The organism is Pseudomonas sp. AC255 (assembly GCF_979258175.1).
On sequence record NZ_OZ409841.1, the window covers coordinates 3,880,638 to 4,342,010 of the forward strand.

The 461,373-nt window shown below is 60.0% G+C and carries 390 protein-coding genes, 2 tRNA genes and 33 pseudogenes (2 of these 425 running past the window's edge); 183 read left to right on the plus strand and 242 right to left on the minus strand.

The window, feature by feature from the left end:
* Both ACZZ0K_RS17645 and ACZZ0K_RS17650 read left to right on the plus strand, forming a co-directional pair.
* Positions 1-48: the 3' portion of a hypothetical protein gene (locus tag ACZZ0K_RS17645; RefSeq protein WP_008080067.1), read on the plus strand. 153 nt of this gene lie to the left of the window's left edge; only the last 48 of its 201 coding nucleotides appear in the window; its start codon lies beyond the left edge, outside the window; it ends in the stop codon at positions 46-48.
* A gap of 370 nt (positions 49-418) precedes the next feature.
* Positions 419-1,894, plus strand: coding sequence for an inorganic phosphate transporter (locus tag ACZZ0K_RS17650; protein ID WP_016771345.1), 1,476 nt, complete (start codon positions 419-421; stop codon positions 1,892-1,894).
* A 980-nt stretch (positions 1,895-2,874) separates the two neighbouring features.
* Here ACZZ0K_RS17650 and ccoM read toward each other — a convergent pair.
* The 3 genes from ccoM to ACZZ0K_RS17665 form a co-directional block, all read right to left on the minus strand.
* Entirely contained in the window at positions 2,875-2,988 is a 114-nt protein-coding gene (gene ccoM, locus ACZZ0K_RS17655; RefSeq protein WP_016771346.1) for a cytochrome c oxidase subunit CcoM, read from the minus strand.
* A 149-nt stretch (positions 2,989-3,137) separates the two neighbouring features.
* The gene (locus ACZZ0K_RS17660) at positions 3,138-3,299 is read right to left on the minus strand and encodes a hypothetical protein (protein WP_016771347.1); all 162 of its coding nucleotides are present in this window, start codon (positions 3,297-3,299) and stop codon (positions 3,138-3,140) included.
* A 94-nt stretch (positions 3,300-3,393) separates the two neighbouring features.
* Positions 3,394-3,735, minus strand: coding sequence for a hypothetical protein (locus ACZZ0K_RS17665; protein WP_024011931.1), 342 nt, complete (start codon positions 3,733-3,735; stop codon positions 3,394-3,396).
* A 252-nt stretch (positions 3,736-3,987) separates the two neighbouring features.
* On the opposite strand from ACZZ0K_RS17665, the gene rapA reads away from it, so the two are divergent.
* The gene (rapA, locus tag ACZZ0K_RS17670) at positions 3,988-6,834 is read left to right on the plus strand and encodes an RNA polymerase-associated protein RapA (protein ID WP_041478023.1); all 2,847 of its coding nucleotides are present in this window, start codon (positions 3,988-3,990) and stop codon (positions 6,832-6,834) included.
* A gap of 110 nt (positions 6,835-6,944) precedes the next feature.
* On the opposite strand, the gene ACZZ0K_RS17675 is transcribed toward rapA, so the two are convergent.
* The gene (locus ACZZ0K_RS17675; RefSeq protein WP_258707706.1) at positions 6,945-8,294 is read right to left on the minus strand and encodes a spinster family MFS transporter; all 1,350 of its coding nucleotides are present in this window, start codon (positions 8,292-8,294) and stop codon (positions 6,945-6,947) included.
* A gap of 300 nt (positions 8,295-8,594) precedes the next feature.
* On the opposite strand from ACZZ0K_RS17675, the gene ACZZ0K_RS17680 reads away from it, so the two are divergent.
* Both ACZZ0K_RS17680 and ACZZ0K_RS17685 read left to right on the plus strand, forming a co-directional pair.
* Positions 8,595-8,963, plus strand: a complete 369-nt coding sequence (locus ACZZ0K_RS17680; RefSeq protein ID WP_024011928.1) for a YkgJ family cysteine cluster protein — start codon at positions 8,595-8,597, stop codon at positions 8,961-8,963.
* A 150-nt stretch (positions 8,964-9,113) separates the two neighbouring features.
* Positions 9,114-11,396, plus strand: coding sequence for a putative bifunctional diguanylate cyclase/phosphodiesterase (locus tag ACZZ0K_RS17685; protein ID WP_150636432.1), 2,283 nt, complete (start codon positions 9,114-9,116; stop codon positions 11,394-11,396).
* On the opposite strand, the gene ACZZ0K_RS17690 is transcribed toward ACZZ0K_RS17685, so the two are convergent.
* Positions 11,287-12,183 carry an NAD(P)-dependent oxidoreductase gene (locus ACZZ0K_RS17690; RefSeq protein WP_177434203.1) on the minus strand — a complete coding sequence of 299 codons (897 nt, stop codon included), beginning with the start codon at positions 12,181-12,183 and terminating at the stop codon, positions 11,287-11,289. The genes ACZZ0K_RS17685 and ACZZ0K_RS17690 overlap by 110 nt on opposite strands.
* Before the next feature lie 196 nt (positions 12,184-12,379).
* Here ACZZ0K_RS17690 and ACZZ0K_RS17695 point away from each other — a divergent pair, with 196 nt between their 5' ends.
* On the plus strand, positions 12,380-14,578 hold the full coding sequence (locus ACZZ0K_RS17695) for a hypothetical protein (protein WP_258707705.1): 2,199 nt from the start codon (positions 12,380-12,382) through the stop codon (positions 14,576-14,578).
* A gap of 284 nt (positions 14,579-14,862) precedes the next feature.
* Here the strand turns inward: ACZZ0K_RS17695 and ACZZ0K_RS17700 are convergent, their stop codons facing one another.
* Positions 14,863-15,168 (minus strand): DUF2288 domain-containing protein, encoded by a 306-nt coding sequence (locus ACZZ0K_RS17700; RefSeq protein ID WP_016771353.1) that lies wholly within the window; start codon positions 15,166-15,168, stop codon positions 14,863-14,865.
* 351 nt (positions 15,169-15,519) lie between these two features.
* Here ACZZ0K_RS17700 and ACZZ0K_RS17705 point away from each other — a divergent pair, with 351 nt between their 5' ends.
* The 9 genes from ACZZ0K_RS17705 (at position 15,520) to ACZZ0K_RS17745 (ending at position 23,257) form a co-directional block, all read left to right on the plus strand.
* The gene (locus tag ACZZ0K_RS17705) at positions 15,520-16,647 is read left to right on the plus strand and encodes a branched-chain amino acid ABC transporter substrate-binding protein (RefSeq protein ID WP_016771354.1); all 1,128 of its coding nucleotides are present in this window, start codon (positions 15,520-15,522) and stop codon (positions 16,645-16,647) included.
* 229 nt (positions 16,648-16,876) lie between these two features.
* The gene (livH, locus tag ACZZ0K_RS17710) at positions 16,877-17,800 is read left to right on the plus strand and encodes a high-affinity branched-chain amino acid ABC transporter permease LivH (protein ID WP_016771355.1); all 924 of its coding nucleotides are present in this window, start codon (positions 16,877-16,879) and stop codon (positions 17,798-17,800) included.
* The gene (locus ACZZ0K_RS17715; RefSeq protein WP_016771356.1) at positions 17,797-19,053 is read left to right on the plus strand and encodes a high-affinity branched-chain amino acid ABC transporter permease LivM; all 1,257 of its coding nucleotides are present in this window, start codon (positions 17,797-17,799) and stop codon (positions 19,051-19,053) included. Before livH ends, ACZZ0K_RS17715 begins: the two co-directional genes overlap by 4 nt.
* Positions 19,050-19,817 carry a high-affinity branched-chain amino acid ABC transporter ATP-binding protein LivG gene (gene livG / locus ACZZ0K_RS17720; protein ID WP_016771357.1) on the plus strand — a complete coding sequence of 256 codons (768 nt, stop codon included), beginning with the start codon at positions 19,050-19,052 and terminating at the stop codon, positions 19,815-19,817. The genes ACZZ0K_RS17715 and livG overlap by 4 nt, the downstream gene beginning before the upstream one ends.
* On the plus strand, positions 19,818-20,519 hold the full coding sequence (locus ACZZ0K_RS17725; protein ID WP_003222380.1) for an ABC transporter ATP-binding protein: 702 nt from the start codon (positions 19,818-19,820) through the stop codon (positions 20,517-20,519).
* A gap of 291 nt (positions 20,520-20,810) precedes the next feature.
* Positions 20,811-21,116 (plus strand): BufA1 family periplasmic bufferin-type metallophore, encoded by a 306-nt coding sequence (locus ACZZ0K_RS17730; RefSeq protein ID WP_016771358.1) that lies wholly within the window; start codon positions 20,811-20,813, stop codon positions 21,114-21,116.
* 25 nt (positions 21,117-21,141) lie between these two features.
* A complete protein-coding gene (gene bufB, locus ACZZ0K_RS17735) occupies positions 21,142-22,029 on the plus strand; it encodes an MNIO family bufferin maturase (protein WP_258707704.1) in 888 nt (295 codons plus the stop codon).
* Positions 22,026-22,784, plus strand: coding sequence for an HvfC/BufC N-terminal domain-containing protein (locus tag ACZZ0K_RS17740; protein WP_258707703.1), 759 nt, complete (start codon positions 22,026-22,028; stop codon positions 22,782-22,784). The genes bufB and ACZZ0K_RS17740 overlap by 4 nt, the downstream gene beginning before the upstream one ends.
* Complete coding sequence (locus tag ACZZ0K_RS17745; protein WP_258707702.1) at positions 22,781-23,257, plus strand: DoxX family protein; 477 nt, start codon at positions 22,781-22,783, stop codon at positions 23,255-23,257. The genes ACZZ0K_RS17740 and ACZZ0K_RS17745 overlap by 4 nt, the downstream gene beginning before the upstream one ends.
* Before the next feature lie 109 nt (positions 23,258-23,366).
* Here ACZZ0K_RS17745 and ACZZ0K_RS17750 read toward each other — a convergent pair whose 3' ends face one another.
* On the minus strand, positions 23,367-24,281 hold the full coding sequence (locus ACZZ0K_RS17750; protein ID WP_056783386.1) for a LysR family transcriptional regulator: 915 nt from the start codon (positions 24,279-24,281) through the stop codon (positions 23,367-23,369).
* A 104-nt stretch (positions 24,282-24,385) separates the two neighbouring features.
* On the opposite strand from ACZZ0K_RS17750, the gene ACZZ0K_RS17755 reads away from it, so the two are divergent.
* The 3 genes from ACZZ0K_RS17755 (at position 24,386) to ACZZ0K_RS17765 (ending at position 27,408) form a co-directional block, all read left to right on the plus strand.
* Positions 24,386-24,985: a short chain dehydrogenase gene (locus ACZZ0K_RS17755; protein WP_252883296.1), complete on the plus strand. Its 600-nt coding sequence runs from the start codon at positions 24,386-24,388 to the stop codon at positions 24,983-24,985.
* Positions 24,986-25,045: 60 nt separating this feature from the next.
* On the plus strand, positions 25,046-25,699 hold the full coding sequence (locus tag ACZZ0K_RS17760; protein ID WP_150743363.1) for a COG3650 family protein: 654 nt from the start codon (positions 25,046-25,048) through the stop codon (positions 25,697-25,699).
* A 95-nt stretch (positions 25,700-25,794) separates the two neighbouring features.
* Entirely contained in the window at positions 25,795-27,408 is a 1,614-nt protein-coding gene (locus tag ACZZ0K_RS17765) for an NAD(P)/FAD-dependent oxidoreductase (RefSeq protein WP_258707701.1), read from the plus strand.
* Between the two features lie 138 nt (positions 27,409-27,546).
* On the opposite strand, the gene ACZZ0K_RS17770 is transcribed toward ACZZ0K_RS17765, so the two are convergent.
* Entirely contained in the window at positions 27,547-28,641 is a 1,095-nt protein-coding gene (locus ACZZ0K_RS17770) for a PLP-dependent cysteine synthase family protein (RefSeq protein ID WP_258707700.1), read from the minus strand.
* 251 nt (positions 28,642-28,892) lie between these two features.
* On the opposite strand from ACZZ0K_RS17770, the gene nhaA reads away from it, so the two are divergent.
* From nhaA to ACZZ0K_RS17795, 5 genes and pseudogenes are all read left to right on the plus strand, one after another.
* Positions 28,893-30,077 (plus strand): Na+/H+ antiporter NhaA, encoded by a 1,185-nt coding sequence (gene nhaA, locus ACZZ0K_RS17775; protein WP_122505756.1) that lies wholly within the window; start codon positions 28,893-28,895, stop codon positions 30,075-30,077.
* Positions 30,078-30,248: 171 nt separating this feature from the next.
* Positions 30,249-31,461 (plus strand): annotated as a pseudogene (locus ACZZ0K_RS17780) (S-type pyocin domain-containing protein).
* Positions 31,462-31,468: 7 nt separating this feature from the next.
* A complete protein-coding gene (locus ACZZ0K_RS17785) occupies positions 31,469-31,720 on the plus strand; it encodes a colicin E3-like toxin immunity protein (RefSeq protein WP_095180548.1) in 252 nt (83 codons plus the stop codon).
* The gene (locus ACZZ0K_RS17790) at positions 31,721-31,966 is read left to right on the plus strand and encodes a colicin E3-like toxin immunity protein (RefSeq protein WP_095180547.1); all 246 of its coding nucleotides are present in this window, start codon (positions 31,721-31,723) and stop codon (positions 31,964-31,966) included.
* 75 nt (positions 31,967-32,041) lie between these two features.
* Positions 32,042-32,239: a pyocin S6 family toxin immunity protein gene (locus tag ACZZ0K_RS17795; RefSeq protein WP_252879550.1), complete on the plus strand. Its 198-nt coding sequence runs from the start codon at positions 32,042-32,044 to the stop codon at positions 32,237-32,239.
* A gap of 73 nt (positions 32,240-32,312) precedes the next feature.
* On the opposite strand, the gene ACZZ0K_RS17800 is transcribed toward ACZZ0K_RS17795, so the two are convergent.
* From ACZZ0K_RS17800 to dinG, 6 genes and pseudogenes are all read right to left on the minus strand, one after another.
* Positions 32,313-32,777, minus strand: coding sequence for an outer membrane lipoprotein (locus ACZZ0K_RS17800; RefSeq protein ID WP_016771369.1), 465 nt, complete (start codon positions 32,775-32,777; stop codon positions 32,313-32,315).
* 180 nt (positions 32,778-32,957) lie between these two features.
* The gene (gene pdxH, locus ACZZ0K_RS17805; protein WP_024011915.1) at positions 32,958-33,605 is read right to left on the minus strand and encodes a pyridoxamine 5'-phosphate oxidase; all 648 of its coding nucleotides are present in this window, start codon (positions 33,603-33,605) and stop codon (positions 32,958-32,960) included.
* Positions 33,606-33,629: 24 nt separating this feature from the next.
* Positions 33,630-34,725, minus strand: a pseudogene (locus ACZZ0K_RS17810) (OmpA family protein).
* 113 nt (positions 34,726-34,838) lie between these two features.
* Positions 34,839-35,984 carry an EstA family serine hydrolase gene (locus ACZZ0K_RS17815; protein ID WP_024011913.1) on the minus strand — a complete coding sequence of 382 codons (1,146 nt, stop codon included), beginning with the start codon at positions 35,982-35,984 and terminating at the stop codon, positions 34,839-34,841.
* Between the two features lie 209 nt (positions 35,985-36,193).
* The gene (locus ACZZ0K_RS17820) at positions 36,194-38,662 is read right to left on the minus strand and encodes a beta-galactosidase (RefSeq protein WP_258707698.1); all 2,469 of its coding nucleotides are present in this window, start codon (positions 38,660-38,662) and stop codon (positions 36,194-36,196) included.
* 95 nt (positions 38,663-38,757) lie between these two features.
* The gene (gene dinG / locus ACZZ0K_RS17825; RefSeq protein WP_150636400.1) at positions 38,758-40,902 is read right to left on the minus strand and encodes an ATP-dependent DNA helicase DinG; all 2,145 of its coding nucleotides are present in this window, start codon (positions 40,900-40,902) and stop codon (positions 38,758-38,760) included.
* 363 nt (positions 40,903-41,265) lie between these two features.
* On the opposite strand from dinG, the gene ACZZ0K_RS17830 reads away from it, so the two are divergent.
* Entirely contained in the window at positions 41,266-41,724 is a 459-nt protein-coding gene (locus ACZZ0K_RS17830; protein ID WP_076566254.1) for a CopD family protein, read from the plus strand.
* Positions 41,725-41,837: 113 nt separating this feature from the next.
* On the opposite strand, the gene ACZZ0K_RS17835 is transcribed toward ACZZ0K_RS17830, so the two are convergent.
* The 4 genes and pseudogenes from ACZZ0K_RS17835 to ACZZ0K_RS17850 all read right to left on the minus strand — a co-directional run bounded on the left by ACZZ0K_RS17835 (position 41,838) and on the right by ACZZ0K_RS17850 (position 44,538).
* Complete coding sequence (locus tag ACZZ0K_RS17835) at positions 41,838-42,596, minus strand: collagen-like triple helix repeat-containing protein (protein WP_056783356.1); 759 nt, start codon at positions 42,594-42,596, stop codon at positions 41,838-41,840.
* Complete coding sequence (locus ACZZ0K_RS17840) at positions 42,589-42,870, minus strand: DUF1145 domain-containing protein (protein ID WP_016771375.1); 282 nt, start codon at positions 42,868-42,870, stop codon at positions 42,589-42,591. The genes ACZZ0K_RS17835 and ACZZ0K_RS17840 overlap by 8 nt, the downstream gene beginning before the upstream one ends.
* A gap of 160 nt (positions 42,871-43,030) precedes the next feature.
* A pseudogene (locus ACZZ0K_RS17845) lies at positions 43,031-43,752 on the minus strand (OmpA family protein).
* Between the two features lie 90 nt (positions 43,753-43,842).
* On the minus strand, positions 43,843-44,538 hold the full coding sequence (locus ACZZ0K_RS17850; RefSeq protein WP_463559243.1) for an OmpA family protein: 696 nt from the start codon (positions 44,536-44,538) through the stop codon (positions 43,843-43,845).
* Positions 44,539-44,737: 199 nt separating this feature from the next.
* Here ACZZ0K_RS17850 and ACZZ0K_RS17855 point away from each other — a divergent pair, with 199 nt between their 5' ends.
* From ACZZ0K_RS17855 to ACZZ0K_RS17870, 4 genes are all read left to right on the plus strand, one after another.
* Positions 44,738-45,235 carry a DUF6231 family protein gene (locus ACZZ0K_RS17855; protein WP_056783350.1) on the plus strand — a complete coding sequence of 166 codons (498 nt, stop codon included), beginning with the start codon at positions 44,738-44,740 and terminating at the stop codon, positions 45,233-45,235.
* A gap of 4 nt (positions 45,236-45,239) precedes the next feature.
* A complete protein-coding gene (locus ACZZ0K_RS17860; RefSeq protein WP_150743354.1) occupies positions 45,240-45,716 on the plus strand; it encodes a YchJ family protein in 477 nt (158 codons plus the stop codon).
* A gap of 100 nt (positions 45,717-45,816) precedes the next feature.
* On the plus strand, positions 45,817-46,302 hold the full coding sequence (locus ACZZ0K_RS17865) for an LEA/WHy family protein (protein ID WP_150743353.1): 486 nt from the start codon (positions 45,817-45,819) through the stop codon (positions 46,300-46,302).
* A 5-nt stretch (positions 46,303-46,307) separates the two neighbouring features.
* Positions 46,308-46,511 carry an SEC-C metal-binding domain-containing protein gene (locus ACZZ0K_RS17870; RefSeq protein ID WP_252879547.1) on the plus strand — a complete coding sequence of 68 codons (204 nt, stop codon included), beginning with the start codon at positions 46,308-46,310 and terminating at the stop codon, positions 46,509-46,511.
* A 199-nt stretch (positions 46,512-46,710) separates the two neighbouring features.
* On the opposite strand, the gene ACZZ0K_RS17875 is transcribed toward ACZZ0K_RS17870, so the two are convergent.
* Positions 46,711-47,268, minus strand: a complete 558-nt coding sequence (locus ACZZ0K_RS17875; RefSeq protein WP_252883289.1) for a cysteine hydrolase family protein — start codon at positions 47,266-47,268, stop codon at positions 46,711-46,713.
* Between the two features lie 201 nt (positions 47,269-47,469).
* Here ACZZ0K_RS17875 and ACZZ0K_RS17880 point away from each other — a divergent pair, with 201 nt between their 5' ends.
* The 11 genes and pseudogenes from ACZZ0K_RS17880 (at position 47,470) to pdeM (ending at position 60,828) form a co-directional block, all read left to right on the plus strand.
* The gene (locus ACZZ0K_RS17880; RefSeq protein WP_258707697.1) at positions 47,470-49,920 is read left to right on the plus strand and encodes a penicillin acylase family protein; all 2,451 of its coding nucleotides are present in this window, start codon (positions 47,470-47,472) and stop codon (positions 49,918-49,920) included.
* 301 nt (positions 49,921-50,221) lie between these two features.
* Positions 50,222-51,255: pseudogene (locus tag ACZZ0K_RS17885) on the plus strand (ligase-associated DNA damage response exonuclease).
* Positions 51,252-52,940 carry an ATP-dependent DNA ligase gene (locus ACZZ0K_RS17890; protein WP_252879544.1) on the plus strand — a complete coding sequence of 563 codons (1,689 nt, stop codon included), beginning with the start codon at positions 51,252-51,254 and terminating at the stop codon, positions 52,938-52,940. Before ACZZ0K_RS17885 ends, ACZZ0K_RS17890 begins: the two are co-directional and overlap by 4 nt.
* 372 nt (positions 52,941-53,312) lie before the next feature.
* Positions 53,313-54,095, plus strand: a complete 783-nt coding sequence (locus ACZZ0K_RS17895; protein ID WP_041478063.1) for a transporter substrate-binding domain-containing protein — start codon at positions 53,313-53,315, stop codon at positions 54,093-54,095.
* 56 nt (positions 54,096-54,151) lie between these two features.
* Positions 54,152-54,880 carry an ABC transporter permease gene (locus ACZZ0K_RS17900; protein WP_016771383.1) on the plus strand — a complete coding sequence of 243 codons (729 nt, stop codon included), beginning with the start codon at positions 54,152-54,154 and terminating at the stop codon, positions 54,878-54,880.
* Complete coding sequence (locus tag ACZZ0K_RS17905; RefSeq protein WP_150743349.1) at positions 54,877-55,587, plus strand: ABC transporter permease; 711 nt, start codon at positions 54,877-54,879, stop codon at positions 55,585-55,587. Before ACZZ0K_RS17900 ends, ACZZ0K_RS17905 begins: the two co-directional genes overlap by 4 nt.
* A 25-nt stretch (positions 55,588-55,612) precedes the next feature.
* Positions 55,613-56,731 (plus strand): succinylglutamate desuccinylase/aspartoacylase family protein, encoded by a 1,119-nt coding sequence (locus ACZZ0K_RS17910; RefSeq protein WP_463559244.1) that lies wholly within the window; start codon positions 55,613-55,615, stop codon positions 56,729-56,731.
* A 12-nt stretch (positions 56,732-56,743) separates the two neighbouring features.
* Positions 56,744-57,508 carry an ABC transporter ATP-binding protein gene (locus tag ACZZ0K_RS17915; RefSeq protein WP_056783337.1) on the plus strand — a complete coding sequence of 255 codons (765 nt, stop codon included), beginning with the start codon at positions 56,744-56,746 and terminating at the stop codon, positions 57,506-57,508.
* 182 nt (positions 57,509-57,690) lie between these two features.
* Positions 57,691-59,646 carry a ligase-associated DNA damage response DEXH box helicase gene (locus ACZZ0K_RS17920; protein ID WP_463559245.1) on the plus strand — a complete coding sequence of 652 codons (1,956 nt, stop codon included), beginning with the start codon at positions 57,691-57,693 and terminating at the stop codon, positions 59,644-59,646.
* Positions 59,589-60,178, plus strand: a pseudogene (locus tag ACZZ0K_RS17925) (hypothetical protein). Before ACZZ0K_RS17920 ends, ACZZ0K_RS17925 begins: the two are co-directional and overlap by 58 nt.
* Positions 60,175-60,828: a ligase-associated DNA damage response endonuclease PdeM gene (pdeM, locus tag ACZZ0K_RS17930; RefSeq protein WP_374046324.1), complete on the plus strand. Its 654-nt coding sequence runs from the start codon at positions 60,175-60,177 to the stop codon at positions 60,826-60,828. Before ACZZ0K_RS17925 ends, pdeM begins: the two are co-directional and overlap by 4 nt.
* Positions 60,829-60,872: 44 nt before the next feature.
* Here the strand turns inward: pdeM and ACZZ0K_RS17935 are convergent, their stop codons facing one another.
* Both ACZZ0K_RS17935 and dcd read right to left on the minus strand, forming a co-directional pair.
* Positions 60,873-61,082 carry a hypothetical protein gene (locus tag ACZZ0K_RS17935; protein ID WP_016771389.1) on the minus strand — a complete coding sequence of 70 codons (210 nt, stop codon included), beginning with the start codon at positions 61,080-61,082 and terminating at the stop codon, positions 60,873-60,875.
* 107 nt (positions 61,083-61,189) lie between these two features.
* A complete protein-coding gene (gene dcd / locus ACZZ0K_RS17940) occupies positions 61,190-61,756 on the minus strand; it encodes a dCTP deaminase (RefSeq protein WP_007940589.1) in 567 nt (188 codons plus the stop codon).
* 355 nt (positions 61,757-62,111) lie between these two features.
* On the opposite strand from dcd, the gene ACZZ0K_RS17945 reads away from it, so the two are divergent.
* Positions 62,112-62,321: a cold-shock protein gene (locus ACZZ0K_RS17945; RefSeq protein WP_002554837.1), complete on the plus strand. Its 210-nt coding sequence runs from the start codon at positions 62,112-62,114 to the stop codon at positions 62,319-62,321.
* 118 nt (positions 62,322-62,439) lie between these two features.
* Here ACZZ0K_RS17945 and ACZZ0K_RS17950 read toward each other — a convergent pair whose 3' ends face one another.
* Positions 62,440-63,447, minus strand: coding sequence for a DUF481 domain-containing protein (locus ACZZ0K_RS17950; RefSeq protein ID WP_024011896.1), 1,008 nt, complete (start codon positions 63,445-63,447; stop codon positions 62,440-62,442).
* A 165-nt stretch (positions 63,448-63,612) separates the two neighbouring features.
* Here ACZZ0K_RS17950 and ACZZ0K_RS17955 point away from each other — a divergent pair, with 165 nt between their 5' ends.
* The 4 genes from ACZZ0K_RS17955 to ACZZ0K_RS17970 all read left to right on the plus strand — a co-directional run bounded on the left by ACZZ0K_RS17955 (position 63,613) and on the right by ACZZ0K_RS17970 (position 68,385).
* Complete coding sequence (locus tag ACZZ0K_RS17955; RefSeq protein ID WP_095180530.1) at positions 63,613-63,966, plus strand: MGMT family protein; 354 nt, start codon at positions 63,613-63,615, stop codon at positions 63,964-63,966.
* A gap of 43 nt (positions 63,967-64,009) precedes the next feature.
* Positions 64,010-65,569 (plus strand): AmpG family muropeptide MFS transporter, encoded by a 1,560-nt coding sequence (locus tag ACZZ0K_RS17960; protein ID WP_076566230.1) that lies wholly within the window; start codon positions 64,010-64,012, stop codon positions 65,567-65,569.
* A gap of 129 nt (positions 65,570-65,698) precedes the next feature.
* The gene (locus tag ACZZ0K_RS17965; protein WP_041478071.1) at positions 65,699-67,414 is read left to right on the plus strand and encodes a proline--tRNA ligase; all 1,716 of its coding nucleotides are present in this window, start codon (positions 65,699-65,701) and stop codon (positions 67,412-67,414) included.
* Positions 67,415-67,431: 17 nt separating this feature from the next.
* Positions 67,432-68,385 (plus strand): hypothetical protein, encoded by a 954-nt coding sequence (locus ACZZ0K_RS17970; RefSeq protein ID WP_056783330.1) that lies wholly within the window; start codon positions 67,432-67,434, stop codon positions 68,383-68,385.
* Between the two features lie 124 nt (positions 68,386-68,509).
* Here ACZZ0K_RS17970 and dinB read toward each other — a convergent pair whose 3' ends face one another.
* On the minus strand, positions 68,510-69,571 hold the full coding sequence (gene dinB / locus ACZZ0K_RS17975) for a DNA polymerase IV (protein ID WP_252883283.1): 1,062 nt from the start codon (positions 69,569-69,571) through the stop codon (positions 68,510-68,512).
* A 279-nt stretch (positions 69,572-69,850) separates the two neighbouring features.
* On the opposite strand from dinB, the gene ACZZ0K_RS17980 reads away from it, so the two are divergent.
* From ACZZ0K_RS17980 to ACZZ0K_RS18000, 5 genes and pseudogenes are all read left to right on the plus strand, one after another.
* Positions 69,851-69,927 (plus strand) — tRNA-Met (locus tag ACZZ0K_RS17980).
* A gap of 217 nt (positions 69,928-70,144) precedes the next feature.
* Positions 70,145-70,221 (plus strand) — tRNA-Met (locus ACZZ0K_RS17985).
* A gap of 278 nt (positions 70,222-70,499) precedes the next feature.
* Positions 70,500-73,139, plus strand: coding sequence for a bifunctional lysylphosphatidylglycerol flippase/synthetase MprF (mprF, locus tag ACZZ0K_RS17990; RefSeq protein WP_258707695.1), 2,640 nt, complete (start codon positions 70,500-70,502; stop codon positions 73,137-73,139).
* Positions 73,139-74,434, plus strand: coding sequence for a virulence factor family protein (locus ACZZ0K_RS17995; protein ID WP_258707694.1), 1,296 nt, complete (start codon positions 73,139-73,141; stop codon positions 74,432-74,434). The genes mprF and ACZZ0K_RS17995 overlap by 1 nt, the downstream gene beginning before the upstream one ends.
* A 551-nt stretch (positions 74,435-74,985) precedes the next feature.
* Positions 74,986-75,295, plus strand: a pseudogene (locus ACZZ0K_RS18000) (DUF3077 domain-containing protein).
* Between the two features lie 198 nt (positions 75,296-75,493).
* Here ACZZ0K_RS18000 and ACZZ0K_RS18005 read toward each other — a convergent pair.
* Positions 75,494-77,335: a potassium transporter Kup gene (locus tag ACZZ0K_RS18005; RefSeq protein ID WP_374046350.1), complete on the minus strand. Its 1,842-nt coding sequence runs from the start codon at positions 77,333-77,335 to the stop codon at positions 75,494-75,496.
* A gap of 349 nt (positions 77,336-77,684) precedes the next feature.
* Between ACZZ0K_RS18005 and rimO the strand changes: the two genes are divergently transcribed.
* The 6 genes from rimO to tsaA all read left to right on the plus strand — a co-directional run bounded on the left by rimO (position 77,685) and on the right by tsaA (position 83,039).
* Positions 77,685-79,022 carry a 30S ribosomal protein S12 methylthiotransferase RimO gene (gene rimO, locus ACZZ0K_RS18010; RefSeq protein ID WP_024011887.1) on the plus strand — a complete coding sequence of 446 codons (1,338 nt, stop codon included), beginning with the start codon at positions 77,685-77,687 and terminating at the stop codon, positions 79,020-79,022.
* Between the two features lie 320 nt (positions 79,023-79,342).
* On the plus strand, positions 79,343-79,816 hold the full coding sequence (locus ACZZ0K_RS18015) for a GNAT family N-acetyltransferase (RefSeq protein WP_150743342.1): 474 nt from the start codon (positions 79,343-79,345) through the stop codon (positions 79,814-79,816).
* A 189-nt stretch (positions 79,817-80,005) separates the two neighbouring features.
* Positions 80,006-80,716, plus strand: coding sequence for an rRNA pseudouridine synthase (locus ACZZ0K_RS18020; RefSeq protein WP_258707693.1), 711 nt, complete (start codon positions 80,006-80,008; stop codon positions 80,714-80,716).
* A 70-nt stretch (positions 80,717-80,786) separates the two neighbouring features.
* On the plus strand, positions 80,787-81,257 hold the full coding sequence (locus tag ACZZ0K_RS18025) for a YehS family protein (protein WP_056783315.1): 471 nt from the start codon (positions 80,787-80,789) through the stop codon (positions 81,255-81,257).
* Positions 81,258-81,386: 129 nt separating this feature from the next.
* Entirely contained in the window at positions 81,387-82,157 is a 771-nt protein-coding gene (locus ACZZ0K_RS18030; RefSeq protein ID WP_258707692.1) for an SDR family oxidoreductase, read from the plus strand.
* A gap of 183 nt (positions 82,158-82,340) precedes the next feature.
* Positions 82,341-83,039: a tRNA (N6-threonylcarbamoyladenosine(37)-N6)-methyltransferase TrmO gene (gene tsaA / locus ACZZ0K_RS18035; RefSeq protein ID WP_236168038.1), complete on the plus strand. Its 699-nt coding sequence runs from the start codon at positions 82,341-82,343 to the stop codon at positions 83,037-83,039.
* A gap of 179 nt (positions 83,040-83,218) precedes the next feature.
* Here the strand turns inward: tsaA and fpr are convergent, their stop codons facing one another.
* Positions 83,219-83,998 carry a ferredoxin-NADP reductase gene (fpr, locus tag ACZZ0K_RS18040; protein WP_007908723.1) on the minus strand — a complete coding sequence of 260 codons (780 nt, stop codon included), beginning with the start codon at positions 83,996-83,998 and terminating at the stop codon, positions 83,219-83,221.
* A gap of 132 nt (positions 83,999-84,130) precedes the next feature.
* Here fpr and ACZZ0K_RS18045 point away from each other — a divergent pair, with 132 nt between their 5' ends.
* A complete protein-coding gene (locus ACZZ0K_RS18045) occupies positions 84,131-85,057 on the plus strand; it encodes a LysR family transcriptional regulator (protein WP_034154937.1) in 927 nt (308 codons plus the stop codon).
* On the opposite strand, the gene ACZZ0K_RS18050 is transcribed toward ACZZ0K_RS18045, so the two are convergent.
* The 3 genes from ACZZ0K_RS18050 to ACZZ0K_RS18060 all read right to left on the minus strand — a co-directional run bounded on the left by ACZZ0K_RS18050 (position 85,054) and on the right by ACZZ0K_RS18060 (position 87,110).
* On the minus strand, positions 85,054-85,416 hold the full coding sequence (locus ACZZ0K_RS18050) for a diacylglycerol kinase (protein WP_258707691.1): 363 nt from the start codon (positions 85,414-85,416) through the stop codon (positions 85,054-85,056). The two genes, ACZZ0K_RS18045 and ACZZ0K_RS18050, sit on opposite strands and share 4 nt — an antisense overlap.
* A gap of 73 nt (positions 85,417-85,489) precedes the next feature.
* A complete protein-coding gene (gene erdR / locus ACZZ0K_RS18055) occupies positions 85,490-86,140 on the minus strand; it encodes a response regulator transcription factor ErdR (protein WP_016771412.1) in 651 nt (216 codons plus the stop codon).
* Between the two features lie 223 nt (positions 86,141-86,363).
* Entirely contained in the window at positions 86,364-87,110 is a 747-nt protein-coding gene (locus tag ACZZ0K_RS18060) for a tRNA-uridine aminocarboxypropyltransferase (protein WP_258707690.1), read from the minus strand.
* 189 nt (positions 87,111-87,299) lie between these two features.
* On the opposite strand from ACZZ0K_RS18060, the gene ACZZ0K_RS18065 reads away from it, so the two are divergent.
* Complete coding sequence (locus ACZZ0K_RS18065) at positions 87,300-87,725, plus strand: PA3611 family quorum-sensing-regulated virulence factor (RefSeq protein ID WP_007908738.1); 426 nt, start codon at positions 87,300-87,302, stop codon at positions 87,723-87,725.
* Here the strand turns inward: ACZZ0K_RS18065 and ACZZ0K_RS18070 are convergent, their stop codons facing one another.
* Positions 87,726-87,923, minus strand: a complete 198-nt coding sequence (locus ACZZ0K_RS18070; protein ID WP_016770569.1) for a hypothetical protein — start codon at positions 87,921-87,923, stop codon at positions 87,726-87,728.
* Positions 87,924-88,264: 341 nt separating this feature from the next.
* Between ACZZ0K_RS18070 and ACZZ0K_RS18075 the strand changes: the two genes are divergently transcribed.
* Positions 88,265-89,380, plus strand: coding sequence for an LOG family protein (locus ACZZ0K_RS18075; RefSeq protein WP_252885459.1), 1,116 nt, complete (start codon positions 88,265-88,267; stop codon positions 89,378-89,380).
* A gap of 58 nt (positions 89,381-89,438) precedes the next feature.
* Here ACZZ0K_RS18075 and recX read toward each other — a convergent pair whose 3' ends face one another.
* From recX to ACZZ0K_RS18275, 40 genes and pseudogenes are all read right to left on the minus strand, one after another.
* On the minus strand, positions 89,439-89,909 hold the full coding sequence (recX, locus tag ACZZ0K_RS18080; protein ID WP_041478085.1) for a recombination regulator RecX: 471 nt from the start codon (positions 89,907-89,909) through the stop codon (positions 89,439-89,441).
* 8 nt (positions 89,910-89,917) lie between these two features.
* Complete coding sequence (gene recA / locus ACZZ0K_RS18085; protein WP_024011876.1) at positions 89,918-90,976, minus strand: recombinase RecA; 1,059 nt, start codon at positions 90,974-90,976, stop codon at positions 89,918-89,920.
* Between the two features lie 83 nt (positions 90,977-91,059).
* Positions 91,060-91,560 carry a CinA family protein gene (locus tag ACZZ0K_RS18090; RefSeq protein ID WP_150743337.1) on the minus strand — a complete coding sequence of 167 codons (501 nt, stop codon included), beginning with the start codon at positions 91,558-91,560 and terminating at the stop codon, positions 91,060-91,062.
* 67 nt (positions 91,561-91,627) lie between these two features.
* Entirely contained in the window at positions 91,628-92,146 is a 519-nt protein-coding gene (locus ACZZ0K_RS18095; protein ID WP_258707689.1) for a lysis protein, read from the minus strand.
* Positions 92,125-92,691, minus strand: coding sequence for a glycoside hydrolase family 19 protein (locus ACZZ0K_RS18100; protein WP_258707688.1), 567 nt, complete (start codon positions 92,689-92,691; stop codon positions 92,125-92,127). Before ACZZ0K_RS18100 ends, ACZZ0K_RS18095 begins: the two co-directional genes overlap by 22 nt.
* Positions 92,692-92,804: 113 nt before the next feature.
* Positions 92,805-93,251 (minus strand): tail fiber assembly protein, encoded by a 447-nt coding sequence (locus tag ACZZ0K_RS18105; RefSeq protein ID WP_122704972.1) that lies wholly within the window; start codon positions 93,249-93,251, stop codon positions 92,805-92,807.
* Positions 93,252-94,139 carry a gp53-like domain-containing protein gene (locus ACZZ0K_RS18110; RefSeq protein WP_150743333.1) on the minus strand — a complete coding sequence of 296 codons (888 nt, stop codon included), beginning with the start codon at positions 94,137-94,139 and terminating at the stop codon, positions 93,252-93,254.
* Positions 94,140-94,282: 143 nt separating this feature from the next.
* The gene (locus ACZZ0K_RS18115; protein WP_290127750.1) at positions 94,283-94,750 is read right to left on the minus strand and encodes a tail fiber assembly protein; all 468 of its coding nucleotides are present in this window, start codon (positions 94,748-94,750) and stop codon (positions 94,283-94,285) included.
* A gap of 1 nt (position 94,751) precedes the next feature.
* The gene (locus tag ACZZ0K_RS18120; protein ID WP_122704968.1) at positions 94,752-96,305 is read right to left on the minus strand and encodes a phage tail protein; all 1,554 of its coding nucleotides are present in this window, start codon (positions 96,303-96,305) and stop codon (positions 94,752-94,754) included.
* Positions 96,306-96,317: 12 nt separating this feature from the next.
* Complete coding sequence (locus ACZZ0K_RS18125) at positions 96,318-96,917, minus strand: YmfQ family protein (RefSeq protein ID WP_122704966.1); 600 nt, start codon at positions 96,915-96,917, stop codon at positions 96,318-96,320.
* Positions 96,918-96,921: 4 nt separating this feature from the next.
* Positions 96,922-97,947 (minus strand): annotated as a pseudogene (locus ACZZ0K_RS18130) (baseplate J/gp47 family protein); the annotation flags it as partial.
* The gene (locus ACZZ0K_RS18135; RefSeq protein ID WP_258707686.1) at positions 97,937-98,335 is read right to left on the minus strand and encodes a phage GP46 family protein; all 399 of its coding nucleotides are present in this window, start codon (positions 98,333-98,335) and stop codon (positions 97,937-97,939) included. The gene ACZZ0K_RS18135 and the pseudogene ACZZ0K_RS18130, both read right to left, overlap by 11 nt.
* Positions 98,335-98,844: a phage baseplate assembly protein V gene (locus ACZZ0K_RS18140; protein ID WP_252877585.1), complete on the minus strand. Its 510-nt coding sequence runs from the start codon at positions 98,842-98,844 to the stop codon at positions 98,335-98,337. Before ACZZ0K_RS18140 ends, ACZZ0K_RS18135 begins: the two co-directional genes overlap by 1 nt.
* A 151-nt stretch (positions 98,845-98,995) precedes the next feature.
* On the minus strand, positions 98,996-100,045 hold the full coding sequence (locus ACZZ0K_RS18145; RefSeq protein WP_258707685.1) for a phage baseplate assembly protein: 1,050 nt from the start codon (positions 100,043-100,045) through the stop codon (positions 98,996-98,998).
* Between the two features lie 4 nt (positions 100,046-100,049).
* Positions 100,050-101,285, minus strand: coding sequence for a DNA circularization protein (locus ACZZ0K_RS18150; protein WP_258707684.1), 1,236 nt, complete (start codon positions 101,283-101,285; stop codon positions 100,050-100,052).
* Positions 101,282-103,171 (minus strand): phage tail protein, encoded by a 1,890-nt coding sequence (locus ACZZ0K_RS18155; protein WP_463559246.1) that lies wholly within the window; start codon positions 103,169-103,171, stop codon positions 101,282-101,284. The genes ACZZ0K_RS18150 and ACZZ0K_RS18155 overlap by 4 nt, the downstream gene beginning before the upstream one ends.
* A 130-nt stretch (positions 103,172-103,301) precedes the next feature.
* Positions 103,302-103,598, minus strand: a complete 297-nt coding sequence (locus ACZZ0K_RS18160) for a phage tail assembly protein (RefSeq protein ID WP_258707682.1) — start codon at positions 103,596-103,598, stop codon at positions 103,302-103,304.
* Positions 103,595-103,942 carry a phage tail tube protein gene (locus ACZZ0K_RS18165; RefSeq protein WP_007908779.1) on the minus strand — a complete coding sequence of 116 codons (348 nt, stop codon included), beginning with the start codon at positions 103,940-103,942 and terminating at the stop codon, positions 103,595-103,597. The genes ACZZ0K_RS18160 and ACZZ0K_RS18165 overlap by 4 nt, the downstream gene beginning before the upstream one ends.
* 67 nt (positions 103,943-104,009) lie before the next feature.
* Positions 104,010-105,506, minus strand: coding sequence for a phage tail sheath subtilisin-like domain-containing protein (locus ACZZ0K_RS18170; RefSeq protein ID WP_071174557.1), 1,497 nt, complete (start codon positions 105,504-105,506; stop codon positions 104,010-104,012).
* Entirely contained in the window at positions 105,506-105,688 is a 183-nt protein-coding gene (locus tag ACZZ0K_RS18175) for a DUF2635 domain-containing protein (protein ID WP_024011856.1), read from the minus strand. Before ACZZ0K_RS18175 ends, ACZZ0K_RS18170 begins: the two co-directional genes overlap by 1 nt.
* Positions 105,685-106,269: a phage tail terminator protein gene (locus tag ACZZ0K_RS18180; protein ID WP_258707680.1), complete on the minus strand. Its 585-nt coding sequence runs from the start codon at positions 106,267-106,269 to the stop codon at positions 105,685-105,687. The genes ACZZ0K_RS18175 and ACZZ0K_RS18180 overlap by 4 nt, the downstream gene beginning before the upstream one ends.
* 145 nt (positions 106,270-106,414) lie before the next feature.
* Positions 106,415-107,437: a phage late control D family protein gene (locus tag ACZZ0K_RS18185; RefSeq protein WP_258707679.1), complete on the minus strand. Its 1,023-nt coding sequence runs from the start codon at positions 107,435-107,437 to the stop codon at positions 106,415-106,417.
* Positions 107,438-107,446: 9 nt separating this feature from the next.
* Positions 107,447-107,659: a tail protein X gene (locus ACZZ0K_RS18190; protein ID WP_095180504.1), complete on the minus strand. Its 213-nt coding sequence runs from the start codon at positions 107,657-107,659 to the stop codon at positions 107,447-107,449.
* Positions 107,652-108,035: a phage tail protein gene (locus ACZZ0K_RS18195; protein ID WP_258707678.1), complete on the minus strand. Its 384-nt coding sequence runs from the start codon at positions 108,033-108,035 to the stop codon at positions 107,652-107,654. Before ACZZ0K_RS18195 ends, ACZZ0K_RS18190 begins: the two co-directional genes overlap by 8 nt.
* Positions 108,035-108,421 (minus strand): hypothetical protein, encoded by a 387-nt coding sequence (locus ACZZ0K_RS18200; RefSeq protein WP_463559247.1) that lies wholly within the window; start codon positions 108,419-108,421, stop codon positions 108,035-108,037. Before ACZZ0K_RS18200 ends, ACZZ0K_RS18195 begins: the two co-directional genes overlap by 1 nt.
* Before the next feature lie 38 nt (positions 108,422-108,459).
* Complete coding sequence (locus ACZZ0K_RS18205) at positions 108,460-109,932, minus strand: phage tail tape measure protein (protein ID WP_463559783.1); 1,473 nt, start codon at positions 109,930-109,932, stop codon at positions 108,460-108,462.
* A gap of 202 nt (positions 109,933-110,134) precedes the next feature.
* Positions 110,135-110,716: a phage tail assembly protein gene (locus tag ACZZ0K_RS18210; protein ID WP_258707676.1), complete on the minus strand. Its 582-nt coding sequence runs from the start codon at positions 110,714-110,716 to the stop codon at positions 110,135-110,137.
* A gap of 152 nt (positions 110,717-110,868) precedes the next feature.
* The gene (locus ACZZ0K_RS18215) at positions 110,869-111,375 is read right to left on the minus strand and encodes a phage major tail tube protein (protein WP_039762530.1); all 507 of its coding nucleotides are present in this window, start codon (positions 111,373-111,375) and stop codon (positions 110,869-110,871) included.
* Positions 111,375-112,541 (minus strand): phage tail sheath protein, encoded by a 1,167-nt coding sequence (locus ACZZ0K_RS18220; protein ID WP_110645911.1) that lies wholly within the window; start codon positions 112,539-112,541, stop codon positions 111,375-111,377. Before ACZZ0K_RS18220 ends, ACZZ0K_RS18215 begins: the two co-directional genes overlap by 1 nt.
* A gap of 2 nt (positions 112,542-112,543) precedes the next feature.
* Positions 112,544-112,729, minus strand: coding sequence for a hypothetical protein (locus tag ACZZ0K_RS18225; protein WP_039762525.1), 186 nt, complete (start codon positions 112,727-112,729; stop codon positions 112,544-112,546).
* A gap of 102 nt (positions 112,730-112,831) precedes the next feature.
* Positions 112,832-113,260 carry a tail fiber assembly protein gene (locus ACZZ0K_RS18230; RefSeq protein ID WP_073475999.1) on the minus strand — a complete coding sequence of 143 codons (429 nt, stop codon included), beginning with the start codon at positions 113,258-113,260 and terminating at the stop codon, positions 112,832-112,834.
* Position 113,261: 1 nt separating this feature from the next.
* A complete protein-coding gene (locus ACZZ0K_RS18235; protein ID WP_258707675.1) occupies positions 113,262-115,658 on the minus strand; it encodes a phage tail-collar fiber domain-containing protein in 2,397 nt (798 codons plus the stop codon).
* Positions 115,659-116,294, minus strand: coding sequence for a phage tail protein I (locus ACZZ0K_RS18240; protein WP_258707674.1), 636 nt, complete (start codon positions 116,292-116,294; stop codon positions 115,659-115,661).
* The gene (locus ACZZ0K_RS18245) at positions 116,291-117,286 is read right to left on the minus strand and encodes a baseplate J/gp47 family protein (protein ID WP_258707673.1); all 996 of its coding nucleotides are present in this window, start codon (positions 117,284-117,286) and stop codon (positions 116,291-116,293) included. Before ACZZ0K_RS18245 ends, ACZZ0K_RS18240 begins: the two co-directional genes overlap by 4 nt.
* Positions 117,283-117,615, minus strand: a complete 333-nt coding sequence (locus tag ACZZ0K_RS18250) for a phage baseplate protein (RefSeq protein WP_130887793.1) — start codon at positions 117,613-117,615, stop codon at positions 117,283-117,285. Before ACZZ0K_RS18250 ends, ACZZ0K_RS18245 begins: the two co-directional genes overlap by 4 nt.
* A 14-nt stretch (positions 117,616-117,629) precedes the next feature.
* A pseudogene (locus tag ACZZ0K_RS18255) lies at positions 117,630-118,237 on the minus strand (phage baseplate assembly protein V).
* Between the two features lie 3 nt (positions 118,238-118,240).
* Entirely contained in the window at positions 118,241-118,762 is a 522-nt protein-coding gene (locus tag ACZZ0K_RS18260) for a hypothetical protein (protein ID WP_258707671.1), read from the minus strand.
* A 70-nt stretch (positions 118,763-118,832) separates the two neighbouring features.
* Positions 118,833-119,171, minus strand: coding sequence for a phage holin family protein (locus tag ACZZ0K_RS18265; protein WP_041478110.1), 339 nt, complete (start codon positions 119,169-119,171; stop codon positions 118,833-118,835).
* 94 nt (positions 119,172-119,265) lie between these two features.
* The gene (locus tag ACZZ0K_RS18270; RefSeq protein WP_463559248.1) at positions 119,266-119,931 is read right to left on the minus strand and encodes a hypothetical protein; all 666 of its coding nucleotides are present in this window, start codon (positions 119,929-119,931) and stop codon (positions 119,266-119,268) included.
* Between the two features lie 337 nt (positions 119,932-120,268).
* Entirely contained in the window at positions 120,269-121,012 is a 744-nt protein-coding gene (locus ACZZ0K_RS18275) for a LexA family transcriptional regulator (RefSeq protein WP_056783238.1), read from the minus strand.
* Between the two features lie 202 nt (positions 121,013-121,214).
* Here ACZZ0K_RS18275 and mutS point away from each other — a divergent pair, with 202 nt between their 5' ends.
* A complete protein-coding gene (gene mutS, locus ACZZ0K_RS18280; RefSeq protein ID WP_041478113.1) occupies positions 121,215-123,797 on the plus strand; it encodes a DNA mismatch repair protein MutS in 2,583 nt (860 codons plus the stop codon).
* A gap of 163 nt (positions 123,798-123,960) precedes the next feature.
* Positions 123,961-124,284 carry a ferredoxin FdxA gene (gene fdxA, locus ACZZ0K_RS18285; protein ID WP_056783233.1) on the plus strand — a complete coding sequence of 108 codons (324 nt, stop codon included), beginning with the start codon at positions 123,961-123,963 and terminating at the stop codon, positions 124,282-124,284.
* A 527-nt stretch (positions 124,285-124,811) separates the two neighbouring features.
* Here fdxA and rpoS read toward each other — a convergent pair.
* The 8 genes from rpoS to ACZZ0K_RS18325 all read right to left on the minus strand — a co-directional run bounded on the left by rpoS (position 124,812) and on the right by ACZZ0K_RS18325 (position 132,038).
* A complete protein-coding gene (gene rpoS / locus ACZZ0K_RS18290; protein ID WP_016771451.1) occupies positions 124,812-125,819 on the minus strand; it encodes an RNA polymerase sigma factor RpoS in 1,008 nt (335 codons plus the stop codon).
* A gap of 106 nt (positions 125,820-125,925) precedes the next feature.
* The gene (locus ACZZ0K_RS18295; protein WP_041478115.1) at positions 125,926-126,795 is read right to left on the minus strand and encodes a peptidoglycan DD-metalloendopeptidase family protein; all 870 of its coding nucleotides are present in this window, start codon (positions 126,793-126,795) and stop codon (positions 125,926-125,928) included.
* 212 nt (positions 126,796-127,007) lie between these two features.
* The gene (locus ACZZ0K_RS18300; protein WP_160768345.1) at positions 127,008-127,643 is read right to left on the minus strand and encodes a protein-L-isoaspartate(D-aspartate) O-methyltransferase; all 636 of its coding nucleotides are present in this window, start codon (positions 127,641-127,643) and stop codon (positions 127,008-127,010) included.
* 38 nt (positions 127,644-127,681) lie between these two features.
* The gene (gene surE, locus ACZZ0K_RS18305; protein ID WP_024011837.1) at positions 127,682-128,431 is read right to left on the minus strand and encodes a 5'/3'-nucleotidase SurE; all 750 of its coding nucleotides are present in this window, start codon (positions 128,429-128,431) and stop codon (positions 127,682-127,684) included.
* Complete coding sequence (truD, locus tag ACZZ0K_RS18310; RefSeq protein WP_258707670.1) at positions 128,419-129,477, minus strand: tRNA pseudouridine(13) synthase TruD; 1,059 nt, start codon at positions 129,475-129,477, stop codon at positions 128,419-128,421. The genes surE and truD overlap by 13 nt, the downstream gene beginning before the upstream one ends.
* Positions 129,474-129,947, minus strand: coding sequence for a 2-C-methyl-D-erythritol 2,4-cyclodiphosphate synthase (gene ispF / locus ACZZ0K_RS18315; RefSeq protein WP_016771456.1), 474 nt, complete (start codon positions 129,945-129,947; stop codon positions 129,474-129,476). The genes truD and ispF overlap by 4 nt, the downstream gene beginning before the upstream one ends.
* Positions 129,948-129,991: 44 nt before the next feature.
* The gene (gene fghA, locus ACZZ0K_RS18320) at positions 129,992-130,837 is read right to left on the minus strand and encodes an S-formylglutathione hydrolase (protein WP_258707669.1); all 846 of its coding nucleotides are present in this window, start codon (positions 130,835-130,837) and stop codon (positions 129,992-129,994) included.
* Between the two features lie 88 nt (positions 130,838-130,925).
* A complete protein-coding gene (locus tag ACZZ0K_RS18325; RefSeq protein WP_007908835.1) occupies positions 130,926-132,038 on the minus strand; it encodes an S-(hydroxymethyl)glutathione dehydrogenase/class III alcohol dehydrogenase in 1,113 nt (370 codons plus the stop codon).
* 116 nt (positions 132,039-132,154) lie between these two features.
* Between ACZZ0K_RS18325 and ACZZ0K_RS18330 the strand changes: the two genes are divergently transcribed.
* Complete coding sequence (locus ACZZ0K_RS18330) at positions 132,155-133,051, plus strand: LysR family transcriptional regulator (RefSeq protein ID WP_056783227.1); 897 nt, start codon at positions 132,155-132,157, stop codon at positions 133,049-133,051.
* 132 nt (positions 133,052-133,183) lie between these two features.
* On the opposite strand, the gene ispD is transcribed toward ACZZ0K_RS18330, so the two are convergent.
* From ispD to rpsB, 23 genes are all read right to left on the minus strand, one after another.
* Complete coding sequence (gene ispD / locus ACZZ0K_RS18335) at positions 133,184-133,891, minus strand: 2-C-methyl-D-erythritol 4-phosphate cytidylyltransferase (RefSeq protein WP_258707668.1); 708 nt, start codon at positions 133,889-133,891, stop codon at positions 133,184-133,186.
* Positions 133,888-134,166, minus strand: a complete 279-nt coding sequence (gene ftsB / locus ACZZ0K_RS18340) for a cell division protein FtsB (RefSeq protein WP_016771460.1) — start codon at positions 134,164-134,166, stop codon at positions 133,888-133,890. The genes ispD and ftsB overlap by 4 nt, the downstream gene beginning before the upstream one ends.
* Before the next feature lie 169 nt (positions 134,167-134,335).
* A complete protein-coding gene (eno, locus tag ACZZ0K_RS18345) occupies positions 134,336-135,625 on the minus strand; it encodes a phosphopyruvate hydratase (RefSeq protein ID WP_041478121.1) in 1,290 nt (429 codons plus the stop codon).
* Between the two features lie 155 nt (positions 135,626-135,780).
* Positions 135,781-136,626 carry a 3-deoxy-8-phosphooctulonate synthase gene (gene kdsA / locus ACZZ0K_RS18350; protein WP_007954807.1) on the minus strand — a complete coding sequence of 282 codons (846 nt, stop codon included), beginning with the start codon at positions 136,624-136,626 and terminating at the stop codon, positions 135,781-135,783.
* A gap of 4 nt (positions 136,627-136,630) precedes the next feature.
* Positions 136,631-138,262, minus strand: coding sequence for a CTP synthase (locus ACZZ0K_RS18355; RefSeq protein ID WP_076566135.1), 1,632 nt, complete (start codon positions 138,260-138,262; stop codon positions 136,631-136,633).
* A 274-nt stretch (positions 138,263-138,536) separates the two neighbouring features.
* Positions 138,537-139,865: a tRNA lysidine(34) synthetase TilS gene (tilS, locus tag ACZZ0K_RS18360; protein WP_258707667.1), complete on the minus strand. Its 1,329-nt coding sequence runs from the start codon at positions 139,863-139,865 to the stop codon at positions 138,537-138,539.
* A gap of 132 nt (positions 139,866-139,997) precedes the next feature.
* On the minus strand, positions 139,998-140,945 hold the full coding sequence (locus tag ACZZ0K_RS18365; protein WP_016771465.1) for an acetyl-CoA carboxylase carboxyltransferase subunit alpha: 948 nt from the start codon (positions 140,943-140,945) through the stop codon (positions 139,998-140,000).
* A gap of 139 nt (positions 140,946-141,084) precedes the next feature.
* Positions 141,085-144,606, minus strand: a complete 3,522-nt coding sequence (gene dnaE / locus ACZZ0K_RS18370; protein ID WP_122747625.1) for a DNA polymerase III subunit alpha — start codon at positions 144,604-144,606, stop codon at positions 141,085-141,087.
* A 76-nt stretch (positions 144,607-144,682) separates the two neighbouring features.
* The gene (gene rnhB, locus ACZZ0K_RS18375; RefSeq protein ID WP_016771466.1) at positions 144,683-145,309 is read right to left on the minus strand and encodes a ribonuclease HII; all 627 of its coding nucleotides are present in this window, start codon (positions 145,307-145,309) and stop codon (positions 144,683-144,685) included.
* Positions 145,310-145,320: 11 nt separating this feature from the next.
* A complete protein-coding gene (gene lpxB, locus ACZZ0K_RS18380) occupies positions 145,321-146,451 on the minus strand; it encodes a lipid-A-disaccharide synthase (RefSeq protein WP_463559249.1) in 1,131 nt (376 codons plus the stop codon).
* 2 nt (positions 146,452-146,453) lie between these two features.
* On the minus strand, positions 146,454-147,230 hold the full coding sequence (gene lpxA / locus ACZZ0K_RS18385) for an acyl-ACP--UDP-N-acetylglucosamine O-acyltransferase (RefSeq protein WP_016771468.1): 777 nt from the start codon (positions 147,228-147,230) through the stop codon (positions 146,454-146,456).
* Positions 147,227-147,667, minus strand: coding sequence for a 3-hydroxyacyl-ACP dehydratase FabZ (fabZ, locus tag ACZZ0K_RS18390; RefSeq protein ID WP_016771469.1), 441 nt, complete (start codon positions 147,665-147,667; stop codon positions 147,227-147,229). The genes lpxA and fabZ overlap by 4 nt, the downstream gene beginning before the upstream one ends.
* A gap of 106 nt (positions 147,668-147,773) precedes the next feature.
* A complete protein-coding gene (gene lpxD, locus ACZZ0K_RS18395; RefSeq protein WP_056783213.1) occupies positions 147,774-148,829 on the minus strand; it encodes a UDP-3-O-(3-hydroxymyristoyl)glucosamine N-acyltransferase in 1,056 nt (351 codons plus the stop codon).
* A gap of 3 nt (positions 148,830-148,832) precedes the next feature.
* Positions 148,833-149,336, minus strand: coding sequence for an OmpH/Skp family outer membrane protein (locus tag ACZZ0K_RS18400; RefSeq protein WP_003222140.1), 504 nt, complete (start codon positions 149,334-149,336; stop codon positions 148,833-148,835).
* A gap of 45 nt (positions 149,337-149,381) precedes the next feature.
* Positions 149,382-151,757: an outer membrane protein assembly factor BamA gene (gene bamA / locus ACZZ0K_RS18405; protein ID WP_041478127.1), complete on the minus strand. Its 2,376-nt coding sequence runs from the start codon at positions 151,755-151,757 to the stop codon at positions 149,382-149,384.
* Between the two features lie 74 nt (positions 151,758-151,831).
* Positions 151,832-153,184 (minus strand): sigma E protease regulator RseP, encoded by a 1,353-nt coding sequence (gene rseP, locus ACZZ0K_RS18410; protein ID WP_056783211.1) that lies wholly within the window; start codon positions 153,182-153,184, stop codon positions 151,832-151,834.
* Between the two features lie 54 nt (positions 153,185-153,238).
* The gene (gene ispC / locus ACZZ0K_RS18415; RefSeq protein ID WP_258707666.1) at positions 153,239-154,429 is read right to left on the minus strand and encodes a 1-deoxy-D-xylulose-5-phosphate reductoisomerase; all 1,191 of its coding nucleotides are present in this window, start codon (positions 154,427-154,429) and stop codon (positions 153,239-153,241) included.
* Positions 154,426-155,232, minus strand: coding sequence for a phosphatidate cytidylyltransferase (locus ACZZ0K_RS18420; RefSeq protein ID WP_016771474.1), 807 nt, complete (start codon positions 155,230-155,232; stop codon positions 154,426-154,428). Before ACZZ0K_RS18420 ends, ispC begins: the two co-directional genes overlap by 4 nt.
* A complete protein-coding gene (uppS, locus tag ACZZ0K_RS18425) occupies positions 155,232-155,987 on the minus strand; it encodes a polyprenyl diphosphate synthase (RefSeq protein ID WP_016771475.1) in 756 nt (251 codons plus the stop codon). The genes ACZZ0K_RS18420 and uppS overlap by 1 nt, the downstream gene beginning before the upstream one ends.
* Before the next feature lie 14 nt (positions 155,988-156,001).
* Positions 156,002-156,559 (minus strand): ribosome recycling factor, encoded by a 558-nt coding sequence (frr, locus tag ACZZ0K_RS18430; RefSeq protein ID WP_007954771.1) that lies wholly within the window; start codon positions 156,557-156,559, stop codon positions 156,002-156,004.
* On the minus strand, positions 156,556-157,299 hold the full coding sequence (pyrH, locus tag ACZZ0K_RS18435; protein ID WP_003222124.1) for a UMP kinase: 744 nt from the start codon (positions 157,297-157,299) through the stop codon (positions 156,556-156,558). The genes frr and pyrH overlap by 4 nt, the downstream gene beginning before the upstream one ends.
* Before the next feature lie 209 nt (positions 157,300-157,508).
* Positions 157,509-158,372 (minus strand): translation elongation factor Ts, encoded by an 864-nt coding sequence (gene tsf, locus ACZZ0K_RS18440; RefSeq protein WP_095180487.1) that lies wholly within the window; start codon positions 158,370-158,372, stop codon positions 157,509-157,511.
* A 189-nt stretch (positions 158,373-158,561) separates the two neighbouring features.
* Complete coding sequence (gene rpsB / locus ACZZ0K_RS18445; protein ID WP_003222119.1) at positions 158,562-159,299, minus strand: 30S ribosomal protein S2; 738 nt, start codon at positions 159,297-159,299, stop codon at positions 158,562-158,564.
* A 373-nt stretch (positions 159,300-159,672) separates the two neighbouring features.
* Here rpsB and map point away from each other — a divergent pair, with 373 nt between their 5' ends.
* The 3 genes from map (at position 159,673) to dapC (ending at position 164,619) form a co-directional block, all read left to right on the plus strand.
* Positions 159,673-160,455 carry a type I methionyl aminopeptidase gene (gene map, locus ACZZ0K_RS18450; protein WP_258707665.1) on the plus strand — a complete coding sequence of 261 codons (783 nt, stop codon included), beginning with the start codon at positions 159,673-159,675 and terminating at the stop codon, positions 160,453-160,455.
* Between the two features lie 40 nt (positions 160,456-160,495).
* Positions 160,496-163,198, plus strand: a complete 2,703-nt coding sequence (locus tag ACZZ0K_RS18455) for a [protein-PII] uridylyltransferase (RefSeq protein WP_041478131.1) — start codon at positions 160,496-160,498, stop codon at positions 163,196-163,198.
* Positions 163,199-163,419: 221 nt separating this feature from the next.
* The gene (gene dapC / locus ACZZ0K_RS18460) at positions 163,420-164,619 is read left to right on the plus strand and encodes a succinyldiaminopimelate transaminase (RefSeq protein WP_252885442.1); all 1,200 of its coding nucleotides are present in this window, start codon (positions 163,420-163,422) and stop codon (positions 164,617-164,619) included.
* Between the two features lie 44 nt (positions 164,620-164,663).
* On the opposite strand, the gene ACZZ0K_RS18465 is transcribed toward dapC, so the two are convergent.
* Positions 164,664-166,295, minus strand: coding sequence for a Na+/H+ antiporter (locus tag ACZZ0K_RS18465; RefSeq protein WP_041478133.1), 1,632 nt, complete (start codon positions 166,293-166,295; stop codon positions 164,664-164,666).
* Between the two features lie 348 nt (positions 166,296-166,643).
* Here ACZZ0K_RS18465 and ACZZ0K_RS18470 point away from each other — a divergent pair, with 348 nt between their 5' ends.
* The 4 genes from ACZZ0K_RS18470 (at position 166,644) to ACZZ0K_RS18485 (ending at position 169,757) form a co-directional block, all read left to right on the plus strand.
* Positions 166,644-166,952, plus strand: coding sequence for an arsenate reductase (locus ACZZ0K_RS18470; protein ID WP_050977860.1), 309 nt, complete (start codon positions 166,644-166,646; stop codon positions 166,950-166,952).
* A 31-nt stretch (positions 166,953-166,983) separates the two neighbouring features.
* Positions 166,984-168,018, plus strand: a complete 1,035-nt coding sequence (gene dapD / locus ACZZ0K_RS18475) for a 2,3,4,5-tetrahydropyridine-2,6-dicarboxylate N-succinyltransferase (protein WP_041478134.1) — start codon at positions 166,984-166,986, stop codon at positions 168,016-168,018.
* A 132-nt stretch (positions 168,019-168,150) separates the two neighbouring features.
* A complete protein-coding gene (locus ACZZ0K_RS18480) occupies positions 168,151-169,356 on the plus strand; it encodes an aminotransferase class V-fold PLP-dependent enzyme (RefSeq protein ID WP_056783198.1) in 1,206 nt (401 codons plus the stop codon).
* A complete protein-coding gene (locus ACZZ0K_RS18485; RefSeq protein WP_258707664.1) occupies positions 169,353-169,757 on the plus strand; it encodes a SufE family protein in 405 nt (134 codons plus the stop codon). The genes ACZZ0K_RS18480 and ACZZ0K_RS18485 overlap by 4 nt, the downstream gene beginning before the upstream one ends.
* A 116-nt stretch (positions 169,758-169,873) precedes the next feature.
* On the opposite strand, the gene tcdA is transcribed toward ACZZ0K_RS18485, so the two are convergent.
* Entirely contained in the window at positions 169,874-170,692 is an 819-nt protein-coding gene (tcdA, locus tag ACZZ0K_RS18490; RefSeq protein ID WP_150743265.1) for a tRNA cyclic N6-threonylcarbamoyladenosine(37) synthase TcdA, read from the minus strand.
* Between the two features lie 214 nt (positions 170,693-170,906).
* On the opposite strand from tcdA, the gene ACZZ0K_RS18495 reads away from it, so the two are divergent.
* From ACZZ0K_RS18495 to ACZZ0K_RS18510, 4 genes are all read left to right on the plus strand, one after another.
* Positions 170,907-173,498, plus strand: coding sequence for a glycosyltransferase (locus ACZZ0K_RS18495; protein WP_258707663.1), 2,592 nt, complete (start codon positions 170,907-170,909; stop codon positions 173,496-173,498).
* A 240-nt stretch (positions 173,499-173,738) separates the two neighbouring features.
* Complete coding sequence (gene dapE, locus ACZZ0K_RS18500) at positions 173,739-174,890, plus strand: succinyl-diaminopimelate desuccinylase (RefSeq protein ID WP_258707662.1); 1,152 nt, start codon at positions 173,739-173,741, stop codon at positions 174,888-174,890.
* The gene (locus tag ACZZ0K_RS18505; protein WP_258707661.1) at positions 174,890-175,699 is read left to right on the plus strand and encodes a putative RNA methyltransferase; all 810 of its coding nucleotides are present in this window, start codon (positions 174,890-174,892) and stop codon (positions 175,697-175,699) included. Before dapE ends, ACZZ0K_RS18505 begins: the two co-directional genes overlap by 1 nt.
* A 75-nt stretch (positions 175,700-175,774) precedes the next feature.
* Positions 175,775-176,152: a hypothetical protein gene (locus ACZZ0K_RS18510; RefSeq protein ID WP_056783189.1), complete on the plus strand. Its 378-nt coding sequence runs from the start codon at positions 175,775-175,777 to the stop codon at positions 176,150-176,152.
* 137 nt (positions 176,153-176,289) lie between these two features.
* Here ACZZ0K_RS18510 and ACZZ0K_RS18515 read toward each other — a convergent pair whose 3' ends face one another.
* Entirely contained in the window at positions 176,290-176,499 is a 210-nt protein-coding gene (locus ACZZ0K_RS18515) for a cold-shock protein (RefSeq protein WP_016771489.1), read from the minus strand.
* Between the two features lie 236 nt (positions 176,500-176,735).
* Between ACZZ0K_RS18515 and plsB the strand changes: the two are divergent.
* The 3 genes and pseudogenes from plsB to ACZZ0K_RS18530 all read left to right on the plus strand — a co-directional run bounded on the left by plsB (position 176,736) and on the right by ACZZ0K_RS18530 (position 180,467).
* Positions 176,736-179,236: pseudogene (gene plsB, locus ACZZ0K_RS18520) on the plus strand (glycerol-3-phosphate 1-O-acyltransferase PlsB).
* Between the two features lie 119 nt (positions 179,237-179,355).
* Positions 179,356-179,754 carry a YbaY family lipoprotein gene (locus ACZZ0K_RS18525; RefSeq protein ID WP_095180479.1) on the plus strand — a complete coding sequence of 133 codons (399 nt, stop codon included), beginning with the start codon at positions 179,356-179,358 and terminating at the stop codon, positions 179,752-179,754.
* Between the two features lie 23 nt (positions 179,755-179,777).
* Entirely contained in the window at positions 179,778-180,467 is a 690-nt protein-coding gene (locus ACZZ0K_RS18530) for a DUF4197 domain-containing protein (protein ID WP_463559250.1), read from the plus strand.
* A 22-nt stretch (positions 180,468-180,489) separates the two neighbouring features.
* On the opposite strand, the gene ACZZ0K_RS18535 is transcribed toward ACZZ0K_RS18530, so the two are convergent.
* The 3 genes from ACZZ0K_RS18535 to ACZZ0K_RS18545 form a co-directional block, all read right to left on the minus strand.
* The gene (locus ACZZ0K_RS18535; protein ID WP_463559251.1) at positions 180,490-181,854 is read right to left on the minus strand and encodes a Fic family protein; all 1,365 of its coding nucleotides are present in this window, start codon (positions 181,852-181,854) and stop codon (positions 180,490-180,492) included.
* A 564-nt stretch (positions 181,855-182,418) separates the two neighbouring features.
* Positions 182,419-185,487, minus strand: coding sequence for an efflux RND transporter permease subunit (locus ACZZ0K_RS18540; RefSeq protein WP_041478146.1), 3,069 nt, complete (start codon positions 185,485-185,487; stop codon positions 182,419-182,421).
* A gap of 6 nt (positions 185,488-185,493) precedes the next feature.
* On the minus strand, positions 185,494-186,594 hold the full coding sequence (locus ACZZ0K_RS18545; protein WP_041478148.1) for an efflux RND transporter periplasmic adaptor subunit: 1,101 nt from the start codon (positions 186,592-186,594) through the stop codon (positions 185,494-185,496).
* A gap of 94 nt (positions 186,595-186,688) precedes the next feature.
* Between ACZZ0K_RS18545 and ACZZ0K_RS18550 the strand changes: the two genes are divergently transcribed.
* Positions 186,689-187,324: a TetR/AcrR family transcriptional regulator gene (locus ACZZ0K_RS18550; protein ID WP_056783182.1), complete on the plus strand. Its 636-nt coding sequence runs from the start codon at positions 186,689-186,691 to the stop codon at positions 187,322-187,324.
* A 108-nt stretch (positions 187,325-187,432) separates the two neighbouring features.
* Here ACZZ0K_RS18550 and ACZZ0K_RS18555 read toward each other — a convergent pair whose 3' ends face one another.
* Positions 187,433-188,215, minus strand: coding sequence for a class I SAM-dependent methyltransferase (locus ACZZ0K_RS18555; protein WP_374046321.1), 783 nt, complete (start codon positions 188,213-188,215; stop codon positions 187,433-187,435).
* Positions 188,216-188,307: 92 nt separating this feature from the next.
* On the opposite strand from ACZZ0K_RS18555, the gene ACZZ0K_RS18560 reads away from it, so the two are divergent.
* Entirely contained in the window at positions 188,308-188,928 is a 621-nt protein-coding gene (locus tag ACZZ0K_RS18560) for a hypothetical protein (RefSeq protein WP_056783179.1), read from the plus strand.
* A gap of 3 nt (positions 188,929-188,931) precedes the next feature.
* Here ACZZ0K_RS18560 and ACZZ0K_RS18565 read toward each other — a convergent pair whose 3' ends face one another.
* From ACZZ0K_RS18565 to ppc, 7 genes are all read right to left on the minus strand, one after another.
* A complete protein-coding gene (locus tag ACZZ0K_RS18565; protein ID WP_236168073.1) occupies positions 188,932-189,624 on the minus strand; it encodes an extensin-like domain-containing protein in 693 nt (230 codons plus the stop codon).
* Between the two features lie 2 nt (positions 189,625-189,626).
* On the minus strand, positions 189,627-190,463 hold the full coding sequence (locus ACZZ0K_RS18570; RefSeq protein WP_258707657.1) for an isocitrate lyase/PEP mutase family protein: 837 nt from the start codon (positions 190,461-190,463) through the stop codon (positions 189,627-189,629).
* Between the two features lie 30 nt (positions 190,464-190,493).
* On the minus strand, positions 190,494-191,354 hold the full coding sequence (locus tag ACZZ0K_RS18575) for a DUF72 domain-containing protein (RefSeq protein ID WP_258707656.1): 861 nt from the start codon (positions 191,352-191,354) through the stop codon (positions 190,494-190,496).
* Positions 191,354-191,662 (minus strand): hypothetical protein, encoded by a 309-nt coding sequence (locus ACZZ0K_RS18580; RefSeq protein ID WP_016771497.1) that lies wholly within the window; start codon positions 191,660-191,662, stop codon positions 191,354-191,356. Before ACZZ0K_RS18580 ends, ACZZ0K_RS18575 begins: the two co-directional genes overlap by 1 nt.
* A gap of 257 nt (positions 191,663-191,919) precedes the next feature.
* Positions 191,920-192,594 (minus strand): tRNA (adenosine(37)-N6)-threonylcarbamoyltransferase complex dimerization subunit type 1 TsaB, encoded by a 675-nt coding sequence (gene tsaB / locus ACZZ0K_RS18585; RefSeq protein ID WP_258707655.1) that lies wholly within the window; start codon positions 192,592-192,594, stop codon positions 191,920-191,922.
* Positions 192,595-192,688: 94 nt separating this feature from the next.
* The gene (gene adk / locus ACZZ0K_RS18590; RefSeq protein WP_042606954.1) at positions 192,689-193,339 is read right to left on the minus strand and encodes an adenylate kinase; all 651 of its coding nucleotides are present in this window, start codon (positions 193,337-193,339) and stop codon (positions 192,689-192,691) included.
* A gap of 300 nt (positions 193,340-193,639) precedes the next feature.
* Entirely contained in the window at positions 193,640-196,270 is a 2,631-nt protein-coding gene (gene ppc / locus ACZZ0K_RS18595) for a phosphoenolpyruvate carboxylase (protein ID WP_463559252.1), read from the minus strand.
* Positions 196,271-196,483: 213 nt separating this feature from the next.
* On the opposite strand from ppc, the gene ACZZ0K_RS18600 reads away from it, so the two are divergent.
* From ACZZ0K_RS18600 to ACZZ0K_RS18610, 3 genes are all read left to right on the plus strand, one after another.
* Entirely contained in the window at positions 196,484-196,828 is a 345-nt protein-coding gene (locus ACZZ0K_RS18600) for a hypothetical protein (RefSeq protein WP_016771500.1), read from the plus strand.
* A gap of 366 nt (positions 196,829-197,194) precedes the next feature.
* Positions 197,195-197,599 carry a DUF4398 domain-containing protein gene (locus ACZZ0K_RS18605; protein WP_024011747.1) on the plus strand — a complete coding sequence of 135 codons (405 nt, stop codon included), beginning with the start codon at positions 197,195-197,197 and terminating at the stop codon, positions 197,597-197,599.
* Positions 197,600-197,654: 55 nt separating this feature from the next.
* Positions 197,655-198,443, plus strand: a complete 789-nt coding sequence (locus ACZZ0K_RS18610) for a lipotoxin F family OmpA-related protein LptF (protein WP_024011746.1) — start codon at positions 197,655-197,657, stop codon at positions 198,441-198,443.
* A gap of 235 nt (positions 198,444-198,678) precedes the next feature.
* On the opposite strand, the gene ACZZ0K_RS18615 is transcribed toward ACZZ0K_RS18610, so the two are convergent.
* The 13 genes and pseudogenes from ACZZ0K_RS18615 to ACZZ0K_RS18675 all read right to left on the minus strand — a co-directional run bounded on the left by ACZZ0K_RS18615 (position 198,679) and on the right by ACZZ0K_RS18675 (position 213,753).
* Positions 198,679-199,008 carry a hypothetical protein gene (locus tag ACZZ0K_RS18615; protein WP_258707654.1) on the minus strand — a complete coding sequence of 110 codons (330 nt, stop codon included), beginning with the start codon at positions 199,006-199,008 and terminating at the stop codon, positions 198,679-198,681.
* Positions 199,005-199,910, minus strand: a complete 906-nt coding sequence (locus ACZZ0K_RS18620) for an alpha/beta hydrolase (protein ID WP_150743254.1) — start codon at positions 199,908-199,910, stop codon at positions 199,005-199,007. The genes ACZZ0K_RS18615 and ACZZ0K_RS18620 overlap by 4 nt, the downstream gene beginning before the upstream one ends.
* Before the next feature lie 163 nt (positions 199,911-200,073).
* Positions 200,074-201,324 carry a flavohemoglobin expression-modulating QEGLA motif protein gene (locus tag ACZZ0K_RS18625; RefSeq protein ID WP_166554750.1) on the minus strand — a complete coding sequence of 417 codons (1,251 nt, stop codon included), beginning with the start codon at positions 201,322-201,324 and terminating at the stop codon, positions 200,074-200,076.
* 193 nt (positions 201,325-201,517) lie between these two features.
* Complete coding sequence (locus ACZZ0K_RS18630; RefSeq protein ID WP_056783159.1) at positions 201,518-202,231, minus strand: TetR/AcrR family transcriptional regulator; 714 nt, start codon at positions 202,229-202,231, stop codon at positions 201,518-201,520.
* A gap of 105 nt (positions 202,232-202,336) precedes the next feature.
* Positions 202,337-203,839, minus strand: coding sequence for a lysine--tRNA ligase (lysS, locus tag ACZZ0K_RS18635; RefSeq protein WP_024011743.1), 1,503 nt, complete (start codon positions 203,837-203,839; stop codon positions 202,337-202,339).
* A 79-nt stretch (positions 203,840-203,918) separates the two neighbouring features.
* Positions 203,919-205,014, minus strand: a protein-coding gene (gene prfB, locus ACZZ0K_RS18640; protein WP_099758102.1) for a peptide chain release factor 2 whose coding sequence is annotated in 2 segments (ribosomal slippage) — positions 203,919-204,941 and positions 204,943-205,014 — 1,095 coding nt in all. Because the reading frame shifts where the segments join, the coding sequence is not laid out codon by codon here.
* 307 nt (positions 205,015-205,321) lie between these two features.
* Positions 205,322-206,323, minus strand: a complete 1,002-nt coding sequence (locus tag ACZZ0K_RS18645) for a response regulator (RefSeq protein WP_041478162.1) — start codon at positions 206,321-206,323, stop codon at positions 205,322-205,324.
* A gap of 48 nt (positions 206,324-206,371) precedes the next feature.
* The gene (gene cheB / locus ACZZ0K_RS18650) at positions 206,372-207,382 is read right to left on the minus strand and encodes a chemotaxis response regulator protein-glutamate methylesterase (protein WP_258707653.1); all 1,011 of its coding nucleotides are present in this window, start codon (positions 207,380-207,382) and stop codon (positions 206,372-206,374) included.
* A gap of 10 nt (positions 207,383-207,392) precedes the next feature.
* A pseudogene (locus tag ACZZ0K_RS18655) lies at positions 207,393-209,648 on the minus strand (response regulator); the annotation flags it as partial.
* The gene (locus ACZZ0K_RS18660; protein WP_252885429.1) at positions 209,645-210,328 is read right to left on the minus strand and encodes a chemotaxis protein CheW; all 684 of its coding nucleotides are present in this window, start codon (positions 210,326-210,328) and stop codon (positions 209,645-209,647) included. The gene ACZZ0K_RS18660 and the pseudogene ACZZ0K_RS18655, both read right to left, overlap by 4 nt.
* Positions 210,325-211,598, minus strand: a pseudogene (locus tag ACZZ0K_RS18665) (CheR family methyltransferase). The gene ACZZ0K_RS18660 and the pseudogene ACZZ0K_RS18665 overlap by 4 nt, the downstream one beginning before the upstream one ends.
* Positions 211,595-212,131, minus strand: coding sequence for a chemotaxis protein CheW (locus tag ACZZ0K_RS18670; RefSeq protein ID WP_258707650.1), 537 nt, complete (start codon positions 212,129-212,131; stop codon positions 211,595-211,597). Before ACZZ0K_RS18670 ends, ACZZ0K_RS18665 begins: the two are co-directional and overlap by 4 nt.
* Positions 212,131-213,753: a methyl-accepting chemotaxis protein gene (locus ACZZ0K_RS18675; protein WP_110645874.1), complete on the minus strand. Its 1,623-nt coding sequence runs from the start codon at positions 213,751-213,753 to the stop codon at positions 212,131-212,133. Before ACZZ0K_RS18675 ends, ACZZ0K_RS18670 begins: the two co-directional genes overlap by 1 nt.
* A gap of 438 nt (positions 213,754-214,191) precedes the next feature.
* Here ACZZ0K_RS18675 and ACZZ0K_RS18680 point away from each other — a divergent pair, with 438 nt between their 5' ends.
* From ACZZ0K_RS18680 to ACZZ0K_RS18735, 12 genes and pseudogenes are all read left to right on the plus strand, one after another.
* Positions 214,192-214,707: an Hcp family type VI secretion system effector gene (locus tag ACZZ0K_RS18680; RefSeq protein WP_007949952.1), complete on the plus strand. Its 516-nt coding sequence runs from the start codon at positions 214,192-214,194 to the stop codon at positions 214,705-214,707.
* A gap of 134 nt (positions 214,708-214,841) precedes the next feature.
* The gene (locus ACZZ0K_RS18685; RefSeq protein WP_258707649.1) at positions 214,842-216,884 is read left to right on the plus strand and encodes a type VI secretion system Vgr family protein; all 2,043 of its coding nucleotides are present in this window, start codon (positions 214,842-214,844) and stop codon (positions 216,882-216,884) included.
* Positions 216,857-217,615 carry a DUF4123 domain-containing protein gene (locus tag ACZZ0K_RS18690; protein WP_463559253.1) on the plus strand — a complete coding sequence of 253 codons (759 nt, stop codon included), beginning with the start codon at positions 216,857-216,859 and terminating at the stop codon, positions 217,613-217,615. The genes ACZZ0K_RS18685 and ACZZ0K_RS18690 overlap by 28 nt, the downstream gene beginning before the upstream one ends.
* Positions 217,612-222,497 (plus strand): annotated as a pseudogene (locus ACZZ0K_RS18695) (RHS repeat-associated core domain-containing protein). The gene ACZZ0K_RS18690 and the pseudogene ACZZ0K_RS18695 overlap by 4 nt, the downstream one beginning before the upstream one ends.
* Positions 222,498-223,951: 1,454 nt before the next feature.
* A pseudogene (locus ACZZ0K_RS18700) lies at positions 223,952-225,827 on the plus strand (RHS repeat domain-containing protein); the annotation flags it as partial.
* Positions 225,828-225,830: 3 nt separating this feature from the next.
* On the plus strand, positions 225,831-226,133 hold the full coding sequence (locus ACZZ0K_RS18705) for a hypothetical protein (protein ID WP_136492024.1): 303 nt from the start codon (positions 225,831-225,833) through the stop codon (positions 226,131-226,133).
* A gap of 22 nt (positions 226,134-226,155) precedes the next feature.
* Positions 226,156-227,467 (plus strand): annotated as a pseudogene (locus ACZZ0K_RS18710) (RHS repeat domain-containing protein); the annotation flags it as partial.
* Between the two features lie 77 nt (positions 227,468-227,544).
* Entirely contained in the window at positions 227,545-227,781 is a 237-nt protein-coding gene (locus tag ACZZ0K_RS18715) for an HYD1 signature containing ADP-ribosyltransferase family protein (protein WP_463559786.1), read from the plus strand.
* Positions 227,781-228,071: a hypothetical protein gene (locus tag ACZZ0K_RS18720; protein ID WP_041478181.1), complete on the plus strand. Its 291-nt coding sequence runs from the start codon at positions 227,781-227,783 to the stop codon at positions 228,069-228,071. Before ACZZ0K_RS18715 ends, ACZZ0K_RS18720 begins: the two co-directional genes overlap by 1 nt.
* Positions 228,072-229,295 (plus strand): hypothetical protein, encoded by a 1,224-nt coding sequence (locus ACZZ0K_RS18725; RefSeq protein ID WP_463559254.1) that lies wholly within the window; start codon positions 228,072-228,074, stop codon positions 229,293-229,295.
* Between the two features lie 178 nt (positions 229,296-229,473).
* On the plus strand, positions 229,474-229,761 hold the full coding sequence (locus ACZZ0K_RS18730; RefSeq protein ID WP_258707647.1) for a barstar family protein: 288 nt from the start codon (positions 229,474-229,476) through the stop codon (positions 229,759-229,761).
* Positions 229,762-229,870: 109 nt separating this feature from the next.
* The gene (locus tag ACZZ0K_RS18735; RefSeq protein WP_071174496.1) at positions 229,871-230,215 is read left to right on the plus strand and encodes a hypothetical protein; all 345 of its coding nucleotides are present in this window, start codon (positions 229,871-229,873) and stop codon (positions 230,213-230,215) included.
* A gap of 124 nt (positions 230,216-230,339) precedes the next feature.
* Here the strand turns inward: ACZZ0K_RS18735 and ACZZ0K_RS18740 are convergent, their stop codons facing one another.
* Positions 230,340-231,062, minus strand: coding sequence for a tellurite resistance TerB family protein (locus ACZZ0K_RS18740; protein WP_463559255.1), 723 nt, complete (start codon positions 231,060-231,062; stop codon positions 230,340-230,342).
* A gap of 178 nt (positions 231,063-231,240) precedes the next feature.
* Positions 231,241-231,426, minus strand: a complete 186-nt coding sequence (locus tag ACZZ0K_RS18745; RefSeq protein ID WP_041478186.1) for a hypothetical protein — start codon at positions 231,424-231,426, stop codon at positions 231,241-231,243.
* 403 nt (positions 231,427-231,829) lie between these two features.
* Between ACZZ0K_RS18745 and ACZZ0K_RS18750 the strand changes: the two genes are divergently transcribed.
* A complete protein-coding gene (locus ACZZ0K_RS18750; protein ID WP_095180451.1) occupies positions 231,830-233,458 on the plus strand; it encodes a glucan biosynthesis protein D in 1,629 nt (542 codons plus the stop codon).
* 178 nt (positions 233,459-233,636) lie between these two features.
* Here ACZZ0K_RS18750 and ACZZ0K_RS18755 read toward each other — a convergent pair.
* The 3 genes and pseudogenes from ACZZ0K_RS18755 to ACZZ0K_RS18765 all read right to left on the minus strand — a co-directional run bounded on the left by ACZZ0K_RS18755 (position 233,637) and on the right by ACZZ0K_RS18765 (position 237,303).
* Positions 233,637-234,742 (minus strand): annotated as a pseudogene (locus tag ACZZ0K_RS18755) (NADH:flavin oxidoreductase/NADH oxidase).
* Between the two features lie 254 nt (positions 234,743-234,996).
* Entirely contained in the window at positions 234,997-236,706 is a 1,710-nt protein-coding gene (recJ, locus tag ACZZ0K_RS18760) for a single-stranded-DNA-specific exonuclease RecJ (protein WP_258707645.1), read from the minus strand.
* Between the two features lie 54 nt (positions 236,707-236,760).
* The gene (locus ACZZ0K_RS18765) at positions 236,761-237,303 is read right to left on the minus strand and encodes a YaeQ family protein (RefSeq protein ID WP_007908961.1); all 543 of its coding nucleotides are present in this window, start codon (positions 237,301-237,303) and stop codon (positions 236,761-236,763) included.
* Positions 237,304-237,449: 146 nt separating this feature from the next.
* On the opposite strand from ACZZ0K_RS18765, the gene ACZZ0K_RS18770 reads away from it, so the two are divergent.
* A complete protein-coding gene (locus ACZZ0K_RS18770; protein WP_252885419.1) occupies positions 237,450-238,649 on the plus strand; it encodes a CaiB/BaiF CoA transferase family protein in 1,200 nt (399 codons plus the stop codon).
* Positions 238,650-238,870: 221 nt separating this feature from the next.
* On the opposite strand, the gene ACZZ0K_RS18775 is transcribed toward ACZZ0K_RS18770, so the two are convergent.
* From ACZZ0K_RS18775 to xerD, 7 genes are all read right to left on the minus strand, one after another.
* Positions 238,871-239,152, minus strand: coding sequence for a DUF3509 domain-containing protein (locus ACZZ0K_RS18775; protein ID WP_016771530.1), 282 nt, complete (start codon positions 239,150-239,152; stop codon positions 238,871-238,873).
* Positions 239,153-239,314: 162 nt separating this feature from the next.
* On the minus strand, positions 239,315-239,722 hold the full coding sequence (locus ACZZ0K_RS18780; protein WP_041478191.1) for a response regulator: 408 nt from the start codon (positions 239,720-239,722) through the stop codon (positions 239,315-239,317).
* A gap of 117 nt (positions 239,723-239,839) precedes the next feature.
* Positions 239,840-241,213 (minus strand): transporter substrate-binding domain-containing protein, encoded by a 1,374-nt coding sequence (locus ACZZ0K_RS18785; protein WP_258707644.1) that lies wholly within the window; start codon positions 241,211-241,213, stop codon positions 239,840-239,842.
* A gap of 120 nt (positions 241,214-241,333) precedes the next feature.
* Positions 241,334-242,743 (minus strand): threonine synthase, encoded by a 1,410-nt coding sequence (thrC, locus tag ACZZ0K_RS18790; protein ID WP_463559256.1) that lies wholly within the window; start codon positions 242,741-242,743, stop codon positions 241,334-241,336.
* 105 nt (positions 242,744-242,848) lie between these two features.
* Entirely contained in the window at positions 242,849-244,153 is a 1,305-nt protein-coding gene (locus ACZZ0K_RS18795; protein WP_024011722.1) for a homoserine dehydrogenase, read from the minus strand.
* Positions 244,154-244,284: 131 nt separating this feature from the next.
* Positions 244,285-245,016, minus strand: coding sequence for a bifunctional protein-disulfide isomerase/oxidoreductase DsbC (gene dsbC / locus ACZZ0K_RS18800; protein WP_252885417.1), 732 nt, complete (start codon positions 245,014-245,016; stop codon positions 244,285-244,287).
* A 366-nt stretch (positions 245,017-245,382) separates the two neighbouring features.
* Positions 245,383-246,279 (minus strand): site-specific tyrosine recombinase XerD, encoded by an 897-nt coding sequence (gene xerD, locus ACZZ0K_RS18805; RefSeq protein ID WP_252868847.1) that lies wholly within the window; start codon positions 246,277-246,279, stop codon positions 245,383-245,385.
* Between the two features lie 108 nt (positions 246,280-246,387).
* Between xerD and ACZZ0K_RS18810 the strand changes: the two genes are divergently transcribed.
* Positions 246,388-248,196, plus strand: coding sequence for a cation:proton antiporter (locus tag ACZZ0K_RS18810; RefSeq protein WP_252868846.1), 1,809 nt, complete (start codon positions 246,388-246,390; stop codon positions 248,194-248,196).
* A gap of 166 nt (positions 248,197-248,362) precedes the next feature.
* Here ACZZ0K_RS18810 and rplS read toward each other — a convergent pair whose 3' ends face one another.
* The 5 genes and pseudogenes from rplS to ffh form a co-directional block, all read right to left on the minus strand.
* Complete coding sequence (rplS, locus tag ACZZ0K_RS18815; RefSeq protein ID WP_041478196.1) at positions 248,363-248,713, minus strand: 50S ribosomal protein L19; 351 nt, start codon at positions 248,711-248,713, stop codon at positions 248,363-248,365.
* Between the two features lie 45 nt (positions 248,714-248,758).
* A pseudogene (gene trmD / locus ACZZ0K_RS18820) lies at positions 248,759-249,468 on the minus strand (tRNA (guanosine(37)-N1)-methyltransferase TrmD).
* Between the two features lie 44 nt (positions 249,469-249,512).
* The gene (rimM, locus tag ACZZ0K_RS18825; protein WP_016771538.1) at positions 249,513-250,049 is read right to left on the minus strand and encodes a ribosome maturation factor RimM; all 537 of its coding nucleotides are present in this window, start codon (positions 250,047-250,049) and stop codon (positions 249,513-249,515) included.
* Between the two features lie 5 nt (positions 250,050-250,054).
* A complete protein-coding gene (gene rpsP / locus ACZZ0K_RS18830; protein WP_003185073.1) occupies positions 250,055-250,306 on the minus strand; it encodes a 30S ribosomal protein S16 in 252 nt (83 codons plus the stop codon).
* Between the two features lie 249 nt (positions 250,307-250,555).
* Positions 250,556-251,932 carry a signal recognition particle protein gene (gene ffh, locus ACZZ0K_RS18835; RefSeq protein ID WP_252885415.1) on the minus strand — a complete coding sequence of 459 codons (1,377 nt, stop codon included), beginning with the start codon at positions 251,930-251,932 and terminating at the stop codon, positions 250,556-250,558.
* A 210-nt stretch (positions 251,933-252,142) separates the two neighbouring features.
* Between ffh and ACZZ0K_RS18840 the strand changes: the two genes are divergently transcribed.
* From ACZZ0K_RS18840 to ACZZ0K_RS18850, 3 genes are all read left to right on the plus strand, one after another.
* Entirely contained in the window at positions 252,143-252,955 is an 813-nt protein-coding gene (locus ACZZ0K_RS18840) for a cytochrome C assembly family protein (RefSeq protein WP_016771539.1), read from the plus strand.
* Positions 252,956-252,967: 12 nt separating this feature from the next.
* On the plus strand, positions 252,968-254,209 hold the full coding sequence (locus tag ACZZ0K_RS18845) for a CNNM domain-containing protein (RefSeq protein ID WP_041478198.1): 1,242 nt from the start codon (positions 252,968-252,970) through the stop codon (positions 254,207-254,209).
* 283 nt (positions 254,210-254,492) lie between these two features.
* Positions 254,493-255,809: an MFS transporter gene (locus ACZZ0K_RS18850; RefSeq protein ID WP_016771542.1), complete on the plus strand. Its 1,317-nt coding sequence runs from the start codon at positions 254,493-254,495 to the stop codon at positions 255,807-255,809.
* A gap of 98 nt (positions 255,810-255,907) precedes the next feature.
* On the opposite strand, the gene purT is transcribed toward ACZZ0K_RS18850, so the two are convergent.
* The 5 genes from purT to ACZZ0K_RS18875 form a co-directional block, all read right to left on the minus strand.
* Positions 255,908-257,089, minus strand: coding sequence for a formate-dependent phosphoribosylglycinamide formyltransferase (purT, locus tag ACZZ0K_RS18855; protein WP_024011715.1), 1,182 nt, complete (start codon positions 257,087-257,089; stop codon positions 255,908-255,910).
* 100 nt (positions 257,090-257,189) lie between these two features.
* Positions 257,190-257,657: a VUT family protein gene (locus ACZZ0K_RS18860; RefSeq protein ID WP_016771544.1), complete on the minus strand. Its 468-nt coding sequence runs from the start codon at positions 257,655-257,657 to the stop codon at positions 257,190-257,192.
* A 154-nt stretch (positions 257,658-257,811) separates the two neighbouring features.
* Entirely contained in the window at positions 257,812-258,027 is a 216-nt protein-coding gene (locus ACZZ0K_RS18865; protein ID WP_463559257.1) for a DUF1289 domain-containing protein, read from the minus strand.
* A complete protein-coding gene (locus tag ACZZ0K_RS18870) occupies positions 258,024-258,548 on the minus strand; it encodes a gamma carbonic anhydrase family protein (RefSeq protein WP_016771546.1) in 525 nt (174 codons plus the stop codon). The genes ACZZ0K_RS18865 and ACZZ0K_RS18870 overlap by 4 nt, the downstream gene beginning before the upstream one ends.
* Positions 258,549-258,586: 38 nt before the next feature.
* Entirely contained in the window at positions 258,587-259,186 is a 600-nt protein-coding gene (locus ACZZ0K_RS18875) for a CoA pyrophosphatase (RefSeq protein ID WP_122610740.1), read from the minus strand.
* Between the two features lie 147 nt (positions 259,187-259,333).
* On the opposite strand from ACZZ0K_RS18875, the gene ACZZ0K_RS18880 reads away from it, so the two are divergent.
* Positions 259,334-259,888: an NUDIX hydrolase gene (locus tag ACZZ0K_RS18880; RefSeq protein ID WP_056783116.1), complete on the plus strand. Its 555-nt coding sequence runs from the start codon at positions 259,334-259,336 to the stop codon at positions 259,886-259,888.
* 74 nt (positions 259,889-259,962) lie between these two features.
* Positions 259,963-260,478: a L,D-transpeptidase family protein gene (locus tag ACZZ0K_RS18885; RefSeq protein WP_024011712.1), complete on the plus strand. Its 516-nt coding sequence runs from the start codon at positions 259,963-259,965 to the stop codon at positions 260,476-260,478.
* A gap of 13 nt (positions 260,479-260,491) precedes the next feature.
* Here the strand turns inward: ACZZ0K_RS18885 and ACZZ0K_RS18890 are convergent, their stop codons facing one another.
* On the minus strand, positions 260,492-260,659 hold the full coding sequence (locus ACZZ0K_RS18890) for a hypothetical protein (protein ID WP_463559258.1): 168 nt from the start codon (positions 260,657-260,659) through the stop codon (positions 260,492-260,494).
* 98 nt (positions 260,660-260,757) lie between these two features.
* On the opposite strand from ACZZ0K_RS18890, the gene ACZZ0K_RS18895 reads away from it, so the two are divergent.
* The 6 genes and pseudogenes from ACZZ0K_RS18895 (at position 260,758) to ACZZ0K_RS18920 (ending at position 273,894) form a co-directional block, all read left to right on the plus strand.
* Positions 260,758-261,489, plus strand: coding sequence for a GntR family transcriptional regulator (locus ACZZ0K_RS18895; protein WP_122508289.1), 732 nt, complete (start codon positions 260,758-260,760; stop codon positions 261,487-261,489).
* A gap of 40 nt (positions 261,490-261,529) precedes the next feature.
* Positions 261,530-262,612: pseudogene (nagA, locus tag ACZZ0K_RS18900) on the plus strand (N-acetylglucosamine-6-phosphate deacetylase); the annotation flags it as partial.
* 15 nt (positions 262,613-262,627) lie between these two features.
* Positions 262,628-263,638 carry an SIS domain-containing protein gene (locus ACZZ0K_RS18905; RefSeq protein ID WP_463559788.1) on the plus strand — a complete coding sequence of 337 codons (1,011 nt, stop codon included), beginning with the start codon at positions 262,628-262,630 and terminating at the stop codon, positions 263,636-263,638.
* Positions 263,639-263,788: 150 nt separating this feature from the next.
* Positions 263,789-266,302, plus strand: a complete 2,514-nt coding sequence (gene ptsP, locus ACZZ0K_RS18910; protein WP_463559259.1) for a phosphoenolpyruvate--protein phosphotransferase — start codon at positions 263,789-263,791, stop codon at positions 266,300-266,302.
* 23 nt (positions 266,303-266,325) lie between these two features.
* Positions 266,326-268,041, plus strand: a complete 1,716-nt coding sequence (nagE, locus tag ACZZ0K_RS18915; RefSeq protein ID WP_463559260.1) for an N-acetylglucosamine-specific PTS transporter subunit IIBC — start codon at positions 266,326-266,328, stop codon at positions 268,039-268,041.
* 129 nt (positions 268,042-268,170) lie between these two features.
* Entirely contained in the window at positions 268,171-273,894 is a 5,724-nt protein-coding gene (locus ACZZ0K_RS18920) for a membrane-targeted effector domain-containing toxin (RefSeq protein ID WP_463559261.1), read from the plus strand.
* 57 nt (positions 273,895-273,951) lie between these two features.
* Here the strand turns inward: ACZZ0K_RS18920 and ACZZ0K_RS18925 are convergent.
* The 3 genes and pseudogenes from ACZZ0K_RS18925 to purL all read right to left on the minus strand — a co-directional run bounded on the left by ACZZ0K_RS18925 (position 273,952) and on the right by purL (position 279,518).
* Positions 273,952-274,310 (minus strand): annotated as a pseudogene (locus tag ACZZ0K_RS18925) (DUF6124 family protein).
* A gap of 994 nt (positions 274,311-275,304) precedes the next feature.
* Entirely contained in the window at positions 275,305-275,616 is a 312-nt protein-coding gene (locus tag ACZZ0K_RS18930) for a YqfO family protein (RefSeq protein WP_041479517.1), read from the minus strand.
* 5 nt (positions 275,617-275,621) lie between these two features.
* Entirely contained in the window at positions 275,622-279,518 is a 3,897-nt protein-coding gene (gene purL / locus ACZZ0K_RS18935) for a phosphoribosylformylglycinamidine synthase (RefSeq protein ID WP_095180438.1), read from the minus strand.
* 285 nt (positions 279,519-279,803) lie between these two features.
* On the opposite strand from purL, the gene mltF reads away from it, so the two are divergent.
* The gene (gene mltF / locus ACZZ0K_RS18940) at positions 279,804-281,264 is read left to right on the plus strand and encodes a membrane-bound lytic murein transglycosylase MltF (RefSeq protein ID WP_081932530.1); all 1,461 of its coding nucleotides are present in this window, start codon (positions 279,804-279,806) and stop codon (positions 281,262-281,264) included.
* An 81-nt stretch (positions 281,265-281,345) separates the two neighbouring features.
* On the opposite strand, the gene pdxJ is transcribed toward mltF, so the two are convergent.
* The 8 genes and pseudogenes from pdxJ to lptF form a co-directional block, all read right to left on the minus strand.
* On the minus strand, positions 281,346-282,092 hold the full coding sequence (gene pdxJ / locus ACZZ0K_RS18945) for a pyridoxine 5'-phosphate synthase (RefSeq protein WP_095180437.1): 747 nt from the start codon (positions 282,090-282,092) through the stop codon (positions 281,346-281,348).
* 39 nt (positions 282,093-282,131) lie between these two features.
* A complete protein-coding gene (gene recO / locus ACZZ0K_RS18950; protein ID WP_056783095.1) occupies positions 282,132-282,821 on the minus strand; it encodes a DNA repair protein RecO in 690 nt (229 codons plus the stop codon).
* Between the two features lie 166 nt (positions 282,822-282,987).
* The gene (era, locus tag ACZZ0K_RS18955; protein ID WP_016771562.1) at positions 282,988-283,890 is read right to left on the minus strand and encodes a GTPase Era; all 903 of its coding nucleotides are present in this window, start codon (positions 283,888-283,890) and stop codon (positions 282,988-282,990) included.
* Positions 283,883-284,571, minus strand: a pseudogene (rnc, locus tag ACZZ0K_RS18960) (ribonuclease III). Before rnc ends, era begins: the two are co-directional and overlap by 8 nt.
* Positions 284,572-284,740: 169 nt before the next feature.
* On the minus strand, positions 284,741-285,595 hold the full coding sequence (gene lepB / locus ACZZ0K_RS18965) for a signal peptidase I (protein WP_056783094.1): 855 nt from the start codon (positions 285,593-285,595) through the stop codon (positions 284,741-284,743).
* A 9-nt stretch (positions 285,596-285,604) separates the two neighbouring features.
* Positions 285,605-287,401 (minus strand): translation elongation factor 4, encoded by a 1,797-nt coding sequence (gene lepA, locus ACZZ0K_RS18970; protein ID WP_016771564.1) that lies wholly within the window; start codon positions 287,399-287,401, stop codon positions 285,605-285,607.
* Positions 287,402-287,574: 173 nt separating this feature from the next.
* Positions 287,575-288,636: an LPS export ABC transporter permease LptG gene (lptG, locus tag ACZZ0K_RS18975; RefSeq protein WP_056783092.1), complete on the minus strand. Its 1,062-nt coding sequence runs from the start codon at positions 288,634-288,636 to the stop codon at positions 287,575-287,577.
* The gene (lptF, locus tag ACZZ0K_RS18980) at positions 288,629-289,750 is read right to left on the minus strand and encodes an LPS export ABC transporter permease LptF (RefSeq protein WP_016771566.1); all 1,122 of its coding nucleotides are present in this window, start codon (positions 289,748-289,750) and stop codon (positions 288,629-288,631) included. Before lptF ends, lptG begins: the two co-directional genes overlap by 8 nt.
* A gap of 478 nt (positions 289,751-290,228) precedes the next feature.
* On the opposite strand from lptF, the gene ACZZ0K_RS18985 reads away from it, so the two are divergent.
* The 3 genes from ACZZ0K_RS18985 to ACZZ0K_RS18995 are packed head-to-tail and all read left to right on the plus strand — an operon-like array spanning position 290,229 to position 292,612.
* Entirely contained in the window at positions 290,229-291,719 is a 1,491-nt protein-coding gene (locus ACZZ0K_RS18985; RefSeq protein ID WP_056783090.1) for a leucyl aminopeptidase, read from the plus strand.
* 60 nt (positions 291,720-291,779) lie between these two features.
* Positions 291,780-292,208, plus strand: coding sequence for a DNA polymerase III subunit chi (locus ACZZ0K_RS18990; RefSeq protein ID WP_056783088.1), 429 nt, complete (start codon positions 291,780-291,782; stop codon positions 292,206-292,208).
* 8 nt (positions 292,209-292,216) lie between these two features.
* Complete coding sequence (locus ACZZ0K_RS18995; protein WP_258707636.1) at positions 292,217-292,612, plus strand: DNA polymerase III subunit chi; 396 nt, start codon at positions 292,217-292,219, stop codon at positions 292,610-292,612.
* 52 nt (positions 292,613-292,664) lie between these two features.
* Here ACZZ0K_RS18995 and ACZZ0K_RS19000 read toward each other — a convergent pair whose 3' ends face one another.
* On the minus strand, positions 292,665-295,622 hold the full coding sequence (locus tag ACZZ0K_RS19000; protein WP_258707635.1) for an RHS repeat-associated core domain-containing protein: 2,958 nt from the start codon (positions 295,620-295,622) through the stop codon (positions 292,665-292,667).
* Between the two features lie 157 nt (positions 295,623-295,779).
* On the opposite strand from ACZZ0K_RS19000, the gene ACZZ0K_RS19005 reads away from it, so the two are divergent.
* Both ACZZ0K_RS19005 and rlmF read left to right on the plus strand, forming a co-directional pair.
* Entirely contained in the window at positions 295,780-298,626 is a 2,847-nt protein-coding gene (locus ACZZ0K_RS19005) for a valine--tRNA ligase (protein ID WP_041479508.1), read from the plus strand.
* 221 nt (positions 298,627-298,847) lie between these two features.
* Positions 298,848-299,867 carry a 23S rRNA (adenine(1618)-N(6))-methyltransferase RlmF gene (gene rlmF, locus ACZZ0K_RS19010; RefSeq protein WP_016771571.1) on the plus strand — a complete coding sequence of 340 codons (1,020 nt, stop codon included), beginning with the start codon at positions 298,848-298,850 and terminating at the stop codon, positions 299,865-299,867.
* A gap of 194 nt (positions 299,868-300,061) precedes the next feature.
* Here rlmF and ACZZ0K_RS19015 read toward each other — a convergent pair whose 3' ends face one another.
* Complete coding sequence (locus ACZZ0K_RS19015) at positions 300,062-300,343, minus strand: HU family DNA-binding protein (RefSeq protein WP_003221909.1); 282 nt, start codon at positions 300,341-300,343, stop codon at positions 300,062-300,064.
* Between the two features lie 394 nt (positions 300,344-300,737).
* Here ACZZ0K_RS19015 and yejK point away from each other — a divergent pair, with 394 nt between their 5' ends.
* Both yejK and ACZZ0K_RS19025 read left to right on the plus strand, forming a co-directional pair.
* Entirely contained in the window at positions 300,738-301,742 is a 1,005-nt protein-coding gene (gene yejK, locus ACZZ0K_RS19020) for a nucleoid-associated protein YejK (protein WP_039759184.1), read from the plus strand.
* A complete protein-coding gene (locus ACZZ0K_RS19025; protein WP_252883223.1) occupies positions 301,742-302,092 on the plus strand; it encodes a glutaredoxin family protein in 351 nt (116 codons plus the stop codon). Before yejK ends, ACZZ0K_RS19025 begins: the two co-directional genes overlap by 1 nt.
* 116 nt (positions 302,093-302,208) lie before the next feature.
* On the opposite strand, the gene ACZZ0K_RS19030 is transcribed toward ACZZ0K_RS19025, so the two are convergent.
* The 5 genes from ACZZ0K_RS19030 to ACZZ0K_RS19050 all read right to left on the minus strand — a co-directional run bounded on the left by ACZZ0K_RS19030 (position 302,209) and on the right by ACZZ0K_RS19050 (position 306,186).
* The gene (locus ACZZ0K_RS19030) at positions 302,209-303,144 is read right to left on the minus strand and encodes a glutathione S-transferase family protein (RefSeq protein WP_323621586.1); all 936 of its coding nucleotides are present in this window, start codon (positions 303,142-303,144) and stop codon (positions 302,209-302,211) included.
* Positions 303,145-303,228: 84 nt separating this feature from the next.
* Positions 303,229-303,531, minus strand: a complete 303-nt coding sequence (locus ACZZ0K_RS19035) for a GIY-YIG nuclease family protein (protein WP_095180433.1) — start codon at positions 303,529-303,531, stop codon at positions 303,229-303,231.
* A gap of 40 nt (positions 303,532-303,571) precedes the next feature.
* Positions 303,572-304,042 carry a nuclear transport factor 2 family protein gene (locus ACZZ0K_RS19040; protein WP_095180432.1) on the minus strand — a complete coding sequence of 157 codons (471 nt, stop codon included), beginning with the start codon at positions 304,040-304,042 and terminating at the stop codon, positions 303,572-303,574.
* 190 nt (positions 304,043-304,232) lie between these two features.
* Positions 304,233-305,537 carry a CynX/NimT family MFS transporter gene (locus ACZZ0K_RS19045; protein ID WP_463559262.1) on the minus strand — a complete coding sequence of 435 codons (1,305 nt, stop codon included), beginning with the start codon at positions 305,535-305,537 and terminating at the stop codon, positions 304,233-304,235.
* Complete coding sequence (locus tag ACZZ0K_RS19050; protein WP_076565984.1) at positions 305,527-306,186, minus strand: FadR/GntR family transcriptional regulator; 660 nt, start codon at positions 306,184-306,186, stop codon at positions 305,527-305,529. Before ACZZ0K_RS19050 ends, ACZZ0K_RS19045 begins: the two co-directional genes overlap by 11 nt.
* Before the next feature lie 166 nt (positions 306,187-306,352).
* Between ACZZ0K_RS19050 and ACZZ0K_RS19055 the strand changes: the two genes are divergently transcribed.
* Entirely contained in the window at positions 306,353-306,664 is a 312-nt protein-coding gene (locus ACZZ0K_RS19055) for a type II toxin-antitoxin system MqsR family toxin (protein WP_150742843.1), read from the plus strand.
* Complete coding sequence (locus tag ACZZ0K_RS19060; protein WP_041479501.1) at positions 306,661-307,146, plus strand: type II toxin-antitoxin system MqsA family antitoxin; 486 nt, start codon at positions 306,661-306,663, stop codon at positions 307,144-307,146. Before ACZZ0K_RS19055 ends, ACZZ0K_RS19060 begins: the two co-directional genes overlap by 4 nt.
* 54 nt (positions 307,147-307,200) lie before the next feature.
* On the opposite strand, the gene ACZZ0K_RS19065 is transcribed toward ACZZ0K_RS19060, so the two are convergent.
* The 4 genes from ACZZ0K_RS19065 to ACZZ0K_RS19080 form a co-directional block, all read right to left on the minus strand.
* Positions 307,201-307,965 carry an amino acid ABC transporter ATP-binding protein gene (locus ACZZ0K_RS19065; protein WP_016771581.1) on the minus strand — a complete coding sequence of 255 codons (765 nt, stop codon included), beginning with the start codon at positions 307,963-307,965 and terminating at the stop codon, positions 307,201-307,203.
* 13 nt (positions 307,966-307,978) lie between these two features.
* Positions 307,979-309,073: an amino acid ABC transporter permease gene (locus ACZZ0K_RS19070; protein ID WP_016771582.1), complete on the minus strand. Its 1,095-nt coding sequence runs from the start codon at positions 309,071-309,073 to the stop codon at positions 307,979-307,981.
* A gap of 10 nt (positions 309,074-309,083) precedes the next feature.
* A complete protein-coding gene (locus ACZZ0K_RS19075; RefSeq protein WP_041479500.1) occupies positions 309,084-310,265 on the minus strand; it encodes an amino acid ABC transporter permease in 1,182 nt (393 codons plus the stop codon).
* 66 nt (positions 310,266-310,331) lie between these two features.
* On the minus strand, positions 310,332-311,363 hold the full coding sequence (locus ACZZ0K_RS19080) for an amino acid ABC transporter substrate-binding protein (RefSeq protein WP_016771583.1): 1,032 nt from the start codon (positions 311,361-311,363) through the stop codon (positions 310,332-310,334).
* Between the two features lie 468 nt (positions 311,364-311,831).
* On the opposite strand from ACZZ0K_RS19080, the gene ACZZ0K_RS19085 reads away from it, so the two are divergent.
* From ACZZ0K_RS19085 to ACZZ0K_RS19105, 5 genes are all read left to right on the plus strand, one after another.
* Entirely contained in the window at positions 311,832-312,488 is a 657-nt protein-coding gene (locus ACZZ0K_RS19085; protein ID WP_056783069.1) for an alpha/beta hydrolase, read from the plus strand.
* Between the two features lie 96 nt (positions 312,489-312,584).
* Positions 312,585-314,063 (plus strand): ATP-dependent RNA helicase RhlB, encoded by a 1,479-nt coding sequence (rhlB, locus tag ACZZ0K_RS19090; RefSeq protein WP_056783067.1) that lies wholly within the window; start codon positions 312,585-312,587, stop codon positions 314,061-314,063.
* A gap of 117 nt (positions 314,064-314,180) precedes the next feature.
* Positions 314,181-315,125: an ornithine cyclodeaminase family protein gene (locus tag ACZZ0K_RS19095; RefSeq protein WP_150636200.1), complete on the plus strand. Its 945-nt coding sequence runs from the start codon at positions 314,181-314,183 to the stop codon at positions 315,123-315,125.
* A gap of 149 nt (positions 315,126-315,274) precedes the next feature.
* Positions 315,275-316,402, plus strand: coding sequence for an NAD(P)/FAD-dependent oxidoreductase (locus ACZZ0K_RS19100; protein WP_463559263.1), 1,128 nt, complete (start codon positions 315,275-315,277; stop codon positions 316,400-316,402).
* A gap of 84 nt (positions 316,403-316,486) precedes the next feature.
* Complete coding sequence (locus tag ACZZ0K_RS19105) at positions 316,487-317,113, plus strand: helix-turn-helix transcriptional regulator (protein ID WP_252883217.1); 627 nt, start codon at positions 316,487-316,489, stop codon at positions 317,111-317,113.
* Between the two features lie 143 nt (positions 317,114-317,256).
* On the opposite strand, the gene ACZZ0K_RS19110 is transcribed toward ACZZ0K_RS19105, so the two are convergent.
* The 9 genes and pseudogenes from ACZZ0K_RS19110 to ACZZ0K_RS19150 all read right to left on the minus strand — a co-directional run bounded on the left by ACZZ0K_RS19110 (position 317,257) and on the right by ACZZ0K_RS19150 (position 324,995).
* Entirely contained in the window at positions 317,257-318,093 is an 837-nt protein-coding gene (locus tag ACZZ0K_RS19110; RefSeq protein ID WP_258707633.1) for an IS3 family transposase, read from the minus strand.
* Positions 318,083-318,391, minus strand: a complete 309-nt coding sequence (locus ACZZ0K_RS19115) for a transposase (protein ID WP_014340347.1) — start codon at positions 318,389-318,391, stop codon at positions 318,083-318,085. Before ACZZ0K_RS19115 ends, ACZZ0K_RS19110 begins: the two co-directional genes overlap by 11 nt.
* 93 nt (positions 318,392-318,484) lie before the next feature.
* Positions 318,485-319,261, minus strand: a complete 777-nt coding sequence (locus ACZZ0K_RS19120; protein ID WP_150742837.1) for an ABC transporter substrate-binding protein — start codon at positions 319,259-319,261, stop codon at positions 318,485-318,487.
* A 293-nt stretch (positions 319,262-319,554) separates the two neighbouring features.
* Positions 319,555-320,006 (minus strand): annotated as a pseudogene (gene moaE / locus ACZZ0K_RS19125) (molybdopterin synthase catalytic subunit MoaE).
* A 2-nt stretch (positions 320,007-320,008) separates the two neighbouring features.
* Positions 320,009-320,263 carry a MoaD/ThiS family protein gene (locus ACZZ0K_RS19130; RefSeq protein WP_041479493.1) on the minus strand — a complete coding sequence of 85 codons (255 nt, stop codon included), beginning with the start codon at positions 320,261-320,263 and terminating at the stop codon, positions 320,009-320,011.
* Positions 320,260-320,733: a cyclic pyranopterin monophosphate synthase MoaC gene (gene moaC / locus ACZZ0K_RS19135; protein WP_258707632.1), complete on the minus strand. Its 474-nt coding sequence runs from the start codon at positions 320,731-320,733 to the stop codon at positions 320,260-320,262. Before moaC ends, ACZZ0K_RS19130 begins: the two co-directional genes overlap by 4 nt.
* Positions 320,734-320,830: 97 nt before the next feature.
* Positions 320,831-321,800 (minus strand): annotated as a pseudogene (locus tag ACZZ0K_RS19140) (IS110 family RNA-guided transposase).
* Between the two features lie 385 nt (positions 321,801-322,185).
* Positions 322,186-323,580, minus strand: a complete 1,395-nt coding sequence (locus tag ACZZ0K_RS19145) for a PhoH family protein (protein WP_024011685.1) — start codon at positions 323,578-323,580, stop codon at positions 322,186-322,188.
* A gap of 338 nt (positions 323,581-323,918) precedes the next feature.
* Positions 323,919-324,995 (minus strand): polysaccharide deacetylase family protein, encoded by a 1,077-nt coding sequence (locus ACZZ0K_RS19150; protein ID WP_374046349.1) that lies wholly within the window; start codon positions 324,993-324,995, stop codon positions 323,919-323,921.
* 363 nt (positions 324,996-325,358) lie between these two features.
* Here ACZZ0K_RS19150 and yaaA point away from each other — a divergent pair, with 363 nt between their 5' ends.
* From yaaA to ACZZ0K_RS19215, 13 genes are all read left to right on the plus strand, one after another.
* Positions 325,359-326,138: a peroxide stress protein YaaA gene (gene yaaA, locus ACZZ0K_RS19155; RefSeq protein WP_150636190.1), complete on the plus strand. Its 780-nt coding sequence runs from the start codon at positions 325,359-325,361 to the stop codon at positions 326,136-326,138.
* 809 nt (positions 326,139-326,947) lie between these two features.
* Positions 326,948-328,264, plus strand: a complete 1,317-nt coding sequence (locus ACZZ0K_RS19160) for a nucleotide sugar dehydrogenase (protein WP_016771595.1) — start codon at positions 326,948-326,950, stop codon at positions 328,262-328,264.
* Between the two features lie 79 nt (positions 328,265-328,343).
* The gene (alg8, locus tag ACZZ0K_RS19165; protein WP_162098720.1) at positions 328,344-329,825 is read left to right on the plus strand and encodes a mannuronan synthase; all 1,482 of its coding nucleotides are present in this window, start codon (positions 328,344-328,346) and stop codon (positions 329,823-329,825) included.
* A 35-nt stretch (positions 329,826-329,860) separates the two neighbouring features.
* Entirely contained in the window at positions 329,861-331,030 is a 1,170-nt protein-coding gene (locus ACZZ0K_RS19170) for an alginate biosynthesis protein Alg44 (RefSeq protein ID WP_024011680.1), read from the plus strand.
* 9 nt (positions 331,031-331,039) lie between these two features.
* Positions 331,040-332,629 carry an alginate biosynthesis TPR repeat lipoprotein AlgK gene (gene algK, locus ACZZ0K_RS19175; protein WP_463559264.1) on the plus strand — a complete coding sequence of 530 codons (1,590 nt, stop codon included), beginning with the start codon at positions 331,040-331,042 and terminating at the stop codon, positions 332,627-332,629.
* Positions 332,544-334,025 (plus strand): alginate export family protein, encoded by a 1,482-nt coding sequence (locus tag ACZZ0K_RS19180; protein ID WP_056783051.1) that lies wholly within the window; start codon positions 332,544-332,546, stop codon positions 334,023-334,025. Before algK ends, ACZZ0K_RS19180 begins: the two co-directional genes overlap by 86 nt.
* A gap of 26 nt (positions 334,026-334,051) precedes the next feature.
* Positions 334,052-335,623: a mannuronan 5-epimerase AlgG gene (gene algG / locus ACZZ0K_RS19185; RefSeq protein WP_252877485.1), complete on the plus strand. Its 1,572-nt coding sequence runs from the start codon at positions 334,052-334,054 to the stop codon at positions 335,621-335,623.
* A gap of 11 nt (positions 335,624-335,634) precedes the next feature.
* Positions 335,635-337,101 (plus strand): alginate O-acetyltransferase, encoded by a 1,467-nt coding sequence (locus tag ACZZ0K_RS19190; RefSeq protein WP_095180420.1) that lies wholly within the window; start codon positions 335,635-335,637, stop codon positions 337,099-337,101.
* Positions 337,102-337,109: 8 nt separating this feature from the next.
* Positions 337,110-338,222, plus strand: a complete 1,113-nt coding sequence (locus ACZZ0K_RS19195) for a mannuronate-specific alginate lyase (protein WP_258707631.1) — start codon at positions 337,110-337,112, stop codon at positions 338,220-338,222.
* Between the two features lie 269 nt (positions 338,223-338,491).
* On the plus strand, positions 338,492-340,057 hold the full coding sequence (locus tag ACZZ0K_RS19200) for an MBOAT family O-acyltransferase (RefSeq protein ID WP_150636187.1): 1,566 nt from the start codon (positions 338,492-338,494) through the stop codon (positions 340,055-340,057).
* Positions 340,058-340,067: 10 nt separating this feature from the next.
* Entirely contained in the window at positions 340,068-341,240 is a 1,173-nt protein-coding gene (locus tag ACZZ0K_RS19205) for an alginate O-acetyltransferase (RefSeq protein ID WP_076565958.1), read from the plus strand.
* Positions 341,241-341,254: 14 nt separating this feature from the next.
* Positions 341,255-341,911, plus strand: coding sequence for an alginate O-acetyltransferase AlgF (locus ACZZ0K_RS19210; RefSeq protein WP_095180418.1), 657 nt, complete (start codon positions 341,255-341,257; stop codon positions 341,909-341,911).
* A gap of 208 nt (positions 341,912-342,119) precedes the next feature.
* Positions 342,120-343,571, plus strand: a complete 1,452-nt coding sequence (locus ACZZ0K_RS19215; protein WP_024011673.1) for a mannose-1-phosphate guanylyltransferase/mannose-6-phosphate isomerase — start codon at positions 342,120-342,122, stop codon at positions 343,569-343,571.
* Between the two features lie 78 nt (positions 343,572-343,649).
* Here the strand turns inward: ACZZ0K_RS19215 and ACZZ0K_RS19220 are convergent, their stop codons facing one another.
* A complete protein-coding gene (locus ACZZ0K_RS19220) occupies positions 343,650-346,397 on the minus strand; it encodes an RHS repeat domain-containing protein (RefSeq protein WP_258707630.1) in 2,748 nt (915 codons plus the stop codon).
* A gap of 170 nt (positions 346,398-346,567) precedes the next feature.
* Between ACZZ0K_RS19220 and ACZZ0K_RS19225 the strand changes: the two genes are divergently transcribed.
* From ACZZ0K_RS19225 to ACZZ0K_RS19235, 3 genes are all read left to right on the plus strand, one after another.
* Positions 346,568-347,032 (plus strand): hypothetical protein, encoded by a 465-nt coding sequence (locus tag ACZZ0K_RS19225; RefSeq protein WP_056783040.1) that lies wholly within the window; start codon positions 346,568-346,570, stop codon positions 347,030-347,032.
* Positions 347,033-347,067: 35 nt separating this feature from the next.
* Positions 347,068-347,892 carry an SDR family oxidoreductase gene (locus ACZZ0K_RS19230; RefSeq protein WP_463559265.1) on the plus strand — a complete coding sequence of 275 codons (825 nt, stop codon included), beginning with the start codon at positions 347,068-347,070 and terminating at the stop codon, positions 347,890-347,892.
* A 213-nt stretch (positions 347,893-348,105) separates the two neighbouring features.
* Positions 348,106-349,254, plus strand: a complete 1,149-nt coding sequence (locus ACZZ0K_RS19235; protein ID WP_463559266.1) for a hypothetical protein — start codon at positions 348,106-348,108, stop codon at positions 349,252-349,254.
* 358 nt (positions 349,255-349,612) lie between these two features.
* On the opposite strand, the gene ACZZ0K_RS19240 is transcribed toward ACZZ0K_RS19235, so the two are convergent.
* From ACZZ0K_RS19240 to ACZZ0K_RS19260, 5 genes and pseudogenes are all read right to left on the minus strand, one after another.
* On the minus strand, positions 349,613-350,479 hold the full coding sequence (locus ACZZ0K_RS19240) for an efflux RND transporter periplasmic adaptor subunit (RefSeq protein ID WP_236168112.1): 867 nt from the start codon (positions 350,477-350,479) through the stop codon (positions 349,613-349,615).
* Positions 350,480-350,489: 10 nt separating this feature from the next.
* Positions 350,490-350,690, minus strand: a complete 201-nt coding sequence (locus ACZZ0K_RS19245) for a DUF1656 domain-containing protein (protein WP_016771611.1) — start codon at positions 350,688-350,690, stop codon at positions 350,490-350,492.
* On the minus strand, positions 350,680-352,878 hold the full coding sequence (locus ACZZ0K_RS19250; RefSeq protein ID WP_463559790.1) for an FUSC family protein: 2,199 nt from the start codon (positions 352,876-352,878) through the stop codon (positions 350,680-350,682). The genes ACZZ0K_RS19245 and ACZZ0K_RS19250 overlap by 11 nt, the downstream gene beginning before the upstream one ends.
* 132 nt (positions 352,879-353,010) lie before the next feature.
* Positions 353,011-354,509, minus strand: a pseudogene (locus ACZZ0K_RS19255) (efflux transporter outer membrane subunit).
* Between the two features lie 60 nt (positions 354,510-354,569).
* Positions 354,570-355,541, minus strand: coding sequence for an IS110 family RNA-guided transposase (locus tag ACZZ0K_RS19260; protein WP_252867835.1), 972 nt, complete (start codon positions 355,539-355,541; stop codon positions 354,570-354,572).
* Between the two features lie 468 nt (positions 355,542-356,009).
* On the opposite strand from ACZZ0K_RS19260, the gene ACZZ0K_RS19265 reads away from it, so the two are divergent.
* From ACZZ0K_RS19265 to ACZZ0K_RS19280, 4 genes are all read left to right on the plus strand, one after another.
* Positions 356,010-356,978 (plus strand): LysR family transcriptional regulator, encoded by a 969-nt coding sequence (locus ACZZ0K_RS19265; RefSeq protein WP_258707625.1) that lies wholly within the window; start codon positions 356,010-356,012, stop codon positions 356,976-356,978.
* 412 nt (positions 356,979-357,390) lie between these two features.
* The gene (locus tag ACZZ0K_RS19270) at positions 357,391-357,765 is read left to right on the plus strand and encodes a DUF6124 family protein (protein WP_258707624.1); all 375 of its coding nucleotides are present in this window, start codon (positions 357,391-357,393) and stop codon (positions 357,763-357,765) included.
* A 973-nt stretch (positions 357,766-358,738) separates the two neighbouring features.
* Entirely contained in the window at positions 358,739-359,713 is a 975-nt protein-coding gene (locus tag ACZZ0K_RS19275) for a 2-hydroxyacid dehydrogenase (protein ID WP_258707623.1), read from the plus strand.
* Positions 359,714-359,852: 139 nt separating this feature from the next.
* Positions 359,853-360,362: a DUF2165 domain-containing protein gene (locus tag ACZZ0K_RS19280; protein WP_073473697.1), complete on the plus strand. Its 510-nt coding sequence runs from the start codon at positions 359,853-359,855 to the stop codon at positions 360,360-360,362.
* 18 nt (positions 360,363-360,380) lie between these two features.
* Here the strand turns inward: ACZZ0K_RS19280 and ACZZ0K_RS19285 are convergent, their stop codons facing one another.
* Positions 360,381-361,283: a DMT family transporter gene (locus tag ACZZ0K_RS19285; protein WP_258707622.1), complete on the minus strand. Its 903-nt coding sequence runs from the start codon at positions 361,281-361,283 to the stop codon at positions 360,381-360,383.
* Between the two features lie 140 nt (positions 361,284-361,423).
* Between ACZZ0K_RS19285 and ACZZ0K_RS19290 the strand changes: the two genes are divergently transcribed.
* Positions 361,424-362,299: a helix-turn-helix domain-containing protein gene (locus ACZZ0K_RS19290; RefSeq protein ID WP_041479677.1), complete on the plus strand. Its 876-nt coding sequence runs from the start codon at positions 361,424-361,426 to the stop codon at positions 362,297-362,299.
* Positions 362,300-362,499: 200 nt separating this feature from the next.
* Here ACZZ0K_RS19290 and ACZZ0K_RS19295 read toward each other — a convergent pair.
* The 6 genes and pseudogenes from ACZZ0K_RS19295 to ACZZ0K_RS19320 all read right to left on the minus strand — a co-directional run bounded on the left by ACZZ0K_RS19295 (position 362,500) and on the right by ACZZ0K_RS19320 (position 368,887).
* A pseudogene (locus tag ACZZ0K_RS19295) lies at positions 362,500-364,928 on the minus strand (TonB-dependent siderophore receptor).
* A gap of 195 nt (positions 364,929-365,123) precedes the next feature.
* Complete coding sequence (locus ACZZ0K_RS19300) at positions 365,124-366,113, minus strand: FecR family protein (protein ID WP_258707620.1); 990 nt, start codon at positions 366,111-366,113, stop codon at positions 365,124-365,126.
* On the minus strand, positions 366,110-366,676 hold the full coding sequence (locus ACZZ0K_RS19305) for an RNA polymerase sigma factor (RefSeq protein WP_071174434.1): 567 nt from the start codon (positions 366,674-366,676) through the stop codon (positions 366,110-366,112). The genes ACZZ0K_RS19300 and ACZZ0K_RS19305 overlap by 4 nt, the downstream gene beginning before the upstream one ends.
* Before the next feature lies 1 nt (position 366,677).
* Positions 366,678-367,004: a DUF3325 domain-containing protein gene (locus ACZZ0K_RS19310; RefSeq protein WP_095180408.1), complete on the minus strand. Its 327-nt coding sequence runs from the start codon at positions 367,002-367,004 to the stop codon at positions 366,678-366,680.
* Positions 367,004-368,585: pseudogene (locus ACZZ0K_RS19315) on the minus strand (PepSY-associated TM helix domain-containing protein). Before ACZZ0K_RS19315 ends, ACZZ0K_RS19310 begins: the two are co-directional and overlap by 1 nt.
* Positions 368,582-368,887, minus strand: a complete 306-nt coding sequence (locus tag ACZZ0K_RS19320) for a DUF3649 domain-containing protein (protein WP_463559267.1) — start codon at positions 368,885-368,887, stop codon at positions 368,582-368,584. Before ACZZ0K_RS19320 ends, ACZZ0K_RS19315 begins: the two are co-directional and overlap by 4 nt.
* Before the next feature lie 146 nt (positions 368,888-369,033).
* On the opposite strand from ACZZ0K_RS19320, the gene ACZZ0K_RS19325 reads away from it, so the two are divergent.
* The 3 genes from ACZZ0K_RS19325 to fecA all read left to right on the plus strand — a co-directional run bounded on the left by ACZZ0K_RS19325 (position 369,034) and on the right by fecA (position 373,005).
* Complete coding sequence (locus tag ACZZ0K_RS19325) at positions 369,034-369,564, plus strand: sigma-70 family RNA polymerase sigma factor (RefSeq protein ID WP_150742819.1); 531 nt, start codon at positions 369,034-369,036, stop codon at positions 369,562-369,564.
* Positions 369,561-370,493, plus strand: coding sequence for a DUF4880 domain-containing protein (locus tag ACZZ0K_RS19330; protein WP_258707618.1), 933 nt, complete (start codon positions 369,561-369,563; stop codon positions 370,491-370,493). The genes ACZZ0K_RS19325 and ACZZ0K_RS19330 overlap by 4 nt, the downstream gene beginning before the upstream one ends.
* Before the next feature lie 178 nt (positions 370,494-370,671).
* A complete protein-coding gene (gene fecA / locus ACZZ0K_RS19335; protein WP_258707617.1) occupies positions 370,672-373,005 on the plus strand; it encodes a TonB-dependent Fe(3+) dicitrate receptor FecA in 2,334 nt (777 codons plus the stop codon).
* A 682-nt stretch (positions 373,006-373,687) separates the two neighbouring features.
* Here the strand turns inward: fecA and ACZZ0K_RS19340 are convergent.
* Complete coding sequence (locus ACZZ0K_RS19340) at positions 373,688-374,095, minus strand: HPF/RaiA family ribosome-associated protein (RefSeq protein WP_016771629.1); 408 nt, start codon at positions 374,093-374,095, stop codon at positions 373,688-373,690.
* A 200-nt stretch (positions 374,096-374,295) separates the two neighbouring features.
* Positions 374,296-375,243: a LysR substrate-binding domain-containing protein gene (locus tag ACZZ0K_RS19345; RefSeq protein ID WP_016771630.1), complete on the minus strand. Its 948-nt coding sequence runs from the start codon at positions 375,241-375,243 to the stop codon at positions 374,296-374,298.
* Positions 375,244-375,378: 135 nt separating this feature from the next.
* Between ACZZ0K_RS19345 and ACZZ0K_RS19350 the strand changes: the two genes are divergently transcribed.
* Positions 375,379-376,755, plus strand: a complete 1,377-nt coding sequence (locus ACZZ0K_RS19350) for an L-serine ammonia-lyase (RefSeq protein WP_258707616.1) — start codon at positions 375,379-375,381, stop codon at positions 376,753-376,755.
* A 263-nt stretch (positions 376,756-377,018) separates the two neighbouring features.
* Positions 377,019-377,336: a DUF3509 domain-containing protein gene (locus tag ACZZ0K_RS19355; RefSeq protein ID WP_016771632.1), complete on the plus strand. Its 318-nt coding sequence runs from the start codon at positions 377,019-377,021 to the stop codon at positions 377,334-377,336.
* Here the strand turns inward: ACZZ0K_RS19355 and ACZZ0K_RS19360 are convergent.
* Positions 377,333-377,833 carry a phosphate-starvation-inducible protein PsiE gene (locus ACZZ0K_RS19360; RefSeq protein WP_039759287.1) on the minus strand — a complete coding sequence of 167 codons (501 nt, stop codon included), beginning with the start codon at positions 377,831-377,833 and terminating at the stop codon, positions 377,333-377,335. The genes ACZZ0K_RS19355 and ACZZ0K_RS19360 overlap by 4 nt on opposite strands.
* 346 nt (positions 377,834-378,179) lie before the next feature.
* Here ACZZ0K_RS19360 and ACZZ0K_RS19365 point away from each other — a divergent pair.
* Positions 378,180-378,434: pseudogene (locus ACZZ0K_RS19365) on the plus strand (YebG family protein); the annotation flags it as partial.
* 155 nt (positions 378,435-378,589) lie between these two features.
* Here ACZZ0K_RS19365 and ACZZ0K_RS19370 read toward each other — a convergent pair.
* On the minus strand, positions 378,590-379,609 hold the full coding sequence (locus ACZZ0K_RS19370; RefSeq protein ID WP_041479665.1) for a Glu/Leu/Phe/Val dehydrogenase family protein: 1,020 nt from the start codon (positions 379,607-379,609) through the stop codon (positions 378,590-378,592).
* Between the two features lie 184 nt (positions 379,610-379,793).
* Between ACZZ0K_RS19370 and ACZZ0K_RS19375 the strand changes: the two genes are divergently transcribed.
* Positions 379,794-380,597: a SirB1 family protein gene (locus ACZZ0K_RS19375; RefSeq protein ID WP_056782998.1), complete on the plus strand. Its 804-nt coding sequence runs from the start codon at positions 379,794-379,796 to the stop codon at positions 380,595-380,597.
* A 165-nt stretch (positions 380,598-380,762) separates the two neighbouring features.
* Here the strand turns inward: ACZZ0K_RS19375 and maiA are convergent, their stop codons facing one another.
* The 3 genes from maiA to hmgA are packed head-to-tail and all read right to left on the minus strand — an operon-like array spanning position 380,763 to position 384,023.
* Positions 380,763-381,398, minus strand: a complete 636-nt coding sequence (maiA, locus tag ACZZ0K_RS19380) for a maleylacetoacetate isomerase (RefSeq protein ID WP_258707615.1) — start codon at positions 381,396-381,398, stop codon at positions 380,763-380,765.
* A gap of 12 nt (positions 381,399-381,410) precedes the next feature.
* The gene (gene fahA, locus ACZZ0K_RS19385) at positions 381,411-382,715 is read right to left on the minus strand and encodes a fumarylacetoacetase (protein WP_041479662.1); all 1,305 of its coding nucleotides are present in this window, start codon (positions 382,713-382,715) and stop codon (positions 381,411-381,413) included.
* A gap of 3 nt (positions 382,716-382,718) precedes the next feature.
* Positions 382,719-384,023, minus strand: a complete 1,305-nt coding sequence (gene hmgA, locus ACZZ0K_RS19390) for a homogentisate 1,2-dioxygenase (protein ID WP_150742806.1) — start codon at positions 384,021-384,023, stop codon at positions 382,719-382,721.
* Between the two features lie 163 nt (positions 384,024-384,186).
* Between hmgA and ACZZ0K_RS19395 the strand changes: the two genes are divergently transcribed.
* Positions 384,187-384,966 carry an IclR family transcriptional regulator gene (locus ACZZ0K_RS19395; RefSeq protein ID WP_056782991.1) on the plus strand — a complete coding sequence of 260 codons (780 nt, stop codon included), beginning with the start codon at positions 384,187-384,189 and terminating at the stop codon, positions 384,964-384,966.
* A gap of 26 nt (positions 384,967-384,992) precedes the next feature.
* Here the strand turns inward: ACZZ0K_RS19395 and ACZZ0K_RS19400 are convergent, their stop codons facing one another.
* The 4 genes and pseudogenes from ACZZ0K_RS19400 to ACZZ0K_RS19415 all read right to left on the minus strand — a co-directional run bounded on the left by ACZZ0K_RS19400 (position 384,993) and on the right by ACZZ0K_RS19415 (position 394,485).
* Positions 384,993-388,457 (minus strand): dermonecrotic toxin domain-containing protein, encoded by a 3,465-nt coding sequence (locus tag ACZZ0K_RS19400; protein ID WP_258707614.1) that lies wholly within the window; start codon positions 388,455-388,457, stop codon positions 384,993-384,995.
* Between the two features lie 153 nt (positions 388,458-388,610).
* The gene (locus ACZZ0K_RS19405) at positions 388,611-391,163 is read right to left on the minus strand and encodes a LuxR C-terminal-related transcriptional regulator (protein ID WP_258707613.1); all 2,553 of its coding nucleotides are present in this window, start codon (positions 391,161-391,163) and stop codon (positions 388,611-388,613) included.
* A gap of 138 nt (positions 391,164-391,301) precedes the next feature.
* Positions 391,302-392,669 (minus strand): DUF1329 domain-containing protein, encoded by a 1,368-nt coding sequence (locus tag ACZZ0K_RS19410; protein WP_039759308.1) that lies wholly within the window; start codon positions 392,667-392,669, stop codon positions 391,302-391,304.
* 23 nt (positions 392,670-392,692) lie between these two features.
* Positions 392,693-394,485: pseudogene (locus tag ACZZ0K_RS19415) on the minus strand (DUF1302 domain-containing protein).
* 710 nt (positions 394,486-395,195) lie between these two features.
* Between ACZZ0K_RS19415 and ACZZ0K_RS19420 the strand changes: the two are divergent.
* A complete protein-coding gene (locus ACZZ0K_RS19420; RefSeq protein ID WP_258707612.1) occupies positions 395,196-396,269 on the plus strand; it encodes an S-type pyocin domain-containing protein in 1,074 nt (357 codons plus the stop codon).
* A gap of 255 nt (positions 396,270-396,524) precedes the next feature.
* Here ACZZ0K_RS19420 and ACZZ0K_RS19425 read toward each other — a convergent pair whose 3' ends face one another.
* The 4 genes and pseudogenes from ACZZ0K_RS19425 to ACZZ0K_RS19440 all read right to left on the minus strand — a co-directional run bounded on the left by ACZZ0K_RS19425 (position 396,525) and on the right by ACZZ0K_RS19440 (position 399,903).
* Positions 396,525-397,436: an SDR family oxidoreductase gene (locus ACZZ0K_RS19425; RefSeq protein ID WP_041478004.1), complete on the minus strand. Its 912-nt coding sequence runs from the start codon at positions 397,434-397,436 to the stop codon at positions 396,525-396,527.
* 152 nt (positions 397,437-397,588) lie between these two features.
* Positions 397,589-398,490, minus strand: a pseudogene (locus ACZZ0K_RS19430) (alpha/beta fold hydrolase).
* A complete protein-coding gene (locus ACZZ0K_RS19435) occupies positions 398,490-399,272 on the minus strand; it encodes a class II aldolase/adducin family protein (RefSeq protein ID WP_024011642.1) in 783 nt (260 codons plus the stop codon). Before ACZZ0K_RS19435 ends, ACZZ0K_RS19430 begins: the two are co-directional and overlap by 1 nt.
* A 175-nt stretch (positions 399,273-399,447) precedes the next feature.
* A complete protein-coding gene (locus tag ACZZ0K_RS19440) occupies positions 399,448-399,903 on the minus strand; it encodes a flavodoxin (protein ID WP_236169713.1) in 456 nt (151 codons plus the stop codon).
* 153 nt (positions 399,904-400,056) lie between these two features.
* On the opposite strand from ACZZ0K_RS19440, the gene ACZZ0K_RS19445 reads away from it, so the two are divergent.
* Entirely contained in the window at positions 400,057-400,533 is a 477-nt protein-coding gene (locus ACZZ0K_RS19445) for a PAS domain-containing protein (RefSeq protein ID WP_041478000.1), read from the plus strand.
* A gap of 54 nt (positions 400,534-400,587) precedes the next feature.
* A complete protein-coding gene (locus ACZZ0K_RS19450) occupies positions 400,588-401,193 on the plus strand; it encodes a hypothetical protein (RefSeq protein ID WP_024011639.1) in 606 nt (201 codons plus the stop codon).
* A 3-nt stretch (positions 401,194-401,196) separates the two neighbouring features.
* Here ACZZ0K_RS19450 and ACZZ0K_RS19455 read toward each other — a convergent pair whose 3' ends face one another.
* Complete coding sequence (locus ACZZ0K_RS19455) at positions 401,197-402,156, minus strand: MerR family transcriptional regulator (RefSeq protein WP_095180389.1); 960 nt, start codon at positions 402,154-402,156, stop codon at positions 401,197-401,199.
* Between the two features lie 211 nt (positions 402,157-402,367).
* Here ACZZ0K_RS19455 and ACZZ0K_RS19460 point away from each other — a divergent pair, with 211 nt between their 5' ends.
* From ACZZ0K_RS19460 to ACZZ0K_RS19480, 5 genes are all read left to right on the plus strand, one after another.
* A complete protein-coding gene (locus ACZZ0K_RS19460; RefSeq protein WP_041477999.1) occupies positions 402,368-402,937 on the plus strand; it encodes a putative antibiotic biosynthesis monooxygenase in 570 nt (189 codons plus the stop codon).
* A gap of 58 nt (positions 402,938-402,995) precedes the next feature.
* Entirely contained in the window at positions 402,996-403,706 is a 711-nt protein-coding gene (gene folM / locus ACZZ0K_RS19465) for a dihydromonapterin reductase (protein ID WP_258707611.1), read from the plus strand.
* A gap of 72 nt (positions 403,707-403,778) precedes the next feature.
* Entirely contained in the window at positions 403,779-404,150 is a 372-nt protein-coding gene (folX, locus tag ACZZ0K_RS19470) for a dihydroneopterin triphosphate 2'-epimerase (RefSeq protein WP_016771653.1), read from the plus strand.
* 95 nt (positions 404,151-404,245) lie between these two features.
* Positions 404,246-404,542 (plus strand): DUF1244 domain-containing protein, encoded by a 297-nt coding sequence (locus tag ACZZ0K_RS19475; RefSeq protein ID WP_042607649.1) that lies wholly within the window; start codon positions 404,246-404,248, stop codon positions 404,540-404,542.
* Positions 404,535-404,873 carry a HopJ type III effector protein gene (locus ACZZ0K_RS19480; RefSeq protein ID WP_258707610.1) on the plus strand — a complete coding sequence of 113 codons (339 nt, stop codon included), beginning with the start codon at positions 404,535-404,537 and terminating at the stop codon, positions 404,871-404,873. The genes ACZZ0K_RS19475 and ACZZ0K_RS19480 overlap by 8 nt, the downstream gene beginning before the upstream one ends.
* Before the next feature lie 188 nt (positions 404,874-405,061).
* On the opposite strand, the gene trxB is transcribed toward ACZZ0K_RS19480, so the two are convergent.
* The gene (trxB, locus tag ACZZ0K_RS19485) at positions 405,062-406,024 is read right to left on the minus strand and encodes a thioredoxin-disulfide reductase (protein WP_016771656.1); all 963 of its coding nucleotides are present in this window, start codon (positions 406,022-406,024) and stop codon (positions 405,062-405,064) included.
* A 313-nt stretch (positions 406,025-406,337) separates the two neighbouring features.
* Between trxB and cysZ the strand changes: the two genes are divergently transcribed.
* A complete protein-coding gene (cysZ, locus tag ACZZ0K_RS19490) occupies positions 406,338-407,090 on the plus strand; it encodes a sulfate transporter CysZ (protein WP_038861129.1) in 753 nt (250 codons plus the stop codon).
* 40 nt (positions 407,091-407,130) lie between these two features.
* Positions 407,131-408,330 (plus strand): glycosyltransferase family 4 protein, encoded by a 1,200-nt coding sequence (locus ACZZ0K_RS19495; RefSeq protein WP_252868813.1) that lies wholly within the window; start codon positions 407,131-407,133, stop codon positions 408,328-408,330.
* Positions 408,331-408,457: 127 nt separating this feature from the next.
* Here the strand turns inward: ACZZ0K_RS19495 and ACZZ0K_RS19500 are convergent.
* The 3 genes and pseudogenes from ACZZ0K_RS19500 to ACZZ0K_RS19510 form a co-directional block, all read right to left on the minus strand.
* Positions 408,458-409,560 (minus strand): annotated as a pseudogene (locus ACZZ0K_RS19500) (NADH:flavin oxidoreductase).
* A gap of 211 nt (positions 409,561-409,771) precedes the next feature.
* Positions 409,772-410,253 (minus strand): annotated as a pseudogene (locus ACZZ0K_RS19505) (glutathione peroxidase).
* Positions 410,254-410,376: 123 nt separating this feature from the next.
* Entirely contained in the window at positions 410,377-410,862 is a 486-nt protein-coding gene (locus ACZZ0K_RS19510) for an FKBP-type peptidyl-prolyl cis-trans isomerase (RefSeq protein ID WP_056782966.1), read from the minus strand.
* Between ACZZ0K_RS19510 and ACZZ0K_RS19515 the strand changes: the two are divergent.
* The 3 genes and pseudogenes from ACZZ0K_RS19515 (at position 410,831) to ACZZ0K_RS19525 (ending at position 414,209) form a co-directional block, all read left to right on the plus strand.
* Positions 410,831-411,156: pseudogene (locus ACZZ0K_RS19515) on the plus strand (DUF3565 domain-containing protein). The gene ACZZ0K_RS19510 and the pseudogene ACZZ0K_RS19515 overlap by 32 nt on opposite strands.
* Before the next feature lie 38 nt (positions 411,157-411,194).
* Entirely contained in the window at positions 411,195-413,306 is a 2,112-nt protein-coding gene (pta, locus tag ACZZ0K_RS19520; protein ID WP_463559792.1) for a phosphate acetyltransferase, read from the plus strand.
* Complete coding sequence (locus ACZZ0K_RS19525; protein ID WP_150742793.1) at positions 413,307-414,209, plus strand: acyltransferase; 903 nt, start codon at positions 413,307-413,309, stop codon at positions 414,207-414,209.
* A gap of 170 nt (positions 414,210-414,379) precedes the next feature.
* Here the strand turns inward: ACZZ0K_RS19525 and cysN are convergent, their stop codons facing one another.
* From cysN to ACZZ0K_RS19540, 3 genes are all read right to left on the minus strand, one after another.
* A complete protein-coding gene (gene cysN, locus ACZZ0K_RS19530) occupies positions 414,380-416,278 on the minus strand; it encodes a sulfate adenylyltransferase subunit CysN (RefSeq protein ID WP_073473760.1) in 1,899 nt (632 codons plus the stop codon).
* A gap of 9 nt (positions 416,279-416,287) precedes the next feature.
* A complete protein-coding gene (gene cysD / locus ACZZ0K_RS19535) occupies positions 416,288-417,205 on the minus strand; it encodes a sulfate adenylyltransferase subunit CysD (protein ID WP_056782962.1) in 918 nt (305 codons plus the stop codon).
* Positions 417,206-417,454: 249 nt separating this feature from the next.
* The gene (locus tag ACZZ0K_RS19540) at positions 417,455-418,213 is read right to left on the minus strand and encodes a Nif3-like dinuclear metal center hexameric protein (protein ID WP_024011629.1); all 759 of its coding nucleotides are present in this window, start codon (positions 418,211-418,213) and stop codon (positions 417,455-417,457) included.
* A gap of 104 nt (positions 418,214-418,317) precedes the next feature.
* Here ACZZ0K_RS19540 and algW point away from each other — a divergent pair, with 104 nt between their 5' ends.
* The 3 genes from algW (at position 418,318) to ACZZ0K_RS19555 (ending at position 422,401) form a co-directional block, all read left to right on the plus strand.
* On the plus strand, positions 418,318-419,475 hold the full coding sequence (gene algW / locus ACZZ0K_RS19545; protein WP_016770590.1) for a Do family serine endopeptidase AlgW: 1,158 nt from the start codon (positions 418,318-418,320) through the stop codon (positions 419,473-419,475).
* 88 nt (positions 419,476-419,563) lie between these two features.
* Complete coding sequence (locus tag ACZZ0K_RS19550) at positions 419,564-421,669, plus strand: TonB-dependent siderophore receptor (protein WP_258707609.1); 2,106 nt, start codon at positions 419,564-419,566, stop codon at positions 421,667-421,669.
* 12 nt (positions 421,670-421,681) lie between these two features.
* Positions 421,682-422,401: a DUF4198 domain-containing protein gene (locus tag ACZZ0K_RS19555; RefSeq protein WP_150636110.1), complete on the plus strand. Its 720-nt coding sequence runs from the start codon at positions 421,682-421,684 to the stop codon at positions 422,399-422,401.
* 834 nt (positions 422,402-423,235) lie between these two features.
* Here the strand turns inward: ACZZ0K_RS19555 and hisC are convergent.
* The 10 genes from hisC to ACZZ0K_RS19605 form a co-directional block, all read right to left on the minus strand.
* On the minus strand, positions 423,236-424,288 hold the full coding sequence (gene hisC / locus ACZZ0K_RS19560; RefSeq protein WP_258707608.1) for a histidinol-phosphate transaminase: 1,053 nt from the start codon (positions 424,286-424,288) through the stop codon (positions 423,236-423,238).
* A gap of 3 nt (positions 424,289-424,291) precedes the next feature.
* Entirely contained in the window at positions 424,292-425,629 is a 1,338-nt protein-coding gene (hisD, locus tag ACZZ0K_RS19565; protein ID WP_041477986.1) for a histidinol dehydrogenase, read from the minus strand.
* A 126-nt stretch (positions 425,630-425,755) separates the two neighbouring features.
* Positions 425,756-426,391, minus strand: a complete 636-nt coding sequence (gene hisG / locus ACZZ0K_RS19570) for an ATP phosphoribosyltransferase (protein WP_095180378.1) — start codon at positions 426,389-426,391, stop codon at positions 425,756-425,758.
* Between the two features lie 128 nt (positions 426,392-426,519).
* Positions 426,520-427,785: a UDP-N-acetylglucosamine 1-carboxyvinyltransferase gene (gene murA / locus ACZZ0K_RS19575; protein ID WP_016771669.1), complete on the minus strand. Its 1,266-nt coding sequence runs from the start codon at positions 427,783-427,785 to the stop codon at positions 426,520-426,522.
* Positions 427,786-427,807: 22 nt separating this feature from the next.
* Positions 427,808-428,047: a BolA family protein gene (locus ACZZ0K_RS19580; RefSeq protein ID WP_016771670.1), complete on the minus strand. Its 240-nt coding sequence runs from the start codon at positions 428,045-428,047 to the stop codon at positions 427,808-427,810.
* A gap of 114 nt (positions 428,048-428,161) precedes the next feature.
* Complete coding sequence (locus tag ACZZ0K_RS19585; protein ID WP_041477984.1) at positions 428,162-428,467, minus strand: STAS domain-containing protein; 306 nt, start codon at positions 428,465-428,467, stop codon at positions 428,162-428,164.
* Positions 428,464-429,117, minus strand: a complete 654-nt coding sequence (locus tag ACZZ0K_RS19590; RefSeq protein ID WP_056782946.1) for an MlaC/ttg2D family ABC transporter substrate-binding protein — start codon at positions 429,115-429,117, stop codon at positions 428,464-428,466. The genes ACZZ0K_RS19585 and ACZZ0K_RS19590 overlap by 4 nt, the downstream gene beginning before the upstream one ends.
* A gap of 11 nt (positions 429,118-429,128) precedes the next feature.
* Positions 429,129-429,596 (minus strand): outer membrane lipid asymmetry maintenance protein MlaD, encoded by a 468-nt coding sequence (mlaD, locus tag ACZZ0K_RS19595; protein ID WP_016771673.1) that lies wholly within the window; start codon positions 429,594-429,596, stop codon positions 429,129-429,131.
* Positions 429,596-430,393: a lipid asymmetry maintenance ABC transporter permease subunit MlaE gene (gene mlaE, locus ACZZ0K_RS19600; RefSeq protein WP_016771674.1), complete on the minus strand. Its 798-nt coding sequence runs from the start codon at positions 430,391-430,393 to the stop codon at positions 429,596-429,598. The genes mlaD and mlaE overlap by 1 nt, the downstream gene beginning before the upstream one ends.
* Complete coding sequence (locus ACZZ0K_RS19605) at positions 430,393-431,202, minus strand: ATP-binding cassette domain-containing protein (RefSeq protein ID WP_056782943.1); 810 nt, start codon at positions 431,200-431,202, stop codon at positions 430,393-430,395. Before ACZZ0K_RS19605 ends, mlaE begins: the two co-directional genes overlap by 1 nt.
* Before the next feature lie 272 nt (positions 431,203-431,474).
* On the opposite strand from ACZZ0K_RS19605, the gene ACZZ0K_RS19610 reads away from it, so the two are divergent.
* From ACZZ0K_RS19610 to ACZZ0K_RS19655, 10 genes and pseudogenes are all read left to right on the plus strand, one after another.
* Positions 431,475-432,449 (plus strand): KpsF/GutQ family sugar-phosphate isomerase, encoded by a 975-nt coding sequence (locus ACZZ0K_RS19610; protein WP_258707607.1) that lies wholly within the window; start codon positions 431,475-431,477, stop codon positions 432,447-432,449.
* A complete protein-coding gene (locus tag ACZZ0K_RS19615) occupies positions 432,449-432,973 on the plus strand; it encodes a KdsC family phosphatase (RefSeq protein WP_258707606.1) in 525 nt (174 codons plus the stop codon). The genes ACZZ0K_RS19610 and ACZZ0K_RS19615 overlap by 1 nt, the downstream gene beginning before the upstream one ends.
* 8 nt (positions 432,974-432,981) lie before the next feature.
* A complete protein-coding gene (gene lptC / locus ACZZ0K_RS19620) occupies positions 432,982-433,554 on the plus strand; it encodes an LPS export ABC transporter periplasmic protein LptC (RefSeq protein ID WP_258707605.1) in 573 nt (190 codons plus the stop codon).
* Positions 433,541-434,086, plus strand: a complete 546-nt coding sequence (lptA, locus tag ACZZ0K_RS19625) for a lipopolysaccharide transport periplasmic protein LptA (RefSeq protein ID WP_016771679.1) — start codon at positions 433,541-433,543, stop codon at positions 434,084-434,086. The genes lptC and lptA overlap by 14 nt, the downstream gene beginning before the upstream one ends.
* The gene (gene lptB / locus ACZZ0K_RS19630) at positions 434,086-434,811 is read left to right on the plus strand and encodes an LPS export ABC transporter ATP-binding protein (protein WP_024011621.1); all 726 of its coding nucleotides are present in this window, start codon (positions 434,086-434,088) and stop codon (positions 434,809-434,811) included. The genes lptA and lptB overlap by 1 nt, the downstream gene beginning before the upstream one ends.
* A 166-nt stretch (positions 434,812-434,977) precedes the next feature.
* Positions 434,978-436,468, plus strand: coding sequence for an RNA polymerase factor sigma-54 (locus ACZZ0K_RS19635; RefSeq protein ID WP_041477979.1), 1,491 nt, complete (start codon positions 434,978-434,980; stop codon positions 436,466-436,468).
* 73 nt (positions 436,469-436,541) lie between these two features.
* Positions 436,542-436,850, plus strand: coding sequence for a ribosome hibernation-promoting factor, HPF/YfiA family (gene hpf / locus ACZZ0K_RS19640; RefSeq protein ID WP_007912419.1), 309 nt, complete (start codon positions 436,542-436,544; stop codon positions 436,848-436,850).
* Positions 436,851-436,861: 11 nt separating this feature from the next.
* Positions 436,862-437,325 (plus strand): annotated as a pseudogene (ptsN, locus tag ACZZ0K_RS19645) (PTS IIA-like nitrogen regulatory protein PtsN).
* Positions 437,326-437,327: 2 nt separating this feature from the next.
* The gene (rapZ, locus tag ACZZ0K_RS19650; RefSeq protein ID WP_041477977.1) at positions 437,328-438,185 is read left to right on the plus strand and encodes an RNase adapter RapZ; all 858 of its coding nucleotides are present in this window, start codon (positions 437,328-437,330) and stop codon (positions 438,183-438,185) included.
* A gap of 15 nt (positions 438,186-438,200) precedes the next feature.
* Positions 438,201-438,476, plus strand: coding sequence for an HPr family phosphocarrier protein (locus tag ACZZ0K_RS19655; protein WP_016771685.1), 276 nt, complete (start codon positions 438,201-438,203; stop codon positions 438,474-438,476).
* A 34-nt stretch (positions 438,477-438,510) separates the two neighbouring features.
* Here the strand turns inward: ACZZ0K_RS19655 and ACZZ0K_RS19660 are convergent, their stop codons facing one another.
* The 5 genes and pseudogenes from ACZZ0K_RS19660 to pmbA all read right to left on the minus strand — a co-directional run bounded on the left by ACZZ0K_RS19660 (position 438,511) and on the right by pmbA (position 442,303).
* A complete protein-coding gene (locus tag ACZZ0K_RS19660; protein ID WP_041477976.1) occupies positions 438,511-439,404 on the minus strand; it encodes a ZIP family metal transporter in 894 nt (297 codons plus the stop codon).
* 29 nt (positions 439,405-439,433) lie between these two features.
* Positions 439,434-440,045 carry a superoxide dismutase gene (locus ACZZ0K_RS19665; RefSeq protein ID WP_056782938.1) on the minus strand — a complete coding sequence of 204 codons (612 nt, stop codon included), beginning with the start codon at positions 440,043-440,045 and terminating at the stop codon, positions 439,434-439,436.
* 1 nt (position 440,046) lies between these two features.
* The gene (locus ACZZ0K_RS19670) at positions 440,047-440,487 is read right to left on the minus strand and encodes a hypothetical protein (protein WP_042608764.1); all 441 of its coding nucleotides are present in this window, start codon (positions 440,485-440,487) and stop codon (positions 440,047-440,049) included.
* A gap of 137 nt (positions 440,488-440,624) precedes the next feature.
* A pseudogene (locus ACZZ0K_RS19675) lies at positions 440,625-440,705 on the minus strand (FagA protein); the annotation flags it as partial.
* 251 nt (positions 440,706-440,956) lie between these two features.
* The gene (pmbA, locus tag ACZZ0K_RS19680; RefSeq protein WP_024011613.1) at positions 440,957-442,303 is read right to left on the minus strand and encodes a metalloprotease PmbA; all 1,347 of its coding nucleotides are present in this window, start codon (positions 442,301-442,303) and stop codon (positions 440,957-440,959) included.
* Positions 442,304-442,411: 108 nt separating this feature from the next.
* On the opposite strand from pmbA, the pseudogene yjgA reads away from it, so the two are divergent.
* Positions 442,412-442,935: pseudogene (gene yjgA, locus ACZZ0K_RS19685) on the plus strand (ribosome biogenesis factor YjgA).
* Between the two features lie 51 nt (positions 442,936-442,986).
* Here the strand turns inward: yjgA and tldD are convergent.
* From tldD to mreB, 8 genes are all read right to left on the minus strand, one after another.
* A complete protein-coding gene (gene tldD / locus ACZZ0K_RS19690; RefSeq protein WP_016771693.1) occupies positions 442,987-444,429 on the minus strand; it encodes a metalloprotease TldD in 1,443 nt (480 codons plus the stop codon).
* Positions 444,430-444,433: 4 nt separating this feature from the next.
* Positions 444,434-445,294, minus strand: coding sequence for a carbon-nitrogen hydrolase family protein (locus ACZZ0K_RS19695; RefSeq protein WP_258707604.1), 861 nt, complete (start codon positions 445,292-445,294; stop codon positions 444,434-444,436).
* Between the two features lie 30 nt (positions 445,295-445,324).
* Entirely contained in the window at positions 445,325-449,155 is a 3,831-nt protein-coding gene (locus ACZZ0K_RS19700) for a YhdP family protein (RefSeq protein WP_463559268.1), read from the minus strand.
* 75 nt (positions 449,156-449,230) lie between these two features.
* Positions 449,231-450,688 (minus strand): ribonuclease G, encoded by a 1,458-nt coding sequence (gene rng, locus ACZZ0K_RS19705; protein WP_016771696.1) that lies wholly within the window; start codon positions 450,686-450,688, stop codon positions 449,231-449,233.
* A 58-nt stretch (positions 450,689-450,746) separates the two neighbouring features.
* A complete protein-coding gene (locus tag ACZZ0K_RS19710) occupies positions 450,747-451,343 on the minus strand; it encodes a Maf family protein (RefSeq protein ID WP_258707602.1) in 597 nt (198 codons plus the stop codon).
* A gap of 37 nt (positions 451,344-451,380) precedes the next feature.
* Complete coding sequence (mreD, locus tag ACZZ0K_RS19715; RefSeq protein ID WP_024011608.1) at positions 451,381-451,872, minus strand: rod shape-determining protein MreD; 492 nt, start codon at positions 451,870-451,872, stop codon at positions 451,381-451,383.
* Positions 451,872-452,975 carry a rod shape-determining protein MreC gene (gene mreC, locus ACZZ0K_RS19720; RefSeq protein WP_150742787.1) on the minus strand — a complete coding sequence of 368 codons (1,104 nt, stop codon included), beginning with the start codon at positions 452,973-452,975 and terminating at the stop codon, positions 451,872-451,874. The genes mreD and mreC overlap by 1 nt, the downstream gene beginning before the upstream one ends.
* Positions 452,976-453,115: 140 nt before the next feature.
* Positions 453,116-454,153, minus strand: coding sequence for a rod shape-determining protein MreB (mreB, locus tag ACZZ0K_RS19725; protein WP_002555108.1), 1,038 nt, complete (start codon positions 454,151-454,153; stop codon positions 453,116-453,118).
* A gap of 211 nt (positions 454,154-454,364) precedes the next feature.
* On the opposite strand from mreB, the gene gatC reads away from it, so the two are divergent.
* The 6 genes from gatC to ACZZ0K_RS19755 all read left to right on the plus strand — a co-directional run bounded on the left by gatC (position 454,365) and on the right by ACZZ0K_RS19755 (position 459,651).
* Positions 454,365-454,652 (plus strand): Asp-tRNA(Asn)/Glu-tRNA(Gln) amidotransferase subunit GatC, encoded by a 288-nt coding sequence (gatC, locus tag ACZZ0K_RS19730; protein ID WP_024011606.1) that lies wholly within the window; start codon positions 454,365-454,367, stop codon positions 454,650-454,652.
* A gap of 16 nt (positions 454,653-454,668) precedes the next feature.
* A complete protein-coding gene (gene gatA, locus ACZZ0K_RS19735; RefSeq protein ID WP_076565843.1) occupies positions 454,669-456,120 on the plus strand; it encodes an Asp-tRNA(Asn)/Glu-tRNA(Gln) amidotransferase subunit GatA in 1,452 nt (483 codons plus the stop codon).
* A 10-nt stretch (positions 456,121-456,130) separates the two neighbouring features.
* Positions 456,131-457,576: an Asp-tRNA(Asn)/Glu-tRNA(Gln) amidotransferase subunit GatB gene (gatB, locus tag ACZZ0K_RS19740; protein WP_016771702.1), complete on the plus strand. Its 1,446-nt coding sequence runs from the start codon at positions 456,131-456,133 to the stop codon at positions 457,574-457,576.
* A 218-nt stretch (positions 457,577-457,794) separates the two neighbouring features.
* Positions 457,795-458,166, plus strand: a complete 372-nt coding sequence (locus ACZZ0K_RS19745; protein ID WP_024011604.1) for a septal ring lytic transglycosylase RlpA family protein — start codon at positions 457,795-457,797, stop codon at positions 458,164-458,166.
* A 97-nt stretch (positions 458,167-458,263) separates the two neighbouring features.
* Positions 458,264-459,274 (plus strand): calcium/sodium antiporter, encoded by a 1,011-nt coding sequence (locus ACZZ0K_RS19750; RefSeq protein ID WP_463559793.1) that lies wholly within the window; start codon positions 458,264-458,266, stop codon positions 459,272-459,274.
* Positions 459,271-459,651, plus strand: a complete 381-nt coding sequence (locus tag ACZZ0K_RS19755) for a carboxymuconolactone decarboxylase family protein (protein ID WP_024011602.1) — start codon at positions 459,271-459,273, stop codon at positions 459,649-459,651. The genes ACZZ0K_RS19750 and ACZZ0K_RS19755 overlap by 4 nt, the downstream gene beginning before the upstream one ends.
* 100 nt (positions 459,652-459,751) lie before the next feature.
* On the opposite strand, the gene ACZZ0K_RS19760 is transcribed toward ACZZ0K_RS19755, so the two are convergent.
* Both ACZZ0K_RS19760 and garD read right to left on the minus strand, forming a co-directional pair.
* Positions 459,752-460,693 (minus strand): AEC family transporter, encoded by a 942-nt coding sequence (locus ACZZ0K_RS19760; RefSeq protein WP_056782923.1) that lies wholly within the window; start codon positions 460,691-460,693, stop codon positions 459,752-459,754.
* A 251-nt stretch (positions 460,694-460,944) separates the two neighbouring features.
* Positions 460,945-461,373, minus strand: the final stretch of a protein-coding gene (gene garD / locus ACZZ0K_RS19765; protein ID WP_252885367.1) for a galactarate dehydratase. It continues 1,125 nt past the right edge of the window; 429 of the gene's 1,554 nt are visible here — the last part of the coding sequence; the start codon falls outside the window, past its right edge — the gene reads right to left on this strand; its stop codon occupies positions 460,945-460,947.

Here is a 461,373-nt window from a genome sequence, read left to right on the forward strand (position 1 = left end):
CAGGAAATCGAAAAGATCGAAAAGGAACTCAAAGCCGAAGAGCCATGAGCCACGGCGGTTGAGCATTCGAAAGTCGGCGTCCGCCTGAGCCACAGCGCGGTGGAAGACGACACCTCGCGCGCCCGCTACCTGCGGGCAGCGGCTGCATCGCTGTTCTGGGGCTTATGAACGAGCGTCCCACAGGTTTCAGAGATATTTCAGACAAGCGTTTGAGCCTTTGCGATGTCTGAAAAAATGGCTCGAAAATATAGTTTATTCAATAAAATCAAGTAGTTGAAAAACCCTGCGTGCTGCTTGGTTTTCACGCCCTGCAACAAATTAAATCGAAGAAGGGTGTGACCAGTGAGCAGACGGGGCATCGATTTCCTGTCTTTTCTGGCATAATCGCGCCCCCTTACGACCGGGTCAGAAAACCTTCATGATCGATTTATTCAGCGGACTGGATGCTTGGGTGCTTGTGAGCCTCTTGCTCGCCCTGACGTTTGTCCTCGCCTTCGAGTTCATCAATGGATTTCATGACACCGCTAACGCGGTAGCCACTGTTATCTACACCAAAGCCATGCCGCCACACCTGGCGGTGTTCTTTTCCGGTGTGTTCAATTTCCTCGGCGTGCTGCTGGGCGGCGTTGGCGTGGCGTATGCCATCGTCCACCTGCTGCCGGTTGAACTGCTGATCAATGTGAACACCGGCCATGGCCTGGCGATGGTGTTCTCGTTGCTCGCCGCGGCAATCGCCTGGAATTTGGGCACCTGGTACTTCGGTATCCCGGCTTCCAGCTCGCACACCTTGATCGGCTCGATCCTCGGCGTCGGCCTGGCCAACGCACTGATCAACGACATTCCGTTGAGAGATGGCGTGAACTGGCAGAAAGCGATCGACATCGGCGCCTCGCTGGTGTTCTCGCCGATGGCCGGCTTCCTCATCGCCGCGCTGGTGCTGATCGGCCTGAAATGGTGGCGCCCGCTGTCGAAGATGCACAAGACGCCGGAACAGCGTCGCAAGATCGACGACAAAAAGCACCCACCGTTCTGGAATCGTCTGGTCCTAGTGATCTCGGCCATGGCCGTGAGCTTCGTGCACGGTTCCAACGACGGCCAGAAAGGCATCGGCCTGATCATGCTGGTGCTGATCGGTATCGTCCCGGCGCAGTTCGTACTCGATCTGAACAGCACCACCTACCAGATCGAACGCACCCGCGACGCGACCCTGCACCTGAGCCAGTTCTACCAGCGCAACGCCGATTCGCTGGGTGAATTCCTGGCCCTGGGCAAGAGCGTGGAAGGCGACCTGCCGGAGAAATTCCGCTGCAACCCGCAGCAGACCGAACCGACCATCACCGCCCTGCTGCATACCCTCAAAGGTGTAGCGGACTACCATTCGCTGTCGTCGGACAGCCGCATCGAAGTGCGTCGCTACCTGCTCTGCCTGGACGACACGGCGAAGAAAGTCGGCAAGCTGCCAGGCCTGGAAGCCCGTGAAAAGGCTGACCTCGACAAGCTGCGCAAAGACCTGACCACCACCACTGAATACGCCCCGTTCTGGGTGATTCTGGCGGTCGCCCTGGCACTGGGCCTGGGCACCATGGTCGGCTGGAAGCGTGTGGTGCTGACCATTGGCGAGAAGATCGGCAAGCAGGGCATGACCTATTCCCAGGGTATGTCGGCGCAGATCACCACCGCCAGTCTGATCGGCATGGCCAACATTTTCAGCCTGCCGGTGTCGACCACTCATGTGTTGTCTTCGGGTGTGGCCGGGACCATGGTTGCCAACAAGAGCGGCCTGCAGGGTGGCACGGTCAAGACTATTCTGCTGGCCTGGGTGTTGACCTTGCCTGCGACCGTGGCGCTGTCGGCCGGGTTGTTCTGGTTGGCTTCGAAGGCTTTGGGTAGTTGATCTTTAGCTGTTGATTGGAAAAGGCGTGATTCGTGAGGATCACGCCTTTTTTGTTATAGGGATTGGGGGCATATCCGTTGCTGCGGGTGCTGCCGCTGGCGGTTTCGCTCTTACAGCGACTCACTTTTTCAAACGCCAAAAAGTAAGCAAAGGCTTTGCCCCGGCGTACGGCCCGCTCGCTGGGGCTCGGGGTACCTTCGTTACGGGACCGATCCGGGCGCAGCGGCTCCGGTTGGCTTCGCTGCACCTACACTCGCTGTGTACGACTGCGTCGTACGGTCGCTACGCTCCCACCCCCGGATCGATCCCGTAACGAAGCCTGCCGAAGGGGCAAAAGATCAAAAGCAAAAGCCAAAGCCAGATCAAGAGCCCCTCACCCTAGCCCTCTCCCAGAGGGAGAGGGGACTGACCGAGGTGTTTGGGCGAAACACGCCGACTTGCGATACCGAGTCGAGTGCAGGTTTTGAACACCGCAAAAATCGGCTCCCTCTCCCTCGGGAGAGGGCTGGGGTGAGGGGCGAATCCACCGAAAATCTCAAGCCATGCGACGCTTCTAACCACTCAACAATGAGCGCAAGCTCGAGTGCTTTTGATCTACGGGCGACGTCGGAAGGCTGAGTGGAGGGATTGATCCGGGCGTGGGAGCGCAGCGACCGTTCGACGAAGTCGAACACAGCGAGTGTAGGTGCAGCGAAGCAAACCGGAGCCGCTGCGCCCGGATCGATCCCGCAGCGAAGGAACCCGAGCCTGCGAGGGCCGAACGCAGGAGCTAGCGTTTTTTGCTTACTTTTTTGGCGCTTGTAAAAAAGTAAGTCGCCGTAAGGGCGAAATCGCCAGCCGCAACCCCCGCAGAAACGGATATACACCCAAAACCCCAACAGCCTGGTCGGCCCAAAGGCCGCCAAGGCCGCCAAGGCACAAAAAAAGGGGCAACCGAAGTCGCCCCAAAATGCCTTGCGTGCCCATCAATCCAGAAGAACTCACTTGCGCCGCTTATGCGCATCCTTCCAGATAAAAAATCCAAACCCTGCAAAAAACAGCACCATGAGCCCCACCGTGAGAACCCCGGCAAACACCACGTTATCGAAAAACATGACTGACCTCCCGGCCCTGCTTTGCTTTGCTGCGATGGACTCAAATTAACAAACACACAGGCGCACATATTGATCAGGATCAATATCCGCAACGAAGGGAAATAAAGGAGGGGAAATAACTGATCTGCATCAACCAATGCAGCGGGAGATCAACGCTTTTTCGGCTTGTTCTTCGACTTTTTCTTGGCTTTTCCCAACGGCATCGCCTGCTCGAAAGCCTGGCGCACTTCGTTCAGGCGCTTTTCGTTGAGGTCATGCACTCGCTTGGCGCGTTCAGTGCTGAGGTCGATCAGTTTGTCGTCTTGGCTCATGGCGTCCGGCACATCGCAGAAGAGATCACAGCTGCCGTCACCGACAGGATTGCGCCAATCATGCCGCTTGGCGCAGGCGCTGACCAGTCGCTGCTCAAATCTCGATATCAACCCACAAGCCCTGACGCGGCTGATCGTCTATCAGCGGCACCACCGGCACGGTGTTATCGGCATTGAGCTCAGTGCCGGGCACCGCCAGATGCTCTTCGGGATCTTCATCGGCCTCGCGACGTCGGCGGTCACGTTCTTGTTGACGACGCTGTTCTTCGCGCGCGAGCAGACGATCCTCTTCCGGATCACGCTTCTGCAGATCGATCGTGCTTTCGTTGGAGCTTTCCTGCACCGGCACCACTGGCGGGATGTCCGGCCGCTGGCGGATCGGATCCTGCTGGGAAGTGATCGGCACGGCGCTCAAGGGGAGCATCGGTGGCAACATATAAAGGTCTCCTGTCTGCAGGCTATCGGCTGGGGTGCAGGCGCCTTGAGCCGCCTGTCGTAATTGTGTGATGCACCTCGCACCCGTAGGAGCTGCCGCAGGCTGCGATCTTTCATGGGACAACGCAAAACCCAAGTGTTCCCACAGATCAAAAGATCGCAGCCTTCGGCAGCTCCTACGCCAGTAATCTTTGGCCCTGAAGCCCTCATTCCGTTAAGATAGCCCGCTTTTTCAAGGTGGGAGTCAGGCAGCATGGCGCAGCAGTATCAACCGGGGCAACGCTGGATCAGTGACAGCGAAGCAGAGCTTGGTTTAGGCACCGTTCTGGCACAGGACGGCCGCTTGCTGACCGTGCTTTACCCGGCCACTGGCGAAACCCGCCAGTACGCGCTACGGAATGCGCCCCTGACCCGCGTACGGTTCTCGCCGGGCGACTCCATCACCCATTTCGAAGGCTGGAAGATGACCGTGCAGCAGGTCGACGACGTCGACGGGCTGATGGTCTATCACGGCCTCAACGGGCAGAACGAAGTCGTCACCCTGCCGGAAACCCAGCTGTCGAACTTCATTCAGTTCCGTCTGGCTAGCGACCGCCTGTTCGCCGGACAGATCGACCCGCTGCCGTGGTTCTCCCTGCGCTACAACACCCTTGAACACACCAGCCGCCAGTTGCAGTCCTCGCTGTGGGGTCTGGGCGGCGTGCGTGCGCAACCGATCGCGCACCAGCTGCACATCGCCCGCGAAGTCGCCGACCGTATCGCCCCGCGCGTATTGCTGGCGGACGAAGTGGGTCTGGGTAAAACCATCGAGGCCGGTCTGGTGATCCATCGCCAACTGCTCTCGGGCCGCGCCAATCGCGTGCTGATTCTGGTCCCGGAAAACCTCCAGCATCAGTGGCTGGTGGAGATGCGCCGCCGTTTCAATCTGCAGGTCGCGCTGTTCGACGAAGAACGCTTTATCGAAAGCGATGCCACCAACCCGTTCGAAGACACGCAACTGGCGCTGGTCGCGCTGGAGTGGCTGGTCGACGACGAGAAGGCGCAGGACGCCTTGTTCGCCGCCGGTTGGGACCTGATGGTGGTCGACGAAGCGCACCATCTGGTCTGGCATGAAGACAAGGCCAGCGCGGAATATTCGCTGGTCGAGCAACTGGCCGAAGTGATTCCCGGCGTGCTGCTGCTCACCGCCACCCCGGAACAACTCGGTCAGGACAGCCACTTCGCCCGTCTGCGCCTGCTCGACCCGAATCGTTTCCACGACCTGGCCGCGTTCCGCGCCGAGAGCGACAACTATCGCCCGGTCGCCGAAGCGGTGCAGGAACTGCTCGACAAGGGCCGTCTTTCCGCCGAAGCGCACAAGACCATTCACGGTTTCCTCGGCAACGAAGGTGAAGCCCTGCTCACCGCCGTCAACGATGGCGACACTGAAGCCAGCGCCCGCCTCGTGCGTGAGCTGCTTGATCGCCACGGCACCGGTCGCGTGCTGTTCCGTAATACCCGCGCGGCCGTGCAGGGTTTCCCGGAGCGCAAACTGCACCCGTACCCGCTGCCGTGCCCGGACGAATACCTCGAACTGCCGCTGGGCGAACACGCCGAGCTGTACCCGGAAGTCAGCTTCCAGGCCCAGCCGGAAGCCAGTGAAGAAGAGCGCTGGTGGAAATTCGACCCGCGCGTGGAGTGGCTGATCGATCAGCTGAAAATGCTCAAGCGCACCAAGGTGCTGGTGATCTGCGCCCACGCCGAAACCGCGATGGACCTGGAAGACGCGTTGCGCGTGCGTTCCGGCATCCCGGCCACGGTGTTCCACGAAGGCATGAACATCCTTGAGCGTGACCGCGCCGCCGCCTACTTCGCTGATGAAGAGTTCGGCGCGCAAGTGCTGATCTGCTCGGAAATCGGCAGTGAAGGTCGCAACTTCCAGTTCGCTCATCATCTGGTGCTGTTCGATCTGCCGTCGCACCCGGACCTGCTCGAGCAGCGTATCGGTCGTCTTGACCGGATCGGCCAGAAACACATCATCGAACTGCACGTGCCGTACCTGGAAACCAGCCCGCAAGAGCGCCTGTTCCAGTGGTACCACGAAGCGCTCAACGCCTTCCTCAACACATGCCCGACCGGCAACGCCTTGCAGCATCAGTTCGGCCCACGCCTGCTGCCGCTGCTCGAAGAAGCCGATGACGGCGAGTGGCAAGCGCTGATCGACGAAGCACGCGCCGAGCGTGAGCGTCTCGAAGCCGAGCTGCACACCGGTCGCGACCGTCTGCTGGAATTGAATTCCGGCGGCGCTGGCGAAGGTGAAGCGCTGGTCGAGGCGATTCTCGAGCAGGACGATCAGTTCGCCCTGCCGATCTACATGGAAACCCTGTTCGACGCGTTCGGCATCGACAGCGAAGACCATTCGGAAAACGCCCTGATCCTCAAGCCGAGCGAGAAGATGCTCGACGCCAGTTTCCCGCTGGGCGACGACGAAGGCGTGACCATCACTTACGACCGCAACCAGGCGCTGTCGCGCGAAGACATGCAGTTCATCACCTGGGAACACCCGATGGTGCAGGGCGGCATGGATCTGGTGCTGTCCGGTTCGATGGGCAACACCGCCGTCGCGCTGATCAAGAACAAGGCGTTGAAGCCGGGCACTGTGTTGCTGGAATTGCTCTACGTCAGCGAAGTGGTCGCACCGCGCTCGCTGCAACTGGGTCGCTACCTGCCACCGGCGGCGCTGCGTTGCCTGCTCGATGCCAATGGCAACGACTTGTCGCCACGGGTGTCGTTCGAAACCCTCAACGATCAGCTGGAAAGCGTGCCCCGCGCCAGCGCCAACAAATTCATCCAGGCTCAACGCGATCAGTTGACGCCACGGATCAATGCCGGCGAAGAAAAGATCGCCCCGCGTCACGCCGAACGTGTGGCCGAAGCGCGCCGTCGTCTGGCCGCCGACACCGACGAAGAACTGGCGCGCCTGACCGCCTTGCAAGCGGTCAACCCGACCGTGCGCGACAGCGAACTGGAGGCGTTGCGCACTCAGCGTGAGCAAGGTCTGGCGATGCTCGACAAAGCGGCGTTGCGCCTGGAAGCGATTCGGGTGCTGGTGGCGGGCTAACCGCCCCGCTTCACCACTGAAAACCAAGAGGCCCGCAGTGATGCGGGCCGATCGTTCCCACGCTCTGCGTGGGAACGATCATGTGGGAGCGAGCCTGCTCGCGAAAACGGTCAGGCAGTCGCCGTAGAAATTTCAGGCTCAACCACCGCCACCAACCCCTCCTTCATCCGCTGTGCATCGCGAACAAAACACCGCGATGCCAGAAACAGAAAGACCATGGTCAGGAACAGCGCTACCGGGATCAGGTACATAGCGTCGTGCAGGCCGACAGCCTTGAACGCTTCGGTCATCTGCTCAGCCCCTGCCGCCAGCATCGCCGTGTGCGCGAAGTGATCCGACAGACCACCCACGACCACCGGCCCCAACCCGCCGCCGAGCAGATACAGACCGGCGAAGAACAACGCCATCGCCGTCGCCCGCAGGCGCGGTTCGACGACGTCCTGAATCGCCGTGTACACGCAGGTATAGAAGTTGTAAGCGAACAGCCAGCCGACGCTGAACACCGCGACGAACACGCCGATCTCAATGCGCCCGGCATGCAGCGCCCAGGCTGTGCACAACGTTGAAATGATCAGACTGAACGCGGCAAACAGCAGCCGCCCACTGGCGAAGCGCTGGTGAATCTTGTCGGCAATCCAGCCGCCAAGGGTCAGCCCGACCAATCCCGTCACGCCAACGATCAACCCGGTTGCCACCGCCGCCTCCTGCAACGGCATGAGGAAATAGCGTTGCAGCATCGGCACCAGAAACGAGTTGCAGGCATAGGTCGCGAAGTTGAAGCACAGCCCGGCCATCACCAGCCACAGGAAGGTCGGCACAGCGAGAACGCGGCGGATCGGTTTGTCGACTTTCTCTTGCGAGACCTGCACGGTTTCAGCCGCGCCGCGTTTCGGCTCTTTGATGAAGAACATGAACACCGCGAGGATCAGCCCCGGCACGGCGGCGATGAAGAACGGCGCGCGCCAGCTGTCGAAGGCCTTGACCATCGCGCCGATGGTGAAGAACGCCAGCAGCAGCCCCAGCGGCAGGCCCAGCATGAAAATACCCATCGCCCGCGCCCGACGGTGCGCCGGAAACAGATCGCCGATCAGCGAGTTGGCCGCTGGTGCATAACTGGCTTCGCCGATGCCGATGCCCATGCGCACGATCAAAAAGCTCCAGAAACTGCCGACCATACCGTTGACCGCAGTCAGCGCACTCCAGGTGGCCAGGCCCCAGCCCATCAGTTTGCTGCGTGAACCGGTGTCGGCCATGCGTCCGAGTGGCAGGCCGGCAATCGCGTAAACGATGGTGAACGCGGTGCCGATGATGCCCAGCTGAAAGTCGCTGAGGTGCCATTCCATGCGGATCGGTTCGATGATGATCGCCGGGATGGTGCGGTCGAAGAAATTGAACAGGTTGGCGAGGAACAGCAGGAACAGAATGCGCCAGGCATTCGCCGCTTGGGTCGAGTTCTGCATGGGTCCGTCTCTTTATTGTTATGAGGGCTTCACTGCCAGCGCGTCGAGCCCGGAACCTGCAATCTAGTCAGCCGCGCGGGGGCTGTCTGTCATCATTCGTCAGCCTGATATCGACCCATCGCACTGTAACGAAACGTAAGCCCTTGATAAGTCTGGAATCCCCCGCCATACGGGGCTTTCGCGGCAAAATCCGGCGACAAAAAAATAGTTTCGCACCCCCTTCCCAACGCCATGGCAAAGCCTAGAATGGCCACCGGATCCGTCCGGATCTTCCGATCAATCCCTTTGATACCCCCGCCCATGTCCGAAGCCAGTCCGTGTCTGAATTGCGGTGCCTGCTGTTCCCATTTTCGCGTGTCTTTTTTCTGGGGTGAGTGCTCATCCTCTGGCGGGACGGTGCCCGATGAACTTGTCGCGCAGATCACCCCGAGCCGGGTGGCAATGATCGGCACCGATCGCAAACCGGCGCGTTGCATGTCCCTGGCGGGTGAGGTCGGCAGTGCCGTGGCCTGCACGATCTATGACAAGCGCTCGAGTACGTGTCGTGAGTTCGAGGCGTCGTGGGAGAACGGCGAGCACAACCCGGACTGCGACAAGGCCCGCGCCGCCCACGGCCTGCCGCCCTTGCCGCCACACTGGAATGATCTGCCGCTGGAGCGCATTGCCTGAGCCTTAGCGCAAATCGCTATGAGGCTAATGGCAAAATCATTACGACCAATGTGCCACTACGCCTTGCAGCGTGAAAACCGCCTCTATACTCCATCCATTCGCCTGCGTTGATTGACGCACGGGCCAGATGAATCCGAGACGGGGCATGCTATGGAGTGGCTTGGTTTGCAGTTTGTTGCCGAGCTGCCGGCGAGCGGGCAGATTCTCCTCGATTGCAGCCACAACCCTTTGTTGGTGATGGTGGCCTACCTGGTCGCCTGCGCGGCGAGTTTCGCCACCCTGGACATGGCAGAGCGCCTGGTGCATGCCGAAGATCCGGGGTCGCGGCGAATCTGGCGCTGGATCGGCGCGACCTGCCTGGCCGGCGGCATCTGGGCCATGCACTTCATCGGCATGCTGGCCTTCCAGACCCCCATCGATATTCAGTACGACCTCGGCATCACCCTCTTGTCGTTACTGATCGCTCTGCTCGCCTCGTGGCTGGCCATGCACACTCTCAGTGAGGTGCAGCCGAGCGCGCTGCATTGCCTGAAGACCGCGTGTGTCATCGGTTTGGGCATCGCTGGCATGCATTACGTCGGCATGGCCGCGATGAAGTCGAGCGCCACCGCCTACTATCAGCCAGGGCTGTTCGCGCTGTCGGTGCTGATTGCCATCGGCGCCAGCTTCACCGCGCTGTGGGTGGCGCGCTATCTCAGCGAAGGCAGCGGGGTCGCGCATCAATTGCTCAAGTACAGCGCGGCGCTGATTCTCGGCGCCGGCATCATCAGCATGCACTTCACCGGCATGGCTGCGCTGGATCTGGTGCTTCCCGAAGGTGCCCTGGCAGCGAGCGGCAGTGAAACCGGGCATTTGCAACTTGGCCTGACCGTGGCGCTGATCATCCTGTTGATCCTCGGCAGTGCGATCAGCGCCGCCCTCGCCGACAAGAAGCTGCAGAACAAGGAAAACGACCTGCGCCGGGTCAACGCCTTGCTCAGCCAACTCGATCAGGCGCGCATGTCCCTGCAGCAAGCGGCCAATTACGACGCACTGACCAATCTGATCAACCGCCGTGGTTTCAACCAGATGTTCGCCGAAAAACTCAGCCAGAAAACCAGCGAGGGCGGCATGCTCGCGGTGATGTTTCTCGACATCGACCACTTCAAGCGCATCAACGATAGCCTCGGCCATGATGCCGGTGACGCGCTGCTCAAAGTCATCGCCCAACACATCAAGAGCTCAGTGCGCAGCCATGAAGACGTGGTCGCGCGTTTTGGCGGCGACGAGTTCTGCATCCTCATCAGCCTGCGTGACCGCGAAGAGGCGCGCGGTATGGCGCAGCGCATCATGCACAAGATGAAAGAGCCGATCGAACTGGCCGGCCGGCGCATGGTGATGACCACCAGCATCGGCATCAGCCTGTTCCCAGAAGACGGCACCACTTGCGAAGAGCTGCTCAAACACGCCGACCTGGCCTTGTACCAATCCAAAGGCGCCGGGCGCAACGGTCTGCACTTCTTCAATTCCAGCCTGAAGACCCGCGCCAGTTTCGAGCTGCAACTGGAAGAAGAACTGCGCAGTGCGCTACGGCAAGACAACGCGCTGATGCTCTACTACCAGCCGATCTTCGAAGTGAAAACCGGACGCGTGACCAAGCTCGAGGCGCTGATTCGCTGGCAGCATCCGGTTCACGGTTTGCTCACACCGGATCGCTTCATAGGTATCGCCGAGAACAACGGTTTGATCGCCGAACTGGACAATTGGGTGCTGCGCCGCGCCTGCAAGGATCTTGGCGAGCTGTCGCGGCATGGTTGTGCCGAATTGAAAATCGCCTGGAACTGCTCGCCGCTGAATCTGGCGCGCGAAGAGCTGGCCGAGGAGATCGAGCACGCCTTGCACACGGCGGGCGTTGCCCCGGAACGCCTGGAACTGGAGGTCACCGAAAACGCCTTGATGGGCAATATCGCCGACACTCTGGTGCTGCTGCGGCAAATCCGCGCCCTCGGTGTGTCGCTGTCGATCGATGATTTCGGCACCGGCTATTCGTCGCTGGCCTACCTCAAGCGCCTGCCGCTGAACACCCTGAAAATCGACCGCTCGTTCATCCTCGACATTCCCACCGCTACGGCGGACATGGAGATCGTGCAGGCGATCATCGTCATGGCCCACACCCTGCATCTGCAGGTGGTCACCGAGGGCGTCGAGAGCCTGGAGCAATACGAGTTTCTCGAGCGTTCGGGCTGCGACTTCATTCAGGGTTATCTGCTCAGCCGCCCTGTGCCGCTGGACGAATTACGCGCGGTGCTCGATGAAATCAACCAGCGCAAACCCGTGCTCGGGGTCAATCCGTTGAGTCTGGCGCGCGATACATTTGCACCAGCGTCGCTGGATCCTTCGCTAAAAAGCCTTGCGCCCCATGCAGGCGCATCAACTGTGCGGCCAATCCGCTGATTGGCGTCGCCGAGCCCTGCTCGCGGGAAAATTTCACTGCTGTGTCGAGATCCTTGAGCAGCGTGCGCACGTGCCACTTGACCGGTTCGAAACGGCTTTCGGCCATTTGCGGGGCAAGGATCTGCAACGGCTTCGAATCAGCAAAGCCACCGGCCAGCGCCTCGGCGATCAGACTGGCATCGACCCCGGCCTGCTCGGCCAACGCCACCACTTCGGCAATCACCAGCGCATTGCACGCGACGATCATCTGGTTGCAGGCCTTGGTCACCTGGCCGGCGCCAACGCCGCCCATGTGCGTGACGCGCTGACCGAGGTTGAGCAGCACCGGGCGCACGCGCTCAAGATCTGCCGCTGCACCACCGACCATGATTGCCAGACTGCCGGCCTCGGCGCCCACCACGCCGCCGGACACTGGTGAATCGAGCCAGCCCATGGCGGTTTTCTCGGCCAGCGCTGCGGCCATCTCGCGAGTCGCGGTCGGTTCAAGACTGGAGAAATCCACCAATAGCTGGCCGTTTTTCGCACCTTCGGCAACACCGCCAGTGCCAAACACCACTTCACGCACCACGGCGGTATCGGCCAGGCACAGCATAACGATGTCGGCGTGTGCGCACAGTTCGGCGGGGCTCGATACCTGGCGGGCGCCGGTCGCAACCAGCGGTGCGCACTTGTCCGGGTTGCGGTTCCACACCGTCAACGGGTAACCCGCCGCCAGCAGACGCCGGCACATGGGCAGGCCCATCAGGCCGATTCCGGCAAACCCCAACGAAGGTAGCGTTGACATCATTTCGCCTCTTTTCGATTAAAGATCACCGAATCATGGCCGATTCATCAACGATCAGGAAAGGATTCCGCCCGGCGATCAGACCAGCCAGCACTACGACGCCCGGGCCGTATTCGCGCACACAAGACGCGAGATCTTATTCCGTGAGGTTCGCCGGCACTGTTCGGCGGGCCAACCCAGTCCAGGTAAATGGCGCACCATGACCTCTAAAAACAACCCCGCCAGTGCAACAGCCGATCTGACCCTGAGCCCCGCCGCGAACAGCGCGTCATTATCCAGACCGACGCAGCCTTCGCGTCCGCTGTCGACCCAGCAATACCTGTACTTCACCGAAACCAACACTGACCGCATCCTCGATAACCTCGACGGCCTGCGCGATTCGGTATTCCCGCGCCCGGCGCATCAGGAAGGCGACAACGAGCAGCACAACGACCAGGAATTTCCCTCGGTGTGCCTGATCGGCCTCGGTCGCTGCGGCTCCAACATCGCCCTCGACGTGGCGGAGCTGGTGTACAACGCGCGCAAGTTCTACCTCAACGAATTCAACAACGAAGACCGCCCGAGCGACCGACGCCTGGCCGACAAGGGCTACAGCCCAGCGCAGTGGATCAAGAACAATCTGCGCATCGGCACCAGCAAATCGACCAAACCGGTGTTTCTGGTCGAACCGCTGGTGATGCTTGGCGACCTCGACAAGGACATCGCCGGGCGCATCCGTTTCTCGCGCAAGGGCGAGAAAAGCGGCTTCCTGCGCGACTACAGCAAAATGAAGATCATGGACTTGTCCGAAGTCCACGCCGGTGGCGCCGGTAACGCGCCGATCCTCGGCCAGTATCTGGCGAAGATCATCCTCAACAAGGACACCCAGCGCTTCTCCAGCCCCGACTGGAAAATGATCCACTCGTACCTGATCGACAGCTGCGGAATCAAGGCCAACCAGTCGCGCCTGTATTTCTCGATCTTCAGTGCCGGCGGCGGTACCGGTTCGGGCATGGCCTCGGAGTTCGGTCTGGCGCAGCAGCACTCGTACATGAACAAGACCTTCGACACCAAGCCGATGGACGAGCATGACGGCAAGAGCGGTCATTCGTTTGTCTTCGAGCCGATCTTCACCAGCGGCATCTGCGTGCTGCCGAACATTTCCGACCACCGCAGCGAAATGTCCGAGGCGCTGCATATCAACGCCGGGCGCCTGCTCTGCAAGTACCTGTCGGAGGAATGGGATTTCTCCTACAACTTCGCCAACGAAGACAGCAGCGAAGCCAGCGTGATGGGGCGTATCCGCCCGTGGAACGCGATGATGCTGATCTCCAACGACATCATGCGTTACGCCGAAGAAAGCGATGACGGCAATATCCAGAACATTGATGTCAATGCCATGGAGAAGCACGCCAACCAGTACATCTCGCAACAGATCTTCAACATTCTGACGGCGCAGGCAGTCACCACCGACTACGACCAGAACTACTTCCGCCGCGCCGGCATCGACATCGGCGAAACCATCCGCCTGGATGCCAACGACCTGTTCATGAGTCTGGCCGGGCCTGTGGCGATTGCCTACGCCGAATCGGTAGTGCCGGAAACCCCGCCGCCGAGCAGCGACAAGTTCAAGGTCTTCGATAAAGAGCCACAGCGCCTGAACATCGACGACCTGTTCTTCCGTTCGATCGACCTGCCGCACTTCAACAAGGTCACTCAGGCCATCGAAGGCATCAGCCTGCTGCCGATCGAATCCAAGCGTTATCGCGCTTCGCTTGAGCAGTACAAGAATTCCGGCTACGACGCCGCCGCGCTGCACGATTTGCACTTCTTCAAGAATTGCTCGTCGGTGGTCTCGATCGTCTCGCTGCCGAAAGACTACAAACTGTCGTACATGGATCTGAACCGGTTGAAGACCCACCTCAACAGCCTGTTCCCCAACACCACGCTCAAGCGCTATGCGCTGGTGATCGGCGCTTCGGCCAACCTGTCGCTGACCACCCTGATCGCCAAGAGCCCGTGCCTGTCGGACGACTTCCTCACACTGATCGTGGCATTCATCAAGCGCTGCTTTGCGAAGAATCCGTACCGTTTCGACGAGACGCTGGATAACTCGATTCTCGACTTCATCATTCAGGAAGACTTCGACGAGGAGCGGATCGACGACCTGCTCAACGAATTCGAAAACCCGGCGAAGATCCTCGATACCAACTGGTACGCGATCAAACCGATGTACGAAAAGAAATACCGTGAGTTGATCAACGACAAGGACAAGTTCGTCTCGATCAATGACATTCGCCTGTCACGCGATTGCGTGAAGAAGTCGATCAAGTACCTGCGCGAGATCTACCGCCACCGGATTGGCAAGACCAAGGTGATTTCGCTGAATAACCATACCGGCAAGACGTTCTCGGTCTGATCCAGCACCGAGTTGCCCCATTCGCGAGCAGGCTCGCTCCCACAGGGAAATGCATTCCAGTGTGGGAGCGAGCCTGCTCGCGAAGGCGCCCTCGACTTCACCGACAAATTCCCGCTTTGCGAACATCCAGAAACAATTAAGCAACCCTCAGGCCGCTCAATAAACTGTTCCCGTTACGTTTACGTCACCGTGAGGCGTGGCATTTCTCCACGGCAAGGTGCCATCACGCTACTCCGCTACACACTTGCGGTGCGGCAATCGAGGCACCAAAAGGGTGCAGGCAATTAAACGGCCGCCCTTTCCTGGATCAGAATCCACGGCGAAACCACCACGGCCCACAGCTGCGGATCACGTTCGAAAATATCCAGCGCCCGCGTTTCAGACAGCTTGGCGACCTTGTCGTCGGCCAGCCAGGCCGCGACTTTCTCGCCTTCATCCGAGGCCACGGCCTCGGCGGCGGCGATCAAATCCAGGTCAGGGTCGACCCACAATAGGGCACCCTTGGCGAAGAACGGCTCCAGCTCTTTCCAGGTAATAGATGCCGTTTCACCAAGCAGCTTGGCATAGAGGGTGCTAGGTTCTTGATTCATGGGAGCTGTCCGGAAAAGAAATCGACGCGAATGATAACGTCGGTGGTCCGGCAGAAAAACCCGGTTGCAAATCGCTGCACCGAACGAAAAGAGCAGGAACGCCAGGGAATGCTGCCTTTTGGGATATATGCCCCCGATTGCTCCGCCGCAATTCTGTCTCTTTCATTCAAAAATGCGACACCCCCAAGTTTTGCCCCGTGGCGCCCGCTTCCCAGTTGATCAAGCGGCGCTCTACACTGTACCGGTACAGTTGCCGGGGCATTTTCCGGAGGGTATCGCAAAGATATCTGACCCGGTTCTGCTGCTACGGCGCCAGAACTCTAAAAAATACAACAGTAAGAGTGGAGCACTATGACTAAGGCTACTAAGCAGATTTCCAAACTGTTTGCCGCTATGGTTCTGGCCGGGGTTGCCAGCCATTCGTTCGCAGCTGACACCATCAAAATCGGTATCGCCGGTCCTAAAACCGGTCCAGTAGCCCAGTACGGCGACATGCAGTTCAGTGGCGCGAAGATGGCCATCGAGCAGATCAACGCCAAGGGCGGCGTCGACGGCAAGAAACTCGAAGCCGTTGAATACGACGATGCCTGCGATCCGAAACAAGCGGTAGCGGTAGCGAACAAGGTCGTCAACGACGGCGTCAAGTTCGTGGTCGGTCACCTGTGCTCCAGCTCCACTCAGCCCGCTTCGGACATCTACGAAGACGAAGGCGTGATCATGATCACCCCGGCTGCCACCAGCCCGGACATCACCGCCCGTGGCTACAAAATGATCTTCCGCACCATCGGTCTCGACAGCGCCCAAGGCCCTGCCGCCGGCAACTACATCGCCGATCACGTGAAACCGAAAGTGGTTGGCGTGCTGCACGACAAACAGCAGTACGGTGAAGGCATTGCCACCGCGGTGAAATCGACCCTCGAGAAGAAAGGCACCAAGGTTGCCGTCTTCGAAGGCGTCAACGCCGGCGACAAAGACTTCTCCGCCATCATCGCCAAGCTCAAGCAAGCCGGCGTCGACTTCGTCTACTACGGCGGCTACCACCCGGAGCTGGGTCTGATCCTGCGTCAGGCTCAGGAAAAAGGCCTGAAAGCCCGCTTCATGGGTCCGGAAGGCGTGGGTAACGACTCGATCACCCAGATCGCCAAGGACGCGTCCGAAGGCCTGCTGGTGACCCTGCCGAAATCCTTCGACCAGGATCCGGCCAACGTTGCCCTGGCTGACGCGTTCAAGGCCAAGAAGGAAGATCCGAGCGGTCCGTTCGTGTTCCCGTCCTACTCGGCAGTGACCGTGATTGCCGAAGGCATCAAGGCGGCCAAGTCCGAAGACGCGACCAAAGTGGCTGAAGCCATCCACGCCGGTTCGTTCAAGACCCCGACCGGCGACCTGAGCTTCGACGACAAGGGCGACCTGAAGGACTTCAAATTTGTCGTGTACGAGTGGCACAACGGCAAACCTAAAACCGAAGTTTCGCCTCAGTAAGGCCTTGCCCGACTGACTGCCAATAAAGCCCACGGCGTGCCGTGGGCTTTGTTTTGCGAATGTATGGGCCGCGCTGGCGTGATCCGCCAGTCTGCCCACCTGAAAATCTCAAAACCGTCATCAGCGGTTCGCTGGCAAAACCCGGATTCGAAGTGGATAGAGATCCACGGGGCCGGGCGGGAAAATGACTCCACCAGTGAAATGCGTACAGGTTTTTAGGAGCGCTGTAATGCCTGACCTCTATCACTTCTTCCAACAGCTGGTTAACGGCCTCAACGTTGGCAGCATGTATGCCCTGATCGCCATCGGCTACACGATGGTCTACGGCATCATTGGAATGATCAACTTCGCCCACGGCGAGGTGTACATGATCGGTTCCTACGTGGCCTTCATCGCCATCGCCGGGCTGACCATGATGGGACTCGACAGTGTCCCGCTGTTGATGACCGCGGCGTTCATCGCCAGCATCGTCGTCACCAGTTCCTACGGTTACAGCATCGAACGGATCGCCTACCGCCCCCTGCGCGGCAGCAACCGTCTGATCCCGCTGATTTCTGCCATCGGTATGTCGATCTTCCTGCAGAACACCGTTCTGCTGGCGCAAGACTCCAAGGACAAAGCTATCCCCAACCTGATCCCGGGCAACTTCGCCTTCGGTCCGGGTGGCGCACAAGAAGTGCTGATTTCCTACATGCAGATCGTGGTGTTCGTGGTGACCCTGATCGCCATGCTCGGCCTGACCCTGTTCATCTCCCGTTCCCGTCTGGGCCGCGCCTGCCGCGCCTGTGCCGAGGACATCAAGATGGCCAACCTGCTCGGCATCAACACCAACAACATCATCGCCCTGACCTTCGTCATCGGTGCTGCGCTGGCCGCCGTTGCCGCGGTGCTGCTGAGCATGCAATACGGCGTGATCAACCCCAACGCCGGTTTCCTCGTCGGCCTCAAGGCCTTCACCGCTGCGGTACTGGGCGGCATCGGCAGCATCCCCGGGGCAATGCTCGGCGGCTTGGTGCTCGGTGTAGCGGAAGCGTTCGGTGCCGATATCTTCGGCGACCAGTACAAGGACGTCGTTGCGTTCGGCCTGCTGGTTCTGGTGCTGTTGTTCCGTCCGACCGGCATTCTGGGCCGTCCGGAGGTTGAGAAAGTATGACTAGGAATCTTAAACAGGCACTGTTCAGTGCCTTGCTGGTGTGGGCGGTGGCCTACCCGGTACTGGGTCTGAAACTGACCATCGTCGGCATCAATCTGGAAGTGCACAACACCAGCCCTGCGGTACTCGCGACCATCGCGATCTGCTCGGTGCTGATGTTCCTGCGCGTGCTGTTCAACCAGCAGATCAGCAAGGCCTGGCGCTCCTCGCCGGGCATGCCGCTGATCCCGGCCAAGGCCAGCAACTTCCTGACCCTGCCAACCACCCAGCGCTATTTCATCATTGCGCTGATTCTGATCGCCCTGGTCTGGCCGTTCTTCGGCTCCCGTGGCGCGGTGGATATCGCAACGCTGATCCTGATCTACGTGATGCTCGGCCTGGGCCTGAACATCGTCGTCGGTCTGGCCGGTCTGCTTGACCTCGGTTACGTCGGTTTCTACGCCGTCGGCGCCTACAGCTACGCGCTGCTGTCGCATTACTACGGCTTGAGCTTCTGGATCTGCCTGCCGATTGCCGGCCTGATGGCGGCGACGTTCGGCTTCCTGCTGGGCTTCCCGGTGTTGCGTCTGCGCGGCGACTATCTGGCGATCGTGACCTTGGGTTTCGGCGAAATCATCCGTCTGTTCCTGCGTAACTTGACCGACATCACCGGTGGCCCGAACGGCATCAGCAACATCGAAAAACCGACGTTCTTCGGCCTGACCTTCGAGCGCAAAGCCGCCGAAGGCCTGCAGACGTTCCACGAGTATTTCGGCCTGCAATACAACTCGATCAACAAGGTGATCTTCCTTTACCTGGTTGCGCTGTTGCTCGCACTGGCCGCGCTGTTCGTGATCAACCGTCTGCTGCGCATGCCGATCGGCCGTGCGTGGGAAGCACTGCGTGAAGACGAAATCGCCTGCCGCGCGTTGGGCCTGAACCCGACCGTGATCAAGCTCTCCGCCTTCACCCTGGGCGCTGCGTTCGCCGGTTTCGCCGGCAGCTTCTTCGCTGCACGTCAGGGGCTGGTAACGCCGGAGTCGTTCACCTTCATCGAATCGGCGATCATCCTCGCCATCGTCGTGTTGGGTGGCATGGGCTCGCAACTGGGCGTGATTCTGGCGGCGATCGTGATGATCCTGTTGCCGGAAATGATGCGTGAGTTCAGCGAGTACCGCATGTTGATGTTCGGTGCGCTGATGGTGCTGATGATGATCTGGCGTCCACAAGGTCTGCTGCCGATGCAACGCCCACACATGGAGTTGCGCAAATGAGCCGCGAGATCCTTAAAGTCGAAAATCTGAGCATGCGCTTCGGCGGTTTGCTGGCGGTCAACGGCGTGGCGCTGACCGTCAAGGAAAAGCAGGTGGTTGCCCTGATCGGCCCGAACGGCGCCGGCAAGACCACCGTGTTCAACTGCCTGACCGGCTTCTATCAGCCTACCGGCGGCAGCATCCTGCTCGACGGCGAGCCGATCCAAGGCCTGCCGGGCCACAAGATCGCCCTCAAAGGCGTGGTGCGGACCTTCCAGAACGTGCGTTTGTTCAAGGACATGACTGCGGTCGAAAACCTGTTGATCGCCCAGCACCGTCATCTGAACACCAACTTCCTGTCCGGCCTGTTCAAGACCCCGGCGTTCCGCAAAAGCGAGCGCGAGGCGATGGAATTTGCCGAATACTGGCTGGAAAAGGTCAACCTCAAAGAGTTCGCCAACCGCACCGCCGGCACCCTCGCCTACGGCCAGCAACGGCGTCTGGAAATCGCCCGCTGCATGATGACCCGCCCACGGATCCTCATGCTCGACGAACCGGCCGCCGGCCTGAACCCGAAGGAAACCGAAGACCTCAAGGCGCTGATCGGTGTGTTGCGCGAAGAGCACAACGTCACCGTGCTGCTGATCGAACACGACATGAAACTGGTCATGAGCATTTCCGACCACATCGTCGTGATCAACCAGGGCACGCCGCTGGCCGACGGCACGCCGGAACAGATCCGCGACAATCCTGAAGTGATCAAAGCCTACCTGGGGGAAGCGTAAATGCTGCAGTTCGAAAACGTTTCCACCTTCTACGGCAAGATCCAGGCCCTGCACAGCGTCAACGTCGAAGTCCGTCAGGGCGAGATCGTGACGCTGATCGGCGCCAACGGTGCCGGCAAATCCACGCTGCTGATGACACTCTGCGGTTCGCCGCAGGCGCACAGCGGCAGCATCCGCTACATGGGTGAGGAATTGGTCGGCCAGGACTCGTCGCAGATCATGCGCAAGAGCATCGCCGTGGTCCCGGAAGGTCGTCGGGTGTTCGCCCGTCTGACCGTGGAAGAAAACCTGTCGATGGGCGGATTTTTCACCGACAAGGGCGACTATCAGGAACAGATGGACAAGGTCCTCGGACTTTTCCCACGCCTGAAAGAGCGTTTCAACCAGCGCGGGGGCACCATGTCCGGCGGCGAACAGCAAATGCTCGCCATCGGCCGTGCGCTGATGAGCAAGCCCAAGCTGCTGCTGCTCGACGAGCCGTCGCTGGGTCTGGCGCCGATCATCATCCAGCAGATCTTCGACATCATCGAACAGCTGCGCAAGGACGGTGTGACGGTGTTCCTGGTCGAGCAGAACGCCAACCAGGCGCTGAAAATCGCCGACCGCGCCTACGTGCTGGAGAACGGCCGCGTGGTCATGCAAGGCACCGGTGAAGCGCTGCTGACCGACCCGAAAGTGCGCGAGGCGTACCTCGGCGGTTGAGTGTTATCGCTGCACAAAAAAACGGCCTTCGGGCCGTTTTTTTATGCCCAAACGAAAAACACCGATCCTCTGTGGGAGCGAGCCTGCTCGCGAAAGCGATGTATCACGCACCAATAATGTTGAATGTCACACCGCCTTCGCGAGCAGGCTCGCTCCCACAGGGATACTGCTGTATCCGAAATTTTTTATAAATTTCTCGCCCCACCTGTAACGCATCCCCCACCCGTTCTCTAGAGGGACAAGCAAGCGCAAACCGCTTGCAGAAACCCTGATAAAAACTGGAGAAACATCATGACTGCGACTACCCGTACCCTGTCCGCCACCGCTCTGGTTCTGGCTCTCGGTTCCGCTCTGAGCATCGCCACTGTCTCCACCGCTCAGGCCGCTGATGCCAACATGGAAAAATGCTTCGGCGTGGCCATGAAGGGCAAGAACGATTGCGCCGCAGGTGCCGGGACTACCTGCGCCGGCACGGCGAAAATGGACTATCAGGCCAACGCCTGGAAGCTCGTTCCGAAAGGCACCTGCGCCACCACCGAAAGCAAAACCTCGCCGACCGGTTTCGGTCAGCTCGAAGCCTTCAAAGCCAAGTCCTGATCCACGGCCTGCCTGAGTGACGCCCATGTTCAGTCATCACGAACCGTCCCTGCCGCGCACTCAGGCAGCTCGCACCGAGCTCCCTGCCCGCGCCGGGCTGGGGCTCAAGACCGGGCACTTCCTTGATGTGCTCGGCTCCGTACCGGACCTCGGTTTCTTCGAGGTCCACGCCGAAAACTACATGGTGGCCGGCGGCCCGTTTCATCATTTTCTCGGTCTGATTCGCGAACAGTACCCGCTGTCACTGCATGGCGTTGGACTGTCGATCGGTGGCGAAGGCCCGCTGGACGGCCAGCACCTCAAACGCCTCGCCGAGCTGATCGAGCGCTATCAACCGCAAGCCTTTTCCGAACACCTGGCATGGTCGAGCCACGGCCCGGTGTTCCTCAATGACCTGCTGCCACTGGCTTACGACACGCCGACGCTGAACCGCGTCTGTGCGCACATCGACCAGGTGCAGAACACTCTGAAACGACCGATGCTGCTGGAGAACCCGGCGACCTATCTGGCGTTTGAGCATTCGACAATCGACGAGGCCGAGTTCATCGCCGAAGTAATCCGCCGCAGCGGCTGCGGCTTGTTGCTCGACGTCAACAATGTCTACGTGTCGTGCATCAATCATCAGCGCGATCCGTCGGCCTACCTTGATGCGTTACCGCTGCACGCAGTCGGCGAGATTCATCTGGCCGGCTTCGCTGAAGATTGCGACAACCTCGGCGATCGCTTGCTGATCGACGATCACGGCGCGCCGATTGATCCGGCCGTTTGGGATCTGTACCGGCAAGTGCTGCGCCGTATCGGCCCGGTGGCGACGTTGATCGAACGGGATAATCAGGTGCCGGCCTTCGCCGTTTTGCTCGCCGAAGCGCAGCAAGCCGAGACGCTGTTGCGCCGCGCGGAGCGTGCGGCATGAGCACGCAAGCGGACTTCGCCGCCGCCCTGCTCAATGCGCAACTGCCGTATCCCAAGGGCCTGTGCAGCCGTAATGGCGCCGATCCGTCGCGACGTTTTGCGGTGTATCGCAACAACGTGCAAAGCTCGCTGATCAATGCCCTGGCCGACAGTTATCCGGTGGTGCTGCAATTGGTCGGCGAGGAATTCTTCCGCGCCATGGCGGCGATTTTCGTCCAGAGTCAGCCGCCACACAGTCCGTTGATGAGCCGCTATGGCGAGAATTTCGCCGACTTCATCGCAGAGTTTGAACCCATCGCCGGCGTGCCTTATGTCGCTGATGTCGCGCGACTCGAGCATTTGCGCACTGTTGCCTACCACGCCGCCGATGCGCAGCCGATCCGGCCTGAACAAGTCAGTGCCGCGCTGGCCGATCCCCAGTCGCTGAGTGAACTGTGTTTCGAACTGCATCCCTCGCTGCACCTGCTCGACTCTGCTTTCGCGGTGGTGGCGATCTGGGCCGCGCATCAGCAGGAGCCAAGTCTCGCGGGCATTGGCCTCCATCAAGGCCAGCATGCCCTGGTGCTGCGCAACGGTCTCGACGTTGAGGTGTTTGCTCTTGAGGCGGGTGCGAGCGTGTTCATTGGTCATCTGCTCCAGGACTCGCCACTGCTCGCGGCGGCAGAAAACAGCCCGCCGTTCGATCTCGCCCAAACCCTCGCCTTACTGATTGCGCATAACGCGATTACCCGTCTGAATTACAAGGAGTTGCCATGAACGCCTTTATCCTGCGCGTCATCGCGCTGTTGGAAAAAATCCCGCACAGCCTGATTGCCCTCATCGCGCGTTTTTCCATCGCTGCGGTGTTCTGGAAATCCGGGCAAACCAAGGTCGAAGGACTGGCCGTCGATTTGATTGACGGCACTTTTGAACTGGGCTGGCCACGTTTGGCCGATTCGACGATTCCGCTGTTTCAGAGCGAGTACAACCTGCCGCTGCTGTCGCCGGAAATTGCCGCGCATCTGGCGGCGTTTGCCGAGCATGTGTTTCCGCTGCTGATCCTGCTCGGCTTCGCCACACGGTTTTCGGCGCTGGCATTGCTCGGCATGACCCTGACCATTCAACTGTTTGTCTACCCGGATGCCTACCCGACCCACGGCACTTGGGCGGCGGTGTTGCTGTACCTGATGGCGACCGGGCCGGGCAGGTTGTCGATCGATCACCTGATTGCCCGCCGTTTGGCAAAATAAGATCCCCCTGTGGGAGCGAGCCTGCTCGCGAAAGCGGTGTGTCATTCAACATCGGTATCGACTGAACTGACGCATTCGCGAGCAGGCTCGCTCCCACAGGGAAATCACATCAGCGCTGGAGTCGATCCAGCGCCTCGCCACTGCGCTTGAACCAGCCCATCAGATAATCCGCGAGCACTTGCGTGCGCTTGGGCAAACCACCCTGATACGGGTGCACCAGATACATCGGCATGCGTCGGGTCTGGTAATCGCGCAGCAACCAGCGCAAGCGGCCGTCCGCCAGTTCCGCTTGCAGTAGATACGACGGCAAACGGGCGATGCCGGCGCCGGACAGCGCTGCTTTCTTCAACAGGCTGTAGTGATTGCTGGCAAACGGACCCGAAACCCGCACCCGCAACAACTCGTGCTGCTGGTGATACAGCCATTCTTCGCGACCGCTGTAATGGCTGTTGAGCAGACAACGATGCTCGGCCAAGGCATGGGGCGTCGCCGGCTCGCCGAAGCGCTCGAGGTAGGCCGGGCTGGCGCAGGTCATTTCGTGCCACGCCAACAACGGCTTGGCCACCAGCCGATCGTCATTGGCGACTTCGGCGCGAATCGCCAGATCAAAGCCATCGCGCGACAGATCGCGATAACTGTTGTTCAGCTCCAGCTCGATCTGCACCTCCGGGTATTGCCCGGAAAACTCCAGCAGCAAGCCGTCGAAGAAGGTCTCGCCGAGCGACACCGGAACCGTCATGCGCACGGGGCCGGCCATGTCGTCCTTCAACCGCGCCAAAGCCTGCCGTGCGCGTTCGACCTGGACCACCAGCGCCTGGGCCTGCGGCAGCAGCGCCGCCCCCGCCGCCGTCAGACTCAAGCGCCGGGTGGTGCGTTGCAGCAATACCACACCGAACTGCGCTTCGAGCTGGCTGATGCGCTTGGACAACTGGCCTTTGCTGCAGCCCAACTGCTGCGCCGCAAGGGTGAAACTGCCGGCCTCGATCAGCACAGCGAACGCGGCGAGATCATCCATTTCGCTCATGGATTGTTTCCAATTGAAAACCAAAGGTTGCCTATTAGTGCGCTTATCCACTGAAAAAACCACCCTAGACTGAAACCTCATTCACACACATGGGGTACAGCACGATGAAAATTCTGTTGATAGGCGCAGGCGGCACCATCGGCTCAGCGGTGGACAAAGAATTGTCGCAACGTCACGAGGTCATTCGTATCGGTCGTAACAGCGGTGACTTGCAAGTGGATATCAGCGACAGCGCCTCGATCCGCAAGCTGTTCGAACAGACCGGCAAGTTCGATGCGCTGATCTGCGCGGCGGGCAACGTGACGTTCGCAGCGCTGGACGACATGACCGAAGACAGCTTCGCCCTCGGCCTGAAAGACAAACTGATGGGTCAGGTCAATCTGCTGCTGATCGGCCGCGAGTACGCCAACGATGGCGCTTCGTTCACGTTTACCACCGGCGTGCTCAGCCACGACCCGATTCGCAGCGGTGCCTCGGCAGCGCTGGTCAACGGCGCCATCGACAGCTTCGTCCGCGCCGCCGCCATCGAACTGCCGCGTGGCCTGCGGGTGAACTCGGTGAGCCCGACCGTACTGACCGAAGCCCTGGGCAAATACGCGCCCTACTTCCGTGGCTTCAAGCCGGTTCCTGCCGCGGAAGTGGCATTGGCCTACGCGAAAAGTGTCGAAGGCCTGCAAACCGGTCAGACGTTTCACGTGGGTTAAGGCCCTTGTGATGAGCGGTCAGGCTGCGTAACGTGGCAGCACTTGTCTGGAGAGCCAAAGATGCGTGTTGCCCGTTCGTTCGTCCTCGTTGCCCTGCTGCCGATGTTTGCCGCCTGCCAGTTGTTCGACGGCCAGCGTGAAAGTGTGTCCCATGCCGGACAGACGCGCATGCAGGGGCAACTGACCGCCGCCGACGGCAAACTGGTGTTCCAGCCGTGCCAGGATCAGCGGCAACTGGTGGTCAACGACATCGGCGGCACCAGCGTCCTGCAAGAGGCCGCTACACTCGCCGACGAACAGGGCAAGCTGTTTGCCGATGTGCGCGGCAAGGTCTCCGGCGACCGTCTCGACCTCCGCCAGTTGTATCGCGTCGAGCGCTCGGGCACGGCCTGCGACGATCCGAATTTCAAACTGCTGATCCTGCGCGCCGCCGGCCATGGCCCGGAGTGGAACGTCAAGGTCAGCGGCAAAGGCATGGTCATCGAGCGCGACGGCCAAGCTCCACTCGCCGTGCCGTATGTGGAAGAGCAACTGGGCGACGGCCGCTTCAATCTCAGCAGCGAAGCCAACAACCAGCGCATCGAATTGTGGGTGGCGCCACAGCGCTGCGTCGACAGCAGCACCGGCAGCGTGCAGCACATGAGCGCCGAGTTGCGTATCGACGGTCAGGTCCAGCGCGGCTGCGGCTATTTCGGCGGCGCGCGCAACGACTGATCGTTTTTCCCCACGGATCCGCTCGCGGCGGCTTATAATCGCCGCCTTCAAACGCCCTGGCGCAGTTGTGCGCCCCGCGAATCCGGATCCCCGCCATGTTACGAATCACTGAACTCAAGCTGCCAATCGACCATCCCGAAGAAGACCTGCGCGCCGCCATCGTGCAGCGTCTGGGCATCGCCAGCGATGATCTGCTCGATTTCACCTTGTTCAAGCGCAGCTATGACGCGCGCAAAAAGTCCTCCGAACTGTGCTTCATCTACACCATCGACCTCAACGTACGCGACGAGGCCAGAGTGTTGGGCAAGTTCGCCGACGACCGTAACGTCAACGTGGCGCCGGATGTCAGCTACAAATTCGTCGGCCAGGCACCGAGCGATCCCGGCCAGCGGCCGATCGTCGTCGGTTTCGGCCCGTGCGGCATCTTCGCCGGTCTGCTGCTGGCACAAATGGGCTTCAAACCGATCATTCTCGAACGCGGCACCGAAGTCCGTCAGCGCACCAAGGACACTTGGGGTCTGTGGCGTAAAAGCGTGCTCAATCCCGAGTCCAACGTGCAGTTCGGCGAAGGCGGCGCGGGCACGTTCTCCGACGGCAAGCTATACAGCCAGATCAAGGACCCGAAATTCCTCGGCCGCAAAGTCCTGCACGAGTTCGTCAAGGCCGGCGCGCCGGAAGAAATCCTCTACGTCAGCAAGCCGCACATCGGTACGTTCCGCCTGACCGGTATGGTCGAAAACATGCGCGAGCAGATCCGCGAACTGGGCGGTGAAGTGCGCTTCCAGGAGCGCGTCAGCGACGTGCTGATCGAAGACGGCCAACTGGTCGGCGTGCAACTGGCCAGCGGCGAAATCCTGCATTCGAAGCATGTGGTTCTGGCCCTCGGCCACAGTGCCCGCGACACCTTCCGCATGCTCCACAGCCGTGGCGTGTTCATGGAAGCCAAGCCGTTCTCGGTGGGTTTCCGCATCGAGCACCCGCAATCGCTGATCGACCGCGCGCGCCTGGGCAAGTACGCCGGCCACCCGAAACTTGGCGCGGCCGATTACAAACTGGTGCACCACGCCAAGAACGGGCGTTCGGTCTACAGCTTCTGCATGTGCCCGGGCGGCACCGTGGTCGCGGCGACCTCCGAGCCCAATCGCGTGGTCACCAATGGCATGAGCCAGTACTCGCGTAACGAGCGCAATGCCAACTCCGGCATCGTCGTCGGCATTACCCCGGAAGTCGACTATCCGGGCGGCCCGCTCGCCGGTATCGAGTTGCAGGAGCGCCTGGAATCCCACGCGTTCATCCTTGGCGGCAGCGACTACAAGGCTCCGGCGCAACTGGTTGGCGACTTCATCAACGACATTCCATCGACCGAACTGGGCGAAGTCGAGCCGTCGTACAAGCCGGGCGTGGCCTTGGGCGATCTGGCCTTGGCGCTGCCGGACTTTGCCATTGAGGCGATCCGTGAAGCCTTGCCGGCGTTCGAGAAGCAGATTCGCGGTTATTCGCTGCACGACGCCGTGCTGACCGGAATCGAGACCCGCACTTCATCGCCGCTGCGCATCACCCGCAACGAGTCGCTGCAGAGCATGAACGTCAAGGGCCTGTTCCCGGCCGGTGAAGGCGCGGGCTATGCCGGCGGGATTCTCTCGGCGGGTGTCGACGGGATTCGCATTGCCGAGGCAGTGGCTCGCGATATCCTCGGCCTGGAAGCCTGATCAGCATCAGCTGACCCAACACAAAACCCTGTGGGAGCGAGCCTGCTCGCGAAAGCGGTCTGTCACTCAACGAAGTTGTTGAATGTGATTCCGCCTTCGCGAGCAGGCTCGCTCCCACAGTGGTTTCTGCGTTGAGCTTTAGATATTCGCGCGCAGTACCGAGGTCGGCAGCGCCTCCCCGCGCTCGGCACTTGCCGCCACCGCTGCAATCAAATCACCCAGTTCATAGCCCTGCGCCTTCAGCCATTGCTGATCGTAATACGTGTCGGCATAACGCTCTCCGCCATCGCACAGGATCGCCACGATCGACCCCGACTGCCCCGCCGCTTTCATCTGCTGCGCCGCCATCAGCGCACCGATCAGATTGGTCCCGCTCGACCCGCCGACATGCCGCCCCAAACGCTGCGCCAGATAATGCATGGCCGCCAGCGACAGGGCGTCCGGCACCTTGACCATCGCATCGATCACCTTGGGCAGGAACGACGCTTCCACCCGAGGCCGGCCAATGCCTTCGATGCGTGAGCCGCAATCCAGACGCAGGCTGGCATCACCGCTCTGATAGAAATTGAAGAACACCGAACGCTCGGCATCGGCACACAACACGCGGGTGCAGTGCTGGCGATAGCGCACGTAGCGACCGAGGGTCGCGGTGGTGCCGCCGGTGCCGGGGCTGGAAATCAGCCAGGTCGGCTCAGGGTGTTTTTCGTAGCGCATCTGCTGGAAGATCGACTCGGCGATGTTGTTGTTCGCCCGCCAGTCGGTGGCACGTTCGGCGTAGGTGAACTGATCGATAAAGTGACCGCCATGCTCGCGGGCCAAGCGCTCGGATTCGGCGTAGATCTGCGTCGGATCCTGCACCAGATGACTCTGCCCGCCGTAAAAAGCAATCTGGGCAATCTTCTCTTTCGAGGTGGTCGCCGGCATTACTGCGATAAACGGCAAACCGAGCATGCGCGCGAAATACGCTTCGGAAATCGCCGTCGAACCACTGGACGCTTCGATCACCGGCGCGCCGGGCTTGAGCCAGCCGTTGCACAGCGCGTAAAGGAACAGCGAACGTGCCAGGCGATGCTTGAGGCTGCCGGTCGGGTGGCTGGATTCGTCCTTGAAATACAACTCGATGCCGGCAAAACCGGGCAGCGGCAAAGGGATCAGGTGGGTGTCGGCGCTGCGCTGGAAGTCCGCCTCGATGATGCGGATGGCTTCGCGTGCCCACTGTCGGTTGTCGCTCATGGTTTCGGTTCTCGTTGAATCAGCCAGAAGATCGGTCTTCTGAAAAAGGTCTGCCGCAAGCTTAGGAAAAATCCCGCAGGCGGCAAAGATACAGCTGAGTCTCAATGTGTCAGGCAACTGCTAGGCTCAGTGCTGCCCGAGCCAGACAGCCTGTAACGACATATAACAAAAAAGAATATAACTTTTGTTTTAACAACTAACGGTACGGGTTAGGGTGTTTCACCTTTTTCTTGATTCGATGGAGAGCGACCTTGCCTCTGCGTAGCACTTTCACGCGTTTCTTTCAGTTGGAAGCCGCCAGCGGTCTGCTATTGATCGCCGCAGCCGTTCTCGCGCTGATCATCAACAACTCACCGCTGTCGTGGCTGTACACCGGCCTGCTCGACACCCCGGTGGTGGCGCAGATCGGCGCGTTGAAAATCGCCAAACCTCTGCTGCTGTGGATCAATGACGGCCTGATGGCGATGTTCTTCCTGCTGATCGGTCTGGAAGTCAAACGCGAAGTGCTCGACGGCCAATTGTCCAAGCCTTCGCAGATCGTCCTGCCCGGCGCAGCGGCGATCGGCGGCATGCTGGTGCCGGCGCTGATCTACTGGTTCCTCAACCGCGACAACCCCGCCGCCCTGAGTGGCTGGGCCATTCCGACCGCCACCGACATCGCCTTCGCCCTCGGCGTATTGGCCCTGCTCGGCAAACGCGTTCCGGTGTCGCTGAAACTGTTCCTGATGACCCTGGCGATCATCGATGACCTGGGCGCCATCGTCATCATCGCAATCTTCTATTCCGGCGAACTCTCGACCCTTTCCCTTGGCCTGGCGGCTGCGTGCATTGCCGCGCTGGTGGCGATGAACCGGCTCGGCGTGGTCAAGCTCGGGCCGTACATGATCATCGGCCTGATCCTCTGGGTCTGCGTGCTCAAGAGCGGTGTCCACGCGACACTGGCCGGCGTGACCCTGGCTTTCTGCATTCCCCTGCGCACGAAAAACGCCGAGTCGTCGCCGCTGCTGACCCTCGAACACGCGCTGCACCCGTGGGTCGCCTACGGCATCCTGCCGCTGTTCGCCTTCGCCAACGCCGGCCTGTCACTGAGCGGCGTCACCGTCGAAAGCTTCACCCACGACGTACCGATGGGCATCGCCATCGGCCTGCTGTTGGGCAAGACCGTCGGCGTGTTCGGCCTGACCTGGCTGGCGGTCAAGATCGGCATCGCCGCCCTGCCCCAAGGCGCCAACTGGGGCCAGGTCCTCGGCGTGGCAATCCTCTGCGGCATCGGCTTCACCATGAGCCTGTTCGTCGGCTCGCTGGCCTTCGAACCCGGCGTGAGTGATTACGCCGGCATGGATCGCATGGGCATCCTCACCGGCTCGATTCTCGCGGCGGTGATTGGTTATGCGGTGACGGCGGCGGCGAGTCGCAAGAATTCACAACTGCAATGACCCCTGTGGCGAGGGAGCTTGGCCCTCGCCACAGATTCTCCGCCTGACAGTTACGCAGCGAACAATCCCCACGTCATTAGCGACCCGTCCTACAGCCACATTTTCCCCGCTTCGATAACGTCGTGCAGCCCCTTTCCGAGGGGCTGTCGATGATGAACGAAGGGACGATCAGTGGCGCGGAACAAGGACATTCCCCGGGTGCAAAACCCACCGGAGGGCGACGGACATCACGTTACCTGGCGGTATATGACGGCGGCAGAACTTGCCGAGCGCGAAGCCGGGCAAAACGCTTACGACGCGATGCTGGCGCGGCAGGAGGCTTTCGAGCACAGCCGTGAAGTGGCTGCGAAAAAACCTGAAGCCGTGCGTGCCGGCTGTGTATTCGCCAAGTCCTGCAAGTTGCCGGATGCGATTATCGATTACAGCAATCCTTCCGGCATGGTGCCGACCGACAGCCTGAAGGATTACGGCGAGCTGATCCTGCTCGGCGCTCGCGAAGCCGACGCAAGCGGCGGCATTCCTCTCAAGAAAATCAGCGCCAACACCATCCCGGTCGGGTTCGGCAGTCTGGCCTTGGCAGGCTCGGCTTTTGAAGTGCTACCGGCGCTCGCCTCCCCTGCGGCGGCTGCGACTTTGGTGGGGCTGGTTGCGCTTTTGATGCCATCCAGCCTGGGCGACAGCGCGCTCTACACCGATGAGCAACTGAGCACACTCAAACAAGCCCGAACCCGCGTGCGCCTGCGCGTCGAGCAACAGGCCGACGGCAGCCTCAAGGGTTAAGGTTTCTACACCGGTAAGAACCGCGATTGGGAAATGGTCGATGTCGTGCAGTTCACTGCACGCGGCGACCGGTTCGTTGCCGATCTGGGTGAAGGCGTCGAACTGCTCTGGACCCCGGCGGTGGATGGCTCGGACATTCTCGGCATTCCAGCACTGGAGGCCGCACCGCAGGCACCGCATATCTGGGTGTATCCACCGACGAAGGCGGCGGACGGGATACTGGTGAATCCGCTTTATCCGCCGGAGTACAAAGATTTCATTCTGGTGTTTCCCACAGACTCGGGTGTAAAACCGATTTACATCGTTGTCAGCTCTGCGAAAGGCACCGCTGAAGCGGGACATACCTATCACCCCGCTCCCGAAACGTCGGATATCACAGCCTTTCCCGATTTAAGAAGAGCAAAAAGAAAACGCCGTTCAACGGTGGGCTCCGGGATCGCTGGATCAATGCAAAAGGCCGAATAATTTATGAATGGGACTATTTACATGGCGAGCTTGAAGCCTATCGCGCAAGTGATGGCAGCCATTTAGGCTCTTACGACCACAGAACTGGTGAACAGATAGATCCACCCAAAAAAACCGTAGTATTAAAAAATATTTATGAGGATTACATGGGACTCAAAGCCAGACTCGAATGGTACGACCAACAAACCGAACTGGGTGAGGGGGAGGAACTGTCGAAAGATTTTGGCGAGGACGGCTCATTAATGGAAGCATTAGGCCTACCGTCGAAAAGCTTCAATAACGGCGGATTTGATGTAAAAGCCGATTGGATCAAGACTCTCCAGCCCCACTTCCAGCATTCCATTCAATTTTCTTCTTACGACTATCAGGTATCGTTCGTTTACCGGGATCAATGGTAGATGGGACTGGAACTGAGATTGGAATGGTACGACACAGCAACCTTGGAGTTTCAGGGGGAAGAGTCGTCAAAAGACCTGGGTGGTGACGAGTCAGTGTTAAACGCCTTGGGGATTCCCGCCGCGGACAACATCAACAATGGCAGTTTCAACGTCGCTCAAAATTGGCTCGCCACCATTCAGCCGTATTTTCAACATCAAATCGATTTGAGAGTTCACGACTATCAAATTTCGTTTGACTACGGCTAACAGCCCCGGAAGTATTAGCTCCATGCACTTTCTTTTAATTACCGGTTTTTCCCTGACGAAGCCCAAGACGACTCCTTGCAATTCGAGCTGGATATCACAGGCAGCGAGATGAATGAAAAAGTGGCTCAGCTCATTGAATCCAGGCCCTTGGATGAGGTGGAACCCGGCGAGCTGTTGTTGACTCAGGATCAGGTAACCGCATTGGAAAACCTGCTCAACGTCAGTTTTCCAAAGGGCCTCGAATACTTCATGGGCACCTGCGCCACATACTGAATGAGCAATTCACAAACAAAGAAAAACCCCGACCAGTCACCTGATCGGGGTTTTCTTTTACCCGGCTTCCCGCTTAGTGCGAAACGCGGCTGGTTCCGCCAACGGTGGAAATCCGCACCCGCTCGCCAACGCGGAATACTTCATTCTCCTGAACCTGCTGCACATAGGCGCGCATGCTGCCGTCGTCTTCGCGGACGGTGATTTCCACGCCCTGGGTGCGGGTCAGGCCTTCTTCGGTGGCCGAGCCAAGCAGGCCGCCGGCCACTGCCCCGATGACCGCAGCCACAATGCTGCCCTTGCCGCCGCCGATAGCGCTGCCGCCGACGCCGCCGACCACTGCGCCTGCTGCGCCGCCGATCGGGGTCTTGGTGCCTTCGATTTTTACCGGTCGCAGGGATTCGATGGTGCCCATGCGAATCGTCTGCACACGACGCGCTTCGTCACGGGAGTAGGAGTCGCCGGTGAGGCTCGATTGGCAGCCGGTCAGCAACATCGCCATCGTCGAAAAGGAAGCAACCAGCAGAACAGACTTACGCATAGCATCAACTCCAAAAGAACATGTGTTCATTAAACCCCGTGGCCTGGCGCCTGTCACGACACCATCCGGATAAAATTGGCTTCCATTCAGGCCTGGTACAGATGCCCGCGTGCGTCCACTCAAGGTAGCGTCAAATCAACGATCCTGCGCCATCCGCGTTTATCTCGCTCGGTAGACTGCTCAGGGTGCCAGACGTTCCAGAATCCATTCGGCGCCCTGGAGGCGGTAGTTGAGGCGATCGTGCAGGCGGCTCGGCCTGCCCTGCCAGAACTCGATGCGCTCGGGCAACAAGCGGTAACCGCCCCAGTGTTCCGGGCAATGCGGCTGGCTGTCGCTGAAGCGTTGCTCGGTGGCCTTGAGCAAATCCTCCAGTTCGCCACGACCGTTGATGACCCGGCTCTGCGGCGAGGCCCAGGCGCCGAGGCGGCTACCCAGCGGACGCACCTGATAATACGCGTCGGACTCTTGCGCCGTGACCTTGACCACCCGCCCTTCGATGCGCACCTGGCGCTCCAGGGTTGGCCAGAAGAAGGTCATGGCGGCAAACGGGTTGGCCGCCAGATGCTGGCCCTTGGCGCTGTCGTAGTTGGTGAAGAAGGTGAAGCCCTGCTCGTCCAGGCCCTTGAGCAACAGAATGCGGCAATGCGGACGACCGTCGGCATCGACCGTGGCCAGGGTCATGGCATTGGCTTCCACCGGCGCCTGCTCGGTTTTCACCGCATCGGCGAACCACTGGTGAAACAGCGCAAACGGCTCGGCCGGGGCTTGCGCCTCGGTCAAACCGTCACGGGTGTAGTCGCGACGCATATCGGCCAGAGCCTGGGTCATGGCGGATTCCTTTTCGTTAGCGGATCACTTCTTGGCAGCGTCGGCTGCGGCGACTTTCTTGTCGGTCGCGGCGGCTTTGGCTGGTGCAGTTTTTTCGCTGGAGCCTTGGCCGGGGCCTTCTTCGCAGGAGCCTTGGCGGCGGTTTTCTTGGCTGGCGCCTTTTTCGCCGCCGGCACAGCGGCTTTTTCGCCGCAGGCGCCGGGGTAACCGGTTTGGCCACTGGCTTGACGTCTTGCGCAGCAACCATCGTTACAGGCTTCGGTGCTGGCATGTTGTATTTGCTCAGCAGCGCAACCATGGTGTTTTGCGGAGTCACCAGCAGCTCGACACGACGGTTCAAGGCGCGGCCTTCAACGCTGTCGTTGGCCGCACGCGGCGCTTCGGAACCCATGCCGCGCAGCATCAGGCGATCACGCTGCAAGCCGCTGAGGCGGAAGATCGCTGCCACCGATTGCGCACGTTCCTGGCTCAGCTTGACGTTGGCCGGTGCGGCACCGCTGGTGTCACTGTGACCGAGCACCAGCACTGCGGTTTTCGGGTCGGCTTCAAGGATTTTCGCCACGCGAGTGAACGGGCCAAGGGTGACCGGCAGCAGCATCGCCGGGCGATCCGGGTTGAACGAGCCTTCGACCGGCGCCGTCACTACCAGCACATTGTCGCGACGTTCGAGTTGCAGATTGCTGTCCTTCACCGCTTCACGCAGACGCGGTTCGTAGTCATCCAGCCAGGCCTGAGTCACCTTCGGATCGGGCATCGGCACGGCTTTGACGGTTGGCTGGTCCTTGCCGCCGAACGGCCACCACCATTTGCCATTGGACTGCGCCTCGGCTTTGGCCACCTCGACCGGTTTGGCTTCAGGTTTGACCTCGGCTTTCAGATCAGCCTTGACCGCTTCATCGCTGGAACCGAACGGCCAGTACCACGGGTTGCTGCTTTCGGCCTTGGCCACTGGCGCAGTCGCCGCCGGTTTCAACGGAGCCGGTGCCGAATCTTTGGCCGCGACTTTGTCGGAAGAACCGAACGGCCACCAACTGCCGCCGTCTGCATCGTTTTTCGGAGTCTGTGCGCAACCGGTGATCGCTACACACAGGGCCAGGGCGAGGGTCTTTTTAGATGACATTGAAAATCCACAAAATGAAGTAATGAAAAATCAGAGCACTTTCGCCCGGATAAACAGCCGTTTTGAAACGAAAATCCCTTCGAGGTTCCGACCCTGGAACCTCAGTTGAAGACTTACAGACAAGTGGCAAGCACCCGCGCCAGCTTTTGTGCACGCGGATCCATCAAAACGTAAGGCCCCAGGGTATTTGTCACGAAACCGAAAGCCACATCGTGCTCCGGATCAGCAAAACCGATCGAGCCGCCCGCTCCCGGATGACCGAACGCGCGTGGTCCGAGGCCGTAGGTGGCGTTGGGCACGTCCGGTTGATCGAGCATGCAGCCGAGGCCGAAACGGGTGCGGGTGAGCAAGGTCTTGTCATCGCCAAGGCTGTGCTCGCGGGTCAGCTCTTCGAGCATCTCGCTTTCGAGCAGGCTGCCGTCCAGCAGGCCGGCGTAAAACCCGGCGAGGCTGCGCGCATTGCCGTGGCCGTTAGCCGCAGGCTGCTGCATGCGGCGCCATTCCGGCTTGTTGGTGCTGGTCAGCACTGACGGCGGATTGGTGAAGGCGCGGGTAGTCATGGCCGTCGGTTCGCGCATGGTCACTTGCAGCAGGCGCTGCGCCGCAGCGTCGCCGGCGTTGCCCTTGCCACGGGCGATGTGCGCCACGCGATGAAACTCTTCGTCGGCCAGGCCCACATGGAAATCCAGGCCCAACGGTTTGGCGACCCGAGCGACGATCGACTCGCCCGGCCCACGCCCGTCAGCGCGGCGCAGCAATTCGCCGACCAGCCAGCCGTAGGTGATCGCGGCATAACCGTGACCGGTGCCCGGCGTCCACCATGGCGCTTCGGCGGCGAGGGCGTCGACCATGGTTTGCCAGTCGTAAAGGGCTTCAGGGGCGAGCAGTTCGCGCAGCGCCGGCAAGCCGGCCTGATGGCAGAGCAATTGGCGCAGGGTGACGGATTCTTTGCCGGCGGCGGCGAATTCCGGCCAGTAGCGGGCAACCGGGGCATCGAGTTGCAACTTGCCTTCAGCCACCAGTTGCAGCGCGGTAACGGCGGTGAAGGTCTTGGTGCAGGAAAACAGGTTGGCGATGGTATCGCTGTGCCAGGCTTCGGCGCCGTCCTTGTCGGCAGTACCGGACCAGAGGTCGAGGACGGTTTCTCCACCGACCTGGATGCACAGGGCTGCGCCGCGTTCCTGGGGATCGTCGAACAGTGCGGCGAAAGCCTCGCGCACCGCTTCGAATTGAAGCTCGTAATGTCCCTGAATCTGCACCCGCAACTCCCCCGCGAAAACGCTCTACAAAGTGGCCCGCATTGTTCCAGCCCTTGAGGGATTTGGGAACAGGCGCGGGCCAGACGGTTGATCGGCAATTTGTGGCGATCCTTCGCGAGCAGGCTCGCTCCCACAGGGGATCTCCGCTGCTGTTGATATCCAGTGTGGGAGCGAGCCTGCTCGCGAAGAACGATAACGCGGTCTGAAACCTAGTGACCATTCCCCGAATGCCCACCCGCCTGTGCAGCCTCCGCAGCTTTGCCAGCCTCGGCCTTGCGCCCGCCTTCCACTTCCGCCGCCGGGGTTTTCTGCGCCTCCTTGCCCAACTGCTCCAGCGCCTGCAGATTGCTTTTGCGCACTGCCTCGACAAATCCCTGATACGGCAGATCGGTCACACCGACCAGACCGAAATGGCCATTCTCGCCGTCGAGCAAACGCCCGGTCACCGGTTGGTCGAGATACTGGAACCAGTGCACGCCGACAATCGACGGTTCGCTCAGCGCCTGTTTGAGGAAGTTGGCATAGGCCGGGCCGCGATCTTCCTCTTTGGCCAGCTGCGTCACGCCGCCCCAGAACGGGCCTCGGTCGGCCGAGCCGAAGTTGAATTCGGTGATCAGCACCGGTTTGTCCAGCGCTGCCAGCGCGGCGAAGTCGTAGCCGTCCTGCGGCTTGAGCGTGTACATGTTGAAGCTAAACACATCGCAATACTGTGCGCAGGACGCCACGGCTTCAGGGGTACTGATGGCGAAACGACCGCCAAGGAGCATCTGGTTCGGCGCGTGCCATTTCAGCGAATCGGAAATGGTCTTGAAATAGGTATCGGCGAAGACCTTCTGGAAGTATTTGAAATCCGCTTCGATCTCCGGATGCTCCGGGTTCGGCAGTGGCGGCACGAAGCCAGGGTCTTCCATCAATTCCCACGCCGGCAACTCGATGCCCCAGGCCTTGGACAGTCCGGCCTGATTGCGGTACTTGTCGCGCAATTGCTTGAGAAAGGCGCGTTTGGCCGGCACGTCGGTGGTCATTTTCAACGTGCCGTAGGCCAGCGCGTAGCGAGCTTTCGGATCGTCGCCAGGGCCGGCCCAGGCCAGTTCGTTGTCGGCGTAATAACCGATCAGCCACGGATCGTCACGGTGATCGCGGGCGGCAATGGCCACGGCGCGCTCGGTGGCCATGGCGAAACGCGGATCGAACGGATCCGGCATGCCGCCCCACCAATCGCTGCCGGTGCTGATGCTGGTGTAATCGCCGACGATCGACAGCGGCAAGGTGTACGGTACGCGCTCAGCATCCGCCAGCGACGGCGCGCTCCAGTTGCCCACTGTGTTGAAGCCCCAGGCTTGCAGCCGATCGAGGGTATGCCGGGTCCAGCGTTCTTCATCAATAGTGGCTTTGCACGGAGCGGTTTCCTCGCTGGACGCTTGCACCGCATCGGTCTGCGCCGCTTCGGCAATTCCGGATTTTGGCTCGGCAGGCACCGCCGCAGTCTCAGCAGCCTGCACCGAATTGGCCTCAGCCGCGCCCGCCTTTGCCGCTTCGGCAATTCCGGCCTTGTTGTCGCTGTCGGCCTTGCACGGTTCGCCGTACAGGCGTTGCAGGTTGGCGCCATAGAAGTCGTACCAGCGGCCGTTGCCGTAGCCACGCCCCTGGTCGGCACCGTTGCCGCCACGGTTGTCGCCCTCACCGAAATGCGCGGCCAGCGGGTCGTCGTTCTTCGGCAACGATTCGAACATGTGTTCGCGACCAGCGACGTAGGTCTGGTTGACCTGCGCGCTGACGGTGTTGACGCCCAGCGAATAGAACGGGTGGCCTTCGGGGGTCACCAGATACCAGCGGCCATCGCGTTTTTCCGTGCGGAAGAAGCCGCTGGCCTTGAACGCCGGGCCTTTGTTCCAGCCGCCGAACTTGTCCAGCGAAGCCTTTTCACGCTCGGCCAGCCACGTATTCAGCTGTTGCTGCTCTTTGCTGGCGGCGCTTTTCAGTTGTTCGTCGCTGCTGACTTTTTCCGGCCATTTACTACGGGTTGACTGACCGTAGGCGTCGACCAGATTGCCGTACACCGCCCGCGTCACCGATTCGCCGTCCTGCACGCCGAACCGCTCGAGCAACAGGCTCTGCGCAACTTTCGGCTGATCCATCGACAGACTCACCGAGACCACTTGGCTGCGGTCGATCTCGCCAGTGCTGCTGGCCAGCAGGATGCGTTGGCCATCGACGGTCATCGGCATCGGCGGCCCGGCTTTCATGCCCTGGCTCAGCGGCGTCGAAGCCACCAGCGGCACCAGCAAGGTCTGCGCGGGGCCGGCCGGCAGATCGACGCGGCTGACCAGAGTGCGGCCATCGTTGCTCTGGATCTGCACATAGACTGTGACCGCCCAATTCATCGCACTTTGCAGACGCAGGGTCATCATGTCGGACTGCGACCAGTCCCAAGCGCCGGCCTGCGGGGTCAGGCGCAAGGTCGGCCGGGCGACCGGGTTGAACGTCACCCGGCGCAGCACTTCGCCTTCCGCGGTCTGTTCGGCATTGGCCTGCGGCAGGTCGGCGTTTTCCGTGGCGACCTTGACCACGTCGGCCGGGCGTACGAAGTTGAACAGCGTCTGCTGACCGGCGGGCGCAGCCAGCAACGGCGCGGCAAAGATCAAGGCGAAAACAGCGGGCAACGAACGGCGGATCATAAGAACGGAGTTCTCCCTAACGACCAGTCAAGGCCAGTGGAAAAGCGGTGGCAGAGAGATAGACAACGCGGCGGGCCAATCGGCCCACCCGTGTCTCAGGATATTTCACGACGGAAAGGAGGCAACGCATTGAGGATCGCCTTGCCGTAGCGCTGAGTGACCAGACGCCGGTCGAGCAAGGTGATGGTGCCGCGGTCTTCTTCGGTGCGCAGCAGACGGCCGCAGGCCTGGACCAGTTTCAGCGAGGCATCGGGCACGGAGATTTCCATGAACGGATTGCCACCGCGCGCCTCGATCCACTCCGACAACGCGGCCTCAACCGGATCATCGGGCACCGAGAACGGAATCTTGGCGATCACCACGTGCTCGCAGTAGGCCCCCGGCAAATCGACACCTTCGGCAAAACTGGCCAGCCCGAACAGCACGCTGGAATCACCGCCGTCGACCCGCGCCTTGTGCTTGTTGAGGGTCTCCTGTTTCGACAGGTTGCCCTGAATGAACACTTGCTTGCGCCAGTCGCGGTCGAGGCCGTCGAATACGTCCTGCATTTGCTTGCGCGAGGAGAACAGCACCAGCGTGCCACGGGAACCGTCGACCAGATCCGGCAGTTCGCGAATGATCGCCGCCGTGTGAGCAGCAGCATCGCGCGGGTCGGCCTTCAGGTCCGGCACACGCAACACGCCGGCATCGGCATGATGGAACGGGCTCGGCACTACGGCGGTGACGGCTTTTTTCGGCAGACCGGCGCGCATGCGGAAACGGTCGAAGGTGCCCAGCGCCGTCAGCGTCGCCGACGTCACCAAGCAGCCGTAAGCGACGTTCCACAAACTGCGACGCAAGGTTTCCGCCGCCAGAATCGGGCTGGCGTTGACCTCGATGTCGAACAGCGAGCCGCTTTCGGCCAGGGTCAGCCAGCGTGCCATGGGCGGGCTGTCTTCCGGGTCTTCGGCGGTGAACGCGGTCCACAATTCCCAGTTGCCGGAAGCGCGGGACAGCAGGCTGCCGAACAGCGGATACCATTCTTCGGCCTGATTGCTGGCGATACCGATGTTGACCTCGCCGTCCATGCCTTCCTTGAGCAGGTCGGTCAGGCGTTGAAACAGGTCGTTTAGGCGCGAATAGCCTTTTTTCAGCTCGATGCCCATCTCGCGCATATCCTCGGGAATCACCCCGCCGACAAAGCGATGACGCGGGCGCTCGCGGCCTTCGACGTCTTCGCCCGGTTTGAAATCGGCGATCTGCTCGCAGGCGGTGAACATGAACTGCTGCTGGGTCTTGATCTCCCGCGCCAGCTCGGGCACCTGCTCAATCAGCTTGCCGAGATCGCCCGGCAACGGATGCTGGGCCAGCAGCTTGGTCAGGTTCTTGGCGGTGGTTTCCAGCCAGTCGGCGGTGGAACGCAGGCGCGTGTAGTGAGCGAAGTGGCCGATGGCCTTGTCCGGTAAATGGTGACCTTCGTCGAACACGTAAATGGTGTCGCGCGGGTCAGGCAACACGGCGCCGCCGCCCAGTGCCAGGTCAGCCAGGACCATGTCGTGGTTGGTAACGATCACGTCAACCTTGCCCATGCCTTCGCGAGCCTTGTAGAAAGCGCACTGGCCGAAGTTCGGGCAATGACGGTTGGTGCACTGGCTGTGATCGGTGGTCAGGCGCGCCCAGTCGGCGTCTTCCAGCGCGTTAGGCCAACTGTCGCGGTCGCCGTCCCATTTATTGCCGGCGAGCTTTTCGATCATGCTGGTGAACAGCTTCTGACTGGCCTCGTCGACTTCGATCTTGAAGCCTTCTTCTTCGAACAGCTGCGCGGTGGCGGTTTGTGCGTGGCCTTCCTGCAACAGCATGTCGAGCTTGGACAGGCACATGTAGCGACCACGGCCCTTGGCCAGGGCAAAACTGAAATTCAGCCCGCTGTTGCGCATCAGGTCGGGCAAATCCTTGTAGACAATCTGCTCTTGCAGGGCGACGGTCGCGGTGGCAATGACCAGACGCTTGCCGGCCAGTTTCGCCGTAGGGATCGCCGCCAGGCTGTAGGCCACGGTCTTGCCGGTACCGGTGCCGGCTTCCACCGCGACAATCGCGGGGTCGCCACTGCGCCGGCCTTCGTCGTCGGTGTCGATATCTCCGAGGACTTTGGCGATTTCAGCGATCATCAGGCGCTGGCCGTAACGCGGCTTGAGACTCTTGGCCTCTAGAAAACGCGAATAGGCGCCCTGGATCGTGGTTTTGAGTTCAGTGCTGATCATTGAGTGTCGGGCGCTGGAAACGCTGGATAAATTTTCAGTAGTTTAGGGGGCGTTCTCGATTAGTTTCCACGCCGCGTTGTCGCCTTAAACCGGGCCAGGCAAGGCGCAGGCCGCTGGGAATGGTGTTTTATTTCCAAGGCCTGCAACGCAGGCTGGCCCGGCTTAAGGCACAACCCGAAGGGCCGGGTCTGCTGTTGTGCAGGGCTGCGTTGCTCGAAGCTTATTTGGAATGACCAAACCACGCTTCTCGCGCCTTGCCCTGCACAACAGCAGGCCCGGCGCGGCGCGGAAACTAATCGAGAACGCCCCCAGCGGCGGCTATCATACCTGCCTAATCGATCCTGCGCAGAACGGAGTGCCCGAATGACACCTTTTAGCCTCGTTTACCCCCTGCATGTCCTTGCCGCTTTGGTGTGGGTCGGCGGTATGTTTTTCGCCTGGATGGTCTTGCGCCCTGCGGCCGTGAAGGCTCTGGACGGCCCCGCTCGCCTGACCCTGTGGGTGGAAGTGTTTCAAGGTTTTTTCCGTTGGGTCTGGGTCGCGGTGATCCTGTTGCCGATCAGCGGCGTGGGCATGTTGCATCTGCAGCAGGTCGGATTTGAAACCGCGCCGAAGTACGTGCAGGTGATGATCGGTTTGTATGTGGTGATGACGGCACTGTTCATCCGCATTCAGGGGTTGATGCTGCCAGAGTTGCGCAAGGCGGTTGAGGCGAAGGATTGGCCGGCGGGTGCGGCAGTGCTGGGGCGGATTCGGCGGGTGGTGGGGCTTAATCTGCTGGTCGGGTTGGTGCTGGTGGCAGTAGCTGCGGCTCGGCCGTGATCGTTCCCACGCTCTGCGTGGGAATGCCGCAAGGGACGCTCTGCGTCCAGTGACGCGGAGCGTCACGGGCTGTATTCCCACGCAGAGCGTGGGAACAATCAGCGGGTTGGCCGTTAGAGGCGCTGCACGGTAACCGAACCCGCCGCTCCCACCGGCCCCGGCTGGCCATCCGCACCGGCCTTACCGTTCTTGCCGCCATCAGCGCGATAGACCAGGCAGCCCTTGGACTTGCCACCCTTGCCCGCCTTGCCGCCAACACCCGCCGGGCCGCCGGCACCGCCAGCCACGTTGACCTTGATCAGCTCGGCCGGAAAATCCCGTGGTACGGCGAGTCGCACCAGCGCACCCGGCGCGCCTGGCTGGCCATCGCTGCCGTCACTGCCATCGGCGCCGTGGCCGGCCGATCCATAGGTGCAGCCCGGATCTTCACCGTTGCCGCCGTCGAGGCCGACGAAACCCGGCGCGCCCCTGCCGCCACGGGCATCGACCGTCAGTTGCGGCGCGCTCAGGGCCTGAAATTGCAGGTTCAGATTGCGCCCGGCCCGGGCCGCTTTTTCATAAGTGCCGGGGGCGCCGCGCGCGGTGATCTGGCTGCCCTCGCTCAATTCAGCGCGCTTGACCTTCACTTCCAGCGCTTGTTCAGCGGGAACGATAGCAATTCGTGCTTCATGGCCCAGGCGCAGTTCATTGATGTTCAATTCAGTCACGTTGGACGGGATCAGCAAGGTGCCGTAATCGGCGACTTCCAGTTTCTCCAGTTGCAGCGTGCTGGTGGTGTTGGGCAAGCGCATCAAAGAATTGCTTTGCACGTTGACCACCTGGGCGCAGGCCAGTGGACTGATGAATGCAGCGAGCAGGCAGAGTTTACGCATGGGAAGAAGCCTCCGGGGCGGCCGGGGCCGGGATGGTTTGCAGGTGGAAAACGCCGAACAACAGGATGCGGCCACGATCTCGCCAAGGGTGCGGACGGCCCTTGAGGCTGCGGTTGCACAGCAGCACTTCGAGTAGATGAATCAGCAACAACAGAGCGCCGGCCAGATTCACCAGCAGATGCAGCGGATGAACAAACGGCACCAGCTGATTGGCCAGCACCACGCAGCAGAACAGCAGGGTCAGCAAACGCCCCAGCCCCCAGAACACCTTCATACGCTCCCCCGTGTTGCGAATTATTCTTTGCACGCACAGTACCGGCTTCTGCGGGGGATAAGCCAGAGGGAAAAATGAAATTTGTGCAAACGCGGATGAAATGGCTGCCGGGGCGACGATCTCGACCCGGCAGCTCTAGCCTGCGCACTACAGACGGTTGCTAACGATTGATGTGCAGCTCGACCCGGCGATTTTCCGCGCGGCCTTCATCGCTGGCGTTATCGGCGACCGGCTCACTCTCGCCTCGGCCCTCGCTGGTGAGCTTGTTCGGCGCCAGCCCCTGACTCAACAGATACGCTGCGACACTGCTCGCGCGCCGCTCGGACAAAGCCTGGTTATAGGCGTCGGAGCCTTTACTGTCGGTGTGCCCGATGACCTTGATGCTGACCACATCGGCATTGCGCAGCTTGTCCATCAAGGTGTCGAGCTGGGCTTTGGCCGCCGGGGTCAGATCGGACTTGTCGAAATCGAACAGCACGTTGCCGGCATCGCTCAAGGTGATCACTTCAGATTGCGGCGCCGGTTCGACCGGTTTGACTGCCACCGGATATTGCGGCAGCGGGCAGCCACGGTGATCGACTTCGGTGTTTTCCGGAGTGTCCGGGCAGCGGTCGCGGCGGTCGAAGACGCCGTCGCTGTCTTCGTCGCCATCCTGGGCGTAACAGATCAGCCCGCCGGTGACGATACCCAATGCCGCGCCGCCGCCGGCCCAGCCGGCGCTTTCAATGGCGCCAAGACCGCCGCCGACCAGACCGCCAAGCAGGCTGCAGATCGGCCACGTACGTTGATTGAGGGGGCGGTGCCATCGCTGTGAGTGGCACAACCGGTGAGCAAGCTGCCAAGCAGCAGCACCGGCAAGACGGACCTTGAGAAAAGACGCATTTGTGAACGCTCCTGTGTACCGGCCCATACCGGTTACACAGGAGTAAAGACCCGCATCCGCGACTGCACAAGCCGCGGATGCGAGAGGGGCTAGCGGACGATTTTGATTTCGGTGCGACGGTTCTGTGCACGACCATCAGCCGACTTGTTGTCAGCCACAGGCTGGCTTTCACCAAGGCCCGACACCGAAACGAAGCTGGCACGCGGTACACCCTGCTGGATCAGGTATTCCACCACCGAGTGCGCACGACGATCCGACAGTTTCTTGTTGTAGGCATCGCTGCCGACACTGTCGGTGTGACCGGTCACGGTCAGTTGCGCGGTAGAGGATTCCTGTTTCAAGCGATCGGCGACCTTGTCCAGCACTTGCTTGTCAGGGCCGGTCAGCGTGGCTTTGTCGAACTCGAAATGCACATCACGAATGACGATGGTTTCTTCCTTGACCACAACCGCTTCTTCGACCACTGGCGCAGGCGTTGGTGGCGGGCAACCGTCAGCATCGACCTGCACGCCTTTAGGCGTACCCGGGCACTTGTCGCGACTGTCCGGCACGCCATCGCCGTCTTCATCGCCATCACCATGAAGCCAGCAATAGGCCGCTGCCGTACCGCCGACCAGCAGCGCACCGTAGCCAGCCCACGATGCGCTTTCCGTCGCACCGAGACCGGCGCCGACCACACCACCGACCGCCGCACAGGTCGGCCAGTCGGTTTTCTGCAAACCTGCGCAACCAGTCAACACACTGGTTAGCAGAACCAAGGGTAATGCTGTCCGAACTATGCTCATCTAGTTTTCTCCTGAGGGATCGGCTTAAAACCGATTCAGGGAGTAAAGACCGGAGTTTTAATCTCCGCCAGCAATAGGCCACCGCTGTTTGCGACCGTGTTCACAGGGGTTTGCCTCTTTGGGCGAAAACCGCCGCCACCGGGCGCTTTGCCGACGCGGTCTGGCAGGCTAGTCTTGGCGGTCTGACTGAGGAGCTTCGATGAACGTCGCCATTTCTTCGCGCACGCCACAACAGGCGTTGGCCGCTTTGCTGGATCGCTACGCCCCGGCCCGACTGCTGCTGATCGGCGCCAGCGAGTTTCCCGCCTTGAGCGCTTTCAAGGACGCGCATCCAGACACCGTGGTCGCTCATGCCGCGCCCGGCGCGTTGCCCGCCGAATTGGCTGCGCAACGCTTCGATCTGGCGCTGGTAGTCGATTGCCTGGAACATTTGCCCAAACGCGATGGCCTGAACTTGTTGGGCGGCATCCGCAATCTCAACGCCAGTCGCATCGCGGTGCTGGCGGATCTGGCGGCCAGTGGCTGGCAGGAAACCGATTTCTATTCGCTGGCCCTGCAGGCCAGCGAGCGTTTTCAGCGCGACGCGCAGGTGCTGACCCTGTTCACCTACGATCTGCTTGACTACAAACAAGTCCCCGACTGGCTCAATTCACGCTTCTGGGCCAATCCGGAAAACTTCGGGAAATACTGGTGGTAATGCAATGAGTACAGCCATTTGCCCTTGCGGCAGCGGCAATCTGCTGGATGCCTGCTGCGGCCCTTATCATGACGGCCACCCGGCGCCGTGTGCCGAAGCCTTGATGCGTTCGCGCTACAGCGCTTATGTGCTGGGGCTGATCGACTATCTGGTGGCGACCACCCTGCCCGCGCAGCAGGCGGGGCTGAACCGACAATCGATCAGCGACTGGAGTGCGCAAAGCACCTGGCTTGGTCTTGAGGTGGAAAGCTCGGAAGTGTTCGGCGGCCAGCCGGAACACGCTTTTGTGACCTTCACCGCACGCTGGCATGACAGCCAGGGCGAGCACAGCCATCGCGAGCGCTCATCCTTTGTACAAAACGCCGGGCGCTGGTACTTCATCGATCCCACGGTGCAGCTGAAGCTGGGGCGCAATGACGGCTGCCCTTGCGGCAGCGGGCAGAAGTTCAAGAAGTGTTGTGCGGGTTATTTCGGCGCTTGAAAGCCAAGATCAAAAGATCGCAGCCTTCGGCAGCTCCACGGGATTAGCCGAAGGCTGAAATCTTTTAAGGTCTAGACTGGGCACAAAGGGAGTCAATTTCATGCTCGGTCGTCGGCGCACATTACATTTCCTGCTGTTGATGCTGATCGTAAACCTCGGCGGCTGTGCCTCGTGGTTCAGCGACGACAGCGTCGAGCCTGCCGTGCATCTGGTGAAAGTCGAGGTGGTGCGGGCCAAACTGCTCGAACAGAAATTCATCCTGCACTTTCGCGTCGACAATCCCAACGACAGCGACCTGACCGTGCGCGGCCTTGAATACCGGATTCACCTGGCCGACATGCTGCTCACCGAAGGCGAGCATGAGCACTGGTTTACCGTGGGTCCCAAGCGCAGCGCTTACTTCAAAGTGCCGATCCGCACCAACCTGTGGCCGAAGGTCAAACACGTAGTGAAACTGCTGAAAAATCCGAACCAGCAGATTCCCTATCGATTGCAGGGGGAAATGGAAACCGGTTTATTCATCGCCCACTACGTGCACCTTGAGCGCAATGGCGTGATAATCCCCGCCGATCTAACTCCGGAGTGACCTCGATGACCCAGCAACCCCATGTCCATGGCCCTGACTGCAACCACGATCATGAGCACCATCATGATCACGACCATGGCCATGTCCACGGCCCGAACTGCGGCCACGCTCACCAGGAACCGGTGCGCAACGCCCTGAAAGACGTCGGCCGCAACGACCCTTGCCCATGCGGCAACGGCAAGAAATTCAAGAAGTGCCACGGCGCTTGATGTCACTGGCGAAGATCTTCTTCGCCTGACACACCGCTTCGCGAGCAGGCTCGCTCCCACAGTTGATCTGCACTCAACACATTTTTGTGAACCTGCGCAGCCCTGTGGGAGCTGGCTTGCCAGCGATAGGGCGGCACATCCCTGCATTGATGTCGCCTGATTCACCGCAATCGCTGGCAAGCCAGCTCCCACAGGTCTATCAGTTGACTGTCAGAATCAGGGCAGCACTGACCACCGTCGCATACTCCCCATGCAGATTGCCCAGCGACATCCCGTGCACCTCTTCAGCGGTACGCGGTGTGCCGAAATAATCGGCCTTGTCGAAGGTAAAACATGCATCCTCCGCCACCCATGTGTCGAAACCAAGGTTACCCGCAGTGCGCGCCGTTGATTCCACCGAGTTGTTTGTTGCCACGCCGACAATGAGCACCTGACCAATCCCCGCCTCGCGCAACTGCCGTTCCAGCCCCGTCGCACAAAACGCATCGGGCACCTGTTTCTGGATCAGCCATTCAGCGTCCTGCGGCATAAAGCGCGGCTGAAACTCCACTCCGTCCTGCTCCGGCCAGAACACCGAATCAGGTGAGCGCGACAAGTGCTGCACGTGAATCACCGGGCGCCCGCGCAGGCGCCACAGCGCCAATAACTCAAGCATTCGCTCTTCGGCCTGAGGATTATTCCGCCGCCCCAGACGCGGATGCAGAATGCCTTTCTGCTGGTCGATGATGATCAGCGCAGCGTTGCTTTGAAGCTCCATAGCGATCTTTCTCCTGACAGGTCTCGGGACTCATTCCGCAGTTCAACATCAGCGCTTTCCCACAAGCAACTGTCACGCCTCTGACCGATCAGCCGACAACTGCATAAATAACCACTCGCCCCGCTTGCGCGGCCCTCGCGCCGTCACTAACGTAGCGGCTTTATTGCGCCCCCAGCCTTATACCCCCGCAGGAGCTTCGCCATGGCCTCGCCAGCCCTTACACATTTTCTTCCCCGGTTCGGCGTTGCCGCAGCAGTGGCCGGTGTCCTCGGCCTGTCCGGTTGCCAGACCTGGAATGCCCAGGACAGCCTGCCGCCGACCTCCGGCGTGCAACCGCTCAAGGGCCTGGCGCAGAACGTGTCAGTGCGGCGCAATGCGATGGGCATGCCGTTGATCGAGAGCAACAGCTTCCATGACGCGCTGTTCAGCCTCGGCTATGTCCACGCCAGCGACCGCATCAACCAGATGGTCACCCTGCGCCTGTTGGCTCAGGGCCGGTTGGCGGAAATGTCTGGCGCGTCGATGCTCGATGCCGACCGCTACATGCGCGCGGTCAATCTGAAGAAGAGCGCCGGCGAGCTGTACAAGGCCTCGTCGCCACGGCTCAAGCGCTTCTTCGAAGTCTATGCACGGGGCGTCAACGCCTACCTGTTCCGCTACGCCGACAAGTTGCCGGGCGACCTCGCCGCCAGCGGTTACAAGCCCGAATACTGGAAACCGGAAGATTCGGCGCTGATTTTCGCCCTGCTGAATTTCAGCCAGTCGGCCAACCTGCCGGAGGAAATCCAGTCACTGGTGCTCGCGCAAACCGTGACCACTGACAAACTCGCCTGGCTGAGCCCGTCGGCGCCTGATGAAAACCTGCCAGTGGCTGAAGCCGACAAACTGCAAGGCCTCAAGCTCAACGGGCAGATTCCGGGGCTGACGGAATTGAGCAACGCCAGCCAGCAACTGTCGTCGCTGAACCTGCTCGCCACACCGACTGCGAACAATTGGGCGATCGCCCCGCAACGCAGCCGCAGCGGCAAGAGCCTGCTGGCCAGCGATGCGCACGGGCCGCTAGCCGCACCGTCTCTGTGGAGTTTCGTGCAGATCCGCGCGCCGAAATATCAGGCCGCCGGCGTCACGGTTGCCGGTCTGCCGATGGTGCTCGGCGGCTTCAACGGCAAAGTGGCGTGGAGCATGACCAGCGTGCTCGGCGACAATCAGGACCTGTTCCTCGAGAAAATCCGCCGTCAGGGCAGCAGCCTCACTTATGAAGTCAACGGCAAATGGCAGCCGCTGGGCGTGCGCAACGAAACCTATTTCGTCAAAGGCCAGCGGCCGATTCGCGAAGCCGTGTACGAAACCCGCCACGGCGCGCTGCTCAACAGTGCCCAGGCAGCGGCGCAGGGCAGCGGTTTCGGTCTCGCTTTACAGACGCCAAGCTTCACTGACGACAAAACCCTGGATGCCTTCTTCGACCTGACCCGCGCGCAGAACGTCGAGCGCGCCTCAGACGCCAGCCGTGAAATCCGCGCCATTACCCTGAATCTGGTCTTTGCCGATGCAAGCAATATCGGCTGGCAAGTCACCGGGCGCTTCCCCAACCGTCGCGAAGGTGAAGGCCTGCTGCCCTCGCCGGGTTGGGACGGTCGCTACGACTGGGACGGTTACGCCGACCCGATGCTGCACCCCTACGATCAGGACCCGGCACAAGGCTGGCTCGGTACCGCCAACCAGCGCGTTATCCCCGACGGCTACGGCATGCAGCTGTCGAAATCCTGGGCGGCACCGGAGCGTGGCGAACGCCTGGCGGAAATGGCTGGCAGCGGCAAGCACGACAGCCGCAGCGTGATCGCCATGCAGTACGACCAGACCACCACCTTCGCCGCCAAGCTGAAAAAAGTCTTCGAAGCGCCGGGGATGAAACAACCGCTGAAACAGGCGATCGACGCCCTGCCGGAAGCCGAACGCAGCAAGGCCCGCGAAGCCTTCACGCGCTTGATGGCGTTCGACGGCAAGCTCAGCCCGACCTCGGCGGATGCGGCGATTTATGAACTGTTTCTGCAGGAAAGCATGAAGCAGATCTTCCTCGATGAACTGGGTCCTGAGTCGAGCCCGGCGTGGAAGGCCTTTGTCGCCAATGGCGATCTGTCCTACGCGGCGCAGGCCGATCATCTCTTGGGGCGTGAGGACAGTCCGTTCTGGGATGACCTGCGCACGCCGCAGAAGGAAGACAAATCCGTGATTCTCGCCCGCAGTCTCGCTGCAGCGATTACAGCGGGCGACAGCCAGTTGGGCGGCGATCATCGCGCCTGGCAGTGGGGCAAACTGCACAGCTATGCGTGGAAAAACAGCAACGGTCAGACTGTACGCGGGCCGCTGGCGGCTGGAGGCGATCACACCACGCTGAACAGCTCGGCGTTTGCCTGGGGCCAGGACTTCGTCACCACGCGCGCGCCGTCGATGCGTTTTATCGTCGACTTCGGCCAGAGCGAGCCACTGATGGCGCAGAACGGTACGGGGCAGTCGGGCAATCCACTGAGTCCGAACTACCTGAACGGGATCGATGCGTGGCTGAAAGGTCAGTACATCGGCCTGCCGATGCAGCCGCAGAACTTTGATCGGGTGTATGGCAAGGCCCGCTTGACCCTCACCCCCGGGAAATAGAGCAAGATCAACAGCCCCTCACCCTAGCCCTCTCCCTGAGGGAGAGGGGACTGATTGGGGGATGCTTGGGTCTTGCGCCGACCTGAAAGAGAGATGGTGAATCCAACATTGGATCAGGCTCAAGGCTGTGCCGGATCCATATTCAACTCGGTCTCCCAGGTCGATGTACCTCACCAGACACCTCGGTCGGCCCCCTCTCCCTCTGGGAGAGGGCTGGGGTGAGGGTAGCGCTTCAAAGCCGATCGAACTTCCAGCCTCACGCCCGCCTCATAGCTAACAAGCCCCCCATTCCGGTCACGACATGGATCTTGTTATTGCCCGACCTGAAGGTCTCTACTGCCCCGCCGGAGATTTCTATATCGATCCGTGGCGGCCGGTCGAGCGTTCGGTGATCACCCATGCCCATGGCGATCACGCGCGCACCGGTAATCAGCACTACCTGTCGAGCAGCGCCAGCGCCGGGATTCTGCGCGCGCGCCTGGGTCAGGACATCCAGTTGCAAACCCTTGATTACGGCCAACGCCTGACCCATCACGGCGTGACCCTGAGCTTTCACCCCGCCGGGCATGTCCTCGGTTCGGCGCAGGTGCGCCTGGAATACGGCGGCGAAGTCTGGGTCGCGTCGGGGGATTACAAGGTCGAGCCGGATGGCACGTGCGCCCCATTCGAACCGGTGCGCTGCCACACTTTCATCACCGAATCGACCTTCGGCCTGCCGATCTATCGGTGGCAGCCGCAGGCGCAGATCTTCGCCGAGATCAATCAGTGGTGGGCGGCCAATATCGCCGCCGGCAAGGCCAGCGTGCTGTTCTGCTACTCCTTCGGCAAGGCCCAACGCATCCTCCACGGCATCGACGAAACCCTCGGGCCGATCCTCAGCCACGGCGCAGTCGAACCGTTGAACCGCGTCTACCGCGATGCCGGCGTATACCTGCCGCCGACGATTTACGCAGGCGACGTGAAAAAAGCGATCCGATCATGCGCCAGGCTTTGGTCATTGCTCCGCCGTCGGCGGGCGGCAGCACGTGGATGCGCCGTTTTGGCGACTTCAGCGATGCCTTCGCCAGCGGCTGGATGCGCTTGCGCGGGACCCGGCGGCGGCGCGGCGTCGATCGCGGTTTCGTCCTCTCCGATCACGCCGACTGGCCCGGCCTGCTCTGGGCGATCAACCAGACCGGCGCGGAGCGGGTGATGGTCACTCATGGCTCGATCGGCGTGCTCGTACGTCATCTGCGCGAACAGGGTCTTGATGCACAAGGCTTCACCACTGAATACGGCGATGACGAAGACGACAACATCGCCACCGAACCCACCGTTGCCGAGACGTCCCCATGAAAGCGTTCGCCGAGTTATATGCCGAACTCGACGCCACCACGTCGAGCAACGCCAAGCTGGCGGCGATGCAGGTGTACTTCGCGCAGGCCGCGCCGGAAGATGCCGCATGGGCGGTGTATTTCCTCTCCGGTGGTCGGCCTCGTCAACTGGTGCCGGTGCGCATCCTCCGTGAGCTGGCGGTAGAAGTTTCAGGGTTGGAGCCGTGGCTGTTCGAAGAAAGCTATCAGGCCGTCGGCGATCTGGCCGAGACCATTTCTCTGGTGCTGCCGGAAAATTCCCACAGCTCCGAGGCCGGTCTAGCCGAATGGATCGAAGACAAGCTGCTGCCACTTCGCGGTGAAACCCCGGAATATCTGGCGCGCCAACTGCCGATGTTGTGGGCGCAACTGGATCGGCCGAGCCTGATGCTGTGCATCAAGCTGATCACCGGCAGTTTCCGCGTCGGCGTGTCGAAGTTGCTGGTCACTCGCGCCCTCGCCTCGATGGCGGGACTGGACAGCAAACGCGTGGCTCAGCGTCTGGTCGGTTACACCGATCTGTCGAACCGGCCCAACGCCGCGAGTTACCTGAAACTCATCGCCCCGGAATCCGCCGACGAACATGCCCAGCGCGGCGGCCAGCCCTACCCGTTCTTTCTTGCCCACGCCTTGGCGCAACCGGTCGAGGAATTCGAAGCCCTGCTCGGCCCCGCCAGCGACTGGCAGGTGGAATGGAAGTGGGACGGTATCCGTGCGCAAGTGGTCAAGCGCGACGGCAAGCTGTGGGTGTGGTCGCGCGGCGAGGAATTGGTGACCGAGCGCTTCCCCGAGTTCGATGTGCTGGTCCACGGCTTGCCCGACGGCACGGTGATCGACGGCGAAATCGTCGTGTGGAAGAGCACCCATCCGACTACTGAAGATGCCTTCGATCCGCAATCCGATGAGCCGCCGGCCGTGCAACCGTTCGCCCTGCTGCAGCAACGCATCGGTCGCAAGACGCTCGACAAGAAGATTCTCGAAGACGTGCCAGTGGTGGTGCTGGCCTACGACCTGCTGGAATGGCAGGGCGAAGACTGGCGCAACCAGCCGCAGGTCAAGCGACGGGCGCAACTCGAGGAAGTCATCGCGCGCTGCAACAGCCCGGTACTGCTGCCCTCCCCCGTATTGACCGGCGAAGACTGGCTCGACCTCGGCCGCCAGCGCGAAGCGTCACGCAAACTCGGCGTCGAAGGCATGATGCTCAAGGCCCGCGATTCGCTGTATGGCGTCGGCCGGACCAAGGACATGGGCGTGTGGTGGAAGTGGAAGGTCGACCCGTTCAGCGTCGACGCGGTACTGATTTATGCCCAGCGCGGACACGGCCGTCGCGCCAGTCTGTACAGCGATTACACCTTCGCCGTGTGGGACGGCCCGCCGGAATCCAGTCAACGCTCGCTGGTGCCGTTCGCCAAGGCGTATTCGGGGCTGACCGATGAAGAGATGCGTCAGGTCGACAGCATCGTGCGCAAGACCACCGTGGAGAAATTCGGCCCGGTCAGCAGCGTGAAACCGAGCCTGGTGTTCGAACTGGGCTTCGAAGGCATCGCCCTGTCGCGCCGGCACAAGAGCGGCATCGCCGTGCGTTTCCCGCGCATGCTGCGCTGGCGCAAGGACAAGACCGTCGAAGAAGCGGACAGCCTCGCTACCCTTCAAGATCTGTTGGCCTAACCCCTTTTCACTGATCGTTCCCACGCTCTGCGTGGGAACGCAGCCCGGGACGCTCTGCGTCCCCCCAGAGCCGAACGCGGAGCGTCCGTTGATGCATTCCCACGCAGGAGCGTGGGAACGATCAGTCATCGGGGACAAATCCCTTGCCACAGTTTTCCCTGCTCTGAGCTACGCGTTTGAACCGAAACAGTGCATGCAAACAGCAATGCCCGTTTCCGTGCATTCAACTACCCTTGCCTCTCTCCGCTCAACCTTTTAAAACACCTGTTCGGCACTCTGGTTCGGAAATTGCTACTTTCTATAGGTCGTAAGCGTTGCAGTAACAATAATTCTGCGCCACAAGCGCTCATATTGGTTCTTAGGGATTGAATAATGAAAAAAGCATTGCTGACCCTTTCTGCACTGGCGTTGTGCATGGCCGCCGGCTCCGCGCTGGCCAAGGAATACAAAGAGCTGCGCTTTGGCGTTGACCCTTCGTACGCACCGTTCGAGTCGAAAGCGGCCGATGGCAGCCTGGTCGGGTTCGATATCGATCTGGGCAACGCGATCTGCGCCGAACTGAAGGTCAAGTGCAAATGGGTCGAAAGCGATTTCGACGGCATGATTCCGGGCCTCAAGGCCAACAAGTTCGACGGTGTGATCTCGTCGATGACCGTGACCCCGGCGCGCGAGAAGGTCATCGACTTCTCCAGCGAACTGTTTTCCGGCCCGACCGCTTACGTGTTCAAGAAAGGCTCCGGCATCACCGCCGACGTCACTTCACTCAAGGGCAAAACCGTCGGTTACGAGCAAGGCACCATTCAGGAAGCCTACGCCAAAGCCGTGCTGGACAAGGCTGGCGTGAAAACCCAGGCCTATCAGAACCAGGATCAGGTGTATTCCGACCTGACCTCCGGTCGTCTCGACGCCGGTATCCAGGACATGCTGCAAGCCGAACTGGGCTTTCTGAAGTCGCCAAAAGGCGCTGATTATGAAATCAGCCAGCCGGTCGACAGCGAATTGCTGCCAGCCAAAACCGCTGTCGGTATCAAGAAAGGTAACACTGAGCTGAAAGCACTTTTGGATAAAGGTATCAAAGCGTTACACGACGACGGCAAATACGCCGAGATTCAAAAGAAACACTTTGGTGACCTGAATCTGTACAGCGGCAAATAATGCCCCGGCGCCCATCCTCGATGGGCGCCTTTTCCATCCGCTCAGGTTGCTGATTTATGTTTGAAACCCTCCTGCAAAATCTGGGGCTGGCCTCGTTCAGTCTGCAGGGCTTCGGCCCGTTGCTGCTGCAAGGCACCTGGATGACCATCAAATTATCGGCGATGTCGCTGCTGGTGGCCGTGTTGCTCGGCCTGCTCGGCGCCAGTGCCAAACTGTCGAAAGTCAAACTGGTGCGCCTGCCCGCGCAGCTCTACACCACGCTGATTCGCGGCGTGCCGGATCTCGTGCTGATGCTGTTGATCTTCTACAGCCTGCAAACCTGGCTGACGTCGCTGACCGACTATATGGAATGGGAATATATTGAAATCGACCCGTTCAGCGCCGGCGTGCTGACGCTGGGCTTCATTTATGGCGCGTATTTCACCGAGACCTTCCGTGGCGCCATCCTCGCGGTGCCGCGTGGTCAGGTCGAAGCCGCCACCGCGTATGGCCTCAAACGTGGCCAGCGTTTTCGCTTCGTGGTGTTTCCGCAAATGATGCGCTTCGCTTTGCCGGGCATCGGCAACAACTGGATGGTCATGCTCAAGGCCACCGCGCTGGTGTCGATCATTGGCCTCGCCGATCTGGTCAAGGCTGCCCAGGACGCCGGTAAAAGCACCTATCAACTGTTCTACTTTCTGGTCCTCGCCGCCTTGATTTATCTGCTGATCACCAGTGCTTCGAACTTCATCCTGCGCTGGCTCGAACGCCGCTACGCCGCCGGTGCCCGGGAGGCCGTACGATGATCGAACTTCTCCAGGAATATTGGCGCGCCTTCCTTTATACCGACGGCCAGAACATCACCGGGCTGGCGATGACGATGTGGCTGCTGAGCGCCTCGATCTGCATCGGCTTCGTCGTCTCGATTCCGCTGTCGATTGCCCGCGTCTCGCCGCACTTCTACATTCGCTGGCCGGTGCAGTTCTACACCTACCTGTTCCGGGGCACGCCGCTGTATATCCAGCTGCTGATCTGCTACACGGGCATCTACAGCCTCGCCGCCGTGCGCGAACAGCCGATCCTCGACAGTTTCTTTCGCGACGCGATGAACTGCACGATCCTCGCTTTCGCTCTCAATACCTGCGCGTACACCACGGAAATTTTCGCCGGGGCGATTCGCAGCATGAATCATGGCGAAGTCGAAGCGGCCAAGGCTTATGGCCTGACCGGCTGGAAGTTGTACGCCTACGTGATCATGCCGTCGGCATTGCGCCGCTCGTTGCCTTACTACAGCAACGAAGTGATCCTGATGCTGCACTCGACCACCGTGGCGTTCACCGCGACCATTCCCGATATTCTGAAAGTCGCGCGGGATGCCAACTCGGCGACCTTCCTGACCTTCCAGTCATTCGGCATCGCCGCGCTGATCTACCTGACCATCACTTTTGCGCTGGTCGGCCTGTTCCGCCTCGCCGAACGCCGCTGGCTGGCCTTCCTCGGGCCGACTCACTAGCACCGGTTTGAAAAAAGAGATAACAATGCGCCACCAGATCCATGACTTGCTGGCCCCGCTGCCGGGGACCGCACGGCAGATTCACAGCTTCCACTTCGGCCCACCGCAGGCCAAGGGCAAGGTTTACATCCAGGCGTCGCTGCACGCTGACGAACTGCCGGGCATGCTGGTCGCCTGGCACCTGAAACAGCGTCTGGCCGAACTGGAAGCTGCCGGCCGCCTGCGCAGCGAAATCGTCCTGGTGCCGGTGGCCAACCCGGTCGGCCTCGAACAAGTGCTGATGGACGTGCCGCTGGGCCGTTACGACCTGGAGAGCGGGCAGAACTTCAATCGCTGGTTCGTCGACCTCAGCGAAGAAATCGGCAACGCCATAGAAGGCCAACTCAACGACGACGCGCAGCACAACCTCGAACTGATCCGCGCCAGCCTGCGCAACGCCCTCGACCGTCAGAAGCCGACCACACAACTGCAATCCCAGCGTCTGACCCTGCAACGCCTGGCCTGCGATGCCGACATGGTGCTGGACTTGCATTGTGATTTCGAATCGGTGGTGCACCTGTACACCACGCCCGAGGCGTGGCCACAGGCCGAGCCCTTGGCGCGCTACATGGAAGCGCAGGCCAGTCTGCTCGCTACCGATTCCGGCGGGCAGTCGTTCGACGAATGCTTCACCCTGCTCTGGTGGCAACTGCGCGAGCGCTTCGGCGAGCAGTTCGAGATTCCGCTGGGCAGCTTCTCGGTGACCGTCGAATTGCGCGGCCAGGGCGACGTCAATCACCCGCTGGCCAGCCGCGATTGTCAGGCGCTGATCGATTACCTGATCCAGTTCGATGCCATCGTCGGCGAGACCAAGCCGCAACCGCCACTGCCGCACCCGGCCACGCCGCTGGCCGGGGTCGAACCAGTGACCACACCAGTCGGCGGCCTGCTGGTGTACTGCGCCACGCCCGGCCAATACCTGGAAGCCGGCCAGCAGATCGCAGAAATCATCGACCCGGTCCACGACAAGGTCACCCCCATTCATTGCACCGCCGCCGGCCTGCTGTATGCGCGCTCGCTGCGGCGCATGGCCACTGCCGGCATGGTCATCGCCCACGTCGCGGGCGCCCAGGCCTATCGCAGCGGCTACCTACTTTCGCCTTGAGGATGCTCGTCCATGTACAAACTGACCGTTGAAGGCCTGCACAAAAGCTATGGCGATCATCAGGTGCTCAAAGGCGTTTCGCTCAAGGCCAAAACCGGCGACGTGATCAGCCTGATCGGCGCCAGCGGCTCGGGCAAAAGCACCTTTTTGCGCTGCATCAATTTCCTTGAACAACCCAATGACGGCGCCATGAGCCTTGATGGCCAGGCGATCCGCATGGTCACCGACCGCCACGGCATGCACGTTGCCGACGCCGATGAACTGCAACGCCTGCGCACGCGGCTGGCGATGGTGTTCCAGCATTTCAACCTGTGGAGCCACATGACCGTGCTGGAAAACATCACCATGGCCCCGCGCCGGGTGCTGGGCTGCAGCAAACAGGAAGCCGAGGATCGCGCCCGACGTTATCTGGACAAAGTCGGCTTGCCGGCGCGGGTCGCCGATCAATACCCGGCGTTTCTGTCCGGCGGCCAGCAACAACGCGTGGCGATCGCCCGGGCACTGGCGATGGAACCGGAAGTGATGCTGTTCGACGAACCGACCTCGGCACTCGACCCGGAACTGGTCGGCGAAGTGCTGAAAGTGATTCAGGGCCTGGCCGAAGAAGGTCGGACGATGATCATGGTCACCCACGAAATGAGTTTTGCGCGCAAGGTGTCGAATCAGGTGCTGTTTCTGCATCAGGGTCTGGTGGAAGAAGAAGGTGCGCCCGAAGAAGTGCTGGGCAATCCGAAAAGCGAACGGCTGAAGCAATTCCTCAGCGGCAATCTTAAATAACGCCGTACACAATTCTCCTGTAGGAGCTGCCGAAGGCTGCGATCTTTTGACTCTGCTTCAAAGATCAAAAGATCGCAGCCTCGTTTCACTCGTCAGCTCCTACAAGGGAATCGCGTTGTTTTAAACCTTTGGTCTGTTGCTGTGGTCTCTGAAACAACACCTCCAGAGCGCACGCAGCCGGCATGGCGAAATCCCCCGACTTTGCAAAAACCTGGTTCAGCGCCCGCGACTGGAAGCCGTTCGCCTTTCAGAAACAGGTGTGGGCGGCGGTGAAAAACGGCGAATCCGGGTTGCTCCACGCCAGCACCGGCGCCGGTAAAACCTATGCGGTGTGGTTTGCTGCGCTCAACCGCTTCGCCCGCCTGCAACCGCCCGTGGCTACACCGCGCAAACGCAAACCGCCGGCCGAGCCGTTGACGGTGCTGTGGATCACGCCGATGCGCGCCCTCGCCGCCGATACCGCCCGCGCGCTGCAAATACCGGTAGATGATTTACAGATTCCGTGGAGCATCGGCCTGCGCACCGGCGACACCAGCAGCAGCGAACGCGCCCGCCAGGGCCGACGTCTGCCGACGACGCTGATCACCACACCGGAAAGCCTGACTCTGCTACTGGCCCGCGCCGATGCGCGCACGGCGTTGTCGACCCTGCGCATGATCGTCGTCGATGAATGGCACGAATTGCTTGGCAACAAGCGCGGCGTGCAACTGCAACTGGCCCTCGCCCGCCTGCGTCATTGGCAGCCGGAACTGATCGTTTGGGGCGTGTCCGCCACCCTCGGTAATCAATCCCACGCCGAGCAAGTGCTGATCCCACAGGGCGGCGGCGTCAGTGTCCAGGGCAAAAGCGAAAAAACCCTGCAAGTCGACACCCTGCTGCCACCGGCCATCGAGCGTTTTCCCTGGGCCGGCCACATCGGCCTGAAGATGCTGCCGCAGGTGGTGGCCGAACTTGACGCCTGTGCCAGCAGCCTGGTATTCACCAACACCCGCGCGCAATCGGAGATCTGGTATCAGGCGCTGCTGGAAGCGCGGCCGGACTGGGCCGGGTTGATCGCGCTGCACCACAGCTCACTGTCCCGCGATACCCGCGATTGGGTCGAACAGGCGCTGAAGAAAGGCCAATTGAAAGCGGTGGTGTGCACCTCGAGCCTGGACTTGGGAGTGGATTTCCTCCCGGTCGAGCGCGTGCTGCAGATCGGCTCGGCGAAAGGCGTCGCGCGCTTGATGCAACGTGCCGGGCGCTCCGGCCACGCACCGGGGCGCACCTCGCGGGTGACGCTGGTGCCGACCCACAGCCTGGAACTGATCGAAGCGGTTGCCGCACGCGATGCCGTCGAGCAACGGCGCATCGAGCCGCGCCTGTCACCGCACAAGCCGCTGGATGTGCTGGTCCAGCATTTGGTCAGCATGGCCCTTGGCGGTGGCTTTATTCCTGAAGACTTGTACGAAGAAGTCCGTGGTGCCTGGGCTTATCGTGACCTGACAGCGGCAGACTGGGCCTGGGCGCTGGCGTTCGTACGCCATGGCGGGATGTCTCTTACAGCGTATCCGGATTACCGCCGGGTCGAGCCGGACGAACACGGCGTCTGGCGTGTGCCGGATGCGCGTCTGGCGCGGCGCCATCGCATGAGCATCGGCACCATCGTCAGCGACGCGAGCATCAACCTGAAATTCTGGAGCAAGGGCGGCGGCGGCAAACAGCTGGGCAGCGTCGAGGAAGGTTTTATCGCGCGCCTGAAACCCGGCGATGGTTTCCTCTTCGCCGGCCGCTTGCTGGAACTGGTGCGGGTGGAAAACATGACCGCCTACGTCAAACGCAGTACCGCGAAAAAGGCTGCCGTGCCGCGCTGGAATGGCGGACGCATGCCGTTATCCAACGAACTGGCCGAAGCGGTGGTCACGCGCTTCAGCGCCGCTGCTCAAGGTCAATTCAAAGGCCCGGAAATGCACGCGTTGCGGCCGCTGCTGGAGACGCAGATACGCTGGTCCGGCTTGCCCACCACGGAAAATCTGCTGGCCGAGGTGCTGAAATCCCGCGAAGGCTGGCATCTTTTCTCTATCCGTTCGCCGGGCGCCAAGTGCATCTGGGACTGGCGAGCCTGTTGGCGTGGCGCGTCAGTCAGCGCCAGCCGGTGACCTTCTCGATTGCCGTGAATGATTACGGCCTGGAACTGCTCAGCGCCACGCCGGTGGATTGGGCCACGCATCTCGACGCTCACCTGTTCAACGCCGATGACTTGTTGCTGGACGTGCTCGCCAGTCTCAATGCCGGTGAACTGGCGTTGCGCCGCTTCCGCGAAATCGCGCGGATCGCCGGGCTGGTGTTCGCCGGGTATCCGGGCGCACCAAAAGCACCCGCCAAGTGCAGGCGTCGAGTGGCTTGTTCTTCCAGGTGTTCAAACAATATGACGCCGACAACCTGCTGCTAGCCCAGGCTGGGGAAGAAGTCCTACGCGAAGAGCTGGATATTCGCCGTCTGGAACAGACACTGGAGCGCATCAATCAGATGAAACTGGATGTGCATCAGGTTAAACGTCCTACACCGTTGGGCTTTCCGCTGCTGGTGGAGCGGATGCGCGAGAGCATGAGTTCGGAAAAACTGGCTGACAGGATCAGAAGAATGGTTGGTGACCTGGAAAAAACCGCTGATAACGGGAAATCGTCGTGAGTGCGTACCCGGTGCGTTTGGCCGGTGAGGAGTTGTGGCTGCTGCCGGAGAAAGCGCTGTACTGGCCAGCGCAGGAAGCATTGCTGATCGCCGATGTGCATTTCGGTAAGGCGGCGGCCTATCGCAGCCTCGGCCAGCCGGTGCCGCATGGCACGACGGCGAGCAACATCGAGGTAATCGACGCGCTGCTGGCGCGGTTGCCGTGTCGCCAGTTGATCTTCCTCGGGGATTTTCTGCATGGGCCTGGTTCACATGTCCCGACCACGCTGAATGCGCTGGCAGAGTGGCGCGCACGGCACGCTGACCTGCCGATGACACTGATTCGCGGCAACCACGACAAACGCGCAGGCGACCCACCAGCCTCGCTGAATATTCGCGTAGTGCCAGAGCCGCTGTTACTCGGACCGTTCGCCCTGCAGCATGAGCCCGATCCGCATCCGGAACGGCACGTGCTCGCCGGCCACGTGCACCCGGTCTATCGGCTGCATGGCAAAGGTCGGCAGAGCCTGCGCCTGGCTTGTTTCAGACTCGGTGAGCGCATCAGCCTGATGCCGGCATTCGGTGCGTTCACCGGCGGCTATCAGGTCGAGCGCGACGACAGCTGCAGAGTCTTCGTGATCGGCGACAACGAAATATGGCCCGTCAGCTAGATCGCAAATCGATCAGACTGACGGGCCATATTCATGACAGTGGATCAGGCCACAGGCGCCGGAGGCGGCTCGTCCGGCAGCGTCGGTTCGCCTGGTTCGGTCGGTTGTTCGTTGGGAGTATCGGGATCGGGCTGGCCGGGCACGCCGCCGGACAGGCTCAAAGACGGATTCGCCAGTAACGACCAGGCCAGAACGCCTATCTGATTGGGCTCAAGCCTTGCCAGTTCAGCGCTGATTCGCGGGTCGATCTTCATAGGGCACTCCTCAGTGAAGGCCCGAATCTGTGTGTAACAAAAACGGGCAGTACACCCCATAGAGTGTCTGCCCGCCAAAGAATTCCCGACATCCGTCGGATGGTCGATCAGGTACGCGGCAAGGTCACGCCACGCTGGCCCTGATATTTGCCGCCACGATCCTTGTAGGAAACTTCACATTCTTCATCGGATTCGAGGAAGAGCATCTGCGCCACACCTTCGTTGGCGTAGATTTTCGCCGGCAGGTTTGTGGTATTGGAAAATTCCAGGGTCACATGACCTTCCCACTCAGGCTCGAGTGGAGTGACGTTGACGATGATGCCGCAGCGCGCGTAGGTGCTTTTACCCAGGCAGATGGTCAGCACGTTGCGCGGAATGCGGAAGTATTCGACGGTGCTGGCCAGCGCGAAGGAGTTCGGCGGAATGATGCAGACGTCGCTGTGGATGTCGACGAAGCTGCCGGCGTCGAAGTTCTTCGGGTCAACAATGGCCGAGTTGATGTTGGTGAACACCTTGAAGTGGTTGGTGCAACGCACGTCGTAGCCGTAGCTCGACACGCCGTAGGAAATCACCCGGCTGTCGTCACTGCCGCGCATCTGGCGCTCGACGAACGGTTCGATCATGCCGTGTTCCTGCGCCATGCGGCGAATCCACTTGTCCGATTTGATGCTCATGGCGGGTTTGTCCTGAATAGCGAGGTGGAAAAATTCTGTCCGGCATCTTACCGGGCGCGTCGTCTCGTTCAAAGTGCGCAACGCAATTCTCGGCGAACACCCCGTATTTACGCGATGTGGCGACGAACCGTCGCACCGCCGATCCCTAAAACACAGAATCCTTTGCAAGAAACATTGGCACGTTCCGGAAAAAGGGTTAAGGTGGCGTCACTGTGTTGCTTGTGTCACTGAGAATCTCTACACGATATGTTGAATTTCGATCCAACCATCTACAAGAATTTTTCCTGCTCTTTGCACTCAGTCTCGGCCAGGGTTCTTCCTGAGTCGCAGTTATCTTTGTTCAAGGAGTTACACCATGTCTAATCGCCAAACCGGTACCGTTAAGTGGTTCAACGATGAAAAAGGCTTCGGCTTCATCACTCCACAATCCGGTGACGACCTGTTCGTTCACTTCAAAGCTATCCAATCCGACGGCTTCAAAAGCCTGAAAGAAGGCCAACAGGTTTCTTTCATCGCTACCCGCGGTCAGAAAGGCATGCAAGCTGAAGAAGTACAAGTTATCTAACTTGTAGCTTCTTTAGAAAAGAGCCCCGCCCTTAAAAGCGGGGCTTTTTTGTGGGCGCCTGTTTTGCGCTGGCAAAAAAATCGCGACCCTTGAGGCCGCGATTTTTTTGTTTCTGCCCTTACCAGGCGACGCCAAACCCTGCGGTATAACGGGTCTTGTTCAGATCCGCATCGTTGGTGCCACTGATGATGTCGCGCTCGGCCTTGAGGTTGAGCGAGGCCCAGTCGGTGACCTTGTAGCGCAGGCCCAGCTCGGCATCCAGTGCGTAATCGGCAACGCCCGACAGCGGCTTGCCGACTTCGCCATTGGTGAAGAACTCGACCTTCTTGCCGATCAGGTAGCGGTTGTAGTCCCACTTCATCGCGACGGAGTAGAAGTTGTCCTTGCTGCCATCGCGGTATTCATAGTCGGTGCGGTTGAGCAACGAGCCCAGCGAGAACGCACCCAGTTCATCGTCCCAGAACTGGTAACCCGGACCGGTACCGACCACACGCTGACGCGCCAGCTCTTCGATGTGATCACGCTTGTAGTTGATGCGCCCTTGCCAGAACCACTGATCGGTAAGGAAGCGGTCGAGGGAGTATTCGGCGCGCCAGTTGTTGGTGGTGGTTTCCGCATCCTGGACTTCGCGGTTGTACTCGCCCTCGCCGGTATGGCGCCAGCGACCATGGCGAGCCGAAGTCTTGAAGGCTACGTCGTAATCGTCGGTGTCCTTTTCGGCGCGCTGATAGTCCAGCGCCAGATCGACGTTACCCTTCCACACCAGGTCGGTGACGATCGGCTTGGGCTTGAGGATCTGCTGAATGCTCGCCAGCTCGACCGTCTTCGGCGCCTCGCCATTGGCCAGAGTAACCTTGCCATCGTCAGCCGCCGTCAGCGACTTCGACACTTCGCCGGCATAGGCGTCCTGCTTCACCAACAGATGCTGATCGCTGTCGAGGGTCTTGACCTCTTTCCAGTCAATCGCCACTGCGCCGGCGTATTTGGTCTGGATCAACAGCTTGCCGCCGTCGAAAACCGTGATAGTGCCACTCAGCTTGTCGCCGTTTTTCAACCAGACGGTGTCGGCAAGCAGGGGCGTGGACGCGCTGAAAACAGCAAGGCACAACAGGGTTCTGGGGAACATAAGCAGATCGGGGGCTCAGAGTTGGCGAAAAGGGTCGGCATTATCCGTAGGATTTTGCCCATGACAAGGACTGACCGGACTATTTCAATTGAGTTCATTTCTCAACTGCGCCACGAGCGATTACCCTTGTCGCCATCATCACGCCAATGCTCAGGAGCCGCGTACGTGAAAGACCCGCTCGACAGCGTCGAAAACGATGCGCAAATCCGACGCACGGCACTCTACTCGACGCTCGCGCAAGTGCCTGAAGGCAAAGTCGTCAGTTATGGCCAGTTGGCCGAACTTGCCGGGCTGGGCCGCGCCGCGCGCTGGGTTGGGCGGACTTTGAGCCAGTTGCCCGGCGACACCAGGCTGCCCTGGCACCGCGTAATCGGCGCCGGCGGGCGCATCAGCCTGCCGGTCGGCAGCCCTTCCGGTGACGAACAACGTGCGCGATTACGCATGGAAGGCATCACCGTCCAGAACAATCGTGTGGATATTCGGCGCCATGGCTGGCGTCCGGTAGAGCACAGCGGTTAGAGTGCGCGCTTTGTTTTCGCAATTTTGAGGCAGACTTCAGCCCATGCCCCGTAAAACCTGGCGCGCCGCGCTCGCCGCCTATGCCAGTCCTTCGACGCTCGTGCTGTTGTTGCTCGGTTTTGCCGCCGGCCTGCCGTACATGCTGGTGTTCTCGACGCTCTCCGTATGGCTGCGTGAAGCAGGCGTGGCCCGTGAAACCATCGGCTATGCCAGCCTGATCGGCCTGGCGTACGCGTTCAAATGGGTCTGGTCGCCGCTGCTCGACCAATGGCGCCTGCCCTTGCTGGGCAAGCTCGGCCGCCGCCGTTCCTGGCTGGTGCTCTCCCAGGCACTGGTGATTCTCGGGCTGATCGGCATGGGTTTCTGTGATCCGCAGAAGCATTTGTCCTGGCTGATCGCCATTGCTGTCGTGGTCGCCTTCGCCTCCGCCACGCAAGATATCGCGGTCGACGCCTATCGCCTGGAAATCGCCGATGACAGCCGCCAGGCCGCCCTCGCCGCCAGCTACATGTCCGGTTACCGCGTTGCCGCCCTGCTCGCCACCGCCGGTGCGCTGTTCTTCGCCGAAGGTTTCGGCTCCACCGGCTTCAACTATAAGCACGCAGCTTGGACCGGCACCTATGTGCTGTTCGGCGCATTGATGGTGCCTGCGCTGCTGACCACGCTGTTCATGCGTGAACCACCGGTGCCGCTGCGCACGCAGTTGCAGGCCGGGCGCTACACGTTCATGCATCAATTGATGTCGGTGTTCGTGCTGATCGTGCTGCTGGTTTCCGTACCGGCGATGTTCACCCAGCTATACAACACCGATTTCGCCGGCGTGCTGTTCGGTGACATGAGCCCGCTGGACCTGCTGCTTGAAGACCGCGCCTTTCTGCGCGCCATCCTCTACATATTGCTCACCGGTTTGTGTCTGTCGGCCATGGGCCGGCGCGGACTGGCTCCGGTACTGACGCCGATCAATGACTTCATCCTGCGTTATCGCTGGCAGGCGCTGTTGCTGCTGGGCCTGATCGCCACTTACCGGATGTCCGACACGGTAATGGGCGTGATGGCCAACGTGTTCTACATCGACCAGGGTTTCACCAAGGATCAGATCGCCAGTGTCAGCAAGATTTTCGGCCTGATCATGACCCTCGTCGGCGCCGGCATGGGTGGCCTGTTGATCGTGCGTTTCGGCATTCTGCCGATTCTGTTTATCGGTGGTGTGTCTTCGGCAGCGACCAACCTGCTGTTCGTCATGCTCGCGGACATGGGCCCGAACCTGCAGATGCTGGTGGTGACCATTTCCCTCGACAACTTCAGCTCGGGCCTGGCGACATCGGCGTTCGTTGCCTACCTGTCGAGCCTGACCAACCTGAAGTTTTCCGCTACGCAATATGCCCTGCTCAGCTCGATCATGTTGCTGCTGCCGCGCCTGATGGGCGGCTATTCCGGCGTGCTGGTCGAGAAGTTCGGTTATCACAGCTTCTTCCTCATTACCGCCCTGCTCGGCGTACCGACGCTGTTACTGATCGCGCTGCACTGGTTCCAGGAGCGCCGCCGCGAAGGACAAACACCGACGCCCGAGCCTGCACCGACGCCCGTCACCGAAGAATCGTAGGACGCTTCGCCAATGGCGGGAGGAATCCCGCCGCTGGCGCCTTCCGCCGGCCACACTTCTGTACGTCAGCAAAACTCGCCGGTACACTGCTCCGTCATTTCCAGTCATAGCAACCGACAACGGCCAACCATGCGCACCAGTCAATTTTTGCTCGCCACACAGAAAGAAACGCCTTCCGACGCGGTCGTGATCAGCCACCAGCTGATGCTGCGCGCCGGCATGATCCGCAAGCTTGCCTCGGGCCTGTACACCTGGCTGCCGATGGGCCTGCGAGTCATGCGCAAGGTCGAAGCCATCGTTCGCGAAGAGATGAACGCTGCCGGTTCTCTGGAAGTGTTGATGCCGAGCACCCAACCGGCCGAGCTGTGGCAGGAATCGGGGCGCTGGGAAGAATACGGCCCTGAGCTGCTGCGCATCAAAGACCGCCATGGTCGTGATTTCTGCGCGGGCCCGACTCACGAAGAAGTGATCACCGATCTGATGCGCAACGAGTTGAGCAGCTACAAACAGCTGCCAATCAACCTGTATCAGATCCAGACCAAATTCCGCGACGAAATCCGCCCACGCTTCGGTTTGATGCGCGGCCGCGAATTCATCATGAAGGACGCCTACTCCTTCCACGCTGATCAGGCGTCGCTGCAGGTCACCTACGACCGCATGCATGAAGCCTACTGCAACATCTTCACGCGTCTGGGCCTGAAATTCCGCCCGGTAGAAGCCGACAACGGTTCGATCGGTGGTGCCGGTTCCCACGAATTCCACGTGCTGGCCGAGTCCGGCGAAGACGATATCGTCTTCAGCAACGGCTCCGACTACGCGGCGAACATCGAAAAAGCCGAAGCGGTGCCACGGGAAACCTCGCGCCCTGCGCCAACCGAAGAACTGCGTCTGGTCGACACACCGGACACGAAAACCATCGCCGCCCTGGTGGAAAAATTCAATCTGCCGATTGAAAAGACCATCAAGACCCTGATCGTCCATGCCGAAGAAGAAGGCAAGCTGATCGCGCTGGTGATTCGTGGCGACCACGAACTGAACGAGATCAAGGCTGCCAACCAGCCTGGCGTGGCCAGCCCGCTGGTGATGGCCTCCGATGCCGAACTGCGTGACGCGATTGGCGCCGGCGCCGGCTCGCTCGGCCCGCTGAACCTGCCGCTGCCGATCATCATCGACCGCTCGGTCGCGATGATGAGCGACTTCGGCATTGGCGCGAACATCGACGACAAGCACTATTTCGGCGTGAACTGGGAGCGTGATCTGCCGGTTCCGACCGTTGCCGACCTGCGCAACGTCGTCGCCGGCGACCCAAGCCCGGACGGCAAAGGCACGCTGGAAATCAAGCGCGGCATCGAAGTCGGACACATCTTCCAGCTGGGCAACAAGTACAGCAAGGCGATGAAGTGCGAAGTGCTGGGCGAAAACGGCAAGCCGGTGACTCTGGAAATGGGTTGCTACGGCATTGGCGTTTCCCGCGTGGTCGCCGCTGCCATCGAGCAGAACAACGACGCCAACGGCATTATCTGGAGCGACACCCTGGCGCCATTCCAGATCGCGCTGGTACCGCTGCGCTATGAAACCGAACAGGTGCGCGAAGCCACCGACAAGCTCTATGCCGAACTGACGGCGGCCGGCTTCGAAGTGCTGCTGGACGATCGCGACAAGAAAACCAGCCCGGGCATCAAGTTCGCGGACATGGAGCTGATCGGCATTCCACACCGGATCGTGGTCAGCGACCGCGGCCTCGCCGAAGGCAACCTGGAATACAAGAGTCGTTCCGAAGCAGAGGCGCAAGCACTGCCGGTGGCCGATGTTGTGTCCTTCCTTCAGGCCCGTATCCGCCGCTGAAACCAGATAGAGACGTCATGTTCAAGCGAAACACCTTAGGCCTCGGTGGCGCCGCCCTGTGCGGCGCCCTGCTGGTCAGCGGCTGCGCCAATCACATGTCGCAACGCAGCGAGCACGAAGAGCGGGTCGAGCGAAAGTTGCTCGATCACAGCCTGCAGATCGATGTCGGCGAGCCCAAGGTGCTCGAGCTGCCGCAGCGACGCGTGAAGATCAACGAGCAGAAGACTTTCGAAGTCACCGAGTTCGAGGTCACCCGTCGCTACGACCGCTACACGCCTTACCAACCCTGGCGCGAAGTCTACGAGATTCCGCTGGGCGCGGTGGCCGTGGTCGGTGGTGTCGGTGCCAACGTGGTCAACGTGTTTGCCCTCGGAAACCTGCCGGATAGCGTCACCCGGGATTGGCTGAGCTACGGTTTCGCCGGGCTCAACCCGTTCATGAACGTGCAGTCCAATGGTCGTGCGCAGCAGAACCTCGCGGGCATCGACGAAGTCCAGCGCGACAAGCGCACGGAGTATTCGAGCCTGCCGTGGAGCGAACGACCGGTGCAGGTCAAGGCCGGCAAGCAGACATTCGACATGACCACTGATCGCAACGGTGTGCTGCGCTTGAATCTGCTCGATAGCCCTTTCGCCGAACATGACCTCAACCATGTCGGCCGCTTGCAGATCAGTGTCGAAGACGCCAAGGACGATGTGCATTCCGACTCGACCCTGATGCTCAGCGGCCACCTGCGCGGCAAGTTGATTGAGGCGCATGGGCTGATTTATGACGATCTGGAAGATGACGAGGTGAGCCAGTGGGTGCACCGGGTCAAACGCCTGTCGGAGCTGGGTCTGGAAGAAGAAGCCAGTGAGCTGGAACAGAGCCTGATCGAACTGACGCGCAACGATCCGGAGTTGCAGGCTGAGTTTCTCAAGTCTCTGGCCAAGGATGCAGGGCGTTTAGTGGCTGATCCGGGACCGAATTAAAGCTTAGAAGCTTCGTCGGAACGCCGCCCGGAGCAGGCTCGCTCCCACAAGGGATTTGTGAACGACGCAGATCCAATGTGGGAGCGAGCCTGCTCGCGAAGAGGCCCTGCCAGGCACCGCGAATCTACCGCTCAAACAACTCCATCTGCTCAAACCCGCCGCGCAAATCCTCCAGCCTCACTCCCACCCCCAACAGCCGCACCGGCTTGCCGCCGCGGTTGAACGCCTGCGTCAGCATCAACTGATAACTGCCCAAGTCCCGCCCTGCCCCGGCCTGCTCCAGCGTGGTCTGGGTGAAATCATGAAATTTGACTTTGACGAACGGCTTGCCCGGTCGATAACTGCCGTCGATTCGGGCCATGCGGGTTTTCAGGGTATCGAGCAGCTCGGGCAATTTGTCCAGGCAGCTGCGCAAGTCCGGCAGATCAACGTCGTAGGTGTTTTCCACGCTGATCGACTGGCGGCGGCTGTCGTTGTGCACCAGACGGTCATCGATCCCACGGGCCAGATTCCACAAGCGCTCGCCGAAACTGCCGAATTCGCGCACCAGCGCCAGCCTGCCCCACTCGCGCAGGTGCTGGCAGTCAACGATGCCGAGCTTGCCGAGCTTGTCGGCGGTGACCTTGCCGACGCCGTGCAGCTTGCTCACCGGCAGACCACTGACGAACTCCTCGACCTGATCCGGGGTGATCACGAACAAACCGTTGGGTTTTTTCCAGTCGCTGGCGATCTTCGCCAGAAATTTGTTTGGCGCAACGCCTGCGGAAACGGTGATGTGCAATTGGTTGGAGACCCGGCGGCGAATGTCCTGGGCGATGCGCGTAGCGCTGCCGCCGAAATGCGCGCTGTCGGACACATCCAGATAGGCCTCGTCCAGCGACAGCGGCTCGATCAGGTCGGTGTAGTCGGCAAAGATCGTATGAATTTCTTTCGAAGCTTCGCGATAAGCGTCCATGCGCGGCTTGACGATGGTCAGGTCCGGACACAGCTTTAATGCATGCCCGGAAGCCATGGCCGAGCGCACACCATAGGCGCGCGCTTCATAGTTGCAGGTGGCGATCACCCCGCGTCGATCCGCTGAACCACCCACCGCCAACGGCTTGCCGGCAAGAAGCGGATCATCGCGCATCTCGATGGCGGCGTAGAAACAGTCACAGTCGATGTGGATGATTTTTCGCTGGGTCATGTCGGAAAAAGACAACGTGGCAAGCCGGAGCGGCAGTATCTCATTGGTACCTGTATATAGCACCAGTGGTTGAATGTTCTTTTCCGACCGTAGGAGATTTCCGATGAATTTATTTTTTCAATCACAGATCAGCGCGCAATAGAGCTGAAAGCCTTGCGCCACTTGCCCTGCGCGCCGGCCGCCCGCCGTGAAAATACGCTAAGCGCTTGAACCTCAACAGATTTATCCGGATCGACGGTTGACACACTCGCGAACCTCTGTAGAATGCCGCCACACAGACGCGGGATGGAGCAGTCTGGTAGCTCGTCGGGCTCATAACCCGAAGGTCGTCGGTTCAAATCCGGCTCCCGCAACCAAACATCAGAAAAGGCTACTCGAAAGAGTGGCCTTTTTTGTGCGCGTCTGTTTTGCAAACGGGCGCCCTGCTCAATCTCCAGCGAAACGGCAATTTGTTGCATTTCCGAAACTTACGCATTACCTGCGACCGTTCGCCGCGATTTCGCAGTTATTTGGCCCATTCCAGGATTAGCGGTTGACACCTCGTCGTTCGCCTGTAGAATGCCGCCACACAGACGCGGGATGGAGCAGTCTGGTAGCTCGTCGGGCTCATAACCCGAAGGTCGTCGGTTCAAATCCGGCTCCCGCAACCAAACATCAAAAAAGGCTACTCGAAAGAGTGGCCTTTTTTGTATCTGTTGAAAAAGTCCTTTCGCAACAATGATCTGTCACTGTGCAGTGAACCGCTGGGGATCATCAGAACCACTGACTTGCGACTATGCTTGAGTCGCGGACAAGGTATCTGCAATCAGGAACTGCCCTCGCCGATGCCCGACGAGAGGCGTAGTATTTTGTGATTATTTTTTTCTACAGGGATTGGTAACTTGGCTGGATACCTCCATCCTGTCGCGCACAATCCAAGAGGTGATTGATGCGCGCCAACTCGTCTGATCCACAAGACACCGTTACAGCAGAACAACCGATCAAACCCGAGCGTTTGCGCTGGCTGGATCGATTAAGCAAATACCGTCAGCCGATCGGTCTGGCCGTCACGTTGCTGCTGTTTGCCATTGCCCTGATTGCCTGCCGCCATCTGCTCGCCGAGCTCGATCTCGACGCGCTGCATGACTCGATTCTCGACGTGCCGAAACCGGCCCTGCTCGGCGCCATCGGTGCGACCGTGGTCGGTTTCATCATTCTGCTCGGCTATGAATGGTCGGCCAGCCGCTACGCTGGCGTGAAACTGCCGCCGCGCACGCTCGCGCTCGGCGGTTTCACCGCATTTGCGATTGGCAATGCGATCGGCCTGTCGCTGCTGTCCGGTGGCTCGGTTCGTTATCGTTTATATGCGCGACTGGGCGTCGGTGCGTCGGAAGTTGCGCACATGACGCTATTTGCCAGCCTCTCGCTGGGCTGCGCCTTGCCGCCACTGGCAGCGCTGGCCACCCTGAGCAACCTGCCCGCCGCCTCGCAAGCGCTGGGGCTGTCCGAAATCTTGCTGGGCTCGGTCGCCGCTGCCGTATTGATCCTTGGTACGGTGCTGGCGATCGGCATCTATCGTCGTCGCCTGCCGGAACAACCCTACCCCGACAATCTGCTGGTCCGTGCCGGGCGGCGCACCCTGCGCCTGCCGGGTCGGCGCCTGACCTTTCTGCAACTGGTGATCACCGCCCTCGATGTCGCGGCTGCCGCCACCGTTCTCTACTTGTTGCTGCCGGAAGCGCCGCCGTTTGCGCCGTTCCTGCTTGTGTATCTGCTGGCGCTGGCCGCCGGTGTACTCAGTCATGTACCGGGCGGTGTTGGCGTGTTCGAGGCGATTCTGCTCGCCGCGTTTGCCGACAAGCTCGGCGCCGCGCCGCTGGCAGCCGCACTGCTGCTGTATCGCCTGATCTACGTGGTGCTGCCGCTGCTGGTCGCTTGCGTATTGCTGCTGATCAACGAAGGCCAGCGCCTGTTTCAATCCCAGACCATGCGCGCCGCCTCCGGCCTGGCCGCGCCGGTTCTGGCGGTGTTGGTGTTCCTGTCTGGCGTGGTGCTGCTGTTTTCCGGCGCGACCCCGGAAATCGATACCCGCCTGGAGCACATCGGTTTTCTGATCCCGCATCGCCTGGTCGACGCCTCGCACTTCGGCGCCAGCCTGATCGGCGTCCTCTGTCTGTTGCTCGCACAAGGTCTGCGCCGACGCCTGTCGGCGGCGTGGATGCTGACCACCATCCTGCTGCTGGTCGGCGCCCTGCTCTCACTGCTCAAAGGTTTCGACTGGGAAGAAGCCGCGCTGATGACTTTTACGGCCGCGCTGCTCGGCGTGTTCCGCCGCTCCTTCTATCGCCCGAGCCGTTTGACCGAACTGCCGTTTTCGCCGCTGTATCTGGTCGCCAGTCTCTGCGTGCTGGGCGCTTCGGCCTGGTTGCTGCTGTTCGCCTATCAGGACGTACCCTACAGCCATCAGCTGTGGTGGCAGTTCACCCTCGACGCTGACGCGCCGCGCGGTCTGCGCTCGCTGCTCGGTGCGGCGGTGTTGCTGGTGATCATCTCGCTGACCTGGCTGCTGCGCACGGCGCGCCCGGTGATTCATTTGCCGACGCCGGACGAACTGGATCGCGCGGCAAAGATTCTCATGGCCTCGTCGCAACCCGACGGCGGCCTCGCGCTGACCGGTGACAAGGCGTTGCTGTTTCACCCCAACGATGAGGCGTTCCTGATGTACGCCCGCCGTGGCCGCAGTCTGGTGGCGCTGTACGACCCGATCGGGCCGAGCCAGCAACGCGCGGAAATGATCTGGCAGTTCCGCGACCTCTGCGACATTCATCACACCCGCCCCGTGTTCTATCAAGTTCGCGCGGAGAACCTGCCGTACTACATGGACATCGGCCTGACGGCGATCAAGCTCGGCGAAGAAGCCCGGGTCGATCTGCAACGCTTCGACCTGGAAGCCAAGGGCAAGGAGATGAAGGACCTGCGCTACACCTGGAACCGTGGCACCCGCGATGGCCTGTCGCTGGAGATCCATGAGCCGGGGCAGGCGCCGATGGACGAGCTGAAAGTGATTTCCGATGCCTGGCTGACCGGCAAGAACGTGCGCGAGAAAGGCTTCTCCCTCGGCCGTTTCAGCGACGATTACCTGAAGCATTTCCGCATTGCGGTGATTCGCTTCGAAGGCCGCCCGGTAGCGTTCGCCAATCTGCTCGAGACCTACAGCCACGATCTGGCCAGTCTCGACCTGATGCGCGCACACCCGGAAGCGCCGAAGCTGACCATGGAATTCATGATGGTCGGCCTGATTCAACACTATAAGAGTCACGGATACGCGCGCTTCAGCCTGGGCATGGTGCCGTTGTCGGGGCTGCAACCCCGGCGCGGCGCACCGCTGACCCAGCGCCTGGGCTCGATGGTCTTCCGCCGTGGTGAGCAGCTGTACAACTTCCAAGGCTTGCGCCGCTTCAAAGACAAGTTCCAGCCCGACTGGGAACCCCGTTATATGGCCGTGCCCGCCGGACTCGATCCGCTCGTGGCGCTGGCCGATACTGCTGCCCTGATCGCGGGCGGCTTGACTGGATTGGTGAAACGCTGATGATTCAACGCTCCCTGAAGTACATCCTGGCCGCCCTGCTGGTATTGGCCGTGATTGCCGGCAGCGGTTACTGGTACCTCAAACGCCCGGCACCGGAACCGACCGTCGAACAACTGAAACCCGCCGATGGTACGGCCATGACCCGCGTGATCCCCGGCAAAAAGCCGAAGGCTCAGGTGCTGGTGGCCGTCACCGACGAACAGAAGCTCTCCGAGAAACAACTGACCACCCTCAGCCGCAGCGCCTCGGCGCAGATCGTTCAGGTGATTCTGCCCAAGGACTGCCTGCTGCAAAGCCGCGCCCTGCAATCGGGCCTGCGCGAACTGAATGGCCCGGCCACTCTGGTCAGCGGCATCGGCCCAGGCGCTGTGCTGGCGTGGCGCTGGCTGGCGGAACAGAAAGACGACAAGGCCCAGGCCGTCTCCGTCGATCTGGCCCTGGAAAAACCCGGCTGCACCCACCTGCTGCCGAAATCCGCCGCCCACGGCCACTGGCTGGTGGCGTGGAACGACAACCCGGACGACGCCAGCGCGGGCTTCGTGCGCGATCAGCCGAACGCCGAAACCAGCATCAGCGACTACGACATCAATCTGCCGCAAGTGCTGAACAACGAACTGCGCAAAATCCTCGTCGGCGGCGACAAGGCCAACGGCGGCCTGGCGATCCCGGTAGTTGAAGTGCCGGCCGGTCAGGCCAACGACACCGTGACCCTGTTCCTCTCCGGCGATGGCGGCTGGCGCGACCTCGACCGTGACGTGGCGGGCGAAATGGCCAAGATCGGCTACCCGGTGGTCGGCATCGACACCCTGCGCTACTACTGGCAGCACAAGAGCCCGGAGCAAAGCGCACTCGACCTCACCGAACTGATGCAGCACTACCGGCAGAAATGGGGCACCAAACGCTTCATCCTCACCGGTTATTCGTTCGGCGCTGACGTACTCCCGGCGATATACAACCGCCTGCCAGAGAACGAACAGCAACGCGTCGACGCGATCATCCTGCTCGCCTTCGCCCGCACCGGCAGCTTCGAAATCGAAGTCGAAGGCTGGCTGGGCAACGCCGGCAAAGAAGCCGCGACCGGCCCGGAAATGGCCAAGCTGCCAGCGGCCAAGGTTGTGTGCATCTATGGCGAAGAAGAGACGGATGAAAGTGGCTGCACCGACAAGACTGCTGTCGGCGAAGCGGTGAAACTGCCCGGCGGGCATCACTTCGATGAGAACTATCCAGCGCTGGCCAAGCGTTTGGTGGACTTGATTCAGAAGCGCCAGAGCAAGGACTCGGTCGCCGAAGAGTGATCTGAAGCGCATCCACAAAAAGCCCCCGCAACTTCACGGTTGCGGGGGCTTTTTACATCCCAACAGCCACCAAAATCCCTGTGGGAGCGAGCCTGCTCGCGAAAGCGGTGGGTCAGTTTACAAATTCGGCGACTGATACTACGCCTTCGCGAGCAGGCTCGCTCCCACAGAGAAAAAAGTGCCAGGTGTTTACTTTCGTTTACTTCCAGTCTCGCAATATCAGATGACGCCCACAGACCTTGTAGGCAAACTCCGAAACTCTTGTTGGGGCGCTGTGCCGCTCTATTGCGCTGTTTTTCGACGGGATACTCTCAGGACGTCGCTGACCCATTCAGCGATCGGGCTTGGTAACCCGGTGGAATAAGGCGCAACAGCGCACCCGACACGACTCAGGCGAAATCCCGTCCGAGCCCCTGTGTTATGGCAGCTGTGTGTGGGACGCTTTCGAGCGTGCCGGTTTCCTTGGTTCCCCGGTTTACCAACCTGCGCACAGCTGCCACCCATTCGCTTGGTATCGGATGCGGCAGCTCTCGAAATCAAGGGAACTGACAATGAGCAATCCATCTGATCTTAAAACCATCGGCTTCACCCCTTTCCTCTACAACTCGGATCAAGCGTTCTTCAATGTCCGCTCCGGCGTCCCGATCATCAATGCCTTGTCCCAATCCTCCGACCTGCTGTCCCTCGCCAAATCCTTCGCAGAAGACGCTGCTTTCAATAGAGACACCGACCGCCATGCCTGGGCATTACCTGACGGTGATGGGCAAAGCCTTGGTTGATGACGTGATCCAAGCGCTGATCCCACGACCCGCGCGGACGAAGACTGAATCTGAAGCTGATCTGTCTGAACGCACCTCTTGATTCAACCCAATACCCTGTGGGAGCGAGCCTGCTCGCGAATGCGGTGGTTCAGCCACCACATGCTTCGACTGACACTACGCCTTCGCGAGCAGGCTCGCTCCCACAGGGAATCAGCGGTGGTTTGAGGGATTGGGCACAGGCACAAAAAAGCCCCCGCCAACCACAAGGCTGACGGGGGCTTTTCAGTTGAGGCCAGGCTTACATCTCCACCTGCGTCCCCAACTCAATCACCCGGTTCAACGGCAAATTAAAGAACCTCAAGTTCCCATTGGCATTCTTCAACATGAACGCAAACAGTGCCTCACGCCAACGCGCCATCCCCTCAAGTTTCGAAGCAATCACCGTCTCGCGGCTGAGGAAGTAGGTGGTACGCATCGGGCTGAAATCAAGATCATCCAGATGACACAGCTTCAACGCCTGCGGCACGTCGGGCTCGTCGGTGAAGCCGAAGTGCAGGATCACCCGGAAGAAGCCTTCACCGTGCGCTTCCACTTCAAAACGCCGTGATGGCGGTACGCGCGGGATGTCTTCGTAGACCACGGTCAGCAACACCACTTGCTCATGCAACACCTGGTTATGCAGCAGGTTGTGCAACAGGGCATGCGGCACGGCGTCGGAGCGTGCGGTGAGGAACACCGCGGTGCCTTGCACCCGATGCGGCGGTTGCACGCGGATGCTGCTGATGAAGATCGGCAGCGGCAGCGCGCCTTCGTCGAGGCGTTCGACCAGCAGCTGTTTGCCGCGCTTCCAGGTGGTCATCAGCACGAACAGGGCGATACCGGCGATCACCGGGAAAGCGCCGCCCTGGACGATCTTCGGTACGTTGGCAGCGAAATACAGACCATCCACCAACAGGAAGCCGATCAACACCGGCACCGCAAGGATCGGTGGCCATTTCCACAGCAGCAACATCACGGCGGACACCAGAATGGTAGTCATCAGCATGGTGCCGGTCACTGCGACGCCGTAGGCCGAGGCCAGTGCACCGGAGGATTCGAAGCCCAGCACCAACAGGACCACACCGACCATCAGCGCCCAGTTCACCGCACCGATGTAGATCTGGCCTTGTTCGTCGCTGGAGGTGTGCTGGATGTACATGCGCGGGATGTAACCGAGCTGGATCGCCTGACGGGTCAGGGAGAACGCACCGGAAATCACGGCTTGCGAAGCGATCACCGTGGCCAGGGTCGACAGGCCGACCAGCGGAATCAGCGCCCAGCTCGGCGCCAGCAGATAGAACGGGTTGCGCGCGGCTTCCGGGTTTTCCAGCAGCAATGCGCCCTGGCCGAAGTAGTTGAGCACCAGCGCCGGCAGCACCAGCAGAAACCAGGCGCGGGCGATCGGCTTGCGACCGAAGTGGCCCATGTCGGCGTATAGCGCTTCCGCGCCGGTCAGCGCCAGCACCACGGCGCCGAGAATTGCGACGCCCATGCCCGGGTGCACGACGAAAAAATTAACCGCCCACATCGGGTTCAGTGCGTGCAGCACTTGCGGCGTATGGCTGATGCCGTACACACCGAGGGCGCCGAGGACGAGGAACCAGGTGACCATGATCGGCCCGAACAGAATGCCGATCCGCGCGGTACCGTGGCGCTGGATCAGAAACAGCGCGACCAGCACCACCAGCGACAGCGGCACCACCCAGTGATCAATGCCGTCAAACGCCAGGCCAAGGCCTTCGATCGCCGACAGCACCGAAATGGCCGGGGTGATCATGCTGTCGCCATAGAACAGCGCCGCGCCGATCAGCCCGCACACCACCAACAGCGTGCGCAGGCGCTTGCGCCCCGCCGCTGCGCGCCGTGCCAGTGCGGTCAGCGCCATGATGCCGCCCTCGCCCTGGTTGTCGGCGCGCAGGACGAACATCATGTACTTGATCGAGACCACCCAGATCAGCGACCAGAAGATCAACGACAGAATGCCCAGCACGCCGTCGTGATTGACCGGCACGCCGTAACCGCCGGAAAACACTTCCTTGAGGGTGTACAACGGGCTCGTACCGATGTCGCCATAAACCACCCCGACCGCCGCGACCAGCATGCTCAGCGGTCTGCTTGCCGAACCCTCGGCGCCCGCCGCATGACTACTTGCCTGACCCATCCAACACTCCTGATCTCGATACCGGCTTCTTTGAAGGAAGCACTATGCTTTGAGTTGCAGCATGCGCTGTTTTACCTGTTGTTACAGACCAATGATTGACTGCAAGAAATCGGTAAAGCTCAACGGCGCGAAGCATAGCGCAGCACTCGTCGTATTTCCCCGTATAAAGCTGGTCAAGTGCGTTGCCCGCCGCTAGAATTGCGCACTTTTTGATCAGAGGCGCGCCCTAAGCGCCCATCCGTCGGCTTGCGCATCAAGCAAGCGACGTCACAAAACACCGAGGTTAGACATGTCCACCACTCCTGCGCCGGCCAATCCAAAGGTTGGCTTTGTATCTCTGGGTTGCCCGAAAGCACTGGTCGACTCCGAGCGCATCCTGACCCAGCTGCGCATGGAAGGCTATGACGTGGTGTCCACCTATCAGGACGCCGACGTCGTGGTGGTCAACACCTGCGGTTTCATCGATTCGGCCAAGGCTGAGTCGCTGGAAGTGATCGGCGAAGCGATCAAGGAAAACGGCAAGGTCATCGTCACCGGTTGCATGGGCGTGGAAGAAGGCAACATCCGCGACGTACACCCGAGCGTGCTGGCCGTGACCGGTCCGCAGCAGTACGAGCAAGTGGTCAACGCCGTGCACGAAGTGGTGCCGCCGCGTCAGGATCACAACCCGCTGATCGACCTGGTGCCGCCGCAAGGCATCAAACTGACCCCACGCCACTACGCGTACCTGAAGATTTCCGAAGGCTGCAACCACAGCTGCTCGTTCTGCATCATCCCGTCGATGCGCGGCAAACTGGTCAGCCGTCCGGTCGGTGATGTGCTCGACGAGGCGCAGCGCCTGGTCAAATCCGGCGTCAAAGAGCTGCTGGTGATCTCGCAAGACACCAGCGCCTACGGCGTCGACGTGAAATACCGCACCGGCTTCTGGAACGGCGCGCCGGTGAAAACCCGCATGACCGAACTGTGCGAAGCGCTGAGCACGCTGGGCGTCTGGGTGCGCTTGCACTACGTTTATCCGTACCCGCACGTCGACGAGCTGATCCCGCTGATGGCCGCCGGCAAGATCCTGCCGTACCTGGACATCCCGTTCCAGCACGCCAGCCCGAAAGTCCTGAAGTCGATGAAACGCCCGGCGTTCGAAGACAAGACCCTGGCCCGCATCAAGAACTGGCGCGAAATCTGCCCGGACCTGATCATCCGTTCGACCTTCATCGTCGGCTTCCCTGGCGAAACCGAAGAAGACTTCCAGTACCTGCTCAACTGGCTGACCGAAGCCCAACTCGACCGCGTCGGCTGCTTCCAGTACTCGCCGGTGGATGGCGCACCGGCCAACGATCTGGATCTGGAAGTGGTCCCGGACGACGTCAAGCAGGATCGTTGGGAGCGCTTCATGGCGCACCAGCAGGCGATCAGCTCGGCACGCCTGCAAATGCGCATCGGTCGTGAGATTGAAGTGCTAGTGGATGAGGTGGACGAGCAAGGCGCGGTCGGCCGTTGCTTCTTCGACGCCCCGGAAATCGATGGCAACGTGTTTATCGACAACGGCAGCAACCTGAAGCCGGGCGACAAGGTCTGGTGCAAGGTGACTGACGCTGACGAATATGATTTGTGGGCTGAGCAGATCTGATCTGAAGATCAAAAGCCCCTCACCCCAGCCCTCTCCCAGAGGGAGAGGGAGCTGACCGTGTTGTTCTTTCTAGGTACATCGACCTGAGCTATCCGGTCGAACTCAGGCTTTGAACAGCACGAAGATCAGCTCCCTTCCCCTCGCCCCCTCTGGGGGAGAGGGTTGGGGTGAGGGGAGAGATCTTGCTGGCGACAGAAATAGCCAGCCAGACACCGCAAAAAATCCAAAAAGCCCCGCTCTTTTACAAGAAGCGGGGCTTTTTTGCGGCTATCGTTTAGCGGGGGACGGACTCCCTTGAACCGCACAAGAGGCACACGCACATGCGTCAGCATTCGGTCATCCACACACCGAAAATCAGCGATTACGAAGAACTGACCCGGGTCTGGGAGGCCTCGGTCCGTGCGACTCACCAGTTCCTGCCGGACAGTTACATCGAGCTGCTGCGCAATCTGGTGCTCACCCGCTATCTCGACGCGGTAATGCTGATCTGCACCAAGGACCGCCAGCAGCGCATCACCGGGTTTGCCGGTGTGGCGGCGGGCAAGATTGAAATGCTGTTCATCGATCCCGACCATCGTGGTCAGGGACTGGGCAAGCAATTGCTGCGCTATGCGATCGAACGGCTCAACGCCGATGAACTCGACGTCAACGAACAAAATCCGCAAGCCTTGGGTTTTTACGAGAAACAGGGCTTCGAGGTGATCGGCCGCTCCGACGTCGATGGCATGGGCCAGCCGTATCCGCTACTGCATATGCGCCTGCGGCAGTCCCAGCAGCGCGCGAACCATGCCTGACACAACCTGGAACCCTGTGGGAGCTGGCTTGCCAGCGATGCAGACGCCGCGGTGTACGAGAAATACCGAGTTGATACCATCGCAGGCAAGCCAGCTCCCACAGGGAATACCAACACCCTGCAAATGGAACCGGGCTTAACCGCTTCCACACAGGTACAATGCCCACCCCTTTTTTGTTACGGCCCCGTCATGACTGACCCGATCCGCCTCTCCAAACGCCTCATCGAACTGGTCGGTTGCTCCCGCCGGGAGGCCGAGCTGTTCATCGAGGGCGGCTGGGTCACCGTGGACGGCGAAGTCATCGATGAGCCGCAATTCAAGGTCGGCGAGCAAAAGGTCGAGCTCGACAAGGACGCCAAGGCCACCGCGCCGGAGCCGGTGACCATCCTGCTCAACGCGCCCGCCGGCATGGATGTCGACAGCGCCATGCAATCGCTCAGCGCCGAAACCCTCAGCGAAGAGCATCGCTACGGCAAGCGTCCGTTGCGCGGGCATTTCCTGCGCCTGACCGCCAGCGCCGACCTGCAGCCCAAGGCCAGCGGCCTGCTGGTGTTCACCCAGGACTGGAAAATCCTGCGCAAGCTCACCGCCGACGCGGCGAAGATCGAGCAGGAATACATCGTCGAAGTCGAAGGTGAGATGGCTGCCCACGGCCTCAATCGCCTGCAGCATGGCCCGACGCACAAGGGCAAGGAGCTGCCGCCGGTCAAGGCCAGTTGGCAGAACGAAAACCGTCTGCGCTTCGCCATGAAAAACCCGCAGCCGGGGATCATCGCGCAGTTCTGCGAAGCGGTCGGCCTGAAGGTCATCGGCATCCGCCGCATCCGCATCGGCGGCGTCTCGATCGGCAAGGTCCCGGTTGGCCAATGGCGCTACCTGTCCGGCAAAGAGAAGTTCTAGAACTTCCACTGCCGCCACACATTTCGGCAGTGCTTACGAGCGCTGCCCACAACGCATCAGGAATACCGACATGGTTCATAACGACGTACTGCGCAGCGTGCGCTACATGCTCGACATCAGCGACAAGAAAGTTGTCGAGATCATCAAACTGGGCGGCATGGACGTCACGCTCGCCGATGTAATCACCTGGCTCGACAAGAAAGAAGAAGACGAAGAAGGCTTCGTACGCTGCCCGGACGAAGTCATCGCGCACTTCCTCGACGGTCTGGTGATCTTCAAACGCGGCAAGGACGAAAGCCGTCCGCCGCAGCCGATCGAAGTGCCGGTGACCAACAACATCATCCTGAAAAAACTGCGTGTGGCCTTCGAACTGAAAGAAGACGACATGCACGCGATCCTCAAGGCCGCCGAGTTTCCGGTGTCCAAGCCTGAACTGAGCGCGCTGTTCCGCAAGGTCGGCCACACCAACTATCGGCCGTGTGGCGACCAGTTGCTGCGTAACTTCCTCAAGGGTCTGACCCTGCGCGTTCGCCCGGCCTGATGCCCTTCTGCGGTGGCGACTGATGGTCGCCACCGCAGCGCATGACCGTTCATTCCCTTCGAAAATAGTGGCTCCGTTTTTTGCGGCTGGCGACTAGGGTGTATTGACCCCTAGCCCTCAGGACTCGCCATGCATCCCTACTTTTCCCTGCAAGGCCGCACCGCTCTGGTGACCGGCGGCACCCGTGGTATCGGCAAAATGATCGCCAAGGCCTTTGTCGAGGCTGGCGCCCGAGTGTTCGTCTGCTCCCGCGACGCCGAAGCCTGTCATCAAACGGCGCAAGAACTCAGTGCCTTCGGCACTTGCCACGGCGTGGCGGCGAATCTGGCGACCGAAGAAGGCGTGCAGGAACTGGCCACGCGCCTGGGTGAGCAGATCACTCATCTGGACATTCTGGTGAACAATGCCGGCACCACGTGGGGCGCGCCGCTGGAGAGTTATCCGGTCAAGGGCTGGGAAAAGGTCATGCAGCTCAACGTGACGTCGGTGTTCAGTTGCATCCAGCAGTTTCTGCCGTTACTGCGCAAGGCTGGCTCGGCAGCGAATCCGGCGCGGATCATCAATATCGGTTCGGTGGCGGGGATTTCTTCGTTTGGCGAGCAGGCATATGCCTATGGGCCGAGCAAGGCCGCCCTGCATCAGTTATCGCGCATTCTGGCGCGAGAACTGGTGAGCCAGCACATCAACGTCAACGTGATTGCGCCGGGACGATTTCCGAGCAAGATGACCCAGCATATTGGTAATGATGAGCAGGCATTGGCTGAGGATACTGCGCTGATTCCGATGAAGCGCTGGGGGCGTGAGGAAGAGATGGCGGCGCTGGCGATCAGCCTGGCGAGTACGGCGGGGGCTTATATGACCGGGAACATCATTCCTCTTGATGGTGGGTTCAGCCTCTGACATCGGCGGTGTGACTATCGCTGGCAAGCCAGCTCCCACAGGGTTCTTGGGTGTTTGAACAATCCAGGTTCACTCAAAAACCTGTGGGAGCTGGCTTGCCAGCGATGGCGTCCGCCCTGTCACCACCAGACTTGAAGCGAGCCGGGTTATCATGCCCGCCCTACCCCGCTTCGATCCCAGACCATGACTTACAGCGTCTCCCCCATCGGCTTCGTGCGCTCCTGCTTCAAGGAGAAGTTCGCCATCCCCCGCCAGCCACAACTGGCCCCGGCCGCCCGTGGCGTGCTGGAACTGGTCGCGCCGTTCGACCAGGGTGACGCCGTGCAGGGGCTGGAGCAGGTCAGCCATGTGTGGCTGTTGTTTCTGTTCCACCAAGCTCTGGAAGACAAACCGCGCCTGAAAGTGCGCCCGCCACGCCTGGGCGGCAACAAGTCGATGGGCGTGTTCGCCACCCGCGCCACCCACCGGCCGAACGGCATTGGCCAGTCGGTGGTGAAGCTGGACAGGGTCGAAGGTAATCGGCTGTTTATCTCCGGGATCGATCTGCTCGACGGCACGCCGGTGCTGGATATCAAACCGTATGTGCCGTATGCCGACATCATCCCTGGGGCAACCAATGACATCGCCAGCGCGGCGCCGCAGTTGATCGACGTCCAGTGGGCGGAGTCAGCCTTGAAACAAGCGCACACCCACGCTCAGCGGCTTGAAGAGCCATTGGTTGAGCTGATCGAGCAGTGCCTGGCGCAGGATCCGCGTCCGGCGTATCAGACACCGGCGCCGGAACGTGAATATGGTGCGCAGTTCTGGGATCTGGACGTGCGCTGGCATTACCCGACGCCCGAACAGATCCGCGTGCTGGAAGTCATCCCGGCCACAGCCTGAAAACACGCCCAGTGTAGGAGCTGCCGAAGGCTGCGATCTTTTGATCTTGATTTTAAAAAGCAAGATCAAAAGATCGCAGCCTTCGGCAGCTCCTTGGATCGTGGCAGGCATGAAGGAAATGCTTCGGGCATAAAAAAGCCCCCATTGCCTGCCAAGGCAATGGGGGCTTTTTGTGGCGCTTACTTCTCGACGAATGCACGCTCGATCAGGTAATCACCCGGCTCGCGCATCCGCGCCGAGATCTTCAGGCCGAAGCTGTCGAGCACTTCGCTGGTCTCGTCGAGCATGCTCGGGCTGCCGCAGATCATCGCGCGATCGTCCTGCGGGTTGATCGGTGGCAGGCCGATGTCGCTGAACAGCTTGCCGCTGCGCATCAGGTCAGTCAGGCGGCCCTGATTCTCGAACGGCTCGCGGGTCACGGTCGGGTAGTAGATCAACTTGTCACGCAGCGCCTCGCCGAAGAATTCGTTCTGTGGCAAATGCTCGGTGATAAATTCGCGGTAGGCGACTTCGTTGACGTAACGCACACCGTGAACCAGGATCACTTTCTCAAAGCGCTCGTAGGTTTCCGGGTCCTGAATAACACTCATGAACGGCGCCAGACCGGTGCCGGTGCTCAGCAGGTACAGGTGCTTGCCCGGGTTCAGGTCATCAAGAACCAGCGTGCCGGTAGGCTTCTTCGAGATGATGATCTCGTCGCCTTCCTTCAAGTGCTGCAATTGGGAGGTCAGCGGACCGTCCTGCACTTTGATGCTGAAGAACTCGAGATGCTCTTCCCAGTTCGGGCTGGCGATCGAGTAAGCGCGCATAAGCGGGCGGCCGTTGGGCTGTTGCAGGCCGATCATCACGAACTGACCGTTCTCGAAGCGCAGGCCCGGATCGCGGGTGCACTTGAAGCTGAACAGAGTGTCGTTCCAGTGATGAACACTGAGGACACGCTCGTGGTTCATGTTGCTCATGTACGTTTGACTCCTGGAGATTGGTCTGCGCGGCTCAATGAGGCTCAACGTGCGCAATTGCATCGCATTCTAATAGCGACGACAATATCTGTTAACTGGATTATTAAGATAAGGGTTATCGGTTATATCGATATGCGATTTACTCTCCGTCAACTGCAAGTCTTCGTCGCCGTGGCCCAGCAGGAAAGCGTATCCCGTGCTGCGGGTCTGCTCAACCTCTCGCAATCGGCGGCCAGCACTTCGATCACCGAGCTTGAGCGCCAGTCCAGTTGCCAGCTGTTCGACCGCGCCGGCAAACGCCTGAGCCTCAACGCCCTTGGCAAACAACTGTTGCCGCAAGCAGTGGCCCTGCTTGACCAGGCCAAGGAAATCGAAGACCTGCTCAACGGCAAATCCGGTTTCGGCTCGCTGTCGGTGGGCGCCACGCTGACCATCGGCAATTACCTGGCGACCCTGCTGATCGGCAGTTTCATGCAGCGCCACCCGGAAAGTCAGGTCAAGCTGCACGTGCAGAACACTGCCAATATCGTGCAGCAGGTCGCCCACTACGAAATTGATCTGGGTCTAATCGAAGGCGATTGCAGCCACCCGGACATCGAAGTGCAGAGCTGGGTCGAAGATGAGTTGGTGGTGTTCTGCGCGCCGCAACATCCGCTGGCCCAACGCGGCTCCGCGACCATGGAAGAACTGACCCACGAGGCATGGATTCTGCGCGAACAGGGTTCCGGCACGCGGCTGACCTTCGACCAGGCCATGCGTCACCATCGCAGCGCGCTGAACATTCGTCTCGAGCTGGAACACACCGAAGCGATCAAACGTGCAGTGGAATCTGGCTTGGGGATTGGCTGCATTTCGCGGCTGGCGCTGCGCGATGCCTTCCGGCGCGGCAGTCTGGTGCCGGTGGAGACGCCGGATCTGGACCTGGCGCGGCAGTTCTATTTCATCTGGCACAAACAGAAGTACCAGACTTCAGCGATGCGCGAGTTTCTCGAGCTGTGCCGAGCATTCACCGCCGGGGTGCAGCGCAGCGACGAGATCGTTTTGCCGACGATTGCTTAAAGCAGAATCACCGCCCACACCAAAGCGATCATGCTCAGTGCGACAAATTGCGCGGCACTGCCCATGTCCTTGGCGTTTTTCGACAGCGGGTGCAGTTCCAGCGAAATGCGGTCAATGGCCGCTTCCACCGCCGAATTCAGCAGCTCGACAATCAGCGCCAGCAAGCAAACCGCGATCAACACCGCCTGCTCGACCCGGCTGACATTGAGGAAGAATGTCAGCGGAATCAGCACCACGTTGAGCAGCACCAGTTGGCGGAATGCCGCTTCGCCATTGAAGGCGGCGCGCAGGCCATCGAGCGAATAGCCGGACGCGTTGAGGATGCGTTTCAGGCCGGTCTGGCCCTTGAAAGGTGACATAAGAAAGAAACCAGCCAAAAAGGTGTGGGGAAGCTAGATCAACGAAAGTCAAAAAGCGTGAAACCGCCAGCCATCACTGGCTCGGAATTGACTCAAGTTGTTGCAGCAGTAAAGCCGCTTGTGTGCGAGTGCGCACGTTCAATTTGCGAAAGATCGCCGTGACGTGGGCCTTGATGGTCGCTTCCGACACGCTCAGCTCATAGGCGATCTGCTTGTTCAGCAGACCTTCGCAGACCATGGTCAGGACCCGGAACTGTTGCGGCGTCAGGCTGGCGAGGCCATCACTGGCAGCTTTCGCCTCATCCGACACGCTGACTGCTTCGAACGCTTGCGGCGGCCAGAACACGTCGCCATCGAGCACCTTGCGCACCGCTTCCTGAATTACGCTCAGATCGCTGGACTTGGGAATGAAACCACTGGCGCCGAACTCGCGGGATTTGACCATCACCGAGGCTTCTTCCTGGGCAGAGACCATCACCACCGGAATCTGCGGATACTGCCCGCGCAGCAGCACCAGCCCGGAAAAACCGTAGGCGCCGGGCATGTTCAGGTCCAGCAGAACCAGATCCCAGTCAGCCTTTTCAGTCAGGCGAGCTTCCAGTTCGGCAATGCTCGCCACCTCCACCAGTCGCACGTCCGGGCCAAGGCCCAGCGTCACCGCTTGGTGCAGGGCGCTACGAAACAGGGGGTGATCATCGGCAATCAGGATGTCGTATGTGGCCATTTTTCAAATGATCCTGTTTTTGATGGCAGACGCGGTAGATTCCGGTCTGGCCAAAGCAACTCGAGACAACGCTTGGAAGCGATATCCACAGGGGCACGTTCGACGCCAATCAACAGCAAACACGGCGTCTCAAACCTTGGCCGCACCCTAATCGGCGCCAAGCATGCCCAGCGCAGCCGGGGTGGTCAAGCAAGATGGCCAGCGCTGTCGACAGTATGGGCCACTATCGGGCCAACGCCGGCTGCGGCTTTCGTATATAGGGCAGCAGCTCGGCGTGAGCGGGCGTTGATTCATTCATGTCCAGTTGCTGCTTGGCACCGAGGTAATGCTGGCTGAACACATCGAAATATGCATCCAGCGCCGAAGCGGCTTCGCTGTCACCGGCCAGTTCCAGGCACAACGCCGCGACTTCGGCGGTGCACAGGTGCTCGCTGCGGGTCGAACGGCGCAAGCGATAGCGCGAGAGTTTGTCGGGCAGCAGGCTGAGGATCGGCAAGCGGTCGAAATACGGACTCTTGCGAAAGATCTTGCGCGCCTCCGTCCAGGTCGCATCGAGCAAAATGAACAGCGGGCGCTTGCTGCTATCGACTGCCACCGTGTTGGTCACCCGCGACGGTTCGACATACTCGCCCGGAAACACCAGGTACGGCTGCCATTGCGGATCGTTGAGCAGTGCAAGCATCTGCGGGTCGGGCTCGGTGCGTGACCAGATGAACGCATGGTTGTCGCGCACCACATCGGCAATCAGCCAACCGGTGTTGCTTGGCTTGAACACTTCCTTGCCGGTCATGATCAGGCACACGCCGGAACGGGTGTCGACGCTTGGCCGCCACGCGCACAGGCAATGACTGATGATGACCCGGCAATCGCGGCAACGCTCGGAGCGAAAGCCGCGCGCCTGAATCGGCTTGATGCCTTCGTCTTCGCGCTGATCGCGCAGGCGGGCCACGGCGTTGGGGGCAGGGTTCATCGCAGGCAACACCGGCAGACAGGGAAACTCGACACGAACGACACTCGGCAGGGCAATAAAGGCCGGCAGTTTACCAGAGCGTCGGCCACAAGCCTGTACCGTCCAGACCGGCTCCCCTATAATTCGCCGCCACTGAACGCACCGCCCCGTGACGGGTCGAACCACCAGTCACCGAATCAGGAGAGTTTCATGCTGCGCCTTATCGTTCCCACCGCTGCCATTCTGCTGGCGTCGTCCTTTACCGCTCAGGCTGCGTCCCTGAGTGAGCAGAATCTGAACCGAGAGCTGCGCAACGTCGCCGCCCAAAGCAGCGTCGGCACGCCACGGGCGATCAATGAAGACATTCTTGATCAAGGCTACACCGTCGAAGGCACGCAGCTGATCAACCATCTGAGCGTGCAAAAAAGCCACGCCGACAAGATGCGCGCCGATCCCAAGGCTGTGTATTTCCAGTTGGGCGCGTCGGTGTGCAACAACCCGTCGTACCGCAAGCTGATGGCCAAGGGCGCGATCATGCGTTACGACTTCACCGAAGTGAAAACCAACAAAGCGATCGGCTCGGCCAGCTACCAGGAATCCGATTGCCCGAAAGCCGCGCCAGCGAAGAAGAAGTAATCAGCGCGAAGCCTTGGCGCGCCGCTGTTCATCCTCGGCGCGCAGTTCCGCCACCAGCGCCTGCAGATAGCGCGAGCGACGCTCGCCGCCGGCCAATCGTCGGCAGCACTCTTCTTCGAGACTCAATTGATGCGTCTCGGCCGACTCCTGCAACATTCGATACAGCTGCGTATCGATCTCCAGAACCACTCTGACCATGCATCCCGCCTCCTTGCCACCCACGAATCCTTGAATTGCTTTGCCTTGCGCAAACGCAAGGTTGTCTTGCGACGTCTGTATTTGAGTAAATCAGAGTGATGGCCCTTTGCGATACGTTCAGACGAGCGGCGAGGCTTTGGCGCAAATCAGTAAGCGGTTGCCAGACAAAACGTTACAGCGCACTGTTCAAGTCAGCGCGAATGCGTGCGAGGGTCTAGATTGAGAGTATTCCCGATCATTTGTTAACGGCAGAAATGGAACTGCCGGCCCTGTGTGTTTTTGCAGTGCGACCCGGACGCTGGTTGTCCGGGCTACCCGCCCTGTACAGAAGGAGACGTTGAATGCCTTATCAACCGAATGACCTCTTGAGCCGTCATTTTCAGGAAAGCGGCGACCTTGTCAGCCAGGTCGAAGCCCAACTCAGTCATATTTCCACCAACAGCCCGAACATTCCCATCTACCGTGACATGATCCTGACCGTGCTGCGCATGGCTCAGGAAGACCACAACCGCTGGAACGCCAAGATCACCCTGCAAGCCCTGCGTGAGCTGGAACAAGCGTTCCGCGTGCTCGAACAATTCAAGGGCCGGCGCAAAGTCACCGTGTTCGGCTCGGCACGTACGCCAGTGGAACATCCGCTATACGCGATGGCCCGCGAACTCGGCGCGGCGCTGACGCGTGCAGAGATGATGGTCATCACCGGCGCCGGCGGCGGCATCATGGCCGCCGCCCACGAAGGAGCCGGACGTGACCACAGTTTGGGTTTCAACATCACCCTGCCCTTCGAACAACATGCCAACCCCACCGTCGACGGCACCGATAATCTGTTGCCCTTCCACTTTTTCTTTACCCGCAAACTGTTCTTCGTCAAAGAGGCTGACGCGCTGGTGCTGTGCCCGGGCGGGTTTGGCACCCTTGATGAAGCGCTGGAGGTGCTGACACTGATTCAGACCGGCAAAAGCCCATTGGTGCCGGTGGTGTTGCTGGATGTTCCGGGGGGTACCTTCTGGCAAGGTGCGCTGGACTTCATTCGCAATCAGCTGGAAGAAAACCGCTACATCCTGCCGACCGATATGAAGTTGATGCGGCTGGTCTACAGCGTTGAAGAAGCGGTGGAAGAGATCAATCAGTTTTACAGCAACTTCCACTCCAGCCGCTGGCTCAAGCGGCAATTTGTGATTCGCATGAACCACAAGCTCAGCGACCAGGCACTGGCGCGGATGCAGGAGGAGTTTGCTGATCTGTGCCTGAGCGACCAGTTCCACCAACATGCCTACAGCGGCGAAGAACACGACGATGCGCAGTTCAGCCATCTGGCACGGCTGGCCTTTGCCTTCAATGGCCGTACCCATGGTCGTCTGAGGGAGTTGGTGGACTTTATCAATCTGCCGGAAAACTGGGCCGATTCAAAACCGCCCACTGCACAACGCTCACGCGAGCCTTTCAACGTAATTTGAAGGCAAAAAAAGGCCCGCTATTTTCTAAAAAATAGCGGGCCTTTTTTGTTGAATCGGTCTAATCGTCCATCCCTCGACCGCTGAACAAGCGGTTGATCATCTCCATCGAGAACCCCCGATACGCCAAAAACCGGCCTTGCCTGGCCCGTTCTTTCGCATCAATCGGTAAATGTCCGGAGAACTTGCGTTGCCACGTATCCTGAAGCTGCGCCTGCCAATTGATACCACTTTCGCGCAGGGCGATTTCGATATCGGTACGTTGCAACCCCCGCTGGCTGAGTTCCTCGCGAATTCGCAGGGGGCCATAGCCGGAACGGGCGCGGTAGGAGACAAAACTTTCAAGGTAACGGGCTTCGGAAAGCAGCCCCTCTTCCGTCAAACGGTCGAGGGCTGTTTCGATCAGCTCCGCCTCGGCGCCGCGCTGACGCAGCTTACGCGTCAACTCGACTCGACCATGCTCGCGACGTGCGAGCAGGTCCATGGCGGTTCGCCGCACCGCGACGAGGGTATCCAGTACGGCGGTGGTCATCGCTGGTATCAGAGATCAGCATCGGCCAGGTCGTCTTCGGTCTCTTTGACCGCCGAGGCCTTGGAATCCGCGATCACCGCTGGCGACAGCAGCTTGTCACGCAGCTGCTTCTCGAGCTTCGCGGCGATTTCCGGGTTGTCCGCCAGGAACTTGGCCGAGTTGGCCTTGCCCTGACCGATCTTGGTGCCTTCGTAGGCGTACCAGGCGCCGGACTTCTCGACGAAACCGTGCAGCACACCCAGGTCGATCATCTCGCCGTTGAGGTAGATGCCTTTGCCGTAAAGAATCTGGAACTCGGCCTGACGGAACGGCGAAGCCACCTTGTTCTTCACAACCTTGACGCGGGTTTCGCTGCCGACCACTTCGTCGCCTTCCTTCACCGCGCCGGTACGGCGGATGTCGAGACGAACCGAGGCGTAGAACTTCAGCGCGTTACCACCGGTGGTGGTTTCCGGGCTGCCGAACATCACGCCGATTTTCATACGGATCTGGTTGATGAAGATGACCAGGCAGTTGGCGTTCTTGATGTTACCGGTGATTTTACGCAGCGCCTGAGACATCAGACGTGCTTGCAGGCCGACGTGCATGTCGCCCATTTCACCTTCGATTTCAGCCTTCGGTACCAGTGCCGCCACGGAGTCGACGATGATCACGTCAACGGCATTGGAGCGCACCAGCATATCGGTGATTTCCAGGGCCTGTTCGCCGGTGTCCGGCTGGGAAACCAGCAGGTCGTCAACGTTGACGCCCAGCTTGCCGGCGTACTCTGGATCGAGCGCGTGTTCGGCGTCGACGAATGCGCAGGTCGCGCCGGCTTTTTGCGCCTGGGCGATCACGGACAAAGTCAGCGTGGTTTTACCGGAGGATTCAGGACCGTAGATTTCAACAATACGGCCTTTTGGCAGACCGCCGATGCCGAGTGCGATGTCCAGACCCAGAGAGCCAGTAGAGATGGCCGGGATCGCCTGACGGTCCTGATCGCCCATACGCATTACGGCACCCTTGCCGAATTGACGTTCGATCTGACCCAGGGCCGCAGCCAAGGCTTTCTTCTTGTTGTCGTCCATTAAAGTCCTCACGTAATCAATAAGGCCTGACGGCCAACACCTGTATAAGTAGCCAGTATTATTCCACAGCGTTCGAAGATCGCCTACCCCTGATTTTCGATTTCTCGTGCCGCTAGTCGCACAAGCCCCTCTAGCGCGGCCTTCACCGTTTGTCGGCGGACTTCATCACGGCCGCCGGGGAAGTGCTGAACTTCAGTGTAAACCTCATCGCCCACACCCCAGGCCAGCCACACCGTGCCCACCGGTTTGTTCGGCGTGCCGCCGTCGGGACCGGCTACACCGCTGACCGCCACGGCAAAATGCGCCAGGCTGTGCCGCTGCGCCCCGCGCACCATGGCCTCGACCACTTCACGACTGACCGCCCCTACCGTCTCGAACAAATCGCCTGGCACATCCAGCTGCCGGGTTTTCTGCCGATTGGAGTAAGTCACGTACCCCGCTTCAAACCAGGCCGAACTGCCCGGAATCCGCGTAATCGCTTCGGCGATACCGCCACCGGTACAGGACTCGGCGGTAGTGACATGAGCATTGAGCACTTGCAGACGTCGGCCCAGTTCTGCGGCCAGTTGGGTGGTCTCTTTCACGGCGAGCTCCGGATCGTGTGGAATGCCTCCACCGTACACGAGCCGGACGCGCTTTCAATACACAGAATCATTCAAGATGTTCGGGCGCCAGCGCTCTGACATAGGCCTGACAGGCCTGCAACGCAATCAATCCACGGTCGCCGGTGTCGGTGATGGCGATAATTCGTTGAGCATGCGCCGGGTCAAGTCGGGCGCGTACGGTTGCAGGATCCACGCCGCCGGTGCCGGCGGCGGCTGGCACCGCACAGCCGTGGGCAACGTCGCCGGCATCGAGAAGGACTGACAGCCGCACATCGGCAGTAGCAAGGCGATCGCGCAAGCGATCCTGATCACGTTGGGCATCGCTCAGCGCTCGATAATGGGTTTGCTCACTGGCCGCGAGCCGCTGCTCCAGTGCCAGGCGTCTATCCTGCTCGGCCTGTTGCGCGGTGGAGGCGGTCTGCGTCAGTTGATTGAGGGTTTCGGCGTTTAACCGCGCCTGCTCGGCTAATCGCCGCCCGTAGCGCCAGTCCTGAAACTGCCATGCCGCTGCAAACGCCCCGGTCACCAGCAGCAACAGACCAATCACGCGCCAGGAGCCGGACATAGCACCGCCCTCGCCCGCGCCCAAATCTCGAGGCGATCCTGCAAGCCGTTCAACCCGCCGTTGATCCGGCGGGTGATGGTGTTGAACTGGTCCGCGTCGGCCAGTTCATTCAAGCCCTTCTGCCCCCAGAACCACGCCGCCGATTCGGCCGCCCACTGCGGTTGCTCGAGCAATTCGGGCAATGCCAACAGACGCTCATCGCCAAACAAGCCGAGGCTGCATTGGCGATAGTTGGCGCGACCGGTGATTTGTATGAGCCCACGCCCTCGGTACTTTTGCCCGTCGCCATCCGCCTCGGGCGTATTGCCCAAACGCAGCGCCAGCGTACCGGTATCGTATTTGCTCAGGTACTGGTTGTTGCCCAGTTCGCGCACGTAACGCAACTGTCCCGACTCGTGGCCGACCTGCGCGAGGAAGGCCGCTATACGTTTTGGCGTATCGATGCGATGCCTGGCCATCGCGGTGTTGAGTGGCGAAACAAAAACGCCCGCTTGGGAGCGGGCGTTGGGCATGATGTCGATTAGGTGTGTTTCAGTTAATTGCATGATGCTTGATCCTCCCTGGATGTTGTCCCGATTGAATCACGGCTGGCGGTTGATGCTTGCCAGCCATTTTTTTCCGGAGTTTTCAGGTAATGAACCGTTCGATCAAAACGGCCTCAGAGTGCAGCGGCCAACCATACGGGAGCCACTGGCCGATGCTCGCTGAACGGAAAGAATGATCCCTGCGGCCAGTCACGCAAGTCACGACGATAGGCCTGCAACTGGGCGTATTGCTCGGTAGTAAGCGTGGTACCGCCGCCGTCCTCGAGTTCGTCTCGGTCACGCGCCACCAAACCGTCAGTGGCGGCCAGCTGGGCCGTACGCCAGGCGCGCTCGGCGTCAGCAGCTGCATCCGGCGAGGGTGGCGGGGGATCGACGAGAATCGGATAACCGTTAGTGGCGCTCACGCCGATCATTTTTGGCGTGACCGCCAACTGTTGCAGTAATGAGATCCAATAGCCCTGAGGAATCTCGATTACGTCATCGGGAATGTCCGTCGAGTTGATACCCGGCACATACGCACCTTGGGTGCTGGCGCTGAATAAAACAGTGAAGGGGTTCATTCAGTAGCCCTTTGCAAAATAATTCACCGACCAACCGGCGCTGACTTGACCAGCAGCATTGCGAATTCTCAGCGTGCAGCCCTTTGCGCTGTACGCTGTTACCGCAACCATCGCCGCATCGCCCCCCGTATGTGTCGCTACCAGCGAGAAATATGCCTTGGGAAAAGTCATCGCAAATGTCACGTAGACATCCCCCTCGGCGTTCGATATCCCCGTGCCCCACTGATCGATGTTGCCACTGGCGTGTTTTTGATACCCGGGATTGCTGACCATTCCGGAAAACAGCGCGGCGTATTTCAAACTGGCGGTCCCGTAAACCGTCCAGATGCCGCTCTCTTTGACAAAGTTGGCGCTCTCCCCGCTGTTCATCACAATCGAGGTCAGATAGGCCCCTTGGGGGCTGATCTGCGCACCGGACTTACTCGCAACCGTGACCGGTGCACTGTTGCGGCAGTGCAGGCCAATGCTCGCGCCATCAGGTACCGAGGCCACGTCAGGCAGGGTGACGGTATAGGAAACGGTCCCGCCCATTCCGATCGAGCAGCCGACATCAGCGATCGACAGTTGCGTTGCGGCGGATACTCCCCTTGCACTTGCGTAACTGCCTAATGCACGCTGAACAAACTCAGCAGTGGCCACCGACCGACTTTTATCAAACTGGGCGGCAGTCAAAAACAGCGCCGGGCTGCGAAGTGCGCCGAGCAATTGATCGTTGGTCGTCTCTTCCGGCGTTAAACCCGCCGCCTGAACAACACTAAGAATTTCCTGCGTTACACCATTTCCCCACACCGCTGGAATCAGCGAGCCCGGCGCTCCGCTTGCAGGGTTTTCATCCACGAACCTGCCATTGACCAGTCCGATATTGGGCACACTCTTTGGATAATCCATTTTTAGTCTCCGGCTGTATTCATTCGATGCCGAGTGCGCACACAGCCAGCCCGGTCTTTCGAACGCATCTGCATTCAGCAAAAATACTGAGCACTTGCAGATTGTTTTCGCGGCTGACGCACTCGACTCCAGCACTGAAGCATTCAATCAGGCTGCGGTGGCCAATTGATCGCGCGAGGGAAAGCGGGCTGACTTTCGACTCTGGAAAGCAGTACCCGGTACTTTCTCCAGAGATCAAGTTGCGCCTGGGTCATTGGCAACTGCGTGGATTCCTCATCTGTTGCCATGCCCAATGCCACGGAGTCCTGCAGAGTGCTGAGGTCACTCTGCAACTTTGCGATCATCGAGGAAGCCAATGCCGAGAGCGCGGAAGATTTCATGCGCATTGCATCTTTCAGTTGTTCTTCGTCGGGTTCGGCAATGTCGCCGTATTCCAGAGCAACTGCCCGTTCAAACAATTCTCGACCGTGAGTCTCCGGATCTTTCGGCGAAGCCGTAAAGGGTACTTCACCCAATGAATCTCTGGTCTCCTCGAAAGTCACCAACAGGTTCAACGAGGTATGTTCCACGTCGTTCCAGCAAGGCTGACGCGCACTCAGAATTGTCATCATTTCAATAAACCCTCAGGCATAGAACAGTGGAGTCAGGGCTGGCACCGTCGGCATTTCGGATAGCCCCCATGATTCGCCAGGTGCCAGCAGGTGCGCCGCCCCAGGCAGAGCCGTCGGTGGCCGTGAACCGGCAGTTGACACCGGCAGCAAGTGCGCCCGGCCCTGTAGCGCCTCCTCCGCCAACGACCAACAAGGCATAAGAACCGACCACCCCTGCTTCGGCGGTTGATTGCGCAGCGACCGCTTTCGCATTACCGATGCCGTCGGTCCAGATGCTGCCCAGATCAGTTGCATCGACTTGTGCCCGCAGAGACGTACTGTCAGCCGCCCAGCCGATCATTACCGTATTGTTCGACTGGAAGTTTCCTCCGCCCTGGCGAACCGGGGTAAACCCCAGACGCGGCTGCAAAAGATAAACGCCGTTATCGGAAGTACGCCGCATATAGGGCTGATTCGGATCATTACTGGCAAACCCTGCCCAGGTAATGCCGTCACTGAGCACGCGAGCACTGACTTGGCCGGTGATCTCGGCACGCGTCATGCCATCCGTGATGCCATAGCCCGCAAGTGTCGAGGCACTTTTCGCCAGCATCACGACTTCGTTGCTGTTCTTGTTTCGCATATAAGGAGAAGCGGAGCTCCCACCTGCGAAACCGGCCACCGAACACGCATCCGAAGCGATTTTGGCGTCCAGCAAGCCATTCGTCGCACTCTTGCTGTAAACGTCCGCGACATTGGCCTTGGTCCCGGGGTCAAAGTTGGCCGAACACCACAGGTTGCCAAAACTGGTAGCGTCCACCTGGATCAGGATGTTCTTGCCGTCCCAGCCAATGGACACGGTATTGCCAAGTTGCCCGGCGCCACCGCCTTGTTTCACAAATGCGCTGTTGGCAGCCACTTTCGTGTACGCATCCACTATGCCGTACCCATCAAGGGTTGTCGGATTAGAGCCGGCTGTTACTTGCCCCCGTGCATTAACCATGACCTTGCGGTATTCGCCAGATGCGACCCCGGTGTACCCCGCCAGCAATTCAAACGTCAGCGCAGTAGTGCCGACCTTGATCGGACCGGGTGTGGTCAGTTGCCAAAGACGGGACCTGTTCACCACACCTTCATCGGTCGCAATGATAAAGCTGCTGGTCACTTGATAGTCCTGCGCGGCATCCACTGCGCGCGACCATGAGCCGGCAGCCACCACGTAAACACCGTTTTGCGATGCATTGGCCTGATCTTTCACCAGCACTCGATCGGCAACGGCCAGTTGTACACCATCGATGTTCTGCAAACCGCTGAGGGCAATTGTTCCCGTGGTCGCTACCCGCACCGAGTTCTTGAAGTCATGAGCGGCAAAACTCTGGATGGCTTGCAGCAGCTGCGTTGAAACATCTTCCTCGGGCTCCATCCCCGCCGCTTTGATCACGTTCAGGATCTCTTGGGTAACAGCATTGCCCCAAGTTGCCGGGATCAAAGACCCAGGTGTTCCTGCGACCGGGTTCTCGTCCACAAACTGTCCATTCACCAGCCCGACACCGGGGGTGTTTTTCGGGTAATCCATACTTTCTAACCTCTAGTCATAATTGATGTGCACACGGGTATGCGCAGGTGCACTGCGATGGATAAGGCATTCCAGGGCGCTACCGGGATTTACACCAAAGCGCTCGCCCCAATAACTGGCGCCGAAACGCCGGCCGATGAATTGCCGCCCACCTGTGTTGAGCGTCCACATGAACTGCGCCTGCCAACTGCCAAAGTGCCCCTTACCGAAACGTGAGCGCCCCATTCGTGGTGCTCTCAACTCAGTCACGGTGGCGTTGGGATAGCCTTGAGTTCTGGCGATTTCGACGAAGTAGCCTATGGTCTGGCTGCCAACTGCGAGCAGGCGTCGGCGCACCGCCAGACGACGGTCGTCGAACAAAGGCTTCTGTCCAAGGCAGGGATCAGGCAAATTCATGACCCGCTCCCAATCGGGTACCAGCTCGCTGACGCCGGCAGGATCCATTTCGTTTTGCAGATCAACGGCGCGGGCGTCCAGACGCGACAGCTCTTGGGAAATACTCACGAGCACTGCGTCCAGTTCAGGTACTCGCTCCGGATCCCAGGCCGGACCACTGGGCAGCAAATTGCGTAACTGGGCCTGATATTGCACCGCAGTTCTTATGCCTCCCATATGCACCCCCGAAGGTCAGCAACTGGTTCTCGGTCGGCACGACATTGCCAACGGGCGCAATCAGTTGGTGGTCATACTCACCGGTGGCGCTGCTGATCGCTTCGCGAATATGACTTTGCAGCAAGGTGTCGCCCAGACCGGCCTCGCGGTTGTGCAAATCATGCAGTTGCGCTTGCACCGCGGCCCGCACGGCGCTGGTATCGGGACTCAAGCGTATTTTATAGGTGACCGGGACCTGCTCCGGAGCCAGCACATGGACTTCGGCGGTCACCGGACGCAGCGGTTCGATATAGGCCTGAACCTCGGCTAATTGCTCAGCCCCGGGAATCGGCTGCGTATCGTCATCGCGCATGATGAACAGGCTGACAATGCCCATGCCGCCTTCGCCGCCCCGGCACCACGCCCGCGTCACGCCCGGCACTTCCAGTGCCCAGGTCTCGTAGTCGCTGGCCGAGCCACCATGAGGTATGACGCGGTAGGAACGAATCACCCGCGAGCGCAGCGATTCGAGGCTTTCCCGCGCCACACCGCCGCTGAGGCCCGGCGCCAGCACCAAGAAGCTGTTGCCGACAATCCCGGCAATCGGCTGCACCGGGGTCAGCGTCAGACCCGCATCAGCGTTGCCCAGACTGCCGGCCTCCAGCGCCGCAATCGTGGTGCTGTTGCTGCCATTGACCGTGGTGCGCGCCGTGGTGACTTTGTAGGTGCGGCCATCGTTCGCTTGCAGCAGAGTGTCGACGTCAAGCACGGCGCCGGGAGTGGCGGTAAAACTGACGCTGCCGGTAGCCACTTGCGCGGCTTTGCGCGGCTGATTCAGGCGCAGCGCGGCGATGCGTTCCAGGGTTGACTCGTCAGCCTTGTCCGGCAGGATCTGCTCGGCGATCCAGTCGAGATAACCGTACAGACCATAAGCGGCGCCGCCGAGGGTGCGGGCGAGCACTTGCGCATCGGACTGGCGCAGCGAATCGCCGGCCAGGTCGCTTTGGGTGCGCTTGATCAGCACCGGCAGCGAAGGGGTTTCAAACGGCATAGATCACCTGCCAACTGTTATCGGGGTTGATGTCCAGACGTTCGCCGTCAGCCAGCGTGAGGATCGTGCGCAGGTTCAGGCGCTGGGCGTCGAGGCGTTCGCTGATGATGTCGATGGCGCTGCAGTGGCCGTCGTCGAGCAGCCATTGCAGGGCTTCGCGGGCATAGAACTCGGCGTCCATTTGCGTCTGCCGGGTCAGCTTGACCCGGCGCAGCAGCCACAGCCGCGAGCCGATGCGATCGTCGGCAACCGTGGGAAAACTGTCGCCCCACCAGCCGAAGCGTTCTTCGTCATCGAGGGCGTCGTCATCAACGGCGCGACGCCAGGTGAACAGACTGATGAGCACGGCGCGGGTCAGCGCGGCGTGGAGGTTCTGGCTGATGAACATCACTGGCCTCCTGCCGGCGCGCCGGTCTGACCGTTACCGGCCTGCACGCCAACATGCACGTGTTTGATCTGGCTGATGCCGCCAGCCAGTTGATCACCGGTGGAAACGATCTTGCCGGTCTGGTTGATCACCGGCGTGTCGAAGTTCACCGCGCTGCTGGCGCGGATGTTCAGCGTGGCGGTTTCGATGTCGATGATCCGCCCGCGCTTGAAGTGAATCCTGTCGCCCTCGTCGGTGTAGATCGCCACTTCACCGGCAGCGAGTGCTTGCAGGCGATAGCGACGGTCGGCGATGACCAGGGCGATGGCGTGGGAACGGTCGCCGCCGATGAAGGTGACGACCCCTTCTGCGCCAGCCAGCGGATGGCTGGTGAAACCGTAGGGTTCGAAGTGTTCGAGGTCGTCGTTGACTTCACCGGCGGTGAGGCGCATTTGCAGCGATTGCAGCTTGGTTGCCGAATTGGCGAGCACGACAGTGCCGCGCGCCAGCAGGCGTGTCAGTAGGCTCATGGGTTTCCTTAGACTTTGTCGACACAAACCCTGTGGGAGCGGGCTTGCCCGCGATGGCGGTGTGTCAGGGAAAAAATGTATTTGTTGTCACGACCGCTATCGCGGGCAAGCCCGCTCCCACAGGGGCCATTGTCGCCAGCAGGATCCTGCGTCAGGCATGGGATTGCTTCGGGGGCGTCGGATCAGGATCAAACGTATGCGGCGGCGCCACTTGCAGCGTGGTCACCGAACCCTGCGCCGACAACGAATAAGTGACCTTGGAAATCAGCATGTCACCATCGAAATCGAGCACCGGATCCTTGACCTTCACTAGCGTGTTATGGCGCCACAAATCGCCATTGCTCTGCCGCCAGCCCTGCACCTGATAGGTGGTGGTCTGCGCGCGACCCATGCGGGTCGCGCTTTCCCATTGGGCACGCTGCTGCGCCAACTCAAAGGTCAGTTGCGTGCCTTCGTTGATCACCGTGGTGCGCCGCCGTTTGAAACTCAGGTCGGCCGCCGTCGACTCGACTTCGCTGACCGCCGCGCCGCTTTTCGCATCCGAGCCTTTTTGCTGGCCGATCACCCGGTACTCGGAGAACACCTGGCTGAAATCCATTGGCGCATTGGCCGACAGGATATTCTTGCCCAGCTCCAGCGCATCGCTGGCGCGGCCACCGCTGCCGGGTTTGGCCAGCACCAACTGGCCCAGCTCGTTGTCGGTGGAAAACACCCGCAGCAGCGACAGCAATCGGTCGATCGACTGGAATGCCGTTTCACCCGGCACGATGGTGTGTTTGGTCAGGCGTGTGGTGTCGCTGATTTCATTGACGACCCACAGTCCATATTCGCTCGCCAGATCGCGGACGATAGTCAGCAAGGGTTGTTGCTGCCATTGGCTGGGCAGGTTACGGGCGGCGCAATCGACCAGATCCTGGGTCTTCGAACTGCCTTCGATGGTCAGGCTGACCTGCCGCCCGTCATAGCGGATCGGCGCCTTGAACACATAGCCGGTAAGCACCAGATCCTTGCCGATTTTCACTTCACAGGGGTCACCGGGTTTAATCGGTTTGCTCACCGCCTGCCCCGGCCATTGCCAGGTAATGTCGAGCTTGAAGGTGCGGAACTGACGCTCGAGATCGGCGGTGATTTCGACGCTTTTCCAGCCGCCGTATTCCATGTTGTTGACCGTCAGCGTGACGTGATTGTCCATCTCGTTCATGGCGTCACTCCCGCGAGACTTTCACATCGTTGGGCGAGAAACCGGGATGGGTAATCGCGTTGCGCTGAGTCACTTCTTCGACTCGCGTGGCGTCGCCGAACTGCTTGTAGGCCACGACCACTGCCGGAAAGCTTTCCTGAAACGATTTGCTGACTTGCCGCACGCCAGAAGACGCCACCGCTTTGAGATGAGCCACCAGCGCTTCCTTTACATCGTTGATGGCCTGGAAGTGCGCAGGTCCGGCTTTCGCCAGCATCGGGTCGATGGCTGCAGTCACCGCCGTGCGCAGCGCTTGCATGTCATCGCTGACGGGGACTTCCTGACGACTCACCGGCGACGTCGACTGTTGAGCCAGCGACGGTGTCGACGCCAGTTTCACCGGCGTGGTCGCCACTGGCATCGACGCGACCCACTGCGCGACTTTGACCAGCATCGTGTCTTGCACCAGATCGGCCATCGCCTGCGCTGCGGCATTGGTGTCCTTGCCGGTAGTGATCTTCGGCGCATCGGCCTTGCGAATCGCTTCGAGTTGCTGCGACACGTCGGCGATCACGCCCCGGTAGCCTTCCTTGGCGAACGCTTTCAGTTCCTGGATATCGCCGAGCAAACCCTTGAATTCTGCCGCCACTTCCTTGGGCAGCTCTTTCACGGCTTTGACCAGTTCAGTGATCTGGCGGTACTGCTCGATCAAAGGTTTCAGTTGCTCCTTGATCACTTCATATACGCCGGTAAGGCTGTTGCGCAGGTTGGTGATGCCGATCCGCGCAGCCTTGATCAGCGTCATCGCCTGTTCGAAACGCGCCACCGCCGAACCCAGCAGCCCGTCGGCCTTGGCCAGCAGCACTTTCTGCGTGCTGACCGTGGCGGTCGGAAACGGCAGGGGTTGGTCGGGATAGAACTTCAAGGCGAACGTCACCAGCCCACCGTCCTGGCGGGTGTGAGTCATGTCGCATTCGCCGACCTTGACCTGCAGGCGTCCAAGCCACGGATGCACCAGTTCGCCACGGCCCTGCTCCAGCGCCTTGAGCAGCTTGTCGCGGTGCTCAAGGCAATCGGGGCCGATGATGAACGCGGTCAGATCGTGAGTCTTGGCCTGCTGGCCGAGGTCCTCGAAAAACGGCAGGTCGCGTTGCGGGTATTCATGCAACTGCCCTTTGCGACCGACCGGGGTTTTCGCCTGGTCGATCCAGAAACCGACACCGCGAAAGGATGCCGGCAATAAACGATCACGCCAGTTCATTGGGAACCTCCCATCGACAGTGAGCGATAGCCGATGCGTGAAGACACGGCCAGGCCCGGTTGATTGGTTTGCGGTTGTTCGGTACGCAGGCCTGCCGGCGCATTTTCGAAGCGCACGGTCAGACCGCCTTCGAGTTGCGTACGGTTGTTGGCGGCACTTTGCTGGATCAGCGCGCTGGAGGTTTGTGGCAACGAGCCGCTTTGCAGTGTGCCATTGCCAGCAGGCGCCGGGCTGGCAGCGAAAAACGCCGGCGCCAGCTCACCCTTGCCTTCGCCATTGGTCTCGCGTTGCGCTTGGGTCAGCGTTTCAACCTTGCCGGTGACCTTGGCGATCAGTCCGGCGAAGCCACCGTCGAACAACTCCTTGATCGGCGCAATGACGGTTTGCAGCTTTTGCCACAACTCGCCGAACCACTCGGTGATCGGCCCCCAACTCTCGATGATCTGATCCAGCGGTTTCCATTCGAACAGGCTGTGCAGAAAATCCACGACCGGCGCGGAAAGCGCCAACACGACGCCCCAGATCGCCGAAAAGACCTCACCGATCGGCTGCCAATACTGAGTAATCTGCTCCAGCGGCGACCACTCGAACAGGCTGGTGAAAAAGCCTCTGACCCGCTGCACAGACGTTTGCAGCGCCATCCAGATCGGTTCGAAGAACCCGACAATCCCACCCCAGGCGCTGGTGAGCATTTGCATCGGGAAAAAATCGAACAGTGCCCGCAAAGTATCCCGGGTGCTTTGCACAGCCGATTGCAGCGTCGTCAATATCGGCTGGAAATACGCAACAATGCCTCCCCAGGCGCTGGTGATCATCTGCATTGGCGAGAAGTCGAACAGCGACACGAGGAATTCTTTAGCCGGTAGCGCGACTTCTAGCAGGCCGCTGAACATCGGTTCGAAGAACGCGACAACACCACCCCACGCATCGGTAAGCATCTGCATCGGCGAGAAATCGAACAGGTTTCTAAGAAATGCCATCACCGGCACACTCAAGGCCTTGAGCAATTCCCAGATCGCCGAGAACAGGCCGGTCAGCGGCCCCCAGTTTTCAATGATCATCCCCGCAGGCGACCACGAGAAAACCGACTTGAAGAAGTCGATCACTGGCGCCGTCACGACCGTGACCTTGTCCCAGATAGCCGAGAAATATCCCGTGACCGGTTCCCACAACGCCGCCAGTGCCGCCAAAGGTCGCCAGTCGAGTATCGAGCGCAACGTCGCCATCGCACTCGCCCCGGCGTTTTTCACGCCTTCCCACATCCCTGTGAAAAACGCGCTGATCGGTGTCCAGTTGGCCAGGATCAAACCGGCCGCCACGGCAATGCCCATGGCGATCAGCATGATCGGGTTGGTCTTGAGCACCATGCTCATGAGGTCCATCACCTGAGTCATACCGGTGACGGCGGTTTGCATGGCGGAGAAGGCAATCGCCCCCGCCGCCAGGCCTTCGACCAGTTTCGGATTGTCGGCGAGCAGACTGCCGACCTGCGTCAGCATCGGTTCCAGCCCGACCACCAAGGCCCCCACCGCCGGCACCAGCGCGGCGTCCACCGCCGCCGAAACCTTCTGCATCGACGCACTGAACACGTTCATGTTCTGCGTCGCTGCTGTCGGCGCGGCGGGCAGATCGACGGTTTTCGCCGTGTCGCTGACTTCGCTCAATTTGCCCTGGAACGCTGCGGCCGATTTGATGCCGTCTACAAACGGCGTGATCACGCTGCCGCCGTTGAACAGACCACTGATGTCCAGTTTGCCGAGGCCGGTCTGCTCGAGATTGTTTTTAAAACTCTCAACCTTCATGCGCAGGGCGCCCAGTTTGGGCGAGAGTTCATCGATGCCGGTGATCAGCACCGGTTTCGGGGTTTTCTTCTCTTCGTCTGCCATCACTGCACCTGCTGCATCGCATTGATCCGTTGCGCGTGCTCCAGCGATTCGCGGAGCACATCCAGTGGCCTGGCCATCATCTGTTCGGGATCAACCTTCCAGAACCAGGCCAGGTCATAGGCGACGGCGATCAGGTCGGTGATGGCGCCGACGCCGCACTCATGAAAAAACTCGCAACGGCCCAGCTCAGCGCGTTGAGGTCAGCCAGATCCAACTGGTTGACCGACGACGGCGGGATGCCCGCGCACACAGCGATGTATTTGGCCGCCACGTCCATGTCGAGGCTGACTTCTTCGCTCTTGTCGATCTTGTACGGCAGCGCCTTGATCGCTCGCACTTCCTGCACCGTCGGGCGGCGCAGAACGAGTTCGGCCAGAGGCTCGCCGTGGGCTTCGATCGCTACCTGAAGCTTCACAGCGCCGCTCATTGCCAGGTCCCCTTGATGCCTTCGAATTTCAGTTCGATGGTGGCGTCGTCGCCCTTGGAAACTGGCTCCTCGACCAGATAGGCGCCGGCCAGCACGTAAACTTTGCCGTTGCTGAATTCGCAGGTGACGGTGATATCGGTGCCTTCGATCAGCTTCTTCAGCGGGAAGTCGGCGGTGTGCAGCGCGGTCACTTTGAACGACGGTGCGATGTCGGTTTCCTTGTAGAAACCGGGCACGACGGTTTCACGTTTGACGGCCATCAGCGGGGCTTCGCAGCCGCCATTGATGGTCAGTTGTGCGCCGTCGACCTTGACGTAGCAGGTGCCTGCAATCAGTTGACCCATGGTGTTTCTCCCTTCAAATAAAAAGCCCACGCGAGGTGGGCTGAATGCTTAGCGCCGACTGCGCGGATCAGGCCGCGTCGTCGTACTGCAGACGGAACTGGTTGAGCAGTGCGAACACGCGCAAGCCATTGATGTAATCCGGCGGGAACAGCACGTTCACGCGGCTCGGGTCCTGCACGTCGCGCTCGACGATCAGGTGTTCGGCGAACAGCTCGGCGTTTTCCACGTGGCCTTCCAGCTCTAGCTTGGCGTACTGCGCAATCAGCTCGCCGCGAATGGTCGCAGGCGTGACGATCGGCTGACCGGCGCCGAAACGGGTACCGTCGGAGGCCAGTTTGTGGCGGCCGTATTTGCTGGTGATCACGCTTTGCAGACGACGCACGATGAACGCCGACTGGTGCATGGTTTCGCTGTCCAGATAGGAGTTGTCGGCCTGGCCGTAGGCGTTCTTCTGGTAGGTGGTGATCGAGCGCTGGATGCGCACGTAACCGCCTTCGTAGTACGCAGTAGCGATGCCGTAGTTGAGCAGCGACTGACGCTCGGTCAGGGTGAAGCGCTCGCTGGCCGGCGCCGGGTCAACACCCGGCAGGCTGCCGCTTTGCGTCGGACGGCTGGCATCGGCGGAGATGAACACCGCCGTGCGCGCAGCCAGTGCCGCCGCTTGTACCCAGAACGGTTGCGGTACGCCCGGCTCCAGCGCCTGGATGGTCATGTGCTGATCGTTGCGCGCCTGGCCGGCAGCGACCAGCGTACCGACCGTGCCGCGTTTGGCGCTGTAGACGTGACCAAACAGTTGCTTGGCCCACGACCAGCGACCGGTGCTGTCATCCATGACCGCTTGCCAGGTGTTGAGAGTGGCCAGATCGGACCACGGCAGCGCGATGAATTCGAAAGGCTCATCGCCTAGAGCCGCGACGGCGGCGATCTGATCCGGCACACCGGCGCCGCCGGTCATGGCGGTGATTGCGCTGGTCAGACCGGCCGGAGTTTCTTCGCCGTTGCTCTTGCCCAGGCGATTGAATTGCAGGCTGATGTCGTTGCCGCTGTCGCCGGTCCATTTGGCGGTCAGGGTGACCACGCCTTCGGCAGCCGCCGCGCTGACCGGCAGGTCGGCAGTGGCGTTGATTTTCTGCGCCAGTGCGGTTGCCGCTTGAGCGGCGGTGGCGCCGTTGACCACGGTGGCTTGCACACGCACGCCGCCGACATACAGGTTGAGCATGCCCGCCTGAGTTGCGGTGCCGGTCAGGGTCAACACACCTTTGGCGATAGCGCCTTCAGTGTTGTGCAGCGGCAGGCACCAGATCTCGCCGATCGGGTCGGCCTTGCGGAAAGTCTCGTACATCGAAGCGAGCATCGAGCCCTGGCCGCCGATGCTTTTCGCCAGCGCCACGCTGGAAACCAGCACCAGTTTGCCGACCTCAGTCGGGGCAATATTGTCGTTGACCTGCGCGACGATCAAACGGCGCATGGCCGAGGTCGCGCTGTTGGCGGCCGAGTTGTCCATTTCGGCATAGAACAGCGGCACACGAATGTCCGCCGGGATGTTGCTGAATCCGATCGCCATTATTTGGCTCCCTGTGGTTTAGCCGCTTTTGCGGTTTTGAGTGTGATATCGCCGTCGGCCAGACGCCGGCGCCACCAGGCGCTGTCCAGCACTTCTCGGCCTGCAGCCGGCAACAGGTCGCCGGCCTCCGGGTCAGGTACGACACGGCCAGCGGCCGGCACTACGGTGATGCGGTTGCTCATGGGGTTACGTCTCCAGAGAAAGTCATTTCCACCCGGCCATCCGGACCCGGGCGTTGCAGGTTGGGGTCAGCCGGATCGATCGCATCGACCCGCACCGTCATCCCGGTAAAGGACGACAAAGCGTCCAGTTCGCGCTCGTGCCAACTCTCCGCAGGCTGACTTGGCAGATTGCGGCCGAGCTGGAACTCGGCATAAAAGCGCAGCCGATAGAAGGCACGGCTGCTGTTGATCGAGACCATCTCGCCGCCGTCGTAAACGATGGCGCTGTAGTCGGAATCGGGCTTGAACCCCACCAGCGCGCGCCACAGTTCGGCGCGCAGGTCGTGCAACAGATCCAGCGCTTTTGTAGCGTCGGTGGCGTCAAGGGCCAGGACGATTTCGAAGCCGTCGCGGATTGGTTGGGTGGTGAGGTTTTGGGTGGTGCCAGGACTGGCCAGATCGGCCAGCGGCAGTACGTGAGCTGAGGGTGTCGGTAGATCGGGGTTGCCTTGCAGCAACGCCAGATCGACACCCACCGAAATGTGATTGGCAAGGCCAGGGCATTGCCCACGCAGTTGCGTGAGGATCGGGGTGATCTTCATGGGGGTGTTCCGAAGTAAGAGAAATTACAGTGAACGCCGCAGTCCCTGTGGGAGCGAGCCTGCTCGCGAAAGCGGTCGGATGCTGAAGCTGACGTGCCTTTCGCGAGCAGGCTCGCTCCCACAGGAATAAGCACTCGGTTCAGGATTACTGTTCCGCCTTCGGATCCAGGCACGACGCATCAATCAGGCAGCGATAGCTGTTCTCGCGACTGCCGCTGGCGGTGACCTTGTCGATCGACCAGCGTCCGCGCATGAAGTCCGGCCAGCTCTCATCGAGCAATACCAGCCCTTCGGCCGCGAGCCGTGGATCCCCCGGGCAGGTGATTTTCACTTTGTACCTCTGGCGCAACATCTTGCGTACTTCGCCCTCGCCTACTGCGATGGCATCCGCTTCGCTGGGCTGCTTCTGGCGCAGCGTCTTGAACGGCGCTACGCCCGTCTCGACCCAACGCAACACCCCGGCCGCCGCGTCCCAGAAACAGGTCTTGCAGCCCTTGGCCTGCTCGCGGGCCGATTCTTCCAGCGTGGCGCTGATGAATGCGTGATCACCGGGGCGATTGTTGTGCGTAACCGACAGCGTCACGTCCGGCAGAATCTGCCCCGACAAAGACTTGGTCTGCCCGGGCCGCGCCAGCACATAGACATCGCCATACGGCTTGGCGACGACGTTGTATTTTTTCGCCAGCCGCGTGACGAAACCCATATCAGTTTCGTTGGACTGGTCAATGTGCTCGATGCGGATCAACGAAATCTCAGGCGCGACCCGAGGCGAAAAGCCGTGCAACTCCACCAGCTTGCGAAATAATCCACCCAGCGTCGTTGGCCCATGACTGGCGGTGCGGCGCTGCTTGAAGCCGGTTTCATCATCCTTACTGAATGGCGCCGCAGTGGCCACCAGGGTGAGGCGAAACGGAAACAGTGTCGGCGTCAGACGCGTCACTTTGAACTGGCCCTTGTCGACCATTGCGGTTTCTCGATAACCAACTTGCAGGCCAATTTTTCCACCCAGACTCGGCAGCCCTTCAAGGCCCTCCAGATCGATGGTCAGCGTCAGCTGATCGGACTCGAAACCGGCGGCATCGATGTGCTCCCAACTGATCAGGCGCTGATTGAGCAGGGCCGCGTTGGCCCCGTAGATATTCACTGCCGGCGTAAATCCCAGTGCCATTCAACCTCCTTAATCCCACGCCGTCGCTGCTTTGACCACGGCGGGTTTCACATCCAGTTCCGGTAGCACGATCCAGACGCCGGCGGGCAGAATCGGCCCGTGTTCGGCCAGGGTCGGGTTGAGCTTCCACAGCGCTTCTTCGGCAGCGTCATCACTGCGCCCGGTTTCGCGGTAGAGCAGCAGATTCACCGAATCACCGGCCACGCTTCGTGCTTTACGCATTGTTGAACTCCGCTAGTTCGATGACCCAATCGACTACCATCGCCGTACCGTCATCGATGATCTGGGTCTGGGTTTCCTGAACGCTGCTGATCCGCCACAGGCCCCAGTTTCGACCAATCCCGTCGATCAACGGCAGCGGGATACGCAGCGCCTGCAAAGCTCGCAATTCATCGAGCCGCTCCATGGCTACGGCGTACATCGACTTGCCGGTAATGGTCAGGGTTTCCGGTTTCTGTCCGGTCTGGCTGGACTTGGGTTTGCTGGTGAGGATCTGTATCTCGGTCCAGCCGCCGTCAGACTTGCGCAGCAACTGGTGGTACGCAAAGTTGCGCGACAGGCCGAAGATGAAACTGCCCAATGCCATTTGTTGTTTCATCAGGCGACTCCATCGGTCAGGGCCGCGTCGCGGCGGGTGGCGAGGGGGTTGTTGGTCAGCAGCGGGGTCATTTGCATGAACTGGTTTTGCAGATGCTGCGCGACCAACATACCGATCTTGTCCGAGCTGCCGGGGTCGCTGCAGTAGACCTGGACCGAAGGTGCGTAGGTCACGTGCTGGTTAGACGCATGGGCGCTCGCCAGATCCTTGCTCACTTGGGCGGGCGCAGAAAGCGTGTCAGGCGCGGTGATAGCAAGTCTTTCACTCAAAGCAGTTTGCGCGTTTCTGCTCGATGCCGGAATCGCCTGCGAAATAGCCTCCAGAGAAACCGTCGATGGCCCGAGGTGCGGCGTATCGACCAATGATGCTCGTTCGCCAATTGCCATTTCCGCACCGGCCGCAGGAGCCAGACTGGCAATCCCTGTCACCGGCTTGTCCGCTGCGAGCCTCGATGCAGAATCTGCTGTTGACGAAAGATCGGGGGATTCGCCAGGGCGCTACCAGGTATCCGTTTGCGCAACCGGTCTTTCGCCTCATCGACACCGGCGTCCAACACAAGATCGAATAGCTTTTTCAGGGCTGAACCCAAAACAATGACCCCCGCCGTGATCGTCGGATGGTCCTCAGCGAATTCACTTATCCTGTCGATGCCGGCACCGGCAACGCTCAGCACTTCAGGAGAGGGCGCCACCGCCTGGGCGCTGGCGATAGCCAAGCGCTCGTTTCGAGCAGTCTGAGCATTCCACTGTCCTTGCGGGGAATTGGAGCGTGCCAGTGCAGACTGGCGCACCGAACTCCGCTCACCGATCACCGAAGTCGCGTACTGACTTTTGTCCTTTACTTGCGAAAGGGCCTCGTTGACATCGCCCGGATTCTGCGCCAACAACTGCACCGCATTGGCGCTGTCAGCAAACAGGGTTCGCGCCAGCGTGGCGCGTTGTTCGACAGGTTTTGCGTGCAGCGCGGCAAGCACCGAGAGCAGCGCACCCTGGGCATTCTGCTTGTCGGGGTCATGCATTGCAGCGGTCACGGCAGCAGGATCAAGTCCCAACTGCTTCCAGGCGCCACGCTCGGCGGCGGAGACGCTGTCACCTTTGCCCAGGGCAGCTGAAAGGCTCTTCAACGCCTGCCCGGCATCGTCTTTGCCCGTTCCGCTGCGGAGCAAGGCTGCCGACAGCGCTGCGGCCTGCTCGGGCTGCAAGCCTGCAGTGAGCGCCGCCTCGCCTGATTGCTTGAGTACGGCGCCGATGTCGGCGGACTTGACGCCACCCGGCATTTTGCCGAGCAGGTGTGTCGCATCCGCGAGGTCAAACGCCTGATCGCGAGTGAGCTTCATCGAGGTGCGCCACACCGTCATCATCTCGGCGACTTCCATCGCTGGGATTTTGAGTGCCGACGCTACGACCGCAGCGTCGCTGGCGAAGTTGAGCAGCTCAAAAGACTTGTCCGACGCGTTGGTCAGCTCATTGCCAATTCCTGAGTCGGCGGCCAGCGTTGCAACCTTGATCAGTTCGATACCGCTGGTGCCTCCCGCCGCCACCATCGGCTTACTGGCCATGATCAAGCTCGACAGTGCGATTTCGTTGGCCTGCACTGGCGTCAATTGTGCCGCGCTACCCAGATCGGCCGCCGCCGAATAAAAGTCAATCGCCGGCCTCACACTTTCTGGTGCCTTGGTCCGCTCGGCGGCCTCATCCGGCGCTGCCGACGCGCTGGTGGCTTCACCGTTTGCGGTGGAACTCAACGAGAGCATCCGCAAGTTGGACAATGCCAATCGCAATGAATCGATCGCTGTCGTCAACGCATCGATCCTGATACTTGCGGTGACGAGCGCCTGACTCAGCTGGGGATATTGATCGCCGATGATCGGTCCGGGGCCGGGGTTTGCCGCAGCCATGTTCAAGCGGATATCACCGGTTGCTGCGCCCCCCGCTCATCGGCATTCATTGGCGCAAATTTGCTTTCTGCCATGCCGCTCTACTCCTGTTTCACGCCAAGGCGAGTGATCGCTATGTCGTAGCGGCGCAACGCCTTTTCGGCGTCCCATTCCAGAATCTCCGCTTCACTTACCGGGTAAATGAGCGGGACGATATCGAGGATTACTTCGATGTCGCGTTCCGAAAGTAGGCCGCCGGCTGGTTTAAAAAATCGTCGATGCGCACCTGCAATTGCGTCCAGTCGGGGACGGTCAGGTGGGCCAGATCGGGGATCATCAGGCCGGTGCAGTGGGCGGTGATGAATTCGGCGCGTTCCTTGGCCGTCTTCAGTTTCTTCATCACTTTGGTGGCGCGCAGCACGGGCATTTCCAGGCTCAGCGAGTCGACGGTGCGGCCGGTGACGGCGAGCGGTTGCAACAGTTGAATCTCGTCTGGATCGACAGAGGTTTTCCCGTCTTCCACCTGTTCGAGAAAGTCCGAACTCGGCCGGGTCGACATCTCATGGACGTACTGGGCGATGCTCACGTAGTCCGGGCGTTTGAGCTGATCGAGTTCCTTGACCGACAGGCCGGTGGCGAGCAGCGCCAGCTCGAAGAACTGATCGTCTTCGTCATCGCCGGCGCGTTCCAGCGCATCTTTTTGTGCGGCGTAGAACAGCGGTTTGAGCTGGATCGTTGCGATCTGCGAGCCATCGTCACCGGTGATCGGCGACAGCAGTTCGTGTTGGGGTGGCATCCACGGCATGTATGAATTCCTTGGTGATTCGTTTAGATCCACTGTGGGAGCGAGCCTGCTCGCGAAGGCTTTGGCACATTCGAAATTGATGTAACTGAACGACCGCTTTCGCGAGCAGGCTCGCTCCCACAGGGTTTTGTGATTTGCCGGTAAACCGGGGTTTACGGCATCAACACCGCACGCCGTGCATCACCGAGGATGTCGACGCCGTTGAGCACGAACTTCTGCGTGCGCACGTCGATGTCGATCACCGGCACGCCGTTTTCAAGGCGGTTGTAGGTGCGGCAGGACAGTTCCAGATTGGTCTTGGGCTTCTCGCCCATTTTCACTGCGGTTTCCTCAAGGGATTTCAACTGGCCGCCGACGGTGTGGTAGGTGAACCAGGTATTGCCGTCCTGATCCTGACCGGCTTCACGCACGTTCAGCAGAATGTCGTCGCCGAGCTTCACGCCCAGCGCCAGCAGTACTTCGGCGCCGAGGCCTTGCAGGGTCAGCTTGGCGCCGAGCGCTTTGCCGCCCTTGGCCATTTCTTCGACGATAAAGCGCCCGCCGCGCATCTCTTCCATGTCGAATTCGATTTTCGGCGGGGTGAATTCCTCAACGGTCGCCGACAACGGCAGGCCTTGCAGGGTGGCCGCGATGGCCTGTCTTACGCGGTTGGTAAACATTAGAGAACGTCCTCCAGGAACTGCTCGATGATTTCATCGCGGGCGTTGAGTTGATAAACCATGTGTTCGTTCGGCGCGTAGCGGCCGTAGTCGATGACCACGTACCAGGTGCCGTTCTTGTACTTCTCGACGCTGTTGAGTTCCGGGTGCAGATACACGCTGCCGCCGGGAATGGTTTCATCGGCAACCAGGGTCTGCAGCCAGTCGTTGATGCGCTTGACCTCCTGATCCATGAAGGATTTGGTGAGGTTCTTGGCCATGGCTTTCTGGCCGGCCTTGACCAGCTTGCGGCTGATCGCATCCTCGAGGCCGACGTAGCTGATGAACTTGCCGGTGATCGAGCGGTTACCCAGCAGCGAGAAGCCGCCAAGCACGGTGCGGGCGTAGTAGCTGACGCCGTAACGGTTGAGCAGATCGCCTTCGGTGGACGTGTCGAGAATGTTGTACTCGACGACCCGCGAAACGTCTTCGGCGAAAGTCACCTGGTTGCCCGGGCTCTCCCATTGCTTGACCTTGGCCAGCGCGGCAATCGCCAGACTGGAGGGCGACAGGAAGACGTTTTTCTTCGCCGCTTTCGAATACACGGCGGGCATGTTGTGCACCACCAGGCAACGGTCGAAACCGAGTTCGGCGCCGCCGAGTTCCTGGCTGTACAGGACCTGATCGGCCACCGAGACATCCTTGCCGTCCAGCACTACACGGGCCTTGATACGCTTGCCGAACGCGGCGAACTCACCGGCCACCGCTTTGCTGCCGGTAAAGCCCGGCGCGCCGATGATGGTCAGGTCTTCCGGGACACTGCCCAGCGCCGCCAGACCCAGCTTGCGACCAGTCGCCGGCTCGACACCGCCGATCACATTGTTGACCGTGTCGGCCGGCGTCGCGCCTGCTTCGACGATGACTACGTACACCGGCACCTTGACCACTTTGAGGATCTGGTAAACCGCGTGGTACAGCGTGCCCTCTTCCGAACCGGTCGGATCGAGCAACGCGTGAGTGGTGAAGCTGTTGATGCGGAACGGCGCGTTACGCGGAATCAGCGGATCGGCTTTCGGCGCGGTGCCGACCAGACCGATGACGTTGTCACCCAGGCCACCCATGGCCTCGGGGGATTCGGTGGCATTGACGGTAATGCCGTTGTGCTCGAAGTTCAGAACCTCAGCCATGTTCAGTCAGCCTTCTTGGCAGCGGCCTTTTTGGCCTGGGTGATAGGGGTTTTCGGCTCAAGTCGCCCGGCAAAGTGCAAGGCACTGGCCTCGACATCGAGCAGATCGAGTTCTTGACCAACGCTCGACCAATGCCCACCGCCGGTGGGGAATGGGACGAGCACGGTGTAGGTTTGGCGGGTTGCCATTTTTCGTTTCTCCATAAACGGGAAAGCCCCTCGGGAGGGAGGGGCTTTGGCGGGTGTTGAGGTGTTTGAGGGGTTAAGAAAACGCCCCGGAATTCGGGGCGTTTATTCGATCTGTTTGGCGATCCATTCAGGTTTGACCGGACGCGCTTGCGTCAACGGAAAATCCGACGATTGTGGCCAGTCTCGCAATTGCCGAATGTAGTTCAGCAACTCATTGAACTGGTCAGCCGTCAGGGTGGACGACTGATTCAGATCAAGTTGGTCGCGGTGACGTTCACGCAGCCACAGGATCGCGCTGATCTGCTCGTCTCGCCAACCGCGTTCTTGCTCGGCTCTCTCGACTGGCGTTAACGCGGGAATATCAATCAGAATTGGCAGCCCTTTTTGATCATGGCCGCAAACCTTGCCCAACGGCCGGTTGGCAAAAACTTCCAGGTAACGATCTTCCGTAATCGGAACTACGTCATCAGGCATTTTGCTGTGCAGGCTGTCCAGATAAGTACTGCCGGTTGCCTTACTGTAATAACGCATGTCATGCACCTATTGCGATATAACGAAAGTTCGTCGTTGCGACATTTCCGTAAGCTGTGAAAGACGTCAGGGTTATCGCCGTTGCTCCCAGCGAATGGGCACCGCTTCCCGCATCTGTCGCCACCATCTGGTAAACCTGTGAACGAAACGCAGTCGGATAATTAAAGGTCTGCGTTGTTCCCTGGATGGAGGCTTGGCCCCATTGCAACATGAGACCTCCCAGCCACGACGGGAACACAATGTATCCATTGGGCGCGAGACTGGCCTCGAAGCCAAAACGCAGCTTCTTCGGCGTAACAATGACACTGTCATCCGAGCTCGAATTTACTTGGCTTTGGGTGGCAACTTTCGCTGTGCCTTGATTGATTTCAGAGGCTTGTTGTGCCAGAGCTGAGAACGCAGCGATATCAATGTTTCCCTGATTGATCGGTGCGTTCCAGGCTTTGATGCACCACATGACAGCCAAGTTGCGCGGACGGACGGTTTTCCAGTACGAGCCAGTGAAGCTGCCGACTGTTGCGCCTGTGGTTGTGTAGTAAATATCGCCTTTGAAGTCCGGCGCGGGGTCAGCGTCAATCGCATTGGAGTTGCCAATCCCTTGAACGGCCGGAGCATCTCCATTGTCGCCTTGAGTTTTTGTACCAGCCTGATAGCTGCCAATGTTCCGTCCCTGGTCTATTCCACGCGCATGATCCCACCCGCGGAGAAACTCACCGCGTGAGTCTGGCAAACGGAAATTGCCCGCGCCCTCATCACCCCTCAAGTAGGTAGAGCCCAGGTAAACCGCCAGATCCGGATAGGTCGCAGAGCTTTGCACACTCCCATCTAGTTCCAGAAATCCGGGAGGCACAATTCCCGTAGGGAAAGCCATGACCGCACCAACTGGTACTGCAGCGCCAAGACGGGAAACCTCTTTTACGAGGGCCGCTACGTCAATGTTTCCTTGGTTGACCGGAGCGTTCCAGGCTTTGATACACCACATGACGGCAAGGTTGCGAGGGCGGTTTTCTGACGCTGTTCGCGCTTGCCGAGCGTTGTCGAAATCTATAGAAGTGTAAGCGTCCGTAGCAGGATTCACTCCCTTTGACACGCCGGATTTTGATCCACCATAAACGCCGTTAAGTATTTGCCCCATGCCCGTAGAATCTGCGGCGGAAATCGCACCGGTCAGCCGCTGCATCGCGTCTAGCTGAGGCGTACCGACCTGCCGTCCGGCGTCGACGCCCCGCCCATGATCCCAACCGCGCAAAAACTCCCCACGCGCCTCCGGCAGCCGGAAGTTACCAACCCCCTCATCCCCCTTGTTGAACTTGCCACCCAGATAAGCACTCAAGTCCGGATAAGTCGCACTGCTCTTGACGCTGTTATCCAGCTCCAGAAAGCCCGGCGGCGGCGCATCAACCGGAAACGCCACAATCGATCCAACTGGCAACGCGGAAGCCTTGGCGATCAACGCCTCAACTTCAGCCTTGGTGTACGAATCCTTGATGCCAAACCCAGCCAGCGTTTCCGGATTGGCCCCAGCCGTCGCGCGACCATATTCATCAACAGTCAGGCTCTTGTAAGTTCCCGCAGCAATCCCGGTGCGCCCTGCGAGCATCTTGAATGTCAGCGCGGTCGTGCCAAGCGTGATCGGTGCATTGGTGGTCAGGTGCCACAGCGAATCTCCATTCGCTACGCCCTCCTCCACCATGACCGTCAGGCCCGGTGTGACCTTGGCGCTGCTATTGGCATCCGTTGCCCGCACCCAGTCGCCATTGGCAACGATCCACAAGCCGTTGTCCTTGGCCAGCGTCTGGCTCGGCAGCAACACACGATCGCCGGCGATCACTGCCACACCATCAATCTGCTGCGCGCTGTTCATCACGACATTGCCAGTCGCCGCAACGCGCACCGACTGCTTGCCATCAAGTTTGCCGAGTTCTTCAGCCAGATAACTCATGACCCACGCACGAGTAGCCTTGACCACCGTGTCATCAATCAACAAGGTCACCAGCGACGCATTGCTGGTCTCGAAAATCGAGCGGATATAAAACTCTTTACCTGAACCCGACGTCGCTAGCACCGGTTTGAACGACTCCGGGTATTTGACGATAGCGTAGAGAATGCCGGTGTCGGTCCACAGCCCGGCTTCACGCACATACCAGCCGCCGACGTCCGGCGGGATAGTGACTTCGGCGAGCAGCCAGCTCGGGTTTTTCTCATCCTGGAACAGTGCGTTGAGCGGTCCGCGCCAGACTTCGCGTTTCAGCGCGGTCGCGGTGGCAGCCGGGTTGTAGACCGCGCCGCCGCCGTCGCCGACCGAAATCTGCGTCAACTTGATCGGCACACCCGCAGCCTTGCACGCCGTTTCGTAGGCAATCCCTGCGTTGGTGAGCAGGGTGTAATAGTCAGCCATTCAGGCCCCCTGAGGATAAATAGTGGATGTTTCGACGGTGTACATGCCGGCAGCCATGAACGCCTCGCCAGAGGTTTCGAGCCCTTCGATGAACACCGGATAAACCGTGGTCAGTTCGCCGCAAAACGTCGCAGCACCAATGACGTGACTGCCGAATGCGCTCAAACCCACCGACACGGAGAGAACGTCCCTCTCGCTTTTCGCATCGGCCAGACGGCGGTCGAGACGTGTATCGATTTCTTCGCTGTAGGGTTGGTCGCTGAAGGCACGCACGGAAAAGCTGTACGGCGCGCCGGGCGGTGTCTGTTCGTACCAGGCGCGGATCTCGGGTCTTAATTGCAAACCCTTGGCGGCGTTTTCCAGCGCCTTGCGAGTGCCGGCCTGACGCGCGGTGGGCCAGGCCAGTTCGACGGTCAGGCGTTTTTCCGCCTCCGGTGCGGCGCTGCTCCATTCGGCAACACCGCGATCCGCCGCCAGATACGGCAGAAAGGCAACCGGGGTTTCTGCGGGGTTCATCAGTTCCGGGAACGGCGGCGCGATGCGATCGAGCAAGGCGTCGAAGCCCAGATCCAGTCCGCGTTCGAGGGCCGAGCTGTTGGCCGGAAGCAAGGTTGGCCGCTGAGTTTTTTCAGTCATAGCGTCAGCACCTCGACTTCAACCGCTGTGCAATACGGCGCCTGAAACGCGGTGGTCACGATCGGCGTCAGCGGTTCGAGAATCTGCAGTTGCACGGCGCCGGCGCTGTGCAGCGTGTAGTCGATCCAGCTCGGATCGACCCGGCCTTCGAGGCGATGGCAACTGTCGGCATACGCTTGCAATTGTGCTTGCGCCGCGACCCTGGTCAGGCCCGAATCAGGGCCGGAATTGATCTTGGCAATTACGCGGATTTTGTAGCGCTGGATCTCGGCAGCCTTGACGGTAACGAGGTCGGTTTCCGGGCGCACGTCTGGACGAGCAAAGTGCTGACGGACGCCCTCGAGCAATGCTTCGGAAGGCGTGCCATCGCCGTCTCGAGAAAGCACGGTGACTTGCACTTCGCCCGGCGCAGTGCGACGCCCGTTGCCATCCTTGACCTGCGCGGCGAGGCCGTCGGGATCGAAGGTGTAGGTGACGTTTACCACGCCGGAATCAGTGGACTCAACCTGCACCGTGGGCCGCTCGCCGAGGGTGAACACCTCGCGGCGATACTGCATCCGCGAACCCGCCGCCGGTGCATGAGGTGCCAGGTAATAACGCAACCGAGCGTCGTCATCACTTTCATAAATCGCCGGCACTGGCGGGAATGCCGCCGGGTCGCCGGGATCGAGCAGTTGCCGCTCAAGCCCCATGTCGGCCAGCCGCGCATCGAGATTGCTGCCGGTCGCCCACCATGCCAGCATCTGTTTGATGCATGCGTTGTATTTGCGCTCATGGGTTTGCAGACGCACGCAGAACGCTTCTAGCGCGAGGGTCAGCAATTCGCTTTCGTTTTCCAGGCTCACCTTGAGTTTCACGGCGCTGGTCGGCGAACGAGCCCCCACGTATTCGACGACGAAGGCTTTGAACTCGTTGAGTAAATCTTCGAACGCTTCAACCGTGATCAGCGCGGGTTCGGCCAGTTGGTTCTGGCCGGGGATCAGCATGCTCATGTCACCACCTCGAAGGTTTGTTGGCGGTTTTTCCAGGTGCCGGCGAAGCGCAGCAGCAGGCCGTCGCCGTGACGACTGGCGACAATTACTTGCGGCTGAAAATCGTCGATGCCGTTTTGCGAGTTGTAGAACGCTTGGGCGGCGTGGCTCTGTGCCAGAAGCAGAATGTCGTCACCGAGGTTCTGCCCGAGGAGAGTGGGAATCAGCGAACCGTACAAGGGCCGTTTTTGCCGAGTGCCCAGCGGTGTGGTCAGGGCTCGGGTCGCGCGCTGCACGAATTGCAGCCAGTCGTCGACCGTGGCCCCGCTGTCTCTATCGATTCCGATCATGGGAGGCTCTTGAATCAGGGGCTGATGACGCGGCCCTGGTGGTCGACCAAGGGGCCGCTGAAGTGCACGCCAGAGGCGTCGATACTCAGGCCGACGGCGCCCAGTTGCAGGGTGATCAGTTGTGGCGTCATGGCCAGACGTGCAGGGCCGATGCTCAGTTCGAGCGACTCGCGAGACCCTTGGAATTGCGTTGGGCCGTTGAGCCAGTGCAAGGCGTGGCTGGCGTCGTCGTAACCGCTTTCGCTGCCGTCCTGATGTACCCGACGGGTCAGCGTCGGCACAGTCGAGGCCGGGGGAAACGGTCACTGTTCAATCCGAACAACGCGACACTCTGCGCACCGCTTTCACCGCTGCCATAGTTGAACAGCAGGCACTGCTCGCCCACCGTCGGGATGCGCGATTCACTTTGCGCACCAGCGCTGGGGTTGAAGAACTTGATCGCTGGGGTGAGCAATCCACCATGGCTGACTTGGCAGGTATTGCTCGCCGCATCAACTGACTGGCAGATACCAATGCGACAGAAACTCTCGGCGCGGCGGTGCAAGTCTTCGATTTCCGCTTCCATTTCCGCCAGACGCTCAATGATCGGGCCGAGTTGCATGCGCAGTAATGCATCGAACATCGGTCAGCCCTCCAGCGCGGTGTACTGGTCCGGGTCGTCGATGTTGCTGACTTCCCAGGTGAGAGCGAATTTCGGCATGCCCAGCGGATCGTCGAGCAAGGTCGGGCCGAGGTAGAGTGTCTGGTTGAACGCCAGGGTCCAGGTTTTGTATTGCTGATCGCCACGGATGAGCAATGACGGCAAGCCATCGATATTCATCGGTAGATCGCATTGATCGCCGGGCAATCCCCAGCGGTTGTCGGTGATCAGGTTTTTCAGCACGGCGATCAGATCGCACGCTGCAAATGCACTGGCGGCAAGGGCCGGGATGACTTGCAGAGAGACCGTCATGACATGAGCAATTCGCCCGTCAGCGGCGCGCACCCCGGGTCCATTGCGGTCGAAGTCGATCAGCACCCAGGCCTGATCGCCCGGTGCAGTGAAATCATCATGGTTGCCGACGGTGAGGTTGAGGCCGGCGGTGTTGCGCAGTGACGTCGCGATGGCTGTAAACAGTTGCGACGGCTGCTGGATCGGTGTGGGCATACATGACCTCCTTTTCAATCGTCCACGCGCAGCCCTGCCGCCAACATGGCGGCACGGAAAATATTCAGGGTTAAGGGAGGTCGCGCGGCGGCACTTCGCAGACGCCGATACGCTTGGCCGCCCAGCGTTCGTAAAGGCCTATGGCGACATCAGCGCCGGCCATCGCCGTCAGGCAGCCAAAAGCGCCAGCGGCCCAGATCGACATGCCGGCGGCATACAGCAGCATGATCGCCGACACGCCGCAGATCATGCAGGCACCGGAACGTAAGGCCAGACGCCTTACCAACGACCAGCCACGGGCGCCCTCCTTGTCGGCGCGCCACATTTCGCCGGACACCCCGCCAACGACGGCAAGGAGGATGACCAGCCAGATCGGCATGTCCGCCAACGCTTGTTGCTCGTTTGTCATGTCACGCCTCCGTGGGTGATTGATGAGTGATGGGTTGGGTTCAAACGGTTTCTCTTGAGGCAGGCATTCCAAAAGCCCGGCGGGGCCAGGCTTTTCAGCAATGCTCTTTCGCGATCAAGCGTTGCAAAGCGCAGCGATCAGAATGGCGCGATCGGCCAGATGACTTCGGGAAAGGTGTTCTGCCGCAGACGTCGAGGTAATACTGTTTGATGGCACGCAATTGCGACCACTCTTCTGGAGTGGCGACTGCCAGGTCCACTTTGTACTGCAGTGGGTTGAACTTCAGGAACTGCTCGACTTTGTCAAAGCGTTGTTGCAGGCGGCCTTGGACGACACGGTCCATTTCATCGGGTTCGAGAGGCAAAAAAGTCTCGCCGTAAGGGCCTGGTTGCAATTTGTATCCCGGCTGTGCGGTGGTGTCACCGGTGACATTACGCCACACTGAGTAAGGTTCATTGGCAGGGATTGCAGGCGGCTCTCCCTCAGTGTCCAGCACCTGAAGAACGACAATGGTGTTACTAGGCGAAATAGTCAGGACATAACGGTTCATCTCAATTTCCTTTTTGACGGGTTTCAGCCAGTGCTGCTGATTTAGCTTCACACTTGGCCAGACAATGCTTGCCGCAACCGAGGCAGGCATTCCAAAAGCCCGGCGCTTGTACACCGGGCTTTTCAGTAATGCGCTCCTTCGCCTCCCTTCAAATCCTGTGTTCGAGAAGGAAGCTGACTTTTCGGCGCTACTGGCGCGGTACGAGTCCATTCAGATTGTTTTTCCGACCGCGGTCCCTGCCCGCCGGATAACTGCTTCTGGTGCTTTACGCTGCACACCCGGGTCAGTTGCCAACCCTCTGAACCGTTGAGGCCGGTTCATCGCTGCCTGTTCTTGTGGAACTAAAGAGCTTGTCTTGCCAGCCGCTTTGTCGAGCGGCTTGGTGGCAAGAATATGCATTGATGCATATACAGTCAATGCGTAAATGCATTTATTTATGCATTAAATTTGCGCATATGCATGAAACCCAAGCGGGCCGAGGGGTGGGGAGATTTCTGCAGGCGAAAAAAACCTGCCGGGGGGCAGGTTTCAGTTGAATCGAAAGGGGCTAGCGGGCGTACATGCCCCACCAGAAGACGTGACCAAGGATAACGATCTGCTCTTCCTGGATTTCCTGGAAGCTGTAGTCCTCGTCCGGATGCTCATCGCGATTGAAGCTGCGCAGACGGATACCGGTGGGCAAACGATAGAGTTGCTTCACGCGCAGCTGACCATTGTGATTGATCGCATACAGGTCGCCATCGATGATGTCGCCGATGCCGCACTTGCCGGCATTGACGCCGACGGTGGCGCCATCGCGCAGAACCGGCAACATGCTGTTGCCGCGTACTGTCACACACTTGGCCTGGTCGAACTGCACACCGTTGTGGCGCAGGCTGCGCTTGCCGAAGCGCAGGCTTGAGCGCTCGCTCTCTTCGATGACGAATCTTCCTGATCCAGCAGCCAATTCAACCTCACGTAGAAAGGGCACCGACACCTCGTCGTCATCGACAGGGGTGTCGTCGTCCCACAGGCTTATATCCTTGAGTTCCGCATGCACGTCAGCGCGCGTGCCGGCCGCCGTTGGCGCGACATCCGCGCGCCCGCGCAACTGATCGGTGCTGACGTTGAAATATTCAGCGATCTTCGAGATGTGTTTATCCGAAGGATCGACAATCTTCCCGCTGAGAATCCGCGAGAGCGTTGATTGAGGCACGCCGGTGCGACGGTGGAGCTCCGTGGGGGAGATCCCGTGCTGGTCGAGCAGTGCTCTTAAGACGGAGGAAACGTTGCGTTTTTGCATAACGCGCATAGTGCTTGAAGTTTTTCGCGAAGACAAATGCTGATTTGCATAAATCGTGCATAGATCAACTTTTCCCTGCCAATAAATGCTCACCCGACCGCAGCGCCTGCGTCGGGCAGACTGGCCATGGTAACCTTGCGCCCATCGCGGAAAAGCCCGGCCACTGCCCGCGCTTTGCCCTACATCTTTTAACGAGTTGCCCGACAATCCGATGAATAAAGCCGTCTCCGACCTGTCCTCCCACACTCCGATGATGCAGCAATACTGGCGCCTGAAGAATCAGCACCCTGACCAGCTGATGTTCTATCGCATGGGCGATTTTTACGAAATCTTCTACGAAGATGCGAAGAAAGCTGCCAAGTTGCTGGACATCACCCTGACCGCGCGCGGGCAGTCGGCGGGTCAGGCGATTCCGATGTGTGGGATTCCTTACCACGCGGCGGAAGGTTACCTGGCGAAACTGGTCAAGCTCGGCGAGTCGGTGGTGATTTGCGAGCAAGTCGGCGACCCGGCCACCAGCAAAGGCCCGGTGGAGCGCCAGGTCGTACGGATCATCACGCCGGGGACAGTCAGTGACGAGGCGCTGCTGGATGAACGCCGCGATAACCTGATCGCAGCGGTGTTGGGCGACGAGCGTCTATTCGGTCTGGCGGTGCTGGACATCACCAGCGGCAACTTCACCGTGCTCGAGATCAAAGGCTGGGAAAACCTGCTCGCCGAACTGGAGCGGGTCAACCCGGTGGAATTGCTGATTCCGGATGACTGGCCAAAAGACCTGCCGGCGGAAAAACGCCGTGGCGTACGCCGTCGCGCGCCGTGGGATTTCGAGCGTGATTCGGCGCTGAAAAGTCTCTGCCAGCAGTTTTCCACCCAAGACCTGAAAGGCTTCGGCTGCGAGAACCTGACCCTGGCCATTGGCGCTGCCGGTTGCCTTTTGGCCTACGCCAAGGAAACCCAGCGCACTGCCCTGCCCCATTTGCGTAGCCTGCGTCACGAACGTCTCGATGACACCGTGGTGCTCGACGGCGCCAGCCGGCGCAATCTGGAACTCGACACCAATCTGGCCGGCGGCCGCGATAACACCCTGCAATCGGTGGTCGATCGCTGCCAGACCGCCATGGGCAGCCGCTTGCTGACTCGTTGGCTGAACCGGCCGTTGCGCGATCTCACCGTGTTGCTGGCGCGTCAGACCTCGATCCGCTGCCTGCTCGACGGCTACCGCTTCGAAAAGCTGCAACCGCAGCTCAAGGAAATCGGCGATATCGAGCGGATTCTGGCGCGTATCGGTCTGCGCAATGCGCGACCACGTGACCTTGCGCGTCTGCGCGATGCACTCGGCGCACTGCCCGAACTGCAAGTGGCGATGACCGATCTGGAAGCGCCGCACCTGCAGCATCTGGCGGCTACCACCAGCACTTACCCGGAACTGGCGGCGCTGCTGGCAAAAGCCATTATCGACAACCCGCCTGCGGTGATCCGCGACGGCGGTGTGCTGAAAACCGGTTACGACAGTGAGCTCGACGAACTGCAATCGTTGAGCGAAAACGCCGGCCAGTTCCTCATCGATCTCGAAGCCCGGGAGAAAGCCCGTACTGGTCTGGCCAACCTCAAAGTCGGCTACAACCGTATCCACGGCTACTTCATCGAACTGCCGAGCAAGCAGGCCGAATCGGCGCCGGCCGACTACATCCGCCGGCAGACGCTCAAAGGCGCCGAGCGCTTCATCACACCTGAGCTGAAAGAATTCGAAGACAAGGCACTTTCCGCCAAGAGCCGCGCGCTGGCCCGGGAAAAAATGCTTTACGAGGCGCTGCTCGAAGACTTGATCAGCCAGCTGCCACCGCTGCAGGACACCGCCGGCGCCTTGGCCGAACTGGATGTGCTGAGCAACCTTGCCGAGCGTGCGCTGAATCTCGACCTCAATTGCCCGCGTTTCGTCAGCGAGCCGTGCATGCGCATCACCCAGGGTCGTCACCCTGTGGTCGAGCAAGTGCTGACCACGCCGTTCGTGGCCAACGATCTGAGCCTGGATGACAACACGCGCATGCTGGTCATCACCGGCCCGAACATGGGCGGTAAATCCACTTACATGCGGCAAACCGCGTTGATCGTGTTGCTAGCGCATATTGGCAGTTTCGTGCCGGCCGCCAGTTGCGAGTTGTCGCTGGTCGACCGCATCTTCACCCGTATCGGCTCAAGCGATGATCTGGCCGGCGGTCGCTCGACCTTCATGGTCGAGATGAGCGAAACCGCCAATATCCTGCATAACGCCACCGAGCGCAGTCTGGTGCTGATGGACGAAGTCGGGCGCGGTACCAGCACCTTTGACGGTCTGTCGCTGGCATGGGCGGCGGCCGAGCGCTTGGCCCATCTGCGTGCCTATACGCTGTTCGCTACGCACTACTTCGAACTGACCGTGTTGCCGGAAGCCGAGCCGTTGGTGGCCAACGTCCACCTCAACGCGACCGAGCACAACGAACGGATCGTGTTCCTGCACCACGTTCTGCCCGGGCCTGCCAGCCAGAGCTATGGCTTGGCGGTGGCACAACTGGCCGGCGTGCCGAGCGAGGTGATTCTGCGAGCGCGGGAGCATCTGAGTCGCCTGGAAGATACCGCCTTGCCCCACGAAGCGCCGAAACCGGCAGCCAAGGGCAAGCCGTCGACACCGCAGCAAAGCGATATGTTCGCCTCACTGCCACATCCGGTGCTCGATGAATTGGCCAAGGTCGATCTGGACGACATGACGCCACGTCGAGCGCTGGAAATGCTCTATGCACTGAAGAACCGGATATAAGCACTGAAGAAGCGGATATAACGCAATTCGCTTCAAGCTGTTAGAATCTCGCGCGGTTCGGGATGCTGCTGGCTCATAGCCTGGTCAGCAGGTATCGCTCCCGAACCTGGCGACCCCAACCGTGAAGGGGCAACGCTGCCGCCGCCTGAGGAGAAAATTAGAAATGACCTTCGTCGTCACCGACAACTGCATCAAGTGCAAGTACACCGACTGCGTAGAAGTCTGTCCGGTGGACTGCTTTTACGAAGGCCCGAACTTCCTGGTGATTCACCCGGACGAGTGCATCGACTGCGCGCTGTGTGAACCAGAATGCCCGGCTGTGGCGATCTTCTCGGAAGACGAGATCCCAAGCGGCATGGAAAACTTCATCGAGCTCAATGCCGAGCTGGCGGATATCTGGCCGAACATCACCGAGAAAAAAGAATCGCTGCCGGATGCCGAAGAGTGGGATGGCCAGCCGAACAAGATCAAACACCTCGAACGCTGATCTACCCCGCGCTCGACTGAAAGGCCCCTTGCGGGCCTTTTTGCTTTTGCAGATTCTGCTTTTCTGCAGACGAAAAAAGGGGCGGTATGACCCGCCCACATTTTTTCCCTATTCCCTGTATTCCTTTTCATCGTCCTGATGAATCGCCTCCTGCGATGTCCGTTCCCCTCTTCCGTGAAGGGCGTGTCTGTCCGTCGACACAGTTGAGATATTAGAGAGTTTCTGGAGACGAGCAATTGGCCCTCGGCGTACGCGCGCTCTGTCACAAGGACATAACATTTACGAAATAATTAATAAAATCAAAAGGTTGCTCACTGTAAGTGAGCGCGATCGCCTTCCACCGAAGTGTAAAAATAACGAACACTTACGACACAGTAAGCAAAGGCTTACAGCGCGAGACTACAAATTCAGAAATTGACGACCGCTTGTCTGGTGGCTGCCGAAAGCCCGATTTGCTGCACGCGAAAAACAAAAAAACCCCGACTGATCGAATCAGCCGGGGCTTTTGCGGGCGGAGGATAAGGCGCTTATTGAAACAGCGACTCGCTCGACAGGCCGTTCTTTTCAAGGATCTCGCGAAGGCGCTTGAGCCCTTCCACCTGAATCTGCCGTACCCGCTCGCGGGTCAGACCGATCTCCAGGCCGACATCTTCCAGCGTGCTGCTTTCGTGACCACGCAGGCCGAAGCGGCGAATCACCACCTCGCGCTGCTTGTCGGTCAGCTCCGACAGCCATTGATCGATGCTCTGCGACAGATCATCGTCCTGCAGCAGTTCGCACGGATCGGTCGGACGATCGTCAGTGAGTGTGTCCAGCAGGGTTTTATCCGAATCCGGACCCAGCGAGACGTCGACCGAAGAAACCCTTTCGTTGAGGCCGAGCATGCGCTTGACCTCCCCCACCGGTTTTTCCAGCAGGTTGGCGATTTCTTCGGGTGAAGGTTCGTGGTCGAGTTTTTGCGTCAGCTCCCGTGCGGCCCGCAGGTACACGTTGAGCTCCTTGACCACGTGAATCGGCAGCCGGATGGTCCGGGTCTGATTCATGATCGCGCGCTCGATGGTCTGACGGATCCACCAGGTTGCGTAGGTCGAGAAGCGGAAGCCGCGCTCCGGATCGAACTTTTCCACCGCGCGGATCAGGCCGAGGTTGCCCTCTTCGATCAGATCCAGCAGCGACAGCCCCCGATTGACGTAACGCCGGGCGATCTTGACGACCAGCCGCAGGTTACTTTCGATCATGCGCTTGCGCCCGGCAGGATCGCCACTTTGCGACAAGCGCGCAAAATGAACTTCTTCTTCCGGGGAGAGCAGAGGGGAAAAGCCGATTTCGTTGAGATACAGCTGCGTGGCATCAAGTGCCCGAGTGTAGTCGATGTATTTATGTTGTTTGAGTGTGGCGGAGTGTCTGGATTTGGAACGAACGGAAGGTGGAGCAGCCCCTTCATCATTCAACATCGAATCCGAATCGATGCCGGTCTCCATAAGGAGAACCTCATCGTCGATGTCAAACTCCGGCACTTCTTTACTGAGAGCCATTGTTATAGTCCTTTGGTGAGTTCGACCCCAAGCTCAAGCGACGCCTTTATCCTTGGCAACGCTGGAGCCTGTCCCCTCTACGCGACGGAACAGGCTGGCCTTCAAATCAACGTCTTGGCAGGAACTGCAGCGGATCCACTGGTTTACCTTGGCGGCGAATCTCAAAATGCAGTTTCACCCGGTCTGTACCCGTTGACCCCATTTCGGCAATTGTCTGTCCGACCTTGACCTGCTGCCCCTCCCGAACCAACAGCCTGCGGTTATGTCCGTAAGCACTGACGTAGGTTTCGCTGTGTTTGATGATGACCAATTCGCCGTAGCCCCTTAAGCCACTCCCGGCGTATACGACCGTCCCATCAGACGCAGCTAAAACAGGCTGTCCCAAATCTCCGGCGATATCAATTCCTTTATTCAAACTACCGTTTGAAGAGAATTTTCCAATCAGAACGCCATTAGATGGCCATCCCCAGCCGGTCGGGGCCGGGCCTGCCGGAGGCAGTGGAGCGGGTGCAGGTTTGCTCGCGACGGACGGTACAACCCCTTTGGAACCGGTGGTCGTAGTGGTTGTGGTGCCATTCGCCTGGCGCCGGATTACCGTGGTTTTACTCGACGAAGAAGGCGAGGAACTGGAGTTGCTCACCACCGCTGTCGGCGTTGAACCGCTGCGCCCGTCGAAGCGAATTGTCTGACCCGGATGGATCGTATACGGCGTAGGAATATTGTTCCGTGCGGCGAGGGTTTTGTAGTCCCAGCCGTAACGAAAGGCGATCGAAAACAAGGTATCGCCGGGACGGACTACATACTGCCCGGTGGTAACGGTAGGACGTTGCGCCACCGCATTGTTGCGATCAACAACGCGCACGTTGCTCGATTTGGTGCTGGAGCAACCGACCAGCAAGGTGCTCAAGACAAGGCCAGTCACCAGGCGCTGAAAGCTCGTGTTACCCATACGCTGCGCAATGACTGTGAGACTCACCCGCCGCTCCCTTTGTGGTGGCTGAAAAATTCTGAATGCCGCATTGCGGCATGAGGTGTCGCAAGTATAACGGGCCGAACCGGCTTTACCTTTAATGAAGCGAAATCACCGGACGCACACGTTTGCCAGGGGCAAGTACGCTGCGTTTAAACTCTGGCTGCCGGTGTAAGACCGGCGCCGTTGAAAGGAATTCAGCGCCTGCTCGCAAATGCTCAGGCCAGTGGCCCGTTGAGCAACGGCACGAAACGTACAGCGCCCAGAACGTGTCGGGAAAAGCCATGTTCTTCGCGCACGATCAGCATCAGTTGTTGCACTTCACCGGAGCCGACCGGAATCACCATGCGCCCACCGGGGGCCAGTTGATCCAGCAAAGCCTGCGGTACATCGGTGGCAACGGCGGTGACGATGATGCCGTTGTATGGTGCCAGCGCCGGCCAGCCTTCCCAGCCATCGCCCCAGCGAAACACCACGTTGCGCAGGTTCAGCTCGACCAGACGCTCCTTGGCGCGATCCTGCAGCACCTTGATGCGTTCGACCGAAAACACCCGTTCGACCAGTTGCGACAACACCGCCGTCTGGTAGCCGGAACCGGTGCCGATCTCCAACACTTTATCCAGCGGGCCGGCCTCCAGCAGCAGCTCGCTCATGCGCGCCACCATATAAGGCTGGGAAATGGTCTGGTTGTTGCCGATCGGCAGCGCGGTGTCTTCATAAGCGCGATGTGCCAGCGCCTCATCGACAAACAGATGACGCGGCGTGCGGCGGATCACTTCCAGCACCTTGGCGTTCGACACGCCTTCTTCATATAGACGCTGGATCAGGCGCTCGCGCGTACGTTGGGAGGTCATGCCTATGCCGCTGCGCAGGCGGTCGTCGTGTTCGCGCATCAGCTCAGCCCTCCCAGCCAGCCATCCAGACTTCTGAAGGCATCATTGAAGGTGCGATCGAGCTGCAACGGTGTGATGGACACATAACCCTGCATCACGGCATGAAAATCGGTGCCCGGGCCGCCATCCTCAGCGTCGCCGGCAGCGGCAATCCAGTAACCGGCCTTGCCGCGCGGGTCGACCACTTTCATCGGCGCCGCCGCGCGGGCGCGATGACCGAGGCGGGTCAACTGAATGCCACGGATGTGATCGATGGGCAGATTGGGAATGTTCACGTTGAGCACCGTGCGCGGCGGCAGATCCAGCCCGGCGTGGGCCTCGACCAGTTTGCGCGCAAAGTAGGCCGCAGTCGGCAGATTGTCCACCTGACGCGAGACCAGGGAGAAGGCAAACGATGGGCGCTCGAGAAATCGTCCTTCCAGCGCTGCCGCCACGGTTCCGGAATACAGCACGTCGTCGCCAAGATTGGCGCCCAGATTTATGCCGGATACCACCATGTCCGCTTCGCGCTCAAGCAAGCCGTTAAGGCCCAGGTGAATGCAATCGGTCGGTGTGCCGTTGAGGCTGATAAAGCCGTTCGCCAGGTATTGCGGGTGCAGCGGACGGTCGAGCGTCAGCGAACTGCTGGCGCCGCTTTTGTCCTGCTCCGGGGCGATAACCACGCATTCGGTGTAATCCGCCAGCGCAGCATAAAGCGCGGCGAGACCGGGCGCGGTTACCCCATCGTCGTTAGAAATCAGAATACGCATGGGCTGTCCGTCTGCCCCACCGGCACCAGATCAACGAGCTCGCGCACCAATACGGTGGCAAAGCATCCGGCCGGGAGGACGAATTCCAGTTGCAGAATGTCAGGTTGGGGATAATGCCACGTCAACCCGCCAATGGGCAGCCGCAGGATGCGACGTTCATGGCTCATGCCGGCGTGGATCAACCAGTCGCGCAGATCCGCTTCGCGGGCGGCGATCGCCTGCTCCAGTTCATGGACTGCGCCAGCGGTGGGCGAGTCACCTTCGCCCCACTGCGGACCGGTCGGGTGCAGGTCGAGAATCGCCAGACGCGGGTCGCTGCATTCGGCTTCGCCGGCGGGGAAAAAACTGCGGCTGTCGGTGAAGGCCAGCAGATCGCCGATCAGTGCGGTGTTCCAGGTGCCATCGGCGACACGCGCCGCGAGCACTTGGTTGAACAGATAGCTGCGCGCCGTCGACAGTAACCGCGATCGCACATTGCGCTGTTCCGGCAAAGCCTTGCGCGCCGCCCACGCCCGCGCATCGACAACGTTGCCGCCGTCATGGCCGAAGCGCTGGGCGCCGAAATAATTAGGGATGCCTTGTTTGGCGATCAGTTGCAGGCGCTGTTCAATCGCATTTTTGTCGCCATTGAATTGCGTCAGGCGCAGGGTGAAGCCATTGGCCGAATGCGCACCGCGTTGCAGCTTGCGCTTGTGGCGCGTGGTCTTGAGGATCTTCAGCGTGTCGTTTTCCGCCGCCGACAGATCCGGATCGGCCTTGCCCGGCAACTGCACGCTGAACCACTGTCGGGTCAGGGCCTGACGGTCCTTCAGCCCGGCATAGCTGACGGTACGCAACGGCACGCCGGCTGCCTTGGCGATACGCCGCGCCGCTTCTTCGGTATTGAGGCCGCGCTTTTCCACCCAGATCCACAGGTGTTCGCCGTCACCGCTGAACGGAATATCCAGCACTTCATCGACCTGGAAATCTTCGGCGATGGCTTTCAGTACCGCTGTGCCGAGGGGTTCGCCATAGGCCCGTGGGCCGAGTAATTGCAGTTCATTCATGCGCGCAGCAACAAGGCAACGGAGTGCACGGCGATGCCTTCTTCGCGACCGACGAAGCCAAGCTTTTCGGTGGTGGTAGCTTTGACGTTCACTTGATCCAACTCAACTTGAAGATCCGCCGCGATCAGCGCGCGCATCGATTCGATATGCGGCGCCATTTTTGGCGCCTGGGCAACAATGGTGTTGTCGACGTTGCCGACTTTCCAGCCCTTGGCGTGGATCAGACTGACCACATGACGCAACAGCACACGGCTGTCGGCGCCCTTGAATTGCGGATCGGTGTCCGGGAAGTGTTTACCGATATCACCCAGCGCCGCCGCGCCGAGCAAGGCATCGCTCAAGGCGTGCAGCAGGACGTCACCGTCGGAATGAGCGAGCAGCCCGAAGCTGTGTGCAATTTGCACGCCGCCCAGAGTAATGAAATCGCCTTCAGCGAAACGGTGCACATCGTAGCCGTGGCCAATACGCATAGAAAAAACGCCCCGATTTTTGTCAGGGCGTGATTCTACCTGCATTAACCGCGCAGAGCGCGTGCGTGATGCTGCAAGTGGTCGTCAATGAAGCTTGAGATGAAGAAATAGCTGTGGTCGTAGCCCGGTTGCAGGCGCAGCTCCAGCGGATGCCCCGCTTGTTTTGCGGCGTGTTGCAGGGCTTCGGGTTTCAGCTGGGTGGAGAGGAAATCGTCACGATCACCTTGATCGACCAACAACGGCAACTTCTCCGTCGCCTCCGCGATCAGCACACAGGCGTCCCACTCCTTCCACTTCGAACGGTCTTCGCCCAAGTAATGAGAGAACGCTTTCTGCCCCCACGGGCAATCGATCGGATGGGTGATCGGCGAGAACGCCGACACTGACTGATAACGCCCGGGATTGCGCAGCGCGCAGACCAATGCGCCGTGGCCGCCCATGGAGTGACCGCTGATACTGCGTTTGTCGGAAGCGGGGAAATGCGCTTCGACCAGAGCAGGCAGTTCCTGCACGACATAGTCATGCATCCGATAGTGCCGCGCCCACGGTTCCTGCGTGGCGTTCAGATAAAACCCGGCGCCGAGGCCGAAATCCCAAGCCTTGTCTGCATCGTCCGGAACATCCGGACCGCGTGGGCTGGTATCCGGGGCAACGATGATCAAACCAAGCTCGGCGGCCATGCGCATCGCACCGGCCTTCTGCATGAAGTTCTCATCGGTGCAGGTCAGCCCGGACAACCAGTACAGCACCGGCAGCTTGCCGCCCTGCTCCGCTTGCGGCGGCAGGTACACGGCAAAGACCATGTCGCAATCAAGCACTTCGGAGCGATGGCGATAACGCTTGTGCCAGCCACCAAAACTCTTCTGACAGGAAATGTTTTCCAGATTCATAGCACTTCAGCCGCAAGCTGCGAGCTTCAAGCTGCAAGAGGGAATTGCGCCTGCTTGCAGCTTGTGGCTTGTAGCTTGCCGCTGCTCCTTAGAAATGAATGACTGTGCGGATGCTCTTGCCTTCGTGCATCAGGTCGAACGCCTTGTTGATATCTTCCAGGCCCATGGTGTGGGTGATGAAGGTATCCAGCGGGATTTCGCCGCTCTGGGCCATGTCGACGTAGCTTGGCAATTCAGTACGGCCACGCACGCCGCCGAACGCCGAACCGCGCCAGACGCGACCGGTGACCAACTGGAACGGACGGGTAGCGATTTCCTGGCCGGCACCGGCGACACCGATGATGACCGACTCGCCCCAGCCTTTGTGGCAGCACTCAAGCGCGGCGCGCATCAGTTGCACATTGCCGATGCACTCGAAGGAGAAGTCGACGCCGCCATCGGTCATGTCGACGATTACTTCCTGGATCGGACGATCAAAGTCTTTCGGATTCACGCAATCGGTGGCACCGAGTTGTTTGGCGATTTCGAACTTGGCTGGATTGATGTCGATGGCGATGATCCGCGCAGCCTTGGCTTTCACCGCGCCGATCACGGCCGACAAGCCAATACCGCCGAGACCGAAGATGGCTACGGTGTCACCCGGTTTGACCTTGGCGGTGTTGAGCACGGCGCCGATACCGGTGGTTACGCCGCAACCGAGCAGGCAAACCTTCTCCAGCGGCGCGTCTTTGGAGATCTTCGCTACGGAAATTTCCGGCAGTACGGTGTACTCCGAGAACGTCGAAGTGCCCATGTAGTGGAAAATCGTTTCGCCCTTGTAGGAAAAGCGCGAAGTGCCATCCGGCATCAGGCCCTTGCCTTGGGTGGCGCGAATCGCCTGGCAGAGGTTGGTCTTGCCCGACTTGCAGAATTTGCACTGGCCGCATTCCGGGGTGTAGAGCGGAATGACGTGGTCGCCGACGGCAACCGAGGTCACGCCCTCGCCGATCGCTTCAACGATGGCGCCACCTTCGTGGCCAAGGATCGACGGGAAGATGCCTTCCGGATCCGCGCCGGACAAGGTGTAGGCATCGGTGTGGCAAACCCCGGAAGCGACGACGCGCAGCAACACTTCACCAGCCTTGGGCATGGCGACATCGACTTCTACGATTTCCAGCGGCTTCTTGGCCTCGAAGGCAACGGCGGCGCGCGATTTGATCATGCTGACTCTCCAGTGAATCCAGTGAATAACAAAGCAGACAGACAGTGTAGTTCAGCGCGCTTTGAGGAATAATCCGGACGAAAGCAAAACATTATTGCTGTACAGGGATAATCCAAGTGTCGGAAAACCGCTGGGAAGGCATCGATGAGTTCGTTGCCGTCGCCGAATGCAATCAATTCACCGCCGCTGCCGAGCGTCTTGGGGTTTCTTCCTCGCACATCAGTCGACAAATCGTACGGCTCGAAGAGCGTTTGCAGACGCGCCTGCTCTACCGCAGCACCCGGCGAGTTACGTTGACCGAAGCCGGGCAGACTTTTCTGCAGCATTGCCAGCGCCTGCAGGACGGTCGCGAAGAAGCCTTGCGCGCGGTAGGCGATCTGACCAGCGAACCGAAAGGCATGCTGCGCATGACCTGCGCGGTGGCCTACGGCGAACGTTTTATCGTGCCGCTGGTGACTCGCTTCATGGGCCTGTATCCGCAGTTGCGCATCGACATCGAGCTGAGCAATCGCCAACTGGATCTGGTGCACGAAGGGCTGGACCTGGCGATCCGTCTGGGTCGGTTACAGGATTCGCGCTTGGTCGCGACACGTCTGGCACCACGGAGAATGTACCTGTGCGCATCGCCGTCCTACCTGGAACGGTACGGGCGCCCACACAGCTTGTCGGAATTGAGTCGACACAATTGCCTGATCGGCAGTTCGGATATATGGCAACTGGAGCAGAACGGGCGGGAATTTTCCCAGCGGGTGCAGGGCAACTGGCGTTGCAACAGTGGGCAGGCGGTGCTGGATGCGGCGCTTCAGGGTGTCGGGTTGTGTCAGTTGCCGGACTATTACGTGCTCGAGCATTTGCACAGTGGCGCGCTGATTTCCTTGCTGGAGGCGCATCAGCCGCCGAATACGGCGGTGTGGGCGCTGTATCCGCAGCAGCGGCATCTGTCGCCGAAGGTGCGCAAGTTGGTGGATTATTTGAAGGTGGGACTGGCTGAAAGGCCGGAGTACAAACTTTGAGTTATTGGTCGCCTGTGCGACCGCTTTCGCGAGCAGGCTCGCTCCCACAATTGACCGAGTTCGACAGCTGAATGCATTCCCTCTGTGGGAGCGAGGCTGCTCGCGAAGGCAATGCCACAGCGACCCCAAATCTCAGCGGCGATTCGCCCATCGCTGGCGCAACCACTCCAGATCTTCCGGCCGGGTCACTTTGAGATTATCCGCCCGCCCTTCGATCAGACGCGGTGCCAGACCGGCCCATTCCATCGCCGAAGCTTCATCGGTGATCACGGCATCCGCAACCAGGCTATCGGCCAACGCTCGATGCAACGCGCCGAGGCGAAACATCTGCGGCGTATACGCCTGCCAGATCACACTGCGGTCCACCGTTTCAACCACACGACCGTTTTTATCAACGCGTTTGAGCGTGTCGCGAGCGGGCACCGCCAACAGACCACCGACCGGGTCATCCGCCAGTTCGGCAAGCAACTTGTCGAGATCATCGCGACTCAGATTCGGCCGGGCCGCATCATGCACCAGCACCCAATCGTCATCGTCGGCACCTTGCGCATGCAGATGCAGCAAGGCATTGAGCACCGAAGCAGAACGCTCCGCCCCGCCGCCGACCCGCTGAATGCGTGGATCGCTGACGCAAGCCAGATTCGGCCAATAGGGATCGTCAACAGCAAGACTGACCACCAGGCCCTTGAGGCTCGGGTGATCGAGGAAACAGCCGAGGCTGTGTTCGAGAATTGTGCGCCCGCCCAGTTGCAGATATTGCTTGGGACGGTCCGCGGCCATTCGGGCACCGACGCCCGCGGCAGGAATCACGGCCCAGAAGGCCGGCAGGGAATCGATCATTGGGCCAACTGGTAAAGGGTTTCGCCATCCTTGACCATGCCCAGTTCGTGGCGAGCCCGCTCTTCAACGGTCTCCATGCCTTTTTTCAGTTCGCTGACTTCAGCGTCCATCACTCGGTTGCGCTCCAGCAGGCCTTCGTTCTCGGCATGTTGCTCGGCGATCTGCTGTTTCAGCTCGGCGACCTGCGCCAGACTGCCATTGCCCACCCACAGGCGGTACTGCAGACCGGCCAGCAGCAAGAGCAAAACAAGAAACAACCAGTAAGGACTGCGCATCGAATATCAGGTATCCAGTGAAAAAAGACAGCCACGCATAATGTTGCAGCATCTGATAGCACGAAGCCTGGAAAGATCCAGGCTTGTGCTTAAGGCATCAGATTAGTGGCAAATCCATCGCTGTCACGACTTTTCCGACACAATCCGGTGTCCTTTGATCAGGTTGCGCTTAACCGCGGAACTCGGCACGGCCGTTGTACTTGGCCTTGCCGTTCAACTGCTCTTCGATACGCAGCAGTTGGTTGTACTTGGAAACGCGGTCGGAGCGGCACAGCGAACCGGTCTTGATCTGGCCAGCCGAGGTGCCCACAGCCAGGTCGGCAATGGTCGAATCTTCGGTTTCGCCGGAGCGGTGCGAGATCACGGCGGTGTAGCCGGCAGCCTTGGCCATCTGGATGGCTTCCAGGGTTTCGGTCAGGGTGCCGATCTGGTTGAACTTGATCAGGATCGAGTTGGCGATCTTTTTATCGATGCCTTCTTTCAGGATCTTGGTGTTGGTCACGAACAGGTCGTCGCCCACCAGCTGGGTCTTCTCGCCGATCTTGTCGGTGAGGATCTTCCAGCCAGCCCAGTCGGACTCGTCCAGACCGTCTTCGATCGAGATGATCGGGTAACGTTCAGTCAGACCTTTGAGGTAGTCAGCGAAACCTTCGGCGGTGAACACCTGGCCTTCGCCGGACAGGTTGTACTTGCCGTCTTCGTAGAATTCGCTGGCCGCGCAGTCCAGAGCCAGGGTCACGTCGGTGCCCAGCTTGTAACCGGCGTTGGCCACGGCTTCGGAGATCACTTTCAGCGCATCTTCGTTGGACGCCAGATTCGGCGCGAAACCGCCTTCATCGCCAACTGCAGTGCTCAGACCACGAGCCTTCAGCACGGCTTTCAAGTGATGGAAAATCTCGGTACCCATGCGCAGACCTTCCGAGAAAGACTTGGCGCCAACTGGCTGCACCATGAATTCCTGGATGTCGACGTTGTTATCGGCGTGCTCGCCACCGTTGATGATGTTCATCATCGGCACCGGCATCGAGTACACACCCGGGGTGCCGTTGAGGTTGGCGATGTGTGCGTACAGCGGCAGATCCTGATCCTGCGCAGCCGCCTTGGCCGCAGCCAGGGACACGGCGAGGATGGCGTTGGCGCCCAGGGTCGCCTTGTTTTCGGTACCGTCGAGCTTGATCATCGCTTGGTCGAGGGCTTTCTGGTCGCTCGGGTCGGTGCCCAGCAGCAGATCGCGGATCGGACCGTTGATGTTGGCTACCGCCTTGAGCACGCCCTTGCCCAGGTAACGGCTCTTGTCGCCATCACGCAGCTCGAGCGCTTCACGCGAGCCAGTGGATGCACCGGACGGCGCGCAGGCGCTGCCGATGATGCCGTTGTCGAGAAGCACGTCCGCTTCCACGGTGGGATTGCCACGGGAGTCGAGAACTTCACGACCTTTGATGTCGACGATTTTTGCCATTGTTGTAAACACTCCAAAGTTGACGAAAACGACGCAGCTAGAGGAAATCTTTATCGTCGGCAAGCGAAGTACAGCGGGCAGACTTGCAGACGACAACGCTCACGCCCGAGGGCATGAGCGACAAATCGTGCGGTACTTTACCGGAGAATCGAGCGTTACGCGGTTTCTACCGTCGGAAAACTCTTCACCAGTTCGTCCAGAGCCTTGAGCTGGGCCAGGAATGGCTCCAGTTTGTCCAGACGCAAGGCGCAAGGGCCGTCGCATTTGGCGTTGTCCGGATCCGGATGCGCTTCGAGGAACAGACCCGCCAGCGACTGGCTCATGCCGGCCTTGGCCAGATCGGTGACCTGCGCGCGGCGACCGCCGGCGGAGTCGGAACGACCGCCAGGCATTTGCAGCGAGTGGGTCACGTCGAAGAACACCGGGTATTCGAACTGCTTCATGATGCCGAAGCCGAGCATGTCGACCACGAGGTTGTTGTAGCCGAAGCTCGAACCACGCTCGCAGAGGATCAACTGATCGTTACCGGCTTCCACGCACTTGTTCAGGATGTGTTTCATTTCCTGAGGCGCGAGGAACTGGGCTTTCTTGATGTTGATCACGGCATTGGTCTTGGCCATCGCGACAACCAGATCGGTCTGGCGCGACAGGAAGGCCGGCAGCTGAATGATGTCGCAGACCTCAGCGACGACCGCGGCCTGATCCGGCTCGTGGACGTCGGTGATGATCGGCACGCCGAAGGCTTGTTTGATGTCCTGGAAGATGCGCATGCCCTCTTCCAGGCCAGGACCGCGATACGAGGTCACAGAAGAACGGTTGGCCTTGTCGAAGCTGGCCTTGAACACGTAAGGGATACCGAGTTTTTCGGTGACCTTCACGTACTCTTCGCAAACCTGCATGGCCATGTCACGGCTTTCCAGCACGTTCATGCCGCCGAACAGCACCATGGGTTTGTCGTTGGCAATCTCGATGTCGCCGACGCGGATGATCTTCTGTGCCATCGGGTTACGCCTTCTTCTGGTGTTGAGCCAACGCGGCTTTGACAAAACCGCTGAACAGCGGATGGCCGTCGCGTGGGGTCGAGGTGAACTCAGGGTGGAACTGGCAGGCGACGAACCATGGATGATCCGGCGCTTCAACCACTTCGACCAGCGCAGCATCGGCGGAACGACCGGAGATTTTCAGGCCGGCTTCGATGATCTGCGGCAGCAGGTTGTTGTTCACTTCGTAACGATGACGGTGACGCTCGACGATCACATCCTTGCCGTAGCAATCGTGCACTTTGGAGCCCGGCTCGAGCAGGCATTCCTGAGCGCCGAGGCGCATGGTGCCGCCCAGATCGGACGCTTCGGTACGCACTTCGACAGCACCGGTGGCGTCTTCCCACTCGGTGATCAGACCGACAACCGGATGGCCGCTGGCACGATCGAACTCGGTGGAGTTGGCGTCTTTCCAGCCCAGTACGTTACGGGCGAATTCGATGACCGCCACTTGCATGCCGAGGCAGATGCCGAGGTACGGAACCTTGTTTTCGCGAGCGTACTGAACAGCGGTGATCTTGCCTTCAACGCCACGCAGACCGAAGCCGCCCGGCACCAGAATCGCATCAACACCTTCGAGCAGCGCAGTGCCCTGGTTCTCGATGTCTTCGGAATCGATGTAGCGCAGGTTGACCTTGGTGCGGTTGCTGATGCCAGCATGACTCATCGCTTCGATCAGCGACTTGTACGCGTCGAGCAGCTCCATGTACTTGCCGACCATGGCGATGGTCACTTCGTGTTCCGGGTTCAGCTTGGCATCGACCACTGCGTCCCACTCGGACAGATCGGCGCTGCCGCATTGCAGACCGAAACGCTCGACGACGAAATCGTCCAGGCCCTGCGAGTGCAGGATGCCCGGGATCTTGTAGATGGTATCGGCGTCTTCCAGCGCGATTACCGCGCGCTCTTCAACGTTGGTGAACTGCGCGATCTTGCGACGCGAGGACACATCGATCGGGTGATCGGAGCGGCACACCAGCACGTCTGGCTGCAGACCGATCGAGCGCAGTTCCTTGACGGAGTGCTGGGTCGGTTTGGTCTTGGTTTCGCCAGCGGTGGCGATGTACGGCACCAGCGTCAGGTGCATCAGCATCGCGCGCTTGGCGCCGACTTCGAAACGCAACTGGCGGATGGCTTCGAGGAATGGTTGCGACTCGATGTCACCGACGGTGCCACCGATTTCGACCATCGCCACGTCAGCGTCACCGGCACCTTTGATGATGCGGCGCTTGATTTCGTCGGTGATGTGCGGGATCACCTGGATGGTTGCACCCAGGTAGTCGCCACGGCGCTCTTTGCGCAGCACGTGCTCGTAGACACGGCCGGTGGTGAAGTTGTTGTTCTGGGTCATGGTCGTGCGGATGAACCGCTCGTAGTGCCCCAGATCCAGATCGGTCTCGGCGCCGTCGTGGGTGACGAACACTTCACCGTGCTGGAACGGACTCATGGTGCCTGGATCGACGTTGATGTACGGATCCAGCTTCAGCATGGTGACCTTAAGCCCCCGCGCCTCCAGGATAGCCGCCAATGAAGCCGAGGCAATGCCTTTCCCCAATGAAGAAACAACACCGCCCGTGACGAATATGTAGCGCGTCATGAAAAACCCTAGAAGTCTGCGTTAAAGCGGAACGAGCCGCCGGGGAAAGCGAAGGAAGGCCGAAGCCCCCGATCACCTGCATTAATCACAGTGCACCTTTCGAAAAAACCGCCGCGTTGTGACAGACCGGCAGATGAAACACCGGTACGTTGCTCGCTACACATTTTTTGGAATCGCCCAGCAAAGACTGCTTGGTAATCGGCAACTCCTGCAATTCAGGCGAATCCACAGAAGTTGTATCAAGAAGGGAGCGTAGTCTACCGGAATGCTCCTTTCAGCTCAAACCTTGATCTTCGTCTGTTGGCTGCCAGTGCAATGTCCAGCCTTCGTCCATCTGACCATCAAGACCCGGCAGGTTCGCCACGGCGAGCAATTCTTCGCCACGAAACAGCAGCGGCAATCTGCCACGCACGAAGGCCGGGACCGCGCGCTCGTTGAGCAGACGCTTGAGATCACGACTGCCGCGCTCGGCCAGTTGCATGACCTCACCGCCTTGCCGATAGGCAATACGCAAAGGCCCGGATGGAGCTTGCCCGTGGAGCATGACGCGTCCATTATCCGGCAAGCGTAGCGCTGAAGTCGGGGTCTGCCAGTCGGCGCCGATCACTGGCGCGCCCAACCAATTGCCGCTCAGCCACCAGACGCGACCGCCGCTGCGGTGCAGCTCTCCGTCGGCCAAACGCCAGATCGGTGAAGCGTCGGCGCCGGCATTACACAGCGTTGTCCAACCCGACCAATGGTCAGCATCCGGCAGCCGGGTCAACGGTTCGAGCCAGTGGCTGAGGACATTTCGCTGGCGCGCGTCAGACAACTCCGTCAATGGTGTCAGCTCCAGCGATGGCACACCCAGCCAAGCGAATTCATTGGGCGTTTCGGCTTGTGCGAGATCAATCTGCGCCAGCTCATCGAGCAAGCCCTGCGCCTCACGCAGATGCGCAGCGGTGCGCGCCATGCTGGCCTGCGCTTGCGGCCAGCGTTCGGTGAGGACCGGCATGACTTGATGGCGCAGATAGTTGCGCGAAAACTGCCGGTCCTGGTTCGACGGGTCTTCGATCCAGCGCAACTGATGCGCCTGTGCATAACCTTCCAGCTCAGCACGGCTGACATCCAGCAACGGTCGAACCAGCATGCCCTGCCCCACTGGGCGCTGCTGCGGCATCGCCCCGAGCCCGCGTACACCGGCACCGCGCAACAGCCGAAACAGCAGCGTTTCCGCTTGGTCATCGCGGTGCTGGCCAGTCAACAGCACGTCATTGCTCTGCGTCAGCGAACTGAACGCGGCATAACGCGCATCCCGCGCCGCCCGCTCCAGGCTCGCCCCGCCCTTTACGGTCACCCGCTTCACTTGCAACGGCACGCCCAGCGCATTGCAAACGGCCTGGCAATGTTGCGGCCATGCATCGGCCGCAGCCTGAAGGCCGTGGTGGATATGAATGGCGCTGAGCGCAGGGAGGGATTCGGTGTTCGCCAGAGTGGCGAGCAGATGCAGGAGGACGGTGGAATCGAGGCCACCGGAGAAGGCGATGCGCCAGTGAGCGGCGTGGCGCCAAGGCTCAAGATTCAGCAGAAGACGGGATGGCAAATCAATCGGGGACCGGCCCATATCTGCACCTTTGCCTAACCCTCTGTGGGAGCGAGCCTGCTCGCGAAAGCGATTTAACATTCAACAATTTCGTCGACTGTCATACCGGTTTCGCGAGCAGGCTCGCTCCCACAGGGATAATGCGCGTCTGACTTAGAGACCGTAGCTCATCAGGCGATCGTAACGGCGCTTGAGCAGCGCTTCGTTATCGAACTGCTTGAGCATCGCCAGTTGCGAGCTCAGCTCGGCGCGGATCGAAGCCGCAGCAGCAGCCGGGTCACGATGGGCGCCGCCCAGTGGCTCGCTGATCACTTTGTCGACGATACCCAGGCCTTTCAGACGCTCAGCGGTGATGCCCATTGCTTCAGCGGCATCCGGTGCTTTCTCGGCGGTCTTCCACAGGATCGATGCGCAACCTTCCGGCGAGATCACCGCGTAGGTCGAATATTGCAGCATGTTCAATTGATCGCAGACGCCGATGGCCAGTGCGCCGCCGGAACCACCTTCACCAATTACAGTGGCGATGATCGGAGTCTTCAGACGCGCCATCACACGCAGGTTCCAGGCAATCGCTTCGCTCTGGTTGCGCTCTTCAGCGTCGATGCCAGGATAAGCACCCGGGGTATCGATGAAGGTCAGGATCGGCATCTTGAAGCGCTCGGCCATCTCCATCAGACGGCAGGCCTTGCGGTAGCCTTCCGGACGCGGCATACCGAAGTTGCGGCGAACTTTCTCACGCACTTCACGGCCCTTCTGGTGGCCGATGATCATCACCGGCTGGTCTTCCAGACGGGCGATACCGCCAACGATGGCAGCGTCGTCGGAGAAGTGACGGTCGCCGTGCAGTTCGTCGAACTCGGTGAAGATGTGCTCGATGTAATCCAGGGTGTACGGGCGTTTCGGGTGACGCGCCAGACGTGCGATCTGCCAGCTGGTCAGCTTGCCGAAGATGTCTTCGGTCAGCGTCTTGCTCTTGTCCTGCAGGCGGGAGATCTCATCGCCGATATTCAGCGAATTGTCATTACCGACCAAGCGCAACTCTTCGATCTTGGCTTGCAGGTCGGCGATCGGCTGTTCGAAATCTAGAAAATTCGGGTTCATAGGCGTCCGTCTTGGGTCGTGTCCCAAGTGAGCTTGGGCCGGCCGGTTGTCTATTCGCGCCCTACCTTAAGGGAGAGGCGCGCTGAGGTCGAGATTAAAAATTCAGGTTGTGGGCAAGCGCAATGATGGCACTTGCCGGTCAACGGTATTGGAGGAAGACGTTGTCTCGCCCGAACTGGTCACGCAGGGCTTGAATCAAGGTATCCGCCGGGTCGATCCGCCAGGTCTCGCCGAACTGCAGCAAGGTCTTCGCATCCGGGCTGGTGTACTCCATGGTCACCGGGCACGCGCCGCGATGACGCTTGAGCAGTTCGCCCAACCAGCGTAGCTGATCGCCTTTGAGATCCTGGGTGTGCAGCTTCAGGCGCAGGCTCTCGGCCAGATTGGTCCGCGCATCTTCCATGCTCATCACGCGCTTGACCCGCAGACGCAGGCCGCCGGAGAAGTCGTCGTTGCTGACCTCGCCTTCGACCACCACCATCGCGTCGGTCTGCAGCAGCGACTGCGCGGAATGGAACGCATCGGCAAACAGCGACGCCTCGATCCGTCCGGAGCGGTCGTCGAGGGTGATGAAGCCCATCTTGTCGCCCTTCTTGTTCTTCATCACCCGCAGGGCAATGATCATCCCCGCCACGGTCTGCGTGTCGCGCGCCGGTTTCAGGTCGATGATGCGCTGACGGGCGAAACGGCGGATTTCGCCTTCGTATTCGTCGATCGGGTGACCGGTCAGGTACAGGCCCAGGGTGTCTTTTTCACCCTTGAGGCGTTCCTTGAGGGTCAGTTCCTTGGCCTTGCGATGGGACGCGTAGACGTCGGCATCTTCTTCGACGAACAGGCCGCCAAACAGGTCGGCGTGGCCAGAGTCGTGAGTCCGCGCAGTCTGCTCGGCAGCCTTGATCGCTTCTTCCATCGCCGCCAGCAGTACCGCGCGGTTACGGTCGATGTTGGCTTGATAGGCCTTTTGTTCGTCGTGGAAATACGGGCCGAGGCGATCCAGCGCGCCGCTGCGAATCAAGCCATCAAGAGTTCGTTTGTTGATGCGCTTGAGGTCGACCCGCGCGCAGAAATCGAACAGATCCTTGAACGGACCGGCCTGACGCGCTTCGGTGATCGCTTCCACCGGACCTTCACCGACGCCTTTGATCGCGCCGAGGCCATAAACGATACGGCCGTCGTCGTTCACCGTGAACTTGAACTCCGAAGTGTTCACGTCCGGCGCGTCGAGACGCAGCTTCATCGTCCGCACTTCCTCGATCAAGGTCACGACCTTGTCGGTGTTGTGCATATCCGCCGAAAGTACCGCGGCCATGAACGGCGCCGGGTAGTGAGCTTTCAGCCAAGCGGTCTGGTACGACACCAGGCCGTAAGCGGCGGAGTGGGATTTGTTGAAGCCGTAACCGGCGAATTTTTCCACCAGGTCGAAAATGTTACCGGCCAGATCCGCGTCGATGCCGTTGGTCGCGCAACCCTCGATGAAGCCGCCGCGCTGCTTGGCCATTTCTTCGGGCTTTTTCTTACCCATCGCCCGACGCAGCATGTCCGCACCGCCGAGGGTGTAACCGGCCATGACCTGGGCAATCTGCATCACCTGTTCCTGATACAGGATGATGCCGTAAGTCGGCGCCAGTACCGGCTTGAGACCGTCGTACTGGTAGTCCGAGTGCGGATAGGCCAGTTCGGCGCGACCGTGCTTACGGTTGATGAAGTCGTCCACCATGCCCGATTGCAGCGGACCGGGGCGGAACAGTGCAACGAGTGCGATCAAGTCTTCCAGGCAGTCGGGCTTGAGCTTTTTGATCAGCTCTTTCATGCCCCGGGATTCAAGCTGGAACACCGCCGTGGTTTCGGCTTTTTGCAGCAACTGATAGGTCGGCTTGTCGTCGAGCGGGATAAAGGCGATATCCAGCGGCGGCTCGTTGACCTTGGCGCGGTCGCGGTTGATGGTTTTCAGCGCCCAGTCGATGATCGTCAGGGTACGCAGGCCGAGGAAGTCGAACTTCACCAGACCGGCGGCCTCAACGTCGTCCTTGTCGAACTGGGTCACCAGACCGTCACCGGCCTCGTCGCAATAGATCGGCGAGAAGTCGGTGAGTTTGGTCGGCGCGATCACCACACCACCGGCGTGCTTGCCGACGTTACGCACCACGCCCTCAAGCTTGCGCGCCATCTCCCAGATTTCCGCTGCTTCTTCATCGACCTTGATGAAGTCGCGCAGGATTTCTTCCTGTTCGTAGGCTTTTTCCAGGGTCATGCCGACTTCGAACGGAATCATCTTCGACAGACGATCCGCCAGGCCATAGGACTTGCCCTGCACCCGCGCCACGTCACGGACCACAGCCTTGGCGGCCATGGAACCGAAGGTGATGATCTGGCTCACCGCGTTGCGGCCGTACTTCTCGGCCACGTAATCGATCACCCGGTCGCGACCGTCCATGCAGAAGTCGACGTCGAAGTCGGGCATGGAAACCCGTTCCGGGTTGAGGAAACGTTCGAACAGCAGGTCATATTCCAGCGGGTCGAGGTCGGTGATCTTCTGTACGTAAGCCACCAGCGAACCGGCACCCGACCCACGGCCCGGACCTACCGGCACGCCGTTGTTCTTGGCCCACTGGATAAAGTCCATCACGATCAGGAAGTAACCGGGGAAGCCCATCTGGATGATGATATCCAGCTCGAAATTCAAGCGGTCGACGTAGACCTGACGCTTGGCTTCGTAGTCTTCAGTAGTGTCTTTGGGCAGCAGCACAGCCAAGCGTTCTTCGAGACCTTCGAAGGAGACCTTGCGGAAATATTCGTCGATGGTCATGCCATCGGGAATCGGGAAGTTGGGCAGGAAGTGTGTGCCCAGCTTCACTTCGATGTTGCAGCGCTTGGCGATCTCGACGGTGTTTTCGATGGCGTCGGGAATATCGCTGAACAGCTCGAGCATTTCCTCGGCGCTTTTCAGGTATTGCTGATCGCTGTAATTCTTCGAACGACGCGGGTCATCGAGTGCGCGGCCCTCACCGATGCACACACGAGTTTCGTGGGCGGCGAAGTCTTCCTGCTTGATGAAACGCACATCGTTGGTCGCCACCAGCGGTGCGCCAAGCTTGTCGGCCAGTGCCACGGCGCCGTGCAGCTGTTCTTCATCGTTGGGGCGGTTGGTGCGCTGGATTTCCAGATAGAAGCGATCCGGGAACACCGCCATCCACTCGCGCGCCAGCGCTTCGGCTTCCGCCGGATTGCCGCCGATCATGGCCATGCCGATCTCGCCTTCTTTGGCGGCGGACAGCATGATCAAACCTTCGTTGGCCTCGGCCACCCACTCGCGCTCGACGATGACCATGCCGTTGCGCTGGCCTTCGATGAAGCCACGCGAGATCAATTCGGTGAGATTGCGATAACCCTGAGCGTTCATCACCAGCAGGCTGAGGCGGCTCAGCGGTGCATCCGGGTCCTTGTTCGCCAGCCACAGGTCGGCGCCGCAGATCGGCTTGATGCCGGCGCCCATGGCGTTTTTATAGAACTTGACCAGGGAACACATGTTGTTCTGGTCGGTGACCGCGACCGCCGGCATGTTCATGGCGGTCAGCGCCTTGACCAGCGGCTTGATCCGCACCAGCCCGTCGACCAGGGAGTATTCAGTGTGCAGGCGTAGATGAACGAATGAAGCCGGCATAGTGATCCTGTCCAGTTACATAGAGACAACGAGGCCCGGATTGTACCGGGCCTTGGTTAAAACATCAGCCTTGGGCCTAAACCTGCGTCAGGCTTTCCCGCGCCTCATAAGCCAGGCGTACCGGGGCGAACGAGCGGCGGTGAATCGGCGTCGGGCCGAGCCGCGCCAGTGCTTCCAGATGAACGGGCGTCGGGTAGCCTTTATGGCCGCCGATGCCGTAGCCCGGGTAGATCAATTCGAACGCAGCCATTTCGCGATCACGACTGACCTTGGCCAGAATGGACGCCGCCGCGATCGCCGGCACCTTGCCGTCGCCCTGAATCACCGCCTCGGCACGCATCGGCAGATGCGGGCAGCGGTTACCGTCGATCATCGCCAGTTTCGGCTGAATGTGCAGACCGGCGACCGCGCGCTGCATGGCCAGCATGGTCGCGTGGAGGATATTCAGATCGTCGATTTCTTCGACCTCGGCGCGGGCGATGCACCAGCTGAGGGCCTTTTCGCAGATCTCGTCATAGAGCTTTTCGCGCTTGGCTTCGGTGAGTTTTTTCGAATCGTCGAGGCCGAGGATCGGCCGGTTCGGATCGAGAATCACTGCCGCCGTCACCACCGCACCGCACAACGGACCACGACCGACTTCATCAACACCGGCGACCAGTTCTTCGACTTCGGCGACCAGGGTGAAATCCAGGCCCATTTGCATGCTTGTCTTGCTCATTGTGGTTTGCCGATCAGGTCAAGGACGGCTTGCGCCGCCTGATTGGAAGCATCGCGCCGCAGCGTGCGGTGGATCTCGTCGAAGCCGCGGGTCTGTTCATCACCGCCATCGATCAATGGCGACAGCGTCTGCGCCAACGCCTCGACAGTCGCATCATCCTGCAACAACTCCGGCACCAGCAAGCGCTGAGCGAGCAAGTTGGGCAGCGACACGTATGGGCTTTTGACCATGCGCTTGAGAATCCAGAATGTCAGCGGCGCCAACCGATACGCCACCACCATCGGCCGCTTGTACAGCAGCGCTTCAAGGGTAGCAGTGCCGGAGGCGATCAACACGGCGTTGCACGCGGCGAGGGCCAAGTGGGATTTACCGTCGAGCAAGGTTACCGGCAAATCCCGGCCAGCAAGCAAGGCCTCGAGTTGCACCCGGCGTTCCGGGTTTGCACAAGGAATGACAAAGCGCACGCCCGGACGCATGCCGCGCAGACGTTCGGCGGTGTCGAGGAACAGCGCACCGAGGCGACTGACTTCCCCGCCACGGCTGCCCGGCATCAGCGCTACCAGCGGACCGTCGGCCAAGCCTAGTTCGGTGCGTGCAGCGGCGCGGTCGGCTTGCAGCGGAATGGTATCGGCCAAGGTGTGACCGACGAAACGCACCGGCACGCCTTTCTCTTCGTAGAATTTCGCCTCGAACGGCAACAGGGTCAGCATCAGATCGCAGCCTTCGCGGATCTTCAGCACCCGCTTCTGCCGCCACGCCCATACCGACGGGCTGACGTAATGCACGGTCTTGATCCCGGCCTGACGCAGCTTGAGTTCGATATTGAGGTTGAAATCCGGCGCATCGATGCCGATGAACACGTCCGGCTTCGCGGCGATCAGTGTGGCAATCAGCTCTTTGCGGCGCTTGAGCAATTCACGCAGCCGACCGAGGACCTCTACCAGCCCCATGACCGACAAGCGCTCCATGGGAAAGTACGAGGTCAGGCCTTCGGCCTGCATCAGCGGACCGCCGACGCCGATGAACTCGACTGCCGGGTGCTGTGCCTTGAGCGCGCGCATGAGGCCGGCGCCGAGAATGTCACCGGAAGCCTCACCCGCCACCAGCGCAATACGCAGACTGGCCATGATCAGCGGGTGATGCCGCGAGTCGACGCCTGGATCGAATCGCGGAACACGGCGACTTCAGGGAACTGCGCAGACGGTTCTGCCAGCTCTGCCAGCGCCTGCTCGACCGTCAGGCCTTGGCGGTAGACAGTCTTGTAGGCGCGGCGCAGCGCATGAATCGCGTCTTCGCTGAAACCGCGACGGCGCATGCCTTCGAAGTTCATGCTGCGCGCTTCGGCCGGGTTGCCGAATACGGTGACGAACGCCGGAACGTCCTTGCCGATCGCCGTGCCCATGCCGGAAAAGCTGTGGGCGCCGATGTGGCAGTACTGATGCACCAGGGTAAAACCGGAGAGGATCGCCCAGTCGTCAACGTGTACATGCCCGGCCAACGCAGTGTTGTTGACCAGAATGCAGTGATTGCCGATGACGCTGTCATGGCCGATGTGGGCATAGGCCATGATCAGGTTGTGATCACCCAGCGTGGTTTCCGAACGGTCCTGCACGGTGCCACGGTGAATGGTCACGCCTTCACGAATAACGTTGTGGTCGCCGATCACCAGGCGGGTTTCCTCGCCTTTGTACTTCAGATCCGGGGTGTCTTCGCCTACCGAAGAAAACTGGTAGATGCGATTGTGTTTACCAATGCGGGTCGGCCCCTTGAGGATCACATGCGGCCCGATCACGGTACCCTCGCCGATTTCCACACCTGCGCCGATGATCGACCACGGGCCGACCTCGACGCCGTCAGCCAGAACGGCGGACGGATCGATGATTGCGCGAGGGTCAATCAAACTCATACTTTCTGTTCCGCGCAGATGATTTCTGCCGAGCAGACCGGCTTGCCGTCCACCGAAGCCTGACATTCGAACTTCCAGATCTTGCGCTTGCAGCTGATGAAAGTCGCTTCAAGGATCAACTGATCGCCCGGCTTGACTGGCTGGCGGAAGCGCAGCTTGTCGGAACCGACGAAGTAATACAGGGTGCCGTCGGCCGGTTTGACGTCGAGCATCTTGAAACCGAGGATCCCGGCAGCCTGAGCCATCGCTTCGATGATCAGCACGCCCGGCATGATTGGATGCGCAGGGAAGTGACCGTTGAAGAACGGTTCATTGATGCTGACATTCTTGTAGGCGCGAATTCGCTTGCCTTCAGTGTCCAGTTCCACCACCCGGTCCACCAGCAGGAACGGGTAACGGTGAGGCAGGTATTCGCGAATCTCGTTGATGTCCATCATTTCAGGGGAAAGCCTATGTAAAGATTGGGAGCGCGACTGACGCGCACTCCTCTAGCAAATCAAGGAGGCAGTCCAGAGGCTGTGCACACTTGATATGGAAATGGTATCAGCCATCAGATGAAGCATTACCGTCAGGGGTCACTTCCCCAACGCGCTTTTCCAGCTGTTTCAACCGTCGCGCGATGTCATCGAGCTGACGGATGCGGGCCGCGCTTTTGCGCCATTCGGCCGCCGGTTGCATGGCTGTGCCGGAAGAATAGGCGCCCGGCTCGGTAATCGAGTGAGTCACCATAGTCATCCCGGTCAGGAAAACGTTGTCGCAAATATCAATGTGGCCGACTAGACCTACACCGCCAGCGAGCATGCAGTGCTTGCCGATCTTGGTGCTGCCGGAAATGCCGACGCACGCAGCCATGGCGGTGTGATCACCGACCTGGACGTTGTGCGCGATCTGAATCTGGTTGTCGAGCTTCACACCGTTGCCAATCACCGTATCGGCCAGAGCGCCGCGGTCGATGGCGGTGTTCACGCCAATCTCGACATCGTCGCCGATGGTCACGCCACCGATCTGGGCGATTTTCTGCCAGACACCTTTTTCGTTGGCGAAGCCGAAGCCCTCACCGCCGATCACTGCGCCGGACTGAATAACCACACGCTTGCCGATGCGCACATCGTGATAGAGCGTGACGCGCGGAGCCAGCCAGCCGCCTTCACCGATTTCGCTGCGCGCGCCGACTACGCAATGCGCGCCCAGCGTGACCTGTGCAGCGATGCGTGCACCGGCTTCGATCACCACGAACGGACCGATGCTGGCACTTGGATCAACCACTGCGTCCGCCGCGATCACCGCTGTCGGATGAATCCCGCCAGCCGCTTTTGGCTTTGGATCGAACAGATGCGAGATGCGTGCGTAGGCCAGGTAAGGATCCGGCACCACCAAGGCATTACCGGCGAAACCTTCGGCGTCGGCTTCCTTGAGCAGCAGTGCAGCTGCCTGAGAACCGGCCAGGTATTTGCGGTATTGGGGATTTGCCAGAAAGCTCAACTGAGCTGGGCCAGCCTCTTGCAAAGTGGCTAGCCCAGTAATTTGCGTCTCGGGGTCGCCACGCAGGGTGGCGCCGAGGTGCTCGGCCAACTGGCCGAGCCTGATAGTCACGGTCATGGGTTACTTCAGCTGATTCATGCGCTCGATAACCTGGCGCGTGATGTCGTACTGAGGTTTGACATCGATGACTGCGCCACGCTCGAACACCAGGTCAAAACCACCTTTCTTGATGACTTCTTCCACGGCACTGTCCAGTTTCGGCTTCAGTTGCTTGAGCATTTCACGGTCGGCAACGGCTTTGGCTTCATTCAGTTCCTTGGACTGGAACTGGAAGTCACGAGCCTTTTGCTTGAATTCCAGCTCCAGACGCTCACGCTCGCCCTGCTGCATTTTGTCGCCACCGGCCATCAGACGGTCCTGAATGCCTTTGGCGCTGCTTTCCAGGGTTTTCAGCTTGGTCAGTTGCGGACCGAACTTCTTCTCTGCATCCACCGCGTACTTCTTCGCCGCGTCGGATTCCAGCAGAGCCATCTGATAGTTCAGCACGGCAATTTTCATGTCGGCGAACGCCGGGCCTGCCACCAGTACGGAGGCCAGGAGAACCAATTGAGTCAACTTACGCACGATGCACTCCTACAAAATCCATTGTCGTTATCTTGGGTCAGACGCTTAGAACGTCTGGCCGAGGGAGAATTGGAACACTTGAGTTTCAGCGTCATCCGGTTTCTTGATCGGCATCGCCAGGGCGAAGCTCAACGGACCCAGTGCGGTGACCCAGGTCACGCCGACACCTACGGAACTGGCCATGTTGCTCAGGCTGATGTCGTTGCACTTGGTGTTGGACGAGGAACCATTGGCGTTCGTAGTGTCCTTGCACTGCGAGTCAAACACGTTACCGACATCCCAGAAGACCGAAGTACGCAGGGAACGCTGATCCTTGACGAATGGCAGCGGGAACAGAACTTCTACACCGCCCTGGATCAGGACGTTACCACCGAACGGCAGTGGATCCTGGTCCGGGTCAGCGATAGTGCCAGGGTTGTTACCACGGCTCGGCGTACTGCGCGGGCCGAGGGTGCTGTCCTTGAAGCCACGAACCGAGTTGAAACCACCGGCATAGTAGTTTTCATAGAACGGCAGACCATCGGTCGAACCGTAACCATCGCCATAACCGAGTTCGGAGTGCAGGCGCAGTGTGTAGTTTTCGGTGATCGGCTGGAACAGCTGACCACGGTAGTCAAGTTTGAAGAACGACAGGTCGCTGCCAGGAATGGTGGTTTCCAGGGTCAGGCTCTGGGAACGACCACGGGTCGGCAACACGCCTTTGTTCAGGGTCGACTCGGACCAACCGGCCGAGGCCTTGAAGTTCAGGTAGTTGTCGCCTTCCTTCTCGACGAAGTCGAAAATCTCGTCAACGGTATAGCGACCGGTGTTGATCTTGTCCTGCTGGGCAGACAGACCGAAGGTCAGACGCGATGTTTCGCTGATCGGGTAGCCGACGTTCACGCCCGCACCGAGGCTGTCTACCGCATAGCTGGAAATATCGGCATCGAGTTCATCGTAGTCGGTGGTGCGATAGAACGCGTTGTAACCCAGGCTCACGCCGTCGGCGGTCCAGTAGGGGTCAACGTAGCCGAAGTTGTAGCGGCTCTGGTATTCGCTGCGGGTCAGGCCGATGCTGACGCGGTTACCGGTACCCAAGAAGTTGTTCTGGGTGATCGAACCACCGAGGATCAGACCGGCGCTCTGGGCGAAACCAACGCTGGCGGTGATCGAACCGGAAGCCTGTTCTTCAACGGCGTAGTTCACATCAACCTGGTCGTCGACGCCAGGCACCGCCGGGGTTTCAACGTTGACTTCCTTGAAGAAGCCCAGGCGCTCCAGACGGGTCTTGGACTGGTCGATCAGGTAGGTCGAAGCCCAGCCACCTTCCATTTGACGCATTTCACGACGCAGCACTTCGTCCTCGGACTTGGTGTTGCCACGGAAATTGATGCGGTTTACGTAGGCACGCTTGCCCGGATCGACAGCGAAGAGGATGTCCACAGTGTGGTCATCATCGTGCGGCTGAGGCACGCCGTTGACGTTGGCGAATGTGTAGCCTTCGTTACCCAGACGACGGGTGATCAGCTCGGAGGTGGTGGTCATCAGCTTGCGCGAGAACACCTGGCCCTTCTGCACGAGCAACAGCGACTTGATCTGGTCTTCAGGGACTTTCAGGTCACCGCTGAGCTTGACGTCACGAACGGTGTACTTCTCGCCTTCGGTGACGTTGACAGTAATGTAGACGTGCTTCTTGTCCGGGGTAATCGATACCTGGGTCGAAGCGATGTCCATGTTGATATAGCCGCGGTCCAGATAGTAGGAACGCAGACGCTCCAGGTCACCGGAAAGTTTTTCACGGGCATATTTGTCATCGTTCTTGAAGAACGACAGCCAGTTGGTGGTTTTCAGTTCGAACAGGTCGGTCAGGTCTTCCTCAGGGAAAACCGTATTGCCTACCACGTTGATGTGCTGAATGGCGGCAACGGTACCTTCGTTGATCTTCACCTTCAGACCCACGCGGTTACGCGGCTGCGAAACCACTTCGGTGTCAACGGTTGCCGAGTAGCGACCCTGGGCGACGTACTGACGTTGCAGTTCGTTACGCACACCCTCGAGGGTGGCGCGCTGGAAGATTTCGCCTTCGGCCAGACCGGATTGCTTGAGGCCTTTCATCAGGTCTTCAGTAGAGATCGCCTTGTTGCCTTCGATCTCGATACTGGCGACCGATGGACGCTCGACCACGGTGATGACCAGAACGTTGCCTTCGCGGCCCAGCTGGATATCTTGAAAGAAACCGGTTTTGAACAACGCACGAGTGGATTCCACCAGGCGACGATCATCCGCCTGCTCGCCGACGTTCAACGGCAAGGCACCAAAGACGCTACCCGCGGAGACCCGCTGGAGGCCATTGACGCGAATATCAGAGATAGTGAAGGACTCGGCGTGAACTTCGGCGATCATCAATACGGTGAGAACCGCAGTTAGCAGCAGACGTTTCATGAAGTCCTTTCTTATTCCAACTGGCAATAAACAAACTGCCGCAAAATGCGGCAGATTCGCAATTCAGCGAAGCGTTACAGTCGACCCAGATCGTTGACCAGAGCAAGCAACATCACCCCGACCACCAAACTGATACCGATCTGTATCCCCCAACCTTGCACCCGATCCGACAAGGGGCGACCACGCACCCACTCGATCAGATAAAACAACAAATGCCCCCCATCCAGTACAGGAATGGGCAGCAAATTCAGAACGCCCAGGCTAATACTCAGATAAGCAAGGAAATTCAGGAAATCAGCGACGCCCGACTGGGCAGAAGCGCCCGCCACTTTAGCAATGGTTATCGGTCCACTCAAGTTTTTTACCGAGAGCTCGCCGAACAGCATTTTCTTCAGTGAATCCAGCGTCAGAATGCTCATGGTCCAAGTGCGACGGGCACCCTCGCCAATCGCGGCCAGCGGGCCATAGCTGACTTCGCGGATCATTTCCGGTGGCCAGTCGATGGCTTTGACGCCAGCGCCCAGATAACCGCTTGGCGATTTGCTTTCACCGCGCGCCGCCAGGGTCACAGGGACGTCGATTTGAGCATTGTCGCGCTCGATGCGCAGCATGATTTTGGTATCAGGACGCGTACGAACGGTATCAACCACCTGCTGCCAGTCACTCAGCGGCTGACCATCAAGAGCCAGCAAGCGATCGCCGGTTTTCAGCCCGGCGGCCTGGGCCGGACCTTTCGGGTCCAGCTCGGCAAGCACCGGCGGCAAGGCCGGACGCCAAGGACGAATGCCCAGCGAGCGGATCGGATCCGGCTCGTCGGCACCTTTGAGCCAGTTATCCAGTGCCAGCGTGCGGGGCGACTCGGCAGTAGAACCCTGCTCGCGCACCAGCAATTGAATGGCACCGCTTTCACCGAGACGACGCACCAGTTGCAAATTGACCGCAGCCCAACCGGACGTTGGCTCGCCATCGATCGAGACGATCTCCTGACCCGCGTTCAGACCAGCCTTGGCGGCAATGCTGCCAGACTCGACCGCGCCGATGACCGGCCGCACCTGCTCGCTGCCGAGCATCGCCAGCACCCAGAAAAACACCAGCGCCAGCAGGAAGTTGGCAATCGGGCCGGCAGCAACAATGGCGATACGCTGACGTACCGATTTGCGGTTGAACGATTGATCGAGCTGGTCGACCGGCACTTCGCCTTCGCGCTCGTCGAGCATCTTGACGTAGCCGCCCAGCGGAATCGCGGCGACCACGAACTCAGTGCCTTGCTTGTCATGCCAGCGCAGCAGCGGCATGCCGAAGCCCACGGAAAAACGCAGAACCTTGACGCCACAGCGACGCGCGACCCAGAAGTGGCCGAATTCGTGGAAGGTGACCAGCACACCCAGGGCGATCAGGGTGCCGGCAATCATATAGAGCGCGCTCATCTACTTTCTCCGCAATCCTGTTCAGTGTCGCGTGTCGCCGTTGTGTTGCAAAAACTATCGGCCGTGCCGACTCAACCATTGCTCGGCCAGCAATCGCGCTTTCGCGTCCGCCGTAAATACGGCATCCAGATCGTTCAGCGCCACCACCGGCTCCAGATTCAAGACTTCCTCGATGATACTCGCGATTTCCAGGTAGCGAACCCGTCCGTCGAGAAACGCTGCAACTGCCACTTCATTGGCCGCGTTAAGCATCGCCGGCGCGCTGTCGCCAGCTTCGGCCGCCTGACGGGCCAAACGCAGACAGGGGAAACGGCTTTCATCGGGCGCTTCGAAATCCAGTCGTGCAATGGCGAACAGATCCAGTGGCGGTACGCCGGAATCGATACGCTCCGGCCAGGCCAGGGCATTGGCGATCGGGGTGCGCATGTCGGGATTGCCCAATTGCGCCAGCACCGAGCCATCGACGTAATCCACCAGAGAATGGATCACGCTCTGCGGATGGATCACCACTTCGACCTGAGCCGGCCTGGCATCGAACAACCAGCAGGCTTCGATCAGTTCCAGGCCCTTGTTCATCATGCTCGCTGAATCCACGGAGATCTTGCGCCCCATGGACCAGTTCGGATGTGCACACGCCTGCTCAGGCGAAACATTCGCCAGCTCGGACATCGGTGTCTGCCGGAAAGGCCCGCCAGAGGCCGTCAGCAAAATCCGCCGCACACCCACCGAGCTCAAGCCGCGGGCGAAATCCGCTGGCATGCATTGAAAAATCGCATTGTGTTCGCTGTCGATCGGCAGCAGTACCGAACCGCTTTTGCGCACGGCCTGCATGAACAGAGCGCCGGACATCACCAGCGCTTCTTTATTGGCCAGCAGAATCTTCTTGCCCGCCTCGACCGCCGCCAGTGTCGGACGCAGCCCGGCCGCACCGACGATGGCCGCCATTACTGCATCGACTTCGGGCGCGGAGGCAACCTGACACAGGCCCTCCTCGCCTACCAGGACGCGAGTCGGCAAACCGGCTGCACGCAAGTCATCCTGCAAACCGCGCGCTGCGGCCACTTCAGGCACCACGGCAAACTGCGGCACATGACGCACGCACAAGGCGAACAACTCACTGAGGCGCGTGAAACCACTCAATGCGAAAACCTGATAACGCTCAGGATGACGCGCAATCACATCAAGGGTGCTCAGACCGATCGAACCGGTCGCACCCAACACCGTAATCTGCTGGGGACGACTCACGGTGCGGCCATCCAGAGCAATACGGCGAACACCGGAATGGCTGCGGTCAGGCTGTCGATGCGATCCAGCACGCCACCATGCCCGGGCAGCAGATTACTGCTGTCCTTGATGCCGGATTGGCGCTTGAACATGCTTTCGGTAAGGTCACCGACCACGGAAATGAAGACGATCACTGCAGCGCCGATCAGGCCTTTGAGCAGCTCGGCCACGGTCCAGTCGCGCACCAGCCCGACGATCGCAGTGATCACCAGACTCAGAGCCAGACCACCGTACACGCCTTCCCAGCTCTTGCCCGGGCTGACCTGCGGCGCGAGCTTGCGCTTGCCGAACTTGCGCCCGGAAAAGTAAGCACCGATGTCCGCACCCCAGACCAACACCATCACCGCCATGATCAACCAGTTACCCAGCGGGTACTGCTTGATCTGCACCAGACCCTGCCACGCAGGCAGCAGGATCAGCAGACCAATCAGCAGTTTGGTTGCCGCAGTGGACCAGTGCGCGCTGGAGCGTGGATACGTCAGCACCAGATAAGTCGCAATCGCCCACCAGATCACCGATGCACCGAGCACCCAAGGCGCAAGGCCCGGCAGCACATACATGACGAACAGCATCAGGGCGACCACAGCGGCAAAGCCGACGCGGAACGATTGTGCGGTGAAGCCGGCCAGACGCGCCCATTCCCACGCACCGAGACTGACTACCAGACCGATGAACAGCGCGAAGCCGGCACCTTTGAGCAGGAAAAACCCGCACAAGGCGATCGGCAGCAGGATCAGTGCAGTGATGATTCGTTGTTTAAGCATTAAACCCGGGCTCCAGCTTCGACCTGTTCGCTCGTTTTACCGAAACGACGCTGGCGCGAAGCGAAATCGGCCAGCGCAGTGCGCATGGCGTCGTGTTTGAAGTCCGGCCAGAACAGGTCGGAGAAGTACAGCTCGGCGTAGGCCAGCTGCCACAGCAGGAAGTTGCTGATGCGATGCTCGCCACCGGTACGGATGCACAGGTCAGGCAACGGCAGATCGCCGGTCGCCAGACAGGTCTGCAGCAGATCCGGGGTAATGTCCTCCGGGCGCAAGTGCCCGGCCTGGACTTCACGCGCCAGACGCTGCGCGGCCTGAGCGATATCCCACTGACCGCCATAGTTGGCGGCGATCTGCAGGACAAAGCGGTTGGCACCGACCGTCATGGCCTCGGCCTCGCGCATCGCCGCCTGAAGCTCAGGGTGGAAGCGCGAGCGATCGCCAATGATGCGCAGGCTGATGTTGTTGTCGTTGAGACGCTTGGCCTCACGACGCAGCGCCTTGAAGAACAGATCCATCAAGGCACTGACTTCATCGGCCGGGCGCTGCCAGTTTTCACTGGAGAAGGCGAACAGGGTCAGGACTTCGACCTTGGCCTCAGCGCACACCTCGATCACCGCCCGCACAGCATCCACGCCCGCTTTATGCCCGGCGACACCCGGCATAAAGCGTTTTTTCGCCCAGCGATTATTGCCATCCATGATGATCGCGACATGGCGCGGCACCGCGGACGGCGCAGTCTGCTTGGTCTTGTCCATTTAAAGCTCGACCCTTATACGGCCATCAGGTCTTTTTCTTTCTCGTCCGTGGCCTTGGTGATCTGGGCCTCGGATTCTTTGGTCAGCTTGTCGATATCGGCGATGGCACGACGCTCTTCGTCTTCGCTGATTTCCTTGTCCTTGACCAGTTTTTTCAACTCGCCCAAGGCATCGCGACGGATGTTGCGCACGGCTACGCGCGCGTCTTCGGCTGCACTGCGGGCCTGCTTGGTGAAGCCTTTGCGCGTTTCTTCGGTAAGGGCAGGCATCGGGATCAACAGCAACTCGCCCAGGTTGGTCGGGTTGAGGTTCAGACCGGCGCTCTGGATTGCCTTGTCGACGGCAGCGAGCATGTTGCGCTCGAAGGCCACGACCTGCAGGGTGCGCGAATCTTTCACGGTGACGTTGGCAACGCCGCTCAGCGGAGTGTCAGTGCCGTAGTAAGGCACCATGACGCTGCCGAGGATGCTCGGGTGAGCCTTGCCGGTACGAATCTGGCCGAACGCGTGGTTCAGAGATTCCAGGGATTTCTGCATACGCGCTTGGGCGTCTTTCTTGATTTCGTTGATCATTGTTGGCCTTCCTCGATCAAAGTCCCTTCAGCGCCGCCGTGCACGATGTTCAGCAGGGCGCCGGGCTTGTTCATGTTGAATACGCGCAGCGGCATCTTGTGATCGCGGCACAGGCAGATGGCAGTCAGATCCATTACGCCCAGCTTGCGATCCAGTACTTCATCATAAGTCAGATGATCGAACTTCTCGGCATGCGGGTCTTTGAACGGGTCTGCGGTGTACACGCCATCAACCTTGGTGGCCTTGAGCACAACGTCGGCGTCGATTTCGATTGCACGCAGGCAGGCTGCCGAATCCGTGGTGAAGAACGGATTGCCGGTACCGGCCGCGAAGATCACGACGTCTTTGGAGTTCAGGTGACGCATGGCTTTGCGGCGATCGTAGTGATCGGTCACACCGACCATGGAAATGGCCGACATGACGATGGCCGAGATATTGGCACGTTCCAGCGCATCGCGCATGGCCAGGGCGTTCATCACAGTGGCCAGCATGCCCATGTGGTCGCCCGTGACCCGATCCATCCCGGCCTTGCTCAGGGCTTCGCCACGGAACAGGTTGCCACCGCCGATGACCAGACCGACCTGCACGCCGATGCCGACCAGTTGGCCGACTTCCAGCGCCATGCGATCCAGCACCTTCGGATCGATCCCGAACTCTTCCGAGCCCATCAGGGCCTCGCCGCTAAGCTTGAGTAGAATGCGTTTATAGCGAGCCTGATAACCACTGCCCTGCTGAGCCATTGCGAATCTCTCCTGCGGCGTATTTAAAATTCTTTGCGAGCTGTTTACAGCTGGCGTTCACTCTAGCTTGGCGCTGCTGCAGCGCCATCGGAACATGGCTTTGTAAGTCAGTTCCGGGTGGAAACCAAATAAAAAATTGGTACCCCATCTGAAAAGAGGCTGCGCGCGTTAGCGGGCAGCCTCTTTCGGGCGACAGTTGAAAAACCGTCTTATTGCTTGGCGGCAGCCAGCTGGGCAGCAACTTCTTCAGCGAAGTTGTCGACCGGCTTCTCGATGCCTTCGCCTACTTTGAAGTAAGTGAAGGAAACGATTTCAGCGCCGGCTTTCTTGGCCAGCTCGCCAACCTTGACTTCAGGGTTCTTGACGAACGCCTGCTCGACCAGGCTCGCTTCTGCCAGGAACTTGCTGATACGGCCTTTGACCATGTTCTCAACAATGTTTTCTGGCTTGCCTTTGATCTTTTCTTCGTTCAGCTGCAGGAACACAGCTTTCTCACGCTCGATCGCTTCGTCGGAGACTTGCGAAGGCAGCAGGAACTCAGGGTTGCTTGCAGCAACGTGCATAGCGATGTCTTTGGCCAGCTCGACGTCACCGCCTTTCAGGACAACAGCAACACCGATCTTGTTACCGTGCAGGTAGGTGCCGACAACGTCACCTTCTACGCGTACCAGACGACGGATGTTGACGTTCTCGCCGACCTTGGCAACCAGCGCTTCACGAGCCGTTTCCTGAGCGGCGATCAGCGGAGCTGCGTCGGTCAGTTTTTCGTCGAAAGCTTTTTCTACGCTGGCAGCAACGAAGTTCTTGAAATCGTCTTGCAGGGCCAGGAAGTCGGTCTGCGAGTTGACTTCCAGCAGCACGGCTGCCTTGTCATTCGATTTGATGGCGATTGCGCCTTCAGCGGCAACGTTGCCAGCTTTTTTCGCAGCCTTGATGGCGCCCGAAGCACGCATGTCATCAATGGCTTTTTCGATGTCGCCGTCAGCCTTTTCCAAGGCTTTCTTGCAATCCATCATGCCTTCGCCGGTACGCTCGCGCAGTTCTTTGACCAACGCTGCAGTAATTGCTGCCATTTTCAAATTCCTCTTGGATAGGTTTTCAACCATTCCACCCGATCGAACGGGCGTTCAATTCTTCCCGAACCACCCATGTTGGCTGCCGCACATGACAAATACAGACGTGGGCGCCGACAAATGGTTTTCGAGGTGGCAAAAAGGGGCCAAGCCCCTTTTTGCTTACTGAGTCAACGCCAGGGGCGTCGATTACTCAGCTGCAGCCTGAGTTTCTTCAGCTGCGAATTCAACAGTACCGCCAGCAACGTTGTTGCGACCGCGGATAACTGCGTCAGCCATCGAACCCATGTACAGCTGGATAGCGCGGATGGCGTCATCGTTGCCTGGGATGATGTAGTCAACGCCTTCCGGGCTGCTGTTGGTATCGACAACGCCGATGACCGGGATGCCCAGCTTGTTGGCTTCGGTGATCGCGATGCGCTCGTGGTCAACGTCGATCACGAACAGTGCGTCTGGCAGACCGCCCATGTCCTTGATGCCGCCCAGCGAACGATCCAGCTTCTCAAGATCACGGGAGCGCATCAGCGCTTCTTTCTTGGTCAGCTTGGCGAAAGTACCGTCTTCGGCTTGAACTTCAAGGTCACGCAGACGCTTGATGGAAGCACGAATGGTCTTGAAGTTGGTCAGCATGCCGCCCAACCAGCGGTGATCGACGTACGGCGAACCGCAACGTGCTGCTTCTTCAGCAACGATCTTGCCAGCGGAACGCTTGGTGCCGACGAACAGAATCTTGTTTTTGCCCTGGGCCAGACGCTCTACGAAAGTCAGAGCTTCGTTGAACATTGGCAGGGTTTTTTCAAGGTTGATGATGTGAATCTTGTTACGCGCGCCGAAAATGTACTTACCCATTTTCGGATTCCAGTAACGGGTTTGGTGACCGAAGTGCACACCGGCCTTCAGCATATCGCGCATGTTGACTTGGGACATGATAGTTCCTTGATAAGTCGGGTTTGGCCTCCACGTATCCCAATGACCAACCAGAGGCATAAAGCCCAAGGCACCCAGGTCATCGTGTCGACACGTGTGTGGATTTAAGCTTTTCGGGGCATCCCCGGAAAGCGGCGCATTTTATACCACAGGGTGCGCAGAAACGGAACCCGGAATCTGTATTCGCACCAGTGACATGGGCGCAGCCCCCTTGGAATCGGCTCGATGGGCTCCATTGTATAGACACAAGCCAGACATGCAGGCGCGGATTTGCGCCTCCCGTCTGGTAGAATCGCGTTTTTCAGGGTCGCAAAATGTACGCTTGCCACCCAATTCGTATCCGTAAGCGCCGCCGAGCGCAGAGAGAGCCTGTATGACCGTCAACCTCAAAACCCCCGAGGACATCGCTGGCATGCGTGTCGCCGGCAAACTGGCCGCCGATGTGCTGGAAATGATTGCCGAACAAGTCAAACCGGGCGTGACCACTGATCAGCTCAACCAGATTTGCCACGACTACATCGTCAACGTGCAGCAGGCCATCCCTGCCCCGCTCAACTACAAGGGCTACCCGAAGTCGATCTGCACTTCGATCAACCATGTGGTCTGCCACGGCATCCCGAATGACAAGCCGCTGAAAAACGGCGACACCCTGAACATCGACGTCACAGTGATCAAGGACGGCTACCACGGCGACACCAGCCGCATGTTCCACGTCGGCGAGGTACCGGTCTGGGCCGAGCGCCTGTCGCAGGTCACCCAGGAATGCATGTACAAGGCCATCGAGATCGTCAAACCCGGCTGCCGCCTCGGCGACATCGGTGAAGTGATCCAGAAGCACGCGGAAAAGAACGGTTTCTCAGTGGTGCGTGAGTTCTGCGGCCACGGTATCGGCAAGGTCTTCCACGAAGAGCCGCAGATCCTGCACTACGGTCGCGCCGGCACTGGCATGGAACTGAAGGCCGGCATGACCTTCACCATCGAGCCGATGATCAACCAGGGCAAGGCCGACACCAAGGTGCTCGGCGACGGCTGGACCGCGATTACCAAGGACCGCAAGCTCTCGGCACAGTGGGAACACACCCTGCTGGTCACCGACACCGGCTACGAGATTTTCACTTTGCGCAGCGATGACACCATCGCGCGCATCTCGGCCTGACACCCAGAACGCTCCCAGCCTATAGAAGGAAAGCCAATCGATGCCGCAGGTGGATCCCGAACTCTTCGACCGCGGCCAGTTCCAGGCTGAACTGGCCCTCAAAGCGAGTCCCATCGCGGCGTTCAAGAAGGCGATCCGCCAGGCCCGCGAGGTTCTCGACACGCGTTTTCGCAAGGGCCGCGACATCCGCCGCCTGATCGAAGACCGCGCCTGGTTTGTCGACAACATCCTGCAAAAGGCCTGGGAGCAGTTCAACTGGAGCGAAGACGCCGACATCGCCCTGGTGGCGGTAGGCGGCTACGGTCGCGGCGAGCTGCATCCCTATTCCGACATTGATCTGCTGATCCTGCTCGACAGCGCTGACCACGAAGTTTTCCGCGACTCCATCGAGCGTTTTCTGACGCTATTGTGGGACATCGGTCTGGAAGTCGGCCAGAGCGTGCGCTCGGTCGATGAGTGTGCCGAAGAGGCCCGCGCCGACCTGACCGTGGTCACCAACCTGATGGAAAGCCGCACCATCTGCGGCCCCGAGCGTCTGCGCCAGCGCATGCTCGACGTCACCAGCACCGCGCACATGTGGCCGGCCAAGGAGTTCTTCCTGGCCAAGCGAGCCGAGCAGAAGGCTCGTCATCACAAATACAACGACACCGAATACAACCTCGAACCGAACGTCAAAGGCTCGCCCGGCGGTCTGCGTGACATTCAGACGATCCTCTGGGTGGCCCGCCGTCAGTACGGCACCCTGAACCTGCGCGCCCTCGCTGGAGAAGGCTTTCTGGTCGAAAGCGAAAACGCCCTGCTCGCCTCGTCCCAGGAATTTCTGTGGAAAGTGCGCTATGCCTTACACATGCTCGCCGGCCGCTCCGAAGACCGCTTGCTGTTCGATCATCAACGCACCATTGCCGGCCTGCTTGGCTTTGAAGGAGACGACGCCAAACAGGCGGTCGAAAACTTCATGCAGCAGTATTTCCGCACCGTGATGAGCATCGCCCAACTGAGCGATCTGATCATCCAGCACTTCGAGGAAGTCATCCTCGCCCCGGAAGACGAAGCGCCGCCGCAACCGATCAACTCGCGCTTCCAGTTGCATGACGGCTACATCGAGGCGCGCAATGACAATGTGTTCCGCCGCACGCCGTTCGCCATGCTGGAAATTTTCGTGCTGATGGCCCAGCAGCCGGAAATCAAAGGCGTGCGCGCCGACACCATTCGTCTGCTGCGCGAACATCGTCATCTGATCGACGACAACTTCCGTAACGATATCCGCAACACCAGCCTGTTCATCGAGCTGTTCAAGTGCAAGATCGGTATCCACCGCAATCTGCGGCGGATGAACCGTTACGGCATTCTCGGCCGTTATCTGCCGGAGTTCGGTTTTATCGTCGGGCAGATGCAGCACGACCTGTTCCACATCTATACGGTCGATGCGCACACGCTGAACCTGATCAAGCACCTGCGCAAACTGCAGTACACCCAGGTCTCGGAGAAATTTCCGCTGGCCGCCAAGCTCATGGCCAAGCTGCCCAAACCTGAGCTGATCTACATGGCCGGTCTGTATCACGACATCGGCAAGGGCCGGCATGGCGATCACTCGGAGATTGGCGCGGTCGATGCCGAGGCGTTCTGCCAGCGCCATCAGTTGCCGGTGTGGGACAGCCGCCTGATCGTCTGGCTGGTGCAGAACCACCTGGTGATGTCCACCACTGCGCAGCGCAAGGATCTGTCCGACCCGCAGGTGATCCACGATTTCGCCCAGGCGGTCGGCGACGAAACACGCCTCGACTATCTCTATGTGCTGACCGTGGCCGACATCAACGCGACCAATCCGACGCTGTGGAATTCATGGCGCGCCAGCCTGTTGCGCCAGCTCTACACCGAGACCAAACGAGCCCTGCGCCGGGGTCTGGAAAATCCGGTGGATCGCGAAGAGCAGATCCGCCAGACGCAGAGCGCCGCGCTGGACATTCTGGTGCGCGGCGGCACCGACCCGGACGACGTCGAGCAGCTGTGGGCGCAATTGGGCGATGACTATTTCCTGCGCCACACCGCCGGCGACGTCGCCTGGCACAGCGATGCGATCCTGCAGCAACCGGTGGATGGCGGGCCGCTGGTGCTGATCAAGGAAACCACCCAGCGCGAGTTCGAGGGCGGCACGCAGATCTTCATTTATGCACCGGACCAGCACGACTTCTTCGCCGTGACCGTGGCGGCGATGGACCAGCTCAACCTGAACATTCACGATGCCCGGGTCATCACCTCGAGCAGCCAGTTCACCCTCGACACCTACATCGTGCTCGACAACGAAGGCGAATCGATCGGCGACAACCCGGCGCGGATCAAGCAGATCCGCGAAGGCCTCACCGAAGCGCTGCGCAACCCGGACGACTACCCAACGATCATCCAGCGCCGTGTGCCGCGCCAGCTCAAGCATTTCGCCTTTGCGCCGCAGGTCACCATTCACAACGACGCCCAGCGTCCGGTGACCGTGCTGGAACTGACGGCGCCTGACCGACCAGGCCTGCTGGCGCGGGTCGGAGGGATTTTCCTCGAGTTCGACCTGTCGCTGCAGAACGCCAAGATTGCGACCCTGGGCGAACGTGTGGAAGACGTGTTCTTCATCACCGACGCGCATAACCAGCCGCTGTCCGATCCGCTGCTGTGCAGCCGTTTGCAGGATGCGATCGTCGAACAGCTGAGCGTCAATCAGGAACCGGATATCAAACTTTCGCGGATCAGTATCTGAATCACCCGTTTATCCCTGTGAATGCAGCCCATGCTTTCCTCCGGTACATACAATCCCCTGTGGCGAGGGGATTTATCCCCGTTCGGCTGCGAAGCAGTCGTAAAACCTGTGTATGCGGACATTCAGTTGAACCGCAGTGATGGTTTTGGGGCCGCTGCGCAGCCCAACGGGGATAAAGCCCCTCGCCACAGAAAGCTCTTGAGCATTTAAAAGAGGCCCCAATGAACAACGCTCTGAACCAGCTCCAGCCGTACCCGTTCGAAAAGCTCCGCGCCCTGCTCGGCAGCGTTACGCCGAACCCGGACAAACGCCCGATCGCCCTGTCGATCGGCGAGCCGAAACACCGTTCGCCGAGTTTTGTCGCCGAAGCGCTGGCGAACAATCTGGATCAGATGGCGGTGTACCCGACTACCCTCGGCATTCCGGCCCTGCGCGAAGCCATCGCTGGCTGGTGCGAGCGTCGTTTTGGCGTGCCGAACGGCTGGATCGATCCGGCGCGAAACGTGCTGCCGGTCAACGGCACCCGTGAAGCGCTGTTCGCCTTCACCCAGACCGTGGTCAATCGTGGCGACGATGCGCTGGTGGTCAGCCCCAACCCGTTCTATCAGATCTACGAAGGCGCGGCGTTTCTCGCCGGGGCCAAGCCGCATTACCTGCCGTGCCTGGATGAAAATGGCTTCAACCCGGACTTCGACGCGGTAGCGCCGGAGATCTGGCAGCGCTGCCAGATCCTGTTCCTGTGCTCGCCGGGCAATCCGACCGGCGCGCTGATTCCGGTCGAGACCTTGAAGAAGTTGATCGCCCTCGCCGATCAGTACGACTTCGTGATTGCCGCCGACGAGTGCTACAGCGAACTGTACTTCGACGAGCAAACCCCGCCGCCGGGCCTGCTCAGCGCCTGCGTCGAACTGGGCCGCAATGACTTCAAGCGCTGCGTGGTCTTTCACAGCCTGTCCAAGCGCTCCAACCTGCCGGGCCTGCGCTCAGGCTTCGTTGCCGGCGATGCCGACATCCTCAAGGGCTTCCTGCTCTATCGCACTTACCACGGCTGCGCGATGCCGGTACAGACTCAACTGGCCAGCGTTGCCGCGTGGAATGACGAAGTGCATGTGCGCGCCAACCGTGCGCTGTATCGCGAGAAGTTCGATGCGGTGCTGAACATTCTCAGCCCGGTCATGGACGTACAGCGCCCGGATGGCAGCTTCTATCTGTGGCCGAATGTGCAGGGCGATGATGCGGCGTTCTGCCGCGATCTGTTCGAGCAGGAACACGTGACCGTGGTGCCGGGCTCGTATCTGTCTCGCGATGTCGATGGCGTCAATCCTGGCGCCGGCCGTGTGCGTATGGCACTGGTTGCGCCGCTGGCGGAATGCGTCGAAGCCGCCGAACGGATTCGTGACTTCATCACCCGCCAGAAGTGATCACAGAGCGCTTGCGGCAGCCCCTGCTGCAAGCGCTCAACCGGCTATTTGACCTGGCCCAGATTGGCCTCGCTCAAATCCAGTTCGCCGAGCACTTCTCGCAACACGTCATCACCGATCTGGTGCTGACGACTGAGGCTGTAGAGTTCCAGGCGTTGCGCGCGCAGCGCTTTCAAACGCAGGCGACGCTCAAGCAGATCCATCTGGAATGCCAGCGCCTGAGCCTCGGCAGAATCATTGAACACATCAAGTTGATGGCGATATTCGGACATGATCCGCGCCTTGAGCTCCGCTGCCAGCGCTGCTTGAGCGGCATCCTGTGGGACGACTTCTTCGGTTTCCAGCGAGTGAATCGCCGCTTCCGCCGTCTTGCGCCAGGCATCGCGCACTTCCTGACGACGCTTGTCGTCTGGGCTTTTGTCGATGCCGCGCAGCAGCAAGGGCAGCGCGATACAGGCCGAGACCAGCGACAGCAGAATCACCCCGGCAGCAATGAAGATCAGCAAGTCGCGCTCAGGAAAAGCCTCGGCGCCGATCAGCATCGGCACCGACATCACGCCTGCCAGCGTCACCGCCCCGCGCACACCGCCCACCGTCAGCAACCAGCATGAACGCGCCGTCGGCACTTGGGTCAGCTCGCCCTTGCCGCGCAGTCGGCGCAGCAACACCGACAAGCGCCAGATGCTCTGCACCCAGATGAACCGCAGCAGCACCAGCGCGACGAAAATCGCCAATACATCGAGGCAGCGATAGAACAACGTCGGCCACAGCGTCGGCTCATGGCTGACCACAGCCTTGATGATGTCTGGCAATTGCAGGCCAAGCAGCAGGAAGATCAAGCCATTGAACGCAAATTCGAGCAGCGCCCAGACGCTGCGATTAAGCAATCGCGTGCTGGTCTGACGCGGCAGCAGGTCGAGCCAGCTTTGCATCATCCCCGCCGCCACCGCCGAAAGAATGCCCGAAGCGCCCAGACGTTCAGCCAGTACGTAAGCGGCGAACGGCAGCAGCAACATGAACACCACGTGAGTGGCCGGATCGTCCCAGCCCCGGGCGATCATCCACGCGCGCAGGCGCCCGACCAGCCAGCTCAACGCTACACCCACAGCCAGGCCTCCGAGCGCCACCGCGACGAAGGTCAGACTGGCATTGGTCAGCGAAAACACGCCCGTGACCGCTGCAGCGAGGGCGAATTTGAAGGTCACCAGGCCTGAGGCGTCATTCATCAGCGCCTCGCCCTGGAGGATGTGCATCAGCGGCGTGGGGAGACGGTTCTGCGAAATCGCTGAAACCGCTACGGCGTCCGTCGGTGACAAAACCGCTGCAAGGGCGAAGGCCACCGGCAGCGGAATCGTCGGCAACAGCCAATGAATGAAATAGCCGGCACCGACCACGGTGAACAGAACAAGGCCGACGGCCAGGGTCAGGATCGGTCCGCGCAATTGCCAGAAGGCGCGTTTGGGCATGCGCCAGCCATCGGAAAACAGCAGCGGCGGCAGGAACAGAAACAGGAACAATTCCGGGTCGAGGGCGACGTGCAGCCCCAGGGTCGGCCAGGCGAGCAAGGCACCGGCGGCGATTTGCACCAGCGGCAATGGCAGCGGGATAACCCGCCCGACCAAGCGCGAGACGCTGACCAGCATCAGCAGGATCAGGACGGTGTAAGCAGTTTGCATAAAACGGAAATCTCAGGCGATCGACAGCGTTGAACTGCCATATTAGCGCCTTAGGCTGTGGCTGACCGTTGCACCTATGTCGCACGACCGGAACGCGACCCCCTTGTGGGAGCGAGCCTGCTCGCGAAAGCGGTCGTTCAGCGAACAGAGGTATTGACTGATATGACCTCTTCGCGAGCAGGCTCGCTCCCACAGGGTTTTGCATTGCCAAATCGACCTGAGGCGCCGCGAAACCGTCCGGTCATGGCATAATCCGTCACCATTTTTTCCAGCACCTGTAAAGGGGGCGATTCCTTGGCCGTTTCAAGTAAAACGTTGCACCTTTTCGGCATCAAAGCCTGCGACACCATGAAAAAGGCGCGCACCTGGCTCGATGAACACGCTGTCAGTTATGACTTTCACGATTACAAGACCGCCGGCATTGACCGTGAGCACCTGACCCAATGGTGCGACGAGCACGGCTGGCAAACCGTGCTGAACCGCGCCGGCACGACCTTTCGCAAACTCGACGACGAACGCAAAGCCGATCTCGACCAAGCGAAAGCCATCGAACTGATGCTCGCACAACCCTCGATGATCAAGCGCCCGGTGCTCGATCTCGGTGACCGAACCCTGATTGGCTTCAAGCCAGATATCTACGCGGCCGCTCTGAAGTAAGCAGCCCGTCACTCTTTGTAGAGGTATTCACATGTCCAATTCCCTGTTCAGCATCGCCTTTGGTGTCGGCACCCAGAATCGTCAAGGCGCATGGCTGGAAGTGTTCTACGCCCAGCCGCTGCTCAATCCTTCGGCCGAACTGGTCGCAGCGGTCGCGCCGATCCTCGGTTACACCGAAGGCAACCAGGCCATCACCTTCACCACCGCCCAGGCCGCGCAACTGGCTGAAGCCGTGAAAGGCATCGACGCCGTGCAAGGCAAGCTGCTGACCCGCCTGGCTGAAAGCCACAAGCCGTTGGTTGCCACGCTGCTGGCCGAAGACGCGCAACTGACCTCCACGCCCGAGGCCTACCTCAAACTGCATCTGCTCTCGCACCGTCTGGTCAAGCCGCACGGCGTCAGCCTCGCCGGTATCTTCCCGCTGCTGCCGAACGTGGCGTGGACCAGCCAGGGCGCGATCGATTTGAGCGAACTGGCGGAAATGCAACTCGAAGCGCGTCTGCGCGGCGAACTGCTGGAAGTGTTCTCGGTAGATAAATTCCCGAAAATGACCGACTACGTGGTACCGGCCGGCGTGCGTATCGCTGATGCTGCACGTCTGCGTCTGGGCGCCTATGTCGGCGAAGGCACCACCGTCATGCACGAAGGCTTCATCAACTTCAACGCCGGCACCGAAGGCCCGGGCATGATCGAAGGCCGCGTTTCCGCTGGCGTATTCGTCGGCAAGGGTTCGGACCTGGGCGGCGGTTGCTCGACCATGGGCACCCTGTCGGGCGGCGGCAACATCGTGATCAAGGTCGGTGAAGGCTGCCTGATCGGCGCCAACGCCGGTATCGGTATTCCATTGGGCGACCGCAACACTGTCGAGTCGGGCCTGTACGTGACCGCTGGCACCAAGGTTGCGCTGCTCGACGAAAACAACAATCTGGTCAAGGTTGTGAAAGCACGTGAGCTGGCCGGTCAGACTGATCTTCTGTTCCGGCGCAATTCGGAAACCGGTGCTGTGGAATGCAAGACCCACAAATCGGCGATCGAACTGAACGAAGCGCTGCACGCTCACAACTAAGCAGCACATCGACCTCCTGTGGGAGCGAGCCTGCTCGCGAAGCTTTTGGCGTATCCAAGAAACGCCTTCGCGAGCAGGCTCGCTCCCACGAGGTTTGGCGTACACCCCGCCCAATTTCACAGGGCTGAACCCATGATGATCCCCTCCCCTTGGCGCGCCGATTTCCCGGCCATCGCCGCCCTGCAACGGCAAGACCAGACCTATCTGGACAACGCCGCCACCACGCAAAAACCCCAGGCCCTGCTCGACGCACTGACGCATTACTACGCCAACGGCGCGGCCAATGTGCATCGTGCGCAACACCTGCCCGGTGCTCACGCGACGCAAGCGTTCGAAGACAGCCGGCGCAAGGTTGGTCAATGGCTGAATGCCGGTGACAGCGGGCAGATAATTTTCACGCACGGCGCCACCAGTGCCTTGAATCTGCTGGCTTACGGTCTTGAACATTTGTTCGAGCCGGGCGATGAGATTGTCATCAGCGCTCTGGAGCATCACGCCAACCTGTTGCCGTGGCAGCAACTGGCGCAACGCCGCAACCTGAAACTGGTGATCCTGCCGCTGGATGCCGACGGCCTGATCGACCTCGCCGCTGCCGTGCATCTGATCGGCCCGCGCACGCGTTTGCTGGCAGTCAGTCAGCTGTCCAACGTCCTTGGTGCCTGGCAACCGCTGACCGCTTTGCTCGGCATGGCCAAGGCGCAGAACGCGCTGACGGTAGTCGATGGCGCGCAAGGCGTGGTGCACGGCCGGCATGATGTGCAGGCGCTGGGTTGCGACTTCTATGTGTTTTCCAGCCACAAGCTCTACGGGCCTGAGGGCCTGGGCGTACTGTTCGGACGCAACGCTGCGCTGGAGCAATTGCAGCCATGGCAGTTCGGCGGCGAGATGGTGCTGGACGCCAACTATCAGGATTCGCGCTTTCGCCCGGCGCCGTTGGGGTTCGAGGCTGGCACACCGCCAATCGCCAGTGTCATCGGCCTCGGAGCGACCCTCGACTACTTGGCCGGTTTGGATCAGGACGCCGTATCTGCCCATGAAGCGGCGCTGCACGACTATCTGTTGCGCGGCCTCGCCGCCCGCAATGGCATTCGCTTGCTCGGCAAGCCGCAATTGGCGCTGGCCAGTTTTGTCGTCGAAGGCGTGCACAACGCTGATCTGGCGCATCTGCTCACCGAACAAGGCATTGCCGTACGCGCGGGGCATCACTGCGCCATGCCGCTGATGAAAAGCTTCGAACTGGCTGGCGCGATTCGCGTGTCGCTGGCGCTGTATAACGACTCGGAAGATCTGGAGCGCTTTTTCGAGGCGCTGGATCAGGCGCTGGAGTTGTTGCGATGAGCCTGCCGGTGGAAGCGGCCGAAGCGCTGCAGACGTTTCACAATGCGGCGGGCTGGGAACAGCGCGCGCGGCTGCTGATGCAGTTTGGCGATCGCTTGCCGACGCTGGATGACGCGCAAAAGTGCGAGGCCAATCGGGTGCATGGCTGTGAGAGCCAGGTGTGGCTGGTCGGGGATTTGCGCGACGGGCACTGGCAGTTCAAGGCAAGCAGCGATGCGCGGATGATTCGCGGGTTGGTGGCGTTGCTGCTGTTGCGGGTCAATGGCTTGTCGGCGGTGGAGTTGCAGCAGGTGGATTTGCCGCAGTGGTTCAATCAGTTGGGCTTGTCGCGGCAGTTGTCGCCTTCGCGCAGTAATGGCCTGAATGCGGTGCTCCAGCGGATGAATGAGCTGGCCGGTTAATCGCCATCGCTGGCAAGCCAGCTCCCACAGGGCTCGGTGGTGTTCATAGATGCACTGAACTTACCCAATACCTGTGGGAGCTGGCTTGCCAGCGATGAGGTCATCAGCCTCACCGTTCAAACCTGAGGTTTTACTCGGTCCGAAGGGCGCCGCACCCCCGCCACAATCTTGTCCACAGCCTTGGTCGCCGCGACCATGCCAAATGTCGCGGTAACCATCATCACCGCGCCAAACCCGCCGGCGCAGTCGAGCTTCACGCCGTCGCCGACAAAACTTTTCTGCAGACAAATGCTGCCATCCGGTTTCGGGTAGCGCAGCTGTTCGGTGGAAAACACACACGGCACGCTGTAGTGACGGGTCACGGTGCGGGAGAAGCCGTAGTCCCGGCGCAACGTCGAACGGACTTTCGAGGCCAGCGGATCGTTGAAGGTGCGGTTCAAGTCGCAAACCTGAATCAGCGTCGGGTCGATCTGCCCGCCCGCGCCGCCGGTGGTAATGATCTGGATCTTGCGGCGTTTGCACCAGGCGATCAGCGCCGCTTTGGCGTTCACCGCATCGATGCAGTCGATCACGCAGTCGATGTTCGGCGTGATGTATTCGGCCATGGTGTCGCGGGTGACGAAATCGGCCACGGCGTGCACCGTGCAATCGGGGTTGATCCCGCGCAGGCGCTCGGCCATCACCTCGACCTTGGGTTTGCCGACAGTGCTGTCCAAGGCGTGCAACTGACGGTTGGCATTACTGACGCAGACGTCATCAAGGTCGAACAGCGAGATCTCGCCCACCCCGCAACGGGCCATGGCTTCCGCCGCCCAGGAACCGACGCCACCAACGCCGACGATCGCCACATGGGCGGCGCGCAAGCGTTCCAGGCCCTCGATGCCATACAACCGGGCGATGCCTGCAAACCGCGGATCTTCTGTACTCATGACCATTACCCCAAAAACCGGCGCGCATTATAGGACTACGCAGCGACAAGTTTTAAGCTGCAAGCGACAAGTGTAAGAACTTAAGTCAGAGACGGCTGCCCAATGTCAGGCATTTTCCCGTCAGTTGTACGACTGGTTAACCGCCGGTGTAGGATGCGCGCCCCTCGGGCGTCTATCCGACCGATCCTTCGTTCCACAGCCTTTGGAACCCGAAACAGCTATGTCATCGCGTAAATTTGGACTCAACCTGGTGGTGGTGCTGGCCATCGCTGCCTTGTTCACCGGTTTCTGGGCGCTGGTCAATCGCCCGGTCACGGCGCCGAACTGGCCGCAGCAAATCTCCGGCTTCTCGTATTCGCCATTCCAGCAGGGGCAATTCCCACAGAAGGATCAGTATCCGTCTGACGATGAAATGCGCCGTGACCTGGAAATCATGAGCAAGCTGACCGACAACATCCGTATCTATTCGGTCGACGGTTCGCTGGGAGACATCCCGAAACTGGCGGAGGAATTCGGCCTGCGCGTCACCCTCGGTATCTGGATCAGCCCGGACCAGGAACGCAACGAACGGGAAATCACCAAAGCCATCGAACTGGCCAACACCTCGCGCAGCGTCGTGCGCGTGGTGGTCGGCAACGAGGCGCTGTTTCGTGAAGAAATCACCCCGGAAGCCCTGATCGTTCTGCTGGATCGGGTGCGCGCTGCGGTCAAAGTACCGGTGACCACTTCCGAGCAATGGCACATCTGGGAGAAATACCCGCAACTGGCCAAACATGTCGATTTGATCGCCGCCCACGTCTTGCCCTACTGGGAATTCATTCCGGTGGACAAGGCCGGCCAGTTCGTCTTCGACCGCGCCCGCGATCTGAAAAAACTCTTTCCGAAAAAACCGCTGCTGCTGTCCGAGGTCGGCTGGCCGAGCAACGGTCGCATGCGCGGTGGCGCCGATGCATCGCCGGCAGATCAGGCAATTTATCTGCGCACGCTGGTCAACAAGCTCAATCGCCAAGGCTTCAACTACTTCGTGATCGAAGCGTTTGACCAACCGTGGAAGGCCAGCGACGAAGGTTCGGTCGGCGCCTACTGGGGCGTGTTCAACGCCGCGCGTCAGCAGAAATTCAATTTCGAAGGCCCGGTGGTGGCGATTCCACAATGGCGCGTATTGGCGATCGGCTCAGTGGTGCTGGCGCTGCTGTCGCTGACCCTGCTGATGATCGACGGCTCGGCCCTGCGCCAGCGCGGTCGCACCTTTCTGACGTTTATCGCGTTCCTCTGCGGTTCGGTGCTGGTGTACATCGGTTACGACTATAGCCAGCAATACAGCACGTGGTTCAGCCTCACGGTCGGATTCCTCCTCGCGCTCGGTGCGCTCGGGGTATTCATCGTCCTGCTCACCGAGGCCCATGAACTGGCCGAAGCGGTGTGGATTCACAAACGCCGTCGGGAATTCCTGCCGGTGATGGGCGATTCCGACTACCGGCCGAAAGTGTCGATCCACGTGCCCTGCTACAACGAGCCGCCAGAGATGGTCAAACAGACCCTCGATGCCCTGGCCGCGCTCGATTATCCGGATTTCGAAGTCCTGATCATCGACAACAACACCAAGGATCCGGCGGTGTGGGAACCGGTGCGCGATTACTGCGCAACCCTCGGCCCGCGCTTCAAGTTCTTCCACGTTTCGCCGCTGGCCGGTTTCAAGGGCGGCGCGCTGAATTACCTGATTCCGCACACCGCCAAGGATGCCGAAGTCATTGCGGTGATCGACTCCGATTACTGCGTGCACCCGAACTGGCTCAAGCACATGGTGCCGCACTTCGCCGACCCGAAAATCGCCGTGGTGCAGTCGCCGCAGGATTATCGCGACCAGAACGAAAGCACCTTCAAAAAGCTCTGCTACGCCGAATACAAAGGCTTCTTCCATATCGGTATGGTCACCCGCAACGACCGTGACGCGATCATTCAGCACGGCACCATGACCATGACCCGCCGCTCGGTGCTGGAAGAATTGGGCTGGGCTGACTGGTGCATTTGTGAAGACGCCGAACTCGGTTTGCGCGTGTTCGAGAAAGGCCTGTCGGCGGCGTATTACCACGACAGCTACGGCAAGGGCCTGATGCCGGATACCTTCATCGACTTCAAGAAACAGCGTTTCCGCTGGGCCTATGGCGCGATCCAGATCATCAAGCGCCACACCCGCAGCCTGCTGCGCGGCAAGGACACCGAACTGACCCGTGGTCAGCGCTATCACTTCCTCGCCGGTTGGCTGCCGTGGGTTGCCGATGGCATGAACATCTTCTTCACCGTTGGCGCGCTGTTGTGGTCGGCGGCGATGATCATCGTGCCGCAACGGGTCGATCCACCGTTGCTGATTTTCGCAATCCCGCCGCTGGCGCTGTTCGTGTTCAAGGTCGGCAAGATCATCTTCCTCTACCGTCGCGCCGTCGGCGTGAATCTGAAAGATGCGTTCTGCGCGGCACTGGCCGGGCTGGCGTTGTCGCACACCATCGCCAAAGCGGTGCTGTACGGTTTCTTCACCAGCAGCATTCCGTTCTTCCGCACGCCGAAAAACGCTGACAACCACGGTTTCTGGGTGGCGATCAGCGAGGCGCGCGAGGAGCTGTTCATCATGCTGTTGCTGTGGGGCGCGGCGCTGGGGATTTTCCTGGTGCAGGGCATTCCGAGCAATGACATGCGCTTCTGGGTGACCATGCTGCTGGTGCAGTCGCTGCCGTATCTGGCGGCGCTGATCATGGCGTTCCTGTCGTCGCTGCCCAAACCTGCGGCCAAGGCTGAGCCGACACCGGTCGTCTAAATCCGCAACGCAGCACTAAACGGCGGCCAATGGTCGCCGTTTTGCTTTAAGATAACCGCCATTTTGCGGGGCTTGGCGTGATAACCGGTCTGACTGACCACCCCTGTCCCTTGTGGGAGCGAGCCTGCTCGCGAAGGCGTTGTAACATTCAACCTTTAAGGTGCTTGGTAGACCGCTTTCGCGAGCAGGCTCGCTCCCATTAGAAGCCCAAGCTCACACCCCATGATCCCGGAGTTTTCCATGACGGCCCACGCCGACCTATCGCCGACCCTTCAACTGGCCATCGACCTGATCCGCCGTCCTTCCGTGACCCCGGTCGATGCCGACTGCCAGAAGCAGATGATGCAGCGCCTGGGCGATGCCGGTTTCACCCTGGAGCCGATGCGCATCGAAGATGTGGATAACTTCTGGGCCACTCACGGCAACAACGACGGTCCGGTGCTGTGCTTCGCCGGTCACACCGACGTGGTGCCGACCGGTCCGGTTACCGCATGGCAGATCGATCCGTTCAATGCCGTGATCGACGAACATGGCATGCTCTGCGGCCGTGGCGCGGCAGACATGAAAGGCAGCCTGGCATCGATGACCGTCGCCGCTGAACGTTTCGTAGCCGACTATCCGAACCATAAAGGCAAGGTCGCTTTCCTGATCACCAGCGATGAAGAAGGCCCGGCGCATCACGGCACCAAGGCTGTGGTCGAACGTCTGGTCGCGCGCAAGGAGCGTCTGGACTGGTGCATCGTTGGCGAGCCGTCGAGCACTACGCTGGTCGGCGATGTGGTGAAAAACGGCCGTCGCGGTTCCCTCGGCGCCAAGCTGACGGTCAAAGGCGTGCAGGGCCACGTGGCCTACCCGCATCTGGCGAAGAACCCGATCCATCTCGCCGCTCCGGCGCTGGCAGAGCTGGCCGCCGAGCACTGGGACCACGGTAACGACTTCTTCCCGCCGACCAGTTTCCAGATTTCCAACCTCAATTCCGGCACCGGCGCGACCAACGTGATCCCGGGTGATCTGGTGGCGGTGTTCAACTTCCGTTTCTCCACCGAATCGACCGTCGAAGGCCTGCAGAAACGCGTTGCCGATATTCTCGACAAGCATGGTCTGGACTGGCACATCGACTGGGCGCTGTCCGGCCTGCCGTTCCTCACCGAACCGGGCGCGCTGCTCGATGCGGTATCGTCGAGCATCAAGGACATCACCGGTCGCGAGACCAAGGCGTCGACCAGCGGCGGCACCTCCGATGGCCGCTTCATCGCGACCATGGGCACGCAAGTGGTTGAACTGGGCCCGGTCAACGCGACCATCCACCAGGTCAACGAGCGCGTGCTGGCGGCGGATCTCGATGTGCTGACCGAAATTTATTACCAGACCCTGATCAAGTTGCTCGCCTGATGCTCGCGTGCCCGATCTGCAGTGAACCGCTCAACGCGGTCGACAACGGCGTGGTCTGCCCCGCCGGGCATCGGTTTGACCGTGCGCGTCAGGGTTATCTGAACCTGTTGCCGGTGCAGCACAAGAACAGCCGCGACCCGGGCGACAATCAGGCCATGGTCGAGGCGCGGCGTGATTTCCTCAACGCCGGGCATTACGCGCCAGTGGCCAAACGTCTGGCTGAACTCGCGGCGAGTTATGCGCCGGCGCGCTGGGTCGATATCGGTTGCGGCGAGGGTTACTACACCGCGCAAATCGCCGAAGCTTTGCCGAACGCTGATGGCTACGCGCTGGACATCTCCCGCGAAGCGGTCAAACGCGCCTGCAAGCGCAATCCGGCGATTACCTGGTTGATCGCGAGCATGGCGCGGGTGCCGTTGGCATCCGGTAGCTGCCAATTTCTCGCCAGCGTCTTCAGTCCGTTGGATTGGGAGGAAGCCAAGCGTCTGCTCAGCGTCGGCGGTGGGCTGATGAAAGTCGGCCCGACCCGTGGCCATCTGATGGAATTGCGCGAACGCCTGTACGACGAAGTGCGCGAGTACACCGACGACAAGCATCTGGCCCTGGTGCCGGAAGGCATGGTTTTGGCGCACAGCGAAACCCTGGAATTCAAGCTGACCCTGGACAAGCCCGAGGACCGCGCCAACCTGTTGGCGATGACGCCTCACGGCTGGCGTGCCAGTGCCGAGCGTCGTGCGGCAGTGATCGAACAGGCCGAGCCGATCGAGACCACCGTGTCGATGCGCTACGATTATTTCGTTCTTCAATAACTTTTGGTCTCGGGCACAGGCCCGGGGCCGGCTAAATCCGCGAATGGATTTTTCAGACCCGCAGTGAGGACATCCATGCGCCAACCGGACATCGAGATTTACCTGAAAGACGCCGACGTCGACCACAAGGCCATCGCCGCCTGGCTCGGCCAAGCGCTTGGCCCGTGCAGCGACTGGGTGCAGAAAGGCCAGACGTACAAGTGCAAGGCCGGCAACGTGCCGGTGACCTGGCTGCCGAAAGCCGTGGGCAAGTGGAACAGCCTGTTCCTGGAAAGCGACCAGACCCCCTGGGACGACGACATCGCCTGCGCCCGCGCAGCCTTTGCCGCACTGAACGTCGAAGTGCGTTGTGCACCGGGGACGTGGGTCGAAGAAGAAGGTGAAGAAACCGCCGATCGCTGGATTCGCATCAGCGAAGACGGAGAAGAAGAGATCACCTGGAAGACCGTGTAATCAGGGCAACGTAGAGCCCATGTGGGAGCGAGCCTGCTCGCGAATGCGCAGTGTCAGTCGATATGAATGGTGACTGATACACCGCATTCGCGAGCAGGCTCGCTCCCACAGTGGTTTTGGCGTTCTGGAGGTTTGTGTTACAGGCCTACAACATCCTCAGCCTGCAACCCCTTCTCGCCGGTGATCACCGCATACTCGACCTGTTGACCTTCGGTCAGCGAGCGGTGCCCTTCGCCGCGTATCGCGCGGTAGTGCACGAACACGTCCACGCCGTCGTCGCGCTGGATAAAGCCGTAGCCTTTGGCGTCGTTGAACCACTTCACGTTGCCGGTTTCGCGTGTTGCCATCTGTTCATACTCCTTTTTTATTATTGAACGGGCTTTTCGCAGGAAAGCCTTAGAGGAACGTCAGCCTGCGTCCGACGTCCATGACAGGGCACCGGCAACAGAGCGCCGAGTATATGACAGGTGCGGAAACTCTCAACAGGAGATTACTTCGGCGCTTTTTTGCCGATTTTCGCCTAATACGGCAAACTGTCCGCCCCGAGCGCCTGCTCGGTTTTATCCACTCACGCAGAAGCCGTATGACCCGTTCCCCGTTCCGCCGTCTTGTGTTTGGCACCCTGCGCCGCCTGTTGTATCTCTGGGTTCGCTCCGAGACCATCAATCAGTCGTCGTTCACTCTTAACCTCGACCGCAGTCGTCCGGTGTTCTACGTCCTGCAAAACCCTTCGCTGACCGATCTGGCGGTGGTCGACACCGAGTGCACCAAGGCCGGTCTGCCACGCCCAGTGCTGGCGGTGTCGGTCGGTACGCTGATCGAACCAGCGGCGTTTTTCTATTTGACGCCGGACCCGGACTGGCTCGGGCGCCAGGACAAGCGCGGCGCGCCGCCGACTCTCACCCGCCTGGTCAGCGCGCTGACGCAGAACGCTGCCGAAGACGCGCAGATCATTCCGGTCAGCGTGTTCTGGGGCCAGTCGCCAGACAGCGAAAACAGCCCGTGGAAACTGTTGTTCGCCGACAGCTGGGCAGTCACCGGACGCCTGCGCCGGCTGCTGAGCATTATCGTCCTCGGGCGTAAAACCCGCGTGCAGTTTTCCGCGCCGATCCACCTGCGCGAACTGATCGATCACAACAAGGGTCATGAGCGCACCGTGCGCATGGCCCAGCGCATCCTGCGCGTGCACTTCCGCAACTTGAAAGCCGCGGTGATCGGCCCGGACATTTCCCACCGGCGCAATCTGGTCAAAGGCCTGCTCAATCAGCCGCTGGTCAAACAGGCGATCCTCGACGAAGCCGAGCGCGAAAAAATCTCGCCGGAAAAGGCCAAGGCCCAGGCCCTGCGCTATGGCAACGAGATTGCTTCGGACTACACCTACACCGCGATCCGTTTTCTCGAAGTGGTGCTGAGCTGGTTCTGGAACAAGATCTACGACGGCATCAAGGTCAATCACATCGAAGGTGTGCAGAACGTCGCGCAGGGTCACGAAGTGATCTACGTGCCGTGCCACCGCAGCCACATCGACTACCTGCTGCTTTCCTATCTGCTGTTCCGCAACGGTCTGACCCCGCCGCACATCGCCGCCGGGATCAACCTGAACATGCCGGTGATCGGCAGCCTGCTGCGTCGCGGCGGTGCGTTCTTCATGCGCCGCACCTTCAAGGGCAATCCGCTGTACACCTCGGTGTTCAACGAATACCTGCACACGCTGTTCACCAAAGGTTTCCCGGTGGAGTATTTCGTCGAGGGCGGGCGCTCGCGCACCGGGCGCATGCTGCAACCGAAAACCGGCATGCTCGCGATCACCCTGCGCAGTTTCCTGCGTTCGTCGCGGATGCCGATCGTGTTCGTGCCGGTGTACATCGGATACGAGCGCGTGCTCGAAGGCCGCACCTACCTCGGTGAGCTGCGCGGCGCGAGCAAAAGAAAGAGTCGATCTTCGATATTTTCAAAGTGATCGGCGCGCTCAAGCAGCGCTTCGGTCAGGTCGCGGTCAACTTCGGCGAGCCGATCAAACTGGCGGAATTCCTTGACGCCGAGCAACCGGACTGGCGCCGGCAGGAACTCGGCCCGCAATTCAAACCGGCGTGGCTCAACGAAACCACCAACCGCCTCGGCGAGAAAGTCGCCCGGCACCTCAACGAAGCGGCGGCGATCAATCCAGTGAATCTGGTAGCGCTGGCCCTGCTGTCGACCACGCGTCTGGCCCTGGATGATCGGGCCATGGCGCGGGTGCTGGACCTCTATCTGGCGCTGCTGCGCAAGGTCCCGTATTCGCCACACACCACCTTGCCGGAAGGCGATGGCCGTGCGCTGATCGAGCATGTGAAAGACATGGATCTGCTCGCCGAGCAGAACGATGCGCTGGGCAAGATTCTGTATCTGGACGAGCAGAACGCGGTCCTGATGACTTACTACCGCAACAACGTCCTGCACATCTTCGCCCTGCCCTCGTTGCTCGCGAGTTTCTTCCAGAGCACCTCGCGCATGAGCCGCGAGCAGATCCTGCGCTACACCCGCGCGCTGTATCCGTACCTGCAATCGGAGTTGTTCATCCGCTGGAGCCTGGAGGAACTCGACGCGGTGATCGATCAGTGGCTGGAAGCGTTCGTCGAGCAGGGTTTGTTGCGGTTCGAAAAAGACCTATACCTGCGCCCGGCGCCGAGTTCGCGGCATTTCGTGCTGCTGACGCTGCTGTCGAAAAGCATCGCGCAGACCCTGCAGCGTTTCTACATGACGGTGTCCCTGCTGCTCAACAGCGGCCAGAACAGCATCAGCGCCGAAGAGCTGGAAGACCTCTGCACAGTGATGGCCCAGCGCCTGTCGATCCTCCATGGCCTGAATGCGCCGGAATTCTTCGACAAGAGTCTGTTCCGCCACTTCATCCAGACCCTGCTCGACCTCGACGTCCTGCGCCGCGACGAAGCCGGCAAGCTCAGCTACCACGAACTGCTCGGCGAGCTGGCCGAAGGCGCGGCCAAACGCGTGTTGCCGGCGGAGATTCGCCTGTCGATCCGCCAGGTCGCGCTGCACCGCAGTGAAGATGCGGCGGATCAGATCACGCCACAGCCTGAGGCTTGAAGCCTTAGACCTGTGGGAGCGAGCCTTCTCGCGAAGACGGAGTGTCAGTCGCCATTTATTTTGACTGATCCACCGCTTTCGCGAGCAGGCTCGCTCCCACATTGAAAGGAGATTCACCCATGAAAAAACTGTTGACCCTCGCTGCCGCCACCCTGCTCAGCGCCTGCCAATCAACCACACCCGCCGGCAAGGCCAGCCTCGACGGCGAAGTCTTCTACCTGCAACGCATCGCCCTGCCCCCGAGCGCGACCCTGAGCGTCAGCCTGCAAGACGTGTCGCTGGCCGATGCACCCGCCATCGTCCTCGCCGAACAGAACGGCCCGATCAAAGGCCAGGTGCCGCTGCCGTTTCATTTGAGCTACGATCCGGCGCAGGTCAAACCCGGCCATCGTTATTCGATCAGCGCACGCATTGAAGTCAACGGCGAGCTGATGTTCATCACCACCGAAAACCACGCCGTGCAACTCGACGGCAACGACCCGCAGCCGCTGAAAATCCGCGTCGACGCCGTTCGTTAATCCACTCGCCAAAGGAAGACGCCATGCGCCGCCCTACCCTTCGCTTCGCCGCCGCCTGCGCCGGCTTGCTGATCTCCGCCAACGCCCTGGCCCTGTCGCTCAGCGACCTGTCCCAGCAAGACGCCACCGGCGGCCTCAAGGACGCCCTGACCCAAGGCGCCCAGATCGCCGTGAAACAACTCGGCACCCCGGGCGGCTTCAGCAATAACCCCGAAGTGAAAATCGAACTGCCGGGCAAACTCGGCAAAGCCGCGAGCAAGATGAAAGCTTTCGGCATGGGGGCCCAGGTCGAAGAACTGGAAACCGCGATGAACAAAGCCGCCGAATCCGCCGTGACCCAGGCCCAGCCAATCCTCGTCGACGCGGTGAAGAAAATGAGCGTGGCCGACGCCAAAGGTATCCTCAGCGGCGGCAATGATTCGGCCACCCAATACCTGAACAAATCCAGCCGCGAACAGATCCGCGCGAAATTCCTGCCCATCGTCAAGCAAGCTATCGACAAGGTCGGCGTCGCGCAGAAGTACAACTCCTTCGCAGGCCAGGCCGCTGCGTTTGGCGTGGTGGACGCGAAGAGCGCGAACGTTGAGAGCTACGTTACTGAACAGGCACTCAATGGTTTGTTCGAAATGATCGGAAAACAGGAAGAAACCATCCGCCAGAACCCGGCCGCTGCGGCGACGAGTCTGGCGAAGAAAGTGTTTGGTACGCTTTAAGTCGTTACAACATGGGGGCGATTCAATTCGCTCCCATGCTTGCCTCCACGTAAAGAACTACGTAAAAAAACACCCACTCCCGCCCCATCTTCCTTCTCTCAAAAAGCTGCAATTGGTCCAGCTCTTCCAGAATCGACGCCGCCTCGCTACCCGAGCAGGAAAAATTTTCCGCGACATTGCTCGCCGTAAACTCCTTCGCCTCCCCGCTTTTAGCCACCTGATAAACCGCGCGCTGCCGTTCCGTCAGTTGAGCAATTACGCCAGAGCTCGTCAGCCAGCGCTGAAAGTCCTGAGTGTCTGCCAGACTCTTGCGGTACACAGATGTAAAACCGACCACGGCTCGCAAAACAACCGCGCATTGAAACTCGATGAAATAAGTCAGATCCAGCTCATCTGCCTCGGTGTGCAGGTAGGAGCGTCCGTATTTCACCGGTGCATTGCGCAGCAGCAGACTGATCGCAATGTAGCGAAACGCCGCGAACTCATGTTTGAACATGAACCAGTAAAACAAGGCTCTCGCGACCCGTCCGTTACCGTCGCGAAATGGATGTTCATAACCCATGGCGAAATGCAGCGTCACGGCCTTGGTCAGTGGATGCAGATAATTTTTGTCCAGAATCGAGGCAGCGGGCCGGTTGATCCAGGCGGACAGCCTCGCCAACCGCGCAACCAATCCTGCAGCAGGAGGTGGTCGGTGCACGGTGTTGCCTGAACCATCCTGAACAACCACCTCATCATTGGTCCGGAACAATCCGGGGGAATACTGCCCGTCATCGATCCCCTCCACACCCACTCGATGGATCTCTGCAATCAGCTCAATGCTCAGAGGTTCATAACGCTTTTCCCAAGCGAAATTCATCATTCGATAATTCCCCATGACCATGCGCTCATCTGGCGTCCGCGGCTGGCGCTGATGCTTGAGCATGTCCCTGGCTACGCGCGTGGTAGTCGCCGCGCCCTCCAACTGGCTACTGGCGATGGCTTCGTCTTCGATCAGGTCATTGAGCAGACAGGAGAAATGCGCCCGCTCGCCGATCTGACTGGTCATGTAATCCAGCGCGGCCGTACTGGCGTAACGATCCACCACAGCCAAGGTTTTCTGCGCCAACGGCGTTGGCACGTATTTGCCCCACTGCACCGGCTCGCCCAACGGCAACAAATGAATGTACTGGGCCGCCCGCGCCTTCTTCACCAACGACCAACAAAGATTCGCGTCCAACCCTGCCGCCCAGCGATAGCGCAACGCCTCGAATGGCAGATAGCGCCCCTGATCATCGAGCGGCTTGAGCAGCGCCAGATAATCCGCAAGTCGTTGCTTGTGGGGCGAGCGGGCCAACAGGTCGAAAACAGGATCCGTTCTGCCAGCTAATGTCGGTGGTTTCTTCATCAGACAGACTCAAGGACTCGGAAAAGCAGAACCCGGAGTACAGCATTGGACGGCCAGCGCCTCAAGATCGGAGGACTCTGAAAAAGCTGTAGGAAGGCAGCGTGAATTGGCGATTCGAAATGAATTGGCTGTCAGACCGCCTTCGCGAGCAGGCTCGCTCCCACAAAAGCAAAGCAGCGCAGCTGCCCGCGGCGAAGCCGCCCCACTCAACAATGAGCGCAAGCTCGAGTGCTCTTGATCTTGATCCACCGGCGACGTCGGAAGGCTGAGTGGAGGGATTGATCCGGGCGTGGGAGCGCAGCGACCCTTCGACGCAGTCGAACACAGCGGAAGGAGGTGCAGCGAAGCAAACCGGAGCCGCTGCGCCCGGATCGATCCCGCAGCGAAGGAACCCGAGCCTGCGAGGGCCGAACGCAGGAGCAAGCCTTTTGGGTACTTTTTCGGCGTCTGGAAAAAGTGCCTCGCCGTAAGGGCGAAACCGCCAGCCGCAACGCCCACAGCAACGGATATACACCCAATACCCCAAAGTCATGGTCGGCCCGAAAGCCGCCAAGACAAAGAAACTCAAGCCTCCTTACGCACCCGAAACCAGGCCGCATACAACGCCGGCAAAAACAACAGCGTCAGCGCCGTGGCCACAATCAGCCCGCCCATGATCGCCACCGCCATCGGCCCGAAAAACACACTGCGCGACAGCGGAATCATCGCCAGCACCGCCGCCAGCGCCGTCAACACAATCGGCCTGAAGCGCCGAACCGTAGCCTCGATAATCGCCTGCCAAGGCTTAAGCCCCGAAGCAATATCCTGCTCGATCTGATCCACCAGAATCACCGAATTGCGCATGATCATCCCGGACAACGCGATGGTCCCCAGCATCGCCACAAACCCGAACGGCTGCCTGAACACCATGAGAAACAACGTCACCCCGATCAGGCCCAGTGGCGCGGTGAGAAACACCATCGCCGTGCGCGAGAAACTGCGCAACTGCACCATCAGCAAGGTCAGCACCACGACTATGAACATCGGCACCCCGGCATTCACCGACTTCTGCCCGCGCTCGGAATCCTCCACCGTGCCGCCGACATCCAGCAGATAACCATCGGGCAATTCGGCGCGAATCGGGTCCAGCGTCGGCATGATCTGCTTGACCAGCGTCGCCGGCTGCTCCTTGCCGTAAATGTCGGCGCGCACCGTCACGTTCGGCAGCCGATTGCGGTGCCAGATGATGCCTTCCTCGAAGCCGTATTCCAGCGTGGCTATCTGCGACAACGCCACACTGCGACCGTTATCCGTCGGCACCGCCAGGCTCGGCAACAACGACAATTCAGTGCGCTCGTGCACGGTGCCGCGCAGCAGAATCTCGATCAATTCGTTGTCTTCGCGGTACTGGCTGACCGTCGAGCCGACCAGCGAACTCTGCAGGAATTTCGCCAGATTGGCCGTGCTTACGCCGAGGGCGCGGGCGCGATCCTGGTCGATGTTCAGGTAGACGACTTTGCTCGGCTCCTCCCAGTCCAGATGCACGTTGACCACATGCGGATTCTCGCGAACCTTTGCCGCCACTTTGCGCGCCAACGCACGGACTTCTTCGATGTGCTCGCCAGTGACGCGGAACTGCACCGGATAGCCAACCGGCGGTCCGTTTTCCAAACGGGTGACCCGCGAACGCAGGGCCGGGAACTGTTCGTTGAGGGTTTCGATCAACCAGCTGCGCAGCGCTTCACGCTCTTCAATGGTTTTTGCCAACACCACGAACTGGGCAAAACTCGCCGCCGGCAGTTGCTGATCCAGCGGCAGGTAGAAACGCGGCGAGCCGGTGCCGACATAGGCCACGTAATTGTCGATGCCGGCGTGCTCCTTGAGCAGCGCTTCGAGGCGTTTGACTTCGCTGGTGGTATTGGCCAGCGAAACGCCTTCGGCCAGTTTCAGATCGACCATCAACTCCAAACGGTTCGAAGCCGGGAAGAACTGCTGCGGGACGAATCGGAACAGCATCACCGAGGCAATGAACAGGCCCACGGTCAGCACGATCACCGTCTTGCGATGGGCCACGCACCACTCCACCAGACGCCGCACGCGCTGATAGAACGGCGTCGCATACGGGTCCGGCTGACCATCGCCAGTGCCGTGTTTCGCCGCATGAATTTTCGCCAGATCCGGCAGGAGTTTTTCCCCCAGATACGGCACGAACATGACCGCCGCGACCCATGAGGCGAGCAAGGCAATGGTCACCACCTGGAAAATCGAACGGGTGTATTCGCCGGTGCCGGACTGCGCAGTGGCAATCGGCAGGAAGCCGGCGGCGGTGATCAACGTGCCGGTGAGCATCGGGAATGCGGTGCTGGTCCAGGCATAACTCGCCGCGCGAATGCGGTCGAAACCCTGCTCCATTTTGATCGCCATCATTTCCACGGCAATGATCGCATCGTCCACCAGCAGACCCAGCGCCAGCACCAGCGCACCGAGGGAAATCTTGTGCAGGCCGATGCCGAGGTAATACATGCAGGCGAAGGTCATCGCCAGCACCAGCGGAATGGTCAGCGCGACGACCATGCCGGTGCGTACACCGAGAGAGAAGAAGCTCACCAGCAAGACGATCGCCAGTGCCTCGACCAACACTTGGACGAACTCGCCAACGCCGGTTTTTACCGCTGCCGGCTGATCGGACACCTTGCGCAACTGCATGCCGGCCGGGAGGTTTTTCTGGATCCGCGAGAACTCGCCCTCCAGCGCCTTGCCCAGCACCAGAATGTCGCCGCCGTCCTTCATCGCCACGGCCAGACCGATCGCATCGTCGCCCATGAAACGCATGCGCGGCGCCGGTGGGTCGCTGAAACCGCGACGCACATCGGCGATATCGGAGATACGGAACGTACGATCGGCGACGCGGATCGGAAAGTTCTTTATCTCATCGACTGTCTGAAAATTTCCCGAGACGCGTAGCTGCAAGCGCTCGCTGCCGGTTTCAAAGAACCCCGCCGTGGACACCGCGTTCTGTTCCTCCAGCGCCTGCTGCACTGCCGCCAGCGGCAAGCCGAGGGTGGCGAGTTTGACGTTGGACAGCTCGACCCAGATTTTCTCGTCCTGTAACCCAAGCAGTTCGACCTTGCCGACGTCCTTAACCCGCTGCAGCTGAATCTGGATGCGGTCGGCGTAATCCTTGAGCACGGCGTAGTCGAAACCGTCACCGGTCAACGCATAGATATTGCCGAAGGTGGTGCCGAACTCATCGTTGAAAAACGGCCCCTGAATTCCCGGCGGCAAGGTCTGGCGGATATCGCCGACCTTCTTGCGCAACTGATACCAGAGATCGGGGATTTGCTTGGAGTGCATCGAGTCGCGGGCGATGAAGGTCACCTGGGATTCACCGGGGCGGGAGAACGACATGATGCGTTCGTACTCGCCGGTTTCCATCAGTTTCTTTTCGATCCGTTCAGTAACCTGGCGCGAGACTTCCTGCGCGGTCGCACCGGGCCAGCGGGTCTGAATGACCATCGCCTTGAAAGTGAACGGCGGGTCTTCGCTCTGGCCGAGTTTGGTGTAGGACAACGCGCCGACAACGGCGAGCAAAAGCATCAGGAACAGTACGATCTGGCGATTACGCAACGCCCATTCGGAGAGGTTGAAGCGCATCGGGGCTTACTCCTTGTTCGCCAGATTGACCACACGGTTGGAGCGATCCACCGGCCGCACCTGCTGGCCGTCGAGCAGCACATGAACGCCGGCAGCCACTACCCAGTCGCTGGCATTGAGCCCCTCGAGCACCGCCACGCTTTTCTCGCCGAACGGACCGACCCGCACCGGGGTTTTCTTCAACGTGTTGTTGCCGTTGACCACCCAGACGTAGGTCGCGCCGTTTTCAGCGGTCAGCGCGGAAAGCGGTATCGACAGCGAGACACTGTCAGCCGATTGCACGAACACCCGGGCGCTCTGCCCCAGTTCAGCCGGCACTTTGCCGCTGGTGAACGAGATACGCGCGGCAAAAGTGCGCGAGCGCGGATCGGCGGACGGTGACAACTCGCGGATCTGCCCGGCGAAGCGTTGATTTTGCTGTGCCCACAATTCCACGGTAACCGGCTGACCAACCTTGAAGCGGCCGAAGCTTTGCTCCGGCAGGCTGATCAACACTTCGCGCTCACCATCGGTGGCGAGGGTGAACACGGTTTGCCCGGCAGCGACCACCTGCCCAACTTCCACCGAACGCTTGGCCACCACGCCATCCTGTGGCGCACGCAGCACCGCGTAACTGGCCTGGTTGGTCGAAACGTTGAATTCAGCTTTGATTTGTTTAAGGCGGGCTTCGCCGGAGCGATATAGATTTTCGGCGTTGTCATAGGCCGAGCGGCTGACCATCTGCCGATCCATCAGGGTTTTATAGCGATCCCGTTCGGCGCGGACCAGGTTCAGATTGGCCTCGGCGGCGGCGACCTGCGCGCGGGTGGCTTCCAGTTGCAGGCGCACATCCTGCGGATCGAGTTCGGCCAAGGGCTGATCGGCCTTGACGCGCTGGCCTTCGTCGACCAGTCGTCGGCTGACTTTGCCGCCAATGCGGAATGCCAGATCAGGCTCATAACGGGCACGCACCTCGCCCGGATAACTTTCCATCGCCTGCGCCGAAGGCTCGGGCTGTACCACCATGGCCGGGCGTACGGTGACCTTGGTCACCTCTTCCTGACCGCACGCCGATAACAGGAACGCCAGACTGACTGGCACGGCAAAGGACAACGCATGGCGGAACATGGTGACGGACCTTTCGCGAATGAGGCTTGGAATATTTATACTGGCGGGTATGGTATTAATAGCAAACTCACCAGTCCAGTATTAAAAGCGAAGAATGTCGAACAATCTTTCAGCTCCAAACGGCCCGGGCCGCCCCAAGGATCTGGCCAAACGCCAAGCGATCCTGGATGCGGCGAAAACCCTGTTTCTCTGCCATGGCTACGCCAACACCAGCATGGACGCGGTTGCCAGCGAGGCCGGCGTGTCGAAGCTGACGGTCTACAGCCATTTCAACGACAAGGAGACGCTGTTCTCCGCCGCCGTCGTCGCGAAATGCGAGGAACAATTGCCGCCGCTGTTCTTCGAATTGCCGGACGGCATCGCGGTGGAAAATGTATTGCTGAACATTGCCCGGGGCTTTCACCAACTCATCAACAGCGATGAATCAGTGAACCTGCACCGCCTGATCATGGCGCTGGGCAGTCAGGATCCGAAGCTGTCGCTGATCTTCTTCGAGGCCGGCCCAGAGCGCGTGGTCAACGGCATGGAAGGTCTGCTGGCGAAAATCCATGCAACCGGCGCGCTGAGCATCGACCAGCCACGCAACGCCGCCGAGCACTTCTTCTGCCTGATCAAAGGGGCGGGAAATTTTCGTTTGTTGTACGGCTGCGGCGAGCCGCTGACCGGAGAGGAAGCGGAGCGGCATGTGCGGGAGGTGGTGGGGTTGTTTATGCGGGCTTACAAACCCTGACAGTTTTGCGGTGCTTGTGCAGACCGCTTCGCGAGCAGGCTCGCTCCCACACTGGAATGCATTTCCTACTGTGGGAGCGAGCCTGCTCGCGAATGGGGCGACGCGGTCTCAGGGCTTCAGCGCTTTCTTCGGATAAATGTCATACCGGCTCGATTTGCCATCCAGCGCATGGCTCGGTTTCGGCCCTTCGATGCACGGCGCCTTGCGCGGGCGCTTGACCACCACCCGGTGCGTGGCCAAGGCCAGCGCCGCTTCAAGCAGGGCCGGTGCATCCGGATCATCACCGACCAGCGGGCGGAACAGGCGCATTTCCTTTTTCACCAGCGCGGTTTTCTCGCGATGCGGGAACATCGGGTCGAGATAGATCACCTGCGGCGGCTCCCCTTCCCAGTCGCGCATGACCTCGATGGAGTTGCCCTTAAGCAATTTCATCCGCGCCGCGATCGGCGCCACGTCGAAATCTTCCGCCGCCCGCGCCAAGCCGTCCTCAAGCAGTGCGCCGATCAGCGGCTGACGCTCGATCAGGCTCATTTCACAACCAAGACTGGCCAGCACAAATGCATCCTTGCCCAAGCCCGCCGTGGCATCCAGCACGCGCGGGCGCACGCCTTGGGCGATGCCGACAGCCTTGGCAATCATCTGGCCGCTGCCGCCGCCATACAAACGACGATGCGCCGCGCCGCCTTCGACGAAGTCGACCCGCACCGGTCCCGGGGCGTCCGGGCCAAGCTGCTGCAACTGCAAACCCTGCTCGCCGACCTGCAAGGCGAACTCGCCGTCGGCCTCGCCGAGCGGCAGGCCGAGACGTTCGGCCCAGTGTGCGGCTTGTGCTTGAAACGTCGGGGCGAGGGCCTGGACATGGATGCGGCAGGCCGCGGGTGACTCGATCATGAAAAAACGCTCAAAAAAGTTAAGGATCGACAAAAACCGCCGATAAACCATTCAACGCGCATTTTGCCAGAGCTGAGCGTCAACCGAAAAAAATGTCAGGCATTCTTCCCACATCGATTGGCTACGTTTCGCCCCATGGCGACTTCAGCCGTCATAACACTCAAGCACTGAGCGGCGTCAGTCACCTGTGGCAGGATTTCTTTGCCCAGGCCCTGGCCGAACAGACGAGTGAAGTGGTGCCTGCCTGTGGCACGTTTCCACCGGTTGACCTGAACAGCCCGGAAGAACCGACCGTTGGCAGCGAGCTGCACGCGCACATCGTCAGCCAGCGTGAGTGCGACGTGGTCGAAACCCAGGTTCGCCCGCCGGAGCCACTGTTCCTGCCGATCGCCGAGTTCGAAATGGAGCTGCTGGACAAGCCGTTCCCACCGTTCCCGCCAGAAGAACTCAAGGCTCAGCAAGAGCAACAGGATTTCGACAGCAGCTGGGTACGCCCGATTGTGATCAACAATGGCCAGCCAGTGCCGGAGCCAGGCCCTGCGCCGCAGAAACGTCCGCTGTACCTGCCGATTGCCGAGTTCGATCTGGACTTGCTGCAGAAGCCTTACCCGCCGTTCCCGCCGGAAGAAATCGTCGAGCAGCAGAAAGCTCTGGACTTCGATAATGGCTGGGCTCGGCCGATCGTTCTGCAGAACCTGCGCCTCGCTGCCTGATTCTCAGCGACACACGCTCCAGCGCCCGACATCGACATGAAAGTGATTGCGATGGGCGGCGTTGTAATCCGGGCTCAACACCACACTGAATGACTCGCAGGCGCCGTCGCGCACTTGGCGGAGAAACTCTGCGTCCTGGTTTTGCTTGGGCCAATCCTTGAGCACGCTGATCGTGCGTCCGTCAGCCAGACGGAAACCGGCAATGTCCAGCGCGTCGGCACTGGCATGTCGACTGAGGGCACCGCTCTCACGGTTGTAGACATTGCGACAGGCAAAGCTGCCGAGGTGATCGACACGCGCGATCTTCTGGCCATAAGCCGATTGCGCGGCCGGTTGCAGGGTGTGGTGTTCGAACATCGCGTAGGCCACCGCCAGCGGGCAACTGGCAATGAAACTGCTGCTCAGCGCCACTCCACCGCCCTGCACCCGCAGAGCACCGACCAGCGGACACTTGGCGCCGGGGCTGTCGGCCTGGGGGCTGACGCGCAGATCCGAGCTGCTCAATGCCTGTGCGCAAAGCTCGGGATCACTGCGCAGGCGCATGAGTTTGTAACCGGTGAGCCAGTTGGGCGCGGCTTTTATGTCCAATGGCGCCCACGGATTCCACTGCGGCGGCACGTCCAGCCAGCCACGCCAGACACTCACCGCGCCACCAGCGATCGCGAGCAACACCCCCCAGAACAGCCAACGTCCCATGCTCAGTCCTTGCAGAGTTGATTGGCCTTGGCATACGGCATCGACTGTGACGTGAAGCCAAAGGTGCCGGATTGCTGGATTTCCTCAGCCGCGCGGAAGAACTCGCCGAACGCCGCCAGCGCCAGTGCCGACCCGGTGCTGATCCGCCGGACGCCCAGTTCCTCGAGCTGTTGCACGGTCAGTTTCAAACCGCCAGACATCAACACATTGACCGGTTTCGGCGCCACCGCTTGCACCACTGCGCGCACTTCTTCGGCGCTGCGCAAACCCGGTGCATAGAGCACGTCGGCACCCGCTTCGGCGAATGCCCGCAAGCGGCGAATGGTGTCGTCAAGATCGGGGTTGCCGTGCAGGTAATTTTCCGCGCGAGCCGTGAGGATGAAGGGAAATGGCAGCGTGCGCACCGCCGCGACAGCGGCTTCAATACGCGCCACGGCGTGTTCGAAGCAATAGATCGGCGCGTCCGGACGTCCCGTAGCGTCCTCGATCGACCCGCCCACCGCGCCCGCCTCGGCGGCGCGGAGAAGACTCTGCGCGGACTCCACCGGATCATCGGCAAAACCGTTTTCCAGATCCACCGCCACCGGCAGATCCGTAGCCGCGACAATCGCCCGGACATTGGCCAGGGTCTCGTCGAGACTCAACGCGCCATCAGGCTTGCCCTGGGAAAACGCGTAACCGGCGCTGGTGGTGGCCAAGGCCTGATAGCCAAGACCGGCGAGCATCTTCGCCGAGCCGGCATCCCACGGATTGGGGATGACGAAGATCCCCTGGCGATCATGCAGGGCCTTGAAGGCTTGGGCTTTGAGTCGTTGCTGTTGACTGACTTGGACGTTCATCGACGGCCTCCCGGACAGAAAAAACCCGCCTCAGAGCAAGCCAAGCTGCTCGGCGGCGGGTTCCCTGTATAGCTCAGGCAGAGCGGGCAAGCCAGGCAAACGTTGCATCAGTTGGGCGTGAAAACGCTGCGCCAGTTTCGCTGCCAACAGGTTGTCAGCGGTGTGCAGAAAGACGTAGGGCGTGCGCCCCTCTTCGATCCATTCAGCAATCTTCGCAACCCACGGCACGAGAAACGCATCGTTGGCCTCAAGCTCGGGATGGCCGATGAAGCGCACCTGCGGAAACTGCGTGAACGCCGCCGGACGGGTCGGCACTCGCGGCTTTTTCGACTGCGCGTGGATCACCGAGGACTCGGTCGACAAGCAGCTGAACAGCGCGCGCGGGTCGAGACAGATGCGCTCGACACCGCGATCCAGCAACAGACGATTGAGCAGACGCTCGCTCTCGCCCTTGGCGAAGAACTGTTCATTGCGCACCTCGACCGCAAGCGGGCAATCCAGTGCATCGATAAACGCCGCGAGCTCCGGCAGACGCTGCGGCGTGAAGCTTTTCGACAGTTGCAGCCACAGCGGCGAAACACGTTCGCCTAACGGCTTGAGTAATTGCAGGAAGGTTTCGGCAGCGGTCAGTTGCTCGCGCAAGTCGCCGCTGTGGCTGATGTCGCCGGGGAATTTGGCAGTGAAGCGAAAGTGCGCCGGCATGATCTCGGCCCAGCGTTGCACAGTGGCTGGCGACGGGCTGGCGTAGAAGGTGGTGTTGCCTTCGACGGCGTTGAACACCTGGCAGTAGAGAGTGAGAAAGTCGGAGGTTTTTGCGTCTACCGGATACAGATACTCGCGCCAGGCATTTTCGCTCCAGGACGGGCAACCGAGGTAGTAAGGCAGATCCATCAGATATACAGATCGAGGCCCAGCACGTCTGCGTCCCAATCGACAAAACCGGCGGTGCTCAGGTAGCTGGCCAGAGCCATGGCTACGCTTTTCTTCATCGCGCGGTGGTAGATCATGTCTTGTTGACGGGCAGGCAGATTGCTCAGGCGTTGCGCGGTGGCTTGGGCTGCACGGGCGGCCAACTGCTCTTCGCTCGGGAATTCCAGCTCGCCGTCGATGATCTCGACGGACTCATCCAGCGCCGCATTGCCTTTACGCGGCTTGCGCTTGATGGGGTAGGACTGAGTGGAAACGCCGTCTATACGCATAATGTCATGCTCGGTATCAATGATGGCAATTTAGCGGCACTTGACCGACTTAGCAAACCGCCGAGTGATAACTAGAACACATAAAGCGCAAAAGGTTTTAAGCGAGGGGGCAGAAACTGACGATTGGCGATATTTGTATGTGACCGCGAACCTGTGGGAGCGAGCCTGCTCGCGAAGGGTCCAGCAAATTCAACACATGCATTGACTGACCAGAAGCCTTCGCGAGCAGGCTCGCTCCCACAGGAGAAAGTGTCGTATCAGCGGGCTTTGGGGGTGGCAACTTTATCGCGCAGGTAAACCGGCTGGGCGTCATCTGCCGGGATCGCCTCACCGCGCTGCCAGGCGTAACGCGCCAGGGTCAATAGGTCCTCGGCGTGGGGCAGCATGCCGGCGTCAGAGCCGCTCAGATTGACCGCAATGCGCTCGCCGTAACCCCAACCGGTACCGGCACCGAACCAATCGCCACTGGCATCAGCGGGCAACGCGGCGACTTCCGGCGGCAACACGGCTTCGGCGCCAACCAGACGCATCTCCCCCGCCGTCTCGCGGTAGCAGCCCCAATACACTTCATCCATCCGCGCATCGATCGCAGCCGCGACCTGGCTTACACCATGCTCACGAAAGGCACGCTGGGCCAGCACGGCAAGGTTGGATACCGGCAACACCGGACGATCCAGAGCAAAGGCCAAACCCTGCACCACACCAATGGCAATGCGCACACCGGTAAACGCGCCCGGGCCACGGCCGAAAGCAATCGCGTCGACCGCTTGCAGCGTGGTGCCGGCATCCGCGAGCAATTGCTGAATCATCGGCAGCAGCTTCTGCGCATGCAGGCGCGGGATCACCTCGTAATGGCTCGTGACCTTGCCGTCATGCAGCAAGGCAACGGAGCAAGCTTCAGTCGCGGTGTCCAGGGCCAGCAAGGTGCTCATCGATGTTTCCAAAACAGGGGTGGGAAAAAGTGCGTCAGTATAAACAACTACGGCCCGCAAGCGGGCCGTGGATTGATGCTGCGGTTCAGACTTTTCAGCTCAGCGCGGCCAGCACCTTGGCGGTGATCGCATCGACCGAACCCACGCCTGGAATGTGGCTGTACTTCGGCTTGCCACCATTGGCGGCCGACAGGTTCTGGTAGAACTCCACCAGCGGTTTGGTCTGCGAGTGGTAGACCGACAGGCGATGACGCACGGTCTCTTCGGTGTCGTCCTTGCGCTGCACCAGCTCTTCGCCGGTGATGTCGTCCTTGCCAGCCAGTTTCGGCGGGTTGTAGACGATGTGGTAAACGCGGCCGCTGGCTTCGTGAACACGGCGACCGGCGATGCGCTGAACGATTTCTTCGTCTTCTACAGCGATCTCGACCACGGCATCCAGCTCGACACCGGCAGTGACCAGCGCTTCAGCCTGCGGAATGGTGCGCGGGAAGCCGTCGAACAGGAAACCGTTGGCGCAATCAGGTTGAGCGATGCGGTCCTTGACCAGCGCGATGATCAGGTCATCCGACACCAGGCCGCCGGCATCCATGATGCTCTTGGCTTGCACGCCCAGTGGAGTGCCAGCCTTGACCGCAGCACGCAGCATGTCGCCGGTGGAGATTTGCGGAATGCCGAATTTCTCGGTGATGAACTTTGCCTGAGTACCTTTACCGGCCCCGGGAGCTCCCAGCAGAATGACGCGCATCGATGTGCTCCTCAATTTTTTATATAAAAGCTTTACAAAACAAAGGATTCGCTCGTAACCGGCGGATCCTGAAAATACGGGTCGTGGCCGCACAAACGGCCAAAGGCTGATCAAGATACACAGCAGGCTGCGCCCACACAAGACGCCAAAAGTCGGAGAAACCGACGCCCGCCGTGACCTCGCGACGCGGTAACCCAAGTCGCAACCCCTACATTAACTGTCGCCTCGCGGCACTTTCCTACGGCAGGAGAAGCGGCATCCGACCCTTTTCGCGAATGCCGCCTGAGGTGATCAGCAACCTTAGCCGGTATTGCGCAATCCGGCGGCAATCCCCGCCACAGACACCAGCAGCGCCTGTTCCACCGGGCTGCCCTGCTCGACATCCTGCTGCCGCGAACGCGCCAACAGTTCCGCCTGCAATAGATGCAGCGGGTCGAGGTAGGTGTTGCGCAAGCGGATGAATTCGAGGGTGTCCGGGCTGTGCGCCAGCAGCTGCGACTGCCCGGTCAGACCGAGCACGACGGTGCATGCCTGCGACAATAGGTCGCGTAACTGCGCGCCCAACGGCAGCAGATCAGCTTCAACCAGACGCTCGTCGTAGGACTGCGCAATATCTGCATCAGCCTTGGCCAGGACCATTTCCAGCATATCGATACGGGTGCGGAAGAACGGCCATTGTTCGCGCATCTGCCCCAGCAACTCACCTTCGCCGCGCTCCAGCGCCTTGCTCAACGCAGTCTCCCAACCCAGCCAGGCCGGCAACATCAATCGGGTTTGGGTCCAGCCGAAAATCCACGGGATCGCCCGCAGGCTTTCGATACCGCCGGCGCGACGCTTGGCCGGGCGACTGCCCAGAGGCAAACGTCCCAATTCCTGCTCCGGGGTCGACTGCCGGAAGTACTCGACGAATTGCGGATTTTCCCGCACCACCTGACGGTAAGCGCTGACACCGTCCGCCGCCAATTCGTCCATCAGATGGCGCCATTCAGGCGTCGGCGGCGGCGGTGGCAGCAAGGTCGCTTCGAGCACGGCGGCCAGATACAGATTGAGGTTTTGCTCGGCGATGTCCGGCAGGCCGAATTTGAAACGAATCATTTCTCCCTGCTCGGTGGTGCGGAAACGCCCGGCCACCGAACCCGGTGGTTGCGACAGAATCGCCGCGTGCGCCGGACCGCCGCCACGCCCCACGGTGCCGCCGCGACCGTGGAACAACAGCAGTTCGACTTGCTGCTCACGGCAGATTTCCACCAGACGTTCCTGCGCCCGATATTGCGCCCACGCCGCAGCGGTGGTGCCGGCATCCTTGGCCGAGTCGGAATAGCCGATCATCACTTCCTGCGGGCCATGCAAACGCGCGCGATAGCCCGGCAACAACAGCAGACGCTCCATCACCGGCCCGGCGTTGTCGAGGTCGGCGAGGGTTTCGAACAGCGGCACCACGCGCATCGGCCGCAGTACGCCGGATTCCTTGAGCAGCAGTTGCACCGCGAGCACATCGGAAGCGGCGCCGGCCATGGAGATCACGTAGGAGCCCAGCGAAGCAGCAGGCGCGGCAGCGATTTCCTTGCAGGTGTTGAGCACTTCAGCGGTGTCCGCCGACGGTTTGAAATGCGCGGGCAGCAAAGGGCGACGGTTGCTCAATTCTTCGGTGAGGAAGTTGATGCGCTGTTCTTCGTCCCATTCCTCATAGCGGCCGAGGCCGAGGTAATCGGTGATTTCCGTCATCGCCGAGCTGTGCCGGGTCGAATCCTGACGCACATCGAGGCGCACCAGAAACAGGCCGAACGTCACCGCCCGACGCAGGCAATCGAGCAACGGCCCGTCGGCGATAACGCCCATGCCGCATTCGTGCAGCGAGTTGAAACACAACTGCAAAGGCTCGAGCAGGTCGCGATTATCGTGCAGCACATCGGCGGTTGCCGGGGTCGGCGCGGTCAACGCGGCATGCGCCCAGTTGCGTGTGGCGCGCAGGCGTTCGCGCAGTTGCTTGAGCACCGCGCGATACGGTTCGGCACTGTCGCCAGCCTTGGCCTTCAGCGCATCGCTGGCCTGCTGCATCGACAGTTCGGCAGCGAGATGATCGACATCGCGCAGGTACAAATCAGCGGCCATCCAGCGCGCCAGCAGCAAGACTTCGCGAGTGACAGCGGCGGTGACATTGGGGTTGCCGTCACGGTCGCCGCCCATCCACGAAGCGAAGCGGATCGGCGCGGCTTCCAGCGGCAAGCGCAGACCCGTCGCGGCGAACAGCGCCTGATCGGCCTTGCGCATATGGTTGGGGATCGCCTGCCACAACGAATGCTCGATCACCGCAAAGCCCCACTTGGCTTCATCGACCGGCGTCGGGCGGGTGCGGCGGATTTCTTCGGTGTGCCAGGCTTCGGCGATCAGCCGTTGCAGTTTGCTCTGGATCTGCTCGCGCTCGGCGCTGGTCAGGTCGCGATGATCCTGAGCGGCCAGTTGCGCGGCGATCGCGTCGTACTTCTGGATCAACGTGCGTCGCGCCACTTCGGTCGGGTGCGCGGTCAGCACCAGTTCGATTTCCAGCCGCGCCAGTTGCCGGGCCAGAGATTCGGCGCTGTGGCCTTCGCTGCGCAGGCGCGCGAGCAGTTCCGGCAACACCCGCGACTCGAACGGCGCCGGTTGCGACTCCTCGCGGCGATGGATCAGCTGGTACTGCTCGGCAATGTTCGCCAGGTTGAGAAACTGATTGAAGGCCCGCGCGACCGGAAGCAATTCGTCTTCACTCAATTGATTGAGGCTGGCGCTCAGTTCAGCGTCCATCGAGCCGCGCCGGTCGGCCTTGGCGCCTTTGCGAATCTGCTCGATCTTGTCGAGGAACGCCTCGCCGTACTGGTCTCGAATGGTGTTGCCCAACAGCTCTCCGAGCAGGTGAACATCTTCGCGCAAGCGTGCATCAATATCGGTCATCAGCAGTTCTCCAGCGGTAATCGGGGACAGCGCAGAAACGAATGCTTTGCCAGAGAGTGCCGCTCTGCGCCGCTTCTTACAAGCAGGCGACGAATTGACTTTAAACCTTGCCGGCGAAAGCTAGTCTCAACAGTAAGCCGTACGACGGCCCGCCGCCGGCGCCGCCGGACACTCACCCAGGCCTGCCATCAGCAGGCGCTAAATGAGGTCATCATGAAAATTCGTGAACTCGCCCAGCATTGGGAAGAAAACGCCAAAGGTCGCCTGACCGACACCGGCTACACGATTCATCTGGACGTCGAAGCCGCCGCAAGGCTGGCGGCGATTGCCGAAATGTACCCCAAGCGTCACCCCGAGGAACTGCTCGGCGAGCTGATCGGCGCCGCGCTTGAGGAGTTCGAAGCGAGCCTGCCGTATGTGAAGGGTTCAACAGTGGTGGCGACCGATGAGGAAGGCGATCCGTTGTATGAAGATGTCGGCCCGACGCCGCGTTTTCTGGCGTTATCGCGGCGGCATTTGCATGATTTGTCCTCGGCTGAGAACAAGCAGAAGCACTGATTCCTGACATCGAGAAAAATGTGGGAGCGGGCTTGCCCGCGATGGCGGCAGTTCAGTCAAAGATGTGCTGAGCACGATGGCCTCAGCGCTGGCAAGCCAGCTCCCACAGGGTGCGGATCATCCCTGATATCACCTTAAAACTCACCCGCGCGTACCGCTCCAAAGCCCCAAAGTTCCCGCCCCAGAGCCTTGTCCAAACGGTCAATTAAATTTTTGGCGATAGGCCATCTTTTCTGAACTTTTCAAAAATGCCGCCGGTCGGAACTGGTAACCACGCCTGGAACGAGCGTTTCAATTCGCGTCTACAAGCGATGCTTTCGCCTCCTCTGCCAGGATGGATTCAGTTGTATTTTCAGGAGATGCCTAATGGAGTTGAAGACCATGAAAACCCAAACCTCGTTTTCCCACCTGCGCGGTCTGAAACTGGCCGCTCTGGCCATCGGCACCAGCTTCGTACTGGCCGGTTGCGCCGGTAACCCACCGACCGAGCAGTACGCCGTGACCCAATCGGCCGTCAACAGCGCCGTCAGCGCTGGCGGTACCGAATTCGCTGCGGTGGAAATGAAGCAGGCTCAGGACAAACTGAAACAAGCTGAAATCGCCATGCACGACAAGAAGTATGACGAAGCCCGTCGCCTGTCCGAACAGGCTGAATGGGACGCTCGCGTCGCTGAACGCAAGGCTCAGGCCGCCAAGGCCGAACAGGCTGTGAAGGATTCCCAGAAAGGTGTTCAGGAACTGCGTCAGGAAAGCCAGCGCACTGTGCAGTAAGCGCGCATCCCGACCGCAAAGCTGAAACTCTTACCGATAGAAAGGACGAAAAATTATGCGTAAGCAACTGATGATTCCCGCTCTTCTGGCCGCAAGCGTTGCACTGGCTGCCTGCTCCACCCCGCCTAACCCGAACCTGGAACAGGCGCGCACCAACTACGCCGGCCTGCAGGCCAACCCACAGGCGAGCAAAGTCGCGGCACTGGAAACCAAAGACGCCAGCGATTACCTGGACAAGGCCGACAAGGCTTATCTGGACAAAGAAGATGCAGCCAAGGTTGACCAACTGGCTTACCTGACCAACCAGCGCGTGGAAGTGGCCAAGCAGACCATCGCTCTGCGCACCGCTGAAAACAACCTGAAAAACGCCGCTGCCCAACGCGCCCAGGCTCGTCTGGATGCCCGTGACCAGCAGATCAAACAGCTGCAGGACAGCCTCAACGCCAAGCAGACCGATCGCGGTACGCTGGTGACTTTCGGTGACGTGCTGTTCGCCACCAACAAGGCTGATCTGAAATCCAGCGGCTTGGTGAACATCAACAAACTGGCGCAATTCCTCCAGGAAAACCCGGATCGCAAAGTGATCGTCGAGGGTTACACCGACAGCACCGGCACCGCGAGCTACAACCAGTCGCTGTCCGAGCGTCGCGCGACTTCCGTGCAGATGGCCCTGATCAAGATGGGCGTCGACCCTTCGCGCATCGTCGCTCAGGGTTATGGCAAGGAATACCCGGTAGCGGATAACGGCAGCGTCTCGGGCCGTGCGATGAACCGTCGTGTGGAAGTGACCATCTCCAACGACAACCAGCCAGTAGCACCGCGTTCTTCGGTGAGCTCGAACTAAGCTCCACCCGGTAACGCAAAAGCCCCGCCTGAGTTGATCAGGCGGGGCTTTTTTGTGGGAGCAGACATCGTAGCCCCTCACCCCAGCCCTCTCCCAAGGGAGAGGGAGCCGATTTGTGTCGCTTTCAAAACTTGTGTTCGGCGCAATGGATCAGGTCGACTTAGCTTAAACAAACACCTCGGTCAGTCCCCTCTCCCTCTGGGAGAGGGTTAGGGTGAGGGCTGAACCTGCAGAATCACTCCTCCAGCTTCTGCGGGGTCTCTTCGCCCATACACCGCACGGCTTTTTTCTGCGCGTTGATCAACACCCCGGTCAGGCCTTTCTGTTCGGTATCGAACAGCACCAGCACGCCATCAATGCACTGCGCCACTTGCGGCGCAGGTGTCAGCGAGACTTTGTAGTCCTCGCCCGGCACGGTCTTGAGCATGGTGAATTCGTTTAGCAGCAACGCATCCTCCGGCTTGGCAAAGTGCAGGTAGCCGTAGTACCACAGCGCCCCGACGGTGCCGAGGATGCTGCAGATACCGGTGATGATCAGCGGGATGGCATTACGTTCTTCAGTCATTGCGGGGTCTCATCTTCGGAATTCGGGGGCGGCGGATAGTTGGGGATTTCGCCGAGGCGGCGCAGGCCGTCGAAGTGTTCGGGATCATCAAGGTAGCGCAGCATGACCTGACGCCACACCGGGTCGCCGAAGGTTTGCACATGACCGCCACGGGTCAGCTGCAACACCCGCGGCGGCGGCGCCGCTTGATACAGGCGAATGCCGTTGGCCATCGGCACCAGCGGATCGTCGATGCTGTGGAAGATCAGCTTGGGCACGCCGGTCAGCTGCGCCATCGAGTTGATCGCGCTGTCGCCATCCGGCACCAGCCACGACAGCGGCACCTGCAACGGCCAGGTCAGCCACGAAGTGCTGAGGGCGAATTGGCCGACACTGCGATAACTGGCCGGCACGCCATCCAGCACCAGGGCCTTGAGTTGTTTTTGCCGTTCCGGGTGCTGCGCCAGCCAATGCACCGACATCGCGCCGCCGAGGCTCTGCCCGAGCAGCACCAGCGGCTTGCCTTTGACTTCGGGCGCGTTGTCGAGCCAGGCGAACGCGGCGTCGATGTCCTGATAGATCGCCGGCAGGCTCGGCTTGCCCTCGGACAAACCGTAACCGCGATAGTCGACCAGCAGTACCTGATAGCCATTCTTCGGCAACCACCAGCTGCCGCCCAGATGCATCGGCAGATTGCCGCCGTTGCCGTGCAGATGCAGGACCGTGCCTTTGACCTCGACGCCAGGTTTGGCCGGCAGCCACCAGGCGTTGAGCTTCAAGCCATCAGCGGTGAGCAGGGTGATGGTGCGGTATTCGAGTTTGGCTTTGTCCGGGGTGAAGATCTGGCCCGGTTCAGGGTAGAACAGCAGCGAACTGCAACCGCCGAGGGTCAAGAGCAGGCAAAGAATGCCGAGGATTCTCATCCGGTGAAACCTCGCAAGAAATGGGCGAACAATCGATTCAGAGAAAACCAATAACCCTGTGGGAGCTGGCTTGCCAGCGATGGCGGTGGGTCAGCTAACATCAATATTGACTGACAGAATGCAATCGCTGGCAAGCCAGCTCCCACAGGGGATTGTGTTTGGGTTAGAGGATATTGGAGTAATCCGCCTCAATCCGGTCCAGGCTCAAATGGTTGAGGAAGTTGGAGAAACACATCCACGCCGACAACGCATTCAAGTCACGGAACTGGTCAGGTAGATATTTCGGCGGCACCACCAGCCCTTCATCCACCAGTTGCCGCAAGGTTCGCATGTCTTCCAGTGTGGTCTTGCCACAGAACAACAGCGGAATCTGCTCGAGCTTGCCCTTGCGCACGGCCAACTGAATGTAGTTGTAAACCATGATGAAGCCCTTGAGGTAGGACAAGTCTTTGGTGAATGGCAGACCGGTGGGCGTCGAGCCACGGAACACCCGGCTGGCATTGCCGTAGCTTTCGGCCATCTCGAAACCCTGCTCGCGGAAGAATTCGTAAATCTGCAAAAAGTCGGCGCCCTCCTCGACCATATGAATCGCACGGGTGCGGTTGGTCAGTTTGCGCAGGCGACTCGGGTAAGAAGCGAAGGTGATGATTTCCATCAGGATCGCCAGGCCTTCCTGGGTCACCGTCGACGAGGGCGGGCCTTTGGACAGGAAAGTGCAGATCGGCTGGTTCAAGCCATTGAGCGTAGTGCCGACGTGCACCAGACCTTCGTGGACTTCCAGTGCGCGCACGTCGCGGTCGTTGAACAGCGCATCCGTGCGGATCTTGATGTAGTCGGCGCCCGCCGCGGCGTCGGCGACGATGCCGTCGGACTCAAACACGCGAATGGTTTCTTCGGCCTCACCGAATACCTTGTTCAGTCGGGTTTGCAGCAGGTGCACCGCGTCTTTGGCGGTGAGGATTTTCGGCTCGTCCTTCAGATCGCCGCGCCCGTCGATGTTATTCAGGTAGTCGGACATCATCAGGCCGAGGTCGGCCAATGTCGGGTCACCGGCGTGGAAGGCATCGGACGCCGCGCCGTACAGTTCTTGCGAGATCAGTCCGAAGTCCTCGGTGCCGCGCGCTTCGAGCATGCGCACCACCATGCGGTATTCCTTGCACATGCGCCGCATGATCTGCCCGACCGGGTTGAACTGGCCGAGCTGGCGGGTGATGTCGCGCTCGATGTTCTGGAATTCCAGTTTGACCTGGCTCGAATCGAACGACAGCGGGCGGTTGAGGTAGTAGTCGCGATCCACCGCCGGCATTTCCTTGCCTTTGGCCTTGAGGAAGCCCTTGCGCACGTTGTCGTCCCACTTGACCGCATCGAGCACGCGGATCGGCGTCTGCGCCAGCACAATGCGATCGGACAACATGCGTATCGTCTGCTGGTAATCGTCCACCCGAAACTCCTGTAGAAAACGTGACGCTTTGAATGACTGGGCGCGGGCTCCCTGTAGGAGCTGCCGAAGGCTGCGATCTTTTGACCTTGGTCTTCTAAAAGCAGATCAAAGATCGCAGCCTTCGGCAGCTCCTACAGGGGATCGGCGTCAGACGGACGACATTGTGTTACACCGACGCCAATACAAGGTGCATATACCGCGTCAGAATCCCGAGCATGTCCTCTTCGGCCAATGGCTCGGCGTCGTTGAGCAGGCCCTGATATTCCATCCGGCCGATAATCGCCGTCAACACCTTGGCATCCTGCTGTGGTTCGCGCGAGCCCAGTACCTGGAACAACTGGCAGGTGCCCTGCAACAGAATCTGCTGGTGGGAGCGCACCAGAATGGCCAGACGCGGGTTGAGCAGCGCTTCCTGGCGGAACGCCTGCTCGGCCATCAGATGTTCGCGACGGTTGATCAGTTGCCGATGCACGTAATCGGCCATCAACCGCGCTATGTCATCGGCCAATTGCGAGCGCGACTCCGGGCTGCCGTCGGCGCTGACCACCATTTCGCGCAGCAGCCCTTCATTATTGATCCACAACTTGGCCATGTACGCCGCGCTGCGTTCAACGTATTGGGCGAAGGTATCGGTGAGCAGGTCATCGATGTCCTTGAAGTAATACGTGGTCGCCGACAGCGGCACGCCGGCCTCCGCCGCGACCGCACGATGGCGCACGGCACGCACGCCGTCGCGCACGACAATGCGCATCGCGGCGTCGAGAATGTCCTGGCGACGCTGCTCACTGCCCTGTCGGCTGGCCTTGCGGCCCTGGTACTGAACACTTTCAGCGACCGCAGTGGCGATACCCGCTGCACCTTCTTGAGCTATTGCACCCATCACGACAGCACTTCCTCTGCTATTTGCAAATTAACCAATTGATACATTTGTACCAGACAGGCAATAAAAAGCCGCCTGTTTTAGGCGGCTTTTCAACTGAAACGTTTACGCTTGCGGTCGCATGTGCGGGAACAGGATCACATCGCGGATCGACGGCGAGTTGGTCAGCAACATCACCAGGCGATCGATGCCGATACCTTCACCGGCGGTTGGCGGCATGCCGTACTCCAGCGCACGGACAAAGTCGGCGTCGTAGTGCATGGCTTCGTCGTCGCCGGCGTCCTTGTCGGCCACCTGCGCCATGAAGCGCTCGGCCTGGTCTTCCGCGTCGTTCAACTCGGAGTAGGCGTTGGCGATTTCACGACCACCGATGAACAGCTCGAAGCGGTCGGTGACGTTCGGGTTTTCGTCGTTGCGACGGGCCAGCGGCGACACTTCGAACGGGTACTGAGTGATGAAGTGCGGCTGCTCCAGCTTGTGCTCGACCAGTTCTTCGAAAATCATCACCTGCAGTTTGCCCAGACCTTCGAAGCCCAACACCTTGGCGCCGGCCTTCTTGGCGATGGCGCGAGCCTTGTCGATGTCGTTCAGATCATCGGCGGTCAGCTCAGGGTTGTACTTGAGGATCGAGTCGAACACCGACAGACGCACGAACGGCTCGCCGAAGTGGAACACCTTGTCGCCGTACGGCACGTCGGTGCTGCCCAGCACCAGCTGCGCCAGCTCGCGGAACAGTTCCTCGGTGAGATCCATGTTGTCTTCGTAATCGGCGTACGCCTGATAGAACTCCAACATGGTGAATTCAGGGTTGTGACGGGTCGAAACGCCTTCGTTACGGAAGTTGCGGTTGATCTCGAAGACTTTCTCGAAACCACCGACCACCAGACGCTTCAGATACAGCTCAGGGGCGATACGCAGGAACATTTCCATGTCCAGCGCATTGTGGTGGGTTTCGAACGGCTTGGCCGCAGCGCCGCCGGGGATGGTCTGCAGCATCGGCGTTTCGACTTCGAGGAAGTCGCGCTTCATCAGGAAGCTGCGGATGTGCGCGATCACTTGCGAACGCACGCGGAAGGTCTGGCGCACGTCTTCGTTGACGATCAGGTCGACGTAGCGCTGGCGGTAGCGCTGTTCGGTGTCGGTCAGGCCGTGGTGCTTGTCCGGCAGCGGGCGCAGCGACTTGGTCAGCAGGCGCACGTTGGTCATTTCCACGTACAGGTCGCCCTTGCCGGAACGCGCCAGGGTACCTTCGGCGGCAATGATGTCGCCCATGTCCCAGGTTTTTACCGCGGCCAGGGTTTCTTCGGACAGCGTCTTGCGGTTGACGTAGACCTGGATGCGCCCGGTCATGTCCTGGATCACCATGAACGAGCCACGGTTGAGCATGATGCGACCGGCAACCTTGACCGGGATTGCAGCCTCTGCCAGCTCTTCCTTGGTCTTGTCCGCGTACTGTTTCTGCAAGGCATCGCAGTAGTTGTCGCGGCGGAAGTCGTTCGGGAAGGCATTGCCCTTGGCGCGCTCGGCAGCAAGCTTTTCCTTGCGCAGGGCGATCAGGGAGTTTTCTTCCTGTTGCAGGGCTTGCGGGTCGAGTTGTAGGTCGCTCATGTCTTTAAGTATTCCATCAGGTTCGTTGCCCCCAGCCTTCGGCTGGGGATCGCGGGCGAGCCCGCTCCCACAGAGGGTGTTACAGGCCGGATTTCAGGCTCGCTTCCAGGTACTCATCGATGTCGCCATCGAGCACCTTGTCGCAATCGCTGCGTTCGATGTTGGTACGCAGATCCTTGATCCGCGAGGCATCGAGCACGTAAGAGCGGATCTGGTGACCCCAGCCGATATCCGACTTGGTGTCTTCCAGCGCCTGCGAGGCCGCATTGCGCTTCTGCATTTCCTGCTCGTACAACTTGGCCCGCAGCATTTTCATCGCGGTGTCCTTGTTGGCGTGCTGGGAACGCTCGTTCTGGCAGCTGACCACGGTGTTGGTCGGTACGTGGGTGATACGTACGGCCGAGTCGGTGGTGTTTACGTGCTGACCACCGGCACCAGAGGAACGATAGGTGTCGATCCGCAGGTCTGCCGGGTTGATTTCGATTTCCACCTTGTCATCGATCTCTGGCGAGACGAAAACCGCGGAGAACGAGGTGTGGCGACGGTTGCCGGAGTCGAACGGGCTCTTGCGCACCAGACGGTGCACGCCGATCTCGGTACGCAGCCAGCCAAAGGCGTATTCGCCCTTGATGTGCACGGTCGCGCCCTTGATCCCGGCGACTTCACCGGCGGACAGTTCCATGATGGTTGCGTCGAAACCGCGTTTGTCAGCCCAGCGCAGGTACATGCGCAGCAGGATGTTGGCCCAGTCCTGCGCTTCGGTACCGCCGGAACCGGCCTGGATGTCCAGGTAGGCGTTGTTCGGGTCCATTTCATGGCTGAACATGCGGCGGAATTCCAGCTTGGCCAGATTTTCCTCGAGACGGGCCAGCTCGGCGACGACATCGCCCACTGCGCCTTCGTCGTTCTCTTCGACGGCCATGTCCAGCAGGTCGCGGCAATCGGCCAGACCGCCGTTCAGTTCGTCGAGCGTGTCGACGATCTGCGCCAGCGCGGCACGCTCGCGGCCCAGCTCCTGGGCGTATTCAGGTTTGTTCCAGACACTCGGATCTTCAAGCTCGCGATTGACCTCGGTCAGACGCTCATGCTTTTGATCGTAGTCAAAGATACCCCCGAATAGTTTCGGAGCGCTCGGACAGGTCCTTGATGGTGTTCAGGATCGGGTTGATTTCCATGACGGGCAGCACTCGTTGGCGAACTTTTGAAAGCCGGCGAGTATAACGTAAACAGCCTGTCGCGGCAGCCCGTCTGGCGGTGAATGGGCAGAGATTGCTGCCCTCACCCTAGCCCTCTCCCGGAGGGAGATGGCACCGATCGGGGGATATTTGAAACATACGCAGAATAGAATGGCTTCACCGAATCCGTGATCGCCAAGCCTGAAGATCCATAATCGCTGCGATCTCTCAGGTCGATGTCTGGCCCGAGACACCTCGGTCGGCCCCCTCTCCCTCCGGGAGAGGGCTGGGGTGAGGGCAACGGCCGTTACTCGATCCCGACCTGATTGCGCCCATTGTTCTTGGCCAGATACAAGCCGCGATCCGCCGCCGAAATCAGCAGCCGGCAATCACTGCCCGCCTGCGGCACCATGGTCGCCAGACCAATGCTGATGGTCAGACTGGAGCCCTCGGCCGGCGTGTTATGCGGAATTTTCAGCGCCGCCACGGTCTGGCGCAGTTTCTCGGCCAACAGCCGCGCGCCGCCCGGCGAAGTGTTCGGCAGCACCAGCACAAACTCCTCGCCGCCGTAACGCGCCGGCAGGTCCGACGGTCGCGCACTGGCCTCGCGGATCGCCGTGGCGACCTTGCGCAAGGCTTCGTCGCCTTCAACGTGGCCAAAACTGTCGTTGTACGACTTGAAGTAATCGACGTCGATCATCAGCAATGACAGCTGCGTCTGATCACGCAGCGAACGGCGCCACTCCAGTTCCAGGTACTCGTCGAAGTGCCGTCGGTTGGACAGCCCGGTCAGGCCATCGGAGTTCATCAGCCTTTGCAGCACCAGATTGGTGTCGAGCAATTGCTGCTGGCTGACCCGCAACGCTCGGTACGCGGCGTCGCGCTGCAGCAATGTCATGTAGGACCGCGAGTGGTAGCGAATGCGCGCGACCAGTTCGATGGTGTCCGGCAGTTTCACCAGATAGTCGTTGGCGCCAGCGGAGAACGCCGCGCTTTTGATCAGCGGGTCTTCCTTGGTCGAGAGAACGATGATCGGGATGTCCTTGGTCGCCGGATGATTGCGGTATTCGCGCACCAGGCTCAGGCCATCGAGGCCGGGCATCACCAGGTCCTGGAGAATCACCGTCGGTTTGATCCGCACCGCCTGGGCGATGGCCTGCTGCGGGTCGGAGCAGAAGTGGAAGTCGATGTTTTCCTGATTCGACAGCCCACGGCGCACCGCTTCGCCGATCATCGCCTGATCATCCACCAACAACACCATGGCGGCGTTCTCGTCGGTTTTAATGTCGTCGATCTGTAAATCATTCATGAGCGGTCACCTGAATACTGCGGGGGCCTGGATTGCCGATCAACCTGTTCATTTGGGGAAAATCTCCAGCAATCGTGGCGCTATCTTTTCCAGCGGGCGGATTTCCACCGCGGCATCGATCGCCGCGGCAGCCTTGGGCATGCCATACACCGCACTGCTGTGCTGATCCTGCGCAATGGTCAAATAACCCTGCTGGCGCATGAGCTTAAGCCCTTGCGCGCCATCGCGCCCCATCCCGGTCAATAAAACCCCGACGGCGTCACCGTTCCAGTAACTGGCGACGCTCTCGAAAAACACGTCAATCGAGGGGCGATAGATCTCGTTGACCGGTTCGGCGGTGTAGGCCAGCGTGCCGTTTTTCAACAGGCGAATATGGTGATTGGTCCCGGCCAGCAGCACCGCACCACTTTGCGGCGGCTCGCCTTCACGGGCCAGACGCACATCGAGGCCGCTGGCGCTGGCCAGCCATTCGGCCATGCCGGCGGCGAACACCTGATCGACATGCTGCACCAGCACGATCGCGACGGAAAAATCCTTCGGCAGGCCTTTGAGCAGCACTTCCAGCGCCGCCGGCCCACCGGCAGACGAACCGATCGCCACCAGCCGCTGACGTGACGGCGAACTGCGCGGTGAACTCGGCGCCGGGCGCGAGCGCGGCGCCTTGTCGCCGATCAGCCAGCCGATGTTGAGGATCTTGCGCAACAACGGCGCCGCCGCTTCCTGGGCATTGCCGGCGCCGATCGCCGGCGTGTCGACCACGTCCAGCGCGCCGTGGCCCATGGCCTCGAACACGCGGTGCACGTTCTGCTGGCGGTCGACGGTGACGATGACGATCGCGCATGGGGTCTCGGCCATGATCCGCCGCGTGGCTTCGACGCCGTCCATGATCGGCATGATCAGGTCCATCAGAATCAGGTCTGGCGTGCACTCGGCGCAGCGTTGCACCGCCTCGGCGCCGTTGCTGGCGACCCAGATCACCTGATGCGCCGGCTCGAACGCCAGCGCTCGGCGCAGGGCCTCCACCGCCAGGGGCATGTCGTTGACGATTGCGATCCTCATGCCCGCGCTCCCCGATGAGCTCGACCACTGCATCGAGCAGGGCGTCGTCATGAAAACTGGCTTTGGCCAGATAATAGTCGGCGCCGGCGTCCAGTCCACGGCGGCGGTCTTCTTCGCGATCCTTGTACGACACGACCATCACCGGCAACGATTGCAAACGGTTGTCGCGGCGCAGCAGCGTGACCAGCTCGATGCCGTCCATGCGCGGCATGTCGATGTCGGTGATCAGCAGATCGAAGTTCTCCGAACGCAGCGCATTCCAGCCATCCATGCCGTCCACCGCCACCGCGACGTCATAGCCGCGATTGAGCAGCAGTTTGCGTTGCAGCTCGCGCACGGTCAGCGAATCGTCGACCACCAGCACCCGTTTGCGCGCCGCTTCGGCAGCTTGATTGCCGTGGCGGGCAATGCGCTCCAGGCGCCCGGTATTGAGCAGTTTGTCCACCGAACGCAGCATGTCTTCGACATCGACGATCAGCACCACCGAACCATCATCGAGCAAGGCCCCGGCGGAAATATCCTGAACCTTGCCCAGACGCTCGTCCAGCGGCAACACCACCAGCGTACGCTCACCCACGAAGCGCTCGACCGCCACCCCATAAATCGCCTCGCGCTCGCGGATCACCACGACTTTCAGGGTAGCGCCATCGTTCTGACTGGCCGGGCGATTGAGCAACTGGCTGGCCGCAACCAGCCCGACATGCTGGCCTTCGTGCCAGAAATGCTGGCGTCCTTCCACCTGCACGATGTCTTCGGGGGCCAGATCGCACATGCGTTCGATGTGCGCCAAGGGGAATGCGTAAGCCTCTTCGCCGACTTCCACCACGAGGCTGCGTACCACCGAAAGCGTCAACGGCACCTCCAGATGGAAACGGCTGCCCTCGCCCGCCGTCTGCTCCAGCACCACGGCCCCACGCAATTGGCGGACCATATGCTGAACAGCGTCCAGGCCGACGCCACGCCCGGACACTTCGGTAACCTTGTCGCGCAGACTGAATCCCGGCAGAAACAGGAAGGTCAGCAGTTCTTCTTCGCTCAATTGCGCTGCGGTTTCGGCTGGGGATAACTGCCGTTCGACGATGCTGCGGCGGACTTTCTCCAGATCGACGCCACCGCCGTCATCGCTGAGTTCCAACACCAGCAAACCGGCTTGGTGGGAGGCGCGCAGGCGAATCAGGCCCTCTTCCGGCTTGCCCTTGAGCAGGCGTTGTTCCGGGGATTCGATGCCGTGATCGACAGCGTTGCGCAGCAAGTGAGTCAGCGGCGCTTCGAGCTTTTCCAGCACATCGCGATCGACCTGGGTTTTCTCGCCTTCGATCTCCAGGCGCACTTGTTTGCCAAGGCTGCGCCCGAGATCGCGAACCATGCGCGCCTGCCCGCTGAGCACGTCGGCAAACGGGCGCATGCGACAGGCCAGCGCGGTGTCGTAGAGCACTTGTGCACGTTGGCTGGCCTGCCAGGCGAACTCGTCGAGTTCGGCGTTTTTCTCGCTGAGCAATTGCTGCGACTCGGCGAGCAAACGTCGCGCATCTTCCAGCGACTCGAGCGCTTCCAGGCTCAGTGCATGCTCCTTCAGGTGCACATTGAGATTTTCCAGCGCGCGCAGGCCGTTGTTCTGCATGCGCTTGAGGCGCTGCATGGTGGCCAGATGCGGTTTCAGCCGCTGGGTTTCCACCAGCGATTTGCTCGATAGATCGAGCAGGCTGTTCAGGCGTTCGGCAGTGACGCGCAAAACGCGCTCGCCGCCTTCGGTGGTGCGTTTGTTTTTGCGCGGGGTCGGTTCGGCGGGCTCGTCGACAATCGGCGCCGACACTATCGGCACTGGCTCGATCTGCAACTCGGCCATCGGTGGTGTGGCAACCACAACGGCTGGCGCCGAAGGATCGAGCAGACGCCCCATCAACGCGACGTAGGCTTCAATGTCCGCAGGTTGCGGCGCATTGGCCGGCGTGGCGATGCGCATCAGCAGGTCGGTGCCCTGCAACAATGCGTCGATGTGCTCGGGACGCAGCAACAAACGGCCTTCCTGGGCGCTGACCAGGCAATCTTCCATGACGTGGGCGACGCTGACGCCGCTGTCGATACCAACAATCCGCGCCGCACCTTTTAGGGAGTGCGCCGCGCGCATGCACGACTCCAGCTGATCGGCCTGGGTCGGATTGCGCTCCAGCGCCAACAGCCCGGCGCTGAGCACTTGGGTCTGGGCTTCGGCTTCGAGACTGAACAGCTCGAGCAGAGAGGCGTCGCGCATTTGCTCGGGGGTCATGTCAGGCTCCGGGTCACGGCGGACAACAGCTGTTCTTCATCCAGCCAGCGCAGGCTGCGACCGCGATATTGCAGAACGCCACGGGTGTACCTGGCACTGTTCTGCGCACCGGACTGCGACGCGGCGTCGAGGATGCGCTCGTCGATGGCATGGATGCCGTCCACCTCATCCACCGGCACCACCACCGGCCCGCCGTGCGCGGCGATGATCAGCATGCGCGGCATGATTCGTCCGCCGCTGACCGGCGCAACGCTGGCGCCGAGGTCGAGCAGTTCCACCAGCGACAGGCACGCGACCAGTGCGCCACGGACATTGGCCACACCGAGCAAGGCCCGCGAGCGCTGGTGCGGCAGCGAATGTATCGCCTGCAACGGCGCAACTTCGACAAGCGTGCGCGTGGCCAGTCCGAGCCATTCCTCGCCGAGGCGGAACATCAGCAGCGAGCGGGTCTTGACGTCGGTTTCGACCTTGCTGACCACCGCTTCGCGCTGGTCCTGCTGCAACGAATAACGGTCGAGCAGGCGCGTGGCGGCGGCGGAATACACCGAACAGTTGCGGCAGTGAATATGCTCTTCCAGCAACGGGCAGGACTTGTCGCCATGAATGCCGATGCGGTTCCAGCAATCGTCGATGGCGCGGGCGTCTTCGTGGGTAACGTTCAAAGTGTCGGGCGCGCTCATCGTTTACGCTCACTGTCGGCGGTGCGCCCGCTGCGGGCGGCGCGCTCCTGCAATCGTCGGGCACCCGCCGTATCGCCCTGAGCCTGAAGCAATACGGCCAGGTGCATCAGCGCTTCGGGGTGTTGCGGTTCGAGGTACAAGGCCTTGCGGTAATACCCCTGGGCTTCGAGGCTCAGGCCGGCGACATCGCTGAGCAGGCCCAGCCAATAGAACACCTGCGCCACGGGTTCATGGCTGCGCAGATAGTGTTCGCACGCGGCGCGGGCCTCGGCGCTTTTGCCTTCGTTGGCCAGTGCAGCAATCTGCGCCAGCAGTGTTGCGGCGTCCGGGTCGGCAGTTTTTTCGTCACCGGCAAAGCCGTCACGGCAGCGAACGGCCGATTGCGCACTGGCGCTGGCGGCGGCGCGCTGCGCAGTGGTTGGCTGACCGGCACGGCGACCGGTTTGGGCGTCGGCAGCGGTTCGGGGTGCGGCTCGCTATGGCGGCTGAAAGCGAACGACTGCGGGATGCCGATCGAGCGCATGCCCAAACGCCCCAGCAGACTGCCCTCCGCCGGGCCGATAAACAGCACGCCGTCGACGTGGGTCAGGCGCTTGAGCACTTCGAACACCTGCTTTTGCGTCGGCTGGTCGAAGTAGATCAGCAGGTTGCGGCAGAACACGAAATCGAAGGCCGGCTCGGTCGCCAACAGCGTCGGATCGAGGACATTGCCGACCTGCCAGCGCACTTGTTCGCGAACGTATTCGTTGACCCGGTGGCCGTCCTGCTCAGGCATGAAATGCCGATCGCGAAACTGCAGATCCTGCCCGCGAAACGAGTTCTTGCCGTAAACAGCGCGGCGCGCCTTGTCCACCGACAACGGGCTGATGTCCATGCCGTCGACCTTGAATTGATGCGGCTGCAATCCGGCATCAAGCAAGGCCATGGCAATCGAGTAGGGTTCTTCGCCGGTCGAGCACGGCAGGCTCAGAATTCGCAGCGCGCGCATATTATTGAGTTCTTTAAGCCGACCTCGCGCCAGTTTGCCCAGCGTCGCGAAAGATTCCGGATAACGGAAAAACCACGTTTCCGGAACGATCACCGCTTCGATCAGCGCCTGCTGCTCGTCCCGCGAGCCTTGCAACAGCTGCCAGTATTCGTCGGCGTGGGCAGCCTGGGACAGCGTCGTGCGCTGGCGTACGGCACGCTCGATGATCGCCGCGCCCACCGACGCGACATCAAGGCCGATGCGTTCCTTGAGGAAATCGAAAAAGCGCTGCTCACTGCTCATGGCTGCGCCTCAAGCTGCGCCGGATCACGCGGCGGATCGGGGAACAGCAAGCTGCGCACGGCGCCATCGAGCAAGTCATTGACCCGCACCCATTGCAGCAATCCCTGCGCATCTTCGCGCACCGGTCCGAGGTACGGCGCCTCGCGGTTGTCGAGACCGTAGGGCTGGAAATCTTGCGGATGACAGCGCAGCGTGTCGGTGGCCTGCTCGAGAATCAGCCCGAGCCATTGCGCTGCTTGCGCTTGATCCGGCTGATAATTGACCAGCACCAGCCGCGTGCTGGTCCGCGCCTCGGCGGGTCGGCCGAAAGTCAGCGCGCTGAGATCGATCACCGGCACCACCGCCCCGCGATAGGCGAACACCCCGGCCACCCAGTGCGGCGCCTGGGCAATCGGCTTCAACGGCAGGCGCGGCAGCACTTCGGCCACTTCGGTGGCGCGCAAGGCATAGCGCTCGCTGCCGATGCGAAACAGCAGAAACAGCGCCTGCTTCGCAACCGGCGCAGCGCCACGTTTGGCGATGATCTCGCTCATCAGACTTTGAATCGCGAAACGCCGCTGCGCAGGCCGACGGCCACCTGGCTCAGTTCGTCGATGGCGAAACTGGCCTGACGCAGCGATTCGACGGTCTGGCTGCTGGCATCGCCCAACTGCACCAGCGCATGGTTGATCTGCTCGGCGCCAGTGGCCTGGGCCTGCATGCCTTCGTTGACCATCAGCACGCGCGGCGCCAGCGCCTGCACCTGATGGATGATCTGCGACAGCTGCTCGCCGACCTGCTGCACTTCTGACATGCCGCGGCGCACTTCTTCGGAAAACTTGTCCATGCCCATCACCCCGGCCGACACCGCCGACTGGATCTCGCGAACCATCTGTTCGATGTCGTAGGTGGCAACGGCGGTCTGATCGGCCAGGCGCCGGACTTCGGTGGCGACTACGGCAAAACCGCGGCCGTACTCGCCGGCCTTCTCGGCTTCGATCGCTGCGTTGAGCGACAGCAGGTTGGTCTGGTCAGCCACTTTGACGATGGTCACCACCACCTGATTGATGTTGCCGGCCTTCTCGTTGAGTATCGCCAGTTTGGCGTTGACCAGATCCGCCGCGCCCATGACCGAGTGCATGGTGTCTTCCATGCGCGCCAGGCCTTGCTGGCCGGAGCCGGCGAGCACCGAGGCCTGATCGGCAGCGGTGGACACTTCGGTCATGGTGCGCACCAGATCCCGCGAAGTCGCGGCGATCTCACGGGAGGTTGCGCCGATTTCGGTGGTGGTCGCTGCGGTTTCGGTGGCGGTGGCCTGTTGTTGCTTGGAAGTGGCGGCGATCTCGGTCACCGAGGTGGTCACCTGCACCGAGGAGCGCTGGGCCTGGGACACCAGCGACGTCAGCTCGGTCATCATGTCGTTGAAGCCGGTTTCGACCGCACCGAATTCGTCCTTGCGATCGAGGTTCAGGCGCGAGCTCAGATCACCGGTGCGCATGATGTCGAGGATGGTCACGATGCGGTTCATCGGCGCCATGATCGCGCGCATCAACAGCAGACCGCAGAGGCCGGCGGCCAGCACCGCAACCAGCAGGGAAATGACCATGCTGACTTTGGCCGTTGCCACCGCGTCGTCGATATTGGCCATGGCGGTATCAGCGACGACTTTGTTCTCGCCAATGATGTCGTTGAGTTTCATCCGCCCGGTGTACCACGCCGGGGTCAGTTTCTCGTTGAACAGCTTGATGGCATCGGCTTCCAGATTGCGCTTGTGCAGGTCCAGCACGGCGTCCTGAATCTGGATGTAGGTGTCGTGGTACTTCTCGAACAAGGCGAATTCGGAGCGGTCTTCATCGGTGGCCATGGTCTTGCGATAGTTGGCCATCTGCTCTTGCAGACGCGCCTCGAACGCCTTGTAGTCCGCTGCGTCTTCGCTGGAAACGCCCTGGCCTTCCTTGAGGCCGAGCAGCTCCTGGGTCTGCAAATAACTGTCGACCCATGCACCACGAATCATCGAGCTGTAATAGACGCCGGGAATGGCATCGTCGCGCACGCTGTTTTCACTGGCCTCGATTTTCAACAACCGCGAGTAGGACAGCACCACCATCAACAGCATGATGGCGATAATCACCGCAAAGCTCGCCAAAATGCGTTGGCGCAACGTCCAGTTCTTCACAGTGAATCCTCGTGCCTGATCGAAATGCGGGGAGTATAGCCGAGGGCGGTGTTTCATTTATAAGACGCTTTCGCTGGCAGTACTGTCCTTGTGGGAGCGAGCCTGCTCGCGAAGGCAACACCGCGATCCCGGCAAATCCCCAACTGCGCAAGAAGTTGCGCAGTAGGTCGTAATATTCCAGGGCCTAAATCCTCTGCAGCTCAAGCGGCGCAAGCCCTGCAGCCAAGTGCGCAAGAAGTTGCGCAGTACTGCGCAACTTCTTGCGCACTTTCTCCCGACTTTCCCGCTGAAAATCGCCCCGAATGATCACCGACTACCGTGGCGCCCCCGCCATCCGGGCACCGCGCAAAACCTGGCACGCTCCTTGATAACTCTCAGCCACCCACCGGGCGATTTCGCCTCCGGGCACCCTAACTTTATCCGCAAGGAGAGCACCCCATGGCAACACCAGCGTACATGTCGGTTACCGGCGAAAAACAAGGCCTGATCACTGCCGGCGCTTTCACCGCCGACTCCGTTGGCAACACCTACCAGGAAGGCCACGAAGACCAGGTTATGGTTCAGGCTTTCACCCACGACGTGATCATCCCGCGTGACCCGCAATCCGGTCAGCCAACCGGTCAGCGCGTTCACAAGCCAGTTGTGATCACCAAGGTCTACGACAAGGCTTCGCCACTGCTGCAAGCAGCTCTGACTTCCGGCGAGCGCATGAGCGAAATCGTTATCCAGTGGTACCGCACTTCGGCCCAAGGCACCCAAGAGCACTACTACACCACCAAACTGGAAGACGCGATCATCGTCGCCATCAACAACAAAATGCACAACTGCCAGGATCCAGGCAACGCGCACTTCACCCACCTGGAAGAAGTGCAGTTCACCTACCGCAAAATCACCTGGACCCACGAAGTATCCGGTACTTCGGGTTCCGATGACTGGCGTGCTCCAGTCGTTTAATTACGGCTGACCGTTACACGCATCGGCCAGCTCTGCTGGTCGATGTTGTTTACGCCCCTCCAGAATTTCGCGTACGTTGAGCCGCTTTTTTGCGGCCGTCGACGAGCGCCGCTGTACAGCACGAGGAACAAGGGATGTTCGCGCCGGCCAATGAAACCCACTTTGCCCTGACCATCGAAGGGCTTTCCGCCGACTTTCAGGTGTTTACCCTCACCGGCCGGGAAGCCATCAGCCAGCCTTTTGTCTTTGAGGTGGAGCTGGTCAGTGAGCAGCCGTCGCTGGACCTCGAAACCCTGCTGCACAAACCGGCCTTTCTGCAGCTGTCGCCTGACGGCAGCGGCATCCATGGCCAGATCTACCGCGCCGCGCAAGGCGATTCCGGCAAGCGCCTGACTCGTTATTCTGTGACGCTGCGCCCACAACTGGCGTATCTCGCGCACCGCATCAACCAGCGCATCTTCCAGAACCTCAGCGTGCCGAAAATCATCGGCATGGTGCTGGAAGAGCACGGCATCCAGAGCAACGCCTACGAATTCAAGACCGGTTCGATCTATCCTGAACGCATCTACTGCGTGCAATACGACGAGTCGGATCTGCACTTCATCCAGCGCCTGTGCGAGGAAGAAGGCATTCACTTCCACTTCCAGCACAGCGCCAACGCGCACAAGCTCGTTTTCGGCGATGACCAGACGGTGTTCCCGAAACTGGCCCCTGTGCCCTATCAGCAAGACTCCGGCATGGTCGCCAGCAACCCGGTTATCAAGCGCTTCGACCTGCGCCTGGAAACCCGCACCAGCCGCACCACCCGTCGCGACTACGACTTCGAAAAACCGCGCCTGACCCTGGAAAGCGAAAACCGTGGCGACGCCCTGCCCGACCTCGAAGACTACGATTACCCGGGCCGCTTCATCGACCGCGAGCGCGGCAAGCATTTGGCCAAACGCGCCCTCGAACGTCATCGCAGCGACTTCCAATTGGCCGAAGGCAAGAGTGATCAGCCACTGCTGGTCAGCGGCCATTTCCTCGCCCTGACCGAACACCCGAAAGCCAAGTGGAACGACCTCTGGCTGCTCACCGAAGTCCTGCACGAAGGCAAGCAGCCGCAAGTGCTCGAGGAGTCGGTGACCAGCGACACCACCGCGCTGAAAGACGATTTCCACCAGGGCTACCGCAACCGCTTCCAGGCCACGCCGTGGGACGTGCCCAACCGCCCGCCGCTACGCCATCCGAAACCACGCATCCTCGGCAGCCAGAGCGCCGTGGTCACTGGCCCGAAAGGTGAAGAAATCCACTGCGACGAGTACGGCCGGGTCAAAGTCCAGTTTCACTGGGACCGCGAAGGTCAGGCCGACGACAAGACCAGCTGCTGGCTGCGCGTCTCCAGCGCCTGGGCCGGCGCCCAGTACGGCGGCATCGCCATCCCGCGCATCGGCATGGAAGTGCTGGTCACGTTCCTTGAAGGCGACCCCGATCAACCGCTGATCAGCGGCTGCCTGTACCACAAGGAAAACACCGTCCCCTATCCACTGCCGGCGAACAAGACCCGCAGCACCTTCAAGACCCTGAGCTCCATGGGCGGTGGCGGCTACAACGAACTGCGCATCGAAGACAAAAAAGGCCAGGAACAAATCTACCTGCACGCCCAGCGCGACTGGGACGAAAACATCGAGCACGACCAGAAAATCCGCGTCGGCAACGAACGCCACGACACCGTCGAAAAGAACAGCTACACCGAGTTCAAGGCCGAAGAACACCACACCGTCTACGCCGACCGCAAAGTCGAAACCCGCGCCAACGACCACCTCACCGTCGGCGTGAACCAGCACATCAAGATCGGCACCGGCCAGTTCATCGACGCAGGCCAGGAAATCCACCTGAGCAGCGGCATGAAAGTGGTGATGGAAGCTGGTGCAGAGCTGACCCTGGTCGGCGGTGGCAGCTTCATCAAGATCGACGCTGGTGGCGTGACCATGAGTGGGCCGGTGATCAACATGAACTCCGGCGGCAGCCCCGGCGTTGGTACGGGCGCCGCGCCATTGATGCCCGGCGTGCTGAAACAGGCGGATGCCGACAAGGCTGGCCAAGTCCTGACCCCGGCGCAGATCAACACCCTAAAACGTAACGCGCCGTTCTGTGAAGAATGCGAAAAATGCAAGGCAGGTGCCTGTGCCATCTGAACGAATCCCCCAAAGACTGGCTGGCGCAACAGCCGCTGCAAAGCGGCGAGCGCCTGTACCTGATCATCAGCGCCGCCAGCGACGCAGACGCCCTGAAAACCCTGTACCTCACCGAACCCACCGCCCAGCTCATCCCGATCTGGGGCGGCACGCCCTACTCCACCTGGCAACCGGTGATGCCCTACCTCACCGAACTCAAAGCCAACTCCGCCTTCCTGCCATGGATCGCCGAAACCGACGCCCTCGACTGGGGCTGGCTGGCGGTATCGCGTTCAGAACCGAACGAAGTGTTCGAGCATCTGCGCAGCCTGACGCAGGTAAAAATGCCGGATGGCACCGAGGTGTTTTTCCGGTTTTGGGATGGGCGGCATATTTATCCGATTCTGCGGGGGCTTGGGGAGAAGGCTGGAGAGGTGCTGCCGGTGTTTGAGCGGTATCTGATCAATGGGCAGGCGCTGGAAGTGGGCACGCGGGTTGTGCCGAAGGTGCGGGACTGGCCGTGGTGGGAGGTGCCGAAGGGGTTGTTGGAAGGGTTGATGGCAGAAAATCCATCCACCGTGATCGGCAACATGATGCAGTGGTTGCAGGAGGAACACGCCGATCTGTATTTCTCCTTTCCCGAATCGAACCTGAAACAAAAAGTGGCGCGCTTTGTTAAACGCACGCCACTCACGGAAGAAAACTTTACCGGGCTGTTGAAGGCCTATCTGGAAAAAGAGGTAGTGGTATGAGCGTTCTAATGGGCGGGATTGTTGGCGGTCTCACAGCAAAACAACCCGATGCTCAGGCCATCATCAACGACTTCAAGAAGTGCCTGAAGGATTACCGCGAGCATGCCGAAGCCTGGTACGGCGGCATTCTGGATGCGGAGCAGCAATTCAAAGTCGGTGACGAAGTTGCCACGGCTGACAAGGACAGCAAGAAGGAAAATACCCTTTATGCCAACTGTCCTGCGAACGGCAAGCTGGTGCTGATCCATAGTTTCGAGTCCGCGCGCTTTGTGCCGATCGGCAATACGCCAGTTCAACTGACACCGGTCGTCAATGGACGCTTCATCGGCAAAAACGAAGTTGGCCCGACCATCAATAAAACCATTGATGCATCAGGGATTCTTGAAGTTTCAGGCCTTACTCCCAATCAGCAATACAAAATCACCTTCTTCCCGAATCCTACGCGTGCCCAGATCGACAGTTTGTTCAACTCCTACCAAGGTGTGATCGGCGAGCTGGGTGGCTGGCTACAAACCGAATGGAGCACCAGCTTCCTGCCGCTCTGGCAAGCTCACACCGATGCCTCCCTTGTAGGTCGCGCCTTGCAGGAGCTGGAAGCGGCTTGGGAAGGGTTCATGAAAGCGATTATGGGATTGTGGGGCGATATCAAAAGTCTCTACGACCTCATTGCCCATCCTCGCGAAAACTACGAGAAGCTGAAAAACTTTTTCACTGAAGAACAGATCAAGAAGATCTACGACGCCTCTGCCGACGCTATTCACACGGCTTTGTTAATCGCGAGCGATGAGCCGCTGATGTGGATATACGTCGCGGCCATCGTGGCCTGGGTGAAGATGCTGCCGCCGCAGACTTGTACCGAAGTGCTGGCGCAAATGTCGACAGAGTTCCTGCTCAACATTTTGATCGGCGTTGTTTTGACTGGTGGTCTTGGCTTGGCCGTACGCGTGGGCACAAAAGCCGTCAAAGGGGTACAAAGCAGCGGCAAAGTCATAAAGCTGATTGAAGACTTCACCGGCATGTTGATGAAAGTCAGCAAGTCCAAAGCGACGCCGCATACCGAAGCATCGAAGCCGTTGCTACTCAATGGTGATTCGAAATTCAATCCGGCACGCAAAGCGGATGTTCAAATTGCCGCTCCCAAACCTGCCGAAACGGCCACAGCGCCTAAAAGCAAGCCACCGATCACCGGCGGAAGTGATTCGAAATTCAATCCGACACCCAAAGCGGATCCTCAGATTGCCGCTCCCAAACCTGCCGAAACCGCGACAGCTCCGAAGAGCAAGCTACCGGTCACCGGCGGAAAAGTGGAATCCGATGCGCAGATTCAAACCCGTAAAAAAGATGAGCCAGCCTCACGGATCGAGCAGGTAGAGACCGTCGACAACGCCCCCGAACAGCCGAAGAACCCAGCAAAAAACCTGCACAATGCGTCGACGACACATGCTCAGACGGCGAACCAGTATCGATGGTGACCGGTGAAGAGTTACTGACGCTCACCGATGGGGAACTGGGTGGCCTGCTGCCTTTTGAGTGGACACGCCTATACCGAAGCAGTGCAGTCGAAATTGATAGCCGCCTCGGCTATGGCTGGAGTCATTCACTGTCTCATCGCTTGCAGATCGACGATGAGAGTGTGCTGTGGACGGACAACGAGAACCGGCAAACCCGTTTCCCGATGCCCACGGAACAGCGGCCGGCCATCACTAACAGCCTGGCTCAGGCAGCGATTTATCTAGGTAATGAACCCGGCGAACTCATTTTGACCCAAGCCGGGGCAAAAACCCGCTTCTACCATTTCCGTGCCGGTCGACTGACCGCGATCAGCGATGCTTACGAAAATCGTCTGCACATCAGTTATGACTTCGTTGATCGTATCCAGCGCATAGATAACGGCGCAGGGCGCGCCCTTTTGCTGCGCTACGAAGACAGACACATCGTTGCTGTCGACCAACAGCAACAACGTCCCGAATACAATGAACGCGGCGAACGCCAAGACCCATGGCTGACGATTCATACTCTCGTCACCTACCGATACAACGCACTCAATCAACTGGTTTCTTCCACCAATGCGATGGGCGAAACCGAGCATTACCGCTACAACGATCAGCACGTCATCCTTGAGCGACAAATGGCCGGAGGGGCTAGCTTCTTCTGGGAGTGGGAGCGTGAAGGCAAGCTGTCCCGATGCGTGCGTCATTGGGCCAATTATGCGCAGATGGAAGCGCGTTACGAGTGGGACGATAAAGGCTCAGTCATTGTCCATAACGCTGACGGCAGTGAGCTGGTCTATGTGCATGACGAAAATGCACGCTTGGTCAGTGAGACCGCGCCCGACGGTGGTGAAACGCAGAACGCTTATGACGATCAGGGTCGACTGATTGCTGTTAAAGATCCCATGGGAGCGATCACCGAGTATCAGTACAGCGATGCCGGACGCTTGATTGCAGTGATTCCACCGGAAGGTGTTCCGACGCGTTACAACTACTTCAACGGTCAACTTATTGATGTCCAGTGCGGCAAGGCCCGCTGGAAATACGAACGCAACCGTCAGGGCGATATCACCCAACAAACCGATCCTGACGGCAACGAGACCTTCTACAGCTATGACCGTCAGGGACGCTTGCTGGAGATCCGTCACTCCGACGGCAGTCGTCATCAACTGGGCTGGAACAACCTCGGCCAGTTGTTGGAAGAGCGCCTGCCGGACGGCGGTCAACGAAAATACCGCTACGATGCCCTCGGCCGGCAAATCACTCGCCAGGACGAATTCGGCGCGATCACCCAATATCAATGGGATGCCGTCGACCGCCTCACTCAGGTCACCCTGCCCGGCGGCGCCACACGTGCGTTTACCTACAACCCGTATGGCCGCGTCACCGCAGAACGTGACGAGCTCGGCCGCATCACCCGCTACGAATACGCTGACAACCTGCATCTGGTCAGCCGCCGCATCAACCCCGACGGCAGCCAACTGCGCTACCGCTACGACAACTCGCAACTAAACCTCACCGAGATCGAAAACGAGCGCGGCGAACGCTATCAACTCGATTATTACCCGAACGGCCTGATCCAGCAGGAAACCGGCTTCGACGGCCGCCGCACCGCGTACGAGTACGACCTCAACGGCCAACTGCTGAAGAAAACCGAGTTCGGTGACGACGGTAGTGAACTGGTTACCGAATACCAGCGCGATGCCGCAGGCCGTTTGCTGGTCAAGACGCTGCCCGATGGCGAAGAGATTCATTACAGCTACGACGCACTCGGTCGCCTGGTAAACGTCGACGACGGCCATTGGCCGCTCGCTTATGAATACGACGTGCAAGATCGCTTGATCATCGAACATCAGGGCTGGGGCACCACGCGTTACGCTTACGACAAAATCGGTCAGCTCAGCCACTGCCGTCTGCCCGATGGCTGCACGCTCGATTACCGTCATTTGTCCGGTGGACGGCTGAGCAGCATCGACCTCAACGGCTCTCGCCTGACCAGCCACCAGTTCAACGCCGGTCGCGAGCAACAACGCCAACAAGGCTTGCTGCTTAGCCAATACCAATACGATGAACAGGGCCGACTACAGGCCCACAGCGTCAGCCAACGGGACAAGCACCTGTTCCAGCGTCGCTACAATTACGATGCCAACGGCAACCTCGCCGGTATTAACGACAGCCGCAAAGGCAACCGCAGCTATCACTACGATCCACTCGACCGACTGATCAGCGTACGCGGCGCCATGCCAGAGAGCTTCGCTCACGACCCGGCAGGCAACCTCCTCGGACAAAATGACCTGCCCGCAGCCAACATAGCCAACGTCAAAGGCAACCGCCTACTGATGCAAGGCGACCGCCATTACGATTACGACGCCTACGGCAACCTGATCCGCGAGCGTCGCGGCACCAGCCAAAAGCTCGTCACCGAGTACCGCTACGACTGCCAGCACCGCCTGATCGGCGTCAGCCTGCCGGGTGGCAGCACCGCATCCTACAAATACGACGCCTTCGGCCGCCGCATCGAGAAAACCGTCGACGGCCACACCACTGAATTTCTCTGGCAAGGCGAGCGATTGATCGCCGAAAGCGCAGAAAATCGCTATCGCAGCTACATCTACGAGCCGGGCAGCTTCCGCCCGTTGGCAATGCTCGACGGCGAAGGCCCACTAAAGGCTGCCCCGTTCTACTATCAACTCGACCACCTCGGCACACCGCAGGAACTCACCGACTACAGCGGCGAGATCATGTGGTCAGCGAAGTACCAGGCCTACGGCAACCTCGCGGCGCTGGACGTCAGCGAAATCGATAATCCGCTGCGTTTTCAAGGGCAGTATTTCGACGCCGAGACAGGGTTACATTACAACCGCCACCGCTACTACAATCCGGGGACTGGACGGTTTTTGACGCCGGATCCGATCAAGCTTGCGGGTGGGTTGAATAGCTACCAGTACGCGCCTAACCCTACGGGGTGGGTGGATCCTTTGGGATTGAGCGGATGCCCCGGAGGCAAAGATGGCTCCTCCGGCTCAAGCACCGAAAACCCTGCAAGTAAAGCAGTTGTAAAGGAAGGATCGCCCCCACCTCCTGAACCACCAAAACATGACAAATGGAGTCGTGAACCTAAAAGCATTCAGGATCAGATGACATTGCAGGCGGCGAAAGAAGGACACGGGGTCAGGATCATTGAGGGCTTAAATGATCCAAACTTCAAAGGAATGGACAAATGGGAGCTTAAAGTAAAATCCAAAAACGGTAACGACTCGGTGGTGCACTATGTTCGTGATCCGGAAACTGGCAAATTAATGGACTTTAAATTCAAAAAGCATAGCACCGACGATATAAAACCGTGGGGAAACGACCCATCCGTACCACCCGGGGATTCTGAAAAAAAATGAAAGTTAAATGTAAAACAAACAAAATAGACCAAAGCTTCACGCAGGATACTTCAATAAGGCTTAAGCGCTATATCTCGATCGGCGACAGTGAGCTAGACATCGAAGTCGGAAAAGAATATACCGTATACGGCGTTGAATTTTGGGACAACTGCCCATGGGTTTATATATGCCCAGAGCCTTATGACGAATACCCTAAACCATTCGCATTGGACTTTTTTGAAGTCACCGAAAAAAATGTCGTCTCACTGGGTTCTTAACTCACAGTGCACGCACAACAAAAAAGTCAAGACCCAGCTCGTATTTTGCGAGTGGGCTGACGATGAGAGCTTCTATGAAAGGTTGATTAACGAAGACGAAGAATGCGTTAATACATTCGACAGCTATAGGAAAATGATGAACGCCGAATAGAAAACAACCAAGGACCAAAATCGCTACTGTTATTTTCAACGTACAAAACCACCATCCTTGATGGTTAGTATAAATGCAAATGGGGACAGATTTACTTCCTACTGAAATAAATCTGTCCCCATTTGTCCCTAGTGATAAAAACATTGCGACACGTAGAGCTGCGTTTAGAGAGGCTAAGCGCGACGCCAAATTCCCTAACACAGCTGTTCTAATTAGGGTGAAACGTGTTCCGCTTACGAAAGAAGCTGAAAATGGTAGGGGTACGGAGTTTGTTTGAGACGCGGAAGGTAATACGGTGATGATTAAAGAGTATCGCTACAAAAATATTGATAAAGAACGTGTTGTCATTCAGAAACATTTGTACGGACATTAGGACTATCCAGCCTCCCATGCTTCTCATAAATACACACCTTAATGTTAGAGAATACGACTCTGTATCAGGCAATGCTCATCGAAACAGAACACTCCACTTATGAAGTGTGGCACGCCATTACGTATTTGAGTAATAAAGAAAATGCTGACAAATTCAACTTCAAAAAAAAGAATGAACATCGATCATTGGAGAGTTTTATTCCCCAGAGCATTCGTTCACTAGCTACACACTATTAGACGAAAACTCGTCACAATTAAAACTACATAGTAGGGTAAAAGAAAAAACAGCACCTGCGAAATGTTTGAAAAATACTACAACTAATATGAATTTGATCTTTACATAGAATTTATCGAATCACTCAAAATAGAAAACTTCAATTTCGCCAGACATACAATTCTATCGATCATGAATGAGAACCAGATGCTTGCCGTAAAAATTGAAATCAATAACTCATGCATTGTCACATGTAGCGCAAGAAACATTACTACTTCCAACTTAAAAGCTTATTACAACGACCGATCCGTTTGAGCATATCCGAGACTTTAAAACAGAAGAGTCGAAAATCTACTATTGATCTAGTACATTCATATGGATCTGCTCTCTTCACCACGACCTGACTTGGCCGGTTCTTAGCCAGAGTCGGGCCCGGTTTCCCTGGAACGATCGCAAGCACATCATCGCCGTCGACTATCAACAGTTCCTGCCAGCGGACAATCTTGAGGCCGCATGGAACACAGTGCAGACGCTGGTCACTTACAGCTACGACACGCAGCATCGCCTGATCGAGGCGAAGAATGCCGCAGACGAAGCCGAACGCTATCGCTACAACGACCAGCACGTCATTCTCGAGCGGCAATTGGCAGGCGGCGCGGCGTTCTATTGGGAGTGGGAAAACGAAGGCAAACTGTCTCGCTGCACTCGTCACTGGGCCAACTTTTCGCAGATGGAAGCGCAGTACGTCTGGGACGACAAAGGCAGCGTCACCGTAACCAACGCCGATGGCAGCGAAGAACGAATACGACAGCGTCGGCCAGCTCAAGCACTGCCGCTTGCCCGATGGCAGCAAACTCGATTATCGTCACCAGCCTGGCGGGCAACTCAGCAGCATCGACCTCAACGGCTCACGCCTGACCAGCCATCAGTTCAACGCCGGTCGCGAACAACAGCGCCAACAAGGCTTGCTGCTCAGCCAGTACCAATACGACGAACAGGGCCGACTTCAAGCACACAGCGTCAGCCAGCGGGACATACACCTGTTCCAGCGCCGCTACCAATACGACGCCAATGGCAACCTCGCCGGCATCGACGACAGCCGCAAAGGCAACCGCAGCTATCACTACGATCCACTGGATCGCCTGGATCGCCTGGATCAGCGTACGCGGCGCCATACCAGAGAGCTTCGCCCATGACCCGGCAGGCAACCTCCTCGGCCAGAATGACCTGCCCGCAGCCAACCTCGCCAATGTCAAAGGCAATCGCCTGCTGATGCAAGGCGACCGCCACTACGACTCCGACACTTACGGCAACCTGATCCGAGAGCGTCGCGGCACCGGCCAAAAGCTCGTCACCGAATACCGCTAAGACTGCCAGCATCGCCTGATCGGCGTCAGCCTGCCGGGTGGCAGCACCGCATCCTACAAATACGACGCCTTCGGCCGCCGCATCGAGAAAACCGTCGACGGCCATACCACTGAATTCCTCTGGCAAGGCGAACGCCTGATCGCCGAAAGCGCACAAAATCGTTATCGCAGCTACATCTACGAACCGGGCACCTTCCGCCCGTTGGCAATGCTCGACGGCGAAAGCCCGCTAAAAGCGGCCCCGTTTTACTACCAACTCGACCACCTCGGCACGCCGCAGGAACTGACCGACTACAGCGGCGAAATCATGTGGTCGGCGAAGTATCGCGCGTACGGCAACCTCGCAGCGCTGGATGTCAGCGAAATCGATAACCCGTTGCGCTTCCAGGGTCAGTATTTCGACGCCGAGACAGGCTTACATTACAACCGCCACCGCTACTACAATCCGGGCACTGGGCGGTTTTGACGCGGGACCCGATCAAGCTTGCGGGTGGGTTGAACAGCTACCAGTACGTGCCTAACCCTACGGGGTGGGTGGATCCCCTAGGGTTGAATACTTGTCCAGGCGGAGATAAATGCGTTCCGGGGCAAAGCGCTGAAATATCTGAAGGAAAAGCCAGGGTAAGCGATGGAGCCCCGCCTCCTCCCGACGTTCAATGGACAAATCATGGCAATAAACATGTGGCGCCTAAGGCTCCTTGGCCATCGGTTGTAAAATCGACCGCTAATGGAGGTGCAGCTAAATATCTACCCGGCACGGACATTGAAGCGTTAGAGCGGCACGCGTTTGCAAATGGTCAAGATGTTAACAACGGAAAACCATGGAAAGTAATTGACATGGGAAAAACCATAGGCGCCAATGACGGAAAAGAAACTCAGTACATGAGAGTGGAGTTAAGTGCAAACACTATACATGGACATCCAATATCAGAAGAATCGTTTAGAAAACCAACGAAAAAGAAGAAATGATTTATGAATCTTGAAAACATAAAAAAACTTGGTGGCAAGATAACTTTTGACGAGATATCCAGCCTAGTCGGATCGGATATTTCGCTCATTACAGATGAGTTAAGGGAGGATCTTTTGCAAGCGCTACTCCCGCACGAGCAAACAATAGACATTGGTTGGTATCCCGAATTCAGTGAACACGGCGCCTTCAGAATCTCATTAATCGCAAATAAAAATTGGGCATCGCCTATATACACCGAAACGGCCAAAACCTGGGCCGATCTTGAAAAAGCGTTAGACCATACATTGAATAAAGTAAAAATTTAATGGATCGACGAGCTCGCGTTGACTAGCCAGCGTCGACGACGGTCGTTAGCCTTTCGCCTATAAATATGACTTGCAGACCAACTCATCGAGGAACACCAAGTCTGGGGCACCTTGCGCTACGAAAACGACAGCGTCGGTCAACTCAGCCACTGCCGTCTGCCGGACGGCTGCACGCTTGATTACCGTCATTTGTCCGGTGGGCGCCTGAGCAGCATCGACCTCAATGGCTCACGCCTGACCAGCCACCAGTTCAACGCCGGTCGCGAGCAACAACGCCAACAAGGCTTGCTGCTTAGCCAATACCAATACGATGAACAGGGCCGACTACAGGCCCACAGCGTCAGCCAACGGGACAAACACCTGTTCCAGCGTCGCTACAACTACGATGCCAACGGCAACTCACCGGCATCAACGACAGCCGTAAAGGCAACCGCAGCTATCACTATGATCCACTGGATCGCCTGATCAGCGTACGCGGCGCCATACCAGAGAGCTTCGCCCATGACCCGTCAGGCAACCTCCTCGGCCAGAATGACCTGCCCGCAGCCAACATAGCCAACGTCAAAGGCAACCGCCTACTGATGCAAGGCGACCGCCATTTCGATTACGACGCCTACGGCAACCTGATCCGCGAGCGTCGCGGCACCAGCCAAAAGCTCGTCACCGAGTACCGCTACGACTGCCAGCACCGCCTGATCGGCGTCAGCCTGCCGGGTGGCAGCACCGCATCCTACAAATACGACGCCTTCGGCCGCCGCATCGAGAAAACCGTCGACGGCCACACCACTGAATTTCTCTGGCAAGGCGAGCGATTGATCGCCGAAAGCGCAGAAAATCGCTATCGCAGCTACATCTACGAGCCGGGCAGCTTCCGCCCGTTGGCAATGCTCAACGACGAAGGCCCACTAAAGGCTGCCCCGTTCTACTATCAACTCGACCACCTCGGCACTCCGCAAGAGCTCACCGACTACAGTGGGGAAATCATGTGGTCCGCGAAGTACCGCACCTATGGCAACCTCGCGGCGCTGGACGTCAGCGAAATCGATAATCCGCTGCGTTTTCAAGGGCAGTATTTCGACGCCGAGACAGGGTTACATTACAACCGCCACCGCTACTACAATCCGGGGACTGGACGGTTTTTGACGCCGGATCCGATCAAGCTTGCGGGTGGGTTGAACAGCTACCAGTACGTGCCTAACCCTACGGGGTGGGTGGATCCTTTGGGGTTGAGTAGCGAATGTCCACAGAAGAAAGCTAAATCTAAGGGCGATATCGGTAACCCTTCCGAAAAAGCCAAGGTCAACGAAGGCGAACCAGCGGCACCTTCCCCGTCCCTCGCGGAGAAAGTACTACTCGTGTCCGGCACTACACCAACAGAAAAGGCTCTACTGGTATCGAAAGCGATGGTGTAATCCAAGCTCAGGATAACAATCGTGTTTACGTCGAACCCGCCAACAAGAAGCCGCTGAGCCAGCTTGATGCTGAAGAAAAATACCAAATTGGCAGAGGCCGCGGCCGGGATTACATTGAGACAGACGTACCTGACTCGCAGCTCGAATGGGTTAAAAACCCTAGGTATGGAACTATGGAGCTGACCATTAAAGGAAACTTAAAATTAGAGAACCCAACTTTTACTCGGAGAAAATAATGTTAGAAAAAAACAAGAAAATCATACTGACTGGCGAAGATGCTCTGGAAGCACTCGCAAATATTGAATTCATCATGATTTCTCTACATAAAATGGGAAGTTACTATAGCGACAAACCGGTTGAAGAATATCGAAAAGCGACAACCGAGTTCATTGACAATGAAAACGTAACTCAGCGACTAGCAAAAATCAGAACAATTATCAGCAAAAACTTTGACTCAACTCTTGGCGAGGATGACATGGATGACATAGAGCGTCATGTGGAGGGAATTGAATTCTGGAAGCCTTGAATGATTGGCAGTACGAAGAAATCTGCTGGGCCGCCTGATACGCGTGAAAAACACGTCACTGAAACCTTCAAGGCGACTGTCAACTTAAACTCCCCATTAAAGAATAATCAAAAACAGAAAACTTATGCTCAACGCATAATCACCAGATCACATCTCTGCGACCACTCTCACGGATTAAATAACCAAAGGACTGTTATCTTGAAACACTTGAGCCGCACTCTCGCCTTGCTTTTAGCCTTCACCTTCTCCCTAAGCGCAATCGCGCTGTCACTACGATCCGAACAACGTTCCGACGGCACAACTGTCTTGTTGCTTACATACGAAGCCAGTCCAGAACGGGCTCACAAGCTCAACCAAGACCCGGCGGTTCGCTCTGCACTCGTTGATTTTTTTGGCTACCAAACCGGAAGTTACACCAATGACAATACGATGATCGTGCAGCAGGTTCTTGAAGCGCTCGAGTCAGAAATGTCGACTTTTGTTGATGGTGTGCCTCCCGGCAGAAAAATGATCACTGCCATGGACGACGGTAACAACGGGTTCGAGCGCGCCGCATTGCTGCTGGACGACAAGGGGCAGTTGCTCGCCGTAGGACTGGTCAATGGCCACTGCACCGTCAAGTCTCGCGAGGAACCATTGACTTGTAACGATGCGCCGGAAACCGTGCTGACCATTTTCCAGCCAGAAGGCGCCGGCAAGTCTGACGCCGATGCTTTGATCCCCTGGAGTAAGCAACTGCCTCCTATGATGGCGCTGTGGGCGGAGAGTGACGATCCAGAACGCCGAGCCGCTGCGCAGAAGATTGCCCACGTTGAGTACATCGTGACTCAGCCGAAACAGGGAGCCTGGACTGCGGCTCAATTACCTTCCGATTTTCCAAAAGCGATGCTGCCGTTGCTTCCGCAGCGAGCTCACTTGATTGGCGCCGGCGCTCACGGTGTCTTTACGACACCGGGTATGGAGGGCACGTCAATTGACGGTGACTGGGACAAAATAGCCGGACGCCCTCAGCATGAATATGAGGTCATTCTCAGGACTTTTACCGAATACGCGGATGTTATCGACTTCTATCAGCAACATGCAAAGGACGCCGAAGTCAGCGGCAACGAGCGCAAAGCGCTCGTTGAAGGCCGCATCGATGGTGGTACCTATAAAGTAGAAATCACCAATAGAAAAGAAGCCGGCACAGTGATCACGTTTTCCGCTTGGCGGCAGGAGGTCTAATTCATCTCTGAAGACAGAGCGATCATGTGGTCGCTTTGTCTTCTGAGCAAAAGGGACTGAGTAAAAGAGGACAGATTTTTTTCTTCAAACTGAATATAAATCTGTCCCCTTTTCTTAAGGCAGGCTGCTCAGAGCGGATGGGCGCTGTCAGCCCAATAGGAAAGTGGAAATAACCTGAATGATAATTGAACTTGACGGCCTATCCATTTCTTCCGAGCGGGATTTCCACAAACGTATAGCTTCTGCATTTTCTTGGGCTCAGTACTATGGAAACAACCTAAATTCCCTGTGGGATTTGCTCAGTACGGACGTGGAGCGTCCGATTGAAATAGTATGGAAAAATTCGAAAGAATCTGAACAAAGCATGGGCGAAACTTTTAAAAAAATAATATTTATATTCGAGCGAACAAAAAATCAGGACATATCCCTGGGCTTAGATGAAAAATTCGAATACAAATTAAAGTAAAAAAAAATTGATACTTGCCAGCGCATTTATTCAACGCTGCAGTAAGCACGATTATCGTTTGAATGATCAGAGCAAAGTATTCACGAATGCAAAGATTTGAAGAGACCCAATGAGATCAAAACTCGAATACAAGCTCCAACCTATCAGAGTACCAAGCGGCTGGACAATAACAATCAACAATCTGTTTGAGGTGGAGCTGACACCGGAGACTTGCAACTGGTTCTCTAGTTCGGTACTGATCGGAGGAGTCCGCCAGAGTACCGGCCATTGCTTTGACACGAGAGTCGAGCCCGAAGGGGATCCCGACGGAGAATTTGTGATTGATATGCTAACGATCGAATACGATAGAAGAGGTGAGCCAATCAAAAACTCCGAAAAGTTTCTAGGTGAATTCAGAACCAAAAGCAAAATCGAATTCATTGAAAGAATTGAAGATTTTATGATTGAGGCTTGATTACATCATTGTTCACGAATCAAAAAGATTAAAAACGGCTTTCCGAGCTAAATCTGTATTGACGCCTCAATAAGCGACACAGGAAAAATCGCAGCACAACACTGCGATTTCTCACCCCATAGAATCAATCTCCCGCCAACCGCACCTGCCTCTCCAACTCCACCTTCAACCCCGGCTCCAGCTTCAACTGCCGTGCCAGTTCATCCAGATAGCTCTTCTCCATAAAATTCTCCTCATCCACCAGCATCACACTGGCGATGTACATCTCCGCCGCCATTTCCGGCGTGCTTGCCGCGCGGGCGACGTCGGTGGGGTCGAGGGGTTTGTTGAGTTCGGCGTGGAGCCAGTGTTGCAGCTCCTGGTCGTTGTCGAGTTTGGTGAATTCGCCTTCGATCAGTTCGCGCTCGCGCTCGTCGATGTGGCCGTCGGCCTTGGCGGCGGCGACCAGGGCTTTGAGGATCGCCTGACTGTGTTCTTCGACTTGCGCGGGTGGCAGGCGGTCGAGCGTTTGTGGTTCGCGTTGTGGTGCGCTGCCTTTCTGAGCGTTGTAGTTGCCGTAGGCCTTGTAGGCCAGCACGCCCAGCGCGGCGAGGCCGCCGTAGATGGCGACTTTGCCGCCGACCTTGCGGACCTTTTTATTGCCGAGCAGCAGGCCCATCGCGCCCGCGGCCAATGCGCCGCCGCCCGCGCCGGACAGCAGGCCGCCGAGGCCGCTGGAGCCAGACGAGCCACCGAGCAAACCGCCCAGTCCGCTGGCAGCCGACTTGTTGGAAGCGCCACCAGTCTTGTTCTGCAGCATTTCCTGCCCGGAATTGAGCAGTTGATCGAGCAATCCACGGGTGTTCATGTTCCGTCTCCAAACAAGGGTTATCCGGATCTAAGGCCCTCAGCCTAGTTCGAAAGTGCCCGACCCCGACCTGCGAGTGTGCTTCGAGATGTTGCTCGCCACTCAGAAGGGCATGTTTCGAGCGTTACGCAAATGAAAAAGGGGCAGGCTTCTCGGCCGGCCCCTTCTCCCCTCCCCCTTAGAATCGCGAAACACTCCGCATCGCATCCACCAGATAGCGCATGGCAATCCGGTCGCTTTCCGATAGTTCTCGATAACGCTCCACCAGTTTCAATTCTTCGGAATTGAGGCGGCGTCTTCTGCGCCCGCCGCCCAAGCAAGGGAAGATTCCCAACATTTCGGTGATGCTCTGTATTTTTGCCATGGACGATGTCCTTCTCTATTGAGTCAAGAAACTGCTGAACCTCACATCGCCCTGCCTCTTCGAGCAGCGTCGTGTGCCCCGCCGGCACGAAGGCTTGTATCCGGTCTTGCCCATAGAATAGGAATTAAATCGGCGTTGAAAAGCGGTTTTTAGAGTAATTAATCGAAAAAAGCAGATATGCCCTCTAAATCAGAGAGCCCTGTCAGAAAAATTACAGACATGTCTTGTTTCATTGCCAGGTGACGCAACGCAAACAAGCCTTTTTGCCCGACAATCGAACCGATTAAGCTAGCGGGCATCTGTTTATAGTCCGTTGCGTTTGGCCGAAGGCATGACCGAACCGTAATTTCCGATCCGACAGGTGCCAGGAACGGCGCTGGATTGCACACGACAGGTTGTATTTATGCACCGCAGGAATTTGCTCAAAGCGTCCATGGCCATTGCGGCCTATACCGGTCTTTCCGCGTCGGGCCTGTTGGCCGCCCGCGCTTGGGCAGCCAATGGCGGCGCCGCCGATGGCGAGGCCCAGGCCTTCGATTTCGAAGCATTGAAGCGTCAGGCCAAGCAGCTCGCCGGCAGTGCCTATCAGGATACGAAACAGGTGTTGCCGCCAACCCTGGCGACCATGACTCCGCAAAATTTCAACGCGATCCGCTACGACGGCGAGCATTCCTTGTGGAAGGAAAACAAAGGTCAGCTGGACGTGCAGTTCTTCCACGTCGGCATGGGTTTCCGTCAGCCGGTGCGCATGTACAGCGTTGATCCGAAGACGCGCATGGCGCGCGAGGTGCATTTCCGTCCGGCGCTGTTCAATTACGAGAACACTTCGGTCGACACCCAGCAGCTCAAGGGCGACCTGGGTTTTGCCGGCTTCAAACTGTTCAAGGCGCCGGAGCTGGATCGGCATGACGTGGTGTCGTTTCTCGGCGCCAGCTATTTCCGTGCGGTCGATGCCACTGGCCAATATGGCCTCTCGGCGCGCGGCCTGGCCATCGACACTTACGCGAAGAAACGCGAAGAGTTTCCCGACTTCACCAAGTTCTGGTTCGAGACGCCTGACAAGAACGCCACGCGTTTTGTGGTCTACGCCCTGCTCGACTCGCCGAGCGCGACCGGCGCCTATCGCTTTGACATCGATTGCCAGGCCGAGCGCGTGGTCATGGAAATCGACGCGCACATCAATGCTCGTACCACCATCGAACAACTCGGCGTGGCGCCAATGACGAGCATGTTCAGCTGCGGCACCCACGAACGGCGCATGTGCGACACCATTCATCCGCAGATTCACGACTCCGATCGCCTGGCAATGTGGCGCGGCAATGGCGAGTGGATCTGCCGGCCGTTGAACAACCCGGCGACGCTGCAATTCAATGCATTTGCCGACAAGGACCCGAAGGGTTTCGGCCTGGTGCAGACCGACCACGAATTCGCCAACTATCAGGACACTGTCGACTGGTACAGCAAGCGCCCGAGCCTGTGGGTAGAACCTACAACCGCCTGGGGCGAAGGCTCTATCGATCTGCTGGAAATTCCTACGACCGGCGAGACGCTGGATAACATCGTCGCGTTCTGGACGCCGAAGAAACCCGTGGCTGCCGGTGATTCGCTGAACTACGGATACAAGCTCTACTGGAGCGCCCTGCCACCGGTCGGCACGCCACTGGCGCGGGTGCACGCGACGCGTTCGGGCATGGGCGGCTTCACCGAGGGCTGGGCGCCGGGTGAGCACTACCCGCCGGTCTGGGCGCGGCGCTTTGCCGTGGACTTCACCGGTGGCGGCCTCGAGCGCCTGCCACAGGGCACCGGAATCGAGCCGGTGATTACCTGTTCCAACGGCAAGGTGCAGGACTTCAGCGTGCTGGTGCTGGATGACATCAAGGGTTACCGGATCCTGTTCGACTGGTACCCGACCAATGACAGTGTCGAGCCAGTGGAACTGCGTCTGTTCATTCGCACCAATGACCGCACGTTGAGCGAGACCTGGCTGTACCAGTATTTCCCGCCGGCGCCGGACAAGCGTAAATACCCTTGAGGTTATAAGGCGGCTGTTCTGGCGTCATTCGCGAGCAGGCTCGCTCCCACAGGGGTCCGCATTCCTACTGTGGGAGCGAGCCTGCTCGCGAAGAGGCCCGCCTGACAACGCAAACTTGTGCCGAATAGAAAAAGCCCCGACCATCACCGGCTCGGGGCTTCTGCTTTCCAGCCTTCAATCAATCGCGCAAATCCGATTCATGAATCGGCTGATCCCGATGGGTCGCGCGCTGATACTGCGCCGGCCACACTGCTTTGCGCCCGCCCAGATCATCGTCGGCGTGCAGCGGCCAGTACGGATCGCGCAGCAGCTCTCGGGCGAGGAAAATGATATCGGCCTGACAGGTACGCAGAATGTGCTCGGCCTGGGCCGGCTCGGTAATCATTCCGACAGTACCGGTGGCGATGCCTGACTCTTTGCGTACACGCTCGGCGAAGCGCGTCTGATATCCGGGTCCAACCGGGATTTCCGCGTTTGCAGCAGTCCCCCTGAAGACACGTCAATGAGATCGGCGCCCAGCGTATGAAGGCGGCGCGCAAGCTCCACGGTCTCATCCGGATTCCAGCCATCTTCGACCCAATCGGTCGCCGAGACGCGGACAAACACTGGCAATTCCTCCGGCCATACCGCCCTCACCGCTTCAGTGACTTGCAGCACCAGACGGATGCGATTCTCGAACGAACCACCGTACTGATCGCGGCGTTGATTGCTCAGCGGCGAGAGAAACTGATGCAGCAGATAACCGTGCGCCGCATGCACCTCGACCACGCTGAACCCGGCCGTCAGCGCGCGTTTGGCCGCGTCGACAAAGGCCTGGATCACTTCGGCGATCTGCCCCTCATCCAGTTGCTTCGGTTGTGTGTGCTGGGGATCGAAGGCAATCGGCGATGGCCCGACCGGGGTCCAGCCGCCGTCCTCGGGTTTGACACTGCCATGCTTGCCGATCCACGGCCGGTGGGTGCTGGCCTTGCGCCCGGCGTGGGCCAGTTGAATACCGGCGACCGCGCCCTGGGCGGTGATGAAGCGAGTGATGCGTTGCAGCGGTTCGATCTGTTCGTCGTTCCACAGGCCAAGGTCTTCGGCGGTGATGCGTCCGTCGGCGGTAACCGCCGTGGCTTCGGTAAAAACCAGACCGGCACCGCCCACCGCGCGGCTGCCCAGGTGCACCAGATGCCAGTCGTTGGCCAGGCCGTCGACGCTGGAGTACTGGCACATCGGCGACACGGCGATGCGGTTGGGCAGGGTCAGTTGGCGAAGAGTAAAGGGTTCAAGCAGCAGACTCATGGGGCACCTCTCGAATCAGTGGGCAGGCTCCAGGGTTCTGTTTGAAAAGTCGACGAGTGACAGAAAAAGGGTGCAGCACCCGCCCCCGCGGGCAAAAATTCGACAAGACGTCACAAGGCCAATCAAGCAGTGCTTAGAGCCTAGTCGACAACGGGGGATCTTGGGGGTTCCAGAAAAGATCGCAGCCTTCGGCAGCTCCAACAGAGGAATGCGATCCCCTGTAGGAGCTGCCGAAGGCTGCGATCTTTTGATCTTCAGCGCGGTTCGATATGAGCAATCATCAGCTGCACAGTCTCGTTGCCACGAAACTCGTTAACGTCGAGCTTGTAAGCCAGTTCAACCCATTGAATCGTCGGGTTCGGCCACACATCGCGATCAATGCCAAACGCGATGCCATCGAGCTTCACCGAACCGCATTCGCTTTTCAGCACCACTTTCAAATGCCGTTCGCCGACCACGCGCTGCTCGACCAGTTGAAACACACCGTGAAACAGCGGCTCGGGAAAATGCTGCCCCCACGGCCCGGCGTGGCGCAAGGCGCGAGCCAGTTCGAGATGAAACTCTTCAACGGCCAGCGTGCCATCTGAAAGCATCCGCCCAGTGAGGTCTTCTTCGCGAAGTTGCCTACGCACTTCAGCGTCGAAAGCCTCGGCGAACAGCTGAAAATTCTCCTGCGGCAAGGTCAGACCAGCGGCCATCGCATGACCACCATATTTGGCGATCAGGTTCGGATGCTGCGCCGCGACCACGCTCAGCGCATCGCGAATATGGAAGCCCTGCACCGAGCGACCGGAGCCCTTGAGCAGACCATCACCGGCATCGGCGAAAGCAATGGTCGGGCGGAAATAGCGCTCTTTCATGCGCGAGGCGAGGATGCCGATCACGCCCTGATGCCACTCCGGATCGAACAGGCACAGACCAAACGGCATCGACTCGACCGGCAGATCCTTGAGCTGCGCCAGCGCTTCACGCTGCATGCCCTGCTCAATGGATTTGCGATCCTGGTTCATGCCGTCCAGTTGCGCAGCCATTTCCCGCGCCAGATTGGCGTCGGCCGTGAGCAGGCATTCGATGCCCAGGCTCATGTCGTCCAGACGTCCGGCGGCGTTCAGGCGCGGGCCGACGATGAAACCCAGGTCGGTGGAAGTGATCCGCGCAGCCTCTCGCTTGGCGACTTCGAGAATCGCCTTGATCCCCGGCCGTGCCCGGCCGGCGCGAATCCGCTCCAGCCCTTGATGCACAAGAATGCGGTTGTTGGCATCCAGCGGCACCACGTCGGCGACGCTGCCCAGCGCCACCAGATCGAGCAGTTCGCCGATGTTCGGTTGTGGCTTGCTCTCGTACCAGCCGAGGCTGCGCAGACGCGCGCGCAACGCCATGAGTACGTAAAAGATCACCCCGACGCCGGCCAGCGCTTTGCTCGGAAATTCGCAGCCCGGCTGATTCGGATTGACCAGCGCATCAGCCTGCGGCAGTTCATCGCCGGGCAAGTGGTGGTCGGTGATCAACACCTTCAGTCCGGCGCGCTTGGCCGCCGCGACGCCTTCGACACTGGAAATACCATTGTCGACGGTGATCAATAATTGCGGTTCACGGGTCAGCGCGACTTCGACGATTTCCGGCGTCAGGCCGTAGCCGTATTCGAAGCGGTTCGGCACCAGGTAATCGACATGCGCCGCGCCCAACAGGCGCAGACCGAGGACACCGACAGTGCTGGCGGTGGCGCCGTCCGCGTCGAAGTCGCCGACGATGAGAATGCGCTGGCGTTGCTCCAATGCCGTCACCAGCAGGTCAACCGCCGCATCGATGCCTTTGAGCTGCTGGAACGGGATCAAGCGCGCCAGACTTTTGTCCAGCTCCGCCTCCGACTGCACGCCCCGCGCCGCGTACAGGCGGGTCAGCAGTGGCGGCAGATCACCGAGGAAAGGCAACGTGGCAGGCAATTGACGAGGTTCGATACGCATGGGGCGACGGAGGCTTCTCTTTGATTCGTGGGAAATATCAGCGGTGTCGCGACCTCAGCCGCGCTCACCTTGCAGCCATTGCAACTGGACTTCGTGCTGACCGCGATCGTCGGTGACGAAGATCGTGCCTTCGCTGATCATCACGTCCCACTTGATGACGCGGGGCATGTCCTTGGCGAGGGTCTCCAGCACTTCCTGCGGGACGGCGGCGATGTTGACGTTTTTCAGGTTCTTGATCGCCGGGATCACCTTGGTTTCCCACACACGCAGGCTGCCGTAGGCCAGCAGGCTGGTGCGTTCGGTGCGGCGCGAGCACCAGGTCAGGCGATCGGCATCCGGCTGGCCGACTTCGATCCAGTGCAGGACACGGTCGTCCAGGCTCTTTTCCCACAAGGCCGGTTCATCCACGTCTGACAGACCACGGCCGAACGACAGCTGCTCGTTGTACCAGAGCGCGTAGGCCAGCAGCCGCACAGTCATGCGTTCTTCGGTCTCCGAAGGATGACGGGCGATAGTCTGCTTGACGCTTTCGTAGACGCTGCGGTCGAGGTCGGTGAGGTTCAGTTCGAATTTGTAGGTAGTGGACGGCTGTGCCATGAACGGGCTTCTTGATACGAGGAAAGTCGGCAAGTCTAACCGATGCCACAGGCAATCATCGAATTGATGGCAATCCAGCTGCGGCGTCTGACAGCCGGCTATGTTAAAACCCTGTATCCGTTCAGCCTTGTCCTACAGGATTTCGCATGCCGTTCACCAGCAAACCGCTCTCGGGTCTGAAAGTCATTGAATTGGGTACGTTGATCGCCGGGCCGTTTGCCTCGCGCATTTGCGGCGAATTCGGCGCCGAAGTGATCAAGATCGAATCGCCGGACGGCGGCGATCCCCTGCGCAAATGGCGCAAGTTGTACGAAGGCACCTCGTTGTGGTGGTTTGTCCAGGCGCGCAACAAGAAGTCGCTGACCCTCAATCTGAAACACCCCGACGGTTTGGCGATCCTGAAACAGCTGCTGGGCGAAGCCGACATCCTCATCGAGAATTTCCGCCCCGGCGTACTGGAAAAACTCGGTCTGAGCTGGGAAACCCTGCACGCCCTGAACCCGAAACTGGTGATGGTGCGCCTGTCCGGTTTCGGTCAGACCGGGCCGATGAAAGATCAGCCCGGCTTCGGCGCGGTCGGCGAATCCATGGGCGGCCTGCGGTACATCACCGGTTTCGAAGACCGGCCACCGGTGCGTACCGGCATTTCTATCGGTGATTCGATTGCCGCGCTGTGGGGCGTGATCGGTGCGTTGATGGCGCTGCGTCATCGCGAGGTCAACGGCGGGCTGGGCCAAGTGGTCGACGTTGCGCTGTATGAAGCTATCTTCGCGATGATGGAAAGCATGGTGCCGGAGTTCGACGTGTTCGGTTTCATCCGCGAGCGCAGCGGCAACATCATGCCGGGCATCACGCCCTCTTCGATCCACACCAGTGCCGACGGCAAACATGTGCAGATCGGCGCCAATGGTGATGCGATCTTCAAACGCTTCATGCTCGTGATTGGCCGCGCAGATCTTGCCAACGACCCTCTGCTGGCGAGTAACGACGGGCGTGACAGTCGCCGGGACGAGTTGTATGGCGTGATTGATCGCTGGGTCAATTCCTTACCGCTGCAGACCGTTCTCGACTTGCTCAATCAGGCCGACGTACCGGTCAGCCGGATCTTCAGCGCCGAGGACATGTTCAACGATCCGCAATACCTGGCGCGGGAGATGTTCCTGCATGCCAAGCTGCCGGACGGCAAGGACTTCAAGATGCCCGGCATCGTGCCGAAGCTGTCGGAAACGCCGGGCTCGTCCGAATGGGTCGGACCGCAGCTTGGCGAACACAATGCGCAGGTGCTTGGCGATCTGGGCTACGACGCGGCGCAAATCGCTCGGCTGCGCGAAGACGGGGCCATTTGAGCACCGTTGCGCGCTTCGGTTTTCTGGCACCAAGCCGTGCGCTGAGCAAACGCCGGGCAAAAGAAACCCCGAGAAGTGGGGAGACAACTCGGGGTTAAACGGGGTCTGCTTCGAGACCCGTAGCAGCAAGCGACAAGCACCGGAGCACAATGCTTGATCCTGCTGTTATGGGGTCTGACTGACAGGGATGCAGGAAGGTTCCCACAAAAAATATTTCATCTTTACAGGGCCGGACGCTTGTCCAGAGCTGCATTGCGCAACGCCGCAATGACGCAGGGTTCCAGCCGCCCTTCGGCGATCATCACGTCACGGTGCAGGCCGTCCACCACGTCGGTCAGCAAGCGCTTGTCGCTCAACTGGGCCTGATTGAATTCGCGTTCCACCACAATGGCGCCGCTGCTGTTCTTCAGCGTCACCAGACATTCACCATGGCTGCCGCGAGGGGTCAGCGTCACCTGATACGGGCTCAGAGCCTCACCGAGCAATAGACTGATACTTTCCATCTCGATCTCCACTCAATAGTCCGAAAACACAGTGCCTGGGGCGTGTTCACATTAAATGACCACCGGCCCGAGAAGAAAGTTCTGCCTGTCACGTTCCGACCTTGCAGGACCGTGTCTGACAGAGCATGCATGGCGAAGATGACAGAAAAATATTCGCCGGTATCAGGCCTCGATGAGTGCCTGCGCAGTGATCAGATAACTGTCCAGCAGACCTCGCATCAACACCGCCGAAACCGGTGTCTGCAGACGCCCCAGCAGGCGCAGGCGTTGTTGACGAAGCACCGGCTCCAGGTCACTCAACAAACTCTGCGCGACCGAGCCCAGCAGAATCAGGGCACGCGCCTCATGGTGCGCCGCCAGGTGATGAATCAATGCCAACCCATCGCCACCTTTGAGCTGCGGATCGCAAATGGCGATATCGACCGCACCGCGATGCCCCAGTGAAGACAGGGCTGACGCCAGCGAAGGCGCGGTCAATACGTCGTAGATGCCGATGGCATTGAGCATTTGATGCAATGCCATCAGCTGGAACGGGTTGGGTTCAAGAATCAGGACTTTAAGCGAGCGCATGGGCGACCTCTGGAGCGATCATCGCGGACTCTCACCGCAGGTGTCGTTCACTCTAGGGCAGGCGTCTTAAGCCTCCCATCAGAAAAGTAGCCGCGTCTTGCAGGACATTTCCCTTCTTTACTGCAGACAGCGGCACCCGCTCTCGGTCCGACGCTGGGTGATGTCGGTCCAGCCGCCCAACAAGCCGCGCAATTTGCCGTCGCCGCTGTAAAACGGCACGGTCCACTGATAAACCTCGCGAGGCCCGCCCTTGAACAGCAGTTGGCGTTTGCTGAAGCGCGACTTGCGGGTTTGCAACTGGGCGATGAATTCGTCGTGGAGCATCCGTGCGGTGGTTTCCGGAAACGCATCGACTTCGATCAGCAAGCGTCCCTGCATCTGGTCCTGGCGCACCGACAGCGCCTCTTCGTAACTGCGATTGCAGATGATCAAACGCCCGTGCAGATCACGGACAAACACCGGATCCGGCATCGAATCGATCAGAGCGTGCTGAAAGGCCAGTTGATCGCCCAACTCCTTTTCCGCAGCGCAGCGCAGCTTGATCACGGCCGCCAGGCGCCGGTTCCACACCAGCGACAGCATTCCGAAAACGCCGATTCCCCCCATCGCCCAGCATGCCCACTTGACCAGGCGCTTCCACACGGAGGGCACGGGCGGCGGCGAAACGCCTGCCAGCCACTTGAGACGAATCGCCCGCAACTCCGCAGCAGGGAAAGCTTCCAGCGCCTTGTTAAGAATACTCAGTAGTTGCGGCATGCCTTTTCGTACAGCCAGATGATCGGCTTCCCACTTGCCCTCTACCAGAGCACCGACCTTGAGCATGCCCAACGGATAGAGCTGCGCGCCGATTTCGTTTTCGATGGTTGCGTAGGCTTCCCCACTCTCGACCAGCGCCCGCGCTTCGGCGTAGGTTTTCACCGAGCGTATTTCAATCGACGGATAATCGCGCCGAATCGCATCCTCCAGGGCATGACGGGCGGGCAGCACCAGAACGCGCTTCGCCAGTTGCTCGAAAGACTCCACCCTCGGGGCATTGGCATGTCCGACAAACACCCAGCCAGCCCCTCCGAAAGCATGACTGAAATCGAGAAACGCCTTGCGTTCATCGCTCATGGCCAACGTCGTACTGATGTCCGCGACCCCGCTTTGCAGGCGATCAAGCATATGGTCGGTAGAGAACGATTCCTGGTGCTCGAATTGCAGTCCGGTCATTGCGCTGACCCGCTTGAGCACATCGTTGTTCAGACCGCTCCACTGGCCGTGTTCGTCCTGAAACAGGTACAGCGGATATTGCACCGATGCCACCGTTACTCTGGGGTTGTCACGGATCCATTGCCGCTCGTGCGCATCCAGCTCGACAGCCGGCACATTGCCCGACGCATTGGCCTGATCGAGTGCCATCTGCGCTGCCACGCCGCTGTGCATCCATCCCAGCACCGCCAACAAAAACAACCAGCCCAGTGCCGGTTTCAAACCTCTGTAAAACAGCATTGCCATTTCCTTCGTGATCGACTCACCCGTCCTTCGTGGGTGAAAACCCGAGCAGTGTGGCAGCAGAAACAAAAAAGCCCGTCAGGAGACGGGCTTCAAAATGTGACAGCTTTTACTGGCTTAGAGTGGCTTGCCGCGGTTGCCATGCTGGCTGACAAAGGCTTGCACGGCTTTCAGGTCGTTTGGCAGAACCGTGCAACGCTCGTTTCGCTCAAACAAATCAGAAAGATGTACAGGTAGTTCGAGCGCTTTTCCTACACCCGCTTTCTCCACTGCCTCAGGAAACTTGACCGGATGGGCAGTGCCCAGAATCACCATCGGGATATCCAGACTGCGACGGCATTCGCGCGCAGCTTTCACACCGATGGCAGTGTGCGGGTCGAGGACTTCACCGGTTTGCTCGTAGACGTCGGCGATGGTTTCGCAGGTCTGCGCATCGTCCACCGCCAGCGAATCGAACAGCTTGCGTGCTTCGGTCCAGCGTTCTTGTTCGACGCTGAAACTGCCGTCCTTTTTGAACGAGTCCATCAGGCCGGCAATCGCCGCACCGTTACGCCCGTGCAGGTCGAACAGCAGGCGCTCGAAGTTCGACGACACCATGATGTCCATCGACGGCGACAGCGTTGCGTGCAGGGTTTCCTTGACGTACTGGTTGCCGCTCATGAAGCGGTGCAGGATGTCGTTGCGGTTGGTCGCCACGATCAACTGATTGATCGGCAGGCCCATGTTGCGCGCCAGGTAGCCGGCGAAGATGTCGCCGAAGTTGCCGGTCGGTACCGAGAACGACACCGAACGCGCCGGACCGCCCAACTGCAGGGACGCATGGAAGTAGTAAACGATCTGGGCCATGATCCGCGCCCAGTTGATCGAGTTCACCGCCACCAGACGCGTGCCTTTGAGGAAGCTCTGGTCGGCGAAGCTGTTCTTGACCATTTCCTGGCAGTCATCGAAGTTGCCTTCGATGGCGATGTTGTGGATGTTCTCGCCGAAGATCGTCGTCATCTGCCGACGCTGCACTTCCGATACACGCTGATGCGGGTGCAGGATGAAGATGTCGACGTTTTCACAGTGCTTGCAGCCTTCGATGGCCGCAGAACCGGTGTCTCCAGAGGTGGCACCGACAATCACCACGCGCTCGCCGCGCTTTTCCAGCACGTAATCAAGCAGACGACCGAGCAGTTGCAGAGCGAAGTCCTTGAACGCCAGGGTCGGGCCATGGAACAGCTCCAGCACCCATTCATTACCGTTCAGCTGACGCAATGGCGCAACGGCGCTGTGGGCGAACACACCGTAGGTTTCTTCGAGGATCTTCTTGAAATCGGCATCCGGGATGCTGCCGGTGACAAACGGGCGCATCACCCGGAAGGCCAGTTCGTGATAAGGCAGGCCAGCCCAGGAAGCGATCTCTTCCTGAGTGAAACGTGGCAGGTTTTCCGGGACGTACAGACCGCCATCGGTCGCCAGACCGGCCAGCAGGACCTCTTCGAAATTCAGGGCCGGGGCCTGGCCGCGAGTACTGATATATCGCATTTTTTCAAACCTTCGGTTTGAGCTGCAAGCTGCAAGCTGCAAGTCGCAAGTAAAAGCCAGACTGCTTCTCTCTTGCCGCTTGCAGCTCGAAGCTTGCCGCTGCTTTTAGTTCAAATGTTCGACACGGATCCGTACAACCGGGCCGTCGACGCCAGCCAGTGCTTCCAGCGCGGTGATCGCATCATTGATGCGTTGCTCGACCACGCGGTGGGTCAGCAGGATCATCGGCACCAGGCCGTCATGCTCTTCGACTTCCTTCTGCATGATCGATTCGATATTGATGCCGCGCTCCGACAGGATGCTCGCCACCTGAGCCAGTACGCCCGGGTGGTCCTTGGCGTGAATGCGCAGGTAGTAAGCGCTTTCGCAGGCTTCGATCGGCAGGATCGGATGCGCCGACAGCGAGTCCGGCTGGAAGGCCAGGTGCGGTACACGGTTTTCCGGGTCGGAAGTCATCGCGCGAACCACGTCGACCAGATCGGCGATCACCGACGAAGCGGTCGGCTCCATGCCAGCGCCGGCGCCATAGAACAGCGTCGAACCGGCCGCATCACCGTTGACCATGACGGCGTTCATCACGCCGTTGACGTTGGCGATCAGGCGATCGGCCGGAATCAGCGTCGGGTGCACGCGCAATTCGATGCCGGCGTCAGTGCTGCGCGCCACACCCAAGTGCTTGATGCGATAGCCCAGCGCTTCAGCGTAGTTGACGTCGGCAGTGGTCAGTTTGGTGATGCCTTCGGTGTACGCCTTGTCGAATTGCAGCGGAATACCGAAGGCGATAGACGCCAGAATGGTCAGCTTGTGCGCGGCATCGATGCCTTCGACGTCGAAGGTCGGATCGGCTTCGGCGTAACCCAGCGCTTGCGCTTCGGCGAGCACGTCTTCGAACGTACGACCTTTTTCGCGCATTTCGGTGAGGATGAAGTTGCCGGTGCCGTTGATGATCCCGGCAACCCAGTTGATGCGGTTGGCGGACAGGCCTTCGCGGATCGCCTTGATCACCGGAATGCCACCGGCCACCGCCGCTTCGAATGCCACGATCACGCCTTTCTCGCGTGCCTTGGCGAAAATCTCATTACCGTGAACGGCTATCAGCGCCTTGTTCGCGGTGACCACATGCTTGCCATTCTCGATGGCCTTGAGTACCAGCTCGCGGGCAACGGTGTAGCCGCCCATCAGCTCTATGACGATGTCGATCTCAGGGTTCGTGGCCACTTCGAAGACATCGTTGGTAATCGCAATACCGGTCGTCTGGAACTGAGGCTTTGGCGTGCGCGTGGCAATTTGCGCCACTTCGATTCCACGCCCGGCACGACGAGCAATTTCCTCGGCGTTGCGCTGAAGTACGTTGAAGGTACCGCCACCGACGGTCCCTAACCCACAGATGCCTACTTTGACCGGATTCACTGTGAACTCCCCATGAAACGGCCGACACAGGGTCGGCCGGAAAACAACCGCGTGCTCGCGGCTCTCTGTTGATGGCCCGGCGCTGTAGCTGCCGGACCACGATCATCAACGGTTGCCCGTGACGATGCGAATTACTTCGCGCCCAGCGCCAGTTTGGCGACTTGTGGCGCCGGCTGGTAGCCCGGAATGACCTGCCCGTCGGCCAAAACGATGGCCGGTGTACCGTTCACGCCGATCGACTGACCTAGCGCGAACTGTTTGGAAACCGGGTTATCGCACTTGGCGGCTTTGATTTCCTTGCCATCGACCATTTTGTCCATGGCAGCTTTCTTGTCTTTCGAGCACCACACTGCTTGCAGCTGCTCGTCACCCGGCGAATTCAGGCCCTGGCGCGGGAACGCCACGTAGCGCACTTCGATGCCGCGCTTGTTCAGCTCCGGCACTTCGGCATGCAGTTTGTGGCAGTACGGACAGGTGGTGTCGGTGAACACGGTGATGTGCGATTTGGTCTCGCCCACGGCCGGGTAGACCACGGTTTCGGCCACCGGGATGGCATTGATCAGTTTGGAAATGCCCAGGCGTTCGGTCTTCTCGGTCAGGTTGACCGGTTTGCCATTCGCGAGCTGGTACAGGTTGCCCTGCACGATGTACTGGCCATCGGCACTGGCGTACAGCACGCGGCTGCCTTTGAGTTTGACTTCGTACATGCCAGGCAACGGGCTGGCATTGATGCTTTCGACCGGAACCTCGAGTTCGAGTTTTTCCAGGCTTTGACGAATGGCTTTGTCGGCCGCGTCGTCGGCGACGGCAAAGGTGCTCACCAGCGCGACAGCGGCGGCAGCGAAAATCTGGGTCAGACGCATGAGTACTCCTGAGGGCGGGCGGATGAAACGATCAGAACGCCCGTGCGAAACACCGGGTCATAACCGTCCATCGTGCAAACCGGCAAAGCCTAACACATAAGGCCGCGAGGGCCGAATGCGCCTGTCGCCACACACTCATGTGCAACTGACACATCTTCATGCTTGTACAGTTGACCCACAACCACATGTGGCTGACACACATTATTGTGGCGAGGGGATTTATCCCCGCCGGGTTGCGAAGCAGCCCTAAACCATCCACCGCGATCTTTCAGTCAAAATCGAGCCAGCCGGGTTTGCGACTGCTGCGCAGCCGAACGGGGATAAATCCCCTCACCACAGGTAATTCTCTCAACATGGAAGCCTGCCTTAGCCGCGAGGGTGGTGTTTGGCGTGCAGATCCTGCAAGCGGGCGCGGGCGACATGGGTATAGATCTGCGTCGTAGAGAGGTCGCTGTGCCCGAGCAGCATCTGCACCACGCGCAAGTCCGCGCCATGGTTGAGCAGGTGCGTAGCGAACGCGTGACGCAAGGTGTGCGGCGACAGCGATTTGCTGATCCCGGCGACCTTGGCCTGATGCTTGATCCGATGCCAGAACGTCTGCCGGGTCATCTGCTCGCCGCGCTGGCTGGGGAACAGCACATCGCTGGGGCGGCCACCGAGCAACTCGCCACGAGCATCACGCATATAGCGCTCGACCCAGACAATCGCCTCCTCGCCCATCGGCACCAGGCGCTCCTTGCTGCCCTTGCCCATCACCCGCAATACGCCTTGGCGCAGGTTGACCTGCTCCAGTGTCAGGCTGATCAGTTCGGTTACGCGCAGGCCACAGGCATACAGCACTTCCAGCATCGCGCGGTCACGCTGACCGATGGCTTCACTCAGGTCCGGTGCCTTGAGCAGCGCTTCGACATCGGCTTCCGATAGCGATTTGGGCAACGGCCGGCCCAGTTGCGGCATGTCGACGCGCAACGTCGGGTCGACGCTGATCAGTTTTTCCCGCAACAGATAGCGATAAAAGCCACGCACCCCGGAGAGAAATCTCGCGGTGGAGCGTGGCTTGTAGTTTTGCTCCAGCCGCCACGCCAGGTGATCGAGGATCAATTCGCGACCGGCATTGATCAGCTCGAGATTTTTCTCCTGCAACCAGCCGTTAAACAGCGCGAGGTCGCTGCGATAGGCGTCGCGGGTGTTGTCGGACAGGCCTTTCTCCAGCCATAAAGCGTCGAGGAATTGATCAATCAGCGGATGGTCGATGGCAGGCATGGGTGCTCAGGGCAGGCGGTTTTTAACACTGCGCGCAATTAGACAGTGAACGACGGGAATGGCCGCTAGTCTTTCATAGCCAGCCAGATCAAGGAACAGGGAGCATCAATGAACGAGCAGCAAATTCTCTTGGCATTTGGCGGGATCGGCGCGGCGGCGCTGGGTTGTCAGTGGCTGGCATGGCGGCTGAAGCTGCCGGCCATTCTGTTTCTGCTGCTGACCGGCATTCTGGCCGGCCCGGTGCTGGGTTGGCTCGACCCGCAGGAAATGTTCGGCCCGCTACTGATGCCACTGGTGTCGCTGGCAGTGGCGCTGATCCTGTTCGAAGGCAGCCTGACCCTGCACCTGTCGGAATGGAAAGAGATCGGCAGCGTCGTTCATCGACTGGTGACCCTCGGTGCGATTTCGACCTGGATCGTCATCGCGGTGGCCACGCACTTTCTGCTGGGCTTCGACTGGATGCTGGCGATTCTGTTTGGCAGCCTGACGCTGGTCACCGGTCCGACCGTAATCGTGCCGATGCTGCGGGTGGTGCGGCCAAAAGCCTCGATCGCCAACATCCTGCGCTGGGAAGGCATCGTCATCGATCCGATCGGCGCTCTGCTCGCCGTCGTGGTGTACAGCTTCATCATCGCCAGCGCTGAAGGGCATGGCCTCAAGCAAAGTCTTCTCACCTTCGGCGGGGTGATTCTCTGCGGCGCCGTGTTTGGTGTCGTCGGTGGCTGGCTGCTGGGGACGGTGATCCGGCGTCAGTGGCTGCCGGAATACTTGCATAACCTGGCCTCGCTGGCAGCGGTGCTGGCAATCTTCATCGGTGCCAACCAAGTGATGCATGAGTCCGGCCTGCTGGCGGTGACGCTGATGGGCATGTGGCTGGCCAACATGAAAGGCGTGGACGTGCGGCACATCTTGCACTTCAAGGAAAACCTCAGTGTGTTGCTGATTTCCGGACTGTTCATCCTGCTCGCGGCGCGCCTGGACCTGAACGCTTTGATCGGTCTGGGACCGCTGGTGTTGATTCTGCTGCTGGTGATCCAGTTGATCGCTCGCCCATTGAATGTTTTGCTCAGCACCGCCGGTTCCAGTCTCAGCTGGCGTGAACGGGCGTTGCTGTGCTGGATCGCGCCACGCGGGATCGTCGCAGCGGCTGTCTCGGCGATTTTCGCGATCCGCCTGGATGAATCCGGACATGAAGGCGCCCTGCTGCTGGTGCCGCTGACCTTTGCGGTGATCATCGGTACCGTGGTTTTGCAAAGCGCAACGGCGCGACCGCTGGCACGGCTGTTAAAGGTCGCCGAACCGGCGCCGAGCGGTTTTCTGATCGTTGGAGCCAATAGCCCGGCCCGCGCATTGGGCAAGTCGCTGCAGCAACTGGGCAGTCGCGTACTGCTGACCGATTCGAGCTGGGAGAATATCCGCGCGGCACGCATGGAAGGCTTGCCGACTTATTTCGGCAACCCGGCGTCGCAGCATGCTGACGCGCATCTGGACCTGGTGGGGTTGGGGCATTTGCTGGCGCTGTCACCGTCGGGCGAGCTGAACACATTGGCGGCGATGCGCTTTCGTCATGACTTCGGTCATCAGCGCCTGTTCGGTCTGGCCAGCGGCCATGAAAGCCGCCGCAGCGATAAACATCGGGCGAGCCTGGAACACCGGGGCAATCAGTTGGGCAGTGAGGCACTTACCTATTCGAAACTGGCCGGCCAGATGGGCCAGGGTGCCGAGCTGTACAGCACAACCCTGACGGATGGGTTTGGCTGGGATGATTACCGGGCGCTGCACGGCAATCGCGCAACGTTGCTGTTCATGCGTGATGACAGCGGCTGGGTGCACGTGGTGACGCCGGAAACGGCGTTGAAGCCGGGGGCTGGGTGGACGTTGCTGGCGTTGATTCAACCAGAAGGTTCCAGCGCCTGACGGATCGATTCGCGAGCAGGCTCGCTCCCACTGTATTCCTGTGGGAGCGAGCCTGCTCGCGAAGGCCGCGACTGGGTCACGGACAGACTGAAGATCTTTGCAGCACAAATCCCGGGCAACAAAAAAGCAGCCCGTAGGCTGCTTTTTTCTGCATCGGAAGCTGGGCTTAAGCCAGTTTTTCCTTGATGCGGGCTGCTTTACCCGACAGGTCGCGCAGGTAGTACAGCTTGGCTTTACGTACGTCACCGCGACGTTTAACAGCCATGCTGTCGATCTGCGGGGAGTAGGTCTGGAAAGTACGTTCTACGCCAACACCGTTGGAGATTTTACGAACGGTGAACGCACTGTTCACGCCGCGGTTACGCTTGGCGATTACAACGCCTTCGAACGCTTGCAGACGGGAACGATCGCCTTCCTTCACTTTCACCTGAACGACAATAGTGTCGCCTGGGGCGAAGGTAGGGATTTCTTTGCTCATCTGCTCTGCTTCGAGTGCAAGGATGATTTTGTTGGTCATGCTGTGCTCCTAAGGTAAATCGTTCGATCTACCATCGATACGTTGTTAACTATCGTCCCGCTCGCGGATGTATTCCTCGAGCAGCTTCTTCTCTTCTCCAGAAAGCGAGCGGCTTTCCAGAAGATCGGCGCGTCGTTCATAGGTCCGACCAAGGGACTGCTGTAAACGCCAACGCCGGATATGCGCGTGATTGCCACTCAGCAACACGTCGGGAACACGCTGATCCGCATACACCTCCGGTCGGGTGTAGTGCGGGCAATCCAGCAGACCATCCGTAAAGGAATCTTCCTCAGCGGAATCCGCATGCCCTAAAGCTCCAGGCAGCAGTCGTGTAACCGCATCGATCAGGACCATGGCCGGCAGCTCGCCGCCAGACAGTACATAGTCGCCAATCGACCACTCTTCATCGACATGAGCCTCAATAAAGCGCTCGTCAATGCCTTCGTAGCGGCCGGCAATCAGGATCAATGCATCCGATTGTGCCAGCTCGCGTACCGCCGACTGAGTCAGTTGACGGCCTTGGGGGACAGGTAAATCACCTTCGCCGCCTCCCCGGCTGCTGCCTTGGCCTGAGCCAGCGCATCTTCCAGGGGCTTGATCTTCATCACCATGCCCGGACCACCGCCAAACGGGCGATCGTCCACAGTGTGATGCCGATCCGTCGTGTAATCTCGCGGATTCCAACAGGTCAGCTGCAAGAGCCCCTGTTTGACCGCACGACTGGTGATGCCGTAATCGCCAATGGCGGAAAACATCTCGGGAAACAAACTGATCACTTCTACGCGCAAGTTAGCCACGTTCAGAAGTCCGCGTCCCAATCCACCTTCATCTCGCCCGCTTCCAGGTCGACGGCCAACACGCATTGCTCCGTATAGGGCAACAGGCGTTCGCGATCATCCAGGCTGCCAGCGCAAGGCTTGACGACCATTACATCATTGGCGCCGGTTTCCAGAAGATGATCGATTTTCCCGAGCAGTTGCCCGAGGGTGTCGATGACCTTCAGACCTTCCAGCTGGTACCAGTAGTACTCGCCTTCGGTCAATTCAGCGAACAGGTTGCGCGGCACGCAGATCTCATAACCGGCCAGAAGACGAGCTTCCTCACGATCATCGAGACCCTTGAGCTTGGCGACCAGGAACTTGTCGCTCCCGCGTCCACTGACCAGCTCGACCTGTTTGACATTGCCTTCGCGCTTGAGCGTCCAGGTTTTGTACTGCAACAGGTTTTCAGTCGGATCAGTAAAGGAATAAACCTTCACTTCGCCGCGAACGCCATGAACAGAATAAATTTTGCCAATAACGATCAAATCATCGGCAGGGGCTGGCGTCGCGTTCATATTGCTCAGGCCGCAGCCTTGGCAGATTCCTTCAACAACTGAGCAACGCGCTCAGAAGGTTGTGCACCAACGCTCAGCCAGTAGGCAACGCGCTCTTGGTTCACGGACAGACGGATTTCCTGACCACGGGCAACAGGGTTGAAGAAACCAACCTGTTCTTTGTGGGAGCCGTCACGCGGGTTACGCGAGTCGGTTACGGTCAGGTGGTAAAACGGGCGCTTTTTGGAGCCGCCAAGGGCAAGACGGATTGTTAGCATGTGAACATCGTTCCTGTAGTCGGTGCTGCAAATCTAAATGCACAGCGGGCATGGGTGCCCGAAAGGCCGCATATTCTAAGGAATATCCGGACTTTTGCAAATGACTTTTTCCGGCGCCCATGGCATGCCGTGCAGATTTGCATAGAGAGCCGTCGTTAAAAACGGCCAGTCAGCTCCCGCCGAGTGCGGGTTTGCTGTTGATCCTGCGTCCTTGCAGGGTCTGCGCCGGTGCGACGACCGGCGAAGTCTTTACATTTTCGGCATGCCGCCGCCGGGCAACATACCGCCCATGCCGCGCATCATTTTTGCCATACCGCCCTTGGCGGTGAATTTCTTCATCATCTTCTGCATCTGCTTGTGCTGCTTGATCAAGCGGCCGATGTCCTGCACCTGCGTGCCGGAACCCATGGCGATCCGGCGCTTGCGCGAACCGCTGATCAGCTCAGGGTCGCGGCGCTCGGCCGGGGTCATGGAATTGATGATGGCTTCCATCTGTTTGAATTGCTTTTCTGCGGCGTTCTGGGCATTGCCCATCTGCGACAGGTTGACGCCGCCGATGCTCGGCAGTTTGTCCATGAGGCCGCCGAGGCCGCCCATGTTCTTCATCTGTTGCAGCTGATCGCGGAAGTCTTCGAGGTCGAAGCCCTTGCCCTTTTTCAGCTTCTTGGCCAGTTTGTCGGCCTTGTCCTTGTCGAGGGTCGCTTCGGCCTGTTCGATCAGGCTGAGCACGTCGCCCATGCCAAGGATCCGCGAGGCGATACGCTCAGGGTGGAACGGATCGAGCGCTTCGCTCTTCTCGCCCATACCGATGAACTTGATCGGCTTGCCGGTGATGGCGCGCACCGACAGCGCGGCACCGCCACGGGCGTCGCCGTCGACCTTGGTCAGGATCACACCGGTCAGCGGCAGCGCATCGCCGAACGCCTTGGCGGTGTTGGCGGCGTCCTGACCGGTCATCGCGTCGACCACGAACAGGGTTTCAACCGGGTTGATCGCGGCGTGCAGCGCTTTGATCTCGCCCATCATCTCTTCGTCGATGTGCAGACGACCGGCGGTGTCGACGATGACCACGTCGATGAATTTCAGTCTGGCTTCTTTAATAGCCGCATTGGCGATGTCGACCGGCTTCTGGCTCAGATCGGACGGGAAGAATGTCACGCCAATGTCGTTGGCCAGGGTTTCCAGTTGCTTGATCGCGGCCGGACGGTAAATGTCCGCAGACACGACCATGACCGACTTCTTCTTGCGCTCTTTAAGGAAGCGCGCCAGCTTGCCGGCAGTGGTGGTTTTACCCGCGCCCTGCAGACCGGCCATCAGAATCACGGCTGGCGGAACGGCACTCAGGTTGAGGTCTTCGTTGGCCGCGCCCATCAGGCTTTCGAGTTCGGCCTGGACGATCTTCACGAACGCCTGGCCCGGCGTCAGGCTGCGCGACACCTCGGTGCCAACAGCGCGCTCCTTGACCGAATTGACGAAGTCCTTGACCACCGGCAGTGCGACGTCAGCTTCGAGCAACGCCATGCGCACTTCACGCAGGGTGTCTTTGATATTGTCCTCGGTCAGCTTGGCCTTGCCGGTGACATGGCGCAGCGTCTGCGAGAGACGGTCGGTTAAGTTTTCAAACATTGCGCGATCCTTTCAGGCCCTGTACGAACCGGGATAATGGCGGCCCAGACCGGAATCAACATGTGCTCGGCGAGCCTGCGGCGTGGGCAGGTCGCGGATTATAGCGAAGACTGCGGCCGGCGGACACCTCGCTGTCAGCTTGCGGAGTCTTTCGTGCCGTGGCGGTTCTATGCCAAACTCAGCGCCTTTCGGGCTCGCCTAACAGGATTTATGCTCCCCTTGTCACCCAGTTTGCTGACCACCCTCGCCGCCGCCCTGCTCTATGCCGCTGCGACCGTCTATCAAAGTACCCGCCTGGCCACCGGCGCCAAGGCGAACAAGCGCCTGCTGGTCAGCCTCGGCGTATTCGCCGTGCTCGCCCACGGCGCCAGCCTGCTTACACATCTATTGACCCCGATCGGCCTCGGTCTGGACTTCTTCAGCGCGTCCAGCCTTATCGCCGCTGCGGTGATTGCCCTGACCCTGCTGGCCTGTTCGCGGATCCCGGTGGAAAACCTGCTGGTGCTGCTGTTCCCGCTCGGTGCGATCACGGTATTGCTGGCGCAGTTCGCGCCGACCGGCACAGTGCAGATCATCGACGAAGAGCCGGGCATTCTCGCGCACATTCTATTGTCGATCCTCGCCTACGGCATGTTCACCATCGCCGTGTTCCAGGCGTTGCTGCTGCTGGTTCAGGACCATCAGCTCAAGCACAAGCACCCGTCCGGGCTGATCAAGAACTTCCCGCCCCTGCAAACCATGGAAAGCCTGCTGTTCGGCTTTCTCTGGGCCGGCTGGACGCTGCTGTCGCTGTCGCTGATTTCCGGTTGGCTGTTCGTTGAGAATCTGTTCGCCCAGCATCTGGTGCACAAGACCCTGCTGGCCTGTCTGGCATGGATCGTCTTCAGCGTGCTGCTGTGGGGTCGCAACCGACTGGGCTGGCGCGGCCACAAGGCGATTCGCTGGACCCTCGCCGGTTTCTGCCTGCTGATGCTGGCGTACTTCGGCAGCAAACTGGTTCGTGAATACATACTGCACATCTGACGGGCGGCATAAATGGACGGTTTGCCCATAGGGCCGATGCTCGCGGTATTTGTCCTGCTGATCTTATGGTCAGGGCTGTTTACCGCCGTCGAAATCGCGCAGCAGCACCTGCTCGCGCAACGGATCGCCTCGCGCGCCAGCGACAAGCCGCTGGCGAAGCTGAGCTTCCCGCTCGACAGCCTGATCCTCTGCAACACCCTGTGCCGCGCCCTCGCGGTGATCCTCGCGACGCTGCTGGCGATTTTTCTCTGCGAAGAAAATGGCCCGTGGGCGGCCTGCCTGGGCGCCGGTGCCATCCTGCTGGTGTTCGCCGATTATTTCCCGCGCACGGTGGCCCGGCGCTATCCCGACGCCGTGCTGGCGTTCGGCAATGCCCTGCTGGCGGTGCCGATGAAAATCGTCTACCCGTTCGCGTGGCTGTTCAGCCGGGTCAGCGCTTTGCTGCTGACCCCGTTCACGCGCAAGGCTCAGGTGGTGCAACAGAGCGAGGACGAGTTGCCGGCCGATCACGATGATGATCCCGAACATCCGGTCCGCGCCCACCCGGTGTCGGGCATTCATGCGCTGGACAACATCACGGTCAACGACATTCTGGTGCCGCGCAGCGATGTCGATGGCATCAACCTCGACGATTCGATCGAAGAGATCATCGAGCAACTGCGCGAGAACAAGCGCACGCGTCTGCCGGTGTTTCACAGTGACATCAATCAGGTCGAAGCGGTGCTCAACACCCGCCAGATCGGCCATTTGCTGAGCAACGGCGGATTGACCCGCGAGGCGCTGCTGGCCGCCAGCTACGAGCCCTACTTCGTCCCGGAAAGCACGCCGCTGCAACTGCAACTGCTGAACTTCCACAAGCAGCAACGCCGCCTCGGCATGGTCGTGGACGAGTACGGTGAAGTGCTGGGCATCGTCACCCTTGAAGACATTCTCGAAGAAATCGTCGGCGAATTCGAAAGCGAGCACAGCCTCGACAATCCGCACATTCATCCCCAGGCCGACGGTCGCATGGTGATCGATGGCGCCGCGTCAATCCGCGACCTGAACAAGTGCCTGGGCTGGCACCTGCCGAGCGACGGGCCGAAGACCCTGAACGGCCTGGTCACCGAAGCGCTGGAAACCATTCCGGAAAGCGCGGTGTGCCTGAAGATCGGGCGTTATCGACTGGAAATCCTCGAGACCGAGGAGAACCGGGTGAGCAAGGTGTTGATCTGGCATACCTCTTCTGCTCCTGCTTTGGTACCCGCCAGATAAAAGATCAAAAGATCAAAAGATCAAAAGATCGCAGCCTTCGGCAGCTCCTACCCTGCGATCTTTTGCGCTTGTTTGATCGTTAGCCCCCTTCCTATAATCGAGGCGCTTACCCAAGCGCCGTCGATCCCTGTGCTTACCCGGCACTGCCCGGATCCTGACTGTTTCCGCTGCAAACCGACGACTGTTCCTACTCGAAACAGCGCTCGCGCCCTACCCCACATCCCTGGGTGTTTCACCATAATAATTCGCTCCACTGGAGCTCATGACTGTCAGGGATCACCGCATGACGACCCATACCGCTTACAGCGAAACCGCGCCTGCCCAACCGACCAATTCCGCCACCCGCGTGGCCACGGCAAGCTTTATCGGCACTGCTATCGAGTTCTACGACTTCTACGTTTACGCCACTGCTGCGGCGCTGGTGATCGGGCCGGTGTTCTTTCCGCAGACCTCCGGCACGGCGCAGATGCTTTCGGCGTTTCTCACTTTCGGCATTGCCTTCCTCGCTCGACCACTGGGTTCGGCATTGTTTGGCCACTTCGGCGACCGTATCGGCCGTAAATCGACGCTGGTCGCCTCGCTGCTGTTGATGGGCGTGTGCACCACCTTGATTGGCGTGCTACCGGGCTACGACAGCATTGGTGCCTGGGCGCCGATTCTGCTGTGCGTGCTGCGTTTCGGTCAGGGCCTGGGCCTTGGCGGCGAATGGGGCGGTGCGGCGCTGCTGGCCACGGAAAACGCGCCGAAGGGCAAACGCGCCTGGTTCGGCATGTTCCCGCAGCTCGGGCCATCGATTGGTTTTCTTGCGGCCAACGGCCTGTTTCTGACCCTGGCGATGACCCTGGATGATGAACAGTTCCGCAGCTGGGGCTGGCGCATTCCGTTTCTGCTCAGCGCGGCGCTGGTGATGGTCGGCCTGTATGTGCGCCTCAAATTGCATGAAACGCCAGTGTTCGCCAATGCGATCGCCCGTCAGGAGCGAGTGAAAGTGCCGCTGGTCGAGTTGTTCAGCCAATACTGGGCGCCGACCTTGCTCGGTGCGGCGGCGATGGTCGTCTGCTATGCGCTGTTCTATATCTCGACGGTGTTTTCCCTGAGCTACGGCGTATCGACGCTGGGTTACAGCCGCGAAACGTTCCTCGGCCTGCTGTGCTTTGCCGTGTTGTTCATGGCCGCCGCGACGCCATTGTCAGCCTGGGCCAGCGACCGTTACGGGCGCAAACCGGTGCTGATCATCGGTGGCGTGCTGGCGATTCTGTCCGGGTTCCTGATGGAACCGTTGCTGACGCAGGGCTCGACCTGGGGCGTGGCGCTGTTTCTGTGCATCGAGTTGTTTTTGATGGGCGTGACATTCGCACCGATGGGCGCGCTGTTGCCTGAGCTGTTTCCGACCCACGTGCGTTATACCGGCGCATCAGCGGCGTACAACCTGGGCGGCATCGTCGGGGCCTCGGCGGCGCCGTTCTTTGCGCAGAAACTGGTGGCGATGGGCGGGTTGAGCTATGTCGGCGGGTATGTGTCGGCGGCAGCGGTGTTGAGCCTGATCGCGGTGTTGTGTTTGAAGGAGACGCGCAATAACGATCTGAATCAGGTTGCCTGACAGAAGATCAAGAGCTTCGCGAGCAGGCTCGCTCCCACATTTGGAATGCATTTCCCTGTGGGAGCGAGCCTGCTCGCGAATAGCTGCCGCGACCCGGTTTACAGCTCGACAACAACCGCCTGAGACGCACGAGTCGCCTTGGCGCGAGCAGCCTCGATCGACTCATCCCGCGCCAGCGCCACGCCCATGCGGCGCTGACCGTTCACTTCCGGCTTGCCGAACAGACGCAGCGCGGTATCCGGCTCGCTCAACGCAGCGCCCAGATTGGCGAATGCGGTCTGGGTCGACTGGCCTTCAACCAGAATCACTGCCGACGCCGACGGGCCGAACTGACGGATCAGCGGTACCGGCAGGCCGAGAATGGCGCGGGCATGCAGAGCGAATTGCGACAGGTCCTGGGAAATCAGCGTCACCAGCCCGGTGTCATGCGGCCGTGGCGAGACTTCGCTGAACCACACCTGGTCGCCCTTGATGAACAGCTCGACGCCGAACAGACCACGGCCACCCAGCGCTTCCGTCACAGCTTTGGCAACACGCTCGGATTCAGCCAGAGCAATCGGGCTCATGGCCTGCGGCTGCCAGGATTCCTGATAGTCGCCCTTCTCCTGACGGTGGCCGACCGGTGCGCAGAACGTGGTGCCGCCAATGTGGCGCACGGTCAGCAGGGTGATTTCGTAATCGAAATCGATGAAACCTTCGATGATCACCCGACCTTTGCCGGCGCGACCGCCCTCTTGCGCGTAATCCCAGGCTTTTTGCACATCATCGGCGCTGCGCAGCAGGCTCTGACCCTTGCCCGACGAACTCATTACCGGCTTGACCACGCAGGGGAAACCCAGGTCCTGAACGGCTTTGCTGTAGTCCTCGAAGGTGTCGGCAAAGTGGTACGGCGAGGTCGGCAGGTCCAGCTCTTCGGCAGCCAGACGACGGATGCCTTCGCGGTTCATGGTCAACTGCGCCGCACGCGCGGTCGGAATCACGGTGAAGCCTTCGGCTTCCAGCTCGACCAGCGTGGCGGTGGCGATGGCTTCGATTTCCGGCACGATGAAGTGCGGCTTCTCGGCTTCGATCACTGCACGCAGAGCGGCACCGTCGAGCATGTTGATCACGTGGCTGCGATGGGCGACTTGCATGGCCGGCGCGTTGGCGTAGCGGTCGACGGCAATCACTTCAACGCCCAGGCGCTGCAGTTCGATTACCACTTCCTTGCCCAACTCACCACAGCCACACAGCAATACGCGGGTCGCGGTTGGCGACAATGGAGTTCCGATACGGGTCATCTCAGGTCCTCAAAGGAAGCGGATCATCGAGGAAAGCCACGCAGGTGCGCTTTCCATGGGGAGAAAGCGCGGCATTTTACATGAACCCGAGGGTTTGGCTTCAGCTGGCGACAGCCTGTTTGCGATCACGCCAGGCCATGATCAGCCAGACGGCGGTGACGCCGGCGAACTTCGAGGCCAGCGCGGTGATGATCACCGGCGGCGTCAATGCGTCGATCATGCCGAAAAAGATGAAGGTATCCAGCGGAATGCTCAGCGCCGAACTGATCCATAAACGGTCGCGTAATGGCCGCTTGGTGATGCTGAACACCAGCCAATCGATGCACTCGGAGACCGCGAACGCCGTGGCGCTGGCCAGCGCGATGGAAGGGTCGGACGTGATGTAGGAAAGCACCAGCGCCGCCAACATCGCCACGATCGCGCCGTGACCGAAGCGCGTTTGCACCATGTCGCGCAGCACGAACACCAGCCCGCCCCAGGCCGACCAGATGATGTCCAGGTGCGGTGCGGTGGAAAAGGCGAAGTTGATCAGCACGACGCTGCTGATGTAGGCGATGAGGAAGATCATGGAGGCGGCCTGTCGATTTGGCGCACAGGTTACTTGAGCGCTGGTATTGCGCCAATAGGTGCGGTCACAGGCCCGACGTCTTCGCGAGCAGGCTCGCTCCCACAGTGGAATGCATTTTCAAGGTGGGAGCGAGCCTGCTCGCGAAAGCAGTGGTTCAGACGCCTGACTTCGCGGGAATCATCCAGATCAATCCACTCGCCTTCGCCCGTTCATGACACAACCCCAGCACCACGCGGCGCTCGTCATTGTTCATGCGGCCCCAGCGGGTGATCTCCGCGACCGTGCGCTGGCACCCGGTACAAACGTCATCTTCGTCCAGCGCGCAGATATTCACACACGGCGAGGCAACGGGTCGTTCAACAGTCGTCATTGTTCCTGCTCGACCAGATCGCGGGCGTAACGCTGCGAGTTATGCACATAGTGCGCGGCGCTGGCTTCGAGCATCTTCTTTTGCGCCTCGGTCAGTTCACGCACGACCTTGCCCGGCGAGCCCATCACCAACGAACCGTCGGGAATTTCCTTGCCTTCGCCGATCAGGGAATTGGCGCCGATGATGCAGTTCTTGCCGATCTTCGCGCCGTTGAGAATCACCGCGTTGATACCGATCAGGCTGTAATCGCCGACCGTGCAGCCGTGGAGCATGGCGTTGTGGCCGATGGTCACGCCGGTACCGATGGTCAGTGGATAGCCCATGTCGGTGTGCATCACCGTGCCGTCCTGCACATTGCTGTTCTTGCCGATGAGGATCAGTTCGTTGTCGCCGCGCAACACAGCGTTGAACCAGACGTTGGCGCCCTCTTCCAGGCGGACCTTGCCCACCAGTACGGCATTGGGCGCGACCCAGCTCTGCGGATGGGTTTCGACACGGGCGTCGCCCAGGCGGTATTTCATTTTGTTTTCCTCGGGCTCACGGCCGTTCGAACGACGGCTCAGGTATCGATAAAACTTTTCGGCGGTCGGTGCAGGCTGATTTTGGCGTCATAGAGCAGGTTGATCAACTCGACGATCATGATCGCCGTCAGGCCCCAGATCTTGTACTCGCCGTAGCGATAGCTCGGCACGTACCAGCTGCGGCCCTGATAGTCGATGCGATGGGTATGCTCGCGCGGGTCCTTGCGGAAGAATTCCAGCGGTACGCTGAAGACGGCGGCGATCTCGGCATCGTTGGGCTGGTATTCGACAAAGTCGGGAATCACCCCGACATACGGCGTTACCTTGATGCCGTGCAGGGAAATCAGCGGACTCAGCGGGCCGATGACTTCGACCAGACCCGGCGGCAGGCCGATTTCTTCTTCGGCTTCGCGCAGCGCGGTGAAGATCAGGTCCGGGTCTTCCGGGTCGCGGCGCCCTCCGGGGAAGGCGACCTCGCCGCCGTGGGTCGAAAGCCCGCTGGCACGCAGGGTCAGGACCAGTTCCGGTTCGTCACTGCGGGTGATCGGCACCAGCACGGCGGCTTCGGGAAAACGTGCGTCGGTCTCCAGCGTGCGCGGTGTGTGGTTGCTTACCCTATGCAGTAGCTCGTCCAGCATGAGTGTTCTCGATCGGTGCCTTGCTCCGCATCATGCACCAATCAAAGCGAGCGCCCAAGCCCCCGAAACCCGTCGTGTCGCGAAACGACAACTTGCCGACCGGCCCCGCTGCACGCCAAGATAGGCACAGCATTCAGGAACCCGAGCATGAAATTTTGCAGCCACTGCGGTAACCCGGTCACCCAGCGCATTCCCGAAGGCGACTCGCGGCTGCGATTTGTCTGCGACAGCTGTCAGACCATTCACTACCAGAATCCCAATATCGTCGCCGGTTGCGTGCCGACCTGGGGGACGAAAGTGCTGCTCTGCCGCCGCGCCATCGAGCCGCGTCTCGGTTACTGGACGCTGCCCGCCGGTTTCATGGAAAACGGCGAGACCATCGAGCAGGCCGCCATCCGCGAAACCGCCGAGGAAGCCTGCGCCCGGGTACGCAACCTGAGCATCTACACGCTGATCGATGTGCCGCACATCAGCCAGGTGCATGTGTTCTTTCGCGCCGAACTGGCTGATCTGCAGTATGCGGCCGGGCCGGAAAGCCTTGAAGTGCAGCTGTTCGAAGAAGCCGACATTCCCTGGGACGAGCTGGCTTTCCGCACGGTCGGGCGTACCTTAGAATGCTTCTTCGCTGATCGGCGCGTCGAGAAGTATCCGGTTCGTTCGGAATCGATTCCGCCATTGGTTCAGCCGGTGATTGTTGGCTAGAAGATCAAAAGATCGCAGCCTTCGGCAGCTCCTACCTAAAACCTGATTGCGTCACTCCCTGGGGAATCGTTTCAATGCGCTGGTTGCTTGCCCTGTTGTGCCTGTCGTTCGTCAGCGTTTCGCAAGCGTCATTCGTGACCACCGTGACGCCCTCGAACACTCCACTGATCGAAAAAGTCCTGGTACTCAAATCAGCCCATCAACTGCAGTTGATTGCCGACGGCAAGCCCCTGAAGACCTATCGCATTTCCTTGGGCAAGGGCGCGAAGAAAGGCCCGAAACTGATCGAGGGCGACAAACGCACACCCGAAGGTTTCTATTGGATCGACTGGCGCAAGACCAGCGACAAATTCAACCTGTCGATGCACATCTCCTACCCGAACATCAGCGATGCCGCCCGCGCACGTCGTGAAGGCGTCGAGCCTGGCGGGATGATCATGATCCACGGCACCCCGGACTCGGCAGACAACCCGGAGCAGTTGTTCCATACCCTCGACTGGACCGACGGCTGCATCGCCATGCGCAACGTCGACATGCGTGAAGTTTGGAATCTGGTACCGGACGGCACGATGATCGAGATTCGTCCGTAACCTCGACCGCTGGTCACCGCAAAAAATAAATCAAAAGATCGCAGCCAGCGACGGCGCCTACAGGGGTGATACCACTCTCAACTGTAGAAGCTGTCGCAGGCTGCGATCTTTTGCTTTTATAGGCCATCACTAATACCACTTTAAACACTGCCCCCTGAAAACCGCCAATCCACTGGGTCATACGCCGGTTCATCGCGTTGACATGGTATTCAAGTGGTATTAGCTTCCGTCGCACAAGCGAGCCACAACAATCCTATACTCGCGACGGAAACGACCTACATGAACGACCTCCAGCCCCTACGTCCTGACGATTCCCAGCCGACGCCGCTGTACTTGCAACTGGCGCGCAATCTGGAAGCGGCGATTCATGCCGGGCAGTGGAAGGCCGAACAGGCGATGCCGTCCGAGCGCAATCTCAGCGACCAGCTCGGCATCTCCCGGGTCACCGCACGCAAGGCGCTGGAAGTCTTGCTTGAGCAAGGCCTGATCCGCCGCCTGCAAGGCTCTGGCACGTTCATCACCCCACGCCTGGAACAACCACTGTCGCGTCTTTCCGGCTTCAGCGAGATGCTGCGCCTGAAAGGTTTCGTGCCGAGCTCGAAATGGCTGGAGCGGGAGATCACCCTCCCAACCCACGAAGAACTGATCCGCCTCGGCCTGTCGCCGAATGACAAGGTGGCGCGCATGAAGCGCCTGCGCAAAGCCGATGACACGGTCATGGCGATCGAGATGAGCACCCTGCCCGCGTCGATCATGCCCAGGCCGCAAGCGGTGGGCGATTCGCTGTACGAATACCTCGACGGCATCGGCAAACCGATCGTCCGCGCCCTTCAGCACATCCAGGCAATCAACGCCTCGGACGAATTCGCCGCACTGGTCGGTATCGCCCCCGGCACCGCCATGCTGCTGATGACCCGGGTCGGCTATCTGGAAGACAACACACCGATCGAAGTCACCGACACCTATTGCCGCAACGACTACTACGACTTTGTTGCAGAGCTTCGTAGATAAAGAGCCGCGTCGCTGAGCGCGGCCCCAAGCGAGAACGAAAATGTCCGAAGACAACATCCTCACCGCCAGCGGCTGGGTTCGCGGCCGGCTGATTCACGAACACGGCAAGGTCGTGTCGATCGAAGGCGTGCCCTGCGATCCGGCCGCTAACGATCTGCCCTATCTGCTGCCGGGTTTCATCGACCTGCATGTGCATGGCGGCGGCGGCAAAGACATCATGGAAGGCGCAGAAGCCTTCGAAACCATCAGCAAAACCCACGTGCGTTTCGGCACCACCTCGCTGTTGGCCACGACCATGACTGCGCCGAGCGCGGAGATCTCCAGCGTCCTCAAAGAGGTAGGAGAATTCTGTGAACAGCGTCCGAAAGGCGCCGCGCGAGTCCTCGGCGTACACCTTGAAGGCCCTTACATCAACCCGGGAAAACTCGGCGCTCAACCGAACTTCGCCCACACCGCGTTGATGGCCGAAGTTGAAGAATATCTGGCGCTGGCGCCGATCCGCGTCATCACCATCGCCCCGGAAATCGCTGGCCACGATGCGTTGATCCGTGAGCTGAGCAGTCGGGGCATCCGCATGCAGATCGGCCACACCCTCGGCAGCTACGAGGAAGGCGTCGCCGCGCTGGCTGCCGGTGCCAGCAGTTTCACCCATCTCTATAACGCCATGAGCCCGCTGCATCACCGCGAGCCGGGCATCGTCGGCGCAGCACTGGCGCACGCCAAATACGCCGAGCTGATTCCCGATCTGCTGCACGTGCACCCCGGCGCCATCCGCGTGGCCCTGCGTTCGATCCCGTGCCTGTATTGCGTCACCGATTCGACCGCCGCCGCCGGCATGCCCGACGGTGAATACAAGCTTGGCAGCCACACCGTGACCAAATGCCTGGGCGGCGTGCGTCTGCCCGACGGCACGCTGGCCGGCAGCACGCTGACCATGGATCAGGCCCTGCGCAATCTGGTGAAGATCGGTTTGCCGATCGCCGAAGCCTCGCAGCGTCTGTCGCAATTTCCCGCCGACTACCTCGGCATCACCGAACGCGGGCGCCTTGCCCCCGGCGCCTGGGCCGACTGCGTGCGGCTTGATCGTTCACTCACACTGACCGCCGTCATGGTCGAAGGAGAAGACATTGACTTCAAAATGCTTGAAGAGGCGCTGTCCTCGTTCGAGGCCGTGCAAGCCCAACTGCAACAGCTCGACGCGCCGATGATCGAGATCGCCGGGCGCCTGCGCCGCCAGCCACCGCAAGTGGCGATGACCGTCGCCCGTGGCAGTTCCGACCACGCGGCGAGCTACTTCGCCTACCTGACCATGCAGCAACTGGGCGTGCCGGTGGCCTCATTGCCGATGTCGGTGGTGACCATGCAGCAGGCGCCGCTGAAAGTCAGCGGTCAGGTCGCCTTTGCGTTTTCGCAGTCGGGGCAGAGCCCGGATCTGGTCAACAGCCTGCGCCTGTTGCGCAAGCGTGGCGCGCTGAGCGTGTCGATGGTCAATGCCGCCGATTCGCCCCTGGAGGCAGCTTGTGAATTCAGTCTGCCGCTGCTTGCCGGGACTGAAAGCAGCGTCGCTGCGACCAAAAGCTTTATCGCCACCCTCAGCGCCAGCGCGCGTTTGATCGCGCACTGGAAAGAGGACAGCGAATTGCTGCAAGCCCACGATGCGCTGCCAGAGGGCCTGCGCGAAGCGGCGAAACAGGACTGGAGCGTGGCCATCGAAGCCTTGCGCGATTGCGAGCGCCTGATGGTGATCGGCCGTGGCGCCGGTTTCGCCATTGCTCAGGAAGCGGCGCTGAAGTTCAAGGAAACCTCGGCGATTCAGGCCGAAGCGTTCAGCAGCGCCGAAGTCCGTCACGGCCCGATGGCACTGATCGACGAACACTATCCGCTGCTGGTTTTCGCCCCGCGCGGCGCCGAGCAGGCCGGCCTGCTGAGCCTCGCGGCAGAGATGCGTCAACGCGGCGCCCGGGTCTTGCTCGCCGCGCCGGATGACGTCAGCGAACGCGACCTGACCCTGAGCCGCGCCGAACACCCGGCCCTCGACCCGATTCTGGCGATCCAGAGCTTTTACGTGATGGCCGCAGGCCTGGCCGTAGCGCGGGGCATGGACCCGGATCAGCCGCGCCATTTGAGCAAAGTGACCCGCACGCACTGATAGCCGTTGACGGATGTACTCCCTGTAGGAGCTGCCGAAGGCTGCGATCTTTTGTTTTTTCACGTAGCGAAAAAACAAGATCAAAGATCGCAGCCTTCGGCAGCTCCTACAGGGGACATCGAACCGAGATTCAACTGATGAGACCCAGCCATGCCCGACAACAATAAAGAGCTGACCCTCAGCGCCCCGCTCAGCGGCCCGGTGCTGACGCTCGCCAACGTCCCGGACGCGGTGTTCGCCAGTGGCGCGATGGGCGACGGCATCGCCATCGACCCGCTCAACGACACGCTGTATTCGCCCTGCGCCGGCGTGGTCATCCACGTTGCGCGCAGCAGCCATGCGGTAACCGTTCGCGCCGACAACGGTGCGGAAATCCTCCTGCATCTGGGTCTCGACACCGTTGAATTGAACGGTGAAGGTTTCGCCATGCTGGTCAAGGAAAGCGATCGCGTCAGCCTCGGTCAGCCGCTGCTGCGCTATGACCTGGACAAGGTCGGCCAGCACTGCAAAAGCCTGGTCAGCCTGTTGATCCTGACCAACAGCGCGGATTTTCAGGTACGGCCGATCACCCTCAAAACAGTGAAAGTCGGCGAGCCGCTGCTGCACATCATCGCGCGCAATGTTGTCGCGGCGAATACCGATACAAGCGGCGGGCCAGAGGTTCGTGGTCAAGTGCAGGTCGCTCATCGCGGTGGCCTGCATGCGCGCCCGGCTGCGCTGATCCGCCAGACCGCCCAGGGTTTCAGCAGCCACTCACAGCTGCATTTCAACGGCAAATCGGCGCCGTGCAACAGTCTGATCGGTTTGATGGGGCTGGCGATTGGTGAGCAGGATGTGGTGCAGGTCAGTTGTCAGGGACCGGACGCCGATGCCGCATTGCAAGCTCTGCTCAGCGCATTGGCCACGGCGCTGCCGGACGATCTTCACGCGCAAGCGCCGGTCAGCACTGCGGCGCCGAAACGCCCTGCCGAGGCAGGTGTGTTGCACGGTGTTTGCGCGGCGCCGGGGCTGGTCGCCGGGCCGTTGTTTCGCTTGAACGCGATCACCTTGCCGGCGGATACGGGCCATCACGATCCGGTGCAACAGCAGCCGATTCTTGAAACGGCATTGAACGCGGTGCGCAGCGAAATCGCCGCCACCCTCGCCCAGGCGAAAAAGCACAAGAACGCCGACGAAGAAGCGATCTTCGCCGCACACATGGCGCTGCTCGAAGACCCGGCCCTGCTCGACGCCGCGCAGCAATTCATCGCGCAAGGCACCGCTGCGACGCACGCCTGGAGTCAGTCGATCGACACCCAGTGCGACATGCTCCAAGGCACCGGCAGTCCGCTGCTGGCCGAACGTGCCAACGATTTGCGCGACCTCAAGCAACGCGTCCTGCGCGCTCTGCATGGCGAGGCCTGGGGATACCAGGTGCCGGCCGGCGCCATCGTTGCCGCCCATGAACTGACGCCGTCGGATCTGCTGCAACTCAGCGCGCAAGGTGTCGCCGGGTTGTGCATGGCCGAGGGCGGCGCGACTTCCCACGTAGCGATTCTGGCGCGCGGCAAAGGTCTGCCGTGCATCGTCGCTTTGGGCGCGCAATTGCTAGAGCAACCGCAAGATCAGGCCGTGGTGCTCGACGCTGACGGCGGGCGCCTCGAATTGACGCCAAACGCCGAGCGCCTGAGCGAAGTACAGCAGGCACAAATCGAGCGCCGGCAGCGTCGCGACAGCCAACAGGCCAAAGCCCATTTGCCCGCTGAAACGCGCAATGGCGTGCACATCGAAGTGGTCGCCAATGTCGCCTCAAGCAACGAAGCGGCAGACACATTTGCCAACGGTGCCGATGGCGTAGGCCTGTTGCGCACCGAGTTTCTCTTCGTCGATCGCCAGACGGCACCGGACGTCGAAGAACAGCGTAGCGCCTATCAAGCGGTCATCGATGCCATGGGCGACAAGTCGGTGATCATCCGCACCATCGACGTCGGTGGCGACAAGCAACTCGACTACCTGCCACTGCCCGCCGAGGCCAATCCGGTGCTCGGTTTGCGCGGGATTCGTCTGGCCCAGGCGCGCCCGGAAATTCTCGATCAGCAACTGCGCGCGCTGTTGCAGGTCAAGCCATTGCCGCGTTGCCGGATTCTGTTGCCGATGGTCACCGAGGTCGACGAGCTGCTGCATATCCGCCAGCGCGTTGATGCCTTGTGCCTTGAGCAGGGGATTACCGAGCGCCCGGAGATCGGCGTGATGATCGAAGTCCCCGCCGCCGCGCTGCAAGCCGAGCAACTGGCCGAACACGCCGACTTCCTCTCGATCGGCACCAACGATCTGTCGCAATACACCCTGGCCATGGACCGCGACCACGCCGGGCTGGCGGCGCGGGTCGATGCCCTGCACCCGGCGTTGCTGCGCCTGATCGCCATGACCTGCGAGGGTGCGGCGGTACACAAGCGCTGGGTCGGCGTCTGCGGCGCCCTCGCCTCCGACCCGCTGGCGACGCCGGTGCTGATCGGCCTGGGCGTCACTGAACTGTCGGTGAGCCCGGTGCAGATCGGTGAAATCAAGGACCGCGTGCGTCAGCTGCATGAAGCCGAATGTCAACGCCTGAGCCGCGACCTGCTCAAGCTGTCCAGCGCCGCCGCCGTTCGCCACGCCTGTCATCAACATTGGCCTCTGCGCTAACAAAAACAAAAAGGACAAACGCCATGTACCAACTCTTCATCGAAGGCCTGCAACGCCTGGGCCGCGCGCTGATGCTGCCGATCGCGATCCTGCCGATTGCCGGCCTGCTGCTGCGCCTGGGCGACACGGACCTGTTGAACATCGCGATCATTCACGATGCCGGGCAAGTGATCTTCGCCAACCTGGCGATGATCTTTGCCATCGGCATCGCCGTCGGTTTCGCCAAAGACAACAACGGCACCGCCGGCCTGGCCGGGGTGATCGGTTATCTGGTGATGATCTCCACGCTCAAGGTGCTCGATGCGAGCATCAACATGGGCATGCTCGCCGGGATCGTCAGCGGCCTGATGGCCGGTGCGCTGTACAACCGTTTCAAGGACATCAAGCTGCCGGAGTACCTGGCGTTCTTCGGTGGCCGGCGTTTCGTGCCGATTGTCACCGGTTTTGCAGCGGTGGGGCTGGGCGTGCTGTTCGGCTATATCTGGCCGCCGATCCAGCAGGGCATCAACGCGTTCGGCGCGCTGATGATGGAAAGCGGCAGCATCGGCGCCTTCGTCTTCGGCGTGTTCAACCGCCTGCTGATCGTCACTGGCCTGCACCACATCCTTAACAACATGGCGTGGTTCGTCTTCGGCAACTTCACCGACCCGACCACTGGGGCATTGGTGACCGGCGATCTGTCGCGTTATTTCGCCGGCGATCCGAAGGGTGGGCAGTTCATGACCGGCATGTTCCCGATGATGATCTTCGGCCTGCCCGCCGCGTGTCTGGCGATGTATCGCAACGCGTTGCCGGAGCGGCGCAAGGTGATGGGCGGGATCTTCCTGTCGATGGCACTGACCTCGTTTCTCACCGGTGTGACCGAGCCGATCGAATTCGCCTTCATGTTTCTCGCGCCGCTGCTGTTCCTCCTGCACGCGCTGCTGACCGGGCTGTCGATGGCGATCACCAACGCCCTGAACATTCATCTGGGCTTCACCTTTTCCGGTGGCTTCATCGACATGATTCTCGGCTGGGGCAAGTCGACCAATGGCTGGCTGGTGGTGCCGGTCGGGCTGGCTTATGCGGCCATCTATTACCTGGTTTTCGACTTCTGTATCCGCCGCTTCAACCTGAAGACGCCGGGGCGCGAAGACGTCGCCAGCGCCGAAAAAGCCGTGCTTTCGGAAACCGAACGCGCCAGCGCGTATATCAAAGCCTTGGGCGGCGCCGAGAATCTGCTCACCGTCGGCGCCTGCACGACCCGACTGCGCCTGGAGATGGTCGACCGCAACAAGGCCTCGGATGCCGATCTGAAAGCGCTGGGCGCAATGGCGGTGGTGCGCCCGGGCAAGGGCGGCAGCTTGCAGGTCGTGGTCGGGCCGTTGGCTGACAGCATCGCCGATGAGATTCGCTTGGCCATGCCTGCCCTGGGCCGTACAACTTTGGCAGAAACCGTAGTGGTTGCCGATGAGCCGAAGAGCGTTGCGCTTGCCCGCAATGAGGCGCAGCAATGGCTGAATGCACTGGGCGGTCGCGACAATGTGCTGCAACTCGATTGCATCGCCATGACCCGTATTCGCCTGCAACTGGCCGATGCCAAGGCGCCGTCCGAGGCGCAGCTCAAAGCGCTCGGCTGTCTGGGTGTCAGCCGGTTGGACGGTGGCGTCTGGCATTTGCTGGTGGGGGACAAGGCCGCGAGTTTGAGTGGCGCGATCGAGGCGTTGCTGAGTCGCGGGGAGGTCAGCGCGCAGGTTTGATCTGCGCGGGTGGCGGGAGGGCTGGAGCGGGCGCCGAAAATACGGCACGCGCACGATACATGAATACCACCCTCCTCCACGCCCTGCTCGCCATGCTGGCCCTTCATCCCCAGCATGGAAATCGTGCCCATGAGCACCCCCAACGCACCCACACCCGATGAGCTCAAAAACGATCTCAACCAGATCGGTCGTCTTCTCTTCAACACCGAAACCCCGCTGTTGCCCGAGCACAAACCGAGTACCGAGCAGGCTCATCTCAAACGCCTCGAAGAGCAGCTGAAAACCTATCGCGACGGCTATCTGCAACGCAGCCGCGCGCTCTATCAGGCGCTGGCAACCACCGACCTGCAGAGCGAGGCAGGCAAGCAACTGATCGCCACGCTGAAGGTGCGCCTCAACACGCAACTGATCAACATGGATCTGCGTGACCAGATCAACGGCAAAGCGGCAAAAACCTTCCTCAAATACGACGCCGGCTTCACTGCGCTTGAGTACGAAGCGCAACAGGCCGTCACCGATCGCCTGCTGCACCCACAGGCCGGCGAGCTGATACAGAAACTGGCACTCGGCCCGCTGTTGCGTCCGGCGATGTATGCGTTGCAGTTCAATTATCAGCAAACCACTGTCGAGCTGGCCGGGGCCTTTGTTGTGACGCAAAAAGACACCCCGAAAGTCAGCGATCTGTTGACCGACCAGAACGCTGGCTTCGTCGTGTTGTTCACACCGGCCAGGGGCCTGGAGCTGTTCAGTTCCCTGGCTGATCTCGATGCCCATCTGCTCAAGACCATGCAGCACAGCATCAGCCGTGGCGAATTGATGCAGCTGCTGCCCAGCCGCTACCACGATGTCGGTACAGCGGGAATCTGGCCATTGCAGCTGGCGCCCATCGACAGCAAACCGCTGTTCGAACACATCTACGATGCCTTGATCGAAAAGCGCACTCAGGATATCGAACATGCATTGAGTTTCGCCGCCAATCCGCAGCAGGATGCCGCTGTACTGATCGCCGAGCTGGAGCGCGCCATCGGCGCTGCGCTGCCGGATCTCACCCCGCGCCTGGCACTTCAGGCACAAACCCTGTTCGAGCGGCATTTGCGCAACAGCGCCCCGGACTGGTACCGCAGCGCCGACGCCGCCAAGCGGGCCGAACTGGCGTTGCACCTGGGCAACTACAATCAGGCCCGGCAAAACCTGCTTGACCTGATGGGTCCGGCGGTCAGCCTGATGGCCGTGGCCCGCCACCAATGGCTGGAACGGCTGAGTGATGATCTGCAAATCGACGACCTGGAACCGGACAAGCTGCAGATCATTACGGATCGGCAGGTCCCCGGATTCGGCGCTTATGTGCACAAGAGCAATCTGCTCGAGCTGAGCTTGCGCGGCCCGCACACCGGCGATGAGTTACCAGGCTCGGCGTTTCTCAGCCACACCCGGCTGACTTACAACGACCTGCCGTTATCCGACGAGTACGCGGACGTAACGCCCGCCTGGGTGATCAAGCAGGCACTGGAGCTGGAACCGCGCGTCGACTTCGCACGCTTGCAAACGCAGATGCAGGCGAGATCCGCGATCAAACCTGCGATCGAGCAGATGCTCGATCAGCGCATCGTCGCGCTCGCCCATGCCGCAGCGCTGCAAGGGCACCTGCTCGACGGCGATCTGCAAATGCTCCAGCGCCTGCGTAACGGCAGCGATCCACAGCTGCGCGCCGCCACCCTGTCTTTGCACGGCGCCCAGCTGCAGGATCTTTGGGTGCTGCGTCAGACCGACGAATTCGGTGCGATCCGCCGCCTGCTGCTCTGCACACCGCAGGCGCCCCGTGAACGCCAGTTCGAGGCGTTCGACAGCGAGCGCCAATTGCAGACCCATCTCTTGGGTTGGGCCAAGCAGAATGACGCCGCCGAAAGCATGGCCGGCTATCTGATCAGCCGCGCGCCGATGCGCTTTCGTTCGACCCTGCGCAAGGTGTTGTCGGGGCTGAGCCTGAAGCCGGAAGCAGCAGAGCACCAGAAAGTCACGTTCGACCACCTGGGCAACCATCTCGATTGCCTCAAAGCGATGGCTGAACACATGCTCGCCACACGCATCGACGACTACGATTTCAGCACCCCGGTGTGGTATCGCTCGACCACTGCGGCCAATCGCCGAAAACTGTCGACCCTGAGCGACGACGCCGAGGGGGCTTTGCGCGCGTTCAATCAGCATCCGCTGTCGGGCGGACGTTTTCAGGCGTTTGACGATTTCGTGCATGCGCAAGCGAAGATCAGCCTGAACCGCTTGCTCAAACGCCCTGCCAATGACGTCGATCCGGACACCGTCTGGGCCTATTCGCCAAAGTCGATCGTGCCCTCATGGACGCCGAAACCGCTGACCTATACCCGGCTGTATCGCGACGGCTATGCCGACGGCGTCGGTTTTCTCGACCAGAAATTCTCACGCTCGGCGCGCTTCAAAGGTCCGCAAGGCGTCGATATCAGTAGCCTGACCGCGCAGAACGTAGCCCGCTCGGTCACGGGTGTCTGGATCGGCAAACGCTATACCGACAAAGTCAAAAACGAGCTGCAGGACTCTAAAAGCGAAGGCTACGCGTTCCGACGCAACGCGACGCTGGCCATCACTCAGCGCCAAATGCAAAGCGCCGCGCTGGAATGCCAGCTGCAAGGACATATCGCCAGCAGCGACCTGCAATGGCTGCAGCAAAGCATCAGCAGCATGGATCAAACGTCGGGGCAGACCCGGACGAAATACCCGATCCACCGGTTGATGATCGACGGCGAATGGGTGATCGATGCCTGGTTGTTCAGCCATGGCGGCGATCCGGTCCTGCTGTATACGCCGGACGCACCGGACGGCGTGCGTTTTCGCGAAGCGCGCCTGTTCAATTACCTGCTGCTGCAGTCCGGCATGATCGAATACCTGACCCAGCGGGTGGGTGTCAGTGCCCAGACCCGGGTGCGCACGTACCTGGAAAACATCCGCAAGAAACTGCCCAAAGACCTCAACAGAACCAGCCCCAGCCCCGCCCGTTATGACTCGATGCGCCCGGCCGACGCCGTCAGCGACCTGCGTACCGCGCTCTACGACATGAAGTTGCAACGGCGGATCGACAACGTCCATGCCACGACCACCAGTCGCGCCGAAATGATCGCCGGCCTGATCTGGACGAGCGTCGAATGGGTCGCTGCCATCGCCACCGCGCCGTTCCCGCTGTTGAGCCTGAGCACCGGCCTGTTGCTGGCCTTCAAGGACGCGATGCTCGCCCTGCATGCCTATCGTCAGGGAAATAACAATGAAGCGTTCCGGCACTTGCTCGGTTATCTGTTCAACAGTGCTGGCGCGGTGCTGACGGATCTGCGTCCGGCGCTGCGTTCACTCAAGCCCGTCCGGCGCCCGTTGCGTCGGGCTGTCACCACCGTTGGCGACGAGCAAGAGGATCTTCTGCCGTTGATCGATCAAATGGCGACCGAACCGGTCCGGGACGATATGCATGCCGTCGTTTTCAGAGGGCAGTCGTATTACGCCAGCACTACCCCGGACGCACTCGGCCGTTATTTGCTCTACCGCCCGGATCCGAATGGCTCCGGACTGCTTTCGACCGGCATTCTGACCGTGCGCAACTCCGACGGAGTGATGGTGCGCAGCGGCCTGTCCGGCGGTGCACCAAAATACGAAGCCGTGCCCGAGACACCCGGCCCGCATAAGGACTATGGAGTCGCGATCAAGTACCGGGATCTCGTTGAAGAGTTGCTGGACCCGCAATCGCGACGACGAATGCTCCAGGAGGGCGAGCATTACATGGGCTTCTCACCCCAGGTCATCCTGGTCAACGTGGTCGACAAAATGGCCAGCATGCGCCAAGCCTATCTGCAACAGGTGGAAAAACTCACCACGGACGCCACGCGCCATTTTGCCCAACTCGCACCGCTGCCCGCTCGCGCCGAAGTGCCGGCGGTTGCCGCCAACACCTCATTCGCACAGTTGATCGCCAGCGATGCATTCGCCGCAAAGAATCTGGTCATCGGTGCACAGCCGGGCTCTATCGCCAGCAAACAGGCACTGATCGAAAATCTCGACGTGCTTTTGGAGAACGGCTACAAGCACCTCTTCCTCGAATACCTGCCGGGAGACGTATTTCATCTCAAACTGGAAAAATTCAACAAGGGAGAATCCTGGCGCCATATCAAGAAACATCTGAAAGCGCTCGATAAAGCCATGGGCCATGAGCCAGACGCGCCTTTCTCTTACCTGGCGCTGGTGCGCAAGGCACGGGAAAAAGGCATGAGCATTCATGCGCTGGACGGCTCGACCAGTTATCAACTCGAAGGGATCATGGTGATGTCCAGGCTCTCGCCTTTGACCCCGCGAAACAACCGCATCAGAAACTTTTATTCGCACAAGGCGCTTGCCACCGATATGGCCGAGATCGGCGAAGAGCGCTGGATTGCCCTGACCGAGCAGTCGCGCATGACCACGTTCGACAGCACCCCGGGCCTGGCCGACCTCCACGAGGCCGTTGCCGTGCGTATTGAAGACATCGACTTGTACCAACCCGCACGCATAAGCAGGGACGCGCCCGGTGCCATCGCGGGAGACGCGACAGCGCAAGGTGATTACCTCGTACAGATGCCGAGTGCCTACAAGGCACCTCTACCTGTCTCCAAGCCGCCCGCCGCAGCTAGCGCCGTTGAACATTTCAGCGAGTTCGATATTGCTTCGCCACTGCGCGACGATATTGCTGAAATGTTGCATAAGCCCTACTCCATGGATTCCCATTACACCCCGACAGTAGCCAGTGAAAGAACGGCCTACGAGGCTTTCCTTGCCCAACGCAAACGTCTGGAAAAAACCGCCAGGGACGCTTTTACCGACTACGTCCCACCCGATGCGCCGATCCTGCCGGTGCTCACCGCCGACTGCACATTCGAAGCTTTTTTACGGCAATTGACCGACGGACGTCTGAATCTGCTGATCGGCGAAGCCCACGTCGATGTAGCGAGCAAAGCGCTGCTGAAAAAGCACATGAAAGCCCTTAAGCAAGCCGGTTATGACACGTTGTACGTCGAGCACCTGCTCACCGACCTGCACCAGGCCGATCTCGACACTTTTCTGCGTACCCAGCGCATGCCCGACAGGCTCAAGGCTTATCTGCATCGTCAGGATCAAGGGCAGATGCCGAATTACACAGGGAACGATACGTACACGGCGGTCTGTCAGGCGGCGGCCAAATACAACATTCGCATCAGAGCCCTAGATTGCACGGCGTCCTATCACCTCAAGGGCGTGTATGACGAACACGTCTCGCGAAACGAGATGTTCAGCTATTTTGCAACCCAAGTGATCGAGGCTGATCAATTGGCCAACGGGCCGCATAAATGGGTGGCCTTCATCGGCAGTGCGCATACCAATTACAACCTCGGTGTGCCAGGTCTGGCCGATACACTGTCCGCCGTCAGCCTGCACGTGCGCGACACAGCCCCTGAACTGGCCCGGGATATTCACCGTGGGTCGTGGGAATTTGTCAGCGGCAAGCACGAGGCCAACGTCAGGGCTTTGAGCAGCGATTTTGTGATGGAGGTGGCCGTCCCCGGAACGAAAAAGCCTGCGGCGACGCCTTCTGTCAGTCGCAGCAAACTGACCGAACCCGGAAACTTCCTTATAGAAAATGCAGACACCCGCAACGCCAGCGTGGTGCATAAATCCAGGTCCGGCGAGATCGTTGAGACGCCGATTCAGATCAATGACAAGGGTCTGTTCTTCGTTGATCGCTGGGAGAAAAAAGATCAGACCTTCACCTACCTGCGCACGTTGATCGACATGCTCGTCACAGACGTGAAGCTGACACAGGTGACGTGACGCCCGGGCGATTGCACGTTGTGGAAAACCACTGGGCTTGACGGCCCAGTGGTTTTTTCATGCCTGAGGATCCACCCGATCCAGCGCACGGTTCACCGCCAGCTCAGCGAGCATGATGATCTGCTGAATCGCCAGCGCCGTATTGCGCTGCGGTCGCCCCAACTGATCAGCGAAATCACTGGCCAGAGTGTTGGCTGAAGCGAGGGATTCACAGGCATGGGCGAGCAGGGTTTCGGTATCGATTTCCGGCTGGATGAGGAACATGGTGCTGGGCGGGTGCGCCTTGCCAGGTTGCGGGCACAGGTAAAAATCCAGAGCCCGCTTGATCGCTTCGCGGTTTTTCGCGAGGTCGTCGGCGCGGATGGTTTGTTCGAGGGGGTGGGTTCGTATGGTGGATCGGGAACGATTTTATCCACAATGCTTCTCCTGCTGATGCTGATGGACAGCCATCGATCGCCGGATCTCACGCGGCGGATAGGTGGCAGCTATGTGCGAGGTGAGATCCACCGGAGCAGGCAACCGGCCAGACCGAAGTCTGCCCGCACACAGCCGCCATAAAGCAGGCAGCAGATTGAGCTGGCGCCAATTATCGTGGTGCTGGCGCCAGTTGCAAGCTATCCGGGGATCTCACTCCCGATCGCTGATTCGCAGCGACGGGAAAAGACTAGAGATCGCACGTCCGACGGACAACCTGAAAACCTTGTGGGAAGGTTCTGCGAACTCAGACACTGCTTTAAACACACCCCAGATCGCCACCCTCACCCTAGCCCTCTCCCAGAGGGAGAGGGGACTGACCGAGTTGTTCAGGCGAGGTACGCCGACGTGAAAGTCCGAGTTGAACTCAGGATTTGCAAACCACACAAAATCGGCCCCCTCTCCCTCGGGAGAGGGCTGGGGTGAGGGGCAGCAACAACACAAATCAAAAGCCGGACACACACGCTTTTCACCACTCAATAGGCCGAGTGTCAGCTCGCCTGCTCTTGATCTTGATCCACCGGCGACGTCGGAAGGCTGAGTGGAGGGATTGATCCGGGCGTGGGAGCGCAGCGACCGTTCGACGAAGTCGAACACAGCGGAAGGAGGTGCAGCGAAGCAAACCGGAGCCGCTGCGCCCGGATCAGTCCCGAAACGAAGGAACCCGAGCCTGCGAGGGCCGAACGCAGGAGCTAGCGTTTTGGGTTACCTTTTTGGCGTTTGAAAAAGGTGACTCGCCGTAAGGGCGAAACCGCCAGCCGCCACACCCGAAGCAACGGATATTCACCCAATCAGCCAGCATGCTCGCCTGTAAGGGCGCCTTCGCGAGCAGGCTCGCTCCCACAGTGAAAATGCGCCCGCACAAAAATCAGCGGCAACAAAAAACCCGCAGACAATCCCTCATCTGCGGGTCTCCCGTTCCAGCAGCAAAGAAGATCAGAAATCCTCCAGCCGCCACACCTCATAAGCCGGCGTCTCATACGGATGACTGAGTTTCAACGCCGCCACAACAGCCACAATCAACTCATCCGCAACGACAAGCTCAACCTTCCATTCCTCAACCCGCTCAACCTGCCCCGCCTGACCGACAAACGGCTGACTGCCGTCCAACGGTCGAAACTGACCAGAGCCAAGCACCTGCCACGCACAGTGGTCATAGTCACCGATCCGCCCACCACCGGCAGCGAACACAGCCCCTTTGACCACCTCGACATGACTGTCAGGAACAAAAAACGCCAGCTTGTACACAGGCCTTAGTTCACCCAGACGCGCGCATTTCGGAACATGCGCATCCAAGGAGCATCCTCGGTCCAGTCTTCCGAACGCCACGAGTTCTGCACCGCACGGAACACACGCTCCGGGTGCGGCATCATGATCGTCACGCGACCGTCACGGCTGGTCAGACCGGTGATCCCGCGCGGCGAGCCGTTCGGGTTGGCCGGGTAGGCTTCGGTGACCTTGCCGTGGTTGTCGACAAAACGCATCGCCACGCAACCGGACAGATCGGCTTCCAGCAGTGCTTCTTCGCTGGCGAACTCGGCATGCCCTTCACCGTGGGCGATGGCGATCGGCATGCGCGAACCGGCCATGCCCTGCAGGAAGATCGAATTCGATTCCTGGATCTGCACCATCGCTACCCGCGCTTCGAACTGCTCGGAGCGGTTGCGCACGAAGTGCGGCCAGAACTCGCTGCCCGGGATCAGCTCGTGCAGGTTGGACATCATCTGGCAACCGTTGCACACGCCCAGCGTGAAGCTGTCGTTACGTTCGAAGAAGCCCTGGAACGCATCGCGGGCGCGGCTGTTGAACAGCGCCGACTTGGCCCAGCCTTCACCGGCGCCGAGCACGTCGCCGTAGGAAAAACCGCCGCAGGCCACCAGGCCTTTGAACTCGTTGAGGTCGACACGACCGGCGAGGATATCGCTCATGTGCACGTCGATCGCGCTGAAACCGGCGCGATCGAACGCGGCAGCCATTTCCACCTGACCGTTGACGCCCTGCTCACGCAGCACGGCAACCTGTGGGCGGATGCCTTTCTTGATGTAAGGCGCGGCGATGTCCTGATTGACGTCGTAGCTGAGCTTGACGCTCAGGCCCGGGTTGTCTTCTTCCAGCAGCGCGTCGAATTCCTGCTCGGCGCAGTCGGCGTTGTCGCGCAGACGCTGGATCTGGTAGCTGGTTTCGGCCCACTGACGTTGCAGTAGACGACGCTGGCCTTCGAACACGGTGTCACCGTTGAAGGTGATGTTGATCTGGCCATTGTTGATCGGCTGACCGATCACCGACACGCAGTCGCCCAGACCGGCGGCGCTGAACTGCGCGAGGATGTCCGGGGTGGCGTCCTGGCGAACCTGGATCACTGCGCCGAGTTCTTCGTTGAACAGGATCGCGGCGATTTCCGAAGCGGATTCGGCAACGCTGTCCAGGTTCAGGCTCAGACCGCAGTGGCCGGCGAAGGCCATTTCCACCACGGAGGTCAGCAGACCACCGTCGGAACGGTCGTGGTAGGCCAGCAGGTGACCGTCGGCATTGAGGCCCTGGATCACTGCGAAGAAGGCTTTCAGGTCTTCAGCGTCATCGACGTCCGGCGCATGCTTGCCGAGTTTGCCGTGGACCTGCGCGAGGATCGATGCACCCATGCGGTTCTGGCCGCGACCGAGGTCGATCAGGATCAGGTCGGTGGTGCCCTTGTCCATGCGCAGTTCCGGGGTCAGGGTCTGACGAATGTCAGCCACTGGCGCGAAACCGGTCACGATCAGCGACATCGGCGAAGTGACGGTCTTGTCTTCGCCGTTGTCATTCCAGCGCGTGGCCATGGACATCGAGTCCTTGCCCACCGGAATGGTGATGCCCAGCTCAGGGCACAGCTCCATGCCGACCGCTTTCACGGTGTCATACAAACGCGCGTCTTCGCCCGGGTGACCGGCCGCCGACATCCAGTTCGCCGACAGTTTGATGTCGGAGAGCTTGTTGATGCGCGAGGCGGCAATGTTGGTGATGGTTTCGCCGATGGCCATGCGGCCCGAGGCCGGCGCGTCCAGCAGCGCCAGCGGAGTACGCTCGCCCATCGCCATGGCTTCACCGGTGTAGACGTCGAAACTGGTGGCGGTGACGGCAACGTCGGCCACCGGCACTTGCCATGGGCCGACCATCTGGTCACGGGCGACGAGACCGGTGATGGTGCGGTCGCCGATGGTGATCAGGAAGCTTTTGCTGGCCACGGCCGGATGATGCAGAACGCGTTCGATGGACTCGCTGATGTCGAGGTTCGACGGATCGAAGTCATCGCCCAGCTCGGCTTCACGAACCACCGAACGGTGCATGCGCGGCGCCTTGCCCAGCAACACTTCCAGCGGCATGTCCACCGGGTTGTTGCCGAAGTGGCTGTCGGTGACGGTCAATTGCGGTTCGGCAGTGGCTTCTCCGACCACGGCAAACGGGCAACGCTCGCGTTCGCAGATCGCCTGGAAGCGCTCGAAATCTTCCGGGCCGACCGCCAGCACGTAACGTTCCTGGGACTCGTTCGACCAGATTTCGTGCGGGGCCATACCCGGCTCGTCGTTTGGAATGTTGCGCAGTTCGAAACGGCCACCGCGATCGCCGTCGTTGACCAGTTCCGGGAAGGCGTTGGACAGACCGCCCGCGCCAACGTCATGGATGAAGCTGATCGGGTTCTTGTCGCCGAGCTGCCAGCAACGGTCGATGACTTCCTGGCAGCGACGCTCCATTTCAGGGTTTTCACGCTGCACGGAAGCGAAATCCAGATCCGCCGAACTGGTGCCGGTGGCCATCGACGAAGCCGCGCCGCCACCGAGACCGATCAACATCGCCGGGCCGCCGAGCACGATCAGCTTGGAGCCGACCACGATCTCGCCTTTCTTGACGTGCTCTTCACGGATGTTGCCCATGCCGCCAGCGAGCATGATCGGCTTGTGGTAACCGCGCACTTCGTCGCCGTGCGGGGTGGTGATCGACTGCTCGAAGGTACGGAAGTAGCCGGTCAGCGCCGGACGGCCGAATTCGTTGTTGAACGCAGCGCCGCCGAGCGGGCCTTCGATCATGATGTCCAGCGCGGTGACGATGCGCTCAGGCTTGCCGTACGGCACTTCCCACGGTTGTTCGAAGCCCGGGATCTGCAGGTTCGATACGGTGAAACCGGTGAGGCCGGCCTTGGGCTTGGCGCCACGACCGGTTGCACCTTCGTCACGGATCTCGCCACCGGAGCCGGTGGATGCGCCCGGGAACGGAGCAATCGCGGTCGGGTGGTTATGGGTTTCAACCTTCATCAGGATGTGCACCGGCTCCTGCACCGCGCCGTACTGGCGGGTTTCAGGGTTCGGGAAGAAGCGGCCGGCAACGTTGCCGACAATCACCGAAGCGTTGTCCTTGTAAGCGGACAGCACGCCTTCGCTGTGCATCTGATAGGTGTTCTTGATCATGCCGAACAGGCTTTTTTCCTGGCTCTGGCCGTCAATGTCCCAACTGGCGTTGAAGATCTTGTGGCGGCAGTGCTCGGAGTTGGCCTGGGCAAACATCATCAGTTCGATGTCGTGCGGGTTGCGCTTCAGACCGTTGAAGGCGTTGACCAGATAGTCGATCTCGTCTTCGGCCAGGGCCAGGCCCAGCTCGGTGTTGGCCTTTTCCAGCGCGGCGCGGCCGCCACCGAGGATGTCGATGGCGGTCAGCGGCTTCGGCTCGGCGTGGCTGAACAGTCCCGCGGCCTGCTCAAGGTTGGCCAGCACGATCTGGGTCATGCGGTCATGCAGCGCGTCCGAAATCAGCTGGGCTTCGGCTTCGCTGAACTGCCCTGCAACATAGAAGGCGATACCGCGTTCCAGGCGCTGGATCTTGCTCAGGCCGCAGTTGCGGGCGATGTCGCTGGCCTTGCTCGACCACGGCGAGATGGTGCCGAAACGCGGCAACACCAGAAACAGACGACCGGTCGGCTCTTGAACCGGAACACTTGGGCCGTACTTCAGAAGGCGCGCTAGCACCTGCTGTTCGTCGCCGGTCAGGACGCCGGTGACTTCGGCGAAGTGAGCGAATTCAGCATACAGGCCACTGACAGCTGGAACCTTCTGGCTCAGTTGCTCAAGGAGTTTGCTGTGGCGAAAGGCAGAAAGGGCAGGAGCGCCGCGCAGGATCAACATCTTCGGGACAGCCTCGGGAAGGGGTGTGCTTTGAGGCCGTGCATTCTAGCCTAAACCGACCTCAACATCACCCGAAACGCTACGCACGGTTGCACTCGGGTAGCAATCTGTGTTTCTGCCTTCGGGGTCAGGTAAATCGAGCGTTTCAGCATGGCTTATTTTTACTGTAACAAAATGCCCTGAAGGCCCGTATTCAAGGGATTTCGCTCGGATTTGTGATCGCTAGCAGACTAGTCCTACGCTGTCGAGATATGGCGCTCGTGGCCGTTTGCGTATACTGCGCAGATGTTTTTCCCAACGGCTTTGCGTCCGCGATACGCCAAATGGCTGATCGCAACCGGACTCTTCCTGATGCTCGGTGGCTGTGTTGATAAACCCAACACACTCGAGCGCGTAAAGGAGGATGGTGTGCTGCGCGTGGTTACCCGCAACAGCCCCGCCACCTACTTTCAGGATCGCAGCGGTGAAACCGGCTTCGAATACGAGCTGGTGAAGCGCTTCGCCGACGATTTGGGCGTCGAGCTGAAGATCGAGACGGCCGACAATCTCGATGACCTGTTCAACCAGGTCGGCAAGCCGAACGGCCCGGTACTCGCGGCCGCCGGTCTGGTCAGCAGCGATGAACGCAAGAAGCAGGTGCGGTTCTCCCACTCCTACCTCGAAGTCACCCCGCAGATCATCTACCGCAACGGCCAGTCGCGCCCTACAGATCCGGCGGATCTGGTCGGCAAGAAGATCACCGTGCTCAAGGGCAGCACCCACGCCGAACAACTGGCCGCGCTGAAACAGAAATATCCCGGCATCGAATACGAAGAATCCGACGCCGTTGAAGTGGTCGATCTGCTGCGCATGGTCGATGAAGGCCAGATTGACCTGACACTGGTCGACTCCAACGAAGTGGCGATGAATCAGGTGTACTTCACCAACATCCGCGTGGCCTTCGACCTCGGCGACGCGCGCAGCCAGAGCTGGGCGGTGGGCCCGGGCGAAGACAACAGCCTGCTCAATGAAATCAATGCGTATCTGGACAAGGTGCAAAAGAACGGCACCCTGCAACGCCTGAAAGACCGCTACTACGGCCATGTCGATGTGCTTGGCTACATGGGCGCCACCACCTTCGCCCAGCACTTGCAGCAGCGTCTGCCGAAATACGAACAGCACTTCAAGAACTACGCGAAGAAAGAGAAAGTCGACTGGCGCCTGCTGGCCGCCATCGGTTATCAGGAATCCCTGTGGCAGCCGACGGTGACCTCGAAAACCGGCGTGCGCGGTCTGATGATGCTGACCCAGAACACCGCGCAGGCGATGGGCGTGTCGAACCGCCTCGATCCCAAGCAGAGCATTATGGGCGGTGCCAAGTACCTGGCTTATATGAAAGATCAGCTCGACGATTCGATCCAGGAACCGGATCGCACCTGGTTCGCCCTGGCGGCGTACAACGTCGGCAGCGGTCATCTGGATGACGCGCGCAAACTGGCGGCGAAGGAAGGCTTGAATCCGGACAAGTGGCTGGACGTGAAAAAGATCCTGCCGCGCCTCTCGCAGAAGCAGTGGTACAGCAAGACCCGCTACGGTTACGCCCGGGGTGGCGAACCGGTGCACTTCGTGGCGAACATCCGTCGCTACTACGACATCCTGACTTGGGTGACCCAGCCGCAGCTTGAGGGCGATCAGGTGGCCGAGGGCAACCTGCATGTGCCGGCGATCGACAAGTCGAAACCGGCGCAAGAGCCCGCCCCTCTTTAAAGCAAAGATCGCAGCCTTCGGCAGCTCCTACAGGGTTATGTGTACACCTGTAGGAGCTGCCGAAGGCTGCGATCTTTGATCTTAGCCCTTGAGAGCAGCAGCCAGAATCAGCGCTTTCATTTCCGATACGGCGGACTTGAAGCCCACGAACAACGCATGCGCCACCAGCGCGTGGCCGATGTTCAGTTCGTTGATGCCTTTGATTGCCGCCACGGCCTCGACGTTGTGGTAATGCAGGCCATGCCCGGCATTGACGATCAGGCCCTGCGCCAGTCCAAACGCCACGCCATCAGCGACGCGCTTGAGCTCTTCTGCCACTTCAGTCGGGGTTTCGGCATCGGCGTAACGCCCGGTGTGCAGCTCGATGGCCGGTGCACCGATGCGCTTGGAGGCGGCGATCTGGCGCTCGTCGGCGTCGATGAACAGCGACACTTCGCTGCCGATTTTCGACAAGCGCTCGACCGCAGCCCTGATTCGCTCCTCCTGCCCCGCTACATCCAGGCCACCCTCGGTGGTCAGTTCCTGACGGGTTTCCGGGACCAGGCAAATGTGCGCCGGGCGAATGCGCTCGGCGAAAGCCATCATTTCTTCGGTGACGCCCATTTCGAAGTTCATGCGGGTTTGCAGCACATCCTTGAGCAGAAGTACGTCGCGCTCCTGGATGTGCCGACGGTCTTCACGCAGGTGCACGGTGATGCCATCGGCGCCCGCCTCTTCTGCATCCAGCGCCGCCTTGACCGGATCCGGGTAGCGCGTGCCACGGGCCTGACGCAAGGTGGCGACGTGGTCGATGTTCACGCCGAGAAGAATGCGATTGCTGCTGGTCACGGATGCGCTCCTGAATTGAAAGGTTCGGCGCACAGCATATCAGGGCTTGCGAAACAGCTCGCGACTGACAAGCGGACGCCCGCCCAAATGCACCGCCAGCGCCTGGCGCATCAGACGCTTGGCCGCCGACAGCGCACCGGGCGCCGACCAGTCGGCTTCGGCCATGGCCAGCAGCTCGGTACCGTTGAACAGGCCGGGTTGCAGCAGATACACCCGCTCGAGTCCGGCGTCCACTTGCAAACGGTAGAGGCCGTCAGCAGCGACGGGCTCACCGTGCATATCGGTGTTCATGGAAAAGCCGTAGCCGAGATCATCCAGCAATCGCCATTCGAAGGAGCGCAACAATGGCTCCAGCGGTCGACCTTCGGCCAGCGCCAGCAAGGTCGCGGCGTAATGATCAAATACTGCAGGATGCGGATCTTCGGCAGGCAACAGCCGAATCAACAGTTCGTTGAGATAGAGGCCGCTGAACAGCGCCTCGCCGTTGAGCCACGCAGAGGTACCAGAACTCTCCATGCGCCCGACATTCTTCAGCTCGCCCTTGCCACGGAACTCGACCTCCAGCGCCACGAACGGCCGCGCCAGCGTCCCGGCCTTGCCCCGCGCACTGCGCAACACCGCCCGCAGCCGACCTTGCGGCGTGAGGAAATCGACCAGTGCGCTGGTTTCGCGATAGGCGCGCGAATGCAGGACATAGGCGGGTTGGGCGGGAGGCGGGTTTTGCGACATTGAGTTCTCGATGAAGAAACGCGGTTTTACATACAACCCAAAACCACTGTGGGAGCGAGCCTGCTCGCGAAAGCGGAGTGACAGTCAACATCAATGCTGAGTGTTACATCCTCTTCGCGAGCAGGCTCGCTCCCACAGTGAGTAGCGGTGTTTTCGAGATCGCTACTTACAGATCGCCATAACCCAGCGAACGCAGCGCGCGCTCGTCATCGGACCAGCCGCCCTTCACCTTGACCCACAGGTTGAGCATGATCTTGGAGTCGAACAGCAGCTCCATGTCCTTGCGCGCTTCGGTGCCGATGCGCTTGATGCGCTCGCCCTTGTCGCCAATGATGATTTTCTTCTGGCCGTCACGCTCGACGAGAATCAGCGCGTGGATGTGCAGGGTCTTGCCCTGCTGCTTGAATTCTTCGATTTCGACGGTGATCTGGTACGGCAGCTCGGCACCCATCTGGCGCATGATTTTCTCGCGCACCAGTTCGGCGGCAAGGAAACGGCTGCTGCGGTCGGTGATCTGGTCTTCCGGGAAGAAGTGATCATTCTCCGGCAGGTGATCGGCGATGACCTTTTCCAGCGCTTCGAGGTTGTGCCCGTGCTGCGCGGAAATCGGAATGATCTGCGCATTTGGCAGCTGTTCCTGCAACCAACTCAGGTGCGGCATCAGCTCGGCTTTGTCTTCGATGCGATCGGTCTTGTTCAGCGCGACGATCAGCGGGCCGGTCACGTATTGCACACGCTCGAGCACCATCTGGTCTTCGTCGGTCCACTTGGTGCGGTCGACGACGAAGATCACCACGTCGACGTCTTTCAACGCCGCCGAAGCGGTTTTGTTCATGTAACGGTTCAGGGCCTTTTCGCCACCCTTGTGCATGCCCGGAGTGTCGACGTAGATCGCCTGGACGTCGCCCTCGGTCTTGATCCCGAGCATGTTGTGGCGGGTAGTCTGCGGCTTGCGCGAGGTGATCGCGAGCTTCTGCCCGAGGATGTGGTTGAGCAGCGTCGACTTGCCGACGTTGGGACGGCCGACGATGGCAACGTAGCCACAGCGAGTTGCGTTTGTATCAGTCATTGCCATTCTCCACGCCCAAGGCAATCAGTGCTGCGGCGGCCGCTACCTGTTCGGCAATACGACGGCTCACACCCTGACCTCGGCTTTTTCATTCAGTAAGACCACTTCGCACTCGACGAAGAAGGTACGGCAGTGCGGTTCGCCCTGAATATCCACCACTTCGTAGCGTGGCAGTTCGCAACCGCGCGATTGCAGGTGTTCCTGCAAGCGGGTTTTCGGATCCTTGTTGGTGTCGACCAGCGTCAGGCCTTCGAATTCGCCGGCTAGCCACGCCAGTACGCGCTCGCGGGCGACGTCCATGCCGGCATCGAGGTAGATCGCACCGATCAGAGCTTCGAGGGCATCGGCGAGAATCGATTCACGGCGGAAACCACCGCTCTTCAGTTCACCCGAACCCAGGCGCAGATAATCACCGAGGTCGAAACCGCGAGCCAGTACGGCCAGCGTCTCACCTTTTACCAGCCGCGCGCGCAAACGCGACAACTGGCCTTCGCGGGCCAGCGGGAAGCGATCGAACAGCGCCTCGCCAGCGACGAAGTTGAGGATGGCATCACCGAGGAATTCCAGACGCTCGTTGTTGCGCCCGGCAAAACTGCGGTGCGTGAGGGCCAGCAGCATCAGCTCCTGGTCCTTGAAGGTGTAGCCGAGCTGGCGCTCGAGACGGCTTAGAGAAACGCTCACGGTTTACCCACGCTGAGTTCGTGGCTGGTTTCCACTGCCATCGCCGGGGTACGGCGCAGGCCTGGGACAATTAACGCTGTGTTCAAAAAATAGATCCTGGCGATTGCGAAGCCGATTGTGCCGGCTCCAGAAATGCATTCGGCGCTGTGGTCAACAGCGCCGTGTTTGATTACTTGATCAGGCCGACCCGCGAGAAATTCGGCAGGTGGCTGAGTTTCGGCTCTGGCCAGCTCATCCAGACCGCGAAGGCCTTGCCGACAATATTCTTGTCGGGAACCATGCCCAGCAGATCCTTGGGAATGTTCGGATCATCCCAGTAGCGGCTGTCGTTCGAATTGTCGCGGTTGTCGCCCATCATGAAGTAGTGCCCGGCAGGCACCGTCCACGAACGATCCGGAGTGGCGCGGTAGCGGCTCATTTCCTTGCGGATCAGGTGCTCGGCTGCGCCGAGTTTTTCCTGATAGAGCTCCGCGCTGCCCAGCGAACCTGCTTCGGCGCCGGCCATCTTCTCGGCGATCGACTCACCGTTGACGAACAGACGCTTGTCGGCGGTGTAACGCACAGTGTCACCCGGCAGGCCCACCACACGCTTGATGTAGTTGACGTTCGGGTCGCTCGGGTAGCGGAACACCATCACATCGCCGCGCTGCGGGTCACCGACTTCGATGATCTTCTTGTCGATCACCGGCAGACGGATGCCGTAGGAAAACTTGTTCACCAGAATGAAGTCGCCGACGTCCAGCGTCGGTTTCATCGAGCCGGACGGAATCTGGAACGGCTCCACCAGGAACGAACGCAGCACCAGGACGATGAACAGCACCGGAAAGAACGACTTGCCGTATTCAACCAGCAGCGGCTCTTTGTTCAGCTTCTCGACCACCACAGGCTCGGGTTGGCTGACACTGCCTTGATAAGAGGCAATGGCAGCCCGCCGACGCGGTGCCAGGAACAGCAGATCAATCAACGCCAACAGGCCGCAGACGAACACGGCGATGACCAGCAACAGCGGGAAATTTAGCGACATAGGACCTGATTATTCCAACCTGAGCACGGCGAGGAAGGCTTCCTGTGGAATTTCCACGTTGCCGACCTGTTTCATGCGTTTCTTACCGGCCTTCTGCTTCTCGAGCAGCTTCTTCTTACGACTGACGTCACCGCCGTAGCATTTGGCCAATACGTTCTTTCTGAGCGCCTTGACGGTTGTCCGGGCCACGATCTGACCACCGATGGCGGCCTGAATCGCCACGTCGAACATCTGACGAGGAATCAGTTCTTTCATCTTCTCGGTCAACTGGCGACCTTTGAAGTGCGAATTGTCACGGTGCACGATCAATGCCAGGGCATCGACCTTGTCGCCGTTGATCAGCACGTCCAGTTTCACCAGATTAGCCGATTGGTAACGATCGAAATGGTAGTCCAGCGAAGCATAGCCGCGGCTGGTGGATTTGAGACGGTCGAAGAAGTCCAGGACCACTTCGTTCATCGGCAGGTCGTAGGTGACTTGCACCTGATTGCCGAGGAACAGCATGTCGACCTGAACGCCGCGTTTCTCGATGCACAGGGTGATGACGTTGCCCAGGTGTTCCTGCGGCACGAGGATATTGGCGCGCACGATTGGCTCGCGCATGTCCTCGATCGCCGACACATCCGGAAGCTTCGACGGGTTGTCGACGTAAATCGTTTCACCGGTTTTCAGCACCAGCTCGAAAATTACTGTCGGCGCGGTGGTGATCAGGTCCAGGTCGTATTCGCGCTCGAGGCGCTCCTGAATGATCTCCATGTGCAGCATGCCGAGGAAGCCGCAACGGAAGCCGAAGCCCAGGGCGTCGGAGCTTTCCGGGGTGTACTGCAGCGACGAGTCGTTAAGGGTCAGCTTCTGCAGCGCTTCGCGGAAATCCTCGAAGTCGTCGGAACTGACCGGGAACAGACCGGCGTAAACCTGTGGCTGAATGCGTTTGAAGCCCGGCAGCACCGGCACATCAGGGGTGGAGCTCAGGGTCAGGGTGTCACCGACCGGTGCACCGTGAATGTCCTTGATGCTGGCGATGATGAAGCCCACTTCGCCGGCCTTCAGATCAACGGTGGCGGTGTGTTTCGGGTTGAACACGCCGACGCTGTCGACCAGGTGCACCTTGCCGGTGGACTTGACCAGAATCTTGTCGCCCTTCTTCACACGGCCGTGGCGCACGCGTACCAGGGAAACAACGCCCAGGTAGTTGTCGAACCAGGAGTCGATGATCAACGCTTGCAGCGGATCTTCGATGTTGCCGGTCGGCGCAGGAATGGTGTGCACCAGACGCTCGAGCACTTCGTCGACACCCAGGCCGGTCTTGGCGCTGCAAGTAACGGCGTCGGTTGCGTCGATACCGATGATCTTCTCGATCTCGTCCTTGACGCGATCCGGCTCGGCCTGTGGCAGGTCGATCTTGTTCAGTACCGGCATGACCTCCAGGCCCTGCTCGATGGCGGTGTAGCAGTTGGCCACGGACTGGGCTTCTACGCCCTGCCCCGCATCGACCACCAGCAAGGCACCTTCGCACGCGGCCAGGGAACGGCTGACTTCGTAGGTGAAGTCGACGTGGCCCGGGGTGTCAATGAAGTTCAGCTGGTAGGTGATGCCGTCTTTGGCTTTGTAATAGAGGGTGACGCTATGGGCCTTGATGGTGATCCCGCGTTCACGCTCAAGATCCATGGAATCCAGTACCTGGGCTTCCATTTCACGCTCGGCCAGGCCGCCGCACATCTGGATGAAACGGTCAGCCAGCGTCGACTTGCCATGGTCAATGTGGGCGATGATGGAGAAATTGCGGATATGACTCAAATCACTCACGGATCAACACTCAAAAAGGCTGCAGGCTTGGCCCGCCGAAAAATAGCCGGGAATTGTACCTGATACACGGCGCAAGCGTCACGTTCGCCTGTCACCCGGATCGCATGCAAAAACGCCCCGGTCTGGCGACCGAGGCGTTTTCAGGGTTCAGGCGCTGAATGAAAGCTTGTTCATCAGCCCGCGCGTCTAAGCAGCCAGACACCCGCCAGCGCACACACGCCGGCCGGCACCAGCACCGCAAACAACGGCGAGAAACCGAACACCAGACTCGATGGCCCCAACAGATCCTGGACGATGCGGAAGGTGAAGCCCACCAGCACGCCAGTGAAGACCCGCTGACCAAGGGTCACCGAACGCAGCGGGCCAAAGATGAACGAGATCGCCATCAGCACCAGCGCGGCGGTCACCAGCGGCTGCAACACCTTGACCCAAAATGCCAGCCAGTAGCGGCCATTGCTCAGGCCTTGCTCCGCCAGATAGTGGATGTAGCCCCACAGACCGCTGATCGACAGCGATTCCGGCGCCATCACCACGGTGCTGAGCAGCTGCGGGCTCAACGCCACGTCCCACTCCTCGCTCGGACTGTTGACCACTTCAGTACTGCGCTCATGGAACAGCGTGGTGGCAACGTCGGTGAGCTGCCACTTGGTGCCGTCGAACTCGGCCTTCTTGGCGAAGCTGGAGCTGAGCAGATGGCGCTCCTTGTCGAAGTGATAGCGCGTCACGCCGTACAACAGACCGTTCGGCTGAACCGCGTTGATGTGGATGAATTCTTCACCCTGACGGTGCCACATACCGTGCTTGGCGCTTTGCGCATCGCCGCTGCCCTGGGCCAGCGAGCGATTGGCCTGGGCCATGCTTTCGGTGGCCGGGGCGACGTATTCGCCGATCAGCACGCCGGCGAGCATCAGCACCAGCATCGGTTTCATGACGGCCCAGACAATGCGGCCGATCGACACGCCAGCAGCGCGCATGACCGTCAGCTCACTGCTGCTGGCCAGACTGCCGAGACCGATCAGGCAGCCGATCAATGCGGCCATCGGCAACATTTCATACAGCCGGCGCGGTGCGGTCAGCAATACAAAACCGAGCACGTCGACCAGGGTGTAGGTGTCGCTGACGTCGCCCATTTCATCGATGAAGGCAAACAGCGTCGCCAGGCCGAGGATGATCGCCAGCACGGCGATGATCGCCATGAACACGCTGCTGCCGATGTAGCGGTCGAGTTTAACCACGGGCCACCTCCAGCGCGGCGCTGCGACGGCTGGCCAGCTTCAGGCGCAGCGGCTCCCAGTAAAGCAGGCCGAGGCCGATCACCAAAAAGATCGCGTGTACCCACCACAGACCGAGGGCCGGCGGGATCTTGCCTTTTTCAAGGGCGCCGCGAGCGGCAATCAGGATGGTCAGGTAAGCCATATAAAGAAGAATCGCCGGCAGCAGCTTCAGGAAACGCCCCTGACGCGGATTCACCCGCGACAGCGGCACCGCCATCAGGGTCACGATGAACACCAGCAACGGCAGCGACATACGCCATTGCAGTTCGGTTTTCGAACGAATGTCGTCGCTGCCCCACAGGGACGAGGTCGGCATCGCGTCACGGTCGGTGACTTCTTCGCTGACGTCCGGCTTGGGCAGCAGCACGCCGTAGGTTTCGTAATGAATGGCGCGGTAATCGGCCTGCCCGGGGCTGCCGTCATAACGATAGCCGTTGTCGAGAATCAGGTAGCGATTGCCGTCGGGGCGGATTTCCTGACGGCCCGACTCGGCCACCAGTACGGAAATCCCGCGGTCCTTCTTATCGGCACCGAGGTTCTTCTGCGAGATGAACACGCTGCCGAGATTGACGCGATCGTCGCTCAGGGTTTCGGTGTAGGTCACCCGAGTGCCATCACGCAGGGCCTGGAAGCGGCCCGGCTCGAGGGTATCGAACTCGGTCAGCGCGTCCTGCTTGTTCAGCAGCAGCTGAAACTGGTTGGCGCCCTGCGGAGCCAGGCCGAGGCTCAGCCACGCGACCACCAGTGCCACCAGCGTCGCCGGAAACAGGGTCATGCGAAACAGCTTCTGCTGGCTCATGCCGGTGGCCGAGAGCACGGTCATTTCGCTTTCAAGGTACAGGCGACCGTAGGCCAGCAGGATCCCGAGGAACAGGCCCAGCGGCAGAATCAGTTGCAGGAAGCCCGGCAGACGAAAGCCCATGATCAGGAACAGCGAGCCCGGATCGAGCTGACCGGCCGCAGCCTGCGCCAGGTATTTGATGAAGCGACCGCTCATGATGATGACCAGCAGCACGGCACTTACGGCGCTGAGGGTCAACAGGACTTCGCGGGACAGATAACGGAAGACGATCAAACCAGACACTCCAGGGTTGTCAGGCTAAGGCGGCCAAACAAGCAAACACATCGACCGGCCCGCCATGCAGAGCGGTCGAAAAAAGATGCGGCATTATCCTGTGATTGGGTGCGCCTGTCACTGCGCACACTCATCCATCTCTGTAATCCTTTGCTGATGGTACAACCCAGGGGGCGTTCTCAATTAGTTTTCACACCGCGCCGGGTTGTGCCTTAAAGCCGGCCAGTCTGCGTTGCAGGCCTTGGAAAGGGAACAACCATTCCAAGCGGCCTGCGCCTTGCCTGGCTGGCTTTAAGGCGACAACGCGGTGTGAAAACTAATTGAGAACGCCCCTAGGGTTGTCAGGCGCGGGGAGCGAGGTTCAAACTGCGGCCCTTGTCGCAGGCTTTGGCCTGCGCCTCTTCTATCTATCTATAAGCAGGCGACTGCGGACAGCGTCGAACGCCTGCGTGTTGACCATTCATTCAGGGATCCGGACATGGAACTGGTTGTAAAAAGCGTTAGCCCAGAAACGTTGAAAACCGCCACCCTGGTGGTTGCCGTCGGCGAAGGCCGCAAACTCGGCGTCGCCGCCAGACTGGTCGACGAGTCGAGCGGCGGCGCGATCAGCGCCGTGCTCAAGCGTGGCGACCTGGCCGGCAAGGTCGGTCAAAGCCTGCTGCTGCACAGCCTGCCGAACCTGAAAGCCGAGCGCGTGTTGCTGGTCGGCGTGGGCAAGGACGAAGAACTGGGCGACCGTCCGTTCCGCAAAATCGTTGCCGGCATCCTCAACACCCTCAAAGGCCTGGGCGGCGGTGATGCCGTGCTGGCGCTGGATGAAGTCATCGTCAAAGGTCGCGACAGCTACGGCAAGACCCGCCTGCTGGCGGAAACCCTGGTCGACGGCGGCTACACCTTCGACCAGTTCAAGAGCCAGAAAGCCGAACCGCGCGCGCTGAAGAAAATCACCCTGCTGACCATCAAGGCTGCGCAAGCCGAAGTGCAGCGCGCCGTGAACCACGCCACCGCCATCGCCAACGGCATGGCCTTCACCCGCGATCTGGGCAACCTGCCGCCGAACATCTGCCACCCGACGTTCATGGGCGAACAGGCCAAGAATCTGGGCAAAGAGTTCAAGGATCTGAAAGTCGAAGTGCTCGACGAGAAGAAGATCAAGTCTCTGGGAATGGGCTCGTTCTACGCCGTGGGCCAGGGCAGCGCCCAGCCGCCACGCCTGATCGTCATGCAATACAACGGTGGCAAGAAATCCGAGAAGCCATACGCGCTGGTCGGCAAGGGCATCACCTTCGACACCGGCGGCATCAGCCTGAAGCCGGGCGCCGGCATGGACGAGATGAAGTACGACATGGGCGGCGCTGCCTCCGTGTTCGGCACATTGCGCGCCGTGCTTGAGCTGAAACTGCCGATCAATCTGGTGTGCATCCTCGCCTGCGCCGAAAACATGCCGAGCGGCAATGCGACCCGTCCGGGCGACATCGTCACCACCATGAGCGGCCAGACCGTGGAAATCCTCAACACCGACGCCGAAGGCCGTCTGGTGCTGTGCGATGCGCTGACCTACGCCGAGCGCTTCAAGCCACAAGCGGTGATCGACATCGCCACCCTGACCGGTGCTTGCGTGGTGGCCCTGGGCGCACACACGTCCGGCCTGCTGGGCAACAACGACGAACTGATCGAGCAATTGCTCAGCGCCGGCAAGGCTGCCGACGACCGCGCCTGGCAACTGCCGCTGTTCGACGAGTATCAAGAGCAGCTGGACAGCCCGTTCGCCGACATCGCCAACATCGGCGGGCCGAAGGCCGGCACCATCACCGCCGCCTGCTTCCTGTCGCGCTTCACCAAGAACCTCAACTGGGCGCACCTGGACATCGCCGGCACGGCATGGACCAGCGGCGGCAAGGACAAGGGCGCCACTGGCCGTCCGGTTCCGCTGCTGACCCAGTACCTGCTCGATCGCGCCAAAGCCTGACACCGCTGATGGGCGGCGGCGTCACTTTCGGGTGACGCCGCTTGCCGCTCTGGAACCGCAATGACCAAAGTCGACTTCTATATCCTGCCCAGCGCCGATCCTTCGGCGCGCCTGGATTTCGCCTGCAAGCTCACCGAGAAAGCCTGGCGCATGGGCCATCGCATCTACCTGCATTGCAGCGATGCGGCCCAACGTGACGATCTCGATGCGCGGCTGTGGGCATTCAAGGGCGAAAGTTTCGTGCCTCACGGCCCGGCCGACAGTGAGCCCGACGGTTTGATCGTGCTGGGACACGGGGCAGACTGCGGTGAGCACCAGGATCTGCTGGTCAATCTCGACCTGAAAGTCCCGGCCTTCGCCAGCAAATTTGCCCGCGTGGCGGAAGTGGTGGTGGAAGATCCGACCATCCGAGCGGCGGCGCGGGAGAGTTTCCGTTTCTACCGCGAACAGGGCTATTCTCTGCAAGACCACCGTTTACAGCGACTCTGAGCATTCCAATGGACACTCCGAAACCGCAACAGAAATCCGCACACCTGCTGGACGATCTCGAATCGATCCGCCAGTTGCTCGGCGATGACAACCTGCAACCGCCGCTCTTGACCGATACGGTCGATGACGGCGAACAGGAACAGATTCCGATGCTGTTCGATTCCGTCGGCAATCAGCCGGCGGCCGTCGAGCCGCCACCAGCGCCACCAGCGCCGCCGGCTGCCCCGGCTGCCGCACCGGTCGATAAAGGCCCGAATGCCTTGCTGCACCTGGACAGCGAACTGCGCGCCGCCGCGCAATTGATCATGCAAGACGTGATCGACGACTTCGCCCCGCACATCGAAACCGAAATCAAACGTCGCCTCGATGCACGGATGGAGCGGCTGCTCAGCCAGTACGAGTAGCCTTGGCGCCCCCACGATCAGCACTGAGTTGGCAACCCGGCAAACCTGACTTCTAGACGGTGTTGCTGCGATGCCAATCCAGTGTTCTGGCATGTCTGGGCGTGGCAACCATGCCGTTTCCCCGACTCACAAACTCTTGCGCCCAGTGTTCCGGAACTGCGGTGTTCAACGCCCCGTAAAAATCGAACAGTTCGCGGGTGCTTTCGATAATCGACCACTGTCCCTGGTGCACCATCGCAATAGGAAACGGGCCTGGCCGGGCAACTGCCTCCAGATATCCGTTGTCCTGTTTGACCTTATCGAATTCATGTCCCCACATATATGAAACGAAGTTCACTTGCGGACCATGACGGATCACATTCATCGGGGTGTTATCGAACGGCCTCGAGGAATCCAGCTCGGCGACAGCATGATTGAGCAAATTCATGACTTGCGCCTCCTCACTACTTCCCGAGCCCGGAACAATGCCCTTACCTTGTCTTATCTGAATAACATCGTGCATATCGTAGTCACCCGTATAAGGCGTGACTACTTTGAACTTCACCCAGGCATCCAGGAGTTCGTGTTCGATGGGACTTTGCAGATTAACGCTGTAGGAAACATCTTCATCGCTGATGCTATTGCGCGCATAAAGTCCTCGAACACCGCCCCGGCCCCACTGCCCCACTCGCCCGACCAACCCGCTTTTTTCTGCCCGCACGAGCATCGCTCCAGCGCCAACCCCGTAAACTGCTTTCAAGGAAGACGGTTTGATGGTCTTTTCAAGAATGTTATGGCCCTTGGCAGCGGCACCTTCGCCCAAAGCCTTGATGGTGTAACTTCCGGACTCTCTAACGCTTATTGCTACATTGTGCTCTTTGGATACTTTTTCGAAGGCAGGCATATGCAATGGATGGATAAATGACTCGCCAACCATTTGCCTGGCTTCTTGCCCTTCCTTGTACAAACCATTGCTGTCAAAAAACGTGACGGGATTATTACCGACCATCATAAACAGGTTCATGCCGTCCGCCGTTCCTGCCGGATCAGCACTTAACCAGCGCCCTGCCCAAGGCTGATAGTAGCGCCAGCCAAAGTAGTAAAGTCCCGTGGCATCGCGCTCCTTTGCGCAGTACCTGGCGGTTTTAAAACTTGCCTCAATGGCACTTCGCGCCACCCATATGGCTGTTCCGCCGAATGGGTAATACTCCTCCTGGCTCACTAGTTTCCCTTCACAGTCCACGACCAGTGCGCTACTGCCAATCAAGTTGTCATAGCTGTAGTACTGCAGGTCGCCGTCGGTGTTCTGCGGCCTCGGACTGTCCCAGTGAAGGATTCGCAGCCGGGATCGACCTGATGCATCCACGTTGATGATTTGCAGACGCTCCGCCGCTGTTGTGCCGACATCCTTTGTTCTGAGTTCCAGTGACGGCAGGTAGACGACCCGTTGCTTCTGTATCCCACTACACACTTTCTGCGCGCTGAACTTCAGCACTCGCTGACTAGCACTGTCATAGCGATACGTCTCATGGTCATCCATCGCGCCATCACGCATCACCGGGGTCACTTGCAAAAGTTCGTTGCGCGGCGTCCAGACAAGCCGCTGTCCGGGATGCAAAGTGGTCTGCTGCCCACCCGCCGAGAAAAATGCTTCCACCTCCTCGGGATTTGTCGCCAGGGTGTCCAACACACCGCGATTGCTGCGGTTGCTGATCGTGACCCTGGCGGTGTGATTATTTTGCGAGGCTGGTGCGATGTGGCGTATCTGAATCAGATTGCCAGCCATATCGTAGCGGTAATTGCGGGTGTAACTGGTGTAAGCGGCGTGGTCAGAACCGCAGACCAGAGGGGAGCCGCATGCCCCCTCGGCATTCGCCATCTCGCGTCCGGTTGCGCTGATCAGTTGATAGAGCGAGTCATGGATATAAGTGTTTTGCGCCAGCATCTTCTGATTTCGCCAGAAACATGGTGTCTGCGAATCGTCGCGCTCAACGCTGACGTTACCAACCGGATCATAGGTGTACTTCAGATCCTGTAGCACTTTAGCTCCCGCCGCATGCCCGAGCGGTCGTTCCACTCTGATTCCCGAGAGGCGCCGGGTTTCCTGCTCGTATTTCCAAGTGGTTACCACACCGTTGCCGCTCTCTTCACGCAGGTTCTGACCCGCCGCCGAATACGTCAGCGACTTCACGACAACCCGTTCCGCGCTGTCCTTGAGCGTCACCCAGTGCCCCCGGATTGCGCCTGCCATATCGTAAGCCACGCGCTGCCGGTTGCCCGCTGCGTCCGTAGAGGTGTGCAGCGCGCCCGTCGCATCGGTGGTCACCAGGCTGGTAAAGGTCTCGTAATCCAGATCGGCATTCCAGTCCGACGCGTTTTCACCCTGCCAATCGACCACCTCGTCCGGGTTATCTGCGTTCTTGACGAAACGCCGGCTAATGGAACGCGGCACGCCTGTCAGCGCCACGCTATCAGTCTGGGTCAGACCCGCCGTATCGTAATGGCTCACGCACCGGCCGGCCACGTTCAAGGCCATTTCAGCCTCAGTGTTTGCGGCATACACCCTGCGCTCGCTGATTTTCGGACGTTCGTTCGCCACTTGTTCGGAAACGCTGGTCAAGCGACCGAGAAGGTCGTCCCCTTCATATTGATAGGTGCTGGTAACAAGCTGACTTGTGGATCCCGCATCGTGGCCAGGACCGGGAATATTGCTTACCACCCTCCAGGAACGACCGACGGCGTCAGGTAGCACCACGCTGCTGCCATTGTCGGCGCCCTGCTGGCTCAACACGCGCCCGGACAGACTCCTGACATAAATGAAATTGGCCAACCCGGCTTCGTTTAATCGTGGGTCAGCGCTGCGCATCAGGAACCCGCGACCATCGTAATGGTGACGGTCAATGCGTTCGCTTGTAACAGCGAGTGAATCGGGATGGCGGTGGTAACGCACATCCCGCACACGAAGGCAGCGGCTATCCAGCACCGCGATCGATGGAGTGTTGGCATGCAGCGATGTTTGAGATGCACACATTTGATCTGCCCTTCGTTCCCTGCTGGAAAGTACTAGCAGACAATTTGCACCACCGCCCGCGCGATGCTTGGCGATTGCGCCCCGCTCGCCCTACTCGGCATGCCCCGCTATACTTCCCGGCTTTTCCTGAATAAATGCCAATAGGGTCCCGCCGCGCATGGATAAGACCTACCAGCCGCACGCCATTGAAACTTCCTGGTACAAGACCTGGGAGTCCGAGAACTACTTCGCCCCGCAAGGCGCGGGCGAGTCCTACACCATCATGATCCCGCCGCCGAACGTCACCGGCAGCCTGCACATGGGTCACGGCTTCAACAACGCGATCATGGACGCCTTGATCCGTTTCCGCCGCATGCAGGGTCGCGACACCCTGTGGCAGCCGGGCACCGACCACGCCGGTATCGCCACGCAGATGCTGGTGGAGCGTCAGCTCGAAGCCCAGGGCCAGAATCGTCACGATCTGGGCCGGGAAAAATTTCTCGAGAAAGTCTGGGAGTGGAAAGATCAGTCCGGCGGCAACATCAGCCGGCAGATCCGTCGCCTCGGCTCGTCCGTCGACTGGAGCCGCGAGCGCTTCACCATGGACGATGGCCTCTCGGAAGCGGTCAAGGAAGCTTTCGTGCGTCTGCATGAAGACGGCCTGATCTATCGCGGCAAGCGTCTGGTCAACTGGGACACCAAACTGCACACAGCGATTTCCGACCTCGAAGTGGAAAACCACGAAGAGAAAGGTTTCCTGTGGAACCTGAAATACCCATTGGCCGACGGTGTAAAAACCGCCGAGGGCGATGACTTCCTGATCGTCGCCACCACCCGTCCGGAAACCATGCTCGGCGACTCCGCCGTCGCGGTTAACCCGAACGACGAGCGCTACAAAGCGCTGATCGGCAAATTCGTCGAGCTGCCACTGGTTGGCCGCCGCATCCCGATCATCGCCGACGATTACTGCGATCCTGAATTCGGCACCGGCTGCGTGAAAATCACCCCGGCCCACGATTTCAACGACTACGAAGTCGGCAAGCGCCACAACCTGCCGCTGCTGAACATCTTCGACAAGAACGCCAACGTGCTGCCTGCCGCTCAGGTGTTCAACCTCGACGGCACGCTGAACGAGAGCATCGACGGCAAGATTCCGGCCGAGTTCGCTGGCCTGGAACGTTTCGAAGCGCGCAAGCAAATCGTTGCCGCGTTCGACGCTGCCGGCCTGCTGGTGAGTGTCAACGATCACAACCTGAAAACGCCAAAAGGCGATCGTTCCGGCACGGTCATCGAGCCGTGGCTGACCGACCAGTGGTACGTATCGACCAAGCCGCTGGCCGAGCCGGCGATTGCTGCCGTTGAAGACGGTCGCATCCAGTTCGTGCCCAAACAGTACGAAAACATGTACTTCTCGTGGATGCGCGACATCCAGGACTGGTGCATCAGCCGTCAGCTGTGGTGGGGCCACCGGATTCCGGCCTGGTACGACGAGTCGGGCAAGGTCTACGTCGGTCGCGACGAAGCCGAAGTGCGTGCCAAGCACAACCTCGGCCCGGACGTTGCGCTGCAACAGGACAATGACGTACTCGACACCTGGTTCAGTTCCGGCCTGTGGACGTTCTCCACGCTGGGCTGGCCTGAGCAGACCGAGTTCCTGAAGAAATTCCACTCCACCGACGTGCTGGTCACCGGTTTCGACATCATCTTCTTCTGGGTTGCCCGGATGATCATGATGACCATGCACCTGATGAAGAACGAAGACGGCACGCCGCAGGTTCCGTTCAAGACCGTTTACGTACACGGTCTGGTGCGCGACGGCCAAGGCCAGAAAATGTCCAAGTCCAAGGGCAACGTCCTTGACCCGCTGGACATCATCGACGGCATCGACCTGGAAACCCTGGTGCAGAAGCGCACTTCGGGCCTGATGCAACCGAAACTGGCGAAGAAGATCGAGAAAGCCACCCGCGAAGAATTCGCCAATGGCATCGAAAGCTACGGCACCGACGCCCTGCGCTTCACGTTCTGCTCGCTGGCCTCGACCGGTCGCGACATCAAGTTCGACATGGGTCGCGTCGAAGGCTATCGCAACTTCTGCAACAAGATCTGGAACGCCGCGCGTTACGTTCTGGACAAGGGCGAAGACTGCGGCCAGAACGGCGAAGCCTACGAGCTGTCGCTGGCTGATCGCTGGATCATCTCGCAGCTGCAACGCACCGAAGCCGAAGTGACCCGCCAACTGGATCAGTTCCGTTTCGACCTCGCCGCGCAAGCGCTGTACGAGTTCATCTGGAACCAGTACTGCGACTGGTATCTGGAACTGTCCAAGCCTGTGCTGTGGGACGAGAACGCACCGGTCGAACGTCAGCGCGGCACTCGCCGGACGCTGGTACGCGTGCTGGAAGTGGCGCTGCGTCTGGCGCATCCGTTCATGCCGTTCATCACTGAAGAAATCTGGCAGCGCATCGCGCCGCTGGCCGGCATCCAGGGCAAGACGATCATGTTGCAGCCTTGGCCGGTGGCCAACGAAGAGCGCATCGATCCGGCGGCGGAAAACGACATCGAATGGCTCAAGGAACTGATGCTCGGCACGCGCAACATTCGTGGCGAGATGAACATCGGCCCGGGCAAGCCACTGCCGATCTTCCTGAAGAATGTCAGCGCTGACGACCAGCGCCGCCTGACCGAGAACGAAGCGCTGCTGAAGAAGCTGGCGCGCCTGGAATCGATCACCGTACTCGCCGCTGGCGAAGAAGCACCGCTGTCCGCCACCGCACTGGTCGGCGAAATGGAAGTGCTGGTACCAATGGCCGGTCTGATCGACAAGGGCGCCGAACTGGCGCGTCTGGACAAGGAAATCCTGCGTTTGCAGGGCGAAGTCCAGCGGGTTGGCGGCAAGCTGTCCAACGCCGGTTTCGTCGACAAGGCCCCGGCCGAAGTCATCGAAAAGGAACGCGCCAAACTGGCCGAGGCCGAACAGGCCTTGGGCAAGCTGGCCGAGCAGCATGCGCGGATTGCCAGCCTGTAACGGCAAATCGCACTGAAAAAGGGAGGCCCAGGTGGCCTCCCTTTTTTATGCCCAACACATTTCCCTGCAGGAGCTGCCGAAGGCTGCGATCTTTGATCTTGCTTCTAAAATCAACATCAAAAGATCGCAGCCTTCGGCAGCTCCTACATGGGTTCGGCGCATGGCCCATCAATGTGGGACAATGCCCGCCACTTTCAGCCATACCCGAATCGACCACGCCCATGACCGCCCCCCGCACACCCAAACCTGCGCGCAAGAAGCCTGACGCCGCGTCCCCTAGCAAAGCCGTCGAGCCGCGCGAGAAGGCCAGCCTGCATCCGCGCAATCGCCATCAGGGTCGTTACGACTTTCCGGCGCTGATCAAGACCACGCCGGAACTGGCCAAGTACGTGATCACCAACCCGTACGGCAAGGAAAGCATCGACTTCGCCAGCCCCGACGCGGTGCGTGTGTTCAATCGGGCGCTGCTCAAGGCGTTCTATGGCATCCAGCACTGGGACATCCCGGCGGACTATCTTTGCCCTCCGGTTCCGGGGCGTGCCGACTATGTGCACTTTCTCGCCGACCTGCTGGCGAGCATGAACGACGGCAAGGTCCCGCGCGGCGCGATCGTCAATGTGCTGGATATCGGCATGGGCGCCAACTGCGTTTATCCGTTGATCGGCAACAGCGAATACCGTTGGCACTTCCTCGGCTCGGAGATCGACCCAACAGCCGTGGCGGCGGCGCGAGCCATCGTGCAGTCCAACGATCTGAGCAAGGTGATCCAGCTGCGCCAGCAGGAAAACCGCAAACACATCCTCATCGGCTTGCTGGAGCCGGGCGAGCGCTTCGACCTGACCATGTGCAACCCGCCGTTCCACGCTTCGATGGAAGAAGCGACCAAGGGCAGCGAGCGCAAATGGCGCGCCTTGGGCAAGGCCGACCCGAAACGCAAGCTACCGGTGTTGAACTTCGGCGGGCAATCGGCGGAGCTGTGGTGTGAAGGCGGTGAAGCGCGCTTTGTGACGCAGTTGATTGCCGAAAGTGCGAACTTCCAGCACAAGGTGTTGTGGTTCAGCACGCTGGTGTCGAAGGCCTCGAACCTGCCGGCCATCGAGACGGCACTGAAGAAGGCCGGCGTGCTGGAGAGCCAGGTCGTGGAGATGTCGCAGGGCCAGAAGCAGAGCCGCTTTGTCGCCTGGACCTTCCAGACGAAGTCCGAACAGCAGATCTGGCGGCGTGAGCGCTGGGTTCGCTAAGACACAGCAGATCCCCTGTGGGAGCGAGCCTGCTCGCGAAGGCGGCGTGTCAGTCAGCTTCAATATCGACTGACCTACCGCTTTCGCGAGCAGGCTCGCTCCCACATTGGCACTGCGATTCAGTCGCTAAATCACAGACACAAAAAAACCGTGCCCCGGATCACTCCGAAGCACGGTTTTTTTATCGCTGCGTCTTACTTGTTCACAGCGTCGGTCAGGCCTTTGGCCACAACCAGCTTGATCACTTTCTTTGCAGGGATTTCGATGGCAGCGCCAGTCGAAGGGTTACGGCCGGTGCGGGCAGGACGCTCGGTCACTTTCAGCTTGCCGATACCTGGCAAGGTGATTTCGCCGCCGTTTTCCAGCTGATCGGCAACGATTTGGCCCAGTTGGTCCAGAGCGTTACGCGCGGTGGTTTTCGGCGCGTCGATAGCTTCAGCGATGTCGGCGATCAGTTGGTCTTTAGTAAGAGCCATGTAGTGTTCCTTCCCTATCAAATTCATATGGATTGCAGAGTGCAGTGTCAGCCATCGAGCCCGATCTTCTGGATCTGGCACCCTCGGCGATAACCACGACGAGTCGGGTTATAGATGCCGAAATCAGGGTTTGGTTCGACCTGACAAATGCTGAATGCACGCTTAACGCAGTGACTTCGCGTAAGACCGGGCAAAACTAGCACAGCGACAAGGAAATATCCGCCTCTAGCTACCCATTTGGTCAGCTTTATTGCGCTAAATCGGTAAAAAACCGCTTAAGGCCGGGCGCGCGCCCCGGTTTTGCCCTGCAACCCGCGCCAAAACCAGTGGTTGCGGTACACTGAGCGCTTTTTCGGGGAGCCTGCCCTCCTCCCTTCCAACAGCCGAGAAGCCCATGCCGATCCGTCATTGCATCGTCCACCTGATCGACAAAAAACCCGACGGCACGCCCGCAGTTCTGCACGCCCGTGACTCTGAACTGGCCGAGTCCGCCGCCATCGAAAACATGCTCGCCGACCTCAACGAAAGCTACAACGCCAAACAGGGCAAAGCCTGGGGCCTGTTCCATCCGGAATCCGGCGCATTCCCGTTCAGCGGCTGGCTGAAGGAGTATATGGAAGGCGGCCGTGACTTCACCGCGTTCAGTAAAGTGGCGGTCGAGCATCTGCAGAAACTGATGGAAGAATCCAACCTGTCGGTGGGTGGCCACGTGCTGTTCGCCCACTATCAGCAAGGCATGACTGACTACCTGGCGATCGCCCTGCTGCACCACAGCGAAGGCGTGGCGGTGACCGACGAGCTCGACGTGACGCCCTCGCGCCATCTCGACCTTGGCCAGTTGCATCTGGCCGCGCGGATCAACGTCTCCGAGTGGCAGAACAACAAGCAGTCCAAGCAGTACATCTCGTTCATCAAGGGCAAGAATGGCAAGAAGGTCTCGGAGTATTTCCGCGACTTCATCGGTTGCCAGGAAGGCGTCGACGGCCCCGGCGAGACGCGCACGCTGCTCAAGGCCTTCAGTGACTTTGTCGAGAGCGAAGACCTGCCGGAAGACTCGGCCCGCGAGAAAACCAAGACCCTGGTCGACTATGCCAGCAGCCAGGCCAAGCTCGGCGAACCGATGGGTCTTGAGGAGCTGTCGGAGCTGATCGACGAGGAACGCCCGAAAGCCTTCTACGATCACATCCGCAACAAGGACTATGGCCTGTCGCCAGAGATTCCGGCAGACAAGCGCACCCTCAATCAATTCCGTCGTTTCACCGGCCGCGCCGAAGGTTTGTCGATCAGCTTCGAAGCGCACCTGCTGGGCTCGAAGATCGAGTACGACGAAGAGAACGGCACCCTGATCATCAAAGGCCTGCCGACTTCGCTGACCGATCAGTTGAAGCGGCGTAACTGATGCTCGGCAATGTGCTGAAAAAGGTCGCCCTGGTGCTGCTGGTGGTCGTGGTCTATCAGAACTGGGGCAAGATCGAGCGGGTATTCAATCCCGCGCAAATGGTCTCGCAGCAGACCCGGGCGCAAGCCAATGTCGTGCTTTATGCCACCGACTGGTGCGGCTACTGCAAACAGACCAAACGCTTTCTCGACAGCAAGGGCATACCGTTCAAGGAGTTCGACATCGAGAAAGATGTTGAAGCGCGCAAGGCCTATGAAGCATTGGGTGGACGCGGGATTCCGCTGATCGATGTGAACGGCACGTTGATTCGCGGGTTCGATCCGGACGAAATCCTCGCAGCCCTGAAATAACCAATGTGGGAGCGAGCCTGCTCGCGAAAGCGTTGCATCAGCCAACAACCATGTTGAATGATCCATCGTCTTCGCGAGCAGGCTCGCTCCCACAGGTTTTGCAGCTGCTTGATAAATCAGCGCGCTTCGATACGGAAACCAAAACGCGGAAAGTGCACATGCACCACGCCGCCACGTTCGTCTTCACGGCGAATGATCAGCTCTTCACTGCCAGCAAACAGCAGCTCGCCTGCCACCGGGTCGACGCCATAATCGACAGCGGCAATTGCCACTTGCTGTCCCGTCTTGAAGCCGTTCGGATCAACGAACCGCTCATCCGGCAATGCCGCTGGCGTCGCGTTACGCGCTACCTCCAGGGCATCAGCAGAGGACATCTCGCTCGCTGCGCCATGGCCGAACCCCAGCACCCGACCCAGCCACGCCGCAACCGCCGGATATTCATCCACCAGCGGCGCCGTGACGTGGGTCGCCTTGAGGAACCACATCGGATGCGCCAGGGCGAAGTCGGCAATCGATGGCTCGCCGAAGAGGAAGTCGCCCTGCTCGCGCTGCAACTGTTGCTCCAGCCGCGCCATAATCGTCGGCCACTGATGTTTGGCCTGCTCGGCGGACAGACGCGTGGCGCTGCCACCGCTGAACAACCCGGCGCGGTCGGCCAGGAAGGCCTTGATCGCTTCCGGCGGCAATTTGCCGAAACGCACCGCCACTGACTCCGGCTGGAACACCAGGCTCACGGCATGCTGGAACACCACCGAGTCGGCCCACGCCGCAAAACTGGCGCTGGTCATTTCCTGGCCTTCGGGAAAGAACGCCGGCAGGGCTTTTTCCTGTTCCAGGCGTCGAGCGATCAGTGCGGTGTCGCAATAGATGTCGGCACCGATCTGCAACACTGGAGTCTTGCGGTAGCCACCGGTCAATGCCGTCAGATCAGGCTTGGGCATCACCGGGGAAATATGCACCGAACGCCAGGACAGGCCTTTGAAGCCCAGCAGCAGGCGCGCCTTCTCGGCAAATGGAGAGGTCGGGTAATGGTGCAGAATCAACTCGGACATGCTCGGCTCCGCCGCTGGAAAAGTGAATCCGCAGCTTAGCGCGCATTGCCTGACAGGCCTACCGATCTGCCTGATGGGAACCAATCAGTCAGATTGATAAGACGCGACCAGGCATTCCTTGGCGCTCTTCTTGAGCTTTTTGATCAGCCGTTCCTGGCGCAACGCATCGCTTTTGTCGCGGCACAGTTCGGTGTAGACCAGCGCCATCGCCGGGCTGGAAAGAAAGAACCGCGCGCCCTTGCCGCTCTGGTGCTTGGCGAAACGCCGCACAGGGTCGTCGCTGATTCCGCAATACAACGAGCCATTGGCGGCACGCACGAGGTAGACGAACCAGGATTTACTCACTGGTTCGGCAGCATCGACGGATTTTTCGCTAAGGCTGGTCACTTCGGGATCTGAACGTGTAGGAAAACAGGCGGCGATCTTATCAGCGCCCGGCCTGAAATGCCTTCAGTCCCTTGCGCGCCTGGGCACGTACCGCGTTGCGCACCAGCGGCGTCCAGCCCAGCAGCAGGCCTTTGAAACCCAACGCCTGCCGCGACCAGCGCCACAGATCGAAGTGGTCGTGGTGCTCACAGATCTTGCCGTCCCGGAAGACGAAGCGCGCCTGGATGTCGTTGACCACGACGTTGCCGGTCTGACTGAACAGGTAAGTCGCCACCCAATGCGCGCCGCCGGTGCGCTCGTCGGCGCGGACATTGTCAAAAGTCAGGGAAAAATCCCTGGCGCGGGTAGTCAGCATGCGCCACATGTCGCCGGCATCGCGCCCGCGCAACTCGCCGAAGGCCGGATCGCTGAAGACCACATCATCGGTGTAGCAGGCCGCCATGGCCTCGGCGTCGAGGCGCTGAAAGGCTTGGTAGAAGCGGGTGATCAGGGCGCTATGGGCTTCGCTCAAGTCAATCTCCAAGGAAATAGGTACAGATTGCCAGCACCATAATCTGCCGCGCGCAGAAACACTATCGGCAATACGCAAAACCCTTGTGGGAGCGAGCCTGCTCGCGATGGCAATTCAACATTCAACATCCATGTTGACCTAAACACCGCTTTCGCGAGCAGGCTCGCTCCCACATTTGCAACCAGTGCATTCAGATCTTTTCGCTTTGCACCTGCACATACAACGCCCGCCCGGCACCCAGCCCGGCCAGGATCGCACCAGCGCCGATAACGCCGAAGATCCAGCCCAGGGCATTCCAGCCGCCGGTCCAGTCATGCACCACGCCCACGGCGAACGGCCCCATGGACGCCAGCGTGTAGCCAAAACCCTGGGACATGCTCGACAGGTTCGCCGCGACATGGGAATCGCGCGAGCGCAGCACGATCAGGGTCAGGGCCAGACTGAACGTGCCGCCCTGCCCCAGTCCGAGCAGAATCGCCCAGCCCCATAGACCTTCGATCGGTGCGTACAAGCAGCCGAACAGGCCGGCCAGGGTCAGCGCCATGACCACGACGATCGCCAGGCGCTGATCCTTGCCCCGGGTCGCCAGCCACGGCGCGGCCAGCGAACTGGCCAGTTGAATGATCACCGAACCGGACAGCACCAATCCGGCCTGAGTCGGTGTCAGCCCGCGCCCGATGAGGATTGACGGCAACCAGCCAAACACGATGTAGGCCAGCGACGATTGCAGGCCCATGTACAAGGTCACCTGCCAGGCCAGCGGATCACGCAGCAACCCGCGCACGCGATAGGCGACGTTGTGTGCGCCATGTTTGGAGCCGACTTGTGGCAGCCAGAAAACCGCCGCCACCAATGCCGGAATCACCCAGAAGCCCAGGCCCATCGCCCAACTGTTGCCGAAGTGTTCACTCAGCGGCACGGTCGAACCCGCCGCCATCGCCGCACCCAGGCACAGGGCCATGGTGTAGACGCCGGTCATGGTCCCGGCATGTTTGGCGAAATCGCGTTTGACAATGCCCGGTAACAGCACGCCGACAATGCCGATGCTGGCGCCCCCAAGCACGCTGCCGGCGAACAGGCCGATCTCGCCGAAATTACTGCGCAGGATAATCCCGCCGGCCAGCGTCAGCAGAATCCCCAATACCACCCGCTCAGCACCGAAACGCCGCGCCAGAACCGGCGCCAGCGGTGCGAACAATCCCAGGCACAGCACTGGCAACGTGGTCAGCAATCCCGCCTGCGCCGCAGACAGCCCGAGGCTTCTGGAGACCTCGCTGAGCAAGGGCGCCATGCTCGACAACGCCGGGCGCAGGTTCAGCGCCACCAAAATCAGCCCGAGCAGCAACAGCCACGGGCGTTTTACCAATGGGTGGCTTTGCTGGACCTGCTCGTCATCAGCCTCGGCATCGATCAGCAGCTCTTCAAGTTCGGGGGTGCGTTTCGACACTGTGGATAACTCACTGCGGGGCATGGATTTCTCGGTTTCAAGGTTCATTGATCAACTGCCTCGACAAGGCTTTGGCCCGTTCCGGGTCGCGTTGCTCGACCGCATCGAGCAAGTCGATGTGCAGATCGAACACTTCCTGACGGCGCGGGGAGATATTCAGGGTCTGGCGCAATTGCGCGCCGACGATGCTGGAGAAATATCGATACAGCTCGCTGAGGGTCGGGTTGTGCGCGGCGTCGACCAGTCGGCGATGGAACACCAGATCGCAGGCGATGTAGGTGTCGAGATCGCCGTGGTAGTGGCTGCCGCTGGTGCCGAGCGCTTCGCGCAGGGCCGCCAGATCCTCATCGGTACGGCGCAACGCGGCCAGGCCGATGGCCTCGACTTCAAGGATGTGTCGGGTCTCCCGAGCCTGCTCCAGGGAACAGCGGGACAACGCCTTCAGCGTATCCAGCGGATCGACCACGGCGCGCAGATAACTGCCGTCGCCTTGGCGAATTTCGATCAATCCCGAGAACGCCAGAACACGCATCGCCTCACGCACCGTGTTGCGGCTGATGCCCAGCTCGGCGCACAGCTCAGGTTCGGTCGGCAGACGCTCGCCGACCTGCCACGCACCGCTGTTGATGCGCTGACGCAGTTGATCCAAAGCCTGATCGACCAGGGATCGCTTGATCAAAGGGGAAATATCTGACATGAGCCTCGCCTTTTCATCCAATCATAGGATGAATTTTCCGACATGTTAGTCAGACCCATGTAGGACGGCAACCACCTAGGGTCAATCGGAGACACATGGAGCGGCATTTTCGATTGGTCAAAATTACCCTTTAAGGGTAATTTCAGGGACAGGGTTTTGGCTTCTTATGGAAAAGAACACACCCCATTACGACTTGGCGGTGATCAAGGCGGATGTCAGGAGATTAGGCTGGAGAGCATTTACGCACACAGCAAGAAGAACCGGTTCCGACATGGAGTTGACGCTTGCAGACATGCAGGAAGTGGTATGCATGCTGCAGCGCAACATGCTGTACAAGTCGATGACGACCTATGACAACCACCGTATCTGGCAGGACGTCTATCACATCAATTCACATGGTATGGAGATTTACATAAAGGTGTCATATCACAGTGACAGACGCCCGCCCGTGATCTCCTTCAAGGAGAACAAATCATGAATACGCAACAGTGCTTCAGTTGCGGTGCATCTGAAGGAATGGTGCATTTCGAAGGTCGAGGCGAAACGGTGAGCGTAAAGGGAATGGAGCGCCGAGTTGAGGACCTGTCGGGTTGGGAGTGCCAGAAGTGCGGAGAAGTCGAACTCGATGAAGTGTGCGGGCAGCGCTACTCGGACGCATGCGATGAGCTCGTTATCGCCAGCAGAAGAATGATCGGCAACGAAATGAAAAAAATTCGCCGGAAATTGCATCTGACACAAAAGGAAACGGTGCAATTGCTGTCCGGCGGTGGACACAATGCCTTTTCACGCTACGAACGCGGCGAGGTACTGCCGCCGAAGGCGTTAATTCTGCTCATGCGTTTGCTGGATCGCTACCCACACTTGCTGGCGGATGCCCGAGTCTTGGCAGAAGGCGCTGACTTGAGAGGAGCATTTACGTTCATCGAGCACGTAAAGCGCCAATCTCTCACTGCTTCCTGACCGCCCAAAAAAACAACCCGGCAAATCGCCGGGTTGTTTTTTACTCACCCACCATCAATGCAAAATCTGACTCAAGAACAACTTGGTCCGATCATTCTGCGGATTATCAAAGAAGTCGTTCGGCGCCGCCTGTTCAACGATTTCGCCCTTGTCCATGAAGATCACGCGGTTGGCCACGGTGCGGGCGAAGCCCATTTCGTGGGTCACGCAGAGCATGGTCATGCCGTCTTCGGCCAGACCGATCATGGTGTCCAGAACTTCTTTCACCATTTCCGGATCAAGCGCTGAAGTCGGTTCGTCGAACAGCATGATTTTCGGCTTCATGCACAGGGCGCGGGCGATCGCCACACGCTGCTGCTGACCACCGGACAGTTGCCCCGGATACTTGTGCGCCTGCTCCGGAATGCGTACGCGCTCCAGGTAATGCATGGCGATTTCTTCGGCCTTGCGCTTGGGCATCTTGCGCACCCACATCGGCGCCAGCGTGCAGTTCTGCAGGATGGTCAGGTGCGGGAACAGGTTGAAGTGCTGGAACACCATGCCGACTTCGCGACGGATCGCTTCGATCTGCTTGAGGTCGTTGGTCAGTTCCACGCCATCGACGACGATGCGGCCCTGCTGGTGTTCTTCCAGACGATTGAGGCAACGGATCGTCGTGGATTTACCGGAGCCCGACGGACCACACAGGACGATGCGTTCGCCCTGTTTGACGTTGAGGTTGATGTCCTTGAGTACGTGAAACTGGCCGTACCACTTGTTCACGCCCTGCATCTGGATGATGCCTTCCGGACCCACAGGCTTTTTGATTGCTTCGCTCATTTACAGAGAACTCCTAACGCTTGTGGCCAGTGTCGAGCTTGCGTTCCAGATGCATGGAATAGCGCGACATACCAAAACAGAAAATCCAGAACACCAGGGCGGCGAACACGTAGCCTTCGGTGGCCATGCCCAGCCATTTCGGGTCGGCGGCGGCTTGCTTGACGCTGTTGAGCAGGTCGAACAGGCCGATGATGATCACCAGGCTGGTGTCCTTGAACAGCGCAATGAACGTGTTGACGATGCCCGGGATCACCAGCTTCAGGGCTTGCGGCAGAATCACCAGGCCCATCGAACGCCAGTAACCGAGGCCCATCGCCGCAGCCGCTTCGTACTGACCTTTGGGAATCGCTTGCAGACCGCCACGCACCACCTCGGCGACGTACGCCGACTGAAACAGGATCACGCCGATCAGCGCCCGCAGCAGCTTGTCGAAGTTCATGCCTTCAGGCAGGAACAGCGGCAGCATTACCGAGGACATGAACAGCACCGTGATCAACGGCACGCCGCGCCAGAACTCGATGAAGGTCACGCAGACCACACGAATCGCCGGCATGTTCGAACGTCGTCCCAGCGCCAGCACGATACCCAGCGGCAACGCCCCGGCGATGCCGACGGTGGCGATCACCAGGGTCAGCATCAGGCCGCCCCACTGGCTGGTCGGCACGGTGGTCATTCCGAAACCGCCATGCAGCAAAGTGAAGGCAATGATCGGGTACAGCACCAGGAAGCTCAGGCCGTACACCGCTTTACGCGGCACGCGCGAGATGAACAGGGGTGCTGCGCCAATGACCGCCAGCCACACGGTCAGGTCAACGCGCCAGCGCAGTTCGGTCGGGTAGTAGCCGTACATGAACTGGCCGAAACGCTGCTGAATGAACACCCAGCAGGCGCCTTCCTTGGTGCAGTCGGCGCGGGTGGTGCCGACCCAGTTGGCGTCGACAATCGCCCAACTGAGGATCGGTGGCACGACCAGGTAGATCAGGTAGAACGCAAACAGCGTCAGCAGGGTGTTGAGCCAGCTGGAGAACATGTTCGCGCGCATCCACGCCACCACGCCGATACTGCTGTTCGGTGGAGGCATGTCGGGTTTGAAAGTATGAGTACTCATGCGCTTTTCCTTACCGCTCGATCAGCGCAATGCGCTTGTTGTACCAGTTCATCAGCAGGGAAATGCTGATACTGATCGCCAGGTACACGCTCATGGTGATGGCAATCACTTCGATGGCCTGCCCGGTCTGATTGAGCACCGTGCCCGCGAACAGCGAAACCATTTCCGGATAACCGATACCGGCTGCCAGCGAAGAGTTTTTCGCCAGGTTGAGGTATTGGCTGGTCAGCGGCGGAATGATCACGCGCAGGGCTTGCGGGATGATCACCTTGCGCAGGGTCGGGCCGTTGCGCAGGCCAAGCGAACGCGCCGCTTCGGTCTGACCGTGGCTGACCGACTTGATCCCGGAACGCACGATCTCGGCGATGAACGCTGCGGTGTACACAGTGAGCGCCAGGGTCAACGCCAGCAGTTCCGGGATCAGCACCCAGCCACCGACAAAGTTGAAGCCCTTGAGCTCGGGCATTTCCCAGTGCAACGGAGCGCCGAAGATCAGCGCGCACAAGGTCGGGATCACCAGCGCAATTGCCAGGCCGGTCCAGAACTTGTGGAACGGTACGCCGGTTTCTTCGAAACGCTTGTTGGCCCAGCGGCACATCAGCACGATGCCGACGATGGCCAGCACGATGCTGATCACGAAGGCCCAGAAACCGTCAGCGGCGAGTGCGGCCGGCATGTTCAGGCCACGGCTGCTGACGAAGAAAGTGTCGCCGAAGTTGTGGCTATTGCGCGGCCCCGGCATGGTCAGGAACACCGCGAAGTACCAGAACAGGATCTGCAGCAGCGGCGGAATGTTGCGGAACACTTCCACATACACCGTCGCCAGTTTGGCGATGATCCAGTTCTGCGACAGCCGCGCCACGCCGACGATGAAACCGAGGATCGTCGCCAGGATCACGCCGATAAAGGTCACCAACAGAGTGTTGAGCAGGCCGATGACAAACACCCGCGCGTAACTGTCCGCTTCGGTGTAGTCGATCAGGGTTTGAGCGATGCCGAACCCGGCACTGCGCTCCAGAAAGCTGAAACCGGAAGTGATACCCCGGTGCTGAAGGTTGGTTTGCGTATTGTCGAACAGGTACCAGCCAAGCGAGATCACCGCCACAACGGTGATGATCTGGAATAGCCACGCACGCACTCGTGGATCGCTGAGGCTGAGCCTCTGCTTTGGTGCGCCGATAGAATTTTGCATGAAGTGCCCCGGAAGAAATGGAACAAGAACATCACCCGGCGGTTGGCCCGCCGGGCGATAGAACCATTAGCGCACTGGTGGTGCGTACTGAATGCCGCCGTTGTTCCACAGGGCGTTCAGGCCACGGTCGATTTCCAGCGGAGTGCTCTTGCCGAGGTTTTTCTCGAAGATTTCGCCGTAGTTGCCGACCTGCTTGACGATCTGCACAACCCAGTCTTTCGGCAGTTTCAGGTCTTTGCCGTATTCGCCGTCAGCACCGAGCATACGGGCCACGTCCGGGTTCTTGGTGGACTTGGCTTCAGCTTCGACGTTCTTCGAAGTGATGCCGGCTTCTTCGGCATTGAGCAGCGCGTAGCCGACCCAACGCACGATGGCCAGCCACTCGTCGTCGCCGTTACGTACGACCGGACCCAGTGGTTCTTTGGAAATGGTTTCCGGCAGAACCACGTAGTCCTTCGGCGAGGCCAGCTTGCTGCGCTGGGCGAACAGCTGGGACTTGTCGGAGGTCAGCACGTCGCAACGACCGGATTCCAGCGACTTGGCGCTTTCATCGGAGGTGTCGAAGGTGATCGGGGTGTATTTCAGACCGTTGCCACGGAAGTAGTCGGAAACGTTCAGTTCGGTGGTGGTACCGGCCTGGATGCAGATAGTCGCGCCGTCGAGCTCTTTGGCACTTTTCACGCCCAGCTTGTTGTTCACCAAAAAGCCGATGCCGTCGTAGTAGGTGATGAAGCCCGGGAATTTCAGGCCCATGCCCGCGTCACGGGAACTGGTCATGGTGGTGTTGCGCGACAGGATGTCGATCTCGCCGGACTGCAGCGCGGTGAAGCGCTCCTTGGCGTTCAACTGGCTGAACTTGACCTTGTTGGCGTCGCCGAAAACGGCTGCGGCCACAGCGCGGCAGACGTCGGCGTCGATGCCGAGGATCTTGCCGGTCGCATCCGGTACCGAGAAGCCCGGCAGACCGTCGCTCACGCCACACTGCACGAAACCTTTTTTCTGTACCGCATCCAGGGTTGCACCCGCCTGAGCGAACCCGCTGACGCCGAGTACTGCTGCAGCAGTCACGACCGCCAGAGTGGATTTCAACATCTTCATTCAAACCTCCAGTTTTGCTCTTGTTGTGTCGGAGCTTGAGTCCAGTCGCACCCTTTTGAGGCGTTGTTGACCCGTGTTGGCTTTTTTTGGGGTCAACCGACGTAAGACCTTCGCTATGAGTCTAGTAGGAGAAAATCCACAACATGGATCACTCACTTCTCACCAATCGGCCGAACGGGCTGTAGCCCTTTCACGTTCGCTAAGCCCGTAGCGGCCATTGGCGAACATCCATCACCGGATTCGTTGCTATCCCATCACGCGACTGACACTGATAGTGTTACCGCCACGCGTAGGACGCTTCGTACGCAAAGCTTCATAGCAAACGCCGTACCACACCGCTTGCGAAAGTGATTGCGCGACACGTCAATAGCTAAACTTGTAACCTTGCGACATCTTGTTAACGGATCAACCGGGCGCGCACTTCAATCACGCACTCAATGAGAGCGCCCGCACATTTTTGGAGCAGACATGACCGAGCCCTTGATTCTTCAGCCTGTTAAGCCCGCAGACGCCTGCGTGATCTGGCTGCACGGCCTCGGCGCCGACCGTTACGACTTCCTGCCGGTGGCCGAGGCGTTGCAGGAAAGCCTGCTGAGCACGCGTTTTGTGCTGCCGCAGGCGCCGACGCGTCCAGTGACGATAAATGGCGGATATGCCATGCCCAGCTGGTACGACATCAAGGCCATGAGCCCGGCCCGGGCGATCGACCGTGACCAGTTGGAAGCTTCGGCAGAGCGCATCATCGAACTGATCGAAGCCGAGCGCGCCAGCGGAATAGACGCCTCGCGGATTTTTCTCGCCGGTTTTTCCCAGGGCGGCGCGGTGGTTCTGCACACCGCATTTCTGAAGTGGCAGGGGCCGTTGGGTGGGGTGCTGGCGTTGTCGACTTACGCACCGACATTCAGCGACGAACTGGAGTTATCCGCCAGCCAGCAGCGCATTCCGGTGCTATCGCTGCACGGCCAGTTCGATAACGTGGTGCAGAACTCGATGGGCCGCAGTGCTTACGAGCATTTGAAGAAGCATGGTGTCACCGTGACATGGCAGGAATACCCAATGGAGCACGAAGTGTTACCTGAAGAGATTCGCGACATTGGTGTCTGGTTGAGCGAACGACTGCGCTGATTGTCGACCAATCCCTGCCCATTGATCCCTCCTACTACGCCGCGCCCGATTCTTGCATTACACTGGCCGGCGTACATTCCTTAACCAATTGATGAGATGACCGTGCTCAAAGCACTCAAGAAAATGTTCGGTAAAAGCGAGGCTGAGCAGCTCGCGCCAGTTCCCAGTGCGCCGTCGCACGCCCCCGGTCATCGCGCCGATGCCCCGCAGGCCGACCGCCCCGCTCCCGCAGCCGCACCGAAGCCCGAAGAAAAACCCGCTGCGGCCGCGCCAATGGCCGTAGAGCCTGCACCCGGCGAAGCGCCGAAACCGGCCAGACCGCGTCGCGAACCGAAGCCCAAGGCACCGGTCATTCCATGGAAACTCGAAGACTTCGTCGTCGAGCCACAGGAAGGCAAAACCCGCTTTCACGATTTCAAGCTTGCCCCGGAACTGATGCACGCCATCCAGGACCTGGGCTTTCCGTACTGCACGCCGATCCAGGCGCAGGTGCTGGGCTTCACCCTCGCCGGCAAAGACGCCATTGGCCGCGCGCAGACCGGCACCGGCAAGACCGCCGCGTTCCTGATCTCGATCATCACCCAGTTGCTGCAGACGCCGCCGCCGAAAGAGCGCTATATGGGCGAGCCGCGTGCGCTGATCATCGCGCCGACCCGCGAACTGGTGGTGCAGATCGCCAAGGACGCCGCTGACCTGACCAAGTACACCGGCCTCAACGTCATGACGTTCGTCGGCGGCATGGACTTCGACAAACAGCTCAAGCACCTCGAAGCGCGGCATTGCGACATCCTCGTCGCCACGCCGGGCCGCTTGCTCGACTTCAACCAGCGCGGCGACGTGCACCTGGACATGGTCGAAGTGATGGTCCTGGACGAAGCCGACCGCATGCTCGACATGGGTTTCATCCCGCAGGTGCGGCAGATCATTCGTCAGACCCCGCCGAAATCCGAGCGCCAGACCCTGCTGTTCTCCGCGACCTTCACCGAAGACGTGATGAATCTGGCCAAGCAATGGACCACCGACCCGGCGATTGTCGAAATCGAAATCACCAACGTCGCCAACGAGAACGTCGAGCAGCACATCTACGCCGTGGCCGCTGCCGACAAATACAAGCTGCTCTACAACCTGGTCAACGATAACGGTTGGGAGCGAGTCATCGTATTTGCCAACCGCAAGGACGAAGTACGCCGCATCGAAGAGCGTCTGGTGCGTGACGGCATCAACGCCGCGCAACTCTCCGGTGATGTGCCGCAGCACAAGCGCATCAAGACTCTGGAAGGCTTCCGCGAAGGCAAGATTCGCGTGCTGGTGGCCACCGATGTCGCCGGTCGCGGCATCCACATCGACGGCATCAGCCACGTGATCAACTTCACCCTGCCGGAAGTCCCGGACGATTACGTGCACCGCATTGGCCGTACCGGTCGTGCCGGCGCCGATGGCGTGTCGATCAGCTTTGCCGGCGAGGACGACTCTTACCAGTTGCCGTCGATCGAAGAAAAGCTTGGTCGCAAGATCAGCTGTGAAACCCCGCCGACGCATCTGCTGCGTGCGGTTGAGCGCAAGCGTCCGCAGTAAGCCCCGCCATATGAAAAAGCGCAGCCGGATACGGACTGCGCTTTTTTTATGCCCGATGGTTGCTCGCCAGAACTAAAAGTCCATAATGGAAAAATAAGTTTAGTTTCGGAGCGCGAAATGTCCAGTACGCCCTATGTGATCGATCAAGCCCAGGCCCATGAGCTATTGGCGCGTATCGATGTTCCGCAAATCCTGCGCAAGCTGTTCCGCGATCTGGCGGCCGGGAACGCCGTGCAGCCGGCGCAGCAATGGGTCGAGTTTCCGCAGGGTGCCGGCGACTTCATCAATTATCTGGGCGTGCTGGCCGAGGACGGCGTGTACGGAGTGAAGACTTCGCCGTACATCGTCCGTGAGCAGGGAGCGCTGGTGACGGCGTGGACCCTGCTGATGTCGACGAAAACCGGTCAGCCGCTGCTGCTCTGCGATGCCGGCGAACTGACCATCGCGCGCACCGCCGCGACCACGGCCGTGGCGGTCGACGCCCTCGCCCCTTTGAATGCCCAGCGACTGGCGATCATCGGCAGCGGCAAGGTTGCTCAAGCGCATCTGCACTACGCCAAAGCGCTGCGCGACTGGCAGAGCATCAGCCTGTATTCGCCATCGCTGCTGGAAGATGCGCAAACACAGGCTGTGTTGAAGTCCATCGCGCCGTCACTGAAGATTGCCGACAGCCGCGAGACCGCCATTGCCGATGCGGATGTGATCATGCTCTGCACCTCGTCGGCCGGGCCGGTAATCGATCCTGCCGGGTTAAGCCAACCGGCGCTGATCACCTCGATCAGCACCAACGCCCCGCGCGCCCATGAAGTACCGCCGCAAAGCCTCAACGACATGCAGGTGTTCTGCGACTATCGTCTGACCACGCCGGGTTCGGCAGGTGAGATGCTGATTGCCGCCGAACAGCATGGCTGGAGCAAGGATTCGATTGTCGGCGACCTCGCCGACTTGCTCAGCGAAAAAGTGCAGCGCCCGGGTTACGACCGTCACGTGTTCTTCCGTTCAATCGGCTTGGGCCTGGAAGACATTGCCCTCGCCAATGCGGTTTATCACTTAACCCACTAACGCCAAAAATCCCTGTGGGAGCGAGCCTGCTCGCGAATGCGGTCTGACATTCAGCGAAGATGTCGACTGATACACCGCTTTCGCGAGCAGGCTCGCTCCCACAAGGGACTAGCGAACGCCTTGATATTGCGTACCCACTGGAGACCTACATGAGCCACGCAGATTTCATCATCATCGGCGGCGGGATTGCCGGCGCTTCCACCGGGTTCTGGCTGGCGCCGCACGGCAAAGTGATCGTGCTCGAGCGTGAAACCCATCCCGGCTATCACTCCACCGGTCGCTCCGCCGCGCTGTACACCGCCGCCTACGGCACCGCACAGGTCCGCGCACTGACTCAGGCGAGCCGCGCGTTTTTCGACAGTCCTCCGAGCGGCTTTTGCGAGCATCCGCTGCTGACTCCGCGCGGCGAAATGACCGTCGACTTCATCGGTGATCCCGCCGAACTGAACAACCAATACCTCAGCGCCAAAGCCACCGTGCCGCAGATGCAACTGCTCAGCGCCGACGAAGCCTGCGCGCGTCTGCCGATCCTGCGCCGGGAAAAAGTCCACGGCGCGATCTACGACCCATCGGCCTGCGACATCGACACCGACGCGCTGCATCAAGGCTACCTGCGCGGCATCCGGCGCAACCACGGCGAAGTGCGCACCGATTGCGAAGTGCTCGGCTTGAGCCGCGATGCCGATGGCGTGTGGATCGTGCAGACCAATGGCGAGACGTTCAGCGCACCGGTGCTTATCAACGCCGCCGGTGCGTGGGCCGACAAGATCGCTGCCCTGGCCGGTGCGCAGCCGCTGGGTCTGCAACCGAAACGCCGCGCCGCATTTATCTTTGCCGGCCCGGAAGGCGTGGACACTCATCATTGGCCAATGCTGGTCAGCCTCGACGAATCCTTCTACATGAAGCCCGACGCCGGCATGTTCCTCGGCTCGCCGGCCAATGCCGACCCGGTCGAACCGCACGACGTGCAGCCGGAAGAACTCGACATCGCCATGGGCATTTATCAGATCGAAGAGGCCACCACGCTGACCATTCGCCGTCCGACCCGCACCTGGGCCGGTCTGCGCAGTTTCGTTGCCGACGGTGATTTGCTCAGCGGCTTTGATCCGCAGGTGCCAGGGCTGTTCTGGGTCGCCGCGCAGGGCGGTTACGGCATTCAGACGTCGCCGGCGATGGGCCAGGCCAGTGCGGCGCTGGTGCGCGGCGAGCCATTCCCCGAGCACCTGCATCAATTCGGTCTGGACAGCGCCATGCTCTCCCCGGCCCGACTGGCTTGATCGCATCGACTCGTCCAAAGGATTGCGGCACACTCGCAGCGCCCCGGCACAAGGGGCGCTGACGCTGCCTGGAGCTCCACTGTCATGACTGCCCCCGAATTCGACCCGGCGCTGGATAACTTCCGCGCCATCGCCGACGCCATCGCCACGCTGTTCTTTCCCCACGCCGAGGTGGTGCTGCACGACCTGCGCACGCAGAAGGTCGACTACATCGCCAACAACCTGTCCAAGCGCGAGATCGGCGACGACTCGTCACTCGAAGACATGCTCAGCGAGGATGTCAGCGACAGGAACATCGGCCCGTACGAAAAGCTCAACTGGGACGGTCAGAAAATTCGCAGCGTGAGCACCGTGCTGCGTGACAGCGAAAGTCGGCCGCTGGCGGTGCTGTGCATCAATCTGAATATTTCCCTGTTCGAGAACGCCAAAGCGGCGCTGGACCTGTTTCTCTCGCCGAGCAAGCTGATTCCGCAGCCGGACTCGCTGTTCCGTGATGACTGGCAGGAACGCATCAACACCTTCCTCCACGCCTGGTTGCGCGAGCGGCAGTTGAGCCTGAACCTGCTGACCCGCGATCACAAACGCGAACTGGTGCTGGCGCTGCACGCCGAGGGGGCGTTCAAGGGCAAGAGCGCCTCGAACTACGTGGCCAATGTGCTGAACATGGGGCGGGCGACGGTGTACAAGCATTTGAAGGAATTGAAGGGCTGAATTCTGCGGTGACTCGTCCGGCCCCATCGCTGGCAAGCCAGCTCCCACAGTAATTGCGTCACACACAAAATTTATGGCGACCGCTGAACCTGTGGGAGCTGGCTTGAACTGGTCAAGTAATATTGGACACCCGTTAGGGTTTTTCAGGCCGCCATTTTCTCCATGGCGACCGGTGACCGGTAGTTGTTGTAGCTATGGAGTCTGGTGTTGTTGTAGCGCATTAGGTAGCGCTGCAAATCAACCCGGGCTTCGTACTCGCAGCGGTACCCCGCTTCAGGTACCCACTCCGATTTCAGACTTCCAAAGAAACGCTCCATCGGTGCGTTGTCCCAACACTCTCCCTTGCGACTCATGCTCTGCCTCAGCCCGTGCGCTAGCAGCTCATTCCTGAATTTATGGCTGGTGTACTGGCAGCCTTGATCGGAGTGAAACAGCACGTCTTTAGGTCTGCCTCGCAACTCAACGGCCATTCGTAAGGCCTCACAGGTCAGTTCCGCATCCGAGATCATTGAAAACGCCCAACCCACCAGTCGGCGGGCGAAGAGATCCAAAACCGCAGCGAAATACATCCACCGGGTGCCGACCTTGATATACGTGACATCGGCGCACCACACCTCATTGATTGATGTGACATCGAACTGGCGCTTGAGCACGTGCGGTGCGACCAAAGCCTCTACGCCTGATGATTTGTATTTATGGCGCCGGCGCTGACGGCTAGTCACTCCGGCTTCACGCATCAAACTACGAGCCATGTACCGCCCGACTCGATGTCCTTTGGCCTGTAGTTCCCGGGAAAGGGTGCGTGCCCCGGCCGATGCTCTCGATTCCTTATGATGCTCAACCAGCATGGCTTTGAGTTTCTCCCGCTCAGGACTCACCTTGCCTTGGCGCTGACGCCAGGCATAAAAGCTGCTGCGGCAAACATCAAACACACGGCAACAGTCGTTAACGCCGTATAGCTCTGCCAGCTCATTGATCAATGAGAATGATCTTTGGCGTCCAATAGCAGCAGAGCACTGGCTTTTTTAGGATTTCAATATCCCGGTCTTTTTGCCTGAGCAAGGCTTTGAGTTCTTGAATCTCTCGGTGGTCAGCCGTAATCGCTTTGGCCCCCACCGGCGTTGTACCCAGGCGCTCTTTGCGAACCTGGGCGACCCAGCGACGCAACGCGGTAGGGCCGATGTCTAGACTGGCACAGACTTCGGGAACCGATATCCCCTCGTCCAATACCATGCCGACAGCCTTGAGTTTGAATTCAGTTGAATAAGAGTTACGCATATCCGAACACCTCAGATTTGGACGCCATCATAGCGCCTGATTGAAGTGTCCAAAATCATTAGGCCAGTTCAGCTTGCCAGCGATAACGGACTGTCAATCGCCGTAGATATCGGTCTTGAAATACTTCTCGGAAATCTTCTGATACTCGCCATTCGCGCGAATCCCGTCGATGGCGCTGTTCAACTGGCTGACCAGTTCACCGTTGCCCTTGCGCACGGCAATCCCGGCACCCTCGCCGACGTACTTCGGATCCTTCAGCTCCGGCCCGACAAACGCATAACCCTTGCCGCGCGGCATCGACAGAAAGTCATTGAGCGGGATGGTGTCGGCGAAAATCGCATCGAGGCGCCCCGCCGCCAGGTCCATGTAGATTTCTTCGTTGTTGCTGTAGCGCTTGACGTTGATGCCCTTGGGTTCGAACACCTCGGTGGCATAACGATCGGTGGTGGTCGCGCGCTGCACGCCGACGTTCTTGCCTTTGAGGCTGGCGTACTGATCATCGACCGTAGCGCCTTCCTTCATGACCAGACGCGAAGAAGTGAAATAGTACTTGTGGCTGAAATCCACCGACTTCTTGCGATCTTCGTTGATGGTCATCGACGACAGCGCCATGTCGATCTTCTTCACTTTCAGCGAAGGAATCAGCCCGTCGAACTCACCTTCGACCCACACGCACTTGACCTTCATCTGCGCACAAAGGGCATTGCCGATGTCGTAGTCGAAGCCGACGATTTCACCTTTGTCGGTTTTCGACGCGAATGGCGGATAGGCCGCTTCGATGCCGATACGCAGGGTTTTCTCGGCGGCGAAGACGCTGGAGCAGGCCAGCAGACTGAGAGCCAGACCGGTGATGAGGGGAAGTTTCTTCATGTTCGTTCTCTCGCGGGTTGTTGTTGGTTTGGCGAAGAAGCAGCTACAAGCGGCAAGCTGATAGCGGCAAGACAGAAGCTTTTTTGTACTTGGAAATCCATACTGGACTCATAGGTACAAGCCGTCAATCAGGGAGAAGAGAGTGTCTGCGAGGTTTTTGGGTGTTGCAGATGGCCTCATCGCTGGCAAGCCAGCTCCCACAGTTTCAGTGGTGCACAAAAAATATGTGCACGACGCAAAACCCTGTGGGAGCTGGCTTGCCAGCGATGGCGGATTGGAGGGCGCTACAGGAGTTATTTATTCCAGCGATCGGCGGCAGCATGATCACTGTCGCGCCCTTCGACCCAACGCGGGCCGTCACTGGTGTTTTCTTTTTCCAGAACGGCGCGCGGGTTTTCAGGTAGTCCATGACGAAGGCGCAGGCATCGAACGCGGCCTGGCGGTGGGCGCTGGCGGCGCCGACGAAGACGATCGGTTCGCCCGGTTCCAGCGCGCCGATGCGGTGCAGCACTTCCAGTTTCAACAGCGGCCAGCGCTGCTCGGCTTCGACAGTGATCTTGCCCAGAGCCTTTTCGGTCATGCCCGGATAGTGTTCGAGGAACATCCCGGCCACGTCGAGACCGTCGTTGAAGTCGCGCACATAACCGACAAAGCTCACCACCGCGCCAACGCCGGCATTGGCCGCGTGCATCGCATTGACTTCAGCGCCCGGATCAAACGGCTTGGCCTGCACGCGAATCGTCATGCTCAGCCTCCGGTGACGGTGGGAAAAAACGCCACTTCGTCGCCATCGACCACCGGCTCGTCGAGCTGGCAGAGATCTTCGTTGCGTGCGCACATCAGGTTCTGCTCGCTCAATACTTCGGCGCCATCACGTTGCGCCTGCATTTCAAGCACATGCGCCCGAACGTCATCGACGGTGGCGAAATCGCCTTCAACCGCAACCGAATCCACGCCCAACGCTTCACGGTAACGGGCAAAAAACTTCACGGTCAGTTTCATGGCTGCTCCGCCTGGAAGTGGCCGCTCTTGCCGCCGACTTTCTCCAGCAGACGCACGCTTTCGATGGTCATGCCCCGGTCGACGGCTTTGCACATGTCGTAAATGGTCAGGGCGGCGACGCTGGCGGCGGTCAGCGCTTCCATTTCGACGCCGGTCTGCCCGGACAACTTGCAGCGAGCGACGATGCGCACGCTGTCATCACCCTCAGCGCTGAGTTCGACTTTGACGCCGGTGAGCATCAGCGGGTGGCACAGGGGAATCAGATCACTGGTCTTCTTCGCCGCCTGAATCCCGGCAATGCGCGCCACGGCGAACACATCACCCTTGGGATGACCGCCGCTGACGATCATCTGCAGGGTTTCAGGGAGCATGCGCACCAGCGCTTGAGCGGTCGCTTCACGGAACGTCACGGCTTTTTCAGTGACGTCGACCATGTTGGCGCGACCTTGGGAATCGATATGAGTCAGCACGGGATTACTCCTGATCAGGAGCGTGGATTGTAAACCTGTGGGTCAGATATCCGCACGCACGAATATGGCGTTCTTCGTGTAGATACCGTCTTGAGCCTCACCGGGCAAGCGCAAGTTTCGGGTCATATGGCAGTCCTGACTTGAGCACTCCGTAAATGAAGTGCAGCAGCTTGCGCATTGCTGCGCAGATGATCTGCTTGGGGGCCTTGCCATTGGCTTCCAGGCGTTCTTTCATCGCCTTGATCGCCTTATTGTGTTTCAGCGCCACCATGCCAGGCATGTAAAGGCCTGCACGCAGCCGTGCTGACCCTACTCTTGAGATCAGGGTGTGACCTTTGAGCTTTCCTGATTCCTGCAGCTTTGGATTGAGCCCTGCGGCAGCGACCAGTTGGCGAGGATCACTGTATTTGCGCAGGTCACCCAGTTCGGCGAGCAATCGTTCAAGCGTTTTTTGTCCGATGCCGTCGATGGTTACGATGAGATCCCGCATCTGACGCATATCCGGGTCGTCATCGATGTGTTTTTTGATCGCCTTATGCGTTTCTACGATCTCTTTTTCGATATGGCGCAGAACGGAGTTGATCGAGTCTTTGACCTTTTCGTCGGAAACGTCCAGACGATTAAGCTCCATTTGTTCCATTTCCTGAAGGTCATCCAGGCGGCGCACCATTGCTTTTAACTGGCGGTATTTCAGCGGCTCAGGCGCCCATGGGTGAAGTTTTTGATCCTTTTCCCGGGCAAAGTCGGCGATCAGTTTGGCATCGCTTTTATCGGTCTTGATGCGGCGCAGTTCGCTGTCAGCGTACGCTTTGGTCGTAGCCGGGTTCACGACGCAGACCCGGAAGCCTTTGTTGTAAACGAATTCCGCGAGCTCCAAGTGGTAGACGCTGGTGGCTTCCATCACGATCAGGGCCGAACGCTCGGCGTTTTTCTAGCCACGCCTCAAACTCTTTAAAGCCCTTTGGATCGTTGGCCAGCTTGGCCTTGGTTTTGTGCTTGCCGTTGGGCTGGTGTGTAGCGATATCAAAGGTGTTCTTTGCGATGTCGACGCCAACGAAACCGGACATGATCGTTTCTCCACTTGTTCCCTGTTGCGATCATCACGTCACTCTGTCCAACCTTGCGAATGCGGGCTCTCGCCGCAGGCGGGCCCAAGATACCGTGCGAACTGTACGAGTGAGTGTGGAGGGCTGGAGCACGATCTACGTCACAGGCAAAAAGCCTAAGGAGCTGCGCGGCTTCCAAGTCCCTCCCTCGATGATCAGTCGAGAACTATCGCTCCTGACGGAGCGTTAGTCGAGATACAAGGAGCTGCCGAAGGCTGCGATCTTTTGACTTTGATTTTTAAAAACAAGATCAAAAGATCGCAGCCTTCGGCAGCTCCTACATTGGGATTTGCGTAGGGCATAAAAAACCGGGCGGCCGATTGGCCGCCCGGTTCTGGGTGAAGGGTTACAAATGCGATTCGGCGTATTCGGCCAGGATCGAGCGAGGCACCCCTTGCAGGGTGATGTGCACACCGTTGGGGAAATCCTTGAAGCGTTCGGTCAGGTAGGTCAGCCCGGAGCTGGTCGCGGACAGGTATGGGGTGTCGATCTGCGCCAGGTTGCCCAGGCACACCACTTTGGAACCGGCGCCGGCACGGGTGATGATGGTTTTCATCTGGTGCGGCGTGAGGTTCTGGCATTCGTCGATCAGGATCAGGCTCTGCTGGAAGCTGCGACCACGAATATAGTTGAGCGATTTGAACTGCAACGGCACTTTGCTGAGGATGTAGTCGACGCTGCCATGAGTGTTTTCGTCATCCATGTGCAAGGCTTCGAGGTTGTCGGTGATGGCGCCCAGCCAAGGCTCCATTTTTTCCGCTTCGGTGCCGGGCAGGAAGCCGATTTCCTGGTCCAGACCCTGCACGCTGCGGGTGGCGATGATGCGGCGATAACGTTTGCTGACCATGGTCTGCTCGATCGCAGCGGCCAGCGCCAGAATGGTTTTACCGGACCCGGCGGCGCCGGACAGGTTGACCAGATGAATGTCCGGGTCAAGCAACGCGTACAGCGCCAGACTCTGATAGATGTCGCGCGGCTTCAGGCCCCACGCCTCCTGATGCAACAGCGGTTCCTGGTGCAGGTCGAGGATCAGCAGGCGGTCTTCCTGGATTTCCTTGATCCAGCCGACAAAGCCCTGTTCGTCGATGATGAACTCGTTGATGTGCACGGCCGGCAGGTTGTCGATCAGTTGTACCTGATGCCAGGTGCGGCCGTGGTCCTGACGGGTTTCGACCTTGCTCACGCGGTCCCAGAATGAGCCGGTCATGTTGTGGTAGCCGTTGGGCAGCAGGGACACGTCATCGACCAATTGGTCGGTGCTGTAGTCCTCGGCGTCGATGCCACAGGCGCGCGCCTTGAGGCGCATGTTGATGTCTTTGGTGACCAGCACCACCGGTTTTTGCGGATCGCGGGTATGCAGATCAATCAGTTGGTTGATGATTTTGTTGTCGTTCAGATGCTCGGGCAGAATCAGGTTCGACTCGGCCTGCTTGCTCATCAGAATTGACAGCAAGCCCTTCGGCCCGCCCTTGCCACGCTGGATCGGCACGCCCAGCTCAACGTCTTCAGGGGACGCATCGCCCAGGGTCTTGTCGATCAGGCGGATCGCCTGGCGGCATTCGGCGGCCACGCTGTGATGGCCGCTCTTGAGCTTGTCCAGCTCTTCCAGCACGGTCATCGGGATGGCGACGTGGTGTTCTTCGAAATTCAGCAGGGCATTTGGATCGTGAATCAATACGTTGGTATCGAGTACATACAGGATTGGCTGGTTGGAGGAAGGGCTGCGTCCGTGATCATCCATACTCGGTCACCTTTGTGGGAGCCATTCGACGCAATACCGTGACAGTGCTGCGCCTCGAGGTGACTGCCGAATTCATCCACGAGGGCCTGGATGAACTGCACACAATAGGAGTCTGGGAAGACGCCACCTGTGTCGCAGGTTTCGGCGGTCTGTCTTCGTAATACTCCAAAACCGATGACATAAAAAAGCTCTTTGACGGTTTTTTTAAGTTTATTTTGCAGAGTGACGAAAAGCCCTTGGCGGACTCCCCGTACCCCGCTAAAGTCGGAAGTCCGCCTGCATCGAATTCCTCCTGAAAATCACCCCAAGTCCAATGTTTCCGGGCTTTTTGTCATTTCTCAACGAAACGCGTCCTGACAGTCTTCCCAGCCGATGCCGCTCTGCGCAGTCTGGGTGATCAGCCACGGCAGGGACGTCTTCACCGCATCCTGTTTCATGTTGAAATTGATCACCCCGTGCCGCCACAGCAGCATCAGGGTCAGCACCCGCTGCGCGCTTGCAGGGCCTTTGAGTTCGCCGGCACCGTCCTGGGCATCGATGTCCCACAGCGCCACTTGCAGGCCCTGGCTATTGAAGAAACCTTGTGCGTCACTGCGGCGCTGGCCATCCGGCGGACGGAACAGCGGCACGTAGTTTTCCGGCAGTTTGTTCTTCACCAGATCGGCGCTGCGCCGCACCGAATCCTGCCAGTCCTGCCAATGGCTGTGAGAGCGGAACTCCCAGCCCTGCACGCCAACGCACTGCCGGGAGAAACTCGCCTGCAGGCTGCTCACCGAACGGCCAGCGAGTCGCGCCTGAATATCCTTGCCCAGTACAAAGAATGTCCCGCTCAGATTAGATTTTCGCAGGTATTCGGTCAGCCAGTCGGTGTTGTCCGGTTGCACGTTGGCGGCGCTGTCGAAAGTCAACATAAAAAGCCGATCATGCATGTCGTCGCCGTTGCGCTCGTAGTCGCCGAAACGATCGAATTCGTTACTGGTTTGCGGTGACAGCGCGGCCTTGCGCATCAGCTCGTCGAGGTACTGCAAATGGAAGATCCGGCTCGGCTCGGCCCACTTGGTGTAATAGCTGTCGTCGCTGACGACGAACTTGGCCGCCTGCTCGCGCAGGGTCGGCAGGTCTTCGACGAGGAAGCAGAACGAGGCGTCCTGATCGCAGCTTTGCTGGGCGTGGTTGTAGTTGGCGAGCAAGCGCTGCCAGAGGCGCTGGCGCAGCTGATTGACCGCATCGATATTGACCGTGCGCAGGCCCAGGCGCTGGGCCAGTGCCGCCTCGTCGATGGACTCGGTGCCGAGCAGGCCGCGAGCGAACATGAGGATTTCCGCCCGCGACGCGACGTCGAACAGGGTCGGGTTGCTGAGCTGCTCCGGCCAGGTCGTGCGATCCAGCGTCGCCGCATCGCCGGGCGCCGCCATGGCGCCGAAGCTCAGCAGCCACGTGGTGAATAAAAGAACAATGCGCAAAGGGATGTCTCCATAACAAAACCCGCGCGGCACTATAGCTGATCCTGTCCTATTCCCCTCAGCCATGGATGATCGTTCCCACGCTCTGCGTGGTAACGCCTCCCCGGACGCTCCGCGTCCGACGACTGTGACGCAGAGCGTCACGGGCTGCATTCCCACGCGGAGCGTGGGAACGATCATGTGAATCCGCGTTCGCGAGCAGGCTCGCTCCCACAAGGGGTTTGAGTTAAGCCGTCGATCACCTATGGGCTTGATAGCTGGAGTCAACAAGGACAACCCCCTAGAATCGCCCCCACGATTAAAGGAGACGACTTCATGCTGATGGTGATTTCCCCCGCCAAGACCCTCGACTACGAAACACCGCCGGCGACCCAGCGCTTTACCCAGCCGCAGTACCTCGACCATTCCCAGGAATTGATCCAGCAGTTGCGCGAGCTGAGTCCGGCGCAGATCAGCGAGTTGATGCACGTGTCCGACAAGATCGGTGGCCTCAACGCCGCGCGTTTCGGCAGCTGGACACCCGCCTTCACCCCGGAAAACGCCAAGCAGGCCCTGCTCGCCTTCAAGGGTGACGTGTATACCGGCCTCGACGCTCAGTCCTTCAGCGAGGCGCAATTCGATTACGCGCAAAAGCACTTGCGCATGCTCTCCGGCCTTTATGGCCTGCTGCGGCCGCTGGACCTGATGCAACCCTATCGCTTGGAAATGGGCACCAAACTGGCCAACGGCCGTGGCAAGGATCTGTATGCGTTCTGGGGTACGCGCATCAGCGAGTGGCTGAATGAAGCGCTGGCCGATCAGGGCGATGACGTACTGCTCAACCTTGCATCCAACGAATACTTTTCTGCGGTCAAGCGCAGCGCGTTGAAGGCGCGGATCATCAATACCGAGTTCAAGGATCAGAAGAACGGCCAGTACAAGATCATCAGTTTCTACGCGAAGAAAGCGCGCGGCCTGATGAGCCGTTTTGTGATCCAGGAACGCATCAACGACCCGGCTCAGCTCAAGCAATTCGATGTACAGGGTTATCGCTACAGCGCCGAACAATCGAAACCTGACAATCTGGTGTTTTTGCGCGACCACGCCCCGGAATAAAGCATGCCCTTTGCACGACTCTTTTCCTCCAGAGTCGTGCAGTCCGCCCGAAGTCAAAATTCCCCCGCTGCATATCGCCAAATTCATGGCGCCAATAAAACCACGCACTCTTTTCTAATTTTAGTTTCACTCGACACTGAAGTTTTTTTTCAGTAGTGGCACTTAAATTTTTTACCCGTAGTGGCACAAAACTATCGACCCCGGTTTCGCCCCGATAACTAAAGGGCGAAATCGTTAGTGCTATCAGTTTGCACCCAGTGCCATCTTCATCAATATTTCAAAAAATTTCGGCTGGCACGATGAGCGGGCTGGAACTATGTCCAAATGCGTTGCTCATACCACCGGTAACGATTCTCGCCGAGTTTGTACGAGATAACTTACGCAGAGCTGATAGCCATGTAACCAAGTTGTCACAGCAACTTGCCTGAGTGACTAACTAGTCTCAAAACAATCGAAGGACAGGAGATACGCACCATTAATATCCCCTACAAAGGCCAAGGCCGCGCCCCTATAAACGTGCTCGCCTGAGCACCTAACTGCTTGATTTACCGGCCCCCTACCGGACGTCGAGCAGGCTACACGACTGCACTAGAGTCTTCCCGCACGGAAGATCGGCTGCATAACAGGGCAAGTCATAACAACAAGGCCTAGTTGCGCACATCTTGAGTGCACTTATTAGACACTCGGAACTTTGTATGCCTGCACACGGCATTGTGGCGCCTGTAAGCCGCACTTCCGAGTGCACTAGTGACCGCTGAACACCATTAACTCCGGCCTTCTAAGGCCTGATATATACAGAGGTAATTGCGATGCGCATCAGCATATTTGGTTTGGGTTACGTTGGCGCAGTATGTGCCGGTTGCCTGTCTGCACGGGGCCATGACGTAGTTGGCGTCGATGTTGCCAAAGACAAGATCGACATGATTAACGCCGGCAAATCGCCGATTGTAGAACCAGGCCTGGGCGAACTGCTGCAACAGGGTATCCAGACCGGTCGTCTGCGCGGCACGACCAACTTCGCCGAGGCGATTCGTGATACCGACCTGTCGATGATCTGCGTCGGCACGCCAAGCAAAAAGAACGGCGACCTGGAACTGAACTACATCGAGGCCGTGTGCCGCGAGATCGGTTTTGTCCTGCGTGAAAAAACCACCCGCCACACCATCGTCGTGCGCAGCACCGTGCTGCCAGGCACCGTGGCCAACGTGGTCATCCCGATTCTGGAAGACTGCTCGGGCAAGAAAGCCGGCGTCGATTTCGGCGTTGCGGTCAACCCGGAATTCCTCCGCGAATCCACCGCCATCGCTGACTACGATCAGCCACCGATGACCGTTATCGGCGAGTTCGATACCGCCTCGGGCGACGTTCTGCAATCGCTGTACGAAGAACTCGACGCCCCGATCATCCGCAAGGACATCGCCGTTGCCGAGATGATCAAGTACACCTGCAACGTCTGGCATGCGACCAAAGTGACCTTCGCCAACGAGATCGGCAACATCGCCAAAGCCGTCGGCGTCGATGGTCGTGAAGTGATGGAAGTGGTCTGCCAGGACAAGACTCTGAACCTGTCCCAGTACTACATGCGTCCGGGCTTCGCCTTCGGCGGTTCGTGCCTGCCCAAAGACGTACGTGCGCTGACCTACCGCGCCGGTTCCCTGGACGTCGAAGCACCGCTGCTCAACTCGCTGATGCGCAGTAACGAATCGCAAGTGCAGAACGCTTTCGACATCGTTGAAAGCCATGAAAAACGCAAAGTCGCCCTGCTCGGTCTGAGCTTCAAGGCCGGCACCGACGACCTGCGCGAAAGCCCGCTGGTCGAACTGGCGGAAATGCTGATCGGCAAGGGTTACGACCTGAGCATCTACGACAGCAACGTCGAATACGCCCGTGTCCACGGTGCGAACAAGGACTACATCGAATCGAAGATTCCGCACGTATCGTCCCTGCTCAACTCCGACTTCGACTCGGTGATCGACAACTCCGACGTGATCATCCTCGGCAACCGCGACGAGAAATTCCGTTCGCTGGCCCAGGAAGCGCCGCAGGGCAAGCAAGTCATCGACCTGGTGGGCTTCATGTCCAAGGCCACCAGCGCCGGTAGCCGCACCGAAGGCATTTGCTGGTAAGGCAAGCCTCAAGCTTCAAGCCGCAAGCAAAAGCAACACGCTTGCGGCTTGAAGCCTCCATCACCTTCGGATGACGGTTATGACCAAGCTCAAACATTTTTTTCTGCAATCAGCCGGCTGGCTTTTTTATCTCAGTCTGCTGATGGGCCTGGCCTTGATGCTGCCCACGTCCACATTCGACTCCGAGTCGAAGGACTTCATTTTCCTGATTGGCGCCGTGGGTATCTGGCGCTACTCGATGGGTGCAACGCACTTTGTGCGCGGCATGATTTTTCTCTACATCGTTTACCCGCACCTGCGTCGCAAAGTACGCAAGCTGGGTAAAGCGGCCGATCCGTCGCATGTGTTTCTGATGGTCACCAGCTTTCGTATTGACGCGCTGACCACCGCGCAGGTCTACAGCTCGGTGATCCGCGAAGCCATCGACTGCGAACTGCCGACCACCATTGTCTGCTCGATCGTGGAAATGTCCGACGAGCTGCTGGTCAAGGCGCTGTGGGCACGGATGAATCCGCCGGAGCGGGTCAAGCTCGACTTCGTGCGCATTCCCGGCACCGGCAAGCGCGATGGTCTGGCCTTCGGTTTCCGTGCGATCTCCCGTCACCTGCCGGACGACCGTGCCGTGGTGGCCGTGATCGACGGCGACACCGTGCTCGGCGAAGGCGTCGTGCGCAAGACCGTGCCGTGGTTCCAGTTGTTCGGCAATGTCGGCGGCCTGACCACCAACGAGTTCTGCGAAGTGCGCGGCGGCTACATCATGAGCGAATGGCACAAGCTGCGTTTCGCCCAGCGCCACATCAACATGTGCTCGATGGCCCTGTCCAAGCGCGTACTGACCATGACCGGTCGGATGTCGGTGTTCAAAGCCTCCGTGGTGACCAATCCGGAGTTCATCGCCGACGTTGAAAGCGACTCGCTGCAACACTGGCGCCTGGGCCGCTTCAAGTTCCTGACCGGTGACGACAAGTCGAGCTGGTTCAGCCTGATGCGCCTGGGTTACGACACCTTCTACGTGCCGGATGCCGCGATCAACACCGTTGAACATCCGCCGGAAAAGAGCTTCATCAAGGCCAGCCGCAAGCTGATGTTCCGCTGGTACGGCAACAACCTGCGCCAGAACTCGCGTGCACTGGGTCTGGGTATCCGCCGCCTCGGCGCGTTCACCTCGGTGGTGCTGTTCGACCAGCGCGTATCGATGTGGACTTCGCTGCTCGGCCTGACCGTCGCACTGATCGCCAGCTTCAAGTACGGCACCGCGTTCATCCTCGTGTACCTGCTGTGGATCGGTATCACCCGCCTGATCCTGACGCTGTTGCTGTCGTGTTCCGGTCACCGCATCGGCCCTGCTTACCCGGCGATTCTGTATTACAACCAGATCGTTGGCGCCCTGGTGAAGATCTACGTGTTCTTCCGCCTCGACCAACAATCCTGGACTCGCCAGCCCACATCCCTGACCCGTGATCTCGCCAGCTTTCAACGTTGGTTCAACACCTGGTCGTCTCGGACCATGACCTTCTCCGCCGGCAGCATTTTTGTCGCCGTGCTGCTGATGATGGTCTGACCCGCTCCTATTGAATTAACAAGGAAATCGCCCCTATGAATACCGCCGTCAACGTCAACGTAGTGCATGAATCCGAAGCCCAGCGCCAGCACGCTCGCGTGAAAATCCCGGCCAAACTGCGTTTCTTCGGCCCTGACCGGACTCCGCTCGAAGCGCGGGTCCTCGATCTGTCGGCTGGCGGTCTGGCGTTCAACGCCGGGCAGATGCCGCTGACCATCGGCGAGGTGTACAAGGCGCGTCTGCAATTTGTCATCGACAACCTCGGCCTGGCCATGGACGTTGAACTGCAGGTGCGTTCCTTTGACCGCGCCACCGGCCGCGCCGGCTGCCAGTTCCAGAACCTCGAGCCGCAGGACATTTCCACCCTGCGCCACCTGATCACTTCGCACCTGGCCGGCGACATCGTCAGCATCGGCGAAGTGCTGGCGACCCTGCAGCGCGACAACTTCACCAAGGCGCGCAAGAACAAGACCAACGACACCGGCATGACCCCGTTCGGCCGCCTGAAAGCCGTGACCTTCAGCGCCGGTATTTTCGCTGTTGGTCTGGTCGCTGCCGGTTTCATCTTCAAGTCGGTGTACGGCATGTACTTCGTCAGCCACGCCCAGGCCGGTCTGGTCAGCGTGCCGGGGATGAACATCACCATGCCGCGTGACGGCACCGTACAGAGCCTGGTCAAGTCCGACGGCGTTGCCGCCAAAGGCGCACCGCTGGCGACCTTCAGCACCAGCATGCTCGACGTGCTCAAGGGCCATCTGGCCGAAGACCAACTGGCCCCGGCCAAGGTTGAAGAACTGTTCGGCAAGCAAATGACCGGCACCCTGACTTCGCCGTGCGACTGCACCGTGGCCCAGCAACTGGTGGCTGACGGTCAGTACGCGAGCAAGGGCGACGTGATCTTCCAGTTGGTGCCGCGCAACACCCAGGCCAACGTTGAAGCACGCTTCTCCTATCGCCAGTTCGGCGACGTGCGCCCGGGCACCCCGGTGAGCTTCCAGATCGCCGGCGAAGACAAGACCCGCACCGGCAAGATCGTCAGCAGCACGAGCCTGAAGAGCGCCGACCTGTCCTCCGACATTCGCGTGCAGATCCAGCCTGACGAGCCGCTCGACAGCAGCCTGGCCGGCCGCCCGGTTGAAGTGAACAGCGACCGTGGCCCGAACCTGAACTGGCTGATCGACAAAGCCATGGCTGCCGGTCTTTAAGTCGAGGACATGCCTGTGACTATCACCAGTCTCTTCAGAACGCCGCTATCCCTGTGGGAGCTGGCTTGCCAGCGATTGGATCAATGCGGTCTTGCTGAAACACCGAGTCGCCTGAATCGCTGGCAAGCCAGCTCCCACAAGGGCCCCATGTGCGCCTTGGCATTGGCGGTGAGCTTGGCCGGTTGCGCCGGGCTGCCCGATCAGCGTCTGGCCAACGAAGCGCTCAAGCGTGGCGACACCGCCACCGCTGCGCAGAATTACCAGCAACTGGCCGATCTGGGTTACAGCGAGGCGCAAGTCGGCCTGGCCGATATCCAGGTCGACAGCCGTGACCCGGCGCAGATGAAACAGGCCGAGGCGACTTACCGCGCAGCGGCCAGCGTGTCGCCGCGTGCCCAGGCACGTCTCGGTCGTCTGCTGGTGGCCAAGCCGGGCTCCACCGAAGCCGAGCACCACGAAGCCGAAACCCTGCTGAAAAAAGCCGCCGCCAATGGCGAAGGCAACACGTTGATCCCGCTGGCGATGCTGTACCTGCAATACCCGCACAGCTTCCCCAACATCAACGCGCAGCAGCAGATCGATCAGTGGCGCAAGTCGGGCTACCCGGAAGCGGGTCTGGCGCAGGTGCTGCTGTATCGCACCCAAGGCACTTACGACCAGCATCTGGATGACGTGGAAAAGATCTGCAAGGCCGCGCTCAACACCACCGACATCTGCTACGTCGAACTGGCCACGGTCTATCAGAAACGTGGCCAGGCGGAGCAACAGGCCGAGCTGATCAAGCAGATGCAGGCCGGTTACAGCCGTGGCACCGTCACCGCGCAGCGTGTCGACTCCGTAGCCCGCGTGCTGGCCGATTCGACCCTGGGCAAGACTGACGAAAAAACCGCGCAGGCGCTGCTCGAGCCGATCGCTCCGGGCTACCCGGCATCGTGGGTCACCCTCGCCCAACTGCTTTACGACTTCCCCGAACTGGGCGACGTCGACCAGATGATGAAGTACCTGGACAACGGTCGCGCCGCCGACCAGCCGCGCGCCGAACTGCTGCTGGGCAAGGTCTACTACGAAGGCAAAATGGTCCCGGCCGATGCGAAAGTCGCCGAGGAACACTTCCAGAAAGCCGTTGGCCGCGAAGTGGCCGCCGATTACTACCTCGGCCAGATCTACCGTCGTGGCTACCTGGGCAAGGTCTATCCGCAGAAGGCTCTGGACCACCTGCTGACCGCTGCGCGCAACGGCCAGAACAGTGCCGACTTCGCCATCGCCCAGTTGTTCTCGCAAGGCAAGGGCACCAAGCCCGACCCGCTGAATGCCTACGTGTTCAGCCAGTTGGCCAAGGCCCAGAACACCCCGCAAGCCGATGAACTGGCAGCGACCCTCGAGGCGCAATTGCCGCCCGAGCGCTTGCCCGAAGCCCGCCGCCTGTTGCAACAGGAACAGGCCAGCCGTGGCGCCCTGAACTCGAACACGCTGCAACTGCACGCCCTGCAAGAAGAAGACGGCGAGGAAAACTATGAAGCTGAACCCATTCGTGAAGGCCGGTATTGGCCTCACCTTCGCGCTGCTCTGGTCTTGCCCGACACTGGCTGCGATGACTGAAACCAAGAATTTCGGTCTGGAAGTGAAACTCACCGGCCAGTCCGAAGACGACCGTGACCTCGGCACTGCCGGCGGCGGTGACGTCAATGGCGTGGGCCTCGACCTGCGTCCGTGGATCTACGGCGAAAGCGGCGCGTGGAGCGCCTACGCGATGGGTCAGGCGGTGACCTCGACCGACATCATCGAGACCGACACCCTGCAACAATCCGACGGTGAACAAGCCACCGACAACAGTGATCGCAAAACCAAGAAGAACTACCTGGCGATGCGCGAGTTCTGGGTCGGCTACAGCGGCCTCACCCCGTACCCGGGCGAGATGCTCAAGTTCGGTCGTCAGCGTCTGCGCAATGACGACGGCCAATGGCGTGACACCAACATCGAAGCGCTGAACTGGACCTTCGACACCACCCTGCTGCGGGCCAATGCCGGTGTTGCCGAGCGTTTCAGCGAATACCGCACCGACTTGAAAGAGCTGGCGCCGAAAGACAAGGATCGCCTGCACGCCTACGCCGACGCTGCTTACCAGTGGACACCGGGCCAGTGGGTCGGCATTCGCGGCCACCACACTCACGATGACGGCAAACTCGATTACGCCGAGCCGGGCGTCCCGCGCGACTCGCTGGACAAGACCGAGAACGGCGACATCAGCTGGATCGGACTGACTGCCGACAGCGACGCCTACAACTGGCGCAACACCAACACCGTCAACTACTGGGGCAGCATCACCGGCATGAGCGGCGACCGCGACACGGTCAATGCGCTGAACGCCGACGGCACGCGCCCGACACAAGCCAAGCGCAGCGATGACATCAGCGGCTGGGCAGCCGATGTCGGCGTGCGTCTGCGCCTCGATCCGCAGTGGCAAGTCGGCGGTGCCTACGCCCGCGCCAGTGCCGATTACGAACAGAACGGTCTGGAGAGCAACCGCTCCAACTACACCGGTACCCGCTCGCGCGTGCACCGTTTCGGCGAAGCGTTCCGTGGCGAAATGAACAACATGCAGACCGCCACCCTGTTCGGTTCGTGGATGGTCAACGACGAGTACGACGCCAGCCTGATCTATCACAAGTTCTGGCGTGTCGACGGCAACAAGCCGGTCGGCAGCAACGGCATCAATGCGGTGGAAAACAACACCGACGACGTCACCGGCGCGATCCTCTCCAGCACATCCTTGCCGCTTGAAGATGGCAACAAGGACCTGGGTCAGGAAATGGACCTGGTCGTCACCAAGTACTTCAAGCAAGGCCTGTTGCCGGCGGCGTTGAGCCAGTCGATCGACGAGCCTTCGGCACTGGTGCGTTTCCGTGGCGGTGTGTTCAAACCGGGCGATGCCTACGGCAGCCAGGTTGATTCCTACATGCACCGCGCATTCATTGACGTGATCTGGCGCTTCTGATGCAAACCGCCAAGGGAGTGCCCGACATGATCAGCACCAGAACAGGCTCACTCAGCCTGCTGGCCGGCGCGATGCTGCTGGCCAGCGCCGGCGCCTTCGCCAATGTTGAACCGGCGAAACCTGCGACCGTGGCCAAGGAACTGCAACAGGCCAAGACCTACACCGTCAGCAGCGCGCCGACCGACGCACTGAAACTGGCCAAGCCGACACTGCCCGACCTGTCCGGCTTCACCGCCGAAGCCGCTGCCGCGAAGATCGTGCGCAGCAAACCGGGCAAGATCAGTGTGCGCCGGATGATGCAGGAAAACGCCCTGAAGGACTTCATCGGCGGCGATAACAAGATGGCCGAATGGGTCGTGCGTCAGCACGGCATTCCGCAGGCGATCTTCATCGACGACGGCTACATGAACCTCAAGGATCTGGCGAAAAAACTGCCCAAGCAGTATTTCAGCGAGACCGCTCCGGGCGTGTACCTGGCCAAATTGCCGATCGTGGTCGGCGAGAAAGGCATCCTCGAAATCGACGGTCAGACCCAGGAACTGCGCCTGTCCCAAGAGGCCGGTTCGTTCCTGGTCAACGACGGCAAGCTGTTCGTGCGTGACACCAAAGTCACCGGCTGGCGCGAAAAGGACAACGGCCCGGCAACCTTCCGTTCGCCGAAGGAATTCCGTCCTTTCCTGCTCTCCTGGGGCGGCACCGAGACCTACATCGTCAACAGCAAGATGGCCAGTTTCGGTTACGCCAACAGTAAGTCGTACGGGGTAAGTATTTCCCAGTACACGCCGAACATGGCCAAAGTCCTCAAGCGCCCGGAACCGACCGGCTGGATCGTCGGTTCCGAGTTCTCGGACATGTGGTACGGCTTCTACTGCTACGAAACCAGCGACTTTGTGGTCAAGGGCAACACCTACAAAGACAACATCGTCTACGGCATCGACCCGCATGACCGCTCGCACCGTCTGATCATTGCCGAGAACACCGTTCATGGCACGAAGAAGAAGCACGGGATCATCATTTCCCGTGAGGTCAACGACAGCTTCATCTTCAACAACAAGAGTTTCGACAACAAGTTGTCGGGCCTGGTGATCGACCGTAACAGCGTCAACAACATCATTGCCTACAACGAGATCTACAAGAACCACACCGACGGCATCACGCTCTACGAGTCCGCCGACAACCTGCTGTGGGGAAACAAGGTCATCAGCAATACCCGTCACGGCATTCGTATTCGTAACAGTGTGAACATCCGCCTCTACGAAAACGTTGCCATGACCAACGGCCTGACCGGTATCTACGGCCACATCAAGGACCTGACCGACACCGACCGTGACATCAAGCTCGACCCGTTCGACGCGCAGGTCTCGCTGATCGTCGTCGGCGGCGAGCTGGCGGCCAATGGCAGCGGTCCGCTGTCGATCGACTCGCCGCTGAGTGTCGAGCTGTATCGCGTGTCGATGCTGGCGCCGACCAAGTCCAGCGGGATCAGCTTCAACGGCATTCTCGGCGAGCGCCAGGATGAAATTCTCGATCTGTTGGTGCGCCAGCAGAAAGCCGTGCTGATCGACCCTGTCGAACGCCAGACCGAATTGCAGGACTGAGGATAATTTTTATGCACCCACACATGATCAAACTGCTCAGCCTCTCGGCCCTGACCCTCGGCATTCTCGCTGCCGGCAACGCTCGCGCCGACGCTGAAGGCGCAAGCGTCACGCCACCGAAGTTCACCGCCGAGCCGTGCTGCAACCTGTGCCCGGCGGCCCATGACGCGAAGAACTACACCACGCGTTATCAGCAGAACTTCACCACGCTGGTACAGGCTCAGGGCGACTGGCTGTTCCGTACCCAGGAAGACCTGCGTACCGAGTTCAACACCACGCCGGCCGGCTACAAGCGCCTGCAACAGTTGCACGATGCGTTCAAGAGCAAAGGCGTGGAGCTGGTGATCGTTTACCAGCCGACCCGTGGCCTGGTGAACCGCAACAAGCTCAACCCGCAGGAAAAAGCCGCGTTCGATTACGAGAAAGCACTGGGCAACTACAAGACCATGCTCGGCCGTTTCGCCAAGATGGGCTACGTGGTGCCTGACCTGTCGCCACTGACCAACGAATCGCTGCCGGACACCCTGCCCGCCCACGATTTCTACTTCCGTGGCGACCAGCACTGGACACCATATGGCGCCCAGCGCACGGCAAAAATCGTCGCCGAAAAGGTCAAGCAGATCCCGGCCTTCGCCGACATTCCCAAGCGTGAATTCGAGACCAAGCGCTCCGGGCGCATGGGCAAGACCGGCACTCTGCACAACATGGCCGGGCAACTGTGCGGCACCAGCTACGCGATCCAGTACATGGACCAGTTCACCACCGAGCCGAAAGGCGAAGCAGGCGACGGCGATCTGTTCGGCGATTCGGGCAATCCGCAAATCACCCTGGTCGGTACGTCGCACAGCGGCAAGAACTACAACTTCGCCGGTTTCCTCGAAGAAGCCATCGGCGCCGACATCCTCAACGTGGCCTTCCCCGGCGGCGGTTTCGAAGGTTCGATGCTGCAGTACCTGGGCAGCGAAGAATTCCAGAAGACCCCGCCAAAGATTCTCATCTGGGAATTCTCGCCGCTGTATCGCCTCGACCAGGAAACCATCTATCGCCAGATGATGGCGCTGCTCGACAACGGTTGCGAAGGCAAGGACGCGCAGATGTCCGCCAGCGCCACGCTGAAACCGGGCAGCAAGCAAGAACTGCTGGTCAACAGCAAGAACCTGAACCTGCAGAACGCCAACCATCAGGTCGATATCCGCTTCGCCGACACCTCGGTGAAAACCCTGCAAGCCACCCTCTGGTACATGAACGGTCGCCACGAGGACATCAAGATCGAGAAACCGGAAACCTCCGACACCGACGGTCGTTTCGCCTTTGAGCTGCGCACGGACGAAGACTGGGCCTCGCAAAACCTGCTGGCAGTCGAAGTCCAGGGTCCTGAAGCCGGACCTGGCGCCGCGCCACAAAAAGTCGAAGCGAAAATCTGCAAACGCAACGTATTCCCGGGCGTCGGTCAACAGACCGCGCAGCTCGGGCAATGAGGTCTGCTATGCGAAATCCGAAACTGAAAAATCTGTTGGCACCGACACTCCTGAGCCTGGCGATGTTCGCCGGGGCAACTCAGGCCGCCGCGCCATTGCGTCCACCGCAGGGCTACTTCGCCCCGGTGGATAAATTCAAGACCGGCGACAAGAGCGACGGCTGCGACGCGATGCCGGCGCCATACACCGGTCCGCTGCAATTTCGCAGCAAATACGAAGGTTCGGACAAGGCCCGCGCGACGCTGAACGTGCAGTCGGAAAAAGCCTTTCGCGACACCACCAAAGACATCACCACGCTGGAGCGCGGCACCGCCAAGCGCGTCATGCAGTTCATGCGCGACGGTCGCCCGGAGCAGCTCGAATGCACGCTCGACTGGCTGACCGCGTGGGCCAAGGCTGACGCGTTGATGTCCAAAGACTTCAACCACACCGGCAAGTCGATGCGCAAATGGGCGCTGGGCAGCATGGCCTCGTCGTACATTCGCCTGAAATTTTCCGACTCGCACCCACTGGCCCAGCATCAGCAGGAAGCGCAGCTGATCGAAGCCTGGTTCAGCAAAATGGCCGATCAGGTGGTCAGCGACTGGGACAACCTGCCGCTGGAAAAAACCAACAACCACTCGTACTGGGCCGCCTGGTCGGTGATGGCCACCGCCGTCGCCACCAACCGCCGCGACCTGTTCGACTGGGCGGTGAAGGAATACAAGGTTGGCGTCAACCAGGTCGACGCCGACGGCTTCCTGCCTAACGAACTCAAGCGCCAGCAACGCGCCCTCGCCTATCACAATTACGCCCTGCCGCCGCTGGCAATGATCGCCAGTTTCGCCCAGGTCAACGGTGTCGATCTGCGTCAGGAGAACAACGGCGCACTGAAGCGTCTGGGTGACCGCGTGTTGGCCGGCGTGAAGGACCCTGACGAGTTCGAAGAAAAGAACGGCAAAAAACAGGACATGACCGACCTGAAAGAGGACATGAAATTCGCTTGGCTCGAACCGTTCTGCACGCTCTACACCTGTGCGCCGGATGTGATCGAGAAGAAGCGCGACATGCAACCGTTCAAGACTTTCCGTCTTGGCGGCGACCTGACCAAGGTCTACGACCCGTCGCATGAAAAGGGCTAAAAGCCCCTCACCCTAACCCTCTCCCGGAGGGAGAGGGGACTGACCGAGGTGGCTGTGCGAGTTACGTCGAAATGAAATACCGAGTCGATCTCCATTTTTGAAAACCATGGAGATCAGGCTCCCTCTCCCTCCGGGAGAGGGCGGGGGTGAGGGGCGCGGTCTGACGGCCAGCTCCGCCCTCAAGCGAACACTGTGTCACCCCTCCACTACCACGGGGGGTTTGGGGGGCTTTGGCCCTTGACTGTTGGTTCAAACATGGAGAGATCGGGATGGTATTTTCATCCAACGTGTTCCTGTTTCTGTTCTTGCCGATCTTTCTCGGCTTGTACTACCTGAGCGGGCAACGCTATCGCAACCTGCTGCTGCTGATCGCCAGCTATGTGTTCTACGCCTGGTGGCGGGTGGACTTCCTCGCGCTGTTCGCAGCGGTCACGCTGTGGAACTACTGGATCGGCCTGAAAGTCGGTGCCGCTGGCGTCAGAACCAAACCGGCGCAGCGCTGGCTGCTGCTCGGTGTGGCCGTCGACCTGTGCATCCTTGGCTACTTCAAGTACGCCAACTTCGGTGTCGACAGCATCAACGAAATCATGACTTCGTTCGGTCTCGAGCCGTTCATCCTGACCCACGTGCTGCTGCCGATCGGTATTTCGTTCTACATCTTCGAATCGATCAGCTACATCATCGACGTGTACCGTGGCGACACTCCGGCCACGCGCAACCTGATCGACTTCGCGGCATTCGTGGCGATCTTTCCGCACCTGATTGCCGGCCCGGTTCTGCGTTTCCGCGACCTCGCCGACCAGTTCAACAACCGCACGCACACCCTCGACAAATTCTCCGAGGGCTGCACGCGGTTCATGCAGGGTTTCATCAAGAAAGTATTTATTGCCGACACCCTCGCCGTGGTCGCCGACCATTGCTTCGCCTTGCAGAACCCGACCACGGGTGATGCCTGGCTCGGTGCGCTGGCGTACACCGCGCAGCTGTATTTCGATTTCTCCGGTTACAGCGACATGGCCATCGGTCTGGGCTTGATGATGGGTTTCCGCTTCATGGAAAACTTCAAGCAGCCGTATATCAGCCAGTCGATCACCGAGTTCTGGCGCCGCTGGCACATCAGCCTCTCCACCTGGCTGCGTGACTACCTGTACATCACCCTCGGCGGTAACCGTAAAGGCACGCTGATGACCTATCGCAACCTGTTCCTGACCATGCTTCTGGGTGGTCTGTGGCACGGCGCGAATATCACTTACATCATCTGGGGCGCCTGGCACGGCATGTGGCTGGCGATCGAAAAAATGCTCGGCCTGAACACTTCGCCGCGCAGCCTCAACCCGATCCGCTGGGCGCTGACTTTCCTGCTGGTAGTAATGGGCTGGGTGATCTTCCGTGCCGAGAACCTGCACGTCGCCGGTCGCATGTACGGTGCAATGTTCAGCTTCGGCGACTGGTCGCTGTCGGAACTCAATCAGGCCAGCCTCACCGGTCTGCAAGTGGCGACTCTGGTGGTGGCTTACGTGACCCTGGCGTTCTTCGGCCTGCGTGATCTGTATACCAATCAGCCGCCAGCCAAGACCAAACCGGAAGTCAACGTCGAGGCCAATGGCCCTGCCACCGCAACGCCGGGATTGATCAAGGCAGCACCTGGGGAAAATCCGGCGAGCATCCACGAACCTGGTTACACCGTTGGCGTCGAAGCCCAGGTGCAACCGGCTTACTGGACCGCTGACTGGTCGCGCTACGTGATGCGCGGGCTGATCCTGCTGCTGTTCATCGCCTCGATTCTCAAACTCTCGGCGCAAAGCTTCTCGCCGTTCCTTTACTTCCAGTTCTGAGGGATCTGACATGACCCGCTCATTACGCATCTTCTACATCGCCCTGTTCCTGGTGACGCTGTTGGTCCTGGGTCTGTGGTCGGTTCGCAGCTTCTTCGGCTTCAGCACCAACGCCGATGCGACGGTGCTCAACGGCCGCTGGACGAAGGCGGTGGAAACCCACTACGACGATGAATTCCCGATCAAGCGCCTGGGCACCAACCTCTGGGCCGCGCTGGATTTCAAACTGTTCAACGAAGGTCGTCCGGGCGTCGTGCTCGGCCGCGACCAGTGGTTGTACAGCGATGAGGAATTCAACCCGATCGTCAACGAACAGCAGAACCTGCAAGGCAACTACGCGCTGGTCGAAGGCGTGCGCCAGACCCTGAAAGAGAAAGGCGTGAAACTGGTGATGGCGATCGTGCCGGCCAAGGTGCGTCTGTATCCGGAGCATCTGGATGAAGTGAAGCCTTCGAGCATTCACCAGAACCTGTATCAGGATTTCCACGCCCGTGTCGCGGCCGACAAGATCCTCGCCCCTGACCTTCTCGGCCCGCTGCAACAGGCCAAGCAGAACGGTGAGCAAGTGTTCCTGCGCACCGACACCCACTGGACGCCGGAAGGCGCCGAGATCGCAGCCAATACGCTGGCGAAAACCATTGCCGAGAAATTCCCGCTGAGCGGCGAGCCACAGCGTTTCGTTACCACGCCAGCAGAGAAGGTCACGCACAAGGGCGATCTGCGTCTGTTCCTGCCGCTCGATCCGCTGTTCGAAAACATGATGCCGGCGCCTGAGCCACTGCTCAAACGCAACACCGTTGCCGCCGAGCAACCTGCCGGTGACGACGCCCTGTTCGCCAACAGCGAAGTACCGGTCGCGCTGATCGGCACCAGCTACAGCGCCAACCCCAACTGGAACTTCGTCGGTGCGCTCAAACAAGCGCTGCACAGTGACGTCGTCAACTACGCCGAAGACGGCCACGGCCCGATTCTGCCGATGCTCAGCTACCTGAAAAGCGATGACTTCAAGAACAGCCCGCCACAAGTGCTGATCTGGGAGTTTCCTGAACGATATCTGCCTGTGAACAACGAAATCGGCGACGCCGACCCGCAGTGGGTCGCAGAGCTCAAACAAGCCGGCGCCCGCCAACAAAACGTAGCCATCAACACTAAATCCGAGACGCCCGATCGGGCGCAAAACTGAAAGAGAGGTACACCATGACTTTCACTACTACTCCTCGTCGTCTCGCTAAAAGCTTCGCACTGGTTGCTGGCCTCAGCGTACTTTCCGTCCCAGCCTTCGCCGGCGGCGACGCCGCGCTGTACGGCCCGACCGCACCGAAAGGCTCGACCTTCGTGCGTGTCTACAACGCCAGCAACGCTGAAGTCAGCGCGACTGTCGGCAGCACCAACCTGAGCGACATCGCGCCACTGGCCAGCAGCGACTTCAGCTTCATGCCGGGCGGCGATTACAGCGCCAAGGTCGGCAGCCAGACCCTGCCGGTCAAACTCGCCGGCGACCACTACTACACCCTGGTCAACAACGCTTCCGGCGCGCCACAACTGATCGAAGAGCCGCCATTCAAGAACAAGCAGAAATCCCTGGTGCGTGTACAGAACCTCAGCGACAAATCGCTGACCCTGAAAACCGCCGACGGCAAGACCGAAGTGGTGCCGAACGTGGCAGCCAAGGGCCGTGGCGAACGTGAAATCAACCCGGTGAAAGTCAGCCTGGCGCTGTACGAAGGCGACAAGAAAGTCGGCGACGTGAAACCGGTCGCCCTGGAGCGTGGTGAGGCAGCCGTGCTGTACGTCACCGGCAACGGCAGCAACCTGTCGCCAGTCTGGGTGAAACGCCCGGTGTCGACTCGCTAACCAATTTCCCGCAGAGACGCTGATCCCTGTAGGAGCTGTCGAGTGAAACGAGGCTGCGATCTTTTGATTTTGAAGATCAAGATCAACAGATCGCAGCCTTCGGCAGCTCCTACAAGGGATGCGGCGTCTTCGGACACGAGACAAAAACAAGAGTGAAACGACACAACGTTCGTTGCTCTAACCAAATTGATTTTATGGAGTAAACACTATGATTCCGGTGATCTTGTCAGGTGGTAGCGGTTCGCGTCTGTGGCCTCTTTCGCGCAAGCAATTCCCCAAGCAATTCCTCGCCCTGACCGGCGAACACACGCTGTTCCAGCAAACCCTCGAGCGCCTGGTGTTCGAGGGCATGGACACGCCAATCGTGGTCTGCAACAAAGAGCACCGTTTCATCGTCAACGAGCAACTGGCCGCGCGCAATCTGGAATGCCAGCGCATCCTGATGGAACCGTTCGGCCGCAACACGTCGCCGGCCGTAGCATTGACCGCGATGATGCTGGTCAATGAAGGTCGTGACGAACTGATGCTGGTGCTGCCGGCCGACCACGTGCTGGAAGACCAGAAAGCCCTGCAACGTGCGCTGGCCCTGGCCACCGTCGCTGCGGAAAACGGCGAAATGGTGCTGTTCGGCGTGCCGGCAACCAAACCGGAAACCGGCTACGGCTACATCAAATCCACTGCTGATTCGCTGCTGCCCGAAGGCGTCAGCCGCGTCTCGCACTTCGTCGAAAAACCGGATGTGAAGCGCGCCACCGAGTACGTCGAATCCGGCGGTTACTACTGGAACAGCGGCATGTTCCTGTTCCGCGCCAGCCGCTTCCTCGAAGAACTGAAAAAGCACGATCCGGACATCTACGACACCTGCCTGCTGACCCTTGAGCGCAGCCAGCAGGACGCCGACACCATCACCTTCGACGAAGCCACCTTCGCCTGCTGCCCGGACAACTCCATCGACTACTCGGTGATGGAAAAAACCCAGCGCGCCTGCGTGGTGCCGCTGACCGCCGGCTGGAGCGATGTCGGCTGCTGGTCGTCGCTGTGGGAAGTCAACGAGAAAGACGCCAACGGCAACGTCAGCAAAGGCGATGTGGTCATCCAGGACAGCAAGAACTGCATGATCCACGGCAACGGCAAACTGGTCTCGGTGATCGGTCTGGAAAACATCGTCGTGGTCGAAACCAAGGACGCGATGATGATTGCCCACAAGGACAAGGTCCAGGGCGTCAAGCAGATGGTCAACACCCTCAATGCCCAGGGCCGCAGCGAAACCCAGAACCACTGCGAAGTCTATCGTCCGTGGGGCTCGTACGACTCGGTGGACATGGGCGGGCGTTTCCAGGTCAAGCACATCTCGGTCAAGCCGGGCGCGTGCCTGTCGCTGCAGATGCACCACCACCGCGCCGAACACTGGATCGTGGTCAGCGGCACCGCCGAAGTGACCTGCGACGAGAACGTGTTCCTGCTCACCGAAAACCAGTCGACCTACATCCCGATCGCCTCGGTGCACCGCCTGCGCAACCCGGGCAAGATTCCGCTGGAAATCATCGAAGTGCAGTCGGGTTCGTACCTGGGTGAAGACGATATCGAGCGTTTCGAAGATATCTACGGCCGCTCCACCCCGATCGAACGCGGCGTGTCGGTGAAAACCATCGCGCAGTAATCGATCGCTAAAACGAGAAGCCCTCGTCCAGCCCGTTGCGTTCCCTATCCGCAGCGGGCTGGGCGGGGCTTTTTTCGTTTAGCCGAAGCCAGAGTTTCGGCGAGGTCTGTTCATCCACTTGTCTTCGGCGGTTGCGCCATCAATCGCATGAACACCCTGCAACGGCGCTGTAAAACCGGCAACCAGCAGTTGTTGCGCCCATGGGCTCGGTGTTTCACCGTGTTCTGCAAGCCGTGCTTGATGCCGTGCAGACGATGCTGGGTTCAACGACTGAAAGCCTAATGTGGGTGTACTCGAAGGCGGTGACAACGGCGCATGGACGGGGGTAGTCAAAACTCTGTGTTGAATACGCGTTTGCGCTTCTGAAATATCCATCACGTTGCCCAGGGCAATACTCGCTGCTCCAACCAGCTGTACGGCAGGACTGGAGGCGTGCATCAATAATTTCCCACCGATCTTGAAGCCCGTGGCTACAGCTCCCCGTCTTGCAGCCAATACGTTGGGATCTTCGACGGGGCTGTTGAACGCGACAGACAAAGGACCCATTACCCGACTGGTAGCCTCCTCTCCCACAACTCTGTTCATCGCTGATGAAACCAGCTCGCCGGAGTGATAAAGAACAGCACCGGAGGGCGACGCCGTGTTCGTCCGGGCGGCAGCGATAACATGTGCCTGATGTGTGTTGAGCACGGAGTTGTCCCGGGCTCCCAGCTCTGCCAGCGCTACCGGTATTTCGCGGCGGTAGGCCTGGACGTCGGGATTTGGGTCATTCTCGAAGTAACGGCGCACGGGCTGCATGCCGGCGGCTTGCGTGGGATTGACCAGTTTCTTGTCGGCAAGATCGTGATACACCCGGTCGCCAGCACGCTTGTCGGGCTTGTCGGGCTTGCGCCCGTCGCTGTCCCTGTAAGTCATTGGGTTGTTGCGCAGCGCGCGGTAGCGATTATGGCCGTCGATCGCTCCACCAGGATCGCTGTTCAGCCAGCGTTGCAGCCACGGGACGTAATAGCGAAACCCGTAATAGTAAAGTCCCGTGGCGTCACGTTCCTTTGCCGAATACCGCGCGGTCTTGTAGCTGACGTCGGGTTCTTCGGCCCACGCCGTTGCACCGAATGGATAAAAATGCTCGCGGCTGATCAGTTGCGCATCCGCGTCCAGCTCAAGACTGATTGAACCCAGATGATCATTGAAACTGTATCGGTAGAGATAATTGACGCCGGTCGGCGATGGGCTCTGCCAATGCAGGACGCGTACGATATTGAGTCCGGTCCGCACGATGATCACCTGCAGGCTCTCACCGGTGCCGGTATCGGTGCGTAATTCCAGCGCTGGCAGATAACGCACCTGTGCAAGAAGACTGCGTGCAGAGGCCCGTGACGAACGCGTCTTGCATACCCGCTGACCGGCGCCGTCGTAGAGATAGCTTTCACGATCATCGGCATCTGATCGGCGTGAGACGACCACGACCGAGTCCAGCTGGCAACGCAGATTCCACTGCAACCGGCGTCCCTGATCCAGCAACAGCAAATTACCCCGCGAATCGAAAGCTGCAGCGATCTCTGCTTCAGAGGGCGGCTTACCGTCGTGCCACGGCAAACACCGATTGCTGTAGCGTGCGGCCTGCAGTTGATGACCTGGACTCTGTTGGCCGACGTGAGTCAGCCCGCGCAAATTGCCGCCGGCGTCGTAATGATAACGCTGGCTGTAGTTGGCGACAGCGGTCGGCCCGCCACCGGCAACGCCGGCCTCCCAGCCAGTGGCATGGGACAACTGATAAAGACTGTCATAGCGGTAACGACTGACCGGCTCGATGCGCTGGTTGGCGAACCAGCGCACGGGCAATGCCTGGTCTTCGATACTCGTTACATTGCCCATCGGGTCGTAGGCGTAGATCAGATGCTGCAGCACATTGCCTAGATTGTCCTGAGCATGGCGAGTGAGCAGACAGCCGTCTTCGGGACGGTAGCTCAGCGTAGTCAGCACGCCGTTGCCTGCCAGTTCATGAGTGACTTGTCCGTAAGCGTTGTAGCGAATATCACTGACGACCGAATGGTTCTGAGTCTGAAGTTTGAGCCGTATTTCAACTGCGCGTAACTGGCCGTGGAGAGTCAGTGCGAAGGCCTGCCGATTGCCACCGGCATCGAACTGTTCGAGCACAGGTCCCAGCGGGGCATAGCGCCATTGTGTGGTTGCCCCTTGAGGTTCGAGCAACTTCTGTCGATCGGCGATAGCCTCTGGCCAATCCGCGGCAACCGGCTCAAGCGTGAAGTGACGGATGTTTTCACTGCACTGCCCGGTGATCGCAAACTGCGAGAACAGAACACTGCCACCGGGATCGTCATGACGAATCACTTGACCGAGCTGATTGCGCAGCGGATCGCCCGCGCCGGGGCGGCCATAGGCAAGGCGCTCGGAACAACGGCGAGGTACGCCGGTGCCTTCCTCGAACACCGCGACAGGTCGCAACAAGTCATCGTATGCAATTTCGCGGCATGTGCCACGGCTGTCCCAGTTGCACAGCGTCTGGCCGGCCAAACCCGGCAACTGGACCTGGACTCCCGCATCGGTACTGTCCGAGCGCAGCGCGATATCGTTCAAGGCATGGACAGTGGTGAGGCTGGCGGGCGCTTGTGGATCATTCGCCTGCAACGCCCACAATCGCGCATCCCATTGTTTGACTGCACGGCCGGCGTTGTCGCGCAACGTCCGCTCGATCCGGGGCTCGCTTGCCAACGCCGCATCGGCGCGCCAGTAGTTGACGTTGAGGATGGCCAAACCGCGCGGATCGTTCACGGCAAGCGTTGGCGTATTGCTGTGGATGCCCATAGTGCGTCAACGTCCCAGTGTGCCCTTGGCTCATGAGAGCAAGCGCGGAACCGCATTCCTACTGTCAGAAATTACAGTCCCGACCAACGGTGCGCGCAAACTCGTCCCGAATACCCATTGCGCCAAGCCTTCGGTAGGATGGGGCTCACTCACCCACGGAGCGCTCACGCATGTTCATCGGCATCCTGCTGGTCATTACCTGGTTGATCCTGCTGCTGCGCTACCCGGCCAAGGCCTTGCCGGTTTCGGTAGCCGCTGCGATTGGCCTGGGTTTCGTGGCCATGTGGGTGGTGTGGCTGGACAACCGCGAGATCAAGCAACTGGCGCGCCTGGAACTGCGCATTGCCTACGCTCCCGAGCAATGCCCGGCCGACCGTCCGCTGCAATTGAAAATGAACAATGGCAACAATGTGCCGCTGACCGAGCTGCGCTGGCGCATCGCCGCTTATGCGCCGGGCGATACGGTCAACCTGGCCGACAATCAATACACTGCCCCACGCTATCGCGGCCCCGGCGAGTTGCAGGCCGGTGCAACCTGGGAAGACTGCTTGCCACTGCCGCCGCTGCGCCCCGGCTATCGTCCGCAAACCCTGGAGTTTCGCGCCGAGCATTTGCAAGGTAGTTTCTCCGACTGATCCCCTCCCCCGACTGTTTGCACAAGGAATGCGCCATGCCCGTTGCGTTGATTACCGGTTGTTCCAGCGGCATCGGCCGCGCCCTTGCCGACGCGTTCAAAGCCGCCGGCTACGAAGTCTGGGCCAGTGCGCGCAAGGCTGAAGATGTCAGCGCGCTGAGCGCTGCCGGTTTCACCGCTATCGAGCTGGACGTCAACGATGGCGCCGCGCTGGAACAACTCGCCGAGCGCCTCCGCCAGCAACATGGCGGCCTCGATGTACTGATCAACAACGCCGGTTACGGCGCGATCGGGCCACTGCTCGACGGCGGCGTACAAGCGATGCAGCGCCAGTTCGAAACCAACGTATTTTCGATTGTCGGCGTCACCCGCGCGTTGTTTCCGCTGCTACGTCCGGCCAAGGGGCTGGTAGTGAATATCGGCAGTGTGTCGGGTGTGCTGGTCACACCGTTTGCCGGCGCCTACTGCGCGTCGAAAGCGGCGGTGCATGCGCTTAGCGATGCATTGCGCATGGAGCTGGCACCGTTTGGCATCCGTGTGATGGAAGTCCAGCCCGGTGCGATTGAATCGAGTTTTGCGAAGAATGCCGGACATGAAGCCGAGCAGTTGATCAACGAGCAATCGCCGTGGTTTCCCCTGCGTGAAGGCATTCGGGCACGGGCCAAGGCATCGCAGGACAAGCCAACACCGGCCAGTGAGTTTGCGGCTGAGCTGTTGAAAGCGGTGCGGCAGAGCAAGCCGCCACGGCTGGTTCGCATCGGCAACGGCAGCCGGGCGTTGCCGTTGTTGGCGGTGTTGTTGCCGAAGGGTTTGCTGGAATCGACGTTGATGAAGCGGTTCGGGTTGCATGGGCAGCTTTAAATTCTCTTCCATCCAATGTTCCGAGCCCGTCCGAAACTTTCGGCTATCCCAAGCCCTGCTAGACCCGCCACTCACATCTGTCAACTGTTAGAGTTGACAGTTACGGTCAGGTTCTCATCGGCATAGAGTCGTCGATGTAGAGAGTTCAGTCGGGCTGTCCTACGAACTATTTCCATCTCACGTCCGGCAATCAGCGGATAAAGGTAATAGACAATGGGAAATGAAAATCGGACCAATGCACCGGGTAGTCCTGATGAAACCTGGGGGCCGTTAAACAATGGCCAACTGCATATAAAAGATGTAGTTACAGCTCATATTTTTCCAGACCTTGCGGTCTCAGGAATATTGATACTTCCCGATGAAAATACGTTGGTTTCGTCCTCAGTGGTACTCACTAACGGTCCATACTTCTCTATCGCAAAACTGGATTCTTTCGGACATGTAGATAAAAGCTTTGGCAGTGAAGGTTTTCTCACAGAACTCTTTGCTCCAGACTTGCCCGCGTGGGGTGGTAGCTTTGCGTTGAAGGATGAGCGCATTTATATGTTCGGAATATCGAAATCGCCAATTTCTCTAGATGGTCAAATTGCGATCCTGTGCATCGACAAGACAGGCAAGCGAAACAAGGATTTCGGAACTAACGGGCAGATCATCATAAAAAACATAGTCGATGATCGCGTTTTCCATTCAAATCATCATTTCATCCGAACACTGGAAGACGGCAGTTTACTTATCGGAACAGCTGGGGCAACCGGACCATCTCGGAACCGGACAGGTTACCTGATGAAGTTTGATGCCAGTGGCAAACCTGTTACATCCTTCGGCTCCAATGGAATCGTTGATATACAACTACCTGATGCTGCAACCCTCGATTTGACAGATGTGTGTATCCTCGAGAACGGCAATATTCTGGTATCAGGCTACGCACGCCCAAAAACGTCAGAGTTCAATATCGGGTTACTAGTCATGTTGAATTCCACTGGCTCGTTCAACCCGCTTTTTGGAAGCGACCCGGCTATCCCTGGTTTCCGGCTATTCACCGAGGAAGGCCATGGAGTCGAACTAAGAGCCGTCACTGCGCGCAGACCCGGTAAGTTCCTGGCTGCAGGTAGCATCGGCAATTTCCCCGGGCGTAAGGCTATCGGATTACTAGTTGGTTTTGACCATCTAGGCAAGAACGATATCGAATTTAACGATGGGAACGCGCTAGAGGGTGCCGTTAGCCCAACCCATACCGGGGGCTGGGATGCCGTTGTCACCCAAAAGGATGACATTTATGTAGCAGGAGGGGGGACCTTACACTCGCCTTATTCAAACTTGATGGCAAGCTTAATACAGCTTTTGGCACAGAAGGCGTTGTAGAGGGATTCGTGTCAGGATCGGCTGCCGCACTCCTGCCCTATTCATCCGACCGGTTACTGTGTAGTTTTAACGCCACTGGATTAGGCGGCGACGCTGGTATTCTATTTCGTCATTATCGAGTCTGATTTACCAAATTATAAAAGAAGCCACATCACCAATAGAACGGCCTCAGGTCCTCTATCGATGTCGGTGTGATTTTATAGAGGCTGTCGAAGTTTCATTTCAGCAGGCCCCAAGCAAATTGATTGTTGCCCTCAACATCAATCCAGAAAACCCTCTGGGTTGTCTGTATCGCTACAACATTTCCCAGTAGCTGGAAGCATCACCGCGTCGCCCTGGTCAGGGGCGACGCGGTCGATCAATTGCCTGCCAGGTCCTGCTTCACCACTACCGTGCAAGTAATCCCCGCCGCCAGTAAAACGCCCTCTGGCACCTCATCAATATGAATCCGCACCGGCACGCGCTGCGCCAGCCGCACCCAGTTGAACGTCGGGTTCACGTCGGCAATCAGTTCGCGGCTTTCCGGGTTGTCGCGGTCGTAGATCCCGCGCGAAATGCTTTCGACATGACCCTTGAGCACTTCGCCGCTCATCAATTGCATGTCGGCTCGGTCACCGATTTTGACGTGCGGCAACTTGGTTTCTTCGAAAAAGCCGTAAACCCAAAATGAATTCATGTCGACCACGGCCATCTTCGCCTCGCCGATACGTGCGTAATCGCCGCGATGCACATTGAGGTTGGTCACGTAACCGTCCACCGCCGCACGCACTTCGGTGCGTTTGAGGTTGAGTTCGGCGGCTTCCAGTTGCGCCTGGGCGTGTTGGTAATCGGCCAGCGCGGCGTCGGCGATGTTGCTGGCGTCGTCGCGGTTTTCCTTGGAGATCACCAGATTGTCGAGGTCGGCGCGGCGATGGGCGTTGACCTTGCGCATTTCCCAGGTCGACTTGCGCGAAGCGACCAGTGACTGCGCCTGCTTGACCGCAATGCGGTAGTGCTCGGGGTCGATGCGCATCAGCAGATCGCCCTTTTTCACCAGTTGGTTGTCACGCACCGGCACTTCGACTACTTCACCGGTGACGTCGGCGGCAACGTTGATGATGTCGGCGCGAACGCGGCCATCGCGGGTCCACGGCGTGTTCATGTAGTGCTCCCACAACGTGCGGCCAATCCACAGCGCCAGGGCCAGCACCAGCAGGGTCGCGAGCAGGCTGAAAAACTTTTTCATCAAGATGTTCTCAACGGTAGACAGTCAGCGCCATGGCACCGAACAGACAGGTAAACAGGCTCAGGCGCAGCAGCGCCGGGTGCCAGAAAAAGCGGTACAGGTCGAACCCCGAGAGGAAGCGGTCAACTGCCCAGGCCAATCCCGCAGCAATGAAAAACATCAGGGTCATGGTCGGCATGTACACGCCGTGGAAGGCGATTTCACGAGGCATGGGCAAGTCCTTCGGGCCTGGCGGGAGCGAATTCGGCCAGGGGTGATTGCGGGTCGAGCAACGAGGTGCGAATAAAGTGCAGATAGCTTTTCACCCGGCGCAACGCGGAGGTATCGAAGTGCGGCGCGAACGGCTCATCGGTGGCGGCGACGCGGCTGATGGCGTGATCGACCGCGACCAGTGCGCGTTCGAGATTGCTTGCGTTCGGCTGCAAGAACAGCCGCACCAACGCACGCCCCATCACGCGGATTGCCTGACGCCACGGCTGCGATTCGGCATACGCCGGGTGCACCGGCAGGATCGCCTGCTCCTTGCGCAATTCGATGATCGCGTGGCCGACTTCCAGCACTACAAACATCCAGCGCAGCAGACTCTTTTGTACCTTCGGTTGCCCCGTCGCGAGGCCGTACGCCTGGTGCAGCAGATCGCGGGTGCGGCTCTCGAAACTCGAGGCCAGGCCTTTGAGTTTTCCACTGATCGCATAGACCACTTGCCCGCGCAGATCCTGCTCCAGGCGCTGCCACAGCCAGCGACTGTTCGGCGGCAGAATAATCGCCCCCGCCGCAGCACACACGAGCATGCCCATGACCATGGCGATGTAGTCGTTGATGAAGGTGTAGGGGTTGTAGATCGTGAGATTGTCCGGCACTGAACCGGTGCTGAAAAAAATCAGCAGGCCCAGTCCGACCCCGGCGTATTGCGGCCGCGAGGCGAGGAACGAACCGAGCACGATCACCGGCGCGAGCATCACGCAGAGCAAGGGAAAACCGTCGATCCACGGGAAGATGAAAAACATCTCGACGAAGCCGATCAGTGCGCCGAGAAAAGTCCCGCAGGCCATCTGAAAAGCCATGCGTTTCGGGTTCGGTGTAGCCGCAGACAAACCGATAGTGGCGGCGGCGATCAGGGTCATGGTCGCCCCGCTCGGCCACGCGGTGGCGACCCAGTAACTGCCCAGCACAAGCAGAATGAACGAGGCGCGGATCCCCGAAGCGGCCGCCGCCCACCAGTTGGTTTGCGGGGTGAACGGCTCGTCCCAGCGTTCGCGTTCGTGACGATGCTCGCCCAGCGACGCGTGGGTCTGCGCATAGCTGTGCAGGTCATCGACGAAGCGGTAGAGCAATTCATAGGCGGTGTGAAAATCCAGTTGTTCGGCCTCGCTCGGAGCAGTGTCCTGAAAGATTCCGCGCAACGCTCGGACACGAGCCGGCAGACCTTCCTTGTAGGTGGCCAACGCGGTCGCCAAACGTGCCGCATCCGGGCTGGTCAGCGCGCGACCGCTGAAGCCGTCGAGCACTTCGGCGAGGTCCTGCAAGCCCGGTTTGATCGCTGCCACGACGTGCTCTTCGCCATTGCCGTGCAGGCGTTCAAGCAATTGATGCAAGGCGTTGAAGCGCGTGGTGATGCCCATGAACTCGCTGTTCAAACGACTCAGACGACCGTTGCGCCGGCGCATGTGCGGGTCTTCGAACACGGTCACGCTGCGCAGCCCTTCCAGGCCGACGGCTTCAGCAATGAAGCGCACGTTGCTGGCTTCGAACGCCTCGGCTTTGCTGCGCCCGCGCAAGCCGTCGGTGACGAAGAGCGCGAACACACCGAAGCGCTGATACAAGGCGTTGCGCATCGCCGCACTGGCGGTCTGCGGCAGGATCGCCGCGCTGATCAGCGTCGAACAGAGAATGCCCAGCGAGATCTCCAGCACCCGCCACACCGCCGCCATAAAGGCGCCGTCCGGGTGCGCCAGCGCCGGCAGACCGACCATCGCTGCGGTGTAACCGGCAAGGACAAAACCATACGCGCGAAAGTTGCGGCAACGCGCGGCACCGGCCGAGCAGATGCCGACCCAGATCGCCAGCGAGCCGAGAAACAGCTCCGTGTTCTGCGCGAACAAAGCGATCAGCGTGACCATCATCGCCGACCCGGCCAGCGTGCCGAGCAAGCGATAGAAACTCTTGGCGAACACCTGGCCGCTCTGCGGCTGCATGACGATAAACACCGTGATCATCGCCGTACGCGGTTGCGGTAGTTCCAGACGCATCGCCAGCCATAGCGTGAGAAACGCGGCGAGCAACACCTTGAAGATATACACCCAGGTCACGCCATCGCTGCGTGCCCAGTCGAAAAAACCGCGACGCCATTCCAGGGAGTGGAGCCAGCGCAGGGGGCGGGCAAGGAGGTCATTGAAAATACTCAGGCATGCAATGCGGACTCGAAACCTGTGGGAGCGAGCCTGCTCGCGAAAGCGCAGTCTCAGGCAACATGTTCATTGACTGATACGCCCTCTTCGCGAGCAGGCTCGCTCCCACAATGGATGCTGTGTTCAACGCAGGAGCGCCGGGGTTTTCGGGGCCTGGGTCTGCTCGGCTGTCGGCACGTCATTACCCGCACCGAGGCCTCCCCCAAGGCAGTCACCAGCTCAGCATGCGCACTCAATCGCGCGGCCTGCACTTGCTGCTGAACCTGCTGTTGCTTGAACAGCAAGGTCTGCGCATTCAGCACATTGAGGTAATCGGTGAGGCCGCGTTGATAGGCGATCATCGCGATGTCGTAGGTCTTCTGAGCTGCGGCAACGGACTCGGCAGCGAAGTCCTGCTGCTTGTCCATCGACTCGCGGCGGATCAACTGATCGGAAATGTTCTTCAGCGCGTTGATCAGGGTCTGGTTGTAGTGCGCCACGGCGATGTCATAACCGGCCGCCGCTTCGCCCAATTCGCCACGCAGTCGACCGCCGTCGAAGATCGGCAACGAGATCGCCGGGCCGACGTTGTAGTTGAGTTTCTTGCCGGTCAGAAACTCCAGCGCGCCGCCGCCCGTGGCCATGTAGCCGAGGCTGCCGACCAGATCTACGTTGGGGTAGAAACCGCCGTGGGCAACATCAATGCCACGCGCCTGCGCCGCCACTTGCCAGCGACTGGCGACCACGTCCGGACGCTGCCCGAGCAGTTCGGCAGGCAATGCCGAGGGCAATTGCAACGGCGCAGCGAGGGACAGCGTCGGCCGCTGCAGTTGCGCAGCAGCGCCCGGGCCTTTACCGGCCAGCGCTGCAATCTGGTTGCGGCTAAGGGCGATTTCCTCGTCCAGCGCATCGAGTTGGCGATGGGTTTCGGGCAGCGGCGTTTCGGCCTGGCTGACTTCGAAATGCGTGCCGATGCCACCGCTCAAACGCTTCTGCGCCAGATCGAGAATCTGCTGTTGCTGCCTGAGCATTGCGGCGACGATGTCGCGCTGGGCGTAATGCAGCGACAACTCGATGTAGGCGCGGACCAGATTGCTCTGCAGTTCCAGCTGCGCCAGTCGCGCCTCGGCCACGCTCACATGGGCCAGATCCACCGCGCGTTCACTGGCATTGCGCTCGCGGCCCCAGATGTCGAGGGCGTAGCTGAAGCCGAGCGCGGCGTTGTTGTCCCATGTGGTGGTATTGGCCAGTTCGCCGGGGCCGTAGAACTGATCGGTCGGCCAGTTGTGTCGCTTGAGGGTCGACTCGCCATTGATCTGCAACGCCTCGGCCGCTTCGGCAACACCGGCCATGGCCTTGGCCTGACGCACCCGCGCAGCGGCCATGGCCATGCTCGGGCTGCCTTGCACGGCGAGGTCGATCCAGCGATTAAGTTGCGCATCACCAAACGCCTGCCACCATTGGGCGCTGGGCCAGTGGGCGTCTTTGGCGGCCTCGGCAATGGCCGCGTCGGTGGCCAGTGAATCGGCCGCGAGTGCCTCGCCGTGAGGGGCAATGCCTTGGGTAGAGATGCAGCCGCCGAGAGCCAGGGTTAAAGCCAGAACACTGAGCGGCAAAAGCGCTCTGTTGATGCGACGCGGCACAGCTGCGAATTCCTGAGAAAGGGATCAATCGAGGGACTTGTGTAGATACCGTCTTGAGCCTCACCGGGCAAGCGCAAGTTTCGGGTCATATGGCAGTCCTGACTTGAGCACTCCGTAAATGAAGTGCAGCAGCTTGCGCATTGCTGCGCAGATGATCTGCTTGGGGGCCTTGCCATTGGCTTCCAGGCGTTCTTTCATCGCCTTGATCGCCTTATTGTGTTTCAGCGCCACCATGCCAGGCATGTAAAGGCCTGCACGCAGCCGTGCTGACCCTACTCTTGAGATCAGGGTGTGACCTTTGAGCTTTCCTGATTCCTGCAGCTTTGGATTGAGCCCTGCGGCAGCGACCAGTTGGCGAGGATCACTGTATTTGCGCAGGTCACCCAGTTCGGCGAGCAATCGTTCAAGCGTTTTTTGTCCGATGCCGTCGATGGTTACGATGAGATCCCGCATCTGACGCATATCCGGGTCGTCATCGATGTGTTTTTTGATCGCCTTATGCGTTTCTACGATCTCTTTTTCGATATGGCGCAGAACGGAGTTGATCGAGTCTTTGACCTTTTCGTCGGAAACGTCCAGACGATTAAGCTCCATTTGTTCCATTTCCTGAAGGTCATCCAGGCGGCGCACCATTGCTTTTAACTGGCGGTATTTCAGCGGCTCAGGCGCCCATGGGTGAAGTTTTTGATCCTTTTCCCGGGCAAAGTCGGCGATCAGTTTGGCATCGCTTTTATCGGTCTTGATGCGGCGCAGTTCGCTGTCAGCGTACGCTTTGGTCGTAGCCGGGTTCACGACGCAGACCCGGAAGCCTTTGTTGTAAACGAATTCCGCGAGCTCCAAGTGGTAGACGCTGGTGGCTTCCATCACGATCAGGGCCGAACGCTCGGCGTTTTTTTCTAGCCACGCCTCAAACTCTTTAAAGCCCTTTGGATCGTTGGCCAGCTTGGCCTTGGTTTTGTGCTTGCCGTTGGGCTGGTGTGTAGCGATATCAAAGGTGTTCTTTGCGATGTCGACGCCAACGAAACCGGACATGATCGTTTCTCCACTTGTTCCCTGTTGCGATCATCACGTCACTCTGTCCAACCTTGCGAATGCGGGCTCTCGCCGCAGGCGGGCCCAAGATACCGTGCGAACTGTACGAGTGAGTGTGGAGGGCTGGAGCACGATCTACGTCACAGGCAAAAAGCCTAAGGAGCTGCGCGGCTTCCAAGTCCCTCCCTCGATGATCAGTCGAGAACTATCGCTCCTGACGGAGCGTTAGTCGAGATACAAGGAGCTGCCGAAGGCTGCGATCTTTTGATCTTTTTAAAGACAACATCAAAAGATCGCAGCCTTCGGCAGCTCCTGCAGGGATCGGCGCAATTCTATGGAGCTGCCTCTGCGGCGATAAGCTGGGATTTCTGTGAATCTTTGTTACGGTTAACGAGATAATCCCTTGGTCGGGGGTCTCAGCCCCTGAAACTTCGTGTCACAATTTGCCATCTCCCTTGAGAGCACCCCATGGACACTTTGCAAAACATGCGCGCCTTCAGTTGTGTTGCCGAAGCGGGCAGCTTCACCGCCGCCGCCGTGCAACTGGACACCACCACCGCCAACGTCTCGCGCGCGGTCTCCAACCTCGAAGCCCATCTGCAAACCCGTCTGCTCAATCGCACAACCCGGCGCATCGCCCTGACCGAGGCCGGCAAGCGCTACCTGCTGCGCTGCGAACAGATCCTCGCCTACGTCGAAGAAGCCGAAGCGGAAGCCAGCGACGCCCACGCGCGCCCGGCCGGCCAGCTGAAAGTGCACACCATGACCGGCATCGGTCAGCACTTCGTCATCGACGCCATCGCCCGCTACCGCAAGACCCACCCCGACGTGACCTTCGACCTGACCCTGGCCAACCGCGTGCCGGACCTGCTCGACGAGGGCTACGACGTGTCCATCGTGCTGGCCAGCGAACTGCCCGACTCGGGCTTCGTTTCGCAGCGCCTGGGCATCACCTACAGCATCGTCTGCGCCTCGCCGGCGTACGTGAAAGCCAACGGCGCCGCACAGAAACCCTGCGACCTGCTCAACCACGCCTGCCTGCGCCTGGTCAGCCCGGTGATCCCCCTGGAGAAATGGGCCTTCGACGGCCCGGACGGCCAGGAAACGGTCACCATCAACAGCTCGCCGTTCCTGGTGAACTCCGCCGACGCCATGAAAACCGCCATCACCAGCGGCATGGGCGTCGGCGTGCTGCCGGTCTACGCCGCCATCGAAGGCCTGCGCAACGGCACCCTGGTGCGCGTGATGCCGAACTACCGCTCGCAGGAACTCAACCTCTACGCGATCTACCCGTCGCGGCAGTACCTGGATGCCAAGATCAAAACCTGGGTGGAGTACTTGCGCGGATCGTTGCCGGAGATATTGGCGGCGCATCAGGCGGAACTGGTTGCGTATGAGTTGAGCGGGAGTCTGGCTGGCGCGCGCGTCGCCACCTGACTTTAAACACCGCTGACTTCGTGCATGAGCTGACGAGTGCAACGAGGCTGCGATCTTTTGATCTTGCTGTTTAAAAATCAACGGATCGCAGCCTACGGCAGCTCCTACATCGCGGTGTTTACGGGGAAGTTTCCGACAGGTTTGCAGGTTGTCCGTCGGAAGAGCGCTGGCTAGGATTTGGCGGTTGCTGACGAATCAGCGACCGGGTCTGGAAAACCCGCAGGATCACAGCGCATGACATAATGCCGCGCTCTTTCAGCGCCGGTATTCAGTTATGGCGGCTGTACGTGGGAGACCTTCGGGTCTGCCGGGTTTGATCCTTTGCCGGTTTTTCCAGTCCGCGTACAGCTGCCACCCCTTTCGCCTGGAAAACGAAAAATGGCAGCTCCATAAATCCAAAAGGATCTTTGCCATGTTCAAACCCACACCCAATCCCCCCGAATCCGAAAGCACCTCCCCCTACCAATCCCCCGACTCGAAAAAACTCCACGACGCCGCCGAGCGTGCGCTGGATCACTACCTCAAACCGTCCGCCAGCGCGCAGCAAAACCACAAACCCAGCACCATGTTCCAGGTCGCCCCGGACCAGGACAACGAAAGCCTGCTGGCCCACGCCTGCGAATCCCTCGCCTCGGCCAGCATCATGAGCAGCGACATCGCCGCCCACGTCGACAGCCCACAACGGCACACGATATTGGCCATCCAGCAGGTGATCATGCTGGCGGAACTGGCGGTGAACCGGGTGCTGGATAACTACGAAATCCATCAGCTCCCGTCACGCAGCTGACCTCCCGGGAGCGAGCCCGACCGCGAGGGCTTCGGCACATTCAACATTCGAGGTGTCAGATAAACCGCTTTCGCGAGCAGGCTCGCTCCCACAATTCTGGATCGTGTACATCAGCAAGATAGGAGTTGGCTGTCAGGCCGCCTTCGCTGGCAAGCCAGCTCCCACAGGGACGGGGTGAATCTGGCAGAGATGGGTTGGCAGTGGAGACGCTTTCGCGAGCAGGCTCGCTCCCACAGTTGGAATGCGTGCACCAGTGAGAAACAGGTCGGCTGTCAGGCCGCTTTCGCTGGCAAGCCAGCTCCCACAGGGACGGGGTGAATCTGGCAGAGATGGGTTGGCAGTGGAGACGCTTTCGCGAGCAGGCTCGCTCCCACAATTCTGGATCGTGTACATCAGCAAGATATGAGTCGGCTGTCAGGCCGCCTTCGCTGGCAAGCCAGCGCCCACAGGGACGGGGTGAATCTGGCAGAGATGGGTTGGCAGTGGAGACGCTTTCGCGAGCAGGCTCGCTCCCACAAAAGCAAAGGCAAAGCAGCGCAGCTGCCCGCGGCGAAGCCGCCCCACTCAACAATGAGCGCAAGCTCGAGTGCTCTTGATCTTGATCCACCGGCGACGTCGGAAGGCTGAGCGGAGGGATTGATCCGGGCGTGGGAGCGCAGCGACCGTACGACGCAGTCGTACACAGCGAGTGTAGGTGCAGCGAAGCAAACCGGAGCCGCTGCGCCCGGATCGATCCCGCAGCGAAGGAACCCGAGCCTGCGAGGGCCGAACGCAGGAGCAAGCCTTTTGGGTTACCTTTTTGGCGTTTGAAAAAGGTGACCCGCCGTAAGGGCGGAACCGTAATCACCAACACCCGAAGAAACGGATATTCACCCAAAACCCCAAGAACCTGGCCGGCCCAGAGGCCGCCAAGACAACCCGAGCGAGAAAATGTTAGCGTGCTTGCAATCAAGCCCCGACGAGCCCAAGCCCAATGAAAAAAACAGTCCTGGCCTTCAGCCGCATCACCCCGCCCATGATCGAACGCCTGCAAGAAGAATTCGACGTCATCGTCCCCAAGCCCAAGACCGGTGACATCAACGCCCAGTTCAACGAAGCCCTGCCCCACGCCCACGGCCTCATCGGCGTCGGCCGCAAACTCGGCCGCGCACAACTGCAAAGCGCAACAAAACTCGAAGTGGTCTCGAGCGTCTCGGTCGGCTACGACAACTACGACCTCGACTACTTCAACGAACGCGGGATCATGCTCACCAACACCCCCGACGTGCTCACCGAAAGCACCGCCGACCTCGCCTTCGCCCTGATCATGAGCAGCGCCCGCCGCGTCGCCGAACTCGACGCCTGGACCAAGGCCGGGCAATGGCAGGCCAGCGTCGGCGCCCCGCTGTTTGGTAGTGATGTGCACGGCAAGACCCTCGGCATCGTCGGCATGGGCAACATCGGCGCCGCTGTCGCCCGGCGCGGGCGCTTCGGCTTCAACATGCCGATCATCTACAGCGGCAACAGCCGCAAGACCGAACTGGAACAGGAGCTCGGCGCGCAGTTCCGCAGCTTGGATGAACTGCTGGCCGAAGCCGATTTTGTCTGCCTGGTAGTGCCGTTGAGCGACAAGACCCGCCACCTGATCAGCCATCGCGAACTGGCGCTGATGAAGCCGAGCGCTATTCTGGTCAACATCTCGCGCGGCCCGGTGGTCGACGAACCGGCACTGATCGAAGCCCTGCAAAACAACCGCATCCGCGGCGCCGGGCTGGACGTCTACGAAAAAGAACCGCTGGCCGAATCGCCGCTGTTCCAGTTGAAAAACGCCGTGACCCTGCCGCACATCGGCTCGGCCACCACCGAGACCCGCGAAGCCATGGCCAACCGCGCCCTGGCCAACCTGCGCAGCGCCCTGCTCGGCGAACGGCCGCAGGATCTGGTCAACCCGCAAGTCTGGCGCGGCTGAAAAAAGGGCCGGCGCAACATTATGCCGGCCTTCACCTTACATAACTTGCAACCGAACAAAAACGCCAGACCAAGTAACAGCAATATAAGCTCTCGCAACTTATCAACTTATTGATTAATTGCCATGGAGAGCCAACCTCGTGAACACCCTGACCACCGACAAACTCATTCGTTACAGCAAAGTCATCTTGATGGCTTATATAAGTTTCTTTGGCCTGCTGGTGATGATCCATAACTTCACTGACTATGAGTCCAACTACACTTACGTTGCACACATCCTGAGCATGGACACCACCAACGCCAGCGAAAACATCATGTATCGGGCCATTGATTCGCCGATGATCCATCACCGGATCTACTGGTTCATCATCACCATGGAAGTCACCTATACCGTACTTTGCCTGATCGGTACTTACCAGTTGTATCGCTACATCGATGCATCGCCAGCGGCATTCCATGAAGCCAAGAAGTTTTCGATCATGGGTATATTGGTCGCCATCTTCATTTATTACGTGTGCCTGCAAACTGTAGGTGTCGAATGGTTCGACATGGACACTTCGCAATCCTGGAATGCCAAGGACTGGGCAAGGCATATTGTCGACTTCATCTTCCCGGTAATGATCTACATCACTTTAAAAGTTGAGCGCTGAGTATCAGCGCTCGTTTTATCAAGCCAACTTCCCTTGAGCCGCAGACAACAGCACTTTCGGTTTACGAAACACCAGCACGTTGCCCAACATCACCAACAACAGCCCGACGAGCGCCGGTGCGGTCCATTGATAACCTTCGGCAAACGCCGACACGTTCAGGGCCACCACCGGGAACAGCACCGTGCAGTAAGCTGCCCGCTCCGGGCCCATGCGCCCGACCAGCGTCAGGTACGCAGTGAAGCCGATCACCGAGCCGGGAATCACTAGATACAACAGCGCACCGACATATCGCGGCGACCAGTCCATGGTGAAGGGTATGCCGTTGAACAGACACCACACCGTCAGCATCGCCGCGCCGTAGGCCATGCCCCAGGCGTTGGTGGTCAGCGGTCGCAATCCCGCTTTCTGTTGCAGACTCGAGAGCATATTCCCCGCTGAAAAACACAAGGTGCCACACAACGCCAGACCCAGCCCCAGCAGGGTTTGCGGACTGGCCTGATGCCCGGCCAGTTCCGGCCAGAACAACAGCCCCAGACCTGACAGCCCCAACGCACCGCCCAGCAACACGTTGCGGGCAATGCGCTGGCCGAAAAACACCCGCGCATTCAGCGCGTTCCACAACGTCGCCGTAGAAAACACCACCGCCACCAGACCGCTGGGTATCCACTGGCTGGCCGTCAGAAAGCACATGAAGTTCACGCAGAACAGACATAACCCTTGAGCCACACAAATCAAATGCCCACGGCGGTTCATCGGTTGCAGACGCCGGCTGAGCAGCAAGAGGGCAAACAACACCAACGCAGCCAGGCCGAAGCGATAGACAATCGACACCGGAATTTCGACCACACCCAATTGCCATTTCAAGGCAATCCAGGTGGTGCCCCATATCAGCACGGTCAGCAGGTACAACGACAGGTTCATGGCCAACACTCCTTAAACAGGCCTTGAGTGTCTGCCCCGGCCATCATTCGGCGCTTGCACAATCTTGCGCTTTTGTCTGGCGGCAGGCTGGCAGGGCGGCGTCTACGGAGTAGGATGCAAGGCGTTGGAGAGAACCGAACATGGCCGCTATCGATACCCTGCAAGTCTTTCAAGCCCTCAACCGCTCGCCGAATGCACGTCTGGTGCACAGCGCCGAGCTCGGTGACGGCATGTCTGCGGCCTTGTGGACCAACCACCACGATGCCCAGGAATACGAAGCGCCAAGTCATCACACGCTTTCGTGCTACGTCGCCGGCGGCACCGGCACATTCCGTCGTGGCCAGCCGGGCCGCAAGGGCGGGCCGGACAAGCTGTGCATCCTGCCGGCCGAGCATGAATCGGGCTGGGTGATCAATGGCGATATTCGTCTGGCGCACCTGTATTTCAGCGCCGAACAATTCGCCCTCGGTTGCGTGACTTTGCTCGATCGGGAGCCGCGCGAGATGCAGTTACGCGAACAGACTTTTCTTGAAGATCCGCAGCAGGCGCAGCGCTTTCGGCAGTTGCTGAACCTGAACTGGCAAGAGCCGGCCGAGCGCTTGCTGACCAGCAGCCTCGCCCATGAATTGATCAGCCACACCTTGCTCAGCCAGGTCGGTGCGCGTCAGGGCTTGCGCCTGAAGGGCGGGCTGGCACCGCATCAGCGCCGACAACTGGTGGAGTTCATCGACAACCAGTTGGCTGAGCCGATCAGCCTCGGGCAACTGGCCGGGCTGTGTGCGCTGTCGGAATATCACTTTGCGCGGATGTTTCGCCTGAGCTTCGGCCTGCCGCCGCATCAATATGTGCTGGCGCGGCGCTTGAGCCGGGCGCGGGAATTGTTGCGCGGGACGGCGCTGCCATTGGGGGAGATTGCGCTGGCGTGCGGGTTTGCCAGTGCGAGCCATTTTACCAATCGGTTCAGGCAGGTTTTGGGTGGGACGCCGGGCGAGTATCGGCAGGCGTTTTTGCGTTGAGCCCTTTTCCCCTCACCCCAGCCCTCTCCCAGAGGGAGAGGGGGCCGACCGAGTTGTCTTGCACTGTACGTCGACCTGAAACACCGAATCGATTATGGATTCAAAGCAACACATTCAAGTCGGTGTACCTCTGGAATATCCCACGGTCAGTCCCCTCTCCCTCCGGGAGAGGGCTAGGGTGAGGGGCTTTTGATCTTGCCTCAAAACTCCAGCGTGCTGGAAAGCGAAACCTGCCGCGAATCCCCCATCGACACAAAGAAGCGGCTCGCCGACGAGGTGTAATAAGTGCGATCAAACAGGTTCTTCACGTTCAACTGAAACTTGACCTTCTGCCCCTCAACCGTGGTGTCGTAAGTGGCAAACGCATCCGCCACGGTATAGCTCGGCAGGTCAAAATCATTCACCGCGTTGCCGGCACGCTCGCCGACGTACCGCGCGCCCGCCCCGACACGCAACTGATCGCCGCCAAACACATTGCCGAAGTCATACACCGCCGACAGCGAGCCGGAATTCTTCGCTACGTTTTGCAGGCGTTTGCCTTTGTATTCCGGGTCTTCGGTGACTTCGGCATCGGTGTAGGCATAGCTGCCGATCAGGTTCCAGCGCTCGCTGAGTTGCCCGCTCAGGTCGACTTCCAGCCCACGGGAACGCACCTCGCCAGCGGCGCTGTAGATCGTCGTCGGCCCCTCGGAATTGGCCACCAGCACGTTGCGTTTCTTGATGTCGAACAACGCGATATTGCCGGTGATGCTGCCCGGCATATCCAGCCGCGCACCCAGCTCCCACGACTTGGCTTCTTCCGGCGCAATGCTGCCGTCGAGCACGGTGCTGCTGCCGCTCAGCGGGGCGATGGTCGAGTTGGGTTTGAAGGATTCGGTGTAGCTGCCGTAGAACGACAGCGCGTCGGTGTAGCGATACACAAGACCGGCGCGCGGTACCCACTTCTGGCCATTACTGTCGGTGTTGGCCTTGAACGGCACGCCTTTGCCGGCGTACTGGTCGTACTCCTGAAAACGGCCGCCAGCGACCAGAATCCACTGCTCGTTGAGGTGAATCGAATCCTGCAGGAACAGCGAATCGCTACGCAGCTTATCGGTCTGCGCGCTGTCGGGCGCACTCACCGTAGTGCCCATCACTTCGCGACCATAGACCGGATTGAGATAGCTGAAGGTGCTCAGGCTTTTCTGCCGGATCAGATCTTCGCGGTAGATCTTGCGGTACTCGTCATCGACGCCGAACACCAGATCATGCTGCATGCCCAGTACATTCACCTTGCCTTCGAGGCTGGCGGTGGTGAAACGATCGGTGCTGATCGCATTCTGGGTGCCGTCCATGCTGCGGGTCAGTGTGCCTTTGTTGGTGTCGATCGCAGTCACGCGCACTTGGCTGGCATCGTAGGTTTCGCGGTTCCAGCTGTAGCCGAAGTGGGCTTTCCAGTCGTCGTTGAGTTCGTGGTCGGCTTCGAAATGGTACAGATCCGAGCGCCCTTCCATGTCGTTGAACGGCTCATCGAGACGCTGTTTGCGCGAGATATCCAGCGGATGGTTGGTGCGCGGATCGATCAGCGTGCCACGGTCGAAGGGGTGAGAAACTCGCGGTGCTCGTAGGCGAACAACAGCTTGGTGCGCTCGCCGTACCAGGCCAGCGACGGTGCGATCAGCGTCTCGCGGTGGGTGCCGAAGTTGCGCCAGTAATCTTCGTCTTCATGATCGACGACCATGCGATAGGCGAAGCCGGAATCGCCCAGCGCACCGGTGCTGTCAAATGCGCCACCGCTGCCGTTCTTGCCGTCACCGTAGCTCGAACCGCGCACGGTCACGGCGTTGTACTGGGTCAGTTCCGGCTTCTTGCTGACCAGATTGACCACGCCACCCGGGTCCTGAATCCCATAGAGCAACGAGGCCGGGCCTTTGAGCACTTCGACGCGATCCACGGTCGCGTTCATGCCACGGCCCTGCACCAGCGGCATGCCGTCGCGCATGATCGAGCCATTGCGGTTGTCGCCGAAGCCGCGAGTCATCACCGAGTCCTGGGTACTGCCCAAGGTGTTGCCCTGGGTGATGCCGCTGACATTGGCCAGCGCGTCATCGAGATTGCGCGGCGCCTGATCGCGAATGACCTGCGCCGGGATGACATTGACCGTCTGTGGAATTTCTTGCAGCGACGCCGATGAGCGCATCACTGAACTGGTTTCGGGCGGCTGATAACTCAGCGACTCATCGCGCGTAGACGTGATGGTGGTGGCGCCGAGATTAAGCGCCCCTTCGGTCGGCATCGGCTCCAGCGCCAGGGTATGACTGTCGGTGCGGCGAAAGCTCAGGCCGGAATTGCCGAGCAGGCGTTGCAGGGCCTGTTCGGCGCTCATCTGGCCGTTGACTGCCGGAGCATTGAGGTCGTACGGCGCTTCATCGGTGTAGACCACGCTTTGCCCGGTCACGCGGCTGAAGTCGCTCAGGGCCTGCGGCAACGGTTTCGCGGCGAGGGCAAAATTGAATTGCTGTTGCGCCTGATTGCTCACCGCTTCTGCCGCCAGCGCGATACTCATCGGCAGCAATGCCAATGATGAAAAACTCAACGCCGACACGCTTAACCACTGTTTGACCGAACCGGATTTTGCCCTGGACTTCATTGCTCAATGACCTGTGTAGAACCGCAACGGATGCGAATGGCTCGCAGTTTCAGTCACTACACGGATGGGGCTCGGGGTTACCTCACCATAAATCGAAAATAATTTTGAAGATCAAAAGATCGCAGCCTTCGGCAGCTCCTACAGGGGAACGCATTCCAATGTAGGAGCTGCCGAAGGCTGCGATCTTTTGCTGCCTCAGCGCAAAATAATCAGTTGCCCCAACACCCGATGCTGCTCAAACCCCAACACCCCTTGCAGCGAATTGAGCACCGCCTGCGGATCCTTGCTCGGAAAGCTGCCGCTGACCTTGCGCGCCGCCAGCTCATCGTTGAGCAGCACAATCCGCCCCGGGTAATAGCGGCGCAGATCCTCGACGACATCGGCCAGCGTGGTCTTGTAGTAAGTCAGCCAACCCTGACGCCAGGCCAGTTGCGCTTCACTGTCCACGCCATGCAGTTTTTCCGCTGAGCCGTCGGCGTAGGCAACTTGCTGGCCGGCCGTGAGAATCTGCTGTTGGGCATGCTCGTCTGCCGTCACCGCGACACGCCCGGACAACACCGTCACTTGTGCGCCGTGAGGTTGCCGGCGCACTTCGAACTGGGTGCCCAGCACCCGCGCCTCGCCCTGCTCCGCCGCCACCATAAAAGGGTCGCCGGTGTGGGTGACGCTGAAGAAAGCAGCACCTCTGATCAATTTCACGCGGCGCTGGCCATGACTGAAATCCACAGCAATCGCACTGTCGGCATCCAGTGTCACTTGCGACTGATCGGCCAGAGTCACCGTGCGGATTTCCCCAGGTGCCGAGACATGATCGGCGCGCAGATCGTCGAGCCAGCGCTGCGCCTGCCACCCGGTGCCGAGGCTGACCATCAGCAGCAGACACGCGGCCAGCGCCAGCGCTCCAGACCAACGCAACATCGGGGAACGACGCGGGGCGTCCATCGCCTGCAGATAACCTTGCAGCGCGAACGCATCTTCATCGGCCAGCGTGCGCGCGGGGCTTTCGCTGAGTTCCCAGATCACCTGCGCCTGCGCATACGCTTCGGCATGGGCCGGATCGGCGCGCAGCCATTGGCTGAAGGTCAGTTGATCGCCAGTGCTCGGGCGGTCGTGCAACAGGCTCAGCCAGGCCAGCGCGGCCTGCTCCTGGGCCGGCGTCGGTGTGATCGGATCGGATGGCTTCACGGTGCTTTCCCTGGCAGGCGTGGCGCGGGGTCGCGCAGGCTGGCCTTGCAGGCCTCGAGGGCGCGCATCATATGTTTTTCCACGGCACTTTGGGACAGGCCCATGGCCTTGGCGATGTCGGCGTACTTGCGCCCGTGAATGCGATTGAGCAGAAAGATCTGCCGGGTACGCTCGGGCAAGGCGCGCAACGCGGCTTCGACATGGCGCAGATCGTTGCCCGCTTCCAGCGCGGCCTGAGGCTCACTGCCGTGGCTGTCGGGTTCGTCCGGCTGCCAGCCTTCGTTGACCCGCGTGCGCGTGCCTTCGCTGCGCAAATGATCGATGGCGATGTTGCCGGCGCAGCGCAGCAGATAGGTGCTGAGTTCTTCGACCTGGACCAGCGGCCGACGCCAGAAGCGCAAAAACAGATCCTGGACCAGATCCGCCGCCGTCGCCCGACAACCGACGCGGCGGTTCACCAGCGCCTCCATTTGCGCACGCTGGGACAGAAACACCTGAAGAAAATGCGCACGCGCGCCACGCGCTTCATCGTCACGCGATTCTGGCGGCAGACCGATCAGCACTTCAGCACTGCGCCCAGGCGGCGACCGGGCTCGCCAGCAGGCTCAACCCGGCCAGTGCCATGGCCTGACGCGGGCGATACGGCAGCAACAGCACCAATGCCAAAGCACTGAGCATCAGCACCGCGAACCAGTCGACCAGACCGAAACTCCAGCCATTGGCCGCCACCGCCGCCCACAGCGAAAGCGCCAGCAACAGCCATCCCGCCACCGCCAGACCCTGACGGCGGCGCGTCGACGGTTTGGCGCCGAGCAATTCGGCATGATGGCGTGGCATCGACAGGCACAACGCGGTGAAGCCGGCGTAAGTAAGCAACAGGGCCAGCAGCATCAGTTGGCACCCTGTTCGACAGTGATCGAGCGAGGCGAAGAACTTGCTTTGCGAACGCTGACGCGGTCGCCCGTACGCTGCATCTTGCGCGCAGCCCAGCCGAGGAAAAGCCCCGTCGCCAGACAAGTCAGATCAAATCCGGCCAGTGCCCAGTCGCGCTGCATCAGGGTCGCGCCAAGATTCCACGGTGTGGTCAGCGCATTGATCAGCGGCACCGCGATAAACAGCGCAGCGCCGAGCGTCAGCTGTTCGATCCAGGCCTTGCGTCCCGGACGCAACACCGCGTGCATCACGCTCAGGCCCCAGGCTATGAAGAACGCATTCACTTCCCAATCGGCCCGCCCCGCCAGACTCACCGGCAACAGTCGATTGGCCAAAAGAACACCGCCACCGCCGACACCAGGCCGGCCATGCTGGCGATATTCAGCACCTCAACCAGGCGCAATTCGAACGGCAGCGCCGCGCTTTTCACGTGCTTGAGCTGCCGCTTGCCGAGCCAGATCACCAGCCCGGTGCCAATCATCGCCGTGCCGGCCAGCCCGCAAATGAAATACAGCCAGCGCAACAGCGGCCCGGCGAAATGGCCCATGTGCAAACCGTAGAACGCGCCACCCACCACCATCGCCATGGGTTGATCAGGGTGCTGCTCAGAAGCTGCCCGGTGACGCCATTGAAGGTCACCGCCCGACCGAAATCATGCACCACCCGATCGCCCGCGCGGGACAGCACCACCGTGGCGCTGGCATCGCCCGGGTTGCTCACCGACAGGCGCGCGGTATGGCCGCCCGACCACTGCTCGCTGGCCTTGGCCAGTAGCGGCGCCATGGCGGTCAGCGGCGCGGCGATATCGGCACGCTCGGGCGTCTTCGAGGCGGGAAAGACTTCGTCGTAGAACTTGCGCACGTCGCTGCCGTAAGAGGCGACGATGCTCGCCGGCATGACCATCGACATGAAAATCACCAGGCTGCTGTAAGTGATCATCAAATGAAACGGCAGCACCAGCACACCCACGGCGTTATGCCCGTCGAGCCAGGAACGCTGGCCCTTGCGCGGGCGGAAGGTGAAGAAGTCCTTGAAGATTTTCTTGTGGGTGATGATGCCGCTGATCAACGCAACGAACATCACCATTGCGGCGATGGTCGCCAGCCAGCGCCCCCACGGGTAAGGCATCTGCAACTGGAAGTGGAAACGGTAAAAGAACTCGCCGCCCATGCTTTCGCGGCCCTGCACCTCGGCCCCGGTCTGAGCGTCGAGAGTTCGGAATTCGAAGCGGCCGCGCTCGCCGGGTTGGCCCGGCGCTTGCTGCCAGCGCACCGTCAGGCCGGGGTCGCGGGCATCGGGCAAATCGATCAGCCAGCGCGAGGCACCGGCGGCGTGTTGTTGTAGATAATCTTGCGCCAGCGCCAGGCTCGCTTCGCTATCAAGCGAATGCGCAGCGATTTCCGGCTGCATCCAGTGGCTGATTTCGTCTTTGAAGTAAGCCAGCGTTCCCGTGAGGAAAATCGCGAACAGCAACCAGCCGAACACCAGCCCGGCCCAGGTGTGCAGCCAGGCCATCGCCTGCCGGAACCCTTCCTTCATGCCAGCCCCAGACCGCGCGCGGCACCGGAAACGGTGGCAAGAATCACGCTCGGCACCAACAGGCCGACCCACGCCGACCACGCGCTGCGGCAGGCAAAACACCAGAGCACGGCAACCAGATAGACCAGAAAGGACACGGTCATGCCAGTGACCACCGCTTCGGCGCGGTTCAGCGGCAGCCACAACGTCAGGGTGACACTGGCCCGCGCCGCGACCAGATAGCCGCCGAAAACCGCCGCCAGCACTCGCGAAGTGACGGCCAGACGATAGGACATGGGAAGGGTGGCGTGTTTGCCTTTCATGTTTCGACCCTGAAACGAAAAACGTCCGGCCGACAAGCCGAATCTACAGGCGAGCAATATTAATGATAAATATTCTCATACGCAAAAGCATCTGATTGCCGGACACTGTCGCCAGCCTCTACAATGCGAACCGTTCTTGTTCTCTAATGCACGTTCTCTACGCAAGTTTTGCGTCCGGAGTCATTTCGTTGCCGCCCGCCCATCCCGTCGAATCGCTCTACCACGCTCATCACAGCTGGCTCACCGGCTGGTTGCGGCGCAAGCTCGGCTGCCCGGACAGCGCAGCGGATCTGGCCCAGGACACGTTCATCAAGGTGCTCACCGCCCGCGAGCCACCAGTGATCATCGAGCCGCGCGCCTTTCTCACCACGCTGGCCAAGCGCGTACTGTTCAACCATTACCGGCGGCAGGATGTGGAACGCGCCTACCTCGAGACACTGGCGCAGATGCCGGAAATGGTCGCGCCGTCGGAAGAGCACAAAGCGATCATCCTGCAGACATTGGTCGAACTCGATGAGCTGCTCGACGGTTTGCCGCGCCAGGTCAAACGCGCCTTTCTGCTCGCGCAGATCGATGGTCTGACTTATCCACAGATCGCCGCAGAACTGGGAATCTCGGTGGCCACGGTCAAACGCCATTTGAACAAAGCGGCCATGCGCTGCTATTTCGCCCTGTGAATCGCACGCCGGATTTCTCCGCGCAAGTCGCCGAACAGGCGGTGCACTGGTTGCTGGAAATGCAGCAGGGCACGCTGACCCCGCGCCAGCAACAGGCCTGGCAACAATGGCTGGATGCGCATAGCGAACACCGCCGGGCGTGGGAACACATGCAACGGGTCAACCAGCGCTTGCGCGGCGTGTCGTCGCCGTTGGCCCACGCCGCGTTGAACGGACCGAAGTCTGGCAGCCGTCGTCAGGCGCTGAAAATGCTGCTGATTCTCGGTGCAGGCTCAGCGGCGACCTGGGGCATGCGCGAGCACACTCCGTTGCCGTCGCTGCTCGCCGATTACCGCACGCCGGTCGGCCAGCGACGCAAGATTGCCTTGGGCGGTGCCGATTCGTTGCAGCTCAATACCGCCAGCTCGGTTGATGTTGATGGTGCGCAGCGGTTGATTCGTCTGCTCGAGGGCGAAATGCTGTTGAGCGCTGCAAATCCGTTCGAAATACGTACGGCACACGGTGTGCTGAAAACCCAAAGTGCGCGCCTCAATGTGCGGCAGTTTGCCGAGCGCACACAGATCGCGCTGTTTGAGGGACGAGTCGAACTTATTGCCAACCAGCGCGCGCCCCTGCTGCTGCCGATCGCGCAGCAGTTGAGTTTTACTGCCAGCTCGGTCAGCGCCCCCAAACCGCTGGACGCCAACAGCGGTGCCTGGACCGACGGCATGCTGGTCGCCGCCCATATGCGCCTCGGCGATTTCCTCGAAGAGCTTGGCCGCTACCGGCGCGGGCAGCTGCGGTGCGACAGTCAGGTTGCCGATCTGCTGATTTCCGGGACGTATCCACTGGATGACAGCGAGCGGATTCTCGACCTGCTGCAGATCAGTCTACCGGTCAGAGTGAAGCGCTTTACCCGTTATTGGGTGAGCGTCGAAGCGCGGGTTTAGAAAGCAAGATCAAAAGATCGCAGCCTTCGGCGGCTCCTACATTTGGAATGCATTTTTTCTGTAGGAGCTGCCGAAGGCTGCGATCTTTTGATTCTGAAAAAATAAATGAGCCGTTTTTCAGATCTGGCGTGACAGAGAAGGAAAGCCCCCTTGATTCCACCTTCTCAGGATCATCCACATGCAGCCCACCCGCCTTACGCCACTGGCCCGCAGCCTGCGCAATCTTCTGCTCGGCGCCAGCCTGAGTTTCACCGCCCTGCCCGCTGCGCTGGGCGCCGAAGCCAAGGTTTATCACATCGCCCCGGCGTCGCTGGAAACCGCGCTGAACCAGTTTGGCCGTGAAGCAGGCGTGCTGATTTCCTTCGGTTCGCAAGTCACCAGCGGCGTACAAAGCCGGGGTCTGGAAGGCAATTACACCGCGCAACAAGGCCTCGATGCCTTGCTCGAAGGCACCGGCCTGCAAGCCCGCGCCGAGGGTAACAACGCCTTCAGCCTGCAACCGCTGGCTGACGCGGCGCTGGAGCTGGGCACCTCGACCGTAGTCGGCGACTGGCTCGGCGATGCGGCGCAGATCAACGTCTTCGAACACCCCGGCGCGCGCGATGTGATCCGCCGCGAAGAATTCGAACGCCAGGGCGCGACCCAGGCCCGCGATGTGCTCAACCGCATCCCCGGTGTGAACGCGCCGGAGAACAACGGCACCGGCAGCCACGACATGGCACTGAACTTCGGCATTCGCGGTTTGAATCCGCGCCTGGCCGCACGCTCGACAGTATTGATGGACGGCATCCCGGTGCCGTTCGCGCCGTATGGTCAGCCGCAGCTTTCGTTCGCGCCGATCAGCATGGGCAACATGGATGCCGTGGACGTGGTGCGTGGCGGCGGTGCGGTACGTTACGGCCCGCAGAACGTCGGCGGCGTGGTCAACTTCGTCACCCGGGCGATTCCCGACGAGCCAACGGTCAAGGGAGGTTTGCAGACTGAAACCAGCCCATCGTCGAGCCACGACGGTTTCAAGACCAGCGCCAATCTGCTGGCCGGCGGCACCAACGCCAACGGCCTCGGTGGCGCCTTGCTGTACTCCGGCACCCGTGGTGGTGACTGGCGTGAACACAGCGATACCGAGATCGACGACCTGATCCTCAAGGGCAAGTACCAGCTCGACGACGCCAACAGCTTCAACGCCATGGCCCAGTATTACGAGGGCAAGGCCGACATGCCCGGCGGTCTCAATGTCGCCGATTACGATGCCGATCCGTATCAGTCGACGCGACCGAAAGACCAGTTCTGGGGGCGCCGCACGATGTTCAACTTCGGCTATCGCTATCAGCAAGATCGCCGCGAGTTCACCGCCAACACCTTCTTCACCAAAACCCTGCGCAGCGGTTATCTGGATCAGGGCACGTTTCTTTCGCTGTCGCCTCGCGAGTATTGGGTGCGTGGTCTGGAAACCCGTTTCGCCCAAGGCTTCGACCTGGGTCCGAGCAGCCACGAAGTCGGCGTCGGCTACCGCTACATCAATGAGGCCGGCCACGAACTGCGCTATCGCACGCCGATCAACGCCAACGAATACCCGACCACCAGCAGCCGCAACGACCGTGACACTCGCGGTGGTACCGAGGCCAACGCATTCTTCGTCGATGACCGCATCGACATCGGCAAATGGACCATCACCCCGGGCGTGCGCTACGAGATGATCGAGTCGCAGCAGACCAACAACCTGACCAACGTCAAATACAAGGGCGACTACAACACCGCGCTGCCGGCGCTGAACGTGCTCTATCACCTCACCGACAGCTGGAATCTGTACGCCAACACCGAAGGCTCGTTCGGCAGCGTGCAATACAGCCAGATGCCCAACCGGGTCAGCAGCGGCGAGGTGAAACCGGAAAAGGCCCGCACCTGGGAACTCGGCACGCGCTATGACAACGGTGCCCTGCGCGCTGAAATCGGTACGTTCCTGATCAACTTCGACAACCAGTACGAAAGCAACCAGACCAACGACTCGGTGATCGCTCGCGGCGAAACCCGCCATCAGGGCATCGAGACCAGCGTCAATTACGCGCTCGATGACTTGAGTCCGGCGCTGGCCGGTTTCGATGTCTACGCCAGTTATGCCTATGTCGATGCGACCATTCGCGAAGACGGGACAAACAAAGGCAATCGCGTGCCTTTTTCCTCCAAGCACAAAGGCACGATTGGCGTCGGTTATACCGAAGGGCCATGGAAGCTGAATCTGGACAGCAGCTTCCAGAGCGACCAGTTTGCCGACAACGCCAACACCTCGAAGGAAAGTGCCGATGGCAGCACCGGCAAGATCCCTGGCTACATGCTGTTCAGCAGCCGCGCCGGGTATGACTTCGGACCGCAACTGTCGGATTTGAATGTGGCGGTGGGGGTGAAGAACATCTTCAACACGCAGTACTTCACACGCTCGTTCGATGACAACAACAAGGGCAAGTACGTGGGAGAGCCGCGGACGGTTTATGTGCAGACGTCGGTGGCGTTCTGACCCCACCCCATCGAAGATCAAAAGCCCCTCACCCTAACCCTCTCCCAAAGGGAGAGGGAACTGACCGAGGTGTATTTACGATTTACGCTCGCCTGCAATATCGAGCCGAACGCTGGACTTGAAAACAACCGGAATCGGCTCCCTCTCCCAGAGGGTGAGGGACTGACCAAGGTGTATTTACGATTTACGCTCGCCTGCAATATCGAGCCGAACGCTGGACCTGAAAACAACCGGAATCGGCCCCCTCTCCCAGAGGGTGAGGGACTGACCGAGGTGTATTTACGATTTACGCTCGCCTGCAATATCGAGCCGAACGCTGGACTTGAAAACAACCGGGATCGGCCCCATCTCCCAGAGGGTGAGGGACTGACCGAGGTGTATTTACGATTTACGCTCGCCTGCAATATCGAGCCGAACGCTGGACCTGAAAACAACCGGGATCGGCTCCCTCTCCCAGAGGGTGAGGGACTGACCGAGGTGTATTTACGATTTACGCTCGCCTGCAATATCGAGCCGAACGCTGGACTTGAAAACAACCGGGATCGGCTCCCTCTCCCTCGGGAGAGGGCTGGGGTGAGGGGCTACGGTCTTAAACCCTGCGAGCAATCACCAACACCACAAACAAAAAACGGGCCTGCATCAGCAGGCCCGTTCTCCTTTGGTTACTTGTGAAATCAGCGCATCAACTGTTGATCGCTGCCTGTTCGTTCTCGTCAAATTCTTCCGCCAACAGCTTGTCGTTGGCTTTGCCGGTAAATGGCACTACAGCGGCGCGTGGTTTACCTCGCAGTTTGCCGAACAGATGATCCAGTTTGTGCTCGAGTTTCTCGGCAGCACCGTCGATCGCCTGTTCCAGCGAATCGGCTTTATGGGTCACGGAAATCGGTTGGTGGCCTTTTGGCCGCGCTTCCAGTTGGCAGCGCAAGTCATGGGGACCTGGTTTCTCGCCGTTCTCGTCGCTCAGGTGGACTTCGACACGGGTCAGGTCTTCTTCATAACGGTCGAGCGTGCTCTCAATAGTTGTACGTACCCACTCCTCCAGTCGCTTACTGCTTTGAATATGGTTATCACTGTTGACTTGGATTTGCATAGTTCATCCCTTATTTCAGCTAGCTCGCTGGAGGCCTTGAGTTGAATTTCCTGACCTCCTGGTTACAACAATCGGCCCGAGCGACGAACATTTCAACCCCTGAAAAAAGAAAAATATTCATTCGCAAAAAAAGCCGGACAACCGAGCGAGGCGCTGTTAATGTCGGGAGTTGGGTCGACCCGCGCCGCAGAAAAATCTGCTCACATCTGTTGCTCATTCAGCGGGTGCAGGCTGCGAAAAATCCCCGCCTCCTCCACCAGCCAGTCATGCACAGCGCGCACGCCCGGATGGCTCAACGCCCCCGGCGCATATAGCAGCACGTAGCGTTTATGGTTGGGCACCGACAACCCGAACGGCACGATCAAAGTGCCGCGCTCCAGCTCATCGTTGAGCAACGTGCGCCGGGCAATCGCCACGCCCATACCGGCAATCGCCGCTTCGATGGTCAAGTGATTGCGATTGAACGTGTGGCCGCGCCGCACATCGGCGCCTTCGAAGCCGATCGCATTCAAATAGAACTCCCATTCCGCGTATTCGTAACTGCCACGCCAGGCGGTGATGTCGTGCAGCAACGGGAAATGCACCAGATCCGCCGGCCCGTGCAACGGCGGTCGCCCACGTAACAGGCTCGGCGCGCACACCGGAAATATCTGCTCGTCGAGCAAGGCTGTGGATAACAATCCGGGGTAGCTGCCGTCGTTGAGATCGATGGCGAGATCGAAATCGCCTTCGTGCAACGGCACGCTGCTGTCCTCCGCCACCAGGCGCAACTGGATATCCGGAAAGCGTTGCTGCAAGCGCGGCAGGCGCGGAGTCAGCCACTTGCCGAGAAACGACGGGATCGACCGCAACCGCAGAGTTCCGCTGATCATCCCGGCGTCCAGCCGGCGCAGCTCCGCATCGATGCTGCCATAGGCTTCATTGACAGTAATCGCCAGCCGCTGCCCCTGCGCGCTCAACTCAACGCCGCGCGCGCGCCGATGAAACAGGCGAAAGCCCAGGCGCTCTTCCAATTGGCGGATCTGCTGGCTGACCGCGCCCGGGGTGATGTGCAGCTCTTCGGCACAACGGGTGAACGACAGGTGCCGCGCGGCACAGGCAAACACCTGCAGCCAGACGTAGGTCTGGGCATGCAATTGACGACTCATTGTTTAGTCCTGCTAAAGGCTGTCTTAGGAGGTTTCGTTGGTCACCTCGAAGCGAGGCAGGCAGTATCGCCGACATTGCGCTTGTCCGACAAAAAATGGCAGCGATTCCTACTCCATTGCTTGTAAGGGTTTAGCATGGCTATCAGTGTTTTCGATCTATTCAAAGTGGGCATCGGCCCGTCCAGTTCCCATACCGTCGGTCCGATGCGTGCAGCGGCGACCTTTGCCCAGGCCCTGATCGACCAGCATCTGCTCAATGACGTGCGACGGGTGGAAATCCGTCTGTACGGCTCGCTGTCTGCGACCGGCGTTGGCCATGCCACCGATCGCGCGACGGTCATGGGCCTGATGGGCGAGTGGCCGGACAGCATCGATCCTTCGACCATCGATCCACGCATCCAGCAACTGCGCGAAACCGGACAACTGTCCCTCGCCGGTCAACGCTCGATTGCGTTTGACTGGCAGAGCGATCTGCTGCTGCTCGACGAGAGCCTGCCCTACCACCCCAACGCCATGTCGCTGAGCGCATTTGGCGAAAGCGCCGAGCTGTTCGCGCAAACCTATTACTCGGTGGGCGGCGGCTTCATCGTCGAAGCGGCTGAAGCCGAGTCCGGCGTGGCGCCAGCCAGCGACGTGGTGTTGCCCTACGATTTTTCCAGCGCCGCCGAACTGCTCGCTTTGTGCAAAAAGCACAAGCTGCGCGTGTCCGAACTGATGATGGCCAACGAACGCGCCTGGCGCAGCGATGCCGAGATTCGCCAAGGCCTGCTGCACATCTGGTCAGTGATGCGCGAGTGCGTCGAACAAGGTTTGCGCCACGAAGGCATCCTGCCCGGCGGTCTGAAAGTACCGCGCCGCGCGGCGAAACTGCATCGCAGCCTGTTGGAAATCGGCAAACCGAATGTGATCAGTTCGACCCTGTCGGCAATGGAATGGGTCAACCTGTTCGCCCTTGCCGTCAACGAAGAAAACGCTGCCGGCGGGCGCATGGTCACCGCGCCGACCAATGGCGCCGCCGGCATCATTCCGGCCGTTCTGCACTACTACATGAAATTCAATCCGGATGCGTCTGACGATGACGTCGTCGCGTTCTTTCTCGGTGCAGCCGCCGTGGGCATTTTGTGCAAGAAAAACGCCTCCATCTCCGGTGCCGAGGTCGGCTGTCAGGGCGAAGTCGGTTCAGCTTGCGCAATGGCCGCCGCCGGCCTCGCCGACGTCCTCGGCGCGACACCGGAGCAACTGGAGAACGCTGCCGAAATCGGCCTGGAACACAACCTCGGCCTGACCTGCGATCCGGTCGGTGGCCTGGTGCAAGTGCCGTGCATCGAGCGCAATGCCATCGCGGCGGTGAAGGCGATCAACGCCACGCAAATGGCCCTGCGCGGCGACGGCAATCACTTCATTTCCCTCGACCGGGTGATCCGCACCATGCGCGACACCGGCGCCGACATGCACGACAAGTACAAGGAAACCTCGCGGGGCGGGCTGGCGGTGAACTGGGTGGAGTGCTGATCGGCCTGACTGCACTGTCAGCGATCATCCGCTCATTCCTGCCCTGAAAACGCGCCACAAAAAACGGCGAGCCCCGAGGCTCGCCGTTTTTTTCGCCGTGTTTATTGTTCGACAATTTTTCCGGCATGCGCCTTGCTACATCACCCATGAGGCAAACGGACATTGCAAACCTCAGCGAACGAGATGCCAGTGGTCTGGTGTTGCGAACCAAATCAGATCATGGCCGGTCAACAACTGCACGTTCAATCAGGCGGTGACGCATCATGGACAACCCATTTCAGATCATTACCGATGCTTTCGCGCCGGACTATCAGATCAATCTGAGCATTCAGGGCCTGGACGGCAGCATCATGCTGACCCTGTCCAACGCGGGGCGCATCGTGGCCAAGCGCATGATCAGTGCCGAACAGCGCAACGATCCCGAGCGTTTGAAGAGGCTGGTGCAAAGCATCCAGTTCGGCATCGCCATCGAACAGGGTCACAGCGCCATGTCGATTCTCGAAGCCATGACCAGCGGCGCCGGGCTGACCCCGCCACCGCCACGCGTCAAGGGCCAGCCCGGCCAGGCGGCGGGCCTTTAAAGCTCGCCCTTCTCCACTTCAGGATGTTCGCTGGAGCCCGTGCCGAGCTTGCGCTGCGGGTTCTCGATCTTCACTGAGGGGAATTGCGACGAAGCGTAACGCACCACCAGGATCGCAAACGCCAGCAGCAGAATGCCGCCGCACAGGTAGATAATGCCCATGTCCGGCGGGTTGTGGTGCGAGACGTTGGAGATCAGCAGGCGCGTCAGTGCAGTGATCGCCACGTAGATCAGGAAGCGCACCGGCATGTGGTTGGTCTTGAAATAAATCCCGACCATCGCGCCCAGTTCCAGATAGATGAACAGCAACAGAATGTCATCGATCTTGATGTGCCCGACTTCGAGCATCCCGAGAAACTCCATCACCGCCGCCCACGCTGTCACCGCACCGATGGCGAACAGCGCCAGATAGTGAAAGGTTTCGACGAACAGGTTGCCCAGGGACTCGGCCAGCTGATGCACGTTACGACGCAGTTTCTCGGCCCAATTTATTTTCACGATGAGTTTCCTTAGCCCGTTTCGGGCGGATGATGCGTATCGCACGTGACGGTTTTGCGCGCGCGCCTTGTAGCAACGGTTTTCATGCAGGTTCAGGGCCACGCATCATGGCGATCCGCCGCAAATCCCGCGCCGTGGCGTTTGGTCGCAGGCTCGCGGCTTTGCACAATCCCCGTGGGAGCGAGCCTGCTCGCGAACAGCAGCGACACGGCTCACTGACAAACGCCAAATCCGGTCTACATTGAAAAGCCACTACCCATGGCGCAGGGATTCGCTTATCCTTTTCGCTGTATATGGATACAGTAGTCGTCAAGACAACTTAATGTGAAGGCATGTGAGGTGGTGAATGGCCGTCGAAGTGGTATACCGCAGCAGCCGAGATCTGGAGCGCTTGTTCATGGATAAAGCCGAAGCTGATCGTCATGACAAAATGCTCGAACTGGCCGAATATCTGGCCGATGTGCTGCAAAAAGCCGTTCCGTCCCTGACCGAACAGCAAGTGGAAGAAGCCGGGATCTACATGGCGAAGAATCGCGATGTGTTCGCCCGGGCATTCAAGAGCCAACCCGATGCGCTGTCGGAGCTGATCAATGCGCCGGCCGAGCCTGTCGAAAAAGCTGAAGCGGCAGAACCTGATGAGGCGCCGGCGAAGCCAGCCAAAGCAGCGAAAGCGCCGAAGTAATTAGAAAGATCGCAGCCTTCGGCAGCTCCTACACTCGGAATGTAGGAGCTGCCGAAGGCTGCGATCTTTTGCTTTCAGCGATACAAAACCTTTTCGGCCAACTCATCCGCCACCCGCGCCGGCGAACGTTTTTCCGCCTGAGCATGGGCGAAGACTTCGGTCAGCCGCGAACTGATTTTCGACAGATGCGCCGTAATCGTCGGCAACTCCTCACCGCGATGTTTAAGCGATACGTAAATCAGCCCGCCGGCATTTATCACATAATCCGGCGCGTAAAGAATCCCGCGTCGTTCCAGTTGATCCGCCACATCCAGATGGGAAAGTTGATTGTTCGCCGAACCGGCCACCGCCGAGCAGCGCAGCTGTGAAACGCTGTGACTATTAAGCACCCCGCCCAACCCGCACGGCGCGAGAATGTCGCACGGCGTGCTGAGCAATGCGTCGTTGGCGATCGGGTGAGCATTGAGCTGCTCCATCGCCAGTTGCACCTTGCCGTGGTCGATGTCACTGACGAGCAACTCGGCGCCTGCCGCGTGCAGTTGCTCGGCCAGCGCAAAACCGACATTGCCAAGCCCCTGGATGGCAACGCGCAGACCTTCGAGGTTGTCGCTGCCCAGGCGCGCCATCGCCGTGGCGCGAATGCCGGCGAACACGCCCATGGCCGCATGCGGCGCCGGGTCGCCTGCCGAAGTGGTGCTGGTAACGTGGCGGGTCTGCTGGGCAATGCAGTCCATGTCCGCCACTGACGTACCGCTGTCGATGGCGGTGATATAGCGGCCGTCGAGTTGCTCGATGCAACGTCCGAAAGCCTCGAACAACGCGGCGCGATTCTCGACATGGGCCGGGCGCACGATCACCGCCACCCCGCCACCTTGCGCGAGGCCGGCGAGCGCCGCTTTGTAGCTCATGTTTTGCGCCAGGCGAATGGCGTCCTCGACCGCAGATTCGTCGTTGGGATAGGCAAGGTAACGGCACCCGCCCAGGGCTGGCCCCAGATGGCTGTTATGAATGGCAATGACCGCCTTCAACCCGGTGGCCGGGTCCACGCTCAGGTGCAGCGATTCCAGGCGAGTGCTTTGCATGAGAGCGAACATCGACAGGCTCCCGAATCACTTCTTGTAGAACGCCAGTATAGGCTTGCCCCTGAAAATTGCTGGCGCGCACCGGCATGAGCCGCCGAGCGGACAATGCTGCGCCGCTATAACTCGCGCTCAGTGAGCCCGGCACTGGACGAACAACCCGGACGGGGCTAAAACGAGGCATTGGAGGGAGATTTTGATGAGTGCGCGCCAACGCTTTTTCGAATGCCTGCATCGTTCACCGCCGGCCCTGCTGGAAGCTGCGCTGTGGATAAGTGCCGAGCACGACAAAACCCTCGAGCCCGAGGCATGGTTGCGCACCTTCAAGGATCTGCAACTACGCGTCAGCTATGGGCTGCCGATGCTGCCGGTCAGCGAACTGGCGCAACCGCTGTTGCGGCGCATGGTCGATCTCGGTTTCGCGCAGGATGATTTCCTGCCGCTGCGCCCGCAGGCGGCGCTGCTGCATCGCGTGTTGCACACCCAACGTGGTCAGCCGTTGGCATTGGCGTTGATCGCACTGGAATTGGCGCGTGGGCTGGAGATTCCTCTGGTCGGGGTCAACTTCCCCGGACATTTTCTGCTGCGGGTACCCGGCGCCGACCACTTGCTCGACCCTTGCGGCGGGCGGCGACTGTATCCCAATGACTGCCGAGAACTGTTGCAACGCCAATACGGGCCGAACATGCAGCTCAGCGCCGAACATTTGCTGAGCGCAACGCCGGTGCAGATGCTGCAACGTCTGTCACGCAACCTGCGCCAATTGCATCTGACCCACGATGATCACATCGCCGCGCTGATCGACGCAGAACGAGTGCTCGAACTGGGCGATGCGAAGGCCTCCGATTACATGGCCCGGGCCAGTCTGTATCAACGGCTGGATTGCCCGAACGCTGAACGCTTCGATCTGGAGCATGCATTATTGCTCAGCGAAGACCCGATCCAGCGCCTGCGCCTGACCGAACGCCTCGGCCATCTGCCGCCCAACTCCGTCGTGCATTAACCAGATTTTGTAGGAGCGAGCCTGCTCGCGATTGCGGTGTATCAGGCGAAATTGTTTTTGATCGTTCCCACGCTCTGCGTGGGAATGCCGCCCGGAACGCTCTGCGTCCACAGTGACGCGGAGCGTCACGAGATGCATTCCCACGCAGAGCATGGGAACGATCAGTCAGGGGGTGTCTGGTTGATTGGCAGGATGCGCCTTGATAAACGCCGGATGATCAGCCGCCAACGCAGCCACACGGCAAATTCTCGGATAGGGCTCAAGGCTGACGTTGAACCGCTCAGCCGCATACAACTGCGGAATCAGATACACATCTGCCACGCACGGCCATTCGCCAAAACAGAAACCGCTGTCGCCGATCAACTGCTCCACCGTTGCCAGCCCTTGGCTGATCCAATGGCTGATCCACTCCACCACCTGCGTTTCATTCTGCCCCGCCTGGCGCAGGCGATTGAGCACGCTGACGTTGTGCAGTGGATGCACATCGCAGCCGATCACCGCCGCCACACCGCGCACCTGCGCGCGCGCCAGCAGATCATCCGGCAGCAACGGCACCTGCGGGTAACGCTCTTCCAGATACTCGATGATCGCCGGCGATTGAATCAGCAGCGCGCCGTCATCGGTTCGCAGCGCCGGCACCCGGCCCTGCGGATTGATCGCCAGATACGCCGGTTGCCGATGTTCACCGCCCGACGGTGCGATCAGGTTGACCGGCAACGCCTGGTAATCGAGGCCCTTCAACGCCAGCGCAATCCGCACCCGATACGACGAAGTGGAACGGTAATAGCCATAGAGATCCATAAGCCGCTCCTGTCAGCGCGCAGCGATCACGGTGCCGCGACATTCGCCGAAGCCGATCGAGGCAAAACCGTCGCGGGCGCAGCGGGCACGCAGGATGATTTCGTCACCGTCCTCAAGGAACTTGCGCACCTCGCCGGAAGCAAGTTCGATCGGCTTCTTACCGCCCTCAGTGATCTCCAAAAGGCTACCGAACTGGCCGTTTTCCGGGCCGGACAAAGTGCCCGAACCGAACAGATCGCCGGCCTGCAACTGGCAACCGTTGACGCTGTGATGCGCAACCATTTGCGCGACGGTCCAGTACATGTAGCGGGTGTTGCTCAGGGTCAGGCGATGGGCGGGCAGGTTCTGCTCGCGCATGGTTTCGGTACGCAACAGCACTTCCAGCTCGATGTCGAAGGCGCCGCCATCCTGATCGCGCTTGTCGAGCAGATACGGCAGCGGCTGCGGATCACCTTCAGGGCGGGCCGGTTGCGCCGTGCGGAATGGTTCCAGTGCTTCAGCCGTCACCACCCACGGCGAGACGCTGGTGATGAAACTCTTCGACAGGAATGGGCCGAGTGGCTGGTATTCCCAAGCCTGGATATCCCGCGCCGACCAGTCGTTGAGCAGGCAGAAACCGGCGATGTGCTCGGCAGCGTCACCGATGGCAATCGGCTCGCCCATCTCATTGCCCTGGCCGATCCAGATACCCAGTTCCAGTTCGTAATCCAGACGCGCGCATGGACCGAATACCGGTTCGGTCTGCCCGGCCGGCAGCGTCTGGCCTTTCGGCCGGCGCACGTCGGTGCCGGACGCTCGCACTGTGGAAGCGCGACCGTGGTAACCGATCGGCACGTGCTTGTAGTTCGGCAGCAGCGGGTTATCCGGACGGAACAGTTTGCCGACGTTCTGCGCGTGCTCGATGCCGACGTAGAAGTCGGTGTAATCGCTGATTCGCGCCGGCAGGTGCATCTGGCAATCGGCAGCCAGCGGCAAGAGTTTCGCGCCTTGCGCTTCGATGTTGCCACGCAGGGTGCTGCCTTCACTGAACAGTTCGATCAGGCGTTCGCGCAGGGCAACCCGCGCCTCACGGCCGAGTTCAAAGAACGCATTCAACTGCCCGCCGTGCATGGCTTCCACCGCACTGCGTGCGACACCGTCGAACAGACCGGCCTCAAGCGCCACCTGCAAATCGAAAATGTGCTCGCCGATCGCTACGCCCGCGCGAGGCGCCGAACCGTCCAGGCTGAACACGCCCAGCGGCAGATTCTGCAAGGGGAAATCGCTGTGACCGTTGGCCGAAGCGACCCAACTGCGGGGGATGGAATTCTGTGTCATGGGTTATCTCCGGGTCGGGTCGAACGTGGCGGGCAGCGTCGCCCAGCAAGCGTCGTAACTGGGTTGCAACTGTGGGCATTCGAGGGCGAAACGACTTGGACGAAGCACTTGGCTGGTCTCGAACATGAAGGCCATGGTGTTATCGATTTTTGCAGGTGCAAGCTCGGCGTTGATCGCCCTGGTGCAGGTTTCGCCGTCCGGGCCGTGGGCGCTCATGCAGCTGTGCAGCGACGCGCCACCGGGCACGAAGCCTTCGGCCTTGGCGTCGTATTCGCCCTGGATCAGGCCCATGAATTCGTTCATCAGGTTGCGATGGAACCACGGTGGCCGGAAGGTGTTTTCGGCGACCATCCAGCGCGGCGGGAAGATCACGAAATCGAGGTTGGCCAGACCGTGCACGCTGGTCGGCGAGGTCAATACGGTGAAGATCGAAGGATCGGGATGATCGAAACTCACCGTGCCGATGGTGTTGAAACGGCGCAGGTCGTATTTGTACGGCACGTTGTTGCCATGCCAGGCGACCACATTGAGCGGTGAGTGATTGAGTTCGGTGGCCCACAACTGGCCAAGGAATTTCTGTACCAGAGTAGTCGGTTGCTGCAGGTTTTCGTAGGCAGCGACCGGGGTGAGGAAATCCCGTGGATTGGCCAGACCGTTGCTGCCAATCGGCCCCAGATCCGGCAGGCGCAGCGGCGCGCCATGGTTCTCGGCGAGGTAGCCGCGTGCCTGTGGATCGAGCAGTTCGACGCGAAATTTCAGGCCACGCGGCAGAACGACGATTTCCAGCGGCGCCACTTCGAGTACGCCCAGTTCGGTGGCGATACGCAGGCGACCGAGTTGCGGCACCAGCAGCATTTCCCCATCGGCGTTGAAGAACACCCGCTCCATCGAACGATTGGCGGCGTAGTTATAAATGCTGATGCCAGACGGTTTCTCGGCACCGGCGTTGGCCGCCATGCTGACCAGGCCATCGATGAAATCCGTTGGCTCGGTCGGCAGCTCCAATGGATTCCAGCGCAGGCGATTGGGCGTCACTTCACCCAAAGGTCCGCCGGCCAGTTGCCGTTCCAGTTTGACGAACGCCGGGTGGTTGGCCGACGGCTGAATCCGGTACATCCAGGTGCGCCGCGCTTCGCTGCGCGGCATGGTGAACGCGGTGCCGGAGAACAGCTCGGTATACAGGCCGTACGGGGCTTTCTGCGGAGAGTTCTGGCCAACGGGCAGCGCGCCGGGCAACGCTTCAGTGCTGAATTCGTTGCCGAAGCCGGACTGGTAAACCAGGTCCTGCGCGGTTGAATCGGGGTTCATGGAGCCTCCTGAACAGGGAGTCGGCAGTGGCCCATCGCTCTGGCTCAGAGTTCTCGGCACGCCGGGGTTGTTATTATCGTAATCTGATTACGCATAACGTAATTTGCTCGCTATCCAGCGTCAAGCTATAAAGACGCCCATTCGAACCGGAACCGCCAGCCCCATGGAAAAAACCAGCGACAGCAACGGCAAACAGAAAGTCCGCTCCGCCGAAGTCGGCACCGACATCCTCAAGGCTTTGGCCGAGTTGTCACCGTCGACTTCGCTGTCGCGTCTGGCCGAACATGTGCAGATGCCGGCAAGCAAGGTGCATCGCTATTTGCAGGCGTTGATAGCTTCTGGATTTGCCGAACAGAACACCGCCACCAACCATTACGGCCTCGGTCGCGAAGCACTGCGCGTGGGCCTGGCCGCGCTCAACAGCATGGACGTGCTGAAAGTTGCCGCCCTGCCGCTGTCCGAGCTGCGCGATGAACTCAACGAAACCTGCTTTCTCGCGGTGTGGGGCAATCAGGGCGCAACCGTCGTGCACATTGAACCGGCGGTGCGCGCGGTGACGGTGGTGACGCAGTTGGGTTCGGTGCTGCCGCTGCTCAGCTCGTCCACCGGGCTGGTGTTCAGCGCTTACCTGCCGCACCGGGAAACCGATGAATTGCGCGAGCAGGAGATCGCTGTCGAGAAGCATCCCCTCAAGGACGAAAAAGCCTATGCAGCGCTGTGTGAACAGATCCGCGAACGCGGTCTGCATCACGTGCATGGTTTGTTGATGCCGGGTGTGGATGCGCTTTCTGCGCCAGTGTTCAACGCGGTCGGCCAGATCGCTGCGGTGCTGACCATCGTCGGCCCGACCTCACTGTTCCACGCCGACGAAAACGGCCCGGCGGCGCAGCGGTTGTTGGCTGCGACGCGGGCCGTGAGCTGGCGCATGGGTTACGAAAGATAAATCAGACTATGAGCCCTCGAAACGGCTCAGCGAACCGTGGTCTTGCTGAATGCAGACTCAGCCTCTTGCATCAGTGCCTTGAAGAACCCGATCAGTTCATCGGCCGGGTCTTCATGGCCGGTGTAATACGTAACCAGTTCCGCGACCGTGCGGGCGTCTTCAAACAGACTGAGAAACGAGCGTTGCGCACGGGTAAGTTCTTTAGCCGGCGCCCCCGCCGCTGCAGCCTGACCCAATGTCAGCAGTCCGCTCAATACATCCTGCACATGCCCCAGCGCGGCGGAATAATCACCGCGCCGGTGCGACTGCGACGCGTCGTAGATGCTTTTCATCACCTGCACAGCCACCACCACAGTGCCTACGGGTGGCACCAGCAGGCTGACAATGTTTGCGGCCTTCAACAGATTTTCATAAACCACACTGGCGATTATTTCGTTGAGACTGGTGGTCCGTTCGTCGATGTCACTCAATACACGGCGCACTCGCTCGTCATGGAAAGTGAACAGATCGGGCAGTAACGAACGCTGCTGTGTGCGAATGACCGGTCGGGTATCAACCGTTGCGACCAGATTATCGAAGTAGTCATTGGTCACTTTCTGGTCAACCAGCAGTATCCGCTCGCTGTAATAGCTCCTGAATGGGCCTTTTCGAAAACGAATCGAAGGAATGAACTCAGCGATCGGTCGGAAGTTGACTTGATCCGGTGCGTCAGGCGTATAGAGCAAGTCGAAGAAACCTGACGACAACTTCAGTCGAAAAATATAAACGCCGCCAACCGCGCGGTCCCCAGGAGTCGTCAGACCCAGCGCGCCAATATTGAATTTGTACAGCCCGATATCACCTTCGGCGGTGCTGGTCCCTACCGACTGATAACCGCCACTCTCTTTCAGGTTATCGATGACCCCTTGGACAGCAGAGAAAGACTCTGTCGATAATCTGCCGTTGGTGAAATCGGCAAACGCATTGCGATACATCTCACAGCGGATTTTCCGGGCGTGTACCGCGCGCTTGAAAGCGTGATCAGGATGAGCCTTGTTCAGATATTGCTCTTCCAGCATCGCGCTGTATCGGTCACCAGGGCGGAAGGTTTTCGATAGCGAAGACAAATCCCGGATATCCAGTTTTTCAACGAGGGGATGTCCATTCACCAAGTAATATTTGGGGCTGTACTTGGTTTCATAGGCCGGATGCACCGCTTCGAAAGCGAGTCCCTCAAGCAAGACGTCGGTAACGCTCTTACGAAACTCTTCGGTCTGAATAATGATCTGGTCGGGATTGACCGAAATGTTGCTGCCGCGCGAACGCAACAGGTCTTCTATCTGGGCTTTCACCGCGTCATAGGTGAACTGCTCGAATGTCGGAAAACCATTGTCTCGTGCATCAACCGTGGACAGCGCCTTGAGTTCGGTTGTCAGACGCGAATAGCGCTTGCGCCCCTCAATGCCAAGCGCCCGATAAGCTGCCGGTGCAATGGCCTTGTGCAGCGCAACTTCGGCTCGGTAGGCGACATTTACGTAGTCCGCCAAAGGTGCCTTGGCGTTCAGATAAAGATCGACCGGCCGGCTATCAAGCGTGTAGCGGTAGCTCAGTTGAGTACCAGCGCTGCCAAGCAACTCACCCGCCTCGTGCAGGTAGTCGGGATGAATCATCAATGCGGCGTATTCACGATCCGCCGACAATGCCGACTCCAGCCAGCGGTTCGCCGCGTAGATATCGGAAAATTTCTGCAGTTCGAATTGCCCGTCAGCTGTTTTGACCAACATCAGCGACGGTGCGTATTCTTTGGCCGAAATCATCAGAACATCTTTCAATGCTGGGACTTGCAGCCTGATTTTCAAGCCCTGAATAGTCACCGCAGGGTCGTTGGCCATGGCTCGCGCGATGATGTTCGCATCGGTGGAATCCAGCTTCCCGGACTGGCGAGCTACAAAAACTGCAAACTCCATCTGGCTGAAGAGATAGTTGCGATAGGCCTCCTGCCAAGCAACCGACGGCGAGTATGCAAGACTGCCGGTAAACTCCAGGCGCAGATTACGATTTTCCAGCCACTGCTCGAGCGCTACTGCCGTCAGCCGACTTCCGTCGGGAGCGCCGATGATGGTCAGAGTCGCTTTGTAACCATTGTCGTGCAGACCGAAAACAAGAAACTCCGTCAGCGTCCGGGTTTCTTCCTGCTCGATGGTCCGTCCGGCAATCTGCAAAGTGTACGAGCTATGGACACTGATCGCTTCAGGATCCAGGCGTTCGTCAAAGGCCCTCTGCGCCCATGCGGAGAACGTGCGCAGCACATAGTCCTTGAAAGAAAAACACGTATCGAACGCGCTCGAATATGCAGCCTCATACTGGTCTTTGGATTCTTCAAGCTCGCTATAACGTTGTTGAACATCGCTACCAGCGGCATGCAGCCAAAGCGGCCAGTCGGTGCGCTTCAGTGCCGCCCAGAGCAGATAGAAACGGGTGTCGATGCCGTAACGCAGCACATGCAGGCGTTGATTCTCCTGAAGCATGGAGGTCAGCGGTTTTTCCAGTTGTACCCGGCCACTGATCAAGGTTGCCACGCTTTCAAGCTGACCTTTGAGGTGAGCCTCTGCACAAAACGCATGAGGACTTTGCGTGGCTTTCGGATAACTGATCTGCTCGCTACGCAGGGAAAGTCTCTGCTGAAGTTTGCTGTGCAAATCGGTATTTCTTTCAAAGAACTCGAAGCCGTTTTCCGGCGTGTGCAGCAGATAGGAAGTCGACTCGTTGACCAGTTGCATCTCTGCGACCGCACGCTCGGCGTTGTCCAGAACGAAACAGGGCTGGCGCACCAGAAGATAATCCTGTGCCGGTTGCAGGTTGACTTCAAACGCTGCGCGACCGGCATCTGCTTCCAGCAGATGAGCGAATCGCTCGCCCAATCGGGCATCGAAATTGTTGGCCATGACCGACAGCGACAGCTCTGCACCGGTGACCACGGCATAGGCCTTGATGAAAGCCTGTTTGTTCGACAGCGGTGCATTGTCGGCATGGACGGGTTTCGCTGGCGCAGCCCAGAACTTTGCGATCTCGGCTCGCAATGTTTTTTCCAGTCCGGCAGTTACAGCAGCGATCAGATCTTCAACAACAATGGTATTGAGCACCTTGACTTTGAATTGCTCACTGAACGTATCCGGCAGAACAAAAACCCCATCGCCCCCCATAATATAGGCAGGACTTATATGGTTATTCAGACAATGAACCGTCACCTCCCAAAGAGTGCCTGATGGCCGATTTTCATCGGCAGGGAAAGCAGGATCCGTATTGATATAGACCTTGTCGATATCAACTGTTTTGCCCAGACGCTTCAATTCACCTTCAAGCATGTTGCGCAGAATATCCAGCACGCTCGGCATGGCGTCGATGATCTTGAACAGATCTGTTTTAGCCTGTGTTGCCTTTTCCCACTCTTCCGGCCAGGTAACCTGCTCACCGAAAGAACCACGCATCAAACTTTTATATAACTTGGCCACAAACTTTCCTTACTTGATTATCCAGAGCTGCAAGTGCAGCCACCGCCGATAATTGCAAGGTAGTTTCTTTTTCAGCCGACATGAAGCTCGAACAAATTACAAAACATGCCACCCAACAACGAACACCATGTTGTGCTACTGAAATTTACAAAACTAAACCAGTATCCCCATCAACTTGGCTTTCGCCACAGCCTGGGTTCTGCGTTCTACACCCAACTTACCGTTAATCCTCCTCGCATGGGTTTTTACTGTATGTAATGAAATAAACAGTTGCTCGGCAACTTGCTGATTAGAAGCCCCTTGAGCAATCAACATCAGCACTTCGCGTTCGCGCCGACTGAGGCCAGGCGCCTGATCATCGTTTTCCCGTGGCCAGGCAGAAACCTCCTTGCCAGACCCAGTGAGGCTACCTCGGCGTAATTCCCACTCGCGCACGGCTTGCTGCAATCGGCAACGCTCCGCCAGCGTTGCGGCTCGCTGGAACGCTTGCTGCGCCGCTACCGTGTCACCGTGCGCTTCGGCCAACTGGGCGAAGGCCAGCAACAGCTCCGTTTCCGCCGCCAACATGCCTTTGGCCTGAGCGCGCTTCAACAATCGCTCAATGGTTGGCAGAGCGCTTTCGTCCGGGACCGATTGCGCATTCGCGCAGGCCAGCAGGTATTCGATGCGAATAATCAGTTCGAACGTCGCGGGTGGCGCCTGCAACGCCGAAGGTCCCCGGTAATGCCGTAACAGTCGGCTCAACGCTTCTTGCGCAAGATGCGGTCGGCCCTGCTGCAACCAGAACTGGCTGCTCACCTGCAACACAACACCGCGATAGACCGTATCGGGAATCTGCCGTTGCTGCATGACCCTTTCGGCCTCGCGCAGGCGTTCGAAAGCGCAGGCATAATCGCCGCGATTGCCGGCCAGTTGCGCCTGCCCCAGATAACCATACAAGACCCGCTTGTCGTGGCTGCGCAAGCAATCTTCAAGGCCTTCGCTGAACAACTGCGCAGCCTGCTCTTCAAGGCCCATGCACAGCGCCAGTCGTCCACGCCGCAGGGCAATCCGGCCGAGCAGCGGCACGGGCAGCGTGGCGCGCTGGCGCAGCAAGTGCTCGATCTCCACCAGCAGGCTTTCCGCACGCAAAGGCGCGCCTCGCTGCTCGAGCCATTGCGCATGGTCAAGCTCAAGCAACCCTTCAAACAGCAAGGAGCCGTGAGCACGCGCCAGACACAGCGCTTCGCGGTTGAGGGCATGGGCCTGATCCAGCTCGCCGCACAGTAACGCCTGCTGGGTCAGTCCCGACAGGCACATCAAACGCGCCTGCCAGGCATCGTCAGCCAGTGCAGACAAAGCCTCCTGAAAGCAGGCGCGTGCCGACTCCATTTGCCCTTGCAGGTGAAACAGCCATCCCTGTTGCGCCTGCCAGCGGGCCAGCAGTTGCTGCTCCAGTTGCGCTGTCGGCTGCGGCATGAAGCGGCCGAGATGAGCCAGGCATTGCCCGGCCTGTTCGAACCGGCCGGCAAACAATAAGGCGCCCGTGACCAGCACGATCAGCTGTGGTGTCATCAGGGTCAGCTGCTGGCTTTGCTGCTCGTGCAAACGCAACAGCAGGACGACGGTCTGGTCTTCGAACAAGTCTTCGAAGCCGAAATGCTGCAACAGGCTGACGGCAGTTTCGTATTCCTCGGCCAACAACGCTTGCTCGAACGCCGCTCGCCAATCCTGCGTCGCGCTGAACCACTGACAGGCGCGCCGGTGCCAGGAACGCGCACACGGCCAGTGCGACTCCTGGATGATTCGCGACAGCGGGCGGAACACCTGGAGCCAGTCAGCGGATTGCTGCCATGGCTCGATAAAGCAGCCCAACACCTGCAGATCGTGCAGCAGCCGCGCGCCTTCGCCGGCGCCGAACAAATGCTCGCAAAGCGGCGCATTGAACCGTGGCAGGTGAGCCAGCACACGCCATGCCTCGTCCTGCTCCGGCGTCAGGTTGCTGAACAGTTCGTGCTGCAGATAATCGAGCAGAGTGTCGACACGCTGCTGCGGTTGCAGGTTTTGCGACCAGTCGCATTTCTGCAGGAGCGCCATGCGCGCCCCCGCGCACCAACCGCCAGTACGCTGGATGATACGGGTGGCGACGCGGTCCGCCTGGTCAAGCGGCAAATGGTGCAACACCGATACAACTTCATCGTGAGTCAGCGCCAGGCTGGCGCTCTCGAATTCGTAGAGTTCGTCATCTAGCAACAGGCGCGGCCAGTTGCACTGCGGCCGGCGGCGAGTGCTGATCCACCAGGTGAGCGCCGGGCTGCTGACCGCCAGCAAGCGATCCAGCAGAGCATCCACAGCCGGATCCGGCAGCCGACTGTAATCGTCGATAAACAGCGACGTCGGCCTCGACCAATGGGCCAGCTCCGCCATCAGCTGCGTATCGTCAAGGCCTTCGACCAGCCCGAGCGCCCGCGTCAGACGCAGGCGAAATTCATCGGCGCTGAGCGCTGCTCCCGCCAGCGGCAGCCAGATTGCCTCGCACTCCGCGCGCACCTGAAGAAGACATTCGGTGAGCAGTACGGTTTTGCCACTGCCTGCCGACGCGCACAACAGCCTGACCCGTGCGTTCGATGTCAGCAAAGGCGCAGTCAAGCGACTGCGAGGCTGATGATGTGAAGAAAGCCTCGGCAAAAATCCGGGTCGATCCAGGCACGGGGTCATGGCGGTCATCGGGTGAGCCTTCTTATCGTTGTGCGCTCACCCTAGCCCTCTCCCGCGCCCTTGTTGACGAGTATTCAGCACGCTGATTGATGGCCATAAAAAAGGCGACCGTGCGGTCGCCTTTTGTCCAGCGGTACAGCAGAGCCGTTAGCGCACGCCCTCGGCGCGCAGGGCCGAAGGTGTGTAATCGGCAGCCTTGGCTTCAAAACCGAATTCGAAGCTGTGCTTCTCTTCGTTCTTCATGCCCAACGCAATGTAGCGGCCGGCAATGATGTCGTAGAGCGCTTCCAGCGTGTAAGCCTGAGCCTGATGATCGTAGTAGTACTGCGCGTGACCTTCGGCAACGCGCCACAGTTGCCCGCGACCGTCGTAGTGATCGGCCAGTGCCACTTGCCAGCTGTCCTCGTCGATGTACATGTGGCGCTTGGCGTAGATGTGCCGCTCGTTCGGTTTCACCGTGCCGATCACTTCCCAGACGCGGTGCAGTTCGTAACGGGTCAGGTCCTGATTGATGTGCCCGGCCTTGACGATGTCGTCGTACTTGAGCTTCGGCGAGTCGAGCTTGTAGCTGTTGTAGGGAATGTACATTTCCTTCTTGCCGACCAGTTTCCAGTCATAGCGATCCGGAGCACCGGAGAACATGTCGAAGTTGTCGGAAGTCCTCAGGCCATCGGCCGCTGTACCCGGGCCGTCATAGGCCACTTGCGGCGCGCGCCGTACGCGGCGCTGACCGGCGTTGTAGATCCACGCCAGACGCGGTTCCTTCACCTGATCGAGGGTTTCGTGCACCAGCAGCACGTTACCGGCCAGCCGCGCCGGGGCGGTCACCGATTGCTTGAAGAAGGTCAGCACGTTGGCGGCTTTTTCCGGGTCGATGTCTTTCATCAGTTGCGGCACGGCGATCTCTTCCTCGAAGCGGATCGGCGTGTAACTGCCGTTGGTCTGCGGTGTGACCTGGGTGATGATCCGCCGCAGATTGCCACCGTGGTAGCGGGTGATGTGGTTCCACAGCACCTCGACGCCGTTCTTCGGAATCGGGAAGGCGTAGTAGCGGTTGCCGGTGAAATTGGCCAGGCCGTTGCCGTCGTTGATCGCGTTGACGTTCAGCGCGCTGCGCTTGGCCGACTCATAGATTTCCGCCGGCGCCCCCACGGTGCGGTGGGTCGGGTAAACCGGGATCTTGTAGGTTTCCGGGTAGCGTTTGAACATCGCCACCTGGCCATCGGAGAGCTTGCTTTTGTACTGCTCGACGTTCGCGGCGGTGATGGTGAACAGCGGTTTTTCGTTGGCAAACGGGTCGGCGAGGAAGCCCTTGCTGTCCACCGCACCGGCGTTTTTCGGGATGCCGCCGGTCCAGGCCGGAATCGAACCGTCCGCATTGCCGGCCTTCTCGGCGCCGAGCGGGGTCAGGCTGGTGCCGAGCTTGTTCGCTTCATCCGGCGACACCGCCGCCATCACGTTGGCGGCCAGCAGACTCAAGGCCAGCACGCCACATTGCAGAATCGTTTTGCGCATTGCAGTCATCCTTCTCGGGCAGATCAGAAGTTCACGCCGAAGCTCAGGGCCACGAAGTCACGGTCTTCGAGGACGTTGTAGTCGCCACCGAAAAAGTCGGTGTAACTCAGGCTCGCGGTGTAGGTGTTGCGGTAGTCGGCATCGACGCCGAAGCTCACGGCTTTCGCACCTTCGTTGAACAGGCCGTTGGGGCCGTAACCGGCGACGTCGTGCGACCACGACAGGTTGGGCTTGAGGTTGATCCCACCGATGACGTTGGCGTAATCGAGAATCGCCCGGGCGCGATAGCCCCAAGAAGTCGAGGTGACGAAGCCGTCGGTATCGCCGCCGAAACCATACTGGCCGTAGACCGAATCACGGCCATAACGCAGCTCACTGCGTGACTCCAGACCACCGACATGCACCACCGCTGCTTCGCCGACCACGGTCAAGCGTTCGGCGCCGAGCACCTGATCGAAGAAGTGTGTGAGGGTGCTCTGGATTTGCGTGACTTCCTTGCGCCGGTAGCCTTTGTTGTCGGCACCCGGCGAAGTGGCGAGTGGCGATGCGGTGCCGCCGGCAATCGGGTTGACCAGCGCCAGGGTCAGGTCGTTGGTGTTGACCTGCACCGGCGCGTTCGGCCGGTAGCTGATCTCGCCGGTCCACGCGGTGCCGGTGGGCAGCGTGGTGGAGAAACTGGCGCCGTACAGACGAATGTCTTCCGGGTATTCGAGGTAATACTGACCGCGCCCGAGCATCACGCTTTGCGCCAGCCCGGCACCACTGCCGGGCGCGAGTCCGTTGGCAATGCCGACCATGCCTGGCAACGCCGCCAGTGTCGACAGCCCCGCCGTAGTGGTGCCGACCGTCGGCGTACGGCTGTGGTAGTTCATGAAGTAGAGGCCGTACTCGGTGTCGTCGCCGAGCCAGCGCAGCGCCGTGCCCCACTGCCCGGAATCGCGCGCATCACGATCGCCGCCACGGGGATCACCACGCCCTCCCGGGTGACCTGGATGCCTTGGCCGAACGCGGTGGTCAGCGGCACCAGTGGCGCCACCGCTGGGCTGCCGACGGTGTAGCCGTTGTTGCAACCGTCCGCCGCCACGTCGACGCCGAAGAACGTGCCGCAGTTGTCGAGAACGGTCTGGTCCCACTCCAGTTGGTAGAAGCCTTCGACCGAGAGTTTGTCGGTCAGGCTCTGCGAACCAAACAGCATGTTCACCGGAATCAGGCCTTCCTTGATCTCGGCACCGGGACGGCGGAATGCCGAGACATCAACCGGGTTGATGCTGTTGATCGAGTTGCCGATGAAGGTACTTTCGCCCCAGCTCACCACCTGCTTGCCGGCCCGCACGGTGCCGGGCAAATCAGCGATAGCGTAGTTGTGATAAACGAAGGCATCGAGGATCTGCGCGCCGGAAGACTTGGCGCCTTCCTTGCGGCCGCTGTCGCTGATCTGTTTGAACTCGCGGTCTTCGTCCTTGAGTTCGAAGTCGTACCAGTATTTGCCCCGCACAAACACGCCGGTATCGCCGTACTTCAGTTCGAGGTCGTGGATACCCTTGAAGATCTTCGAAAAGGTTTCGCCCTTCTTGAAATTCAGGCGCCCGTCATCACCGGTGGACGATTGTCCGCTGCCGCCATTGACCGTGCCGACCAGCGAGTTGTCGGCATCGCGCAGACCCCAGCTCGCGCCGACCGAAAGTGACGAGTCGAAGGTGCCTTCGATTTCGCCGATGTTGAAGGCGACCGCTTGCGTCTGGGTGCAGCAACCCAGAGCCACCGCAGCGGCCAGCGCCTGCGGTGTGAAGATGGCGCGCATTGTTGTTTTTGTCATGCGTCTTCCCCGGTGAGTGACAGAAGGCCCCACCCTACTGCCGGGTGAAGCGGTCGATAAGCGCACCAAGGAGGTATTTGCGTTGTCGCTCGAAAGGATGAATGGCCTTGTACGGCGGGGCCTGGGGCGGTTCATGGACTGGCTGGATAGCGCGTCATCAGCGCCATCCATGCGCACGCCACTGTTGCGCGCCCCGTAACAGTGCATGTCTGGAATCGGTATTTTTCCTACAGGCTTGAGACCTTATTCTGAGCGCGCTTTCCTCGGTACACGCCGCAAAGCGCCAAGCTCGCCACGCTGAATCGCGAGCGACTGGCTACAGATTCTGGATAAATCGATGTTTTCGGTTTACCGCCCCGCTGTTCACTGACGTTGATTTGTAGCTCCTTGATCCAACGTCTTACCTTGGCCGCTGCGTTTGCAGCGGCCTTTTTTATGGGCGTTTAAAAAGGCTGGTTAGCGGTTCGGGAGCGCTTCCGATCAGCGCGTCAGACATTTCTTCGAAGCTCGGACGAATTCCCTCTGCATCGATGAAAACCCGCGAAAACCCTTTCGACATAACGCCCTGTTACCGACGGGCTTCTCGGATTTGATTACCGCCACTCTGATGTAACTTGAAACACCTCAACCATTCGCTGGTGACACGGATGTCATCGCCACCCGTGCGCACTTTCGAGCGAGTGAAAACGCACATTCACAAGGATATGAATATGCCAAAGCCTCCACCGTTAGAACTGGATCCGCGCCAGCGTGACATTGCCGAAGCGGTGCGCCGGGAGCAGGAAGAAATCCGCGTACGCGAACAGGCGCGTCTGGCCGCGTTGGCGGAGAAACAGCGTCGGGATACCGAACAGGCTCGACTGGCGGCTGAGACCGCGCGCCTGAATGCTGAGGCTGAAGCTCGGAAGAAAGAGCGGCTGGCTGAGTTGAAAATCGCCCAGGCCGAGGCACAAGCCAAAGCTGAAGCAGCGGCGCTGGCCAATGCGGCAGAACAGGCTCGGTTACAGGAGGAACGCAAGCATGTCTTTCCGGCTTATGGAGCAGTGGCCCGCAACGGCCCGGCCGTTTCTTTCGCTTCGACAGCCGTCCCGCTCGGCCCGGCTACCTCGGCGGGAATACTCAATGCGCTACGTACGGCAAAAGCGACCCTGACAGCGACGGGCTCGACGCTGTTCGGCAGTCCGGTACTGATGGGATTCGCAGCACTGTTGATGCCGTCACCTCTGGGCAACGGCGAACGCTTTGCGATGAGCGTTCCACTGGCCGAGTTGTCGTCCGAGCCGGCCGAGACGCTGCGTGAAATCGCAGACCGGCAGGGCACTTTGGAGATGCAGGTCGGGCTAGGGGTCAGGCGACTCGGGGCTGGCACGCAAGTGTTCGTCGCTACGAGTGATGACTTCCATATTCGCTCAAGTGTGATGGTCCTCAATGCCGCATACGATTTGCTCAACGACGTATACCAGGTCGCGCTATCGAACTCGCCCACCGACTTGCTGACCTGGACTCCGGCTATCTCGCCGGGAGACCAATCGACCGCCTTGCCAATAGTGGATACCGGTTCGCCCGCCTATTCCGGCGCTTCCGTTGTTCCGATTGAAGGGCGGCTGGATCTGAACCCGATCCTGGTCGAACGCTGGGATCGATTCATCATCGTTTTTCCGGCTGATTCGGGGATAGAGCCGCTTTATGTGGTGTTCAGCAGTCCTTATACGGGGGCAACCGAAAAGGGAAAGCACAGCGGGCGTGGTTTCAACCCAGACGAGACTGGAGATGAAATGACATAGTCACTGTGTTCGCGTTACTTCAGGCAACGCCACATCTGGACATGATGATCAGACGCCACAATCGAGACCTGATCAACGAGTATGGGACCCTGGAAGCGTCGTACTCTCGGCTCTTCGCTGCCGGGATTTTGCTGGAGGGGGAAAAGGGCCTCGCTATCAAAGGACCTAACTGGAAGCCGCCCAAGTTCATGACAGAACAAAGATACATTTGAAAACTGGAGCCACCAGCCGCGAAGGCTGGTGGCTCCGTTACCTTCAAATCGAATACTTCTGCAAATTCGCCATCATTTCCTTCAACGCTTCAATATTGTCCTTCGGATGCGCCGCCCCTTCGAAATCACAAATCTGCTGCCAGTGCGCCGCGACGTCTTCCGGCGAGAACCCCTCGCGCGGATCGAAGCCGGCACCGAGGCTGCGTTCCCAGCGCACCTTGCCCATCCAGCCGCCGCCGACTTCGAACAGGCCGGACGTTTCCTGGCATTGCTCGCTGGCCAGATACACCACCAGCGGGCTGACCAGTTCCGGCTTCAGTTGCTCGAATACTTGCGGCGGGATCAGGCCCTCGGTCATGCGCGTGCCGCCGGTCGGGGCGATGGCGTTGACCAGAATGTTGTTCTTGCGCCCTTCGATCGCCAGCGTTCGGGTCAACCCGTACAGCCCGAGCTTGGCCATGCCGTAGTTGGACTGGCCGAAATTGCCATAGATGCCTGAAGTCGATGCAGTGAAAATCACGCGACCGTAGTTTTGCTCGCGCAGATGCGGCCAGGCGGCACGGGTAACCTTGTAGGCGCCTTCGACGTGGACGCGATAGACCAGATCCCAGTCGGCGTCGTCCATCTTGTGAAACGACTTGTCGCGCAGGATCCCGGCGTTGTTGACTACGACGTCGACGCGGCCGAAGGCATCAAGGGCGTTCTGTACCAGTTTGTCGCCGTCAGTCACCGAGTCGTGGTTGGCTTCGGCAATACCGCCGGCCTCGCGGATTTGCGCCACTACGCGGTCGGCAGCCGAAGCGTTGGCGCCCTCGCCCTGCGTCGAGCCACCGAGATCGTTGACCAGCACTTTGGCGCCCTGTCTGGCGAACAGCAGCGCATGCGCACGACCGAGGCCGCCACCGGCGCCGGTCACTATCACGACTTTATCTTCGAAACGCACAGGTTCATTCATCGCGGCAACTCCAGCAGGCCAAGGGATATTGCCCCGAGTGTCAGGCACGGCGCTTTGGGTCACAACGAACACGGCTGCGGCTGAATGGTGCGCGATAAGGCTGAGGGATGATCGAGTGTCAGGACGCCGAGAGCCCGTGCTCTCGGCGAGAATCAGGAGTACGCCACTTTGCGCGGAGGCAATACCAGACGATCGCGGAACGCCAGATAGTGCTTGAGTACCAGCACCGGCGCCTCGGTTTGCGGATAGTGGCCGATGCCTGGCAACAGCACGGTGTCTGCATCAGGGATCAGTTCGCGATATCGCTCGACCATGTGCACGCCGGAGATCGGGTCAAATGCGCCGTCGATCACCCGCAAGGGAATGTCACCCTGCTGCATGGCCGTCACCCAGCGCTCACGTTGCACCCGGCGCTCGGGGATATAAGTGATCAATTTATGCAGGATGCGCGGGCCATGGTTGCTGTCGACCAGACTCCAGTAATCATCCAGTTCGCTTTCAGTCGGCTGGGTCTGCGGGCCGAAGATCTGCCGGAAACCTTTGACCAACGCCTCACGACTGAATGCGCGACCAAGCAGCCAGCCAATCGGACTGAGCAGCAGTTTCTGCATCAGCAGTGGACGATGGGTTTCCGGAAACAGACCGCCATTAAGGAATACGCAACTGGCCACTTCAATGCGCTTTTCGTAGTGCCGCGCGAGCAGTTCCTGAGCAACGCTGTCGCCATAGTCGTGGGCAAGAATATGCACCGCTTGTTCAACCTGCAGATGGGCGAGCAGCGCCTGTTGCAGATCGGCCTGTTCCAGCAGGCTATAGGTGTGATTGCGCGGTTTTGCCGAATCGCCGAAACCGAGCATATCGCAGGCGATCACCTGATAACGCTGGGCCAGTGGCTGCCACAGGTAATGCCAATCCCAACTGGCGGTGGGGAAACCGTGAATCAACAGCAACGGTTCACCCTGCCCGACTGTCCAGTAGCGGATCGACTGGCCACGAAAGACAAAGTCCGGCTGCGCTTGCGCCAGACACACAAAGGAATCTCGGCAAGTGGCATTAGAATTTATACCCCGGATCCTGCAGGTCGAGTTTGCGCAGCAGCGCCGGCCACGCCAGCGCGCCACCCATGCCCTGCGCGCTCTTGGTGACGCCGGCAATCATCGCTTTGGCGCCGGCGAGAATCTGCGGTTCGATGGCGATCAGTTCGGCACCTCCGGTTTGCGCCATGACCTGAATGTCGCAGGCACGCTGGAAGGTGAACATCATCAGAAAAGTGTCGGCGATAGTCCCGCCGCAGGTGAGCAGACCGTGGTTGTGCAGCATGAGGAAACTGTTGTCACCAAGATCGGCTTGCAGGCGCGCCTTTTCTTCATGATTCAGGGCCACGCCCTCGTAGGCGTGATAGGCCAGGCTCGACAGCACGAACAACGACTGTTGACTGATCGGCAACACCCCCTGCCTTTGCGCCGACACCGCAACGCCTGACGCAGTGTGCGTATGCAGCACGCAAACCACATCGTGGCGAACTTCGTGGACGGCACTGTGAATGGTGTAGCCGGCGGGGTTGATTTCGTAGGGGCTGTCCATGAGTTTGTTGCCGGCCTGATCGACTTTCACCAGGCTTGAGGCGGTAATCTCGTGGAACATCAGGCCAAACGGATTGATCAGGAAATCTTCGGTGCCGGGCACCTTGGCCGAGATATGCGTGAAGATCAGATCGTCCCAGCCGTGCAGCGCCACCAGACGGTAACAGGCGGCAAGATCAACGCGGGTCTGCCACTCGGCAGCGCTGACCTGATCTTTGACGTTCGGCGACGATTGGACGGGGGCTACGCTCACTGTATGCACCTCTGCGTTCTTCTTGTTCTGCTCGTGTAAGCAGTCTAGTCAGGCGCAGGGCATCGCGTAGTTGCATTGGCAGCCAGCTTGATGACTGAACGAGTCAGCCGGGCAAACAGCCTGGATCCGTTGCAATGCAACAACGCTTATAAGGTGCAGCGATTATTGCCCGCAATCAGCCCTTGAGCGCTTCGATCAACTGCGCCAGCCACGGCTCGGCATCGGTTTCCGGCGTGACGCTTTCGCTGGCGTCGATGCGCAACATTTCCTGAACCTCGTTTACGCCCAGTTCGGCAAACAGTTCGCGCATCTGCTCGCCACCGCCGCAGAAGGTGTCGCCATAGCTGGCATCACCGAGGGCGATCACCGCGCCGGGCAGGCCCCGCAACGAAGCAGGCAACTGATCGCGCAGCATCGAATACAACGGTTGCAGGTTGTCCGGCAGCTCGCCCATGCCAGTGGTCGAAGTGACGGCCAAAAGAGCCTCAGGAGCGAACGCCTGAATATCGGCCAGCGCGGCCCGCGAGTTGTAGAAGGTTTCAAAGCCGGCGGCTTTCAGCAGGTCCTGGGCGTGGCGGGCGACTTCTTCGGCGGTGCCGTAGACTGAACCTGAGAGGATGGCGACTTTCATCAATCTGATCCTGGAACTGAAAAAAAGAGCCGCGATAGTAACAGCCCATGCCGCGAAGTTGCGATTGGCTCTCAATGCAAGCGGATGGCCTATAGACAGTCCGCGGCTTTCTTCTAGAATGCCTGCCACTGACATAACGGAAGGGATTCTCGGATGATCAACGCCCGTCTGCTGCAAATGGTGATCAATGCTTCAAACGAAGGAATCGTCGTCGCCGAAAAGGAAGGTGATCGAGATAACATTCTTATCTACGTCAACCCCGCCTTTGAGCGCATGACCGGTTATACCAGCGAAGAGATCCTTTATCAGGACTGTCGTTTCCTCCAGGCTGGGGACCGTGATCAACTCAGTCTGCAACCGATTCGCGACACATTGCGCGAAGGCGGCTCGTGTCGTGAGGTTCTGCGCAACTACCGCAAGGATGGCACGCCGTTCTGGAACGAATTGTCATTGTCGACGGTAAAGAATGCCGAGGACGGGCAGACTTATTTCATCGGCGTGCAGAAGGATGTGACGGTCCAGGTGAAGGCGCAGCAGCGGGTTGCACAGCTGGAAGCTCAGGTGGCGGCGCTGCAAAGCGAGCTGGCGGCACTCAAAGCGACGAACGGCGCAAACAAAACCGCGAACTGACGGTCATTAACTACAATCACCAATGACTTTGTAACTATTCACTTCGAGTTAGCCATGCAGCGCGACGCCCTCCTCACCCAGGACGAGCTGGATTTCATCCAGACAATGCAGCACAACCCGCAACTGAACGTGCGGGATGCGACGTCGAGTCTGCTGGTTAATGGTGGTTCGCAGATCCGTGACCTGCTGACACGTCTGGCTGCTCACGAGCAAGTGACGATCCAGGCCAACTTCGAAAATCAACAGATGACTTTCCCGCTGCATCTGGTGGAAGACGAGTTCCACGCGCTGCATCTGCGTCTCGGGGTGCCGAGCATCTACGAAGACGGGCCGATGGTGCGCCCATGGCGTCTCGTACTCGAGGAGCCGGTGGCATTGGAAAACGCCAAAGGCCAGCCCGGCACGCTGTGGGTGCACGAGGTGTCGCACAAAGGTGTGTTGCTGGAAGTGCGCAACAAGACCAAACCACCGAAACACTTCGCCCTGTGGTTCAGCCCTTCCGGTTATGAGCGCATCTCGTTGCGCGGCCATTTCGAGCGTGAAACCGAGCAAGGTTTCTTCGCTTACGAACTGAGCCAGACCGATGCCGACGAAACCGAGCGCCTGCGCCAGTTCATCCTTCAACAGCATCGCCTGACCCACCCCGCCCTGCACGCCTGAGTCTCAGGTATCCAGCTTGCCTGCCATGAATTGCTTCATGCGTTGACGCATCGTTGCGCCCTCATTCCCCAGACATGCAACGGATGAACCGGCCAGACTGTCTTCGGCCAGTTCCGAGGCATCGCCGGCCAACATCAATTGGCAATCGAGGCTCAGTGCCAGACGATTCAGGCGCCGGGGCAGCTCTGGACCGGGGGCATGATTGGAAAACAGTACAAGTGCGTCAGGCTTGACCTTTTCGCAGACCAGCGTCAATTCATCGAACGGCTGGCCCGTGGTCAGCACCCGCACGCCAGAATCGTTGCCGCTGAGAAACAGCGCCGCGACCAGCAACTCAAGCTCTCTGCACTGCCCCGCGAGCGCGCTGACAATCACCCGACGCGGTTGCGCACCCCGCAACATGACAATGCGCTGCAGTACACGCACCCTGAGAAATCCGTCGAGAAACAACCATTCGCTGGTTTGCCCGAAAGCGTCCTGGCGCTGCAGCAGTTGACGCCACAACGGCATCAGAATGGCTTCGAACACCACCGGCAGCGCGTACGACGAGAAAATCTGCCCGTAGACGCGATCCAGCTGCTGATCGTCGAACGCACTGACCGCCTGCTGAACCTGCTCCTGCCATTGCTTGTAATCGGCCTGCACATGGTCATCGGGGATGAAGTTTGCCAACACCTTCAGAGGCTCTGTTTTCGCCAGGATCTTGCCGACTTTGCTCACGGCCACGCCGCGATCGATCCAGTCGACAATGCTGCGCACGCGCTCGATATCGTTCATTGAATACAAACGATGCCCGCTTTCGGTGCGCGTCGGCTGGATGAGTCCGTAACGGCGCTCCCAGGCACGCAGGGTCACCGGGTTGACGCCAGTCAGGCGCGCCACTTCGCGGATGGGGAAAAGCTCTTCGCGCTCGATCGTGCCGAGTGCTGTCGAAGCCGGGCGAGGGTCCGTGATTACAGGCATCTGGCGGTCAACTTCCATGTCGGTTCATTGGATCCCATTTTAAACATGATGGACTGGAAACCTTCAAGTAGTGATCTGCGACGAAAGTGGCTGGTTTAATCGGCAAATTCAGGAATAATCCTTGCTTGTTGTAAAGCGCAAGCCTCTACCCCGGCTTGCGTCAGGCGAAGTTCTTACCCGGAGCGACGCACTCGAAATACGGAGATACAAAATGTCTACTTCCCCCGTCACGCTAATGGTAGCGCGTCGCGTCGCTGATGGCCGTTATCACGATCTTATCGCCTGGTTGCGCGAAGGCGAGCAACTGGCCACCGACTTCCCCGGCTACCTCGGCTCCGGCGTCCTCGCGCCACCGCCCGGTGACAACGAATTCCAGATCATCTTTCGCTTTGTCGATGAGCAGACCCTGCATGCGTGGGAATACTCGGCGTCGCGTACCGCCTGGCTTAACCGCGGCAGCGATTTGTTCGAACATCCTAAAGAGCACCGGGTCAGCGGCATTGAAGGCTGGTTTGGTGCTGCCGGCCAACGCCCGCCGCGCTGGAAACAGGCCGTGGCGATCTGGCTGGCGTTTTTTCCAGTGTCGCTGATATTCAACTTTGCCCTCGGCCCGCTGCTCGCTGAGCTGAGCCTGTTGCCGCGCATCTTGATCGGCACGGCGTGCCTGACGCCGCTGATGGTGTATTTCTTCATCCCGTTGTCGACGCGTCTGCTGGCGAACTGGTTGAACAGCACGCCGACGAGGCCATTGGCTGGCGCACCGTCGGCGCAGAATCGCTGATCCGCAGCGGGCGGCGAGCCTGTTATAGTTTTCGCTTCCACCGCGATGCGAGCCGCCCATGCCAGATTCCGCAGCCCCGATCCTCATCACCGGCGCCGGCCAGCGTGTCGGTTTGCACTGCGCGCAGCGCTTGATCGAGGATGGCCACCCGCTGATTTTCACTTACCGCACCGAGCGACCGGGCGTACAGGCCCTTCGCGATCTTGGCGCGACAGCGCTGTTCGCGGATTTTTCCAGTGAGGCAGGAATACTGGCCTTCATTGATTCACTGAAAGCGCACACCGACACTTTGCGCGCGATTGTGCACAACGCCTCCGAATGGCTGGCGGAAACCCAAGGCAGCGAAGCACAAGCCTTCAATCGCATGTTCAACATTCACATGCTCGCGCCTTACCTGATCAACCTGCACTGCGCCGAGTTGCTGCAGCGCTCGACGCCTGCCGACATCATCCACATCAGCGACGATGTCACCCGCAAGGGCAGCAGCAAGCACATCGGTTATTGCGCCAGCAAGGCCGGGCTCGACAGTCTGACCCTGTCGTTTGCCTCGCGCTTTGCGCCTGCCATCAAGGTCAACGGCATCGCTCCGGCGCTGCTATTGTTCAACCCCGACGATGACGCCGCCTACCGCAGCAAGGCGCTGGCCAAGTCCGCGTTGGGTATCGAGCCCGGCTGCGAGGTGATCTACCAGAGCCTGCGCTATCTGCTCGACAATCCCTATGTCACCGGCACGACCCTCACCGTCAACGGCGGACGGCACGTCAAATAGGCCGTCCCGCTTCAGCCGCGAGTCGAGTAAGATCCACCTGAACGCCTGCAATAGACTGGACGGAGCAAATCAATGCCACAACTTCAACCGGGAATGGCGCGCATCCGGGTCAAGGATCTGCGCCTGCGCACCTTTATCGGCATCAACGAGGACGAAATCCTCAACAAGCAGGATGTGCTGATCAACCTGACCATTCTGTACGCAGCGCAGGAGGCGGTGCGCGACAACGATATCGACCATGCGCTGAATTACCGCACCATCACCAAGGCAATCATCGCCCACGTCGAAGGCAACCGCTTCGCGCTGCTCGAACGCCTGACTCAGGAATTGCTCGACCTGGTGATGACCAATGCATCGGTGCTGTACGCCGAAGTCGAAGTCGACAAGCCCCACGCGCTGCGCTTCGCCGAATCGGTATCGATTACGCTCGCAGCGAGCCGCTAGCTTCAAGCCTCAAGCCGCAAGCTGTAAACTTTGCTCACAGACACCCATCTTGCAGCTTGAAGCTTGCCGCTTGAAGCTGTCTCGAAGAGACCCCCATGACTGATCAACAACGCCTTGAACTCGAAGCCGCCGCCTTTCGCCGACTGGTCGCCCACCTCGACAGCCGCAAGGACGTGCAGAACATCGACCTGATGAACCTTGCCGGGTTCTGCCGCAACTGCCTGTCGAAGTGGTACAAGGCCGAAGCCGACCAACGCCAGATCGATGTCAGCCTCGATGACGCCCGCGAAGTGGTGTACGGCATGCCCTACGCCGAGTGGAAAGCCCAATACCAGCAAGAAGCCAGCGCCGAACAGCAAGCGGCGTTTGCCAAAGGAAAACCCAATGACTGATCTGAACACCCTGCGCGCCAGCCTCAAGAGTGGCGAGCATGCTTTCGCCGACACCCTGGCGTTCATCGCCACCGGTTACGACTACCAGCCGCAAGCGTTCAACAACGGCGGCGTGGAAAACGCTGCCGGGCAGAACGAAGGCTCCTGCAAGACCCTGGGTCTGGCACTGCTGGAAGGTCTGAGTGATGAAGAAGCGCTGCTGGCGTTCGGCGAGCATTACCGTTCGGTGCTGGCGACGCCTGAGGGCAGCGATCACAGCAATATCCGCGCGTTGATCAAGCACGGCCTGGCCGGGGTGAAATTCACCGCACAACCCCTGACCCGCCGCTGATCCCAACAACCACACATACCCCCTGTGGGAGCGAGCCTGCTCGCGAAGACGGACTGACATTCATCGAAGATGTCGACTGATACACCGCTTCGCGAGCAGGCTTGCTCCCACACTGGATGCGTAGCGACTGCGAATCTTGGGCACAAAAAAACCGGCCAATCTGGCCGGTTTTTTTGTGCCCTGCGGTCTTAGAACGTGGCGTTCTGCAGGCCGTCCAGGTAGCGCTCGGTGTCCAGTGCCGCCATGCAACCGGCGCCGGCCGAGGTGATGGCCTGACGGTAAACGTGGTCAGCCACGTCACCGGCAGCGAAGATGCCTTCGACGCTGGTGGCCGTCGCATTGCCTTCGCGGCCGCCCTGCACAACCAGGTAACCGTCTTTCAGGGTCAACTGGCCTTCGAACAGCGAAGTGTTCGGGGTGTGGCCGATGGCGATGAACACGCCGTCGACTTTGATTTCGTCGAAGCTGCCATCGTTATTGCGCAGACGCGCACCGGTGACGCCCATGTTGTCGCCGAGGACTTCGTCCAGGTTGGCGTTCAACTTGAGGATGATCTTGCCTTCAGCCACACGGGCGTTGAGCTTGTCGATCAGGATCTTCTCGGCGCGGAAGGTTTCGCGACGGTGGATCAGAGTCACGGTGCTGGCGATGTTGGCCAGGTACAGCGCTTCTTCGACAGCGGTGTTGCCACCGCCAACCACAGCGACCGGCTTGTTGCGGTAGAAGAAACCGTCGCAGGTCGCGCAGGCGGACACGCCTTTGCCCATGAACGCTTCTTCCGACGGCAGGCCCAGGTAGCGAGCGCTGGCGCCGGTGGCGATGATCAGAGCATCACAGGTGTAAACCGCGCTGTCGCCGGTCAGGGTGTACGGCTTGGCAGCGAAGTCCACGGCGTTGATGTGATCGAAAACGATCTCGGTCTCGAAACGCTCGGCGTGCTCGCGCATGCGCTCCATCAGCACCGGGCCGGTCAGACCATGAACATCACCCGGCCAGTTGTCGACTTCGGTGGTGGTGGTCAGTTGACCGCCAGCCTGCATGCCGGTGATCAGCAGTGGCTTGAGGTTGGCGCGGGCCGCGTAGACCGCAGCGCTGTAACCGGCGGGGCCGGAACCGAGAATGATCACTCGCGAATGACGGACTTCAGACATGAATCTGCTCCTGTTGGCCGGCCATGAAAAAATCTGGCGCGGACGCCGGACGGCCGGCGGAATAAAAAAGGACCGTGGACACCTTGGGGAAGGCTTGAACTCGACAGTCCTGTAAAAAGTTGGGTGCAGCGTATCGAGGGGGGCAAGATTAAGGAAATACGGTTTAACAATCCAGCTCATAGGTGGTCTCTATGCCGAGACGCTGACGAGATAGACCTCTTTGTTACAGTGAATGTCGATTGCTCTGCCGCGCTTTCGCCGCTGTGGCAAAGCCGGTAACGTCGGCGCGTTTTCCCTTGCTTCGGAGCACCTTATGCCCGCCCCTGTTCTGTCAGGCCCGCAATACCTGCGCGAAGGCCTCAAACTGGTCCTGAGCCCTGGCCTGCGCCTGTTCGTGTTGTTGCCGCTGGCTATCAACCTGGTGCTGTTCGTCGGATTGATCTATCTGGCCGGCCACCAGTTCAGCCTGTGGGTCGACACGCTGATGCCGTCGTTGCCTGAATGGCTGAGTTTCCTCAGCTATATCCTCTGGCCGCTGTTCGTGGTCCTCGTGGCCTTGATGGTGTTTTTCACCTTCACCATGCTCGCCAACATCATTGCCGCACCGTTCAACGGCTTCCTTGCGGAAAAAGTCGAAGTGGTGGTGCGCGGTACCGATGATTTCCCGGCGTTCAGTTGGGGCGAACTGATCGCGATGATCCCGCGCACCCTTTCCCGGGAAATGCGCAAGCTCGGCTACTTCCTGCCGCGTGCGATAGGTCTGTTTATTCTTTCGTTTATCCCGGTGGTAAATATCGTCGCCGCGCCGTTATGGCTGCTGTTCGGCGTGTGGATGATGGCCATCCAGTACATCGACTACCCGGCGGACAACCACAAACTCGGCTGGAACGAGATGCTCGCCTGGCTGCGGCAGAAGCGCTGGCAGAGCATGAGTTTTGGCGGGATCGTCTATCTGGTGTTGCTGATTCCGGTGGTCAACATCCTGATGATGCCGGCGGCGGTAGCCGGGGCGACGTTGTTCTGGGTGCGTGAACGTGGTGCCGAAAATCTGGTGATACAGCACTGACCGCGTCACAAATCCATCATCCAAATGTCACAACGTCGACATGGCCTCAGCCGACACTGAGGTCATGACGACAGCTCTACATATCACCCTCATCAGCGAAACCTTCCCACCGGAAATCAACGGCGTGGCCAATACCCTTGGCCGCTTGTGCGAGGGTTTGCGCGCACGAGGGCATCAGGTGGAGCTGGTGCGCCCGCGCCAGGCCGGTGATCCACAACGCAGCGAAGACGATGCACTGTTGCTGTGTCGCGGATGGCCGCTGCCGGGCTATCCGGGGCTGCAATGGGGCCAGTCGTCGATGCATAAACTGCTGCGGCGCTGGAAACGCCAGCGCCCCGATGTGCTGTACATCGCCACGGAAGGCCCGCTGGGATTGTCAGCACTGCGCGCCGCACGGCGCCTGGGGATTGCGGTGGTGAGCGGCTTTCACACCAACTTCCAGCAATACACCAGCCAGTACGGCCTCGGTCTGCTGACGCGGATGCTTACCCACTACCTGCGCTGGTTTCACAATCGTTCGGCAATGACTTTGGTGCCGAGCGCCAGTCAGCGCCTGGAGTTGGAGCGGCGGCATTTCGAGCGGCTGGCGTTGTTGTCGCGGGGTGTGGACAGCCAGTTGTTTCATCCGAGCAAACGTCAGAGCGCGTTGCGTGAGCAATGGGGGCTCTCTGACACGGATATCGCGGTCATCCACGTAGGAAGGCTCGCCCCGGAGAAAAATCTGGGCCTGCTCAAACGCTGCTTTGAAACCCTGTGTGAGACTTATCCACAGCGCCATCTGAAGCTGATCGTGGTCGGTGACGGCCCGCAGCGTTCGGCGCTGGAAAAAGAATTGCCGGAAGCGATCTTCTGCGGCGCGCAGCGGGGTGAAGTACTGGCGGCGCACTATGCCTCAGGGGATCTGTTTGTATTTCCCAGCCTCACCGAAACTTTCGGCAATGTGGTGCTGGAAGCCCTGGCTTCGGGACTTGGCGTTATTGCTTATGACCAGGCAGCGGCGGCGCAGCATATTCGCCATGGCTACAACGGCGTTTCGGCAATGCCCGGCGATGAGCAGGCGTTTTGCGAAGCGGCGGCGTGGTTGCTGGAGGAAGATGAACGGTTGCGTTGTGTGCGGCTGAATGCGCGGCAGCATGGCAGTCGCCAGGGCTGGGCGGCGATTATCGAGCAATTCGAGGGGTATTTGCGGGGGGCTTGTGTGGGGGAGTTGGTGGTGCCTGGGGCTCAGACACAACCATAGATTTGCGTCGACATAGAAACAGCGTTCGCGAGCAGGCTCGCTCCCACATGGACACCGCATTCCGTCATATGAAATGCAGTAGAGGGTGGGAGCGAGCCTGCTCGCGAAAAGGTCGAACTGGCGCTGCTTAAACCAGGGTCATCAACGCCTCACGACTGAACGGCAGAATATCCTGCTCACGCCCTTCACGGACTTTCTGCGCCCAGTCTGGATCAACCAGCAGCGCGCGCCCCACTGCTACCAGGTCGAACTCTTCTTTGTTCAGACGCTCCAGCAGATTTTCCAGGCTGGCCGGTTGCGCGACCTTGTCGGTGTTGACCATGAACTGCAGGAACTCGCCGTCCAGGCCGACGCTGCCCACGGTGATGGTCGGTTTGCCGGTCAGCTTGCGTGTCCAGCCAGCAAGGTTCAGATCCGAGCCGTCGAACTCCGGCTCCCAGAAACGTCGGGTCGAGCAGTGGAAAATGTCCACGCCAGCGTCAGACAGCGGCTTGAGAAACTCGCTCAGCGCTTCGGGTGTTTGCACCAGACGCGCGGTGTAATCCTGCTGCTTCCACTGCGAGAAGCGGAAGATGATCGGGAAACCCTCACCGACAGCCGCGCGTACTGCTTGAATCAATTCGATGGCAAAACGCGAACGGTTGGCCAGGCTGCCACCGTATTCATCGCTGCGCTGATTGCTGCCTTCCCAGAAGAACTGGTCGATCAGATAGCCGTGGGCGCCATGGATTTCCACACCGTCCATACCGATGCTTTGCGCATCTTTGGCAGCCTGGGCAAACGCAGCGATCACGTCCTGAATGTCCTGTTTGGTCATGCCGTGAACCACGACCTGACCGTCCTTGAGTTTTTCCGACGGACCGTAGCCCGGCACGCTGGCGTCCGGCTCGGTGCCGAGGCGGCGTACGCTGCCGACATGCCACAGTTGCGGGACGATCTTGCCGCCCTCGGCGTGCACGGCGTCGACAACTTTTTCCAGCCGGCCAGCGGCGCTTCACCGAAAAACTGCGGCACGTTTGGATAGCCATTGGACGCGATGTGGCCGACCGTGGTGCCTTCGGTGATGATCAGACCAACCCCGGCGGCCGCACGACGACGGTAGTACTCGATGACTTTGGAATTCGGCACGCCGCCCGGGGAGAACGAGCGGGTCATTGGCGCCATGACGACGCGGGTCGGCAGTTCGAGGGCACCGAGGTGGAACGGTTTGAACAGGGCTTGAACAGGCATCGAGAGGCTCCACGAAAACGTTGGCTACAGGCATGAATCGATATGACGCCGATAATATTAAGAGTCGAGAGCTCTGAACAGCATTATTGATTTTGGTGATTAAGGATCAAAAGATTGAAAAGCAAAAGATCGCAGCCTTCGGCAGCTCCTACACGAGATTGGTGTTCTCCCTGTAGGAGCTGCCGAAGGCTGCGATCTTTGATGCTGCTTTTCAGCCCAGCGCTTTTTCAATCGCATGCACGATCGTCGGATCATCCGGCGCCGTGCGCGGCGAGAACCGCGCCAGCACCCGGCCGTCCTTGCCGAGCAGAAACTTCTCGAAATTCCAGGTGATGTCGCCGGGAAACTCGGCGCCCTCGCCCGCCAGCAGGCGATACAACTGATGCCGTTCGTGGCCGTTGACTTCGAGTTTGCTCGCCAACGGGAACGTCACGCCATAGTTGAGGCTGCAGAATTCCTGGATTTCCTTTTCCGAGCCTGGCTCTTGACCGGCAAACTGGTTGCACGGCAGGCCCAGCACAGTGAAGCCTTTGGCCTTGTATTGCTGGTAGAGGTTTTCCAGTGCCGCGTACTGGGGGTCAAGCCGCATTTGGAGGCCACGTTGACCACCAGCACGACTTGGCCCTTGAACGGCGCCAGCGGTAGCTCCTGACCATCCAGGCCGGTCAACTTAAGGTCGTGAAAAGCACTCATGCCGAACTCCAGGATTCTCGTGTTCTACTCGAAACAGCCACTTGGCGAGGCCACCAAGGACAGCCGCGGACTAAAAAGGCGCCCACAGGCGCCTCTCCAGTACTCGAAGCTTAGCGCAGAAAATCAGTGGTGATGGCCACCTTCGCCATGGACGTGACCATGAGCGATTTCTTCCTGGCTGGCGTCACGGATATCAACGATCTTCACCTTGAAGTTCAGGCGCTGACCGGCCAGAGGGTGGTTGCCATCAACGGTGACGTCGTCGCCGTCCAGGTCACGAATGGTGACGATCTGCATCTGGCCGTCCGGCGCCGAAGCGTGGAACTGCATGCCGACTTCCAGCTCGTCAACGCCTTCGAACATGCTGCGGCTCAGGGTGCTGACCAGCTCGGCGGCGTATTCGCCGTAAGCATCTTCCGGCTCAACGGCCACTTCCAGCTCGTCGCCGACAGCTTTGCCTTCCAGGGCTTTTTCCAGGCCCGGGATGATGTTGCCTGCACCTTGCAGGTAAACCAGCGGAGCGCCGCCGGCGGAGCTGTCGATGACCTCACCAGCGTCGTTGGTCAGGGTATAGTCGATGGAGACAGCCTTATTGGCGGCGATCAGCATGGGGCGAGACCTTTTGCATAAGAATATAGAAAGGCCAAGTTTAGCGAAGCAATCGCGTGAAAGCGACCACAACCCGGACAAACGGGTTTCGACCATCACCGGCTTCCATCAGGACGAAGAAGGCCATTGGGTGGTCGAGCTTTCCTGTGGCCACACCCAGCACCTGCGCCACCAGCCGCCGTGGCAAACCCGCGCCTGGGTCCTGGATCCGGCGCAACGTATTGAAAAACAGGTCAACCCTTTGCCTGCGGTTGGTGTGCACAAGGCTCGGTTAGCGATAACCTTGGCGACTGAATTTCGGTAGTCGGCCAGACATAGGCTGACACCCTTGCATAGAGAATTCCCATGCAAACTTTTTTATCGCCCCCACCGATTTTGGCGTGGGTCTGACCTCCATCAGCCTCGGGCTGGTGCGCACGCTTGAACGCGCCGGGCTCAAAGTCGGCTTCTTCAAACCGATCGCCCAGCCGCACCCCGGCGACACCGGCCCTGAGCGATCCACCGAACTGGTGGCGCGCACCCACGGTCTGAAACCGCCGCAGCCGTTAGGCCTGGCGCACGTTGAACGCATGCTCGGCGACGGTCAGCTCGACGAACTGCTCGAAGAAATCATCGCCCTGTATCAGCAAGCGGCGGTCGGCAAAGACGTGCTGGTGGTCGAAGGCATGGTGCCGACCCGCAGCGCCAGTTACGCCGCGCGGGTCAATCTGCACCTGGCCAAGAGTCTGGATGCCGAGGTGATTCTGGTCTCGGCGCCGGAAAACGAAGTGCTCGCCGAGCTTTCTGGCCGTGTCGAGCTTCAGGCTCAATTGTTCGGTGGCCCGAAAGATCCGAAAGTCCTCGGAGTGATCCTTAACAAGGTCAAGACCGACGAGAGCATGGACGCCTTCGCCACGCGTCTGAAGGAGCATTCGCCGTTGCTGCGCAGCGGTGATTTCCGCTTGCTTGGCTGCATCCCGTTTCAGCCGGAACTCAATGCGCCGCGCACCCGCGACGTCGCCGACCTGATGGGCGCGCAAGTGCTCAACGCGGGCGACTACGAAACCCGGCGCATGAGCAAAATCATCATTTGCGCACGAACCATGCGCAACACCGTCGAACTGCTCAAGCCTGGTGTGCTGGTGGTGACACCGGGCGATCGCGACGACATCATCCTCGCCGTCAGCCTCGCGGCGATCAACGGTGTGCCTCTGGCCGGCCTGCTGCTGACCAGCGACACCCTGCCCGACCCGCGCATCATGGACCTGTGCCGAGGCGCCTTGCAGGCCGGTCTGCCGGTGTTGTCGGTGAGCACCGGCTCGTATGACACTGCCAATCTGCTCAATGGCCTGAACAAGGAAATCCCGATCGATGACCGCGAGCGCGCGGAGATCATCACTGATTTCGTCGCCAGCCACCTCGACGCCAACTGGCTGCACCAGCGCTGCGGCACGCCTCGGGAGATGCGCCTGTCGCCGGCGGTGTTCCGCTACCAATTGATCCAGCGCGCGCAAGCGGCGAACAAGCGCATCGTGTTGCCCGAAGGCAGCGAGCCGTTCACCGTGCAAGCGGCGGCGATCTGTCAGGAACGCGGGATCGCCCGCTGCGTATTGCTGGCCAAACCCGAAGACGTCGAAGCGGTCGCCCGTGCCCAAGGCATCGTGCTGCCGCCGGGTCTGGAAATCCTTGACCCGGACCACATCCGCGAGCGCTACGTCGAGCCGATGGTCGCCCTGCGCAAGAGCAAAAGCCTCAACGCACCGATGGCCGAGCAACAACTGGAAGACACCGTGGTGATCGGCACCATGATGCTGGCGCTGGACGAGGTCGACGGTCTGGTTTCGGGTGTGATCAACACCACCGCCAACACCATCCGTCCGGCCTTGCAACTGATCAAGACCGCACCGGGCTGCACGCTTGTGTCGTCGGTATTCTTCATGCTGTTCCCGGAAGAAGTGCTGGTCTACGGCGACTGCGTGATGAACCCGCACCCGAGCGCTGTCGAACTGGCCGAGATCGCCCTGCAAAGCGCTGACTCGGCGGCCGCATTCGGCATCACCCCACGGGTGGCGATGATCAGCTATTCCAGCGGCGAATCGGCGCGCGGTGAAGAAGTCGAGAAAGTCCGCGAGGCGACCCTGCTCGCCCATGAGCAACAAAACTCGCTGTTGATCGACGGCCCGTTGCAATACGACGCCGCCGCCAACGCCGACGTCGCGCGGCAACTGGCGCCGAACAGTCAGGTCGCCGGGCGCGCCACGGTGTTTGTGTTCCCCGATCTGAACACCGGCAACACCACGCACAAAGCCGTACAACGCAGCGCCGATTGCGTCAGCCTCGGGCCGATGCTGCAAGGCCTGCGCAAACCGGTGAACGACCTGCCGCGCGGCGCGCAAGTCGATGACATCGTCTACACCATCGCGCTCACCGCGATTCAAGCCGCCAACCGACCTATGGATGTATAAATGCTGGATTTTCTACCCGCCCCCGTGCGCGGCGTGATCGCCTCGCTGCTGTTGGCGCTCAACACGATTCTGCTGTGCTCGTTCCTGTTCTGTGTGGCGCTGGTCAAGGCCCTGCCGTTTGCCTTTACCCAGCGCATTGCCGGTTGGCTGATGAGCCACACCCACGAGGCGTGGATCAGCAATAACAAAGCCTGGATGAATCTGGTTCGGCGCACCCGCTGGCACGTCAGCGGCCTGCAAGGCCTCGACTATCAGCACTCGTACCTGATCACCAGCAACCACCAGAGCTGGGTGGATATTCTGGTGCTGCAATACGTGCTCAACCGCAAGATCCAACCGCTGAAGTTTTTCCTCAAGCAGGAGCTGATCTGGGTGCCGGTGATTGGTCTGGCCTGGTGGGCGCTGGGCTTTCCGTTCATGAAGCGCTACTCCAAGGCGTACCTGGAAAAACACCCGGAGAAGAAAGGCAAGGACCTGGAAACCACGCGCAAGACCTGCGCGAAATTCCGCCATAACCCGGTGGGGATTTTCAACTTCGTCGAAGGCACACGCTTCACCGAAGGCAAGCATGCGCAGCAGCAGTCACCGTTCAAGTACCTGCTCAAGCCCAAGGCCGGCGGGATCGCCTTTGTGCTGGATGCGATGGGCGAACAGCTGGAGTCGATCGTCAACGTGACGATTCATTATCCAGCGGGGCGTCCAGGGTTCTGGGATTTGCTCTGCGGCAATGTGCGCGATGTGGTGGTGCATTTTGAGGAAATCAAAATCCCGCCGGCATTCATCGGCAAGAACTACGACCAGGACGGCGAGTATAGATTGCAGTTCCAGGGCTGGATCAATCAGCTGTGGCTGGACAAGGATGCGTTGCTGGAGCAGATGCACCGCGAATTTCCTCCAGTATGATCGTTCCCACGCTCCGCGTGGGAATGCAGCCCGGACGCTCCGCGTCCCTGCCGAAGCGGACGCGGAGCGTCCAATGAGGCATTCCCACGCGGAGCGTGGGAACGATCACCCAACACTAAAAAGCCCGCCGATGATCACTCATCGGCGGGCTTTTCATTAGTGCCTAACGCTTATATCGCGCCACGCTGACGCAACAGCTCCAGCACTTGCTTGACGCTTTCTTCCAGACTCAGCGACTGCGTGTCGATCACCAGATCGGCATTGAGCGGCACGTCGTACGGGAAGGATTCGCCCGGGATGTTGTCGCCACCAGCAGCGTACAGCCCTTGCGGATCACGCTCGGCGCACACGGTCGGCGAGGCCTGCACGTAGACCGTCAGCAAGCGATCCTTGCCGATCAGTTCCTTGGCCTGCTCGCGACCTTCGGCACTTGGCGCGACGAACGCGGCCAGGGTCAGCAGCCCCGCTTCGTTGAACTGACGCGCCACGTGCGCGGCACGACGCCAGTTCTCGGTACGCCCGGCGCGATCCTGTGGCAGACCTTTGTTCAAGTCATGACGCAGGTTCTGGCCATCGAGTACAAACACCGCGCGGCCCATGTCGAACAGCTTGCGCTCGACCGCATACGCCAGGGTGCTTTTACCCGCGCCGGACAGGCCGCTGAACAGCACGGTGGCCGGTTGCTGGCCGAAGCGCTGGGCGCGTTCTTCGGTCGCCACGTGGGCCAGTTTGCCGTGGTGGGTGGCAGTGCCATGCGCTACAGGCTGAGCGACGATCATGCCGGCGCCAACGGTGCCGTTGGTCAGGCGATCGATGACGATGAATGCGCCGGTGGTGCGGTTGCTCTCGTAACCGTCGAGGGCGATCGGCGCGTCGAGCGCGATCTTCACCTTGCCGATTTCGTTGAGCTGCAACGCGCTCGCCGGGCCTTCTTCCAATGTGTTCACGTCGACCTTGTTGACGATGCTGGCGATGGAGCCCGGCACGTAACTGGTGGCGCGTTTGATGTCGTATTTCTTGCCCGGCAGCATCGGCTCTTCAGCCATCCACACCAGCATCGCTTCGAAGCTGTCGGTGACCGGTGGCACGTTGTCGGCATGCACCAACAGGTCGCCACGGGAGATGTCGATTTCGTCTTCCATGGTCAGGGTTACCGCCTGACCTGGACCTGCGTGCTCCAGTTCACCTTCGAAGGTGACGATGGATTTCACGCGGCTGCTCTTGCCCGACGGCAGCACCACGACTTCGTCGCCCTTGTGCACGATGCCGCTGGCCAGGGTGCCGGCGAAACCACGGAAATTCAGGTTCGGACGGTTGACGTACTGCACCGGGAAACGCAGATCGGTGAAGTTGCGATCGCCCGCCACTTCCACTGTCTCGAGAATTTCCATCAGCGACTGGCCGGTGTACCACGGCGAGCGCTCGGACTTGTTCACCACGTTGTCGCCTTTAAGGGCAGACATCGGCACGAAGTGCATGCTGGTCGGCTTCATCTTCAAGCCTTCGGCGAACTTCAGGTAGTCGGCCTTGATCGACTCGAACACGCCTTCGTCGAAGTCCTTCAAGTCCATCTTGTTGATGGCAACGACGATGTGTTTGATGCCCAGCAACGAAGCGATGAAGCTGTGGCGACGGGTCTGGGTCTGCACGCCGTAACGGGCGTCGACCAGAATGATCGCCAGGTCACAGGTGGACGCACCGGTGGCCATGTTGCGGGTGTACTGCTCATGGCCGGGGGTGTCGGCGATGATGAATTTGCGCTTGGCGGTGGAGAAATAGCGGTAAGCGACATCAATGGTGATGCCCTGCTCACGCTCGGCCTGCAGACCGTCGACCAGCAATGCCAGGTCGATGTCGTCACCGGTGGTGCCGACTTTCTTCGAATCGCGGGTGATCGCTTCGAGGTGATCTTCGTAGATCATCTTCGAGTCGTGCAGCAGGCGCCCGATCAGGGTGCTCTTGCCGTCATCGACGTTACCGCAGGTCAAAAAGCGCAGCAGCTCTTTACGTTCGTGCTGGCCCAGGTAGGCGAGGATGTCCTCGCTGATCAAATCAGAAACATGCGACATGACAGCCCCTTAGAAATAGCCTTGACGTTTTTTGTCTTCCATCGAGCCTGCGCCATCGTGGTCGATGACCCGGCCCTGGCGCTCGGAAGTTCGCGTCAGGAGCATTTCCTGAATGATGTCCGTCAGGCTTTCGGCCTCGGACTCCACCGCGCCCGTCAACGGGTAGCAGCCAAGGGTGCGGAACCGCACTTTCTTTTTCACGATGCGCGCTTTGTCTTCTTCGGACAGGTGCTCGAGGATGCGCTCGTCGTCGATCATGATCAGCGTGCCGTTCTTCTCGATCACTTCGCGTTCGGCGGCAAAGTACAGCGGCACGATCGGGATGCCTTCGAGGTAGATGTACTGCCAGATATCCAGTTCGGTCCAGTTCGACAACGGGAACACACGGATGGATTCGCCCTTGTTGACCTTGCCGTTGTAGACGTTCCACAGCTCGGGACGCTGGTTTTTCGGGTCCCAGCGGTGTTTGCTGTCGCGGAACGAGTACACGCGCTCTTTGGCGCGGGATTTCTCTTCATCGCGACGGGCGCCGCCGAACGCTGCGTCGAAACCATGCTTGTCGAGTGCCTGTTTCAGGCCTTCGGTTTTCATGATGTCGGTGTGCTTGGCGCTGCCGTGGGTGAACGGGTTGATGTTCTGCGCCACGCCATCGGGGTTGATGTGGGTAATCAGGTCCAGGCCCAAGTCTTCGACCATCTTGTCGCGGAACTTGTACATTTCCTGGAATTTCCAGCGGGTGTCGACGTGCATCACCGGAAACGGCAGTTTGCCCGGGAAGAACGCCTTGCGTGCCAGGTGCAGCATCACGGCGGAGTCTTTACCGATGGAGTACAGCATCACCGGGTTATCGAACTCGGCGGCCACCTCGCGGATGATGTGGATGCTTTCCGCCTCCAGCTGTTTCAGATGCGTCAGTTTGTCGACCATGGCTACTCACGAAAGCTTTCTTATGAACGGCCAGCGGGCCGTGTTCGAGCGAGGAATCCTAGCACAGCGACCTCTTCTAATCAGGACGCCAACTAGATCGAAAGGGTATATGAATATGCCCACCAGTTCGGCCGTCAGGGCCGAACGTGGGAGCGAGCCTGCTCGCGAAGGCGGAGTGTCAGGCACCTTTGTATTGAAGGTCTGACGCCTTCGCGAGCAGGCTCGCTCCCACAGGAGTTTGCGGTGAGCTCAGATCGGGTTTGGGCAATCGATGAAGATGTGCTCAAGGGCAAAGCGCTTCGCCAGATACTCGCCCAGCGCCTGCACGCCATAGCGTTCGGTGGCGTGATGGCCGGCGGCGATGAAGCTGATGTCGTTTTCCCGCGCACTGTGGAAAGTCTGCTCGGAGGCCTCGCCACTGATGAACAGATCGACCCCCGCCGCCACGCCCTGATCGATATAACCCTGGCCACCGCCAGTGCACCAGCCGACGCGGCGGATCATGCCGCTGCCTTCGATCAGCAGCGGCTCGCGGCCCATGACTTCCTGCACCTTGCGCGCGAAATCCCGTGCGGTCATCGGCTCATTCAGCGAACCGACCAGCCCGACGACTTTCGGGTTGCTCGGGTCCAACGGCCCTTCAACAGTGATGTCGAGCTGACGCGCCAGTTGCACGTTGTTGCCAACGTCCGGGTGCAGATCCAGCGGCAGGTGATAAGCGAGCAGACTGATGTCGTGCTTGAGCAAGGTTTTCAAGCGGCGCTGTTTCATGCCGGTGACGCAGGGGTTTTCGCCTTTCCAGAAATACCCGTGATGGACCAGGATCAGGTCGGCCTCGGCTTCGACGGCGGCGTCCAATAAAGCCTGGCTGGCGGTGACGCCACTGACGATGCGCATCACTTGCGGGCGGCCTTCGACCTGTAATCCGTTGGGGCAATAATCGGCAATTTTCGCACTGCCCAGGTAACGGTCGGCTTCTTCGACGAGGGTGCTGAGGGCAACGGCCATGAAAGACTCCTAAATATCCCGTTCAGAGGCGCGCGCGGCCTCGTATAATGCGCGACATTATGGGCGGTCTGACCTCGCCTGCAACCTTTCCAGGAACGTGCTTAATGCTCAAGGCGCTGCGTTTTTTTGGCTGGCCGCTGTTGGCCGGTGTGCTTATCGCTCTGTTGATTATTCAGCGTTACCCCGAGTGGGTCGGGCTGCCGAGCCTCGACGTCAATCTGCAACAGGCGCCACAGACCACGATCGTGCAACAGGGGCCGGTGTCCTATGCGGATGCGGTGGGCATCGCCGCGCCGTCGGTGGTCAACCTGTACACCACCAAGGTCATCAACAAACCGGCGCATCCCTTGTTCGAGGATCCGCAGTTCCGCCGCTTCTTCGGTGACAATTCGCCGAAACAGAAGCGCATGGAATCGAGCCTCGGTTCCGGGGTAATCATGAGCCCGGAAGGCTACATCCTCACCAACAACCACGTCACCAGCGGCGCCGACCAGATTGTCGTGGCATTGAAGGACGGTCGCGAAACACTCGCACGGGTGATTGGCAGCGATCCTGAGACTGACCTGGCTGTCCTGAAGATCGACCTGAAAAACCTCCCGGCAATCACCGTCGGCCGCTCCGACAGCATTCGCATCGGTGACGTCGCGCTCGCTATCGGCAACCCGTTCGGCGTCGGTCAGACCGTGACCATGGGCATCATCAGCGCCACCGGCCGCAATCAGTTGGGCCTGAACAACTACGAAGACTTCATCCAGACCGATGCGGCGATCAACCCGGGCAACTCCGGCGGTGCGCTGGTCGATGCCAACGGCAACCTCACCGGAATCAACACGGCGATCTTTTCCAAGTCCGGCGGCTCGCAAGGGATCGGATTTGCCATTCCGGTGAAACTGGCGATGGAAGTGATGAAGTCGATCATTGAGCACGGCCAGGTGATTCGTGGCTGGCTGGGCATCGAAGTACAACCGCTGACTCAGGAACTGGCGGAGTCGTTTGGCTTGTCCGGGCGTCCGGGGATTGTCGTCGCGGGGATCTTCCGTGACGGCCCGGCGCAGAAAGCCGGCCTGCAACTGGGCGATGTGATTCTGAGCATCGATGGCGAGCCCGCCGGCGATGGTCGCCGCTCGATGAACCAGGTGGCGCGGATCAAACCGACCGACAAGGTGACAATTCAGGTCATGCGCAACGGCAAGGAACTGAAGCTGACGGCTGAAATCGGCCTGCGTCCACCACCGGCACCGGTGAAAGAAAAAGAAGAGTAAAAATGTTTTCGCGCCAACGGCGCGAATAGCAGACATTCTCAACGGACATGTTATATTGTTTCAATTCTAGCAATTGGAACAACATAACATGTCGTCTCGCAAAAAGGCCTCACTGTTGGGCCTGACTCTGGGTTTGCTCTGCGATCCCGCCTTCGCCGATGAGCCGCAGCCCGTTGAGCTGGAAGCCATCAGCGTCACCTCCGACTACGAATCACCCACCGGCCCGGTCAGCGGTTATCGCGCGACTCGCTCCGCCAGTGCGACCAAAACCGACACGGCGATTCGCGATATTCCGCAAGCCATCAGCGTGGTCCCGGCCAGTGTGCTCTCGGATCTGGGCAGCAGCAGCGTGGAACGTGCACTGGATTTTGCTGGCGGCGTATCGAAGCAGAACAACTTCGGCGGCCTGACCCTTTACGAATACAGCGTGCGCGGCTTCACCACGTCCGAGTTCTACAAGGACGGTTTCAGCGCCAATCGCGGTTACCCGAGCACGCCGGATGCGGCCAATATCGAGCGCATCGAAGTGCTCAAAGGCCCGGCCGCCAGCCTTTACGGTCGGGGCGATCCTGGCGGCACGGTAAACATCGTCACCAAGAAACCGCAGCCAGAAGCGTTCACCACCCTGCAAACCAGCGCCGGAAGTTGGGACCGCTACCGCACCGCGCTGGACGTCAACACACCCCTCGATGATCAGGGCGATGTGCTCTCGCGCATCAACCTCGCCGTAGAAGACAACAACAGCTTTCGCGACCACGTCGACAGCCAGCGGGTCTTCGTTGCGCCCTCGATCAGTTGGCAGTTGAGCCCGGACACATCGCTGCTGGTGGAGAGCGAAATCGTCCGTCACAACTCGACGTTCGATCGTGGCGTTGTGGCGCCGAACAACAAATGGAGCGGCGTATCGCGCTCGACGTTCTTGGGCGAGCCCAACGACGGCAACATCGACAACCACAACAACCTGCTCCAGGCCACTCTTGAACACCATCTGAACGACAGCTGGAAACTGCGTCTGGCCAGCCACTACAAGGAAGGCAAGCTCTGGGGCGACGCCTCGGAACAGAGGGCGCTGAACGCCGACGGCCATACGGTCAACCGCCGCTTGCGCGAACGCGATACGAATTGGCACGACAGCATCACCCAACTGGAACTGCGCGGTCTGTTCGACCTCGGGCCGTGGCAGCATGAATTGCTGATCGGCACCGAGTACGAGAATTACCGCAAGGACGAACGCGTCACCACCATTGCTGGCGGCCCCTACGCCATCGACATCTATAAGCCGGTCTACGGCCAGCCGAAACCCAACGGCGCACGCTCGGGCACCGACTTCTTCGAACACGTCGAAAGTCATGCGCTGAATCTGCAGGACCAGATCATCTTCACCGACAAGTTGCGCGGCATGGTCGGCGCGCGCTTCGAGCATTTCGATCAGCGCATCGACGATCACAGCCGCAACGCCAAAAGCCAACAGCGCCACGACGCACTGACTCAACGCGCCGGCCTGCTCTATCAGCTCACGCCGAACACCGGCCTGTTCGCCAACGCCTCGACCTCGTTCAAACCGAACAACGGCCTGGATGCTTCCGGCAAATCCTTCGACCCGGAAGAAGGCGTCGGTTATGAACTGGGAATCAAGAACGAGCTGTTCGATGAGCGGGTGAGCAGCACCCTCGCCTTCTTCCACATCGACAAGGAAAACGTCCTCGCCCTTGATCCGGGCACTGACACCAGCCGCGCGATGGGCAAGGCGCGCAGTCAGGGTTTCGATTGGCAAGTGAGCGGCCAGGTGACCGACGCGATACGGGTCATCGGCGCCTTCGCCTACATCGACGCCGAGGTGACCAAGGGCGACGCGACCATTGCCACCGGCAGCCGCATCCTCGGCGTGGCCAAACGCAGCGGCAGTCTGCTGGGTGTTTATGAATTTCAGGATGGCCGTCTGCGCGGTTCAGACGTCGGCGCAGCGTTCACCTACGTCGGCGATCGCTCGGGCGAATCCGGCAGCGACTTCGAATTGCCGGCCTACCAGACCGTGGATTTGCTCGCACATTACAAGGCCAGCGACACCGTCACGGTCGGCCTGAATCTGAACAACATCTTCGACGAAAAATACTACGAGCGCTCCTACAGCAACTACTGGGTCAACCCCGGCGAGCCGCGCAATTTCACCGTCAGCCTGACACTCAACCTGTAAAAGGACGTCACCATGCACTACGGCAAATCCCTTCTGCTCATCGCTGCGCTATTCACCGGCCAAGTGTCGGCCCACGGCCTGTGGACAGAGGAACGACGCGGCAACATCGAGGTGGTCTACGGTCACGGCGCCGAAGACAACGCCTTCAAGGCACAAAAAGTCAGCGGTGCCTGGGCTTATGACGCAAGCGGCAAAATGATCCCGGTCAGCGTCGAGCGCCTGGCCGATCATGCCCGTTTGAAACCATTGAAGCCGCCGGCGCTGATGGCCGTGGCGCTGAACAATGGCATGTGGTCGCAGACGGCGGACAAGAAGTGGATCAACGAAGGACGCAGCAAAGTGCCCGGCGCTACCGAGGCCACGCAGACCTTCAAGTACAGCCTGTCGATCTATCAGCCGGGGGCGAAATTGCCGAAACTGGACCAGATCAAACTGCTGATCCTGCCGGAGGTCGATCCGCTGACGGTCGGGCCGGGCAAATCGTTACCGGTGCGGGTGCTGCTCGATGGCAAACCGGCGGCAGGGGTGAAGTTGATTGGCGACTATCGCAGCGCGCCCAACACCCTGAGCACCGAGACCGACAAGGATGGGCGTGCGCAGGTGCTGGTGCGTAATGAAGGGTTGAATGTGATTGCGGCGCAGGTTGAAGTGCCGGTGAAGGACAGTGTGGATGTGGACAGTCGTGGGTTGTTCAGTTCGCTGACATTCGTTGGCGAGCCGCATCACGAATAAAAGCACACCCTCACCCCAGCCCTCTCCCGGCGGGAGAGGGGGCCGACCGAGTTGTCTTGCGGGATACATCGACCTGAAAGACCGAGTTGATTATGGATTCAATACAAATCGTTCAAGTCGGTGAACCTCTGCAATATTCCCCATTCAGTCCCCTCTCCCTCTGGGAGAGGGAGCCGACCGAGTTGTCTTGCGGGATACATCGACCTGAAAGACCGAGTTGATTATGGATTCAATACAAATCGTTCAAGTCGGTGAACCTCTGCAATATTCCCCATTCCCTCTGGGAGAGGGAGCCGACCGAGTTGTCTTGCGGGATACATCGACCTGAAAGACCGAGTTGATTATGGATTCAATACAAATCGTTCAAGTCGGTGAACCTCTGCAATATTCCCATTCAGTCCCCTCTCCCTCTGGGAGAGGGGGCCGACCGAGTTGTCTTGCGGGATACATCGACCTGAAAGACCGAGTTGATTATGGATTCAATACAAATCGTTCAAGTCGGTGAACCTCTGCAATATTCCCCATTCAGTCCCCTCTCCCTCTGGGAGAGGGAGCCGACCGAGTTGTCTTGCGGGATACATCGACCTGAAAGACCGAGTTGATTATGGATTCAATACAAATCGTTCAAGTCGGTGAACCTCTGCAATATTCCCATTCAGTCCCCTCTCCCTCTGGGAGAGGGAGCCGACCGAGTTGTCTTGCGGGATACATCGACCTGAAAGACCGAGCTGATTATGGATTCAATACAAATCGTTCAAGTCGGTGAACCTCTGCAATATTCCCCATTCAGTCCCCTCTCCCTCTGGGAGAGGGCTAGGGTGAGGGGCTTTGCTTTTAGAGGTCGCCAAGGCCGTCGATCAACGCCTGATTCTGCTCCGGCGTACCCACCGATATCCGCAAGAACTGCGCAATCCGTTCCTGCTTGAAGTGCCGCACGATCACGCCCTGCTCGCGCAGCTTGGCCGCCATGCCCGCCGCATCATGCTGCGGGTGGCGAGCGAAGATGAAGTTGGCCGCCGACGGCAGCACTTCAAAGCCTTTAGCCTGCAACTGCGCCACCACCCATTCGCGGCTCTCGATCACCTGACGACAGGTCTTGTCGAAATACTCGCGTTCGGCAAACGCCGCCGCCGCGCCGACAATCGCCAGACGATCCAGTGGATAGGAGTTGAAGCTGTTCTTGATCCGCTCCAGCGCCTCGATCAGATCCGGGTGCCCTACCGCCAGACCGACACGCAGGCCGGCCAGCGAGCGTGACTTGGACAGCGTCTGCGTCACCAGCAGGTTCGGATAGCGGTCCACCAGACTGATCGCCGTCTCGCCACCGAAGTCAATGTACGCCTCGTCGACGACTACGACCGAATCAGGACTGGCCTTGAGGATTTGCTCCACCGCGTCCAGCGCCAGCAGGCATCCGGTCGGGGCGTTCGGGTTGGGAAAAATGATCCCGCCATTCGGTTTGGCGTAGTCGGCCGGGTTGATCTGGAATTGCGCATCCAGTGGCACCGCATCGAATTCAATGCCGTACAGACCGCAGTAGACCGGATAGAAGCTGTAGCTGATGTCCGGGAACAGCAGCGGCTGATCGTGTTGCAGCAGACCGTGGAAGATGTGCGCGAGCACTTCGTCCGAACCGTTGCCAAGGAACACCTGACTGGTTTGCACGCCGTAATATTCGGCCACGGCGTTTTTCAGCAGATCACTGTTCGGGTCCGGGTACAGGCGCAGGTTGTCGTTGAGCTCGGCTTGCATCGCCGCCAGCGCTTTTGGCGACGGGCCATACGGATTTTCGTTGGTATTGAGCTTGACCAGTTTGGTCAGCTTCGGCTGTTCGCCCGGCACGTAGGGCACCAGATCCTTGACGAACGGGCTCCAGAATTTACTCATCGCTCAGTTCCCCTGCCCTTTCAGAAAGTCTTGGTCTTTGATGCGGTATTCGGCGCTGCGCGCGTGGGCGCTCAGCGATTCACCACGGGCCAGTACCGATGCAGTTTTGCCCAGTTCGGAAGCGCCGGCCTCGGAGCAGAAGATGATCGACGAGCGCTTCTGGAAGTCGTAGACGCCAAGCGGCGAGGAGAACCGCGCGGTGCCGGAAGTCGGCAACACGTGGTTCGGACCGGCGCAGTAATCGCCCAACGCTTCGGAAGTGTGGCGGCCCATGAAGATCGCACCGGCGTGACGAATCTGCGGCAGCCAGGCTTGTGGATCAGCGACCGACAACTCCAGGTGTTCCGGGGCGATACGATTGGCGACTTCGATGGCCTGGGCCATGTCAGTGACCTGGATCAGCGCACCACGGCCATTGATCGAAGTTTCGATGATGGTCGCGCGGTCCATGGTCGGCAGCAATTTATCGATGCTCGCGGCTACCTTGTCGAGGAACTCGGCGTCCGGGCTGACCAGAATCGCTTGCGCGTCTTCGTCGTGCTCGGCCTGGGAGAAGAGGTCCATGGCGATCCAGTCCGGATCGGTCTGGCCGTCGCACACCACAAGAATTTCCGAAGGGCCGGCAATCATGTCGATGCCGACCTGGCCGAACACATGGCGCTTGGCGGTAGCGACATAGATATTGCCCGGGCCGACAACCTTGTCGACACGCGGCACGCTTTCGGTGCCGTACGCCAGTGCGGCAACCGCTTGCGCGCCGCCGATGGTGAACACGCGGTCGACACCGGCGATGCAGGCAGCGGCCAGCACCAGCTCGTTGATTTCACCGCGCGGGGTCGGCACGACCATGACCACTTCGGTCACGCCGGCGACCTTGGCCGGAATCGCGTTCATCAATACCGACGACGGATACGAGGCCTTGCCGCCCGGCACGTAAAGGCCTGCGCGATCCAGTGGCGTGACTTTCTGGCCGAGCACCGTGCCGTCAGCCTCGGTGTAGCTCCAGGAATCCTGCTTCTGTTTTTCGTGATAGCTGCGCACGCGGGCGGCGGCTTTTTCCAAGGCCTCGCGTTGCGGCACCGTGATGCGGGTCAGGGCCAGTTCGAGACGCTCGCGCGGCAGGATCAGATCGGCCATCGAGGCGACTTCAAGACCGTCGAACTTCTGGGTGAACTCGACCAGCGCCGCGTCACCGCGCTCGCGCACAGCCTTGATGATGTCGAGCACGCGCTGATTGACCGAGTCGTCAGACACACTTTCCCAGCTCAGCAGATGATCCAGATGATGCGCGAAATCCGGGTCAGCAGCGTTGAGTCGGCGAATTGCAGTCGGTGCGGTCATAGCGAGAGCCTCATAGGAATTGGCAAAAAACTCAGGCGCCCGAAACTAGCATTCGATCCGCTTGGGCACCTGAGAATTCTGGCTATGAGGCGGATAGACGGCGCGGCCTCGGGCCGCGCTGGTAGATCAGCCGCGGTGTCGCGATTCCACTGCGTTGCGCAGGGTGTCGATCAACGCCTGGATTCGGGCGTGCTGCATTTTCATTGAAGCCTTGTTGACCACCAGACGCGAGCTGATCGTGGCGATCAGTTCCTGTGGCTCCAGGCCGTTGGCGCGCAGGGTGTTACCGGTGTCGACCACGTCGATGATCTTGTCGGCCAGCCCGATCAGCGGCGCCAGTTCCATCGAGCCGTACAGCTTGATGATGTCGACCTGACGGCCCTGCTCGGCGTAATAACGCTTGGCAACGTTGACGAACTTGGTCGCCACGCGCAGACGGCCCTTGGGCTCGACCGCGCCGATCTTGCCGGCGGTCATCAACTTGCACTGGGCGATCTGCAGGTCCAGCGGCTCGTAGAGGCCCTGGCCGCTGTATTCCATCAGCACGTCCTTACCGGCGACGCCGAGGTCGGCCGCGCCATGCTCGACATAAGTCGGCACGTCGGTGGCACGCACAATCAGCAGACGCACGTCGTCCTGGGTCGTGGGAATGATCAGCTTGCGGCTCTTGTCCGGATTCTCGGTCGGCACGATGCCCGCTTCAGCGAGAAGCGGCAGAGTGTCGTCAAGGATGCGGCCCTTGGACAGTGCGATGGTCAACATGGGAAACGTCAGTCCTTATCAAGGTACTCATGCCCGGTCGCAATCGGCGCCGGACACACATCGAGGGTGCGTACACCCTCGACTCGAAACGAATTCAGTGGACACGTCCCTGTGTCCCGATGCAGCGATCAGCCCGGAACGCGACGGATCTTGGCACCCAGCATTTGCAGTTTTTCTTCGATGCACTCGTAACCACGGTCTATGTGGTAGATGCGGTCGATCAGCGTGTCGCCTTCGGCTACCAGCGCCGAGATCACCAGACTGGCCGATGCGCGCAGGTCGGTGGCCATGACTGGCGCGCCCTTGAGCTTCTCGATACCGGTGACGATGGCAGTGTTGCCTTCAACCTGGATATGCGCGCCCATGCGGTGCAGCTCGTACACGTGCATGAAGCGGTTTTCGAAGATTGTCTCGATCACCGCACCAGTACCTTCGGCAATGGCGTTGAGCGAGATGAACTGGGCCTGCATGTCGGTCGGGAACGCCGGGTACGGCGCGGTGCGCACGTTGACCGCCTTCGGGCGCTTGCCGTGCATGTTCAGCTCGATCCAGTCTTCACCGCAGGTGATTTCCGCACCGGCCTCACGCAGCTTTTCCAGTACCGCTTCGAGGATGGTCGGATCGGTGTCCTTGACCTTGACGCGGCCACCGGTGACGGCAGCAGCGACCAGATAGGTGCCGGTTTCGATACGGTCAGGCATGACTTTGTAGAAAGCCGAACCCAGACGCTCGACGCCATCAATTGTGATGGTGTCGGTGCCAGCGCCGGAAACCTTGGCGCCCATGGCATTGAGGAAGTTCGCCAAGTCGACTACTTCAGGCTCGCGCGCGGCGTTCTGCAACACGCTGCGACCTTTGGCCAGCGCAGCGGCCATCATGATGTTCTCGGTACCGGTCACGCTGACGGTGTCGAAGAAGAAGTGCGCGCCGCGCAAGCCACCTTCAGGTGCCTTGGCCTTGATGTAGCCGCCTTCGACGTCGATGACCGCGCCCATGGCTTCCAGACCGCGGATGTGCAGGTCGACCGGACGCGAACCGATGGCGCAACCGCCAGGCAGTGCGACTTCGGCTTCACCGAAACGCGCGACCATCGGGCCGAGTACAAGGATCGACGCACGCATGGTTTTCACCAGTTCGTACGGCGCGATCAGGGTCTTGATGGTGCGCGGGTCGATTTCGACGCTGAGCTTCTCGTCGATTACCGGCTCAATGCCCATGCGCCCGAACAGCTCGATCATGGTGGTGATGTCGTGCAGGTGCGGCAGGTTGCCAACGGTGACCGGGCCATCGCACAGCAAGGTCGCGGCCAGAATCGGCAGGGCGGAGTTCTTCGCGCCGGAAATGCGGATCTCGCCATCAAGACGAGCGCCACCGGTAATAATCAATTTATCCATTAGTATCTCGACGCCCTAGGGCTCAGGTGCGCTCGGCCCAGGCCGCGCGGCTGAAAAATTTCATAGTGACCGCATGGATGCTGCCATCGGTGATCCATGGGTTCAAATGGGCATAGACCTGCTGCTGACGCTTCACCGGGCTCAACGCCGCCAGTTCATCGCTAATCACGTTCAGCTGGAAGTTGCAGCCTTCGCCCTCAACTTCTACCAGCGTTCCTGGCAGCTTTCCTTCAAGGAAGCTCTTCACTTCTACGGCCTGCATGCTCAACCTCAATCGGCGCCCTGTGCGCACGGGTCGGACATCATACAAAAAAGCCCCGCGCCTGCGAACCCCGCAACGCAGGACTCTGACGGGGGCTTCTTTATAGATGATGGTTCAGGGTTGCGCCAACAGTTCGGTCAGTTCACTGACCTGAGCGATTTGGCGCATGTCTTCAGGCATCGCACGGATGCTGACGGCCTTGCCGGCCGCCTGCGCATCGCGCATGAAGCACAGCAGCAACGACAGGCCGACGCTGCTGGACTTCTGCACCGCCGAACAATCGATGACCAGCGCGGACGCCTTGCTCGACTTGATCAGCGCCTGCCCTTCCTTGCGCAGCTCAGGCCCGGTGCGGTAATCCAGCACGCCGCTGAGCACCAGCTCGTCGACATCACTCATACGAACTGCCGCCTCACTCATTGCGCTGGCTTCGCGGCGGCTTTGTCGGTTTCCTGCTTGGCCTTGGCCACTTCACCGGCCCAGCCATCGATGGTCTTGTCCAGATCGTTGCCATTGCGTTGCATGGCGTCGGCGAACTGGTCACGGAACAGCTTGCCGATGTTGATGCCGTTGATGATCACGTTGCGCAGTTTCCACTCGCCGCTGATCTTCTCAAGCGTGTACTGCACCGGATAGATCGCGCCATTGCTGCCCTTGACGGTCATGTTGACGCTGGTGCGGTCGCCCGATTCGTCTTTGGCCGGGTCAACCGTGATGCCCTGGTTGTTGTATTCCAGCAGAGCGTTGCCATAGAACTGGAACAGACCGCGCTTGAAGTTTTCCTGAAAGCGCTGCATCTGCTCAGGCGTGGCCTTGCGCGAATACTTCACGGTCATGATGCTTTTGGAGATACCCTCGGCATCCACCACTGGCCCCACAATGTTGTTGAGCGCCGCATAGAAATCCTGCGGATCCTGCTTGTACTTCTCTTTGTTTGCCTGCAAGTCGGCAAGCATCCGGTTCGTGGTGTCCTGAATCAGGTCATGAGCCGATTGCCCCGGTGCAGCGTTAGCCATCAACGGCAGGGCCGCGAGCAACACCAACAGGCCACGTCGCAAGATAGAGATCATTCAAAAGCTCCTCATTTGGCGTCTTTGCTAACGGTATTGAGCAGGAATTTACCGATCAGGTCTTCCAGTACCAGTGACGACTGCGTGTCGTGGATGGTTCCACCGTCTTTCAACTGGGTGTCTTCACCGCCGACGCTGATACCGATGTATTTCTCGCCCAGCAGACCCGCGGTGAGGATAGATGCAGTCGAATCGACCGGCAGGTTGTCGACCTTTTTATCCACTTGCAGCGTGACCCGACCGGTGAAGCTGTCGCGATCCAGATCGATTGCGGTGACCTTGCCGATGGTCACCCCGGCCATGGTCACTTTGGCTCTGACCGTCAGACCGGCGATATTGTCGAAATACGCATACAACTTGTAAGTGTCGGTGGACGAAGTCGGAGACAGGCCGCTGACGCGCAAGGCGAGCAGCAGCAAAGCCAGGATCCCTGCCAGCAGGAACAGGCCGACACCGATTTCCAGGGTGCGGTTTTGCATCAGAAATCTCCAAACATCAAAGCGGTCAGAATAAAGTCCAGACCGAGCACTGCCAGCGAGGCAAACACCACGGTCTTGGTGGTGGCACGACTGATTCCCTCGGAAGTGGGTTCACAGTCATAGCCTTGGAATACGGCGATCCAGGTCACCACAAAGGCGAAAACGACACTTTTGATCACGCCATTGAGCACATCACTGGTGAAATTCACGCTGTTCTGCATGTTCGCCCAGTACGAGCCTTCATAAACGCCCAGCCAGTCGACTGCGACCCACGAACCGCCCCAGATGCCGACGACGCTGAAGATCATCGCCAGCACCGGCAGGGAAATGAAGCCGGCCCACAGGCGCGGGGCAATGATGTACTTGAGCGGATCGACACCGATCATTTCCAGGCTGGACAGCTGCTCGGTGGATTTCATGTTGCCGATCTCGGCGGTCAACGCCGAACCGGCCCGCCCGGCAAACAGCAACGCCGTGACCACCGGCCCCAGTTCACGCAGCAGCGTCAGGGCGACCATCTGCCCTACAGCCTGCTCTGAACCATAGCTGGAAAGAATGCTGAAGCCCTGCAGCGCGAGCACCATGCCGATGAAAATGCCAGAAACGACGATGATCACCAGCGACATGACGCCGACCGAATGCAGCTGCTTGACCAACAGGCCAAAACCACCGCTGATACCGCCACGGCCCAGCAGGGCGTGAAACAGGAACAGGGTCGCCCGACCAAACACCGCGACCGCGTCGATCGCCGATTCGCCGAACCGACGCACGCGTTCCATCAATGAAATTCTGCGCATCAACGCTTCCCCAGAAGATCTGCGCGGTAATCCGTCGCTGGAAAGTGATACGGCACCGGGCCATCGGGATCACCGGTCATGAACTGGCGGATACGCGGGTCATCCGAATTCATCAGCTCATCCGGCGTGCCCTGCCCCAGCACCTGACCATCGCCCACGACATAGATGTAGTCGGCAATGCTCGCCGTTTCCGCCAGGTCGTGCGAGACCACGATGCTGGTGATTCCCAGTGCATCGTTGAGCAGGCGGATCAGGCGCACCAGCACGCCCATGGCGATCGGGTCCTGGCCCACGAAGGGCTCGTCGTACATGAGAATCTGCGGATCGAGGGCAATCGCCCGGGCCAGCGCCACGCGGCGCTTCATGCCGCCGGACAGTTCGTCCGGCATCAGGTCGATGGCGCCACGCAGCCCCACGGCCTGCAATTTCAGCAGGACGATGTCGCGAATCATGTCTTCCGGCAGTTGCGTGTGCACCCGCAGCGGAAAGGCCACGTTCTCGAACACATCCAGGTCGGTGAACAGCGCACCGCTCTGAAACAGCACGCCCATGTGCTTGCGCGCATCGAACAGATCACTGCGCGACAGCGTCGGCAGGTTCTGCCCGTTGACCCAGACTTCGCCGCCGGACGGCCGCAACTGCGCGCCCATCAGGCGCAGCAGCGTAGTCTTGCCGCAGCCGGAAGGCCCCATGATGCCGGTGACCTTGCCGCGCGGGATGCGGATATCGACGTTATTGAAAATGCTCCGCGCACCGCGCTTGAAGGAGACTCCCTTCAGCTCGACCGCGTAGGCGTTATCGGCACTCATCTAAACTCCTTGCGATGCAGCCTCTCACTGGGATGCCAGACTTTCCTCGGAAACACCTGCATCCCGGGCAGGCCGAACTGGCGGCGAACTATATCACTGCAAAGGCTGAGCGCCCAAGCGAGAACCCGGCCAAGATCGCCGACTGAAGAGGGCCTGAGCGACTTTCAGAGGGTTTTGGTAACCAGTAATGACAAAGCACGTCGAACTTGCGTGAGGCTTTGCCACATACCCGCTATAATCGCCGCCTTTTCATCGGCCCATACGATTCTGACATGAGCAAAACCCGCGACCTGATTCAATCGGCACAACGCACCATCCGCCTCGAAGTGGAAGCCGTCCAAGGCTTGATGACCCATATCGACGCCGATTTCGTACGCGCTTGCGAGATGATTCTGGCCAGCAAGGGCCGTGTGGTCGTAGTCGGCATGGGCAAATCCGGGCACATCGGCAACAAGATCGCCGCCACCCTGGCCAGCACCGGCACTCCGGCGTTTTTTGTGCATCCGGCCGAAGCCAGCCACGGTGACATGGGCATGATCACCCGCGACGATGTGATTCTGGCCCTGTCGAACTCCGGCTCGACCAACGAAATCGTAACGCTGCTGCCATTGATCAAACGCCTGGGTATCCAGCTGATCAGCGTCACCGGCAATCCACAGTCGCCATTGGCGAAGGCTGCCGAGGTCAATCTCAATGTGCATGTCGAGCACGAAGCCTGTCCGCTGAATCTGGCACCGACCTCTTCGACCACGGCCGCACTGGTCATGGGCGATGCCCTGGCCGTGGCCCTGCTGGAAGCGCGTGGTTTTACCGCCGAAGATTTTGCCTTCTCGCATCCCGGTGGCGCCCTTGGCCGTCGCCTGTTGCTGAAAGTCGAAAACGTCATGCACGCCGGACAGGAGCTGCCGCAGGTACAACGCGGCACCCTGCTCAAGGACGCGCTGATGGAAATGACCCGCAAGGGTCTGGGCATGACCGCTATTATTGAGGCCGATGGCAAGCTCGCCGGGATCTTCACCGACGGTGATTTGCGCCGCACGCTGGATCGCGCCATCGACATCCGCAGCGCCACCATCGACCAGGTGATGACTGCACACGGCAAGACCGCCCGGCCCGACATGCTCGCCGCCGAAGCCCTGAAAATCATGGAAGACCATCGAATCAACGCCCTGGTAGTCGTCGACGAGGAGGATCGCCCGATCGGCGCCTTCAACCTCTCCGATCTGCTGCGCGCAGGAGTCATGTAATGAGCAACGATCTGCTGCAACGCGGCAAAGCGATCAAACTGGCAGTGTTCGACGTCGACGGTGTGCTCACCGACGGGCGCCTGTACTTCCTCGAAGACGGCAGCGAGTTCAAGACCTTCAACACCCTCGACGGCCAGGGCATCAAGATGCTGATGAATGCCGGCGTGCAGACGGCGATCATCAGTGGCCGCAAGACCCCGGTGGTCGAGCGCCGCGCGAAAAACCTCGGCATCCCGCATCTGTTTCAGGGGCGCGAGGACAAACTGGTGGTACTCGACGGTCTGCTCGCGCAACTGGGCCTAAACTATGAAGAAGTCGCCTATCTCGGTGACGATCTGCCAGACTTGCCGGTGATCCGCCGTGTAGGGCTGGGCATGGCGGTGGCCAACGCTGCCGATTTCGTCCGCGAACACGCCCACGGCGTTACCCGCGCCCGTGGCGGCGAAGGTGCCGCCCGCGAATTCTGCGAATTGATCCTGCGCGCCCAGGGCCGCCTCGAAGCGGCCAACGCCGCGTACCTGTGAGCCTGACCATGTTTAGCAAAAAGTTTCGCAATTTCCTGCTGTTCGGCTGCATCGCGGCGATTTTCGCTGCGGTGGGCTACTGGAACATCAGCCCTGAGCGCTTCCTCGACAAGCCGCCGGTCTCGGCCGCCGAGAATCCGATCGACTGGTACGCGACCAACACGCACACCATTCAATACCTGCCCGACGGCAACGTGCAGTACGAGATGACCTCCGACAAGGCCGAGCACGTCAAGGCCACCGATGTCACTCTGGTAACCAAGCCTGATTTGAACATGTACCGCGGCACCGACTTCCCGTGGCACGTGACCAGCGAGCGCGGCGAAGTGAATTCGGGCGGCACCGAAGTTGAATTGATCGATTCGGTACGCGTACAGCGCACCGATGAGAAACAGCGCGGCACCCTGATCACCAGCACCCGCATGACCGTGTTCCCGCAGCAAGAATATGCGCAGACCGCGCAACCCGTTAGAATCGAGGGCGCTGGCGGCGTATCGACTGGCGTCGGAATGAAAGCGTACCTGAAGGACAGCAGGATACACCTGCAATCGAACGTAAGAGGACAGTATGAGGCTCGTTAAAACCCTCCCTATTTTGCTCAGTCTGGGCGCAGCACTGGGAAGCGCGAGCGCCTGGTCCCTGCCGAACGATCAGCAGCAGCCTATCCGCATTCAGGCCGACGACGCCCAACTGGACGACAAGAATGGCATCGCCACCTATAAAGGTGACGTGATCATTACCCAAGGCTCGATGATCGTTAAAGGCAACACCGTGACCATGACGCGCGCGCCCAATGGCGACATCGACGTGGTGACCTCGGTAGGCAACCTGGCTTACTTCGAGCAGTTGCAGACCCAGGGCGACGCCAACCCGGTCAAGGGCTACGGCGTGACGATTCAATACCACGCCCAGCAGAACCGGGTGGTGCTGATCGACAAGGCCAAGGTTATCGACAAGGATAACAACGTCACCCAGGGCGAAAAAATCGTCTACGACACCGTGAAGAAGCTGGCCAGCGCCGGTCGCGCCACGGGCAGCAAGGTCACCGAATCGCGTCCGCGCATCGACATGGTGATCCAGCCGAAGAAGAAAACCGAAGAGAAATCCCAGTAATGGCAACTCTGAAAGCTCAGCACCTGGCCAAGGCCTATAAAAGCCGCCAGGTCGTGCGTGACGTCAGCCTGTCGATCGACAGCGGGCAGATCGTCGGCTTGCTCGGTCCGAACGGCGCCGGCAAGACTACGTGCTTCTACATGATCGTTGGCCTGGTGCAGGCAGATCAGGGCCGTGTGCTGATCGATGATCTGGACGTCAGCCACCAGCCGATGCACGGCCGCGCCAAGGCCGGTATCGGCTATCTGCCGCAAGAAGCGTCGATCTTCCGTAAACTGTCGGTCGCCGACAACATCATGGCGATCCTCGAGACCCGCCCGGAGCTGGACAAGGCCGGTCGTCGCAAGGAGCTGGAAAGCCTGCTGCAGGAATTCCACATCAGCCACATCCGCGACAACCTCGGCATGAGCCTGTCCGGCGGTGAGCGTCGCCGGGTGGAAATCGCTCGCGCCCTGGCCACTGCACCCAAGTTCATCCTGCTCGACGAACCGTTCGCCGGTGTCGACCCGATCTCGGTCGGCGACATCAAGCAGATCATCCATCACCTCAAGGCCAAGGGCATCGGCGTGCTGATCACCGACCACAACGTGCGTGAGACGCTGGATATCTGCGAAACCGCTTACATCGTCAACGACGGTCAACTGATCGCTGAAGGCGATGCCGAGACCATCCTGGCCAACGATCTGGTCAAGGAAGTTTATCTGGGTCACGAGTTCCGCCTGTAAGCGCGACAGCGCTGTATCGATTCAAGGCGCATTTATCCGCTTTAATTGTTACAGCGCTCTAGGCAAACACTTCAGTTTCAGGCATATAATTTGCTTAAGTTTGGCGCTTCGGCGCCCTGTAGTGGATGGCGCAAAGCGCCGGCGAATAAGGTGTTAAGCCCCTGCCATGAAACCATCGCTAGTCTTGAGAATGGGCCAGCAGCTGACGATGACACCGCAGCTGCAACAGGCCATCCGCCTGCTCCAATTGTCGACCCTGGACCTGCAACAGGAGATCCAGGAGGCTCTGGAATCCAATCCGATGCTCGAGCGCCAGGAAGAAGGCGACGACTTCGACAACGCCGATCCGCTGGCCGACAACGCCGAACAGAAGCCCGCCGAGATCCAGGAACCCTCCTACCAGGAAACCGCCCCGACGGTGGATAACCTCGAGGATGGCGATTGGAACGAGCGCATCCCCAACGAACTGCCAGTGGATACCGCCTGGGAAGACGTCTACCAGACCAGCGCCAGCAGCCTGCCGAGCAGCGATGACGATGAGTGGGATTTCACCACCCGCACGTCCGCCGGAGAGAGCCTGCAAAGCCATCTGCTCTGGCAACTGAACCTGGCACCGATGTCCGACACCGATCGCCTGATCGCCGTGACTCTGATCGACTGCATCAACAATCAGGGCTATCTGGACGAAACACTCGAAGAGATTCTTGAAGCGTTCGACCCGGAACTAGACATCGAGCTCGACGAAATCGAAGCCGTCCTGCATCGCATCCAGCAATTCGAGCCCGCCGGTATCGGCGCCCGCAACCTCAGCGAATGCCTGCTGCTGCAACTGCGCCAGCTGCCCGCGAAGACGCCGTGGCTGACCGAGGCCAAGCGTCTGGTCGCCGATTACATCGACCTGCTCGGCAGCCGCGATTACAGCCAGTTGATGCGGCGCATGAAGCTCAAGGAAGACGAGCTGCGCCAGGTCATCGAACTGGTGCAAAGCCTCAATCCGCGTCCCGGTTCACAGATCGAGTCGACCGAAGCCGAATACGTCATTCCCGACGTGATCGTGCGCAAGGACAACGAGCGCTGGCTGGTCGAGCTGAACCAGGAATCGGTGCCTCGCCTGCGCGTCAACGCCCAGTACGCCGGTTTTGTGAAGCGTGCCGACACCAGCGCCGACAACACTTTCATGCGCAACCAGTTGCAGGAGGCCCGCTGGTTCATCAAGAGCCTGCAGAGCCGCAACGAAACCCTGATGAAAGTGGCCACGCAGATCGTCGAACATCAGCGCGGCTTCCTCGAGTACGGCGACGAAGCAATGAAGCCGTTGGTATTGCATGACATCGCCGAAGCGGTCGGCATGCACGAATCGACGATTTCCCGGGTGACCACACAAAAATTCATGCATACCCCGCGCGGTATTTATGAGCTGAAATACTTTTTCTCCAGCCACGTCAGCACCTCCGAAGGCGGCGAATGCTCGTCCACGGCGATCCGCGCGATCATCAAGAAACTGGTCGCTGCGGAAAATCAGAAAAAGCCGTTGAGTGACAGCAAGATCGCTGGTTTACTGGAGGCACAAGGCATTCAGGTGGCTCGCCGCACCGTCGCCAAGTACCGCGAATCCCTCGGAATCGCGCCTTCGAGCGAACGCAAGCGGTTGATGTAAGCCACGTTACAGCGTTCCAGTGGCAGGCTTTTCGGCCTGCCGCTTTATGCACTGGCAACGAAGGAGAAGCTGTATGCAAGTCAACATCAGTGGACACCAACTGGAAGTGACCCAACCTCTGCGTTCCTACATCGAGGAAAAACTCCAGCGACTGGAGCGACATTTCGACAAGATCACCAACGTGCAGGTCACGATGTGCGTCGAAAAGCTGAAACAGAAGATCGAAGCCACCTTGCATATTCCCGGCAGTGAAGTGGTCGCAAACGCAGAAGATACCGACATGTACGCTGCGATCGACTCACTTACCGACAAGCTGGATCGCCAACTCAAAAAGCATAAGGAAAAGACCCAGAGCCTCCTCCAGGGCGCGACCGGTCGTTAACACCCCTATCCATGATCCGACTTGAAACCATCCTGACCCCCGGCCGTTCCCAAGTGAACGCGCCGGGCGGCAGCAAGAAAAAGCCCTCGAACAGATTGCCAACCTGATCCACCGCGAAGTGCCGGATCTGGCGATGCAGGATGTCTTCGAGGCGCTGATCGCCCGTGAAAAACTCGGCTCCACCGGTTTTGGCAACGGCATCGCCATTCCCCACTGCCGCCTCAAGGGCTGCGCGGGGCCAGTGAGCGCCCTGCTGCACCTCGAAGCCCCGATCGATTTCGACGCCATCGACGGCGCTCCGGTGGACCTGTTGTTCGTATTGCTGGTCCCGGAAGCCGCAACCGACGCGCATCTGGAGTTGTTGCGCCAGATCGCCAGCATGCTCGACCGCAAGGAAGTGCGCGACAAGCTACGCAGCGCTCCGAGCAATGAAGCCTTGTACCAGGTCGTACTGGACGAGCAGAACGGGCACTAATCATGCGTTTGATCATTGTCAGTGGCCGTTCGGGCTCGGGTAAAAGTACCGCCCTGAATGTCCTTGAGGACAACGGCTACTACTGCATCGACAATCTGCCGGCCGGTTTGCTGCCGGAACTGGCCGAGCGGGCGCTGATTCACACGGAACTGGCGCAGCCGCTGGTCGCCGTGTCGATCGATGCGCGCAACCTGCCCAGCCATCTGTCACGTTTCCCTGAGTTGCTCGAAGACGTGCGTGCCAAGCATATCAAGTGCGATGTGCTGTACCTGGACGCCGATGAAGAAACCCTGCTCAAGCGTTTTTCCGAGACCCGTCGTCGTCACCCGCTGAGCAACGCCAATCGCTCACTGGCCGAGGCGATTCACGACGAAACCGCCCTGCTCGGTCCGATCGCCGATCTGGCCGACCTGAAGATCAACACCACCAGTCTGAATCTGTATCAACTGCGCGACACCATCAAGTTGCGCCTGTTGAATCAACCGGAGCCCGGTACGGCGTTTCTGGTCGAGTCGTTCGGCTTCAAGCGCGGCATGCCGGTCGACGCCGACCTGGTGTTCGACGTGCGCTGCCTGCCCAATCCGTACTGGAAACCGGAGCTGCGCGCTCAGTCGGGCCTTGATGCACCGGTGGCCGAGTACCTGGCGCAGCAGCCGGATGTCGAAGAAATGTATCAGGACATCTACGCCTACCTGAACAAGTGGCTGCCACGCTTCGCCGCCAGCAACCGCGCCTACGTCACCATTGCCATTGGCTGCACCGGCGGGCATCACCGCTCCGTCTACCTGACCGAACGACTGGGTCAGGCCCTGCAGAAAACCCTGAAGAACGTCCAGGTTCGCCACCGCGACCTCACCTAAAGGATTTACACCGCGATGCCTGCTCGTGAAATCGAAATCATCAATAAGCTGGGCCTGCATGCCCGGGCATCGGCCAAATTTGTCGGCGTGGCGGGTCAGTATCCAGACTGCACGATCCGAGTGGGACGCACACCTGAAACGACTGTCGACGGCAAGAGCATCATGGCAATGATGATGCTCGCGGCGGGTAAAGGCACCAAGATCCATTTGAGCACCGAAGGCGAACAGGCTCAGGAAGCCATGGACGCATTGGTCGATCTGATCGAAAGGTATTTCGACGAAGGTGAATAATCCTCGAGGCGGGGACACTGTTCCTCGCCTCCATTCACCCCAACGCCGTATCCATCACCATCATCAGACAAAACCCGATCAGAAGGCCCAGACTGGCCAGCTTGTCATGCCCATGACGGCGCGATTCCGGGATCACTTCGTGGGTCACCACCAGCAACATCGCCCCCGCCGCCAGTGCCAGCCCCAACGGCAACAGCACCTGAGCCAGACTCACGAGCCACGCACACAGCAGCGCAAATATCGGTTCGACCAGCCCCGACGCCGCGCCGATCAGAAACGCCCTGACCCGCGACATTCCCGCCCCGGCCAGCACCAGAGCAATCACCAGTCCTTCCGGCACATCCTGCAACGCAATGCCCATCGCCAGACTGTCGGCGTCCGCCATCCCGCCTCCGGCAGATACGCCAACCGCCATGCCTTCCGGAATGTTGTGCGCGATGATGGCGAACACGAACAGCCAGATTCGCGGTGGAATCACCGGATGCTCCAGCGTGCCGACGAGCATTTCCGGCGAGGCACCGCAAATGCGCCGATCCACCAGATACAGACCGAACGCACCGAGCAGGATGCCGAAGCAGATCAGGCCACTGGCGGCCCACGGCGTCAGGCCAAGGCTCTCAGCTGCAGCTATGCCCGGCACGATCAACGAAAACGCCGTCGCCGCCAGCATCACCCCGGCACCAAATCCCAGCAAGGTGTCGCTGAGTGCCTGCGGCATGCGCCGGATCACCAGCACCGGCACCGCGCCAAGCGCCGTGCCCAAGGCGCAGATGGCACCGCCCTGCAAGGCACGTAACAGCCTCGGTTCCAGATTCAGCCATTGCAAAGCGTGGGCGACCAGTAAAGTCATACCCGCCAACAGCAAAAGCGAACCCACCGCGTAACGAAACATGCGCCCACTGCCAATCGCCAGTGTTTCCGTGCCCATAGTCAGCCCTGATTGTTTTTATTGAAGGCTTAAACCAGTGCGGCCTGATAGCGCGCAGCAACTTCCGGCCAGTTGATCACGTTGTAGAACGCGTTGATGTATTCCGGGCGACGGTTCTGGTAACGCAGGTAGTAAGCGTGCTCCCAGACATCGAGGCCAAGGATCGGGGTGTTGCCGTTCATCAACGGGCTGTCCTGGTTGCCGCTGCTTTCCACGACCAGTTTTTTCTCCGGTGTCACGCTCAGCCACGCCCAGCCGCTGCCAAAACGGGTCAGCGCGGCTTTGGTGAACGCTTCCTTGAAACTGTCGAGTCCGCCCAGTTGCTCGTCGATGGCCTTGGCCAGCGCGCCGCTGGGCTTGCCGCCACCGTTGGGCACCATCACTTCCCAGAACAGCGAATGGTTGGCGTGGCCGCCGCCCTGATTGATCACCGCCGCGCGAAGTTTTTCCGGCAGTTGCTGCACGCTGGCGACGAGTTTTTCCACCGGCCACTCGGCGAACTCGGTGCCTTCCACGGCGGCGTTGAGGTTGTTGATGTAGGTCTGGTGATGCTTGGTGTAATGGATTTCCATGGTCTGCGCATCGATGTGCGGCTCGAGGGCATCGTAGGCGTAAGGCAAGGCAGGCAAGGTAAAAGCCATTTCAATGGACTCCATACTGATGAGAAGTTGAGGCGCGGCGGGCATTGCCGGTGTCCGGATGCAGCAGGCGCTGGGTGCGTGGGTATTCGCCGTGCTCGCTGATGAAATTCAACAGTTCGACGTAGGTCTTGCTGCTCTGGCGCAGCGCCGCCTCACGCAGGGCCGGACGCAAGCGCTCGTCCTGCATGGTCTGCAACAAACGTTGATGGATGGCACAGAGATATTCGGCGCTCTCCTCCGGTTGGTTCAGGCGCAGATGCAGGTCAGCCAGGTTGTGATGTGAGACGACGCAGGCCGCCACCGCTTCGTCGGCATCCGCCCAGCGTTCGAACAACACCTGCGCCAGGGCCAGGGCTTGCAGGTAAGCCTCGCGGGCGTCGATCAGTTCGCCCAGCATGAAGCAGCGATTGGCCCGTTCGATCGTGCGTTTCCAGTGCTCCATGATGAGCCTCCAAAGCGGTTGCGGGGTTTACACGCCGCCGGCGGTGAGTTTCTCGGGGTTGAGCAACTCTTTCAGCTGGCTGCGCGACAGGCGGGTGTGTTCCAGGGCGACGTCGATCACCGCACAGCCTTCCTTGCAGGCGTTAGCGCGCAACGGATCTGGCGACTCATCCAGCGCCGGCTTTCGAGATAGGGCTGCTCGTGCAAGGCAGAACTCATGATCCGTGACTCGTTCGGAAATGAGATTTATTATTAGATGATAATGAGAACCAAAACAAGTGTTCGAGTTTGCGCTGTTCATTTGTGGGAGCGAGCCTGCTCGCGAATGCGCCGTGTCAGCCAGCACATTTGCAACTGATCCACCGCTTTCGCGAGCAGGCTCGCTCCCACAGGGGATTTGTGCGAAGCGAATAAAAAAGGCGCGCCATCCACAACGGATGGCGCGCCTTTTTTGTTGGCGGATTCGCGGCTTAGCTGCCGGCGACAGTCATCCGCTCGATCAACACAGACCCGGTGCGAATGTTGCTGCGCAGTTCCAGATCATTACCCACTGCGACAATCTGCTTGAACATGTCACGCATGTTGCCGGCGATAGTCACTTCCTGCACGGCGAACTGGATCTCGCCGTTTTCCACCCAGAAGCCCGCAGCGCCGCGCGAATAGTCACCGGTGACCATGTTCAGGCCATGGCCCATCAACTCGGTGACCAGCAATCCCCGGCCCATGCGCTTGAGCAGTGCTGCCTGATCCTCGTCGCCATGGGTGACGAACAGGTTGTGCACCCCGCCCGCGTTGGCGGTGCTCGGCATGCCCAGTTTCCGTCCGGAATAGGTGCCGAGGATGTAGGAGACCAACTCGCCCTTTTCGACGAACGGTTTCGCGTAAGTCGCCAGGCCATCACCGTCGTAGGAAGCACTGCCCATGGCACGCATCAGATGCGGACGCTCATCAATGGTCAGCCATTCCGGGAACAGCTTCTGCCCCAGTGTGCCTTCCAGAAACGACGATTTGCGATACAGGCTGCCGCCGGATACGGCCGAAAGGAAGCTGCCGAACAGACCGCCCGCCAGTTCGGCGGAAAACAGCACCGGCACCTCGCATGTCGGCACCGGCCGCGCGCCCAGACGGCTCGCCGCCCGTTGCGCGGCACGCTGGCCGATGCTCACCGGATCAGCGAGCAGACTGCCCTGGCGATTGACGTCGTACCAATAATCGCGCTGCATCTGGCCGTCGGCTTCGGCGATCATCACGCAACTCAGGCTGTGCCGGGTCGATGCGTAACCGCCGATGAAACCGTGGCTGTTGCCATAAACCCGGCAGCCCTGATGGGTGCTTAGGGTGGTGCCGTCGGCGTTCTTGATCCGCGCATCGGCATCGAACGCCGCTGCCTCGCAGAGCAAAGCCTTCTCAATGGCCTGTTCCGGGGTGATGTCCCATTCGTGGAACAGGTCGAAATCCTGCACATCCCTGGCCATCAGCGCCGCATCGGCCAGACCCGAGGCTTCGTCCTCGGAGGTGTGTTTGGCGATCGCGAGTGCTGCAGCGACGGTTTCACGAATCGCCTCCGGCCCGGTGGCCGAGGTGCTGGCCGAGCCTTTGCGCTGGCCGACGTACAGGGTGATGCCAAAACCCTGATCACGATTGAATTCAACGGTTTCGACCTCGCGCTGACGCACCGAGGTCGACAGCCCCTGCTCCAGCGACACCGCGACTTCACAGGCGCTGGCGCCCTGGCGCTTGGCTTCGGCGATGATCTGCTCGACCTGTTCTTGCAGTGCCGGCAATGCCTGCGGGCCGACGCTTTGAACTGCACTCATGCTCATCTCCACTCAAATTCTGCTTTCGGCTGGGGTCATCGAGCGACCGGGCCGGACAAGCGGCCCCCGACTGGTTATCATGGCGGCGTTTCTTTGCGGACTGCCACCATGGTTGATTCTTACGACGACTCCCTCGATACGGGAGAAAAAGCAAATCTCAGGTCAAACGCGAGTTGCATGCGCTGGTTGACCTCGGCGAGCGCCTGACCACACTCAAGCCTGATCTGGTCGCCAAACTGCCGTTGACCGACGCTTTGCGCCGGGCATTGGCCGATGCGCCCAAGCACACCGCGAACATCGCGCGTAAACGGCATTTGCAGTTCATCGGCAAACTGATGCGCGACCAGGACACTGACGCGATTCTGACTCTGCTCGATCAACTCGATGCCTCCACTCGCCAGTACAACGAGCGTTTCCATAATCTGGAACGCTGGCGTGACCGCCTGATCGCGGGCGATGACGCCGTGCTGGAGAAATTCGTCATCGAGTACCCGGACGCCGATCGCCAGCAATTGCGTTCCCTGATCCGTCAGGCCCAGCATGAGGTTGCGCAAAACAAACCACCTGCTTCGAGCCGCAAGATCTTCAAATACATTCGGGAGCTGGACGAGACTCAACGCGGCCTGCGTTGATAATCGTCACCGGGTGGCCGTCCTGCGCGCCACCCGAAAGCCCCGCCTCTCTTATGCGCCCGTGCCACCCACGGTGATCGCATCGATTTTCAGCGTTGGCTGGCCGACACCCACCGGCACCGACTGCCCATCCTTGCCGCACGTACCCACACCGCTGTCCAGCGCCAGATCGTTACCGACCATCGACACCCGGCTCATCGCCTCGGGACCGTTGCCGATCAATGTCGCGCCTTTGACCGGTGCGGTGATCTTGCCGTCCTCGATCAGATAAGCCTCGCTCGTCGAGAACACGAACTTGCCGCTGGTGATATCGACCTGACCGCCGCCGAGGTTGGCGCAGTAGATGCCCTTCTTCACCGAAGCGATGATTTCCGCCGGATCACTTTCGCCACCGAGCATGTAGGTGTTGGTCATGCGTGGCATCGGCAGATGCGCATAGGATTCGCGACGACCGTTACCGGTGCGCGCCACGCCCATCAGCCGCGCATTGAGCTTGTCTTGCATGTAGCCCTTGAGCACGCCGTTTTCGATCAGCGTGGTGCATTCGGTCGGCGTGCCTTCGTCATCGACGCTCAGCGAACCGCGACGGCCGCTCAAGGTGCCGTCATCGACGATGGTGCATAGCTTGGAGGCAACCATTTCACCCATGCGCCCGCTATAGGCCGAGCTGCCCTTGCGGTTGAAATCGCCTTCCAGACCGTGACCGACCGCTTCGTGCAGCAGCACCCCGGACCAGCCGGAACCCAGCACCACCGGCAAGGTACCGGCCGGCGCTGGAATTGCTTCAAGGTTGACCAGCGCCTGGCGCAGCGCTTCGCGGGCATAACCCATGGCGCGGTCTTCGGCGAGGAAGTAGCGGTAATCGGTACGCCCACCGCCGCCGTGCCCGCCGCGTTCGCGCCGGCCGTTCTGTTCAACGATGACGCTTACGTTGAAACGCACCAGCGGTCGCACGTCGGCGGCCAGGCCACCGTCGGTGGAGGCCACCAGAATTCGCTCCCAGACCCCGGCCATGCTCACGCTGACCTGCTGAATCCGTGGATCGAGTGCACGGGTGGCGACGTCGATGCGTTTGAGCAACTCGACTTTTTCCGCGCGGCTGAGCACTTCCAGCGGGTTATCCGGGGCGTACAGCTGCGCGACGTCCTGGCTGGTGAATGCCTGCACGGTGCCGTTCTGTCCGGCGCGGGAGATCGAACGCGCGGCGCGGGCCGCTGCGCCGAGGGCCTCGAGGGTGATCGCGTTGCTGTAGGCAAAACCGGTTTTCTCACCGGACTGTGCACGCACGCCGACACCCTGATCGAGGTTGAAGCTGCCTTCCTTGACGATGCCGTCTTCCAACGCCCATGACTCGGAAATCTGGCCCTGGAAATACAGGTCGGCGGCATCGATGCCCGGTCCGGCCAGATCGCCGAGCACGCCTTGCAGGCTCTCGATCGTGACACCGCCGGGTGCCAACAGGTGATCACTGACTGAGGACAACAACTCGCTCATAGGTTTACGCCTTAAATTCGTGTTCTGAAGCAGGCCGCTGGGCGCCCTGCGAGAAAAACCGCCGATGACGCGTCACCGGCATGCGCGCCCGGATGGACGCTTGTTCATCGCTGTCGCGGGCGGCCAGCAACACCGCCTCGCCTTGATCCTGTTGGGCCAGTACGCGCCCCCACGGGTCGACAATCGCCGCATGCCCGAAGGTTTCACGCGGTCCGGGATGGCTGCCGCCCTGCGCGGCCGCCAGGATATAACACTGTGTTTCGATGGCCCGCGCGCGGATCAGTACATCCCAGTGCGCGGCGCCGGTCACGGCCGTAAACGCCGACGGTGCAGTAATCAATTCGGCACCGGCGGCACGCAATTCGCTGTACAGCTCCGGGAAGCGCAAGTCGTAACACACGCTCAGACCAACGCGCCCCATCGGCGTATCCGCCACCACTACATTACCGCCATAAGCATAGTCATCGGATTCACGGTATTGGCCGCGATTGTCGGCGACATCGACATCGAACAGATGCAGCTTGTCATAGCGCGCGACCACCTCGCCGTGCCCGTTGATCAGCAATGAGCAGGCATTGGCTTTGGCCGTGGGTTGACCCAACGGTGGCAACGGCAACGTGCCGGCGACTATCCATAAGGTGAGGTCGCGGGCGGTCTGTTTCAACCATGGCAGGATCGGCCCTTCGCCCAAGGCCTCGGCGCGGCCGATATCGGCGACGTCGCGACGGCCCATGGCGGCGAAGTTCTCCGGCAGCACCGCGAGTTTCGCCCCGCCAGCGGCGGCCTGTTCAAGCAGGCGTCGCGCCTGGGCCAGATTGGCCGGCACGTCGCTCTGGCTGACCATTTGAATCACCGCTAAAGACATGGAGAACTCCCAAAGAGGTATTCGGCCATGCTACTCCATCGCTTCAAGGCCGGGCCGCTCAAAAGGCTTGTCGAAGGTGATTTTCGGCTCTTTCCATGGGCCTTTGACGGTGTACTTGACGCTGGCGAAGCGCGCGACGCGGTCGCCGATCAGCTTGTCGATGAGGAACAGCGCGCCGCCGACCGCCGGCGCACCAACGAGCAGCGCGGCGATCGGCAGGTTGTTGGTCACCGGCAGTGTCACCAGCAATTTCGCATCGACCTTGTCACCAACCAGATCCAGCGTGCCGTCCAGCTCAAGGTTGCTCGAAGGCCCGGTCAGGCGAATCGGCTCACGTGTCACGTAGACACCATTGTTCGCCACCAGCAGACCTTTGACCCGGTCGTAGCTCAGGCCTTTGCCGAACAGGTCGGAGAAGTCCAGACGCAGGCGCCGGCCGATCGAGTTGAAGTTGAGCAGGCCGAACACCCGCAGCGCCTGAGCACCGCCTTCCACTTCAACGAACTGGCCTTTGTTCAGCGAGGCATCGAGGGTGCCGGAGAAGCGCTTGGTCGCCAGCCACGCCGGCGAGCCCGGCCAACGGCCATCGACATCCATATGGAATTCTTCGCTGGTCACGCTCGGCGCGAAGCCCCAGCCTTTGAGCACGTCGGCCAGATTCTTGCCGCCAATGCGGCCCTTGTACCAACTGCTGGTCGCCCCCGGCGCGCCTTCCCAGCCGCCGTTGCCTTGCAGCAGGATACCCTTGAGGCCCATGTCGAGGTTGTTCAGCGCGATGCCCTTGGCGGTCGGCCGCACTTTCAGCGACCAGCCACCGACCAGATCGGGGCCGAGGAACAACTGATTGAGGGTGATATCCAGCGCCGGGATTTTCGTCGGGTCGACCGACGCCAATGGATCAGGCGCGTTCTCGTCAGCCTGCACCGCCGGGTCCGGCGCCGGCAGTTTCACGTATTGCAGATTCACCGCAATCGGTACGCCCTTGGCGTCCGGCAGGCTGGCGCTGCCCTTGACCTGTTGGCTATCCAGCGCCAGGTTCCACGCGCCTGGCTTGCGATTGATCTGCACCGAAGCCTGATCCAGCGTGGTGCCGAACGCGGTCAATTTGCCGACCTTGATGTCAGCACTGCTCAGCAGTTGCTTGGCGCTGCCGCCCGGATCCTGCCCGGCGTACTTGCTGGCCAGATCCTGCCACGGCGCGACGTCCAGTTCCGACAGCACCCCGCGAATGCGCAGGCCCTTGGCGCCCGGCAACACCGCTTCGCCAGCGCCGAGAAACAGTTCGCCACGGCCGTCGGCGAAATTGCTCGGCGGCGCAGCAAAAGTGAAATTGGCCAGTTGATCGTAATTGAACCAGTAACGCCGCTCCTGCCCTTGCAGGGTCATGCGAAACACTGTGTCGCGCCCGACATCGGCGGTCATGCCGAACGGCGCCGGCAGATCCACCGCCACGCCTTTGAGGCTGGAGCTGACCAGCAACTGGCTGTCGGCCCCGGAAAGATTCAGCTGCAACTGATACGGAATCGTCCCGGACACCGGCAACGGCTGGGTCACACCCAGCCAGTCAGTGAGCTTCTTCACTTCGACCTGCCCCGACGCCGCAACCCGGGTCTTGATCTGGTTGGGGCTGCCATCAGCGAAGATCTGCGCAGTGACCGGTTTGTCGAAGGCCCGTGCAGAGATGTTCTGGCCGCTGAGGCCTTTATTGCTGTCGAAGCGGAAATCGCCCTTGAGCTGGCTCAGTTCCAGTTTCGGTTCGGCCAGTTTCAGCCGCGCATTGGCGGTCTTGAAATCGACGAGGATTTTCGGCTGTTCGCCCTTGGCCAGCGGAATATCCAGCTTGAGCTTGCCATTCAGATCACCCGCACCCTCCCAACCAGCAAAGGTCTCACCAGTGCCGATCGGCGCATCCTGAAGAATCTTCAAGCCGTCGCCGAGACCACCGGCAAATGCGCCATCCAGGAACAAATGCGAGTTCTGCCCGGCCGGTACATGAGGAATATTGACGAAGACATCGCTGACTTGGGTGTCGAGCAACTGGCCTTTGCTGGCCCAGATGCGCACGCCGCTGTCTTCGATGAACACATCGCCGCTGACTTTGCTCACATGCGGCCAGCCCGGCTGAAACGCCAGCTCGGCGTCGTGCACTTTGAAGAACAGGCTGATGCTGCGATCAGCCTCGCCAGCGTTCTTGCTCAGCGAGCCCTGATACTGGAAGAAGCCCTGGTCCACTGCGCCTTTGAGGATCGCTGTGCGCAGCCACTCATCAAGCGCCGGGCTCAACACCGCCGGCAGGTATTTCGCGGTATAGCGACCGTCGCCATCGACCAGGCCGACGCGCAGGTCCATGTAGTCTTCCTGGCTATGGTCGAAGTGCAGGCGGATAAGGAAGTCGCCGGCAATCTTGCCCTCCTCGCCCAGCACCTTGAGGTACGGCGCAATCAGGGTGAAGCCGTCCTTGTCGAGCTTCCAGGTCAGCCGCGCATTGGCCTGCAGGTATTGCCATGGTTTGGCGAAAATCGGATCGAGGTGCAGGACAAAGTCCTTGCTGTCGAGGCGCAACTCGCCGCCGTCGAGGTTGCCACTCAGGCTGCCACTGACATTCCGCGCCGCCGGAGCGCCGTGGTAGGCATCGAAACCGACATTATCGAGGTTGGCGGCAAAGCCGAATTTGCTGCCATCGGTGGCGGTCGGGCGGAAGTCCAGCAACACGTTGCGCAGGCCGCCGGTTACCTTCAAACGCTCGACCACTGTGGCGAAGCTTTGCGGCAACGGCCCCAACGCATTGAGCAGCGGCGTGATCGGGGTCAGATCGAGGCGATCGGCCTGCAGATGCCAGAGCTCTTCAGCCTTGGCGCTGGCGCGGGTCTGCTGCACCTGCACATGGGATTCCCAGCGGGTTTCGCCGAAGCTCATGGCCAGTGAATCGAGGGTGACTTTCACCCCTTCGGCTGTGTTGCGGTAATAGGCGTTGAGCGCCAGATTGTTGATCTGGATTGGCTTGCGCTCGGCGTAGGCACCGGTCACTTGCGGCGCATTCAAGCGCAACGCGGCGCTTTGCAACGCGCCTTCGGCCCAATCGACCCAGAGTTCACCGCCGGCCTTGATCTCGGAAAAATTCCATTGCTGGGTCAGGCGTTCGGGAAGCCATTTCGCCCAGTCGCTCTGCGGCAGGCTGGCATAACCCTCGATGGCGCTGTTCTGCCATTGATCGGGACGCAGCTGGCTGTGCAGGCTCAGCGCGACAGGCTGGCCATCGGGCAAGGTCAGACGCGCGTCGAGACGCTGGCGGCTGGCGCCGGTACGCAGATTGAGGCCGACATAGGTGAGCGTCATGGGCGGGTGATCGCGCGGTTGCAGGGTCAACTGGCTGTCGAGCACCGACAGTTGCCTGATCATCTGCGAGCGCTGGAACAGTTGCACCGCATCGAACGGTTGATCCTTCTGCACCGGCAGGCCTTCCAGCGCCCAAGTACCGTCTTCGGCTTCCTTGAGGCTGATCTTCAAACCGTTGAGTTCGATATGCGCGAGGCGCACTTCGCGGGCGAGCACGCTGCCCCACATATCCGGCACCACCCGCACGCGGTCGAGGCGCAGCGCGTTGGCGCCGTCGCCGACCATCACGTCATGGGCCAGCAGGATCGGCGCGAAACCGCTCCAGTTGCCTTCCAGCTCACCGATCTGCAAGGGCATGCCGAGGGCGGCGCTGGCCTTGTCTTCGATGTCGGCGCGGTATTCCGCCACCAGAGGGGTCAGCTCGCGGCCGAGGCTGACGTACAACGCCATCAACACCAGAACCAACGCGCACAGGCCCAGCCCCCAGCGGGTGAGTGCGGCCAGAATGCGTGTCAGACGCTCCATGTCAGTTGGCTCCCATGGCAAAAAAACTGCGAAAAGCTGAGGCCAGCCGCGTTGAATGAAGGGTGATGCAGGGTTTCAGAGCAGCACCACGTCATATTGTTCCTGGGAATACATGGTTTCCACCTGGAAGCGTATGGTGCGACCGATGAAGCCTTCAAGCTCGGCGACGTTACCGGACTCTTCATCAAGCAGACGATCGACCACTTTCTGGTTGGCCAGCACCCGATAACCCTCGGCCTGATAGGCCCGCGCCTCGCGCAGAATCTCGCGGAAGATCTCGTAACAGATGGTTTCGGCGGTCTTCAGCTTGCCGCGTCCCTGACAACTGCTGCACGGTTCGCACAGCACCTGCTCAAGGCTTTCGCGGGTGCGCTTGCGGGTCATCTGCACCAGGCCCAACTCGGTGATGCCGATGATGTTGGTCTTGGCGTGGTCGCGCTCCAGCTGTTTCTCCAGAGTGCGCAGGACCTGACGCTGGTGCTCTTCATCTTCCATGTCGATGAAGTCGATGATGATGATCCCGCCGAGATTGCGCAGGCGCATCTGCCGGGCGATCGCCGTGGCCGCTTCGAGATTGGTCTTGAAAATGGTTTCTTCGAGGTTGCGATGACCGACGAACGCCCCGGTGTTGACGTCGATGGTGGTCATGGCTTCCGCCGGATCGATCACCAGATACCCCCCGGACTTCAGCGGCACCTTGCGCTCCAGCGCGCGCTGGATTTCGTCTTCGACACCGTACAGATCGAAGATCGGCCGCTCGCCCGGATAGTGTTCCAGACGATCGGCGATTTCCGGCATCAGTTCGGCGACGAATTGCGTGGTTTTCTGGAAGGTTTCCCGCGAGTCGATGCGAATTTTCTCGATCTTCGGATTGACCAGGTCACGCAGGGTGCGCAGGGCCAGGCCGAGGTCTTCGTAGATCACGCTCGGCGCGGCGATGGTCTTGATCTGTTCATTGATCTGGTCCCAGAGGCGCCGCAGGTAGCGGATGTCCATGAGGATTTCATCAGCGCCGGCACCTTCAGCGGCTGTGCGCAGAATGAAGCCGCCGGCCTCCTTGATGCCTTCTTTGGCCACGCAATCACTGACCACCTGCTTGAGGCGCTCGCGTTCGGCTTCGTCTTCGATCTTCAGGGAAATGCCGACATGAGCGGTACGCGGCATGTACACCAGATAACGCGAAGGAATCGACAGTTGTGTGGTCAGGCGTGCGCCTTTGGAGCCGATCGGGTCTTTGGTGACTTGCACCACAAGGCTCTGGCCTTCGTGTACCAGCGAACTGATGCTTTCCACCGCCGGGCCTTCACGCAGGGAGATTTCGGCGGCGTGAATGAAAGCCGCACGATCGAGGCCGATGTCAACAAATGCCGCCTGCATGCCCGGCAGTACACGGACGATCTTGCCTTTATAGATGTTGCCGACGATCCCGCGTTTCTGCGTGCGCTCGACGTGGACTTCTTGCAGCACACCGTTTTCGACCACCGCCACGCGCGACTCCATCGGCGTGATGTTGATCAGAATCTCTTCACTCATGGCAGGATCTCGTTCAGGCATGTTCACGATAGTGGCCGCATCTGGATTCGTACGACGCTCAGGGCGTGTTCAGGTTTTGCCAACAGGGTATGCCGAAATGGCCCAACACCTCGCAGGTTTCGCACAACGGCAAGCCGACCACCGCCGAATAGCTGCCGTCGAGCCCGGCGACAAACACCGCACCCAGGCCCTGAATGCCATAGCCGCCGGCCTTGTCGCGCGGTTCGCCACTGGCCCAGTAGGCAGCGGCCTCATCGCGGCTGATGGTGCGGAAACGCACGCGACTGCGCACCACCCGCGACTCGCAGCGCTCGCCTTCAAGCACGGCGATGGCGGTCAGCACTTCGTGTTCGTTGCCGGACAACATCATCAGCATGGCGCATGCATCGGCTTCGTCCACCGGTTTGCCAAGTATTTTGCCGTCGAGCACCACTGCGGTGTCGGCGCCAAGCATGCAGAACGGCTGATCAGAGACGACCGAACAGCGACCGGCCTCAGCCTTGCCACGCGCAAGGCGTTCAACATAGGCCGAAGGGGATTCTTCAGGAAGCGGGGTTTCGTCGATGTCCGCGCTGATGGCGGAGAAGTGCACGCCGATCTGCGTGAGCAATTCACGGCGACGCGGTGAGCCGGAGGCGAGGTAAAGCAGTTTCATCAAAACATCTCCCTGTTCAGTGCCCTGCTTCACCGGCTCAATAGATTCTGTAGCGTCGGCACATCCCGCGAAGGGCGAAGCTGACCCACGGCCAGAGCAAGGCACTGACCAGCGCCGGCAAGACCAGCGCCAGGGTTGGCTGACGGTTGCCGGTCAGAGCGCTGAGCCACAGTTGCGCCAATTGAGCGAGGCCGAAGATCACCAGGATCACCAGGCACTGCTGCCACATCGGGAACATGCGCAGACGCTGCTGCAACGACAACACGAGGAAAGTAATCAGGGTCAGGATCAGCGCGTTCTGCCCGAGCAGGTCGCCCTGCAGGACATCTTCGGCCAGTCCCAGACAGAAGGCGGTGACCATGCCGACGGTGTGCGGCATGTACAGCGCCCAAAAAGTCACGAGCAAGGCCAGCCACAGCGGGCGAAGGATTTCCATGAAGATCGGCAACGGTGAAACGCTGAGCAGGATGCCGACGAAGAACGTCAGCCAGATCATCCAGCCGTTTCCGGATTTTTTCGCGCCGACCATTATTCTCGTCCCCCGGTAGTCGCTGGCGGTTTCGCCGGTGGTTTGCTCGCGGCGGGCGGTTTGGCAGTGGCCGGAGCGGCAGCGGGCGGTTTGCTCGCGGCAGGCTTGGCAGGCGTGGTGGCAGGCGCCGCTGCTTCAGCGGCCGGCGCTGCGGTAGCGGTCGACGGCGTGGCAGGCATGATCAACGGTTTCGGCACGCTGGCCGGCAACATCGGGCCGCCGCCGTGGGCATCGAGCTGTTCCTGCGCCTGAGCCGCGTCATTGGCGCGTTCCTCGGCAGTGCGGCTGTCGCTGAACACCAGCAGCAGGTAGCGGCTGCGGTTCAGGGCGGCGGTCGGTACCGCACGGACAATCGCGAACGGTTGGCCGGAATCGTGGATGACTTCCTTGACCGTGGCCACCGGATAACCAGCGGGGAATCGCTGGCCGAGGCCGGAGCTGACCAGCAGATCGCCTTCCTTGATGTCCGCCGTGTCGGCGACATGACGCAATTCCAGGCGCTCAGGGTTGCCGGTGCCACTGGCAATCGCGCGCAGACCGTTACGGTTCACCTGCACGGGAATGCTATGGGTGGTGTCGGTCAGCAGCAGGACCCGCGAGGTGTACGGCATCAATTCGACCACCTGGCCCATCAGCCCGCGTGCATCGAGCACCGGTTGGCCGAGCACCACGCCGTCGCGCTCACCTTTGTTGATGATGATGCGATGGGTGAAGGGGTTGGGGTCCATGCCGATCAGCTCGGCCACTTCGACCTTTTCATTGACCAGTGCGGAGGAGTTGAGCAACTCGCGCAGCCGAACGTTCTGCTCGGTCAGGGCCGCGAGCTTTTGCATGCGCCCCTGCAACAGCAGGTTTTCGGTCTTGAGTTTTTCGTTTTCGGCGACGAGCTCGGTGCGGCTGCCGAACTGACTGGCGACCCCTTCCCACAAGCGGCCGGGCAGGTCGGTGATCCAGTAGGCATCCATGAGCACCAGCGACGCTTGCTTGCGCGCGGGCTTGAGCAGGTCGAAACGTGCATCGACCACCATCAGTGCGACCGCGAGCACGGCCAGCACCAACAGGCGCACGCCCAACGAAGGGCCTTTGGTGAAAAGCGGTTTAATAAGCCGCTCCTCCCAGGCAAATGTTCTGTTTATTCATACGGCATCAAACCGGCCTGGATGAAGACTGACAGAAGATAAACGCCAACAGGCAGCACTGCAAAGTGCTGCCTGTGCGTTCACCCACGTATTGCATTCGAAGCTTATTCGCTCGAAAGCAGATCCATGGTGTGCTTATCCATCATTTCCAGCGCACGGCCACCGCCGCGAGCAACGCAAGTCAGCGGATCTTCGGCAACGATCACCGGCAGACCGGTTTCCTGGGCCAGCAACTTGTCGAGGTCACGCAGCAGCGCGCCACCACCGGTCAGCACCAGGCCACGCTCGGCGATGTCGGAAGCCAGTTCCGGCGGCGATTGCTCCAGCGCGCTTTTCACCGCCTGAACGATGGTGGCCAGCGACTCTTGCAGAGCCTCGAGCACTTCGTTGGAGTTCAGGGTGAATGCGCGTGGAACGCCTTCGGCCAGGTTGCGACCGCGAACATCGACTTCGCGTACTTCGCCGCCCGGGTAGGCCGTACCGATTTCCTGCTTGATGCGCTCGGCGGTGGATTCACCGATCAGGCTGCCGTAGTTGCGACGCACGTAGGTGATGATCGCTTCGTCGAAACGGTCGCCGCCGACACGTACGGATTCGGCGTAAACCACACCGTTAAGGGAGATCAGGGCGATCTCAGTGGTACCACCACCGATGTCCACGACCATCGAACCGCGCGCTTCTTCAACCGGCAGACCGGCACCGATCGCAGCAGCCATCGGCTCTTCGATCAGGAACACTTCACGGGCACCGGCGCCAAGGGCCGATTCACGGATGGCGCGACGCTCAACCTGGGTGGACTTGCATGGAACGCAGATCAGCACACGAGGGCTGGGCTGCAGGAAACTGTTTTCGTGAACCTTGTTGATAAAGTACTGCAGCATCTTTTCGCAGACGCTGAAGTCGGCGATCACGCCATCCTTCATCGGACGAATGGCAGCAATGTTGCCCGGCGTACGGCCGAGCATGCGCTTGGCCTCGGTGCCGACAGCAACGACACTTTTCTGGTTACCGTGTGTCCGAATGGCCACAACCGATGGCTCATTCAGGACGATACCGCGCTCGCGCACGTAAATAAGGGTGTTGGCAGTGCCCAGGTCAATGGAAAGATCGCTGGAAAACATGCCACGCAGTTTCTTGAACATGGGAAAGGGACCCTAGGCAACGCGTGGGTAAAAAAGTGCGGCAAACTCTAACAACGACAGGGATTTTGGGCAAGGCGCCAATATGTTAAATTGGCCGCTTTTCTGTGCACCAAGCCCCACAATCGCGGCCTTATGACCGTAGAAGTGCGGTAGTGTTCCGACAATCTAACACACGGACGCCGTCCGTTCTGTTTTCCACTGGAGAATCCCGATGGCGCTAGAACGCTCCGACGTGGAAAAAATCGCGCATCTGGCCTGCCTTGGCCTCAACGATGCCGATCTTCCGCACATTACTTCCGCCCTCAACAGCATTCTCGGGCTCGTCGACGAAATGCAGGCCGTTGATACCGACGGTATCGAGCCGCTGGCCCACCCCCTGGAAGCCAGTCAGCGCCTGCGCGCCGACGTGGTGACCGAGACGAATAATCGCGAGGCCTACCAGTCCATCGCACCAGCGGTCGAAAACGGCCTGTATCTGGTTCCGAAAGTCATCGACTAAAGGGAAAGAGCCTGCAATGCATCAAATGACTCTGGCCGAGATCGCCCGCGGTCTCGCCGATAAAAAGTTTTCCTCCGAAGAGCTGACCAAAGTCCTGCTGGCGCGTATTACCCAGCTCGACCCGCAGCTCAACAGTTTCATCAGCCTCACCGAGGATCTGGCCATCGAGCAGGCGAAAGCCGCCGATGCACGCCGGGCCAACGGTGAGAGCGGCGCCCTGCTCGGCGCGCCGATCGCCCACAAGGACCTGTTCTGCACCCTGGGCATCCGCACCAGCTGCGGCTCGAAGATGCTCGACAACTTCAAAGCCCCGTATGACGCCACTGTCGTTGCGAAACTGGCAGCTGCCGGCGCCGTGACCCTGGGCAAGACCAACATGGACGAATTCGCCATGGGTTCGGCCAACGAGTCGAGCTGGTACGGCGCAGTGAAAAACCCGTGGAACCTGGAACACGTGCCGGGCGGTTCGTCCGGTGGTTCCGCCGCCGCCGTGGCCGCTCGCCTGCTGCCTGCCGCCACCGCAACCGACACCGGCGGCTCGATCCGTCAGCCGGCGGCGTTCACCAACCTCACCGGCCTGAAGCCGACCTACGGTCGCGTTTCGCGCTGGGGCATGATTGCCTACGCTTCCAGCCTCGATCAGGGCGGCCCGTTGGCACGCACGGCCGAAGATTGCGCGATTCTGCTGCAAGGCATGGCCGGCTTCGACCCGAACGACTCCACCAGCATCGATGAGCCGGTGCCGGATTACTCCGCCGGCCTGGGCGATTCGCTGCAAGGCCTGCGCATCGGCGTGCCGAAGGAATACTTCAGCGCCGGTCTCGACCCGCGCATTGCCGAGCTGATCCAGAACAGCATCCAGCAGTTGCAGAAGCTCGGTGCGGTGATCAAGGAAATCAGCCTGCCGAACATGCAGCACGCCATTCCTGCGTACTACGTGATCGCCCCGGCAGAGGCCTCCTCGAACCTGTCGCGTTTCGACGGCGTGCGTTTCGGCCACCGCTGCGAAAACCCGGAAAACCTCATCGACCTGTACAAGCGCTCCCGTGGCGAAGGCTTCGGCGCGGAAGTACAGCGCCGGATCATGGTCGGTGCCTACGCGCTGTCCGCCGGTTACTACGACGCCTACTACCTGAAAGCGCAGAAGATCCGCCGTCTGGTGAAGAACGATTTCATGGCTGCGTTCAATGAAGTCGACATCATCCTCGGCCCGACCACGCCGAACCCGGCCTGGAAGCTTGGCGCCAAGAACAGCGACCCGGTCGCTGCCTATCTGGAAGACGTCTACACCATCACCGCCAACCTCGCCGGCCTGCCGGGCCTGTCGATGCCGGCCGGTTTTGTCGACGGTCTGCCGGTGGGCGTGCAGTTGCTCGCGCCGTACTTCCAGGAAGGCCGCCTGTTGAACGTTGCCCACCAGTATCAGCTCAACACTGACTGGCACACCCGCACCCCAACCGGCTTCTGAGGAGACACACATGCAATGGGAAGTCGTGATCGGGCTGGAGATTCACACTCAGCTCACCACCCGGTCGAAAATCTTTTCCGGTAGTTCCACCACATTCGGTTCCGAGCCGAACACCCAGGCCAGCCTGATCGACCTGGGCATGCCCGGCGTGCTGCCGGTGCTCAACCAGGAAGCGGTGCGCATGGCGGTGATGTTCGGTCTGGCAATTGACGCCGAGATCGGCCAGCACAACGTGTTCGCCCGGAAAAACTATTTCTACCCGGATCTGCCCAAGGGCTATCAGATCAGCCAGATGGAATTGCCGATCGTTGGCAAAGGCCACCTGGACATCGCCCTGGAAGACGGCACGGTCAAACGCGTCGGCATCACCCGCGCGCACCTGGAAGAAGATGCCGGCAAGAGCCTGCACGAAGAATTCAACGGTGCCACCGGCATCGACCTGAACCGTGCCGGCACGCCGCTGCTGGAAATCGTTTCCGAACCGGACATGCGCAGCGCCAAGGAAGCCGTGGCTTACGTCAAGGCGATCCACGCGCTGGTGCGTTACCTGGGCATCTGCGACGGCAACATGGCCGAAGGCTCGCTGCGTTGCGACTGCAACGTCTCGGTACGACCGAAAGGCCAGGTCGAGTTCGGCACTCGCTGCGAGATCAAGAACGTCAACTCGTTCCGTTTCATCGAGAAGGCGATCAACTCCGAGATCCAGCGCCAGATCGAGCTGATCGAAGACGGCGGCAAAGTGATCCAGCAGACCCGCCTGTACGATCCGAACAAGGACGAGACCCGTCCAATGCGTTCGAAAGAGGAAGCCAACGACTACCGTTACTTCCCCGATCCGGACCTGCTGCCGGTGGTCATCGAAGAGTCGTTCCTCGGTGAAGTGCGTGCCACCCTGCCGGAACTGCCACCGCAAAAGCGCGAACGCTTCCAGAGCCAGTTCGGTCTGTCGGCTTACGACGCCAACGTGCTGGCCACCAGCCGTGAACAGGCGGATTACTTCGAGAAAGTCGCAGCCATCGGCGGCGACGCGAAACTGGCGGCGAACTGGGTGATGGTCGAGTTGGGCAGCCTGCTCAACAAGCAGGGCCTGGACATCGAGGATTCGCCAGTCTCCGCCGAGCAACTGGGCGGCATGCTGCAGCGCATCAAGGACAACACCATCTCCGGCAAGATCGCCAAGGTGGTGTTCGAAGCGATGGCCAATGGTGAAGGCAGTGCTGACGAGATCATCGAAAAGCGCGGCCTCAAGCAAGTCACCGACACCGGCGCGATCTCGGCCGTGCTCGACGAAATGCTCGCGGCCAACGCCGAACAGGTCGAACAGTACCGCGCGGCAGACGAAGCCAAACGCGGCAAGATGTTCGGCTTCTTCGTCGGCCAGGCCATGAAAGCCTCGAAAGGCAAGGCCAACCCGCAGCAGGTGAACGAACTGCTGAAAAGCAAGCTCGAAGGCTGACCACCAATGGAGCCAGATCCAAAGCCTGGCTCCATTCCCTGTGGAAGGGACCTGTGGCGAGGGGATTTATCCCCGTTGGGCCGCGAAGAGGCCCCAATTGCTGAGCTTGATTTGCACCAGATAAACCGAGTTCTCAGTTTTGGGACTGCTGCGCAGTCCAACGGGGATAAATCCCCTCGCCACAGGTCACTCCTACATTTGATCCGGGATACCTTTGAATGAAGCGTCTGTTGCTGAGCAGCGCCCTGCTCTCTCTGCTGGCCGGTTGCGCCAGTACCGACACCATCGACCCGCACGGTTATGACCAGACCGGCGTCGCCTCCTATTACGGAGCCAAACATCACGGTAAACGCACCGCCAGCGGCGAAGCGTTCAACCAGCATTCCCTGACCGCCGCCCACCGCCAGTTGCCGTTCGGCACGCGAGTGAAGGTCACCAACCTGAAAAACGATGAATCAGTCGTGGTCCGCATCAATGACCGTGGCCCGCACACCCGTGGCCGACTGATCGATCTGTCACGCGAGGCCGCCGATGAAATCGGCATGCTGCGCAGCGGCACCGCACGGGTTCGCGTGCAGGCCCTGGACTGATGGAGCGCCGACCATTTTCGGACTAGCCGATCTGCCGCTGATCAACGTCATCGAACTGCTCAGCGGCCTGTGTCTTTTGCTCATCGGCGCCGAGCTGATGGTGCGCGCCGCCGTGCGTCTGGCCGAGCGCCTGCATGTGCGTCCGTTGATCATCGGCCTGACCATCGTCGCCCTCGGCAGCAGCGCGCCGCAGATGACCGTGAGCCTGCATGCGGCGTTGACCGACAACCCGGACATCGCCGTCGGCAGCGTGGTCGGCAGCGGCATATTCAATATCCTCGTAACCCTTGGCCTGTCGGCACTGATCATCCCGCTGCGCGTATCGCGGCAACTGGTGCGTCTGGATATCCCGTTGATGATCGGCGCCAGCCTGCTGGTATTCATCCTCGCCTGGAATAAAGACCTCGGGCGTTTCGACGGTGTCCTGCTGCTCGGCGCTCTGGCGCTGTACCTCGGCTTGCTGTTGCGTCAGTCGCGACATTCGACGCGCCCTCATACAGAGCGACCAACCGAGACGCAGCAATCCTGGTTGATCAATGTGCTGATGATTCTCGCTGGCCTGGCCATGCTGGTGTTCGCCGGGCGTTTGCTGCTCGGCGCCGCCGTGGTCGTGGCCACCGACCTGGGCCTGTCCGAACGTGTCATCGGCCTGACCGTGGTTGCGGTCGGCACCTCGCTGCCGGAACTGGCGACCTCGCTGATCGCTGCGTTGCGCGGGCAGCGCGACATAGCCGTGGGCAACGTGATCGGCGCCAATCTGTTCAACCTGCTCGGGGTACTCGGGCTGACCGCGCTGCTCGCACCGACGCCGCTTTCCGTCTCCCCCAACGCGCTGGATTTTGACTTGCCAGTGATGCTCGGCGTCGCTGCGCTGTGTCTGCCAGTGTTTTACTCGGGCTACCGCGTGACTCGAGCCGAAGGCTTGCTGCTGCTCGGTTTGTATCTGGTCTACGGGCTGCATGTGGTGTCGTTCACCACCGGCATGCCGCTGGCCGGCAAACTCGAGCGCTTGATGCTGTTTTATGTCCTGCCGGCGCTGCTGACGTTTCTGTTGTTCACATCGATCCGCGCCTGGCGTCGCCAACACCACAAGAGAGATGTGCCATGAGCGAGTCGAAGCAGTCCGGGGTTGAAATCCGTCGTCAGGTCATGGGCGATGCGTTCGTTGATCGCGCGCTGGGCAATGCCACCGAATTCACCCAGCCTTTGCAGGATTTCGTCAATGAACATGCGTGGGGCGGCGTGTGGAATCGTGAGGGGCTGCCGCTGAAAACCCGCAGCCTGATTACCCTCGCCGCGCTGACCGCGTTGAAGTGTCCGCAAGAGTTGAAGGGCCACGTGCGCGGTGCGCTGAACAACGGCTGCACGGTGGAAGAGATTCGCGAAGCGCTGCTGCATTGCGCGGTGTATGCCGGCGTGCCAGCGGCGATCGATGCGTTTCGCGCGGCGCAGGAAGTGATCGACAGCTATCAGAAACCGCAGTGACCGCCTTCGCGAGCAGGCTCGCTCCCACAGTTGGAATGCGTTTCCCTGTGGGAGCGAGCCTGCTCGCGAAGAGGCCCTGACAGACACTGCAAATCCTTGGTCAGATCCACCCACCCCACTGCAACACAAAGATCCCGACATTGGTGGTAATCGCCGCCATCAAAGTGGTCATCACGATAATCGCCGCTGCCAGCTCATGATTGCCCTGCGCCGCCCGGGCCATGACGAAACTCGCCGCCGCCGTCGGGCTGCCAAAGTAGAGAAACAGAATCCCCAATTCCGCCCCGCGAAAGCCCCACAGCCATGCCCCCAGTGTCGCCAGCACCGGCAGACCGATCATCTTCACCAGGCTGGAACTGAGCGCCATGTTGCCGCTCTTGCGCAGCGCCGCCAGCGACAGCGTGCCGCCGATACAAATCAGCGCCAGTGGCAAAGTGGTCTGCGCCAGATACTGGCCGGAGGTCTCCAGCCAGCCCGGCAGTCCGATCTTGAAATAGGCAAACGGCGCTGCCGAAATCACGCTGATGATCAGCGGGTTGCTGAACACGCTTTTGCAGATGCTCCAGGGATCGGACTTGATCACCGGGCTGTACACCGCCAGCACGATGGTCGACAGCGTGTTGTAGAACAGGATCACCAGCGCCGCGAGAATTGCCCCGAGGGAAATGCCGTAATCGCCGTACATGCTCGCGGCGAGCGCCAGGCCTATCACGCCGTTGTTGCCGCGAAACGCACCCTGGGTGTAGATGCCGCGATCTTCGCGCGGACACCTGAAAATCGCCCAGCCCCAGGCCACGGCGAAACTCACCAGCGTTGCGAGGGAAAAGTAGATCAGTAGCGAAGGTTGCAGCGCGGCGTGCAGGTCGGCGTGGAGGATGCCGAGAAACAGCAGCGCCGGCATGGTCACGTTGAACACCAGCGACGAGGCGGTGTGGATGAAGTTGTCGTTGATCCAGTCGATGCGCTTGAGCAGCACACCGAGAAACAGCATGGCAAACACCGGCGCGGTGATGTTCAGGGTTTCAAGAAAGATTGCCAGCATGCCGGGGAGCCTTGGGTGAGCTTAGTCAGGGGGGCAATGATAAAGCAAAAGCCCCTCACCCTAGCCCTCTCCCAAAGGGAGAGGGAACCGATCGGGGGATATTTAAACAATCCACCGACCTGAAATGACATCGTCGAATCCATAATCGACCCGATTTGTCAGGTCGATGTATAGCGCCAAACAACTCGGTTGGCCCCCTCTCCCTCCGGGAGAGGGCTGGGGTGAGGGGCTTTTGATCTTCCATGAAACGATCAGGTAATCGGCGCCGGGTTGAACAAGGTGATGTCGTTGTGCAGCTTGTGTTTCTCCGCCCAGGTCTGTTGCTTGCCACTGGCAACGTCCAGGTAATAGTGAAACAACTCCCAGCCGAGTTCTTCGATGGTCGCGCGCCCGGTGGCAATGCGTCCGGCGTCGATGTCGATCAGGTCCGGCCAGCGCTGCGCCAGTTCAGTCCGCGTCGAAACCTTGACCACCGGCGCCATGGCCAGCCCGTAAGGCGTGCCGCGACCGGTGGTGAATACGTGCAGGTTCATCCCTGCTGCCAGTTGCAACGTACCGCAGACAAAATCGCTGGCCGGCGTCGCGCAGAAAATCAGGCCCTTGTGCTTGAAACGCTCGCCCGGGCCGAGCACGCCATTGATCGCGCTGCTGCCGGACTTGACGATCGAGCCCAGCGACTT

Excerpts from the sequence above, each read along its gene's own strand:
- ACZZ0K_RS17650 (WP_016771345.1), top strand. The coding sequence starts at position 419 with ATGATCGATTTATTCAGCGGACTGGATGCTTGGGTGCTTGTGAGCCTC.
- ccoM (WP_016771346.1), bottom strand. The coding sequence starts at position 2,988 with ATGTTTTTCGATAACGTGGTGTTTGCCGGGGTTCTCACGGTGGGGCTC.
- ACZZ0K_RS17660 (WP_016771347.1), bottom strand. The coding sequence starts at position 3,299 with ATGAGCCAAGACGACAAACTGATCGACCTCAGCACTGAACGCGCCAAG.
- ACZZ0K_RS17665 (WP_024011931.1), bottom strand. The coding sequence starts at position 3,735 with ATGTTGCCACCGATGCTCCCCTTGAGCGCCGTGCCGATCACTTCCCAG.
- rapA (WP_041478023.1), top strand. The coding sequence starts at position 3,988 with ATGGCGCAGCAGTATCAACCGGGGCAACGCTGGATCAGTGACAGCGAA.
- ACZZ0K_RS17675 (WP_258707706.1), bottom strand. The coding sequence starts at position 8,294 with ATGCAGAACTCGACCCAAGCGGCGAATGCCTGGCGCATTCTGTTCCTG.
- ACZZ0K_RS17680 (WP_024011928.1), top strand. The coding sequence starts at position 8,595 with ATGTCCGAAGCCAGTCCGTGTCTGAATTGCGGTGCCTGCTGTTCCCAT.
- ACZZ0K_RS17685 (WP_150636432.1), top strand. The coding sequence starts at position 9,114 with ATGGAGTGGCTTGGTTTGCAGTTTGTTGCCGAGCTGCCGGCGAGCGGG.
- ACZZ0K_RS17690 (WP_177434203.1), bottom strand. The coding sequence starts at position 12,183 with ATGATGTCAACGCTACCTTCGTTGGGGTTTGCCGGAATCGGCCTGATG.
- ACZZ0K_RS17695 (WP_258707705.1), top strand. The coding sequence starts at position 12,380 with ATGACCTCTAAAAACAACCCCGCCAGTGCAACAGCCGATCTGACCCTG.
- ACZZ0K_RS17700 (WP_016771353.1), bottom strand. The coding sequence starts at position 15,168 with ATGAATCAAGAACCTAGCACCCTCTATGCCAAGCTGCTTGGTGAAACG.
- ACZZ0K_RS17705 (WP_016771354.1), top strand. The coding sequence starts at position 15,520 with ATGACTAAGGCTACTAAGCAGATTTCCAAACTGTTTGCCGCTATGGTT.
- livH (WP_016771355.1), top strand. The coding sequence starts at position 16,877 with ATGCCTGACCTCTATCACTTCTTCCAACAGCTGGTTAACGGCCTCAAC.
- ACZZ0K_RS17715 (WP_016771356.1), top strand. The coding sequence starts at position 17,797 with ATGACTAGGAATCTTAAACAGGCACTGTTCAGTGCCTTGCTGGTGTGG.
- livG (WP_016771357.1), top strand. The coding sequence starts at position 19,050 with ATGAGCCGCGAGATCCTTAAAGTCGAAAATCTGAGCATGCGCTTCGGC.
- ACZZ0K_RS17725 (WP_003222380.1), top strand. The coding sequence starts at position 19,818 with ATGCTGCAGTTCGAAAACGTTTCCACCTTCTACGGCAAGATCCAGGCC.
- ACZZ0K_RS17730 (WP_016771358.1), top strand. The coding sequence starts at position 20,811 with ATGACTGCGACTACCCGTACCCTGTCCGCCACCGCTCTGGTTCTGGCT.
- bufB (WP_258707704.1), top strand. The coding sequence starts at position 21,142 with ATGTTCAGTCATCACGAACCGTCCCTGCCGCGCACTCAGGCAGCTCGC.
- ACZZ0K_RS17740 (WP_258707703.1), top strand. The coding sequence starts at position 22,026 with ATGAGCACGCAAGCGGACTTCGCCGCCGCCCTGCTCAATGCGCAACTG.
- ACZZ0K_RS17745 (WP_258707702.1), top strand. The coding sequence starts at position 22,781 with ATGAACGCCTTTATCCTGCGCGTCATCGCGCTGTTGGAAAAAATCCCG.
- ACZZ0K_RS17750 (WP_056783386.1), bottom strand. The coding sequence starts at position 24,281 with ATGAGCGAAATGGATGATCTCGCCGCGTTCGCTGTGCTGATCGAGGCC.
- ACZZ0K_RS17755 (WP_252883296.1), top strand. The coding sequence starts at position 24,386 with ATGAAAATTCTGTTGATAGGCGCAGGCGGCACCATCGGCTCAGCGGTG.
- ACZZ0K_RS17760 (WP_150743363.1), top strand. The coding sequence starts at position 25,046 with ATGCGTGTTGCCCGTTCGTTCGTCCTCGTTGCCCTGCTGCCGATGTTT.
- ACZZ0K_RS17765 (WP_258707701.1), top strand. The coding sequence starts at position 25,795 with ATGTTACGAATCACTGAACTCAAGCTGCCAATCGACCATCCCGAAGAA.
- ACZZ0K_RS17770 (WP_258707700.1), bottom strand. The coding sequence starts at position 28,641 with ATGAGCGACAACCGACAGTGGGCACGCGAAGCCATCCGCATCATCGAG.
- ACZZ0K_RS17785 (WP_095180548.1), top strand. The coding sequence starts at position 31,469 with ATGGGACTCAAAGCCAGACTCGAATGGTACGACCAACAAACCGAACTG.
- ACZZ0K_RS17790 (WP_095180547.1), top strand. The coding sequence starts at position 31,721 with ATGGGACTGGAACTGAGATTGGAATGGTACGACACAGCAACCTTGGAG.
- ACZZ0K_RS17800 (WP_016771369.1), bottom strand. The coding sequence starts at position 32,777 with ATGCGTAAGTCTGTTCTGCTGGTTGCTTCCTTTTCGACGATGGCGATG.
- pdxH (WP_024011915.1), bottom strand. The coding sequence starts at position 33,605 with ATGACCCAGGCTCTGGCCGATATGCGTCGCGACTACACCCGTGACGGT.
- ACZZ0K_RS17820 (WP_258707698.1), bottom strand. The coding sequence starts at position 38,662 with ATGATCCGCCGTTCGTTGCCCGCTGTTTTCGCCTTGATCTTTGCCGCG.
- dinG (WP_150636400.1), bottom strand. The coding sequence starts at position 40,902 with ATGATCAGCACTGAACTCAAAACCACGATCCAGGGCGCCTATTCGCGT.
- ACZZ0K_RS17830 (WP_076566254.1), top strand. The coding sequence starts at position 41,266 with ATGACACCTTTTAGCCTCGTTTACCCCCTGCATGTCCTTGCCGCTTTG.
- ACZZ0K_RS17835 (WP_056783356.1), bottom strand. The coding sequence starts at position 42,596 with ATGCGTAAACTCTGCCTGCTCGCTGCATTCATCAGTCCACTGGCCTGC.
- ACZZ0K_RS17840 (WP_016771375.1), bottom strand. The coding sequence starts at position 42,870 with ATGAAGGTGTTCTGGGGGCTGGGGCGTTTGCTGACCCTGCTGTTCTGC.
- ACZZ0K_RS17850 (WP_463559243.1), bottom strand. The coding sequence starts at position 44,538 with ATGAGCATAGTTCGGACAGCATTACCCTTGGTTCTGCTAACCAGTGTG.
- ACZZ0K_RS17855 (WP_056783350.1), top strand. The coding sequence starts at position 44,738 with ATGAACGTCGCCATTTCTTCGCGCACGCCACAACAGGCGTTGGCCGCT.
- ACZZ0K_RS17860 (WP_150743354.1), top strand. The coding sequence starts at position 45,240 with ATGAGTACAGCCATTTGCCCTTGCGGCAGCGGCAATCTGCTGGATGCC.
- ACZZ0K_RS17865 (WP_150743353.1), top strand. The coding sequence starts at position 45,817 with ATGCTCGGTCGTCGGCGCACATTACATTTCCTGCTGTTGATGCTGATC.
- ACZZ0K_RS17870 (WP_252879547.1), top strand. The coding sequence starts at position 46,308 with ATGACCCAGCAACCCCATGTCCATGGCCCTGACTGCAACCACGATCAT.
- ACZZ0K_RS17875 (WP_252883289.1), bottom strand. The coding sequence starts at position 47,268 with ATGGAGCTTCAAAGCAACGCTGCGCTGATCATCATCGACCAGCAGAAA.
- ACZZ0K_RS17880 (WP_258707697.1), top strand. The coding sequence starts at position 47,470 with ATGGCCTCGCCAGCCCTTACACATTTTCTTCCCCGGTTCGGCGTTGCC.
- ACZZ0K_RS17890 (WP_252879544.1), top strand. The coding sequence starts at position 51,252 with ATGAAAGCGTTCGCCGAGTTATATGCCGAACTCGACGCCACCACGTCG.
- ACZZ0K_RS17895 (WP_041478063.1), top strand. The coding sequence starts at position 53,313 with ATGAAAAAAGCATTGCTGACCCTTTCTGCACTGGCGTTGTGCATGGCC.
- ACZZ0K_RS17900 (WP_016771383.1), top strand. The coding sequence starts at position 54,152 with ATGTTTGAAACCCTCCTGCAAAATCTGGGGCTGGCCTCGTTCAGTCTG.
- ACZZ0K_RS17905 (WP_150743349.1), top strand. The coding sequence starts at position 54,877 with ATGATCGAACTTCTCCAGGAATATTGGCGCGCCTTCCTTTATACCGAC.
- ACZZ0K_RS17910 (WP_463559244.1), top strand. The coding sequence starts at position 55,613 with ATGCGCCACCAGATCCATGACTTGCTGGCCCCGCTGCCGGGGACCGCA.
- ACZZ0K_RS17915 (WP_056783337.1), top strand. The coding sequence starts at position 56,744 with ATGTACAAACTGACCGTTGAAGGCCTGCACAAAAGCTATGGCGATCAT.
- ACZZ0K_RS17920 (WP_463559245.1), top strand. The coding sequence starts at position 57,691 with ATGGCGAAATCCCCCGACTTTGCAAAAACCTGGTTCAGCGCCCGCGAC.
- ACZZ0K_RS17935 (WP_016771389.1), bottom strand. The coding sequence starts at position 61,082 with ATGAAGATCGACCCGCGAATCAGCGCTGAACTGGCAAGGCTTGAGCCC.
- dcd (WP_007940589.1), bottom strand. The coding sequence starts at position 61,756 with ATGAGCATCAAATCGGACAAGTGGATTCGCCGCATGGCGCAGGAACAC.
- ACZZ0K_RS17945 (WP_002554837.1), top strand. The coding sequence starts at position 62,112 with ATGTCTAATCGCCAAACCGGTACCGTTAAGTGGTTCAACGATGAAAAA.
- ACZZ0K_RS17950 (WP_024011896.1), bottom strand. The coding sequence starts at position 63,447 with ATGTTCCCCAGAACCCTGTTGTGCCTTGCTGTTTTCAGCGCGTCCACG.
- ACZZ0K_RS17960 (WP_076566230.1), top strand. The coding sequence starts at position 64,010 with ATGCCCCGTAAAACCTGGCGCGCCGCGCTCGCCGCCTATGCCAGTCCT.
- ACZZ0K_RS17965 (WP_041478071.1), top strand. The coding sequence starts at position 65,699 with ATGCGCACCAGTCAATTTTTGCTCGCCACACAGAAAGAAACGCCTTCC.
- ACZZ0K_RS17970 (WP_056783330.1), top strand. The coding sequence starts at position 67,432 with ATGTTCAAGCGAAACACCTTAGGCCTCGGTGGCGCCGCCCTGTGCGGC.
- dinB (WP_252883283.1), bottom strand. The coding sequence starts at position 69,571 with ATGACCCAGCGAAAAATCATCCACATCGACTGTGACTGTTTCTACGCC.
- mprF (WP_258707695.1), top strand. The coding sequence starts at position 70,500 with ATGCGCGCCAACTCGTCTGATCCACAAGACACCGTTACAGCAGAACAA.
- ACZZ0K_RS17995 (WP_258707694.1), top strand. The coding sequence starts at position 73,139 with ATGATTCAACGCTCCCTGAAGTACATCCTGGCCGCCCTGCTGGTATTG.
- ACZZ0K_RS18005 (WP_374046350.1), bottom strand. The coding sequence starts at position 77,335 with ATGCTGGTCGCGGCGGTCGGGGTGGTTTATGGCGACATCGGTACGAGC.
- rimO (WP_024011887.1), top strand. The coding sequence starts at position 77,685 with ATGTCCACCACTCCTGCGCCGGCCAATCCAAAGGTTGGCTTTGTATCT.
- ACZZ0K_RS18015 (WP_150743342.1), top strand. The coding sequence starts at position 79,343 with ATGCGTCAGCATTCGGTCATCCACACACCGAAAATCAGCGATTACGAA.
- ACZZ0K_RS18020 (WP_258707693.1), top strand. The coding sequence starts at position 80,006 with ATGACTGACCCGATCCGCCTCTCCAAACGCCTCATCGAACTGGTCGGT.
- ACZZ0K_RS18025 (WP_056783315.1), top strand. The coding sequence starts at position 80,787 with ATGGTTCATAACGACGTACTGCGCAGCGTGCGCTACATGCTCGACATC.
- ACZZ0K_RS18030 (WP_258707692.1), top strand. The coding sequence starts at position 81,387 with ATGCATCCCTACTTTTCCCTGCAAGGCCGCACCGCTCTGGTGACCGGC.
- tsaA (WP_236168038.1), top strand. The coding sequence starts at position 82,341 with ATGACTTACAGCGTCTCCCCCATCGGCTTCGTGCGCTCCTGCTTCAAG.
- fpr (WP_007908723.1), bottom strand. The coding sequence starts at position 83,998 with ATGAGCAACATGAACCACGAGCGTGTCCTCAGTGTTCATCACTGGAAC.
- ACZZ0K_RS18045 (WP_034154937.1), top strand. The coding sequence starts at position 84,131 with ATGCGATTTACTCTCCGTCAACTGCAAGTCTTCGTCGCCGTGGCCCAG.
- ACZZ0K_RS18050 (WP_258707691.1), bottom strand. The coding sequence starts at position 85,416 with ATGTCACCTTTCAAGGGCCAGACCGGCCTGAAACGCATCCTCAACGCG.
- erdR (WP_016771412.1), bottom strand. The coding sequence starts at position 86,140 with ATGGCCACATACGACATCCTGATTGCCGATGATCACCCCCTGTTTCGT.
- ACZZ0K_RS18060 (WP_258707690.1), bottom strand. The coding sequence starts at position 87,110 with ATGAACCCTGCCCCCAACGCCGTGGCCCGCCTGCGCGATCAGCGCGAA.
- ACZZ0K_RS18065 (WP_007908738.1), top strand. The coding sequence starts at position 87,300 with ATGCTGCGCCTTATCGTTCCCACCGCTGCCATTCTGCTGGCGTCGTCC.
- ACZZ0K_RS18070 (WP_016770569.1), bottom strand. The coding sequence starts at position 87,923 with ATGGTCAGAGTGGTTCTGGAGATCGATACGCAGCTGTATCGAATGTTG.
- ACZZ0K_RS18075 (WP_252885459.1), top strand. The coding sequence starts at position 88,265 with ATGCCTTATCAACCGAATGACCTCTTGAGCCGTCATTTTCAGGAAAGC.
- recX (WP_041478085.1), bottom strand. The coding sequence starts at position 89,909 with ATGACCACCGCCGTACTGGATACCCTCGTCGCGGTGCGGCGAACCGCC.
- recA (WP_024011876.1), bottom strand. The coding sequence starts at position 90,976 with ATGGACGACAACAAGAAGAAAGCCTTGGCTGCGGCCCTGGGTCAGATC.
- ACZZ0K_RS18095 (WP_258707689.1), bottom strand. The coding sequence starts at position 92,146 with ATGTCCGGCTCCTGGCGCGTGATTGGTCTGTTGCTGCTGGTGACCGGG.
- ACZZ0K_RS18100 (WP_258707688.1), bottom strand. The coding sequence starts at position 92,691 with ATGCAATTAACTGAAACACACCTAATCGACATCATGCCCAACGCCCGC.
- ACZZ0K_RS18105 (WP_122704972.1), bottom strand. The coding sequence starts at position 93,251 with ATGAACCCCTTCACTGTTTTATTCAGCGCCAGCACCCAAGGTGCGTAT.
- ACZZ0K_RS18110 (WP_150743333.1), bottom strand. The coding sequence starts at position 94,139 with ATGGATTATCCAAAGAGTGTGCCCAATATCGGACTGGTCAATGGCAGG.
- ACZZ0K_RS18115 (WP_290127750.1), bottom strand. The coding sequence starts at position 94,750 with ATGATGACAATTCTGAGTGCGCGTCAGCCTTGCTGGAACGACGTGGAA.
- ACZZ0K_RS18120 (WP_122704968.1), bottom strand. The coding sequence starts at position 96,305 with ATGGATTACCCGAAAAACACCCCCGGTGTCGGGCTGGTGAATGGACAG.
- ACZZ0K_RS18125 (WP_122704966.1), bottom strand. The coding sequence starts at position 96,917 with ATGGGAGGCATAAGAACTGCGGTGCAATATCAGGCCCAGTTACGCAAT.
- ACZZ0K_RS18135 (WP_258707686.1), bottom strand. The coding sequence starts at position 98,335 with ATGTTCATCAGCCAGAACCTCCACGCCGCGCTGACCCGCGCCGTGCTC.
- ACZZ0K_RS18140 (WP_252877585.1), bottom strand. The coding sequence starts at position 98,844 with ATGAGCCTACTGACACGCCTGCTGGCGCGCGGCACTGTCGTGCTCGCC.
- ACZZ0K_RS18145 (WP_258707685.1), bottom strand. The coding sequence starts at position 100,045 with ATGAACGAGATGGACAATCACGTCACGCTGACGGTCAACAACATGGAA.
- ACZZ0K_RS18150 (WP_258707684.1), bottom strand. The coding sequence starts at position 101,285 with ATGAACTGGCGTGATCGTTTATTGCCGGCATCCTTTCGCGGTGTCGGT.
- ACZZ0K_RS18155 (WP_463559246.1), bottom strand. The coding sequence starts at position 103,171 with ATGGCAGACGAAGAGAAGAAAACCCCGAAACCGGTGCTGATCACCGGC.
- ACZZ0K_RS18160 (WP_258707682.1), bottom strand. The coding sequence starts at position 103,598 with ATGAGCGGCGCTGTGAAGCTTCAGGTAGCGATCGAAGCCCACGGCGAG.
- ACZZ0K_RS18165 (WP_007908779.1), bottom strand. The coding sequence starts at position 103,942 with ATGGGTCAACTGATTGCAGGCACCTGCTACGTCAAGGTCGACGGCGCA.
- ACZZ0K_RS18170 (WP_071174557.1), bottom strand. The coding sequence starts at position 105,506 with ATGGCGATCGGATTCAGCAACATCCCGGCGGACATTCGTGTGCCGCTG.
- ACZZ0K_RS18175 (WP_024011856.1), bottom strand. The coding sequence starts at position 105,688 with ATGAGCAACCGCATCACCGTAGTGCCGGCCGCTGGCCGTGTCGTACCT.
- ACZZ0K_RS18180 (WP_258707680.1), bottom strand. The coding sequence starts at position 106,269 with ATGAAGATCACCCCGATCCTCACGCAACTGCGTGGGCAATGCCCTGGC.
- ACZZ0K_RS18185 (WP_258707679.1), bottom strand. The coding sequence starts at position 107,437 with ATGGCACTGGGATTTACGCCGGCAGTGAATATCTACGGGGCCAACGCG.
- ACZZ0K_RS18190 (WP_095180504.1), bottom strand. The coding sequence starts at position 107,659 with ATGCGTAAAGCACGAAGCGTGGCCGGTGATTCGGTGAATCTGCTGCTC.
- ACZZ0K_RS18195 (WP_258707678.1), bottom strand. The coding sequence starts at position 108,035 with ATGAAACAACAAATGGCATTGGGCAGTTTCATCTTCGGCCTGTCGCGC.
- ACZZ0K_RS18200 (WP_463559247.1), bottom strand. The coding sequence starts at position 108,421 with ATGGCAATTGGCGAACGAGCATCATTGGTCGATACGCCGCACCTCGGG.
- ACZZ0K_RS18205 (WP_463559783.1), bottom strand. The coding sequence starts at position 109,932 with ATGGCTGCGGCAAACCCCGGCCCCGGACCGATCATCGGCGATCAATAT.
- ACZZ0K_RS18210 (WP_258707676.1), bottom strand. The coding sequence starts at position 110,716 with ATGCCGTGGATGCCACCCCAACACGAACTGCTGTCGCCGATCACCGGT.
- ACZZ0K_RS18215 (WP_039762530.1), bottom strand. The coding sequence starts at position 111,375 with ATGTTTACCAACCGCGTAAGACAGGCCATCGCGGCCACCCTGCAAGGC.
- ACZZ0K_RS18220 (WP_110645911.1), bottom strand. The coding sequence starts at position 112,541 with ATGGCTGAGGTTCTGAACTTCGAGCACAACGGCATTACCGTCAATGCC.
- ACZZ0K_RS18225 (WP_039762525.1), bottom strand. The coding sequence starts at position 112,729 with ATGGCAACCCGCCAAACCTACACCGTGCTCGTCCCATTCCCCACCGGC.
- ACZZ0K_RS18230 (WP_073475999.1), bottom strand. The coding sequence starts at position 113,260 with ATGCGTTATTACAGTAAGGCAACCGGCAGTACTTATCTGGACAGCCTG.
- ACZZ0K_RS18235 (WP_258707675.1), bottom strand. The coding sequence starts at position 115,658 with ATGGCTGACTATTACACCCTGCTCACCAACGCAGGGATTGCCTACGAA.
- ACZZ0K_RS18240 (WP_258707674.1), bottom strand. The coding sequence starts at position 116,294 with ATGACTGAAAAAACTCAGCGGCCAACCTTGCTTCCGGCCAACAGCTCG.
- ACZZ0K_RS18245 (WP_258707673.1), bottom strand. The coding sequence starts at position 117,286 with ATGAGCATGCTGATCCCCGGCCAGAACCAACTGGCCGAACCCGCGCTG.
- ACZZ0K_RS18250 (WP_130887793.1), bottom strand. The coding sequence starts at position 117,615 with ATGATCGGAATCGATAGAGACAGCGGGGCCACGGTCGACGACTGGCTG.
- ACZZ0K_RS18260 (WP_258707671.1), bottom strand. The coding sequence starts at position 118,762 with ATGCCCACACCGATCCAGCAGCCGTCGCAACTGTTTACAGCCATCGCG.
- ACZZ0K_RS18265 (WP_041478110.1), bottom strand. The coding sequence starts at position 119,171 with ATGACAAACGAGCAACAAGCGTTGGCGGACATGCCGATCTGGCTGGTC.
- ACZZ0K_RS18270 (WP_463559248.1), bottom strand. The coding sequence starts at position 119,931 with ATGGACTCGTACCGCGCCAGTAGCGCCGAAAAGTCAGCTTCCTTCTCG.
- ACZZ0K_RS18275 (WP_056783238.1), bottom strand. The coding sequence starts at position 121,012 with ATGCGCGTTATGCAAAAACGCAACGTTTCCTCCGTCTTAAGAGCACTG.
- mutS (WP_041478113.1), top strand. The coding sequence starts at position 121,215 with ATGAATAAAGCCGTCTCCGACCTGTCCTCCCACACTCCGATGATGCAG.
- fdxA (WP_056783233.1), top strand. The coding sequence starts at position 123,961 with ATGACCTTCGTCGTCACCGACAACTGCATCAAGTGCAAGTACACCGAC.
- rpoS (WP_016771451.1), bottom strand. The coding sequence starts at position 125,819 with ATGGCTCTCAGTAAAGAAGTGCCGGAGTTTGACATCGACGATGAGGTT.
- ACZZ0K_RS18300 (WP_160768345.1), bottom strand. The coding sequence starts at position 127,643 with ATGACCTCCCAACGTACGCGCGAGCGCCTGATCCAGCGTCTATATGAA.
- surE (WP_024011837.1), bottom strand. The coding sequence starts at position 128,431 with ATGCGTATTCTGATTTCTAACGACGATGGGGTAACCGCGCCCGGTCTC.
- truD (WP_258707670.1), bottom strand. The coding sequence starts at position 129,477 with ATGAATGAACTGCAATTACTCGGCCCACGGGCCTATGGCGAACCCCTC.
- ispF (WP_016771456.1), bottom strand. The coding sequence starts at position 129,947 with ATGCGTATTGGCCACGGCTACGATGTGCACCGTTTCGCTGAAGGCGAT.
- fghA (WP_258707669.1), bottom strand. The coding sequence starts at position 130,837 with ATGAATCTGGAAAACATTTCCTGTCAGAAGAGTTTTGGTGGCTGGCAC.
- ACZZ0K_RS18325 (WP_007908835.1), bottom strand. The coding sequence starts at position 132,038 with ATGATCAAATCGCGCGCCGCCGTTGCCTTCGAGGCCAAGAAGCCGCTG.
- ispD (WP_258707668.1), bottom strand. The coding sequence starts at position 133,891 with ATGATCGATTCCCTGCCGGCCTTCTGGGCCGTGATTCCTGCCGCGGGC.
- ftsB (WP_016771460.1), bottom strand. The coding sequence starts at position 134,166 with ATGCGCAGTCCTTACTGGTTGTTTCTTGTTTTGCTCTTGCTGCTGGCC.
- eno (WP_041478121.1), bottom strand. The coding sequence starts at position 135,625 with ATGGCAAAAATCGTCGACATCAAAGGTCGTGAAGTTCTCGACTCCCGT.
- kdsA (WP_007954807.1), bottom strand. The coding sequence starts at position 136,626 with ATGGCACAGAAGATCATCCGCGTCGGCGACATCGAGATTGCCAACGAC.
- ACZZ0K_RS18355 (WP_076566135.1), bottom strand. The coding sequence starts at position 138,262 with ATGACGCGCTACATATTCGTCACGGGCGGTGTTGTTTCTTCATTGGGG.
- tilS (WP_258707667.1), bottom strand. The coding sequence starts at position 139,865 with ATGGGCCGGTCCCCGATTGATTTGCCATCCCGTCTTCTGCTGAATCTT.
- ACZZ0K_RS18365 (WP_016771465.1), bottom strand. The coding sequence starts at position 140,945 with ATGAACCCGAATTTTCTAGATTTCGAACAGCCGATCGCCGACCTGCAA.
- dnaE (WP_122747625.1), bottom strand. The coding sequence starts at position 144,606 with ATGCCGGCTTCATTCGTTCATCTACGCCTGCACACTGAATACTCCCTG.
- rnhB (WP_016771466.1), bottom strand. The coding sequence starts at position 145,309 with ATGCAAATGGGCCTGGATTTCACCCTGGTCGCCGAAGTCGAAGAACTG.
- lpxB (WP_463559249.1), bottom strand. The coding sequence starts at position 146,451 with ATGGCCAGTCTGCGTATTGCGCTGGTGGCGGGTGAGGCTTCCGGTGAC.
- lpxA (WP_016771468.1), bottom strand. The coding sequence starts at position 147,230 with ATGAGTTTGATTGACCCTCGCGCAATCATCGATCCGTCCGCCGTTCTG.
- fabZ (WP_016771469.1), bottom strand. The coding sequence starts at position 147,667 with ATGATGGACATCAACGAGATTCGCGAATACCTGCCTCACCGTTACCCG.
- lpxD (WP_056783213.1), bottom strand. The coding sequence starts at position 148,829 with ATGACCGTGACTATCAGGCTCGGCCAGTTGGCCGAGCACCTCGGCGCC.
- bamA (WP_041478127.1), bottom strand. The coding sequence starts at position 151,757 with ATGAAACGTCTGCTGCTAACTGCGGTTCTCACCGTATTGATGATCGCC.
- rseP (WP_056783211.1), bottom strand. The coding sequence starts at position 153,184 with ATGAGCGCGCTCTATATGATTGCCGGCACCCTGATCGCCCTGGGTGTG.
- ACZZ0K_RS18420 (WP_016771474.1), bottom strand. The coding sequence starts at position 155,232 with ATGCTTAAACAACGAATCATCACTGCACTGATCCTGCTGCCGATCGCC.
- uppS (WP_016771475.1), bottom strand. The coding sequence starts at position 155,987 with ATGGACAAGACCAAGCAGACTGCGCCGTCCGCGGTGCCGCGCCATGTC.
- frr (WP_007954771.1), bottom strand. The coding sequence starts at position 156,559 with ATGATCAACGAAATCAAGAAAGACGCCCAAGCGCGTATGCAGAAATCC.
- pyrH (WP_003222124.1), bottom strand. The coding sequence starts at position 157,299 with ATGGCTCAGCAGGGCAGTGGTTATCAGGCTCGCTATAAACGCATTCTA.
- tsf (WP_095180487.1), bottom strand. The coding sequence starts at position 158,372 with ATGGCAGCAATTACTGCAGCGTTGGTCAAAGAACTGCGCGAGCGTACC.
- rpsB (WP_003222119.1), bottom strand. The coding sequence starts at position 159,299 with ATGTCCCAAGTCAACATGCGCGATATGCTGAAGGCCGGTGTGCACTTC.
- map (WP_258707665.1), top strand. The coding sequence starts at position 159,673 with ATGACCGTCAACCTCAAAACCCCCGAGGACATCGCTGGCATGCGTGTC.
- ACZZ0K_RS18455 (WP_041478131.1), top strand. The coding sequence starts at position 160,496 with ATGCCGCAGGTGGATCCCGAACTCTTCGACCGCGGCCAGTTCCAGGCT.
- dapC (WP_252885442.1), top strand. The coding sequence starts at position 163,420 with ATGAACAACGCTCTGAACCAGCTCCAGCCGTACCCGTTCGAAAAGCTC.
- ACZZ0K_RS18465 (WP_041478133.1), bottom strand. The coding sequence starts at position 166,295 with ATGCAAACTGCTTACACCGTCCTGATCCTGCTGATGCTGGTCAGCGTC.
- ACZZ0K_RS18470 (WP_050977860.1), top strand. The coding sequence starts at position 166,644 with ATGAAAAAGGCGCGCACCTGGCTCGATGAACACGCTGTCAGTTATGAC.
- dapD (WP_041478134.1), top strand. The coding sequence starts at position 166,984 with ATGTCCAATTCCCTGTTCAGCATCGCCTTTGGTGTCGGCACCCAGAAT.
- ACZZ0K_RS18480 (WP_056783198.1), top strand. The coding sequence starts at position 168,151 with ATGATGATCCCCTCCCCTTGGCGCGCCGATTTCCCGGCCATCGCCGCC.
- ACZZ0K_RS18485 (WP_258707664.1), top strand. The coding sequence starts at position 169,353 with ATGAGCCTGCCGGTGGAAGCGGCCGAAGCGCTGCAGACGTTTCACAAT.
- tcdA (WP_150743265.1), bottom strand. The coding sequence starts at position 170,692 with ATGGTCATGAGTACAGAAGATCCGCGGTTTGCAGGCATCGCCCGGTTG.
- ACZZ0K_RS18495 (WP_258707663.1), top strand. The coding sequence starts at position 170,907 with ATGTCATCGCGTAAATTTGGACTCAACCTGGTGGTGGTGCTGGCCATC.
- dapE (WP_258707662.1), top strand. The coding sequence starts at position 173,739 with ATGACGGCCCACGCCGACCTATCGCCGACCCTTCAACTGGCCATCGAC.
- ACZZ0K_RS18505 (WP_258707661.1), top strand. The coding sequence starts at position 174,890 with ATGCTCGCGTGCCCGATCTGCAGTGAACCGCTCAACGCGGTCGACAAC.
- ACZZ0K_RS18510 (WP_056783189.1), top strand. The coding sequence starts at position 175,775 with ATGCGCCAACCGGACATCGAGATTTACCTGAAAGACGCCGACGTCGAC.
- ACZZ0K_RS18515 (WP_016771489.1), bottom strand. The coding sequence starts at position 176,499 with ATGGCAACACGCGAAACCGGCAACGTGAAGTGGTTCAACGACGCCAAA.
- ACZZ0K_RS18525 (WP_095180479.1), top strand. The coding sequence starts at position 179,356 with ATGAAAAAACTGTTGACCCTCGCTGCCGCCACCCTGCTCAGCGCCTGC.
- ACZZ0K_RS18530 (WP_463559250.1), top strand. The coding sequence starts at position 179,778 with ATGCGCCGCCCTACCCTTCGCTTCGCCGCCGCCTGCGCCGGCTTGCTG.
- ACZZ0K_RS18535 (WP_463559251.1), bottom strand. The coding sequence starts at position 181,854 with ATGAAGAAACCACCGACATTAGCTGGCAGAACGGATCCTGTTTTCGAC.
- ACZZ0K_RS18540 (WP_041478146.1), bottom strand. The coding sequence starts at position 185,487 with ATGCGCTTCAACCTCTCCGAATGGGCGTTGCGTAATCGCCAGATCGTA.
- ACZZ0K_RS18545 (WP_041478148.1), bottom strand. The coding sequence starts at position 186,594 with ATGTTCCGCCATGCGTTGTCCTTTGCCGTGCCAGTCAGTCTGGCGTTC.
- ACZZ0K_RS18550 (WP_056783182.1), top strand. The coding sequence starts at position 186,689 with ATGTCGAACAATCTTTCAGCTCCAAACGGCCCGGGCCGCCCCAAGGAT.
- ACZZ0K_RS18555 (WP_374046321.1), bottom strand. The coding sequence starts at position 188,215 with ATGATCGAGTCACCCGCGGCCTGCCGCATCCATGTCCAGGCCCTCGCC.
- ACZZ0K_RS18560 (WP_056783179.1), top strand. The coding sequence starts at position 188,308 with ATGTCAGGCATTCTTCCCACATCGATTGGCTACGTTTCGCCCCATGGC.
- ACZZ0K_RS18565 (WP_236168073.1), bottom strand. The coding sequence starts at position 189,624 with ATGGGACGTTGGCTGTTCTGGGGGGTGTTGCTCGCGATCGCTGGTGGC.
- ACZZ0K_RS18570 (WP_258707657.1), bottom strand. The coding sequence starts at position 190,463 with ATGAACGTCCAAGTCAGTCAACAGCAACGACTCAAAGCCCAAGCCTTC.
- ACZZ0K_RS18575 (WP_258707656.1), bottom strand. The coding sequence starts at position 191,354 with ATGGATCTGCCTTACTACCTCGGTTGCCCGTCCTGGAGCGAAAATGCC.
- ACZZ0K_RS18580 (WP_016771497.1), bottom strand. The coding sequence starts at position 191,662 with ATGCGTATAGACGGCGTTTCCACTCAGTCCTACCCCATCAAGCGCAAG.
- tsaB (WP_258707655.1), bottom strand. The coding sequence starts at position 192,594 with ATGAGCACCTTGCTGGCCCTGGACACCGCGACTGAAGCTTGCTCCGTT.
- adk (WP_042606954.1), bottom strand. The coding sequence starts at position 193,339 with ATGCGCGTCATTCTGCTGGGAGCTCCCGGGGCCGGTAAAGGTACTCAG.
- ppc (WP_463559252.1), bottom strand. The coding sequence starts at position 196,270 with ATGACCGATATTGATGCACGCTTGCGCGAAGATGTTCACCTGCTCGGA.
- ACZZ0K_RS18600 (WP_016771500.1), top strand. The coding sequence starts at position 196,484 with ATGAAAATTCGTGAACTCGCCCAGCATTGGGAAGAAAACGCCAAAGGT.
- ACZZ0K_RS18605 (WP_024011747.1), top strand. The coding sequence starts at position 197,195 with ATGGAGTTGAAGACCATGAAAACCCAAACCTCGTTTTCCCACCTGCGC.
- ACZZ0K_RS18610 (WP_024011746.1), top strand. The coding sequence starts at position 197,655 with ATGCGTAAGCAACTGATGATTCCCGCTCTTCTGGCCGCAAGCGTTGCA.
- ACZZ0K_RS18615 (WP_258707654.1), bottom strand. The coding sequence starts at position 199,008 with ATGACTGAAGAACGTAATGCCATCCCGCTGATCATCACCGGTATCTGC.
- ACZZ0K_RS18620 (WP_150743254.1), bottom strand. The coding sequence starts at position 199,910 with ATGAGAATCCTCGGCATTCTTTGCCTGCTCTTGACCCTCGGCGGTTGC.
- ACZZ0K_RS18625 (WP_166554750.1), bottom strand. The coding sequence starts at position 201,324 with ATGTTGTCCGATCGCATTGTGCTGGCGCAGACGCCGATCCGCGTGCTC.
- ACZZ0K_RS18630 (WP_056783159.1), bottom strand. The coding sequence starts at position 202,231 with ATGGGTGCAATAGCTCAAGAAGGTGCAGCGGGTATCGCCACTGCGGTC.
- lysS (WP_024011743.1), bottom strand. The coding sequence starts at position 203,839 with ATGAGCGACCTACAACTCGACCCGCAAGCCCTGCAACAGGAAGAAAAC.
- ACZZ0K_RS18645 (WP_041478162.1), bottom strand. The coding sequence starts at position 206,323 with ATGAATGATTTACAGATCGACGACATTAAAACCGACGAGAACGCCGCC.
- cheB (WP_258707653.1), bottom strand. The coding sequence starts at position 207,382 with ATGAGGATCGCAATCGTCAACGACATGCCCCTGGCGGTGGAGGCCCTG.
- ACZZ0K_RS18660 (WP_252885429.1), bottom strand. The coding sequence starts at position 210,328 with ATGAGCGCGCCCGACACTTTGAACGTTACCCACGAAGACGCCCGCGCC.
- ACZZ0K_RS18670 (WP_258707650.1), bottom strand. The coding sequence starts at position 212,131 with ATGAGCGAGATCATCGCCAAACGTGGCGCTGCGCCGGTTGCGAAGCAG.
- ACZZ0K_RS18680 (WP_007949952.1), top strand. The coding sequence starts at position 214,192 with ATGGCAACACCAGCGTACATGTCGGTTACCGGCGAAAAACAAGGCCTG.
- ACZZ0K_RS18685 (WP_258707649.1), top strand. The coding sequence starts at position 214,842 with ATGTTCGCGCCGGCCAATGAAACCCACTTTGCCCTGACCATCGAAGGG.
- ACZZ0K_RS18690 (WP_463559253.1), top strand. The coding sequence starts at position 216,857 with ATGCAAGGCAGGTGCCTGTGCCATCTGAACGAATCCCCCAAAGACTGG.
- ACZZ0K_RS18705 (WP_136492024.1), top strand. The coding sequence starts at position 225,831 with ATGAATCTTGAAAACATAAAAAAACTTGGTGGCAAGATAACTTTTGAC.
- ACZZ0K_RS18720 (WP_041478181.1), top strand. The coding sequence starts at position 227,781 with ATGTTAGAAAAAAACAAGAAAATCATACTGACTGGCGAAGATGCTCTG.
- ACZZ0K_RS18725 (WP_463559254.1), top strand. The coding sequence starts at position 228,072 with ATGATTGGCAGTACGAAGAAATCTGCTGGGCCGCCTGATACGCGTGAA.
- ACZZ0K_RS18730 (WP_258707647.1), top strand. The coding sequence starts at position 229,474 with ATGATAATTGAACTTGACGGCCTATCCATTTCTTCCGAGCGGGATTTC.
- ACZZ0K_RS18735 (WP_071174496.1), top strand. The coding sequence starts at position 229,871 with ATGAGATCAAAACTCGAATACAAGCTCCAACCTATCAGAGTACCAAGC.
- ACZZ0K_RS18740 (WP_463559255.1), bottom strand. The coding sequence starts at position 231,062 with ATGAACACCCGTGGATTGCTCGATCAACTGCTCAATTCCGGGCAGGAA.
- ACZZ0K_RS18745 (WP_041478186.1), bottom strand. The coding sequence starts at position 231,426 with ATGGCAAAAATACAGAGCATCACCGAAATGTTGGGAATCTTCCCTTGC.
- ACZZ0K_RS18750 (WP_095180451.1), top strand. The coding sequence starts at position 231,830 with ATGCACCGCAGGAATTTGCTCAAAGCGTCCATGGCCATTGCGGCCTAT.
- recJ (WP_258707645.1), bottom strand. The coding sequence starts at position 236,706 with ATGCGTATCGAACCTCGTCAATTGCCTGCCACGTTGCCTTTCCTCGGT.
- ACZZ0K_RS18765 (WP_007908961.1), bottom strand. The coding sequence starts at position 237,303 with ATGGCACAGCCGTCCACTACCTACAAATTCGAACTGAACCTCACCGAC.
- ACZZ0K_RS18770 (WP_252885419.1), top strand. The coding sequence starts at position 237,450 with ATGCCGTTCACCAGCAAACCGCTCTCGGGTCTGAAAGTCATTGAATTG.
- ACZZ0K_RS18775 (WP_016771530.1), bottom strand. The coding sequence starts at position 239,152 with ATGGAAAGTATCAGTCTATTGCTCGGTGAGGCTCTGAGCCCGTATCAG.
- ACZZ0K_RS18780 (WP_041478191.1), bottom strand. The coding sequence starts at position 239,722 with ATGCGCTCGCTTAAAGTCCTGATTCTTGAACCCAACCCGTTCCAGCTG.
- ACZZ0K_RS18785 (WP_258707644.1), bottom strand. The coding sequence starts at position 241,213 with ATGCTGTTTTACAGAGGTTTGAAACCGGCACTGGGCTGGTTGTTTTTG.
- thrC (WP_463559256.1), bottom strand. The coding sequence starts at position 242,743 with ATGCGATATATCAGTACTCGCGGCCAGGCCCCGGCCCTGAATTTCGAA.
- dsbC (WP_252885417.1), bottom strand. The coding sequence starts at position 245,016 with ATGCGTCTGACCCAGATTTTCGCTGCCGCCGCTGTCGCGCTGGTGAGC.
- xerD (WP_252868847.1), bottom strand. The coding sequence starts at position 246,279 with ATGCCTGCCATCGACCATCCGCTGATTGATCAATTCCTCGACGCTTTA.
- ACZZ0K_RS18810 (WP_252868846.1), top strand. The coding sequence starts at position 246,388 with ATGAACGAGCAGCAAATTCTCTTGGCATTTGGCGGGATCGGCGCGGCG.
- rplS (WP_041478196.1), bottom strand. The coding sequence starts at position 248,713 with ATGACCAACAAAATCATCCTTGCACTCGAAGCAGAGCAGATGAGCAAA.
- rimM (WP_016771538.1), bottom strand. The coding sequence starts at position 250,049 with ATGAACGCGACGCCAGCCCCTGCCGATGATTTGATCGTTATTGGCAAA.
- rpsP (WP_003185073.1), bottom strand. The coding sequence starts at position 250,306 with ATGCTAACAATCCGTCTTGCCCTTGGCGGCTCCAAAAAGCGCCCGTTT.
- ffh (WP_252885415.1), bottom strand. The coding sequence starts at position 251,932 with ATGTTTGAAAACTTAACCGACCGTCTCTCGCAGACGCTGCGCCATGTC.
- ACZZ0K_RS18840 (WP_016771539.1), top strand. The coding sequence starts at position 252,143 with ATGCTCCCCTTGTCACCCAGTTTGCTGACCACCCTCGCCGCCGCCCTG.
- ACZZ0K_RS18845 (WP_041478198.1), top strand. The coding sequence starts at position 252,968 with ATGGACGGTTTGCCCATAGGGCCGATGCTCGCGGTATTTGTCCTGCTG.
- ACZZ0K_RS18850 (WP_016771542.1), top strand. The coding sequence starts at position 254,493 with ATGACGACCCATACCGCTTACAGCGAAACCGCGCCTGCCCAACCGACC.
- purT (WP_024011715.1), bottom strand. The coding sequence starts at position 257,089 with ATGACCCGTATCGGAACTCCATTGTCGCCAACCGCGACCCGCGTATTG.
- ACZZ0K_RS18860 (WP_016771544.1), bottom strand. The coding sequence starts at position 257,657 with ATGATCTTCCTCATCGCCTACATCAGCAGCGTCGTGCTGATCAACTTC.
- ACZZ0K_RS18865 (WP_463559257.1), bottom strand. The coding sequence starts at position 258,027 with ATGACGACTGTTGAACGACCCGTTGCCTCGCCGTGTGTGAATATCTGC.
- ACZZ0K_RS18870 (WP_016771546.1), bottom strand. The coding sequence starts at position 258,548 with ATGAAATACCGCCTGGGCGACGCCCGTGTCGAAACCCATCCGCAGAGC.
- ACZZ0K_RS18875 (WP_122610740.1), bottom strand. The coding sequence starts at position 259,186 with ATGCTGGACGAGCTACTGCATAGGGTAAGCAACCACACACCGCGCACG.
- ACZZ0K_RS18880 (WP_056783116.1), top strand. The coding sequence starts at position 259,334 with ATGAAATTTTGCAGCCACTGCGGTAACCCGGTCACCCAGCGCATTCCC.
- ACZZ0K_RS18885 (WP_024011712.1), top strand. The coding sequence starts at position 259,963 with ATGCGCTGGTTGCTTGCCCTGTTGTGCCTGTCGTTCGTCAGCGTTTCG.
- ACZZ0K_RS18890 (WP_463559258.1), bottom strand. The coding sequence starts at position 260,659 with ATGACCCAGTGGATTGGCGGTTTTCAGGGGGCAGTGTTTAAAGTGGTA.
- ACZZ0K_RS18895 (WP_122508289.1), top strand. The coding sequence starts at position 260,758 with ATGAACGACCTCCAGCCCCTACGTCCTGACGATTCCCAGCCGACGCCG.
- ACZZ0K_RS18905 (WP_463559788.1), top strand. The coding sequence starts at position 262,628 with ATGCTTGAAGAGGCGCTGTCCTCGTTCGAGGCCGTGCAAGCCCAACTG.
- ptsP (WP_463559259.1), top strand. The coding sequence starts at position 263,789 with ATGCCCGACAACAATAAAGAGCTGACCCTCAGCGCCCCGCTCAGCGGC.
- nagE (WP_463559260.1), top strand. The coding sequence starts at position 266,326 with ATGTACCAACTCTTCATCGAAGGCCTGCAACGCCTGGGCCGCGCGCTG.
- ACZZ0K_RS18920 (WP_463559261.1), top strand. The coding sequence starts at position 268,171 with ATGAGCACCCCCAACGCACCCACACCCGATGAGCTCAAAAACGATCTC.
- purL (WP_095180438.1), bottom strand. The coding sequence starts at position 279,518 with ATGTTGATCCTGCGCGGCGCTCCTGCCCTTTCTGCCTTTCGCCACAGC.
- mltF (WP_081932530.1), top strand. The coding sequence starts at position 279,804 with ATGTTTTTCCCAACGGCTTTGCGTCCGCGATACGCCAAATGGCTGATC.
- recO (WP_056783095.1), bottom strand. The coding sequence starts at position 282,821 with ATGTCGCAAAACCCGCCTCCCGCCCAACCCGCCTATGTCCTGCATTCG.
- era (WP_016771562.1), bottom strand. The coding sequence starts at position 283,890 with ATGACTGATACAAACGCAACTCGCTGTGGCTACGTTGCCATCGTCGGC.
- lepB (WP_056783094.1), bottom strand. The coding sequence starts at position 285,595 with ATGTCGCTAAATTTCCCGCTGTTGCTGGTCATCGCCGTGTTCGTCTGC.
- ACZZ0K_RS18985 (WP_056783090.1), top strand. The coding sequence starts at position 290,229 with ATGGAACTGGTTGTAAAAAGCGTTAGCCCAGAAACGTTGAAAACCGCC.
- ACZZ0K_RS18990 (WP_056783088.1), top strand. The coding sequence starts at position 291,780 with ATGACCAAAGTCGACTTCTATATCCTGCCCAGCGCCGATCCTTCGGCG.
- ACZZ0K_RS18995 (WP_258707636.1), top strand. The coding sequence starts at position 292,217 with ATGGACACTCCGAAACCGCAACAGAAATCCGCACACCTGCTGGACGAT.
- ACZZ0K_RS19000 (WP_258707635.1), bottom strand. The coding sequence starts at position 295,622 with ATGTGTGCATCTCAAACATCGCTGCATGCCAACACTCCATCGATCGCG.
- ACZZ0K_RS19005 (WP_041479508.1), top strand. The coding sequence starts at position 295,780 with ATGGATAAGACCTACCAGCCGCACGCCATTGAAACTTCCTGGTACAAG.
- rlmF (WP_016771571.1), top strand. The coding sequence starts at position 298,848 with ATGACCGCCCCCCGCACACCCAAACCTGCGCGCAAGAAGCCTGACGCC.
- ACZZ0K_RS19015 (WP_003221909.1), bottom strand. The coding sequence starts at position 300,343 with ATGGCTCTTACTAAAGACCAACTGATCGCCGACATCGCTGAAGCTATC.
- yejK (WP_039759184.1), top strand. The coding sequence starts at position 300,738 with ATGCCGATCCGTCATTGCATCGTCCACCTGATCGACAAAAAACCCGAC.
- ACZZ0K_RS19025 (WP_252883223.1), top strand. The coding sequence starts at position 301,742 with ATGCTCGGCAATGTGCTGAAAAAGGTCGCCCTGGTGCTGCTGGTGGTC.
- ACZZ0K_RS19030 (WP_323621586.1), bottom strand. The coding sequence starts at position 303,144 with ATGTCCGAGTTGATTCTGCACCATTACCCGACCTCTCCATTTGCCGAG.
- ACZZ0K_RS19045 (WP_463559262.1), bottom strand. The coding sequence starts at position 305,537 with ATGAACCTTGAAACCGAGAAATCCATGCCCCGCAGTGAGTTATCCACA.
- ACZZ0K_RS19050 (WP_076565984.1), bottom strand. The coding sequence starts at position 306,186 with ATGTCAGATATTTCCCCTTTGATCAAGCGATCCCTGGTCGATCAGGCT.
- ACZZ0K_RS19055 (WP_150742843.1), top strand. The coding sequence starts at position 306,353 with ATGGAAAAGAACACACCCCATTACGACTTGGCGGTGATCAAGGCGGAT.
- ACZZ0K_RS19060 (WP_041479501.1), top strand. The coding sequence starts at position 306,661 with ATGAATACGCAACAGTGCTTCAGTTGCGGTGCATCTGAAGGAATGGTG.
- ACZZ0K_RS19065 (WP_016771581.1), bottom strand. The coding sequence starts at position 307,965 with ATGAGCGAAGCAATCAAAAAGCCTGTGGGTCCGGAAGGCATCATCCAG.
- ACZZ0K_RS19070 (WP_016771582.1), bottom strand. The coding sequence starts at position 309,073 with ATGAGTACTCATACTTTCAAACCCGACATGCCTCCACCGAACAGCAGT.
- ACZZ0K_RS19075 (WP_041479500.1), bottom strand. The coding sequence starts at position 310,265 with ATGCAAAATTCTATCGGCGCACCAAAGCAGAGGCTCAGCCTCAGCGAT.
- ACZZ0K_RS19080 (WP_016771583.1), bottom strand. The coding sequence starts at position 311,363 with ATGAAGATGTTGAAATCCACTCTGGCGGTCGTGACTGCTGCAGCAGTA.
- ACZZ0K_RS19085 (WP_056783069.1), top strand. The coding sequence starts at position 311,832 with ATGACCGAGCCCTTGATTCTTCAGCCTGTTAAGCCCGCAGACGCCTGC.
- rhlB (WP_056783067.1), top strand. The coding sequence starts at position 312,585 with ATGACCGTGCTCAAAGCACTCAAGAAAATGTTCGGTAAAAGCGAGGCT.
- ACZZ0K_RS19095 (WP_150636200.1), top strand. The coding sequence starts at position 314,181 with ATGTCCAGTACGCCCTATGTGATCGATCAAGCCCAGGCCCATGAGCTA.
- ACZZ0K_RS19100 (WP_463559263.1), top strand. The coding sequence starts at position 315,275 with ATGAGCCACGCAGATTTCATCATCATCGGCGGCGGGATTGCCGGCGCT.
- ACZZ0K_RS19105 (WP_252883217.1), top strand. The coding sequence starts at position 316,487 with ATGACTGCCCCCGAATTCGACCCGGCGCTGGATAACTTCCGCGCCATC.
- ACZZ0K_RS19115 (WP_014340347.1), bottom strand. The coding sequence starts at position 318,391 with ATGCGTAACTCTTATTCAACTGAATTCAAACTCAAGGCTGTCGGCATG.
- ACZZ0K_RS19120 (WP_150742837.1), bottom strand. The coding sequence starts at position 319,261 with ATGAAGAAACTTCCCCTCATCACCGGTCTGGCTCTCAGTCTGCTGGCC.
- ACZZ0K_RS19130 (WP_041479493.1), bottom strand. The coding sequence starts at position 320,263 with ATGAAACTGACCGTGAAGTTTTTTGCCCGTTACCGTGAAGCGTTGGGC.
- ACZZ0K_RS19145 (WP_024011685.1), bottom strand. The coding sequence starts at position 323,580 with ATGGATGATCACGGACGCAGCCCTTCCTCCAACCAGCCAATCCTGTAT.
- ACZZ0K_RS19150 (WP_374046349.1), bottom strand. The coding sequence starts at position 324,995 with ATGGCGGCGCCCGGCGATGCGGCGACGCTGGATCGCACGACCTGGCCG.
- yaaA (WP_150636190.1), top strand. The coding sequence starts at position 325,359 with ATGCTGATGGTGATTTCCCCCGCCAAGACCCTCGACTACGAAACACCG.
- ACZZ0K_RS19160 (WP_016771595.1), top strand. The coding sequence starts at position 326,948 with ATGCGCATCAGCATATTTGGTTTGGGTTACGTTGGCGCAGTATGTGCC.
- alg8 (WP_162098720.1), top strand. The coding sequence starts at position 328,344 with ATGACCAAGCTCAAACATTTTTTTCTGCAATCAGCCGGCTGGCTTTTT.
- ACZZ0K_RS19170 (WP_024011680.1), top strand. The coding sequence starts at position 329,861 with ATGAATACCGCCGTCAACGTCAACGTAGTGCATGAATCCGAAGCCCAG.
- algK (WP_463559264.1), top strand. The coding sequence starts at position 331,040 with ATGCCTGTGACTATCACCAGTCTCTTCAGAACGCCGCTATCCCTGTGG.
- ACZZ0K_RS19180 (WP_056783051.1), top strand. The coding sequence starts at position 332,544 with ATGAAGCTGAACCCATTCGTGAAGGCCGGTATTGGCCTCACCTTCGCG.
- algG (WP_252877485.1), top strand. The coding sequence starts at position 334,052 with ATGATCAGCACCAGAACAGGCTCACTCAGCCTGCTGGCCGGCGCGATG.
- ACZZ0K_RS19190 (WP_095180420.1), top strand. The coding sequence starts at position 335,635 with ATGCACCCACACATGATCAAACTGCTCAGCCTCTCGGCCCTGACCCTC.
- ACZZ0K_RS19195 (WP_258707631.1), top strand. The coding sequence starts at position 337,110 with ATGCGAAATCCGAAACTGAAAAATCTGTTGGCACCGACACTCCTGAGC.
- ACZZ0K_RS19200 (WP_150636187.1), top strand. The coding sequence starts at position 338,492 with ATGGTATTTTCATCCAACGTGTTCCTGTTTCTGTTCTTGCCGATCTTT.
- ACZZ0K_RS19205 (WP_076565958.1), top strand. The coding sequence starts at position 340,068 with ATGACCCGCTCATTACGCATCTTCTACATCGCCCTGTTCCTGGTGACG.
- ACZZ0K_RS19210 (WP_095180418.1), top strand. The coding sequence starts at position 341,255 with ATGACTTTCACTACTACTCCTCGTCGTCTCGCTAAAAGCTTCGCACTG.
- ACZZ0K_RS19215 (WP_024011673.1), top strand. The coding sequence starts at position 342,120 with ATGATTCCGGTGATCTTGTCAGGTGGTAGCGGTTCGCGTCTGTGGCCT.
- ACZZ0K_RS19220 (WP_258707630.1), bottom strand. The coding sequence starts at position 346,397 with ATGGGCATCCACAGCAATACGCCAACGCTTGCCGTGAACGATCCGCGC.
- ACZZ0K_RS19225 (WP_056783040.1), top strand. The coding sequence starts at position 346,568 with ATGTTCATCGGCATCCTGCTGGTCATTACCTGGTTGATCCTGCTGCTG.
- ACZZ0K_RS19230 (WP_463559265.1), top strand. The coding sequence starts at position 347,068 with ATGCCCGTTGCGTTGATTACCGGTTGTTCCAGCGGCATCGGCCGCGCC.
- ACZZ0K_RS19235 (WP_463559266.1), top strand. The coding sequence starts at position 348,106 with ATGGGAAATGAAAATCGGACCAATGCACCGGGTAGTCCTGATGAAACC.
- ACZZ0K_RS19240 (WP_236168112.1), bottom strand. The coding sequence starts at position 350,479 with ATGAAAAAGTTTTTCAGCCTGCTCGCGACCCTGCTGGTGCTGGCCCTG.
- ACZZ0K_RS19245 (WP_016771611.1), bottom strand. The coding sequence starts at position 350,690 with ATGCCTCGTGAAATCGCCTTCCACGGCGTGTACATGCCGACCATGACC.
- ACZZ0K_RS19260 (WP_252867835.1), bottom strand. The coding sequence starts at position 355,541 with ATGTCCGGTTTCGTTGGCGTCGACATCGCAAAGAACACCTTTGATATC.
- ACZZ0K_RS19265 (WP_258707625.1), top strand. The coding sequence starts at position 356,010 with ATGGACACTTTGCAAAACATGCGCGCCTTCAGTTGTGTTGCCGAAGCG.
- ACZZ0K_RS19270 (WP_258707624.1), top strand. The coding sequence starts at position 357,391 with ATGTTCAAACCCACACCCAATCCCCCCGAATCCGAAAGCACCTCCCCC.
- ACZZ0K_RS19275 (WP_258707623.1), top strand. The coding sequence starts at position 358,739 with ATGAAAAAAACAGTCCTGGCCTTCAGCCGCATCACCCCGCCCATGATC.
- ACZZ0K_RS19285 (WP_258707622.1), bottom strand. The coding sequence starts at position 361,283 with ATGAACCTGTCGTTGTACCTGCTGACCGTGCTGATATGGGGCACCACC.
- ACZZ0K_RS19290 (WP_041479677.1), top strand. The coding sequence starts at position 361,424 with ATGGCCGCTATCGATACCCTGCAAGTCTTTCAAGCCCTCAACCGCTCG.
- ACZZ0K_RS19310 (WP_095180408.1), bottom strand. The coding sequence starts at position 367,004 with ATGCTGCTGGCCCTGTTGCTTACTTACGCCGGCTTCACCGCGTTGTGC.
- ACZZ0K_RS19320 (WP_463559267.1), bottom strand. The coding sequence starts at position 368,887 with ATGAAAGGCAAACACGCCACCCTTCCCATGTCCTATCGTCTGGCCGTC.
- ACZZ0K_RS19325 (WP_150742819.1), top strand. The coding sequence starts at position 369,034 with ATGCACGTTCTCTACGCAAGTTTTGCGTCCGGAGTCATTTCGTTGCCG.
- fecA (WP_258707617.1), top strand. The coding sequence starts at position 370,672 with ATGCAGCCCACCCGCCTTACGCCACTGGCCCGCAGCCTGCGCAATCTT.
- ACZZ0K_RS19340 (WP_016771629.1), bottom strand. The coding sequence starts at position 374,095 with ATGCAAATCCAAGTCAACAGTGATAACCATATTCAAAGCAGTAAGCGA.
- ACZZ0K_RS19345 (WP_016771630.1), bottom strand. The coding sequence starts at position 375,243 with ATGAGTCGTCAATTGCATGCCCAGACCTACGTCTGGCTGCAGGTGTTT.
- ACZZ0K_RS19350 (WP_258707616.1), top strand. The coding sequence starts at position 375,379 with ATGGCTATCAGTGTTTTCGATCTATTCAAAGTGGGCATCGGCCCGTCC.
- ACZZ0K_RS19355 (WP_016771632.1), top strand. The coding sequence starts at position 377,019 with ATGGACAACCCATTTCAGATCATTACCGATGCTTTCGCGCCGGACTAT.
- ACZZ0K_RS19370 (WP_041479665.1), bottom strand. The coding sequence starts at position 379,609 with ATGTTCGCTCTCATGCAAAGCACTCGCCTGGAATCGCTGCACCTGAGC.
- ACZZ0K_RS19375 (WP_056782998.1), top strand. The coding sequence starts at position 379,794 with ATGAGTGCGCGCCAACGCTTTTTCGAATGCCTGCATCGTTCACCGCCG.
- maiA (WP_258707615.1), bottom strand. The coding sequence starts at position 381,398 with ATGGATCTCTATGGCTATTACCGTTCCACTTCGTCGTATCGGGTGCGG.
- fahA (WP_041479662.1), bottom strand. The coding sequence starts at position 382,715 with ATGACACAGAATTCCATCCCCCGCAGTTGGGTCGCTTCGGCCAACGGT.
- hmgA (WP_150742806.1), bottom strand. The coding sequence starts at position 384,023 with ATGAACCCCGATTCAACCGCGCAGGACCTGGTTTACCAGTCCGGCTTC.
- ACZZ0K_RS19395 (WP_056782991.1), top strand. The coding sequence starts at position 384,187 with ATGGAAAAAACCAGCGACAGCAACGGCAAACAGAAAGTCCGCTCCGCC.
- ACZZ0K_RS19405 (WP_258707613.1), bottom strand. The coding sequence starts at position 391,163 with ATGACCGCCATGACCCCGTGCCTGGATCGACCCGGATTTTTGCCGAGG.
- ACZZ0K_RS19410 (WP_039759308.1), bottom strand. The coding sequence starts at position 392,669 with ATGCGCAAAACGATTCTGCAATGTGGCGTGCTGGCCTTGAGTCTGCTG.
- ACZZ0K_RS19420 (WP_258707612.1), top strand. The coding sequence starts at position 395,196 with ATGCCAAAGCCTCCACCGTTAGAACTGGATCCGCGCCAGCGTGACATT.
- ACZZ0K_RS19425 (WP_041478004.1), bottom strand. The coding sequence starts at position 397,436 with ATGAATGAACCTGTGCGTTTCGAAGATAAAGTCGTGATAGTGACCGGC.
- ACZZ0K_RS19440 (WP_236169713.1), bottom strand. The coding sequence starts at position 399,903 with ATGAAAGTCGCCATCCTCTCAGGTTCAGTCTACGGCACCGCCGAAGAA.
- ACZZ0K_RS19445 (WP_041478000.1), top strand. The coding sequence starts at position 400,057 with ATGATCAACGCCCGTCTGCTGCAAATGGTGATCAATGCTTCAAACGAA.
- ACZZ0K_RS19450 (WP_024011639.1), top strand. The coding sequence starts at position 400,588 with ATGCAGCGCGACGCCCTCCTCACCCAGGACGAGCTGGATTTCATCCAG.
- ACZZ0K_RS19455 (WP_095180389.1), bottom strand. The coding sequence starts at position 402,156 with ATGCCTGTAATCACGGACCCTCGCCCGGCTTCGACAGCACTCGGCACG.
- ACZZ0K_RS19460 (WP_041477999.1), top strand. The coding sequence starts at position 402,368 with ATGTCTACTTCCCCCGTCACGCTAATGGTAGCGCGTCGCGTCGCTGAT.
- folM (WP_258707611.1), top strand. The coding sequence starts at position 402,996 with ATGCCAGATTCCGCAGCCCCGATCCTCATCACCGGCGCCGGCCAGCGT.
- folX (WP_016771653.1), top strand. The coding sequence starts at position 403,779 with ATGCCACAACTTCAACCGGGAATGGCGCGCATCCGGGTCAAGGATCTG.
- ACZZ0K_RS19475 (WP_042607649.1), top strand. The coding sequence starts at position 404,246 with ATGACTGATCAACAACGCCTTGAACTCGAAGCCGCCGCCTTTCGCCGA.
- ACZZ0K_RS19480 (WP_258707610.1), top strand. The coding sequence starts at position 404,535 with ATGACTGATCTGAACACCCTGCGCGCCAGCCTCAAGAGTGGCGAGCAT.
- trxB (WP_016771656.1), bottom strand. The coding sequence starts at position 406,024 with ATGTCTGAAGTCCGTCATTCGCGAGTGATCATTCTCGGTTCCGGCCCC.
- cysZ (WP_038861129.1), top strand. The coding sequence starts at position 406,338 with ATGCCCGCCCCTGTTCTGTCAGGCCCGCAATACCTGCGCGAAGGCCTC.
- ACZZ0K_RS19495 (WP_252868813.1), top strand. The coding sequence starts at position 407,131 with ATGGCCTCAGCCGACACTGAGGTCATGACGACAGCTCTACATATCACC.
- ACZZ0K_RS19510 (WP_056782966.1), bottom strand. The coding sequence starts at position 410,862 with ATGCTGATCGCCGCCAATAAGGCTGTCTCCATCGACTATACCCTGACC.
- ACZZ0K_RS19525 (WP_150742793.1), top strand. The coding sequence starts at position 413,307 with ATGCTGGATTTTCTACCCGCCCCCGTGCGCGGCGTGATCGCCTCGCTG.
- cysN (WP_073473760.1), bottom strand. The coding sequence starts at position 416,278 with ATGTCGCATGTTTCTGATTTGATCAGCGAGGACATCCTCGCCTACCTG.
- cysD (WP_056782962.1), bottom strand. The coding sequence starts at position 417,205 with ATGGTCGACAAACTGACGCATCTGAAACAGCTGGAGGCGGAAAGCATC.
- ACZZ0K_RS19540 (WP_024011629.1), bottom strand. The coding sequence starts at position 418,213 with ATGGCCGTTGCCCTCAGCACCCTCGTCGAAGAAGCCGACCGTTACCTG.
- algW (WP_016770590.1), top strand. The coding sequence starts at position 418,318 with ATGCTCAAGGCGCTGCGTTTTTTTGGCTGGCCGCTGTTGGCCGGTGTG.
- ACZZ0K_RS19550 (WP_258707609.1), top strand. The coding sequence starts at position 419,564 with ATGTCGTCTCGCAAAAAGGCCTCACTGTTGGGCCTGACTCTGGGTTTG.
- ACZZ0K_RS19555 (WP_150636110.1), top strand. The coding sequence starts at position 421,682 with ATGCACTACGGCAAATCCCTTCTGCTCATCGCTGCGCTATTCACCGGC.
- hisC (WP_258707608.1), bottom strand. The coding sequence starts at position 424,288 with ATGAGTAAATTCTGGAGCCCGTTCGTCAAGGATCTGGTGCCCTACGTG.
- hisD (WP_041477986.1), bottom strand. The coding sequence starts at position 425,629 with ATGACCGCACCGACTGCAATTCGCCGACTCAACGCTGCTGACCCGGAT.
- hisG (WP_095180378.1), bottom strand. The coding sequence starts at position 426,391 with ATGTTGACCATCGCACTGTCCAAGGGCCGCATCCTTGACGACACTCTG.
- murA (WP_016771669.1), bottom strand. The coding sequence starts at position 427,785 with ATGGATAAATTGATTATTACCGGTGGCGCTCGTCTTGATGGCGAGATC.
- ACZZ0K_RS19580 (WP_016771670.1), bottom strand. The coding sequence starts at position 428,047 with ATGCAGGCCGTAGAAGTGAAGAGCTTCCTTGAAGGAAAGCTGCCAGGA.
- ACZZ0K_RS19585 (WP_041477984.1), bottom strand. The coding sequence starts at position 428,467 with ATGAGTGAGGCGGCAGTTCGTATGAGTGATGTCGACGAGCTGGTGCTC.
- ACZZ0K_RS19590 (WP_056782946.1), bottom strand. The coding sequence starts at position 429,117 with ATGATCTCTATCTTGCGACGTGGCCTGTTGGTGTTGCTCGCGGCCCTG.
- mlaD (WP_016771673.1), bottom strand. The coding sequence starts at position 429,596 with ATGCAAAACCGCACCCTGGAAATCGGTGTCGGCCTGTTCCTGCTGGCA.
- mlaE (WP_016771674.1), bottom strand. The coding sequence starts at position 430,393 with ATGCGCAGAATTTCATTGATGGAACGCGTGCGTCGGTTCGGCGAATCG.
- ACZZ0K_RS19605 (WP_056782943.1), bottom strand. The coding sequence starts at position 431,202 with ATGAGTGCCGATAACGCCTACGCGGTCGAGCTGAAGGGAGTCTCCTTC.
- ACZZ0K_RS19610 (WP_258707607.1), top strand. The coding sequence starts at position 431,475 with ATGAGCAAAACCCGCGACCTGATTCAATCGGCACAACGCACCATCCGC.
- ACZZ0K_RS19615 (WP_258707606.1), top strand. The coding sequence starts at position 432,449 with ATGAGCAACGATCTGCTGCAACGCGGCAAAGCGATCAAACTGGCAGTG.
- lptC (WP_258707605.1), top strand. The coding sequence starts at position 432,982 with ATGTTTAGCAAAAAGTTTCGCAATTTCCTGCTGTTCGGCTGCATCGCG.
- lptA (WP_016771679.1), top strand. The coding sequence starts at position 433,541 with ATGAGGCTCGTTAAAACCCTCCCTATTTTGCTCAGTCTGGGCGCAGCA.
- lptB (WP_024011621.1), top strand. The coding sequence starts at position 434,086 with ATGGCAACTCTGAAAGCTCAGCACCTGGCCAAGGCCTATAAAAGCCGC.
- ACZZ0K_RS19635 (WP_041477979.1), top strand. The coding sequence starts at position 434,978 with ATGAAACCATCGCTAGTCTTGAGAATGGGCCAGCAGCTGACGATGACA.
- hpf (WP_007912419.1), top strand. The coding sequence starts at position 436,542 with ATGCAAGTCAACATCAGTGGACACCAACTGGAAGTGACCCAACCTCTG.
- rapZ (WP_041477977.1), top strand. The coding sequence starts at position 437,328 with ATGCGTTTGATCATTGTCAGTGGCCGTTCGGGCTCGGGTAAAAGTACC.
- ACZZ0K_RS19655 (WP_016771685.1), top strand. The coding sequence starts at position 438,201 with ATGCCTGCTCGTGAAATCGAAATCATCAATAAGCTGGGCCTGCATGCC.
- ACZZ0K_RS19660 (WP_041477976.1), bottom strand. The coding sequence starts at position 439,404 with ATGGGCACGGAAACACTGGCGATTGGCAGTGGGCGCATGTTTCGTTAC.
- ACZZ0K_RS19665 (WP_056782938.1), bottom strand. The coding sequence starts at position 440,045 with ATGGCTTTTACCTTGCCTGCCTTGCCTTACGCCTACGATGCCCTCGAG.
- ACZZ0K_RS19670 (WP_042608764.1), bottom strand. The coding sequence starts at position 440,487 with ATGGAGCACTGGAAACGCACGATCGAACGGGCCAATCGCTGCTTCATG.
- pmbA (WP_024011613.1), bottom strand. The coding sequence starts at position 442,303 with ATGAGTGCAGTTCAAAGCGTCGGCCCGCAGGCATTGCCGGCACTGCAA.
- tldD (WP_016771693.1), bottom strand. The coding sequence starts at position 444,429 with ATGAGCGAGTTGTTGTCCTCAGTCAGTGATCACCTGTTGGCACCCGGC.
- ACZZ0K_RS19695 (WP_258707604.1), bottom strand. The coding sequence starts at position 445,294 with ATGTCTTTAGCGGTGATTCAAATGGTCAGCCAGAGCGACGTGCCGGCC.
- ACZZ0K_RS19700 (WP_463559268.1), bottom strand. The coding sequence starts at position 449,155 with ATGGAGCGTCTGACACGCATTCTGGCCGCACTCACCCGCTGGGGGCTG.
- rng (WP_016771696.1), bottom strand. The coding sequence starts at position 450,688 with ATGAGTGAAGAGATTCTGATCAACATCACGCCGATGGAGTCGCGCGTG.
- ACZZ0K_RS19710 (WP_258707602.1), bottom strand. The coding sequence starts at position 451,343 with ATGAAACTGCTTTACCTCGCCTCCGGCTCACCGCGTCGCCGTGAATTG.
- mreD (WP_024011608.1), bottom strand. The coding sequence starts at position 451,872 with ATGGTCGGCGCGAAAAAATCCGGAAACGGCTGGATGATCTGGCTGACG.
- mreB (WP_002555108.1), bottom strand. The coding sequence starts at position 454,153 with ATGTTCAAGAAACTGCGTGGCATGTTTTCCAGCGATCTTTCCATTGAC.
- gatC (WP_024011606.1), top strand. The coding sequence starts at position 454,365 with ATGGCGCTAGAACGCTCCGACGTGGAAAAAATCGCGCATCTGGCCTGC.
- gatA (WP_076565843.1), top strand. The coding sequence starts at position 454,669 with ATGCATCAAATGACTCTGGCCGAGATCGCCCGCGGTCTCGCCGATAAA.
- gatB (WP_016771702.1), top strand. The coding sequence starts at position 456,131 with ATGCAATGGGAAGTCGTGATCGGGCTGGAGATTCACACTCAGCTCACC.
- ACZZ0K_RS19745 (WP_024011604.1), top strand. The coding sequence starts at position 457,795 with ATGAAGCGTCTGTTGCTGAGCAGCGCCCTGCTCTCTCTGCTGGCCGGT.
- ACZZ0K_RS19750 (WP_463559793.1), top strand. The coding sequence starts at position 458,264 with ATGGTGCGCGCCGCCGTGCGTCTGGCCGAGCGCCTGCATGTGCGTCCG.
- ACZZ0K_RS19755 (WP_024011602.1), top strand. The coding sequence starts at position 459,271 with ATGAGCGAGTCGAAGCAGTCCGGGGTTGAAATCCGTCGTCAGGTCATG.
- ACZZ0K_RS19760 (WP_056782923.1), bottom strand. The coding sequence starts at position 460,693 with ATGCTGGCAATCTTTCTTGAAACCCTGAACATCACCGCGCCGGTGTTT.